Here is a 444,064-nt window from a genome sequence, read left to right as displayed (position 1 = left end):
TGGCGCGCTGCCGGTGCAGACCCGGCGGCTGGACGAAATCGAGACCGGCGATGTCGGCCTCATCAAGATCGACGTGGAAGGGCATGAATTGGCGGTGCTGCGCGGCGCGGCGGGGCTGCTCGCCCGCTGCAGGCCCGTGCTGGTGATCGAGATGGAGGAGAAGCACCTCCACCGCCCGATCGCCGAAGCGATCGCCGATGTCGTTGCCTATGGCTACGCCCCGCATGTCGTTGCGAGGGATCGGCTGGCACCGCTCGATCCGGCCATGCTGCCGCGGCTGCACGGGCCTGGTGTGTCGGTCCGGGACTATGTCTTCAACTGGGTCTTCCTGCCCGCCTGACGGACGGCGCGATCGCGCCGCCCGCACCTCCTGCAGGAAGCCGCCGATCCGCAGGCGCATCCGTTCGGGCCCCTGCGGCATAGTGTGGGACGCGCTGCGCGCCGGCGAAGAGCGCAGCGATACTCCGGCCGTCGCAATGATCCCTCATCACGCAATTCAAGTATTCGTAGCGCCGTACCGCCATGCACGAACGGTCAGTTCGGGACCGCCGGATGCGCCGTGCCTGTCGGCCCCCACCTCCACATCGTGGACCTTGGCCGCCATCCGGCGGCGCGGAGGCCGCCGTGCGGCAATCCCCACTCTGGCCGAATCCAGCCCGCCGGCCTAAGGTCCGGCCGTGTCACACCCGTCCAAACACCTCCTCGCCATCGAGGGTCTCGAGCCGCCGCACATCGCGGATCTGCTCGATCTCGCCGAGTCCTACGCCCTGCTGAACCGCAGCGGGAAAACCCAGCGCGACCTGCTCAAGGGCCGCACGCTGATCAACCTGTTCTTCGAGGATTCGACCCGCACCCGCACCAGCTTCGAGCTGGCCGGCAAGCGGCTGGGCGCCGATGTGATCAACATGTCGGTCAGCACCTCCTCGGTGAACAAGGGAGAGACGCTCCTGGACACCGCGAGCACGCTGAACGCCATGCAGTGCGACCTGCTGGTGATCCGCCACGCGCAGTCGGGCGCGCCGGCGCTGCTGTCGCAGAAGGTGGATGCGGCGGTGATCAATGCCGGCGACGGCACGCACGAACACCCGACCCAGGCGCTGCTCGATGCGCTGACCATCCGCCGGCACAAGGGGCGGCTTGAGGGGCTGGTCGTCGCCATCTGCGGCGACATCACCCATTCGCGGGTGGCGCGGTCGAACATCCATCTGCTGACCACGATGGGCAGCCGGGTGCGCATCGTCGGGCCACCGACGCTGATCCCGGCCGATGCGGCGCGGCTCGGCGTCGAGGTCTTCACGGACATGAAGAAGGGCCTCGAAGGCGCCGATGTGGTGATGATGCTGCGCCTGCAGCGCGAACGCATGTCGGGCGGACTGGTGCCCTCGGCGCGCGAGTTTTTCCGCTTCTATGGGCTCGATGCCGAGAAGCTGGCGGTCGCCAAGCCGGATTCCATCGTGATGCACCCGGGGCCGATGAATCGCGGCGTCGAGATCGACAGCGCCATCGCCGACCACCCGACGCGGTCGGTGATCGGCGAGCAGGTGGAGATGGGCGTGGCCTGCCGGATGGCGGTGCTCGACGTACTGGCGCGGCGGCTGCCGCGGAACCGGTGAACGCCCCGCGCCTCGCCCGGCCGGAGGAAGCCGCCGCGCTGCGCGACCTGGTCCGTGCCGCCTATGCCCCCTGGGTGCCGCTGGTCGGCCGCGAGCCGGGGCCGATGGGCGACGATTACGCCGCGCGCATCGCCACTGGCCAGGCTTGGGTGGTCGAGCAGGATGGCGTGCTGCTCGGCGCCCTCATCATCGAGGACACGACGACCGGCCTGCTGGTCGACAATGTCGCGGTCGCCAGGGACGCGCAGGGCACGGGTCTCGGCCGCGCGCTGATGGCCTTCGCCGAGGCCGAGGCGGCCCGGCGCGGGCATCGGCGAGTGTGGCTCTACACGCATGAGAAGATGACGACGAACATCGCGCTCTATGAACGGCTGGGTTTCGTCGAAACGCATCGGGCCGAGCAGTCCGGATTCGCGCGCGTGTTCATGGCCAAGGCGCTCATCGCGTCGGCCTGAGTCAGTTCTGCCGCACGATCGACGCAACATTTCGGCTGCGCGGGCACTGGTCTCCCGTGGCATGGCGGAAGATCCGCGGTGGCGGGCGCGATGCGCAGGGACCGGCGGCGCTTGCCTTGCCGCATCTGTTGCGCGGCGCAGCATGCCGGGCGCGGCACTCGTCGCAAGCCGGCCGGCACACCATACCCCCGTGGCAGGACTCGGCGGCGCGTCTATAACCGGGCCATGCGCGACCTGCTGATCACCGGTGCCCGACTGCTCGACCCCGCAACCGGCCTCGATGGCCCCGGCGACCTGCTGGTGCGGGATGGCGCCATCGCCGATCTCGGCCCGGGGCTTGCCGCGCCGGAGGGGGCGGAGGTGGTCGATGCCGGTGGCGCCTGCCTGGCGCCGGGGCTGGTGGATATGCGGGCCCATCTCGGCGAGCCGGGGGCGGAGCATCGCGAGACCATCGCCTCGGCCGCCGCGGCCGCGGCCGCCGGGGGGATCACGACGCTCTGCGTGCTGCCGGATACCGACCCGGCGATCGATGACCCGGCGCTGCTGTCCTTCATGTTCCGGCGCGGCGAGGCGACGGGGTCGGTGACGCTGCTGCCCTATGGGGCGGCGACGGTGGGCTGCGCGGGGAAGGAACTCGCCGAGCTGGGCCTGTTGCACGAGGCCGGGGCGATCGCCTTCACAGATGGGGCGCATGCCATCGGCAATGCGCGGACGATGCGACTTGCGCTGTCCTATGCGCGGGCGTTTGGCGCCTTCATCGTGCAGCACCCGGAGGACCCGACGCTGGCCGCCGGTGGCGCGGCGACGGAAGGCGAATTGGCGACGCGGCTCGGCCTGCCGGGCATTCCGCCGGCGGCGGAGGCAATGATGGTGGCGCGCGACATCGCGCTGGCGCGGCTGACGGGCGGGCATGTGCACTTCGCGCATGTCTCGACCGGCGCGGCGCTCGACCTGATCCGCGCGGCCAAGGCGGAGGGGCTGCTGGTGACGGCGGATACGGCGCCGCCGTATTTCGACCTGAACGAGACGGCGATCGGCGATTACCGGACCTATGCGAAGCTCTCGCCACCGTTGCGGACGGAGGCGGATCGTCAGGCGGTGGTCGCGGCGCTGGCGGATGGGACGATCGACGCCATCGCCTCGGACCACCAGCCGCGCGATGCGGATGACAAGCGGCTGCCGTTTGCCCAGGCCGAGGCGGGGGGGGCGGGGCTGGCCACACTGCTCGGCGTGACGCTGGCGCGGGTGCATGGCGGGGATTTGTCAATGAACCAGGCGTTGGCGATGCTGACCTGCCGGCCGGCGGCGCTGTTGGGGCTGGCGTGCGGGCGGCTGGCGCGCGGTGCGCCGGCGGATCTGCTGATGTTCCATCCCCAGCGGGGTTGGAAGGTCGAGGCCGGCAAGTTGCCGGGGAAGGCGCAGAACTCGCCATTTGACGGGCGGGCGCTGGAAGGGCGCGTGCTCGGCACCTGGAAGGCCGGGCGGCGGGTGTTCGGGGCATGACCGACCCGGCAGTGGCTTTCCTCGTCGCGCTGGTGGGCGGGTATCTAATCGGGTCAGTGCCGTTCGGGTTGTTGCTGACGCGCGCGGCGGGGTTGGGCGACATACGGGCCATCGGGTCGGGCAGCATCGGCGCGACCAATGTGCTGCGGACCGGCAAGAAGGGTTTGGCGGCGGCGACGCTGGCGCTGGATGCCTTGAAGGGCATCGCGGCGGTGTTGTTGGCGCGCTGGGTGGTGGGCGAGCAGGACTTGGTGGCCGGCACGGCCGCGGTGCTCGGGCACACCATGCCGGTCTGGCTGGGGTTTCGCGGCGGCAAGGGGGTGGCGACAGCGCTGGGGGTTGCTCTCGCGGCGATGTGGCCGGTGGCGCTGGGCTGCGGGGCGGTGTGGCTGGCGGTGGCGGTGGTGACGCGGATTTCTTCGGCGGCGTCGCTCTCGGCCATCGCGGCCGGACCGGTGTTGGCACTGCTGTTTACCGATGCGGAGCACGCGTTGCTCGCGCTGCTGATCGGCGTGCTGGTGGCGTGGCGGCATGAAAGCAATATCCGCCGGCTGCTGGATGGCACGGAGCCGAAGATCGGGCAGAAGGGCTGACAACCGGCAGCACTTTAGGATTTTAGGATTTTAAGTCGGCACGGGGTACGCGTTTCGGACAAATCCGGCCTTCGGGGCGACGCGCTATGCCGGATCCAGTCGGGTACGATCGGCCGATCGACAACAGAGTCCGACGGCAATACCAACGCGCGCTGTTCGCGACGGTTGGCATCCCTATTGTCGTGCCCTCGGACGCGTCGTCCCGACGGCACGCCCCGGGCGTGACCTGCCGAGGGCATGCTGTTCTGGTGAGGCGCAAACCTCCAATTCACTTGTCTTTCGCCGGATGGCCGTCACGGCCTCGGCATGGGTCAAAGACGCATGCCGCTGGTATGAGATGAGTGGACCGATCGCCGTCAGCCACCGCACATGAATCTCGCGCGAGGTCGCCCACGGTCCACCCCTGGGACGCGATATGGCGGCACGCCAGGGATACGCAGTGCGGCCAGGCTGGGACGGATTCAAAGGTTCAAAGAGCCGTAGTCAGACAATCGTATATGGAAAAAATACCTATATCAATTGAATTGCCGTGCCAGCCGCTGCCGATCCGGTGATCCAGCGCGTCCTGAGGTTGCACAGGAGCATATCCCGATCGGCTGGAACCGGATGATCGGGTGCAGATGCTCGCAAGAACACTGACCTGGAGCAGCCTACGTCAAGCAGAGTGGACGGAGCTTGCTCTAATGCCGATGTACGTGCCGGTGGTGTAGGTCGGGGAAATGCGGGTGCCGGTGCACCATCGGCTCATGGCGATGCCAATGGGTATGCGGTTCGCCCGGCGGCGCATCGGGGCCGTGGCGATGCTGGTGGTGCTCGTCATGCCGGTGCCGGTGCTCATGCTCCATCGCCTCGTGGATGTGCTCGTGCTCATGCCGTTCCGACAGGTGCAGCCACAGCCCAACACCCATCAGCGCCGCGGCGATGAGCAGCTGCGCCGAAGCCGGTTCGTCCAGCATGACCACCGCGAGCGCGGCGCCGACGAAAGGGGCCAGCGAGAAATAGGCGCCGGTCCGCGCCGTGCCGAGATGGCGCAGGCCCAGCACGAACAAAGCGAGGCTGACGCCATAGCCAAGGAAGCCGACGATCCCCGCCGCCAGGATGAGCCCCGGAGCGGGCAAGGCGGCACCATTGCCCAATGCCAGGGCGAGGTTGACGCTGCCCGCGACCAACCCCTTGAGCATCGCGATCTGCACCGGATCGGCCGAGGACAATTTGCGCGTCAGGTTGTTGTCGATGCCCCAACACAGGCAGGCGCCGACGATCAGCAATGCACCCAGGTCCAGCGACGCCTCGCCCTGCCAGGACAGGGTCGCCGCGCCGGCCAGGATGGCGAAGGCCCCCAGCAGCAGCCGGCGATCGACATTCTCGCGGAACACCACCCAGGCGATGCCCATGGTGGCGAGGCCTTCGACATTGAGCAGCAGGGAGGTGCTGGCCGCGTTGGTTCGGGTCAGGCCGAACATCAGCAGAAGCGGGCCGCCAATGCCGCCCGCGAGGATCACCAGGCCGAGCCATGGCGCATCGGAACGACGCAGCGGTGCCTCGGCCGCCGGAAGTTGCAAGGCGGCGCGCGACAGGTGGATGACCGCGAGACCGATCCCGGCACCGAGATAGAGCAGCCCAGCCATCATCCATGGGTCGATGGCACCGAGCAGGATCTTGGCCAGCGGGGTGCTGGCCCCGAACAGGATGGCCGAAAGCAGCGCCAGCGGAACGCCTTTCCGGTTCATGCGAAACCTCCAGCGGCATGTCGACCGATGGAGTGGCCGGGCATCCATTGACGACGCCGCCAATGGATCGCAGCGGGACGGCTGCCGCATCCGTCTGCGGCAGATCCGCCCCGGGGACCCTGCGCCCGTCCGTGGCAGTTGCCCCCGGAGGGGGGTGCCGGCGGCGGCCCATCGGGGTTCAATGCACCCCCGCCACCGGAATCCCCGCCGGCCCCGGCCGCCTCGCCCCGACCAGCCGCCGGAGGTCGTCCACCCTGCCCGCCTGCACACACGCCTTGAGCAGCGTGAACTCCACCAGATCCGTCTGCGCGCGGCTGCCGCCGATGCGTTCGCTCTCGGCCAGGAGGGGTTCGAGAGTCTCGATGACGGTGGAGAAATCGCCACACTGGAAGGCGCGGAAGGCGCGGGCGGTAGTGGGGATGACGGGGCCGGAGGGGTAGCGGCCGGTGCGGGCGAGGTCTTCCATCTGGCGGATGCGGGCGTCGAGGCCGGTGCTGTCGCCGGCGATGCTTTGGGCCAGCACGACGTGCAGGTCGGCGAAGGCGACGTTGGCTTGGGGGAAGTGGCGGAGGGCGAAGTCGTGGAGGTCGCGCCAGGCGGTTTCGTCGCGCGGGGCGCCGGCGAGTTCGACGCGCCAGAGGAAGGAGACGGCGTCCTGCAGCTTCTGGCGGGGGAAGCCGCTATGGCCGGTCAGGGAGATCGCCTCGCGGTAGAGGCGGCAGGCGCTGTCGAGGTCGCCTTCGGCCAGGGCGCCGAGCGCCTGGTGCCAGTGCAGGTGGCCGTGGAGGATGCCGCCGCGGGGGTAGGTTTTCAGCCAGTCGGCGAGGAAGGCGCGGGCGGTCTCGGGTTCGCCGTCCTCGTAATAGAGGTGGGCCTGGGAGTGGGCGATCCAGCCGCTGGCGGGTTGCCGAGCGAAGGAGCGGGCGATGATGGGGCGGGCGGCGTCGCGCTGGCCGTCCTCGCACAGCGCCATGGCGTAGCTGGAATCGAACCACCAATCCTCGCCGTAATGGGGGGCGAGGTTCGTCATGAGGGCGGCGAGGCGGGCCTTCTGGCCAACTTCGCCGGAGGAGCCGAGCAGGCCGTTCGGGTTGGCGGTGGTGTTGAGCACGATGGCGTCGCGCGGCCATTGCGCGAGGTGGTCTTCCATCGCGGCGATGGTGGTGGCGATGGGGCTCGTCATCAGGGTGCGGAAGAAGCGGATCTGGCTGGCTTCGCGGGCGGTGACGCCGGGGGCGAGGGCTTCGGCCTGGTCGAGCGAGGCGCGGGCGCCGGCGGCGTCGGCGAACATAAGCAGGATCTGGGCGCGGCCGACATGGGCCAGGGCGAAGCCGGGGTCGGCGGCGATGGCCTCGTCGAAGGCGTCGAGGATGCCGGCGTGGAGCATCAGCAGCAGGTCGAGGCCGCGGCCATAGGCGTCCCGCGCGGCGATGGAGGTGGTGGAGACGGGCAGGTCGTAGCGGTCCGTCAGCATGGGTCCTCCTGGGCGCTTCATTGTGTGGAAGTTAGCGCGCGGCGGGCGCAGCATGGCAAGCGGGCCGGTGGCCGACGCCCTGACCAGGGAGGACCACAACCATGGTGGACACACCGATCGTCTTCGGCGACGGGGCAGCGTATGAGCGCTTCATGGGTGGCTGGAGCCGCCTGGCGGGCGATGTCTTTCTCGATTGGGTGGCGCCGCCGCCCGGGCTGCGATGGGCCGATATCGGTTGCGGAAACGGGGCCTCGACCGAATTGCTGCTGGAGCGCTGCGCGCCGGCGATGATCGAGGCGATCGATCCCTCGGCGGGACAACTCGATTACGCGCGGAAGCGCTTGGCGGGGCGGGCCGTGCGGTTCGAGGAGGGCAGCGCGATGGCCCTGCCCTATGCCGATGCCAGCGTCGATGCGGCGATGATGGCGCTGGTGCTGTTCTTCGTGCCTGAGCCGGCGCGCGGGGTGGCGGAGATGGCGCGGATCGTGGCGCCGGGCGGGATCGTTGCCGCCTATGCCTGGGATCTGGCGGGGGGTGGTTTCCCGATCGCGGTGATCCATGACGAGATGCGGGCGTTGGGGATGAGCGTGCCGCAGCCGCCCTCGGCGGACGCTGCGCGGCAGGAGAACATGGCGGCGCTTTGGTCGGCGGCCGGTCTTCGCGATGTTGCGCTGCGGTCGATCACCGTGACGCGGCGCTTCGCGGATTTCGACACGTTTTGGCAGACCAGCGTCGAGGGGCCGGCCATGGTCGCGGCGATGGCCGACCTGCCTCGCGAGACGGCGGAGGAGTTGCGTCGGCGGGTCAGGGCGCGGCTGCCGGACGAGCCAGACGGTGGCATCACCATCCAGGCCACAGCCAATGCGGTGAAGGGGTTGAAGGGTTAGAGCAGATCCTGATCGGGTCGGAGCGCTTGATCCGGTATCTTGGCTGCTCAGGCGCCATCTCGCGTATTGATTGAATTTCATAGTATATTTTTCGCGTGAACGAGATTTCCTGGATATCGGTCCCCGCGCTGACGCCCATCACCGGTGGGGTGGGAGGCCGCGCTCTTGCCTTGTCGCGTGCCGGCGTCCACCGGGGCGGCGACCAGCCATGACCCTGGCGCGGCTACGCTTGGCGCGCACCGACGGCATCGGCCCCCTCACCTTCCGTCGGCTGCTGGCCCGCCATGGCGATCCGGAGGCGGCATTGGCTGCCCTGCCGGCGCTCTCGGCCAAGCGCGCGACGGCCTATGCCCCACCCGCGGAGGCCGCCGCGCGGCGGGAAGTCGCCGCGCTGGCGAAGCTTGGTGGGCGCTTCGTGTTCCTTGATGACCCGCTCTATCCGCCGCTGCTGGCTCTGTTGGCGGATGCGCCGCCGGCCTTGGCGGTGGTGGGGGACGCGTCTCTGCTGGCAGCGCCGGCGGTGGCGGTGGTGGGGGCGCGCAACGCCTCCTCGGCCGGGCGGCGCGTGGCGGAGGAATTGTCGGCGGCACTGGCGGGCAAGGGGCTGACCGTGGTGTCGGGCCTGGCGCGGGGGATCGACACCGCGGCGCATGAGGGGGCGCTGCGGACGGGCGGGACCATCGCCGTGCTGCCGGGTGGGCTCGATGTGCCGTACCCGCAGGAGAATGCGGAGTTGGTAGCGCGGATCGCTGAACATGGCGCGGTGGTGGCCGAGAGCCCCTTGGGCACCGCGCCGCAGAACCGGCACTTCCCCAAGCGGAACCGCATCGTGGCTGGGCTGTCGCTCGGCGTGGTGGTGGTGGAGGCGGCGCACCGGTCGGGCACGCTGATCACGGCGCGGATGGCGCTGGAACAGGGGCGCGAGGTGTTCGCCGTGCCGGGCTCGCCACTCGACCCGCGCTGCCGGGGGTCGAACGACCTGATCCGGCAGGGGGCGCATCTCACCGAAAGCGCCGATGACGTGCTCGACCACCTGCCCGAGGCGCCGCGCGCCGGGCCGCTGTTCGACCCGGCCCGGATGGGCTCGGCGGAGGCCCACGGCGCGGCGGAAGCGGCAGATGGGCTTGGCGCACCCCCGGAGGGGTCCGATGAAGTTATTGAATTGATTGGATTGTCACCAGTATCGGTTGACGAGGTGCTGCGGCGCTGCCACCTGACGGCTCCTGAACTCCAGGCCGTGCTGACCGATCTGGAACTTGAGGGCCGGGTGGAACTGCTCCCCGGTCATCGCGTCATGCGCAGTCCAAACGGGTGATCCGACCGAATGTCCGATGTTGTCGTGGTGGAATCGCCGGCCAAGGCCAAGACGATCGAGAAGTATCTCGGGCGTGACTTCACCGTTCTTGCCTCCTTCGGGCATGTCCGGGACCTCGAGGAGAAGGACGGCGCCGTCCTGCCCGACCAGGATTTCGCGATGGTCTGGGGCAAGGATGGGCGCGGCGAGGCCCAGGTCGGCAAGATCGCGCAGGCGCTGAAGGGGGCGAAGCGGCTGTGGCTGGCCACCGACCCGGATCGCGAAGGCGAGGCGATCTCCTGGCATGTGAAGGACATGCTCGGCCAGCGTGGGGCGCTGAAGGGCAAAGATGTCCAGCGCATCACCTTCAACGAGATCACCAAGCGGGCCGTCCAATACGCGGTGGAGCATCCGCGCGAGTTGGATGTGCCGCTGATCGACGCGTACCTGGCGCGGCGCGCGCTGGATTACCTGGTGGGGTACACGCTCTCGCCGCTGCTGTGGCGCAAGCTGCCGGGGTCGCGCTCGGCGGGGCGCGTGCAGTCGGTCGCGCTGCGGCTGATCTGCGAGCGCGAGGCCGAGATCGAGGCCTTTAAGGCGCGCGAATACTGGTCGATCGAGGCGAAGTTCCAGACGCCGGCGGGCGCGCCCTTCACGGCGCGGATGACGCATCTGGATGGGAAGAAGCTCGACCAGTTCGACCTGAACGAGGCCGGCAGCGCGAACCGGGCGAAGGGGCTGGCGGAGGCGGCGACCTATGCGGTGGCGTCGGTCGAGAAGAAGCGCAGCAGGCGCAACCCGCCGCCGCCCTTCATGACCTCGACCCTGCAGATGGAGGCCAGCCGCAAGCTGGGGATGGGCGCGCAGCAGGCGATGCGCACCGCCCAGCAGCTCTATGAGGCCGGGCACATCACTTATATGCGAACCGATGGTGTCTCGATGGCACGGGAGGCGATTGCCGCCATCCGCGAGCATGTGAAGGACGCCTTCGGGCCGGACTACATGCCGGTGACGCCGCGCGAGTATCAGTCGAAGCAGAAGAACGCCCAGGAAGCGCACGAAGCCATTCGCCCGACCGATGTGACCCGCACGCCGGAAGCCATGGGGCGCGAGTTGGATGGCGCCCAGGGGCGGCTGTACGAGTTGATCTGGAAGCGCGCAGTGGCGTCGCAGATGAGCGCGGCGGAGCTGGACCAGACGGCGGTGGACATTGCCAGCGAGGATGGGAAGATTCGTTTCCGGGCAACGGGTTCCGTCGTGGCTTTCGACGGCTTCCTGAAGCTGTACCGCGAGGATGAGGACGACCGCGCGGCCGATGCGCGCGCCGGCATCAAGCCTGCCGAACCGACCGAGGATGACGAGAGCCGCATCCTGCCGCCGATGGCCGAGCGGGACCCGCTCAAGCGTGGCGCCATCACCGCGAGCCAGCATTTCACCCAGCCGCCGCCGCGATTCTCGGAAGCCTCGCTGGTCAAGCGGCTGGAGGAGCTGGGGATCGGGCGGCCATCGACCTATGCCTCGATCCTGCAGCGGTTGCAGGACTTGAAGTATGTGACGCTGGAGAAGCGACGCTTCATCGCGCAGGACCTCGGGCGGATGGTGACGACGTTCCTGGTGCGGTTCTTCGACAAATACGTCGATACCGGCTTCACGTCGGCGATGGAGGAGAAGCTCGATTCCATCTCGGCCGGCGAGGCCGATTGGCGGGCGGTGATGCGCGCCTTCTGGTCGGAATTCTCCGCCGCTGTCGAGGCGACGCGCGATCTCAAGATCCGCGACGTGATCGATGCGCTGGACGAGGATCTCGGCCCGCACATCTTCCCCGCGCGGGCCGACGGCACCGACCCGCGGCTGTGCCCGACCTGCGGCAATGGGCGGCTGGGGTTGCGGCTGGGGCGGACGGGGGCCTTCATCGGCTGCTCGAACTACCCGGAATGCCGTTACACTCGGCCCTTCGGCGTTGATTCCGGCGAGGGCGAAGGGGCGGCGCCGGCTGAACAGGAACTCGGCAACGACCCGGCCACTGGCCAGACGGTGACGATGAAGCGCGGGCCCTATGGCTTCTACATCCAGCTCGGCGAGCCCGGGACGGATGCCAAGGGCAAGCCGACCAAGCCGAAAAGAACAAGCCTTCCCAATGGAATAACGCCCGATATTGTTACGCTGGATCAGGCACTGGGGCTGCTCTCCCTGCCGCGCGCCATCGGCTTCGACCCGGAGACAGGCGAGGAGATCACCGCCGGGCTTGGGCGCTTCGGGCCTTATGTCCGGTGCGGGACGGTGTTCAAGTCGCTCGACAAGGATGACGACGTGCTGACCGTCGGCATGAACCGGGCGCTGGTGCTGCTGGCCGATGCGCGGGCGCGGGTGCGCGAACTCGGCGTGCATCCGAAGGACAAGGAGCCGGTGAGCGTCCGCAAGGGGCGCTTCGGCCCCTATGCCCAGCATGGCAAGACAGTCGCCAACCTGCCGCGCGACGTGGCGATGGAGGATATCAGCCTCGAGGACGCCGTCGCGCTGCTGGCGGAGAAGGGCAAGGCCCTGAAGCCGCGCGGCCCGGCCGGGCGCAAGGCCGCCGCGCCGAAGTCGACCAAGAAGGCGGCAAATGGCGAGGCGCCCGCCGCCAAGGCGCCGGCGCGCAAGGCGGCCGCCAAGCCGGCTGCGAAGAAGGCGCCGGCGAAAGCCAAGGCGAAGGCACCGGCCAAAGCGAAGCCGAAGGCCAAAGCCGCCAGCAAGTCGGTCGGCTGATGGTCCGCCGCGGGCCGCCGCCCAAGGGGCACAAGGCGCGCACGCGGACGGGCAAGACCGTCGGCGGCGGCAAGGTGACGCGCTCGGGCAAGAGCACCCGCCCCCGCGCCGCCGCGGCGGAGGATGCGGCGGCGCAGGATGCCCGGCGCCAGCGGGCGACGCATGACGCTGCCGCCGCGCCAGGCGCCACGGCGCCGACCGAGGCCCGGCGCGACACACCCGATGCTGCCAAGGCGCCGCCTGCGGCGCGGGCAGGTCGGGCCGCGCGCGGCGAGGCCAACGGCGCTCCGCCCACCGCCCGCCCGCAGGCCAGTTCCCGCCGCCGTGCAGCCGTCCGGCCCGATGAACCCGCCCCGATGCCGACCAAGGCGGCGCTGCGGGAATTCCTCGCGACCGCCGCCGGGCGCGTCACCAAATCGGACATCGCCCGCGCCTTCGGCCTGACCGCCGACCAGCGGCAGGAATTGCGGCTGCTGATGCGCGAACTTGCGGCCGAGGGTGGGGCGACGCCGGCCGGCAAGCGCGGCGTCATCGCCCCGTCACGCCTGCCGGAGATCGCGCCGGTCGAGATCACCGGCACCGACCCTGATGGCGACCCGATCGCCAAGCCGGTCGGCTGGCGCGGCGAGGACCGGCCGCCGGTCATCTACATGCATCCCGAACCGGCCGGGCGGCCGGCGCTGACGGCGGGGGAGAAGGTACTCGCCCGGCTCAAGCCGATCGGGCCGGGCAAGTATGAGGGGCGCACCTTCAAGCGCATCGGCGGCGCGCCGCCGGCCCGCATTCTCGGGGTGTTCGAGGAAGGCCGCATCATCCCGACCGACCGGCGGCAGAAGGGCATCTGGGAAGTGCCGCGCGGCGAGGAAGGCGGGGCCAGGCCGGGCGAGATCGTGCTCGCCGAGCCGCTGCCCTCGGCCCGGCATTTCGGCCCCAAGCCGGCGCGCATCATCGAGCGGCTCGGGACGATGGGCGAACCGCGCTCGGTCTCGCTGGTCTGCATTCATGCCCACGGCATCCCGGACGTTTTCCCGGCCGAGGCGGTGCAGCAGGCCGAGCGCGCCCGCGGCGTCGCGGCGCATGGCCGCACCGACCTGCGCGAGACGCCGCTGGTCACCATCGATGGCGAGGATGCGCGCGACTTCGACGACGCCGTCTTCGCCGAGGCGGAGGGCGCCGGCTGGAAGGTGCTCGTCGCCATCGCCGATGTCGCGCATTACGTCACCACGGCATCGGCGCTCGACCGCGAGGCCTGGGCGCGCGGCAATTCGGTCTATTTCCCCGACCGTGTCGTGCCGATGCTGCCCGAGGCGCTCTCCAATGGCTGGTGCAGCCTGCGGCCAGCCGAAGATCGCGGCTGCCTGTTCGTCGAGATGCGCTTTGACAGCGAAGGGCGGAAGCAGTCGCACGCCTTCGGCCGCGGCATCATGCGATCGGCCGCCCGGCTGACCTATGAGGAAGTGCAGGCAGCCCATGACGCCGGCACCGACCCGGCCGCCCTGCCCGCCGGCCATGTCGCGCGGCTGTACGGCGCCTTCCGCGCGCTGCTGGCGGCGCGGGAGAAGCGCGGCACGCTCGATCTCGACGTGCCGGAACGCAAGGTGGAACTCGACCCGCAGGGCCGCGTCGCCGCCATCGTGCCGCGCGCCAGGCTCGACGCCCATCGGCTGATCGAGGAATTCATGGTCGCCGCCAATGTCTGCGCGGCGGAGGAGCTGGAACGCCTGGTGCAGCCCTGCATGTACCGCGTGCATGACCGCCCCTCGGACCAGAAGCTCGAAGGGCTGCGGCAGTTCCTCGCCACCTTCGACGTCTCGCTGCCGCAGGGTGACCGGCTGCACCCGCGCGACTTCGCCCGCGTGCTCGAGAAGGTGCGCGGCACGCCGCATGAGCGGCTGGTGAATGAAGCAGTGCTGCGCGGCCAGTCCCAGGCGGCCTATTCGCCCGACAATCTCGGTCATTTCGGGCTGGCGCTGCCGCGCTATGCGCATTTCACGTCGCCGATCCGCCGCTATGCCGATCTGCTGGTGCATCGAGCGTTGATCCGCGGCCTGAAGTTTGGCCGCGACGGGCTGGATGAGGGCGAAGCCGCCCGCTTCCCCGACACCGCCGAGCACATCACCTCCACCGAACGCCGGGCCGCGGCGGCCGAGCGTGACGCGGTGGACCGCTACCTCGCGGCGCATATGGCACAACGGATGGGAGAAACATTCGAGGCCCGTATTTCCGGGGTGACTCGCTTCGGCCTCTTCGTCACGGTGGAGGAGAACGGGGCCAGCGGGATCGTCCCGCTCGGATCGCTGCCGGACGACCGATGGGATTTGGACGAGGCCACGCAATCGTTGGCCGGTCGCAGGACAAGACTGGTGTTCCGGATGGGCGACGCCGTGGAGGCCCGCTTGGCCGAGGCGAATGCACGAACCGGCGGCATGGTGTTCCAGCTCATGCAGGGGACCCCCGGTCGCGGGCGCACGAGCCCCGCCGCCAAGGGCAGGCCGCGCGACCGCCAGCGCTAATCCTGCTGCTGCTGCTCCTGCTGCCGGGCATTGCCGCGGCGCAGGAGGTCTCCCGCACCGGGGCATATCCGCGCGACGAGATGCGGCTCGTGCTCGGCGCCGGCTTCGCCGCGATTCTCGAACGTCACCTGGAAGCGGCGACGCCGGCCGACCTGCTGGTCTGGTCGCTGACCGGCATGACGCAGATCGACCCTGAACTGACCGTTCATCGCCTCGCGGGTCGTGTCCAGCTTCGCCTGGGTGACCGCACGCTGCTCGCACGCGACGTGCCGACGCGCTCGGAAGGCGAGAGCTTCGCCGCCGCCGGCGGCGCCGCAGCCGACCGGTTGACGCTGTTCCAGCAGGCGGGCTGGGGGGCTTCGGTGACGTTGCGCGCGGCCGGGGCATCCGGGCTGATCAAGCACAGTTTCGAGGCGATCTTCAGCCATCTCGACCCGTTCAGCCGCTACATCACGCCCGAGGAAGCGCAGGCGGCCCGCGAGCGGCGCACCGGCGAGGCGGGGCTGGGGCTGCGCCTCGCGCCTGGGCGGGGCTCGGGCACGGTGATCGCCGCCATCACCCAGGGCGGGCCGGCCTCGGAGGCCGGGCTGATCGTCGGTGACCGGGTGCTGGCGATCGACGGCGTCGCGTTGCGCCCGCGCGATGCGGCTGGCGCGGCGGGGCTGCTGGAAGGGGCGGCCGGGTCCGATGTGGTGCTGCTGGTCGAGCGCAACCGGCGTCGGCGAGAGGTCACCTTGCGCCGCGTGCTGCCGCCTGGCCGCCCGGTGACGGCCGAGCGGGTGGATGATGTGCTGATCATCCGCGTGCCGTCCTTCACTGCCCATACGGAACGCCAGGTCGCCGCCGCGCTGCTCGGCGCCATCAGCCAGGGGGCGCCAAAGGCGGTGCTGCTCGACCTGCGGGGCAATCGCGGCGGGCTGCTCTCCCAGGCGGCGGCGGTGAGCGACATCTTCCTCGGCGCCGGGGAGGCGTTCCGCACCCTGGGCCGCCACCCCGAGGCGAGCCGCATCTACATCACCGGGGGGCCGGACCTTGCCGCGGGACTGCCGATGGTGGTGCTGGTCGACGGCCGCACCGCGTCATCGGCCGAGATCGTCGCCGCGACCCTGTCGGACCGGCGGCGCGCCGCGGTGGTCGGTACCTCGACCACGGGCAAGGGGTTGGTGCAACTCGTGGTGCCGCTGCCCGATGGGGGCGAATTGTTGATGAGCTGGTCGCGGCTGATCATGCCGAATGGCTGGCCGCTGCAGGGGGTCGGCGTGGTGCCGGGGCTGTGCACCGATGGCGGGCCGGTGGCGGCGGCCCAGGCGCTGGGGAGACTGCGCCAGGGCGACCGGCCGATGGGCGAGGCGCAGTCGCGCCAGCAGGCCCTGCGACACCCGGTGGACCCGGCCGAGGCCGAGGCGTTGCGCGCGGCCTGCCCACCGGGGGAGATGCCGGAGGCGGATTTGGCCGTGGCGCGAGCGCTGGCGCTGGACCCGGCGGCCGAGGCGATGGCGCTGCCGCCTTGAGGCGGATCGCGTTCGGATGGGGTCATCCGGACGCGTGACGATAATCGTCAAGGAATGGCTGGAGCAGTCGGCGTGAACACAGGTTGACGCGGCATGATCCAGCATCGTGATCCGGTCGGGAAGCGCCCCGGTGCCATTGGCCGGTCGGGGTCGGCGCGCGCCTGGATGCTCGACAGGCGTCGCGGGTCGGTGTCGCGCCAATCGACCGGCGGTTGCGGCGGCGATTCTCGCGCGCCTTTTGAGCGCCGGAGTGACCGCCTGCGGCACCGCGGTGCGGGTTTTCGTCACGCAAGGTCAGGAAAATCGCCCCTGGCGTGCCGGTCTTGCTTGACGCCAGCGTCGCGGCCGTTAGGTTGCGGCCTCTCGCGCCCGGGGACCACTCACCCACGGGCCATGGAGTCATGTCATGGCGAAGTCGAATACCATCCTGATCCGTCTCGTGAGCAGCGCTGATACGGGCTACTTCTACGTTACGAAGAAGAACACCCGCACGATGACCGCGAAGATGGAGAAGAAGAAGTACGATCCGGTGGCGCGGAAGCACGTCGTGTTCCGCGAAGCCAAGATCAAGTAATCTGCGGGCGGGCCAGCCCCGCCCTTGGGATTGCCGGCGGCCGATGCCGCAGGTCGAACGGGCGCGCTCTCGGGCAGCGCCCGTTTGTCGTTGCGTGGCCGCGTGTCGGATACGGCACCTGCCCTCACCCATCCGGGATAGCGGCCGTGGGGGCATCGTCCGGACGCGCGTCGCGTCAGGCCGGCATCGCGCCCCAATCCTCGGCGGTGGCTGCCTCCACGCGATTCCGTCCGCGATCCTTGGCCCGGTACAGCGCGGCATCGGCGACACCGATCAGCCCATCCGCCGCCGCCTGGCCGCGCGCTACCGCGAGGCCGATGCTGACGGTGACCGGCAGCGCCAGGCCGCCGACCTTCACCGGGTCGTCGGCGATCGCGGCGCGCAGCCGTTCCGCCACGGCGAGGCCTTCCTCCTCGCCCGAGCTGGCCAGGACGACGAGGAATTCCTCCCCGCCGTAGCGGGCGACCACGTCCACGGTGCGCAGGTGGTCGCGCAGGCGGCCGGAGACCGCCTTCAGGGCGGCGTCGCCGGCGGCATGGCCGTGCTGGTCGTTCAGCGGCTTGAAACGATCGACATCGATGAGCAGCACCACCGCCGTCGCCCCGGTGCGCAGCAGCGATTCGAGGTGTCGGCGCACGTAGCGACGGTTGCGCAGGCCGGTCAGCGAATCGGTCACAGCCAGTTCCAGCGACCGGTCGAGGCTTTCGCGCAGCAATTCCTGGTACCGCCGGCGACGGAGCTGGTTGCGAACCCGCGCACGCAGTTCCGGGGCATCGACCGGGCGCATCACGTGGTCAGAGGCGCCGAGGTCGAAGGCGCGCAGCACGGTGTGCCGCTGGTCCTCGCCAGCCAGCAGCACCAGCGGCATGTCGCGGATCTCGCCATGGGCACGCAGGCGTGACACCAGGCGTAGCGCATCGCCCCCGGCCAGCGGCACGCAGAGCAGGGCGAGGTCATGCGCCGCGTCCTGCAGGCGGTCCCAGGCGACGGTCTCGTCGGCCGCGTGTTCGACCTTCATGCCATCGGCGGCGAGCGCCGCGCCGACCGCCTGGGCTTCGGCGGTCAGGCCACCGGCGAGCAGCAGGCGCGCGGCGGAGAAATCCTCCACCGGTGGGCTCTGCGTCTCGAAGCCAAGGTCGCGGGCGGTCTCGGCGCGGACGCGCCAGGCGTCGAGCACCTGCTTCATGCGCAGCAGCGCGCGCAGCCGGGCGAACAGCAGCGCGGTGTCGACGGGCTTCGAGATGAAGTCGTCCGCGCCCACTTCGAGCCCGCGCACGCGTTCGGATTGTTCGGTGAGCGCGGTGACCATCACCACCGGGATATGCGCGGTGGCCGGCTGGGATTTGAGCCGGCGACAGACCTCGTAGCCATCCATCCCCGGCATCATCACGTCGAGCAGGATCACATCCGGCGCCCAGGCGGCGGTCAGGGCCAGCGCCTCCGGCCCCGAAGCGGCCAGCGCCACCTCGAAGTATTCGGCACGCAGCTTGGCTTCCAGCAGGCGGAGATTTGCCGGAATGTCGTCGACAACCAGTACACGCGCCGTCACGCCCGTTCTCCCCGCGCTGTGCCATCCAACCGTAACTGGCCAGCAACGGCAACCAGACTTATCAGGGTTCGGCTGACAAGCCCTTGAATCGTCACATTATAGTCATGGAGAACCGCATGTCGGGGATCACCGCCGGGAACCGCTCGTCCGGCGCGCAGAAGGGTGGTTTCGGCCTTTTCCTGAAGCGCTGGGCTGCCAATCCGCTGCAGATGGGTTCGGTGGTGCCGTCCTCGCGCGCGCTGGGTCGGCGGATCGCCGCGCAGGTCTCGCGCAGCGCCGATGAAGTCGTGGTGGAACTCGGCGCCGGCACCGGCGCGGTGAGCCGTGCGCTGCTCGATGGCGGCGTGCCGCCGGACCGGCTGGTGGTGGTCGAGATCGTGCCCGACATGGCCCGTCACCTGGCGCGCACCCTGCCCGGCGTGACGGTGATCGAGGGCGATGCCTTCGCGCTGTCCGAGGCATTGCCGGCGGCACTGCATGGCAAGGTCGGCACGGCCATCTGCGGCATCCCGTTGGTTCTGCTGCCGATCGACCAGCAGCGCCGATTCGTCGCCGCGGTCGAGTCGGTCGCCCCGGGGCGAGGCTTCCTGCTGTACAGCTATTGCGTCACCTCGCCGCTGCCCGCACGCACGCTCGGCCTCACGGCGAAGCGCGAAGCCTGGACGCCGCTCAATTTCCCGCCTGCGAGTGTCTGGCGATACCGCCCTGGCGGCTGACAACGGCATCCGTTCCACCTGTGATCATCATCAGCGCAGTGCATTTTCTACACCTAGTACAGGTCGACCATAGATGAAGTCGCCGCCGGTGTAATTCTCCCCGGCGGCGAGGCGATGGGGGATGACGTCAGGCGCTGGTCAGCGTCACCTCACGGCCATCCTTGTGACGCAGATGGGCAATCAGGCGTACATGCGGGCTTTGGCGGATCTTCACCGCATCGGTCAGGCCCCGCGCCTCCAGCGCGCCGTGCAGCGCCTGGGTGTCGGGGTGTTCGGCCTCCAGCGAGGTCAGGCGCCAGCCGGAGTCCTTGATGTGCTTGGCGGCACGCTCGCTGTCCCATTGGATGAGCGCGGGGATCAGGTTTTCCATATCCTGGCGCTGCGGCGGGAAGGCCATGCGCCAGGCGTAGTCGCCGCGCGACATGGCGCGGATCTCGCCGGCACGCGAGGCGCCGAGCCGGGCCACCATCGGCTCCAGCGTGGGCGTCGAGGCGACATAGGCGATCAGCCGCGGCTCGGCTTCGAGCATGGTGCGCAGTCCGGCATCGTCGAGGTCGAACAGCCGCGGATGGGGCGGCTCCACCTGGCCAGGGTCCGGGGCGATGATCTCCAGGTAGCAATTGGCGCCGAGTCCGAGCAGCAGGTTGTGCGTGCCGAGGCCGACATGCGCGCCGCCCTTGGACGGCTTCACGCCGAAGGTTTCCTCAATGTAGCGGGCGCCGTCCTCGAGAGTGGTGGCGCCAATGACGATGTGATCGATCTCGGCCATGCGATTCCTGGGCTTTCTTGGTCCGGGCGCCGTCAGCGCGCCGCGAACTGGGTCTTGCCGAACATGATCTCACGTTCGGCATCGGTCATGGTGCCACGACGCTGGTTCTCTGCCAGCACCGCGACGCCGCGTTGGACAGCGGGCCTCGCGGCAATGGCATCGTGCCAGCGCTGGACGTTCGGATATTGACCGAGATCAACGTTGCGCCGCTCCGGATTCCGGATCCAGGGAAAGGTCGCGATGTCGGCCAGCGAATATGCCTCTCCGGCCAGATAGGGCGATTCCGCCAGGCGCTTGTCGAGCACCCGGTGCAGCCGTGCCACCTCATTCGTGTAACGCTCGATCGCGTAGGGCAGTTTCTCGACCGCGTAGTTGGCGAAGTGGTTGTACTGGCCGAACATCGGACCGACGCCGCCCATCTGGAACATCAGCCATTGCAGGGCGGTGTAGCGGGTGGCGGGGTCGGTCGGAATCAGCGCGCTGCCGGCCTTCTCGGCCAGGTAGAGCATGATCGCGGCGCTTTCGAACAACTTGAGGGGCGCTCCGCCCGGGCCTTCGGGGTCGATGATGGCGGGGATGCGATGGTTGGGGGTGATGGCGAGGAATTCGGGGCGGAACTGCTCACCCTTGCCGATCGCGACAGGAATCACTTCGTAGGGCAGGCCCCTGCCCTCCTCTATCAGTTCCTCCAGCAGGATATGGACCTTGTGGCCATTCGGGGTCGGCCAGGTCCAGAGCTGAATGGGTGACGGCATCGGTGCTCTCCTTCGTCAGTGGCGAAGGGTGCGCCAGCCGGCACGGGGTGACAACGCCGCGGGCATGGCAGGAGCGGCGCTTGCCGCGACGCCCGCGGGCCGCGACATTGGCTTTGATGGAGTGATGGAAGAGACATGGTCGGATTCCCCGCCGCACGGCTGACCGACCTGCACATCTGCCCGATGTTCACGGTGCTGGTGCCGCATGTCGGCGGGCCGATCGCAGGACCCGGCGCGCCCACCGTGCTGATCGGCAAGTTGCCGGCCGCGCGGGTGACCGACATGTGTGTGTGCGTCGGGCCGCCAGACATGATCGCCAAGGGCTCGGCGACCGTGATGACGATGAAGATGCCGCAGGCGCGCATCCTGGATAACTGCGCCCATGGCGGGATCATCGTGCTCGGCTGCTTCACCGTGCTGGTCGGCGACGGGGCAGGTGGCGGCGGTGGCGGCGGCGGGGCCGCCGCGGCGTTGCTGGCGAAGATCCTGTCGGGCAAGTCGCAGATCAAGCTGGAGGGGTCACCGGAATTCCAGCTCAAGACGATGATGGCGCTGGCCAAGCTGGCGGCGACGCCGACCGGGCTGGCCCTGTTGCAGAGCCTGGATGCGGCGCCGCATACGACGACCATCAAGCAGAGTACCGACGGCACCAATTCCGAGGACGGGGCCGGCTACACCAACCCGCTGACCGGGGCGCCCGGCGCGGGCACCGATGCCGTGGTGCATTTCAACCCCGACAAGGACAAGCTGAACGGCCGGCCGGACCAGACGCGCGACCCGGCGATCGGGCTGGGGCATGAGCTGATCCACGCCGACCACGATGTGCACGGCACCAATGTGAAGGCGACCAGCAACTACACCGGCGCGGATGGCAATACCTATTCCGCGCCAGGGTATGAGCAGCAGGCGGTCGGGCTCGGGCCCTATGCCAATGATCCCTTTACCGAGAACAAGCTGCGCAAGGATTTCGACGACCAGGGGATCAGCAAGAACCCGCATGAATACCAGCGCCCCCGCTACTGAACGACGGACGGAACGAACCCGATGGCGAGCCTTTCGGTCACGATCACAGGCCTGACGCGCGAAGCGCTGTATCTCGACGTCGTGCTGGTCAACACGCGGGTGACCGACATCTTCGTCGCGGCGGTATTGTTCAGGCAGGACAATGTCGGCAATCGCGACCGCGACCCGGCGCTGCTGTTCGCCGCGCGCGGTTCGGGCGAGCGCGTCGTGATCGGCAAATGGGTGCCGAGCGTGCCGGAGGGGCGGAAGGTGGAATCCGAGCCGGTACCGTATTTCACCAAGCTCGAGCCGGGGAAGCGGTGGGAGAATGCCTGTGAGCTGCCCCTGCCGGTGCGCTGGTTCGGGTTCTACGGGCCGCCGCCGACGCCGCTGCGGGAGCCGCGGATGTTGCCGAGCCTCGGATTCAATCTCGGCATCCTCGATTCGGCGCGGTTCCCGCCCGGGGCGGGGGTGATCGTGCCGTCGATGGCGTCGCCGCCGGGCGCGCCGTTGGAATGCGACAGCGGGTTCGGTAAGCAGTTGCAGGAATTCCTGACGAGCGAGATCGCGTTGCCGGCGCCGGGGATTCCTTCGTTTATCTGAGGGTGGGTGTCGATGGACCAGGCGGTGAAGCGGGCGAAGCTCGCGGAGACCTTTGTGCATCCGAGCGTGAAGCTGCGCGAGGTCGTGCTGGGCGCGCATTGCGAAGTGCTGGAGCGCTGCGCGGTCGAGTATTCGACGATCGGCGACGCCTCCTATCTCGGGCATGACTGCCAGGTGGCGGATACGACGATCGGGAAATTCTGCGCCATCGCCGCGCATGTTCGGATCGGGCCGCCGAACCATCCGATGGAGCGGCCCTCGCTGCATCGCTTCACCTATGTGCCGGAGTATTACGACGCCTCGAAGCAGCGCGACGCGGCGTTCTTCGAGGCGCGGCGGGCGGCGCGGGTGACCATCGGCAACGATGTCTGGATCGGCCATGGCGTGACCGTGCTCGCCGGCGTCACGGTGGGCGATGGGGCGGTGCTCGCGGCCGGGGCGGTGGTGGCGAAGGATGTGGCGCCCTATGCGATTGTCGGCGGCGTGCCGGGGCGGGTGATCCGCGACCGCTTCCCGCCCGCGATCGCCGATGCGTTGCGCCGCATCGCGTGGTGGGACTGGCCGTTCGAGACGGTGATGGAGCGGCTCGAAGATTTCCAGTCGGACGACATCGTGAGCTTCATCGCACGTTGGGACGTGTAGGCTTGCCTATACTGCATCACGGCCCGCCGTACCGGGCATGGTGCAACATGGGGAATGTGAGGAATGGTCGGCTTTCCCGCCGCGCGCCTGACCGACCTGCATCTCTGCCCGATGGTGACTGGCATCGTGCCGCATGTGGGCGGGCCGATCACCTCGCCGGGGGCGACGACCGTGCTGATCGGCAAGCTGCCGGCCGCGCGCGCGCTCGATGTGTGCACCTGCATCGGCCCGCCGGATGTCATCGCGCAGGGATCGACGACGGTGCTGTCGTGCAAGATGCCGCAATCGCGCATCCTCGATACCTCCCTGCATGGGGGCATGATCATTCTGGGTTGCTTCACCGTGCTGGTGGGCGGTGCTGCCGCCAACATGCAAAGCCAGGCGGCGGCCATCGCCGCGCATAACGGCAGCACGCGGGTCTATGTCGATCCGATCACCAAGACGGTCTATATCACGACAAACATGGAATATTCCGGGCCGGGCGCGACCCAGGCCTATGCCGATGCCGCCAAGAAGCAGATCGAGGACACCTGGTCCGGCACCATGACGGTGAATGGCGAGACCTATGCCGTGAATGTGCAGGTCAACACGAAGGTGAATACCTCCGGCACGGCGACGGCCGGCTATGACCAGATCACCGTGGATCCGGCGCAGAACCGCATGGACCAGTCGCTCTATGGCAATGGCGAGGGGCGGCAGACCCCGGCGGCGGCGACCGATGCCGGCCGGCCGCGCCGCATCGCGCATGAATATGGCCACACACTCGGCCTCGATGACGATTACCACGACACGCCGACAGGCACGGCGAAGAACCCCGGCGCGCCGCCGAATGACATCATGGCCGAGACCTGGCCGGCCGCCGATGGCACCCTGCCCCACCCGCATCAGAGCCATTACGACCAGGTGTTGAAGAACCATGGCTATTGAACCCGCCCCCTGGGTGGCCGACGCCGCGGCGCTGCGCCGGAGCTATGCCGGCGATCCGGTGGGGTTCGTGCAGCGCGGTTTCCGCGCGAGTTACTGGCGCCGGGGTGGCGAGGTCGGGCCGGACTGGGCGTCGGACCTTCTCGAGTTGGCTGCCGCCGGCGATGATGCGGTGGCGACCTGGACCAAGGCGCGGCCGACCCCGGCCGATTTCACGGTCTTTGACGTCGAGCGGTGGCAGGGCGCGCCGCCGCGGCGGATGATCCTGCTGATGCTGGACTGCCTGCTGGGCGATGCGCTGTTCGAGCGCGACATTCCGGCCGAGCATCTCTCGCAATACCGCGGCACGGTGAACGAGACCTTGGTGCTGGAGGTGCCGCCCATCCGGGTTGAGAAGACCCTGTACCGGGCGGCGGACTTGCCCGAGACGGCGCGGCTGCGCGCGGCGGCAGCCGAGGTCACGCGCTGGCTGCAGGAACACGGGCGACTGTTGCCGGCCTGAGAGGCTGTCTGCAAACGCGCCATTCGGCCCGTTTCCGACCGCAGGCGCTTGGTGGGTGGCGGTGGCGCGCCTCACAGCAACGGCCGAATTCCTCGATCGTTGGCATCCGCTCTTCCCTGCCCTCAAGCGCCGGGCGCAAACCTCCGGTTTGCTTGGCTTTCTCAACGCTATCGGCCTCGGCACGAGTCAATGCCTCGTGCCGTTGGTCTCAGCGTGCCAGCAGCGTGGCCAGGATGGCGGAGGCTTCCTCGTCGAGCGGCATGCCTGCCGTTGGCTTGCCGGCGCGCCGGTACCAGTAGCCGGCATTGGCGAGGTCGCCTTCCCGATGATGCAGATAGGCATGGACCCAGGCGCTGTCGGCGTCCTCGCCGGCCTGGGCGGCCTCATGGGCGCGCTGCCAGTCCCCGCGAGCGTCCCACCAGAGCGCCAGCAGCGGGGTGGGCAACCCGTCCGGCGGCGCGGCCTCATCCAGGCTGCGCCGAAACTCTTCAGCATCCATCGCACCAACCCTCCACCCAGCCGCCACGTCGGCCCCGCCCTGACCGGATGGCCAGCTGTGGCTGGCATTCATCGCCTGCGATGCCGACCATAGCCCAAGCCGCCTGCCGCCGGCGGGCGGCGTGGCCGCGCCCGGCATTCGAGGCCTGCCGGACGGGTGAGCGGTGATCCGGCGTTCGGCGGCGATGGGGCACCGTGAAACCCGGCGCCCCTGATCCCGGCTTCGCCCATCCGCGACGCCGGGATGACGTCACGCATTGCCGGCGAGGTAGTCCATCGCCGCCAGCACGCCGCCGGCCTTGTAGGGCACGCCGGCCTCGCGCAGGCCCATCTCCACACCGCCCAGCGTGCCGATCAGCGGCAGGTCGCCGAAGTCGCCGAGATGGCCGATGCGGAAGACGATGTCGTTGAGCTGCCCAAGCCCGTTGCCGAGCGACATGTTGTGCTTTTCGAGGATCGTCGCGCGCAGCGCGTTGGCGGAATGGCCTTCGGGTAGGCGCACGGCGGTGAGTGCCGAGGAGTAGTGGCGCGGTTCCGCGCACTGGATCTCGAAGCCCCAGTGCCGGACGGCGCGACGGGTGGCTTCGGCGAAACGGTCGTGGCGGGCGAAGACGTTGTCGAGGCCTTCTTCCAGCAGCATGTCCACCGCGGCGTCGAGGCCATAGAGCAGGTTGGTCGCCGGGGTGTAGGGGAAGTAGCCGGTCGCGTTGGATGCCAGCATCGGCTTCCAGTCCCAGAAGGAGCGCGGCAGCTTGGCCGTCTCGGACGCCTTCAGAGCCTTGGCGCTGATCGCGTTGAAGGACAGGCCGGGGGGCAGCATCAGGCCCTTCTGCGAGCCGGCGACGGTGACGTCCACGCCCCATTCGTCATGGCGGTAGTCGATGGAGCCCAGGGATGAGATGGTGTCCACCAGCAGCAGCGCCGGGTGGCCGGCGGCGTCCATGGCGCGGCGGACCTCGTCCACGCGCGTGGTGCAGCCAGTGCTGGTCTCGTTGTGGACGACGCAGACAGCCTTGATGGCGTGCGCCTTGTCGTCACGCAGGCGGGCCTCGATCTGGGCGACGTCGGCGCCACGGCGCCAGTCGGTCTTGACCAGGTCGGTGACGATGCCGAGGCGGCCGGCCATTTCCTGCCACAGATGGGCGAACCAGCCGGTCTCGCACATCAGCACGCGGTCGCCGGGGGACAGGGTGTTGGTCAGGGCGGCTTCCCAGGCGCCGGTGCCGGAGGCCGGGTAGATGATGACGTGGGATTGCGTCTTGAAGACGTGGCGGACCTTCTCGAGCAGTTGCTTGCCGAAGCGGCCGAAATCCGGGCCGCGATGGTCCATGGTGGGGTTGTCCATGGCGCGCAGCACGCGGTCGGGGACGTTGGTGGGTCCCGGGATCTGCAGGAAGTGGCGGCCGGCGGTGGGCTTGGATTGGTAGTAGGCCATGGATGGGCTCCCGTGTTCTCGGGCACTTCATGCGCCAGGGCGCGGCGCGGTGCCAATGAGTTCGGCGCGTCGGGGCCATGAGCGGGGCTTGTGCAATCCATCAGGAGTATCCATTCGGCTGATGGGGCGACGGGCTGTAGGGTCCGCTTCCGTAGTACCGGGGTTGCGCCGATGAACGTCCAGATGAAGACACGCCCGAGCCTCGGCGACAGCCGGCTGGCCGACCGATTGCGGCGGGAGACACAGGGCGAGGTGCTGTTCGCGCCGGCCGATCGCGGGCGGTATGCGACGGATGCGTCCATCTACCAGATCGAACCCTACGGCGTGCTGGTGCCGCGCAGCCTGGACGATGTGCAGGCGGCGATGACGCTGTGCCGGGAGGAAGGCATCCCCGTGCTCGCGCGCGGTGGCGGGACGTCGCAATGCGGGCAGACCGTGAACCGGGCGCTGGTGCTGGATTGCACGAAGTATCTACGCGGCGTGATCGAGGTGGATGCGGCGGCGCGGATGGCGCGGGTGCAGCCGGGGATCACGTTGGGGGCGCTGAATGATGCGTTGAAGGGGCATGGGCTGTTCTTTCCGGTCGATCCGTCGACTTGGCAGCGCTGCACGATCGGGGGGATGGCGGGGAACAATTCCTGCGGGTCGAAGTCCATTCGCTACGGGTTGATGGCGGATAATGTCACGGCGATCGATGCGCTGTTGGCGGATGGGTCGCGCTTCACCTTCGGCGAGATGCCGGACAATCTCGGTGGGGATGTACCGGCGCCGGCGGCCGAGTTGATCCAGCGCCTGCGCGCGCTGGGGGCGCGCGAGGCGGAGGAGATCGCGGCGCGGTTTCCGAACCAGTTGCGGCGGGTTGGTGGGTACAACATCGAAAGTTTGACGCCGGCGGCACGGGCGGAGGGGCGCGGCAATCTGGCGCGGCTGCTGGTGGGGAGCGAGGGGACGCTCGCGTTTTCCGCAGCGCTGGACTTGAAACTTTGGCCGATCAAGCCGCGCAAGACTCTCGGCATCTGCCAGTTCCCGACCTTCCGCGCGGCGATGGCGGCGTCCCAGCATCTGGTGACGCTGAATCCAGAGGCGGTAGAGCTGGTGGACCGGACGATGATCGACCTCGGGCGGTCGATCCCGATCTATCGGGCGACGATCGACCAGATGGTGAAGGGGGAGCCGGACAGCCTGCTGATCGTCGAGTTCCATGGGCATGAGGAGGCGCCGCTGTTGCAGGCACTCGACCGGCTCGAGGAGATGATGGGCGATCTCGGCTATCCGGATGCGGTAGTGCGCGCGACGGATGCCGGGTTCCAGGCCGCCATCGCCGAGGTGCGCGAGGCCGGGCTCAACATCATGATGTCGATGAAGGGCGACGGGAAGCCCGTGTCCTTCATCGAGGATTGCGCGGTCGCGCTGCCCGATCTTGCTGATTACACTGAGCGTTTGAACGAGGTGTTCGCGCAGCACGACACCAAGGGCACCTGGTATGCGCATGCCTCCGTCGGCTGCCTGCATGTGCGGCCGGTGCTGAACATGAAGAATGGCGAGGATGTGCGGAAGATGCGCGCCATCGCCGAGGAGTGCTTCGCGCTGGTGCGCGAATACAAGGGCAGCCATTCGGGCGAGCATGGCGACGGCATCGTGCGCTCGGAATTCAACGAGCCGATGTTCGGCAGCCGCATCGCCCGTGCCTTCGAGGAGGTGAAGGACGCGTTCGACCCGAAGGCACTGCTGAACCCGGGACGCGTGGTGCGGGCGCCGAAGATGGATGACCGCACGCTGTTCCGCTACGCGCCGGGTTATGCGGCGGATGCGGCGATCACGCCGGTGCTCGACTGGTCCGAGTATCCGGGGCCGCTGGGCGGGCTGCTGAGCGCGGTCGAGATGTGCAACAACAACGGCACCTGCCGGAAGTTCGACGCCAACGTCATGTGCCCATCCTATCGCGCGACGCGGGATGAGCAGCATCTGACGCGTGGGCGGGCGAATACGCTGCGGCTCGCGCTGACCGGGCAGTTGCCTGGGGCGCTGGCGTCCGATGAGGTCGCGGAAGCGGTGAAGCTGTGTGTGTCCTGCAAGGGCTGCAAGCGGGAATGCCCGACCGGCGTCGATATGGCGCGAATGAAGATCGAGGTGCTGGCGGCACGGGCGAAAACGCATGGCATCGGCTGGCGGGAACGCATCATCGCGACGATGCCGCGCTGGGCGCGCTGGGCGTCGTTGCTGCCGCCGCTGGCCAATGCGCGGGATACGGTGCCGGGGCTGGCACGACTGTCGGAGACGGTGCTCGGCCTCGCGGCGGAACGGTCCCTGCCCCGCTTCGTCTGGGGCGCATTTCATGACGCCGAGTTGCGCGTGCCGGATGGGCGCGAACGTGAGGTCATCCTGCTGCCGGATGCCTTCAATCGGTACTACGAGCCTGCCAATCTGCGCGCCGCCATCGCCGTGCTGCGCGCTGCTGGCTATGACCCGGCCATCGCGCGGGCGGCGCGCGGTGCGCGGCCACTGGATGAGGGGCGCACGCTGCTTTCCGCCGGGCTGGTCGATCGGGCGCGCGACGAAGCGCGGCGCACACTGGAGGCGTTGTCCGCGCACGCCTCGCCGGTGGTTGGCATCGAGCCTTCTTCGCTGACAACGCTACGCGATGAGTTCCTCGCGCTGCTGCCAGGCGAACCGGCCCGCGCGCTGGCCGCCCGCGCCTTCCTGCTGAGCGAATTCCTCGACCGCGAGAAGGCCGTGCTGCCGCTGAAGCCCCTGCCGGGCGAGGCGCATATCCATGGCCATTGCCACCAGAAGGCCTTCGGCGCCTTCCCGCCGGCCGTCGCGCTACTGAAGCGAATCCCGGGGCTGACGGTCACGCCGATCACGTCGTCCTGCTGCGGCATGGCCGGCGCCTTCGGCTATCAGGCGGAGACGCTGGCGGCGTCGAAGGCGATGGGCGAGTTGTCCCTGTTGCCAGCGGTGCGCGCGGCCGCGCCGGACGCCTTCATCGTGGCGGATGGCACATCCTGTCGCCATCAGATCGCCGATCTGGCAGGACGGGAGGCGCTGCATTCCGTCCAATTGCTGGAAAGGGCCCTGGCATGACCACGCCGCTCGACGTCCTGTCCTTCTGGTTCGCCGAGGGACCCGACACGTTCCGCGACGCCTGGTTCAAGCGCGACGACAAATTCGATGACGAGATCCGCACACGCTTTGGCAACCTCGCTGCCGCGGCGCAGACCGATGCGCTGGCGACGTGGCGCAATACCAGCGCGGGCGTGCTGGCCTTGGCGATCCTGCTCGACCAATTCTCCCGCAACCTGCATCGCGGCCGGGCGGAGGCCTTCATCGCCGATCCGCTGATGCGGGTGATCGCGCGGGACGCCGTGCTGGTGCGGCGGCAGGATCTCGGCCTGACGCCGACCCAGCGCATTTTCCTGTACCTGCCCTTCGAACATTCCGAGGCGATGGCGGATCAGAACCTGTCGGTCGCGCTGTTCGAGGGGCTGCGCGACGACCCGCGCATGGCCAAGCCGGATGGGACGATCGACTACGCGTGGCGGCACCGGGCGGTGATCGCCCGCTTCGGCCGCTTTCCCCACCGCAACGCGGCGCTGCGGCGGGAAAGCACGCCGGCGGAGCAGGCTTGGCTGGCGTCCGGTGGCGGTTTCTGAAGCAGGGCCGCGGCGGCGTTCCTACCAGCCGAACTGGCCGATCAGGCTAGCCGCATTGGCGTCGCACCAGGCGCCCGGCAGGCGCTGCGGATGGGCATCGTCGAGCGGCCACCTCCCATTGGCGCCGATGTTCGGCACCGTCCCGGCACCGGCGAAGGCGAGCAGCCTGCTCCCGCCATATTCGACGGTCGTGCCGACATGGCCGAAGAAGTCACCCCAGGTCGTGGTGATCGCGTAGGTCTCGTTCTGGAACCCGGTGCCGCCGTTGCGCACGCCGAACAGATGCGTCCCCCAGCCGGCGGCATGGCGATTTCGTATTGCGTGTGGGTGCTGGTGTGGCTGCTGATGCGCTCCCCGCCGGGGAAGACACCGACGTCGAGCGCCGCGCGCCATTGCGAGTAGAACACGCCGCCATCGGCCAGTTCGACATGCTCGCCGCAGAACAGGCAGGCGCCGCCATAGAGCGAGACCGGGTTGGTATGCAGGTCGGCCTGCCAGAACAATTCCCGCACCATCAGGATCAGGCGCTGATAGGGGTCGCTGAAACCCACCCAGTCCGAGGTGAGGTCGTTTTAGATGCGCGCGGCATCGGCACCACCGCCGGCTTCCATCGGATCGGGAGGGGTCAAGCCTGGCATGGTGCTGCCTCTCATGAATGCCGCACATCACTTCACACCAAATGCGTGCATGACAACGTCATTTATTCTCAAAAAATGCACATCGATTGGTAGCGCCTGAACCGCCTTGATTTTCCATGCCTGCTTTATGGGCGGTACCCGTCCCCCAAGCCCGCGTAATGGACAATTCTGCTCTCGATAGCGGCATTTTATGACAGTATCGCTGAGATATATGTTGCGACGCACAACGACGTTCCTTATTTGTGCAGGCAAGAAACCTTCGATGCGGAGCGGACAGGAAAGACCACTACCCACTCTGGCCGTGCAGGAGGGTTCCCATGCTGCGTCCCCTGTCCAGACGCGTTCTGCTCGCCGCCGGCCTTGCCGCCCCGGCCCTGATCACATCACGCAATGCCCGCGCCTCGACTGAGGTCGATGTCGAACTGGTGCTCGCGGTGGATGTCTCCCGCTCGGTCGATGCCGAGGAGATGGAGATGCAGATGCGCGGCTATGCCGAGGCCTTCCGCGACCCTCGCCTGGCCGAAGGCATCGCCGGCGGCCCGCTCGGCGCCATTGCTGTCACCCTGTTCGTCTGGTCGGACTGGAACATCCAGCACACGCTGGTCCCCTGGATGCAGCTCGACGGGGCGGCCAGTTGCGCACGTTTCGCCGCAGCACTCGATGGCGCCTCGCGCGAGACCTATCTCTATACCTCGATCTCCGGCGCGATCGACTTCGCCGCCACCCAATTCGGCCAGCGCTTCGAGGGGCTGCGCCGCGTCGTCGACATCTCAGGCGACGGGGTGAACAATTCCGGCCGCCAACTTGCCGCCGCGCGAGCCGAGGCGCTGGACCGCGGCATCGTGCTGAACGGCCTCGCCGTGCTAGACCGCACGCCGCAGCCCTCGGCGCTGCTCGCCGGCCTGCCGCCGGTGGACGAATATTATCGCGACGAGGTGATCGGCGGGCCGGGCGCCTTCCTGATGGTAGCCGAGGGGTATGAATCCTTCTCCGGCGCGGTGCGGCGCAAGATCATTCGCGAGATCGCCGCCCTGCCGGCACAGGGGCCGCTGGTGGAACGGGCCTACGGCTGAGGGCTGGCGGCGCCGGCCCGCATCGCCGGCGCACGACCGATCCAGGCCGGCGATGCCGTTTCAGGCGGCGCAGGCCGGCGCCGACATGCCAGGACGGCCCGCGAGGGCTTGCGAAGCGCCGGAATGGCGCCATACCGGCGAGGATGACCCAACGCCTTGCCCTCATCGGCGCCGGCCTTGCCGTGCAGCCCTTCGAGAAGCGGATCGGCCGCGCCGGCGCTGCTCCGGCTGACGCCGTGCCGGCATGACGCTGGAGGAGGCGCTGCGGGCCGCCTTCGCCGCCCTGGAAGCGGGCGCGCGGCTCCGCCACGGCGCGTTCCACACCCCGGCGCTGGCGACGATCGGCCGCGATGGCGCGCCGGCGCTGCGGACGGTGGTGCTGCGCGGCTTCGACGCCGCGACCCGTTGCCTCGCCATCCACACCGATTGCCGCAGCGCCAAATACGCCGAGCTCATCGCCGACCCGCGCGCCGTGCTGCATGGCTATGATGCGGCGACGCGGATGCAGCTGCGCTTGGCCGGGCGTGCGACGCTGCACCATGACGATGCCATTGCCGATGCCGCCTGGGCGGCCAGCAGAAAGACCAGCCGCATGACCTACGCCACCGCCTGGACACCGGGCACCGCCCTGCCCGCCCCGCCCGCCGCGCCCGAGGATCCCGTCGGTGGGCGGGCGCATTTCGCCGCCGTGCTGCTGCGTTTCGACCACCTGGACTGGCTGCTGCTCGACCCGGCGGGGCATGCCCGCGCCCGGTTCGACTGGGCCGCCGATGGCGCCATGGCGGCGAGCTGGGTCGCGCCATGAGCGAGCCCGCGATCCGTGACGCGATCCTTGCCCAGGCCCGCGCCTGCGGCCCGGAAAAGAGCTTCACGCCCGAGGATGTGGCGCGCGCCCTGACCAGCGAGAACTGGCAATCGCTGCTGGCCCGCATTCGGCGCGAGGCGACGGTGCTGGCGCGGGAAGGCCAGATCGACGTGCTGCGCAAGGGCAAGCCGGTCGATCTCGACGTGGAGGTTCGCGGCGTCATCCGGCTGCGGGCGCGGGCATGATCGGGCTGATCTTCTCGCGCGGGGCGGAGGGTGTGCCGCCGCCCCAGCCGCTCGACTTCGCGACGCTGGTGCTGCCGTCCTCGCCCAATACCTGCCTGCTGACGCCGAGCACGGCGCCGGGCCAGGGGCACCTGCACCACGACCCGTTTCCGGTGACGACGGAGGCCGCCTTCGCGGCGATCCGCGCCATCGCCGCCGGGCAGCCGCGCACCTACCCCCTCGCCGACTATCCGGCCCGTTTCCAGGCGCAGTGGGTGGTGCGTTCGCGGTTAATGAACTACCCCGACATCGTGGTGGCGGAGGCGGCGCCGGCAGGTGACGGCACCGGGCTTTGGCTCTATTCGCGCAGCCTGCTGGGCCGTTCGGATTTCGGGGTGAACCGGGCGCGCGTCATGGCGTGGCTCGGCGCCTTCGAGGACCGGCTGCGTCGCGGCTGAAGGAGAGTTTTGATGCGTGCCCTCAGCCCCTTTCTGCGCGATGCCTGGGCGCTGACGCGCCCCTATTGGTCCAGCGAGGATCGTTGGCGGGCGCGCGGGCTGCTGGCCACGGTCATCGTGCTGAACCTGTCGCTGGTGGGCATGACGGTGGTGCTCACCTATTGGCAGCGGGCCTTCTACAACGCGCTGGAGGCGAAGGACGCGGCCGCCTTCACGGCGCTGCTATTCACCTGGCACCGGTCCGAGGAGGGCGGCTTCCTGCCGTCCTTCACCCTGGTCGCGGCGCTGTACATCCTGATCGCGGTCTATGCGCTGTATCTGCGCCAGGCGCTGGAGATCCGCTGGCGGCGCTGGCTGACCGAGATCTACCTGACGCAGTGGCTCGAGGGCCGCGCCTATTACCGCATGGCGCTGACCGACCCGGAGACCGACAACCCCGACCAGCGCATAGCCGAGGATGCGCGGATGTTCGTCGGGCAGACGCTGGGCCTCGGGCTGGGGCTGATGCGATCGGTGGTGACGCTGGGGTCGTTCATCCTGGTGCTGTGGTCGCTGTCGGGGCCGGTGACGGTGCTGGGCATCACCATCCCCGGCTACATGGTCTGGGTGGCGCTGATCTATGCGATGGCGGGCACCTGGCTGGCGCATCTGATCGGGCGACCGCTGATCCGGCTGAACTTCAACCAGCAGAAGGTCGAGGCGGATTTCCGCTACGCCCTGGTGCGGTTCCGCGAGAATGTCGAAGGCATCGCGCTGCATGGCGGCGAGGCGGATGAGAAGCGCGGCCTGACCACCCGCTTCCGCGCGCTGATGGAAAATTGGTGGTCGATCATGACGGCGACCAAGCGGCTGACGCTGTTCACCGTCGGCTACCAGCAGGTGGCGAGCATCTTCCCCATCGTCGTCGCGGCGCCGGCCTATTTCGCCGGGCGGATTCCGCTAGGTGGGCTGATCCAGACCTCGAGCGCCTTCAACCAGGTGCAGGATTCGCTGTCCTGGTTCGTTGAGAATTATTCGGTGCTGACGGAATGGCGCGCCACGGTCGAACGGCTGACCGGCTTCACCCGCGCCGTCACCGTCGCGCGCGCGGCCGGCACCGGGCCGGTCGCCGCCCAGGGGTCGCAGCCGGGGTTGGTGATCGATGATGTGACGCTCGCGCTGCCCGATGGGCGGCGTTTGATGGAAGGCGCCCGGGCCACGGTGGCGCCGGGGGATTCGGTGGTGATCACCGGCGCCTCGGGGTCGGGCAAGTCGACGCTTTTCCGCGCCATTGCCGGCATCTGGCCCTTCGGGTCCGGGCACGTCGCGCTGCCGGCCGCCGGGCGCGCGCTGTTCCTGCCGCAGCGGCCCTATATCCCGCTCGGCAGCCTCAAGCGCGCGGTGTGTTACCCGGAGGATGAGGCGGGCTTCACCGACGCCCAGGTGGCCGAGGCGCTGGAGGCGGCCGAGCTCGGCCATTTGGTGCCGCGCCTGCAGGATGCCGATGCCTGGGACAAGCGGCTGTCAGGGGGCGAGCAGCAGCGCCTGGCGCTGGCGCGCGCGTTGTTGCTCAAGCCGGATTGGCTGTTCCTTGACGAGGCGACGGCGAGCCTCGACCCGGGGGCGGAAGAGCGGTTGTACGCGCGGCTCAAGGAACGGCTGCCGGGGACGGCGCTGGTCTCCATCGCGCATCGGCCCGCGGTGGCTAAGTTCCATGATCGCGGGCTGAAGGTGGAAGGCGGGCGGCTGGTCGAGGCGTGAGGGCAGGCAAGGCCCGAAAGGGGCTCTTGCCCCTCCCGGACCCACCGCACCAAATGCCAGTGTCATTTGGAAAGCCATTTGTTGGTGCCAGGCAGCCTAGGCATGCTGCAGCGGGGCGCATGCACTGCGCACAACGGTGGGTCTCGAGGCCAGCGCAGATCTGAATTCGGCAAAGTCACTGATTCGGTTAAAAATATTGAAAAACCAATAGCTTGAAGATGGTTCCGAAATTCCGGCATGCGAAAGCCGCCGGGCTTTGGTGAGCCTGGCCGCACTATCCCAAGGCTCGGGAGCGGCGAAGCCTCTTTCGGTCCCCTCAGCGCTCCTCGGCCGGGATCACCGCATTGGCCAGCACCAGCAGCAGCACCGCCAGCGGCAGGCAGGCAGCGAGACCGATCCGCGCGAAGGCCAGCGCGCCGACCAGCCCGCCGATCGCGAAGCTGGCAAGCAACCCGGCCAGCAGCCGCATCTTGGCGCGATCGGCGACGACCCGGGGCGCGGGTGTCCTGGCATCGGCATTCCAATACGTCAGCTTGCCGAGCTCGATGCCGAGATCGGTGACGATGCCGGTCATATGGGTAGTGCGGATCCGCGCACCGGAGATCTTGGTGATGCAGGCATTCTGCACGCCCATCAGAAAGCACAGCAGCGGCACCACCGGGATGGCGACCACTTCGACCGGCAACAGCGCGCCCATCAAGCCGAAGCACAGCAGCAGCCCGGCCTCGACCAGCAGCGGCAGCGCGTAGCGGCTGCGCCAGGCGAGCCTCCGGCCGAAATTGATCAGCCAGGCGGAATGCGCCGCGCCCGCCATGAAGCTGAGCAGCGCCAGCAGCCCCGCCAGCATCAGTTGCCCCATGCCGAGCGCGGCATGGTCAGCCAACGCCGAGACGATGCCCGTCATGTGGGAGGTGTATTGCCCGACGATCATGAAGCCGCCGGCATTGATCGCGCCAGCGACGAAGGTGAGCGACAGGCCGAGTTGCACCTCGGTGGCCTCAGCGCGCCGCCAACGCCGCGCCACGGTTCGCGCGGCGTGCCAGCGTCCCTCGGCATCGGATGCGGCGTGGTCCATCGCTTCCCTTTCTAGGGCAGATCGCGTCGGGCTGGAATCAGCCAGACGCGTGAAGATGCGCGCGAAAACAAAGCGGTAGAGCGGCTTCGCGAGCACGGGCGAACGAAAACCACTCTGCGCGGCCGGGCGGCGACTGGGGTCAGTCCACCGTGGCGCCGGAGACGCGCACCACCTCGGCCCAGCGCGCGATGTCGGCGGCGAGGGTCTCGCGGAACTGCTCGGGCGAATTCGGCGCCGCCGGCGGGGTGATCGCCTGGTTCTCGATCAGCCAGGTCCGGAATTCCGGGGTGGAGATGATGCGATTCACCTCGGCGTTCATCCGCTGCAGTATCGGCGCCGGCAGGTTGGCCGGGGCGAGCAGGCCGTACCAGGTGGAGGTGTCCATCGGCGGCAGGCCGCAGGCCTCGGCGACGGTCGGCACGTTGGGCAGGGCGGGGAGGCGCTCACGCGAGAGCACCGCCAGGGCGCGCACCTGGCCCTGTTGGATCGGGCCCATCGACGGGCCGGTTTGGTTGAAGAACACATCCGTATCCCCGGCGAGCAGCGAGGCGATCGCCCCGGGCTGGCCGCGATAGGGCACGTGCAGCAACTGGAGGTTCGCCGCGGTGGCGAATTGCGCGCCGGCGAGATGCGTCGAGGCGCCGTTGCCGGTCGAGGCATAGGTGATCGCCTGCGGCCGGGCCCGCGCCGCCGCCAGCACGTCCTGGCAGGTCTGCAGGTTGGGGCGCTTTTCCGGGTTCACCAGCATGACGTTCGGCACGTCGCCGAGCAGCACGACCGGGGTGAAGTCGCGCGTCACGTTGAACGGCAGGCGGCGATACAGCGCGGCATTGATCGCGTGCGTGCCGGCGGTGCCGAACATGAACAGGTAGCCGTCGGCTGGCTGCTTCGAGACGTATTCGGAGGCGATGTTGCCGCCCGCCCCGCTGCGGTTGTCGACCACCACCGGCACGCCCAGCGCGCGCGACAGCGGTTCGGCCAGGCGACGGGCATAGATGTCGGTGCCCGCCCCGTTCGGGAAGCCGCCCATGATGGTGATCGGCCGGTTCGGCCAGGGGGCGTCCTGCGCGATGGCCGGCAGGGCGGCCGCGGCAAAGGCCGCGGCGATCAGGGTACGGCGGATCATCAGTCCCGGTCTCCTTCTTGTTGTCGGAAGGTAGGTGCCTGCCCACCGGGATGCCAGGGCGCTGCGCCGTCGCCCCTCCCCGGCCCGGGACCGGTTCACCGGGGGCGGATGGGGGTGTCGACCGCTGCCGATTCCGCATTGGCGGAAAACGCTCTAGCCTCGGTGGCCATGAACCCTTCCTTCCCTACCCCGAATCTCGCGCGGATTGCGCGCGGCGTGAAGCCCGTCCAGGGCGCACCACTCGGCATCATCATGCTGGAGACGCGGTTTCCGCGCATTCCGGGCGATATCGGCAATGGACTGACTTGGCCTTTCCCGGTGCTGTACCGGGTGGTGCCGGGGGCGACGCCCGAACGCGTGGTGCTGCAGGGCGCTCGCGGCCTGCTGCCGGATTTCATCGCGGCGGCCCAGGAATTGGTGGCACTCGGCGCGGAAGCCATCACCACCAGCTGCGGCTTCCTGTGCATTTTCCAGAAGGAGATCGCCGCGGCGATCGGCGTGCCGGTCGCCACCTCCTCCCTGATCCAGGTTCCGTGGGTGGAGGCCCTGCTGCCGGCGGGGCGGCGCGTGGGCGTCATCACGGTGAGCCCGGTGTCCCTGACGCCGGCGCACCTGGCCGCTTCCGGCATGGCGCCGGACACGCCGGTGGCCGGCATTGCGCAGGACGGTGAGCTGTACCGCGTATTGGTGCGCCAGGATAAGGCCGAGCTTGACGCCGCGGCGGCGGAGAGGGACATCCTTGAAGCCGGCCGTGCGTTGGTCGCGGCGCATCCCGAGATCGGCGCCATCGTGCTGGAATGCACCAACATGCCGCCCTATGCGGCGGCGCTGCAGGCGGCCCTGGGGCTGCCGGTGCACGACGTCGTCTCGCTCGGCAGCTACCTCTTCGCCGGGTTGCGGCCGCGCCGCTACGGCTGATCAGCCCTTGAAGAGGCTGAGCAGCGACTGCGGCGCCTGGTTGGCGATGGACAGCGACTGGGTGCCGAGTTGCTGGCGGATCTGCAGGGCCTGCAGCCGGGCGGATTCCTTCGCGAGGTCGGCGTCGATCAGGGCGCCGAGGCCGCCATCCAGCGCATCGAGCTTGTCGCGGTTGTAGGCGACCTGCGAGTCGATGTAGCGCGAGTCGGAACCGAAGCGGTTCAGCGCATCGGCGATCTGCGTGTTCACCGTTGCCCAGTCGCCACCCGCGGCGATGGCGGCCTGCGCCGTCGCGGCATCGGTCGGTGCGGCGGCGACGACCATGGTGCCGGCGCCATCGGCGGCGGTCAGCGTATAGGTGGTGCCTGATTCATTGCGGGTGGTGGTGATGTCGCCACCGCCATTGCCGGCATTGGTGTCGAGCAGGGTACGACCATTATAGGTCGCATCGGCGATGAAGTTCGTGATCTGGGTGCGCAGGGCTTCGTACTGGGTTTCGTACTGCGCGCGCTGGTCGGTGTTCAGCGTGTCGTCGGCCAGGCGGACCAGCGTCTCGCGCACCTTGGTCATGGTGTCGGAGACCTTGGTCAGGCCGGACAGCGCGGTATCGAGAATGCCCTTGGTGCCGCCGAGCTGTTCATTCGCGGCGGTGAGGCCGGCAACGTCGGCGCGAACCGACTGGGCGACGGCGAAGGCGGCGCCATCATCCTTGGCGTCCGCGACACGAAAGCCCGTCGATATGCGCTTCTGCGTCATATTCAACGCCTCATTCGTGCGATTGAGCGATTGCAGCGCCACCATGGCACCGCCGTTCGTGTTCACCGAATTGAGGCTCATTGCGGGATCTTCCCTTCACGATGAACGGGATATTCCCGTCCGAGGCCACTGTGGCCGCGAGAGGTGAAGAGAGTGCTAACGCGCGTCGAAAAACGCGACCCGGCATAAAAAAAGCCCCGCGCCTTCCGGCGACGGGGCCTTTTTCGGGCTGACCGCGAGGGTCAGTCCTTCATGTTCACAGCCTGGCGACCGCGCTGGCCGTCACGCACCTCGAGATTGACCTTCTCGCCCTGCTGAACGTCCTGCTTGCCGGCGCGCTGGAGGACCGACGAATGCAGGAACACGTCCTGGCCGCCGTCATCCGGCGTCACGAAGCCGAAGCCGCGGACCTGGTCGAACCACTTGACCGTGCCGTTGACGTCGTAGGTCGGCCCGCCTTCATCGCGGCCACCGAATTCACGACGCGGCGGACGGTCCCCGAAGGCGCGTGGCGGACGGTCGCCGAAGCCACCGCTCGGCGGGCCACCGAAGTCGCGGCGCGGGGGACGGTCGCCGAAGCCACCACCACCACCGAAGCCGCCGCCCGGCGGGCCACCGAAGTCGCGACGCGGGGGACGATCGCCGAAGCCACCGCCGCCGCCGAAGTCGCGGCGCGGGGGACGGTCGCCGAAGCCACCGCCGCCGGCGAAGTCGCGGCGCGGGGGACGGTCGCCGAAGCCACCGCCCGGCGAGCCACCGAAGTCGCGACGGGGCGGGCGGGCACCCATGCCACCACCTTCGCCGCGCTTCAGCTCAACGATGCGGGTGACGAGACGACGGCCCTGCCGGTCGGAGCCGATCTCACAGACCAGCTTGTCACCTGTGTCCGGCGGCTCGATCCCAGCCTCGGTAAGGGCCGAGGCATGGAAGAAGACGTCGCTGCCGTCAGGTCCGAGCACGAAGCCGAAGCCCTTGCGGCTGTTGTACCATTTCACCTCGGCCTCGATCGGGCCGGTGCCACCCTGGTTGTCGTATTCAGACACGTTCCTGCAGGTCCACAAAATCAGGCGACCCTGCGGGATGCAGGGGCGCTACGTGTCAGGATGGCACCCCGGCAAAGCGAAAGCGAGCGAAATTAAGCGGAACCGGCATTAGGCGAATCGGCGTGGGTTGAAGGCGCCAATCGGTATCTCTGGCGTCTGCCCTGTCAGCAGGTCGGCCACCACCCGGCCGGTACGCGCCGCCGCCACCAACCCGGTATGCCCGTGCCCGAAGGCATGCAGAATGTCGGCGCTCGCCCGCGACGGGCCGAGGCAGGGCTTGCCATCCGGCATGGAGGGGCGATGGCCCATCCAGACCTTCACCCGCTCGGTCGGCAGGGTGCGCGGCAGGCCGGGAAAGCAGCGCAGCAGATGGTCGCGCAGGATCTCGGCGCGCTGCCAGTTCGGCGCCGCATCGAGCCCGGCGATCTCGACCTGGCCGGCGCAGCGCAGGCCGTTGCGGGTGCGCATCACGGACATCTTGCCGTCGGAGGGCATCAGCCCGTGGCGCGGGGATACTTCGGGGTCGCTGACCTCGGCGTGGTAGCCACGCTCGGTCTCCAGCGGGACCTGGTCGCCGGCGGCGGCGGCGAGCGGCTTGGAATGGGCCCCGGCGGCGATCACCGCGGCATCAGCGGCGACCTCGCCCGCATCGGTCAGCACGGCCTTGAGCCGGCCGGCCTCGATGCGGAAGCCGGTCGCGGCGGCGCGGCGCAGCTCAGCCCCCTGCCCGACCGCATGGGCCACCAGCGCGGCGGTATAGGCGCCCGGGTCAGTGCAATGGCCGCCTTCCTCGACCATCACGCCGAAGGTGTAGCGGCGGTCGAGGTCGGGTTCGCGCTGGTGCAGGTCGTTGGAGTCCAGCTCGATCCAGCGCACGCCGACGCGGTGGCGGATCTCCCAGGCCATGGCCTCGGCCTCGAAGGCGGCGCGGGTCGGGTAGACATAGATCAGCCCGCGACGTTCGATCAGATGACCGACGCCGGCCTCCTCGGCGATGCGCAAATGCAGCGCCGGGGCATCGACGACGAGCGGGCGCAGCGCGCGGGCGGTTTCCTCGACGCTATCCCAAGTCCAGCCGGCGCGCAGGTAGCGCAGCAGCCAGGGGAAGACGCGGGGGAAATAGGACCAGCGGATGGCCAGGGGGCCGAGCGGGTCCATCAGGAATTTCGGCACCTTCTTCCACAGCCCCGGGAAGGCGGGTGGGATCACCGACATCGGGCTCAGCCAGCAGCCATTGCCGTAGGAGGCGGATTGCTCGCCGCCCGGTTCGGCGGGGTCGATGATGGTCACGCGAAAGCCGAGGCGCAGCGCCTCGATGGCAGAACAGGCACCGACGATGCCGGCGCCGATGATCGCTACGTGTCGTGTCATGCTGCTCGAATCTTGCCGATCTTGGCGGATGCGTCGGATTGGACCTGTTCGCCGGCGAGGTGTTTATCGAGGAAGAACAGGCGGTCCTGCCCCCACAGCCAGAGATCGCCGCAAAAGAAGGTGGGCGCACCGAAGACGCCGCGCTTCACCGCCTCCTGGTTGTTGCGGTCCCATTCGGCTTCGACGGAGGAACTTTCCTCCTCCCGGTGCAGGGCCTCGCCGGGCAGGCCTTCCTCCTCGGCGATGGCGACGCGAACGCGGGGGTCGGCGATGTCGCGGTCCTCAAGCCACAGGGCGCGCAGCATGGCGTGGGATAGCGCCATGGCATCGAGGCCGCGCGCCTGGGCGGCCATGACCATCCGCCCGGCCTGGCGCTGGTCCGAGGGTGGGTAGTGCTTCGGCTTGAGCTTGAGCGGGATGTCGAGGTGGCGCGACCAGCGGTCGAGTTCCAGCGCGTGGTAGTCCTGCCGCGGCTCGGGCCGGGTGCGCAGCGGAATGCCGCCGGTGTGCTTGATCACCAAGCGGAAATCGTAAGGCTTCAACATCAGCGTCGCGCCGTGGCGGCGGATGATGTCGGTCAGTTGCGGTCCGCCCAGGTACATCCAGGGTGAGGACAGCGTGTAGAAGCACTCGACCGTCTGGCCCATGGCGTTCACCCCTTCTGTGTGCGGCCGGGATCATGCCCCGCGAGCAGCGAGACATGGGCGGAGACGACGCGCCAGCCGTGTTCGGGCAGGCGCGCCATGATCTTGGTCTCGCGGCCGATCAGCCCGGTGCCGACGCGTTCATATTCCAGATGCGTGCAGGCGAAGTCGCGGCCGAAGGCGGTGATGTGGATGTGTTTCTGGATGCGCGGGGCATAGGTCTTCACCGTGGCGCGGAAGGCGCGGATGGCGTCGATGCCGTAGAGGATCTCGGTGACGCCGAAGCGCACGGTGCGCGGGTCGGGCCAGAAGGAGGCGTCGAGGATCTCAGTGTCGTTCGAGGCGATGGCGGCCTCATAGCGGTCGAACACCGCACGGGCTTCGGCGATCACCTCGGGGTTGTCGATCTCCACGGCCTTCGGCTCCCGGTTGTGGGGGCAGCATGCCGTGCGGTAGCGCGGAACGCAAAAGGGCCGGATGTTACCACCCGGCCCTTGCGTATCGGTGATGCCGAGGTCAGCCGGCGGCGGCGATCGCCCGCTTGGCCATCACGCCGACGAGATGGGCGCGGTATTCGGCGCTGCCATGGATGTCGCCATTCAGGCCGTCGGGGTCCTGCTTGATGCCGGCGACGGCATCGGGGGACCAGTTGGCCGCAAGGGCTGCTTCCATATCCGCCTGGCGGAACACGCAGGGGCCGGCGCCGTTCACGGCGACGCGCACCGTGCCACCGGCCTTCGAGACGAAGACGCCGGCCATAACGTAGCGGCTCGCCGGATTCTTCATCTTGGCGTAGCCGGCCTTGTCGACGATCGGGAATTCAATCGCGGTCAGGATCTCGTCAGCGTCCAGCGCGGTGGTGAACATGCCGAGGAAGAAGTCATCAGCGGCGATCTTGCGCTTGGAGGTGTGGATGGTGGCACCGAGGCCAAGCACGGCGGCCGGGTAGTCCGCCGCCGGGTCGTTGTTGGAGACGGAACCGCCCATGGTGCCACGGTTGCGCACCTGAACGTCGCCGATATGCGACGCCATGTAGGCCAGCGCGGGGATCGCGGCCTTCACCTCGGCGCTGTTGGCGACTTCGACATGGCGGGTCAGCGCGCCGATGACGATGGCGTTGCCGACGCGCTTGATGCCCTTCATCTCGGCGATGCCGGACAGGTCCACCAGCGCGGTGGGCTTGTTCAGCCGGTGCTTGAGAGCCGGCACCAGCGTGTGGCCGCCGGAGACCGCCTTGGCGTCCGGGTCGGCCAGCAGCTTGACGGCGTCGGCGACCGAAGTGGGTTTGTGGTACGCGAAATCATACATCTCGTTTGCTCCTTGCGTCGCAAGCCAACCGATTCACACCTCCAGGCCCGGACGGGATCCCCGCGAAGCGTGCTTCGCGGGGTGTCGAGGCCTTCCAGCGATCGGACAGCGAGGTCCCCTACTCCGCCGCCTGCTGGCGACCAGCGTTGATGATGCCCCAGATCTTGGACGGTGTCGCCGGCATGTCCAGGGTCCGGAGGTTGAAGTCGCGCAGCGCATCCACCACGGCGTTGATGACGGCGGGCGGCGAACCGATCGCGCCCACCTCCCCGCAGCCCTTCACGCCGAGCGGGTTGTGCGTGCACAGGGTGGTGTGCGTCGCCACCGAGACCGGCGCGAGGTCGTCGGCGCGCGGCATGGTGTAGTCCATCATCGAACCCGAGAGCAGCTGGCCGTCGGCATCATAGACACAAGCCTCCAGCAGCGCCTGGCCGATGCCCTGGGCGATGCCGCCCTGGACCTGGCCTTCGACGATCATCGGGTTGATGACGCGGCCGACATCGTCCACCGCCGTGAAGTTCACCATCGAGACTTTGCCCGTCTCCGGGTCGATCTCGACCTCGGCGATGTGGCAGCCGCCGGGATAGGTGAAGTTCTTGGGGTCGTAGAAGGCGGTCTCCTCCAGGCCGGGCTCGATCTCGTCGATCGGGTAGTTGTGGGGCACGTAGGCGGCCACCGAGATGTCCACCAGCGCCTTGGTCTTGTCGGTGCCGGCGACGCGGAAGATGCCGCGCTCGAATTCGATGTCGTCGACGGAGGCTTCCATCAGGTGGGCGGCGATGCGCTTGCCCTTGGCGATGATCTTGTCCATCGCCTTCATCATCGCGGACCCGCCGACGGCAAGGCTTCGCGATCCATAGGTGCCCATGCCGAAGGGCACCTTGGCGGTGTCGCCATGGACGATATCGACCTGGGCGCCGGGGACGCCGAGCTTGTCGGTCACCAGCTGGGCGAAGGTCGTCTCATGCCCCTGCCCGTGACTGTGCGCGCCGGTCAGCACGGTGACGGAGCCGGTCGGGTGCACGCGGATGGTGCCGACCTCATACAGGCCGGCGCGCGCACCAAGGCTGCCCACCACGGCCGAGGGCGCGATGCCGCAGGCTTCGAGATAGGTCGAGCAGCCGATGCCGCGCAGCTTGCCTCGCTTGGCCGCTTCCGCGCGACGGGCCTCGAAGCCGGCCCAGTCGGCGGTGGCCAGCGCCTGGTCGAGCGTGGCGGTGTAGTTGCCGGAATCGTACTGCAGCGCGACCGGCGTCTGGTAGGGGAAGGCGTCGTTCGGGATGAAGTTGCGCCGGCGCAGTTCGACACGGTCGATGCCGGTCTCGCGGGCGGCAACATCCATCAGCCGTTCGAGCAGGAAGGTCGCCTCCGGCCGGCCCGCGCCACGATAGGCATCGACAGGGACGGTGTTGGTGAAGACGGCCTTCACCTCACAATAGATGACTGGGGTGGTGTAGGTGCCGGCGAGCAGCGTGGCGTAGAGGTAGGTCGGCACGCAGGGCGCGAAGGTGGACAGGTAGGCGCCCATATTGGCGTAGGTGTGGACCTTCAGGCCGAGGATCTTGCCGTTCGCATCCAGCGCGAGTTGCGCGTTGGAGACGTGGTCGCGGCCATGGGCGTCCGACATGAAGGATTCGGAGCGGTCGGCGGTCCACTTCACGGGGCGGCCAAGCTTGCCGGCCGACCAGGTGACGATGGCTTCCTCGGCATAGTGGTAGATCTTGGAACCGAAGCCGCCGCCGACATCCGGGGCCACCACGCGCACCTTGGATTCAGGCAGGTGCAGCACGTTCGCTGCCATCAGCAGTCGGATGACATGCGGGTTCTGGCTGGTGGTGTGCAGCGTGTAGTCGCCGGAGGTGCGGTCGAACTCGCCGAGGGCGGCGCGCGGTTCCATCGCATTCGGGATGAGGCGGTTGTTCACCAGGTCCAGCGAGACGATTTTGTGCGCCTGGGCGAAGGCGGCATCGAGCACCGATTTGTCGCCGATATGCCAGTCGTAGCAGAGATTGCTGGGGACATCGTCATGCACGGCGGGGGCGCCGGGCTTCAAGGCGGCTTCCATGGAGACGGCGGCGGGCAGGACGTCGTAGTCGACGACGATCGCCTCGGCCGCGTCGCGCGCCTGTTCGCGCGTTTCGGCGATGGCGACGGCGACCTGGTCACCGACATGGCGCACCTTCTCGTGCGCGATGACGGGGTGCAGCGGCTCGGCCATCGGCGAGCCGTCCTTGTTGTGAATCTGCCAGCCGCAAGGCAGGCCGCCAAGGCCGTCCTTCACCATGTCGGCGCCGGTGAAGACCGCGACGACGCCAGGCATCGCCTTGGCCGCGCTGATGTCCACCGACTTGATCCGCGCATGGGCGTGCGGGCTGCGCAGGATCCAGGCGTGCAACTGGCCCTGGCGGTTGAAATCGTCGGTATAGGCGCCGCGGCCCTGGAGGAAGCGGAAATCCTCCTTGCGGCGGACGCTGGCGCCGATGCCTTCGAACGGTGCTACCACGTTCATGTGCTGTCGCCTCTCCCAATGGGCGTTGTTCGTGCCGGTCTTTGCCGGGCAGTTCTTGGGGCGCCGCCTGGCGCCCGCGACACGCGGCCCTTACTGGGCCGCGCTCGCGATCTCGGTGCGCTTGCCGTGCATCACATCGGCCGCGGCGGCGATCGCCTTGACGATGTTGTGGTAGCCGGTGCAGCGGCAGAGATTGCCTTCGAGACCCTCGCGGATTTCCTGCTCGGTCAGGCCATCGGGGTGCTTCTGCACCAGGTCGATCGCCGACATCACCATCCCCGGCGTGCAGAAGCCGCATTGCAGGGCGTGGTATTCGCGGAAGGCTTCCTGCATCGGGTGCAGCGTGCCGTCGGCCTTGGCCAGGCCCTCGATGGTGGTGACGGTCGCGCCATCGGCCATCACGGCGAGGGTCGTGCAGGACTTCACGCTCTCCCCATTGATGTGCACGACGCAGGCGCCGCACTGGCTGGTGTCGCAGCCGACATGGGTGCCGGTGAGGCGCAGCGTCTCGCGCAGCAGCTCCACGAGGAGGGTACGGCCCTCCACCTCCGCCGTATGGGTCTGGCCGTTCACGGTCAGCGTGACCTGCGGCATCGTGTGTCTCCCTCAGTCGTGCGATTGGTGTCCGGGCATGTAGGCTCCGGCCTTGCGGGCGCAAGCCTCGCGCTCCGGCCGGGGCGCCGTCAAGCGCTGGTGCAGGGCCGGCGCCGAATCAGGCCGAAACCGCCGGGGACCGGGCCCCGGCGGCGTGACGGTTCAGTGATGGGCGATGATCGCCGCGCCGCGCGCACCGGCCAGCGGGTTCTCCGCATCCGGCTTGTCGTGCAGGTGGCAGGCGGACCAATGCCCGGCCTCGGTCTGGCGCAGGACGGGTTCATCCTGGCGGCAGCGGTCGAAGGCGTAGGGGCAGCGGGTGTGGAAGCGGCACCCCTTGGGCGGGTTGATCGGCGAGGGAACGTCGCCGGTCAGGATGATGCGCTCGCGCGCCGCACCCGGTTCGGGTACCGGCACGGCGGAGAGCAGCGCCTCGGTATAGGGATGCTTCGGCGCGGCGAAGAGCTGCTTCTTCGGCGCGACCTCGACGATCTTGCCGAGATACATGACCGCGACGCGATGCGTCATGTGCTCGACGATGGCGAGGTCGTGGCTGATGAACAGCATCGCCAGGCCGAGCTCCCGCTGCAGATCCTGCAGCAGGTTCACGATCTGCGCCTTCACCGACACGTCGAGCGCGGAGACCGCCTCGTCGCAGATGATCACATCAGGCTCGCCGGCGAGCGCGCGGGCGATGCAGATTCGCTGGCGCTGACCGCCGGAGAATTCATGCGGCCAGCGATTGCCCGCATCGCGCGGCAGGCGGACGCGGTCGAGCAACTCCTCGACACGACGGTCGAGATCCGCACCGTCCTTCGCCAGGCCGAAATTGCGGATCGGCTCGGCGAGGATGTCGCGCACCTTCATGCGCGGGTTGAGGCTGCTGAACGGGTCCTGGAACACGACCCCCAGCCGCCGGCGGATCGGCCGCAGCGTGCTGTAGCCCATGTCGTCGATGCGCTGGCCGTCCAGCACCACTTGCCCGTCGGTGAGGTCGAACAGCTTCAGGATCGCCTTGCCGACGGTCGACTTGCCGCAGCCGGATTCACCGACCAGCGACAGCGTCTCGCCCTTCTCGATGGAGAAGGAAACGCCATCCACCGCATAGACGTAGCCGGTGACGCCGCCGAAGAAGCCGCCGCGGATCGGAAAGTGTTTCTTGAGGTCGTTGACCTCGAGGATCGGGGTGCTCATGCGGCGACCGCTTCCTTGATGGCGTAGTGACAGGCGGCGATGTGGCCTTCGGCCTTTTCCTCGAGTGCCGGTGAGATGGTGCGGCACAAATCGGTCGCGTAGGAACAGCGCGAGGCGAAGACGCAGCCATCGATCTTGCGCTTGAGGCTGGGCACCAGGCCGGGGATTTCCTGCAGCCGCGTCTCCTCGCCGCTCAGCGAGGAACCGAGCTTCGGCATCGAGCCGAGCAGCCCCTGGGTGTAGGGGTGGCGCGGGTTGCGGAACAGCTTCTCGACCGCCGCTTCCTCGACCTTGCGGCCGGCATACATGACGATGACGCGCTCGGCGACTTCCGCCACCACGCCCAGGTCATGAGTGATGATGACGATGGCCGCGCCGACCGTGTTCTTCAGGTCGCGCATCAGGTCGAGGATCTGCGCCTGGATCGTCACGTCGAGCGCGGTGGTCGGCTCGTCGGCGATCAGCAGCTTCGGGTTGCAGGCGAGCGCGATGGCGATCATCACGCGCTGGCGCATGCCGCCCGAGAGCTGGTGCGGATATTCGCGCACGCGCCGCTCGGGTTCCGGGATGCCGACCAACTTCAGCATCTCGACCGCGCGGGCCTCGGCCTGGTTGGACGACATGCCCTGGTGCAGGCGCAGCGTTTCGCCGATCTGCTTTCCCACGGTCAGCACCGGGTTCAGCGAGGTCATCGGCTCCTGGAAGATCATGCTGATCTCGTTGCCGCGGATCGCGCGCATTTCGCGATCCGACAGCGTCAGCAGGTCCCGGCCATCGAAGCGGATGGCACCGGCGATCTTGCCCGGGGGCTCGGGGATCAGCCGCAGGATCGACATGGCGGTGACGGATTTGCCGCAGCCCGATTCACCCACGATCGCCACCGTTTCACGGGCGTTGACGTGGAAGTTGAGGCCGTCGACGGCACGGTTGATGCCGTCGGCGGCGCGGAAATGCGTCTGGAGGTTCTCGACTTCAAGCAACGCCATGGCGTCAGATCCTTTTCGCCATGCGCGGGTCGAGCGCGTCACGCAGACCGTCGCCGAGCAGGTTCACGGCCAGCACGGTGACCGACAGGAAGAGGGCGGGGAAGAACACGATGTAGGGCTTCACCTGCCACAGGGCACGGCCCTCGGCCATGATGTTGCCCCAGGACGGGATGATCGGCGGCGTACCGGCGCCGATGAAGGAGAGGATCGATTCCACGATCATCGCCGAGGCGCAGACATAGGTCGCCTGCACCGTCATCGGCGCGATGGTGTTGGGCAGGATGTGGCGCCAGATGATGACCGGCGTGCGCGTGCCCGAGGCGATCGCCGCGTCGACGTAAGGCTGTTCGCGCAAGCTGAGCACCACGCCGCGGACCAGGCGCGAAACGCGCGGGATTTCCGCGACCGTGATCGCCAGGATGACATTGCCGACCGAACCGCGCGTCAGGGCCATCAGCGCGATGGCGAGCAGGATGGACGGGATCGACATCAGCCCGTCCATGATCCGCATGATGATGTTGTCGGCCCAGCGGATGAAGCCCGAGATCAGACCGATGGTCAGCCCGGCGACCGAGGAGAAGAACGCCACTGCGAAGCCGACAATCAACGAGACGCGCGCGCCATAGACGACGCGGGAATAGACGTCGCGTCCCAGCATGTCGGTGCCGAACCAGTATTGCGCGGAAGGCTCGCGCGTGCGGCGCGCCGGGGCGAGCGCCGTCGGGTCCACCGTGCCGAGAAAGGGCGCGAAGATCGCCATCAGGATCATCGCAAGCACGATGGTGCCGCCGATGGCGATGGCCGGGTTGCGATACATGTAGCCCCAGAGACCCTTTCGGGCCTTCACGGGCGGCATGATGTCAGGCAGCGGCGCGGCGGCCTTGACGGAGCCCGGCGTCACGTCGCCGGGGCTGAGGACAGAAGCGGAGGCCATCAGTACCGGATCCTCGGGTCGAAGAGGGTGTAGAGAAGGTCAATGCCGAGATTGACCAGCACATAGACGAAGGAGAACAGCAGGATGACGCCCTGGATGACCGGGTAGTCACGCCGCAGGATCGCATCCACCGTCAGCCGGCCGAGGCCGGGAATGGCGAAGACGGATTCCGTGACGACCGCGCCGCCGATCAGCAGGGCGATGCCGATGCCGATCACGGTGACGATCGGCACGGCCGCATTCTTCAGCGCGTGCAGGAACAGGATGGAACGCTGCCCCGCGCCCTTGGCGCGCGCGGTGCGGATGTAGTCCTGCTGCAGCACTTCGAGCATGGTCGCGCGGGTGATGCGCGCGATCAGCGCGATATAGACCGAGCCCAGCGCGATGGCGGGCAATATCAGGTTCTCGATCCAGGGCCCGAAGCCCTGGCTTATCGAGGTGTAGCCCTGCACCGGCAACCAATCGAGCTGCAGCGCGAAGACATAGGCGAGCAGATAGCCCACCACGAAGACCGGCACCGAGAAGCCGAGCACGGCGAAACCCATCACCGCCCGGTCGATCCAGGTACCGACCTTCCACGCCGCCACCACGCCCATCGGCACGGCGATGGAGATGGCGAGGATCAGTGTCACCAGCATGAGCGAGAGCGTCGGTTCGATACGCTGCTTGATCATCAGCGACACGGGGAGGTTGGTGAAGATCGACACCCCAAGGTCACCGCGGATGATGTCGAACACCCAGGCCCCGAACCGCACCAGATAGGGGCGGTCGAGACCGAGGCTCGCGCGGATGCGCTCGACATCGTCAGGTGTTGCCTGGTCACCCGCGATCACCGCGGCCGGGTCACCGGGCGCGATGTAGAGCAGGCTGAAGACGAAGAGTGCCACGATCGCCATCACTGGGATCGTGGCGAGGATACGGCGGATGACGTAGGCGAACATGCTGGTACTACCTGGTTGGGATCAGGACTTCGAGACGCCCCAGGCGAAGGGGATCGGTCCCTTCACGATGCCGGAGATGTTCCGGCGCCAAGCCTGGTAGCCAAGGAAGAAGCCGGTCGGGCAATAGACGACGTTCTCGACCGCGGCACGGTTGAGCCGGCCGATCGCCGCACGCTCCTGCTCGAGGTTCGTCGCGGCGAGCCAGTTCGGCACCTCGGCCTCGACGCCCGGGATGTTCGGCCAGCCGAACCAGGCGCCGTCGCCATTCGCGCGCACGGCGTTGTAGATGACCGGGTTGATGGCGTCCGCGCCGGCATGCCAGGTGTGGAACATGCTCCAGCCGCCCTGGTTGGGCGGGTTCTTCATCGCACGGCGCTGGCCGACGGTGCCCCAGTCGGTGGCGACGAAGTCCACATTCATGCCCAGGCGCTTCAGCAGGTCGGCGGTGACGTCGCCCTGCGCCTTGGTGATGGGCTGGTCCTGCGCGACGATACAGATCACCGGCTCATTGTTGTAGCCCGATTCACGCAGCAGCTGCTTGCCGCGCTCGAGGTTGGCGGCCTTCATCATCTCGCCGCCCTCCTCGGTGTAGAGCGGCGTGCCCGGGGTGAAGAAGCCGCCCAGCGTCTTGCGCAGGTTGTCATCGTCACCGACGATGGCTCGCATGTAGTCTTCCTGGCTCAGCGCCGTCATCACGGCCTGGCGCACCTTCACGTTGTTGAAGGGCGGGTGCAGGTGGTTCATGCGGAACGACCCGATGTTGCCCAGCGGATCGGCGATGTCGACCATGATGTTGCGGTTGCGGCGCAGCACCGGCACGAGGTCGGTGATCGGGTTTTCCCACCAGTCGATCTCGCCGTTCTGTAGCGCGGCCGAGGCCGTGGCCGGGTCGGGCATCACCACCCATTCGACGCGGTCGACCAGCGCGCGCTTGCCGCCGGCGAGCCAGCTGCTGGGCTCATCGCGCGGCACATAGCCATCGAACTTGGCGAACACGGCCTTCGCACCGGGCACCCATTCCTCGCGCACGAAGCGGAACGGGCCGGAGCCGATGAATTCGTTGATCGGCGTGAAGGGATCCGTCTTGGCGATCCGCTCCGGCATGATGAACGCCATCGGTGTCGCATTCTTGCCGAGCGCCATCTTCATCTTGGTGAAGGGCGCCTTCAGCTGCCAGCGGAAGGTGCGGTCATCCACCGCGACCAGCTCCTCGTTCAGCGCTCGCAGCAGCTGGCCCATCGGGTCGCGCGGCATCCAGCGCGTCAGGGAGGCGACGACGTCCTTCGAGCGGACCGGCTCGCCATCATGAAACTTGAGGCCGGCGCGCAGTTTGAAGGTCCAGGTCTTGCCGTCCTGGGAAACTTCCTCGCCCTCGACCATCTGGCGCTGCGGCTGGAGGTGCTCGTCGAAGCCGTAGAGGGTGTCCCACACCATCACCGAGGCGTTGCGCACCACGTATTGCGTGGTCCAGATCGGGTCGAAATTGGCGAGGTTCGCCTGCGGCACGAAGCGGAGCGTACGCGCCGCGGCGCCCTGCGAGAGCGCCGGGGCGGAAACCCCGCCCGCCGCGCCGATGGCAGCCACACCGGCCCCAGCCTTGAGGAAAGTCCTGCGGTCCATTCACCGTCTCCCTTTGAGTCGTCCGGACAGGAGCCTCACCTGCCCGGTTCTCAGTCACATTGCGTCAATTGTAGACATATCACCAGGGCCGCCCCGGCAATAGATCACCAAGGGCCGCCTTTCATGGGCTGGCCCGCATGGATTGGAGCACAGGCCGTGCCAGAGCCGGGACCGCCGCGGCAGGCACCGCCGCGACCCCGTCCCGGGCGCCCGGTCAGCGCGGGTCAGGACTTACCGATGTTCCAGAACACCGTGGCCGGCGCGCGGAACACGCCCGTGACATTGCGTGCCCAAGCCGAGGGCTGCCAGTAGTAGCCCAGCGGCACGTAGTACATCTCCCGCATCGCGATCCGGTTGAGTTCCTCGGCGATGCGCCGGCCCTCGGCCGGGTCGCCGCCCTTCTCGACCCATTCGGCGCGCAGGGTCTCGATCTCGGGCACGTCGGGCCAGCCAAACCAGGCACGCGAGCCATTGGCACGCAGGAACAGGTTGAACACCGGCAGGGACAGCGACTGGCCGGAGGAGGTGGTGTGGAAGATGCTCCAACCGCCCCGCTCGACCGGTTCCTTGCTGGCGCGACGCTGGATGACCGTGCCCCAGTCGGCCGAGACGAATTCGAGGTTCATCCCGAGCCGGCGGATGACGTCCGCGGTGACCAGCGACAGCGCGTTGATCTGCGGATAGTCGCCCGGCGCAATCAGCACCACCTTCTCGCCATTGTAGCCGGCGGCGGCGAGCGCCTGCTTGGCGCGATCGATGTTGTGGACCTTCAGCAGGTCGGAGCCGACCTCGTTCGCCAGCGGCGTGTCGCAGGTGAACACCCCCTCGCAGACGCCCCAGCCGGCCGGGTCGTCGCCGGCCACCGCGCGCAGGTAGTCACGCTGGTCGATCGCCATGGCGACGGCGCGGCGGATCGCCGGGTTGTTGAAGGGCGGCTGCAAGGTGTTGAAGCGGCAGACGCCATACGTGCCGTCGAGCAGGCGCTGTTCCACCACCACGCCACGCGACCGGCGCAGCATCGGCAGCAGGTCGTGCAGCGGGTATTCCCAGTAATCCTGCTCGCCCTGCGCCATTGCGTTGGCGGCGGTCGCGCTGTCGGAGATGATCGTCCATTCGACGCGGTCGATCTTCGGCACGCGGCCACCGGCGAGGCCGTCCACTGCCTCGTTGCGTGGCACGTAGCGCTCGTTCTTTGACCACACGGCGCGCTGGCCGGGGTTCCATTCATTGGCGAGGAAGCGGAACGGCCCCGAGCCGATCGTCTCGCGCGTCTGGGTGAAGGCGTCGGTCGCGGCGACGCGCTCGGGCATGATGAAGCAGGGGAACTGAGTCTGGCCCAGGGCGAGGATCAGCAGCGGCGTCGGCTTGGTCAGCCGGAAGCGGAACTTGCGGTCGTCGATCGCCTCGATCGCGGCGACGTTCGGTGCCAGCACCTGCATGAAGGGGTCGCGCTTGCGCCAGCGTTCGATCGAGGCGACGCAATCCTTCGCCAGCACCTTCTCCCCATCATGGAAGGACAGGTTGGGGCGCAGGGTGAATGTCCAGGTCAGCCCATCCGGCGCGATGTCCCAGCCTTCGGCCATCTGCGGCTTGATATCGCCATTGGAATCCTGGGCGCAGATCTGGTCGTAGATCAGGAAGGCGTGGTTACGGGTGACGACGGCGGTCGTCCACACCGGGTCAAGGCTCGTCAGGTTGGCCTGCGGGATGACCCGCAGCGTGTTGGCGACCGACCCTTGCGCGATGGCGGGAGCGCCAGGCAGGGTGGCGACGGCCGCCGCGGCCGCGGCACCGGAAAGGAAGCTGCGTCGTTCCATGGTCAATTCTCTCTCTCCGACACTGTGGCCTGTAGGCGTCAGGCGCGCTTGATGGTCCAGAACATGGCGTCACCGTCGACGCGGTCCGTGATATTCGTCGTAAGGGCCCTCACTGGCATGCAGGACCCGAACGGGATGTCGGCGACTTCGTCAGGCGCCGAATGCTGCATCCGGCGTGCCAGCCGAAGCCGGCATCGCCCTCGCTGCCGCGTGCCCCTGGGAAGGAGCCGCGCCGCCGCACGGGCATTCTCCCAGGGCCTGCTCCCCGGCCGATCGCATCAACAAGTCGGGTGCGACCGCAAGCGCCAGTCGCACCCACCCGATGCGCGGCGTCACGCGCGCCGGATGTTCCAGAACAGCGCGAGGCCGGGCACGCGACCGGTCAGGTTGCGCTTGATCGCCGTCATCGACAGGTAGGCACCGACAGGGACATAGGGCAGTTCGTCCATCGCGACGGTCTGCATCTCGCGCGCGAGACGCTGTTCGGTGGGCAGGTCCGGCGCCTCGAACCAGGCGTCGCGCAGTTCCTCGAGCTTCGGCACGGTCGGCCAGCCGAACCAGGCATTGGTGCCATTGCCGCGCATCGGGAAATGCGCCGCCGGGTCGGCGAAGTCGACCGAGGAGAAGGAGGTAAACAGCATCGACCAGCCGCCCTTGTCGATCGGCTCGCGCGAGGTGCGGCGCTGCACCGTGGTGCCCCAGTCCGACAGCGCGATATCGGCGTTGAAGCCGAGCCGGCGCACCAGATCCGCACCCACCTGCGTCATCGCCGACGGCGCGAGGATGTCGGTCGGCCCGATCAGGCGCATCGGCTGGTTGGTGTACCCGGCCTCGCGCATCAGCGCCTTGGCGCGATCGATGCTGCGCGGCCCCATCAACGCCTCGAGCCCGGCATCGTTGGCGAGCGGCGTGCCCGGCGTGAACAGCCCGACGCCGGTGCGGTAGATCGACGCATCGGTGCCGACCACCGCCTGCATGAAGTCTTCCTGGCTGATCGCCGGCAACATCGCCTGGCGCATCTTCTTGTCGTTGAAGGGCGCGTGCAGGTGGTTGAAGCGCAGGATGCCGGTCAGCGGCAGCGGGTCGATCGCCTCGATGGCAATGCCGCGGTTGCGGGCGAGCAGTTGCTGGATCTCCGGCGGCGGCTGCTCGTACCAGTCGATCTCGCCGGTCTGCAGCGCGGCCGCGGCGGTGGAGGCATCGACGATGATGTTCCACTCGACGCGATCGAAATACGCGACCTTGGGGCCGGCGGTCAGGGATGGCGTGCCGACCGGGGATGGGACGTAGTCGGCGAAGCGCTCATAGACCACAAGGCTGCCGGAATTGAATTCGTCGGCCTTGAACTTGAACGGGCCGGAGCCGATCGCCTCGCGCACCTGCTGGAACGCGTCGGTCTCGGCCAGGCGCTGCGGCATGATGAAGGCCGGGCTGTTGGAGACCTGGCCCAGCGCCTTGAACAGCAGCGGGAAGGGCTTCTTCAGCTTGAAGCGGATGCGCCGGTCATCCACCACCTCGACGGCGTCGGTGACGGTGGCGAGCTTCTGGCCGAACGGGTTGCGCCGCATCCAGCGCGTGACGGACGGCACCACGTCCTGCGCGCGCACCGGCTCGCCATCGTGGAACTTCAGCCCCGGACGCAGCGTGATGGTGACGATCTTGCCGCCATCCTCGAGCACATGGCCTTCGGCCATCTGCGGCTGCGGCGCGAAATTCGCGTCGAGGCCGTAGAGGCTGTCATAGATCATGTGGCCGTGGTTGCGGGTGATGTTCGCCGTCGTCCAGATCGGGTCGAGGCTCGTGAGATTCGCCTGCGGCACCATCTTCAGGACGCGATTCTGCGCAGGCTGCGCTGTCGCGAATCGCGGCAATGCGGCGGCGGCCCCCGCGGCAACGGAGGTCCTCAGCAGGTCACGACGGTTCATTGTTGGCTCCCAGCCCGTTCAGTCGAGCGCATCTGACCAGCCTGGCGCCGGATGGGCAAGCCGTCCATCAGGCCTTATGGATATTCCAGAACAGCGGCAGCCCCTTCAGCATGCCGGCAATGCCGCGCCGATAGGCAGTCGCCTGGAAAAACTGCCCGAGCGGCAGGTAGGGCGCCTCGCGCATCGCCTCGGCCTGGATCAGGCGTGCCTGCGCCTGTTGCGCGGCGAGGTCGGGCGCATCGAACCATTGCGCCCGGAGTTCTTCCATTCTCGGCATGGTCGGCCAGCCGAACCAGGCGCGTTCCCCGGTGCCGCGCAACGCCTGGTTGCCACCGGGGACCAGCATGTCGACCCCACTCCAGGTTGAAAAGAACATGCTCCATCCGCCCTGATCGGGCGGCGTGCGACGCGCGCGGCGCTGCACCAGCTCGGCCCAGGGGCCGGAGACCACCTCCACCTCCATGCCAACACGGCGGAGCATCTCCGCGCCCACCGTGGCGAGGGCGGCCAGCGTCGGGAAGTCGGTGGCGGCGAGCAGCACGACCTTCTCCCCGCTGTAGCCGGCCTCGATGATCTCGCGCTTTACGCGCGCATCGTCGCGCGCGCCGTCGAGCACGCCGAGCCCTTCGTCATTCGCGAAGGGCGTGCCGGGTGGGAAGATGCCAACTTCATCACGCCACAGGCTGCGATCGGCGCCGATCACCGCGGTCATGAAGGCCGCCTGGTCCACCGCGCCCAACAGCGCGCGGCGGATCGCCGGCTTGTCGAAGGGCGGATGCAGGTGGTTGAAGCGGGCGATGCCCAGCAGCCCGGTCGGGTCCGGTATTTCCAGCACGATGTTGCGGTCGCGCCGCAGCGCCGGCTGCAGGTCGAGCGTCGGATTGTCCCACCAGTCGACATCGCCGGCGACCAGCGATTCCGAGGCGGTGGCGGCATCGGGCTTCACATGCCATTCGACGCGGTCGAACAGCGCGCGCTTGGGCCCCGCGGTCCAGGTCGGTACGCCTTCGGGCCGCGGCACGTAGTCGACGAAGCGTTCATAGACGACGAGGCGCCCGGGCACCCGTTCATCCGCCATGTAGCGGAATGGACCGCTGCCGATGATCTCGGGGACGGGGCGCGACGGGTCGGTCGCCGCCAGCCGCTCGGGCATGATGAAGCAGACCGGCGCGGCCGGCTTGGCCAGCGCATGGAACAGCAGTGGGAAGGGCTTCGACAGGTGCAGCAGGATGGTGCGGTCGTCGGGGGCGGAGAGTTCCTCGATGCGCGTCAGCAGCACCTGGCCGAGCGGGTCGCGCGCTGCCCAGCGCCGGATCGAGGCCGCGCAATCGGCCGCGCGCACCGGTTCGCCGTCGTGGAATTTCAGCCCTTCGCGCAGCCGGATCGAGACACGCTTGCCGTCGGCATCGACATTGTGGCTCTCGGCCATCTGCGGCTCGGGCGCGTAGTCCTGGTTGAGGCCGTACAGCGTGTCCCACACCGCGAAGCCATGGTTGCGCGTGACCGGCGCGGTGCTGACGATCGGGTCGAGCGCCGTGAGGTCTGCCGGCGGCACGTATCTCAGGATGCGCGGCGCCGCCTGCGTCCCCTGCCCCAGCGCCGCGCGGCCGGGCAGAGCGCCGAGCACGCTCGCCGCCGTGCCGGCCAGTAGGTGACGTCGCTGCATCCGGGCCTCCGCGATTGTCGCGATGCTGTTCTGGCCGCATCACCGCGCAGCGGCAAGGGTCGCTGCCGGACCGCGCGGCCAAGCGCGGTCCGGCCAAGGCGTTCAGCCGCGCCGCACGTTCCAGAACAGCGGCGGCTGGCCTTTCAGCATGCCGGTGAGGTTCTTTCGATACGCCGTCGGCTGGTAATACATGCCGGTCGGCACATAGGGCACCTCGTCGAAGGCGATGCGCTGCATCTCCGTCGTCGCGGCCTTCGCGGCGGCCTCGTTCGGCGCGTCGAACCAGGCGTTGCGCTGCGCCTCGATCGCCGGGATGGTCGGCCAGCCCGGCCAGGCCGCATCGCCATGGCCGCGGATCGAGGCATGGCTCGCCGGGTTCCAGTGATCGACGCCGGACCAGAAGGTGAAGAAGCCCGACCAGCCGCCCTGTTCGAGCGGGTTCTTGCTGGCGCGGCGCGAGACCACCGTGCCCCAGTCGGCGCTGACGAGGTCGACATCGAAGCCCATGCGGCGGAACAGATCCGCACCCACCAGCGCCGAGGCGTTGATCGAGGCGAGGTCGGTCGCGTTGAGCAGCACCAACTTGGCACCCATCGCGCCGGCGGCCTGGAGTTCGGCGCGGGCGGCATCGATGGACTTCTTGTAGCGGTCGAGCCCGACCGTCGAGGCGGAGGGCGAATCAGGTGCGAAGAAGCCGATGCCATCGCGCTTGAGCGTCTGATAGCCGGGGACCGTTGCATCGCCGATCACCGCTGTCATGAAATCGATCTGGTCGATCGCCGTGATGACGGCGCGGCGCACGGCGGGGTTGTTGAAGGGCGCGGTCAGATGGTTGGGGCGGAAGATGCCGATCAGCCCGGTGCCGTTGATCACGTCGACATTGATGTTGCGGTTGCGGGCGACGAGCGGGAAGAGGTCCGCGGTCGGCTGCTCCCACCAGTCGATCTCGCCGTTCTGCAGCGCGGCGGCGGCGGTCGAGGCGTCGGGGATGATCTTCCATTCGACGCGGTCGAAATGGACGATCTTCGGCCCGGCCGTCATCGAGGGCGTGCCGTTCGGCACCGGCACGTAGTCCGGGTTGCGGACATAGGCGAGCGAGGAACCCGGCACCCATTCATTCTGCACGAAGCGGAACGGGCCGGAGCCGACCGCCTCGGAAATGTTGGTGAAGGGATCAACGTTCGCCAGGCGCTCGGGCATGATGAACAGGCAGGATGTCGTGACCTTCGAGAAGGCCTCGAGCATCTTGGCGAAGGGGCGGTTCAGCTTGATGGTGAAGACGCGGTCGCTGTCCTCGGTCATGTCCGCCACGCGGGCGAGCAGTTCCTGGCCGAAGGCGTCGCGGCGGCCCCAGCGCTTGATGGAGGCGATGCAGTCGCGCCCGCGCACCGGGGAACCATCGTGGAACTTCAGCCCGTCGCGCAGGGTGAAGCGCCAGAGCAGCCCGTCATTCTCGACAACATGGCCCTGCACCATCTGCGGCACCGGCTCGAACTTGTCGTTCATGCCGTAGAGCTGGTCATAGACCAGGAAGGCATGGTCGCGCGCGATGAAGGCTGTGTTGGTGAAGGGGTCGATGTTCGGGATGTTGGCGTGCGGCACGTACTTAATCACGCGCTGCGCGGTGGGCTGGGCGATGGCAAAGCGCGGCAGGGCGGTGGCGGCGGCACCAGCCGCGGCGCCGGCCAGCAGGTCGCGTCGGAACATTCGGACGTTCTCCGTTCGGTGAAGCTGGCGCGGAGCCTAGCCGGGCGCGTGGCGGCGATCCAGCGGCGCCGCATCGTCATGCCATGAATCCGGTCGCTTCGGCGCATGCGCCGGCTTCATGCGGGTCAATAGCCGGCGGGCCGATGCCCAAAGCCGAGGGCGGGGCTTTCCGCCGTGTCGATCCATACGGCCTTGCTCTGCGTCAATTCGGCGAGCACTTCCGCGCCCGATGAGCGGCCGTAGCCCGAGGCGCCGAAGCCGCCGAAGGGCACCGAGACATGGATGGTGCGGTAGCCATTGACCCAGAAGGTGCCGGCGCGGACCGCGGCCGCCACGCGATGGGCGCGGCCGACATCGCGCGTCCAGACCGCGCCGGCGAGGCCGAAGCGGGTGGCGTTGGCGAGCGCGATAGCCTCGGCCTCGTCATCGAAGGGGATGGCGGCGACGACGGGGCCGAAGATCTCCTCTTGCGCCGGGCGGGCGGTGTTGGACAGGCCGGCGAGCAGCGTCGGCGATACCCAGAAGCCACCGCTCGGCAGGCCGGCCGGCGGTGCGGCGGCGATCACCTGGCCGCCTTCCGACGCGCCGGCGCCGATCAGGTCACGGATATGGGCAAATTGGCGGGCATTGGCTACCGGGCCAATTTCGGTGGCGGCGTCGAGCGGGTCGCCCATGCGGATGCGAGCGGCGGCGTCCGTCATGGCGGCGACGAAGCGGTCATGCAGCGAGCGCTGCACCAGCAGGCGGGAGCCGGCGACGCAGGATTGCCCGGCGCCGGCGAAAATCGCCTGCTGCGCGCCCTGCACGGCGGCGGCGAAATCGGCGTCGTCGAAGACGATGTTGGCGGATTTGCCGCCGAGTTCCAGCACACAGGGGATGGCGCGCGCGGCGCAGGCGGCAGCGACCGCGGCCCCGGCCGGCGGGCCGCCGACGAAGGTGACCCGGGCGATCTCGGGCGCGGCGAGCAGCGCGGCGCCGGTCCCCTGCCCCGGCCCGCAGACCACCTGCACCAGGCCGCGTGGCAGGCCGGCCTCGATGCAGAGCTTGCCCAGGACCAGTGAGGTCAAGGACGTGAATTCGGAGGGCTTCAGCACCACCGCATTGCCGGCGGCGAGTGCCGGGAAGACATTCCAGCCGGCGGTGAAGAGCGGCGCGTTCCACGGCGTGACGGCGAGCACCACGCCATAGGGTTCGCGCCGGACGATGACGGTGTGGCCGGAGGGGACGGGGACAGTGCGGCCTTCGATCTTGTCGCACCAGCCGGCCCAGTATTCGGCCATTTCGGCGACGCGGGCGGCCTCGCCACGGGCGTCGCGCAGTGGCTTGCCGGATTGGGCGGATTCGAGGCGCGCGAGGGTTTCCGCGTCGCGGCGGACCAGGGCGCCGATCGCCCAGAGGCGGCGGCCCCGTTCGGCGGCGGGCAGCGCCATCCATTCGCGTTGGGCACGGGCGGCGCCGGCGCAGGCGGCGGCGACGGTGGCGGCATCGGCGGCGGCGTAGTCGAGAAGCAGGGAACCCGTCGCCGGGTCGGTCAGGGCGATGCGCGGGCCGGTGCCTTCGGCGATCTCGCCATCCACCAGGCTGCCGGCGCGGCCGCCGAGCAGACTGGCCTGGCCCTGCAGCAGGGTTTCGCGGGCAGAGAACGCGGTCATGGCGTGGCTCCCTCGAAGATCGCGGCAGGCAGGCGGTTGAAGTCGTCGCTGTCGGGTACTGTAGCGGAGAGCGCCTCCCAGGCGGCGGCGGCGCGGGCGGTGGCGTCGAGCGGCGCGCCGGCCTCGGCGGCCATGGCGAGGGCCAGGCGCACATCCTTGCGCATCAGCCCGGCGGAGAAGCCGGAATCGAAGGTGCCGGAGGCGATCCAACGCGGCCAGTTGACCTCAGTCGCGGCCGAGCGGCCGGTCGCGCCGTTTAGCACCGGCAGCAGCGCCTCGGGCCCGACGCCGGCGGCAGCACCCAGGCGCAGCGCCTCGGCGGCGGTGACGAGGTGAGTGGCGACCAGCAGGTTGTTCACAAGCTTGGCGACCTGGCCGGCGCCGGAGGCACCGATGTGCAGGATTTTCGCGGCCAGCTTTTCCAGCACCGGGCGGGCGTGTTCGAGGGCGGCCGCCTCGCCGCCGATCATCATCGCCAGCGTGCCCGCCACCGCCCCGGCCGGGCCTCCGGAGACCGGGGCGTCGAGATAGGCGCAGCCAGCGGCCTCGGCCTGCTGGGCGAAGCCGCGCACTGCGGCGGGCGAGAGGGTGGAGGTGTCGACGATCACCGAGCCGGCCGGCAAGGCAGGCAGCAGGTCGGACAACACCGCGGTGACGGCGGCCTCATTCGGCAGGGACAGGATCACCACCTTGGCGGCGGCCTGCGCCAGCCCGGCCGGCGCGGTGGCGCCGAGGGCCCCGGCGGCGGCGCGCTTGGCGGGGTCGAGGTCCCAGCCGATCGGCGAGGTGCCGAGGCCGACCAGTCGCGTGAGCATCGCCATACCCATATTGCCCAGACCGATTACCGCCGTCATTGCAGCCCACCTTTCCGAAGGGCGCGGAAGTTGCCCCCCGAATCACGGCTGGGCAAGGCGGGTGCGGCGCCCTAAACCGCCGCGCATGGCGGAAATCCCCTTGGTTGGTCCGGTGCTGGTGCGGCTGCTCGGCGCCGAGCGCGCGGCGGTGGCGCAGGAATTCCTACGCTTCGGCGTGGTCGGCACAATCGGCTTCGTGGTCGATTCCGGCGTGCTGTACGGGATGCTCTGGCTTGGGGCCGGGCTGTATCTCGGGCGGGCCATCTCCTACGTGGCGGCGGCGACGGCGACCTGGGCGCTGAACCGGGCCTGGACGTTTCGCGGGCGAAGCAGCGGGGCGGTGCACCGGCAATGGGCGCTGTTCGTGGCGGTGAACCTGGTGGGGTTCGCGCTGAACTACGGGACCTATGCGGTGCTGGTGGCGACGGTGCCGGTGGTCGCGGCGCATCCGGTGCTGGGGGTCGCGGCGGGGTCGATCGCGGGGATGTTCACGAATTTCGCGCTGTCGCGGCGGGTGGTGTTCAACGGGTGAGCGCGGCCATCGAGAGCGGCGCCACCCCTCTCGAACTCTCGCCGCCAAAGGCCCGAGGCCTTTGGAATCCAATACCTGGTGTTGGGCAAGGCAGGCATATTCGATCCGCGGAGCAGCTGAAAGTTGTCAGTAATTGATTTTATACGCTTTAGGATTTTAGGATTTTTAAAACGTTTCCCGCTCAGAAGGCACCGGCCGCACGCTCAACCGGCCGGGATGCTGTTGGCCTGGCCGGCGTGTGGACCGGTGCCGGCGCAGCGTGACCGGAGAATGCCCCAGACCCCCGACTGCCTCGGCCGCGCGTCGGATCGTGGGCGCAATGTCCCAGTCGGTATTGAGAACATATCAAGAACGTTCGCGAACATCCAGCACTATCGCCTGGCGTGGGCGGCAGGTGGCTTCCAGGGGCCTCAGGCGGTGGGGCGCCCATTGGCGTCGCTTCGCGAGGTGAACCGGAACGTGTGGTGGGGCTTTGGAAGGGGAGCGACGCCCTCGCCTCAGGGCCCCGCCCGCATCATCCCCAGCAACGCCACGAAGAACGCCCCGAAGGCCAGTTGCAGCCCGAGCACCATCGACGTCACCGAGGCAATCGCCACCCGCATCGCGCCCATGCCTTCGAGCGGCCCGAAACTCTGCGAGCCCCACACCACCACCGCCGCGATGCCAAGAGCGAAGCCCGACGCCATCAGCAGCGCGGCGACGATCAACGCCGGTTCCAGCCCGAAGCGTTCGAGCAGGGCCGTCAGGCGCTTCTCCTCCGGCACCACGCCCTGCTGGGCGCCGTAGATGCGGGCGAAGACCCAGAACTGCACCGCCTGGAAGCCCATGATCACCGCGCCCGAGGCGTAGAGCAGCGTGTGTACGTCGACAGTGACGCCGCCCAGATGCAGTGGGCCGGGCAGCAGCAGCGCCATGGCGAGCAGCCCGGTGAGAAACAGCCCCGCCCCCGGATAGAGGAACAGCCAGCGCGGGCAGAACACCAGCAGGAAGCGCAGATGCCGCCAGCCATCGCGCCACGACCGCAGATGCGGCGGACGGGAACGGCCATCGGGGGAGAGCGTGGTCGGCACCTCGGTGACGCGCAGGCCCTGCACGGTCGCCTTCACCACCATTTCGGAGGCGAATTCCATGCCCGGGGCGCGCAGGTCGAGCGCGCGGATGGCGTCCCGGTCGAAGCCGCGCAGACCGCAATGGAAGTCCCGCACCGGGCCGCCGAAGAAGACCCGGCCGATGGTGGAAAGCACCGGATTGCCGAGATAGCGATGCAATGGCGGCATCGCGCCGCGCTTGATGCCGCCGAGGAAGCGGTTGCCCATCACCAGGGCGTAGCCCTCCCGCAGCTTTGCCATGAAGGGGTCGAGCGCGGTGAAATCGTAGGAATCGTCGCTGTCGCCCATGATGACGAAGCGGCCGCGGGCGGCCTCGATGCCGGTGATCAGGGCGGCGCCATAGCCGCGCATCGGCACCGCGACGACCCGCGCGCCGAGCCCCTGGGCGATCGCCTGGCTGCCATCGGTACTGCCATTGTCGGCGATCAGCACCTCGCCGGCCACGCCGCTGCGGGCGAGGTAGCCTATCGCCTTGGCGACGCAGGTGCCGATCGTCTCCGCCTCATTCAGGCAGGGCATCAGGATGGTCAATTCAAGCTGCCCGACTGGGGCCTCCCGCGGCGACGAGGTGGCGTCGAGCAACTCCATGACTGCACAACCTTTCAATATTGCCGCAACGAAATTTCATATGTGTGAGCATTGTCTGCTACATCAAACGCACGGCATGCGGAGGCTCACAGGCTGTTCCCGAATCATTCCTCTGGAAGCAACTCCATGAATAGCCGCCTTTTTTTGCGCGCTGCGCTGCATTAGGGAAGGCTTCGCCGGCGCGTGGCACAAAGTTGCGCAGCAGAATGGCACGGCCGCGACGCGGCAGACATGACACCGTGTCCGGGTCATCCCGGACAAAATCGACGGGCGAAGGCAATATTCCATGGCGGTTGATCCCAGAGTTCTCCTCGGCGAGAGCAAGCCCGCCGAGACGCCGCTCGCCCGCGCCGTCGCGGCCTGCCGCGCACAGTTCGTCGCGGTCGGCGTCTTCTCGGGCGTGGTCAATGCGCTGCAGCTGACCGTCTCGCTCTACATGATGCAGGTGTTCGACCGCGTGCTGGCGACGCGCAATCTCAACACGCTGATCTACCTGACGTTGATCGCCGTCGCGGCGGTCGGGCTGCTGGCGGTGCTCGAAGCCGCCCGGTCGCGCATCATGCAGCGCATCGGCGCCTGGATCGAGGAGAAGGTCGCCCCCGAGGGCTTCGCCCGCGCGGTGGAGAGCCAGTTGCGCGGCCGCGCCTACCGGATGGAGGCGCTGCGCGACCTCGCCGTCTGCCGCGGCTTCATCGCCTCCCCCGGCGCGCTGGCGCTGTATGACGTGCCCTGGGTGCCGGTCTTCCTGCTGGTGATCTTCATGCTGCACCCGGTGCTCGGCATTGTGGCGCTGGGCGGCGCGGTGCTGTTGCTGGGGCTGACGCTGCTCAATGAGGTCAGCACCTCGAAGCTGCTGCGCGAGGCCAATACCGCGGCGATGTCGAACCAGCGGCGGGCCGATTCAATCGTCCGCAATGCGGAGGTGATCGACAGCATGGGCATGCTGCCGGCGGTGATGGCGCGCTGGCGGCTGGGCGTGGTCGAGATGTCGGGCCCGATGAACCGGGCGATGGACCGGGCCGGGCCGCTGCTGGCGATCACCAAATTCTGCCGCCTGGCGGTACAGATCGCCATCCTGGGTATCGGTGCGTATCTCGTGCTCGGGCAGGAACTGACCTCCGGTGCCTCGATTGCCGCCTCGATCATCATGGGCCGGGCGCTCGCGCCGGTGGAACAGATGATCGGCGGCTGGAAGCAGCTGGTGCAGGCGCGCCAGTCCTGGAGGCGGCTGCAGGCTTTCCTGGTGATGCCGCGGCTGCGGCCGCCGGGCATGCCGCTGCCCCCGCCGACCGGCAAGCTGGCGGTGGAGCGCGTCACCTATGGCTTCCCCGGCAGCACCGTGGCGGTGGTCAAGGGCGTGGCCTTCACGCTGGATGCCGGGGAGAGCCTGGCGGTGATCGGCCCCTCGGCGGCCGGCAAGACCACGCTGATCCGGCTGCTGACGGGCACGCTGCAGCCGGCCTCGGGCAATGTCCGGCTCGATGGCGCCGACGTGTACACTTGGCAGCGCGAGGATTTCGGCCGCCATGTCGGCTATCTGCCGCAGGATGTGGAGCTGTTCGACGGCACCATCTTCGACAATATCGCCCGCATGGCGGAGGCCTCGCCGGAGGACGTGTTCGATGCGGCGAAGCTGGCCGGCGCGCATGAGATGATCCTGCGCCTGCCCAAGGCCTATGACACCGAGATCGGCGAAGGCGGCCAGCATCTGTCGGGTGGCCAGCGCCAGCAGGTCGGTCTTGCCCGCGCCATGTTCGGCAACCCGAAATTCATCGTGCTGGACGAACCCAACTCGAACCTCGACGGCGATTCCGAGGCCGCGCTGCTCGGCGCGCTGCAGGAGCTGCGACGGCGCGGCATCACCGTGGTGCTGGTCTCCCATCGCCCGGTGCTGGTGCAGGGGGTGGAGAAGGTGCTGGTGATGCGTGAAGGCGCTGTCGAGATGTTCGGCCCGCGCGCCGAGGTGTTGAAGAAGATCATGAAACCCGCTCAGCCGACCCCGATCCCCGCTCCGGCGAAGCAGGCCGAAGGCCGGGAGGTGCAGGCATGAGCGCGCCGGCCCCCGTGCTGCCGCCGCCCGCCGCCAACCAGGAGGTGGTGCCGCGCCGCGAACCGCTGCCGCCGGTCACCCTCACCCTGCCGGCCGCGCCGCCGGTCGCCGCCCATCCGCGCACCCGCGGCACGGCGATGTTCGGCTTCGTGGCGATTGCGCTGTTCGTCGGCGCCTTCGTCGCGTGGTCGGTGATTGCGCCGCTGTCTGAAGCGGCGATCGCGCCGGGCATGATCAAGGTCGAGGGTACGCGACGCACCATCCAGCATCTGGAAGGCGGCATCGTGCGCGAGATCCTGGTGCGCGACGGCGACCGGGTGCGAGCCGGCCAGCCGCTGATGCGCCTCGATGACGTGCGTGCCGGCAGCGACCTCGAGACGCTGCGCAGCCAGCGCTGGTCGATGATGGCGCAGGATGCGCGGCTCACCGCCGAACTCGGAGATGCGCGCGGCGTCGATTACCCGGCCGAGCTGCGCGAGGCGACCGAGCCGCGCGCGCAGGACGCGATGGCTGGCCAGAGCGCGGTGTTCGAGGCGCGGCGTGCCTCCATCGTCAGCCAGGTCTCGGTGCAGGAGGCGCGGGTCGGCCAGCAGGAGGCGATCATCGCCGGCGCCACCGGGCAGCTGCGCGCCCAGCAGCGGCAGCTCACGCTGATCCGGCAGGAGGAGGAGATGACGCGCACGCTGGTGCAGCAGGGGTTGCAGCGGTTGCCGACGCTGCTTGCGCTGCAACGCAGCGCGGCGGCGCTGGAGGGCCAGGGGATCGACCTGCAGGGGCAGCTCGACCGGGCGCGCGAAAGCATCGCCGAGGCGCGCGGGTCGATCGCCAGCATCGTCAACCAGCGGCGGCAGGAGGCCGCCGCCGAGCAGCGCGACATCCAGACCCGCCTGGCCGAGGTGGAGGAGCGCCTGCGCGCCGCACGCGACATTGCGGTGCGGCGCGACATCCTCGCGCCCGAGGATGGCACCATCCTGAACCTGCGGCTGTTCACGGTGGGAGCGGTGGTGCGCCCAGGCGACCCGGTGATGGACCTGGTGCCGGTGCAGGACCGCCTGGTCGCCGAGGTCAACGTGCAGCCCTTCGACATCGACGTGGTGCATGTCGGGCTGCAGGCGGAAGTGCGGCTGCCGGCCTTCAAGCAGCGGCTGGTGCCGTATCTTCATGGACATGTCATCTTCGTCGCGCAGGACGTGACGATGGATGACCGGACGCGCGCAACCTATTACCGCGCGCAGATCCTGATCGACCCCGAGCAGCTGGCGCGGCTGCCGGGCGTGCATCTCGTGCCGGGCATGCCGGTTGAAGCGATGATACAGATCGGCGAGAGATCGTTCATGCGCTATATCACGCAGCCGATCCTCGACAGCTTCACCCGCGCCTTCCGCGAGCAGTAAGGAATTTCACGACCATGGCCGATTCCCGTCCCACGATTTTCGCCGATGGTGTCGTTGAGGCGCAGGTCGCGCATGGCGTCGCCCGCATCACGCTGGCCGTGACCGGAGCCGACGGCAAGGCGCAGCCCTGTGGGATGCTGTGCGTGCCGGTGACGCAGTTGCCCTCGCTGGTGAACGGCATGGGCAACCTGCTGAAGCAGATCGAGGAACGGGTGCGCGCGCAGGTGGCGCAGCAGCAGCAGGCGCCGGCACCGGCCGCCGCACCCGAAGCAGCGCCGGCGCCGAGCGGGGCGTTTCGCTTCGACGGTTGATCGCGGCGAAGGTTGGAGGGGCTTTGCCCCTCCAAGCCACCCCACCAGATGACAGGGTTATTTGGAAAGCCATTTTTTGGTGCGCGGTAATGCCGGCAGGCTGCTCCCTCGTCACGCGCATGCTGCGTGGCGGCGGGTCTTGGCGCTGATCCTGGCTGAGGCGCCCAGCGCCAGGCATTCGTGTCCAGCGGACCTTGGGCCGAGGGGCTCCCAGTGGCGAGTGAAGGGGCTTTGCCCTTCCGGGCCTTATGAGCGGTCCGCGTAGCCCTGCGGGTGCGCTTCGCGCCAGGCCCAGGCAGTGCGGACGATCTCGTCAAGCGACCCATGCCGCGGTGCCCAGCCGGTCTCGGAGCGCAGGCGGTTGCTGGCGGCGACCAGCACGGCCGGGTCGCCCTCGCGGCGCGGGCCGATGCTGTGCGGCACAGGACGCCCGCTGACGCGTTCGACCGCCGCGATCACCTGCTTCACCGAGGCGCCGTTGCCGTTGCCGATGTTGTAGCGGCAGCTGCCATGCGTCTCGAGGCGCGACAGCGCCGCCAGATGCGCCTGGGCAAGGTCGGTGACGTGGACGTAGTCGCGGATGCAGGTGCCGTCCGCGGTCGGGTAGTCGTCACCGAACACCGTCAGCGCCGGGCGGCGCCCCAGGGCGGCGTCGATCGCCAGGGGGACGAGATGCGTCTCGGGGTCATGGTCTTCGCCGGCGCGGCCGCCCGGGTCGGCGCCGGCGGCGTTGAAATAGCGCAACGCGGCAGTGCGCAGCCCGTGGATGCGACCCGCCCAGGCGAGGCCTTCCTCGACCATGCGCTTGCTGTCGCCATAGGGGTTGGAGGGGGCGATGCGGCACTCCTCGTCGATCGGCACGCGGTCGGGGTCACCGAACAGAGCGGCAGTGGAGGACAGCACGAATCGGAGGCAGCCGGCCTTGATCGCGGCGTCCGCCAGGCGCAGCGAATGGGCGACGTTCTCGGCGATGTAGTGCAGCGGTTCGCGCATGCTGGCGCCGACGATGGACAGGGCGGCGAAATGCAGCACGGCATCGAAGCGCCAGGCGGCGAAGACCTCGGCGAGGCGCCGCGTGTCGGCGAGTTCGGCCTCCACCAGCGTGACGCCGGCGGGCACGGCGGCCCGGTGGCCCTGGGTCAGGTTGTCGAGGACCACCACTTCATCCCCGCGGTCGAGCAAGGCGAGCACGGCATGGCTGCCGACGAAACCGGCACCGCCGGTAACCAGGTAACGGGGCAAGGCAATCCTCCGGCAGGCGCGGTCATGGAACGGTGCGTTTCCGCCCGGGCACGATCTGCTCTAGCAATCGGGCATGGGCAAGGCACTTCTCGGCGTCCTGGTGGCGCTGCTCGGACATGGCGCCGCGATGGCGCAGGACATTTCGCGGGCCGAGAGCTGGGGCGCGGTGGCGACGCCGGCGCCGGGGCCGGTGCGCATCATCGGCAGCACGGGGCTGGGCTGCATCGCCGGCGCGGTGGAATTGCCGGATGACGGGCCGGGGTGGCAGTCGGTGCGCGTGTCGCGCAACCGGCACTGGGGGCATCCGGCCATGGTCGCCTGGGTCGCGGCCTTCGCGGGGCGGGCACGGGCGCAGGGATTGCCGGACCTGTGGATCGGCGACCTGTCGCAGCCGCGCGGCGGGCCGATGACCTTTGGCCATGCCAGCCACCAGGCCGGCATCGATGCCGACATCTGGCTCGACCTGAACGCGAAGCCGCTGGTGCCCGCGTCGCAGCGCGAACGCATCCCCGAAGTGTCGCTGGTGTTGCCGGATGGATCGGGGGTGGACCCGGCGCGCTTCACCGAACGGCATGTCGCGTTGATCCGCCTGGCGGCGCAGATGCCGGGGCTCGACCGGCTGCTGGTCAACCCGGCGATCAAGCAGGAGCTGTGTCGCCGGCATGGCGGGGAGGCCTGGCTGCGCCGCGTACGGCCGTGGCGGGGGCATGATTCGCACATGCATATCCGCCTGCCCTGCCCGGCCGATCAGCCGGAGTGTCGCGGCATCATGCCGCCGCCGCCGGGCGATGGCTGCGACGCGACGCTCGCCTGGTGGTTCACGCCGGAAGCGCGCCGACCGCAGCCACGGCGACCGGGGCCAAGACCGGTGATGCCCGCGGCCTGCGCCGGGGTGCTTGGGGCGCGGTAGGGGGCGCTGGGCTGACTGGCGTGGTTTGGGCGCCGGCGCAGTCAGCTTCCTTTTGCCTCAGGCGCCGGCGCACGCATGCGCGTGCTTGGCTGGCGCGCCGTGAACCGGTGCGCTGGCGGCGGCAGGCGGGTTGGGCGCGGTCGCGCTGCGCGCTCGCAGCCCGATGCTGGGCATCGGACCGGGGGACCTGAGGCGGGGTGGGCGTGTCACGCGACCATGCGGGTCGATGCGCGCGGGGCGTGCTAGGCATCGTGGATGGACGATTCGGACCTTGTCGTTGTCGGCGCCGGCATAGTCGGGCTTGCACATGCGCTGCACGCGGCGCGCGCGGGGCAGCGCGTCACGGTGATTGACCGCGATGCGCAGGCCAATGGCGCGAGCATCCGCAATTTCGGCTTCGTCACCGTGACCGGCCAGGGCGCGCCACATACTTGGCGGCGCGCGCGGCGGGCGCGGGAGGTCTGGGCGGAGGTCGCGCCGCTGGCCGGCATCGCCGTACATCAGCGCGGGTTGTTGATGGCGGTGCGGCGGCCGGAAGCGGTCGCGGTGATCGAGGAATTCGCCGCCGGACCGATGGGCGGCGGCTGCACGGTGCTTCGCGGGGCGGAGATCCCGGCGCCACTGCGCGGGGCCGACCTGCTGGCGGCGCTGCACAGCCCGCATGAACTGCGCGTCGAAAGCCGCGATGCGATTCCGCTGCTGGCAGCCTGGATGGAAGGCGCGCTTGGGGTACGGTTTGTTCGGCGGATCGCAGTGCATGCGGTCGGCACGGGCGTGGTGGAGACGACACGCGGGAGCTTCCGCGCGCCGCGCATCGTGGTCTGCCCTGGCGCCGATCTCGCGACGCTGTTCCCTGACAGCTTCGCGCGGCGCGAGGTGACGCTGTGCAAGCTGCACATGCTGCGCCTGGCCGATCCCGGCTGGCGGATGAGCGCGCCGGTGATGAGCGACCTCGGGCTGCATCGCTATCGCGGTTATGCCGAATGTCCCTCCCTGCCCGCCTTGCGCGCGCGGCTCGCAGCCGAGCAGGCGGAGGAGCTGGAACACGGCGTCCACCTGATCGTCGTGCAGGGGGCGGACGGGTCGCTGGTGGTGGGGGACAGCCACCATTACGGGCCGACGCCGGACCCGTTCCAGCCCGAGCATGTCGATGCGCTGATCATCCGCGAGGCGCAGCGCGTGTTGGATCTGCCGGCACCGCGCTTCGTCGAGCGCTGGACGGGGCTGTATCCGTCCGGGCCGGAGGATGCCTTCTTCGAGGCGCCCGCGCCGGGCGTGCGCCTGGTTTCCGTCACCTCCGGCACCGGAGCCTCCACCGCCTTCGGCCTCGCCGAGGACGTGCTGGCCGATTTCGAGGCGAACCCATGACCCGTACCGTCAAAGCCGTCATCGTCGATTGGGCGGGCACCGTGCTCGACCATGGCAGCCGGGCGCCGATGGGCGCCTTCGTCGAGGCGTTCGCGCGGATGGGGGTGGCGATTTCCATCACCGATGCGCGCGGGCCGATGGGGATGGCCAAGCGCGACCATATCCGGCTCGTCGGCACCGCGCCGGCCGTCGCGGCCGCCTGGCGGGCCAAGCATGGGAAGGATTTCGACGAGGCGGCGATCGACGCCATCTTCGACATCTTCGAGCCGGTGAACGTCGCGGCGGTCGAGGCGCATAGCGCGCTGATCCCCGGGGCGAAGGCGGCGCTCGACTGGTGCGCGGGGCGCGGCATCCGCATCGGCTCCACCACCGACTATACGCGGCCGATCATGGAACGACTGGCGCCGCTTGCCGCCGCACAAGGGTTCGTGCCGGAGGTGATGGTCTGCGCCGGGGACCTCGCCGCCGGGCGGCCGGCACCCTTGCAGATGTGGCATGCAATGTCGGCCATGGGCGTCTGGCCGGCGAGTGCGGTGGTGAAACTGGACGACACGCCGCCGGGGATCGGCGAGGCGCGCGCGGCGGGGTGCTGGGCCGTGGGGCTGTCGCTGTCGGGCAATATGGCGGGGCTGTCGGCGGCGGAGCTGGCGGCGCTTGAACCTTCCGCGCGCGAGGCGTTGCGGCGCGAGGCGACCGAGACGCTGCTGCGCGCCGGGGCGCATCTGGTGGTCGATTCCATCGCCGAACTGCCCGACGTCATCGCCCATGTTGAGGCGCGGCTGGCCGCCAGCGAGACGCCGGGCCTCGTGGAACGGAGTTGACACGGAACCGCAATCCACGTGTCACACTAACGACTTGGGGAGCACGCTAGGCACGGCCACCGCACAATGACGGGAGCTAACGCATGCGCCGCCTTGCCCTTATCGCTATCGCCCTAGCCGGCGTGCTGCCGGCCGCCGCCCAGGCGCAGCAGCGCACCCGGCTGACCGTCTATACCGCGCTGGAGAACGAGCAGCTCCAGCCCTTCAAGCAGGCGGCGGAGGCGGCGCTGCGCGATGTCGAGATCGCCTGGGTGCGCGACTCGACGGGCGTGATCACCGCGCGGCTGATCGCCGAGCGCGCCAATCCGCGCGCCGATGTGGTGTGGGGGCTGTCGGTGTTCTCGCTGCTGCAGATGGAAGGGCTCGACATGCTGGAGCCGTATACGCCCGCCGGTGCGGATGCGTTGCGGCCGTCGATGCGGTCCGACCGCAGCCCGATGACCTGGACCGGGATGGACGCCTTCGTCTCGGCGATCTGCTTCAACACGGTGGTGGCGCAGCAGCGCAACCTGCCGCGTCCCTCAACCTGGGACGACCTGCTCAACCCCGCCTTCCGCGGGCAGATCGTGATGCCGAACCCGAATTCCTCCGGCACCGGCTTCCTGACCATGGCGGGCTGGATCGGCCGGCGTGGCGAGGCGGGCGCTTGGGACTTCATGACCCGGCTGCATGATAACATCCAGCAATACACGCACTCCGGTTCGGCGCCGTGCAACAACGCGGCGCGCGGCGAGTTCGGTGTCGGCATCTCGCTCGACATGCGGGCGGTGACGCTGCGCAACCAGGGGGCGCCGATCGAGATCATCGTGCCCACCGATGGCGTCGGCTTCGACCTGGAAGCGACGGCGATCATGCGCGGCACGCGCAACCTCGATGCGGCGAAGCGGCTGGCGGATTTCGCCGTCTCGCGCGCAGCGATGACGGTGTATGGGCGGTTCTATGCGCTGCTGGCGCTGCCCGGCGTCGATCCCTCGGTGCAGGGGTATCCCGCGGAGTTCTCGCAGCGCCTGGTGGATGCGGATTTCCGCGCCATCGCCTTGCAGCGCGACCGGCTGCTGCGCGACTGGTCGGCCCGTTTCGATGGCAAGTCGGCGCCGCGGAACTGACACGACAGCCATGACCGCCCCCGCGCCGGAGATCGAGACCCTGGAGGATGCGGCGCGTCGCGCGCGCCGTGACGCGCCCTATCTCGAGGTCCAGGAAGTCGGCAAGCAGTTCGGCAGTTTCGTCGCGCTGCGGCGGGTGAACCTGGAGATCCGGTCGGGGGAGTTCGTCACCTTCCTCGGCCCCTCCGGCTGCGGCAAGACAACGCTGCTGCGTGGCATCGCCGGGCTCGATCCGCCGACCACCGGGCGGATCATGCAGGGCGGGCGGGACATCACGCACCTGCCGCCGGCAGAGCGCGATTTCGGCATCGTGTTCCAGTCCTACGCGTTGTTTCCCAACCTGACAGTGGCGGAGAACATCGCCTATGGGCTGCGCGGGGCGGCCTGGCCGAAGGCGCGGCGGCGCGAGCGGGTGGCCGAGCTGCTGTCGATCGTCGGGCTGGCCGACCAGGCGCCAAAATATCCGGCGCAACTCTCGGGCGGGCAACAGCAGCGCGTCGCACTGGCGCGCGCGCTGGCGAATGAGCCGGGGCTGTTGTTGCTGGACGAGCCGCTGTCGGCGCTCGATGCCATCGTGCGGCAGCATCTGCGGCAGGAGATCCGCTCGCTGCAACAGCGGCTCGGCGTGACCACCATCATGGTGACGCATGACCAGGAGGAGGCGCTGGGCGTCTCCGACCGCATCGTAGTGATGAGCCGCGGGCGGATCGAGCAGGTGGGGACGCCGGCTGAGATCTATGACAATCCGGCGAGCCCCTTCGTCGCCGGATTCGTCGGGCATTCCAGCCGGATCGAGGCGGTGGTGGACACGCCGCCGGGCATCATCATCGCGAGTGGCATGAAGCTGGTGGCGGAGGCGACGCGGCCGCTGCTGTATGGCGCGCGCGTGACCTGCTTCATCCGGCCGGAGCATGTGCGGCTGGCGCGGCTGGCCGAGGCGCCGGAGGGGGCCCTGAGCGCGGTGGTGACGGGGCTGGAATATCTCGGGCCGGTGGTGCGGCTGTCGCTGGAGGCGGGGCCGCTGCGGTTGCTGGCCGCCGTCTCGCCAGGTGAATTCGCCGCGCTGGAGGCGGCGCCCGGGGCGGCATTCGCCGTCACCCTGCCGCCGGAACATCTCATGGTGTTCGTCGAGGATGTCTGAGGCCGCATTGCCCGTGGTGGGGTCGCGGCCGCGGCTTTCGGCCGACCAAGTGGCGATGCGGGCGGGGCTGTGGCTCGCCGTGGCGTTCCTCGCCCTGTTCCTGGTGTTGCCGTTGGGCACGCTGTTGATGCGCGCCTTCGAGACGCCGCAAGGCGGCTTCGCGGGGGTGGCGAATTTCCGCGACTATGCCTCGACGCCGGCGCTGCTCGCCGCGGCGTGGAACAGCCTGTGGACGGCGGCACTGACGGCGGTAGTCGTGGTGCCGCTCGCCTTTCTCTATGCCTATGGGCTGACGCGATCCTGCATGCCGGCCAAGGCGGCGTTCCGCGCGGTGATGATGTTGCCGTTGCTGGCGCCGTCGCTGCTGCCGGCGCTGGCGCTGATCTATCTGTTCGGCAATCAGGGGATGCTGCGCGGGGTGCTTCTGGGGCACAGCATCTATGGGCCGATCGGCATTGTCGTCGCGCAGGTATTCTATTGTTTTCCGTCGGCCGCGCTGATCCTGGCCGTCGCGCTGTCGACCGCGGATGCGCGGTTGTATGAGGCGGCGTCGGCGTTGAAGGCGTCGCGGGTGCGGATTTTCCGCACCGTCACGCTGCCGGGCGCGCGCTATGGGTTGGTCTCCGCCCTCGTTGTCGTCTTCACGCTGGTGATGACGGATTTCGGCATCCCGAAGGTGATCGGCGGGCAGTTCCCGGTGCTGGCCACCGATGTCTACAAGCAGGTCGTGGGCTTGCAGAACTTCAACATGGGCGCGGTTGTGGGGATCGTGCTGCTGGCGCCGGCGGTGCTGGCCTATCTGCTCGACCGTTGGGCGACGCGGCAGCGGGCGGCCACGCTGTCGGGGCGCGCGGTGCCGCTGCGGCCCCTGCCACGGCGTCAGCGGGATGTGCCGCTGCTGGTGCTGTGCCTCGTCATCGCCGCTGTGCTGGTCGGCATCGTTGGCGTGGCGGCGTGGGGGTCGTTGATCCGCTTCTGGCCGTACAATTTGTCGCTGACGCTCGACAATTACGACTTCGCGCGGTTCGATGCCTCAGGCTGGGACACGGTGTGGCTGTCGGTGCGGATGGCGACGCTCGTTGCCGTGATCGGCACCGTCATCGTCTTCATCATCGCCTATGTGCTGGAGCGCGGCGCGCAGGACGGGGTGCTGCCGAAGCTCGCGCGCTTCGCGGCCTCGGTGCCGCTGGCGGTGCCGGGGCTCGTGCTCGGCCTGGCCTATGTGCTGTTCTTCAACCACCCGGCCAATCCGCTCGGCTTTCTTTATGGGGCCGTCGCGATCCTGGTGCTGAACTCGCTGGTGCATTTCTACACGGTGGGGCACCTGACCGCCGTCACCGCGATCCGGCAACTCGATCCGGAATTCGAGGCGGTGAGCGCCTCGATGCGCGTGCCGGTTTGGGTGACCTTCGGGCGGGTGATCGTGCCGATCTGCCTGCCGGCGATCCTGGAGATCGCGGTGTATCTGTTCGTCAGCGCGATGACGACGGTGAGCGCGGTGATCTTCCTGTACGGGCCGGACACCAAGCCGGCGGCGATCGCGGTGGTGCATATGGACGAGGCCGGGCAGGCCAGTGCGGCGGCGGCGATGGCGGTGGTGATCCTGGGAATCACGACGGCGGCGAAGGTCGGGCAGCTTGCGGTGGGGGCGGTGGTCGCGCGACTGACGCAGGCCTGGCGGCGGTGATGGCAGGAAGGTTGGAGGGGCGCTGCCCCTCCAAGCCACCCCGCCAAAGGCCCGGGGCCTTTGGAATGCCATCCTATGGCGAGGCGCTCCATTGTCGGGATGGATGCCGAGAGCCGGCCCATCGCCCGGGTGCTTGGCGCCAAGTATCGGTTTCCAAGGGCCCCGGGCCTTTGGCGGGGTGAGGTTTGGAACGGGGCAGAGCCCCTCTCCGACCTTCCCTCACCCGCGCAGGCACGCCCCCACATACCCCATGAAATGCGCCACCGGCGGCGTGGGCAGGCCCGTCACCTTTGCCTCGTCATCGTAGCGGCGCAGCTGCACCGCCTCGGCGTGATGCGGCAGCGCCTCGAAGGCCTCGACTTCCTCGGCCGACATCGGCCCGCCCTGCAACGACAGGCTCAGCACGCTGTCAGGTGAGAGCTTGTCGAAGTAATCCGCCTCGATCGCGCAGAGGTAGCGCTTGGCGGCGACATGCAGGCGCACCGGCTCGCTGACCTCTGGGCCGAAATGCTTCGACAGCCAGGCATTGCCGAGTTCCTCGTGGCGGTCGTCGATGCCCTCCTCGGCGGGGCTGTCGCCGAGGTCGTGTACCAGGTGGCCGATGTCGTGCATCAGCGCGGCGGCGATCAGGGCTGGCGGATGCCCATCGCGCTCGGCGAGCCAGGCGGATTGCAGCGCGTGTTCGCGCTGCGTCACGTCATGCAGGCCGTAGAGGCCATCGGCACGGTATTCGAGCATGTCGCGGATGGCGGCGAGGACGTCCTGGGCCATGACGAGGGTTCCTCAGCGGTCGAAATGGACGGGATTGGCCCAGGCGCGGCGGCCCTGCTCATCGGCGACGACGATGCGGGCATAACCGCCAGCCTTGTGCGCGCCATAGGGCAGGATGGCTCGGGTGGTGCCGGGTTCGACATGCTGCACGGCGCGCGAGCCGCGGCCGAGCAGCATCACAGAGGCGGCGGGGGAGCAGGTGATCTCGACGGCTTCGTCGCCCCAAACGACGTTGTGGATCGCCGGGCCCTGGGTCGCGTAGAAGGCGCCGGCCTTGAGGGCGGCGAGCAGGGCGTCGGGGTCGTTGGCCTCGGCCTTGACCATCAGCCAGCCGCCGAAGGCGTCCATGCAGGCGAAATGCGCGTCATCCACCGCGATCAGACCGATGCGCCGGCCGCCGGCCAGGAGTTGGTCGGCGTAGTGGACGCTATCGCCGCGTTCGGTGCGCAATTGGGAGGTGTGGTTGTAGATCTCGACGGCATGGGCGTCGGGGATGGTGGCGGCGTCTTCCAGCGTCAGCCCGTACCAGGCCGGGTGGGGAATGGCGACGAAGGCGCCGGCGGCGAGGGCGCGGGCGGCCAGCGCGGGGCCGTCCTCACCGTCAATCAGCGGAGCGAAGTCGAGCGGCAGGCCGACGGCGAGGATGTGCCACAGCTCGCCCAGCGCGGTGGCCGGGGCGTGGAGTTCGGCGCCAAGGATCGTGGTGAAGCCGGGCGTGCGGAATTCCCGCGTATCGACGATCGGGTAGCCGTACTTCGCCATGAAATGGTCGGTCAAAGCGAGGAAGTCGTAGCCCGCCTGGCGATAGGTGGCGCAGACCGCCTCGGGCGCGCGCTTGCCGTCGGAGACGGTGGAATGGGTGTGGATATTGCCCTTCCAGAAGCGGCCGGGGCTGGTGAAGGCGGGGTCGGTGATCATGCGGGCGGGAATCCGTGGCAGGTCTGGCGGCGGGTTATCCGCCGCCATGGCTTGCCGGCCGATGACGCTGTCGTGTCAGTCCCGTGACGCTTCGGGCGGCATCACCAGCGCCGGGCCGGACCGCAATCGAGATGTACGAAGCCGTCGCGACGATAGAGGCCCACGCCGCCAATCTGCATGTCCGCCGCCTTGCGGGCGATGCCCATGGATTGCTGGCCGGGCAGCCGCACATCCGCCGCCATGCCGGACATGTGCAGCGAGACGCGCGAGACGCGGCGGGACTGGCGTGCGCGCGCGGCATTCGTCTCCGGCGCGCGATAGCCGCTGATCACCTCGTAGGATTCATCGGCGTCGAGTTCGTTGGCGACGGTGAAGAGCACGTCGAACAGCCGCGGATCCATCGGCGTGGTTTCGTTCATCGACGGGTCGCCAAAGACGACGTCGAGCTGGCGCAGCGCGTCGCGGTCGTAGCGGCCGTCGCGCCAATAGACGCCGGCGAAGGACGCGCCGGTCTGCACGCGGTGGATGCGCAGGCTGCGCGGGGTCCCGGCCGCAATCGCCTGGGCGCGGGCCGGGATCGTCATGGCGGTGAGCGCCGCGAGCCCACGAAGCCCGGCTCGGATCACTTCCCGCCGGCTGGCGACGACCGGGTCACAGCAAGGGCAGTCGAGTCGGTGGAACAGCCGCGCCATGGTCAGCGCGCCCCTGCCCTGCGTGTCGCCCCCCCTTCCGCGGAAGCGACGCGTTGGCTGGTCGCGCGGTCCAGCGCACGGGCGTAGTCGGCATCGAGGCCATAGATATCTGGGCGCATGATCACTCTGCCTCCATCCACGATAACGGTGGTGTAGTGGAGCCGGACCGGGATCGAGCGCGCGAGCGGCGCGCTGCGGGTGGCACGGCTGGCCAGGACGCGGTCAACCTGCGCCCTGTCCCAGGAGGTGCCCGACAGCGCCGCGGAAAGCAACTCCATCGGTCGTTCGAGCCGGATGCAGCCGGAGGAGAAGGCGCGCTGCCCGCGGGTGAACAGGTGGCGGTCCGGCGTGTCGTGCATGTAGATCGCGTCGTTGTTCGGCATCACGAACTTGATGTGGCCGAGCGCGTTGCGGTCCCCCGCATCCTGCCGGATGTAGTAGGGAAAGTTGTTGCGGTTGTAGGCGCTGAAATCGACCGTGGTCGGATCGACCTCGACCGTTTCGCCGTCGATGCGCTGATACAGGCGGAAGCCGCCGGCCTGCATGGCGGCAGGGTTGCGCTGGAAACGCGGCAGCAGGTCCTCGCGCGCGTTGCGTTCCGGCACGCCCCATTGCGGGTTGAACTGCACCGAGGTCATGCGGACGTTGAGCATCGGTGTCTGGCGGTCGCGCCGGCCGACGATCACCGCCATGTCCAGCAGCGCACGGTTGCCTTCCACCAGTTGCAGGCGGAATTGCGGGATGTTGACCTCGATGCGGCGCTCGGCGGAGGGCGCCGGCTGGGCGCGGCGCATGTCAAGGGCGACGCGGAGCTGGGTGACCTTTGTCTCGATCGGCTGGTTCAGCGTCGTCCAGGTGATGGCGCCGACGCGCGCATCGGCCTCGAGCCCCTCGGCGGCCTGGAAGCGTCGCACCGCCTCCTGCAGTGGCAGGTCATAGGAGGGGTTCGACAGGTCGGTGCCGGCCAGCGCCGCATCGGACGAGGCGAGGCGCGCGCGCAGCTGGGGGACGCGCGCGGCATCGACGTCGCCGGGTTCGAGGGTGCGTCGCAGGTCGCCGGTGATGCGCGGCCAGCCGCCGGCGGCGGCGCCGGCGCGGTACTGGGCGAGCAGCGCCTTGATGGCGCGGGCGTCGGGCGGCAGGTCGGCGGCGCGGTCGATCACCTGGACGGGTTCGGCGGCGGCGGCGAGTTCGGCCATCCAGGCCGCGACCGGCACCGAGGCGATGTCCCGCCGCAGGTCGACCCGGCCGCGCAGGCCGTTGACGCGGCCGAGCAGCAGGTCGGACAGGGCGAGTTGCGCCGCGCGCACCGTCTCGGCGCGGAAGCGCCCGGGGTCACTGGCGGCGAGGTCGGCCGCCGGCACGCCATAGTGGCTGGGGTCGAGCCCGTCCTCCTCCAGCCTTGCGAGCCTGCCGGCCAGCCGCTCGATGGCGGCCTGGGAGGCGTTCTCGGCGGTGATGGGGGCGGAATCGACACCGAGGGCCCAGGCCGGGGCGGTCGGCAGGGCGAAGGCGGACGCTGCAAGCAGCGGCAGGACAAAAAGAGCGCGCATCCGAAACGCGTAGCCTCCCGAGCGGTAAAAGCCAACAAAACGACGCGGTTCCGGCACGTTATTCTACTCCCTGTTGCAATGATTCCGCAGTCGCGGCCAGCATCCCGACGCTGATCGGCTTGTAAGGCGCGCGCGGGCGCAGCGGCGGCACCGCCTCGGGCGGCAGGTGGTGGACCTCGGCGATCAGCGCGGCGACGGTGGGCGCACAGAGCCGGCCCTGGCACGGCCCCATGCCGCAGCGCAGATAGGCCTTGAGCTGGTTCGGGCCGGTCGCGCCCAGCCGGGCGGCGGCGCGCACGGCGCCGGCGGTCACTTCCTCGCAACGGCAGGCGATGGTGGCGTCGGCGGGGGCCAGCAGCGCGGGCGCGGGGCTGTACAGGGCATCGAGGAAGGGGCGCAGCTCCAGCGCGGCGGCGCGCGCCGCGAGGGGGGCGGCGGCGCGGGCGGCGAAGGCGTCCTCGCCCAGCGCGCCGAGGCGGCGGGCGGCATCGAGCCCGGCCAGACGGCCGGCGGCGGTCGCGGCCTCCCAGCCGCCGATGCCGGCGCCATCGCCGGCCACGGCGATGCGGTCGAGCGATGTGGCACCGACGGCATCGACCACCGGGCGCCAGCAGTGCTGGGCGGCATCCCAGGCATGGTCGAGGCCGATGGCGCGGGAGACCTGGGTGGCGGGGATCACGCCCTCATGCAGCAGCAGCGTGTCGCAGGGGGTGATGCCGCCGTCCCAGGTGACGCGCTCGATGCGGTCGGTCCCCTCGGCGCGGAGGTTGCGCACGCCGGTGACGACGCGCACGCCGGCACGGCGCGCCTCGGCGATCAGGGCAAGGCCCTTGGCCAGCATGCGCCGGCCGGCCCAGAGGCCGGTGCCGGCCTTGGCGAGGGCGGCGGCGATGCCGCCGCGCCGCGTCTCCAGCACCAGCGGCGGGGCGCCGGCGCGGGCGAGCTGCACCGCCAGCAGCCAAACCAGCGGCCCCTGCCCGGCCAGCACCGTTTTCCTCGATGGCACGACGCCGGCGGTCTTCAGCAGGATCTGCGCGGCGCCGGCGCCCATCACGCCGGGCAGCGTCCAGCCGGGGATTGGCACCGGGCGTTCCAGCGCACCGGTGGCGAGGATGATGCGGCGCGCGATGATGGTCTCCGCCTGGCCGGCGGCGGCGAGGCTGAGCGCGCCCTCGGCCGGGTCGAGGTGCCACAGCGTAGTAGCAGGCCGGTACGTGGCGCCGCTGGCGCGGAAGGCCTCGATCAGCGGCAGGCCGGGGCCGATATCGGGGGCGATGGCGGGGTCGCGCGCGGCGGCCTCGGCGGCGCGGAAGACCTGGCCGCCGGGGGCGGCGCTCTCGTCGGCGACGAGAACGGAGAGGCCCAGGGCGCGGGCCTCGATGGCGGCGGCCATGCCGGCGGGGCCCGCGCCGATGATGGCGAGGTCGATGGTCATGCGCGGGCGACGATTTGTTGCGTTGCAACAGGCTGGGCGGCCAGGCAGGGTATCGTCACGAATTCGGAACGCACCCTCCCATGATCTTCGATGTCACGACCCTGGTTGGTTTCCATACCGACGTCAGCCTTGTCGCCCTCGTCGCGGGCGTCGTGGTGGTGCTGGGGATGCTGAACGGACGGGACCTGCCCAACCTGGCGGCGCTGTTCCTGGGCACGGCTGTCATCACCAGCCTCACCGGCTTCCTGTTTCCGGTCGCGGGCCTGCTGCCGTCGCACATCTTCGGCGTGGTGTCGCTGCTGGCGCTCGGGATCGCGATGGCTGCCCGCTATGGCTTCGGCTTCGATGGCGGGTGGCGGCTGGCCTATGTGCTGGGCGTGGTGCTGGCGACCTATCTCGATGCCTTCATCGCGGTGGTGCAGACCTTCCAGAAGGTGCCGGCCGCGAACGCGCTGGCGCCGACGCAGAGCGAGCCGCCCTTCGCCATCGCACAGGGGCTGCTGCTGGTGGTGTTCATCCTGGCCGCGATCCTCGCGAGCCGGCGGTTCCGCCCGATGGGCTGAATCCGGCGGCGTCATGGCCGTGCCGACCGCGCGCCGTGCTGGCGGTCGATGCGCATGCCGGGGGTCGCGGTGACCATGCAGGCCTGCCGGTTGGCGATGCCGTCGATCTCGGCGAGGCAGTCGAAGCAGACGCCCATCAGGCAGAGCGGGCCGCGGGCACTGCCGGTGACCGCCGTTTCGCGGAAGGCGATGTGGCCAGCGACCAGCATGGCGGCGGCGGCCGAGGCGCCTTCCGGCACCATGACGGGGGTACCTTCGACGAGCACCTCGACGGTGGCGGGGCGAGCGTCAGGCCGCGTTCTGAACATCGAAGCGCTTTGCTGAGAAGGGAGCGAGGAGAGGGTCGAGCGCGCCGGCGGCGATCATCGGCGCCAGCATGCGGGCATGGGCGCCGGCCAGCGTCACGCCGGAATGGCAATTGGCGGTGAAGGCGCCGGGGAAGCGGTCGGACTGGTCGTAGATGGGCAGGCCATCGGGGGCCATGACGCGCAAGGCGGACCAGGCGCGCACGATGTTGAGCTCGGCGATCCAGGGGAAGCTGCGCACGGCGCGTTCGGCGATGGTGGCCATGACCGGCGGTTGCTGGCTGAGGTCGAAGCCGGCTTCCTCCTGGCTCTCGCCGAGCATAATGCTGCCTTCGCCGGTCTGGCGGATGCTGGTGGTGGGCATCGGCAGGATGGTGCGCGCGCGTTCGGTCACCAGCACCTGGCCCTTTTGCGGACGGACCGGCGCGTTCAGGCCAAACAGGGGCGCGAGCTCGGCGTTGCCGAGGCCGGCGGCGAGCACGATGCGTGGCGCGGTGAAGGTGCCCGCGGCGGTCTCGACGCGGAAGTCGTTCGGCGCGGCCGTCCCTGACGTAACCTTGGCGTTGGGGATGTAGGCGCCACCGGCCTCGGTGAAGACGCGGTGCAGCGATTGCAGCAGGGCCAGCGGGCTGACATGGCCGTCATAGGGCGTGAAGGAACCGCCGACGACGGTGGGGCCGAGGCCGGGCAGCATGTCGCGCAGTTCATGGGAGCGGATCATGCGGTAGTCGAAGCCGAAATTGCCGGCCTCGGCGCGCATCTGTTCCATGCGGCGGCTGCGGTCTTCGAACTCGGCCTCGGTGAGGCAGAGGCCGATGCCGCCAGGTTGTAGCAGCGAAAGGTTGAGGCCGGTGCGGGCGGTCAGGTCCTGCGCGAGGTCGGGCCAGGCGGCGGCGGAGTTGCGCGTCCATTGCTGGTACCAGGGGGCGCCGAGGCCTTTCGACTGCACCCAGACCAGGCCGAAATTGCCGCGCGAGGCGCGGAAGGCGATGTCGCCTTCATCGAGCAGGACAGTGTCGAGCCCCTGGTCGCGCAGGCCATGGGCGATGGCGGCACCCACCAGGCCGCCGCCGATGACGATGGCGTCGCTGGCCCGCGCGGTCATGCGGCGGCGCGCCGTGGCAGGGTGACGATGCCGGGCAGTGCCGCGACGCGTGCCACCCAGGCGGCGACGCCGGGCCAGCGGGCGAGGTCGAAGCCGCCTTCGTCGGCGACATGGGTGTAGGCGAAGAGGGCGAGGTCGGCGATGGTCGGGCCGGCATCGGTCAGCCAGTCATGCGAGGCGAGGCGATGTTCCATGGCGTCGAGCGCCTTCGCGCCAGCCGCGTCGCAATTCGCGAGGCGTTCGGCATTGGCCGCGGCGGTGCCGAGATAGGTGCGGATGTTGCGGGCGACGGCGATGTAGGGCTCGTGGCTGTATTGTTCGAAGAACAGCCATTCCATGACGCGGGTGCGTGGCAGGCCCGGTGGCGGCAGCCAGGGGGTGCCCTCGGCGACATGGGCGAGGATGGCGTTGGATTCGACCAGCACCGTGCCGTCGTCGAGTTCCAGCACCGGCACCTTGCCGAAGGGGTTGCGGCGCAGGAAGCCAGGCGTGCGGGTCTCGCCGCCATTGGTGTCGACCTCGACCCAGCGGAAGGGTTGCCCGGTGAGGCGCAGGATCTGCGTCACCTTCCAGCAATTGCCGGAGGGCCTCATGCCATAGACGGTTGCCATGGCGCGACGGTAGCGCCGGTTCGGCGGTGGCGTCATCCCTCCTCGCCGGCGAATTGGCGGATGCGGCGGATCAGTTCGCGCGTCGCGGGGGCGGCCTCGCCGCGGCGGAAGGCGGCGACGATGTCGGCGAGGATCGGCGCGCCACGCAGCGGGCGGTAGGTGACGCCGGGCAAGGCCAGGGTACGGCAGAGGCTCTCGGGCACCACCGCAACGCCGAGGCCGAGGGCGACCAGCGTCGCCACCGCGATGAGGTCCCGGCCGCGATGGGCGAGGCGCGGGGCGAAGCCGCCGCGTTGGGCGACCGCCAACGTGTGGTGGTGGAAGCTCATGCCGGCTTCGAGGTCGGGGATGATGAAGGGTTCGCCGGCCAGCGCGGCGGCGGAGATGGTCTCTTCCGCGATCAGCGGGTGGTCGGGCGGCAGGGCGATGAAGATGGGCTCACGCCGCAGCCGGGCGGTGACGATGCCGGGCGGGGTGGTGACCGGGGCGCGGACGAAGGCGATGTCGAGGCGGCCTTCGGCGAGGGCCTCGATCTGCGGGGCGGATTCCATTTCGTGGAGGTGGAGTTCGACCTCGGGGTGTTCGCGGCGCCAGGCGGCGACGGCCTGGGCGAGCACACCCGACAGCGCGGCCGAGCCGCCGAAGCCGATTTCGATGATGCCGCGGGCGCCGCGACCGGCCAGGCGGGCGACCTGTTCGGCGCGGTCGAGTTGCGCGAGGGCGGGGCGCAATTCGTCGAGGAAGAGCTTGCCGGCGTCGCTGAGCGCCACCGAGCGTTTGGAGCGGATGAACAGCCGCGCGCCGAGGCGGCGTTCGAGTTCCTGGACCTGTTCGGTCAGGGAGGGTGGCGAGAGGCCGAGGGATTCGGCGGCGCGGGCGAAATGCAGGGTTTCGGCGACGGCGACGAAGGCGCGGAGAAGGCGGAGCTCCATGGGCGGGAGTGTAGCGCGATCATTCGGTTTGGCCGAATTATTTTGCGCTGCAACATGAATGACTCGGTCATTATTACTGCCCTAAATTGCGGCATGCGGTCGATGCGGCCGCCAAGACTGCCCAGGGAAACGGCGTCCAGCCTATTTGAGGATCAGTCGTGCCATGAGCAGCAGCGTCATCGGTTCCGTCACCCTGCCCGCGCCTGCCGGCGCGGCGACACCGTATATCGAGCGCGGCACACCGGATTTCCTGCGCATCAGCATCGCGCTGTTTTGCGCCGGCATCGCCACCTTCACCCTATTGTATTGCGTGCAGCCGATGCTGCCGGTGTTCTCGCGCGATTTCGGCATCAGCGCAGCGCAGGCGAGCCTGGCGATCTCGCTGCCTTCGATCGCGCTGGCCTTCGGCACGCTGGTCGCCTCCGCGCTGTCGGAGAGCTTCGGGCGCAAGCCGTTGATGGTGGGGTCGGTCTTCGCCTCGGCCGGCCTGACCTTCGTCTCGGCGCTGGCGCCGAACTGGGAGGTGTTCCTGCTGCTGCGGACCTTGCAGGGGCTGGCGCTGGCCGGGCTGCCGGCGGCGGCGATCGCCTATCTGGCGGAGGAGGTGCATCCGCGCTCGATCGGGCTGGCGACGGGGCTGTACATCAGCGGCAATGCGCTGGGCGGGATGGCTGGGCGGGTCGGCGCCGGGGTGCTGACGGAATTCGTCTCCTGGCATGTGGCGCTGGCCGGGATGGGGCTGCTGGGGTTGCTGACGGCCGTGGTGTTCGTGATGGCGCTGCGGCAGTCGCGGCATTTCAAGCCGCGCGAGCTGCGGCTCGGCAGTCTGGTGCAGGGCTTCGTGACGCATCTGCGCGAGCCGGGGCTGCGCATGCTGTTCATCGCCGGCGTGCTGATGATGGGTGGCTTCGTGACCATGTACAATTACATCGGCTACCGGCTGATGTCGCCGGAGATAGGCCTGTCGCCGGGCCTCGCGGGGATGGTCTACTCGGTCTACCTGGTGGGCATCGTCGCTTCGGCCAGCATTGGCTCGCTGGCGGACCGGCTCGGGCGGGCGCGCATCTTCTGGATGAACATCGTGGTGATCCTGGTCGGGCTGGGGCTGTCGCTGCTGCCTTCCGTGTTTGGGGCGGTGGCGGGGTTGGCGTTGCTGACGCTCGGCTTCTTCGGGGCGCACGCGATCGCTAATGCCTGGGTCGGGCGGCGGGCGCTGCAGGCCAAGGCGCAGGCGGCCTCGCTGTATCTGTTCGCCTGCTATGGTGGGTCGGGCGTGCTCGGGACGGTCGGTGGCTGGGTGCTGAGCGGCTGGGGCTGGGCGGGGGTGGTCGGGCTGATCGCCACCTGCATGGTGGCGGCGCTGGCGCTCGGGCTGCGGCTGTCGCGGCTGAAGCCGCTGGCGCAGCCGGTGGGGTGAGCCTGCCTCGGATGCCCGCGCGCCCATCCGTGAACCTTACCGAGGTGCCGCGCATCGTTGCGGCGCGGGCTGACGACGGTCTGGGCTCACCCGGTGATCCCGGCCGGATGCGAGACGTCGCGCCGAGTGCATCAGGGCCGGGACGAAGGTTGACCTGATCGCCCGCCGGCGCGAGCCTCGCCGCCTCGCCTGCCGGAGATCCCCATGAGCCCGCTCGACGCCCCGCGTGACCCGCGCAACAGCGACCTGGAAGCCGCGTTGATCGAGGCGCGCGAAGCCTATGCCACCGCCCGCCCGACCAGCGCCGCGATCCACGCCAAGGCGCGCGAGGTGATGCCCGGCGGCAATACCCGCACCGTGCTGTTCTACACCCCCTTCCCCACCGCCATGGTGCGTGGCGAGGGTGCCCGCGTGTGGGATGCCGATGGACGCGACTATCTCGATTTGTGCGGCGAATACACCGCCGGGCTGTTCGGCCATTCCGAGACGCGCATCCTCGATGCGGTGAAGGCGGCCATGGACCGTGGCGTGAACCTCGCCGCGGTGGGCGAGAATGAGGGCAAATTCGCCGCCCTGCTGTGTGCGCGGTTTCCCTCGGTGGACCAGCTACGCTTCACCAATTCGGGCACCGAGGCGAACATCATGGCGCTGGCCGGGGCGCGCGGCTTCACCGGGCGGACCGAGGTGCTCGCCTTTCGTGGTGGGTATCATGGGGGTGTTTTCACCTTCCCGGTCGGCGTGCCGATCTCGCCGGTGAATTTGCCGATCCCGCTGCGTTTCGCCGATTACAATGACGTGGCCGGTGCGGTCGCGGCGGTGCGCGAGGCGGGCGACAAGCTCGCCGCCGTCATCGTCGAGCCGATGCAAGGGTCGGGCGGCTGCATCCCGGCGACGCGCGAATTCCTGCAGGCGTTGCGGGACGTGACGAAGGAGACCGGCGCGCTGCTGATCTTCGACGAGGTGATGACCAGCCGGCACGGCTTCGGCGGCTTGCAGCAGCGGCTGGGCATCACGCCGGACATGACGACCTTCGGGAAGTACATGGCGGGTGGCATGTCCTTCGGCGCCTTTGGCGGGCGGCGCGAGGTGATGGCGGTGTTCGACGGGCACAAGCCGGGCGCGATGCCACATGCCGGCACCTTCAACAACAATGTGCTGTCGATGGCCGCGGGTTGCGTCGCGATGGGCGAGATCTTCGACGAGGCGGCCGCTGAGGCGCTGTTCGCCCGTGGCGAGGCGCTGCGCGAGGCGTGCAACGCGGTCTGCGCGAAGCATGGTGTGACGATGCATTTCACCGGCATCGGCTCGATGATGAACCCGCATTTCCGGCCCGGCCCGATCACCGCGCCCTACAAGTCGAGCGCGGCGGAGGAGCAGATGCGCGAGCTGTTCTTCTTCGACATGCTCGCGGCCGGGATGTACCTCGCGCGACGTGGCATGGTGGCGCTGATGCTGCCGGTCACCGATGCGGATTGCGCGCGCTTCGTCGCGGCGGTCGAGGAATTCTGCGCGGCGCGCAAGCCGGTGCTGAGCCCGGCCTGAGACGACCCGAGCGGTTGGCGTTCGACTGTGCTCGCGCAGGCCGCTCCGGGATCTCGTCCGCGCAGGCGTCGTCAACCGCCTGGGCGATGCCGCTCGGGCGGGACCAGCCTTACCAGTGCAGTCCGGCGGGCTGCTTGTATTCGCGGGCGTGCGCGGAATCGACGGGCGCCCTTGGCACGTTGAGGATCTTGCCCCAACTGCCCGGACCGTCATCGTCGATGTGCCCGGTCTCGGGGTCGGCCTGTGGTTCGGGCGACGGGTCGAAGCGCCAGATCCAACCATCCATCGTGCAGACATAGCCGGGGATGCGGCGCGTGGTTGAGAGGCGGTAGTCGCCACCTTCGAACTTGTCCCATTCGAAGTGCCAGCCGTTCATCTCGGTGAGCGGATGGGTGTGGTACCAGGCGAGCGGCCTCTGCGTCGCGGGCAGGCCGAGATTGACCTCATTCTGCCCGACATAGACGGTGTTCGCCGATGTGGTGGCGCTGAGTGGGCCGTTGGCGCGGATCTCGCCCGAGGCGGTGTCGAGGTAGATGACGCCGCCATATTCCTTCTGCTCCTTCACCGACCAGGCGATGATGTGCCGCAGCAGGAAGATCGCCGCCGCTTCGACGCGCGCACCCTCCTTGGTGGTCGCCTTCGGCTGGTGGAATTCGGCATCGGCATCGGACACGGCAGGACCTCGCCCGGTTGGAGCATCTCCCGGTCAGGCGGAATCACCTGACCGGGTGACGATGCTCGCTGAAACACTAACCTGGACCGGATTCCGTGAGCCTGGGGCGAACAGAAGCCGGTCTAGCGCCCGCCGCCCACCGGCAGGCACGCTCCGGTGATGTATGACGAGGCCGCGGAGGCGAGGAAATGAATCGCTTCAGCGACCTCCTCCGCCCGGCCGGCGCGGCCGAGCGGCACCCCTGGCGACAGCCGGGCCAGACGGTCAGGCTGGCCGGAGGCGGCGTGGATCTCGGTCTCGATCAGGCCGGGATTGACGGCGTTGACGCGGACGCCTTCGGCGGCCACCTCACGCGCCAGGCCGATGGTCAGCGTATCCACCGCGCCCTTGCTGGCGGCGTAGTGGATCCATTCGCCGCCCGAGCCGATCTCCGAGGCGCGGGAGGAGACGTTGACGATGATGCCGCCCTTGCCGCCACGCTTCGTCGACATGCGCCGCACCGCCTCGCGGCAATGCAGGGCGAGGCCGATGACGTTGGGGGTGAAGACCGAGGACCAGTCTTCCAGCGTCGTTTCGGCAAGCAGGCGCTTCGGGCCGGTGATGCCGGCATTGTTCACCAGCACGTCGAGATGGCCGAACACCTCGTCGGCACGGTTGAAGGCGGCGAGGATGTCGCTCTCCTCCCCCGCGTCGCCCTGCAGCAGGATGACGCGGGCGCCGGCGGCCTCGCAGGCGCGGGCGGTGGCCTCGGCGCGGTCGGTGGCGGAGCGGTAGGTCAGCAGCAGGTCGTAGCCGCGTTGCGCGGCCATCAATGCGGTGGCCGCGCCGATGCCGCGCGTGCCGCCTGTCACCATCATCACGGGTCGAGCCATGGGATCCTCCGGTGTTTGCTTGCGGGCATTGTTGCGGAAGCGGGTGCGGCTGTCAGCCTTGCCCATGCGTCGCACGCGGGCGAGCATCGCCGCAGTCGAGGAGACACCGCATGGCCCTGCCCGCCCCGCAATCCTATTCGCCCGAGAGCTTCCGCCCGCTGACCTTCCATGATGCGGTGCCGGCCTTCCTCACCGGTGACGATACGCCGCGCGCCTATCTCGAACGCTGCCTCGCGACGATCGCGGACGTCGAGCCGCAGGTGATGGCCTTCGCGCACTTGAACGAGGCGGGCGCGCGGGAGGCGGCCGATGCATCCACCGCGCGCCACCGGGTCGGCGTGCCGCTTTCGCCGATCGATGGGATGCCTGTCGGCATCAAGGACCTGATCGAGACGCGCGACATGCCGACCGAGATGGGCAGCGCCTTCTACAAGGGGAACCGGCCGGGGCGGGATTCCGCGTTGGTGCAGGCGCTGCGCGCGGCGGGGGCGGTGATTGTCGGCAAGACGGTGACGACGGAACTCGGCATGTCGCATCCGGGACCGACGCGCCATCCGTTCGACCTGCGGCGCACGCCGGGTGGGTCGTCCTCCGGCTCGGGGGCGGTGATCAGCGCGCGAATGCTGCCGGTGGCGATCGGCACGCAGGTGTTGGGCAGCGTGATCCGGCCGGCCTCGTTCAATGCGAATTGGGCGCTGAAGCCGACCCAGGGCGCGCTGAACCGGGGCGAGCGGCAGGGATTCAGCCAGTCCACCGTCGGCATCCATGCCGGTTGCGCGGAGGATATGTGGGCGGTGGCGGTGGAGATCGCCAAGCGGGTCGGTGGCGATCCAGGCGCGCCGGGGCTGTATTTTACGGGGGAGACGCCTCCGCCGGCCTTCAAGCCGCGGCGGCTCGCGGTGTTGGAGACGGAGGGGTGGCCGCTGGCCGAGCCTGGCGCGGTGGCGGCCTTCGAGAAGGCGCTGGAGGCGTTGCGCGAACAGGGTGTCGCGATCATCCGGCGCGGTGACCATCCGCTGCTAGAGGCGCTGGAGCAGCGGGTAATGGGGGCAATGGGGCTGGCGACGGATGTCTGCGCCTATGAGAGCGCCTGGTCGGTGGCGAACATGATGGCGAAGAACCCCGATGCGCTGTCGGAGAGTTTGAAGGCGCGGTTCGAACTCGGCTGTTCGGTCACGCTGCCGCAGTATCGGATGCGGCTGTTGCAGCGCGAGGAGATGCGGCGCGCACAGGCCGCGCTGGCCGGCGAGGTCGATGGCTTCATCGGGCTCCCCGCCTGCGGGCCGGCGCCCTTGCCGGGGGATACCGGCGGGTCGACCAACCGCATCCTGCACACCACGGGCAATCCCATCATGAACACGGCGAGTTCCGGCCTGGGCTGCCCGGTGGTGACGGTGCCGCGCATGGCGGTGGGCGGCATGCCGCTCGGCATCGCCATCACCACCCAGCCTCATCAGGATGAACGGGCTACCGCGATTGCGCGCTGGATCGCCGACGCCGTTCCGCCGATCATGCTGTGAAGACCTGACGGAGGAAACCATGAGCGAGATTGTCGTCACCGACGATGCCGGGCTGCGCACCATCCGCATCAACCGGCCCGAGAAGAAGAATGCGCTGACCGGGGCGATGTATGACGCGATGGGCGCGGCGCTGCAGGACGCGACGCTGACACCGGCCGTGCGCGCGGTGCTGATCACCGGCGGCGATGCCTGTTTCACCTCGGGCAATGATGTCGGGGATTTCAAGTCGCGCGGCGGGCAGCCTGCCGAGGTTCCTTCGCCTGCGCGCGGTTTCCTCGCGGCGCTGCGCGAATGCCCCAAGCCGGTGGTCGCGGCGGTGGCCGGGTATGCGGTGGGCATCGGCACCACGCTGCTGCTGCATTGCGACTTCGTCTATGCGGCGGAGAATGCGGTGTTCCGCATGCCCTTCGTCGATCTCGGCCTGTGCCCGGAAGGTGGGTCGTCACTGCTGATCCCGCAGCGGGGCGGGCAGCTGCTGGCCAATGAGTTGCTGATGATGGCCGAGGCCTTCACGCCGGCGACGGCGCTTCGCGCGGGCATCGTCAATGCGGTGGTGCCGAATGGCGAGTTGCTGGCCACCGCCGAGGCGGTCGCGCGCAAGCTCGCCGCCAAGCCGCCGGGGGCGATGGCGACGACCAAGCGCCTGTTGCGCCAGGCGGGCGAGGCGCAGCTTTCGGCGCATATGACGGAGGAATTCGCCCGCTTCGGCGCGTTGCTGCGCGGGCCGGAAGCGGCCGAGGCGGTGGCCGCCTTCCAGGAGAAACGCAAGCCGGACTTCACGCGATTCCTCGCGGCGGAGTAAGCACGACGGCATCATGGCGGCCAAGTCAGGCTGCAAAGGAGGAACGCAGAATGAAAGTCACACGATGGATCGCCGGCCTTGCTGCCGCGATCGCGATCGGCGCCGGCGCGCCGGCCATGGCCGGTACGACACTCGATGGCATCAAGAGCCGCGGCATCCTGGCCTGCGGCGTCAATGTCGGCGTGGCCGGCTTCTCCCTGCCGGACAGCCAGGGCGTCTGGCGCGGCATGGATGCCGATCTGTGCCGCGCCGTCGCGGCCGCCGTGCTGGGCGACCCGAACAAGGTGCGCTTCGTGCCGCTGACCGCGGTGCAGCGCTTCACCGCGCTGCAATCGGGCGAGATCGACGTGCTGATCCGCCAGACCACGCTGTCGATGACGCGCGACACGACGCTCGGGCTGCGGCTGACCATCGCCAACCTGTATGACGGCCACGGCTTCATGGTGCGGCGGGATGCGAATATCCGCGACCCGAAGGAAATGGACGGCATGACCATCTGCCTGTCCCCCGGCACGACGAATGAGCTGGTGACGACCGACTGGTTCCGCTCGAACAACATCCAGTTCACCCCGGTGCTGCAGGAACGCATGCAGGACAATGCGCTCTCGCTCCAGGCCGGCCGCTGCGACGCGATCGGCACGGATGCGACGCAGCTTGCCGCCCTGCGCAGCCAGTTCTCCCGGCCGGATGATTTCGTGATCCTGCCGCAGCGTTTCTCGAAGGAGCCCTATGGGCCGGTCGTGCGGCGCGACGACCAGGAATGGTTCGACGTGATCCGCTGGACGATCTCGGCACTGATCAATGCCGAGGAACTTGGCGTGACCAGCCAGAATGCCGAGGAGATGCGCCGCACCAGCACCAATCCGGAAATCCGGCGCCTGCTGGGCGTGGATCCGCTGCTGGGCAATGCGCTGAAGCTCGATACGAACTGGGCCTACAACGCGATCCGCGCGGTGGGGAACTATGGCGAGCTGTTCGACCGCACCATCGGGCCGAACACGCCGATCGGGCTGGAGCGTGGGCTGAACCGGCTGTGGACCGATGGCGGGCTGATGTATTCCTGGCCGATGCGCTGAACCGGAGGGGGCGGGCGCGCTGCCCGCCCCACCCCTTCACAGGCGGTAGGCCTGGCGGGCCAGCAGCGCCCAGGTGGCACCCGGCTTCTGCCACACCTGCAACACGCCGATCCGCACCGGACTGACCTGGCCCTGCGGGTTCACCGTCTCGCCCACGAACAGGTGGCGCACGATGGCGGTAGTGCCGACCATGCCGATGGTCTGGTCGCTCAGCTCGATCTTGCGGAAGGCGCTGGCGCGGGAGAGTAGGTTGTCCACGAATTGCTGACGGTTCTCGATGCGGCCGGCGGAGTGGCCGTAGCTGAGTTGCTCGGCGGTCAGAGCAAGAAGCTTCTCGCGATCCACATCCAACATGGCCTTGGTCAGCGCCTCAACCGCGCTGGCGACGGCGGCCTGATCCTGGGCCGACGCCTCGCCCGAGACGAGGGCGAAGCCAGTCAGCGCGGCCGCGCCGGCGAGCACGTCACGACGATGTCCTGATGGCATGGTTTCCTCCAACTTCTTTTGGGTTCTGGCATTGCGTTCTGACGCGCGGGGGCAGCCTAGGGCAGATCCCGATCAGGTGAAATCAACTGATCGGGTGGAGATGCTCGCCAAAACAGTCGTCTCAGAGAGGCCTCCGTGACCCGAAGCGAACGGAAGCCGCTCCAGCGACGGCCACAGCCACGGTCCACGAGTAGTGATTGGCCGCGCTTCTCTTTTCGGTTGCGCGGCTTCGCGAGCAGGTCGATCCTTCGCGCCAGCCGGCACAGACCGGTATGCAGGAGGAAGCGACCGATGGAATTCGGCTATTTCACCATGCCATCCCACCCGCCCGAGCGTGGCCTGAAGGCGGGCCATGACTGGGATCTGCAGGTCCTGCGGTGGCTCGATGAGATGGGCTACTCGGAAGCCTGGATCGGTGAGCACCATACCGCGCCGTGGGAGCCGCATCCCTCGCCCGACCTGCTGATCGCGCAGGCGCTGTTGCAGACCAAGAATCTGCGCATCGGGCCGGGCGGGTTCCTGCTGCCCTATCACCACCCGGCGGAGCTCGCGAACCGCGTGGCGATGTTGGACCACCTGTCGGAAGGGCGGTTGAATTTCGGCATCGCGGCGTCGGGGCTGCCGTCGGATTGGGCGATGTTCAACGTCGATGGCATGTCGGGGCAGAACCGCGACATGACGCGCGAGGCCCTCGATATCATCCTGAAGATGTGGACCGAGGACGGGCCTTGGCACCATGAGGGCAAGTATTGGAAGGTCGACAAGCCGGACACGATGTTCGGGTTCCTGAAGCCGCACATCAAGCCGTTGCAGGCGCCGCATCCGCCGATCGGCGTCGCGGGCCTGTCGAAGAATTCGGACACGTTGAAGCTGGCGGGCGAACGCGGCTACCTGCCGATGTCGCTCAACCTCAATCCGGCCTATGTGAAGAGCCATTGGGACAGCGTGGAAACCGGCGCGCGCAAATCCGGCCGCATCCCCTGGCGCGGAGATTGGCGCCTAGTACGCGAGATTTTCGTCGCCGAGACGGATGAGGAAGCTTGGCGCCTCTCCGTCGGGTCGCATATGGGGCGGATGATGCGGGAGTACTTCCTCCAGCTGCTCGCGCAGTTCGGCTTCAAGGACTACCTGAAGCATGAACCGGACGTGCCGGATTCAGACGTCACGGTCGAATACTGCGCCAAGCACAACTGGATCATCGGCAGCCCGAAGACCGTCGCCGAGAAGATCGAGCGCATCTACGAGGACGTCGGCGGCTTCGGGCAATTGCTGGTGTTCGGCTTCGACTATGTCGAGAACCCGGAGGCGTGGAAGACGTCGCTCGGCCTGTTGCAGTCGGAAGTGCTGCCGCGGGTGAAGCATCTGGTGCCGCCGCGGCAGGCCTCGCTGGCGGCCGCGCAATAGGCGGCGGGCGGGGCGCGTGCGGCGCGCCCCGCCACCGTCAGCGGGTGCATTCGTAGAGGGTGTAGCCGCGGATATTGAGGCCGGCGCCGGCGTGGTAGACTTGGTCGAGGGTGTCGATCACCTCGCCGCCGATCAGCCCGGCATCGTCGATGGTGAAGAAGCCGGTGTTCGGGTCGAAATAGCGTGGCCGCAGCCCGCTGTAGCCATTGCAGTAGGAAACGCCGACGACATGGCCCCAGATGCCGTGCGCCTCGCCGGCATTGCCGTCTCCGTCGATCGCCAGCATCACGACATCGCCGGCCGCCATGGATTGCAGCCGCTGGCGGCACATCAGCGCCGAGGGCGTGTCGAGCACGCGGGTGACCGTCATGCCTTCGCGCCGCCCGGCCTGCGGGATGAAGCGGGCGGAGGCGTCGGCGATGGTCTGGTGGAAGGCCGGATAGGTCTGGTGCCGGCCGACATCGAACCAGGTGTAGTCATAGGCGCGCTGGAATGAGAGGACGCGCTGCCATCCGGGCCCGCTCTGGTCGAAGAGCGGGCCGAGCAGATGCGCCGGGTCGTTGCCCGACACGTAGCCCTTGGCCCATTCGAAGACGAGCGCCATGCAGATGCCGCCCTGGAGCAGGCGGTCGATAACACCGCCGAGCCAGAAATCCTGATTGATGCCATGGCCGAAGCCGGCGTCGGGTTGCATGATCTGCTCCTTGCATCGCTTCTCAGGCGATGAATCCCGGCGCGAAATGAAGCACCCGCATCGGTGATGGCGCAAGCGCGGCGCCGGACACAGTCGCGGGAGGAGGAGGATCGGATGAGCGGAGCGAGCCTGCACCAATGGCCCGCCCAGGGCCGCGTCTATCACGGCGCCGCCCTGGCCGAGGCGCTGCCGCGCGAGACCGCCGATGCCGCGCGCATCGTGCTGGTCACGACACGCTCGCTCGCCCATGGCGCGCTGGTCGCTTCGGCTAAGGCGGCGATCGGCGAACGGCTGGTTGGCGTCTTCGCCGCCATGCGCGCGCATAGCCCGGTCGAGGACGTGCTCGCGCTGGCGGCGCTGATGCGCGAGCAGGAAGCCGACCTCATCGTCGCGCTTGGCGGTGGGTCGGTGATCGATGGGTCGAAGGTGGCGTGCCTGGCGGTCTGGCGCGGCATCACCGAGGCGGGTTCGCTGATCGGCGCGGCGGCGTCGCGTGGGGCGGCGCCGGCGTTCTGGGATGGGGCGGCGCCCAGCCCGCGCATCGTCGCGGTGCCGACCACGCTCTCGGCGGCCGAATTCGCGCCCAATGCGGGCTACACGGATATCGCGGCGGGGCGGAAGTATCGCGCGCTCGACCCGTGGATGGTGCCGCGGGCCGTGATCCTCGATCCGGCGGCGACGCTGGAGACGCCGGCGGAGTTGCTGTTGTCGTCAGGCATCCGGGCGCTCGACCATGCGGCGGAACGCTGGTGTTCGACGCAGCCGCGGGCCTTCTCGGATGCGGTGTCGCGCCAGGCCATGGTGATGCTGGCCGAGGGGCTGCCGCGGGTGAAGCGGCACCCGGAGGACCTCGCCGCGCGCACGCTGTGCCAGGAGGCGATGTGGCTGTCGGTGATGGGCGGCTGGGCCGGCGTGCCGGTGGGGGCGAGCCATGGGCTCGGCTACATCCTGGGGGCGGCGCGCGGCGTGCCGCACGGCATCACGTCATGCCTGATGCTGCATGCGGTGATGCGATGGAACGCACCGGTGAATGAGCATCGCCAGCGCGACCTCGCGCATCTGTTCGGCGGCGAGGAAGCGGGGGCGGCGATCGAGGCCTTCGTGCGCGGCCTCGGCCTGCCGACGCGGTTGTCGGAGCGGGGCATCACGGCCGCGGAAATCCCGGGGCTCGCCGCGCGGTGGACCGGGGATGCGCCGATCGCGACCAATCCGCGGCCGATCCGCACTGCGGCCGATCTGGAGGCGATTCTGGCGCTCGCGCTGTGACGCGATGCCGCTATCGTCGCGGACGACATGACGGAGATGGCGCGCGATGCATATGGTCCTGGTGATGCTGGGTGGCGTGCTACTGCTCGGCGTGTTCGTGCTGTTCGGTTGGCTGTGGGGGCATGGGTTCACGGGCTCGGCGACCGGCGCGCAGGCTTTCGTGGCGGCATGGCTGCTGGTGGCGCTCGTGAACATGTGGGTGGGCGTGGCGCGGGCCGGCTACACGGTGATGCAGGAGTTGCCCATCCTGCTGGTGAATTTCGCGGTGCCGGCGGCCATTGCGATGCTGGTGGCCTGGCAGATGCCGCGCGGCTGACGCGGCGCCTGCGAGCATGGCGTGGCTGACGGAGCCGCGCGGCACTGCGATCTGCTTCACAGCGGGAGCGCGGCGTTTGATGCAGAGTCGGATCGGCCGAGCATGGCCGACCCGAAAAGGCAGCGCCGATGACCGCGATGACCAGCTTCACCGACAAGCACAATCGCACCTACAAGACCTATCGGCAGAAGACGCAGGTGACCTGCGGGCCGGCCTGCTGCCTGATCATGTGGGCGAATGTCTATCACGCCGACCCGATCGCCGATGAGGGTGGGGTGATCGCGCTGTCGCAGGCCTATCCGAAGCCGTGGAACCATTCGACCGGGGCGGAGATCAACAACCTCTCGGGCGTGTTGCGCAGCATGGCGGTGCCGAACCAGGTGGAGACCTTCGCCAGCACGGGCGACCTGCGCAGCGCGCTTCATCGGCGCGTGCATTTCGGCAAGCCTGCGCTGGCCTTTGCCGAATGGGAGGTGGATGCCACGGTGGTCGGGCATTTCGTCGTCGTCGGCTATGCCGATGCGCGGGCGGATGAATGGACGATCCTGGACCCGATGAACGGTTCGCAGGAGACGACGGGCATCCCAGCCTATTATCCGGTGACAGACGATGCCGACCCGCCGGTGCTGCGCTTCACGGGCGCGGTGGTCTTCGCGCTGTAGAGCGTGGTGCGGTCACCGTCGTTCGCGCGCCAGGCTCCCGCCGATTGCGCGTGATTCAGGCCGCGGCGTTCGCGGCAGCAACCATCCCACATTAGAAGCGTTCCGCGCGGAACGGCGCGAAGTCGAAATTGGGCCGTTCGCCGGCGATCGCCGCGCCGAGCAATGCCCCGGTCGGCGCCGAGCCGGTCAGGCCGAGATGGCCATGGCCGAAGGCGCACCAGATGCCCTGCCAGTCGCGCAACGGGCCGAGCACCGGCACGCTGTCGGGCAGGCAGGGGCGATGGCCCATCCAGGTCTTGCCGCCTTCGGTGCGTGCATCGGGGAAGACGGCGCGCAAGTCACCGAGCAGCAGTTGCGCGCGGGCTTCGTTGGGCGGGGCGTCGAGGCCGGCGATCTCGACCGAGCCGGCGACGCGCAGGCCCTCCTCCATCGGCGAGATGAATACCTTGCGGTCGGCCGGCGAGAGCACGCGGCCGGGCGTGACACCGGCATCGGGCAGCATGACGTGGTAGCCGCGCTGGGTTTCGAGCGGCACCTTGATGCCGAGCGGGGCCAGCAGCCGCGCCGACCAAGCGCCGGCGGCGAGCACCACCTGGTCGGCCGGGATGTCGCCGTCATCCGTCACCACGGCGGCGACGCGGCGACCCTCGGTGCGGATGGCGCGGACCTCGGCCTCGCGGACCTCGCCGCCCTGGCGGCGGATACCGGAGGCGACGACCTCGGTCAGGCGGGCGGGATTCACGCAGGAGCCGTGGTCGGGCAGGTAGATGGCGCGGGTATAGGCGGGCGAGACCGCGGGTTCGAGAGCGGCGAGCGCGGCGCGGTCGAGCACTTCCATGCGCAGGCCGTGGCGACGGCGCAGCTCGAGCGAGGCAGCGTCCTTCGCCATCTGCGCGTCGTCGCGATAGAGGTACATCTGGCCGGCTTCGCGGATGAGGTCGGTGGCGCCCTCGGCGAGCAGGATTTCCTTGTGGCGGTCGAGCGTGCCGAAGAACAGCGAGCCCAGCGCGTTCGCCGCCGCCTCGACCTGCGCGGTGCGCGCCGAGGCGACGAAGCGCAGCAGCCAGGGCGCCGCCTTCAGCCAGTAGCGCAGCGGGATGTGCAGTGCGCCGGCCGGATCCATCATCATCTTCGGCACCTGGCGCAGCACGCCCGGCATGGCGAGCGGGGCGACCGAGCCATGGCTGATCGCCCCGGCATTGCCCGATGACGCGGCATGCGGCTGGCGGGCGTCGAGCACCAGCGGGCGCATTCCGCGCTTCGCGAGATGCCAGGCCACGCAAAGACCGACGATGCCGCCGCCGATGACGACGACGCGTGGCTGTTCAGAATCAGTGTTCATGGTCGCCATGCTGCCCCGGCGCACGCCGTGGCGAAAGCCCGGTCCTCGTTGACGGCCGGGCGGTACCGTCGCAGGCTTTCGCCCAATCAAAACGAGGAACGTTCCGATGCGGATCACCCCGAACAATGCCGGGCTTGGGGCGCGCGTGGAGGGGATCGACCTTTCCCGCAGCCTGTCGCCGGATGATTTCAGGACCGTGCTGCGCGCGCTCGGCCAGTATGGCGTGCTGTGCTTTCCGGGCCAGGACCTCGATGCCGCGGCGCTGTCCGCCTTCGGGTCCCGCTTCGGCGAGTTGGAGGTCAACGTCGCCAACCTGTTCCACGCCGAGGGCCACCCCGAGGTGATGCACCTGTCCAACATGAAGGACGAGGCGGGCAAGCCGATCGGCCTGTCGGATGCCGGCCAGGGCTGGCACACCGACATGTCCTATTCGAAGGAGATCGCGCTGGCCAACGTGCTGCATGCCAAGCGCGTGCCGCGGCGCGATGGGCGCGCGATCGGCTGCACGCAGTTCCGCAACATGCATGCGGCCTATGACGAGTTGCCGGCGGAGGTGAAGCAGCGGATCGAGGGCCGCACCGCGATACATGACTTCGCGAAGTTCTGGGACATGATGCGCATCCGCCCCGGTTCCATCCGCGGGCCGCTGACGCCCGAACAGCGCGCGAAGAAGCCGCCGGTCTCGCAGCCGATGGTGCGGGTGCATCCGATAACCGGCAAGCGCGTGCTGTACTGCAATTCAGGCTATGCGATGTTCGTCGAGGGCATGGATCGCGCGGAGAGCGACGCGCTGCTCGACTATCTGTTCCGCCACCAGGCGCAGGAGAAGTTCTTCCACGAGCATGAGTGGAACGAAGGCGACGTTCTGATGTGGGACAACATCGGCACGCTGCACAATGCGGTTGCCGATTACGGGCCGGATGAACCGCGCTTCATCCTGCGCGTGCAGGTGATGGCGAACCTCGATTACGCGGCGCTGGCGGCATGAAGCTCGTCACGGTCGAAGGGCCCATGCTGGGCGGGCTGGTGGGCGATGACGTCGTGCTGTTGCGCCCTGCCCTGTCGGCGGCGATGCGCGCGGCGGGCGAGGCCGACACCGCCGGGGCAGTGATCTCGAATGACATGGTCGCGCTGATCGCCGATGAAGCGGCGATGGTCTCGGCCGGACGGGCGCTGGCCTTCGCCGCGCGGGCGGAGAGTGCGGCGCTGCGTGCGCCGGTCGCCTCGGTGCGGCTGCTCGCGCCGCTGAAGCCGGGGAAAATCCTCGGCGTCGGGCGCAACTATGGCGACCATGCGAAGGAGGTCGGCGGGCCGAAGCTGGAGATTCCGCGCATCTTCATGAAACCCGCCTCCTCCGTCGTCGGCCCTGGTGCGGTGGTGCGCATTCCGCCGACGGTGACGAAGCCGGATTGGGAAGCGGAACTCGCCGTCGTCATCGGCAAGCGGGCGAGCAACGTCAGTGAAGGCGTCGCCCTCGATTACGTTGCCGGCTACACCGTGCTCGACGATGTCAGCGCGCGGGAATTCCAGTTCGACGTGCCGCTGCCGATGACCTCCTTCGCCAAGGGCATGGACGGGTTCTGCCCGATGGGGCCGTGCCTGGCGACGGCCGATGAGGTGGGCGAGCCCTGGGCGCTCGACATCCGGTGCTGGCTGAACGGTGAGGAAGTGCAGCATGGCAATACCCGGGACCTGATCTTTCCCGTCGCCACGCTGATTGCCTTCCTGTCGCGCTACATGGCGCTGGAGCCAGGCGACGTGATCGCCACCGGCACGCCGGCCGGCGTCGGGCATTTCCGCGACCCGCCGCGCTACCTGAAGCCGGGCGACCGGCTGCGGATGGAGGTCGAACGCGTCGGCGTCCTTGAACACAGCATCGCATAACAACAGGGGGAAACGACCATGATCCGCAGGATGCTTCTGAGCGCCGCCTTGGCGCTGGGCGCGCTGCCGGCGCTCGCGCAGCCGCGTGCGCCGGGCACCGATTATCCGAACCGGCCGGTGCGCATCGTTGTCGCGCTCGCGCCGGGCGGCAATGCCGACATCAATGCGCGGCTGGTGGCGACAGGGCTGTCGCAGCGGCTCGGCCAGCAATTCGTGGTGGAGAACCGGCCATCCGGCGGCGGCACCGTGGCGTTCGAGACGGTCGCGCAGACGCCGCCCGACGGCTATACGCTGCTGGTCGGCGCCCTTGGGTCGCATACGCTGAATGTCGGGCTCTATGGCAGCCGCCTGCGGGTGCATCCGCTGACCGGGGTCGATCACATCACTATCTCGAGCCATTCGGCGATCGTGCTGGTGGTGAACAACAATTTCCCGGCGCGGACCCTAGCGGAGTTCCGCGCGCAGGTGGCGGAGAATCCAGGGCGCTTCGACTATGGCTCCTCCGGCAACGGCACCACCGGGCATATCGCGGCGGCGCTGATGCTGCACCTGATGAACGTGCAGGCGCAGCATGTTCCCTATCGCGGTTCGGCCGCCGCCTTCCAGGACCTGCTGGCGGGGCGGACCGCCTTCCAGGCGGACACCATCTCCTTCGTCACCGAGCCGATCCGCTCCGGCCAGGTGCGCGGGCTGGTGATCGCAACGCCCGAACGCTCGCCGATGATCCCCGATGTGCCGACCTCGGCCGAAGCCGGGCTGCCGGATTTCCAGGCGACGACCTGGACGCCGTGGTCCACCACGCTCGGCACGCCGATGGTGATCCGCCAGTTCCTCTATGAACAGATCGCCGAGGTGCTGAAGACGCCCGAGGTACTCGACCGGCTGGTGGCGCTGGGGAACACCATCCCCGAGGGCATGACGCCCGATGCGACGCGCGCCTTCATCGCGTCGGAGATCGACAAATGGGTGCCGGTGGTGCGTGCGACCGGCGCGCGGGTGGACTGAACGCCGGCGACGAATTCGCTTGATCCCTGCCAGCGCGACAGGCGACCTTCCGATTTCGGAACGAAGGGGGCGTGGCGCGATGGCGGAGGATCTGACCGAGCGCAATCGCGGCCGCGTCAGGGAGATCTACGCGGCCTATCTGCGGGGCGACATGGGCTTCCTGATGGACGCCCTGACCGATGACATATGTTGGGCATCGGGCGGCGACGAGGCGGCGGCACCATGGTGCGGGCAGCGCCGTGGCCGCGCGGCGGTGCAGGAATACTTCGCCGCGCTGGCCGGCGAATGCGAGATCATCGATTACCGCATCGGCCAGGTGATCGCCGATGGTGACTGGGTCGCGGTGACCGCGACGCTGCGGGCGCGATACCATCACAGCGGCGCGGAGCGACAGATTGAGAAGGTGGATGTGATCCAACTGCGCGACGGGCAGGTCTGCGACTTCCGCGAATACTACGATGCCTCGCAGATGGCCGCCGACCTTCGGCGTTGAGGCAGGGCGCCTTACGGGCGCAGATCGAACCGATAGACCTTGCTGACGATCTTCCAGCCCTCGGCGGTCTTGAGGAAGACAAGGTAGTCGGTGAAGTAGCGCGGCGGCAGCTGGCAGGCGACCTTGGCCACAGCGCATTCCGGGCCGGACTGGTCGATCATCAGGATGCGGTCGGCTCGGGTGAGGCCATTGGCCTTCGCGCCGGGGCGGCTGCGCACCATGGCGAACCATTCCTCGCGCGGCAGGTCCTGCACCACGCCGTCCTTGTCCCAATAGAGATGCGAACAAGGGTGGAAGGCGGATGCGAGTTTGTCCGTGTCGCCTTCATAGAGACCCTCGAAATAGGTCTGCAGCACGGCTTCGATGGCGGCGATGTCGCTGGCGGGCATGGGTGCCTCCCGGTTCGTGTCGGCCGATCATTGCCCGGATCAGGCCGCCGTCACAGAGGGGACGACCGCCCCGTTTACAGCGGGCCGCCGACGAGGCATGTCATTGTACAATCGAGGGAGGAAACACCATGACGATCTCGCGCCGCACCTTGCTGCTCGCCGCCGGAAGCCTGGCGCTGCCCGCACCGCTGCTGGCGCAGTCGGCTGCCTGGCCGTCGCGCCCGGTACGCGTGATCGTCCCCTATGCCGCGAGCGGCGGCACCGACATCCTCACCCGCGCGCTGGGCGAGGCGCTGCGTCCGACCCTGCCGCAGCCCTTCGTCGTCGAGAACCGTGCCGGGGCGGCCGGCGTGATCGGGTCGGAGGTGGTGGCGCATGCCGAACCGGATGGGCACACGCTGCTGGTGGTGGTCTCGACCCATGTGATGAACCGCTACCACCTGCCCTCCCTGCCCTATGACCCGATCCGCGACTTCACGCCGATCGCGATGCTGTCGCGCAACACGATGGTGCTGGCCGCCGGTGCCAACCAGCCTTTCGACAGCCTGCGCGGCATGATCGAATACGCCCGCGCCAATCCGGGCCGCGTCGGCGCCGGCAGCACCGAGGCGCTGTCTTCCTTCGTCGGGCAGGAGCTGGCGCGGCGTGCGGGCGTCGAGATACCCGATGTCGCCTATCGGTCGGGCGGTCAGTTGATGAACGATATCGTCGCCGGGCACCTCCCCACCGGCTGGACCAGCACGGTGAGCGCGGCGCCGCACATGCAGACCGGGCGCGTGCGCATCCTCGCCGTCTCGACCGCGCAGCGTTCGGCCTTCTTCCCCGATGTGCCGACCGCCGCCGAGCAGGGCGTGACCGAGTTCGACCTGTCGGGCTGGGTGGCGATGCTTGCGCCGCCGCGCATGGATCCCGCGCTCGCCGCGACGATTGCCGGCACGGTTCAGCGCGCCTTCGAGGACCCGGCCTTCCAGCAGCGCATCGTGACGCTCGGCGTCGAGCGTGACTTCCGCCCCGCCCCCGCGCTGCTCGAAGCGATGCAGCGCGACGACCGCATCTGGGCCGCCGCCGCGCAGGCCGGCCACATCCGCCCGCAGCAATAGGAGCCACATCGATGGCCAATCCCGCCCTTCGCCAGGCGTTCGAGCAGAAGAAGTTCATCGTCGCCCCCGGCATCTTCGACATGATCTCGGCCAAGGTCGCCGATGGCATGGGGTTCGACTGCCTCTACGGCACCGGCTTCGGCACGGTGGCGTCGCATCTGGGTGTCGCCGATGCGGGCATCGCCACCTATGCCGACATGGTCGCCCGCATGGGACAGATGGCGCGCGGCGTGAAGACGCCGATGATCGCCGACGCCGATACCGGCTATGGCGGGCTGCTGAACGTCCGCCACACGGTGATGGGGTATGAGGCGGCCGGCATCTCGGGCATCCAGCTCGAGGACCAGGAGACGCCGAAGAAGTGCGGCCACACGCCGGGCCGCCGCGTCATCCCGGCCGAGGAGATGGTGCTGAAGATCAAGGTCGCGGCCGAGGCGCGCACCAGCCCCGATTTCCTCATCGTCGCGCGCACCGACGCGCGCACCACGCTGGGGCTGGAGGAAGCGATCCGGCGCGGGCTGATGTTCGGCGATGCCGGCGCCGACATCGTTTTCATCGAGAGCCCGGAGAGCGAGGAGGAGATGCGCGCCATCGGCCGCGCCATTGCCAAGCCGCTGCTGGCCAACATGGTCGAGGGCGGCCGCACGCCGATCCTGCCGGCGGAGACGCTGAAGCAGATCGGCTATGCTATCGCGATCTATCCGGCGGTCGGCTTCCTTGCTGTCGCGGCGGCGCTGGAGCGCGTCTATGGCCATCTGAAGCAGCAAGGCGACAGCATCGCGCTGGGCGAATCCTATGGCTTCAAGCGCATGACCGAGCTGATGGGATTCCCCGAGGTGTGGGAGTTTGAGAAACGCTGGGCCCAGCCGGACGCCGCCGAATGAGCGCGTTTCCGGGCGTCAAGGCGCTGGTGTTCGACACCTTCGGCACCGTCGTGGACTGGCGCAATGGCATCGCGCGCGACGCCAAGGTCTTCCTCGCGCGGCATGGCCGCGCTGATATCGACCCGCATGGCTTCGCCGATGCCTGGCGCAAGCGGTATCAGCCGGCGATGGAGGCGGTGCGCTCCGGCCGCCGGCCGTTCACGCGGCTCGATGTCCTGCATCGGGAGAACCTCGACGCGCTGCTGGGCGAATATGGGATCACGGCCGAGGAAGCCGAGCTCGACTGGCTGAACCGCGCCTGGCATCGGCTCGACCCCTGGCCGGATGCCATCCCCGGGCTGCTGCGGATGCGGCCGAGGCATTTCCTCGCGCCACTGTCGAACGGCAACATCCTGCTGCTGGCGAATATGGCCAAGCGCGCGGGCATCCCTTGGGACGCGATCCTCGGCGCGGAGGCCGCCCAGGCCTACAAGCCGCAGCCGGAGGCCTACACGCGCACAGCCGAGATCCTCGGGTTGGCGCCGGGCGAGGTCGCGCTGGTCGCGGCGCATAATGGGGATTTGGCGGCGGCGCGGCGGGCAGGGTTGAAGACCGCCTTCGTGCTGCGGCCGACCGAGCATGGGCCGGACCAGACGACGGACACGCGCGCCGAACAGGATTGGGAGGCGGTGGCGTCGTCGTTCGAGGCGTTGGCCGACCAGCTGGGTTGCTGAGGGGAGGCGGAGAGGGGTCCGGCCCCTCCCCCCGCTACAGACCGCCGATCGGAGCAGTCGCGGCGTTGGCCTTTGTCTCGACAGCGCGGGCACGCATCGTGACGGCAAGCTATGATGGCGGACCCGATTCCGCCTGGAGGCGTTTGATCATGGCCGGCCACGACAAGCATCCGAACGGACCCGGTCGGCGCGAATTGCTGGGTACCGGTGCGACATTGGTGGGCACCCAGCTGATGGCAGGCGCCGCGACGGTGGCCGAGGCGAATGCCGCCGGTGATCCAGCGGCCGGCCCGGTCCCACCGTCGGTGCCGCCCAGTGGCTACAATATCCTGTTCATCCTGGTCGACCAGGAACACTTCTTCGACCGATGGCCGTTCCCGGTGCCAGGCCGGGAGTGGATCAAGCAGAACGGTGTGAGCTTCCTCAACCATCAGGCCGCTTCCTGCGTCTGCTCACCGGCGCGCTCGACGATCTATACGGGCCAGCACATCCAGCACACCAGGATCTTCGACAACGCGAATTCGCCGTGGCAGGCCGACATGGCGACCGAGGTCGAGACCATCGGGCATCGCCTGGCCAGGCTCGGCTACCACGCCGCCTATCAGGGCAAGTGGCACCTCAGCGTGAACCTCGACATCGTCGAGGCCGCGGTGGAGGCGCCGATGGCGGCATATCGCCGCGTCATCGAAAGCTACGGCTTCCAGGACTACTTCGGCTTCGGCGACGTCACAGACACGACGCTCGGCGGCTACAACTACGACGAGGCGACGACCGCCTTCGCGACACGTTGGCTGCGCACCAAGGCGGTGGAGCTGAAGCAGGCGGGCACGCCTTGGTACCTGGCCGTCAACTTCGTCAATCCGCATGACGTCATGTACGTCAATTCCGACCTGCCGGGGCAGGTGGTGCAGGGCCGGCAGTCGGCGATGGGCATTGCGCCGCCGCCGCAGGATGAGCTCTATCGGGCAATCTGGGACGACGTGCCGCTGCCGCCCACCCGCAGCCAGTCCTTCGACGTGCCGGGCCGGCCGGCGGCCCAGAAGATCTACCAGTCTGTGCAGGATGTGCTGGTCGGGCAGTGGCCGGACGAGGACCGGCGCTGGCGCGTGCTGCGCAACTACTACTTCAACTGCATCCGCGACTGCGACCGGCAGGTGGTCGCCGTGCTCGACGCCCTGCGCGCGAGCGGGCAGGCTGACCGCACGATTGTCGTCTTCACCGCCGACCATGGCGAACTCGGCGGCGCCCACCAGATGCGGGGCAAGGGGAACAGCACCTATCGCGAGCAGAACCATCTGCCGCTGATGATCGTCCATCCCGCTTATCCCGGTGGCGTCTCCTGCGCGGCGGTGACGTCGCAGATCGACCTCGCGCCGACGCTGCTCGCGCTGACGGGGGCCGCGCCGGCGTCTCGCGGCGCCGCGGCGGCGGGACTGCCCGGCCGCGACTTCTCCGGGCTGCTGCGCGCGCCGCGGGGCGCCGGCTTCGATGCGCTGCGACCGGCCGCGCTGTTCAACTACAACATGCTGCTGTTCCAGGACGCCAAATGGATCACGCGGGCGGAACCGGTGATCCACGACAAGACCATGTCGCCCGCGCAGAAGGCGGCCTGGATGGCGCGCTACGAGCCCGACTTCCACCAGCGCTGCGCGATCCGCAGCGTGTTCGACGGGCGGTACAGGTTCAGCCGCTACTTCTCGCCGCTCGACTTCAATACGCCGACGAGCTTCGACGAACTCGTCGGCAGGAATGATCTCGAACTGTACGACCTGCAGGCCGACCCGTTCGAGACGAACAACCTTGCCCATGCGGGTTTGCCGCCGCGCGACCTCATCATGACGATGAACGCGACGATGAATGCCCGCATCGCCGAGGAGGTCGGCGACGATGATGGCGCCTTCCTGCCCCTGCGCGACGGCCGGTGGGTGCTGCCACCGGCCAGCGAGCGGTAACGGGCGGCGGTCCAGCCAGCCCTGGGCGGTCAGCTTGAACGAGGGAAGCGCGCCTCCTATTCCGCCCGGATATTCCCCTCCCGGATCACCGGCGTCCATTTCGCCACGTCACCGGCGATCAGCGCGGCGAATTCCGCCGGCGTGCCAGCGATGACCTCGGCTGCCTGGCGCGTCTCCAACGTGGACTTCACCTCCGGATTGGTGACGATCGCGCGGAAGACGGCATTGATGCGATCAGCCAGGGCGGCGTCCATGCCGGCCGGGCCCTCGATGCCGTGCCAGGTCATCGCCTCGAAGCCGGGATAGGTGGCGGACACCGCGGGCACGCCAGGCAGGGCCGGCACCGGCCGCGCCGTGCCGATGGCCAGCGCGCGCGCCTTTTCCTCGCGGATGAAGGGCAATGCCGTCGAGACCGAGGGGAAGGTGAATTCCGTCTCGCCGGCGAGCAGGCTGCGCAGCACGTCCGACCCGCTGCGGTAATGCACCGCGGTGAACTTCACGCCGGCCCGCCGCGCCAGCAGTTCCGCCGCCAGATGGCTGACATGGCCCACACCGGGCGAGGCATAGGTGATGCCATCCGGCCGGCTGCGCGCGAGGGCGACCAGGTCGGTCAGGGTGCGGACCGAGGATTCCGTGCGCACGATGACGACGATCGGCAGGTTCACCAGATGGATGATCGGCGTGAAGGCGGTGACCGGATCATAGGCGAGGCCAGGCTGGAGGATCTTGCCGATCGCATTGGCGCCGAGGTCGGCCATCATCAGCGTCGCGCCATCCGGACGGCTCTGCGCAACGACCTGGCCGGCGATGGTGCCGCCCGCGCCGGAGCGGTTCTCAACCACCAGCGTCTGGCCATTGGCGGCCGGCCCGAAGGCGTTGGCGACGATGCGCGACAGCGTGTCGACCGCGCCGCCGGCACCGAAGGGGACGACGAGGCGCACCTGGCTGCCCGGCCAGGCGGATTGCGCGCGGGCGATGGCAGGGGCGGCGAGGCCAAGGGCAATCGGCCCCAAGGCACGGCGGTGCAGCAGGATGGTCATGATACTGGTTCCCTCCCCGGGATGTTTCGTCCGTCATCGACGGCGCCGGCCCCTGCTGTCAACAGCCGCGTAGCAGGGCATGCTGGGCGGGAACCCCGGAGGCCCCGAGCATGACCTGGTCCATCGTTGCCCATGACGCCGCGAGCGGCGCCTTCGCCGTCGCCGTCACCACCTGCAACCTCGCGGTGGGCGCCGCCTGCCCCTTCCTGCGCACGGCGGTCGGCGCGGTCTCCACGCAATCCATGAGCAACCGCTATCTCGGCCCGGTGGTGCTGGACGCGCTGGCGCGTGGGCTGTCGCCGCAACTCGCGCTCGATGCCGCACTGGCCGGCGATGAGGGGCGCGGTCTGCGGCAGATCCATGTGGTGGACCGCCACGGGCGCGTCGCCGCGCATACCGGCGCCAATTGCGTGGAATGGTGCGGTAGCGTCGCCGGAGATGGCTTCTCGGTCGCGGGCAACATGCTGGCGAATGGGACGGTGGTGGCGGTGACGGCGGAGGTCTTTGCCACGCGCGCCGACCTTCCCCTGCCCGAACGGCTGATGACCGCGCTGCACGCCGGGCAGGCGGCCGGTGGCGACCGGCGCGGCAGGCAATCGGCCGCGTTGATGGTCACCACCACCGAGGATTTCCCCGACATCAACCTGCGCGTCGATGACCATGGCGAGCCGCTGGTCGAGTTGTCCCGCCTGCTCGCGCTGTGGCGAGTGCAGGCGGAGCCGGGCCAGGCGACGCGCCCGTCCCGCGCCAATCCGGCGGGGCTGCTGGACCTCGATGCGATCGAGGCCGGCTGGAAGGCGCGCGGGATGGATCTGCGCTTCCGCCGTTGAGGGCTTGCACGCCGCGGCGCGTGACGGCAGTGAGACGGCATCGACAGGAGGACAAGCATGCGTCAGCACAGGATTGCCGCCATTGGCGGGGACGGCATCGGGCCTGAGGTGATCGCCGCCGGCTGCCGCGTGCTGGACGCGACGGCGGCCGCGCAGGGTGGTTTCTCGGTGGCCTTCGAGAACTTCGACTGGGGCAGCGCGATGTATCGCCGCACCGGCAAGATGATGCCCGATGATGGGCTGAAGGCGTTGGAGGGCTTCGACGCCATCTTTTTCGGCGCGGTCGGCGCGCCGGACATTCCCGACCACATCACCCTGTGGGAATTGCGCCTGGCGATCTGCCAGGGCTTCGACCAATACGCCAATGTCCGCCCGACGCGGCTGCTGCCGGGCGTGCGCGGGCCGCTGCGCGAGGATCTCGGCAAGCAGATCGACTGGGTGATCGTGCGCGAGAATTCGGAGGGCGAATACGCCGGCGTCGGCGGGCGCGCGCATCGTGGACTGCCGATCGAGGTGGCGATGGATGTTGCGGTCTTCACGCGCGAAGGCGTGGCGCGCATCTGCCGCCATGCCTGCGAAGTCGCGATGGCGCGGCCCCGAAAGTTGCTGACGGTGGTGACGAAGTCGAACGCGCAGCGCCATGGCATGGTGATGTGGGACGAGGTCTGCGCCGAGGTTACCGGGCAATATCCGGCGCTGACCGTGGACAAGATGCTGGTCGATGCGATGACCGCGCGGATGGTGATGAAGCCGGGCAGCGTGGACACCGTGGTCGCGACCAACCTGCATGCGGATATCCTGTCGGACCTGGCATCCGCATTGGCGGGGTCGCTCGGCATCGGGGCGACGGGGAATGTCGATCCTTCGCGCAAGCGGCCCTCGATGTTCGAGCCGATCCATGGCTCGGCCTTCGACATCACCGGCAAGGGGATCGCCAATCCGCTCGGCTCGTTCTGGACGGCGTCGATGATGCTAGAGCACCTGGGCGAGCCGGCGGCGGCGCAGCGGCTGATGCGCGCGGTGGAGGTGGTGACGGCGCGTGGCGATGTGCTGACGCCCGACCTCGGCGGCAAGGCGACGACCGAGCAGGTGACCGATGCGGTGATCGCCGCGCTCGCCGGCGCCAATACGTAGCGGGTTGCACGGCGGTCCGTTTCGCTGTCTGCTCCGCGCAGGGAATTCGCTACGCGGCCAAAGACAGGGAGACGGACCATGATGCTTCATCGCATTGCGGCTGGACTGTTGGCACTCGCAGCTTTCACTGCCCAGCCGGCCCGTGCGCAGGACCGCGCGTTGCTCCAGCTCGACTGGATTCCCTCGGGCGAGCATGCGGCCTATTTCGCCGGCGTGGCGCGCGGCTTCTTTCGGGACAACGGGATCGACCTGTCGCTGACGCGCGGCTATGGCTCGGGCGATACCGTCAACAAGGTCGCCGCCGGCGCCGCGCAGTTCGGCGTGGCGGATCTCGGCGCGGTGCTCGCGGCACGTGCGCGACAGAATGTGCCGGTGCGGTCGATCTCGGCGGTCTACACCTATTCGCCGCACAGCCTGTTCGTGCTGCGGTCGTCCGGCATCACCAATTTCCGAGGCCTGGAGGGGCGGCGCATCGCCATCACGCCGGGCAACAGCCACCGGCTGTATTTCCCCGAAGTCGCGCGCCGCGCCGGCACGGACCCTGAACGCATCACCTGGGTGAACACCGATGCCTCGGCGATGGCGGCGCTGCTGATCTCGCGCCGCGTCGACGCCGCACCCTTCTATTCCATCCATTACTACTACCAGAACAAGGCGGCGCAGCGGGCCGGCGAGGAGATCGTCGTGCTGCCCTTCGTCGAGACGGGCTTCGCGATCTACGCCGCCTCGCTGGTCACCACGGATGACATCATCCGTACCAACCCGGATCTGGTGCGGCGCTTCCTGCGTGGTGTGCAGCAATCCTTCGAATGGTCCAACGCCAACCAGGCGGAAGCCTGTCGGCTGCATGTCGCGCGCAATCCGGAAGTCGAGCAGGACGATTGCGAAGGCTCGCTGCGGGCAACCATGGCCTTCGTCTTCAACCCGCATCAGGTGGAGACGCGGCTCGGGCGGTTCTCGCCGGAGCGGCTCGCCTTCACCTGGCGCGTGGTGGCGGAGAGCCTGCAGTTGGACCCGGCCTGGGACCCCAACCAGGCCGTCGATACCAGCTTCCTGCCGTGATCCGTCTCGACGGGGTCGGCAAGACCTTCCGCGGCCGCGACGGGGCGGAAGTGGAAGCGCTGCGCGACGTGTCGCTCAATGTCGCCGAGGGAGAATTTGTCGCCATTGTCGGCGCCTCGGGCTGCGGCAAGTCGACCTTGCTGCGACTCGTCGCCGGGTTGGTAGGCGTGTCTGCCGGCGGCGTTTCGCTGGATGGACAGGCAGTGACGGCGCCACGCGCCGAGACGGCGATGGTGTTCCAGGCGGCGACGCTGCTGCCCTGGGCGGATGTGCTGCGCAACGTCACCTTCCCGCTGCGGCTGATGGGGCGCATGGAGCGCGACACCGAGGACAAGGCGCGCGCGTTGCTCGCCACCGCCGGCCTGGCGGGGTTCGAGGGCAGGCTGCCACGCGAACTCTCGGGCGGCATGCAGCAGCGTGTGGCGATCTGCCGCGCGTTGTTGCAGGAACCACGGCTGTTGCTGATGGACGAACCGTTTGGCGCACTCGACGCGCTGACGCGGGAGGAAATGTCGATCGAATTGCTGCGGCTGTGGGCGGCGCGGCGGATGGGGGTGCTGTTCGTGACGCATTCCATCCCCGAAGCGGTGCTGCTCGCCGACCGGGTGGTGGTGATGTCGCCGCGGCCGGGGCGCATCGTCGATGTGGTGGAGGTCGCCCTGCCGCGGCCGCGTTCCTTCGACCAGGAGGGCTCCGATGAGTTCCAGCGCTGTGCGCGGCGCATCCGCGCCCACATCTTCGGCGAGCGCGCCGCGCGCGCGGCGTGACGTGATGGCCCGCCTGAAGGCCGGGCTGCCGGCCTGGCTCGCCGTGATCGGGATGTTCGTGGTGTGGGAGGGCGCGGTGCGCGTCTTCGGCATCCGCGAATTCCTGCTGCCCGCGCCGTCGGCGATTTTTGTCGCCACCGTCGGGGCCTGGCCGAATGTGCTGCGCCATACCATGGCGACGCTGGGCACGGTGATGCTGGGCTTCGCCGCCTCGGTTGTCATCAGCCTGCCGCTGGCGATGTTGATCGCGTCGTCGCGCGCGATCTCGGCGGCTATCTATCCGTTGCTGGTGGTGACGCAGTCGATCCCGAAGGTGGCGTTGGCGCCGATCCTGATCGTCGCCCTCGGCGCGAATGAATTGCCGCGGGTGATCGTGACCTTCCTGGTGGCGTTCTTTCCACTGGTGGTGTCATCCGTCGCGGGATTGTTGGCGACGCCGCCGGAACTCGTGGAACTGGGGCGCGCCTGTCGCGCGGGGCGCGTTCAGGAATTGCTGCGCATCCGCCTGCCCTTCGCGGTGCCCTTCGTGTTCGGCGGGCTGAAGGTGGCCGCGGCGCTGTCGGTTGTCGGCGCGGTGGTGGCGGAATTCGTCGGCGCGGATGCCGGGCTCGGCTACCTCATCCAGACATCGATGGCCTTCTTCCGCACGCCGCTCGCCTATGGCGCGGTGGTGATCCTCGCCTTGATGGGCATCCTGATCTTCCAGGCGGTGACGCTGATCGAACGCATTCTGTTTCCCTGGTCGAGCGGGTCCGAGCAATCGGCTCCGCCTTCCGCCTGATCCAAAGAGGTCCACCATGGCCGAGACCGAAGCCGGCACCACCATCATTCGCGGCGGGCTGCTCGCCGACACGTCGTTGCGGCGCGCGGCAGCGGCCGATGTGCTGATCCGCGATGGCATCATCGTCGAAATCGGCGCCGGGATTGCCGCGCCGCCCGACGCCAAGGTGGTGGATGCGACCGGGACGCTAATGCATCCGGGGCTGATCAACGCGCATACGCATGGGCATGGCGGATTGGCGCGCGGCCAGGGAGACAAGTGGACGCTGGAGTTGCTGTTGGCTGCGGCGCCATGGATCGGCGGATCGCGTTCCCTGCAGGACAAGAAACTGACGACGCAGATCGTCGCCGCCGAGATGGTGCTGAAGGGCTGCACCGCGGCCTATGACCTGTACTACGAATTCCCGATGCCGTCGGCCGAGGGGCTCGATGCGGTGGCCGAGGCTTATGCCGGTATCGGGATGCGGGCGGTCATCGCTCCAATGGTTGCCGACAAGACAGTCTATGAGGCCATCCCCGGCCTGTACGACACGTTGCCCACGGCATTGCAGGCGCGCGTCGACAAGCTGCGCCTGCCCGCCTGGGAACGCACGCTGGATGCGATGCGCGGCGTGCTGTCGAACTGGCGCTGGAACGGCAAGGACATCCGCGCGGCGGTCGCGCCGACCATTCCGCACCATTGCTCGGATGCCTTCATGTGCGGCTGCCGGGACTTGGCGCGCGACTTCAAGGTCGGGCTTCACAGCCATGTCGGCGAGAGCAAGGTGCAAGCGCTGGTCGGCATCAAGACCTATGGCAAGACGCTGGTCCAGCACATGGACAGCCTTGGCCTGATCGGGCCGGAATTCACCGCGGCACACGCGATCTGGCTCGATGATGACGACCTGCGCATCATGCGCGATCGCGGCGGGTCGCTGGCGCACAACCCCGGCAGCAACATGCGGCTCGGCAATGGGATGTTCCGCTTTCATCGCGCGCGCGAGCTTGGGGTGAATGTCGGCATCGGCACCGATGGGGCGAACTGCTCGGACAACCAGAACATGTATGAGGCGATGCGCTACGCCTCCATGCTGTCGAAGGTGCAGACGCCCGACCCGCGCTTCTGGGCCGGGGTGGAGGATATCTACACCGCCGCGACGCAGGGGTCGGCGCGCGCGCTGGGCTTCGACGACATCGGCGTGATCGCGCCGGGCAGGAAGGCGGATATCGTCTTCCTCGACCTCGGCTCGATCAACTGGATCCCGCATAACTGGTCGGTCAACCAGGTGGTGCATACCGAGGACGGCAACGGGGTGCGCCATGTGATGATCGGCGGGCGCTTCGTGGTGCAGGACCGGCGGCTCCTGACGCTCGACCTGACGAAGCTCGCCGTGGAGGCGGAGGCAGCACGCGAACGTCTTGAAGGGCTGAATGCCGAGTTCAAGGATCTGTATGACCGACTGGAGCCGGTCGTCGCTTCCTTCTGCCCGGCCTTCGCCGCGCGGCCTTATCACATCCGTCAGTATCTCTGCGACGCGCCGGCCTGAGGACAGCACCCATGGAAATCGTCGATCTCAGCCGCGAGATCTTTCATCGCACGCAGACGCATCCGAGCCACCCGCCGGTGGTGATGACCGTGTGGAACGACCACAGCGAGAAGAAAGTCGCGGGCAACACGACCTTCAGTTCCAAGGCGATGTCGATCGCCTTCTCCGACCATGCGGGCACGCATGTCGACGCGCCGGTGCATTTCGACCCGCGGCCCGGCGCGCTGTCGATCGACGAGGTGCCGCTGGAGAAGTTCTACACCAGCGGCTTTTGCATCGACCTTTCGCATATTCCGCTGAAGACGGCGGCAACGTTGGAGGAAGTGCAGGAGGCCGTCGCGAAATCCGGCCAGACGATCCAGGCGGGCGACACGGTGCTGGTGTGGCTGGCGACGAATGAACGGCTGCTTGGCAAGCCGGGGTATCTGCACGACTTCCCGGGCCTGTCGCTGCCGGCGATCCACTGGCTGGCGGATCAGGGCATCGGGATGTTCGGCGTGGAGGCAATCAGCCCTGCCCCGGAAGGCGAGCCAAATTTCCAGGCGCATATGGCCTGCGCCGAACGCGGCATCACGCATATGGAATGCCTCGCCAACCTCGACAAACTCATCGGGCGCGGGCGGTTCCGCTTCATCGGCTTTCCGCTGAAGATCCGTGGCGGGACGGCGAGCCCGATCCGGGCGGTGGCGGTGTTCGAATAGCACCTGAGCGACCGGCGGGAGGTTATGCCCCACGCCGGCCGCGGCCCGGCTATTGCTGTTCCAGCCCCGCTTCGCGCGCCCGGCTCGACAGCACCGTGATCTGGTTGCGCAGGAAGTCGTGGAATTCCTGCGGCGTGCTGCCACGCGGCGTGTAGCCGAGGCGCGCCAGGCGCGTCTTCAGTTCCTCATCGCGCAGCACCTTGTTCAGCGCTTCGTTGGCACGGGCAACCACGGGTGCGGGCGTCGCGGCCGGCACGCCCAGGCCGAACCACACATCGAAGGTGAACTCCGGCAACACCGAGGCCACGGTCGGGATTTCCGGCGCGAGGGCGAAGGGGCGCGGCGAGGTCACCGCGATCGCGCGGATCTTGCCTTCACGCACCTGCGGCATGGCGGCAGCGAAGTCGGTGAAGGTGCTGTCGATGCGCCCGGCGATGACATCGGTCAGTGCCTCGGGGCCGCCGCGATACGGCACGCCAGTCATCTCGACGCCGGCCATGCGGGCCAGCGTGGCGGAGGCGATCAGCGCGGAGGAATTGCCGTGGCTGAAAGTGAGCGGCGTGGGCGAGGCCTTGGCGTGGTCGATCAGGCCGCGCAGGTCCTGCGCCGGGGAGGATGCCGGCACCACCAGCAGATAGGCGGTCTCGGCGATGAATCCGATCGGCGCGAAGTCGCGCAGCGGGTCATAGGCGAGGCGCCGCACCGTATAGGTGTTGAGCGCGCCATTGGTCACCGACAGCACGCACCAGGTGTGGCCGTCGGGCGCGGCGCGTGCCGCGCTCTCGGTGCCGACCACGCCGTTGCCGCCGGGGCGGTTGTCGACGATCACCGGCTGGCCGAGCTCGCGCGTCAGCGGTTCGGCGAGGTGGCGCATCAGCGTGTCGGTCACGCTGCCGGCGGGGAAGGCGACGACCAGGCGGATCGGCCGGTCGGGCCAGCGGCCCTGGGCGAAGGCCGGGGTGGCGAACAGCCCCGCGCCGGCGCCCAGCAGCGCGCGGCGATTCAACGACGACATGTGGTTCATCCCTTGGACGGTGCGGATCCGATGAAACGGTGGATCTCGGTGTTGTCTACCGCGGGGCCGAGGGCGGCGACAGCCTCGGCCCAGCGCGCCCGGCATAGCGCCAGCATGGTGGCCGGATAGCCCGTCTCGGTCGCGATGCTGCCGGCGGTGTCGAGGTCCTTGCGCATCAGGCCGAGCTGGAATCCACCGGCATAGCGGCCGGAGATGATCTCCTGCCGCGACTTGGTCTCGGTCGCGATGTTGCGACCCGAGGACGCATTCATCACATCCGTCAGGATGCCGAGGTCGAGGCCGAGCGCCTCCCCCATGCGCAACGCCTCCGCGGTCGCCAGCAGGCCGGCCGCGTAGACGTAGTTGTTCAGCGCCTTCATCGCATGTGCGCTGCCGACGGCGCCGGTGCGGATGATCGCCTCACCCATGCCCTTGAGCACGGGTTCAGCCTGGGCGAAGGCGGCGTCGTCGCCGCCGACCATGATGGCGAGCGTGCCGGTCTTGGCCTTGGCGACGGAACCGGAGACCGGCGCATCGACGAAGCGGGCCCCGCGCGCCGCGACGAGGGCGGCGAGGCGGCGGCTCTCGGCAGGCTCGGACGAGCTCATGTCGATCACCAGCATGCCCGGGCGCAAGGCGGCGACGAGGCCCCCCTCGCCTTCCATCACCGTCGCGACGATGCGGCTGTTGGGCAGCATCAACACGACGGCCTCGGTGCCAGCGGCAACCGCCGCGGGGCTGTCGGCAAAGGCTACGGTGCCGGCCGGCGCCCCTTCGGCCAGCGCAGCGCGCGCCGCCGCCGAAGTGTCGCAGGCGAGAACGCCGAAGCCGCGCGTGATCAGGCTGCGCGCCATGGGCAACCCCATCATGCCGAGGCCAATGAATCCGATCGGTCGCGGTGTTGCCGCCATGGTCGTTTCCCTTCGTGTTCCGTGGCGCAATGCTCAGTCGCGCCGGCGCGCAAGGCAAGAGGCCGGGCGGGCTTAACGGCGGCGCGTTCCGCGCATAGGCTGGCATTCATGGCGCCATGGATCGCGGCTCTCGGTGCGACGCTGCTGATGCAGTCGGTCGCGTCCTTCATGACGCAGAGCCTGCCCGTGGTCGCGCCGCTGATCACGGCGAGCGCCGGGTTGGCGCCGGAGCGTGTCGGCAATTTCTCCTCCCTGGTGGCGTTCGGGACGGTGCTGTTCCTGCTGCTGGGCGGGCCGTTCCTCGCACGGCTAGGGCCGGTGCGGACGCTGCAGCTCGGGGCGGCAATCTGCGCGGCGGCGATGCTGACCGCCGGGCTCGGCACGGTGGCGGCGCTGGGGTTGGCGTCGCTGCTGCTCGGGGTGGGCTATGGGCCCTCGCCGCCCGCCGGCAGCCGCATCCTGGCGGCGACGGCGCCGAAGGAACACCGCACGCTGATCTTCTCGGTCAAGCAGGCGGGGGCGCCGCTGGGGGGCGCGATGGCAGGGCTGATCTCGGCGCCGATCGCTGCCTCCGCCGGATGGCCGGTGGCGCTGCTCGTCGCGGTGGTCACGGCGCTGGCGGCGGCGGCGCTGATCCAGCCATTGCGTAGCGTGCTCGATGCGGAACGTGACCCGGCACGCAAGGTCGGATTGCGCGATGTGTTCTCGCCGCACAACATCGCCGCGCCGATCGCCGCACTGCGCATCGATCCGCTGCTGCCCAAGCTGGTGGCGCTGTCGGTCTCCTTCGCGCTGTGTCAGGGCTGCCTGTTCTCCTTCACCGTCACCTGGCTAGTGGAGACGCGGGGCATGGGGTTGGTGCAGGCGGGCAGCACCTTCGCGGTGATGCAGGTGGCCGGGGTGGTGGCGCGCGTGCTGCTCGGCTGGATCGCCGACCGGACGGGGCAGGCCACGCGCAACCTGGTGGTGCAGGCTTTCGTAGCGTCCGGGTCGGTCGCGGCGCTGGCGCTGCTGCCGGTTGGCGCACCCACCGCCGCGCTGATGGGGCTGTGCGGGCTGGCGGGGTTTGTCGGCGCGTCGTGGAATGGAATTTCGCTGGCCGAGGTGGCGCGGGTGTCGCCGCCGGACCGGGTCGGCGACGTCACCTCAGGCAGCACGCTGTTCGTCTTCCTCGGCTATGTCGCCGGGCCGTCGGCCTTCTCGCTACTGGTCACGCTGTCGGGCGGCTGGGAGTTGCCGATGCTGTTGGTGGCAGCGCAACTCGCCATCGTCGCGGCGCTGGTGGGGGCGTCGCTGCGGCGCTGATCAGCCGACCCAGTGCGCCGCGCGCTTTTCCTTGAAGGCGGCGATGCCTTCCTTCGCTTCAGGCCCGGCGGCGCATTTCGCGAAGGCCTGCGCGCCGGCTTCGGCGTAGCCCTCGGGCGAGAGCGGGCCGAGGGCGGCGATCAGCGCCTTGGTCTCGGCGAGCGCCATGGGCGCGCCCTGGCGGATATCGGCGATGATCGCCGTGACCGCTGCGTCCAGTGCGGCGGCGTCGGCCACCACCTGATGCACGAGGCCGAGGCGGCCGGCTTCCGCCGCGTCGATGACATCGGCGCGCAGCGTCATGCGCATCGCCGCCGAGCGGCCCATGCGGCGGACCAGCCAGGGCAGGATCTGCGCCGGCACCAACCCACGACGGACTTCCGGGGCGCAGAAGCGCGCATCGGCGGTGGCGATGGCGAAGTCGGCGGCACAGACCCAGCCGAGGCCGCCGGCATGCGCCGCGCCCTGCACTGCCGCGATGACGATTTGCGGCAGCGAGGATAGGCGGATGAAGCGCTGCCCTGTGGCGTGGTTGCGCGCCTGCGCGGCGGCGGCGCGTTCCGCCTCGGTGTTGCCGACCGCGCCGACCTGCGTCAGGTCGAGCCCCGCGCAGAAATGGCCGCCGGCACCGGAGATGATGACGACGCGCGTCGTGGTGTCGGCGGCGAGTTCGTCGAGCGCAGTGTCGATCGCCGCGCCCATCGCGCTGTTCATGGCGTTGCGTCGCTCGGGGCGGTTCAGCGTCAGCCGCGCAACGGCGCCTTCGCGCGTGAGCAGCAGCGGTGTCTCGGTCATTCGTTCCTCCGTCGTCTTCGTCGCGCAGGATAGACCCGGGCCGCGCAACCGGCGATATGGGCGCTGCAACGCGGGAGGATGGACACATGGCGGAACGGATCGGCCTCGGCATCATCGGCTTCGGCATCATGGGCGAGCGGCTGGCGCGCTTCGCCGCCGAGCATGACCAGGTGCGGCTGGTGGGCGTGTGGGACCCATCGCCAGAAGCAGCGTCGCGGCTCGCGGCCGCGCTGCCGGGCTTGCCGATGCTGGCCTCGCCCGAGGCGGTGATCGCCGCATGCGATTGCCTGTACATTGCCGCGCCGCCGGCCTTTCACCTGGTGCATGCGAAGGCCGCCTTCGCAGCCGGCAAGGCGGTGTTCCTGGAAAAGCCGCTGGCGGTCGATGCCGATGAGGCGCGCGCCTTCGTGGAGGCCGCCGAGGCGACCAGTGCGCGCGGCGCGGTGAATTTCCCGATGGCGTCGTCACCCGCCGTCGCGCAGCTCGCCGCCTGGCGTGCGGAAGGCGTGGTTGGCGCGCCGCGCGAATTGTCCATCACCGCCGCCTTCACAGCCTGGCCACGGAGTTGGCAGCGCGATGCCGTCACCTGGCTCGACAAGCCGCAGCAGGGCGGCTTCACGCGCGAGGTGGTCTCGCATTTCCTATTCCTGACGCGCCGGCAGCTTGGTCCGCTGGCGCTGGAAGCGGCGCGCGCCACCTTCGCTGTGCCCGGCCGCTCCGAGACGGCGATCGCGGCACGGATGACGGCCGGCGGCGTGCCGGTCAGCCTGTCGGGTGGCGTCGGCACCACGCTGGCCGATGACCACAATCTCTGGGTACTGGAAGGCTCGGCCGGCGCGATCCGGTTGCGCGACTGGTCCTTCGCCGAACGTCGCGGTGCGGATGGTGTCTGGGCCGCGGCGGCGGATGCGTTGCCGAACGAGCGCATGCGGCCGATGGTGCTCAAGCGGCAGCTCGATGGCGTGGCGGCGATGACGAGCGGCGAGAAGCATCACCTCGCCACGCTGCGTGAGGCGCTCGACGTGCAGCTGGTGGTGGAGGCGATCCTCGCTCAACCGGCGTAGGGCAGGCCGACATAGTTCTCGGCGAGCGTCGTCAACGCCGCCGTGGAACCGATGAGGTAGTCGAGTTCTGCCAGGCGGATGCGGTCCTCGAAGGCGTCGCCATCATCATAGCGGTGAAGCAGCTGCGTCATCCACCAGGAGAAGCGCTGCACCTTCCACACGCGGTCGAGGCAGGTGGCGGAGTAGCTGTTCATCAGCGCCTCCCCCTGCCGGGCGAAGAACTGCTCCAGCGCGCGCACCAGGACGCGCACATCGGCAATGGCGAGGTTCATGCCCTTCGCCCCGGTGGGCGGCACGATATGCGCGGCGTCACCGGCGAGGAACAGCCGGCCATGGCGCATCGGCTCGGCAACGAAGGAGCGCATGGCGGTGACGCCGCGCTGCAGGATCGGGCCTTGTTCCAGCGTATCGCCGAGGCGGCGGCGCAGCGCCCCCCAGATGCGGTCATCCGACCAGGTGGCGAGGTCCTCATCGGGCGCGCATTGCAGGTAGAGCCGGCTGATTGTGGCGCTGCGCATCGTCGCCAGGGCGAAGCCGTCGGCGTGGCGGGCATAGATCAGTTCGTCGGAGATCGGCTTCGCACGGGCGAGGATGCCGAGCCAAGCGAAGGGGTAGATCCGGTCGAAGATGCGCAGATCGGCTGCGGGGATGGCGGGGCGGCAGATTCCGTGGAAGCCGTCGCAGCCGGCGATCACGTCGCAGTCCAGCACACGCTCCGCGCCGTCCTGCCGCCAGGTGATGCGTGGGCGCGTCGTCGCGATGTCGTGAATGGCGACGTCATCGACGTCGAAGTTCAGCGGCAGGCCGGCGGCGAGGCGGATCGCGATCATGTCCTTCACCGCTTCCTGCTGGCCGTAGATGGTGACGGCCTTGCCGCCGGTCAGGCCCGACAGGTCGACGCGGTGGTCCTGTCCACGGAAGCGCAGGTCGAGGCCGTGATGCACCAGTGCTTCGCGATGCAGGCGGTCAGCGACGCCGGACTCCGTCATCGTATCGACCGAGCCCTGTTCGAGCAGGCCGGCGCGGATGCGGCTCTCGACATGGACGCGCGAGCGCGCTTCGAGCACGACGCTGTCGATGCCTCGCTGATGCAGCATCTGCGCCAGCAAGAGGCCTGCTGGTCCGGCTCCGATGATTCCGACCTGTGTGCGCATTCGTTGCCTCTCCCTTGCGCGACTTTGGCGACGCCGCGACGCGTCGCGCAAGCGGCGCGTGCCTCCGGGCTTGCCGCAAAGGCCGTCCAGTCCTTAGGCTCCCCGCCTCAAGCAGGGAGAACAGTATCATGACCATCGGACGACGCAGGCTGGGTCAAGGGATCGCGGCGACGGCGGGGGGTCTGGCCCTGCCTTGGATCGGCGCACGACCTGCCGAGGCGCAGCGCAGCGCCAATGCACTGCGGATCGCCTTTCGCGACGCGGTGCCGAATATCGATCCGTATTTCAACAGCCAGCGCACCGGGTTGATCATCGGCCACCAGGCCTTTGACGGGCTGGTGCATCGCGATCCGGCGACCTTCCGCATCGTGCCCGCCCTCGCGACCGAATGGCGCTGGGTCGATACCAAGACGCTCGACTTCACGTTGCGCAGCGGCGTCAAATTCCATGACGGCAGCCCCTTCGGCGCCGATGACGTAGTCTATACCATCAACACCATCGCCGACCCGGCGACGCGCGTCGCGACGCCATCCAACTACAGCTGGATCGAGGGCGCGCAGAAGACGGGCGACAATACCGTTCGCCTGACGATGAAGCGGCCGACCCCGGCGGCGCTGGAATACGCGGCGATGGTCATGCCTATCTGGCCAAAGGCCTATCGCGAGCGCGTCGGGCCGGACGGTTTTTCCCGCGCGCCAGTCGGCACCGGGCCGTATCGCATCACCAAGACCGATGTCGCCGCGGGGGTCGAATTCGAACGCTTTGACGACTATTACGAGGGTGGGCCGAAGGGGAAGCCGGCGATCCAGAAGCTGACGGCGCGCTACATCGGCGATGCGGCAACCGAGTTGACCGAATTGCTGGGCCAGCGCGTCGACTGGATCTGGAACATGAATCCGGACCAGATGGCCAATGTGAACCGCCTACCCTACCTCCAGGCGACGCAGCAGGAATCCATGCGCGTGGCCTTCCTTAATCTCGACGCCGCCGGGCGCAGCGGCGCGGACAACCCTATGACGAAGCTGAAGGCGCGCCAGGCGGTGTGGCACGCCATCGACCGCAATGCGATTGCCACGCGGTTGATCGGTGGCGGGTCGCGCGTGCCGGCCGCCCCCTGCTTCCCGTCCCAGTTCGGGTGCAATGCCGATGCGGCGATGACCTATGACTACGACCCGGCGAAGGCGCGCGCCCTGCTCGCCGAAGCGGGCTTCCCGAACGGCTTCGAGATCGAGTTCACCTCCTACATCCAGCCGCGCCAGTGGTCGGAAGCGGTGCAGAACTACCTGCAGGCCGTCGGCATTCGTGCGCGGCTGAACCTGATGCAGGTGGCCGCGCAGATCCAGCGGTCCCAGCGCGGCGAGTTGGTGATGCAGATGGGTTCGTGGGGGTCGTATTCGATCAACGACGTCTCGGCGATCCTGCCGAACTACTTCGGTGGCGGTGCCGATGATTACGCGCGCGATGCCGCGGTGACGCGGCTGCTTGAGGAAGGCGGTTCGACCGCCGACGAGGAGGCCCGCAAGACCGCCTACGACGCCGCGATCAAGCGCACAACGGAGCAGGCGTATTGGCTGCCGCTGTTCACTTATGTCAGCACCTACGCTTTCCAGAAGCGGCTCGAATTCCCGACCTTCGCGGATGAGTTGCCGCGCTTCTATCTGGCGAAATGGAAGTAGGACCGGCCGGCGCGCGGCAATTGTCGCGCGCCGCTACGGAGGGGTCACGCGCAGGTAGCCGAAGGCCCGCTCCGACGATACCGGCAATGCGTCGATCGGCTGGCCCCAGGCTTTGTTACTGACATTCCGATCGTGGATGAACTGTACCCACATCGGTTCCTCCTGGCGCAGATCGATGATCGAGAAGCGTTCGCCGACCTTGACGTGGCTGATATCGAAGGGGAGCGGCGCGAAGCCGGCGGGATCGTGCTCCGAACGGTCCACCAGCCACGTGGCGAAGGCATTCTGACGAAAGGTCATGCGCCGGAACTGCTCGCCGTCCCAGCACATGCCGTGACTGAAGTTCAGCACCAGCGGCAGGTCCAGGAAATCCGGCCGGTCCCCGGCATACGGGATCAGGATCTCCTGGGCGCGGCGCATATAGTCCGGGTGCAGCGCGTCGTCATTGTCGAGCCGGGTGACCAGCAGCCGATCCGGCATCGGCGAGAACGCCTTGCGGAAGCCGGCGCGCCAGGCTGAGGAATTGGGAGATTCCAGGATCACGGCATCGATCCCGCCGAGCATCGGCTCGAGACGCGACCGAAGCGATGCGGCGCCGGCGGCATCGATCAGCAGGAACCAGCGGAAGCGGCGGCAGGTCTGCGCAACCATGGACGGCACGCAGACATCATGGAACAGGCGGAGACGGTGTTCGAGCCATTCCTCTGTCAGGGTCGTCTGGCCCGAGCGGTCCTTGGCGAAATCCTTGATCGGCAGATTGAAGCGCGTGAGCACGACATGCTGGAGATCAGGCATGGGCGGGCGCCGCCTCCACATCGACGAGATGGCATTCGACGAGCCCCACCGCGTCATCGACAAGCGGGGGCGCCTCGGTCGAACAGCGCGGCAGCGCCACGGGACAACGTGGATGAAAGCGGCAGCCTGGCGGGATATTAGCCGGGTCCGGCATGATGTCCCCAAGCCCGACATCCGGCACGCCGAGCCCCGGTTCGGGCGTCAGCACCGAGGCCAGCAGCGCGCGCGTATAGGGGTGGCGCGGCGTGGCGAAGAGCGCCTCGCTCTCCGTACGCTCGACGATGCGGCCGAGATACATCACCGCCACTTCGCTCGCGATGTGTTCGACCACCGCGAGGTTGTGGCTGATGAACAAATAGGTCAGGCCGAGGTCGCGGCGCAGTTCAGCGAGCAGGTTCAGGATCTGCGCCTGCACGCTGACATCAAGCGCGCTTGTCGGTTCGTCGCACACCACGATGCGCGGGCGCAGCACCAAGGCGCGCGCGATGGCCACGCGCTGGCGCTGGCCGCCGGACAATTGCGCGGGGAAGCGCGTGCCCTGGTCACGCGACAGGCCGACGCGGTCGAGTGCTTCGTCCACGCGGCGTTCGATTTCCGCACGTCCGAAACTGCCTTGCGCGATCAGCGGCATGGAGACGATGTCGCGGATGCGCCGCTTCGGGTTCAGCGAGGCGAAGGGGTCCTGGAACACCGGCTGGATGAGCCGTGCCCGCGCGCGCCGATCCATGCCCGACAGACGCTGGCCATCGACCAGCACATCGCCGGCGGTGGGTTCCAGCAGGCCGAGGATCAGCCGCGCCAGGGTGGATTTGCCGCAGCCGCTTTCACCCACGACGCCGAGCACGCTGCCGGCGGGGACGGCGAAGGAGACGTCATCAACCGCGATGACGTGCTTGGGCGGGGCGAACATGCCCTGGCGGACGCGGAATTCGCGGCGCAGGCCACGGACTTCGATGGCGGCGGCGTCGCTCATGCGGCTTCCCGCGCGACCCAGCCGGGAGCCAGGGTGCAGAGCAACTCATGGCCATCCGAGACGGTCTGGCGCGGGATGGTACCGCTGCAGGCGGCATGGGCCTGCGAGCAGCGGTCGCGAAAACCGCAGCCGGTGAAGCCGGGGCTGACGCGCGGCACGACGCCGGGGATGGAGCCGAGCGGTTCGTCGCGCCTCACCTTGCCCGGCACCGGCACGCAGGTGAGCAGGCCGCGCGTGTAGGGGTGTTCAGGGGCGGCGAAGAGGGCGGCTGTCGGCGCGCTTTCGACGACCTCGCCGGCATACATCACCGAGACGCGGTCGGCGATGCGCGCGACCACGCCGAGGTCATGGGTGATCAGCAGGATGCCGAGGCCGAGTTCCTTCTGCAGCGTCGCGAGCAGCCGGAGGATTTGCGCCTGCACGGTGACGTCGAGCGCGGTGGTCGGTTCGTCGGCGATCAGCAGTTCGGGGTCGCACATCAGTGCCATGGCGATCATCACGCGCTGTCGGAGGCCGCCCGAAAGTTGGTGCGGGTATTGGCCGAGGCGCAGGCCTGGCGCGGTGATGCCGACGCGCGCCAGCAGCTCCGCCGCGCGATCCACCGCCTGGGCGCGCGGCGTGCCGCGATGGCGGCGCAGCACCTCGGTCATTTGCGAACCCACCGTATAGGCGGGGTTCAGGCTGGTCATCGGTTCCTGGAAGATCATCGCCATGCGGTCGCCGCGCAGGCGTTCCATCTGTTTTTCGCCGAAGGAGCCGATCTCCTCGCCGGCGAAGCGCAGCGTGGTGGTCTCGCGTTTCGAGCCGCGCGGCAGCAGGCCCATGACCGACAGGGCGCTGATCGATTTGCCGCAGCCAGATTCGCCGACGAGGCAATGCGTCTCGCCCTTGTTCACCGTGATCGACGTGCCGCGCACGGCGGCCGTACTGCCGATCGTCACGCGCAGGTCGCGCACTTCCAGCAGGGCGGTCATCGCGACAGGTCCGTCCCCATCATGTCGCGCAGCGCGTCACCGAGAAAGTTCACGCCGAGCACCAGGATGAACAGTGCCGCGCCGGGAATCATGATCACCCAGGGGCTGAAGAACATGTATTCCTTGGCCTCGCTAATCATCAGCCCCCAGGAGGGCAACGGCGGCGGCACGCCGAGGCCGAGGAAGGAGAGTGCTGCTTCGAGCAGGATGGCGAGGGCCATCTCCAGCGTCGCGACCACGGCGAGATGGGTGGCGATGTTGGGCAGCACCTCGCGCGACAGCACCCACCATTGCGACGCACCGGCGCACCAGGCGGCGGAGACGTAGTCGAGGTTGCGGATCTGCATGGTGGTGGATCGCGCGACCACCGCGAAGCGGTCCCACAACAGGAAGCCGAGCACCAGCACCACGAGCAGGAACGACGACCCGCGCAACGCCGCGACGGCCAGGGCGACCAGCACCGCCGGGATCGACAGCCGCGTGGTGATGGCGAAGACCACCGCGTCGTCGATCTTCCCGCCATAGAAGCCGCCCAGCACCCCCATGGTGATGCCGATCAGCCCCGAGGTGATGACGGTGAGCACCCCGATCACCATCGATATACGTGTGCCGTAGATCAGCCGCGAGAAATAGTCGCGCCCCAGCTGATCGGTGCCGAGGAAGTTCCGCGGATCGCCGCCTTCCATGAAGGACGGCGGCACCAGCCGCCGGTCGAGGTCGATGACGAAGGGATCATAGGGCACGATCCAGGGCGCCAGGATCGCGATGATGGCGGCGAGGCCGACGATCGTCGCGCCGATGACGAAGCCGGGGTTGCGCAGCAGTTTCGCGCCGCGCGTGGTGGGCATCACGGCGGCGCTCATGCGGTGCGCAGCCGAGGGTCGAGCACGGCGTTCAGCAGGTCAGCCAGCAGCGTTAGTCCGATATAGATGATGGCCAGCACCAGCACGACGGCCTGCACCACGGGGAAGTCGTTCTTGCTGATGCTCTCCCAGGCCAGGTAGCCGACGCCGTGCAGGGCGAAGATGGTCTCGATGACGACGGAGCCGCCTAGCATGAAGCCGAGCTGCACCGCGGCGATCGAGACCACCGGAATGGCCGCGTTGCGGAAGCCGTGCTTGACCAGGATGGACAGACGCGTGAGGCCCTTGGCCCGCGCGGTGCGGATGTAGTCCGAGGCCAGCGCCTCGATCATGCCTGAGCGCGTCAGGCGCGTGAGCGAGGGGATCGCCGAGAAGGCCAGCACGACGCCGGGCATGATGTAGCCTTGCCACTCGTCATTGCCGGAAATCGGCAGCCAGGCGAGTTGCAGGCCGAAGACGATCATCAGCACGAGGCCGAGCCAGAAGGAGGGCATCGCCTGGCCGATCATCGCGACGAGGCCGACGAGGCGGTCCACCCAGGACCCTTCGCGCACGGCGGCGAGAATGCCGAGCGGCAGCGACACCACCAGCGCGACGGCGAGCCCGACGAAGCCGAGGGTGAGCGTCACCGGCATGCGTGTGGCGATCAGGTTGGAGACGCGGTCGCGGAAGAAGTAGCTCTCGCCGAAATCGCCCTGCACGGCGCGGCCGAGCCAGTCGAAATATTGCACCCAGAGCGGCCGGTTCAGGCCGTAGGCGATGCGGATCGCCTCGACATCCTCGGCGGTGGCGTTCGGCCCGGCGATCGAGATCGCAAGGTCGCCCGACACCCGCGTGAGCAGGAAGGCAAGCGTGAGGACCGTCAACGCGACGGCCACCGCGACCGCGAAGCGGCGGAGAAAAAATCGAAGCATCCCGCCGCGAGCCTAGGCAGGCATTGTGCGCTGCCGCAAGTCCCGCATCACCACGCCGCCGCCCAGCCATCGCGGCGCGGGTCGGACCCGGCCATGCGCACGCCGTTGTCCAGCACGCGGATCGCCTCGACGCTGCAGGCGCCTTCGAGGTCGCCGACCACCTTCACCTGGTGGCCGCGCTCGCGCAGGCCGGCGATGGTCGCCTCGCCGAAGCCGCGCTCAATGGTCAGCACATCGCCGCCGCCATGCGGGTAGTTGGATTCCTGGCCCGGTTGCGATGAGGTCCAGCGCGGGGCCTCCAGCGCCTGTTGCGGGTCCATGCCGAAGACCGCGCAGGAGACCAGCACCTGGAAATTCACCTGCACCTGGTTGTCCGCCCCCGGCGTGCCGAAGATCATCCAGGGCTTGCCATCCTTCATCACCATCGGCGCGTTCATGGTGTGGCGCACGCGGCGGCCCGGCGCGAGCGCATTGGCGTGGCCCTCGTCGAGATGCCAATAGGCCATGCGGTTGTTCAGCAGGATGCCGCTGCGCGGGCCGGTGAAGCCGGAGCCGAAGGGGCCGTTGATCGACTGGATGGCGGAGACGGCGTTGCCTTCGGCATCGACGACGCAGAAATAGGTGGTGTCGGTTTCGGCCATCTCGCGCACGGGCAGATTGGCCGCGCGGTCGCCAATGGCGGCGACATGCGCGGCGGTGCGTGAATCCGACAGCAGGGTTGCGAAGTCGGGCGTCTCGCGGCCGGCCTCGGCCTCGCGGTCGAGGAAGGCACGCTTCTTCGCTTCGATCATCAGATGCAGAAGCGCGACGCTGCCCCAGCCCATGGAGTCGAGGTCGGCCTTCTCGATGATGCGCAGCATCTGCAGCATGGCGAAGCCCATCGAGGGGGCCGGGGTCTGCCGCACCTCGAAGCCGCGCCAGGTGATGCCCACAGGCGGGGCGAAGAGCGGCTGCACGGCGGCGAGGTCGCCCTCGGCGACCCAGGCGCCGATCGTTGCCATGTCGGCGGCGATGTCGCGCGCCAGGGCGCCGTGATAGAAATCCGCCGGTCCTTCGGCGGCCAACCGTTGCAGCGTCGCGGCCAGCGCCGGCTGCGTTACCAGCGCGCCGAGAGCCAGTGGTGCGCCATCCGGCAGGAAGATCGCGCGGCTGGTGGCATCGGCGCCGATGCGCCGTTGGTTCTCGCCGCAGAAATGGCGCAGCGCATGGGTCGCGGCGAAGCCGTCGCGCGCCGCCTCCACGGCCGGGCCGAATAGCGCGCCCCAGGATTTGGCGCCGTGGGCGGCGTGCAGCGCGGCGAGGCCCGCCACCTTGCCCGGCGTCTGGATCGACAGCGGGCCGTCGAGCGGGATGCCGCCTTCGACACGATACCGCGCGATGGTCGCCGCCGCCGGCGCCTGGCCGGTGCCGGCGAAGGTCTCCGCCCGTCCGGTCTTCGCCGACCAGTGGTGATAGAAGCCATCGCCGCCGAGGCCGGACATGTGCGGTTCCACCACGCCGAGCGTCATCGACACGGCAACCGCCGCATCCGCCGCCGAGCCGCCGGCACGCAGGACGTCCATCCCCGCCGCGGTCGCGACGGGGTGGTTGGTGGCCACCGCGGCGCGGCGTCCCATGATCAACGGGCGATAGGCCCGGATGCCGTCGTAAGCCACTGGGCAACCCCTTCCATGTCAGGGTGTTACAATGCTGGATCGCGCAACGCTGCGCGCCCATGTATTGCCATTAACGCCGCGCGTGACGCCGGCGCCAACCCTGGACGAGTCGAATGTCGCGTCGGCAAATCACCGTGGACCGTGCCCGGGCCACGTCGGACCTCCTGATCCGGCGCCTGTTGCGCGTGCCTCCATCATCGCCCCAGACGGCCCCGGCGCCGCCCGGCGCGCTGCGCATCGCCACCTACAATGTCCACAAATGCGTAGGCACGGATAACCGCTTCGAGCCGGACCGGATCGCCGCCGTGATCCGCGAACTCAATGCCGACGTGCTGGCCCTGCAGGAAGCCGATCGCCGCTTCGGCCGGCGGGAAGGCCTGCTCGACATGGCGCCGCTGGAGCGCGACACCGGGCTGCGGCTCGTGCCGCTGGCGATGGCGGCCGGTGGCCATGGCTGGCACGGCAATGCGCTGCTGGTGCGCGACGCCCGCATGGTCGAGGCCTACCGCCTGCGCCTGCCTGGCGGCGAGCCGCGTGGCGCGGTGCTGGTCGAATTGGAGACGCCGAAGGGCCGGCTGCGCGTCGTCACTGCCCATCTGGGGCTGCTGCGCCGGCATCGTGCCCAGCAGATCGCCCATCTGCTCGAACGCCTGGCCGAGGCGGACGACACGCCCACCCTGCTGCTCGGCGACCTCAATGAATGGCGGCCCGGGCCGCGATCCTCCCTCCGGGCACTGGACCGTGATTTCGGGCCGGTCGATATCGGCCCCCCCACCTTCCCCAGCCGCCTGCCGATCCTGAGCCTGGACCGTATCCTGTGCCGGCCGCACGGACTGCTGAGCGGGCTCGCCGCGCACCAGACGCCACTCGCGCGCGTCGCCTCGGATCACCTGCCGCTGACGGCGCAGCTCGACCTCGCCGCGGCGCGGCCCGCGGCGATGGCCGCGGCGGCCTGAGCAGGCCCCGGCGGTGTCCGCCGCGATCCAGGCCACAACCGGCGCCCCGGCCCCCGTGCCGGCGACCGGCGTCGCGCTGATCACGGACGGACTGACCGCCTTTGCCGCGCGTGTCGCCGCGCTGCGCGCCGCCAACACCTCGGCCGACCTGCAATACTACGCCTGGCACGGCGACCTGACCGGGCGGCTGCTGGCGCGCGAGGTGATCCAGGCCGCCGACCGTGGGGTGGCGGTGCGGCTGCTGCTCGATGACATGTATGCGATCGGCCGCGAGCGCGTGCTGGCGGCGATGGATTCGCATCCGCGCATCCAGGTGCGGCTGTTCAATGCCACCGCCTGGCGCAGCTTCGGCCCGCCGGGGCTGGTGCTGGAAATGCTGTTCGGCGGCTGGCATCTCGACCACCGCATGCACAACAAGGCGTGGATCGTTGATGGCGCCTGCGCGATCGCCGGCGGGCGCAATGTCGGCGACGAGTATTTCGACGCCTCCGGGCATTTCAATTTCCGCGACCTCGACCTCGTGCTGCGCGGGGCGCCGGTTCAGGCGATGCAGCGGATCTTCGAAGACTACTGGTCGCATCAGCTGGCACGGCCGCTGCGCCGGATCAGCCGCGCCGCCTATCGCCGCCGCGCCCTGCGCAAACTGGCCCGGCAGCTCGATGCGGCCTGGGCGGCACCAGCCGCGCGGCCCTTCTTCGACCGGCTGGCGGCCACCCCGCTGATGACGCGGCTGCTGAGCGGGGCGGCGGGGGGTGACCTGCTGGCGCTGCCGGAAGCCGCGATCCGCGTGATGGCGGATCCGCCCGGCAAGGCGACCGGCACGGTGCCGGCGGCCGAATGCCTGGCCCCGGCGATTCACGACGCGCTGCACGGCGCGGAGCGGGAAGCGCTGATCATCTCCCCCTATTTCGTGCCAGGTTTGGAAGGCGCGGCGCGGATCGAGGCGATGGCCCGGCGCGGCGTGCGCGTGTCCGTAGTGACGAATTCCCTCGCCGCGACGGATGTCGTGGCGGTCCATGGCGGCTATGCGCGCTATCGCGAAAGGCTGCTGGCGGCTGGCGTCGAACTGCATGAATTGAAGCCGAGCGGTGAGGAAGGCCGCAGCGTCTTCGGGTCGCGCGGTGCCAGCCTGCACACCAAGGCCTTCGCGATCGACGGGCGGCTGGCCTTTGTGGGGTCGTTCAACCTCGACCCGCGATCCGTCGCGCTGAACACCGAAATGGGCACCTTCATCGAGGATGCGCGCATCGCCGAGCAGCTTCGCGCCGAACATGGACGGCTGATCGCGCCGGCGTGCAGTTGGCGGGTGCGTGCCGCACCGGGGGGCGGCCTGTCCTGGACCGCGGAGGAAGGCGGCAGACCGGTGACGATGCGCCACGAGCCGGACACCACGCTGCGGATGCGCGTCCTCGCGCGCATGCTGCGCTGGCTGCCCATCGAATCCAGGCTGTAGCGACGCGGTCAACCGCCGGTCTGGCGGATGCGCTCGGCGATCGGCGCCCAGCGCGCCACCTCCTCGCGCACATGCCGCGCGGCGGCGGCGGCCGAACTGTCGGGCCAGGTATCGACCCCGGCGCGGCGCAGGCGTTGTATGACGGCATCATCCGCCAGGGCGCGCCGCGACGCATCCTCGAGCCGCGCGAGCACGGAGGCCGGGGTACCGGGCCGGGCGAACAGCACCTGCCAGGCCGTCAGGTCGTAATCTGGGACGCCGCTTTCGGCGAGGCTCGGGAGCCCGGGCACCAGCACCGAGCGGTCGCGCGAAGACACGGCGAGGCCCCTCACCTGCCCCGCCTCGATCAGCGGGTTCAGCATGGTCGGGCTGTCGATGGTGAGTTGCACGCGGCCGGCCACCAAATCCTGCACCGCGAGCGCCGCCGTGCGGTAGGGCACGATGGTGTAGTCCACATGGGCGATCTGCTTGAGCAGTTCGCCTGCCAGGTGGTTGGTCGCACCGGGATTGGTTGAGCCGAAATTCGCATCCTGGCGTTGCTGCCCAAGCCAGGCGAGCAGGCCCGCGACATCGGTCGCCGGCACCGAGGGATTCACCGCGAGCACGAAGGGCTGCCGGCCCACCAGGGCGACGGGCACGAAATCCGTCACCGGGTCGAAGGCGAAATCCGGCCGCAGCGCCTTCATGATCGGATGGTTGTTGGTGCCCATGAAGATGGCGTAGCCATCGGCGGGCAGGCGCTGGAAGGCGGCGGCGCCGATCGTGCTGCCGGCACCCACCACATTTTCCGGCACCACCGGCTGGCCGAGGATGGGCGTCAGCGCCTCGCACATGATGCGCCCGACGATGTCGGTCACGCCGCCCACGCCAACGGGGATGATCATGCGGATGGGCCGCGTGGGGTAAGTCCCCTGCGCAAGCGCGGGCGACGCCAGCGCGGCACCGGCGAGGGCGAGGATCTGGCGGCGGTTCGGCATGGTCGGAGGCTCCCGGTGGTTGTCGGCCGTGCAGGGTTGCGCCACGCTCATCGCCAGGCAAGCCGGAGCGCCCATGACCGAGTATGTGACTTTGCAAGAACCGTTCCGTGCCTTGTTCTACGCACCCTTCTACGCGGCGCTGGCGCGCGGGGACTATGCGGCGCAGGGGGTGGCGGTGACGTTGCTGTCGGGCACCGTGCCGTCACTGGCCAAGGACAGCGTGCTGGATGGCACGGCCGATCTCGCCTGGGGCGGGCCGATGCGGCTGCTGCTGGCACATGACAAGGACCATGCCTGCCCGCTGCGGCTGTTCGGCGCGGTGGTGATGGGCGATCCGTTCTTCCTGGTCGGTCGGCAGCCGCGGCCGGATTTCCGGCTGACGGAGCTGGCGACGATGACGCTCGGCACGGTCAGCGAAGTGCCAACGCCGTGGTGGACGTTGCAGGACGATATCCGTCGCGCCGGGCTCGACCCCGACAGCGTGACGCGGCTGACGGACCGGAGCATGGCGGAGAATGCGGCAGCGGTCGCTTCCGGCGCGCTCGATGTCGCGCAGGTCTTCGAGCCGATCGCGAGCGCGATGGAGATCGCCGGCACCGGCCATGTCTGGTACGCGCAGGCGAGCCGCGGGCCGACCTCCTACACCGCGTTCTATGGACGCACGGATGTCATCGCGGCGAAACGGCCGGCCTTCGAGGCGATGGTGCGCGGGCTGGCGGTGACGCTGGCGTGGTTTGCCAAGGCGCCGGTGGCGGAGATCCTGGCGACGATCGCGCCGTTCTTCGATGGATTGGATCACGGCGCGGCGGCGAAGGCGGTGGCACGGTATCGCGACCTTGGCGTGTGGACGACCACGCCGCGCTTTCCGTCCGAGGCACTGCTGCGCCTGCAGACGGCGATGCTCTCGGCCGGCGCCATCACGCATGCGCCGGGCTATGAGGGGTTGGTGATGGAAGCGGTGACGGAGGCCGCGCTCGCCTGAGCGCCGCCTCCGCCGTTGGATCAGCGGGCGTTCGCCGCCACGCGCATCGCCGCGGGTGCGGGCAGTTCGATCTCGATCGCCAGCGTCGACATGTCGCCGCCGCGATCGAGATTGACGTTCACCTTGCCCGGGTCGATGGCGACATAGCGCGCGACCACGGCGATCAGTTCCTGCTGCAGCTTCGGCAGGAAATCCTCCCGCGTGCGGCCGATGCGTTCATGCGCGAGCACGATCTGCAGGCGTTCCTTGGCGGCGGTCGCGCTGGCGGGCTGTTCCTGCCGGCGGCCGCGGAAGTAATCAAGCCAGCTCATCACGCAGCCCTCCCCCCGAACAGGCGCTTGAAGATGCCCTTCTTCTCCGCCTCGATGAAGCGGTGCGGCTTCTCCTCGCCGAGGAAGCGGGCGACGGCGTCGGTATAGGCCTGGCCGGCCATGCTCTCGGCATCCATGATTACCGGCGTGCCGGTGTTGGATGCCTTGAGCACGCTCTCGCTTTCCGGGATCACGCCGAGCAGCGGGATCGACAGGATTTCCTGGATGTCCTCGAGCTTCAGCATCTCACCGCGCTCGACGCGGGCAGGGTCGAAGCGGGTGACCAGCAGGTGTTCCTTGACCGGCTCACGCTTTTCCTCGGCGCGCTTGGAGCGCGACTGGAGGACGCCGAGGATACGATCGCTGTCACGCACCGAAGAGACTTCCGGGTTGGTGACCACGATCGCCTGGTCGGCGAAGTACAGCGCGAGCAAGGCGCCCTTCTCGATGCCGGCCGGGCTGTCGCAGAGAATGTAGTCGAAATCCTTCGCCAGTTCCTCGATGATCTTCTGCACGCCTTCCTTGGTCAGCGCGTCCTTGTCGCGCGTCTGGCTGGCCGGCAGGATCGACAGGGTGTCGACCCGCTTGTCGCGGATCAGCGCCTGGTTGAGCCGCGCCTCGCCGCTGATGACGTTGACGATGTCGAACACCACCCGCCGCTCGACCCCCATGATGAGGTCGAGGTTGCGGAGGCCGACGTCGAAGTCGATGACGACCGTTTTCTTGCCCCGTTGCGCGAGGCCGGTGGCGAAGGCGGCGGACGATGTGGTCTTGCCCACGCCTCCCTTGCCCGATGTGACGACGACGACCTGTGCCATGTCCCCTGCCTCCTCATTCAATCCTGTGCCGGCGCCCCTCGGCCCGCTGCCCCATGCGACCACCCTGCGCGCCAATCGTGGCGGGATGATAGGATGGAGGGGCGAGCCAGTGCCGGCATCGTCACTTCACCTGCGTCAGCCGATCGGGTCGAAGCGCATGCGCTCGCCCGTCAGCCGCACCTGCACGGCCTTGCCGATCGGTGCGCCCTGGAGCCCGTCCCGCACCGCGTAGTAGCCGGCGATGGAGATGAGTTCCGGGTCGAAATTCTGCGCGAAGACTCGCGCTTCGGCGTTGTTGCCGCCGCCGGCGATGGCGCGGCCGCGCAACGCGCCATAGACGTGGATATTGCCGTCCGCGATCACCTCGCCACCGGCATTCACCGTACCGGTGACGATCAGGTCGCCGCCCTGCGCCCAGATGCGCTGGCCGGCGCGTACCGGCTGGTCATGGATCATGGTCGGGCGCGCGGTGCCCGGGGCCGGGGGGGGTGGCGGTGGCGGCGCCAGAGGTTCGGCCGGGGCGGCGGCGGGCACCGCCTCCTCCGTCTCCTTGCCGCCGAGGCTGCGGATAGGCGGCAGGCCGAAGGCCATCGCCGCGTTGCGCAGTTCCGGGGTGCCGCCGGTGGTGCCGATGGGCACGATCTCGAGGCCGCGGAGCCCTTCGATCAGTCCGGCGAAATCGATCTCATTGGCCGGCATCTCAAGGTCGCCAAGGCCCAGCACGATCGGCGCGAAGCGCAGGAAGCCGGGGGCGCGGCGGAACTGGTCGCCGATCGCCGGCACCACCGCCTCCGGGCGCGGGTCGAGCAACCGCAACACCAGCAGGTTGAAGTTCGCGCCGCGCAAGCGGAACGGTTCCAGACGGGGCGATGTTTCGGACCGAGGCGCGGCTGACATGGGTCTCCGAGGGGGTATTCTGGTCTCCGACACCATACGGATTGTGTCCGATGGCGCGGGAAGACACCAGATATAGCGTCTGGGGTTGTTCCGGCGAAGGGTGTCGCGTGCCACCCCTGTAAGGGCAATGCCTTATGGCGCGAAGTTCGCAGCCGACACCAGGGGCGAATCGGCAGGGCTGGCGAGCGGGGGGCACATCTCGCAGGATATGGGTCTCTCGTGGAGGCCCACCTTGCACCCCATCATCCTCGCCGAACCCTTCCGCGCCGTGTTCTACGCGCCCTTCTACGTCGCCGAAGCGCGCGGGCTGTTCGCCGCCGAGGGCGTGGAAGTGCGCCGCGCCACCGCCGGGGACCCGACCAAAGCGGCGGAGAACCTGCTCTCGGGCGTGGCGGATATCGCCTGGTCGGGGCCGATGCGACCGATGATGCTGCGCGACCGCGACCCGTCCTGCCCCTTGCGGTCCTTCTGCGCGGTCGTGATGAAGGACCCCTTCCTGCTGATCGGGCGCGGGTCGCGGCCGGGGTTCACGCTCGCCGATCTGCCAGCGCTGCGCTTCGGTTCGGTGAGCGAAGTGCCTACGCCCTGGTGGTGCCTGCAGGATGATCTGCGCCAGGCCGGCATCGACCCCGAGGCGCTGAACCGCGTCATCGGGCGCAGCATGGCGGAGAACATCGCGGCGGTGCTCGATGGCAGCCTCGATGTCGCGCAGGCCTTCGAACCGCATGCGGCGCTGGCCGAGGCGCAGGGGGCCGCGGTGTGGCATCGCGCGGCGGATCGCGGGCTGTCGGCCTACACCGCCTTCTATGCGACCGAGGCGCGCATTGCCGAGCGCAGCGCCGAATTCGAGGCGATGATCCGCGCCATGGCCGCCTCCCTCGCCTGGATCGCGCAGGCGCCGCCGGGCGAGATCGCGGCGACCATCGCGCCCTTGTTCGAGGATCTGCCGCACGCCGCGCTGACCACGGCGCTGGCGCGCTACCAGGGCCTCGCGCTGTGGGCGCCGACGCCGCATTTCCCGCGCGCGGCCTTCGAGCAACTGCGCGGGGCGATGAGCACGGCCGGCATCCTGACGGGCGCGCCCGCCTTCGAGGTCTGCGTGGACGAAGCCATCGTCACCCGCGCGCTGGGGGGCTGAGATGGCGGCACCCCGCGGCACCCGCGCCGACTACCGCTTCTTCCTGCCGATCCCGACGCGCTGGATGGACAACGACGTCTATGGCCACATCAACAACGTCACCTACTATTCGTGGTTCGACACGGTGGTGGCGCGCTTCCTGATCGATTGCGGCTTCCTACATATCCCGACCGCGCCGGTGATCGGCCTGGTGGTGGAGACCCAGTGCCGATATTTCGCGCCGATCTCCTTCCCCGACACCATCACCGCCGGGCTGCGCTGCGGGCGCGCCGGCAATACCTCGGTGCGCTACGAGATCGCCATCTTCCGCAACGATGAGGACGCGGCGAGCGCCGAGGGGCATTTCGTCCATGTCTATGTGGACCGGGCGACGCAGAAGCAGACCACGCCGCTGCCCGACCTGCTGCGCCGCGCGCTGGCCGGGATCACGCTGCCCGGCCCGGCGTGATGGGCGACGAGGCCTCGCGCCGCGTCCTGCTGCTCGGGATCGCCGCGGCGGGGCTGGCGGCGGGGCTGCTGCCGGCGCTGCTCGGCCACGGCGCGGCGGCGTGGATCTTCGGCATCGGCACGCTGCCGGTGCTCGCGGCGTTGTTGCGGGATTTGTGGCACGGCTTCCGGCGCGGCGAATTCGGCCTCGACCTGATCGCCGCCCTGTCGATGGGTGGCGCGCTGCTGCTGGGCGAGGCGCTGGCCGCCGCCGTCGTCGCGCTGATGTATGCGGGGGGCGAGTTCCTCGAAGCCCGGGCCCGCCAGCGCGCGCGGCGGGAGATGACGGCGCTGCTGGCCCGCGTGCCGCGCAGCGCGATGCGGCATGGCGCGCGGGGGCTTGAGGAAGTGCCGCTCGACGCCATCGCGCCGGGCGACCGGCTGCTGGTCGCGCGCGGCGCGGTGGTGCCGGTCGATGGCGATGTCGATGCCATCGCGGCCGTGCTGGATGTCTCGGCGCTGACAGGCGAGCCGCTGCCACAGCGCATCGCACGGGGCGAGGCGGTGCTGTCGGGCAGCGTCAATGCCGGCGAGGCCTTCGACCTCGTCGCCACGCGCCTGGCGGCCGAGAGCACCTATGCCGGCATCGTCCGCCTGGTGGAGGGCGCGCAGGCGAGCAAGGCGCCGATGGCACGGATGGCCGATCGCTGGTCGGTGTGGTTCCTCGGCTTCACGGTGCTGCTCGCCGGTGGCGCGTGGGTCGCGACGGGCGATGCGGTGCGCGGTCTCGCGGTGCTGGTGGTGGCGACGCCCTGCCCGCTCATTCTCGCCGTGCCGGTGGCGATCATCGCCGGGCTGTCGCGCGCGGCGGGCGCCGGCGTGCTGGTGAAAAGCGGCGGTGCACTGGAGACGATGGCGCGCGCCCGCGTGCTGCTGCTCGACAAGACCGGCACGCTGACCGTCGGGCATGCGCGGCTCGCGGCGATCCTGCCGGCGGGTGACATCGCGGAGGAGGAATTGCTGCGCCTCGCTGCCTCCCTCGACCAGGCATCCGGGCATGTGCTGGCGCAGGCGCTGGTCGAGGCGGCGACGGCGCGCGGCCTGTCGCTGTCCACGCCCATCGCGATGCAGGAGGCGCCTGGCGAAGGCATCGCCGGCCTGGTCGATGACCACCAGGTGGCGATCGGTAGTGCCGGCTTCGTCGCCGCGGCGGTGGGCGGGCCGACACCAGCCGCGCCGGCGGACCAGCCGGCCGGCGCGGCGCTGGTATTCATCGGCGTCGATGGCGCAGCGGGCGGCGTGCTGGTGTTCGAGGACCCGATCCGGCCCGACGCGCCAGCCATGCTCGCCGACATGCGACGCGCCGGGATCAGGCGGGTGGTGTTGCTGTCGGGCGATGCCGAGGCGCCGGCGCAGGCGGTTGGGCGCGCCCTCGCGCTCGATGGCGTGGTGGCCTGCTGCACGCCCGAGGGCAAGGTCGCGGTGGTGCGGGCCGAGGGCCGGGCCGGGCCGGTGATGATGATCGGCGATGGGGTGAATGACGCGCCGGCACTTGCCGCCGCGGCCATCGGCATTGCCATGGGCGCGCGCGGGGCGGCGGCGAGCAGCGAGGCCGCCGACGCGGTGGTGCTTGTGGACCGGCTCGACCTGCTGGCGCGGGCGATGCGCATCGCGCGGCGCACCTTGCACATCGCGCGGCAGAGTGTCGCCGTCGGCATCGGCCTGTCGGCGCTGGGGATGGCGGCGGCGGCGGCGGGGTATCTGACGCCGGTGCAGGGCGCGCTGCTGCAGGAGGCGATCGACGTCGCGGTCATCCTGAACGCGCTGCGCGCCTTGCGCGAGGATGCGGACGGGGCGATCTAGTTCGGCAGAAACCAGGAGACGTTCCGATGAGCCAGACCCAAGCGCCGATCAAGCGGCTCGCCATTCTTGACGATTACCAGGGCGTGGCGATGTCCATGGCGCCATGGGAGACGCTGGCCGGCGTCGAGGTCACGGTGTTTCGGGACACCATCTCGGAGCCGGCGGCGCTCGTGCAGCGTCTCGCGCCCTTCGACGCCATCCTGGCGATGCGCGAACGCACCCCGTTCCCGCGCGCGCTGATCGAGCGCCTGCCGAACCTTCGCCTGCTGATCACCACGGCGGCGCGCAACCGGTCGATCGACGCGGCGGCCTGTGCCGAGAAGGGCATTGTCTTCTGCGGCACGCCGTCCTTCGGCGACCCAACCACGGACATCACCTGGGGGCTGATCCTGAACCTGATGCGCGACCTGCCGGCGCAGCAGGCCTCGCTGCGCGCGGGCGGGTGGCAGACCTCGGTGGGCTGGGGGACGGAGGGGCGCACGCTCGGCGTCGTCGGGCTCGGCAAGTTGGGGGCGCGGGCGGCGAAGGTCGGGCTCGCGCTGGGCATGAAGGTGATCGCCTGGAGCACCAACCTGACCGAGGAACGCGCCGCCGAGGTGGGGGTGACGCGCGTGGACAAGGCGACGCTGCTGGCGACCGCCGATGTGGTGACGTTGCACCTGATCCTGTCGGACCGGTCGCGCGGCATCATCGGCGCAGCCGACCTCGCGCAGATGAAGCCGACCGCCTTCATCGTGAACACCAGCCGCGGGCCGCTGATCGACCAGGATGCACTAATCGCCGCGCTGAAGGCGGGCACCATCGCCGGAGCGGGCATCGATGTGTACGACACCGAGCCGCTGCCGCCGGGGCACCCGATGCTGTCGGCGCCGAACACCATGCTGACGCCGCATCTGGGCTACGTCACGCAGCAGAATTACCGAGCGTATTACGAGGGCACAATCGAGGCGGTGCTCGCCTTCAATGCCGGCGCGCCGGTGCGGGTGATCAAGGCATGAGCACGCCGTATGCGCTGGCCGAGGGCTGGGCGTCTTGGTCGCAGAAGCAACGCGACGATGCCTACAACAACACCGACATGGTGGCCGACAGCGCGCAGCAGGTCTCCGCGCGCAATGCACTCTCGGCCGAGTTCCGCGCGGCGCATATAGGGCATCTCGACCTGCCCTATGGCGAGGCGGAGCGCGAGCGGTGGGACCTGTTCCCCGGCGCCGATCCGGCCGCGCCGTGCCTGGTGTTCATCCATGGCGGGTATTGGCAGCGCAACCGGCGGGAGGATTTCGCCATCCTCGCCCAGGGGGCCAAGGCGATGGGCTGGTCGGCGGCGCTGCCCGGCTACACCCTGGCGCCGGAGGCCTCGCTGACCGGCATCACCTGGCAGATCAGCCGGGCGCTGGACTGGCTCGCCGCGAACGGCCCGGCGCATGGCATCGCCGGGCCGGTGGTGGTGTCGGGCTGGTCGGCGGGCGGGCATCTCGCGGCGCTGGCGGCGGAACATCCGTCGGTGACGGCGGCCGTGGCGATGTCGGGCGTGTTCGAACTGGCGCCGATCCGCGATACCTATCTGGATGAGAAGCTGCGGCTGACCGACCAGGAGATCGCCGATTTGTCGCCGATCCGCCGGCCGGTGGTTCAGAAGCCGATCGCCGTGACCTATGGCGGGGCGGAATTGCCGGAATTGCGGCGGCAGTCGCGCGTGTTCCATCGCATCCGCGCCGAGGCGCAGGCGCCCGGGCCGCTCATCCCGATCCCCGGGGCTGACCATTTCCGCATGCTGGAATCGCTATGGAACGTGGATGGCGCGCTGACGCGGGCGGCGGCGGAGCTACTGCGATGAGCGGCTATGATTTCGCCGGCGTACTGCTGGCGATCCATATCGCGCCGGAGGCCTCGGCGCCGATGGTGGAGTTGGATGCCGCAAGGCTGGTCGAGGGTGTGGGCATCGAGGGCGACCGTTACGCCACCGAGCGCGGCACCTACAGCCACAAGCCGCATCCCGACCGGCAGGTGACGCTGATCGAGATGGAGGCGCTCGATGCGCTGGCGCGGGACCATGGCATCGCGTTGCCGCCCCATGAGACGCGGCGCAACCTGACGACCGGCGGCGTGCCGCTGAACCATCTGGTCGGGCGGGAGTTTCGCGTCGGCGAGGTTGTGCTGCTGGGCGGGCGGCTGAACGTGCCGTGCCAGTATCTCGAGGACCTGCTGGGCAAGAAGGTGTTCAAGCCGCTGATCCATCGCAGCGGGTTGAACTGCCTGATCGTGAAGGGCGGGACGATCCGGCCGGGGGACAGCATCCGCCCCGCCTGAGGGACAGTTTTGAAGCGCGCCATCCGGCGCGTCTCCACGTCCGGCAACGACTATGACAGCCCCGCCTTGCGCAGCCCGGCGAGGTAATGGGCGAGATCGTCGGGGCGCTTCAGGGGCGACCGCGCGCGGGCCTTGGCGAGGTTGAAGTCGGCTTCCATGGTCAGCAGGCGGGCGCTGACCTTGGCGGCATCCTCGTGGCGACCGAGATGGCCCAGCGCCGAAAGCCACAGCTTGTAGGGGAAGGTGAAGCCCGTATGCAGCGCCGTCACCTGGCGGGCGACGGCGTCGACCTCCTCATGGCGGCGCAACATCAGCAGCGGCACCAGCCGCGCCGAATCGAAGAAGAAGGCATGCGGGTGGAGCGGCGCGAGGCGCTTGTAGCGATCCCACCGCCGCATCGCCTCCTCCTGGTCGCCACGATAGGAGAGCGCCAGGGCGGAGAAGACCCAGGCCATCGGCAGGTTCGGGTTCAACTGCAGGGCGCGCTCATACAGCGTCACCGCCTCATCGACCCGATGGTGCAGGAAGGCGCGGACATGGGCGAGGATGGTCAGCGCCTGCGCGTCCGACGGGTCGAGCGCGACCGCCCGCGAGGCGAGTTCCTCGCTCTTCTCGAGGACGTCCATGCCGGCCGGCGCCCAGCCCTGGCCGACCAGGAACAGGTGCCAATAGGCATGCCAGGCGAAGGCCGGGGCGTAGTCAGGTTCGAGTTTGGTCGCCTCGGCCAGCAGGGCGCCGGCCCGCATGTAGGCTTCGCGGTCGAGCCGGTAGATCGCCGGAATGGCCCGCAGCAGCAGGTCATAGGCGGTGGACATCACCGAGTGGCGGGACGCGGCGCGATTGGCCTCGATCAGCAGGATCTCGGGGTCGACACGGGCGACGACCTCGGCGGCGATCTCGTCCTGCAGGACCAGCAGGTCGCCGGCGTCGCGGTCGAAGCGTTCGGCCCAGACCACGGCCTCGGGCGGGCGATGGTCGGTCAGGCGAAGCGTCACCCGCACCCGTTCGCCGGCGCGCTGCACCGTGCCGGAGAGCGAGAAGTCCAGGTCGAGCGCACCTTCGGGCCGTTCTTGCCGCTCCACCGCCGCCAGGGAGGCCGAATCGACCAGCACCAGCCAGCGGAACCGCGCCAGCGCCGCAGTGATTTCCCCAGCGAGGCCGAGCGAGACCTCGGGGTCGGCACCGTCGCCGAGCATCTTGAAGGGCAGCACGCCCAGCCGGGCGCCGCGCAGGGTGGTGCGGCGGACCGGTTGCGGAGCCTGGACGGCGACTTCGCCGCGCAGCGACTCGGCCAGGGCGGCGGTTTCCGGCGATGGCGCGCTTCGGAAGCGTTCGGCAAAGACGCGTCGGCATTCCTCCCAGGCGGCGAAGGCCGCGCCGCGGTCGCCGCGTTCGGCTTCGGCGCGGATCATGATCCGCCAGATCGGCTCCTGCGCCGGGTCGATGGCGAGCACCCGGCGGCTCTCCTGCGCCCGCGCCTCGGCGGTGGTGGCGGCCGTCAGGCGGGCGGTCGCGGCCTCCAGGGCGATGTCGCGCAGACGGCGGCGCTGGTCGGCGAGCCAGGTGTCGAAGGCGGCGTCGAGACCGTCGAGGTCCGACAACAGCTCGGTCTGCAGCAGGTTCAGCGCCTCGACCCGGTCGCGGGCAAGGGCGGGCAGCGCCCGTGCGTCGGTCCACACCCCGACATCGTCGAGGGCGACCGTCTCGCGCGTGGCGATAATCAGGCTGCGTCCGTCGGTGCCGAGCGCTTCCTGCAATTCATGCAGGGCCTGGCGCAGGGAACCGCGGGCCTGTTCCTCCCCCCGTCGACTCCAGAGCAGGTCGGCCAGCCGCTGGCGGGACACCAGATTCGGTGCCTCGAGGGCGAGTATAGCGAGGACCGCTCGCGTCTTGCGCGAACGGGGCAGCAATGGCTCGCCTGTGACAGCGCGCACATCCATCCGCCCCAACATGGTGATGCGGAGCTTGATCACGGGGGCCGCAGCCATCGGAACGTCCGACAGGTCAGGCGGGCTCGAAGGTCTGCTGTCCTTGCCGGGCTGGACGGCGAAATCTGACATGATCACGCAGTCTTAACGCGGTGACGGCCATTCACCAACCGCCGTCATCGATTTTCGGCGGACAGATGGGCCATGGGAAATCGCTGCACTGGCTCTGAGGCGGGATCAGAGGCGCGCAATGGCGCCATCCAGATCAGCGATACGGCATGCAGGTGGATAGCCAAACGGTTGTACCGCACTGCGTTAATTACGCGTGAACCACGTTAGTAGCGCATGAAATTCCCGTTCATCTGGTTCATGGTCAAGGTCTTTGAACAAGAGATTGCAAAGAACTGCTGATCACATTCCTATTCCATAAGTCTACATAGAAGAAAAAACCTGACAAGTAGGAATGTTTACTTGAAGTTGCAGTTAATCAACGCCAAGTTGATGAGGTCTGGGCACGCCGGACAGGCTCAACAGAACCTGGAGATCTCATCATGGCGACCACTTCCAAGATTATCGACTCTGGCAAGGTCCGCATCGGCGCTGGCATGCGCACCCCGAAGGCTTCCGTCGCCGACACGGGCGCGGTCCGCATCGGCGCCGGCATGCGCACCCCGAAGGCCTCCGTCGCCGACAAGGGCACCGTGCGCATCGGCGCCGGCATGCGCCGCGTCTGACACCCGGAGCAGGGGGCTCCCGTCGCCGGAGCCCCCGCCCCTGACCAAATCATCGCGCCGCCAAGGACCAGCAGCATGTCCCAGGACCGCACCCCGATCGTTGCCTTCCATCGCCTGATCCCCGGGATCCCGGCGCCCGAGCGAGCCGATCGGTCGGCCCTCGGCGGCCTGCCGACGCGCGCCTTCCGCTATTGCGACGCGGTCACCAGTGCTTCCGGCTTCGGCTGGCACATCACCGCCCCGCTCGACTTCTCGCTGATGTTCGACGGGCACGAGGTCCTTTGGACGTGTGAAGAGCTCGAGCATGAATGGATGCCGCTCGGCCTCGGCGCCGTGCAGTACCCGCATTTCCGCGCCCGCTTCGATGAGGAAGTGCCGGAGGATGTCCGCGGCTTCTCGCCGCCCTTCCTGACCGGCCTGCCGGAACCTGGCGTGGTGCAGATGTGGACCGGCCTGTTCGTGCGCACCGCGCCGGGATGGTCGCTGCTGTCGCGTGCGCCGGCCAACCTGCCGCGCCCGGCCGCCTATGAGCAGTTCGAAGGCGTCGTTGAATTCGACAAGTGGTTCGGCCCGCTGTTCACCAATATCCGGATGACCCGCACCGATACGGTGGTCGAGATCAATCAGCTCCGCCCCATCCTGCAGGTCCAGCCGATCCCGCAATTCGCCTATGCCGACGCGGTGATGAATTCCTCCACAACCACCGACGCCTTCACCCAGTGGGGCGATGCGGAATGGGATGCCTATCGCGACAGCGTGGTGATCCCGGCCAACGCCGAGGAGCACAAGCCGGGCCATTACGCCACCGAGATCCGCCGCCAGCGCCGTGGGCAGGGCTGCCCCTTCGCCGCCATGGCCGCGGCCCGCGAGGCCGCGCCGGCCGTCTGATCCCACGTGCCGGTGAGGTCGAAGCCGTCGGTTCGCGCGGACCGGCGGCTTCACCCGTTCTTGCCTCCTGGCCGCATCGGGGCATCATCCCGGGCATCAGGAGGAAACGAGCATGAATGACGCCCCGACAATCGCCGACGCCCCGCCGCTCGATGCCAAGGCGGTCGCGGCACTCGCGCAGCAGCTCACCGAGTTGTTGCGACTTCGCACCTTTCCCATCGGCATGAAGCTGTTCGCCGATGCCGAGGAGATGGCGAAGGTCCCCGGCTTGCGCCGCCCGACCGAGGGCAAGACCTTCTCGACCTGCCAGCTGGTGACGCAGGCGCGCATCGCCGGCTTCACCATGGGCATCACCACCGCGAATGTGCCGGGCTTTTCCAATTGCGGCGGCGTGATCGGGTTGAACGAGCCGTCCGAGCTCTATCTCTCGGGCCGCAAATTCGAGGGCGTCTGGTTCGAGAATCGCGAGGCGGCGGCGAAGCACCAGGCGGAGATGCCGCGCGTGCCGCCGCGCTACGCCGGGCTGGTGGTCTCGCCGCTGCGCTCGGCGCGGCTCGACCCGCCGGACATCTGCCTGTTCTATGCAAACCCCGCGCAGATGATCCTGTTCATCAACGGATTGCAGTGGAAGACCTACAAGCGTTTCGATTTCTCCGTCACCGGGGAGAGTGCCTGCGCCGATTCCTGGGGCAAGGCGCTGCGCGATCGTGCGCCGTCGCTGTCGATCCCCTGCTACGCCGAACGCCGATACGGCGGCGTCGCCGATGACGAGATGCTGATGGCCTTGCCACCCGCTGATCTCGCCATCGCCGTCGAGGGCTTGCTGGGGCTGTCCAAGGCCGGGCTGCGTTATCCGATCATGCCCTATGGCCCGCAGGCCGATCCCGGCGAGGGCATGGCGAAGTCCTACGCCGGCAAGAGCTGACCGCGGACAAAGGCATGGCGCGGCAGGTTAGTGCTTGCGCCACGCCCCCCTTGCCCGGTCTTATGGGCACCTGAGCGAAGTCGCCCCCGAAAGAGAGGGCGACAGCCAGGGAGGATAACATGCGTCGTCTCGCCAAACATGGCGTGTGCGCGCGTCAGCCTGTTGCCCTGACCCCATGTCATGGGGCGGCTGGATGAGCGGCGTCGCACTTCTCGAAGTCAGCAACATCGTGGTTCGCTTCGGCGGCGTCACCGCCGTCGGCGGCGTGTCATTCGCCGTCGATGACCAGCAGATCTGCGGGCTGATCGGCCCCAACGGCGCCGGCAAGACCACACTGTTCAACTGCATCAGCGGCATCTACCAGCCCAATGAAGGCGATATCCGGTTTCGCGGCGAGATGGTCACCGGCCAGCCACGGCATCGCATGATTGGCCTGGGCATCGGGCGCACCTTCCAGAACCTCGCGCTGTTCCGCAGCCTGTCGGTACGCGACAATGTGTTGGCCGGTGCGCATCATCTCGGCCGCGCGGGCTTCATCGCCTGCGGACTGCATCTGCCATGGGTCGGGCGCGAGGCCGCCAGGCTGGATGCCGAGGCGCAACGGTTGATGGCCATGCTTGACCTGACCGCGGTGGCGGAGGTGCCGGTCGCCTCGCTGCCCTTCGGCACCCAGAAGCGTGTCGAGATGGCGCGCGCGCTGATCGGCCAGCCGCGGCTGCTGCTGCTCGATGAACCTGCCGCCGGGCTCAATCACGGCGAGGTGGATGAGCTTGCGGGGCTGCTGCGCCGTGTGCGGGAGGGGTTCAACCTCTCCATCCTGCTGGTTGAGCATCACATGAACCTGGTGATGAATGTCTCCGACAAGGTCGTGGCGCTCGATTTCGGCAGGAAGATCGCCGACGGCACGCCGCATGACGTTCGCAACGACCCTGACGTGATCGCGGCCTATCTGGGAGAGGCGCCGCATGAGCGCGCTGCTTGAACTGCGCGGCGTGCATGCTGCCTATGGCCAGACGCGCGTGCTGCACGGCGTTGATCTCACCGTCGAACAGGGCGGTGTCACGGCTCTGCTCGGAGCCAATGGCGCAGGCAAGACGACGACGCTGCGCGCGGTATGCGGCATGGTCCGCACCGAGGGCGAGGTGCATCTCGCTGGCGAGCGGATCGAAGGCAAGGCCACGGAGGACATCGCGCGGCGCGGCGTCGCGCATGTGCCGGACGGGCGCGGCACCTTCATGGAGTTGACGGTCGAGGAAAATTTTCGCCTCGGTGCCTATATCCGCAGGGATCGCGAAGTCGAGTCCGATTTCGAGCTGATGTTCGGCTATTTCCCGCGCCTGCGGCAGCGCTGGAAGCAGCAGGCCGGTACCCTCTCGGGCGGCGAGCAGCAGATGCTCGCGATCGCCCGCGCGCTACTGCTGCGGCCGCGGTTGCTGTTGCTCGATGAACCGAGCTTCGGCCTCGCACCGCTGATCGTGCAGGACATCTTCACCATCCTGCGCCGGGTGCGCGAGGCGCAGGGCGTAGGCATCCTGATCGTCGAGCAGAACGCCAATCTCGCGCTCGATGTCGCGGACCGCGCCTATCTGCTGGAGACCGGGCGCATCGTCGTCTCCGGCCCGGCGCATGAGATCCGCGAGGACGAACAGATCCGCCGTTCCTATCTCGGCTACTGAGGGAAGACCATGCAGGGACTCGCCCATCAGCTGATCGCCGGCATCGCCACGGGCGGCATCTATGCCTCCGTCGCGCTCGCGCTGGTGATGATCTACCAGTCGACGCATCATCTCAACTTCGCGCAGGGCGAGATGGCGACCTTCTCGACCTACATCGCGCTGACGCTGATCCAGGCGGGGCTGCCCTATTGGGTCGCCTTCGCGGCGACGCTGGTCATCTCCTTCGGCATCGGCGTCTTCACCGAACGCATCTTGCTGCGGCCGATGCACAATGCCTCCGTGCTCGCGAATGTCGGCGTCTTCATCGGCCTGCTGCTGGTGTTCCGCAACGCGATGGGGTGGATGTTCGAATACACCATCAAATCCTTCCCCTCGCCGTTCGAATCGGACACGCCGCTGCTCGGCGGGCTCGTCTCGGGGCATGAACTCGGCTCGACGGCGGTGACGCTGGTCGTGCTCGGGCTGGTCTTCGTGTTCTTTCGCTACACCAAGCTCGGGCTGGCGATGCGCGCGGCGGCGTTCAATGCCAGTTCCTCCAAGCTGGTCGGCATCCGGGTGGGGTGGATGCTGGCGCTGGGCTGGGGACTGGCGGCGACGATCGGCGCGATCGCTGGGATGATGATCGCGCCGGTGGTGTTCCTCGAACCCAACATGATGCTGGGTATCCTGCTCTACGCATTTGCAGGTGCGTTGCTCGGTGGGATCGACAATCCGGGCGGCGCGGTGATCGGCGGCTTCGCTGTCGGCGTCATCGAGAATCTCGGCGGCGCCTATCTGGTGGGGACGGAGCTGAAGCTCACCCTCGCGCTGGTCATCATCATCTGCGTGCTGCTGGTCAAACCATCCGGCCTGTTCGGGCGCGTCGTGCAGAGCAGGGTCTGAGCCATGAGCACGAGCCAACAGCCGATCGGCGGCACGCTCGGTACGGAGGTGGTGCCGGTCGCACCGGGGGTGAACCTGCTGCGCGCGGCGATCATCCTGCTCGCCTTCGCGATGGCGGCGGCGGTGCCGATCGCCTTCGCCAGCAGCTACCAATTGTTCCAGCTCACCCTGGCAGGGACCTATGCCATCGCCATCCTGGGGCTGAACATCGTCACCGGATTCAATGGTCAGATCTCGCTCGGGCACGGCGCCTTCTATGCGGTCGGCGCTTATACCACCGCGATCCTGATGACGCATTTCGACATGCCCTACTGGGAGACGCTGCCAATCGCGGCGGTGGTGTGCGGCGTGCTCGGATTCGGTGTCGGCTTCCCGGCGCTGCGCCTCGGCGGGCTGTATCTGGCGCTGACGACCTTCTCGCTCGCCGTCGCGGTGCCGCAAATCCTGAAGTATAGGGGCGTGGAGGATTGGACCGGCGGCGTGCAGGGCACCTTCCTGGTGAAGCCCGACGCGCCGGAATTCACCGGGCTCAACAATGACCAGTACCTGTACTTGTTTGTGCTGACGCTCGCCGCCTTGCTGTTCCTGATGATGGCGAACCTGCTGCACAGCCGGATCGGACGTGCCATGCGTTCCATTCGCGACCATCCGACAGCCGCCGAGGCGATGGGCATGGATATCGCCCGCATCAAGACGCGCACCTTCGCGCTGAGCGCGGGGATCACGGGCCTGGCCGGCGCGCTCAGCGCCATCGCAGTGGAATATGTGGCGCCGGACAGTTTCAACGTCGAACTGTCGATCAATCTGTTCGTCGGCATGGTGGTGGGCGGCGTCGGGTCGATCGTCGGGCCGATCTTTGGCGGGCTGTTCATCGTGTTCCTGCCGAACGTCGCCGAATCCGTGTCGCGCGCGGCACCCGGGGTCATCTACGGCGTCATCCTGATCTTCTTCTTGTACCTGCTGCCGCAAGGCTTCGCCGGATTCCCGCGCCGCATCGCGGCGCTGTTCCGCAAGCGCCGGCAGGATTGAACGAAACTTTCAAGGGAGGACAACGACAATGATGCAACGGCGCACTCTTCTGGCTTCGTCGGCGGCGCTGCTGGCCGTGCCGCGGCTTGGGCATGCGGTCACGGTCGGCGTTACGGCGACCGAGCTCAAGATCGGCAACTTCATGCCCTATAGCGGGCCGGCCTCCGCCTATGGCGTGATCGGCCGTGGCGACGCCGCCTTTTTCAAGATGGTCAACGACCAGGGCGGTGTCGGCGGAAGGCAGATCAACTTCATCAGCTACGATGACGGCTACAGCCCGCCGCGCGCGGTGGAGCAGACCCGTCGGCTGGTCGAGCAGGACCATGTCGCGCTGCTGTTCCACACGCTCGGCACGCCGTCGAATTCGGCGATCGTGCGCTACACCAACCAGCGTCGTGTACCGCATCTGTTCCTCGCGACGGGCGCGGACAAGTGGGGCAACTACCAGGACACACCCTGGACCATCGGCTGGCAGCCGAGCTACCGGACCGAGGCGCAGATTTACGCCAAATACATGCTGGAGCAGAAGCCGAACGCGAAGATCGCGCTGCTTTACCAGAACGACGATTTCGGCAAGGACTACGTGACCGGCGTGAAGGACGTGCTGGGCAGCCGGTTCGATGGCATGGTCACCACGGCGTCCTACGAGGTGACGGATCCGACCGTCGATTCACAGGTCGTCTCCCTACGGGGCAGCGGCGCCGATGTGATGGTCACCGCGGCGACGCCGAAATTCGCGGCGCAAACCATTCGCAAGATACATGATATCGGCTGGCACCCGATGCATTTCCTGTCGAATGTGTCGATCTCGATCGCCGCGGTGATGCGTCCGGCCGGGCCGGAGCGCGGCATCGGCATCATCACCTCCGCCTATCAGAAGGACATCACCGACGCGACCTGGGCCAACGATCCCGGCATGCGAAGCTGGCGCGAATGGATGCGGAAGTACCTGCCGGAAGGCGACATCACCGACAGCGGCTACGCCACCGCCTTCAATGCCAGCACGACGATGCTGCAGGTGCTGAAGCAGTGCGAGGGCGACTTCTCGCGCGAGAACATCATGCGCCAGGTCGCCAATCTGCATGACTTGGAGGTGCCGCTGCTGCTGCCGGGCATCAAGGTGAACACCAGCCCGACCAACTTCCACCCGATCCGCCAGATGCAGTTGCAGAAGTGGAGCGGCGAGCATTGGGAACGCTTCGGCGACGTCATCGAAGGTGCCAACGTCTGACTAACGATGCGAGGCCGCGCCATGCCGCGCGGCCTCGCCAAGAGGGTCAGTCCGCCGACATCTTGATCGGCGGATTCACATCCGGCGGCAGCGGGCAGACATAGGGGTGCGCATCGGTGCGCGCCTTGTGGTCGGCCTTGGCGGCGGCGAGCAGCGCCGGGTTCTGGATGGCATCGACCGCGGTGCCCGCCATGATCTTCGCGACATGCACCAGGCCCTTATGGGCGATGCCCGACTTGCCCTGCGCCGTCAGCTGCCACGAATGCCCCGGCGTGCCGATCGCATAGGTCGCGCCACGCGCCTGCACCGTCGGCACCGCCCAGGAGACGTCGCCCACATCGGTCGAGCCGACGCCACCGCCGCCCTTGGCATCCAGCGGCACGATGATGTCGCACAGCGCCTTGTCGCGCTCCACCTTCAGACCATGGCGACGGAAGGCGGTGGCGATGTCCTCATCCGACAACGTCTTCTGGATCTCGCGCGCATAGGCGCGGTCGGCCTCGTCGAATTCCGGCGCGCCGAGACGGATCATGTTGTCGTACATTGCCTGCTCCAGCGGCGTGTTGCCGAGCAGGTTGGAGACCGCGCTGACCACCTTGGTCGTCACGCTCGTCTCGGTCATCAGAGCCGCGCCATCGGCAATTTTGCGCACGCGCGCGACGAGCTGGTTCAACCCGACCAGGTCCTTGGCGCGGATCAGGTAGCGGATCTTGGCGGTGCCCTGCACGACGTTCGGCGCAATGCCGCCAGCGTCGAGATAGGCGTAGTGGATGCGCGCGTCGGACGGCATGTGCTCGCGCATGTAGTTGACGCCGACATTCATCAACTCGACCGCGTCGAGCGCCGAGCGGCCAAGTTCGGGCGCGGCGGCGGCATGGGAGGAGCGGCCGGTGAAGCTGAAATCGATGCGCGTATTGGCGAGCGAGACCGCCTCATTTACCCCGGTGAAGGCGGCCGGGTGCCAGCAGATCGCCATGTCCACATCATCAAAGGTGCCGGCGCGGACCATGAAGCCCTTGGCGGCGCCACCTTCCTCGGCCGGGCAGCCGTAGTAGCGCACGCGCGCCTTGATGCCGTTCTCGGCGAGCCAGTCCTTCACCGCGGAGGCGGCGAGCAGCGAGGCGGCGCCAAGCAGGTTGTGCCCGCAGCCATGGCCCGAACCGTCGCCCGGCAGCGGCTTGTGCTCGGCGACGCCGGCTTCGTTGGACAGGCCCGGCAGCGCGTCATATTCGCCGAGGATGGCGATGACCGGACCGCCCTCGCCCGCTTCACCCATCACCGCGGTCGGGATGCCGGCGACGTCGCGCGTCACGCGGAAGCCATGCTGTTCCAGCAGGGCGGTGTGTTCGGCGCAGGACTTCACCTCGGCGTAGCAGAGCTCGGGCATGCCCCAGACGCGATCGGCCATGGCGATGGCGTCGGGCGCCTTGGCATCGACCAGACGCCAGATTTCTTCCGTGTTCCGCATGATCAGTATCCTCAGGGGCTGTGCTGGCGGGACTCTCGCGCGTGACGGCGCGAAGGTCCAGCGCTGGACAGGCACCCCTGGCGCGCATCAGCATCGCGCCCATCGCCAGGAGCCTGCCCCATGCCGCGCGTCCAACTGCTTCGCTCCGAAGATCTTGCGCCGGAACTCAGCGCCATCTGGGACCGCTATGTGACCACCTATGGGCCCTTCGAGGGCCAGTTGGAGGTGTTTGCCCATGTGCCGGCGGCATTGCGGCACCTGATGCCGATGCTGATGGAGTTGCGCGCGGCGGGCAGCCTGCCGCGGCGCTGCCTGGAACTGGCCATCGTCGTCGTCTCGAAGCTGAATGCCTGCGACTACTGCATCGGCCACCACCAGCCCTATCTGGCGGTGGAGGGCATCCCGCCCGAGGTGGTGGCCGGCCTGCCGGCGGGCAGCGACCACCCGGCGCTGACCGAGCGCGACCGGGCGGTGATCGCGTTCTCGGTCGCGGCCTGGGAGGATAGCCATCGCGTGCCGGAACGGCTGTTTCGTGCGCTGCGCGAACACTTCACGGATGCGCAGATCGTCGAGTTGACGTTGCGCATCACCCTCACGGGGTTCTTCAACCGATTCTCCTCCGTCCTCGGCATCGAGAAGGAGGAAGAGGCCTGATCAGCGGCGGACGCGCACCGGCACCGACACGGATTCCAGGCGCTGCCGGTGGCCGCCACGCGGGGCGTCATCCTGGCCGTCCTGCAGCATCACTGCCGCGCCGATCTGCACCGAGCCGAAGGTCAGCCCGCTGAAGAACCACAGCATGGCCACCACCGGGAAGCCGCCATGCTTGAGGATCAGTTGCCCCACGCCGCCCGGATCGGCCCACAGCACCGCCGCCACGAACATGGCCGAGAGGCCGAAACCCACCAACCCATGCAAGAGCATGAAGCGGATGGGGGGCGGAATGCGATGCAGGGACATGGCAGCCTCCTTATGCATTCGAACATAGGCAGGTTAGGCACCATTGCAAAGGCGAGTCAGCCGCCTTTCACGCCGCCGGCCGTCAGCCCGGCGACGATCTGCTTCTGCGCCAGCAGCGTCAGCAGGAGCACCGGGGCGGTCACCAGCAGCGCGGCGGCCGACAGCGGGCCCCAGGAAATCTGCTCGAAGGTCAGCATGTTGTTGACCGCGACCGGCAGGGTGCGCGTCTCCCGCCCCGCCAGCACCATGGCGAAGATGAAGTTGTTCCAAGAGAAGATGAAGGCGAGGATGGTCGCCACCGTGATGCCGGGCCGTGCGAGCGGCATCGCCACGTGGCGGAAGGCCTGCCAGATGGTCGCGCCGTCGACCAGGGCGGCTTCCTCCAATTCGGCCGGCAGGCCCTCGAAGAAGCCGATCATGATCCAGACCACAATGGGCACGGTGATGACCAGGTGGGTGACGATGATCGGCGCCAAGGTGCCGGTCAGGCCGATCCATTGGAACAGCAGGAACAGCGGGATAAGGTAGGACAGGCCGGGCGTGATGCGGGCGATCAGGATGACGACGGCCGCGTTGGTCGCTCGCATCTTGGCGATGCCGTAGCCCGCCGGCACGCCGAACAGAATGGCGAGGCCGGTCGCGGTGAAGGAGACGATCACCGAGTTGATCGCGTATTTTACGAAGTCGTTGCGCTCGAACACCGCGATGAAATTGTCGAGCACCGGCGGGTTGGGGATGAAGACTGGCGGGAAATCGGTGTTGTCGAGCTCCGTCTTGAGGGACAACGACAGCATCCACAGGAAGACGCTGATGGCGGGTGCGACCAGCATCAGCACGCCGAAGCCGAAGCTGATGTTCCACGCGAAGCGCTTGAGCTTGCGCATCACGCGTTCCTCACCCGCGCGCGGGTCCACAGCAGCACCATCGCGAGCAGGATGATGATGGCGAAGAACACCACCACGACGGCGCTGGCATAGCCGAGGTTGTAGTAGGCGAAGGCCTGGAGATAGAGGAAGATGTTGATCGTCTCGCTCGCCGTGCCCGGCCCGCCCTGGGTGATCACGTAGATGGTGTCGAAGGCCTTCAGCGCATCGATGGTGCGGATGATCAGCGCCACCACCAGGAACGGGGCGAGCAGCGGCAGGGTGATGTGCCAGAAGGCCTGCACCGGCGTTGCGCCATCGATCTTCGCCGCCTCATAGGGGTCGACCGGCAGCGAGGCGAGGCCGCCCAGCAGGATCAGCATCACCAGCGGCGTCCAGTGCCAGACCTCGACCATCACCAGAGTGGGAATGACGGTGTCGGGCGAATAGACCCACAGCGACGGCGGCAGGCCGACCTGTTGCAACAGCCAGTTCAGCACGCCGAGCTGCGGGTGGAACATCATGGTCCAGACCAGCGCGACGGCGACCGGCGTTGCCATCATCGGCAGGATGAAGACGGTTCGCGCCAGCCCGCGCATCGGGAATTTGCGATGGAAGGCCAGGGCGGCCAGCAGCCCGAGCACCATCGGGATCACCACCGCCAGTGCGGTGAAGTAAAGCGTGCGGATGATGGAGAACAGGAAGCGCTCATCCGCGATCAGCTTGCGGTAGTTGTCGAGCCCCGCGAAGGTCTGCCCGCCGCCGAGATGGTAGTCGTGCAGTGACATGTACAGCGTGAAGACCCAGGGAAAGACGATGGTGCCGAGCACCACCGCCCCGCAAGGCACCACGAACCACCAGTATTGGCGGGCATAGTTGCGCCGGCGGCGGGGCGTCGTGCCCGCCGCCGCGCCATCCAGCGTGGTCGTGCTGCCGGCCATCGCCTCAGCCTGCGCGCTCGGACTGTTCGAGCACGGGGCGGAAGGCATCCGTCGCGCGCTTGAGTTCCGTCGCCACATCGGCGCCGCCGATCGTGCTGGTCAGCGCCGCGCCGATGGTGTCGCGGAATTCGGTGACGGGCACGATCTCTGGCAGGCCGGGGCGGCTGATGCGCGCGCTCTCGACCAGCGTGGCGAAGAACTCGCGCGAGAAGCGCGACTGGCTGATCGCCTCCTCATTGCGATAGGGCGAGGTCCGCGCCGGCGAGCCCGCGCCGGAGGTCAGGAAGCGCAGCTGGTTGGTCTTGTTCGTCGCCCATTGCAGGTAAAGCCAGGCCGGGCCCTTCTTCTGGCTCGCCTCGGCGATGCCGAAGCCGGTGCCGAACATGGCGCAGTGATGATGCGCCGGGCCGCGTGGCACCACGGCGTAGCCGACCTTGCCGGCGACGCGCGAACGCGCGCGGTCCTCAAGCGGGGCGGCGAAGCCGACGCCATCGAGCCAGAAGGCGGCGCGGCCCTGCATGAAGGTGGTCTGGCTTTCGTTCCAGTTGAAGCCTGAGACGCCGGGCGGCGAGCAGTCGCGCAGCAGCTTCTTGTAGAATTCGCCGGCCCAGATCGCATCCGGCGTGTCGGTGATCAGCTGGCGTTCGGCATTGATGCAGTCGCGCTGCTGGGTGCCGAGCAGGAAGGACGACCACAGCACGACATTGGCGTTGCGCAGCCCGCGGCCGACATTGCCGTAGATCTGCCGTCGCGAATCATTCAGCCGCCGGGCGCTTTCATACATCTCGTCGTAGGTCGCCGGCGGTGCGACGTTCTGCGCCGCCAGCAGTTCCTTGTTGTAGTACAGGATGAAGTAGTCGGTGAATTCGGGCAGCGTATCCATCCGCCCATCGGACTGGGTGGAGTAGGCCACCGCGCCGGCGCCGAAATCCGCGAAATCGAAATCAGGGGCCGTGATGGCCGGGTCGGCCATCAGCGCGCGGATGTCGGTGCACCAGCGCGCCTTGCCGACTTGGCGCTTGTTCACATGCAGGCTGATGCCAACCACGTCGAAGGACGGCCGGCCCGAGGCGAATTCGATGGCGAATTTCTGCCGGTGCTGCTGTTCGGGGATCGCCTCGGCACCGACGCGGATGCCGGTCATGTCCTCGAATTCGCGCTGGTTCTGGATCAGTATCTGGCTTCGCGGATTGGCGGTCAGACTGACCTCGATCCTCTGGCCGGCGAATCGTTTCCAGTCGAAGGCGGATTGGGCATTGGCCTCGCGCACGAGGGGCGGGGCCGCCAGCAAGCCGGCGCCGGCCGCGAGCGCCGTGCGGCGCGTGATGCCACGGGTCATGTTGTTTCCTCCGGTGTAGGCGGCGATTCGTCGCCTGCCCTTTATCCCGGCACGCATGTTCGGCCCGAAGCGGTGGCGCCGCAAGACGTTCGGCAGTCAGACCGCCTCGCGGCGCAGCCTGTCCAGGACGGCGGGGTCGGTGATCGGCGCGGTGTCCCAGGGCGGCGCGGGTGGCGGGTCCAGTGTCTCGAAGACGGTGGACAGCTCGATCGCCCCGGTGTCGGCTGGGCGCGGATAGGGGGTTGGGTCCACCGCCCCCGGGACTTTCGGCTTGCCGATGGCGACAAAGAAATCCTCAAGCCCCGCCGGCACCAGCATCCAGAGCATGCGGTACGGCCCGCCGCCATCATTGATGAAGCCGTGGCGGGTATGCGGCGGCGCGACCATGAAGGTACCCGCCGTGATGCGCCGCACCACGCCATCGAGACGTGCGAGCGCCTCGCCCTCGACGATCCAGAAAATCTCGGTCTGCGCCGGGTGGGCGTGCTCGCGGATCTTGCCGAGCGGCGGCAATTCCTGGAGCCCGGCAGAGAAGCCCGCTGGTGCACCCGGCAGCCGGGGCGTGGTCAGCAATTCGACCCAGCCATTGGCCGGTTGGGGCTGCCAATGCTGTTCGCCCTGCCCGGGCGGGACGACCAGCACGCGCGGCATCAATGCATCCGCGGATGTTTGAGGAAGCTGGTGCGGTCGGCCGAGACCACCGCGATCTCCCGCGACCCACGCGCGCGGCCGAGCTTCAGCTTCACCATCGCCCCGGCATTGCCGCAGCCCCAGACGGCACGCCACATCTCGGCAAGGTCGGTGACCACGGCGCCATCGACGCTCAGCACCCGGTCGCCGCTACGCACACCGGATTTCTCGGCCGGGCCACCCGGTGCGAGGGAGGCGATCGCCACCCCCTCGTCATCCTCGGTGGCATAGAGGCCGAGCCAGGGGCGTGCCGGCCGGTTCACCCGGCCCAAGGTCACGAGGTCGTTCAACACCGGCGAGAGCCGATGCACCGGCACCACCATGTTGAGGTCGAGCCGCCGGCCTTCCTCGCCCTGCTGCAGCACCAGGGAGCCAATGCCCATCAGCTTGCCGTCAGGCCCGAACAGCCCCGCACCGCCCCAGGAGGGATGGGCCGGCGCGGTGAACAGCGCGTCCTCGATCAAGTATTCCCAATAGCCGGCGAAGGGCTGGCGGGCGACGAGCTTGCCGCTGATCGCCTGGGCACGGCCACCGCCGGCGGCCAGCAGCACCGGCGCGCCCACGCGCAGTGCCTCGCTGTCGCCCAGCTCGACCGGCGGCACGTCGAGCCTGCCCAGCGCCTGCACCAGGCCAAAGCCGGTTTCCTGGTCGATCGCCAGGGTGTGGCCGGGCACCACGCGGCCATCCGCGGTTGTGATCCAGATCTGCTCGGCCTCGGTCACCAGATACCCGATGGTCAGCACCAGGCCGTCGCGGATGACGACGCCGCTGCCTTCGCGCTCGGTGCCCAGGGCGCGGGTGGTGAAGGCATCCGCCGGCACATGGCTGCGCAGCGTCACGACGCGCGACAGGGTCTCGTCGATGTCGAAGGACCATTCCGATGGGTCGGGGCGAAGATGTTCTGGAATGTCCAACTCGTCCTTGCTCATGCCTGTCTGCCGGCGCCTCGCTGTCACGACGCGTCAATTCTAGCATGATACCTTTGCCGCGCGGAGAGGCCGCGCGGCAAAGGTACGGCAGCGGCGGGCGCGCAGGCCCGCCGCCCCGGCGGTTCAGCTCTTCTGGACGCCCCAGAAGGTCGGGAAGCCCGGCTTCACGCCGGTGACATTGGTGCGATAGGCGGTTGGCTGGAGGTATTGGCCGAGCGGGATGGACGGCACGTCCACCATGCATTGCACCTGCATCTGCCGGCAGATTTCCTGCTGCGCGGCGAGGTTCGGCGCCTCGAACCAGGCGTCGCGCAGTTCCTCGAGCTTCGGGCTGACACACCAGCCGGGCCAGCCCGACCGCTGGTCGCCATCGCCGCGAATGGCATAGTGGTTGGATGGGTCCATGTGGTCGGCGCCCTCCCAGCCCGTGTTGAAGCAGGACCAGCCGCCCTGGTCGACCGGCCCGCGATTGTTGCGCCGCGACAGCATGGTTCCCCAATCCGTCGCGACATAGTCCACATTCATGCCAATGCGGCCCATCACGTCGGCCATCACCTCGCCGATCGCCTTGAACTGCGTGTAGTCGGTCGCGGCGAGAATGGTGACCTTCTCGTTCGCGTAGCCGGCCTGCTTCAGCATCTCCTTGACCTTGGCGAGGTCACGCGGGCCGGTCAGCGGCTCAAGCCCGGCCGTGCTCGCCATCGGCGTGTTCGGACAGAACACCCCGTGCGGGACATGGTACATCTGCGCGTCGTCGCCGACGATCGACTGCATGAAGTCGGACTGGCTGAAGGCGTGCAGCATGGCGCGCCGGATCGCCGGATTGTTGAATGGCGGCTGCAGGTGGTTCGGCCGCATCATGTCGACCGAGCCGGTCGGGTTGGTGATCTCGATCTTGACCTGCCGGTTGCGCCGCAGCAGCGGTAGCAGGTCGTGCGTCGGGTTCTCCCACCAATCCTGCTCGCCCTGCTGGAGGGCGGCGACCTTGGTGGCGGCATCGGGGATGGTGGTCCATTCGACGCGGTCGAGCAGCACGCGCTTCGGGCCGGCATTCCATTGCTGCGGACCGTCCTCGCGCGGGACATAGCCGTCGAATTTCACATAGACGTTGCGCGACCCGGCGACGCGCTCGCTGGCGACGAAGCGGAACGGGCCGGAACCGATCATCTCGGTGATCTGCGTGAAGGGGTCGGTATTGGCGAGCCGCTCAGGCATCATCGCCGGCATCGGCGAGGTCACCTTACCGAGGGCCGCCGGCAGCAGCGGGAAGGGCCGCTTGAGCTTGAAGCGGATAGTGCGGTCATCCGGTGCGCTTAGTTCGTCGGTGCGTTCCATGAGGGCGCCGCCCAGCGCGTCGCGGCGCGCCCAGCGGCGGATGGAGGCGACGCAATCCTTCGCCAGTACCGGTTCGCCGTCATGCCATTTAAGGCCCGGGCGCAGCGTCAGGTTCCAAAGCTTGCCGTCATTCTCGATGGTGTGGCCAGCCACCATCTGCGGGTGCGGATTGAAGGCGGAATCCGACCCGTACAGCATGTCGAACACCATGTGCCCGTGGCCGCGGGTCACATAGGCGGTGGTGAAATGCGGGTCGAGGAAGGACAGGTCGATCTGCGGAATGAAGCGCAGGACCTTGCTGTCCTGGGCGAGGGCAAGACGTGGCGCGGCAAAACCTGCGGCAAGCCCGGCACCGGTAAGTGCCAGAGCGGAACGACGACTGATGGACATACGATCTCCCTTGTTGGGCTGTGAGTGGCCGAACTCCCTGTTGCGTGAGGCTAGCAGCGAGCGCCGGATACCGCACGCGAAAGCGATCCGCGTTTAGGTATCGCCCACCGCCAAGCCTGCGCTAGCATCGCGCCACATGGAAAGCCTTCCAGCAGAAATGGCCGCGGGCCTGCGCTCCATGGGACTGCTGGCCCCGGGCGCCCATGCACGCGGCATGCCGCTCTCGGGCGGCGTTTCGTCCGATATCTGGCACGTGGTGTTGCCGGATGGTCGGCATGTCTGCATCAAGCGCGCCCTGGCGAAGCTGAAGGTGGCGGCGGATTGGCGTGCACCGATCGTGCGCAGCCGCTACGAGGCCCGTTGGCTCGCCCGCGCGCACGACGCGGCACCGCATTCGGTCCCTGCCCTGCTCGGCCAGGACGAAGCCACCGGCACATTGGCGATGGCTTGGCTGCCGCCCGAGCAGCACCCCATCTGGAAGAACAGGCTGCACGACGGCGAGGCTGATGCGGCCTTCGCCGGCGAGGTGGGCCGCGGCATCGCGCGCATCCACGCCTATGCCGCGGCGCGGCCCGAACTCGCCGCGGATTTCCCCACCGACTCGCTGTTCCACGATATCCGGCTGGAGCCTTATCTGATCGCCACGGCGCGCGCGCATCCCGACCTCGCGCCCGCGTTGGTCGGACTGGCCGCGCGCACCGCGGCGACCAAGCTTACCCTGGTGCATGGCGATGTCAGCCCGAAGAACATCCTGGTCGGTCCCGATGGCCCGATCTTCATCGACGCGGAATGCGCCTGGTGGGGCGACCCAGCCTTCGACCTGGCCTTCTGCCTGAACCATCTGCTGCTGAAATGCCTGTGGACGCCGCCCGCGGCACCCGATTTCCTGCATTGCTTCGAGGTGCTGGCCACCGCCTATCTTGCCTGCGTGACATGGGAAGCACCCGCCACGGTCGAGGCCCGCGCCGCCTCGTTGTTGCCCGGGCTGTTCCTCGCCCGCGTGGACGGCAAGAGCCCGGTCGAGTACCTCACCAGGGAAGAGGACAAGGATCGCGTGCGCCGCGTGGCGCGGGCGTTGCTGTCCTCGCCGCCCGATCGCCTGCGCACGGTGCGGACCGCCTGGGGGGAAGAAATCAACGCATGAGTTCCACGATCATTCAGTCTGTCCGCGGACGCCGCGTCTGGGACAGCCGCGGCCGCCCGACGGTGGAGGCCGAGATCCGCCTGGCCGGGGGCGCGCGCGGCCTCGCCATCGCCCCTGCCGGGGCGAGCACGGGCAGCGGCGAGGCGCTCGACCGCCGCGACGGCGGCGCGGCCTTTGGCGGCTACGACGTGACAGGCGCCGTCGCCTCGGTGAATGAGGAAATCGCGCCCGCCGCCGCCGGCATGGATGCGGCCGACCAGGCGGGGCTGGATGCGGCGCTGATCGCGCTGGACGGCACGGCGAACAAATCGCGCCTCGGTGCGAATGCGACGCTTGCCGTCTCGATGGCGGCCGCCCATGCCGCGGCGCATGCGAACGGCATGCTGCTGTGGAAGTATCTCGGCGGCGACGGGGCGACGCTCCTGCCCCTGCCGCAGATCCAGATTCTCGGCGGTGGCGCGCATGCCGGGCGGCGTGTCGATATCCAGGACTTCCTGGTGATCTGCCCGGCTGCGACCTCCTTCGCGCAGGCGCTCGACTGGACCGCGGAGGTCTATCGAGCCGCCGGCGCGATCATGAAGGAACGTGGTCTGCTGCAGGGCGTCGCTGACGAGGGCGGCTGGTGGCCGGCCTTCAGCGCCAATGAGCAGGCGCTGGAGACGTTGGTGAAGGCCATCGAGCGCGCCGGGTTCAAGCCGGGCGCGCAGGTCGCTATCGCGCTCGACATCGCGGCGACCGATTTCGGCAAGGGCGGGCGGTACCGGCTCGGGCTGGAAGGGCGGGAACTGGATACGGACGGCATGATCCGCATGCTGCTCGGCTGGCTCGATGCCTATCCCATCGCCTCGATCGAGGACCCGCTGGCGGAGGATGACGCCGCGGGCTTCGCCGCCTTCACGAAGGAAGTCGGCCATCGCGTGCAGGTGGTGGGCGACGATTTCCTGGTCACCGACGCGGCGCGTGTGCGCGAGGCGGCCAAGGCCGGTGCGGCCAATACCGTGCTGATCAAGCCGAACCAACGCGGCACCCTGACCGAGACGAAGGCGGCCTGGGAGGCGGCGAAGGAGGTCGGCTACGCCGGCATCGTCTCGGCGCGGTCGGGCGAGACGGAGGATGTGACGATCGTCCATCTCGCCATCGGTTGGGGTGTTGGGCAGTTGAAGGTCGGCTCCTTCGCGCGGTCCGAGCGCATGGCCAAGTGGAACGAGGCGCTGCGCATCGAGGAAGGGCTGGGAGCGCGGGCGCGCTTCGCGGGCGGGGCGGTGCTTGGGCGGTCGCGCAGCTCAGCGCAGGGTTAAATCCCCAGCGGCCTGAGTGGGCAGCGCGCCGACACTCCCGCCAGCCGGTCGGCTGACGGATCGGCGCCTCAGCCGCGTCGGGCCGCTTCGATCGTGGCAACGTCGATCTTCTTCATGGTCATCATGGCGTCAAACGCGCGCTTTGCTTCGTCGCCACCGGCCGCCAGGGCGTCCATCAGTACGCGCGGGGTGATCTGCCATGAAATCCCCCAGCGGTCCTTGCACCATCCGCACTCGCTCTCCTGGCCGCCATTGCCGACGATGGCGTTCCAGTAGCGATCGGTTTCCTCCTGGTCGTCAGTGGCGATCTGGAACGAGAAGGCTTCGGTGTGCTTGAAGTGGGGACCCCCGTTCAGGCCGAGGCAAGGAATACCCGCGACGGTGAATTCGACCGTCAAGACGTCACCCTGCTTCCCGGACGGGTAGTCGCCAGGCGCCCGCAGTACGGCAGTCACCGCACTGTCGGGAAAGGTCATGGCGTAGAATCGGGCGGCTTCCTCAGCATCCTTGTTGTACCAAAGACAGATCGTATTCTTGGCCATGGCGAGTCCCATTCGTTCTGGCGCCGAAGTTCCGGCTTCGTTTCACCAATCGTCTGGTCCGACTGAGGGTGCCAGCTCAGGACCCACGCGTCTCGCCCGAACGGTGCCACCGGGCCATCAACTCTGCGTCACGCGGCGTAAGCGCGCGACAGAAACCGACAGGCCGACGCAGTATCAATGCAACAGCAAAGTCACGCCCTGGATCGCCGGCGGGGCGATCCCGGCATGCGCTGAGGGGGGTGGAGGATCGCCTTCACCCCGTCCCTCAATGCCTGCCGGCCGGCAGCGCCGCCGCGGGCTTGTCGTGCCGCCCCAAGCGTTCGACCAGCGTGCGGCTCGCCTGGTTCATCCCGATGATCTCGACCGGCACCCCGTGATGGCGGAATTTCAACACCACTCGATCCAGCGCGTTGATCCCGGTGATGTCCCAGAAATGCGCGTCGTGAACATCGATCACCACCGCGCGGGCCTCCTCGTGGAAGTCGAAGGCGGTGTGGAAGGCTTCGGCGGTGGCGAAGAACAATTCGCCGGTCACGGTGTAGGTGCGGGTGCCAGTTTCCTCATCCAGCGCGGAGGCGACGCCGAAGAAGCGCGACACCTTCTGCGCGAAGAACAGCCCGGACAGGATGACGCCGACCAGCACGCCCTTGGCCAGGTCATGCGTGAAGACGACGACGATGACGGTCGCCAGCATGACGATGCTCGATGATTTCGGATGTGTTACCAGCGTGCGCAGCGAGCCCCACTGGAAGGTGTTGATCGACACCATCACCATCACCGCGACGAGCGCCGGCATCGGGATCTGCTTCACCCAATCGCCCAGCACCAGCACCAGGAACAGCAGGAAGCCGCCGGCCCACAGGCAGGACAGCCGGCCCCGGCCGCCGGATGAGACGTTGATGACCGATTGCCCGATCATCGCGCAGCCCGCCATGCCGCCGAACAGCCCGGAGACGATGTTGCCGAGCCCCTGCCCGCTGCATTCGCGGTTCTTGTCGGAGGTGGTGTCGGTCATCTCGTCGATGATCGCTGCGGTCATCAGGCTTTCCAGCAGGCCGATCATCGCCAGCGTCAACGCATAGGGCAGCACGATGCGTAGGGTCTCGAGGTTGAAGGGCACGTTGGGCAGGGCGAAGCCGGGGAAGTCGGTCGGCAACTGGCCCATGTCGCCGACGGTGTGGAACTGGGCGCCGGTCGCCATGGTGAAGGCGGTCAGCAGCACGATGGTCACCAGCGGCGACGGCACGATCGTCGTCACGCGCGGCAGCCCGTAGATGATGGCGAGCCCGACCCCGACCATCGCATAGACCTGCCAGCCCAGGCCGACGATTTCAGGCAACTGCGCCAGGAAGATCAGGATGGCCAAGGCATTGACGAAGCCGGTGACGACCGAGCGCGAGACGAAGCGCATCAGGTCCCCCAGCCGCAGGAACCGCGCGATGATCTGCGCGATGCCGGTCAGCACCGTGGCTGCGAACAGGTAGTCGACGCCGTGGTCGCGCACCAGCGTGACCATGACCAGGGCGGTCGCGCCGGTCGCCGCCGAGATCATCGCCGGGCGACCCCCGGTAATGGCAGTGACGATGGCGATCCAGAAGGAGGCGTACAGGCCGAGCTTCGGGTCGACCCCGGCGATGATGGAGAAGGCGATCGCCTCGGGGATCAGGGCGAGGGCGACGACGGTGCCTGCCAGCAGGTCACGCGTGATCTTCGGCGCCCATTCGGCGCGCCATTGGCTCAGGGTCATGGCTTCGATTTCCGGTACCGGCAGGCGCGCGGGATCGGGGCGCGGATACGGGAGGACAGGCAGGACCCCACCGCCCCGGATGGGCGGCAAGGCACGCGGGATCGCAGGGCGGGCGCCCTCAGGGTGGCGTCGGCCGGTCGCTCGGGCTGGATTGTTTCGTGGTCACACGGCACGGTCACATGGCCGCTGTTGCGGTGCAACATGCCGTCATGGCCGACGGCGCCCGCCTGGCGTTCCGCCGCCGCGCGAAACCTTCTAAGAACCGCTGGAGAATGTGCCACGGGGCGCATTCCACCGTGCGCTACCAACCCGTACTCCACCCGGCATCGCCTCCAGGATTCTGATGCAGGGTGGGCGGGATGGTGCCGCATCATTCGAACGGGCTCCAAGAACCGCGCCATGCCGCACGACCTGATCAAGACCACCCGCGACGGCGTCATCGCCACCGTCCTCATTGACCGCGAGGCCAAGCGCAACTGCCTCGACCTGCCGATGTGGGTCGCGCTGGGGGAGGCGCTGGGGGCGCTGTCCGCCGACGAGACGCTGCGCGCGGTGGTCATTCGCGGCGCGGGCACCGAGGCCTTCTCGGCCGGGGCGGATATCGCCGCCTTCGAGCATGAGCGCGGCACGCCGGAACGCGAGGCGGTCTATGGGCACGAGTTGCACAACGCCCTGCAGGCCGTGCGCGGCTGCATCCATCCCACCATCGCCGCCTGTTCCGGCTGGACCATGGGCGGTGGCTGCGGCATCGCCACGATGTGCGACTTCCGCATCGGCGCGCCTTCCACGCGGATGGGCATCCCGGCACGCAACCTCGGCATCTTCTACGCCTTCGAGGAGATCGACCCGATCCTGCAGATCTGCGGCTATGCCACCACGGCCGAAATCCTGATCGAGGGCCGCGTGCTGACCGGGCAGGAAGCCCATGAGAAGGGCCTGCTGTCGCGCCTGGTCGCCGATGGCACGGTGCATGGCGAAGCCCAGGCGCTGGCGGAGCGGATTGCGCAGGGTTCACCCCTCTCAGCTCGCTTCCACAAATACGCGATGCAGAAGCTGCGCGGCACGGTCGCGATCAGTGCCGAGGACCGGGTGCGCGAGGAATCCTTCGCCTACACTGAGGATTTCCGCAACGCGGCCCGCGCCTTCCTCGCCAAGCGCAAGCCGGTCTTCGAAGGGCGCTGACGCCGCCCGAGCGGACGGGCCGGACCCACGTTGCATTCACTTTAGGGAAGAGCCGTACCGGGCGCTCACGTCCGGCTTACCATCGGTGCGTGATGATCCTGGTCGCTGACCACGGTCCGGACAGACACGCTCGAGCGATTCGGCACGGCCGCCTACCAGGCGGCGACCTTCCTTGAACGCGGCGTGATCGTACCCTTCACCACCCCCTTCTTGCTCGGCGCCCGCATCCGCCTGACCGACACCCCGTCGGGGCTGGAGGTGGTGATCGGCAATCCCTCCGGCGGACGAGGCTTCTACATTGTCCGCTGGGGCGCCCTGCCCGAGGCCTGTGCGCCCACCCTGCATGGCAGGCGGCTGTGGCAAAGGCTGTGCGATCAGACCGCCATCGCGCCGTCGCTCGCATGTGAAACGGCCCGCGCCGTGGCCACGGAGAGATTGGCCGGGCGCGCCGCCGCCGCTGCCGTCGCGCAGGCCCGCGGCGCCGAAGGGGCGGCCCGCATGCCTGCCAACGTCCTGCTGCTACTCGACCTGGTCCGCCGCACCGAATCGTACAACGAAGCGGTTGTGTCCCCACAGGCCGACACGCCGGCCAATATCGAAAGCCGTGCTCGCCGCGCCGTCGCGCGATTCGCCCTCGCCTGGGTGTCAGTGCCGAGATCATTGCCGCCTGGCTCAAGTCGATCGCCGGCGTGGTCGCCGGCATCGGCGTGCCCGACGACGGTGCGACGTCGCGGATGCGCGGCCTTGCCCAGTCACTTGCGAGCATGGTGCAGGAGATTGAGCTGTGGATCGCGCAGTCCGTCGCCCCTCGTGAACAGCATGCGGCCATACTCGTCATCGATGCGGCGCGGTTGACGCTCAACTGTGCCGGGGCGGCCTTCAAGGACCTCGATGGCACGCGGTCGGACACGCCCACGCTTCTGCGGGCATGGCGGGAGGATCAGGCCGAAATCGCAAGACGGGCGACCCGGCCCGACTAGCTGCTCGATGGGCGGCAGGTGATCTGCGCGCTGTGGCGCGATACCGACCCAGCCCTGCGCAGCGGCGTGCTGTGGGAAATGGCGATGCTGGCGATGCCGCGCGAGGTCGAGGAATGGCTCGGAATCATCGAGAATTGGGACCGCCCGTACCGGCTGCGCCGCGTGGAGCGCGCCAATTAGGAATGGCGCAGCGGCTGCATGCTCGACACCGTCGCGCGTAACGAACGCTGCGGGCGCGGGCCGCGTGACACTCGTCACCGCCGCGGAACATCGCCGCCTGACCCACGCCGTCGCCACCGCATCCGACAAGGCGCTAGCCGGCATCGTCGCCCTGCTGGACGCCATGGCGGACCGGCGGGAGGCGGACCGATTGCTTGATGCCGTGCGGCCGCGGCTGCGCCAGTTGCGGCCGCCGCGCCCGATCGGCCTGCCGAGGCTGCTCTTCGTGCCGCTGCGTGGCGCGATCACCGAAGCGCTGCTTTGGCGCCGACAGGATGGCGGCCTGCCGCGCAGCGCTCTTCTGCCGATTGCCGGGGCGGTGAGTGCCGCCATCGGCGCCGAAGCGAACGCGATCGATGCGATGATCGCCGGGCGCAATTTCGCCGATCTGCGCACTGTCGATGCCGCAGGCCGGCGATTTTGGCGCGCCGCTGCCGGCGTGGCCGCCGGCCTGGCGCAGCCCGACTCCTGGGAAACGACGGGGCTGAACGCGGCCGGTTTCCAACATGTCATGACGATCGCTGCCGGGGTCTGTCGCCATGCCGATCCGTTGTGGGCGGCGATACTGGCCCACCCATGGGGCCGCCGGACGTGCTGGTGCAGGACGCCCTCACCGCCGCCGCTGCGGAGGGCCCGATGGTGCCCGAGGCCATCCTTGCGACCCTGCTGCTCAAGGCGGCCAAGCCAGGCAGCGCGGCGGCGGCCGCTGCCGCCGCGCGCATCGGCCCGCCCGGGGCGGCCGAGCGGATGCTCGATCGCTGGATCGATGGCTGCAACTCGGACATCACGATCGCCGACCCGCAAGGCTCGGCCCGGCTCGGCGAGCCGCCAACCGGATCGGCGCCGGCGGATCGCCGCCTTGCGCCGCGACGTCGGCGAAGCCTGCCGCAACGCCTTTACCGATGGTGCGACGATCGGCCTACTGGAACCGCTGGCCCGGTCCGGCGCCCCGCCAACCGACGAGGCCATGGAGGCGATGGAAACCAAGGCGCGGGCGCTGAGGCGGCTGGAGCAGGCGGGCCGGCAACTCGTTGGCGGACCGACCCATGACGCCGTGCTGCGGCGCATCGTCGACGGCTTCGGCATGATGCGAGCCGCGCCGGGCGCGAACCCGGCGGACCTCGCCAGCCTGACGGAGATCCTGGCCGGGCCTGAAGCGGCGCTGCGCCTGCTCGATGCTGCCTGAGCAGGCGCCGCGCCGTCCCGGTCAGCCGCGAACCAGGGGGCAGCCGCCCTCGTTCATCGGGCGGAAGGCCTCATCGCCCGTCACGGTCGCCTTCAGATTGTAGAAGTCCCATGGCCCATGGCTTTCCGCCGGCGTCTTCACCTGGAACAGATAGGCAGGGTGGATCTTGCGACCATCCTGGCGCACCAGGCCGGGGCCGAAGGCGTCGTCATCGGTCGGCATGCGCTTCATCATGGTGACGACATCGAGGCCCGACGCCTTGGCCCGCGCCACGCCGACTTCCATCACCGCCTTGAGGTAGTGGATGACGCAGGAATAGGTGCCGGCATGTTCCTGGCCCGGCATGTTGTCGGGCGTGCGGCGGAGGATGCGCTGGGCGAGGCCGCGGGTGCGGTCGTTGAGGTCGTGATAGAAGACCTCCGACAGCAGCATGCCCTGGGCGGCTTCGAGGCCGATCGCCTTGATGTCCTGTACGAACATGATCATGCCCGCGAGCTGCGCGCCGCGCCGCGTCAGGCCGAATTCATGGGCCTGCTTGACGCAGTTCACCATATCCGCCGCCGCCATGGCGAGGCCGACCACCTTGGCGCGGGAGGCCTGCGCCTGCAGCAGGAAGGAGGAGAAGTCGGCGGTGCCCGGGAAGGGGTAGCGCGCCGAACCCAGCACGCGCCCGCCGGCCTTCTGCACGAAGGCGCCGACGTCGCGTTCGAGCTGGTGGCCGAAGGCGTAGTCGGCGGTGATCATGTACCAGGTGTCGCCGCCGGCGCGCACCGAGGCACCGCCGACCACATTCGAGAACATCCAGGTGTCGTAGGTCCATTGGATGGTGTTCGCCGTGCATTGCGGCCCGGTCAGCGCCGAAGAGGCCGCGCCCGAGGCGAGCTGCACCTTGTCCTTATCCTTCACCAGATTGGCGACGGCGAGGGCGATGGCGGAATTGTTCACCTCGCAGATCATGTCCACGCCGTCCTGGTCGATCCAGCGGCGGGCGAGCGCGAGGGCGGCATCGGGGCGGTTCTGGTGGTCACCCTGGATGACCTCGACCTTGATGCCCCGATTGGTCATGCCGAGGTCCTCGACCGCCTGCTGCGCGGCGGCGAGGCTGGTCGGGCCGGAGGTGGAGCGATACGGGCCGGAGAAATCTGCGAGCACGCCGATGCGGATGACCTGGTCATGGGCCTGCGCCCAGGCGCGGCCGGAGGTCAGGGTCGCGGCACCGGCGACGGCGCCCCCCGCCAGGATCTGGCGGCGGTTCACGATGGTCATGGTCTGGACGTCTCCCGATAGTGCTTCGAGGTTGCGATCCAGCCCGTTGCATGGGTTGCAGCCAGGCGCAAGCGCGGCGGCCACGGGCGACCATCGCATGGCCATGCGCCTGACGGCGCATGGCTGAAGCGCGGTTCAGAAGCGGAAGTTCAGGCTCACCCCGGGTTGCGGCGCGTAATAGACCGGCGGTGGCGGCGCATAATAAACCGGCGGCGGCGGGGCGTAGTAGACCGGTGGCGGCCGATAATACCGGGGTGGCGGCGGCGCGTAATAGACCGGTGGTGGCGGCGCCCAGCCGTAGTAATAGCCCGGAGGCCCATAGCCGCCTCGGCGCCAGCGACCGCGACCGCCTTCGCCCCCGTCCCCGGCCGGCAGCAGCGCCGACGGGCGTGCCTCCGGCACCGCCAGGAAGGGGTTGCCGCCGGCGCGCGCCAGCGTCGTGCCGGTTCCGCCATCGGCACCGTCGGTGGCCACCATGGACGCCCCAGCGATGCGCGGCATCGCGGCGTCGGCCCCACCCGCCAGCGCCACATGGGCGACGCCGAGCAGAATCGCGCTGATCGTCACAGGTCGCATCGGTCCCTCCGGATGCCAGTCGCTCTTAAACGATATGAGAGTGTCATCGCGATATGACAGAGTCGTGGCAAGTCCGGCATGGCGGCGACACAAGTTCTGGATATGAGAGCGCATGGATCGCAGCGCCCCTCCGCTCACTATCGTCTCGGCCACCCCAGGAATAGCGTGGCCCGCGCTGCCCGACGCGCCGGGCGCCGCGCTGCTTGCGATCCTGTTTCAGCTCGAACAATCGCAATGGTGGCCGACGGAACGGCTGCAGCAGGCCCAGCGCCGCCAATTGTCCGTGTTGTTGTCACATTCGCGCGACCGGGTTCCATTCTACGGCAGCCGTCTGCCGCGTGACTGGCCGGATGCCGCCGACGCCACGGCATGGGAAGCGGCCTGGCAGAGGCTGCCGATCCTTCGGCGGGAGGAGATCCAGGCGGCGGATGCCAGCGAGGCGATGCTCGCCGATGCGCTGCCGCCGGGTCACGGTGAATACCGCGAGGTCTTCACCTCCGGCTCAACCGGGCGGCCGATCCGCGCCGTGCGCAGCCAGCTCTGGGAACTCGTCTGGAGCGCCTTCACCATCCGCGACCATCTTTGGCATTGCCGCGACCTGACCGGGACGCTGGCGGTGATCCGCGAGAGCAGTGCGGGCAAGGCCGCCTACCCGCAGGGCGACACGCAGCAGGGCTGGGGCTTCTCCAGCGCCGGCGTGTTCGAGACAGGGCGGCTGGTCAGCCTGAACGTGACGACGCCCGTGGACCAGCAGCTGGAATGGCTGGTCCGGCAGGATCCGGACTACGTCCTGTCACATCCGAGCATCCTCGCCCGGCTCGCCGCGGCGTCACGGGAAGCGGGCTCGCGCCTACCCCGGCTACGACAGGCGATGACCATCGCGGAGGCGCTGCGGCCGGAGGCACGGCAAGCGATCGAGGCGGCCTGGAATGTCACCGTGGCCGATGTCTACAGCACGCGGGAAGCGGGCTACCTCGCGCTGCAATGCCCGGACCATCCGCATTACCATGTGCAGTCGGAAGGGCTGCGCGTCGAGGTCATCGGCGAGGATGGGCAAGCCTGCGCGCCGGGCGAAACCGGTCGGGTGCTGGTGACGCCGCTGCACAACCTCGCCATGCCGCTGATCCGCTACGATATCGGCGATATGGCGGAAGTAGGTCCGCCCTGCCCCTGCGGGCGGGGGCTGCCGGTGCTGACCCGCATCCTGGGGCGACGACAGAACATGCTGCGTCTGCCCGGTGGGGAACGGCGCTGGCCGTTGCTGTCTTCCGGCGACCTGGCGGGCTTGGTGGAGGCGGTGCCGCCGCTGCGCCAGTACCGAATCGAGCAGAAAGCGCTGGACCATCTGCATGTCGCGCTGGCCGTGACCCGGCCGCCAAGCGCGGCGGAGGAGGCGGCCGTCATCGCCTGGGCGCGGAAGAAGTTCGGCGCCGGCTTCCGGGTGACGGTCGAAGCGATGGCAGAACTGCCGCGCACCACCGCCGGCAAGTTCGAGGATTTCGTCTGCGACATACCGGAGAGCGGGTAGAGCAGATCCCGGCCGGCTGATGACGCTCGAACAAGCAAGGCGAGCGCGCTTCCACCCTCAGGGAACCGCCCTAGCCGCCGCCCGGGGTTTCGCGCGCCGTCCACCCGCGCCATGATCCCGGCGCTCACCTTGTTCGGAACTGGCACCATGGCTCTGCGCTGCGACCTCATCATCCGCGATGCAACGATCTTCGACGGCACCGGCGGGCCGCGCCGGCGCGGCGATGTAGGCGTCACGGGGGACCGCATCGTCGCGGTGGGCGACCTCGGCGCCGCCTCGGCCGATCGCGAGATCATCGCGGGTGGCAAGGCCTTGGCGCCCGGCTTCATCGACGCGCACACCCATGACGACCGCGCAGTGATGTGCGGCCCGGAGTGCATGACCTGCAAGATCAGCCAGGGCGTGACGACGGTGGTCGTCGGCAATTGCGGCGTGTCGCTCTCCCCTGCCCGCTTCAAGCGCCTCCCGCCGCCGCCGCTCGACCTGATCGGCGAGGAGGGCTGGTGGCGCTTCGACAGCTTCGGCGACTACGCGCATGAGTTGAAGAAGCGCGGCTCGGAGGTGAACACCTTCGCCCTGGTCGGCCATCAGACGATGCGCGTCGAAGCCATGGACGGCGACGTGATGCGCGTCGCCAAGGATTCCGAGATCGAACACATGCGGCTGCGGGTGAAGAACTCGCTGGCCGAGGGTGCTTCGGGCTTCTCGACCGGGCTGTACTACCCGCTCAACATGCATGCGACGACGGAGGAGGTGATCGCGGTGGCCGAGCCGCTGCGCGCCATGGGCGGCATCTACGTCACCCATATGCGTGATGAGGCGGATCGCGTCTGCGCCTCGATCGAGGAGACGGCGAAGATCGGCAAGCGCGTCGGCGTGCCGGTGTGGATCAGCCACCACAAATGCTCGATGCCGGAGAATTACGGCCGCTCGCCCCAGACGCTGGCGCTGATCGACGCCTTCAACCAGACGCAGGACGTGTTCTTCGACATGTATCCATATCCGGCCGGCTCGACCGTGCTGATGCCGGACCGGCTGCGCGACGACGTGAAGGTGATGATCACCTGGTCCGTGCCGCATCCGGAGATGGCGGGCAAGTACCTCGCCGACATCGCGCGTGGCTGGAACACCGATATCCGCCTTGCCGCCGAACGTCTGCTGCCGGCCGGCCAGGTGACCTGGCAGATGGATGAGGAGGATGTGCGGCGGATCATGGCGCATCCGTCTTCCGTCATCGGATCGGACGGCATTCCGCATGACGCGCACCCGCATCCGCGGCTGTGGGGCACCTTCCCGCGCGTGCTCGGGCTTTATGCGCGGCAGTTGCGGCTGTTCAGCATGGAGACCGCGATCCACAAGATGACGGGGCGCACCGCCTCGCTGTTCGGCATGATCGACCGCGGCGAGATCCGCGAAGGGGCCTATGCCGACCTGGTACTGTTCGACGCGGATACGGTGATCGATCGCGCGACCTTCGAGGAGCCAAAGCAGGAGAGCCTCGGCATCGACGAGGTCTGGGCAAATGGCGTGCCGACCTTCGTCGCGGGCAAGGGCGCGACGGGGGAGAAGCCGGGGCGGTTGGTGACGCGCAACCGGGTGTGATCCAGCCGCGCGGCCTGACGCGGGGGCGGGCCGCGCGCGGTTCACGCAATGGTCATCCGCACGGCGCGCAGAGGTGATGCGCGGAGGCTTGTCGAAGCGCGTCGTCTCAGCGTTTCTATGAAGCATGCGCTCGCATGAGCGTCGCGCCCCGTCGCCCGGCGGGGTGTTTTCTTGTCTGCGAGCGTACGGGGAACCAGCGTCATGTCGGGAGCGTTCTACACAGGCGCGAAGGGCGGCCTTCACGGTGGCTCGTTCGACTCCTCGAGCCTCGATGCGAATACGCGCGCGGTCATGATGGATGAACGCTGGACGACATCCTTTGGCGGCAGCGAGGCCGCGAGCGTCATCACCTACGCCTTCCCCACCCTTGTCACCGACTACACCGGCGCGCCGAGCGGGTATCCCACCTCCGATCCGGGCGAGCCAGGCGACGACGACGATGACGAGAACCCCCTCGACACCTTCGCGCCGGCCACCGAATTGCAGAAGGCGGCGGCGGTGGCGGCGATGGGGCTTGTCGCCTCCTACACGCAGCTGACCTTCGTCGAGGCGGCATCGCCGAGCGCCGCGGATGCGACCTTCCGCTTCGCGGCCTATGGCCAGTCCGGTTCGGAATCGCGATTCCCGCCCAACGACAACCTGAACTACGCCGAGAGCGACAGCCGCTCCGCCGGCGATACCTGGCTGGGTGGCAACGGCACGCCGCCAACGGCAGCCTTCTTCGGCACCGACCACTTCAACACCGTCATGCATGAGATGGGGCACGCCTTCGGCCTGAAGCATGGCCATGACGACGGCTTCGGGCGCACCCTCTCGGCCGACCGGAACGACAACGAGTTCTCGGTCATGACCTATGCCAGCTATCTCGGCGCGGATGCCGCGGGCGGGGCCTCGGAAGCTTGGGTCGGTTCCGCGCCGCAGAGCTACATGATGTACGACATCGCCGCGCTGCAGGCCTATTACGGTGCCAATTTCGGCAAGGTCGGCACCGAGGCCGTCTACAGCTGGGATGCCGTCACTGGCCAGCAATACATCAATGGCGTCGCAGCGGCCTTCACCGGGGCCAGCGAGACAGGCAAGATCCTTTCCACGGTTTGGACCCAGGGCGCGAGCGCGACCTACGACCTCAGCAACTTCAATGAGGACCAGCTAGCCGATCTGCGGCCCGGCCAATGGCTGCGCTTCTCCTCGGGCCAGATCGCCGACCTCAACGACCAGGCGCCGGAAGGCACGGCGGCGTACCAGGCGCAGGGCAATATCTACAACGCGCTGCTGTATCGAGGCGATGCGCGCTCACTGGTCGGCAACCTCATCACCGGCAGCGGCAATGACCAGCTGATCGGCAATGATGCCGACAACGGCCTGACCTCCGGGGCCGGCAACGACACCATCGATGGCGGGCTTGGCGACGACACCATCAGCGCCGGGTCAGGTGCCGACCGCATCACCTTCGGCGCGGGGCGCAACCTTCTGCGCGACCAGCTCGGCGACCTGGATGGCGATGCGGTGCTGGATTTCGCCAGCGGCAATGCGGTGCAGATCCTCGGCACGCAGGCGGCGCGCTCGGCCTTCAGCGTCTTCAATGACGGGGCCTCGGCCACCTTCGCGCTGCAGGACAGCAGCTTCACGCTGCATGGCGCGTTCACGGATGGCGACTTCATTGCCGCGGCGCGCGGCAGCGGCGAGGACGGATTCACCCATCTCGCCTTCATCCCCTACCTGCTGGACCTCGCCGAGCATGTGACCGTGGAGGCTGCGGCGATCAATGGCATCGCCGACAGCATCCTGCTGACGGGTGACGGGATGGTGAGCTTCAATGTCACGCTGGAAGCGGCGACGACGAGCTATCGCAACATGGTCGGCTCCTACCGCATCGCGGCGGATGGCTCGATCGCCGATGTCAGCCTCCTGTTCGACGACGTGCTCTCGGAATCGGCGGCCGGCGGCTCCATGGCGCTCGGAACGCCCGGCGCGGGGGAGGGCATCGGCTTCTTCCTCGTGCAGAACGGGGCGGCGTTCTATGAGAGCCTGCCGGACGACCTATCCTTCCGGGCCGCGGATGGCGACACGCCCTGGGTCCTGCACAGCGCCAGCCTGGGGGACCTGACCGGCGCGGCTGTGTTCCACTCGCTGGCGAACTACAATCCAGGCGGATCGGTGCAGGTACTCTCGGGGCTGCAATCAGGCGACGAGGATCTGTGGATCGGCTTCGAAGACCTGATCGGCGCGATCAGCGACAACGACTTCCAGGACGTCGTGCTGCGTATCCATGAAACGGAGACGCTGCTCGGCTGACGTCAGCAGGCCCTCGCCGCAAAGACCCGCGATGGCGTGACGAACTCATCCTGCGCGGCGACCGTCAGGATCTCGCGCGACCCGGCTTCCGCTGTCCGCCGCAGCAACCCGAACACCGAGGAGGCCGCGACGACCAGCGCTGCCTCCGCCGATCCGGTGCGCAGTCGATGGAACAGGAACAGCGCGGCGATCGCATCCCCTGCCCCGTTCACCGACAGCGGCAGCATCGGCGTGGACAGCCGCCAGAAGTGGCCGCCCTCCCCGGCCAGCATGCCGATCTCGCCCTCCGGCGTATCAGCCAGGCGCAGGGAGGTGACCAGCACGCAGCGCGGCCCACGCGCCTGCAATGCCGCGACCGCCACCTTGGCGTCCTCCAGCGTCGTCACCTCGCGGCCCGTCAGCCATTCCAGCTCGAACTGGTTGGGGGTGATGATGTCGGCTTCGGGCAGCGCCTCGTCGCGCAGGAATTCCGGGATGCCGGGGCGGACGAAGACGCCACGGCCGACATCGCCGATCACCGGGTCGCAGCACCACAGCGCCTCGGGGTTGGCCGCCTTCACGCGCCGAGCGGCATCGAGGATCGCCGTGCCGATCTCGGCCGAACCCATATAGCCGGACAGCACGGCATCGCAGCGCGGCAGGACGCCGCGTTCCTCGATACCGGTGACACAGTCCTGGATGAGGTCGGCGCCGAAGACCTGGCCGCGCCAGGCGCCGTAGCCGGTGTGGTTGGAGAACTGCACCGTGTGGATGCCCCAGACCTCGGCGCCCAGCCGCTGCAGCGGGAAGATCGCGCTGGCATTGCCCACATGGCCATAGGCCACCCAGGACTGGATCGACAGGATCGAGGTCATCGGCGCATCCGCAGCATCAGGGGGCGCGGACGCTAGGAAGCCGGCCGGGTATGGTCAATCCGTCGCCAGCGGCTGCGAGCGGTGGCTTGCGCGGTCACGCGATGCGCGTCCATTGTCGTGCATCAAGCCCGGGGACCAACCCCGGTCCGTAACCCCGTGGGAGGGACCCAGGATGACGACAGCCCTGACGCGCCGTGAGGCTCTGACCGCCGGCTTCGGTACCGTGCTGCTGCCGGCGACGCTGTCCGCCCAGCCGGCGCAGAAGCCGGCCGAATTCAAGATCGGCGTGACCACCTTCCTGTCGGGGCCGGCCTCAGTGTTCGGCGTGCCGTCGCGCAAGGCCTGCGAGATGCTGGTCGAGCACATCAACGCCGCGGGCGGGATCGCCGGCGTGCCGGTGCGCCCGATCTTCGTTGATGAAGGCCCCGGCACGGACCATCTGGTGGGCGAATTCCGCCGCCTCGTGCAGTCCGAGGGCGTGCAGGTCATGATGTCGGCGATCTCCTCCGGCTCCTGCCTCGCCTGCACGCCGTTGGCGACCGAACTGAAGAAGGTCACGATCCTGTGGGATTGCGGGACCCAGCGCATCTTCGAGGAAGCGCATTACGACTACGCCTTCCGCACCCAGGGCTATGGCACCTCCGAGATCCTGGCGCCGCTGCTGTACCTGCTGAAGACCAAGCCGAATATCCGCACCGTCGCCGTGATCAACCAAGACTATGCCTGGGGCCGCGATTCGTGGGAGCTGTGGAAGGCTGGCATGGACGCGCTGAAGCCCGGCGTGCGCGTGGTGGCCGAGATGTTCCCCCGCTTCGGCTCGACCGATTTCTCGACCGAGATCACCCGCCTGCTGGCGCTGCGCCCGGATGTGGTGCTGTCCACCTCCTGGGGCGGCGAGCTCGTCACCCTGATTCGCCAGTCAACCGAGCGCCGGCTGCATGAGCGCACGACCTTCGTGCTGCCGGTGGCCGAGGCGTCGATGCAGATCCTGGGCCGCACCATGCCGGAAGGCCATGTCATCGGCACCCGCGGCGACCACTGGAATAATCATCCGGCGCCCAAGGACCCGGCGCTGTTCAACAAGTTCGTCGGCGACTACCGGCAGAAGTTCAACGAATACCCGATCTATCCCTGCCACCACATCGCGCAGGCGCTGTGGGCGCTGAAGGCAGCGACGGAGAAGGCGGTGGCGGCGAAGAACGGGGCCTGGCCGTCCGATGCCGAACTCGCCGGGGCGTTCCGCGGCCTGACCTTCCCGACACCGACATCGACCATCACGCTGCGCGAGGACGGCCAGGGGCTTGAGGACCAGATCGTCGGCCTGTCCTCCTTCAACGACCGCTTCCCCTTCGCGGTGCCGAAGGAGATGATGCTGTATCCCGGCGCACAGGTCTCCGCGCCGGTCGGTCAGAAGAGCACCGACTGGCTCAAGTCGCTGAAGCCCGACTTCGTCACCACCGCTGGCCGTTCGATCTAGGGACAGCGCAGACCATGGCCGAGTGGTTTCAGGATAATGGCCTTCTACTCGGCCTGGCCTTGCTGGACGGGCTTTCCTCCGCCGGGTTGATCTTTCTCGTCGCGGTGGGGCTCAACCTTGTTTTCGGCGTCCTGCGCATCGTCAATGTGGCGCATGGCTCGCTCTATGCCATCGGCGCCTACAGCGCCGCGTCCATCGGCATTTTCGCCGGCAGCCTCGGCCTACCGGACTGGGCGTCGATCCCCGCACTGTTCCTGTCCGCCGCGCTGGTCGGCGCGGTGCTCGGGCCGTTGATCGAACGCTTCCTGTTGCGCCGCATCTACGCGCAGGAGGAAGTCGTCCAGCTGCTGGTGACCTTCGCGCTGTTCATGATCCTCGAGGATGTCCAGAAGCTGGTCTGGGGCGTGCAGCCCATCGAGAATCGCGTGGCGATGCAGTTGCTGGGCAATACCGACGTGCCGTTCGGGGCGGACTTCATCCCGTACACCAATTACCAGCTGTTCCTGTTGCCCGGGGTCGCCATCGTCACGCTGGTGGGCCTCGCCTGGTTCCTGCGCCGGACGTTGACCGGGCGCGTCATCGTCGCCGTCACCACCGATCGCGAGGCGGCCTCCGCCATGGGGATCGACGCGGCGAAGATCTACCTGTTGACCTTCACCTTCGGGGCGATGCTGGCCGCGCTGGGTGGCGCGCTGTCCTCGCCCACCGCGGCGCTGGTGCCGGGGATCGGTGCGCAGACCATCGTGCTGTCCTTCGCCGTGGTCGCGACTGCCGGGCTGGGGCGGATCGAGGGGGCGGCGCTGACCTCACTGATGATGGGCTTGGGCCGGTCCATCGCCGTGTATTTCGAGCCTGAACTGGAAGTCGTGGTGCCCTACATCATCATGGTGCTGGTGTTGCTGGTCCGCCCGCAGGGGCTGTTCGGCGTGGCGGAGACCCGCCGCGTATGAGCACGACGCAAGACCCGCCGCGCGACCCGATGGCCCGCCCGGCCCGGCTGATGAAGCGCTACGAACCCATTCTCGCGATCCTGCTGGCCGCGGCCATGATCACCGCGGCGATCCTCGCCCCCTGGCTGCGCTTCGTGCTGACTATCGCGCTCGCCAAGGGCATCGCGGTGCTCGGCATCCTGCTGCTGCTGCGCGCCGGGCAGGTCTCCTTCGGCCATGCGATCTACATCGCCTTCGGCGCCTATGTGGTCGCCTTCCTGGCGCCGACCGTCAACGACGCGGCATTGCTGCTCGCGCTGGCGGCGGTGGGCGCAGGGTTGCTCGGGCTGGTAATCGGCGCCTTCGTCACGCGCTACCGGCAGATCTTCTTCGGCATGCTGAACCTGGCGATGTCGATGGTGTTCTATTCGCTGCTGGAGAAGCTGTACGCCATCACCAAGGGCAGCGACGGCATCCGGGTCGAGATCATGCCGATTGCTGGCCAAGCGCTGGACCGCGTCGCCTATGAATGGGTGATCTTCGGCATCGCGCTCGGCATCGCCCTTGTCGTGGCGATCTTGCTGCGGCTGTACCTGTCCTCGCCGATGGGCGAGGCGTTGGCCGGCATCAAGACGCGCGAAACGCGGCTCGAATTCATGGGGGTGCCGGCGCGCGGTGTGCTGCTCTCGGCCTATGTCATGTCGGCGGTGGTGGGTGGCATCGGCGGCGCGCTGATCGCCCTGACCTCGCGCCATGTCACACCGCAGCTGGCCTATTGGACCTCCTCGGGCGAGCTGGTGTTCATCGCCATCCTCGGCGGGGCGGGCGGCGTACTCGGGCCGTTCCTTGGTGCGGCGACCTACGAGCTGGTGCGCATCTACGCGGCGGCCTCCTTCGCCGATGCCTGGCAGATGATCCTCGGCGCGGTGCTGCTGCTGGTCATCCTGTTCGCGCCGGGCGGGCTGTGGGGGATGGCGGCGCGGGCGATCGGGGGGCGCGGGCGATGAGCGAGGTGCTTCTCCAGGCCTCGGGCCTGCGGCTCGCCTTCGGTGGCGTGAAGGCGGCGGATGGCATCGACCTCGGCGTGATGAAGGGCGAGTTCCTCGCCATCATCGGCCCGAACGGCGCGGGCAAGACTACCTTCATCAACATGACGACCGGCTATCTGCGGCCGAATGCCGGCACCATCACCTATGACGGGCGGCGCATCACCGGCATGTCGCCGCGCGCCATCGTCAAGCTCGGCATCGCGCGGTCCTTCCAACTGCCGCAGCTGTTCGTCGAGCATACGGTGGAGCAGAATATCGCGCTGGCCGTGGCGTCGCGCGATGGCATCTGGTCGCCGCTGACGCCGCTGCTGCGGCCGCGCTTTCGCGACGAGGCGCGCGACCTGCTCGGCCGTTTCGGCCTTTCGGCGATCGCTGATACCCGGGCCGATGCATTGAACGAGGGCGCGCGCAAGCTCGCCGACATCGCCATGGCGGTGGCGTTGAAGCCGCGACTGTTGCTGATGGACGAGCCGACTTCCGGCGTCGCCGCGTCGGAAAAAATGGAGGTGGTCGAGACGTTGGCCCGCGTGCTGCGCGATGCCGCCGTGACCGCCGTCTTCGTCGAGCACGACATGGATGTGGTGGAACGCTTCGCCGACCGCGTGGCGGTCTGGAGCCAGGGGCGCATCGCCGCGCTGGGCCCGCCGACCGAGGTGCTCAACGACCCCGCCGTGCAGCGCGACGTCATCGGGATTGAACGGCATGCTTGACCTGTCGGGTGTCTCCGTCGCGATCGCCGGGGTGCCGGTGCTGCGCAATGTCTCGCTCTCGGTGCCCGCTGGCGGGCGCGTCGCGCTGATCGGGCGCAATGGGGCCGGCAAGACCACCACACTGCGCGCGCTGATGGGCCTGGTCCCGGCCAGTTCGGGCACGGTGATGATCGATGGCGAGGATGAGACCCGCCTCGCCGCGCATCACCGCACCCGCCACGGCATCGGCTATGCGCCCGAGGAGCGCCGGCTGTTCGGCTCGTTCACGGTCGAGGACAACATGCTGTTGCCCGCCCAGGTGCTGCGCCTGGCCCCCGACGAGATCCAGCGCCGAATGGAGCGCGTCTATGGCCTGTTGCCGGAATTGCGGGACCTCGCACCGCGCAAAGCCGCCGGCCTGTCGGGCGGGCAGGGCAAGATGGTGGCGCTTGGCCGCGCACTGATGGTGGGCACCCGCGCGGTGCTGCTGGACGAGCCCTTCCAGGGCCTCGCCCCGGCCTTGGCCATGCGCTACGCGGAGGCGCTGAAGCGCCTGCGTGCAGCACTCCCCGACGTCGCCATCCTGATCACCGAAAGCAACCCCGAACTGCTGCGGCCGCTGGTCGAGCAGACCTATGTGATCGAGCGGGGAGAGATCAGCGCCGGCTGACGGGCGGATCGGTCGTGAGGAAATGAAGGGGCTCTGCCCCGCCAAACCACCCCGCCAAATGATGGTATCATTTAAAATGCCGATTTTTGGTGCTGGGCATGGAAGGCACGCTGCCCCGGCGACACGCGCTCCGTGCACAGAGGCTGGTTTCGGCGCCATTCCTGACCCTGGCGCCCGGCGGCAGATCGAGGTGTCCAGAGGCTCTTAGGCCTTTGGTGGGGTGAGCCCCGAGAGGGGCAAAGCCCCTCTCGGTTCCGTCCGCCCCAATCAGTTCGCCGCCACGAAGGCCCGCGCCGCGACAAGTTCCGGCCGCGCCGTGTCGGCCCGCGCCGCGATGACCAGCAGCGCCTCATAGTGGCGTCGCGCCGCCGCACGGTCCCCGGCCCGTTCCGCCGCCTGCGCCGCGCCCGCGACGGCGCGGTAGCGACGTGGCTCGACCTCCTGCACCGCCTCGAATTCGCGCAGCGCCTCGGCGTTCCGGCCCATCAGCGCAAGCATTTCGCCGAGTTGTTCGCGGGCCGGCATCAGAGGCCCCGGTGTGACCGGATGCTTGTCCGTCCGGCCTTCCCGTTCCGCCGCCTGCCGCAACAGGGCGAGCCCGGCCTCCTGCTGCCCTCGGGCGAAGGCGACCCAGCCCTCGGCGGCGATACGCAATATGTCCACCTGCTCCTGCCAATAGGCGTCGCGCCCCTGCAGGGCTGACGCGGCGGAGCGCAGGGCCTCGACATCGGTGGTGGCGGCGTCCGGCCGCCCGGCGCGCGCGGCACCGATCGCGCGGGTGAAGTGGGTGTTCGCATCCACAAAGGGCGCATTGAGCAGGCGGGTGTCGAGTACCGCCGCTTCCTCCCACGCACCGCGTTCGAGCGGCCAGCGCGCCCGCATCGCCGTCAGGCCCCAGGCGAAGATCGGCGCGGGCGCGGTCCAGCCGTCGAAACGCGACAACCCGGCCAGCACGCTGCGTGCCGCGTCGATCTGCCCGGTCTGGAGATAGCCATAGACCAGGTAGTCATAGGCGTGGATCTCGTCGAACACCGCCTCCCGCGCACGGGCGGTCTCGGCGGAGCGGCGATTGGTCTCGATCGAATCCTCCCAGCGCCCGACGCGGGTGAAGATGTGCGACGGCATGTGCAGCGCGTGCGGTGCATCGGCGGCGATGGCAGCATAGCGTTCCGCCGCGGTCACGCCGCGCCCCGCGAGCGCCGGCGTGTCATAGGTGTGGATCAGGTAATGCGCGACGCCCGGATGCTGCGGCTGGCGCCCCGCTTCGCGTTCCAGGATATCGGCGGCACGGATCTGGCGCGCATAGGTCTTGTCGGTCGGCGGTGCGACCATCACCAGGGCAAGCGCGTATTGGATGGCGATCTCGGAATCATCGGGGAAGCGCTGGTTCAGCTGCGCCATCGCGGCTTCGTAGCGTTCCATGCGGGCGCGGTGCTGCGCCGGGTCCTCATTGCCATACAACTCGGACAGGGCGGCGATGAGGCCCGTTTCGCGCTCGCTCCGTCCGCCGATGCGTTGCGCCTCCGCCAATAGGGCGCGCCCGGCGCGCAGATTGGCGACGGTGGTGACGGTGAAGGGGTTCACCAGCAGGGACAGCGCCTCCCCCCAATACGCCATCACGCAGGTCGGGTCGGTCTCGCGGACCTTGCGGAAGGCGTCGGCGGCGGCCTGGTACCAGAAGGAATGCTGCAACAGCATCGCGTGGTTGAAATCGGCCTGCGCCGCCGGCGAGCAGGTGACCGGAAAACTGACGGTGCCGAGCACTTGGTGCGTGCGATGCCCGGCATCGGCCGGTGCCGTCTGTGCCTGGGCCATCGTGCCGGGCGCAAGCACCAGCCCGGCCGCCAGGGCGAAGCGGATTCCCGTTTTGCGGAACATGCTGTTCTCTCCCTTCCAGTTAGGGAGCAGGCGGCGGGGGTCTGCCTTCCCGCGGCGGGCTCCCGGCCGCGGACCGTGGACCTGTCGTCTCGGCAGCGCAAGAAAAAGAGCAAAACCGACGGCGCGGTTGCACCGCCTGCGGCCCTCCCCTATACGCCCGGTTCCCTGCCCGCCGGTCGGCATCGTCGGGCGATTTTGCATGAGTGTCGCCCCATGAAGTCCGATATCCATCCCGACTACCACGAGATCACCGTCATCATGACCGACGGGACCGAGTTCAAGACGCGGTCCTGCATGGGCAAGGCCGGCGACACGCTGCGTCTGGACATCGACCCGAAGTCGCACCCGGCCTGGACCGGCCAGCAGCGCGTGATCGACACCGGCGGCCAGATCGCCAAGTTCAACAAGAAGTTCGCCGGTATCAGCCTCGGCGCCCGCAAGAAGGCCTGAGCCTGTCATGCCCCTGGGCGGCGCGGCGGTTGCGACCGACCCCGCCCAGGTGGCTCGCCTCTGGGAGGCGAATGCCCCGGCCTGGACCGCGCTCTCGCGCGCCGGCGGGGACATCTACCGCGACCATCTGAACACGCCGGCCTTCCTGCGCCTGCTGCCGCCTGTCGCCGGGCTGCGCGGCCTCGATATCGGCTGCGGCGAGGCCACCAACACCCGCGCGGTGGCCGCCCTTGGTGCCCGCCTCACCGCGCTCGACATCGCGCCGAGCTTCCTGCGCGCCGCTGCGGCGAGCGAGGCGGCCGACCCGCGCGGCATCCGCTTCGTGCAGGGCAGCGCTCTCGCCCTGCCCTTCCCTGACGCCAGCTTCGACTTCGCCACCGCCTTCATGTGCCTGATGGACGTGCCGCGGCCCGAGGCCGCGCTGGCGGAGGCCGCCCGTATCCTGCGCCCCGGTGGCTTCCTGCAATTCTCCATCCTGCATCCGTGCTTTGCCATGCCCGGCCGCCGCGTGCTGCGCGATACGGCCGGCCACGCCTATGCCATCGAATTCCGGGCCGCCGAGAGCCCTGACGGCGCCATCGAAACCTGGCGATTTTCGGGCGTCGCGCCTGAGTTGCGCGACGCCCATCCGCCCTTCCAGGTGCCGCGCTTCGATCGGTCCCTCGCCTGGTGGATCAACGCCATCGGCGCGACCGATCTGCGCCTCGAAGCCGCCGAGGAACCCGTCGCCGACCCTGATACCGCCGCCCGCGTGCCGACCGTCGCCGACACCCGCATCGCGCCGCTGTTCCTCATTCTGCGGGCCCGCAAACCGGGCCCTTGAAGAGGCCGGAACCGTCACCTACCTCCAGCAGTGCCGATGGTGCCCTTCAGGGGCCGTCGGCGCGGAATGGCCGGGTCGCCCTCTGGGGGCCCATCAAGACCAGATCCGCCCCGTCAATGGACCTTGCTTCAGCAGGAGGTTCTCTATGAACGCGATCGATTTTTCCCCCCTCTTTCGTTCCGCCATCGGCTTCGACCGTCTGGCGCGCCTGATGGACACCGCGCGCAACGCGCCGGACGCCACCGGCTATCCCCCCTACAACATCGAAAAGACCGGTGAGGACAGCTACGTCCTGACCATGGCCGTTGCCGGCTTCTCCGAGGCGGATCTCGAGATCACCGCCCAGGAGAACACCCTGACCATCGCCGGCAAGCCGCAGCCGCAGCCCGAGGACGGCCGCCGCTACCTGCACCGCGGCATCGCCGGGCGTGCCTTCGAGCGCCGCTTCGTCCTTGCCGACCACATCGTGGTCGAGGGCGCGGACCTCGCCAACGGGCTGCTCCATGTCGCCTTGAAGCAGGTGGTGCCGGAGACGCTGAAGCCGCGCCGCATTCCGGTGCAGGGTGCGCAGAAGGCGATCGAGGTCGAGACCGCGCAGGCGGCCTGACGAATAGGCCGGGGGAGGAACACCTCTCCCGGGCCCCTCCGTTTTTTGTCTGTTGCGTTGTTGCGCCCGGCCCGGGGTCACGTCCCGGCCGGGCGTTTCGTCATGTGCCGCAGAAGGTGGCGGTGACGCGCTCGTCGGGGCGCGGGGGCAAGGCGTAACGTTCGCGGCCGGGTTGGGTGTCGAAGGGGCGAGACACCACCGCCAGCAGGTTCTCGAAGGGGTGCAGATCGTCCTGCACGGCGGCCGCCAGCGCTTCCTCCACCAAGTGATTGCGCGGGATGTAGGCGGGGTTCACCAGCCGCATCGCGGCGGCACGGCCTGGCGGCTCATGCGCCAGCCGCGCCCGCCAGCCTGTCGCCCAGCCGTCGAAGGCCTCAGGGTCGGCGAACAGCGCGCGCACGTCGTCGTCACCCTCGGCGGCCTCGGCCAAGCGACGGAAGGTCAGGGTGAAATCCGCCTCATTCGCCGCCATGCGGGACAGCAGGTCCTGCAACAATCCCTCGTCGCCATCCCGCGCGGCCGTCAGGCCGACCTTGCGCAGCAGGCCATCGCGCCAGGCAGTGCCGAAGCGCGCGGCGTAGCCTGCGAGCGCCTCCTGCGCCTGGGCCACGGCAGCATCCTCATTCTCGTCGATCAAGGGCAGCAGGCATTCGGCCAGCCGCGCCACGTTCCAATGCGCGATGCCAGGTTGGTTGGCATAGGCATAGCGGCCCTGGACATCGATCGAGGAAAACACCGTCTCGGGATGATAGGCATCGAGGAAGGCGCAGGGGCCGTAGTCGATCGTCTCGCCCGAGATGCTGCAATTGTCGGTGTTCATCACGCCATGGATGAAGCCGACCAGCATCCACTGCGCCACCAGATCGGCTTGGCGTGCCGCGACGCCGGCCAGCAGCGCGAGCGCGGGCTTCGGCGCCTCGGCCGCCGCCGGGTCATGCCGCGCAATGGCGACATCGACCAGCACCCGCAGCGCATCCTGGTCCCGCCGTGCGGCGAAATACTGGAAGGTGCCGACGCGCAGATGGCTCGCCGCGACGCGGGTCAGCACGGCGCCGGGCAGAGCCTCCTCACGGAACACGAAATCGCCGGTCGCGACGGCCGCCAGCGCCCGCGTCGTCGGGATGCCGAAGCCGGCCATCGCCTCGCTGATGATGTATTCGCGCAGCACGGGGCCGACAGCCGCGCGCCCGTCGCCACGGCGGGAGAACGGCGTCGGGCCGGAGCCCTTCAGCTGGATGTCGCGCCGCTCGCCGGCGGGGGTCACCACCTCGCCCAGCAGGATGGCGCGGCCGTCGCCGAGAGCCGGGTTGAACTGCCCGAATTGATGCCCGGCATAGGCCTGGGCGATCGGTTCCGCGCCAGGCGGCACCAGATTGCCGGCCAGCATCGCCACCCCGGCCGGCGAGGCGAGCCAGGCCGGATCGAGCCCCAGCGTCTCCGCCAGCGCGGTATTCAGCCGCAGCAGCCGTGGTTCGCTGACCGGGGTCGGCGGCAGGCGGGCGAATAGCCGTTCCGGCAGCCGGGCGTAGGAATTGTCGAAGCGCGGGCGGGTGCCGGCCTCGGCGAGCGTCGTGTCGGCGATGATGGGTGTATCCGGCATGGTCCCTCGCAAATCGCGCCGCAGGGGCCGCGGAACAACCCCCTATCCCTTCTTGAAAAACGCCTCGGCCGCCGCCCGGTGGTCGTTGCGGGCGCTGATGGCGATCTCGGCGCGGGCGATCTCGGCCTGCAATTCGGCGATGTACTCCTGGAGCTGCCCGACGTCCCAGCCGTCGAAGCGCGGCTTTTCCAGGACCTGCCGGCGGCGCGGCCCGGCTTCCTCATCCATGACGGCCATATTGCATCCTTTCCCATCAAGGCTTTGACCCTGCCATCCTGCCTCATTATACGGAGCGCGACATTGTCGCGGGGGTTCCCCCTGCCCTCCCGACCATCCGAGGTCCGCCCCATGCCCCAGCCACTCATGCCGAAGGCCACCGCCGTGTGGCTGATCGACAAGACGTCGCTCTCCTTCGACCAGATCGCCGATTTCGTCGGCATGCACCCGCTCGAGATCCAGGCGATCGCCGACGGCGAAGTCGCCCAGGGCATTGTCGGCTTCGACCCTGTCGCATCCGGCCAGCTGACGCGCGAGGAAATCGCGCGGTGCGAAGCCACCCCCGAGGCCCGGCTGAAGCTGCTCGAAAGCACCATCGTGCTGCCAAAGCAGCGCGCCAAGGGTGGCCGCTATACGCCGGTTTCCAAGCGCAACGACCGCCCGGACGGCATCGCCTTCCTGCTGCGCAACTATCCGATGCTGCCTGATGCCGTGGTCTCGAAGCTGGTCGGCACCACCAAGGACACCATCGCCAAGGTGCGTGACCGGACCCATTGGAACAGCGCCAACATCAAGCCGCGTGACCCGGTCATCCTGGGGCTGTGCAGCCAATCGGACCTCAATGCGGCGATCCAGGCCGCTGGTGGCAGCCTGACGCCGCCGCCTCAGGCCGAGGATGCGGCCTGAAAACGGCGGCGCCAGCCTTGCCTAGTGCGGCTTGCCGGACCGCAGACGTTCCATTTCTTCCTTGAGGCGGAGCTTTTCCCGTTTCAGCCGGACCAGTTCGGTATTGTCGGGCCTGGGGCGACGGTCTTCGTCGCCGATACGGCGGTCGAGGGCCGCGTGGCGTTCCTCGAGAGCGGCAATCCGGGCATTCATGGGCATGCGTCGCGCATCCTCATTGCTGTGGTGTGCTGCGGTTTCAGGCCGCAGCACGGGGCCGGGGGCTTGCCCGCCCCCCTTCCGCCGGATGCGCGTCGAACCGGAATGGCCTGTCGCGCTCCGGCCCGATCATGTTAAGGGCGATGTCCTAGGGAATGCACCTTCAACTTTGCTCCGGGGCCGCCGGCCATGATTGCCGACCGTGACGCCATGTTGCGCCGCCTGCACGAGATGCGCAGCGAGCACCGCGACCTCGATACCGTCATCGCACGATTGGATGGGTCGCCGGTGGACCAGTTGCAGCTTCAGCGGCTGAAGAAGCGCAAGCTGAAAATCAAGGATGAGATCGCCTGGCTCGAAGGTCGCCTCGTCCCCGATATCATAGCGTAATCATGCCCTTGGACGCCGGGCGCGGCCCAGCCGGGCCGCATGGCTTCGCGCCCAGTGCTGACGTGCTGACTTGCTGGCGGTCAGGGCGCGGTCGTGCCTTGCGCTCCCGGATCAAGGCGCCGCCTCGATCCGTTGTTGCTTTGCTTCGACTGACGGTGATGTGAATGACAGGTGAGACGAGCCCGCCCCCACTGGTTGGCATCATCATGGGCAGTCGTTCCGATTGGGAGACGATGCGCCACGCCGCCGAGACGCTGGAAAAGCTCGGCGTGCTGCATGAGACGCGGGTCGTCTCGGCCCATCGCACGCCCGACCGCCTCGTCGCCTATGCCAAGGGCGCGGCCGGCCGGGGCCTCAAGGTGATCATCGCCGGGGCTGGCGGCGCGGCGCATCTGCCGGGCATGGCCGCCTCGATGACCGTCCTGCCCGTGCTCGGCGTGCCCGTCGAAAGCCATGCGCTGAAAGGCATGGACAGCCTGTTGTCGATCGTCCAGATGCCGGCGGGCATCCCGGTCGGCACGCTGGCGATCGGCCGTGCCGGCGCGGTGAATGCTGGCCTGCTTGCCGCCGCAATCCTGGCCACCGCCGACCCGGCCCTGGCGACCCGACTCGACGCGTGGCGCGCCGCGCAGACCGACTCCGTGCCGGACGCGCCGGCATGACCGGCTTCCCCCTGCCACCCTGTTCGATCATCGGCATCCTCGGCGGCGGCCAGTTGGGACGGATGTCGGCACTGGCGGCGGCCCGACTCGGCTATGCCTGCCACGTCTTCGCCCCCGAAGCCGGTTCGCCGGGCATGCAGGTCGCCGCCCATCGGACGGTCGCGGCGTATGAGGACCGAGAGGCACTGGCCCGGTTCGCCGCGTCGGTCGCCGTGGTGACCTTCGAATTCGAGAATGTCCCCGCAGCGGCACTCGAGGCCCTGTCCGGCTTGGTGCCCTGCCGGCCCGGCGTGGCCGCCTTGGCCACCTGCCAGGACCGCGCGGCGGAGAAGGCCTTTCTTGATCGCGTCGGCGTGCCGGTCGCCCCCTGGCGGCTGGTCGAGAGCGAGTCGGAACTGGTCGCCGCCGTGGCCGAGATCGGCCTGCCGGCGGTGCTGAAAACGACGCGCCTGGGCTATGACGGGCGCGGCCAAGCGGTACTACGCGAGGCGTCCGACCTCGCCCCCGCCTTCGCGCGACTCGCCCCGCGCCCCCTCATACTCGAGACCTTCGTGCCCTTCGCGGCCGAGGTCTCGGCGATCGCGGCGCGCGGGGCGGACGGCACGATCGCGGTGTTCGACCCGGTCGAGAACCGCCACGCCCATCACATCCTCGACCTGTCTTTCGCCCCCGCGCGGGTGCCGGGCGCCGTGGCCGATGCCGCCCGCGCCCATGTGGCGGCAGTCGCCGAGGGACTCGAGCTGGTCGGCATCGTCGCGCTGGAGATGTTCCTGCTGCCGGATGGGCGCCTGCTGGGCAATGAGATCGCCCCGCGGCCGCATAATTCCGGACATTGGACGATGGATGCCTGCGCCGCGTCGCAGTTCGAGCAGCATATCCGCGCCGTGGCGGGCCTGCCGCTGGCGTCGCCTGAGCGGCACCATGACGCGGTGATGCGCAACCTCATTGGACCGGAAGGGCTCGAGGCCTGGCCCCGCCTGCTGCGCATGGCTCAGGTGGCGCCGCATCTCTATGGCAAGGCGGAGGCCCGGACAGGCCGTAAAATGGGCCATGCCAACCGCCTGCTGCCACGCGGCAGCCTGGCCGGGCTGAGCGACACCGAGGCGCTCAGCGGCTTGTGACGGATTTGCCACCAAGGTCAGTGGCATTTCCGCAACACCGCGCGCTCAAGCCTGGGCCGGGGCCCTCAAGCCCTGGCGCAGGGTGTGAAGAATGATAGAAGGTGTGGGTGTCGAGCCGCTGGCGCTAGTTGGCGTTCGGGCTGCGAACAGATCTTACGGCCCTCGAGGGCCCCGAGCAGGAGAATACCAATGAGCCTGAAGAAGGCGCTTCTCGCCGCGACGCTGCTGTCGCTGCCGATGGCCGCGACCGCGAACGCGCAGAGCTGGGACCCGCGGGTGACGGGCGTGTATGTTGCCGGCGGCTTCGGCACCAACTACCTCGATGACTCGGACAGCGACCGCAACATCTCGATCTCCTTCGAGTGGGGCTATGCCGGCGTTCTGTCCGTCGGCTACGGCTTCGGCAACGGCCTGCGCCTCGAAGTCGAGGGCAACTACCGCCAGAACGACGTCGACAGCATCTCCACCAATGCTGGCAACCTGCCGCGCACGACCGGCACGGTCCGCAGCTACGGCGCGATGGCCAACGTGCTGTATGACTTCGTGCTCGGCCCGGTGATGCCGTATGTCGGCGTCGGCGGCGGCTACGTCTGGAACGACTACGACAGCGTCGGCTTCCAGGTCCGCAACGGCAACAACAACGCCCAGTTCAATGCCGGCGGCACCAACGGTGCGTTCGGCTACCAGGCGATCCTCGGCGTTGCCTTCCCGATCCAGTCTGTCCCTGGCCTGGCGCTGACCGCCGAAGGCCGCTTCATGGGCACGACCGGTGACGACATCGATGGCCGCTTCAACAGCAACGCGACGGTGAACGGCCAGACCCTCACCGCCCGCGACAACGTCAAGTTCAGCACCGACAACTACAACTGGTCGATCCTGTTCGGCGTTCGCTACAACTTCGGCCGCACCGCTGCCCCGGTGGTTCCGGTGGCTGCTGCTCCGGCCCCGGCGCGCACCTTCCTGGTGTTCTTCGACTGGAACCGCGCTGACCTGACCGCCCGCGCTCGCCAGATCATCGGCGAAGCGGCCCAGGCCCGCACGACCCAGGCTGTGACCCGCATCGAAGTGAACGGCTACACCGACACCTCGGGCTCGGCGCAGTACAACCAGGGCCTGTCGGTCCGTCGCGCCAACACCGTGGCTGCTGAGCTGGTTCGCCTGGGCGTGCCGCGCAACGAGATCGTCGCCCGCGGCTTCGGCGAGACCAACCTGCTCGTGCCGACCCCGGACAACACTCGCGAGCCGCAGAACCGTCGCGTGGAAATCATCCTGCGCTGATCAGCCGATCAGTTGCGGAGAGTGGGAAGGGCGCCGCGAGGCGCCCTTTCTGCGTTGCGGCATCGGCGGTGATCCTCCACATTCCGACAACACCCATGACTGATGCCTGGATCATGCCCTTCGATTCCACCCACCGCTTCCGCCCGCTGCTGGGTGTGGCCATTTTCGGGGCCTGGCTGGCTGCGGCTCCTGCGGCAAGGGCCCAGTTCACCGAAGGCTTCTACATTGCCGGCGGTGCCGGCTTCAGCCTGTTGCCCAACACCGGCCTCGGTCTCGACTCCAGCGCGGTCACCGGACTCGCCAGGGCCGGTTACGGCAATGAGGCGACAGTCGGATTCGCACCCGGCTTCGCTGGCGTGATCAGCCTCGGCTGGGGCTTCGGCAACGGGCTGCGCGCCGAGGTCGAAGGCACCTACCGCAGCAACGACACCGATGGCTCCTCCGGCGTCGCCGGCTGGGCGGCCAATGGCGGTATCAGTGGCCGCCAGGAATCCTGGGGCGTGATGGCCAACCTGATGGTTGACCTGGTGCAGATCGGACCGGTGACGCCCTATGTCGGCGTCGGCGCCGGCTACGTCACCACCGATTGGGCCGGCGTGCGCGGCGTGAGCCAGAACGGCGCGCTGCGCATGACGGTGGACGATAGCTCGGGCCGCTTTGCCTATCAGATCATCGCCGGCCTCGCCTTCCCGCTTTCCTTCGCGCCAGGCCTGGCCCTGACAGCCGAATACCGCTTCCTCGCGACGCTGCAACCGAGCCTGCAGGTCCGCTTCGAGAACACCGCCACCGGTGCCGCCGTGGCGACCGGCACGGCAGAGCCCGATTCGTACAACCAGTCCGTCATGCTCGGCCTGCGCTACGCCTTCGGCGCCGCCCCTGCTGCCGCCACCCCACCCCCCGCGGCGGCCCCGGTTCAGCAACGCAGCTTCATCGTCTTCTTCGACTGGAACCGAGCCGACCTGACCGAGCGCGCCCGCCAGATCATCGCTGAAGCCGCCCAGCAGAGCCGCACCCAGCGCAGCACCCGTGTTGAGGTTGCCGGCCATGCCGATCGCACCGGCACCGTGCAATACAACCAGGCCCTGTCACGCCGCCGGGCCGAGACGGTGGCGGCAGAACTGGTCCGACTCGGTGTGCCGCAGGAAGGGATCACCATCACGGCGCTCGGCGAAAGCCAGCCGCTGGTGGCCACGCCGGACGAAACGCGGGAACCGCAGAACCGGCGGGTCGAGATCGTCCTGCGCTGACCGGCGGCCAGCAATGACCTGCGCCGCCCAGCAGCGCGCAAGGCTGGCGTGAGGTCCCGCCGGGATGATGCTCGTTCACCTGTGTTGAGCGGTGTCCGATCCTGTTTCATGCGCGCCGGCGAGGGCTGGGCCCGAGCAGGGGTCTGGATGGCATCCGCGCTTCACCCGGCCCTAGGCAACCCACTGCATCAGGTATCGGCCCGGCGGCGCGCTCGACCGACGGGTCAACGCGCCAGTTGCCTCTCGCTCAGCCCGGTAGGCAGGTAACGCAGGTTCGCATGGCGACGGCGCCATTGGGTCTGCCCGCGCTGTCGCGGCATTCCTCTGGCGACCCTCCACGAAAAAAGGGCGGCCCTGGCTGGACCGCCCCTTCCCGTCTCGGCGATGTCGCCGTGGTTCAGCGACGCGCGGTGCGGCGCGCCGGCGTCGGGGCGGTTGTACAATCCGGCGCCGAGTAACCCTCGATGATGTTGCGCTCGACAACCAGCTTCGAGATGTCAGCCGCCTGCAGTTGGACCACCTGGCGGAACAACGGCTCGGCATCGCGGCAGAAGAACGACCCGCCACGCGTCGCGTCCTGCGAATGTTCGTTGGCGAGGTTGGTGTTGTATTGGTCCAACCGCCCGCCGCGCGAGGCGCCGCCGTAGGAACGCTGGAAATGCGTCGCCGCGAGGCGGTCGGCCGCCGAGAGGTCCCGGCCGAAGCGGCGCAGGAAGGCGTTGTAGCCACCCGGTGCGTCGAAAGCCTGCCCGGTGCGGCACTGCAGCGCCGCGACCATCAGATAGGACCGCATGGCGCGGATCTCGATCGCAGACCGTTCCTCCGGCCGAAGGCAGGCATCGGCCAGCGCCGGGCCTGCGATTAGCGCACCGCACAGGGCAGCAACGACGGTGCGGGTCTTGGTCTTGGTCATCATGGCGGGCGCCGGGCGCTCCCTTCTGGTTCAGGGCGGATCGCCTCGCGCACAAGCCCCCGATTCCCGGTCGCACGCCGAAGCATTTCCTTCTGAGGCTTCCTAGCCGGGCGCGCGCGTCGAATCTACGAAAATTTTGTTTCAATCCCTCGCCGATACAGGGCCTTGCGGGACGTGATGCAGATATTGCTGCAAATGCATGCCGCACCCGCCCATCACGCCGCCTTCGCCGCCGGCCGTCCTTTGCGGCAACGCTGGAATCGCGCCAGATCCGCCAGGCGGCGGTCCAGGAAATCGAGTGCGGGGCCGATGTCATCGGAATCGTCGCGCAGCCAGAATGCCAGGGTCGCGCCATAGATCCCGGCCAGGCTCATCCGCCGCGTGTACCAGGAAAAATCGGCGGAACTGTCCCCCGCCGCATACCAGATGGCGCTAGCGCTCCGTGCCGTGGCGCGCAGCCCCGTCGGCGCATTCCATGGCAAGGCCAGCGTCGCGACAGCCAAGCGCGCTGCCTCCTTGTGCGGCGCCAGCAGCCCCAGCCGGGCAGCGACCAGCGCACGGATGCGGGCCGGGATGCGCAGCGCCGAGAGATCGCCCGCCGCCGCCGTCATCTCGCGGTCGGTGAGGTCGAGCCAAGCCTCGATGGCCGAGCTCACCCCGCGGGGGAACAGGAAGGCGGCCTCGTCCTCGGGCAGCCCGGCCGCGAGCAGCCCGGCGGCGATGCTGCGCGGCGACCAGCCGGTCTCCGACACCAGCGGTAGCATGGCCCGGATGGCGGCATCGCGCCCCACACGGTCGGACTCCGAAAGCGTGTCCATCACCCCTCCTTATCGGCGGCGCGGGAAGCGGCCTCGCGCGCCAATTCCTCGTTGAAGCCGAACAGGGACAGATCCTCCATGCGCATCGGATAGAGCACTCCGTCAAGGTGGTCCGTCTCATGCTGCATGACGCGCGCGACCAAGCCGGCCGCTTCGCCGGCAACCGGGGCTCCGTTGATGTCGTAGCCCCGGAAGCGCAGCCTTGTCGCGCGGCGCACCGCCCCGCGCAGCCCGGGGATCGACAGGCATCCTTCCCAGCCGAGTTCCGTCTCCTCCCCCACCGCCTCCAGTTCCGGGTTGATCAGGGCAGAGATGCCGCCCGCGCCGGTGCGCCAGACGAACAGCCGCAGCCCGACATGGACCTGGGGCGCGGCCAGGCCCAGACCGGAGGCATCCTCCATCGTCTCGGCCATGTCGGCGACCAAGCGGCGGATCTCCGGCGCGGTCGGGTCGTCCACCGGCAGCGCCGGGGCGATCAGGACGGGGTGGCCCATGCGGGCGATCTTCAGAAGGGCCATGGGAACAAAGGGCTCGAAAAATGTGTCACGACCATGCATATAGGGCCTTCGCGCCTCAAGGGAGGGCTTCCGGCGCGGCGGGGAATCGTGATAAGCGTCCCGCAACCGACGTAGACCGGCTCTCCGGTCGCGCCGATTATTCTTTGCCTTCTTTAAACCCCAACGCGCTGGAGGTTGCGCCGCGTGCAAGTCGTCGTTCGTGACAACAATATCGATCAGGCGCTCAAGGCCCTGAAAAAGAAGCTTCAGCGGGAAGGCGTTTTCCGCGAGATGAAGCTTCGCCGGCACTATGAGAAGCCGTCTGAGCGTCGTGCGCGCGAGGCCGCCGAGGCCGTCCGCCGCGCCCGCAAGGTCGAGCGCAAGCGCCTGGAGCGCGAGGGCTTCTGAAGCCCCGCTTCCCGCCCGACATGGTGGGAGAAAGCCGGAAACCGCGTCACGGGGTCCCCGTGTTTCGCGGTTTTTTGCTGTTTGCTGCCCTGCTGTTGGCCCCGAGCCTGCCGGCTGCCGCGCAGAACGCCCTGTTGCCGTTCCTGGTCCAGAGCGTCTGCCTCGACGCCGCCGGCGCCCCGCTCCCCGGCCTGCTGCCCTTCGAAGCTGGCTGCGCCCGCCGCGCCCCGCAGCGCCAGGACGCGCCGATGCCCTATCGCCGGCACGACTGGCCAGCGGCGCAGGAGGCGCGGGCACTGCCGCTAGGATACCAGGCCTCCGATGCCGTGCTGGGCAGCCTGCTGGGCGTGCCGGCCGTCGTGCATACCTTTGATTTCGGCGCCGGGCAGGCCCGGCATTTCGGTACCTTCGATCGAGGCCAGGGCGATGGCGGGCAGGTCATCCCGCTCGCGCCCGGCCCGTCCTTCATTTCCATGACCGAGGATGGCGGCGGCGGCGTGCAGTGGTTCCTCTCGCCCGATTGCCGACAGGGTGGGCGCGGCTGGCAGGGCTGGCTGCTGGCCGGACCGGGCGCGACCGATGCCTGGACCACCCGCGTGATGCGGCTGCGCATCGCCCCCACCCCGCAGGCCTGCCCGACCGCCTTCGATGCCAGCCTGACCCGCTTCCGCCGCACCCGGCTCGACCTGCCCTGGCGCGACGCCGCGACTGGCCGGACCGGGGCCACCACCGTCGATGCCATCGTCTCCGAGCATTACGGCGGCGCGGACATCGCTTCGGCGGAGCATCTCGAACGCTTCGTCCTTGCCCGCAACCTCGGCATGGTGCGCTGGGAGCGCTGGGAGAATGCGGCGGTCGCCCGCCGGGCGGACCTGTCGCAGCAGGCCCGGCACGTGCAGCGCGAGCAGCGCTGCCCGATGCTGTCGGTCAGCGAACCGCCCGGCCCGGGCTGGCAGATGCGCGATTGCCGCTTCTGGACGAACTTTGTGCGCGCGGCACCGGGGCGGCCGCTTGCCGCGATGCCCTGGCCACCGTCGGCATTACGCTGAGGCTGGCACGCCCATTGCCACGATGCGGCATCCCCAGGAGCCGCCCATGCCCCGCACCGTCACCCTGCCCGCCCGCCCCGAACCACTGACCGTCACGATCGAGGAAACCGCCCTCATCATCGTGGACATGCAGAACGCCTATCTCTCGAAGGGCGGCTACATCGATCTGGTCGGCTTCGACGTCTCCGGCGCCCCGCCCGTCATCGAGGAAACCGCCCGCATCGCCGAGGCCTGCCGCGCCGCCGGCATCCCCGTCATCTACCTGCAGAACGGCTTCTCGCCGGACCAGCGCGAGGCACCGTCCTCCGCGCCCGTCTGGCACAAGTCGAATGCGCTGAAATTCATGCGCGCCAATGAGGCCTATGCCGGCAAACTCATCACCCACGGTACCTGGGACCATGAGATCGTCCCGGAACTGACGCCGCTTCCGGGCGACATCGTCGTGCCGAAGGCGCGCTATTCCGGCTTTGCCGGCACGGGGCTGGAACAGATCCTGGCGTCACGGCGCATCCGCACCTTGCTGGTCTGCGGCGTCGCCACCAATGTCTGCGTCGAAAGCACCATCCGCGATGCCTATCACCGCGAGTTCTTCCCGGTGATGCTGGCGGACGCGACCATGGGGGCCGGGCCAGGGACGCAGGAAGCCACAGAATTCAACGTGCAGGCATTCTTTGGGTGGCTGAGCACGGGGGCGGAGATGCGGGCGGCGATCAACAGCAACAGCGCGGGGGAGTGAATTCCCCCGGACCCCTCCTTCTCTTGTCTGTTACCAGGGTGGTGCGGCGGGACGGTCCGGCCCATCTGGCGAAGGGATGGATGGCCGGGGGCGTGGCGATGCCGCGGGGCCGTTTGGAGCGGATTGCGATCGATTGTGCTCACGCAAGGCGCTCTAATCCCTAGTCGGAGCGAGCACTGTCACGCGTCTGATCGATTCCGGTCCGACACCGTCGAGCCTTTGTCCCGCATGGTGCCGGGCCGATCCTCCCGCTCGCGCAGAACGCACCTTCACGTCCTCGCCCAGCGCCGGTCCAGGGGCCCGCCGGCCCCCGGCAGGGTGGCTTGGAGGGACAGCGCCCCTCCAATTCCGCGCCTCAGCCCGGCGGATCGAATGCCCGGATCGGCGGCAGATTGCCGGTGAAGCGCTCGACCTCCACGCTGGTCAGCTGACCCGTGCAGCCCTGCGCCAGCGACGACGTGCCGACATCGCGCGTCAGGACATTCGGGTTGCCATGGACGCACAGCGCCTGCGCATCCTCCGGATCCTCGGGGTCGTACCAGGCACCGGTCGGCAGTTGCACGACGCCGGCACGCACATCCTCACTCACCGCGGCCGTCGCCAGGCATGCACCGCGCGCGTTGAACAGCCGCACGATGTCGCCATCGGCAATGCCCCGCGGCGCGGCATCGAACGGGTGCATGCGCATCACCTCCCGCCCCCGGCGCTTCATGCCGTTGCTGTGGCCGCCGAAATCGAACTGACTGTGCAGCCGCGTCGCCGGCTGGTTCGCCACCAGCCACAGGGGACGCTCCGCCGCCGGCGCATCGCTTGGCACCAGCCAGGCCGGGTGCCCGGGGCAATCCGCATAGCCGAAGCCGGCGATCGTCGGCGAGGACAGCTGAACCTTCCCCGTCCGCGTCGGCAGCGGCGCACCCTCCGGGTCCTCGCGGAAGGCGCGCAGGATACCGCCATCGTCATCTTCCTGCGGCAGCGTCAGGTATCCCGCTTCCCAGAATTCATCGAAGGACGGCGCCGGCAGGCCCTTCTCGGCCAAGCCCTTCTGCGTCGCCGCATACAGGTGCCGCAGCCAGCCGCGCGCATCGCGGCCCTCGGTGAAGGCGTCGCGCGTGCCCAGGCGCTCGGCGAGGTCGGCGAAGATCGTGTAGTCGTCACGCGCCTGGCCGAACGGTTCGGCGACCTGATGCATCGCCACCATCAGCGGGTCGGTCGGCGCGGCGCCGATATCCTCGCGCTCCAGCGTCATCGTCGTCGGCAGCACGATGTCGGCGTGGCGCGCGGTGGCGGTCCAGGCGATTTCGTGCACCACCAACGTCTCGACCGCGGCGAAGGCCCGGCGCAGGCGGTTGAGGTCCTGGTGGTGGTGGAACGGGTTGCCGCCGGCCCAATAGACCAGCCGGATGTCGGGGTATTCCATCCTCTGGCCGTCATAGTCGAACGGCGCCCCGGGGTTCAGCAGCATGTCCGAGATGCGCGCCACCGGGATGAAGGCGGTCACGCCGTTCTTGCCCTGCGGCAGTGCGGCCGACGGCACCGCATTGTGCCGCTTGCCGTAATGCGCGATCGACCCCAGCGCGTAGTTGTACCCGCCACCCGGCAGGCCGATCTGCCCCAGCATTGCCGCCAGCACGCCCGCCATCCAGATCGGCTGTTCGCCATGCTCGGCGCGCTGCAGCGAATGGGCGAGCACAATCAGCGACCGCTTGCCCGCCATGCGCCGCGCGAGGCCCGCGATGGTTTCCGCCGGGAGCCCGCAGATGGATGCAGCCCATGCGGCGGTCTTGGCCACGCCGTCGGCGCGGCCGGTCAGATAGGCCTCGAACTCGTCCCAGCCGGAGCAGTGGCGCGCGATGAAGGCGTCATCGTGCAGCCCCTCGCTCAGCAGCGTATGCGCCATGCCGAGCATCATCGCGGTATCCGTCCCCGGCACCGGCGCGATCCACTCCGCCTTGGCTTCCACGGGCAGGTCGTCCCGCAAGGGAGAGACATTGACGAAGGCGCAGCCGCGCGCGGCGGCTGCAAGCATCGAGCGCCGTTCGACATGCTGGCTGACGCCACCGCTCGCCACCATCGAGTTCTTCAGCGCCATGCCGCCGAAGGCAACGACGATCTCGCTATGCGCGACCACCTGCTCCCAGGTGACGTTGCGTCGCGACACCGCTTCGAACGGTCCGAGGAAATGCGGCAGGATCACCGCCGAGGCGCCGGCGGAGTAGGAATTGACCGACTTCACATAGCCGCCGACGGCGGTATTCAGGAAGCGGTGCACTTGGCTTTGCGCATGGTGGAAGCGCCCGGCGGAGGACCAGCCATACGAGCCGCCGAAGATGGCGCCCGGCCCATGCGCATCCCGCACCCGGGCCAATTCGCCGGCCAGCAGGTCGAGTACCTTGTCCCAGGCCATCGGGATGAATTCATCGCGCCCGCGCCGGTCATCCTTGCCGGGGCCGCGTTCCAGCCAGCCGCGGCGGACCATGGGCTCGGCCACACGGGCGCGGTGGCGCAGCGCATCGGGGAAGTTCTGCAGCAACGGGTTGGGGTCGGGGTCGCCCGGATGAGGCTCCACCACCAGCCGACCGTCCCGCAAACCGGCGGAAAACACGCCCCAGTGCGAGGAATGGGGCTTCAGCCGAGGTGGTGCGTTCATGTCAATATCCGGGGCGTCCCGCGATGGCGCCGGCCAACCGCTTCAGGCCGATGAATTGTTGCCGCAACCAGCCACCCGTGGCCAGTGCCTCCGGCGCCTCGGGGTCGCCGGTGCGCGGATAGACGTCGCGATTGAAGTCTGCGGTGCCGAACATCCAGTCCCATACCGGGAGCAGCACCGCGTAGTTCTTGCCGTGATCGGCCGTGGACAGCACGCCGTGATGCAGCCGGTGGAAGCGCGGCGAGACGAGCAACCGCTCGCCGACCCGACCGAAGGACAGGCGCACATTGGCGTGGGACAGGCTCTCCGCCAGACGCATCACCAGCACCAGCAGCGGGAACTGCCCCGGCGGCACGCCGATGGCGAGCGCGATGGTGCCGAACCACAGCGCTGCCAGCATCTCATCGACGAAATGGTTGCGGTCATCGGTCCAGAAGGTCATCTGGCGCTGCGCGTGGTGGATGGAATGCAGCGCCCACCACCAGCCCAGCCGGTGCTGGAAGCGATGCCGCCAATACTCGCCAAAATCCAGGATCACGATGTAGAGGCAGAAGGCCAGGATCGGCATCTCCCGCAGGCCGGGGATCAGCGTCTCCAACGTCGGCGGGACGAAGCCGCTGTCGGCCACCGTCCCGGCCCACCAGGCGCTCAGCGAGTTCAGTAGCACGAAGGCGACCAGCGGCAGGGCGCCGAGCCGCGTCAGCAGCGTGTAGAGAATGTCGGTGCGGATGGCGCGACGGTCGGTGACGGGCTCAACCGGCCGCCAGGCCTCGAGCGGGCGGCACACCACATAGACCACGATGATGGTAACGACGCCGAACAGCCCGAACTGGATCCAGTCGACCGCGTCTTCCGCCCAGTCCATCAGGCCGAGGTCGTACATCGCCGGTTGGACGATCATCTCGAAGATCCAACCGGTGATGCTGTCGAGGATGCGATTGAAGGTCTCGGTCATGTCGGTGTGACTCTAGCGCATTGTCTGCGGGCGCGGGATGGGCGGGACGTCAGAGCGTGATGCGTTCAACCTCGTTCACGCCTCATGTTCTGACCTTTTGTCTGATCGCGTGATTCAGACCTTCGGTGCGTTCGCACCTGCGGCCGTCACGCTCTAGCGGCGGCCCTCGGGCGGCAGGGTGGCGAAACAGAAGCCGCGTGACTGCAGGCCGGCGATCACCTGGTCCAGCACACTGGCATAGGGGTCGCGGCGCGAGCGGATGCCCCAATGCATCACCAGCACTTCCCCGTCGCGCACGGTGTTCAGCGCGCGGGTGGCGAGCGCCTGGTTGGGGTAGGTCTCGCTCGGCAACTCGTCGCCCAGGAAGCCTTGGGCGGTCCAGCCCTGATGGTGCAGCCCGCAGGCCTCGGCCATGCGCAGTGCGCCGGGCGTGGTGATGCCCCCCGGCGCGCGCCACAGCGGCAGCACCACCGCATCGGGCGCGATGGCACGCAGGCGTTCAATCGGCTGGGCGAGTTCGTGGCACATCGCCGGCTGGTCCAGCACCGTCTGGCCTTCCCGCCCGCGCGCGACGTAGCGGGTGCGCCCCGGCCCGGCATCGCCCCGGAAATACCAATGGCGGTCAGTGTGGGAGGCGAAGACATGACCCTCGGCCACGCGGGCGCGCCAGAACGCGGCCCAGGCCGGGCTGAGGCTGCGCTCCCCATTGTAGGTCGGCTCGTTGGCGAGGAAGAGCGTGGCGCGGACGTTGCGGCGCTTCAGGATCTCGGCGATCTGCTCCGCCTCCCGCCCCCAGCCGGTATCGATGGTCAGGTAGAGCGTCCCGGCCGGGCAGGAAGGCGCGGGCTGCGCCATGGCGGGCAGCGCGACCAGCGCGAACAGGGCCGCGAGGCGCCGCAGCAGCTTAGGACTCCGCACGGCGCGGCTGGACGAAGATGCCATGCGGGCTGCGGCCGACGCGGATCGTCTCGTATTCGCCGGTGCGCGGGTCGACGCGGGCGATCCGCCCGGCCCAGCGCAGCGACACCCACAGCTTGCCATCGGGGTCGAAGGCGATGCAGTCCGGCCCGCCCGGCAATTCGATGATGCGCCGAACATCGAGCGTGGTCGGGTCGATCTCGGCGAGCCGGCTCTGCACCCGGCTGGTCGCCCACAGCGCCTTGCCGTCCGGCTGGACGAAGATGGTGTGCGCACCGCGCCCGACCGGGATCTGGCGCTCCACCTCCTTCGTCTCGGGGTTCATCACTGCGAAATAATCGGCGCCCATGACGCCGATGATCAGCTTGCCGCGATGCCAGATGATGCCGGCGGGTTCACGCCCGACCGGCGCCTCCCACAGCGCCTCACGCGTCTCGAGGCTGACCGCCCCGATCGTGCCGCTGCCCTGCAGCGTGACGTAGACGACCTTTTCATCCGGCCGGAACGCCATGTGCGACGGCTTTTCCGGCATGCGCAGCCGGCCGAGCAGCGTAAGGTCCCGCGCTTCATAGATATCGACCTGGTTGCGCCGCAGGCTGCACACGACGAGGTACTTGCCCTCGGGCGAAAAGGCCAGGTGATAGGGGTTCGAGATGCGCTCGCGCCGGCGCACATCGCCGGTCGCCGGGTCGACGAACAGTATCTCATTGGCGCCGGAATCGGCGATCAGCAGGTCGCGCCCATCGGGCGACATGACGAGGTGATGGACCTCCCGCAGGGCCGGGATGCGGCGCAGTTCCTCACGGGTCGTGGCGTCGAGCACCTGGATGCTCGAATCCCCCGAATTGAGGACATAGACGATGTCGGCGGCTGACGGCCGGGCCAGCAGCAGCAGGGGAGTGCTCAGCAGAAGGGCGCGGCGGCGCATGGGTCGACCTACGGGACGTTCGTGACGGTCACTGGGGGCGGTGCCGCGAGCGGAAACTGCTCCGCGCGGCGGCGCGACGCAAGCATCGAGTGACGGCACGGTCCCGGCGATGACATGAATCAAGAATCCTCCCGTCCTGGTCGCGCCGAGGGCGGGATGTTCAACCGTCCGACAGGTCCCGCGGCTGGAATGCCATGGCCGCGCCATTCATGCAGAAGCGCTGCCCACTCGGCGCCGGCCCGTCGGCAAAGACATGGCCGAGATGTCCGCCGCAGGTCGCGCAATGCACCTCGGTGCGGGTCATGAACAGCGTGCGGTCCGCCTTGGTCCCCACCGCCCCAGCGATCGGCGCGAAGAAGGACGGCCAGCCGGTGCCGCTGTCGAATTTCGCCGCCTGGTCGAACAGCGCGGTGCCGCAGCCGGCGCAGACGAAGCGGCCGGGGCGCTTCTCGCCATTCAGGGGCGAGGTACCGGGACGCTCGGTGCCGTGCTGGCGAAGGATGCGAAAGGCCTCGGGGGAGAGGGCGGCGCGCCATTCCGCATCGCTGCGCGTGACGGGAAAGACCTCGGGCGGCGTGGTGGCGCGCCTGAACAACATGGCAGTCACTCCCGTCAGAGGGGGAAAGCGTGCGGAGGGGCCAGGCCCCGCCGCCGTCACGCCGCGCAGCCTTACGCTGCGGGGCGCTTCACACGCGCCGCGAACATCTTGCGGAACTTCAGCACCTTCGGCGCTACCACGGCGCGGCAATAGCCGGACCAAGGATTGCGCGCGAAATAGTCATGGTGTTCCGGCTCCGCCGGCCAGAAGCGAGCCTCCGGCAGCAGCTCCGTCACCAGCGGGCCGTCCCAGATGCCGGCCTGGGCGACCTCGTCCATCACCGCCCGCGCCGTCGCCGCCTGGGCGTCGGAATGGGTGAAGATGACCGAGCGGTATTGCGGCCCGACGTCGGCCCCCTGGCGATCCTTCGTGGTGGGGTCGTGAATGGTGAAGAAGACGCGCAGCAGGTCGGCATAAGCGAGCTCCGACGGGTCGAAGACGACACGCACCACCTCGGCATGGCCGGTCTGCTTGCCGCACACCGCCTCGTAGGACGGGTTGTCGACATGCCCGCCGGCGTAGCCGGACGTCACCGACACCACCCCACGCAATTCCTTGTACACGGCCTCGAGGCACCAGAAGCAGCCGCCGCCGAGGGTCGCGGCCTCATGTCCCGCCTGAGCGATCATCGCATCCTCCATTCGTCACGGTTTCCTTTCGCCATGTGGGGTCGAAAGGTCACGCGAGGAAGATGAAATCCGCCGCATGCAGCGCTGCCTTGGCCACACCGGCCAGTTGCAGGGCATCCCCCGAGCCGAGGTCGAGGATCGCGCCGCCCATTCCATCGCGCGTCGAGGCCATCATGGCGTTGAAATCGGCGAAGTCGGACCCCTGCAGCAGGATGCGGTCCTGCCCGGGCATGAAATCCCCCACCACGTCGATCCCCGAGCCAGGTGCGAAGCGAAAGACATCCCGCCCTGCCTCGCCAAACAAGATGTCGTTGCCGCCCGCACCCTCCAGCGTGTCGTTGCCATCGCGCCCGAGCAGCGTCTCGGCGCGGTCGGACCCGACGATGATGTTGGAGGCGATATTGCCGATGCCGGTGGTGGAGCCCTCCAGGATCAGCCCTTCGAGATTGGCGCCCAGGGTGAAGGAGCCGCTGCCGCGGGCAATGACGTAGTCCCACCCCTCGCCCGCGGCCTCGACGATGTTGTCGTTGGATTGGGAGGCGACCATCGTGTCATTGCCGAGGCCGCCGATCATCAGGTCGTAACCGGGCCCGCCGTCGAGCCAGTCATTGCCCGAACCGCCCCGCAGGATGTCCGTCTCGGCACTGTCGCCGCCCAGCAGCGTGTCATTGCCGGCGTCGCCATTGAGATTGTCGCTGCCGAGCCCGCCTTCGAGCGTATCGTTGCCGTCTCCGCCGAAGGCGATGTCCTTGCCATCCTCGCCGATAAGGCGGTCGTCGCCACCGGCGCCATACAGCCGATCCGCCCCGCCGCCACCCCACACCGTGTCGTTGCCACCCTGCGCCAACAGAAGGTTGGCGTCCTCATTGCCCACCAGCCGGTCGTCGCTCCTGGTGCCGACGGCGAAGCGGGGCCCGGCACCGGGCGCGATCACCAGCCACTCGACATTGGCCAGCAGCCAGTAGGAGGCGCTGGTGTAGACTGTGTCGCTACCTCCGCCGACGCCCTCGTAGATCTGGGTATTCGACAGGACGATCTCGAAATGGTCATTGCCGGGACCGCCCCAGAGCCGATCAAAGCCACCGCCGGCCACGATGCGGTCATTACCCGGGCCACCAGAGACCATGTCGTTCTGCGAGCCGCCGACCAGCAGGTCGTCGCCCTCATGGCCATAGAGCGTGTTGGCGCCGAGCCCGGCATAAAGGCTGTCGTTGCCGGCGAATCCGACGAGCCAATCCCATCCGCCGCCGCCGTAGATGACATCGGCGCCGAGGCTGCCGCTGATAGAATCGGCAACCTCGGTGCCGATCACCACCTCGATGCCCGAGACCTTGTCGCCGGCGGCCGCACCACTGCCGATGCCGGTGAACAGCGAGAGCGTCAGCCGGGTGGTCGCCTCGGCGTAGGAGACGGTGTCGCGCCCGTCCCCGCCCTGCACCAGGTCGGCCCCGGTGCCGGGCTGGATGAAGTCGTCCCCCACGCCACCAATCAGGGTATCGGCCCCCGCCCCGCCTTCGAGCGTGTCATTGCCCTCACGCCCCTCCAGCCGGTCGGCGAAGGCGCCGCCGACCAGCCGGTTGCGGCCCGAACCGCCCAGCAGCACGACGGCGCCGGCCACCGCCGAGGCGTCCACCGCCTCGAAGCCGAGGGCGATGCCGCCACCCGCCACCTGGTCGATCATGCTGTCGAGCGTGACCGAGGCCGCGACGGTCAGGATCAGCGTGTCGAAATCCTCCCCGCCATCGACCAACACATCGGCGCTGTCATAGGTGACGGTGTCGTCGCCCGAGCCGGCGTCGATCGAATCCGCGCCGCCATCGCCGGTTATCAGGTCGGCGCCATCGCCGCCGGTGATGGTGTCGACCCCCCCCCCGCCGCGCAGCGTATCGGCGCCGACGCCGCCATAGAGCCGGTCCGCGCCCTCCCCGCCATCGAGCGAATCACGGCCATCCGAGCCCCACAGGCTATCCGCGCCCATGCCGCCGATCAGCGTGTTGCGGGCGAACAGCCCGTCCACCTCCTCGGAGCCGGGGCCTTCGACGAAGATCTCGTCATCGCCGTCGCCGCCGTCCATCCAGTCATTGCCGGCACCGCCCCAGAGCTGGTCGGCCCCGCCGCCGCCAAGCAGCGTGTCGTTGCCGTCGCCGCCGACCAGCCGGTCCGCCCCACCCTGCCCGCTCAGCCGGTCGGCACCGCCGAGGCCGAAAATCTCCTGCCCGCCACCGGCCGCGAGCAGTGTATCGCCGCCGGCGGTGCCGACCAGCACACGGAAGGTGCCATCGGCGAAGGCACCGGGCGTCAGGTCCAGCACACCCGCGGTGCCGGAACTCGCACCCATGCGGATCACCGCGTCATCGCCGTCGAGCACCAGGTCCTGGTTGAGATCGACGACGAACCAGCCGCCAACGCCGGTGCTGCCCGACACCGCCGGGATCCAGAAGGCCTGATAATATCCTGGGCCGATGCCGTCCCCCGGCAGGACCTCACCGAAGCCGGGACCGGACGCCAGCGTGCGGGCCGCCAGCGCCCCGCGCCACACCAGCGGGCCGGGACCCTGCACCCCGGCCACCAACCCGCCCGACAGGGCGAGCGAGACCACGTCCCCCTCGGCCGGGTTGAAGTCGAGGATCGTGTCGGGGTCGGTGCCGGGCGCCTCGCCGAGGTCGAAGGCCGACAGGTCGATGACGAACAGGTCGGCGCCCGTGCCGCCGACCATCAGGTCGCCATCCGCACCGCCGACCAGCGTGTCGGCGCCATCGCCGCCCTGCAGCGTGTCGGCGCCGGCGCCGCCATAGGCGATATCGTCGCCGGCCCCGCCCAGCAGGCTGTCTGCCCCGTCATCGGCCCAGAGCAGGTCGTCGCCGTCATCGCCCTGCAACGTGTCGAGGCCGATGCCGCCGAACAGCGCGTCCGGCCCCGCCCCGCCGATCAGCCGGTTGCGGTCCTCGGCCCTCTCGGTCTCGGGCGCGAAGGGGTCGATGGCAAAGATCGTGTCCCAGCCATCGCCGCCATCGAGCCAGTCGCTGCCCGCCCCGCCATGCAGTTCATCGGCGAGGTCGCCGCCGAGCAGCGTATCGTTGCCCGGCCCGCCATCGAGCCAATCCACCCCATCGCCGCCCACCAGGCTGTCATTGCCGTCCACGCCCCAGATGGCGTCGTCGGTGGCGCCCTGGCCGACGAGCACGTCATCGCCGTCACCACCGAAGAAGCCGCCGAAATCGGTGGCGAAATCGGCCGCGATAAGCACGGTCTCATTGTCGCCCTCCGGCAGCGCGATGTGCAGCAGTAGGTCGCCCGGACCGAAGCGGCCATCGTCATCCAGGTCGGCCCAGACCTCGAAGCGCCAAGCCTGGCCATCGACCACCCGCCACAACACATCAACCAAGCCGTCGCCGACCTGGGCCGGGTCGAGTTGGAGGCCGGATTCGGCATAGCCTTCGAAGGCGAAATCGGCGGCGACGGCGTGGAAGGCGATGACGCGCCAGACATCCCATGCGCCCGGTAACAGGATGCGGTCGCCGCCGGCCACCCCCGCGCCTTCGAAATCGACGATCAGGTCGGGCGTCGCCGGCGGGCTCTGCGGCGCATCGACCCGATTGAAGATGAACAGGTCGTCGCCCGCCCCGCCGACCAGGCGGTCGGTGCTGGCTCCGCCCTCGATGCTGTCATTGCCCCAGCCGCCCACCAGTGTGTCGTCGCCGGCGCCGCCAGCCAGGCTGTCGGCGCGCAGGCCGCCGGTGAGCAGGTCATCCCCGGCGCCGCCCAGCAGCGCGACACCGGCCGAGACCACCGCGGCGGCGCTGACCGTCGCGGCGGAACCGATGCCCTGCCCGCTCGCATCGACGGTGAACAACGCGTCGGCAAGCGGGGTCGCGGTGGCGACGGTCGCATCGGCCAGGGTCAGCGCGATGACGCCGTCATTCAGCTGGATGATCTCGACGCCGGTGACTGTCGCGGCGCCGAGCGTGACGGTCAGCGTGCCCGCGACGGACAGGCGATCGGCGCTGCCCTCGCCGCCATCGAGCACGTCATCGGCGTCAAGCGCGCTGCCGGCCTCGATGTAGTCGTCGCCGGCGGCGGCGATGATACTGTCGGCCCCGGCGCGATCGGCCGCGAACCAGTCACCCCCGGCCGTGCCGGTGCGCAGGCTGCTGCCGGTGCCGTCCAGAAGGAGCAGGCTGCCATCCTGGAACAGCAGGTTGGCGGGAAGCACGCCGGGACCGCCCAGCCGGGTGCCGAGCAGGCGCAACACATCGTCGGCCGTCGCGATCAGCAGGTCGGAGCCGCTGACAGTGAAGCGCAACGTTGCGGCGGCCATGGATGGACCGAAGACCAGTTGGTCCTGCGACGGCACGAAGTTGAGGCTGCCGCCGGCAACGTCGGCGAAGGCGTAAATCGTCATCGCGTCCTGCGATTGGTGCCGTCGCAGGAAAGCAGGGAGACCTTCAAGAATTGGTTAATCATCCGGCAAAAATTGCCGCCCACCTGGGTCCCATCCCGATACGTGGCCGGTGAGTGCGGCGCCTCTGCCTTGCCGAGGGCCGAGGGAGGCTCCACCCTGGCCGCTTGTCCGGGCGCGCATCCCGCCTGGCCGGACCTGCATGCCTCGACCAGGGATACCCTATGCTGCAAGCCGCGATCGTACCCGTGACGCCGTTCCAGCAGAACTGCACCCTGGTCTGGGATGACGAAACCAAGGAAGGCGTCGTGGTCGACCCCGGCGGCGATGCCGATCGGCTGCTCGAAGCCATCCAGCAGGCCGGCATCAAGGTGCAGCGCATCCTGCTGACGCATGGGCATCTCGACCATGCCGGCGCGGCGGCCGAGCTCGCTGAGGCGCTCGGCGTGCCGATCGAGGGACCGCAGCGGGCCGATGCCTTCCTGCTCGACAGCCTGCCGGCGCAGGGCGCGAAATATGGGATGGCCTGCCGCCCGGTCACACCCGACCGCTGGCTGGAGGAAGGCGAGACCGTCGATGTCGCCGGCCAGGAATTCGCCGTGCTGCACTGCCCGGGGCATACGCCTGGGCACGTGGTGTTCGTCTCCACCGCGCTCGGCTTCGCGCTGGTCGGCGACGTGCTGTTCCAGGGCTCGGTCGGGCGGACGGACTTCCCCTATGGCGACACCGCCGCGCTGATTTCCGCGATCCGCACCAAGCTGTTCCCGCTGGGCGACGACATCCAGTTCATCTGTGGCCACGGGCCTGGTTCGACCTTCGGCGCCGAGCGGCGCTCCAACCCATATGCCGGCGAAGGAGCCGCGTCATGAGTGTCATCCAGGCCGAAATCTCCGCCCTGCCGACCGCGCGGCCTGAAGCGGTGGGCATGTCATCCGCCCGCCTTGCCCGCATCCGCCCGGCGCTGGAACGCGAGGTGGCCGAGGGCCGCTTCCCCGGCGGCGTGGTCGCCGTCGCCCGCGACGGGCGGCTCGTGCATCTGGAGGCTGTCGGCTTCCTCGATGCTGCGGCAGGCGTGCCGATGCGCCCGGATGCGCTGTTCGCCATCGCCTCGATGACCAAGCCGGTCTGCGGTGTCGCCGCGCTGTCGCTGCTGGAGGAAGGCCGGCTTCTGCTGTCCGATCCGGTCGGCGCCTATGTGCCGCCGCTGATGACGATGCAGGTCGCGAAGCCGACGCCGGCGATGCTGTCCGGCACGGGCCCGATCGAGACCGAGGCGCAGCGCCGGCCGATGACGGTGCAGGATGCGGCGCGCCACACCACCGGCTTCGTCTATGGCGGCTTCGGCGCAACGGCGGTGCATGCGGCGCATCCGGGGTCGTCCCTGACCGTGTCGAAGGAATACGACGCGGCGGGCCTCGCCGCCGCGCTTGCCGCGACGCCGCTGCGCCATCATCCGGGCGAAGCCTGGGAATACGGCTTCTCGACCGATGTGCTTGGCTTGGTGGCCGGTGCCGCGGGCGGTGCGTCCCTCGGCACGCTGATGCGCGAGCGCATCTTCGAACCGCTCGGCATGGCCGAGACCGGCTACGTCCTGCCCGATGGCGGCGCGGCGCGTTTCGCCAAGGCGCTGCCGACCTGCCCGCTGACCGGCAAGCCGCAATCGGTCGAAGCGCCGCTGGTGGCGCCGAAGCTGGAAGTGGGCGGCGCGGGGCTGGTCTCGACCGCCGCGGATTACCTGCGCTTCGCTGAGATGCTGCGCGCCGGTGGGTCGCTGGGCGGGGCCCGCGTGCTCTCGCCGGCAACGGTGCGCTGGATGGGCTCGGACCACCTGCAGGGCATCACGGGCGGGCCGGACCGGATGGATCCGGGACTGACCGGCTATGGCTTCGGGCTGACCGTCTCGGTGCGCAGGAATGCCGGTGGTTCGGCCTTCATGGGGGCGCCGGGGGCCTTCGGCTGGTCCGGGGTGTTCGGCACCTTCTTTTGGGTGGACCCGGCGGAACGCCTCGCCGTGGTGCTGATGTCGCACGCCCCGGGCGAGATGCGGCTGCGCTATCGCCGCCTCATCAACATGCTGACCTACCAGGCGCTGGAAGCCTGACGCCGCCCGCGCCGCGGGCAGTGAAAGCCCAAGGCACAGGCAAAGACGGCGCCGGATGCGTGCATTGCATGCATCAGGCCGCTGGTCCGGCACGGTCACGGCGTGACATCCTCGGTCGAGCAAGCCACGACCGGGAGGCCCCAGCCATGACCATCACACGCCGGACGGCGATCGCCGCCACCCTCGCCATGCCCGCCCTCCTGCCGGCCGGGCGCGCCTTCGCGCAGACGCGCATCCGCATCGCCGGCAATTTCGCCACCGAGCATTCCTCCTCCGTCGCCATCGAGGGCTTCAAGGCCGAGGTCGCGCAGCTCACCGGCGGGCGTGTCATGGTGGACACCTTCCCGGCCATGCAGCTCGGCGGCGCGGCGGAGAACGTCTCGCAGGTGCGCTCGGGCACGTTGCTGATGACCTGGACCGGCATGGCGTTCCTGAGCCGCACAGTGCCGGAGCTGGAGGCGATCTCCCTGCCCTTCCAGTTCTCCACCCGCGAAGTCGCGTTCAAGGTGGTGGATGGTCCGGTCGGTGAATTGCTCGACCAGAAGATGGCCGACAAGGGCTTCCTCTCGCTCGGCTACATGGAGCTCGGTTTCCGCCATGTGACGACCGGCGTGAAGCCGATCCACACGGTCGAGGACCTGCGCGGGCTGAAGATCCGCATGCAGCCGAACGAAACGCATCTGGCGACCTTCCGAGCGATCGGCGCCAATCCGCTGGCGATGGACATTCGCGAACTGTATTCGGCGTTGCAGCAGCGCGTGGTGGATGGGCAGGAGAATCCCTATGCCATCATCCTTGCCAGCCGGTATTTCGAGGTGCAGAAATACGTCACCAATACCGGCCACTTCTTCGACTTCATCTCGGTGGTCGCGCATCGGCGCACCTTCTCGGCCCTGCCGCCCGACATCCAGCAGGCGATCCGCACCGCCATGGGCAACGCGATCCGCAGCCAGCGCGCCGCCGCGGCGGCCGGCGATGCCGCGGCGCTGGCTGAACTCCAGGCCAAGGGCATGGAATACACGCCGCTGCCGCCAGCCGAGCTCGCCAAGATGCGCCAGCTCTCCTCGGGCGTGGTGGACCAGATCAAGTCCCGCGTCGGCGCCGAGTTGGTTGATCGCGTACAGGCCGAGGTGACACGCGCCGGCGGCTGAACCGATGCGCGTGCTCGATGTGCTGGACCGTGCGACGCAGGCGCTGCTTGTGCTGGTCGTCGCGGTGATGGTGGCGGTGGTCTCGGCGCAGGTGGTCGCGCGCTACGGCTTCAACACCGGCATCGGCTGGGCGGACGAGGTGTCGCGCCTGGCCTTCGTCTGGTGCGTCTTCCTCGGCATCGCGGTGGCGGTGAAGGCGCGCGCGCATATCGGCATCACGCTGCTGGTGGATGCGCTGCCCGCCATCCCGGCCGGGCTGTTGCGGCGGGCGATGCTGCTCATCTCGGCGGGGCTGTCGGCGGTGGTGGCCTGGCAGTCGGTCGTCATCGCGCTCGACCAGTGGGATGAGCGGATGATGTCGCTGGAACTCTCGACGGGCTGGTTCCTGATCCCCGTCGCGGCCGGCGGCGCGCTCTCGGCGCTGTACCTCGCCGCGCAGGCCCTGCTGCCGGAGCGCACGGCATGAGCCTGACGATCATGGGCGTGTTCTTCGTGGCTGCGCTGCTCGGCGCGCCGCTCGCCTGGGCGCTGGGGTTCGGCGCGGTGGCGGGCGTGCTGGCCTCGGGCTTCGACCTGAACGTGCTGCCCTCGCGCATGATGAATGCGGTCAACGCCTTCCCGCTGATGTCGATCCCGTTCTTCGTGCTGGCGGGTGAACTAATGATGCGTGCCGGCATCATGGAACGCATCATCGCGCTGGCAAATACTTGCGTCGGCCAGGTGCGGGGCGGGCTCGCGCATGTCACCGTGCTGGCGGGGATGGGCTTGTCCACCGTCTCGGGCGCGGCGGTGGCGGATGCCTCGGCGCTGGGGGCGACGCTGCAGAAGCCGCTTGAAGAGCATTACGGGCGGGGCTTCGCGGCGGCGGTGATCGCGGCCTCGGCCAATCTCGGGCCAATCATCCCGCCATCGGGGGCGATGATCGTCTATGCCTTCATGGCCGGGTCGTCGGTGTCGGTCGGCGGGCTGTTCCTCGCTGGCGTGGTGCCGGGGCTGCTGCTGGTCGGGCTGATGATGGCGATGTGTTCCATCATGGCGCGGCGGCTAGGGCTTAAACCGACGGGTGCTGGCTTCGCCTGGCCGGCTTTCCTGGCGGAACTGCGCCGGTCCTTCATCGTGCTGATGATGCCCGTCGTCGTGATCGGCGGCATCATCGGCGGCGCCTTCACCGCGACCGAGGGTTCGGCCGTCGCCGTGGTCTATGCGCTGCTGATCGGCTTCCTGGTCACACGTCAGCTGACCTGGCATGGGCTGGTGGAATCGATCCAGTCGACGGTGATCACCACGGCGGTGGTCGGCGCGATGATCGCCTTCGCCTCGGCCGTCACCTACATGCTGACGATCGATTTGTTCCCGCAGCAGCTTGCCACCTTCCTGAAAGGCATCACGCGGGACCCGCTGGTGTTCAACCTGCTGGTCGCGCTGGTACTGCTGGTGGTGGGCTGCTTCCTGGAGAGCAACGCCGCCTACATCATGCTGGTGCCGCTGCTGCACCCGATCGCGCTGGAATACGGGCTGGACCCGCTGCATTTCGGCTTCCTGTTCGTACTGAACCTGGTGATCGGGATGCTGACACCACCGGTCGGCGTGGTGCTGTTCGTCGTCTGCGGCATCGCCAAGATCAGCGTTGGTGAGATCTCCCGCCACATCTGGCCCTTCGTCGCGGTTATGTACGGGCTGCTGCTGGTCTGCATGTTCATCCCCGGTCTGGTGCTGTGGCTGCCGCGCATGGCGGGGTACTGAACGCCGCCCTCACGCCGCATCGTGGAAGATGATGCCGAGTGTATGCCGCCGCCCGCTGCGGATGCGGCTGACGCCGTGGCGAAGGTTCACGCGATAGGTGCCGCGCGTGCCCTGCACGGGGCGGTGATGCACGGCGAAGATGACGCCCTCGCCTTGCTGCAACGGCACCACCTCGGCGCGGGATTGCATGCGCGGTCGCTGTTCGGTCAGCACGAATTCGCCGCCGGTGAAGTCGCGCCCGGGCGCTGACAGCAACACCGCCACCTGCAACGGGAAGACGTGCTCGCCATACAGGTCCTGATGCAGGCAGTTGTAGTCGCCGGCCTCGTAGCGCAGCAGCAGCGGCGTCGGGCGCGTTTGGCCAGCGGCATGGCAGCGGGCGAGGAAGGCCGCGTGGTCGGCCGGGAAGCGCGGCGCGAGGCCCATCGTCTCGTTCCAGCGGTTCGCGATGGGGGCGAGATGCGGCCAGAAGCCGGCGCGCAGCGTCGCGACCGGGTCGGGCAGCGGGATGGCGAAGTATTTGTATTCGCCGCGACCGAAGCCGTGCCGAGCCATCACGATGCGGCTGCGAAAGCCATCCTCGCGGTCGTACGGTGCGGCGAGGGCCGCGCATGACGCCGCGTCCAGCAAGGGCCCCGTGGTGGCACAGCCGAAGGCGTCGAGTTCGGCGCCGATCCGCGCCCAGTCGAGCGCGGCGATCACTGCGCCGCTTCCCTTGCCAGCAAGGTCCGCTTGCGCGCGGCCCCCCAGCGCCAGCCGCCGGTGCCACCCGCGGCCGGCACCACGCGGTGGCAGGGCACCAGCAGGGCCACGGGGTTCGCGGCGCAGGCCCGCGCGACAGCCCGCGCCGCGCCCGGCCGGCCGATGCGGGCGGCGACTTGGCTGTAGGTCTCGGTCCGGCCTGGCGGGATGTCTCGCAACGCGGCCCAGACGTCGCGCTGGAAGGGGGTGCCACGCAGGTCGAGGGGAAGATTCGGCATGGATTCTCTCCGGTGCATCACGGCCCTTTCATGCCAGGACCGGCGCCACGGCGCCTTCCGGCTGTTGCGCCGGCCCACCCAAAACGCGCAGGCTGTGCCGCAAGAACCAAGGGAGGACCCAGCCCCATGATGATCGTCCAGGTCAACTACACCCGCCCGGAGATGGCCAAGGCGGAATGGGAAGCACGCTACACCGATGATCGGGCAAGGCAGTTCCTCGCCGTGCCGGGCCTGCAATGGAAGATCTGGCTGGATGGCGAGGAGGAACGTCGCGCCGGCGGCATCTACCTGTTCGCCGACCGCGCCGCAGCCGAAGCCTACGTCAACGGCCCCATTGTCGCGCGCATGAAGGCGAACCCGGACATCACCGACCTGCAGATCCGCATCTTCGATGTCCGCGAGCGGATGAGCGCGATCACCAATGCTCCAGTGCCGGGCCTCGCGATGGCGGCGGAATGAGCGTGATGACTGCAGGCGCGCAGGCGCCGACGGTCTGAATCACGCAATCAGGCCTGCGCGTGATGACCGCAGGTAGGCTGGTGCCGAAGGTCTGAATCACGCGATCCGATGATCGCGTGCCAGGTTGCGGCTGAACGACCGTGACGTCTTTGCCGCGCGGGCGTGCCCGGGCCGCGATTGCGCGGCTGCCGACCAGGCACCCGCGCCGCGATGGGCACGTGGAAGGCAAGCCGACCCTCAGCGTCGAAATGTTCGCGCGCCACGGCGGGGACGCCGAGGCCCGAGCGCACCAACGCCTCGGCGAGGCGCGACCCGAAGGCCCCAGTCGTGCCAAACAGAAGGATGCGCTGTGCCGTCATGGCAGCCCGGCAAGCCTCGCCGCGTCGCGATGCGTCAGCAGGCCTGTCTTCAGCCCGGCAAGGGTGCGCACCATTTCGCGCCGCAGCCACGGGATGATCCTCATCCGGTGGAATACCTGGTCGCGCAGCATCGGCATGGCGCGGGAATCGCCCTGGAAGAACGGCGTTATGAGAGCGCTGGCCCGCTGGTAGAAGCGGACATGCTCTCGCCGTATGGCCGCATAGCGGGCGAAGGCGGCTTCGAGATCCGTCTCGGCGGCCAGCGCATCGGCGAGGGCCAGCGCATCGAGCAGCGCGCTGTTTGCCCCCTGGCCGAGCTGCGGCGAGGTGGCATGGGCGGCATCGCCGAGCAGCACGAGCCGGCCGCGCCAAGGGCGTTTCGCGGTGAACTGGATGTAGCTTGCGGGGGTGAATGCCTCGGGTCCGGGCAGACCGGCCAGCACCGGCGCGATCGGCGGCCACAGTGCCGACGCTTCCTCCCGCCAGGCGTCGAAGCCAGCGGCCCAGGCGGCGTGCTCGCCGGGCTTGATCGACCAGAACAGCGCAGCGAGCGGCGGGCCGCCAGGCTCCGCCCGCCCCACCGGCAGCCAGCCCAGCATCACCCTCGCGGACATGTGGCGTTGCAGCAGCACGCCCGGCGCAAGGCCGGGGTCGGGCACGCTCGCCCAGAGCGCGCCGTAGGCGAAGGGGCGCGGGGCGCGGGGCTCGACCACGGCGCGGAAGCTCGAACGCACGCCGGAGGCGTCGACGACGATCTCGGCCTCGCCGATCGTGGCACCGGCTTCATCGCGTAGGATGGCGCGCGTACCGGCCTCGTCGATATGCGTGACGTGCCGGCCAGTCTCGATCCGCGCGCCGGAGGCGGCGAAGGCGCGCCACAGCACGCCATGCAGCGCCGCGCGGTGCACCGCGACCGCATGCAGGTCAGGCTCGAGGTCGGCATAGGCGATGTCGAGCACCGTGCCGCCGCGATGCGTCATGCCGTGCAGCCGGTCGATGCGCGAACCGAGGGCGGCGACCTCCTCCCGCAGGCCGAGCCTGTCGAGCGCGGCGAGGCCCGTCGGCTGCAGCATCAGCCCCGAACCGACCGGCTTCGGCTCGGCGAAGCGTTCCAGCACGGTCACGCGATGGCCGGCGCGGGCAAGCAGGGTCGCGACCGCCAGCCCGCCGACGCCGGCACCGATCACCGCGATGTCGCGGGTCACGCGAGGTCGCCGCGGCGGCGCAGGGCGGCAATGGCGCGGGCGACGATCGCCGGCGGTTCGGGGTCGACATCGAGGTCGATGACATCCGCCTCGGTGTCCGGCTGTTCGAGCGTTGCGAACTGGCTGGCGATCAACGAGGCCGGCATGAAATGCCCGACCCGCGCCGCCTGGCGCGCCATGATGAGTTCCGGCGTGCCGGTCAGGTGCAGGAAGCGAATATCGGCGTGGCCGTCGCGCAGCACATCGCGATAGGCGCGCTTCAGCGCAGAACAGCCGATAATGACCGGAGTGCCGGTGGCGCGCGCCCGCGCGATGCGCGCGGCGATGGCGGCCAGCCAGGGCCAGCGGTCGTCATCGGTCAGTGGCGTGCCGGCTGACATTTTCGCGACATTGGCTGGCGGATGGAAGGCGTCGCCATCCTCGAAGGCCCAGGCGAGGTGCTCCGCCAGCAGGCGTCCGATGGTGGACTTGCCGCAGCCGGACACTCCCATCACGACGATGGCTGCGGGGCTCATTTGGGTTCGATATGCCCACCGAAGCCGGCGCGCATGGCCGACAGCGCCTTGCCCGCGAAGCGCGTTTCATCGCGCGAGGCGAAGCGCGCATAGAGCGCGGCGGTGAGCACCGGCGTCGGCACCGCGGTCTCCACCGCCTGCTGCACCGTCCAGCGGCCTTCGCCGGAATCGCCGACGGTGCCGGCATACTTCGCGAGCGCCGGGTCCTCGGCGAGGGCCGCGGCCGTAAGGTCGAGCAGCCAGGAGGTGACGACCGAACCGCGCCGCCAGACCTCGGTGACATCGGCGAGATCGACGGTGATGCGGTGGTCCGCCGGCAGGGCCCTGCTGTCGGCGGCGCGCAGCAGGTCGAGGCCCTCCGCCAGCGCCTGCATCATGCCGTATTCGACGCCGTTATGGACCATCTTGACCAGATGCCCGGCGCCATGGCCGCCGCAATGCAGCCAGCCCTGTTCGACATTGGGCGCGCGGCCCTCGCGGCGCGGCGTCGCCGGGATGTCGCCACGTCCGGGTGCGAGCGCATCGAAGATCGGCGCGAGGCGGGCGACCGGCGCGGCGTCACCGCCGATCATCAGGCAATAGCCGCGTTCAAGCCCCCACACGCCGCCCGAGGTGCCGATGTCGAGGTAGTCGACGCCCTTCGCGCGCAGGGTGGCGGCGCGGCGCACATCGTCCTTCCACTGGGTGTTCCCGCCATCGATGGCGGCATCGCCGGGGGAAAGCAGGTCGCCCAGGGCAGCAATGGCGCCCTCGGTCGGCTCGCCATGCGGCAGCATGACCCAGATGGCGCGCGGCGCGGCGAGCGTGTCCACCATCGCGGCAAGGTCGGCGGCCGGCAACGCGCCATCGGCGACCACAGCGGCGATGGCTGTCGCATCCTGGTCCCAGACGACGCAGCGATGCCCGGCGCGCATCAGCCGGCGCGCGATGTTGGCGCCCATACGCCCTAGGCCAACGATCCCGATTTCCGCCATGCCACCGTCTCCCCCGCTCGGCGATGCTTGCCCGAGGCCATGGCCCGGCGCAACAGCGTGGTGCCTGCGTCAGCCGCGACGGCGGCGGCGCAGCAGCATCATGCCGCCGAGCGCGGCGCCGATGACGAGGAAGGACACCCCCGTCGTCACCGTGCCCAGCGCGAAGATCACTGGCGTCGTGACATTGGTGGTCATGCCGTAGATCTCGAGCGGCAGGGTGTTGAAGGTGCCCGCGGTGTAGAGGCTGCGGGCGAATTCGTCATAGGACAGGGTGAAGCCGAACAGCCCGACGCCGATCAGCGAGGGCAGCAGGATCGGCACCACCACATGACGGATGGTCTGCCACGGCGTGGCGCCGAGGTCGCGCGCCGCTTCCTCATAGGCCGGGGAGAAGCGGTTGAAGACGGCGAACATAATCAGCAGGCCGAAGGGCAGCGTCCAGGTCAGATGCGCGCCGAGGCCCGAAGACCACCAGGCGGCGTCGATCCCCGCCATCCGGAACATCAGCCCGATGCCGAGCGAGACCAGCACCGAGGGCACGATGAGGCTGGCGACGGCGAGGTAGAACAGCGCCGTCGAACCAGGGAAGCGCCGGCGGAAGGCGAGCCCGGCCATGAAGGAGACGATGACGGTGACGATGGTGACGATCAGCCCAAGCGTCAGCGAGCGGATGAACGAGCCGCCGAAATCGCCGACCATCTGGGTCTCGAACAGATTCTCGAACCAGCGGGTCGAGAAGCCGCGCATCGGGAAGGTCAGACCGCCCTCCGGTCCCTGGAAGGAGAGCACCACGATCGTAATGGTCGGCCCATAGAGGAACAGCACAAACAGGCCGAAGAAGATGGCGAGCGGCCAGAAGGCGCGGGAACGTTCGCCACGCATCTACAACTCCTTCCTGATGTCGACGACGCGCAGCATGGCGGCGATCATCAGCAGCACGACGATCAGCAGCACCACGGCGTTGGCGGCGGCGGCCGGGTATTGCAGCAGCGACATGGCGTTGACCATCATCAGCCCGACCGACGCGGATTGCCCGCCCGACATCAGCCGCACCGTCACGAAATCCCCCATCACCACGGCGACGACGAGGATCGAGCCGATGGCGATACCCGGCCGCGCGAGTGGGATGATGACGCTGCGCAGCACCTGCCATTCGGAGGCGCCGGCATCGCGCGCTGCTTCCACCAATGACCGGTCGATACGGACCATTGAGTTGAAGATCGGCACCACCATGAACAGCGCATAGAGATGCACATAGGCCAGCACGACGGCGAAGTTGGAGAACAGCAGGAACTCCAGCGGCTGATCGATCGCGCCGATGCCGAGCAGCGCCTGATTGAGCAGCCCGTTCCTGCCGAGGAAGGGGATCCAGGAAATCATGCGAATGACGTTCGAGGTCCAGAACGGGATGGTGCAGACCAGGAACAGCACCGTTTGCATCATCGGCGATGCGACGTGGAAGGCGAGGAAGTAGGCGACGGTGAAGCCGATGAACAGGCAGATCGCCCAGGTGATGGCGGCGAATTGCACGGTCTGGAGATAGGTCTTCCAGGTGATCGGCGAGAACAGCAATTCGTCGTAATTCGTCCAGATGAAATCAGGGATGATGCGGACGCTGTCATAGTCGAAGAAGGAGACGACGATGATGGTGCCGATCGGCACGATCAGGAACAGTGCGAGGATCAGCGCCAGCGGCGAGGCGAGGAGGAGGCCGGTCCAGCGGGATGTCATCGGATCACCTCATCACCGGGCATGGCCCGCCGATGCCGCAAGAGGCCGCGGATCGGGGCGACGCCCCTTTCCGTAAGGTCGCAGCACGACTTCGCCAACCCCAACGGTGGCGCAGGCGAGACATCATCCAATATCGCCATCACCGGCACAGCGCGCCCTCCCCACCGGAAACAGCGGATCGAGGCCTCGCCTCGATCCGGGAGGGCACAGCGCGACCGCGCCCAGACCAACCGTGGTCCCTGGCGCACCAGTACAGGGCGCGAAGGCAAGCCGGCCGGATGGCCGGCGCCCGCCGTTTGAGGGACACCATCAAGAGGCGATGAACTGGTTCCACTTCTGGACCATGTAGCGGTCCTCATCCATCACCGCGTTCCAGCAGGCCACGGCCCCCATGCGCTGTTCGAAGGACCCGCCATCGCGCACCGCGCCGGCGCGTTCCATCACCTGGCCCTGCGGGTTCTTGATCTCACCCTGGGCCGGCTTGCCTTCCATCCAGTAGCCCCATTCATCGGCGGTCATGTTCTCGCGCGCCGTCTCCAGCACCGCCGAGTAGTAGCCCTGGCGGTTGAGATACGCCCCGACCCAGCCCGACAGATACCAGTTGATGTATTCATAGGCCGCGTCGAGCTGCAGCCCGCGCAGATGCTTCGCCAGCGCAAGGCCACCACCCCAGGCACGATAGCCCTCGGCGAGCGGCTGGTAGGTGCAGGCAATGCCACGCGAGCGCACTGCGGTGACCGCCGGCGACCACATGGACTGGATCACCACCTCGCCGGAGGCCATCAGGTTCACACTCTCATCGAAGGTCTTCCAGAAGGCGCGAAACTGGCCGGCGCGCTTGGCCTCGATCAGGTAGTTGATGGTGGTGTCGATCTCCGCGCGGGTCATGTTCCCCTTGTCGCCGTAGCGGATGACGCCGGCGCTCTCGCAGATCATCGCCGCGTCCATGATGCCGATGGACGGGATGTTGAGGATGGACGTCTTGCCCCGGAAGGCGGGGTCCATGATGTCCTTCCAGTTGGTAATCGGCCGGCCCACCAGGTCGGGGCGGATGCCGAGCGTATCCGCGTTGTAGATGGTCGGGATCATGGTGAACCACTGCGTTGGCGTGGCCGCGAACCGCACGCTGCCGGGGCCGTCCACGAAGCTGACCGTGTTCGGCGCGGTGCCCTGGGCGATCACGCTGTCCGGCTTCAGCTTGCCGGTGGTGAAGATCGGCACGATCTTGTCGAATAGGCGGACCTTGGACGTGTCCATCGGCTGCAACACGCCGGCCGGGAAGACCTTCTTGCAGATCCAGTATTCAATGTCGGCGATGTCGTAGGAATTGGGCTGCGTCACCGAACGCTGCACGACGGCGTCGGAATCGAGCGCCGTCATCTGCAGCGTGATGCCGGTGTCCTGCTTGCACTTCTCGGCGATGGCGTTCTGGTTCGACACACCGGTGCCGACCTGGCGCAACACCACATTGCGGATGTTCTGCGCCCAGATGGTCGGAAATCCGGTGACGGCACCCGACCCCAGCGCGGTTCCGGCGGCGGCGGCAAGCACGTTGCGCCGTGCGATGCCCTTCTTCGTCGTCTCGACCATGGCAGTCTCCCTTCGGTTGGCGGCGACGGCCTGGTGCCATCGCGCGGTTGTCACGCAATCCCGTGCATGTCCTCGGCCTGCCAGCCGAGGGCGACGCCATCGCCCGGCTGCACCGGGTCGGCGAAGTAGGTGGCCTCCGGCAGCACGGCCGAGAGCGGGTCGAGCCCGGCCACCGCCAGCCCCACCGCGACGGTCGCACCGAGGTATTCAACCGAGCGCACCGTGCCGCGCAGCGGCAGCGTCGCGCCGGGCCGGGCCAGCATCATGCGGTCGGCGCGCACCGCGACATGCCGCGCCGAACCGGGCAGCGCCGGCATGGCGACGCCATTGCCGAGCGCCCCGCCACCGGCGGCCAGCGCGATCACATTGTGCCCACCGATGAAGCGCGCGATGAAGGTCGTCGCGGGGTGGTTGAACACCTCCCGCGCGCTCGCTGCCTGTTCGATGCGCCCCTGGTTCATCACCACCACCAGGTCGGCCAGCGCCATCGCCTCGTCCTGGCTATGCGTGACATGGATGAAGCTGATGCCGAGGCGCTGCTGCAGCGTCTTCAACTCCTCCCGCATGCGGATGCGCAGGAAGGGGTCGAGCGCGGAGAGCGGTTCGTCGAGCAGCAGCACCGCCGGGTCGGTGATCAGCGCCCGCGCGAGGGCAACGCGCTGCTGCTGCCCGCCGGAAAGCTGGGCCGGCAGCCGGTCGGCGAAGGCGGTCATCTCGACGCGGGCGAGCATCTCGGCGGCGCGTGCGCGCCGCTCGGTCTTGCCGACGCCGCGCATCTTCAGGCTGAAGGCGACGTTGTCGAGGCAGTTCAGATGCGGGAACAGCGCATAGGACTGGAACATCATCGCCGTGCCGCGGCGCGCCGGCGGCAGGTCGGTGATGTTCTCAGCACCGAGCAGGATGTCGCCCTCGGTTGCCGTCTCGTGCCCCGCGATCATGCGCAGGGTCGAGGTCTTGCCGCAGCCCGACGGCCCGAGCAGGCAGCAATAGGTGCCCGCCGGAATGCGCAGCCCGATGCCGTCCACCGCCGTGACACCGCCATAGCGCTTGGTCAGGGCGACGAGCTCAATCTCCACGGGTTTGGCCATGCGACGTCCACTGCACTCCGTGCCGGCCGCGGCGGCCAGCCCTTGGTCAGGCAGGCAATCAGTATGCCAGGGGCGCCGCGCCGCCCGGCGGAACGGCACGACGAGCATATGCCGCGCGGTTGGTCATTTCGCCTGAAATTTGGGCGATGGAGGCGCCTGGGGAGGGCGCCGCCCCCCCCAAACCCCACCCGCCAAAGGCCCGAGACCTTTGGAAACCGATACTTGGCGCCGGTCCCTTCAATTGCCTTCGCCTGCGCGGCAGGCAAGGCCCCGGAATGCCTCCGATGCTTGGTGCCCTGCGCCAAGGAGGGCATTCAAAAGGCCCCAGGCCTTCGGTGGGGTGGCTTGGAGGACCAGAGCCCCTCCGAGTGTTCCTACAGCGCGCCGATCACCCGCGCGATGATGCCGCCCATCGCGGCCGGGTCGGTCCAGCGCAGCACCGCGACGATGCCGCGCGACGGCTCGACCCAGGTCAGGTTGCCGCCCGCGCCAGAGGCGAAAAAGGCATCCCGCCCCGCCGCCGGATACCGCGCCCCGTCCGAGTTCAGCCACCACAGAAACCCGTAATGCGGGTTCAGCGCGCAGGGCGTGGTCGAGAGATCGAACCAGGATTCCGGCAGGATCCGCTGCCCGCCCCAGGCGCCACGGTTCAGCGCCAGGAGCCCGATGCGCGCCTGGTCCTCGGCATGGATCGAGATGCCGCCACCCCAATGCGTCCCGCCGGGGACCGACTGCACCCGCCGCCCATCCGCCAGTTCGACCCAGGAGGTCCGATACCCATCCCAACGCCAGTCGGCCGACCCGCCGATCGGCGCCAGGATTCGCTCGCGGAACACCTCGGGCAGCGGCCGGCCGAAGCGGCGCAGCAGGGCGAGCGACAGCCGGTTCACGCGGACATCGTTGTATTCCCAATGGGTCCCCGGCGCGGCCAGCGCCCGCTGGCCCTTCTTCCCCTGCCCCTCGACGCCGAGATTGCGGCCGCGATCGATGCTATCCGCCTTGCCGAACAGCGTGCCTTCCCATTCCGAGGTGTTGGTCAGCAGGTGCCGCCAGGTGATCGGCGCGTTCTGCGCGGAGTCGAAGCCGCCATCGTCGACGCTCTCGCGCACCGGCCGGTCGATGTCGGGGATCAGGCCGTCGGCGAAAGCAAGCCCGGTCAGCAGGGACAGGTAGGATTTGGCGACGGAGAAGGTCTGGCTGACCTCCCGCGTATCGCCCCAGCGCGCCACCATCACGCCGTGGCGCGTGACCAGCCCGCCGGGCGCGCCGCGCGGCCAGAGCGGGCCGAGCACCTCGTTATCCGGCGGCGGCTCGAAGGCGCCGCGGCCGATATGGCCGGCGAGGTCATGGGGCCAGGGCGTCTCATGCGCGGCGGCGAAGGCAACGGCCTCCGCCAGTTTCGCGGCATCAAAGCCGAGCGCGGCGGGCGCGGCCTCGGGCCAGGGTGCGGGATGGGCGGCGGGGAGGGTCATGGCTGTCATCGCGCGCGACCATGCCCGCAGGCCGTCGCCGCTCCAAGGGGGGTGCGGGGTTGTTCGGGCGCCACGGCGCACCCATCCTCGGGTCAGGACATTGCCAGTGAGGAGCCTGCCATGGAAATCCCCCCCGCACCCGTCGGCCGGCTCGAGATCGTCTCGGACATCATTTGCCCCTGGTGCTGGATCGGCCGGGCGCATCTCGACCAGGCGCTCGCCATCCTGGCCGAGGACGGTATGACCTTCGAGATCGGCTGGCTGCCCTACCAGCTCAACCCCGACATGCCGGCGGCCGGCGTCGAGCGCGCCACTTACCGGGCGCAGAAATTCGGCTCGGTCGAGCGCGGCGCGGAACTCGATGCCCAAGTTGCCGAGGCCGGGCGCGCCGCCGGGCTGGCCTTCCGCCACGACTTGATGGCGCGCACCCCTAACACGGTCGAGGCGCATCGGCTGATCCGCCTGGCGGCACCGACCGGCCTGCAGCACGCCTTGGTGGACCGGCTGTTCCGCGCCTATTTCCAGGAGGGTGCCGATATCGGCGACCAGGCGGTGCTGGTGCGGCTCGCTGCCGAGGTCGGCCTGCCCGAGGCGGTGGTGGCCGACTTCACCGTCGGCCAGGCGGCGCGGTCGGAGGTTGTGATGGAATCACGCAGCCTGGCACAGGCCGGGATCAATGGCGTGCCGTCGTTCCTGCTTGATCGCCACCTGCTGTTCTCCGGCGCCATGCCGGGGCAGCGCATGGCCGATGCCTTCCGCCAAGCGGTGGCGATCCTGCGCGACCGCGCCGCCTAATGTCCTGATTCCGACGTCCTGTGGACGTCGTTGTCGGACTGCGTTTGGAAACAAGCCAACCGGCCCGCTTCCAGGCCCGTCCCGGGCCCGCACTCCCACTCGGGCATCTTCCGATCGGACGGCGCCGGGCTGGCTTGGCGACGCGCCGTGGGGCCTTGCCCCGTCAGGCGCCCACCCACAGCGCAAGTTCCGCCACGACCCAGGCCAAGGCAAGGAAACCCGTGAAGTCTCGCATCGCGCGTCGGGCGATGCGCCCCGGCGCCGCCGCCGGCACGAAGCGGATGATCGGAGCCATGCGCATCGCGACCGGGCACGGCGGTATGGCCAGGGAGGGATCTGCGGGATGGAGCGTTCTCATGCGATGATAAGAACAAAACAAGAACATGAATGCAAGGCCTTCGTGAAACCTTTCACGACATCCATGCCGAGACGCTTGTGCCATCGGCCCGGAGACGTCGACAATGCAATGATTGGAAGCCGGAGGACCGCCCCGAATGACCGACATCAAGGAAGACCGCCTCGCGCGACGGATACTGATGGTCCGCATCGCCGCAGGCGGTGCGGTCGGCGTCCCCGGTATTGCCGCGGCGCAGGGCGGCAAGGGCGAGGGCGGCGGCGCCCCTACGCCTACGCCTGCGCCCGCGCCAACCCCGGCTCCTGCCCCTGCCCCGGTGCCACCACGGAACGCGCCCTCGGGTGTCTCCGATTCGGATCCAAACGACCCGCCGGGCGGCGGCCGAGGCAATGCTGGCCGGCCTCCAGTGAAGGGCCAGCAGCGCCGGCCCCAGACCGGCCAGACCGACGCCGACCCCAATGACGAACCGAATAATGGACGTGGCCCGCAGCGCGGCGGCCGCCCGCTCGGCCCCTCCGACAACGACCCCAACGACCCGCCCGGCCAGGGCCGCGGTGGCAACGCCCAGCGGCCGCGCAGCGGTGTGAACGATGCCGACCCCAATGACCCGCCCGGCGGCGGGCGTGGCGGCGGGCGGCGCCCCGGCGGCATCAGCGATGCGGACCCCAATGACCCGGCCGGCCAGGGCCGCGGCGGCAGCGGCGGCGGCCAGGCGCCACGCGGCGGCGTGAACGACGCCGACCCCAATGACCCGCCCGGCGGCGGGCGTGGCGGCGGGCGGCGCCCCAGCGGCGCCTCCGATTCAGACCCCAACGACCCGCCCGGCCAGGGCCGTGGCGGGCGGGCACCGTCCGGCCCCTCGGACAACGACCCCGGTGACCCGCCAGGCCAGGGCCGCGGCAGCAGGGGGCCGATCAAGACCTGATCGTCGAATGAGACGTAATCTCGTATGTTGAGATTTATCTTGTAAATTTGTCTCTTTTTTAGAGACAGGCGAGCATCCTGCCTGGGTCCGGCGCCATCTGGCGCCGGCTTCAGGCCGGAGCCATCCCACTGTCCGTCGTCACTCTCTCGTCGAACACAGCGAACCAGCAGGTCGTCGCCGGCTTCGACACCCTCGTCGGTGGGAATCTCGCCGACAGCGTCACGGTCACCGGCGCCCTGGCCGCCGCCACTGCCAACCTCGGCAGCGGCACTGACACCCTCATCCTCGCCGATACCGGCAATACCCTGTCCATCCAGGGCGTCGAGAGCCTGGCCGGCGGAGCCGGCGCCGACACCATCACGCTGTTTGCCCCCAGCACCGAGCTGCGGATCGACCTCAAGAGCGGCAACGACGTGCTGTTCCTGGCCAACGGCGCCAACTTCATCACCGTCACCAGCATCGAGACCATCTACGGCGGCTCGGGCGATGACGAGATCTACGCCGGCGCGCCGATGCGCGGCCATGTCAGCCTCGGTGCCGGGGCCGATCGGCTGACCATGATCTCGACCCGCGGCAACGCGGTGACGATCGCAGCCGATATCGAGACCGTCACCGGCAATCGCGGCGTCGAGGAAGTGACAGTCATCGGTGCCGCCACCGGCATGCGCATCGACCTCAGGGACGGTGTGGACCGCCTCGTCCTTTCCGATGCCGCCGATTCCATCACCATCGCCGGCGTCGAGACGCTGCTCGCCGGCGCCGGCAATGACACCATCCTGGTCGAGGGTGCGACCGAAGGCGTCTTCGACCTCGGCGTCGGCATCGACCGGCTGATCCTGGGCAGCGGCGGCAGCCTCGTTTCCGTCACGGGCGCCGAGGTGATCATCGGTGGCGATGGCGGCGACACCATCACCCTGACGGACATCATGGCCGGCCGGGTGATCGACCTTGGCGCCGGCAATGACAGCCTGGTGCTCGCCGCCGGTGACAATGTCCTGCACATGTCGGGTGTCGAGGCGGTGCTGGCCGGGGCCGGCAACGACTATCTGACGCTCGATGCCGCGCTGCCCGATGGCGGCATTTTCAACCTCGGCGCCGGGGCGGACAGCATTGCGCTGGCCGACGGGGGCAACGCGCTCTCCCTCATGAGCGTCGAGACGGTCATCGGTGGGTCGGGGCGGGATTCGCTCACCCTGTATGGCGGCGCCGACATCCTGCTGCGGGATGTCGAATTCGTCCGCGGTAGCGCCGTGTCCGACAACGTCATGCTGCTGACGCGCGTCGAGAACGGCGTGTTCAATCTTAGCGCGGGCGTCGACCGCCTGGTGCTGGCTGATGGCGGCAACAGCCTGCTGGCCAATGGCACCGAGACTTTGCTGGGCGGCAGCGGGGCGGATGACGTCATCCTGGCCGGGGCGGTCGTCGGCGGCGTGATCGACCTCGGCGCCGGCAATGACAGGCTGACCATCCGCGGCGGCCCAGTCACCGCCTTGGTCATCAATGTCGAAACGCTCGAAGGCGGCGGCGGCGACGAAGACCTGACGCTCGCCGGCACGATGACGGGGCGCATCGCGCTGCACGGCGGCCAGGACCGGCTGCGCCTAGCCGATGGCGGCAATTCACTGACCATCGGCGGCGTGGAGACGCTGATCGGCGGCAGCGGCACCGACCTCATCGTCTTTGATCAGCGGGTCCTGAATGGGCAGGTTGATCTGGGTGGCGGCGCCGACCGGCTGATCCTCGCCAATGGCGGCAACGGCCTCTCGATGACCGGCACCGAGGTGCTGTATGGCGGCAGCGGTGCCGACGCCGTGACCTTCCTCGCCGCCGCCGGGAATGCGCTGGTCGATCTCCGCCTCGGCCAGGACCGCCTCACTTTGTCGGATGCCGCCGATCGGATCCGCCTGAGCGACGTCGAGACGCTCTACACCAATGGCGGGGACGACACGGTCACGCTGCGCGACGTGCAACAGCGAGGGTACCTGCATCTGGGCGACGGGCAGGACCAGCTGTTCCTTGCCAATGGCGACAACACGCTGACCGTGTGCCACGCCGAGACCATCATCGGCGGCAGCGGCGACGACGTCGTCATTGTCGGCTCGGCGATGCCCCTGGGCGTGGTCGACCTCGGCGCGGGTACCGACCGTCTCGCGCTCGCGCGCGGCGACAACACCATCGCCGTCTCCGGCGTGGAGGTGGTGGTGGGCAGCGCCGGATCGGACAGGATCGACCTCGCCGGCGGGGCCGACCATGTGGTGCTGCATCTCAGCGCCGGCGACGATCACCTGCTGCTCGGGGAGGGCGGCAATTGGGTCACCCTCACCGATGTCGAACACGTCACAGGCAGCAGCGGCAACGACACCGTCGTCATGATGCGCGCCCTTGACGGGGCGGAAATCGACCTCGGCGGCGGCAGCGATCGCCTGGTCCTTGGGGCGGGCGCCAATACCGTGGTGCTGCGCAACGTGGAGGTGGTGCAAAGCGGTGCCGGCGCGGATGCCGTGACGATCACGGGCGCATCGGCACCGGTGACGGTCTCTCTGGGGGCCGGATCTGATGTGCTGACGCTCGGCGATGGCGGCATCACCGTGGTGACCACGGGCATCGAACTGGTGCGTGGCGGCGCCGGGGACGACTACATCACCGTCACGGCCGGCAGCGGCCGGGCCCGCTTGCTGGGCGGCGCCGGCGACGACACCATCACCGGCGGCAGCGGCAATGACGAGATCCAGGGCGGATCCGGCGCCGACAGCCTGACCGGCGGCGCGGGGGCGGACACCTTCGTCTTCACCGCGGTGTCGCATTCGTCGGTCTCGGCGCCGGATACCATCGTCAACTTCAATCCCCTCGAAGGCGATGTGATGGCCTTTGCCGGCATCGGCATCGGCGGGGATTTCCGCTGGCGCGGCGCCTTCGAGTTCACCGCGCGGGGCGGCGCCGAAGGGCGCTTCGACGAGGCCAGCAAGACGCTGTTCATCGACCTCGACGGCAATGGCAACGCGGATATGGCGTTCCTGCTGCCGGGCTTTCCGCCCGACGGCTTCGACGGGCATTCGGTGATCTGGGCGTGACGCGCGCCCGGCGCTACCTGGCGCCGAGCATGCCGCGCGCGACGATCAGGCGCATGATCTCGTTGGTGCCTTCGAGGATGCGGTGCACGCGCAGGTCACGCACGATCTTCTCGATGCCGTAATCGGCCAGGTAGCCATAGCCGCCGAGCAGTTGCAGCGCGTCATCGGCGACGCGCGAGCAGGTGTCGGTGACGAAGCGCTTGGCCATGGCGCAGAATGCCGTCGCATCCGGGGCGCGCGCATCGAGCTTCGCGCAGGCACGCCACAGCAGCGCGCGTGACGCCTCCAGCTCGATGCGCATGTCGGCCAGCCTGAATTGCGTGTTCTGGAAATCGCTGATGGCCTTGCCGAAGGCGCGGCGCTCGCGCGTGTAGTTCAACGCGATCTCGAGCGCAGCCTCGGCACCGCCCAGCGAACAGGCGGCGATGTTCAGCCGCCCGCCATCGAGGCCCGCCATGGCGAAGCGGAAGCCCTGCCCCTCCTCGCCGAGCAGCGCGGTCGCGGCGATGCGCGCATCCTCGAAGATCACCTGCCGGGTCGGCTGTGCGTTCCAGCCCATCTTCCGTTCATTGGCGCCAAATGACAGGCCGGCCGTCTCCTTCGGCACCAGCACCGCCGAGACGCCGGCGGGCCCGTCGCCGCCAGTGCGCACCATGGTCAGGTAAAGGTCCGAGACGCCGGCGCCGGAGATGAACTGCTTCGTCCCGTTCAGCACATAGCCTTCATTGTCGCGCGCAGCGCGGGTGCGCAGCGCGGCGGCATCCGAGCCCGAACCCGGTTCGGTCAGCGCGTAGGAGGCGATGCGTTCCATGGTGACGAGCGACGGCAGGTGCTCGGCGCGCTGCGCGTCGGAGCCGAAGCGGTCGATCATCCAGGCAACCATGTTGTGGATGGACAGGTAGGCCGCGACGGTCGGGCAGCCGGTCGCCAGCGCTTCGAACACCACCGCGGCGTCGAGCCGCGTGAGGCCCGATCCGCCCGATTCCTCGCGCACATACAACGCGGCCATGCCGAGCTTGGCGGCCTCGCGCATTTCGTCGATGGGAAAATGGCGTTCCTCGTCCCAGCGGCGGGCGTTGGGGGCGAGCACCTCGGCGGCGAAATCGCGCGCGACGGCTTGAAGTTCGCACGTTGCTTCCGGCAGGTCGAAGGCGTTGGTCATGATGTTCTCTCCCCCAGGCGCGACGATACAAGAACGACGGCAGAAGAGAATGCCGCCCCGCCCAGCGCCAACAGACAGAAAAAGGGTGGGGGTTCGGGGGAGGTTCTCCTCCCCCGACCTCACTCGGCTGCGATCGCCGGTGCCTCGATGGCAACAAGCCGTGCCCGCGTCGCGGCCAGGTTGCGCGCCTTGATATGCCCAAACCCCTTCACGCCCGCCCAGGCCTCGGCCCATTCGGCCGCGAGGGCGGGCGTGCCGAGCAGACGCTCGACCCCGGCGCGGAATTCGCCCGGCAGCGCGCGCTCCGTGCGACGTTCCTCACTGCGACCGAAGGGGTCGAGCGCGGTGCCGCGCAGCATCTTGCCATGCTGCAACAGCCCCATCGCCTTGAACATCCAGGGCCCGAAGACGCGCTTGGCGGGCACGCCGGTCACCGGGTCGGCCTTGGCCATTACCGGCGGGGCGAGGTGCATCTCGATGCGCTGCGTACCGGTGAAGCCGTGCGCGAGCGCGTCCTTCCATGCCGGCAGGCTGTGCAGGCGGGCGACTTCGTATTCGTCCTTGTAGGCCATCAGCCGATGCAACTGCGTGGCGACGGCGCGGGTGAGGCGTTCGTCGCCGGCGGCGCGGACCTTGGCGACGAAGTCCTCGTAGTCGTGGGCGTAGCGGGCGTTCTGATAGGCGGTGAGGTCGGCGACGCGACGGACGACCAACGTGTCGATCGTCTCCGCGACATGGGCGGGTGGCGCGAGGTCCTCCAGCGCCGCCGCCCGGCCACGCGCGAAGGCTTCCTTGTTCAGCGCCACCTGCGCGGCGTTGAGTTCCAGCGCGCGGGTGATCGCCTCGGATGACAGCGGCACCAGCCCGCGCTGATAGGCGATGCCGAGCAGGTAAACGTTGAGATAGACCGCATCGCCGAGTTCCTCGGTGACGCGCGTCGCCCCGCCTAGCGCGATGGTGTCGCGGCAGGCGTTGCGGATGCTCTCGAGCATCTCGGCACCGTGGTAGCGCGTGCCGGTGTCCTTTACGAATTGCGCGGTGGGGGCGAGGTCCGCATTGACCACCGCCGCCGTGCGGTCTGGCCCGAGCAGCGGCCGCGCGGTGCGCCCATGCGCCACCACCATGTCGGCCGCGATCAGCAGGTCGGTGCCACCGGCGGCGATGCGCGCGCCGGGGATGCTGTCGGGGCTCGCGCCCGGCGGGCCGATGCGCAGCTGCGCGTAGACGCCGCCGCCCTTCTGCGCGAGGCCGAGATAATCGAGGCTGCGCAGGGGCCGCCCTTCGAGATGCGCGGCCTGGGCGAGGATCGCCGCGAGCGAGGAGACCCCCTGCCCGCCAACGCCGGCCATCAACAGGTTCCAGGCCTCGCCCTGCACCTCGGGCCGCACCGGCTCCGGCGGCGCGGCACCCGAAGCGGTGACGTGATGTTCCGCGGGTTTCGCGCCGACCAAGGTGACGAAGGACGGGCAGAAGCCACCCAGGCAGGACAGGTCCTGGTTGCAAGCGGATTGGTCGATCTTACGCTTGCGGCCGAATTCGGTGTCCACCGGCTCGACCGCCAGGCAGTTCGAGGCGCGCGAGCAATCGCCGCAATCCTCGCAGACACGCGGGTTGATCATCACCCGGCGCTCGGCCTTGGGGGCGAGGTCGCGCTTGCGCTTGCGGCGACGTTCGGTCGCGCATTCCTGGTCGTAGATGATGGCGGTGACGCCTGGAACGTCGCGCAATACGCGCTGCACGGCGTCGAGTTCCGAGCGGTGATGGAAGCCGGCGGTCTTCGGGATCAGCGGATTGCCGCGATGGCGGTCGGGGTCGTCGGAGACGATCTCGATTCGCTCCACACCTTCGGCATGCAGCTGGGCGGCGATGTGCGGGACATCAATCTCGCCTTCGGGCGTCTGGCCGCCGGTCATCGCGACGGCGCTGTTGACCAGCACCTTGAAGGTCATGTTGGCCTTGGAGGCCACGGCGAAGCGCACTGTCAGCGAGCCCGAATGCCCCCAGGTGCCGTCGCCGATATTGGCGAAGACATGCTTCTCCGTGGTGAAGGGCGCCTGGCCGATCCAGGGCATGCCCTCGCCGCCCATCTGGGTGAACAGGTCCGAATTGCGGTCCATGTTCTTGGCCAGGTAGTGGCAGCCGATGCCGGCCAGGGCGCGCGAACCCTCGGGGATCTTCGTCGATGAATTATGCGGGCAGCCCGGGCAGAAATACGGGTCGCGCAGGTGCAGCGGCACGGTCTGCTGGCTGGCCAGCGCGTCGAGTTCGGCGATGCGTTCATGCAACCGGTTGGTGCGCAGCGGCGCCGGCAGACGGGCGGCGAGCGCGCGCAGGATCTGGCCGATGTCGAGCTCGGTCAGGTCTGACAGCAGCGGGCGGCCATTCTCATCCTTCTTGCCGGTGACGCGTGGGCGCACCGGCGCATGGAACAGCGCGTCGCGCAGTTGCCATTCCATCACCGGGCGGCGGTCCTCGATGACGAGGATTTCCTCCAGGCCCTCGGCGAAAGCACGCGCGGCCTCGGCATCCAGGGGCCAGGCCAGGCCGACCTTCCAGACGCGCAGGCCGTGTTCCCGCGCGAAACCTTCGGAGATGCCGGTATCTTCCAGCGCCTGGCGCAGCACCGCATACGCCTTGCCACGCACCGCGATGCCGAAGCGGGCATTCGGCGAATCGAGCGCGATGCGGTCGATGCCATTGGCCCGCGCGAAGGCCACCGCGGCCGGTAGCTTGAAATGCCGCAGACGTTCTTCCTGCGCGATCGGGTTGTCGAGCAGGCGGATATGCAGCCCGTCGGCCGGCATCGGCAGCCCGACCGGGTCGCGCGTCGCATAGCGTGCCGGGTCGAGAAGCACCGTCATCGACGCATCCATCGTGTCGGCGACGCATTTCACGCCCGCCCACAGCCCGGCGAAGCGCGAGAGGGCGATGCCCTTCAAGCCGAATTCCAGCACCTCCGCCACATCGGCCGGGTCGAGCACCGGCATCTCGGCATCCATGAAGGCGTATTCGCAGCCCGAGGTGATGGTCGAGGACTTGCTGGACGGATCATCGCCGGCCAGCGCAATCACACCGCCCTTGGGCATGGTGCCGGCGGAATTGGCGTGGCGGAACACGTCGCCCGAGCGGTCGATGCCGGGCCCCTTGCCGTACCAAATGGCAAAGACGCCATCGACGCGCCCACCGGGCGTCAGCCCGACCTGCTGCGAACCCCACACCGCCGTGGCGGCGAGGTCCTCGTTCAGCCCCGGCTGGAAGACGATGTCATGGGTGGCGAGACGCTTCTGCTGGCGCGCCAGTTCCTTGTCGAAACCACCAAGCGGAGAACCGCGATAGCCGGAGATGAACCCGCCGGTCTTCCACCCCAGGGCGGCGTCCATCTCCTGCCGCAGCATCGGCAGGCGGACCAGCGCCTGGGTGCCGGTCAGCAGCACCGGTCCGCCGGTCGCGTCCCAACGCTCCTCAAGTGTCGCCTCTGGTCGGATGATGCTGCCCATAACGGTCATGTTGGTACGCTCCGGCGATCCTGCCAATGCCAGGATGATGCGCCATCGCGCGCGGCGTTTTCTTTCGATTTCTGTTGTGCAATGCCGAAGAGGCGGAACATCCTTCTGACATGGACGCCATAGATCGACGGATCCTCCGTGCCCTCGCCAACCGCGCGCGGCTGACCAACACCGAATTGGCCGAGGAGGTGGGCCTGTCCCCCTCCCCGTGCTGGACGCGGGTGAAGCGCCTGGAACAGTCAGGCGTGATCCAGGGCTACCACGCGCTGCTCGACCAGGCGGCGCTCGGCCTGCCTGACACGGTGATCCTCGAGGTGATGATGGAACGCCATGACGACACCCATCTCGAACGCTTCGAGCAGGCGGTGATGGCGATGCCTGAGGTGCTGGAATGCTGGCTGGTGACCGGCGAATACGACTACGTGCTGAAGGCTGCGGTCGGCGGCACGGCCGGGTATGAGAAGCTGCTGCGCGAGAAGATCTACCACCTGCCTGGTGTACGGCACACGCGCACGGCGTTCACGCTGCGCTGCCTGAAGCGGGTGATATCGCCGGTGCCGTAGTGTGGCGTGCCCTCAGACACCGGGCGGGCCGCATGCGCGGCCGTTGGCTTCGCGCGGGGACGGCACATTGGCGGCCACGTCCCGTCGCGCCGCGCGCTCGCGGTCTGCGCCTCTGGCCTACGATGGAAGGTGGCTTTGGCTCGGATGGCCGCCATGACAGACCCCGGCCCGATGCCCAAATCGGGCCGCGACCGCACAGCGCGACCGCGCCCAGATCGTCAGCCCCCGGCGCGCCAATGCATGGCGCGAAGGCAAGCGGCCCCAATGGGCCGCGCCCGCCATCCGAGGGTCAAGCAAGGCTCATCGTCGCTCGCCTATGGCGAGCGACGATGATCAATGACCTTCCTGCTCGTCGAAATGCACCTTGATGGCGTTGAACGCGTTCAGCACACCGAACAACACCAAGCCCCAGCCGAAGATCGAGATGCCGACATCGCGCGCCGCCGCGGCGAGGAACAATCCGCCCAGCGCGAGCACCACATAGGCCACCATGAAAAACACGCGGGCACCGCTCATTTCGGCGTCTCCTTGCGAGGGTTGTCATCGAACAGGATGCGTGCGGCCGCTCCGTCCAGGTCGTCGTATTGGCGCGACCGCAGCGCCCAGAGAAATCCGGCGAGGCCGATCAGACCCAGCACCAGCGAGACAGGGATCAGGAAGATCAAGGCGTTCATCGCTCAATCCTTCGCTGCGCGCAGCGCGTTCAGCACCACGATCAGGGAGGATGACGCCATTACCACTGCCGCGATCACCGGCGTCACCAGCCCCACCGCCGCCACCGGCACCGCGAAGGCATTATAGACCAGCGAGAAGCCGATATTGCCGCGCGCGATCGCCTGCGCCCGCCGCGCGATGCGGATGGCCGCCGGCAAGGCCGACAGCCCCTCCCGCTGCAACACCAGGTCCGAAGCGGTTTGCGCCAAATCCGTCGCCCCGGCCGGACTCGCCGAGACATGCGCCGCCGCGAGTGCCGCCGCGTCATTGATGCCGTCACCCACCATTAGCGGATGGCGGCCTTCGTCGCGCAGCGTGGCGATGCGCGCCTGCTTGGCAACGGGGTCCACGCCGGATCGCCAATCCGTGATGCCGGCCTGCCAGGCGATTGCCGCGACCGCCCCCTCGCCATCGCCCGACAGCAATTCCGCCGACAGGCCCAGCGACTTGAGCGCGGCGACCGCTGTCGGCGCGTCCTCACGCATCCGGTCGGCGAAGCGGAAGCTGACGGGGGCGGCATCGCCATCGCGCAACACCATGGTCATCCCATCGGCCGAAGCACCCAGCCCGCAGAAGGCCGGCGAGCCAAGCCGCGCCGCACCGCATTCCAACCCCTGGCCAGGGATTTCGCGCACGCCTTCGGCGAGCGGCGCGTCCGGGCAGGCCCGCACCAACGCCTGCGCCAGCGGATGACGCGACGCCTTTGCCATCGAGGCGGCCCGGCACAGCACAACGTCATCCTGGGCATCGGGCACCAGCACCGACCGGCCTTCGGTCAGCGTGCCAGTCTTGTCGAGCACGACATGGTCGGCCGTGGCGAGCCGTTCCAGCGCGGTCGCCGAGGTGACCAGCACGCCGCGGCGGAAGAGCGCGCCTACCGCGACGACCTGCACCGCCGGCACCGCCAGCGCCAGCGCGCAAGGGCAGGTGATCAGCAGCACGCAGACCGCATTGACGAGCGCAACCTGCCACGGCGCCTCAAGCAGGCCCCACCAAGCAAGGAAGGTGGCCGCCGCCACGAGGTGCACGACCGGCACATAGAAACGCGCGGCGCGGTCGGCGATAGCGACGAAACGCCCCTTGGCCTGTTCGGCGCGTTCGAGCAGCCGGGCCATGGCAGCGAGCGAGCCATCCTTTGCAGCGGCGCTGACCGTCATGGTGAAAGCGGCGCCCATGTTCACCGCACCGGCCGGCAGCGCGTCGCCGGCGGCGAAGAGGCGCGGCACGCTCTCGCCGGTTGTCGCCGCGGCATCAAGCAGCGCATCGACCGTCGCCACACCATCGAGCCGCAGCCGTTCACCGGCGGAGACCAGCACGCGATCCCCGGCGGCGACCGCCTCGGCCGGCACCGCTTCCAGATGCCCATCGGCCAGCAGGCGAGTGACCATGCCTTCCTGCAGCGCCAGCAATTCCGCGACCGACTGCCGCGCCCGCCGCCGCGCCGCGCGGTCGAACACCCGCCCGGCCAGCAGCAGCGCCAGCAGCATCGTCGCCCCGTCGAACCAGGTGTAGGGCCCGTTGCGCAACGTCTCGGACAGCGACATTGCCGCCGTCGCCAACACACCGAGCGAGACGGCGAGATCCATAGATGGCCGCCCGGCCCGGATCGCCGCCCAGGCCGAACGGTAGAACGGCATGCCGGCGACCAGCACGACGGGCATCCCGATCATCGCCGCCAGCCAATGCAGACCGTGCCGCAGCGACGGGCCCATATCACCGCCGACCCAGACGGCGACGGAGATCAGCATGATGTTCATCGACCCGAAGGCCGCGATGCCAAGCGCGCGGGTCAGCGCGCGGCCCTCGGCATCCTCGGTGGCGCGCAGGCAGGCCGGTGACCATGGCGCGACACGGAAGCCGAGCCGGCCGAGCAGCGCCGCGATGTCATTCGCCCGCGCCGCCTCGCCACGCCAAGTGACGGTCAGCCGGCGGGCGGAGAGCGACGCCCGCGCCGACAGCACGTCGGGCTCCGCCGCCAGCGCCTGTTCCACCAGCCAGATGCAGGCGCCGCAGGTCAGGCCGGAGACCACCAGTTCCAGCCGCTGAGTGCCGTCGCGCAACTGCTCCGCGAAGGGCGCGAGGTCGAGCCCTGCCACCATCGTCTCCGGCCGCAGCGCACCGGCCTCGGTCTCGCGCCGCGCGTAGAAGGCGGACAGCCCCAACCCCGCCACCAGCGCATGCGCACCCTCGCAGCCGGCACAGCAGAAGCGGTCCTGGCCGGGGGCGAGCCGCGCGCCGCAATGCGCGCAGCCGGCGGCCGAGACCGCCTCCGACGCGACAGGCTGCGCGCGGCCGAGGATGCTCACGGCACCAAGACCCGATGGCGGATGTCGAAGGGCGTCTCATGCGGGCCAAATAGGGTCAGCCGTGCTTCCCACTGGCCGCGTTCGGGCGGCTGCACCTCGGCCGCCCAGCGGCCAGACCCGCGCGGCCCGAAGCTGAGGGCAACATCGACCCCTTCGAGCGGCCGCCGCAGCACGCCTTCGATGCGGCCAGGCACCGGATGTCCCTCGCGATCGAGGGCGACGACGCTGAGCTGCCCGCCGGCGTAGGTCACCACCGTCCGCCAACCCAGCGCATCCTGCCGTGCGGCCTCGGCGATCACCGTGTCGTAGTGGCGCCCCTGTTCATAGGCGCGCGGCACCGTGACGCCGGTGAAGGTGGTGATCGCGAAGTAGATCAACAGCCCGTTCACGCCGAAGACAACGAGAAACCCGCCAACAAAAGCCCAAGGGATCCAGCGGCCGCGCCGCGGGTCGTATCCGGTCGCCGGCATGGTCGCCCTCATGACTTCGGCCCCAGGAAGTTGCTCGATTGGCTGGCGACAGCGCGGCCCTGCGCGTCCAACAGGCGGAACGTCACCGGCGTGTCGTCATGCAGACGCATGCCATGCGGTGCGGTCAGGAAGACGCGATACTGCGCGATGCCATCGGCGCGGCGGGTCAGCAGCGGACGGCCGCGCGCATCGTTCTCGACATCCTGCACCACCATGCGAATGCCTGCCGGTGCCTGTATCTCAAGCGCCAGCGCGGCCTGCTCGCGCGTCTTGTTGACGATCTTAATGGTGTAGCCGTTGCGGATCGACCCGTCGGACAGCCGCACGAACAGTGGCGCGCGGTCGCGCAACACGGTCACGTCCAAGGTCGAGCGCATCAGGAAGGCGCCGAGCATCACCAGCGACACCACCGCCAGCGCGCCGGCATACATCATGGTGCGCGGGCGGATGAAGCGCGGCACATGGCGCACCGCCATGCCGGCCGCAAAGCGCGCCTCGCCCGGCGCCATGCCTGCCGTCGCGGCCGCACTGGCCGAGAGGTTCTTCAAGGTCTCGAAGGCGACCAGCCCCTTCGGCCGACCGAGCTTGCCCATCACGCTGTCGCAGGCATCGACGCACAAGCCGCAGCCGATGCATTCGAGCTGCTGGCCGTCGCGGATGTCGATGCCGGTCGGGCAGACATGCACGCAGGCGAAGCAGTCGACGCAGTCACCGACGCCCTCGGCCTTCAGCTTGCCGCGCGGTTCGCCACGCCAGTCGCGATAGGTGACGACGAGCGAATTCTCATCGAGCATCGCCGCTTGGAAGCGCGGCCAGGGGCACATGTAGGTGCAGACCTGCTCGCGCGCCCAGCCGGCCAGCAGGTAGGTGAAGCCGGCGAACAGGCCGAAGAAGAAATACACCTGCACCCCGGCCTCGCCAGCGAGGAATTCCCGCGTGATGGTCGGCGCATCGTTGAAATACATGACCCAGGCGCCGCCGGTCGCCGCCGCGATCAGCGCCCAGACCAGATGCGTCAGCCCCTTGCGGGTCCAGTAGTTCGCGTTGTGCGGCCCCTGGTCGAGCTTCATCCGCGCGTTGCGGTCGCCCTGGATCCAGCGTTCGACCCACATGAACAGGTCGGTCCAGACCGTCTGCGGGCAGGTGAAGCCGCACCACAGCCGGCCGAACAGCGAGGAGACGGCGAACAGCGCGAAGGCGCCGAGGATCAGCGCGCCGGTCAGGAAGTAGATCTCCTGCGGCCAGATCTCGACCCAGAAGAAGAAGATGCGGGCATTGGTGATGTCCACCAGCACCGCCTGGTCGGGCACGCCGGGGCCACGGTCCCAGCGGATCCAGGGCACGACGTAATAGAGCGCGAGGCAGAGCGCGAGCACTGCCCATTTCACCGACCGAACGGGGCCGAAGACGCGCTTCGGATAGACCTTCTGCCGCGACGCATAAAGCGGCTGCGCGGCGGCGGAGGCGGGTGCCTCCGCCGGCCGGTCTGCCTTGGCGCGATGCGGTGCCTCGACGGTGCTCATGTCACTTGTCCTGTCGGAGGGGGGCTACTCGCCCCCACCCAGAGCGTGCACGTAGACGGTCAGCATATTGATGGTCGCGGGGTCGAGGCGGCCCTGCCAGGCCGGCATCACACCCATGCGCGGGTTGTTCACCATGGCGATGATGTCGCGCTTGGTGCCGCCATGCAGCCAAACCAGGTCGGACAGCCGCGGCGCGCCGAGCTCGCGATTGCCCACGCCACGCTCGGCATGACAGGCGACGCAGTTCTCGGCATAAACCGTCTCGCCGCGGGCGACCGCCGCTGCATCGGTCGACTGCCCCGACAGCGACAGCACATACTCCGCGACATCGCCGATCTGCGCCGCGGTCAGCATGCCATCGGCTCCGAAGCGCGGCATCAGGCTGGTGCGCGCCTCGTTATCCTCGGCATTGCGGATGCCGTGGCGGATGGTCGTCTGGATCGCTTCCAGCGAGCCGCCCCACAGCCAGTCGTCATCGACCAGTGCCGGGTAGCCGCCCACCGCACCTTGCCCGCCCGCGCCATGGCAGGCAGCGCAGTTGTTGGCGAAGGCGACGCGCCCGCCCGCCAGGGCGAAGTCGCGCATCTGCGGATCGGCGGCGATCTGCGTGGGCGTCGCCTCGCGCAGCCGCGCCATCATCGGAGCGTTGCGCGCCGTGGCCTCAGCCATCTCGCCGACGATGGCCTCCCGCGCGATCCAGCCCGACGTCCCGTTCCAACCTGGCCAGGACGGGTAGATCACCACCCACACCGCCGCGAAGGCGATGCAGGCATAGAAGGAGTACAGCCACCACTTGGGCAGCGGCGTGTTGAGTTCCTTCAGCCCGTCCCATTCATGGCCGGTGGTCTCCCGTCCGGTCAGGCCGTCCTTCTCGATCTTGGTCGGCATCCTTGGATGCTCCTCAGCGTGGGCCGCGGGCGGGGCGGTCGCCGGGCAGCGCATGCGCGTGCCCGGGCTCGTCCCGCAGGGGAATGTCTGCCTGGGATTCGAAGTAGGTCTTCTTCGAGGGCCGCAGCACCAGCCACAGCATCAGGATGAAGAGCACGAAGAACCACACCACCCAGAGGCTGCGCAGCAGCGGCAGGTGTTCGATCAGCTGAGCCATCGCACCCTCCTCACTGGCGCAGCTGCGCGGGTGTCACGTCGCGGAAATCCACGAGTGTGCCGAGCATCTGCAGATAGGCGACCAGCGCATCCATCTCGGTGATGCTGCCCGGGTCGCCGTCGAAGGCACCCTGGCGGGCGCGGGCGTAGCGGCTCTGGAAGGCGCCGCCATCGGCGTCGGGGCGCGCCTGCGCCTCGAGGTCGGCGCGCGCATTGGCGACCATCTCCTCGCTGTAGGGTACGCCCACGGTGCGCAGGGCACCCAGCCGTTCCGCGATGTCCGAATAGTCGAGCGGCCGGTCGAGGAAGGCGTAGGGCGGCATCACCGAGGCCGGCACCAGCGCGCGCGGGGAGCGCAGATGCGCCGCATGCCAGTCATCAGAATACCGCCCGCCGACGCGCGCGAGGTCGGGCCCCGTGCGCTTCGACCCCCACTGGAACGGGTGGTCGTACATGCTCTCGGCAGCGAGGCTGTAGTGGCCGTAGCGTTCCAACTCGTCGCGGAAGGGGCGGATCATCTGGGAATGGCACAGGTAGCAACCTTCCCGGACATAGATGTCGCGGCCCATCTGTTCGAGCGGCGTGTAGGGGCGCACCCCCGCCACGCGCTCGATGGTGGTCTCGACCGCGAAGAGCGGCACGATCTGCACCAGGCCGCCGATCGAGACGGTGATGAGGGTAAGCACCCCCATCAGCACCAGGTTGCGTTCAATGACGCCGTGGTCGCGAAGCCAGCGGAACATGCGCGTGTCCTCCCTATTCCGCAGCGACGGCGATGGCGGAAGCGGCCGCAGGCTCGAGCGTCAGCGCCGGGCTGCTGGTGACCGTCTTCCAGAGGTTGAAGACCATGATCAGCCCGCCGGCGAGGTAGAGCACGCCGCCCAGCGCACGGATCACGTAGTAGGGGTGCATGGCCGCGACCGTCTCGACGAAGGAGTATTGGAGGAAGCCGAGCTCGTCATAGGCGCGCCACATCAGGCCCTGCATGATGCCCGACACCCACATCGCGGTGATGTAGAAGACGATGCCGAGCGTCGCGAGCCAGAAGTGCCAGGCGATCAGCTTCTCGCTCCACATCGCCTTCTTCTTCCACAGCACCGGGAACAGATAGTACAACGCGCCGAAGGTGATGAAGCCGACCCAGCCCATCGCCCCCGAATGCACATGGCCGATGGTCCAGTCGGTGTAGTGCGACAGCCCGTTCACCGCGCGGATCGACATCACCGGCCCTTCGAAGGTCGACATGCCGTAGAAGCCGACGGCGGTGACCGAGAAGCGCAGCGACGCATCGGTCCGCAGCTTGTCCCACGCGCCCGACAGGGTCATCAGCCCGTTGATCATGCCGCCCCAGGACGGCATCCAGAGCATGACCGAGAACACCATGCCGAGTACCTGCGCCCAGTCGGGCAGCGCGGTGTAGTGCAGGTGGTGCGGACCGGCCCAGATATAGAGGAAGATCAGCGTCCAGAAGTGCACGATCGACAGCCGGTAGGAATAGACTGGCCGGTCGGCCTGCTTAGGGATGAAGTAGTACATCATCCCGAGGAAGCCGGCGGTCAGGAAGAAGCCCACCGCGTTGTGGCCGTACCACCACTGGATCATCGCGCCCTGCACGCCCGCCGGGGCGGAGTAGGAATGCGACGAACCGAGGCTGACCGGGATCGAGATGTTGTTGCCGATGTGCAGCATCGCGATGGTGATGATGAAGGCGAGGTAGAACCAGTTCGCCACGTAGATGTGGGGTTCCTCGCGCTTGATGATCGTGCCGCCGAAGACGACCAGGTAGGCCACCCAGACGATGGTCAGCCAGATGTCCACATACCATTCCGGCTCGGCGTATTCCTTGCCCTGGGTGATGCCCAGGACGTAGCCGAGGGCGGCCATGACGATGAAGAACTGGTAGCCCCAGAACAGGAACCAGCCGGCATCCGCGCCACCAAACAGCCGCGCGCGGCAGGTCCGCTGCACGACGAACAGCGAGGTGCCGATCAGCGCATTGCCGCCGAAAGCGAAGATGACCGCGCTGGTATGGACCGGGCGCAGCCGCCCGAAGGTCGTCCATTCCAGGTCCATGTTGAGCAGCGGGAAGGCCAGCTGCGTCGCGATGAGGACCCCCATCAGGAACCCGACCACGCCCCAGAAGGCCGTGGCGATGGCGAAGGCGCGGATCGGCGCCTCGACATAGCCGACCTCCTCCACCCTCACGGCCTGCCCCGGAGCCAGGGCGGCGGTTGCAGTTGCTGCTGCCACGACCAATTTCTCCTCAAGCGGCGCTGCGGCGGAGTCGCCACACGCACCATGGCTGGGAAGGAAGCGCTGGCCCGGGTCGCCGTCCTTGATCCGGATCAATTCTTCCGCAGTGCAGCAGTCTATGGTCAAACCGTGTCCAGGGCGCCACCAACCCTGGGGGAGGAACATCAACCATGCCGAGCGACGTGCAACCCATTGCCAGCCGCATCACCATCCGTGCCGTCGCGCCGGACCGGCCGTGGATGTGGTTGACCGCAGGCTGGCAGGACCTGATGGCCAATCCGCAGATCGGCTTTTTCTATGGCGCGGCGCTGACGGCGGGCGGCTGGCTGCTCGCACTGCTGCTGCTGTGGCTGCACAGCGCCTGGGTGATCCTGCCGGCCTCGGCGGGCTTCTTCATGGTCGCGCCCCTGCTGGCCGCAGGGTTGTACGAGGCGTCACGTCTGCGCGAGGCGGGCCAGCCCGTGACCATCGACGCCTGCCTGCGCGGCTTCACACGCAATGGCGGGCAGCTCGCCTTCATGGGCGTCGTGCTGCTGCTACTGCATCTGTTCTGGGTGCGCGTCGCGGCGCTGATCTTCATGCTGATGTTTGGCATCAACTTCGCCCCCGCGCTCGAGGACGTGCCGATGGCGATGCTGCGTTCGCCGATGCTGCTGCCGTTCCTGGTCGTCGGCACCGCGGCCGGCGCGGTGCTGGCGGCGGTCGCCTTCGCCATCTCGGCGGTGTCGATCCCGATGCTCGTGGACAAGCCGCAGATGGGCGCCTTCGAAGCGGTCGCGATCTCGTTGCGCGCGGTTATGGCGAACCCCGCCGCGATGGTGTTCTGGGCTGGGCTGATCGTGGTGTTCACCGCGATGGCGATGGTGCCGTTCTTCCTCGGCCTCGCGCTGGTGATCCCGCTGGTGGGGCACGCCACCTGGCACGCATATCGGGACCTGGTGGCGTAGAGGGCACCCTACGCGGCGACGCGCACCGCCATCGCGGCCAGCATCACCCCGTTCAGCGTGAACAGCGCCGCACCGACCATGCGCATGCCAGGCCCGGCGCGCCGCCCGAAGAAGCGCCCGAGCAGGGCCACACCCATCAGTGCCGGCATCGTGCCGGCCACGAAGGCGACCATGGCCAGCGCACCGCCCAGCATCGAGCCGGTCGCCGCCGCCCCGGCGAGCGCGCCGTAGAGCAACCCGCAGGGCAGCGCCGAGAGCATCAGCCCCAGCGCCACGCCACGCAGCCCGGTCGGCGCCGACAGCAGGCCGCCGAGCCGCCGCTGCAACCCGGCCGGCAGTCGCGGCGCCGGCATCCGGGGCAGCAGGGCGGCGATGCGGGCCGAGGCCTGCGCGAACATCAGCAGCGCCGCGACGCCGAGCAGCACCGCGAGGACGAAGCGCAAGCCGGTGCCGAAAGCAACCACGCCGGCGAGCCCGCCCGCCACGGCGCCGAGCATTCCGTATCCGAGCATCCGCCCCAGGTGATACGGCAGCAGCGCCGCGCCCGAGAGCCGCGCCAGCATGCCGCCCGCCTGCGCCCTGTCGGCCACCGCCGCCGCCTGGGCGATGACGAAAGGCCCACACATCCCCGCGCAATGCGTGGCACCACCGGCGAGTCCCGCGAGAAACAGCGCCACCATCACGGCCGGTAGCCCGCCAGGCCCGAGGGCCGTCAGGTCGTGCAGGCAATTCGACAGATAGTCCATGCGCATCCTCTAGCACGATCCGGGAGGGCCGACTTGCGGCGGCGCAAGGCCTTGCCGGATGGGCGAACGGCGACAGCCCCGATGTTCCGGGTCGTGAAACCACTCCGCCTCTCATGCGCTGCCCGTCCGGGTGATTTCACGCAGACGGGAACTGCTCTAAACGCGACGCATGATGCGTCCCCTCGCCCTCACCATGGGAGAACCCGCCGGCATCGGCGCCGAGATCGCCGCCGGCGCCTGGTCCGCCTTGCGCGCGACCGGGCCGGTGTTCTTCCTGATCGACGATGCGACGCGGCCCTTCGCCGTGCCGGTGCAGGCGATCACCGCGCCGGAGGAAGCCGCCGCCGTATTCCAGCAGGCGCTGCCGGTGCTGCACCGGCCCCTGCCCCACCCACCCGTCGCCGGCAAGCCTGACATCGCCAACGCCGCCGCCGTCATCGCCGCCATCACCGAGGCGGTGGAACTGGCCCGGGCCGGCCGCGCCGCCGGCGTGGTGACCAACCCGATCCAGAAGGCGGTGCTGACCGCCGCCGGATTCAAGCATCCAGGCCATACCGAATATCTCGGCGAGATCGCCGGCACAGGCGTGCCACCCGTGATGATGCTGGCCTCGGCCGAGCTGCGCGTCGTGCCGGTGACGGTGCATGAGGCGCTGGCCGTGGCGATCGCCCGGCTGACACCGGCGATGATCGTCGAGACCGCGCGCATCACCGCCCGCGCGCTGCGCGAGGAATTCGGCATCGCCCGGCCGCGCCTGGCCATCGCCGGTCTGAACCCGCATGCCGGCGAGGCCGGAACCATGGGGCGCGAGGATATCGAGATCGTCGCCCCGGCCGTCGCCACCCTGCGCGCCGAGGGCATCGAGGCGCGCGGACCGATGCCGCCCGACACCATGTTCACCGCCCTCGCCCGGCCGACCTATGACGCGGCGATCTGCCTGTATCACGACCAGGCCCTGATCCCGATCAAGACGCTCGACATGGCCGGCGGGGTGAATGTGACGCTTGGCCTGTCGATCGTGCGCACCAGCCCGGACCATGGCACGGCGCTCGACATCGCCGGCACCGGGCGGGCCGACCCGTCGTCACTGATTGCCGCGCTGCGTCTCGCAGCCGAACTCGCCCACGCACGGGGAACCGCATGACGCATCTCGATTTCTCGGTGAATGTCGACCACGTCGCGACCTTGCGGAATGCGCGCGGCGGCACCTTCCCCTGCCCGGTCGAGGCGGCGCGCATCGCCGTCGAGGCGGGAGCCGATGGCGTGACGATGCACCTGCGCGAGGATCGCCGCCATATCCGCGACCGCGACGTGGAGCGCGTGCGCGCCGAGATCGCCGCGCCGCTGAATTTCGAGATGGCGGCGACCGAGGAGATGGTCGCCTTCGCCGAGCGCATCCGCCCGCCCTATTGCTGCCTGGTACCGGAAAAGCGCGCCGAACTGACCACCGAGGGCGGGCTCGACGTGCTGCGCCCGGGGCCGTTCCTCAAGCAGGCCATTGCGAGGCTGCGGTTGGCCGGCGTGCGCGTGTCGATCTTCATCGAGGCCGACCCGGCGCAGATCGAAGCCGCCGCCGCGCTCGGCGCGCAGGCGATCGAGCTACACACCGGCACCTATGCCGAAGGGCCGGTGGAGCACCGCGCGGCGCAGCTGGCACGGCTGAAGGCCGGTGCGGCGGCGGCGAAGGCGGCGGGGTTGCTGTGCCATGCCGGCCACGGCCTGAACTACGACACCGTCGCCGACATCGCCCGCATGCCGGAGGTGACCGAGGTCTCGATCGGCCATTTCCTGATCTCGCAATCCGTCTTCGAGGGGCTGGGGGCGACGGTGCGGCGCTTCCGCGCCATCATGGATGCAGCGCGCAACATCTAGAACGCAATTGGCTCACCTTCGTACGCCCATCACGCTCCAACCCATTGTTTGATCGCGTGATTCAGACCTCAGATGCATAGGCAGCCGCGGTCATCACGCTCAGAGGAAACGCCATGCCAACGCTGACCGTCGACGGCTACCCGCTCGCCTATGCCGAGGCCGGCTCCGGCCAGCCCGTGGTGATGATCCATGGCACGCTGGGCGACCAGCGCTCCTGGTCCGGTCAGATGGCGGGCTTCGGCGCGAAATATCACGCCATGGCGGTCAGCCTGCGGCATTGCTGGCCGGGCAAGTGGGAGGATGGCGGCGACTTCACCATCGCCCGCCACACCGCCGACATCGCCGACTTCATTCGTGGGCTGGGGCTGGGCAAGGTGCGGCTGATCGGCCATTCGCGTGGCGGGCACATCGCCTTCCGCGTCGCGCAGCATCATTCCGAGCTGATCGAGGACCTGGTGCTGCTCGAGCCGGGCGGCGAGCTGGATGAAAGCCTCGGCGGCGCACCGCCGGCGGGCAAGCAAGGCACCGCCTTCGCCAAGGCGGCCGCACTGATCGCCGAGGGCAAGGTCGAGGAAGGCCTGACCGTCGTCGCCGAGCATACCGGCGGCCCCGGCGCCTGGGAGAAGCGCTCGGAGGCGCGCAAGGCGGTCAACCGCGACAACGCCACCACGCTGCTCGGGCAGATCAACGAACAGCGCAGCCCCTATGCCAGGGCCGAGGCGGAAGGCATCCGCACGCGCACCCTGCTGGTCGGCGGCGGCCAGTCCCAGCCGCAATTCGGGCGCATCCTCGACGCGCTGGAAGCCCATATGCCGAACGCCAGGCGGGTGACGATCGCCCGCGCGGCGCACAGCGTGCAGGCGGACAACCCGGCGGATTTCAACGCCGCGGTGCTCGCCTTCTTCGCCGCCGGCTGACACGGATCGGCGTTGTTGACGGCGCCGGTGCGCCTGCCGAAGATGCTCTCATGATCGCGCGCCTGCCCCTCCCCGCCCAGCGACGTCGCCATGGCATCACGGCGCGGGGCAGCGCGTTCCATCCGATGCCGCGACGGTCTGGCCAGGGCTGAACCCCCGGCACCGGTCTCGGTTATCCAGTCCCCCCGCCCACCCCCGGTTGGCGGGGTTTTTTGTGTCCACAGCCTAGGAACCCACGATGGCTCATCCCCTGCCCATCACCCTCCATCGCGCCATGGCGGAGGATGCCGCGACGATCCGCGACGTCACCCGCGCGGCCTATGCGCGATGGGTGCCGGTGATCGGGCGCGAGCCGCTGCCGATGGCCGTCGATTACGACCAGGCGCTGCGCGAGCACCGCTTCGACCTGTTGCGGCGCGGCGGCGAGACCCTCGCGCTGATCGAGACGATGCTGCGCGAGGATCACCTATGGATCGAGAACATCGCGGTGCGGCCGGACGCGCAGGGCCAGGGTCTCGGGCGCATGCTGCTCGACCATGCCGAGGCAATGGCGGACGAGAGCCGGCGCGCCGAGTTGCGGCTGCTCACCAACGCCGCCTTCGGCAGCAATGTCGCGCTGTACCAACGCCATGGGTACATCGTCACGGCGCGCGAGGCGTTCCGGGGCGGCGTTACCGTGCATATGCGCAAGCGGCTGGGCACCGGGGGTGGACGAGTGTGAGGGAGGTGGCGGACCAGCCAGCGTCGGCACACCGAAGAGGGGCTTTGCCCCTCTCCGGACCTTACCCCACCAAAGGCCTAAGGGCCTCTGGACACCAATATTTGGCGCTCGGCGCCCAAGGGCAGGATCGGCACCAAGATCCGCCGGTGAGCATGGCGCGCGCCGGGCCAAGGCAGCCGCTCCACACGGCCCGGCACCAAAACACGGCTTTCCAAACCACCCCGTCATTTGGTGGGGTGGATTGGAGGGGCACAGCCTCTCCAACTCTCGCCATCCGCAGGGCCGAACACAGCCGGAATGTCGCTAAGTCCATGACTCAACGCACTTTAAGATTTTAGGATTTTAAGATTTTAGCCGGCTCGGCGTACCTTGGTGGCCGACGCAAATCGCCCGTTGGGGCGATGAACATAACAGGAACATACGCAAGAATCCAGCCTCGCCTCAGGCGTCGGTAAATTGCAGCGCGGCCAATCGCGCATACAGTCCACCTTCGGCGAGCAGCGCCTCATGCGTGCCCGTCGCCACTATCCGCCCGCCCTCCATCACCACGATGCGATCCGCCGCGCGCACCGTCGCCAGGCGATGCGCCACCACCAGCGTCGTGCGCCCCTTCGACAGCCGCGCGAGGGCCACCTGCACGGCACGTTCGCTCTCGGCATCGAGGGCGCTCGTTGCCTCGTCCAGCAGCAGCACCGGCGCGTCGCGCAGGATGGCACGCGCGATGGCGATGCGCTGGCGCTGGCCACCCGACAGCGTCACGCCGCGGGCGCCCAGATGCGTCTCGAAGCCCTCCGGCAGGGCGGCGATGAAGCCGGCGGCGGAGGCGGCCTCGGCGGCGGCACGCGCCTCGGCCTCGGTCGCCTCGGGGCGGCCGTAGCGGATGTTGTCGATGACGGTGGCGGAGAAGATCACCGGGTCCTGCGGCACCAAGCCGATGCGCCCGCGTACCGCCTCGGGCGAGGCGCGCGCGATGTCCACGCCATCGAGTAGGATGACCCCGTTCTGCGGGTCGTAGAAGCGCAGCAACAGCGACAGCACCGTGGTCTTGCCGGCGCCGGAGGGGCCGACCAGCGCGACCGTCTCGCCCGGTGCCACCTCCAGGCTGAAGCCGTCGAGCGCCGAGGTCTCGGGGCGCGAGGGGTAGCGGAAACTCACCTCGCGGAAGGTGACGCGGCCCTCGGCGACGGGCAACGCGACGGGATTCGCCGGGGTGGTGATGATCGGCCGCACGGCGAGGATTTCGGCCAACCGGTCGGCGGCAGCGGCGGCGCGCTGGATCTCGCCCCACAACTCGCTGACGGTGGCCCCGGCGCTGGCCAGCAGCACCGCGTAGAAGACGAAGGCCGTCAGGTCGCCGCCGGTCATCCGGCCGGCCATCACGTCATGCCCGCCGACCCACAGCGCGAAGGTGATGGCGCCGAAGCCAAACAGGATGACCGAGAGGATCAGCATGGTGCGCGTCAGAACGCGGCGCAGCGCCGCCTGGACCGAGCGTTCGGATTCGGCGCCATAGCGGGCGCGTTCGGCCGCTTCATGGGTGAAGGCCTGCACGGTGCGCATGCCGTTGATGGCTTCCTCGGCGGTGGCGGCGAGGTCGGCGACGCGTTCCTGCGCGGCGCGCGACAGGCGGCGTTCGCGCCGGCCGAAGACAATCATCGGCAGCACCACCATTGGCACCACCACGGCCATCAGCCCGGCGAGTTTCGCGCTGGTCAGCACCAGCATAGCAAAGGCGCCGATGCCGGTCAGCGCGTTGCGCAGCCCCATCGAGACTGCCGAGCCGATCAGCGATTGCAGCAAGGCGACATCGGCGGTCAGCCGCGACATCAGGTCGCCGGTGCGGGCGGTTTCGTAGAAGCGCGGGTCGAGCTGCGTAAGGTGGTCGAACACCGCGCGGCGGATGTCGGCGGCGACGCGCTCGCCGAGCCAGGTGACCAGATAGTAGCGGGCCGAGGTGGCGAAGCCGAGGGAGGCGACGATCGCCGCCATGACCATCGCGGCGTGGTTCAGCGCGCCGGGGCCACCACGAAAGCCGCCATCGATGATCTGCCGCAGCCCCTGCCCGACCGCGAGGGTCAGCCCGGCGGCGGCGAAGAGCGCGACGACGGCGGCGAGCGCGCGGCCCAGATAGGGGCGCAGGAAGGGCAGCAGCAGGCGCAGCGAGGCGACGCTGTGGGCGCGCGGGGGATTACCGGGCATGGGTCATGGGGCCGGGCAGGTGCCCCTGCCCCGGCCCGGACGCGTTCGGAGCGGATTCTGCTGGGCCGCGCGCAAGGTGTTGCCGAGATGTGCCTTTGCCGAGCCGGTGCGGGAGGCGCTTTCCGCGCCGCGTCGGATCGTGCCCCGCACGATCCGCGAGCGCACGGCGCGACCGCGCGCGACCGTCAGCCGCCGCCAATGCGACCTGGACGCGCGAAGGCAAGCCGTGCGGATGCACGGCGCTCGCCGTTGGAGGGGCACTCACACATGCTGTCCGCCATTGATGTGCAGTTCGGCGCCGTTCACGTAGGAGGAGGCCTCGGTGCAGAGGAAGTAGATCGCCTGCGCGACCTCCTCCGGCCGGCCGAGGCGGCGCATCGGGATCTGTTCCCGGACGATCTTCTCGGTCCCCGGCGAGAGGATGGAGGTGTCGATCTCGCCCGGGCTGATCGCGTTGACGCGGATGCCGAGCGGGGCGAAGTCGCTCGCCATCTCGCGCGTCAACCCGGCCAGCGCGGATTTGGAGGTGGAATAGGCGGCGCCGGCGAAGGGATGCACGCGGCTGCCGGCGATCGAGGTGACGTTCACCACCGAGCCCTTGGCCTTCTGCAGCGGTTCGACCAGGCCGCGCGCCAGGATGATCGGGGCGAAGAAATTGACGCGGAAGACGCGCAGCCAGCCTTCGATGTCCATCTCGAGCGAGCCGAGCCGGCCGCCGTCGCGGCCCTTGGGCGAGATCGCGGCATTGTTGACCAGCGCGTCGAGCCGGCCGCCCTCGGGCCTGAGGCGTTCCTTGATCTCCTCGGCCGCCGCTTCGGTGGCGGCGACGTCGGTCAGGTCGAGCTGGATATGGTCCTCGGGACCCATCTCCCACGGGCATTGCTCGGGAAAGGGTTGGCGCGAGATGGTGATGACGCGCCAGCCGGCGGCCGAGAACCGCTTCACCGTCGCGTGGCCGATCCCGCGCGAGGCGCCGGAGAGCAGCAGGACGCGACGCGGTGCATTGGAGGCCTGAGGTCGTCCCGCGCCGCTCATCGACATGTCCAACCACTCCACGCTGTTCGGCGCGGGTATAGCGCGGATGGCGATGCGGCACACCCGGCCCTCGCGGGGCTGGGCGCCGCACCCGGTGGTTTGATCAGGCGGCCAGGCGGGTGGGCGTGCCTGGCTGGGCGGCGGCGGCCCAGGCCGGTGCCGCCCGCAGCAGACGCTCGATCGCGGCCTCGGGCAGCGTCTCGGCATATTCGAGCGCCGTGATGGCGGTGGCGTCCCAATGGCGGGCGATCTCGGTCACCGCCTGCACCGCCGGGTCGGCGATGGGCGGCAGGCGCAGCGCGCCGGCGGCGGCGAGGTCGGCCAAGCGGCGCGCCGCGCTGACGACCCGGGCGGCCTGCTCCTGGCGCAGCCGCGTCGCGAGGCTGCCATCGGCCATTTCGGCGAGGCTGCGCGCTAGGGCGGCGGATTGCAGGCGGAAGAAATCGGTCATGTCGTTGTCCCCTTTCGGACGTTGCCCGTGGCCTCCCCACCACGCGCTTGTGCGGTGCAAGGTGGCGCCACGGAACCGCAACGACAAGAACGATGTCGAGAACCCCGGCATGTTGCCCATGCATAGGCAGGCATTTGCCGCATTTTGGGGCAGAGGGGCGGGGCGGCCAGGCGACGCGGCGTGGCCGCCATGGCTCACTCTGGCTCGAGGCCCGCGGCGCGCGCCTGCTGGCCCCAGAAGGCCACCTGCTCGCGGATGAAGGTGCCGAATTCGGCCGGGGTGGAGGTGACCTTCTCGATGCCGAACTCGCCGAGGCGGCGGACCGTCTCCGGCTGATCCCAGACGCGGCGGATGGCGGCGTTCCAGGCGCCGACGACCTCCTCGGGCATGTGCGCGGGGCCGACGGCGCCCATGAAGGATAGCAATTCGAAGCCGGGCAGCCCGACCTCGGAGAGCGTCGGCCATTCCGGGAACAGCGGCGTGCGCGCCGCCGAGGTGATGCCGAGCGGGCGCAGCTTGCCTTCATTGAGGAAGGCGCGGGAGGAGGCGACATCTGCGAACATCGAGGTCACCCGACCGGCGATCACGTCGGTCATCGCCGGCGGCGAGGAGCGGTAGGGCACATGCGTCACGTCGACGCCGCCGATGCGGTTCAGCATGGCCGCGCCGACCACCCCGGTGGTGTTGCCCGAGGCGCAGGTGAGCTGGCCGGGCCGCGCCTTCGCCAGCGCCAGGAATTCCGGCATGGTCCGCGCCGGCACGCCGTCATTCACCGCGAAGACGAAGATGTAGGTGCCGAGCCGGCTGAGCGGCGAGAAATCCGCGACGGGGTCGTAGCTCGGCCGCTTCATCAGCGCCGGCGTGGCGCCATGCGGGCTGTTGGTGGTGATCATCACGGTATGGCCGTCGGGTGCTGCGCGTGCCGCCGCCACCGCGGCGATCGCCCCATTGGCGCCGGGCCGGTTGTCGACCACCACTTGGGCACCCCATTCGCGTTCCAGCAGGGCGGAGAGGGTGCGCGCCACGGTGTCCGTGCCCGACCCCGCGGCGAAGGGGACGATCATGGTGACAGGACGGCTGGGCTTCCAGGCGTCCTGCGCGCGGGCCAGACCAGGGGCGAGGAACGGGGCGGCGAGCACGGCGCGTCGCGCAATGGTGAAGGGCAAGGGCGTGTCCTCGGTTTGGTGTTGTTGGGCGGAGACTCGCAATGTCGCGAGGCCTTGTCCATCCATCGGATGGGGGAATCCGCCGGGGTGCGGGACACGCTGCGGACTTGACCCGGCACGCCCCGCCGGTCCATGACATCGCCGCAATGCAGACGCACAGACCACGCGCCTTGAGGCTGCTCGGCCTGATCCTGCCCTTCGCAGCCGTCGCGGGCCTGTCGGTGGCATCGGCCCCGGCCCACGCCGCCCCGGAGACGACCCAGGCCCGCCGGCCGGCAGCGACGCGCCCGGCCGCCCAGCCGCCGCGACAGCAGGTTGCCGCCCGGCGCCCGGCAACGGCCCCTGCCCTGCCTGTCTTCTCCAACGAGCCCTGGGATGCCTGCGCCCGGGCGATCGCCATCGCCGACCAGAATTCCGGCCTGCCGCCCGGCCTGCTGGGCGCCATTGCCCGCGTCGAGACCGGCCGGCGCACGCCGACCGGCGGGGTGCAGCCTTGGCCATGGTCGTTCAACGCCGCCGGCGAAGGCCGCTACATGGCCAGCCGCGAGGAGGCGATCGCCGAGGTGCAGACGCGCCTGGCGGCCGGGACGCGGTCGATCGACATCGGCTGCATGCAGATCAACCTGCTGCACCACCCCGACGCCTTCACCAGCGTGGAGGCCGGCTTCGACCCCGAGACCAATGTCCGCTACGCGGTGCGCTACCTGAAATCGCTGTACGCGCGCACCGGGGATTGGACGGCGGCGACCGGGCAGTACCACTCATCCACGCCGGAACGGGCGATGGTCTATCACCTGCGCGTGATGGCGGCGCTCACCGGCCAGGGCTTCACTCCTGGCCCGGCACCGGGCGTGATCCCGCTGCCGGGGCCGGCCATGGCGGGGCTGTGTTCCTCGGGCCGGGGTGCGGTGCTGCTGGTGGGGGCGCAGACGCCGTCGCTGCGGCCAGTGGTGGCGGTCCCGAGCGTGGAATTGCGGCTGCGTGGCCGTCAGGCGGCGGCACCGCCGGCGCGGCCGCGGATCATGTGCCTCCAGACCGCGTCGCGGCCACGGCCGGGTTGAACGACGGCGTGCTGGCTTCGGCCAGTCGCCACGCGCGGTCGCGCGACCAGGCCAGCCACAGCACCAGCAGCCAAGCCAACGGCGCGACCAGCGGGTGCTGCACGACGACCAGCAATGCGGGCAGCATGCAGGCCGTCAGCAGCATGGCTTTCTCGCCGGGCAGCCAGCCCTCCCGCAGCGCGGCGCGGGCCAGGAATAGCGCGGCCACCGCGATCGCCGGCGTGTCGTAGCCCCAGACATAGGGGGTCAGCAGGTAGGAGGCGGCGATCGCCGCGGCGGCGCGCGATTCCTCAGGCCCCGGCGGCCGGCGGAGCCACAGCCGCAGCACCACCGCCGCGACCGTCAGCGCCACCAGACCGTGGCCGGCGGATGCCAGCCCTTCCCGCCCGGTCAGCCGGACCAGGAAGACGTAGACGGATTGGATGCGCGGCGAGACCTCCCCGCCGAGCATGCGGTTCGCATTGCCGGTGATCGAGAGCAGGAAAGCCAGCCAGGCCTCCGTCCCGAAAGCGGCCCAGGCGAGCGCCATCGCCGCCAGCGCCACGCCGGCCGCCAGTGTGAAGGCGCGCCACCGCCCGGTGAGCAGCAGCAGCGCCGGCAGCAGCAGGCCGAATTGCGGCTTGACCGTCAGCAGGCCGAGGGCGAGGCCGGCCAGCGCCGGGCGGCGGTCCAGCAGGGCGAAGCTCCAGGCGAAGAGGGCGGCAATCAGCAGCCCGTTCTGGCCGACCGAGGCGGTCAGTAGCACCGAGGGGGTGGCAAGCACCGCGGCCACCGCCGCCGCGCGCGGCAGGACCGACCAGGCCGCCGCCGCCAGCAGCAGCGCCGTCGCCACGATCCAGATGAGCCAGGCCACGCCGTAGCCGAAGGGGGCGAGCGGCAGGACGGCGAAGAAGAAGTGCGGCGGATTCAGCCAGCCCAGCATGCCGCCGATCGCCTCTGGTCCGGCCCCAAGCACCGCGGCCTGCGCCAGTTGGAAGGCGGTCCAGTCATAGGCGGTGGCCGCCTGGCCTGCGGCCGCCAGCCGCGCCGCCGTCAGGAAAGCGAGCAGATCCGCCGCCATGGGTCCGTCAGGGCGCAGCAGCGTCCCGGTGAGGAGGAACATCCCGTAGAGCGCGACGACCAGCGCGCCGACAACCAGCACGCCATGCCCATTCACCCAGCAGGGCCAGCCACCATCACGCCCGCCAGGCACGAAGGCCCGTCAGCTCCGTCGATCGTTCGGCGTGACCTCGATGATCTGGCGCGACCCGCCGCGGAAGGTCTCGCCGAGGGCGGCGAGGTCGCCACCGGCTTCACCCAGCAGGTTCTGCGCCGCCGCGACATCGCCCGTGGCGGCAAGCGAGATGGCATAGTTGGCGGTCACCCGGGCCGTCGCATCGGGGCGCCGGGCCAGCGGTTCGAGCACCGCGCGCGCTTCATCCGGCCGGTTGTCGAGCAGCAGCGACAGCCCGAGATTATTGGCTATGGCGATGGAATTGGGCGACAGCGCCTGTGCCCGGCGATAGGATTCCTGCGCTTCCGGGTGGCGGCCGATCAGGTCGAGCGCGACGCCGCGCCCGTCGAGCGCATCGACATTGCGCTGATCGCTGGCCAGCACACGGTCGAACAACGTCAGCGCATCGCCCGCCTTGCCGCTGCCTAACTGCATGCGGCCGAGTTGCACCATCAGCATGCGGTCATTGGGCAGGCGCTGCACCGCGGCGATGAGCACCTGTTCGGCCTGGTTGCGATTGCCTGACCGCAGCAGCGCGGCGGCCAGACGGGACTGGGCCTGCGCATTGTCCGGCTCGCGGGCGGCCGCCGCACCGTACATGGACAGAGCGACGTCGGCATGGCCCTGCGATTCCGCCGCGGCCGCGACGCGCATGCGCGACGCGGCATCGGGTTCGCGAAGGCCATCATTCGCGCAGCCGGCGAGCAGGAGGGCTAGAAAGCTGGCAGGGAGGAGGAGCCGAGGCGTCATTGGTTCACTCCGGTGAGAAGTCCCTTGCCGAGTTCGAGCACGGAAGGCCCAACCAGCGCAATGAACACCGCCGGCATAATGAAGAGGATCAGCGGGATCACCAGCAGGGCCGGCAGGCGGATGGCCTTCTCCTCGATGCGCAGCATGCGGTCCTGGCGCATTTCGGCCGCCAGCACGCGCAGCGCCTGGGCGAGCGGCGTCCCGTATTTCAGCGTCTGTGAGAGGGTGCCGCCGAGTCGCTTGAAGCCGTCGAAGCTCGACCGATCGGCGAAGCGGTCCAGCGCCTGGCGGCGGTCGGGAAGCATGCGCAGTTCCTGCACCAGCACCAGGAAGGAGATGGCGAGCGGCCGGTTGTTCGGCTCGATCTCGCGCGCCACGCGGTCGAGCGCGGTCTCGATGCCGAGGCCGGCCTCGGCGGTCACCACCAGCAGGTCGAGCGCATCGGGCAGGCCCTTGCGCAGCTTCTGTTGGTGCTTGCCCTTCAGGTAGCTGAGGAAATAGTTCGGCCCGAACATGCCGACGAGGATGCCGGCGAAAACCACCACGGTGGTGCGCTGCGCGTCGAAATGGCTCAGCAGAGCGTAGAGGTAGGCCAGGACCGGCAGGCCGATCATCAGCACGGCCTTGACGCCGATGAAGGTGGGCACCGCCGCCCGCGGGTTGAGCCCGGCGGCGGCGATGGCGATCTGGAAGTCGCCCATGTCCTTCTCGGACACCAGGGCGGTATTGCGGAGCATTTCGCCGAGCCGGTGGAAGGGTGCCGCGGCCACCGTGCCGGTCGCGGCGGCAGTGGCCGAGAAGTCGGTCGTCGGCGGCCGGACCACGCCGCTCACGCGGCTCGCCAAGTCGCGATCCTCGGCGCCGCGCGCAAGCAGTACCGCTGCCAGGATTGCCATGCCGACAGCGCCCGCCACCGCGAGGATCGGCAGCAGCCCGCCCTGCAGGATGGTGTCGATCACGGCTCAGTCCGCTCCCGCCCGCTTGATCATCCAGCGGATCACCAGATAGCCGAATATCGAGAAGCCCAGGCCGACCATCAACAGCTTCCGACCGGACGGCGTGTAGAAGAAGTTGTCGATGTAGAAGGGCTGGATCTGCGACATCGCCAGGGCGGCTAGATAGGGCAGCACCATCAGGATGCCCGCCTGCATGCGCGCCTCCGCCGCCAGGGCCTGGGCGCGCTTGGCCAGCGCCACGCGCTTGCGCACGATGTCGGCGAGGTTGTCGAGCGTCTCGGCCAGGTTGCCACCGGTCTGCGACTGCAGGCCGAACACCACGGCGAGGAAGGAGAACTCCTGCAGCCCGGTGCGCGCATACAGGCGCATCAGCGCCTGGTCCACCGGGCGGCCGATCGCGACATCGCCCAGCATGCGCGCGAATTCATCGCGCAGCGGGTTCGGCAGTTCCGCCGCCACGGAGCGCATCGCCTCGCCGACTGGCAGGCCGGCGCGGATCGCACGCACCATCATCCCGATCGCGTCGGGGATCTGCACGAAGATGGCCTCGACATAGCGGTTGTGCTGCCAGGCGAAGAGAGCACGCACGACGAACAGTCCGGTCAGCACCGCGGTGAAGGGCGCGATCTGCGAACCGAGCAGCGGGCCGACGACGAAGCCCTGCAGCACGGCCATCGCAAGGCCGATGAGCAGCGTCGCCCACCATGGGACCACCTGTTCCTGCGGCGTCTCCGGATTGTAGCGCAGGAAACGCAGGAAGCGTTTGAGCAGCGGGCGCGGCTCATTGCTGTGCAGGCGGATGCTCGGCAGCCCGGCATGGTCCATGCGGCGCGTATCCGCAGCGCCGGCACTGACCACCCGGTCCCTCATCCGGCGCGCCTGGCCCGATTTGGCCAGCGTGACCACCCCGGTGACCATCGCCACCGTCAGCAGCGCCGCAATGGCAAGAAGGTAGGAGCGGTCCATGGGTCAGGCTTCCTGCAGCGCGCGCATCCAGGAATCGAGCATCCCGAAGTAGTTGAGACGGTCGACGAAGGACGGCCGCATGCCTGGGGACACCCAGCTGCCGCGCAGCCGCCCATCGGCATTCTCGCCTTCATACTGGAAGGTGAAGATGTCGTTCATCGTGATGACATCGCCTTCAAGGCCGCAGATCTCAGCCACCTGCGAGACGCGCCGGCCACCATCGCGCATGCGTTCGATCTGCACGATGAGGTCGACCGCGGCGGCGATCTGGGTGCGGATGGCGCGCGAGGGCAGCGTCGCCTGCCCCATCATCACCATGTTCTCGATGCGGGTGACGGCGTCGCGGGCGGTATTGGCATGCACGGTGCAGAAGGACCCGTCATGGCCGGTGTTCATGGCCTGCAGCATGTCGAAGGCCTCGGCACCACGCACCTCGCCGACAATGATGCGGTCGGGGCGCATGCGCAGGGCGTTGCGCACCAGTTCGCGGGCGGTGATCTCGCCGCGCCCTTCGAGATTGGCGTGGCGCGTCTCGAGCCGCACGATGTGGGGCTGCTGGAGTTGCAGTTCCGCCGCATCCTCGATGGTGACGATGCGTTCGCCGTGGTCGATCAGCCGCGACATGGCATTCAGCATCGTGGTCTTGCCCGAGCCGGTGCCGCCGGAGATGACGACGTTCAGCCGGCAGCGCGCGGCGATCTCGAGCACCCGCTGCACCGGCGCGGACATCGACCCGTTGGCGGCGAGCGAGCCGAGGTCATAGCGCTTCTTGGCGAATTTCCGAATCGAGATGCAGGGCCCGTCCAGCGCCAACGGCGGGAAGACGATGTTGACGCGCGAGCCGTCGAGCAGGCGCGCATCGCAGAGCGGGCTCGATTCATCGACGCGGCGGCCGACGGTGGCGGCGATCTTCTGCGCGATGGCGGCGACCTGGGCGTTGGAGCGGAAGCGCACATTGGTGCGCATCAGCTTGCCGCGCACTTCGACGAAGACGTTGTCCGGCCCGTTGACCATGATGTCGTTGATGGTGTCGTCGGCGAGCAGTGGTTCGAGCGGGCCGTAGCCCACCATGTCGCGCGCAATCTCCTCGGCGATGCGCGACTGGTCGCGCGCCGAGATTTCCATCCGCTCGCGGCTGGCGAGTTCATGGACCAGCGCATCGAGTTGCTGGCGCAGCGCGGCGTGCGGCAATTCGCCGGCGACGACCGGGTCGATGCGCTCCATCACCAGGGTGCGCAGCCGGGCAAGCTCGGCACTGTCCGACAGTGCGATATCCGCCGCGCTGATATTGACCGAGCGCGCCTCGGTGTCGTTCGAGATCGGCACCGGGAGGTGGTTGGTGCCTTCGCTGCGGCGGCCGAAGGTGCGCATGGTCAGCCTCCGCGCCCGAACAGGCGTCCGAGGAAGGATCGCGGCCGGTCAGCCGAGCGGACGGCGGCGATTTCCTGCGACAGGAGGCCGAGCGCGCGGCGCAGCGGCGGGCTGTCGCGCAGCGCCGGGCGGCCGAGATTGGCCGCGCGCGGCAATTGCCGCGGCAGGTCGGGGATCACCACCTCGGGCATCGCGCCGATGCCCTCGGCGATCAGCTTGATCGGCAGGTAGCCGCGGCGGCCCGCCCCGTTCAGCACGGTGATGACGCGCCCGGCCGAACCGGTCATCGATACCAGCTTCTTCACCGAGACCGTGTCGCGGATGCTCGCGACGTCGGGGGAGAGCACCAGCACGACATGGCGCGCCCGCTGCAACACCATCCGTTCCACCGGGCCGGGCGGGATCGGCAGGTCGATCACGACATGGTTGAAGCGCTGGCGCAGCATCTCGACGACGCGCCGCGCGCCTTCCTCGGTGGCCTGGATGTCGGCCTCCATCGATTCCTCGGCGGCGATCAGCCTGACGCGTTCGCTGATCGGCACCGAGACGCGGTCGAGAAACAGGCTGTCGACGCGCTCGGGTTCCTCGAGCGCCACGCGCAGGCCGGAGGTGACGCGCGCGCCAAGCATCATCGCCGCCGTGCCGCCACGCAGATGCAGGTCGAGCAGCGCGACATGGCCGCGCGTGACGTCTTCCAGTTGCAGGGCGAGGTTGACCGCGAGCGTGGTCGCGCCGACGCCGCCGTGCACGCCGCAGACCGCCGTCACCTGGCCGCCGCGGTCGAGCCCGCCATCGCCGCCGCCCTGGACATGCGGGGCGAAGAGGCGGGCGACGGTGTCGCGCGTCAGCGGCTTGTGCAGGTATTCGTGCACGCCGACATTGCGAGTGATGTCGCGGTAGAAGCCGATCTCGGTGCGTTCGCCCACCACCAGCACGCGCACATCCGGCGTGCAGACCGAGGCGAGGTCGTCGAGCGCGCCGAAGGGGTCGTCGATGCCGCTGATGTCGACGATCAGGACGCGCGGCGTGCCTTCCTTCTCCAGCACCTTGACGGCGGTGCGCACGGTGCCGCGGCGCAGCTGCGCGCCCAGCACGTCGCCGATGCCGCCACGGATCGCCGCCTCGCTCGCCTCGTCGGCGACAAAGGCGATCAGGGTGGGGCGGTCGGCCGAGATGATCGCGCTGCCGCGCTGCGCGTCGGGCATCTCCCGCATCATGCCCGCGTTACCGGGCACTGGAGCCTCCGCCGCCGGAGGTCACACCGGTCGCGCCGGTGGCGTTTTCGCGGCCGACATCGCTCAGGGTCGTGCGCGGCAGCGGCGGCCGCGCCCCGCGCTCGAGGGCGGAGACCGCGGCCGCGCCGGCGGCGCCACGGTCGGTCGCCGCGCCAACGCCGCGCGTCAGATGCGACGGATCGGCGACCATGGCGCGCAGATTGCGGTCATTGACGCCATCGGCCTGCCAGGTGCCTGCCCGTTCGAAATCGGTCGGCGCGAGGTAGGTGTCCGGCGCGCAGGCCGCGAGGCCAAGAGCCAGGATCAACGCTGAGAAGCAGGTAAATCGCCGGTCCATGGCATTCACTCCACGATGAAGCCGGCCGCCGCGGGCGGGCGGATCTGGCGATAGGGCGCGCCCGAGCCGGTCTGGCGGCGTAGCAGGATGCGTTCCAGGTCGGTGGCGGGGCGGAAGGTGTCGAGCGGCGTCGCGAGCGCCGAGGGGTCCGAAGTCGGCCGCACAAGATAGGGGGTGATGATGATGACCAACTCGGTTTCGGCGCGGCGGTAGCGGTCCGACCGGAACAGTGCGCCGAGCACCGGGATGTCGCCGAGGCCGGCGACACCACTGTTGTTGATCGAGGAATTGCGGCTGAGCAGGCCGGCGATGGCGAAGCTCTGGCCCGAGCCGAGTTCGATCGTCGTCTCGGCGCGGCGCACCGTCAGGCCGGGGATGGTGACGACACTGCCGGCGACGGGGAAGCTGATCGACCCGGTCTCGGACAATTCGCTGACCTCGGGGCGCACCCGCATGTTCATCCGCTCGGGCGAGAGCACGGTCGGGATGAAGGAGAGGCTGACGCCATAAGGCTTGTATTCGACCGTGATCGTCGTGCTGTTGTTCGCCGCCGCTGATGGCACCGGGAATTCGCCGCCGGCGAGGAAGGAGGCGACTTCGCCCGATTGGGCGGTGAGGTTCGGCTCGGCCAGCACGGTGATCAGCCTGTCCTGCGCGAGCGCGTCGATCAGGCCGTTGATGTCGAAATTGCCGCTGTTGAAGCGCACGCCATAGGTGCCGCCAGTGCCGGCGGCCCCGCCCGCAACCAACGCGCTGGGAACGCCGAGACCGGCAAGCGCCGTACCGACGATGCTGCCGGTGCGAAGGCCGAGCTGCCAGGTGCCGTCGTTGAAGGCGCCAAGCCAGTTGAAGCCGAGGTCGCGCGTTACGTCGCGCGAGATTTCGGCGACGCGGACCCGGAGGTTGACCTGGATGCCCGACAGCAGGGTGAGTTCGTTGATCACCTCACGCGTCTCGCCGGCCATTGACTTGGCGATGGCCTCGGCGCGCTGGGCGTCAGTGGCGCTCGGCACCATGCCGGTGAGCTGGATCGCGCCGGTCCGGCCGGCGATGGTGACGCGCACATTCTGCCCGCCGCGCACCATGCGGCGGATCATGCTCTGCACCTGGCCGGCCGAGACGTTCGGCACCGCGGCAGCCAGGGGCGCAGCGAGCGGCGTGCCGGCGCCGGTCGCGGCGACGGTGATGTCGAATTCGGCGACCAGCGATCCGTCCTCGCGCGTCGCGATCAGGTTCGTGCGGCCGGCATTCACGCCCATGATGAACAGGCTGGTCGGCGAGGCCGGCTGCACGCGCGCAATGCGCGGGTCCGCCACCAGCACGGTCAAGGCCGGGGCCGGCAGCTCGACGAGCCGGCCGGAACCCTGTTCGAGCACCAGCGGCCGAGTGAGGGTCGCACCGGGGAGCGGCGCCACGCCCTGTTGCGGCACGCCGGGGAGCTGCGGCGGCAGGACCTGCGCCTGCGCCTGCGGCACCAGCGAGATGCCAGGCGGCACCTGCATCGGCACGTTGAACGGTGCGCTGGCGCGCGGCCCGCTCGGCGGCAGGGCCTGGGTCACCTGGATCACGGCCGGCTGCTGGGGTGCGGCGACGCGAGGCAGCGCGTCGGGGGCCAGGGGTGGCGGGCTCACCGCCTCGGGGCCGGGCGTAGTGCTGGCGAGCAGGACGCCCTGCGGCGCCTGGCGGCGCGGCGTCGGCAGGCGCGTCGCGACAGCAAGATCGGCCAGCACCTGCTCGGTCGATGGCGGCGCCATCGGCGCCCGGTCCGGCATGGGCGCGGCCATGGCGGCGGCCGCTGGCGCCTCGGGGTCAAGGATATCCACCACGAGCTTCGGTCCGTGGTGGAAATGGCGGAAGCGCGAACCGGGGCGGGCGGCGATGCGAGTCACCTCGCCCTCGGCGGTGAGCCCGGTGACGTTGCGCGGCGCCACCACGGAGCCCAGCCGGGGCTGGCCAGGGGCGGCGAAGCGGATTTCGAGCCCGTTCGCGTCGGGCACCGCCTCATAGTCGGTCCGCACAGGCCAATCGAACACCACCCGCCCATAGCCGGGGTGATCGCCGACACGCACACCGATTGGGGGACCCGCTGCGGCGCCATTTCCCTGCGCGACGGCCGGTCTGGCGGGCATCGCGACCAGCAACGGCAGCGCGGCAACGGCGGCGAGCAGAACCACCCGGGTCGCCCGCCCGGTCATCGGCGTCGCCAACCGCGCATTGCTCATCGGAACGTCACCTCCTGCTGCGAGCCACCCTGAATGACACGCATACGCGGTGCAGCCGGCGCCGGAGCCTGCGGGCCTGACAACGCCGACGAAACATCCGAACCGAACACCAGCGACGGCCGCGGGCCAGTCGCCTCGGGCGTCCCTTCGATCGAACGAACCACCAGGGAAATGCGGCCGAGCTGCGTCGCCACCGCCACGCGCTCGGCCTGTTCGGGGTTCACCTCAAGCGTCACAGTGCGTGCCACCACTCGAGCGGCGGCGGCATCCGTTCCGCTATGGCTGATCTGCTGATCCACCGCGATGACCCGCACCGCGGACAGGATGGTCTCGCCGACGACACGGCGCCCAGGCGATTCGGCCCCCTGCTGCTGGAGGTTCTGCGTGAGGATCAGATCGACCTCGTCACCCGGCCAGATCAGGCCGGAGGCGCCGGTGACCACATCGACGGCGATCGAGATGGCGCGCGTGCCCGGCCGCAGCACAGCGGCGAGGAAGCCGCGGTCACGCGGACGCAGCACATCGGTACGGATGATCGGCTGGTTGGGGTCGATGAAGCGGCGCAGCAGGGCGCCGCGCAGTTCCGCGAGAGAGTCGGCGCCGCCGACGAAGGCGCCATCAGGCACGGCATCGCCGTCGATCTCGATTTCGCGCATGTCGTCATCCTTCAGCAGCGTGCCGATGGACAGGGGGCGCGAGGCCACCAGCATGCGTATCTTGGGTGCCGGGGCGACGGTGGGTGGCGCCTCGACGCGCGCGACCTGCTGGGACTGGCCGGGCGGCTGGAGGAGTTGCAGCGCCAGGATCCCGAGGCCGGTGGCGCTCAGGATCAGCGACAGGATGACGAGAAGCCGCAGGAACATCGGGTCAATTCCCCGCCAGGATATAGAGGACGATCAAGCCACCGGTCGCGATGGCGACGGCGTAGGGAAGCGGGCCGCGTCGGCGCATGCGCCAGGCCTCTACGACCAGGACCCGGCGGAACAGCGTCTCGCCGCCGGCCAGGCGCAGTTCCGGCACGAGGTTGCGCCCGAGGATGTAGGCCAGGCCGAGGACACCGCCGGCGAAGACGGTCGCGACGATGAACAGCCAAGTGTCGTTCGGCGCCAAGCCGACCGCCATGGCGCTGATCAGCTTGACGTCGCCGCCGCCGAGCCAGCCGCGCATCGCGAGAGGCAGAAGCAGGACGAAGAGCAGGCCGCCGATGGCCAGCGACAGGCCGGCATCGGTCCAGCCCAGCATGGCGCGGCCCAGGAGGCCCGCCAGAGCGATGGCGATGGAGACGCCATCGGGGATGAGCCGGGTCGCGATGTCGCGCGCCGCGGCGAAGATGAGAAGCGGTGCGGCGACGACCTGGAACATCAACAGACCAGTCATGCGCCCACCTCTCCTCCGTCGTCCGCCCCGACCACATCAGCGTCCGCTCAGCGCCCGGTGGTAATCACCGAGGACTGCATAGAGGTCAGAGTGTCACCCGCATAAGTCATCGGGTTATTTAAGTTGTAGGCACGGATAGCGGCGCCAACGACGAAAACGATAGCAACGGCTAGGATGGCGTATTCGGCCGAAGAAACCCCGCGCTTAGCGCTAATTCCCGCCGCAATCCCATTCAGGAGTTTCCTGAAAGCTGGCATCGATCTATTCCAGTTCAATTGCAGCGGGCGGAGAATGTTCTTGCGGCAATCCCAATACAAACAGTCAGATGCGGCAGCATAAAGCACATCTGTCACATTGCAGTCCGGGCCGGCCGCCTAACCGCGCCGAAAGCAGGGCGATCGCTGAACAACCGGCCAGGACCTCAACCGATCAGGGTCAACGAGCCGCGGGCGTCGTGATCGCGTCCTGCTGCGTCCCGATCTGCGTACCGATATTCTTGAAGGCATCCTGCAGAGGCTTCTGGAAGCCCAGGACGGCGCCGCCGACCACGATGACCACGCCCACCGCGAGGATGGCGTATTCGGCAGCCGTCACGCCCTTGCGGTCGGCAGCGGCGCCACGGAAGGAAGCCAGGAACTTGCGAATCATGTCGATCCCCTTCGATGAATCTCAAAAACGAGCCATTTCTTTCACCGCCAGAACCGAACCCGCTCGCCTGGGTTGTTGAGGTGCTGGCGCGAAGCGGATCGACACCGGAGGGAGACGACCGCGTCGATACAACCAGAGCACGTTCGTTAATGAATGGTCAACGCTCAATTTTGAGATAACGCATAGAATTTGCACATTTTTCGCTGTGTAATCTTCTCACACGGAAGCCGTCTGGTCGAATGCTCCCTTTTTCGATCCGGATGCGGAGATTCGCCAACGATCCTACAACCCATGGGCGCATCTTCAGAACATGTCTGCGCATGATCGGCATCTACTCCACAGTCCCAAAAATGCGTCCTGTGCCGTGTGGCGTTCGGTGCTGCGTGAGGGAATTTAGTCACCATAAACAACTTTCGATTGCAACACTCACATGTGAGTTATATGAATATCCGCTGGATGTTAACGAATTTGTGCATTGCGGCGATGATGAAATCAGTGGCGGACGACAAGCACCAATGACCCAGCTGCGTTCGAGGTCCCATCACAGGCAACGCAACGCGATTGGCGTCCTGAGGTCGCGCCGCGGCGCCATCGCCGTCGCCTTTGCGGTCGGGTCGACCGCGTTCCTCGGCATGGCGGCTCTCGCAACACAGGGCGGCGTCTGGTTCGCCGCGCGACGCAACGCGCAGACCGCAGCGGATCTTGCGGCCTATGCCGGCGTTGCCCAACTCGCCTGGCAGGGCTCCGGGAGCACGGGGCAAACCGCCGCCAGTTCGGTTGGCGCGAGCGTCGCCGCCACAAGCAGCTTTGCAACGGAGCGCGACCCGCAAACCGGCGCGCCCGGCCGCACCACGGTGAGGGTCACGCCCGGCGTATGGGCCGCCAATACCAGTACATTCACCGCGAGCACGGCGAGCCCGAACGCCGTCGAAGTCACCATCGACCAGACGCAGCGCCTGGGACTGGCGGCACTGATTTCCTCGACCGCTCCGGTCGTACGGGTCCGCGCCATCGCCGCCATCACCAACAGTTCCGATGCCTGCATCCTGTCGCTGACGGGGCAGACCACCATCACCGGCAATAACACGATCGGTGCGCCGAACTGTTCGATCAATTCCAACCGACAGGGAACGTCGATCGACTGTGGAACTTCCGCGCAGATCGACATCCTGGCCTTCCGCGCAGTCGGTGAGGTCGCATCGCAATGCGACGGGCTCGCACCGATCAGCGAGCGGCAGATCCCGGCGTCAGACCCCTATGCGCACCTCAAGGGCGTCACGCTCCCGACCTTTCAGAACAACGACTGCCAGAATACGAACACCAACGGGAACCAGCCCATTCGGTCCACGACGTCGACTGGCAGTCTCTGGCAGCCACGGCCCTACAACTACAATTCCGGCAATATTGCCTACACGACGCTGACGGCTGTTTGCGACGATATCTCGCTGCAGTCAGGCGACGAATTGCGCCTCGTCCCCGGCACCTATTTCTTCGCCGACGCAAGCCTTTCCGTCCACGGTGGGACCGTGCATTGCCCAACCTGCACGTCAACAACCGGGGTTACGCTGGTCTTTACCCAGCTCACCCATGGCAACGGCAACAATCGCAGCAGCAATCGGTTCGGGAACATTTCCATCACGGGCGGTACGGTGACGCTGCAGTCGCCAACCGCGGGGCCGTGGTACAATCAAACTTATACGCGGATCGATCCCGTGACCGGGAACCAGGAAACGACCTCGATCTTCGATGGCATCGTCATCTACCGTGACGCCCGCGCCGGCCCCAACAACGCCAAGCAGCTCGACACCATGAACGCGCCAAACACGGCGCAGATCCCGGGCAATTCGGACGCGGTCAATATCAATGGCGGGGTCTATCTGCCAACGTCCCAGCTCTTCATTGGCGGTACAGCCGCGGTCGGCTCCACCCAGGACGATTGTCAGTCCATGGTGGCCGCGACCATTCAGTTCACCGGCAATTCGGACCTCTCGCTCGCTGGCTGTGCCGCTAGGGGCACCAGCGTCGTCCGCAACCGCGTGCTCAGGCTGGTGCGATGATCCGCCGCGCTCTTCGTTCCGTCCTGCGCGACCGCGGCGGCGTCGCGGCGCTGGAATTCGTGATCGTGCTGCCGGTGCTGGCCCTGATCATGATCGCCACGGCAGACCTGGGCAACGCGCTGCAGCAGAGCATCCGGCTGGAGACCGCGGCCCGCGCGGGCGCGCAATACGCCCTCTCCTACCCGAGCGACGTCACCGGCATCACCGACCAGGTGCGCAATTCGCTGATCGGCTGGCCGGCCGGGTCGGACATCACGATAGGCACACCGACGCTGCGATGCTTCTGCCCAGGGAATGCGAGCGTGACCTGCGCGAATGAGGATGCGTGCCCGGACACCACCCAGCAATTCATCACCGTCTCGGTAACGCGGCCGCATGCCCCGCTGCTGATAACCCAGTTTACGACGTTGCAGGGCCGTGCCGAAGTCCGCCTTCGCTAGCCGCCGGCCGCTCGGACGGCGTGGCGTCGCGGCCGTCGAATTCGCGATCGTCGCGGGGCTGCTGTTCCTGACCATGTTGGCGGTCATGGACATGGCTCGTTATTACATGACAATGCATTCGATGCGCACGGTCGTTGCCCAGGCCGGTCGTGCGCTGATGATCAATCCGGCACTGGCGTCGGGGACGCGAACCTGCAACGACGCAGGCCTGCTGTCATCGGCAGGCGGCCTGGGTTTCATTGCGAGCACCGGGAATCTCTGCGTCACGCGGTCCGCGGCAACGACGGCCGCGGGGGGCACCATCACCGGCATGACCGAGATGTATCTCGAACTCGATGCCCCGTTCACCTTCGTCATCCCGGTCTTCGGCCTGACGACGGTAACCATCGTCGAGCGACAGAGGTTCCGCTTCGCGACCTGAACCCCCGGGCTGTTGCGGCAGCCGGCGGAAGGCGCAAGATGACGGCCGTCGCGACAAACGCCGGAAGGATGACATCGATGCGCCTTGGCCAGGGCAGTGCCACCCGCCCCACCACGCGCCTGCGCGCGCTGATCGAGGCCCATCGCCCGCTGGTCGTGCCGGGCTGCTTCAATGCCATGTCGGCGCGCATCCTCGAGGATGCCGGGTTCCCGGCCTTATATATGTCGGGCTACGGCACCTCGCTGAACCTGCTCGGCCTTCCCGATGCCGGGCTGGCGACGCTGACCGAGATGGCGCTGAACGCCAGGCTGATCGCCTCCGCCGTGAAGGTGCCGCTGATCGCCGATGCGGATACCGGCTTCGGTAATGCGATCAACGTCGTCCGCACGGTCGAGGAGTACATCCGCGGTGGCGTCGCCGGGCTGCATCTGGAGGACCAAGTGGCGCCCAAGCGGTGCGGCCATGTCGCCGGGCGTGAGGTGATCGCGCGCGACGAAGCGGTGCTGAAGATCCGCGCCGCCGCGCGCACGCGCGATGCGCTCGACCCCGACTTCGTGATCATCGCCCGCACCGATGCGCGAGGCGCGCATGGTGGTTCGCTCGATGAGGCGATCACCCGCGCCAATGCCTTCCTTGAGGCCGGTGCCGACCTCGCCTTCGTCGAGGGGCCGAAGGATCTCGAGGAAGTCGCGCATATCGGGCGCGAGGTGAAGGGGCCGGTATTCTACAACATGACGGGCATCTCGCCGCGCCTGTCGGCGGAGCAGATGGCCGAGCTCGGCATCCGGGTCTGCATCCTGCCGGGTGCCGCGATGCGCGCGACGATCATGGCGATCCATGACTTCGCCATCGCGCTCAAGCAGGACGGGCCGATGGCCGAGGCGGCCTATGACGCGCGGTTCAAGCAGCACCCGATGGGCAACCTGCATGGCTTCGCGGGGTTCGACCGGATTCGCGAAATGGAGGCCGAATTCCTGCCCGAGGAGACGGCACTGAAATACCAGGGCGGGCTGGGGTATGCGCCGAAGGCCGCCGAGTAGAATTCCGCCGCAGCGCTTGTTGGAACCGAGAGGGGCCTGGCCTCTCTCGGCCTCTCCCCATCAAATGCCTAAGAAACCGTTTGAAAAGCCCGGCACCGGCCCGCAGCCCCACCCGGCCACCCACGTCAGTATCCTGGAATGGGTGACCGGGTGGGGCTGCGGGCCGGTGCCGGTCCTCAAAATGCGCCTCCTGGCGCATTTTCAAACGGTCTCTGAGGGCCTCGGAACACCTTCATTTGGCGCCGGGCGGCCGAGGCAGGATCAGCGCCGGGACCCACCCTGGCTCACGGCGCGCATCCCGCCGAGCAGGCGAACCTGCCCTGCCCCGCGCAAAAAGACGGCATTCCAAATGACATTGTCATTTGGCGGGGTGGTTTGGAGCGGCAAAGCCCCGCCAGGTTCGGCTTGCCTCAGCCCACCCGCAGCCCCGTCGCCTGTACGATGCGCCGTGCCGTCGCCCTGTCGCGCGTGATGACCCCGGCGAAGGCGGTGGGGTCCGATTCCACCGGGTCGGCGCCGGCGGCTTCGATGCGCCGCCGCACCTCGGGGTCCGCCAGGGCGGAGCGCAGCGCCTGAGCGAAGCGCAGCATCGCGACTTGTGGCGAGCCGGCCGGCGCGAAGACCCCGGTCCAGGACGACATGTCGTAGCCGGGGAAGGTTTCGGCGATGACCGGGATCTGCGGCAATGACGCTTGGCGTTGGCCCGCTGTGCTGGCGATCAGCGTCGCACCGCGCTCGACGGCCGGCCGCAGGCTGGAGAAGGAGATGATGCCCGCATCGATCCGCCCCGCCGCGAGTTCGCGCGCCACATCCGCCCCGCCGCGATAGGGGACGTGTTCGAGCCGGATGCCGGCGGCCATCTGCAGCGCCTCGCCCATGAAATGGCCGATATGGGCGACGCCGGGCGTGCCGTAGGTGACCTCGCCGGGCCGGCGCTTCGCCTCCGCGACGAAGCCGGCCAGGTCGGTCGCCGGGAAGCCGGCGCGGATGCCGATGATGTAGGGCTGCGACGTCACCTGCACGACGGGCACGAACGCCTCGGCGTAGTCGAAGGGCAGGTCGTGCCGTACCTCCGGCAGCGTCGCGAAGGTGGCGCCTTCGAACAGCAGGGTATAGCCGTCGGCAGGCGATGAATGCACCGCCGCCGCGCCGATCGCGCCAGAGGCGCCGGTTCGGTTCTCGATGATGAAGGACTGGCCGAGGTGTTCGGCCACGCGCTGTTGCAGGATGCGGGCGATGGTGTCGGCAACGCCGCCGGCGCTATACGGGACGATGAAGCGCACCGGGCGGTCGGGCCAAGGTGCCTGGGCGTGGGCGCTTCCTAATCGGCCCGGCGCGGCGAGCGCCGCGATGGCGATACTTCGGCGGTGGATCCCCGGCATGGCACGCCCCCTTACCCTTTCCGCGGGCGCTTGACCGCGCCCGTCGCGCGCGGCGTGATGCCCGCCGCTGCTGACGGCACGGTCCCGCGCCGGCCCGGCAGCGTCAAGGCTCGGGAGGAAACCGCGGATGCCCGCGACGTTGTTCGACAAGATCTGGGACCCGCACGTGGTGGCCGATCTCGGCGCCGGCTGGTCGCTGCTGTATTGCGACCGGGTGCTGGTGCATGACCTCTCCGGCGGCCGTGCCCTGCAGGAGGTCGGCGAGGCAGGCTATGCCGTCGCCCGGCCCGAGTTGGTGTTCGCGACACCCGACCATGCCGTCTCCTCGGCGCCCGGACGCACCTCGGAGACCTTCCCGACCGGGGCGAAGCTGCTCGCCGGGCTGCGCAGGCGGGCCGCCGAGACCGGCGTGCGGCTGTTCGACCTCGGCCAGGACGGCAACGGCATCGTGCATGTGATGGGGCCGGAACTTGGCATCGTGCTGCCGGGGACGACGCTGGTCTGCGGCGACAGCCATACCTGCACCAATGGCGGGGTGGGGGCGCTTGCCTTCGGCATCGGCGCGTCGGAGTTGAAGCACGTTCTCGCCACGCAGACGCTGCCGCAGCGCAAGCCCAAGCGCATGCGCGTCCGCTTCGAGGGCAGCGCGCCGGAGGGTGTGACGCCGAAGGATATGATCCTGGCCGCGATCGGGCGGTTCGGCGCAGCCTCGGGCACCGGCTATGCGGTGGAATATGCCGGGTCGGCGGTGCGGGCGCTGTCGGTCGAGGGGCGGCTGACGCTGTGCAACCTGTCGATCGAGATGGGGGCGAAGATCGGCATGGTCGCGCCCGACGAGACGACCATCGAATGGCTGAAGGGGCGCGACTTCGCACCGAAGGGTGCGGCCTGGGAGGCGGCGGTGGCGGCCTGGCACGCGTTGCCTTCCGACGAGGATGCGGTGTTCGACCGCGACCTGCTGATCGACATGCGCGACATCGCCCCGCAGATCACCTGGGGCACCAGCCCCGAACAGGTGCTGCCGATCACCGGCAATGTCCCCGACCCGGCCGACGCGCCCGATGCCGAGAAGCGCGGCGCCTGGGAAGCGGCGTTGGCCTATATGGGGCTGACGCCGGGCGCACCGATCATCGGCACCAAGGTTGATTGGGTGTTCATCGGCTCCTGCACCAATTCGCGCATCGAGGATTTGCGCGCCGCAGCCGCCGTGCTGCGGGGGCGTCACGTCGCCTCGCATGTCACCGCCTGGGTGGTGCCGGGGTCCGAGCGGGTGAAGCATGCGGCCGAAGCGGAGGGCCTCGATGCCGCCTTCCGCGAGGCTGGCTTCGAATGGCGCGAACCGGGCTGCGCGCTGTGCGTCGCGGCCAATGGCGAGGCGGTCCCGCCAGGGGCGCGTTGCGTGTCCACCTCCAACCGCAATTTCGTTGGCCGGCAGGGCACGGGGGCGCGGACGCATCTCGCCTCCCCGGCCATGGCGGCGGCGGCGGCGATCGCGGGTGCGATCGCCGATGTGCGGCACTTCGCGGCGTAGGGGGGGGGACAGCGATGGACAAGTTCACCAGGGTCTCCGGCGCGGCGGCGCCGATGCTGCGCGCCAATGTCGACACCGACGTCATCATCCCGATCCAGCGGCTGGTCGGCACCGGGCGGACCGGGCTCGGGCCCTATGCCTTCGAGCGCATGCGCTACAACAAGGATGGCTCGGACAACCCCGATTTCGTGCTGAACCTGCCGCAGTATCGCGACAGCCCGATCCTGCTGGCGGGGCCGAATTTCGGCTGCGGCTCGTCGCGCGAAGGCGCGGTGTGGGCGTTGATGGGGATGGGCTTCCGCGCGGTGCTCGCGCCCTCCTTCGGCGACATCTTCTTCAACAACTGCTTCCAGAACGGGATGCTGCCGATCGTCCTGCCGGAGGAGGTGATCGGGCGCATCGCCGCCGAGACCGAAGCCGCGCAGGGCGCGCGCCACACGGTGGTGGATCTGGCGCGGCAGGTCGTCGTCACGCCGGAGGGGGCGGAGATCCCCTTCGCCGTCGATGCGCGCAAGAAGGAGGCGCTGCTCGAAGGGCTCGACGACATCGCGCTGACGCTGCGGTTCAAGGACCGCATCGATGGCTGGTATGCGGCCGATCGCGCCGCGCGACCCTGGGCCTGGGAGAGTGTCGAGCGATGACATTCAACATCGTTGTCCTGCCGGGTGACGGCATCGGCCCGGAAGTCACCGACGAGGCGGTGCGCGTGCTCGAGTGGTTCGCGCAGCACCGCGCCATTCCGCTGCACCTGGAACGCCGGCTGTTCGGGTCCGCCGCCTGGACGGCCGAAGGCAGCACCATGCCCGACGCGACCTGGGAGGCGATCCTCGCCGCCGATGCGCTACTGTTCGGTGCGACCGGCAGCCTCGACCAGACCCACATCCCGCCGGAGGAACGCCGCAAGGGATCGCTGCTGCGCATCCGCAAGGGGCTCGACGTTTTCGCCAATCTTCGCCCGGTGAAGGCGCAGCCCGCCCTCGCCGAGGCTTCGCCCTTCAAGGCGCGCACCGTCGCGGGGGCGGACTTGATCTTCGTGCGCGAGCTGACGGCGGGCGTGTATTTCGGCACGCCGCGCGGGGTCGAGACGCAGGCCGACGGCACGCGGCGCGGCGTCAACACCCACAGCTACACCGAGGCCGAGATCGCCCGCGCCGCACGCTTCGCCTTTGAACTCGCGCGCACACGGCGCGGGCACGTCACTTCCGTCGACAAGGCCAATGTGATGGAGGCCGGGCGGCTGTGGCGCGACGTGGTCAGCGAGGTGCACGCCGCCGGCTACACCGACGTCACCCTCGAACACATGCTGGCCGATAATTGCGCGCTGCAGCTCGGCCGCGCGCCGACGCGCTTCGATGTGATCGTCACCGACAACCTGTTCGGCGACCTGCTGTCGGATTGCGCGGGGGCGATCAATGGCAGCCTCGGCATGCTGCCCTCGGCCGCGCTGTCGGCGCCGGATGCGGATGGGCGGCGGCGCGCGCTGTATGAACCGGTACATGGGTCGGCGCCGGATATCGCCGGCAAGGGCATCGCCAATCCGCTGGGCGCGATCCTGTCCGCCGCGATGCTGCTGCGCTGGACAGCGAAGGCGCCGGCCGAAGCGGATCGGCTGGAGAAGGCCGTCGAGGCGGCGCTCGCTTCCGGTGCCCGCACGGCGGATATCGCCATGCCGGGCGAGGCGGTGCTGTCCACACGGGCGATGGCGGATGCGGTGATCTCGGCACTCGAAGCCAACGCGGGCTGAGAGCCCGTTGGGAAATGCGCCATCCGGCGCGTTTCCAACGCCGGCACAGGCCCGCACCCCCACCCGACCATCCATGTCAGTATCCCGGCATGGATGGCCGGGGGACAGACGATGCCCGTTCAGGCGCCGGAGAACCGCCCCGTTGCCCTCAGGCCTGCCCGCAGACGAGGCCAATGCGCTCGGCGTGCCGATGGTCGGACCCGCAGCACCCGCCCATCACGCAGAAATGGCGGTGTTGGCGGCGCAAGGTGGCCAGCAGGCCGGCCAGTTCATCCGGGTCGCCATCCTCGAGCGTCGTCGATTCATTGAGTTCGGCGTGGCTCTTCGGCGACGGGTTGGCCCGGATGCCGCCGAGCCGCGCGATCCAGCCGCCGCCACCGGCAAGCGCCGGCGCCACATGGGTCGGATGCGCGCAATTCACCAGGTAGTGCGCCGGCGCGGCGCCCGTCGCCGCATCCACCGCCTCGATCGCGGCACGCAGTGACGAGCCATCGGGCAGCCGGCCATCGGTTTCCACGGTGAACGAGACCACCGACGGAATACGGGCCTGCGCGGCAGCGCGCACGATGCCGATCGCCTCCCCAGCATGGGTCATGGTCTGCGCCATGACGAGGTCGGCGCCCGCTTCGGCATAGCTGCGGACCTGCGGCGCATGGAAGGCCTCGGCCGTCGCGGCGTCCATCGTCGCCTCCGCCGAATAGCCGTCGCCGCGCGGCCCGATGGCCCCGTTGATGACGATGGGCCGGTCGGGCGTCTCCCAGGCCGTACGGATCTCCTGCAATAGCGAAACCGCATCGGCGATGACCCTCTGCAGCGCGGCCTGGTCATAGCCGACCAACGCGGCCCAGTCCGGGCTCGCGCGGAAGGTTGGCGTGTCGAGCAGGCAGCCGGCGCCGCTGCGGTCCGCCGCGGCGCCATAGCTGTTGTAGTAGCGCCGCAGAGCGGCCCTGCCCTCGGGCCGGTCGAGCAGCGGGAAGGCCGCAAAATGCGGCAGGTCGATCCCGTCATGGAAGATGAGGGTCGTCTCGAGGCCGCCATCGGTGACGAACAGGCGACCCGCAAGCTGGGGCAATGCATCACGATACGGCATGTCCTGGGCTCCCGATCCGTTGTTGCTTCGCCGTGCAGTTGGTCGTCATCGACGGGAGACCGGCACGCAGAACGGCAGGGCGCCACGCCGGCGACGAGCCGGAAACTACCGGCAGCCGACACGATGCAACATCGAAACTTCCATGCCATGTCGCGATTGTTCCGCCATTCGGTGCCAACCGTTTCCAGCGCGGCGAAAGCCCGGCTAGGCTGCCGGCAACGAACACTCTGGGGAAACAACGATCCATGCGCCGTATCCTGCTGGCCGCCGTCGCGGCGGCGTGCCTTGCCCTTCCGGCAGCCGCCCAAGAACGCACCGTCCGCGTCATTTCCGGCTATGCCGCCGGCGGCACCGGCGACCTGATGGCCCGTCTCATCGCCGAATATATCGTCCCGCATCTGGGCGCGCGCGGCGTGGTGGAAAACCGCACCGGCGCCAATGGGCTGATCGGCGCCGAGGTGGTCGCGCGCGCCACGCCCGACGGGATGACCGTGCTGCAATGCCCGATGGGCACCATGACCATCACGCCGAACCTGCCGGGCGTGTCCATGCCGATCGACCCGCGCACCGAGTTGTTGGGCATCAGCGATGTCGCGTTGTCCACCTATGCGCTGGTGGTCGCAGCGCGCGGGCCGATCGCCGATGTGCCCGCCCTGATGGCGTCGGCGCGGGCGCGGCCGGGTAGCATGACCTATGCCTCGGCCGGGGTGGGGTCGGCGCAGCATCTGTCGGTGGAATTGCTGAAGGCGCGGGCGGGGCTCGACATCGTCCATGCACCCTATCGCGGGGCGACGCCGGCGATCGTCGACATCCTCGGCGGTCGCGTCGACTTCATGATCACCAACCTCGGTGATGTCATGAGCCAGGTTCGCGGCGGCGAATTGCGTGTGCTCGCCATGGGCGACGATGCGGGCTCGCCGCTGTTCCCGGATGTGCGGCCGATCTCGGCCTTCGTGCCGGGGCTGCAGATGGCAGGTTGGTTCGGCGTCTGCGGCCCGCGCGGCATCAGCGAGGACGTCCTGGCGCAATGGTCGGAAGCCACCCGCAAGGGGCTGGAAAACCCGGCCTTGCGCGAACGCCTGCTGGCCAATGGGCTGACGCCGCATTTCGAGGACACACGCACCTTCAACGCCCGCATCGCGGCCGATCTGCGGTCATGGGGCGAGGTGATCCGTTCCGCCGGCATTCGCGCGGATTGAGGGCGTGGCACCCCGCCTCGCCGCCTTCACCAAGAACGGGGTGAACCCGAACTACCAGGCCTTCCTGCTCGGCGTGGAGCGGGCGGCAGGGGCCGAGGGGGCGAGTGCGACACGGCATGCCCCCGCCACCCCCGATGATCCGGGCGAGCAGATCGCGCTGCTCGCGGCCGTCGTCGAGGAAGCGCCGGATGCGATCATCTTCGCGCCGGCCGATGACCGGCTGCTGGAAGGCCCGGTCGCGGCGGCGCGGGCACGCGGCATTCCCTTCATCGGCTTCGTCAATCGGATGGCGGGGGATTTCGCCTGCTTCGTCGGCGCCGATGACGTGGCGATGGGGCGCGCGGCGGTCGGCGCTATGGCCGAGGCGTTGGGCGGCCAGGGCGAGGTCGTGCTGATCGAGGGCCCGGACAGCGCGCCGACCAGCCGCGATCGCGGCCGCGGTTTCCGCGCGGCGTTGGCCGGCCATCCCGGCCTGCATCTGCTGGACAGCGCGCCGGGGCGCTACCTGCGCGAACCGGGGCGGGAAGCGATGGCCGCGCTGCTCGCGCGCCATCCGCGCATCGATGGCGTGATCTGCACCAACGACCTGATGGCGCTTGGTGCGATCGATGCGCTGGAGGCCGCCGGGCGGCGCGCGCTGGTCACCGGCATCAACGGCACCATTCCGGCGGCGCAGGCGATCGCCGCGGGGCGGCTGCTCGCCAGCATCGACTATGACGGCTTCCGCATGGGCGCCGCCTGCGCCATGGCCGCGCTGCGCCACCTGCGCGGCGAGCCCATTCCGCGCGAGATCCTGCTGCCCGCGCAGGTGATCCATCACGGCAACCACCAGCCCTGGCTGGTGCCGATCGAAGACCGCCGCCTGCCCCGTTGGGACGAGATCGTCCCGGCCGACAACGACAAGAAATATCAGGGAGTGACACGCATGGACATCACACGCCGCAGCATTGGCGCCGCGCTGGTCGCCGGCCTCGCCGCGCCGGCCTTCGCGCAGGCACCCGCCTGGCCGAACCGGCCAGTGCGGCTGATCAGCCCCTTCGCACCCGGTGGGCCGCAGGATGTGCCGGCGCGGTATTTCGTGGACTACCTGACGCCACGGCTCGGCCAGCCGGTGGTCTATGACAGTCGCGCCGGGGCTGGCGGACAGGTCGGCATGCAGTTCGTCGCGCATGCGACGGATGGGCACACCTTCCTCATCACCTCGAATTCCATCGCGACGCTGCCGGCGCTGAAGCTCAATCTCGGCTTCGATCCCTTCACCGACCTGCTGCCGGTGACGATCGTGACGGAGGCGCCGTTGGTCTATGTCGTGCGCGCCAATGGGCCGGCGAACCTCGCCGACTTCCTCGCCCGGGCGCGCGAGGCGCCGGGGCGGGTTTCGGTGGGCAGTTCCGGCACCGGCTCGGCGACGCATCTCACCTCCGCCCTGCTGATGCAGAAGGCGGGCATCGAACTGCTGCACGTGCCCTATCGCGGCGCCGGGCTGGTGATGACGGCGTTGCTGGCGGGCGATATCGACGCCTTCGTCGGCGACCTGTCGATCGCGCTGGAACATATCCGCGCCGGCACCGCGCGGGCGATCGGCGTCTCGACCGCGACGCGCGCACCGCTGCTGCCCGACGTGCCGGCGATCGGGGAGCAGGTGCCGGGGTTCGCGGTGCCCTTCTGGTTCGGGCTGTTCGCCGCAAAGCAGACGGCGCCGGAGGTGGTGCAGCGGATCAACGCGGAACTGGCGCCGCTCGCTGCGCCGGACAGCGAGCTGTCGAAGCGCATGGCCGAGCGTGGGTCGACGCTGGTGCTGAGCGGGCCGGCGCCGCTGGAGGCGCGGCTGCGGGCGGAGGTGGCGCAGTGGCGGGACGTGGTGCGGGCGGCGGGGATTACGCCGGAGTGAGCCGACGGGGCCGGCCGCTGACAGACCCGTCACGCGGCGAGGCCAGGCCAGCCCGTCATGGATCTCGCGCCGATCCACGACGCGGCGTGCGCGCTGCCGCGCCGTCAGTGACCAGGCATGACCCCGGCCGTCACGGCCGCATCGTGAAGCTCGCCATCCCCGGCGCCAACAGTGGCTGCACCAGCGTGGCGAATTCGCACAGCAAGCGCCGCGAGTCCCGCGGGTCGATGATCTCCTCGACCCAGAAGGCCTCCGCCGTGCGGAAGGGTGATCGCAGCTTCTGCAGCCGCTCGTCGATCTCGGCGAGCTTGGCGTCGCGGTCCTCGGCGGCCGAGACCTCCGCCGCATAGGCCGCCTCGATGCCGCCTTCCAGCGGCAGCGAGCCCCACCGCGCGGACGGCCACGCGTAACGGATCGAGTACCGCCCGGCCGGCTGATGCGCGACGCCGGCGACGCCGAAGGCATTACGCATGATGATGGTGCACCAGGGCTGGCGGCACTGGTTCATCGCGGCCATGGCGCGTACGCCCCAGCGGATGGTCGCGGTCTTCTCTGCCGCCAGTCCGACGCCGAAGCCGGGGCAGTCCATCAGGTAGACGACTGGCAGATGAAAGGTCTCGGCGAGGTCGATGAAGCGGATGACCTTCTGGCAGGCATCGGCCGTCCAGGAGCCGCCATCGAAAATCGGGTCCGAGGCCAGCACGGCGACCGGCCGCCCGTCGAGCCGCGCGAAGGCGGTGATGACCGAACGGCCGAACCAGCGGCCCATCTCGAAGAAGCTGCCCTTGTCGAACAGCGGCTCGATCACCGGGCGCACCTTGTAAGCGCGGCGCGGGTCGCGCGGGATGGCCGAGAGCCACGTCTCCTCGCGCCGGTCCACCGGGTCGCGGTTGCGCGTCACGGGCGGCAGGGCCTGCACAGAAGATGGCAGGTAGGAAAGGAAGCGCCGTGCCTGAGCGAAGGCGTCGGCCTCGGTCTCCACCGCGTCGTCGACACCGCCGGCGCGGCACTGGATCTCCCAGCCGCCGAGTTCTTTCTTGTCGAGCTTCTCGCCCAGCCGGGCGACCACCGGCGGGCCGGCGACGAACATCGCCGAGGATTTCGTCATCACCGAGTAATGCGCCGCCGCCAGCCGCGCCGCTCCGAGCCCGGCGACCGAGCCGAGGCCGAGCGTGACGACCGGCACCAGGCCGAGATTCGCCGTGGTCTGGCAATAGAGCTGCGTGCCGCCGACACCACCCGGCAGGTTGGCGCGGCCGGTTGTCTCGATGGTCTTCACCGAGCCGCCACCACCCGAGCCCTCGATCATGCGGATGATCGGCAGGCGGAGTTCGGCGGCCATGCGTTCGGCCATGATCGGCTTTTCGCGGATCGTCGCATCGGCGCTGCCGCCGCGCACGGTGAAGTCGTCGCCGACCACCACCACGGGGCGGCCATCGACCATGGCGCGGCCCATTACGCAGTTGGATGGCGTGAAGGTCTGCAAATCGCCCTTGGCATCATATTCGGCGCGGCCGGCGATGGCGCCGACCTCGTGAAAGCTGCCGCGGTCGACCAGCGCGTCGACCCGTTCGCGGACCGTCAGACGGCCGCCGTCATGCTGGCGGCGGACCTTGTCCGGCCCGCCCATCTCGCGGGCCATGGCCTCGCGACGACGCAATTCCTCAAGTTCAGCAGTCCAGGTCATCCGTGCTTCGTTCCCATCCCGGCCGGCAGTGTCATGCCGGGGCGGACGCGCGACAAGCCGGGGGTCGGATACTGTCCGGAACATCCGGTACCGGCCCGCGCCCCACCTGATCAGTATCCTGCAATGGATGGCCGAGTTGGGCGTGCGGGCTGCAGCCGAACGTGGAAACGCACCGGATGGCGCGTTTCCGAACGGCCTCTCAGGGAGCGACCACCTCGCCGCGCTGGAACCACAGGGTGAGCGGCGCGCCATTGGTCAGGCGCAACCGCACCGTTGCCGCCTCGGTGCCAACGAGCACCCATTCATTGATGCGGAAGGTGGTACGGCAGCCGCCTGAGGCGCGCGCTTCCGCGAGCAGGCGCGGGGTGATTTCCGCGGCCTGGCGCAGGATGTCGAGGGCCGCGCGGTCGGCGCAACCGACCACGCCGTCGCGCGCGACATGCCACGCCGCTTCCGCAGCCGCGGCGGGGCCGCCAGCGCGCTGGGCCTCGGCGTCGGGGGCCGATTGGCCCGCGGCCGGTGGCTGGGGTTGGGGCCGCGGCACCGAACGCGAGGCATGGGTGCGCGGCGGTGGCGAGGGTGGCGGCGGAAGGGTCGGTTCGACCGGCGCTTCTGCCGCACAGGCGGCCAGCAGGCATAGCGCCGACATCAGGGGGGCGATTCGCGACATTGTGATCAGCGTAGCATCGTGCCGCTCAATGGTGCAGCGGACTTTGCGGTTCACGCCCACTTGCTTTGCAATGGGACAACCTTTGGTTGATCATAGCGCCGTAGGCGGCGGGCGGGGCCACCCTGTTGGGGATAAGAGTGCAACCACAATCGAATCAGGCGTCCGGCTGGCGGGATCGCCCGACGACGATTCGGGGCCAGCTCGTCAGGCTGGCGCTGACTGTTGCCGTTCCGTTGTTGATGGGTGCCGGGTTGCTCGCCGCGTTGGCCTGGGAGGCGCAGCGCACGGTGATCGATACGCGCGTCACCGAGCACGGGGCCGCCGCCGCGCGCGGGATCGATGCCGCGCTCGAGACACGCCGCGTTGCCCTCGAAGCCTTCGCCGCGGCGCGCGGAGACAACGTCGGCTCGGATCTCGCCGGCACCGATGCTGCGGCGCGCCGCCTCGCCGAGGCGCTCGGCGCCGAGATCGGCGTGCTGGACCGCGGTCTTGGCCTGCTGGTCGATACCAACCAACCCTTCGGCACGCCGCTCGGTTCGACCCCCGCGGTGGCGGCCGGTCTATGGGCCGTCGAGACCGGACGCGCGCGCGTCAGCACCGAGCCGGTCGGCGCCAGCGCCAGCGCCAGCGCGGGCAAATCGCCCATGCTGCTGGTGCCGGTGATGCGCGATGGCCGGGCGACCGGCGTGCTCACCATTACCTTGTCGCCCGAACGCCTCGTCGCTGCCGCCGGCCCCGAACGCAGCGTGTTGTTCGACAGCCGTTGGCGGGTCGTCGCCAGCATTGGCGGCAGCGCCATCGACGTGCCGGACTGGTCTGTGCTCGCGGCGGCTCCGCGCGGCATTGCCCAAACCGGCCGCGCTGGGTCCGGCGCCGACGTCAGCTACGTCGTCTCGAACCTGGCCGAAACCGCGGATTGGCGCCTCGTCGCCTGGGAACCGGCGGGCTTCAGCGCCACGTCGTGGCCATGGCTGCTGCCCTGGATCCTGGCGGGCCTGTCCGTCATTCTCCTCATCACCCTCGCGGTCCTGGCCCGGACGCGGGCGACGATACTTCGTCCGTTGATCGCCCTTGAGCATCATGCCCGGGCGACGGCTGCCGCGACGCGCGGTGGTGCGCCGGCGCCGGCCCTGCCGAACCTCGGGTCCATCCAGGAATTCGCGGCCATTGGTGCCGCACTCGCCACCGCCGAGGAGGCCGCCGGCGCCGCCCAGCGCCGGCTGCGCGCGCTCGCCGAGGCAGGGGCGCTGGTGCTCTGGCGCGCGGACGCGGCCGGCGCCTGGAACGAGGCCGCCGGTTGGGCCGGGCTCACTGGCCAGACCGCGCCGGCCTTCCGCGGCGATGGCTGGCTCGACATGCTGCACCCCGATGACCGCGCGCCGACGATGGCCGAATGGGGCCGCGCCCTGGTGTCGCGGAAGCAGATCGGCGTCGAGTTCCGCCTGCGCACGGTCGATGACACGGCGGGGTGGCGCTGGGTGCGGGCGACCGGCGTGCCGGTCACCGACGAGGCCGGCCAATTGCAGGAATGGGTCGGCGCCATCCATGACGTGACCGACGCACGCGGCGCCGATGCGGCCCGGCAGGTCAATGACGCGCAGGTACGCCAGACGGTCGCCGAGTTGCGCGCGGTTTACGACACGGTGCCGGTCGGCCTCGCGCTGGTCGACCCGGAGCTGCGCTTCGTCAACGTCAATGCGCGCTTCGCTACCATCAGCGGCCTGCCGACCGAAGCCCATGTCGGCCGCCACCCGCATGAGGTAATGCCCGACAGCCTCGCGCGCCCGCTCGAGGATGCGCAGCAGCGAGTCTTCGCGACCGGCCGGCCGGAACTCGATGTCACCTGTTCGGGCCCGGTGCCGGGGGCGACGCAGCAGTTGCGCCACTGGCTCGCTTCCTGCCATCCGGTGAAGGATAGCGCGGGCAACATCACCGGCGTCTCCTCCGTGCTGCAGGACGTCACCGATCGCGTGCATGCCGAGCAATCGCGCGAGATGCTGGTGACCGAGTTGAACCATCGCGTAAAGAACACACTGGCGACGGTGCAGTCCCTGGCTGCGCAGTCGCTGCGCGGGGTGCGCGGCGGCCACACAACGCTCGGGCGACAGTTCGTCGGCCGGCTTCAGGCGCTGATGCGCGCGCATGACCTGCTGGCCGACCAGGGCTGGCAGGAAGTCGACCTGGCACGCGTGGTGCGCACCGAACTCGCCTCCTGGATCGAAACCGGGCGGGTGATCCATTATGGAGGTTCGGGCCGTATCCAGGTGACCGCGGGGCAGACCCAGGCGATCGTTCTGGCGCTGCATGAGCTTGCCTCCAACGCCGCGTTGCATGGTGCCCTGTCGCGGCCGGGCGGCGAGGTCGATGTCACCTGGACCCTGGGCGAGGACGGCATCGCGACGCTGGATTGGCGCGAGAATGGCGGCCCGCCGGTCAACGCGCCGCCCGCCGACCGGCGGGGCTTCGGGATGCGCCTGCTGGAACGGGGGCTCGCCCATGACCTCGGCCCGAATGCCGAGGTGCAGCTTCGTTTCCCGCCTGAGGGCGTCACCGTGCGGATGCGCTTCCGTGCCGGTTCGCCCGCGCTCCAGCCGACCGAGAGCTGACGCCGCGACCCCGGTCATGGCCGGCCCGGCCGGCACATGCAGCGGCCCGTCTCGTTTGGACACTCGGCGCCGGCCCGTATATGGGTCGGGGATGACGACGTGGAGCGGACCCGGATTACCATGGCGCGTGCACTGATCACCGGCGTCACGGGCCAGGACGGTGCCTATCTCGCCGCGCTCTTGCTCGGCAAGGGCTACGAGGTGTTCGGCCTGCTGCATCGCCATGGCGGGTCAGAGGCGGTGCAGGACCGGTTGCGGCGGCTCGGCTGCGCGGGCAGCGTGCAGATGGTCGATGGCAACCTGATCGACCTGTCCTCGCTGATCCGGCTGCTGCAGAAGGTCCAGCCCGACGAGATCTACAACCTCGCTGCGCAGTCCTTCGTGCGCATGTCCTGGGACCAGCCGCTGCTGACCACGCATGTCACCGCGATCGGCACCGCGAACATGCTGGAGGCCGTGCGCATCGCCGCGCCCGGCGCGCGGTATTTCCAGGCGAGTTCCTCCGAGATGTTCGGCCATGCCGAGACGCCGGCGCAGAATGAGGCGACGCATTATCACCCGCGCAGCCCCTATGCCTCGGCCAAGGTTTTCGCGCATTGCCTGGTGCAGAATTACCGCGACGCCTTCGGGCTGTTCGGCTGCAACGGCATCATGTTCAACCATGACAGCCCGCTGCGCGGCATCGAGTTCGTGCTGCGCAAGATCACCGACGGCGCGGCGCGGATCAGCCTCGGCCTCACTAACGAATTGCCGCTGGGCAACCTCGAGGCGCGGCGCGATTTCGGCCATGCGCGCGACTATGTGCGAGCCATGTGGCTGATGCTGCAGCAGGACAAGCCGGATGACTACGTCGTGGCGACCGGCCGCGCGGCGTCGATTCGCGACCTGTGCCGGATCGCCTTCGCCCATGTCGGGTTGGATTATGCCGCACATGTGCGGGTGGACCCCGCCTTCCTACGGCCGGCGGATGTGGATGTGACGATCGGCGACGCGTCACGGGCGCGCCTGCGGCTCGGCTGGATGCCCGAGACCAGCCTGGAGGCCATGATCGCCGAGATGGTGGAGTCCGACCTGGCGCGGTGGCGAGCGCAGGCCTGACGAGCCACGGGCCTGCCCTGTTTTTCTCCGCCCAGCCACATTATGGTGCAACTGCAAGGTGTGCAGCCGCGCGCCTGACAAGACCCGTCTCGGAGAGTGTCGACCCATGAACCACGTGAGGAGCGGTCAGCGCACATGATCTCGCGAAAGCGCGTGCTGGTGACGGGGGGCGCCGGCTTCATCGGTTCCCACCTCTGCGAGAGACTGCTGGCGCAAGGCCACCAGGTTCTCTGCGTCGACAACTACTTCACCGGCACGCGGGACAACATCTCCCACCTGCTGCCGAATCCGTTGTTCGAGGCGATGCGTCACGACGTGACCTTCCCGCTCTATGTCGAGGTGGACGAGATCTACAATCTCGCCTGCCCCGCCTCGCCGGTGCATTACCAGTTCGACCCGGTACAGACGACCAAGACCAGCATCAGCGGCGCGCTGAACATGCTCGGCCTAGCCAAGCGGGTGAAGGCCAAGGTGCTGCAAGCCTCGACCAGCGAGGTGTATGGCGACCCCGAGGTGCATCCGCAGACCGAGGATTACCGCGGATCGGTCAATCCGCTCGGGCCGCGCGCCTGCTACGACGAAGGCAAGCGCTGCGCGGAGACGCTGTTCTTCGACTACAGGCGCCAGCACAACGTCCGCATCAAGGTGGTGCGTATCTTCAACACCTATGGCCCGCGCATGCACCCCAATGACGGGCGCGTGGTGTCCAACTTCATCGTGCAGGCGTTGCAGGGCGACCCGATCACCATCTATGGCGAGGGCACGCAGACGAGGTCCTTCTGCTTCGTCGATGATTTGGTCGAGGGACTGATGCGGCTGATGGACACGCCCGATGACGTGACTGGGCCGGTCAACATCGGCAATCCGCACGAGATCACGGTGCGCGAACTCGCCGAACGGGTGATCGCAATGTGCGGCACGGGCACTCAGCTCGAAAAGCGCCCCTTGCCGCAGGACGACCCGACGCGACGTTGCCCGGACATCACCCTGGCGCGCCGCCTGCTGGATTGGGAGCCGACCGTGCCGCTGGAAGCCGGCCTGCGCCGCACCATCGATTATTTCGACGCGCGGCTGCGCGACTCGGCGAGCTGAGGCAGGCTGCCCATCGAGAAGACGCCGGCTGGCGCCTTCTCGAATGGCGCATCAGCGCAGCGGGAAGCCCAGGGCGATGATCTTCTCCTTCAGCTTGTCCCGCCCGCTCAGTGCGCGGAAGCTGCCCAGTCGCGCGATCACCCGCTGTGTCCAGTTGCTGCCCGCCATTTCCTGTCGACGGGAGAAGTCCTCCATCCGCGGGTCATAGGCGGCGCGGTGGCCGGCGTCGTCAGCGTCGTAGGTCTCGTGGTGCAGCACGGCGTCCTGCGGCAGGCGGGGCTTCACCTCCCCTTCCCGGCCTTCCTGCGCGTAGCCGATGCACAGGCCGAAGACCGGCGCAGCGCCCGGCGGCAGGCCGAGCAGTTCCGCCACCCGCGTCACGTCGTTGCGCAGCGCGCCGATGTAGACATTCGCGAGGCCCAGGCTTTCGGCCGCCACCACCGCGTTCTGCGCCGCCAGCGCCGCGTCGATTGAGGAGACCAGGAAGGATTCGAGGTAAGGCATCCCGACCAGTTCCGTCCCCGCCTCGGCCGCCAGCCGGCTGTTGCGCGAGGTATCGGCGATGAACACCAGGAAGATCGGGCAGACTTCGATGTGCTTCTGGCCGTTGGCGATGGCGGCGAGTTCGGCGCGCACCTCCGGCCGGTCCACCGCGACGACCGACCAGGTCTGCAGGTTCGACGAGGTCGCCGCCGATTGCGCGGCGGCGACAAGCGCCTCGAGCGTGCCTTCGGGCGGCTTGTCGGTCTTGAAGGAGCGCACTGAGCGGTGCGCCAGCAACAGCGCCAGCGTGTCGTTCCACGGGCCTGCCTTGGGTTCCGCGCCGGCGCCGTAGCGCGCGGTCATCGCCGCCGCGGCGGCGGGCATCTGGGTTCCGTCCATCGATCACAATCCCTCGGGTTTGTGGGGAAGGTAATGCGAAGCGCGGCGCCGGCAAGTCAGCGTGCGACGGCGGCCGCCGGATGCGGGGCGGTGAGTCGTGGCCCGGCGCCGAACAGCTTCTCGCGATAGGTGCCCTCGGCATAGCCGCGCTTGTAGCGCCCGCGCTCCTGCAAGGCAGGCACCAACAGCATCACCACATCCTCCAGGCATTCGGGGATGACGGTGCGCGAGAGGTTGAACCCGTCGATATCGGCCTCCTCCACCCAGCCGATCAGCGCCTCGGCCACTTCCTCGACGCTGCCGACGATCGGCGGCTGACGGCTGCCGAGGATCATGCGGTCGATCAGCGCCTGCTTCGTCGCGCGCGGCGCCGAGGCCCGCAGCGCCGCGACATTCGACTGGATCGCCTGGGAGGCGCTGGGCAATTCGTCATCGAGGCCGTAGGCGGCGAGGTCGATCCCCAGCGAGGCCGAGGCATGCACCAATGCCGCCTCGACGCTGGCGCAGCGGCGGTAATCCTCGAGCTTGTCGCGCGCCTCGGCATTGGTCCGCCCGATGATCAGCGTCGCCCCCATGAAGGCCCGGATCGGTCGCGGCGCGGCGCGGCGGCGCAGATCCGCCACCAGCCCCGCGACATGCGGCTTCGGCCCGCCATTGATGAACACGCATTCCGCATGCAGGGCGGCAAAGGTGCGCCCGCGATCGGAGGCACCCGCCTGGTAGAGCACCGGCGTGCGCTGCGGCGAGGGCTCGACCAGATGCGGCGCATCGAGCCGGTATTGCCGCCCCTCATGCCGGATGCGCGTGACGCGCGACGGGTCGGCGTACACGCCCGTCGCGCGGTCGCGCTTCACCGCATCGGCCGCCCAGGATTCCTCCCACAGTCGATAGACGACCTGCATGAACTCATCGGCCATGTCGTAGCGGTCGTCATGCGCCATCTGCCGGTCGAGCCCCATCGCCCGTGCCGCGCTGTCGAGATACCCGGTGACGATGTTCCAACCGATCCGCCCGCGCGTCAGGTGGTCGAGCGTGGAAAACCGTCGCGCCAGCAGTGCCGGCGGCTCCCACGCCAGGTTCACCGTCACGCCAAAGCCGAGATGTGACGTCGCGGCCGCCATCGCCGGCACCAGCAGCATCGGGTCGAGCAGCGGGATCTGCGCGCCGTGGCGCACCGCGGCATCCTGACTGCCGCCATGCACGTCGTAGACGCCGAGCACATCGGCCAGGAACAGGCCGTCGAACAGGCCACGCTCCAGCAGGCGCGCGAGCGACGTCCAGTGGTCGATGGACAGGTAGTCCAGCGCGCGGTCGCGAGGATGTGTCCATAGTCCCTGTTGGATATGGCCGACGCAGGCCATGTCGAAGGCGTTGAGGCGGATCTCGCGATGGGGGGTCATGCCACACAGCCTCGCTTACGCGAGGCCGCACCGCAATTACACGACCACGGGCCTTGCGGCACAGGGCCGACAATGAGACGGTAACGAACCAAAACTGGGAAGGGACCCCACAATGTGTTTCACCTGTGACGCGAGATCCCTCGGGCGCCGCGGCCTGTTCGCCACGGGCGCCGCGCTGCTCGCCACTGCCGTCGCCCCCGCCGCCCAGGCTCAGACCCCCGCCCGGCCGGACACCCCCGCCGCCGCGATGCAGGAACTGGTCGAGGGCAACGCCCGCTACGCCGCCAACCTGATGCGGCGCACCGACTTCTCCGCCCGCCGCGCCACCCTGGCCCAGGGCCAGGCACCCTTCGCCGCGGTCCTTGGCTGCGCCGACTCACGCGTCGCCCCCGAACTGGCCTTCGACCAGGGGCCGGGTGACCTGTTCGTGGTGCGCGTCGCCGGCAATTTCGTGACGCCCGACGGGCTCGGCAGCCTCGAGTTCGGCGCAGCGGTGCTCGGCGCCAAGGTCATCCTGGTGCTCGGCCACACCAGCTGCGGCGCGGTGAATGCTACCGTCGAAGCGCTGCAAAAGGGCAATACCCTGCCGGGGCACATCGCCAGCCTGGTCACGGCGATGAAGCCGGGCATCGAGCCGGCCCTCGCCCAGCCGGGCGACGACCTGATCCGCCGCGCCCTGGTCGCCAATGTGCGGCACAGCGTCCGCACGCTCGAGACCTCCACGCCGATACTGGCGGATATGGTCGCGCGCGGGGCGCTCGCGGTGAAGGGCGGGATTTATGATCTCGCCACGGGGCGCGTGGAGTTGATCTGAGGAGGAAGGTCGGGGGAGGGAACTCCCCCGATCCCCCTCCTTCTTTTGTCGGTCACCGGCGAAGCAAAATGCGCGGCGGGATCGCCCATCAGTTTTCGGGGCGGAAGCCACTGTCGCGCACCACCGCGCCCCAGGCGGTGCGTTCGCGACGGATGCGCTCGGCGAACTCGGCCGGCGTCGCCGAGGTTGTCGGTGCGTATTCAAGGCGATCCAGCGCGGCGATCATCTCGGGGCGCGCCGCCGCCACGCGAATGGCCCGGTGCAGCGCCTCGACCACCGGCGCCGGCGTCCCGGCCGGCAGCAGGGCGCCGAACCATTCATCCTTGTTCAGTTCGGGGTAGCCCAACTCGTCGAAGGTCGGCACCGCCGGGAAACGCGGATTGCGCGCGGGCGAGGACACCGCCAGCAGGCGGAGCCCCTCCCCCTGATGCGGTGAGACATCGCCCAGCACGCCGATGAAGCAGGTCAGCCGGCCCGCGATCAGATCCTGCACGGCCGGCGCGGCGCCGCGGAACGGCACATGCGTCATCTCGAGCCCCTCCCGCTTCGCCAGCATGATGCCCATGAAATGCGGCGCCGAGCCCGCCGCCGGCGACGCCCAGGGCAGCTCCCGCCGCTGCGCCTTCGCCCACGCCACCCACCCGGCCAAGTCCTGCGCCGGATGGTCCTTCGGCACGGCGAAGGCGAAGGGATAGGAACACACGGTCGAGACCGGGATCAGGTCCGTCAGCGCGTCATAACGCACCTCGCGCGGGAAGACATGCGGCTGCAACGTCAACATCGAAGCCGGCGTCTGCAACACCGTCGTGCCGTCGGCATCGGCGTTCTTGACGAATTCCACGGCGATCCGCCCCGCCGCGCCCACCCGCCCCTCGACGATCACCTGCGGCGCATAGGTCCCGCGCAGATGCTCGGCATAGAGCCGCGCGACCACATCCGACGAGCCGCCCGGCGGGAAGCCGACGATCAGCCGCGCATTGCGCGCCAGCGGCTGGGCGCGAAGCGATGCCGGCAGGCCAGCGACCATCAGGCCGAGGGCGGTACGTCGTCCGAGATTCATGGTCATGGCAGCGTTTTCCTCGCGGCTGGTCACATCGCCTTGCCGCCTCCATAGCGGCCGCCAAGCGCTGCCGCCAGTACGCTGCGCCAGGCCGGCCGCGCGGAAATCAGTTGCGGCGCGGGCGGCATCACACCGCCGGAAGGTTTCGCATGCGGACACACGGAACGGCTCGGCGGGCTGTAACGGGTCGAGCGGCGCCGCCTCCCGAACATCCTGGCAGGAAACGAAGGTTCCTGCACCTTCGGGCGACTTCTGCGAAATCGACGCGAGGCTATAGGCCGAGGCCCGGGACCAGCAGTGCCTCCAGCGCGGCACGACGCTCGGGCGGGATCGCCACCGCCTTGCGCAGCTTGAGATCGAAGGCGATGCCAACCGCCTCGGATGCGGAAACAACCTCGCCACTCTCGTCATGCACCAGATGCGTCCAGGTCGTCGTCTTCTCGCCCAACGCCTTGAGGCCGCTGCACACCGTCAGTAACTCCCCCGCCTGCAACGGACGGAATTGCGCGACGCGATATTCCAGTGCGGCACCGCCCATCCCCTCCTCCTTGATGCCGAGGCCCGTGCCGCGATTGCGCAGGTTGGGCACGCCATCCCAGATGCGGGCGATGATGACGTCCGGGCGCATCACGCCCTCCAGGTCGCATTCATCCGGGCGGATCGCGCCGCGATATCCCTCCGCCAGGCGCATTGCATGCGCCGCGGCACGACCCGGCAAGGCGCGCGGTGCGTCGAACCGAAGGCCGCGCGGCCCGGCATTCTCCGGCAGCGCGACCGTCAGCCCCGCCGTCACCAGCCCCGGCGGCAGTGGCGCCGGCCCACCCGCCGGGCCGGCCCAGAGGCCGAGATCCGTCACCAGCATCGCCGCCGGCGCCTCGGTCGCGCTGTTGCGGATCTCAACCACCGTGCGTAGCCGGTCCGCCGCCACCGAGACGATGCCGCCCAGAATCGTGAAGGGCGTCCCTGGCGACATCTCGCGCAGGAAGCGCAGATGCTGGTCCATCACAGCGAGCCGCCCGCGCGACGGCGGCAAGCCCGCCTCCAGCATCAGCCAGTCCAGCGCATCCGCCGCCCGCGCGACGTAGTGGCGCACATTCATGTGCCCCATCACGTCGCATTCCTCCTGCTGCACGCTGCCCCGGCCGATGACGATCACGCTTCCACTCCACCCTTTGCGGCCGGCAGATCAGCGCGGGCGGCGCCGCGCGGCAAGCGGGGTGGGGTTGCCGGGGCGTCGGCTTCGGCCAAGCATGACGGCAGGGAAGCAAGGAAACGAATGATGGATGTCGGGCTGTTCTGCCTCATGGGCTATCGCACACGCGGTGCCTCGACCGCGGCGATTTACGACAACGCCGTCGCGCAGGTGAAGGCCGCCGAACAGGCCGGCTTCGCCATCGCCTGGTTCGCCGAGCACCACTTCTCCAACTACTGCGTCTGCCCCTCGCCGTTGATGATGGTCGCGCGGCTGGCCGGCGAGACCTCGCGCATCAGACTCGGCTCGGGCGTGGTGATCGTGCCGCTCTATCACCCCTCGCGGCTGATCGCCGAGATCGGCATGGTCGATTCGATGACGCATGGCCGGCTCGTGCTCGGCATCGGCAGCGGCTACCAGCCCTATGAATTCGAGCGCTTTGGCCAGGACCTCGCGGAAGCGCCCGGCCGGTTGCTGGAAGTGATGGGCATGATGGAAGCGGCCTTTGGTGCCGAGACCTTCGCCCACCAGAGCGCCCATTACAGCATGCCCACCGCGCATATCGCGCCGCGCCCGGTGCGCGGCCTGCCCGACATCTACGTCGCCGGCGACAACCCCGACCTGCATCGCTACGCCGCCGAGCGCGACTGCGTGGTGATGGTCACGCCGCGCCACTTCACCCCCGCGATGCTCGCCGCCGCGCGGGCACGCTTCGAGACCATCCGCGCCGCCGCCGGCCGCAGCCCGGACACGCTGCGCTTCGGCGCGATGCGTCCCTTCTGCGTCACCGACGACCGGGCCGAGGCGATGGCGTTCCTCGAGAACACCCGCTGGCAGATCCGCCTCTCGCAGGCCCTGCGCCGGCGCGAGCAGGCGATGGATGGCGGCATGATCGTCGAGAAGGCCTGGGAGGGCGAACCGAGCCTCGAGGAGATGGGCGCGCACATGCTGGTGGGCGATGCGGCGACCGTCGCTGCGCGCATGGCGGCCGAGATCCGCGCCGCAAGCCCCTGCCACTACCTGTTGCAGGCGCAGGTGGGCGACATGCCGGCAGCGACCGCCATGGGGTCCATCGCCGCCTGGGAAGGCGCGGTGAAGCCGCTGCTGGAGCGCGAATTCGGCCCGCTGGAACGGATCGGCGTCCCGGCCGCCGCGGCGGCCTGAGGGTGCCCGGGGCGGAGACTGTGCATGCCGCGGATGGGGCCGGGGTTCGCGCGACCGAACCGCCGCGCCTCCGCCTGCCCCGGATCACGGCTTTGTCTTGCCGGTGACGGAGGTCACACGCCGCCCCGTGCTTGACCCGCCCCCTTTGGATTTGCCACCGTGCGTGTGTGGGGATCCTGGTCAATGTCCGTGCCGGGGATGACGATACGCTCTGGGCCGTCGTGGCGACGGTAGGGCGTCGTAGCCGCGTCGCAGAAGTGTTCCGGTCACGCGCCCAGGCGCTGGATGACCGGGCTTGGCGGGACCAGCAAGTCATGGCCTATGCCGATTGGCTGGTGCGGGCCAAGCAGCCAGTGCCGCATTACTCGGTTGCGCCGATCCGGCGGTCCGACCTGCCGCGGAAATGGGTGCCGTTGCCCGCCCTCGGGTTCCTGCGCGGACAGACGATCTGACCTTCGCTAGCCGGGCCGACACCGGGGAGTTGAATCCCACCCTGGACGGATCGCCGTGTCGGATCGCGCCGCGCGGAGCGGCCGGATCGACCCTTGGTGCTGCCGCCGGAGGGTGTATCGTCGCCGCGAACCGACCGGAGGATCCCACCTTGCGCAACGCGTCTCGCGGCCCGACACCCTCTCGGCCCTACCTGACGGCGATGATGGGGTCGGTGCTGTTGTTGAGCGCCTGCGCAGGCGAGCAGTCGGGCGGGTCGTCATTGGCCGGCGCTGACGGGACGGATGCCTGCCGGCCGCAGGTCGAGCAGTTCGATCGCAATGCGGCCTATTTCGCCGCCCCGATCGTCGCCGGCGCTGCCGTGGTTGGCGTGGGCGGCGTGCTCGGCACCCGCCCGGGCGTGTTCGGCGCCCTGGTCTGGGCCGCGAGTTCCGCCGCAGCGGCGGTGGCCGCTTCCAGCTATCTCGAACAGCGGCAGCAGCAGGCCGGCGGCAATGCGGATGCCCTCGCCGCCGCGGTGGCCACCGATGTCGAGCAGGAAAACGCCAAGATCGCGCAGACGCAGCAGGCACTCGACAGCGTGACCGATTGCCGGCTGAGAGAGGCCCAGCGGTTGCAGGAGGCCGCCCGCGCCGGCGCGATCCAGCGCCAGGAGGCCGCGGCCCGTCTCGCTGCTCTGCGCCAGCAGGCCGAACGCGACCTAGCGATGAGCCAGCAGGTGCAGCAGCGCATGCAGGCGCGTACGGCCGAGCTCGACGCCGGCGTTGACGCCGTGGCGCCGGGCGCCAGCAGCGCGCCGCCGCCGCCACCGCGTCCGGTCGCGACACGGCCGGCCCGCCCGGTGCCGCTGCAGGCGGCGCCCCTGCCCGCGGCGGCGCGGGTGGCCGAGGTGCCGGCGCGCCAGCCAGTGCAGATCGTGCCGACGCGCAATGCCGACTTCGTCGCGGTGGAAACGCCTACGGGCCAGCGGCTGGGTTACGCGCCGGCGGCGGTCTTCACCATTCCGGCGTCGCAGACGCGTGGCATCTCGGCGCCGGCGGTGGCAACGGCGGCGGAGTCGGCGCGTGTGCGCACCCTGGTGGCGACCAACATCGCGCGGCGGGAGAACTTCTCCGAGTCGGTGAACGACCTGCAGCGTGCGGTCAGGGGCGGTGGCTTCGAACTCGGCAGCTGAGCGTCGGGCGGATCAGGTGAACTCCGCCCTGCGGGCGAGGTCGCGCTGCAGGCGGAGGCGGACGCCGCTGCGGTCGCAGGGTGCGACATAGCTGGCCGGCACGCTGGTCGCGATCGGCATCGGCGCGTTGCGGGGACGGCAATAGCCGGCGAGGCGGATATCGAGGCCGCCCGCCCCGTGATTGCGCATCACCTCTCCCCAATCGCCGGCATGGGCGGTGACCATGGGTCCGGGTTCATCCCGCACCAAGCGCACCATGTCGCCGGACTCGAACTGGGGCACCGGGGTGCCGTCGAGCTGGTAGGTTATCCGCATAGATCCTCCCGGCATTGTCAGGTGGGTCGGAGAAGTCTGGGCCGCCATTCGTGAAGGAATGGCTTACGCCAGCGGTCGACCGGGTCGACCGCTGGCGGCTTTGTGGGGCTTCAGGCGCTGGCGCCGCCATGCGGCGGCTTGGCTTGCGCGCCATGCACGGGCGCGTTGGGGGCGACGGACCCCCTGGGCGTGGTCGTGATGTGCGCTCCCGGTCCAATGCACGGCATCGGGCCGTAGGCGGTGGTTTCGGACCTCAGGCGCTGGCGGCGGTGCGCTGGTTCTACGCCCGCGCTTTCCGCCGCAGGTCGCGCTGGAACGCCAGGCTCAACCCCTGACGGTCGCAGGGCTGGACCAGGCGCGGCGGCATGCCGGTGACGTCCGGCAGGTCCGAGGTGCGCGGGCGGGAAAAGCCGGCGAGGCGGATGTCGAGGCCCTCCGTGCCGCGGTTGCGCAGCACGCAGCCCCATTCGCCGGCCATCGCCATCCGCAGCGGGCCAGGATCGTCGCCCTTCAGACGGACATAGTCGCCGGGCTCGTATATCGGCACTGGCGTGCCATCACCGCGATAGCTGATGCGCATGCGACCCCGGATTCGATCGAATGGCCGGCAATATCGAGGCGCGCGGATGAAGGAAGGTTTTATGTCAGCGGCACGAGGGCCTGGCTCGTGCCGAAGCCGCCGATGCGGCCCGCCGGCAATCCGGCGAAAGCCAGATGAGCCGGGGGTTTGCGCGTTACGCCGAAGGCGTGCCGCTGGCACCACGCGTCCGAGGGCCTCATGACGCGGATAGCAGCGGTCGAACATTCGGCCGTTGGCATTGTGCCGATGGGCCGATGCCGGCCGGCGTCAGCCGCCATCGCCCGGCCGGCGCGCCGCCCAGAACATCCAGGCGATCCAGCCGATGCCGCCGACCACCGCGACATGCGCGCCGAGCACGGCCAGCACCGTCTCCCAATGCCAGCCGGCGAGTTGCAGCACCTTGTAGGCGGCCGGCAGCGAGAACCACAGCAGGGCCGCGAGGATCAGCACCAGGAGCGCCGCCGGGATGGGCCGGCGCGGCATGGGGGGCAGGCCGGGTGGGCGGGTCATTCGCCGGCGCCATCGCTGCCGCAGGCCGGGCGCCACACGGCTCAGCCCGCCTTTGCGAGCGCGTCGAAGGCCTTGAGCCGGGCGATCAGCGCCGGCATCTGGCGCAGCGGGATCATGTTCGGGCCGTCGGATGGCGCGTGGTCGGGGTCCTCATGCGTCTCGATGAAGACCGCGGCGACGCCGACCGCCACGGCGGCGCGGGCCATCACTGGGGCGTATTCGCGCTGGCCGCCCGAGGAGGTGCCCTGCCCGCCCGGCTGCTGCACCGCATGGGTCGCGTCCATCACCACCGGGTAGCCGGTCTCGGCCATGATCGGCAGGGAACGCATGTCGGCGACCAGCGTGTTGTAGCCGAAGGAGGCACCGCGCTCGCACAGCAGGATGTTGTGGTTGCCGGTGGAGGCGATCTTCGCGGCGACATTCTTCATGTCCCACGGCGCGAGGAACTGGCCCTTCTTCACGTTGATCGCGCGGCCGGTTTCACCGGCGGCGAGCAGCAGGTCGGTCTGGCGGCAGAGAAAGGCGGGGATCTGCAGGACATCCACCGCCTCGGCCGCGGGGGCGCAATGGTCGGGGAGGTGGACATCGGTCAGCGTCGGCAGGCCGGTCTTTTCGCGGACCTCGGCCAGGATGGCGAGGCCCTCGGTCATGCCGATGCCGCGCGCGGTGTTGACCGAGGTGCGATTGGCCTTGTCGTATGATGATTTGTAGATCATCGGCACGCCGGCGGCCTTGGCCATCTCGGCCAGGGCGGCGGCGGTCTCCAGCGCATGGGCGCGGCTTTCGATCTGGCAGGGGCCGGAGATGAAGACCAGCGGCAGGTCGTTGCCGATGGTGACGGGGCCGATGGTGACGTGACGCATTGCTCGCTCCGGAGGCGCCGCCAGGGCAGAGGCCCGCAGCGCCATTTTAGGATTTTAGGATTTTACTTTTTTATTCCTGGGCCGGCACGCAGGCGCGATACGGCGGATTTCTTGATTTTATTCCTATAGCCCAACCCCTGCCCCGCGGCAAGTGACGGTTGGAAGGGCGCAGCACGGGTGACCGGAGAAGGAAGGCTGGAGGGGCGCCGCCCCTCCAAGCCACCCCGCCAAAGTGCAGTGCACTTTGGAATGCCGTCGTTTGGCTCTGGGCGTGGAACGCATACTGTCTCCGCGGCGCGCGCTCTGGGCGCAAGAGCGTGCCCCGGCGACTTTCCTGACCGTGGCGCGTGGCGCCCAGTATCGGTTTCCAAAGGCCCTTAGGCCTTTGGTGTGGAGAGCACGAGAGGGGCGACGCCCCTCGCGCTCCCACCGGTCAAGCTCAAGGGCCGCCGGTATCAGACTAGCCGAGCCTGCTTCACCGCCGCGCCGACGAAGCCAGCGAAGAGTGGGTGGGGCTTGAACGGCTTGGACTTCAGTTCCGGGTGGTACTGCACGCCGATGAACCAGGGATGGTCCGGATATTCGACAATTTCGGGCAGCACGCCGTCGGGCGACATGCCGGAGAAGCGCAGCCCGACGCCCTCGAGGCGGTCCTTGTAGGCGACGTTCACCTCGTAGCGGTGGCGGTGGCGTTCCTCGATGGTGCCGGCACCGTCATAGACCTCGCGCACCAGGGAGCCGTCGGCGAGCACCGCCGGATAGGCACCGAGGCGCATCGTGCCGCCGAGGTCGCCGGCGGCGGCGCGCTTTTCGATCTCATTGCCGCGCAGCCATTCGGTCAGCAGCCCGACCACCGGCTCGTTGCAAGGGCCGAACTCGGTGGAGGAGGCGCCCTTGATATCGAGCAGGTTCCGCGCCGCCTCGATCACCGCCATCTGCATGCCGAAGCAGATGCCGAAGAAGGGGATCTTGCGTTCGCGAGCGAAGCGGACGGCTTCGATCTTGCCCTCGGTTCCGCGTTCCCCGAAGCCGCCGGGGACGAGGATGCCGTTGACCTTTTCGAGCCGGTCGACGGCCTCGGCGTCGTTCTCGAAGATCTGGCTGTCCACCCAGTCGAGGTTGACCTTGACGTTGTGGGCGATGCCGCCATGCGTCAGCGCCTCGGCCAGCGACTTATAGGCGTCGAGCAGGTTGGTGTATTTGCCGACGACGGCGATGGTGACCTCGCCTTCCGGCTCCTTCACCGCATGAACGATGTCTTCCCACCTCTTCATGTTGGGCTCGCCATAGGCGGACATGCCGAACAGGCGCAGCACTTCCTGGTCGAGCCCCTCGCGGTGATACATCAGCGGCACCTCGTAGATGGTGCTGGCATCGAGCGCGGGGATGACGCTTTCGGGGCGGACGTTGCAGAACAGCGCGATCTTGCGCCGCTCATTCTCCGGAATCGGGCGGTCCGAGCGGCAGAGCAGGATCTGCGGCTGGATGCCGAGGCCGAGCAGTTCCTTGACCGAATGCTGGGTCGGCTTGGTCTTCAGCTCGCCGGCCGAGGCGATGTAGGGCACCAGCGTCAGGTGCATGAACAGGCTGCGCTGCGGGCCGAGTTCATTGGCCAGCTGGCGCATGGCTTCGAGGAAGGGCAGGCTTTCGATGTCGCCGACGGTGCCGCCGATCTCGACCAGCACGAAGTCATAGCCGTCGGTTTCGGCCTGGATGACTTCCTTGATCTTGTCAGTGATGTGCGGGATCACCTGGACGGTGCCACCGAGGTAGTCGCCACGCCGCTCGGCCGCGATCACATCCGAATAGATGCGTCCCGTTGTCCAGTTGTCGGGCTTGCGCGCCGCGACTCCGGTGAAGCGTTCGTAGTGACCGAGGTCGAGGTCGGTCTCGGCACCGTCATCGGTGACGTAGACCTCGCCGTGCTGATACGGGGACATCGTGCCCGGATCATAGTTGAGGTAGGGGTCCAGCTTGCGCAGCCGAACCTTGTAGCCGCGTGCCTGAAGCAACGCGCCGAGGGAGGCGGAAGCGATACCCTTGCCAAGCGAGGAGACCACGCCGCCGGTGATGAATACGAACCGGGCCATGGGCCGGCTACATAGCCGGGTGAGCGCGTCGGGGCTAGGCGCGCATCGCGGTCCATCGAGCGTGACGGCCATGCGTGGTGCGGCGGCGTGGGACTCGCAGGCGTTACGCACAGGAGCACGACAAATTGCCTTGGCTATCGCGTCGAAGGCGAATCGATCACTTGCCTTCTAATCATTCTTTGGTGCTGAATTCCGCATAGAGCTATCTTGAAACAGATGTGAGCCGATGCAGATGAGCGCGCAGAACAAAGGGATCTTCAATTTTCTGCCCTGTAGAATTTTTGCCTGCAGTCTCTCAATACTCGTTATTTTCTTCACAACACCAGCTATATCGCAAAGTTCCCCAAGAAATACGTCTGATGCACCAGTATTTGCCACAGACCCGTGCGGATTTCGACGCATAAATCCATGGCATGTCTATTATCCGGAGAATAGCACCGAAATTCCTGATTCATTCATTTTAACCGGCCGATGGGACAGAATTATCGAATCCGCTCGATCCAGCGAAGGACCAATACTGATTGAAGGAAGCATGGATATTGCGGAATCTCAAGTTAACGGGCTGCAGTCTATTGCATCTGCCCGTGTCGAGTATGCACGAAATTTATTGATTAGAAATGGGATTCCGCCTCAATCTATATGGACTCGTGTTTTGCCTCCATCAAATTCAAGCAATCAATCAGATACTTTTCTTCTCCGAAAAGTAGAAATTTCTGTCGTATTCGCAGTTAGCGAGTGTATGTCGGGATTGCGTCACGTGTTTCTGGAGTGGATTCAGGAAAATTGTTTGGACTTCACGCAAATAGGCAAGCAACCGCAATGCCGCCTTGCGTTCGAACGGCTAAGGCAAATGTCGTAAATACCGACACGCCGGCATTCTAAATACTGGAAACACGGCGACTAACCCGGCGCCGCCGATTCAGCGCTTTAGTTGTTCGGCACGGCCGGCAGCGCCGGGACCGCGGGTGCGGCCGGGGCGGACGCCGGGGCCGGCGTGTCGAGGATCGAGCGCGACTGCATCGAGGCGCCGCGGTTGAGCAGCGCCAGCGACAGCGCCAGCACGAAGAAGGCGGTGCCGAGGATCGCCGTGCCGCGCGTCAGCAGGTTGGCCGTGCCGCGCCCGCCCATGAAAGAGCCCATCCCCTGGGAGGAGCCGATGCCCAACCCGCCGCCCTCACTGCGCTGCAGCAGCACGAGGCCGATCAGGGTGAGGGTCACGAACAGGTGGAGGACGAGCAGGACGGTGGTCATGGTGGCGCGCTTCTACAGCAAGGCGGGGCCGGCGGGCTACCCCGCCGCGCGGGCAATGGCGAGGAAATCCTCGGCGACCAGGCTGGCGCCGCCGACCAGGGCGCCGTCGACATGCGGCAGGGCCAGGATGGCCGCCGCATTGCCCGGCTTGACCGAGCCGCCATAGAGCAGCCGGGTGGTGGCGCCGGCGGCCTGGCGCAGGGCGGCATGGATGGCGGCAATGTCGGCCTCGGTCGGCGTCTTGCCGGTGCCGATGGCCCAGACGGGTTCATAGGCGACGACGCCGTCCGCTTCGGCGAAACCATCGGGCAGGCTGCCGGAGAGCTGGGCGCGGACCACGGACTCTGCCTCCCCGGCCTCACGCTGGGCGAGGGTTTCGCCGACGCAGATGATGGGCGTCAGGCCATGGGCGATGGCGGTGGCGGCCTTGGCCTTCACCACCGCGTCGGTCTCGCCATGGTCGGCGCGGCGTTCGGAATGGCCGAGGATGACGTAGGTCGCGCCGCAATCACGCAGCATCGGGGCGGCAACGTCGCCGGTATGCGCACCCTGGACCACCAGGTGGCAATCCTGGGCGCCGATCGCGATGGGCTGGCCAAGCAGGCTCATCGCGATCGCCTGGATATAGGGAAAGGGCGGGCAGATCAGGAGTTCGGCGTTCAGGCCATCGGCGCCGGCGCGGATGGCCTCGGCCAGCGCCACGGAGGCGCGCAGCGTGCCATGCATCTTCCAGTTCCCGGCGATCAGCGGGCGCAGTCCAGGCGTCACGATGGCGTCTCCCCCTCGGCATTCGACGTTTCGGTTAGCGTGAGGGGGAATGCGCTGTCTATGGGGGGCTTCGGCGGGACTGTCGTGGCGGTGGGCGCGCGGTGGTTGCGCCGGGCGGGAGGTGCATCAAATGAAAGCGCGCAGCGATTGCGACGGTGGGCGGGGCACCTCATGTGCCGGGGCTCGTTCATCCACAGCCGCCTTCGCGACACGCGTCATCGACATCGCCGCCGCCGAGCCATGCTGCCGCCGTGACGCGTCGGCCGGCGATGGGTGTGCGGCGTCCATCAAAAGTAGAGGCAATGCCCCCAATTCTCTCCATTTCCGGTGTTGAAAAACATTATGATTCAGGGCTCACCGCGCTGGGCGGCGTCGATCTGGCGGTCCGGCGGGGCGAGATCTTCGCGCTGCTCGGCCCGAACGGGGCCGGCAAGACGACGCTGATCAGCATCGTCTGCGGGACCGTTACCATGTCGGCCGGGACAGTCCTCGTCGCCGGTCGTAACATCGTGACGGATTTCCGCGCGACACGCTCGACCATCGGCCTCGTCCCGCAGGAGATCGCGCTCGATATCTTCTCGACCGTCTGGAACACGGTGCAATTCAGCCGCGGGCTGTTCGGGCGCGCACCGGACCCGGCCTATATCGAGCAGCTGCTGCGCGACCTGTCGCTGTGGGACAAGCGGCACAGCAAGACCATCGAGCTGTCGGGCGGGATGAAGCGGCGGGTGATGATCGCCAAGGCGCTCAGCCACGAGCCCGAATTGCTGTTCCTCGACGAGCCGACCGCCGGGGTGGACGTCAATCTGCGCCGCGACATGTGGGCGCTGGTGCGCCGCCTGCGCGACCGGGGCGTCACGATCGTGCTGACCACTCATTACATTGAGGAGGCCGAGGAGATGGCGGACCGCGTCGGGGTCATCGACAAGGGGCGCATCCTGCTGGTCGAGGATACCGCCGCGCTGATGGAGAAGATGGGCAAGCGGCGGCTGATGCTGGAGCTGCAGCAGCCGATGGCGGCGATACCGGCCGAATTGCAGGGTTGGCCGCTGGAGCTGCAGTCGGATGGGCAGCGGATGGTTTTCACCTTCGACGCCCATGGCGAAGGCACGGGCATCGCGGCGCTGTTGAAGCGGCTGGGCGAGTTGGGGATCGACATCAAGGATCTGGAGACGACCCGGAGTTCGCTAGAGGACATCTTCGTCAGCCTGGTGGAGCGCGGCTGATGCGCGGGATCAATCTCCACGGGATCTGGGCGATCTACCGCACCGAAATGCAGCGCGCGCTGCGGACGGTCTGGCAGAGCATCGCCACGCCGGTGATCACCACGGCGCTGTATTTCGTCGTGTTCGGGGCGGCGATCGGCTCGCACATGCAGCAGATGGGCGGCGTCGACTACGGGGCCTTCATCGTGCCGGGGCTGATGATGCTGACGATCCTGACGCAGAGCATCTCGAATGCGTCGATCGCCATCTATTTCCCGAAATTCACCGGCACGCTGTTTGAGATATTGTCCGCGCCGCTGTCGGCCTTCGAGGCAGTGGTGGCCTATGTCGGGGCGGCGGCGACAAAGTCGATCGGCATCGGGCTGATCATCCTGGTGACGGCGACCTTCTTCGTGGATCTCGAGATCCGCCATCCGTTCTGGATGCTGGGGTTCCTGGCGATCACCTCGGTCGCGTTCAGCCTGTTCGGCTTCATCATCGGCATCTGGGCGAAGAGCTTCGAGCAGTTGGCGATCATTCCGTCGCTGGTGGTGACGCCGCTGACCTTCCTGGGTGGGGCCTTCTACTCGATCGACATGCTGGCGCAGCCGTGGCGGACGATCAGCCTGTTCAACCCGGTGGTCTACCTGGTCAGCGGGTTCCGCTGGAGCTTCCATGGCGTCGGGGATGTCAGCGTGGCGGCCAGCCTCGCCTTCATGACGGGGTTCATGGCGATCTGCCTGGCCATATTGTGGTGGATGTTCCGCACCGGGTACCGCCTGAAGCCGTAGTGACGCCGGAATCGGCGCCTCCACGATGTGGCGGCGCGCGACGTCGGAAGGGGCGTTGCCCCTTCGACCCACCTCACCGCGGGACGCCATTGGCATCGCGAAACGCCGCCAATGGATGCCCTTGGCCCTCGGCTCGTGGCCCTTGGGCGATTGGCATGATGCCCAGGGTCGGTGCCAAGCCCCACTGCCCTTCCCGACGCGCCGTGGGCTCCGGGGAACAAGCCCCCGCGCCCGACACCTGGTATCGGTTTCCAAAGGCCTCGGGCCTTTGGTCGGGGAGGTCCGGAGGGGGCAAAGCCCTCTCCCGTCCCACCGCTGGCCAGCATAAGCCCGGCGCGTCAGGGGCCAAAGCGCCCCCCGCCCCTTCCGTCCGGCCCCCTGCCCGGCTAATCACGCGCCCATGCTCACCGCGATGCGCCGCCTGGCCGGCACCTGGTTCGCCAGGCTCCTCTTCCTGCTCCTCATCGGTTCCTTCGCCATCTGGGGGATCGAGGACGTCGTGCGCAATTTCGGCCGCGATTCCGCCGTGGTCCGGGTCGGTGACAGCGCGATCGAGCTGCCCGAGGCCCAGGCCGCCGCGCGGCGGGAGATGACGCGCATCGCCCGCCAGCTCGGCAACCGCTTCGAGCCGGACGAGAACATCCGCCGCGCCGTGGGGGCGACCGCGCTCGAACGGCTGATCGCCGAACGCGTGCTGCGCAACGAGGCGAAGCACCTGGGCATCGTCGCGCCGGCCGATGTGGTGCGCGACGCGGTCTTCGCCATTCCCGGGCTGCGCGGGCCCGATGGGCAGTTCTCGCGCCAGACCTTCGACGGCTTCCTGCGCGCCAATGAGCTGACCGAGGCGCAGTTCCTCCAGGCCGTGGCCGATGACGTGCTGCGCCAGCAGATCGCCGGCGCGATACGGGCGGGCTCGGCGGCGCCGGATGCGATGGTCGCGCCGCTGGTCGCCTGGGCGTTGCAGCGGCGCACCGCCGAGGTGGTGCGCGTCGCCCGCGACGCCATGCCGGAACCCGAGGCACCGACCGAGGCCCAGCTGCGGCGGTATGAGGAGAACAACCCGGAGCGCTTCTCCTCCCCCGCCTACCGGGAGAGTTCGGTGCTGATTCTGTCGCCCGAGACGCTATCGGGCGAGATCGAGGTGAGCGACGCCGATCTGCAGCAGGCCTATGAGGCGCGCCGGGCGCAGTTCGAGACACCGGAGCGGCGCGCCCTGGAACAGGCGGTGGTGCCCTCCGAGGACGCGGCGAAGGCCATTGCCGAGGCCTGGCGCGGCGGGGCGGACCTCGCGGCGATCGAGGCGCAGGCGCGCGCGGCGGATGGCGGGGCGGCCGATCTCGGCCTGCTCGACCGCGCAGCACTGCCGATCGCCGATGTCGCGGCCGCAGCGTTTGCCGCCGCCCCCGGCGCGGTGACCGACCCGGTGCGCAGCGCCTTCGGCTGGCATGTGCTGAAGGTCGAGCGCGTTGAGCCGGCGGCCACGCGCACGCTCGACCAGGTGCGCGACCAGCTGCGGCGGGACGTGGCGCATGATCGTGCGCTCGACATGGCCTATGAGCGGGCCAATCGCGTCGAGGATGCGCTGGCCGGCGGGGCGACGCTGGCCGAGGTGGCGCAGCGCTTCTCGCTGCCGATCGTCTCGGCGACGCTGGATGCGACCGGGCATGACCAGGCCGATGCCGAGGTGGCGCTGCCGGTGGCCGCCGCCCAGCGGGCCGAGTTGCTGCGGGCGATCTTCGCCGCGCGGCAGGGCGATGCGCCGCGCATGACCGAGATGGGCGACGCCTTTGTCGCCATCGAGATCCGCGGCGTGGTGCCGCGGGCGCTGCGGCCCTTCGAGACGGTCGAGGCGGCGGTGCGCGAGGCCTATGTCGCCGATGCGCGGCGGCGCGAGGCGGAGGCGCGGGCAGCGGCGCTGCTCGCGGCCATCCGCGGCGGCAAGAGCGTGGCCGAGGCGGCCGGCGAGGCCGGGCTGACGGTGCAGACGATCGGCCCCTTCACCCGCGACCCGGCCCAGGCCGGCGAGTTGCCGACGGAACTGGTCGCTCCGCTGTTCGAGGCCAAGCAGGGCGATGCGACCATGGTCGAGACCCGCGACGGCTTCGCCGTGGCGCGGCTGACGGAGATCATCCCCTTCGACCCGGCCAGCGATGCGAATGCGATGGCGCGGGTGCGGACGGGCATCGAGCAGTCGATGCAGGATGAGTTGGAGGCGCAGTTCTCCAACGCGCTGCGCGGGCGGGCGAATGTGCGGGTGAATACCGACATGCTGAACCAGGTGACCGGGCCATGAGCGGGACGGATTTCGCCAAGGCGCGCGCGGCGCTGGAGGCCGGCCACGGCACGGTGCTGGTGCGCGAGCGGGTGGCCGACCTCGACACCCCGGTCGGCGCCTTCCTGAAGCTGACCGGCGGGGCGCAGGCCAATGCCTTCCTGCTGGAGTCGATCGAGGGCGGGGCGGCGCGCGGGCGGTATTCGGGCATCGGCCTGGCGCCGGACCTGGTTTGGCGCTGCCGGGGCGGCAAGGCGGAGATCAACCGCCATGCGCTGTCGGCCCCGCATGCCTTCGTGCCGGAGGATGGACCGGCGCTCGACAGCCTGCGCCGGGTGATCGCCGCCGCGCGGATGCCCGTGCCGGCAGGCCTGCCGCCGATGGCCGCCGGGCTGTTCGGCTATCTCGGCTACGACATGGTGCGGCTGATCGAGAAGCTGCCCGAGACCAACCCCGATGTGCTTGGCATTCCCGATGCGGTGCTGACGCGGCCGACGCTGATGGCGGTGTTCGACCATGTGCGCGACACGCTGACGCTGTGCGCGCCGGTGTGGCCGGGCGGCGAACCCGGCGCGGCGCTGGAAGCGGCGGAGGCGCGGCTGGATGAGGCGGAGGCGGCACTCGACCGGCCGGTGCCGCGCGCCGCGCCGCCGGCGGTGCTGCCGCAGCTTGGCCAGCCCGACAGCAACTTCACCGAGGCGAGCTTCATCGCGGCGGTGGAGAAGGCCAAGGAATACATCCGCGCCGGCGACGTGTTCCAAGTGGTGCCGTCACAGCGATTCTCGGTGCCCTTCGGGCTGCCGCCCTTCTCGCTGTATCGCGCGCTGCGGCGGATCAATCCCGCGCCCTTCCTGGTGTTCGGGGATTTCGGCGGGTTCTCGGTGGTGGCGGCCAGCCCGGAGATCTTGGTGCGCTGCCGCGACAACACGGTGACGGTGCGGCCGCTGGCCGGTACGCGGCGCCGGGGCGCCACGCCCGAGGAGGACCGCGCGCTCGAGATCGAGTTGCTGGCCGACCCGAAGGAACGCGCGGAGCATCTGATGCTGCTCGATCTTGGGCGCAACGATGTCGGGCGGGTCGCGGCGATCGGCTCGGTGAAGGTGACCGCGCAGTTCCAGGTCGAGCGGTATTCGCAGGTGATGCATATCGGCTCGGAGGTGCAGGGGCGGCTGCGGGATGGACTCGATGCGCTCGATGCCTATTGCGCGGGCTTCCCGGCGGGGACGCTGACCGGGGCGCCGAAGATCCGGGCGATGGAGATCATCGAGGAGCTGGAGCCGTCGCGGCGCGGGCTTTATGCCGGCGGGATCGGGTATTTCGGCGCCGATGGCGGCATGGATACCTGCATCGCGCTGCGCACCGCCCTGGTGAAGGACGGCGTGATGCATGTCCAGGCGGGGGCCGGCGTCGTCGCCGATTCCGACCCGAAGTCGGAATATGAGGAGACGAAGCAGAAGGCGCGGGCGTTGTTCCGCGCGGCGGAGGAAGCGGTGCGCTTCGCCGCCGGGCGGCGTGAGCGCGGCAATAGCTGACCTTGCCGCCCTGCTCGCGCTGATCGAGGCGGCCCGCGCGGAGGGGCGCCCCACGGAGGCCGCCGCAGCGCTGCGCAACCTCGCCGCCCTGGTGCCGGGCGATACCACGGTGCGGGCCGCCCTCGCCCGCGCGCTGTTCCAGGCCGGGCAGTGGAACGAGGCCTGGGACACCTATGAGGTCCGCTTCGAGATCATGCCCGCCGCCTTCCCCAGGGTGACGCGGCCGGGGCCGGAGGGGCCGGTGCCGATACCGGCTTGGCGCGGCGAGGGCCGACCGGATGCCGTGCTGGTGATGGGCGAACAGGGGCTCGGCGACACCATCCAGTTCGCACGCTATCTGCCGCTGCTGGTGGCGCGCGGCATCCGCGTGCATGCGGTGCTCGACCCGCGGCTGCACAAGCTGCTCGCGCCGCTGGCCGAGGGGCTCGACCTGCGGTCCAGCACCGCGCCCGGCAGCGTGCCGGGGGTGAAGGCCTGGCTGCCGTTGCTGAACCTGCCGCGCGCGCTGGGGCTGACGGCGCAGCAGTATCGCGGGCGGGTGCCCTATCTGGCGGTGGAGCCCGAGCGGCTAGCGCGGCTGCGGGCGCGGATCGGCGAGCACGGCCTGCGCATCGGCATCGTCTGGCAGGGCAATCCGGCAGCGCCGGTGGATGCCAACCGTTCGGTGCCGCTGGCCGCCTTCGCGCCGATCGCGGCGGCGCCGGGGGTGCGGCTGTTCTCCTTGCAGAAGGGGCCGGGGGAAGAACAGCAGGCGCCCTTCCCGCTCGACCGATTGGGGCCGGAACTGGATGGCGGGCCGGATTGGTTCCTCGATACAGCGGCAGCGATCGAGGCGCTGGACCTGGTGGTCACGGTCGATACCGCCGTGCTGCATCTGGCCGGCGCGCTGGGGCGGCCGGCGCTGATGCTGACCCACGGCCAGCATGTCGATTGGCGCTGGCTGAACGCGGTGGAGGTGCCGGTCTGGTACCCGTCCGTGCGGCTGGTGCGCTGCCCGGACGGGACGGCGGATTGGGCGCAGGCGGCGGCGCGGGCCGCCTTCCTGATTCGTACGGGGAATGTGCCGCCGGCGGCGTGACGGGCCGGTGCCGAACCCGTCAGTCGCAGGCTCAGCCGCCGAGCAGGGGCAGGATCGACATCAGGCTTGACGCGAACCAGGCCACCGCAACGGCCAGCGCCAGCCAGATCATGCCGGTGCCGAGCAGGGCCAGCCGGCGCGCGCCCCAGTGCCGCAGCGTGAGCCCGCCCAGCATCAGCACCGCCAGCACCAGGGGCGGTGCCAGCGACAGATGCGGCACGGCCTCGATCACCGGCCGCTGCTGCGCAGAATCGCGTCCTCCCGCTGCGCGACGGCCGGCAGCAGCATCGCCCCCAGGCCCGGGCCTTCCATCGGCAGCACCCAGCCCTGTTCGACGCGCGGCAGCACCGTCACCAGGTCGCGATACCAGGTGGCGAGGGTCGCCCGCACGACTTCCTGGAACATCGCGGTGGGGGCGTGCATGGCCAGGTGGACCGAGGCGATCAGGGTGATCGGCCCGGTGCAGTCATGCGGGGCGACCGGCCGCGCCCAGGCCTCGGCGAGGGCGGCGATCTTGCGCGCCTCGGTCAGACCGCCGCACCAGGCGAGGTCGAGCATGACGATATCCGTCGCGCCGGCCACCAGCAGGTCGCGGAAGGCGACCTTGCCGCCCAGCGTCTCGGACGCACAAATCGGCACGCGCACGGCGCGGCGCAGTTCGGCGAGCGAGGCCACGTCGTCCATCTTGGCGATCGGGTCTTCCGCCCAGGTGATGTTGAACTCCTCCAGCGCGCGGCAGATCGACAGCGCGGCGGGGTAGGACCACAGCGAATGGAGCTCGGCCATGATCTCCATACGCTCGCCGACCGCGCGGCGGATCTTGGCGAAGGGCTCCAGACCCTTCTTGAGGTCCGCGAGCGTGATGGACACGCCCTGCGTCGCCGGGGCGTAGATGTCGAAGGGCCAGATCTTCATGGCGTTGAAGCCCTCCGACAGCAGGCTTTCGGCAAGCTGGCCGGCGTCGCGCATGAAGGCGACCTGGTCGTCATAGGGGCCGCGCGCCTCGTCGGTGGCGCCGATGTCGCGGCGCTGCGCGGATTTCGTGTTGTAGTCGTAGCCGGCGCAGGTGTTGTAGCTGCGCACCTTGTCGCGCGACTTGCCGCCGAGGGCCTCATGCACCGGGATGCCGTGGCGCTGGCCCTTGAGGTCCCACAGGGCGATGTCGATGGCCGATGCCGCGCGGACCTCGGCCGAGGAACCACCGAAGCCGACATAGGGGGTGAGCAGCGCGCGGGAGATCGGCTCGATGTCCCGGGAGTCGCGGCCGATCAGCATGGGCGCGACGCTCTCGTGGATGACGGCCTCGACCGCCGCGGCACCGCGGAAGGCCTCGCCGAGGCCGGTCAGGCCCTCATCCGTGGTGACCTCCACCCAGATCAGGTTCGGCCGTTCGCCGATGCGGATAGTGCGGATGGAAGTGATGCGGCTCATTCGGCGCGGATTCCTTGCTTGCGGACGACCTCGGCCCAGCGGGCGGCCTCGGCGCGGACATGGGCGCCCATCTGGTCGGGCGTGCCGCCGAGCGGCGTGGCACCTAGCTCGGCCATGCGGGCGCGCACGGTCGGGTCCTGGAGAGCGCGACCGAAGGCAGTGTTGAGGGCGGCGATGGCCGCCGGCGGCGTGCGGGCGGGCGCCATGAAGCCGAACCATGAATCGATCGCCATGCCCGGCACGCCCTGTTCGGCGAAGGTTGGCACGTCGGGCAGTTCGGGGATGCGCGTGTCGCTGACGGCGGCCATCGCGCGCACCGTGCCGCCACGGATATGCGGCAGGATCGAGGGCAGGTTGTCGAAGAACACATCGACGCGGCCGGCGACGAGGTCCGTTATCGCCGGGCCCGAGCCGCGATAGGGCACATGCGTCATCTCGATGCCGGTGATGGAGCGCAGCAACTCAGGCCCGAGGTGGTTGGAGGCGCCGACGCCGGAGGAGGCGAAGGTCAGCGGCTGGCTCCGCGCTAGGGCGATGAATTCTTGCACATTCCGGGCCGGCAGGTCCCGCCGCACCGTCATGACGTTGCGCACCGCGCCCGTCAGGATGACGGGGGCGAAGTCGTTGAGCAGGTCATAGCCCGGATTGGCATACAGCGCGGGGTTGGCGCCGCAGGGGCCGAAGGCGCATTGGATCAGCGTGGTGCCGTCGGCCGCGCCGCGCGCCGCCTCGACCATGCCGATATTGCCGCCGGCGCCGCCGCGGTTTTCCACCACCGCGCCGCGCGGCAGATGCGGCCCGGCGGCCTCGGCCAGGAGGCGCGCGACAATGTCGCTGGTGCCGCCCGGGGTGAACGGGACGATGATGCGGACCGGCCGGTCGGGAAGGTCGGCGGCGCTGGCCGGGCCGGCCCAGGCCAGCAGCGCGGCCAGGCCGAAGGCGAAGCGCGCCAGCCGCAGGCCGGTCGCGGGGCGCGAGGCGCCCGAGGGGTGCTGCGTCATAGTTTCCTCCCGCCGGTCATTCGCGGCCCGCATCCGTGCCGGCCGCCGCCTGGCGCTGCGCCGACGATACGCGATTCCCCACCATGCGCGAGGCCGCCCCTGCCCGGCCCGGTGTGGCGCCTCCGCCCCGCCGCGACCTCCGCGCCCGTCGCAGGGCAGCCGTCACTTGATTTCGTCGGCCAGCGGGGCCAACGATCCTCCCATGATCCTCCTGATCGACAACTACGACAGCTTCACCTTCAACCTCTTCCACTTCCTCGGCGACCTCGGCGCCCAGGTGGAAGTGCGGCGCAATGACGCGATCGACCCGCAGGGGGTGCTCGCGATGAAGCCGGAGGCCGTGGTGCTCTCGCCTGGCCCCTGCACGCCGAACGAGGCCGGCATCTGCCTGCCGCTGATCGGCCTCGCCGCCGAAGTGCGGCTGCCGGTGCTCGGCGTCTGCCTTGGCCACCAGGCCATCGGGCAGGCGTTTGGCGGCCAGGTGGTGCGCGCGCCGGAACCTGTGCATGGCAAGGTCTGGCAGGTGCATCACGATGGGCGGGATGTGTTCGCCGGCATCCCCTCCCCCTTCTCGGCCACGCGGTACCATTCGCTGATCGTCGACCGGGCCAGCCTGCCCGACTGCCTCGACGTCACCGCCTGGACCGAGGACGGCATCGTGATGGGCGTGAAGCACAAGGAACTGCCGATTTCGGGCGTGCAGTTCCACCCGGAGAGCATCGCCTCCGAGCACGGGCACGACCTGCTGCGCAATTTCCTGACGCTTGCCGGCGCCCGCTTGGCGGCCCCCATCGCGGCCTGAGGCGATGTCGCTGAAACCGATCCTGGCGCGGCTGGCCAATGCCGAGCGCCTGGCTGAATCCGAAGCCGAGGAAGCCTTCGGCATCATCATGGGCGGCGAGGCCACCCCCGCGCAAATCGCCGGCCTGCTGATGGCCATGCGCGTGCGCGGCGAGACGGTGGCGGAGATGACCGGCGCCGTGCGAGCCATGCGCGCCCGCATGGTGGCCATCGAGGCGCCGCCCGGGGCGATGGACATCGTCGGCACCGGCGGTGATTCGGCCGGGACGCTGAACATCTCGACTACCACCGCCATGGTCGTGGCCGGGGCAGGCGTGCCGGTCGCCAAGCATGGCAATCGTGCGCTGTCGTCGAAATCCGGCGCGGCGGATGCCATCTCGGCGCTGGGCATTTCGCTCGATGTGCCGATCGACAGGCTGCCCGCGGTGCTGCGCGAGGCGGGCATGGTGTTCCTGATGGCGCCGCGTCACCACGCCTCGATGCGTCATGCCGCCGGGCCGCGCGTGGAACTCGGCACGCGGACCATCTTCAACCTGCTCGGCCCGCTGGCCAATCCGGCACGGGTGAAGCGGCAGATGACCGGCGCCTTCGCCCCGGAATGGCTGCGCCCGATGGCCGAGGCGCTCGGCCGGTTGGGGTCCGAGCGCGCCTGGCTGGTGCATGGCCAGGGGCTCGATGAACTGACGCTGGCCGGCGAAAGCCAGGTGGTCTCGCTGGAGGCCGACGGGTCGCTGCGCGAATTCACCGTCTCGCCGGAGGATGCCGGGCTGCCACGCGCGCCGGCCTCGGCGCTGAAAGGCGGCGACCCGGCGGAGAACGCGATCGCGTTGGAAGCCCTGCTGAACGGCGCACCCGGCGCCTATCGCGATGTGGTATTGTTGAATGCCGCCGCCGCGCTGATCGTCGCCGACCGGGCGTCCGATCTGCGCGAGGGCGCCGCCATCGCCGCCCGCGCCATAGACGACGGGGCGGCGCTTGGCGTACTGACCCGCCTCCGCGCCGCTTGCCCCCCCAAGGACGCCGCACCATGAACGCGCCCCTCGTCGTGACACCGCCGACCGATACCAGCTCCGTGCCCGATGTGCTGGTCCGCATCCTGGCCGACAAGGAGAAGGAGGTGGCCGAGCGCATGGCCGCCACCAGCCGGGCCGAGATCGAGAAGGCCGCGGCCAGCGCGCCCAAGCTGCGCGATTTCGTCGGCGCGCTGTGCACGCGCATCGGCGAGGGCCGCACCGGGCTGATCGCTGAGATCAAACGCGCCTCGCCCTCGGGCGGGCTGATCCGCGACCCCTTCGACCCGCCGGCGCTGGCCCGGGCCTATGAGGAGGGCGGGGCGGCCTGCCTGTCGATCCTGACCGACGGCCCGTATTTCCAGGGCAAGCGGGAAGACCTGGAGGCCGCCCGCGCCGCCTGTTCCCTGCCGGTGCTGCGCAAGGATTTCATGATCCATCCCTGGCAGGTCTTCGAGGCCCGCGCGATGGGGGCGGATGCGATCCTGCTGATCATGGCCGCGCTGACCGACGAACGGGCCAATGAGCTTGAAGACCTCGCGCTGTCGCTCGACATGGCGGTGCTGGCCGAGGTGCATGATCGGCGCGAACTGGACCGCGCGCTGGGGCTGCAGACGCGGCTGATCGGCATCAACAACCGCGACCTGCGCACGCTGCAGACCGACATCGCGACGACCGAGGCGCTGGCGCCGCTGGTGCCGGCCGACCGGCTGCCGGTGGCCGAAAGCGGCATCCGCACGCCGGCCGATGTGCGGCGCATGGCGATGGCCGGGGCGCATTGCATCCTGGTGGGCGAGCATCTGATGCGGCAGGAGGATGTGACCGCCGCCGCGCGCAGCCTGGTCGAGGCACGCTGAACGCCGCCATGGCGCTGACCCATTTCGACGCGGCCGGGCGGGCCGCCATGGTGGATGTCTCCGCCAAGGACGAGACATCGCGCACCGCGACGGCGCGCGGGCGGATCGTCATGCAGCCGGCGACGCTGGCGCTGATCCGCGAGGGGCGCGCCGGCAAGGGCGATGTGCTCGGGGTCGCGCGCATCGCCGGGATCATGGCGGCGAAGAAGACCTCCGAACTGATCCCGCTGTGCCATCCGCTGATGATCTCGAAGGTCACGGTGGACCTGGAGCCCGAGGGCGAGGATGCGGTCGCCATCGAGGCAACGGTGACGCTGAACGGGCGTACCGGGGTGGAGATGGAGGCGCTGACCGCCGTCACCGTCGCCGCGCTGACGGTCTATGACATGGTGAAAGCGGTCGATCGCGGCATGCGCATCGAGGATGTGCGGCTGGTCCACAAGGCGGGCGGGAAGTCGGGCGAATTCCATGGCGGATGACCTGCTGCCGGTCGATGAGGCGCGGGCGCGCATCCTGGCGGAGTTGACGCCGACCGCGGCGGAGACGGTGGCGCTGGCCGAGGGTGCCGGGCGGGTTCTGGCGCGCGGCGTGACGGCGCGGCTGACGCAGCCGCCGGCCGATGTCTCGGCGATGGACGGGTATGCGGTGCGCGCGATGGATTCGGCCGAGGGCGCGACGCTGGCGGTGGTCGGGACCGCGCCGGCCGGGCGGCCCTTCGGCGGGACGGTCGGGCCCGGCGAAGCGGTGCGGATCTTCACCGGCGGATTCGTGCCCGATGGTGCGGATGCGGTTCTGCTGCAGGAGGATGCTACGGCCTCCGACGGCACGGTGCGGGTGAACGAGACGGTCAAGGCCGGGCGGCATATCCGCCGGCGCGGGCTGGATTTCGCCGAAGGGGCCGAGGTGTTGCCAGCCGGGCGGAAGCTGACGGCGCGCGATATCGGGCTGGCGGCGGCGTCGAACAATCCGTGGTTGGCGGTGCATCGGCGGCCACGTATCGGGATTCTGGCGACGGGGGATGAGATCGCGCTGCCGGGGGACCCGATCCCGCCGGGGGGTATCGTATCGTCGAATGCGCATGCGCTGGCGGCGTTGGTGCGGGCCTCGGGTGGCGATGCGGTGGTATTGCCGATCGCGCCTGATGACACCCATGCGATCGCCGAGGTCGCTGCCACTGCCCATGCCTTCGACCTCCTGGTGACCACCGGCGGGGCCAGCGTGGGCGAGCATGACCTGATCCAGAAGGCGTTGGGGGGCGAGGGTTTCGCGCTCGGCTTCTGGAAGATCGCGATGCGGCCGGGCAAGCCGCTGATCTGGGGCCGGTTGGGGCGGACGCCGGTGCTGGGGCTGCCGGGCAACCCGGTCAGCGCGCTGGTGTGCGGCGTGGTGTTCCTGATCCCTGCCATCGCGACGCTGTCCGGGTTGCCGGGGGCGGCGGCGCCGACGCGGCGGGTGGTGACGGCGGTGGCATTGCCGGAGAATGACCGAAGGGCGGACCATCTGCGGGCGACGCTGTCGGTCGATGGCGACGGGCGGATGATGGCGACACCGGCGCAGGTGCAGGATTCCTCGATGCTGGCGACGCTGGCGCGGGCGGATGCGCTGGTGCTGCGGGCGCCCTTCGCGCCGGCGCTGCCGGCCGGGGCCGAGGTGGAGGCGGTCATGCTGGCGGAGCTGGGGGTTTAGCGCGGATTCGGGACGATGCGGCAGCAGGCGAGGCGTATTCCCGCCGGCCGGCCGCCCCTGGTGACGGGCGCGGCGATGTGCCTGACACGAAGAATGGTCCGGGCGCGATAGGCACTCGGCGGGCTCGCCAGGCTTGCGGGGGAGTGCGGCGGTTGCGCCGTCTGCGTCGGGCATGCCTTGGCGGTCATCGTCACGCCTTCGGGCGATTGCATCCGGACGCGATCTGTTCCACGCGGATGTGACGACTCTCGGGGGGTGGATCACCTGCCCGCCCCGGCCGGCGGTTCAATCTGACAGTGAAGCTGATGCGTGACACGCAGAGCGCCGATTCTCCAGGCAACAGCCAAGGTCGACTGCGCCGAACCCTCGGCGCCTGCGGACCTGGGTGCGCGAGAGTGAACTGCGCATCGCCATGCCGTTCCTGGCGCTGGAGACCACGGGCAGCCTGCCCGTCGTCGGCGCGGTGCTGACCGCCGTCGCCGTGGCGGGACTGCTGGTGCGACGGATGTTCGGCTATTCCTTCGCCACCTGGCGCTTTCACCTGCGTGGCGAGACGATCCGGTCGGCGCATGACATCGGGTGGCTGCGCGAGCTCACCGACGGCAGGATGATGCGGCGGGACGTGCGCACGGTACGGGACGACACGAAGCTCTCCTCCTTCCGGCGCGACTTCCCGCTCGGCTCGACCGAGCGCGTCGTGGCATTGGATCAGGCGGGCCGCTACGCCGGGCTGGTCACGTGGTCGAGGCGCACGCGCCGGAGGCGGCGTTCGACACTATCGCCCCGCTGCTGCGGAAGGCGGATCGCGCCTTGCTGCTCGCGATGAACGCGAAAGAGGCCATGGCCGTCTTCGAAGACGCGGAGGTCGAGGCGCTGGCAGTGATCGACGGGTCAGAGTCACGCCGCGTCATCGGGCTGCTGACGGCCAGCCACGTCCTGCGGCGCTACGGCGAGGAGATCGAGAAGCGGCGCCAGGAGGAAGTCGGGCTGGTATAGCGCATCGGTATGCGCCCTTGCGGGGAGCGCGGTCCGATGCCCTTCTGAAGGCGCCCTGGGCGCGTTCGGGCACCCGGTGCTGAGCGATGCGGCATTGCGACGCGTGGCGCTCGGACGGCCTGGCCAGAACGGATCGAGGGGCCGGGACGACCGCATCTTCGTCGAAGACATACTGTGGACCATGCGTCCAGGCACGCGATGGCATGACCTTCCGGACGTCTTCCGCGCGTGAGACGGCGCATTCCGACGCCAAGCCAGACGACCTCGGCGCGGTACGGAACACAAAAGAAAGATCGCCGTGAAGCCAGCGGTTGATTGACACGTCAGACTGATTCTGGTGCGACTGTTACCGAATTCCCCGTGAGATCACAGCAACGGTGGGCCGTCATGACGCTTGAAAGCTCCGCATCGCAAAGCGCCAGGACCGATCGGCAGCCCCCGCCGGTGTCCCAGGTCGTTCTCGTCATGATGCCGTTCGGACCGGTGAAGATGCCGTCACTGGGTCTGTCGATGTTGGCCCAGGTACTGCGCGATGCCGATATTTCCGTTCGCGTCGACTATCCGATCGTCGACTTCATGCGGAACTTGGGGGAGCGGGAGTTCGATCTGATCAACAACGCCTTCGGCAAGCTGTCGCTGGGCGAATGGCTGTTCTCGAGGCTTGTCGACCCGGTCGGCTCGACCGAGGATTTTCTGGAACTTGCGCAAAGCAGCATCCTTCCGCGTCAGGCCGCTGAACTGCGCCGCGTCGTGGAGGCGGCCCTGCCGGTCGCCGCCCGTCTCGTCGAGGAGACGGCCGCGCGCATCTGCCGGCTCAGTCCGCGGATCGTCGGCCTGAGCAGTTCGTTCCAGCAGCAGATGTCGTCGATCGCCCTGGCGACGCGGCTGCGCGAGCTGATGCCCGACCTGACGATCGTGATGGGCGGCGCCAATTGCAGCGCGCCCATGGGCGAGGCGATGTTCCGGGCCTATCCGGTGCTTGACGCCGTGCTCGTCGGGCCGGGCGAGATTGCCTTTCCGCGCCTGGTGCGCGCGATCCTCGACGGGCAGGGGGACATCCGCATTCCGGGCGTCCATTGGCGCAGGGCGGGCGCGGATGCGCTGCCGTTCCCGGACCCGGGCGTGGCGCCCGAGCCGACGATGGAAGACCTGCCCTACGCGTATTACGACGACTTCTACGAGATCTGGCCGATCGACAGCCCGCAGCGGCCGATGGTGCCGTTCGAGGGCTCGCGCGGGTGCTGGTGGGGGCAGAAGCAGCATTGCGTGTTCTGCTCGCTCAACCACGCCATGGAATACCGATCCAAGAGCCCGGAGCGCCTCTACCGGGAGATCGTCCATCTGAACGAGCGCTATCCGAATCTGCAGCTTTTCGCCACCGATGACATCCTCGACCAGCGAGTGATCGGCTCCATCACCAACCGGCTAGCCGCCCTGCCGGTGCGGCCGAAGCTGTATTATTCGGTGAAGTCGAATCTGCGGAAGGACCAGCTCCGGGCGCTCGCCGCGGCGGGTGTGAACGCGATCCAGCCGGGGGTGGAGAGCCTGGCCGATGAGGTACTGACGCTGATGCGCAAGGGCGTCACCGGCCTGCGCAATCTGCAGCTGCTGAAATGGTCGCGGGAACTCGACATCAAAGTGAGCTGGTCGATCCTCTATGGCTTCCCCTTCGACAAGGCGGAGTATTACGAGCGCATGCGGGCATGGCTGCCCAGCCTGACGCATCTGGTGCCGCCTCGCGGGATCACCGATGTGCGCATCCAGCGCTACAGCCCGCTGTATTCGCAGGCCGAGCATTTCGGCGTGAAGAACCTGCGACCGCGCCCGGTCTATGCGCTGATCCACAATGTCGATCGGGAGCTCATCGATCAGCTCGCCTATAATTTCGACTGGGACCCGCCGGAGGACCAGGCCAGCTATATCGAGCCGCTGCGCAAGGAGGTGTTCGCCTGGATGTCGGCGGCGAAGTCGAAGTCGCCGATCCTGGTCTATGTCGAGTCCGGCAGGGGGCTGGTGATCGGGGACACGCGGCCGGCGGCGGTGCGCTTCATCCATCATCTTGACGAGATCGAACGTGCCGTGTGCCTGACCTGCGACCAGGTGATGAAGCGCCACCAGATCGCCACCGCGGTGCAGAAGGCGGGGCATGCCATCGACGACGACGCGCTGGATGCGCTGCTCGCCAGGCTTGTCGAGGACCGGCTGCTGCTGCAGCACGACGACACTTTCCTGTTCCTGGCCTGCGAGCTTCAGGAAGGACCGATGCGGTCGAGCGAGGTCGTCCAGCGGGTGTTGGCCGAGGCCGGCTAGACCTCTGGGGGCGTAGGGCCTGGCACGGGGCGGAGCTCGTCGCCGGCCGCGTCCCGCCAGGGCGGTGTGACATCCGGCCGCCCGCGCCGCATCCGCCCGCGCGAGAGTTCCGTCACCACGCCATGCAGCGTGCGCAGTTCCTGCTCCGTGACTTCGCCACGCTGGAACCAGTGGCGCAGGTTGCGCACCATGCCCGGGCGCTTCTCGACATTGTCGAGGAAGCCCGTCGCGTCGAGCTCACCGACCAGGCGGTTGAGGAAGATCTCAAGCTCCCCCTTGGTCGCGACATGGGTCTCGTTGGTCATGAGGGCGCGCGGCGGGGTCGGCTCGGTCGCCGTCCACCATTCATAGGCGAGGATCATTACCGCCTGGGCAAGGTTGAGCGACATGTGCTCGGGGTTGAGCGGGTAGCGGACCAGCGTGTCGGCGCAGGCCATGTCCTCATTTTCGAGCCCGGCGCGTTCGGGGCCGAACAATACGGCGGAACGCAGGGAACGGGCGGCGAGGCCGCGCAGGTCCTCGGCCGCGGCGCGCGCCGTCAGCACGGGGATGACGATGTGGCGCGGGCGCGGACAGGTGGCGAGCACGCGATGGCAGTCGGCCACTGCGTCGGGGACGCTGTCGTAAACCGTTGCGGCGTCGAGAATGGCGTCCGCACCCGAGGCGGCGGGGTAGGCGTTGGGCTGCGGCCAGCCGTCGCGCGGGGCGACGATGCGCAAGTGGAAAAGCCCGCCATTGGCCATAGCGCGCGCCGTGGTGCCGATGTTCTGCGCCATTTGCGGGCGCACCAGCACCACGATCGGGCTTTCGCCGGCGGGTGGCGTCAGGCGCGCGCGGCCATCGGGGCGTCCGCCGGTCATCGGGTGATCAGGCCCGGTGCCAGGTGGTGCCGGCGGGGCCGTCCTCCAGCACGATGCCCTGGGCGGTGAGCTCGTCGCGGATGCGGTCGGCCTCGGCCCAGTTCTTCGACTTGCGGGCGGCGAGACGGGCGGCGATGGCGGCCTCGATGGCGGCACCATCGTCGCCGCCACCCTGGCGCCAGGCGGGTGGGTCGCCGGTAGCGACGCCGAGCACGGCGGCGGCCTCGCGGAAGGCGGCGGCGGCGACGCCCGGAGCGGGCGGGTTGGATAGGCCGGCGCGTTCCATCGCGACGGCGGGCGAACCGCCGACGGTGACGGCGTTTTCCAGCGTGCGCAGGTCGCGCAGGCGGGCGAGCGCGAGCGGGGTGTTCAGGTCGTCGAGCAAGGGCGCGATGGCCCAGTCGGCGAGCTGCGTCGCCGCCTTGCCGCCGGGCGCGGCCGGGGCGCGGGACAGCATGGCGTAGTGGTCGTCGAGCTCGGCCTTGGCCTCATGCAGCCCTTCGATCGTGAAGTCGAGCGACTGGCGGTAATGCGTGCGCAGCAGCAGCAGGCGGAAGGCCTCGCCGGCCCAGGGGCCCTCGGTGAGGATGTCGCGCACGGTGCGGAAATTGCCGAGCGACTTCGACATCTTCTCGCCGTCCACGAGCAGCATGCCGTTGTGCATCCAGTAATGCGCATAGCCATGGCCGGGGAAGGCGCAGGTGGATTGCGCGACCTCGTTCTCATGGTGCGGGAAGATCAGGTCGTGGCCGCCGCCATGAATGTCGAATTCCTCGCCCAGATGCTGCCAGGACATGGCGGAGCATTCGATGTGCCAGCCGGGGCGGCCGCGGCCCCAGGGGCTGTCCCAGCCAGGGGTGTTTTCGTCCGAGGGCTTCCACAGCACGAAGTCGCCGGCGTCGCGCTTGTAGGGAGCGACGTCCACGCGGGCGCCGGCGAGCAATTCGTCGGGCGCGCGGCCGGAGAGTTTGCCGTAGTCGGGGAAGGAGGGGACGGAGAAGAGGACATGGCCGTCGGCCGCATAGGCGTGGCCGCTGGCGATCAGGCGTTCGATCAGCGTGATCATCGCCGGGATGTGAGCGGTGGCGCGCGGTTCCACATCCGGCGGCAGAGCATTCAATGCGGCCATGTCGGCGTGAAAATCGGCGGTGGTGCGGGCGGTGATAGTGGCGATCGGCTCGCCGGACTCGCGGGACCGCGCGTTGATCTTGTCGTCCACGTCGGTGATGTTGCGGACATAGGTGACGCGCGGGTAAAGGCGGCGCAACAGGCGCGCCAGCACGTCGAACACCACCACCGGGCGCGCATTGCCCAGATGGGCCAGGTCATAGACCGTCGGACCGCAGACATAGAGCCGCACATGGCTGGGGTCGATCGGCACGAATTGGCGTTTCGTGCGCGCGGCGCTGTCGTGGATGGAAAGGTCGGTCATGATGGTCCGGCTGGTCGGGAGGGCGTCAGGCGGCAGGCGCACGGGGAAGGACCTTCCCCGGAAGGGCGGTTCAGCGACAGAGCGCGGACGCGATGGGCCTGGACGCGGACATGGGATGCTTTTTGCGCCGATCCGCCGCGCGGTTCAAGCGCCGGCTGACAAACGCAGGCGCAACGCCGCCTTCTCCCGCCCGATCAGCGGCAGCAGGGTGGCGAGGTCGGGGCCGTGGTCCTCGCCGGTCAACGCCAGGCGGAGCGGCAGGAACAGCGCCTTGCCCTTGCGACCGGTGGCCTCCTTCAGCGGGCCGGTCCAGGCCGCCCAGGTGCTGCCGTCCCAGGGCTCGGGCGGCAGGGCGGCCAGGGCGGCGGTGAGGAGTTCCCCCTCCCCTTCCTGCACCGGCGGGACGATGGTGCCGCGGACGATGTCGAACCACGGGCGCGCCTCGCGCATCAGGTCGAGGTTGCCGCGAACGGCGAGCCACCAGACCTCGTCGGCGCCTTCGGGCAGGCGGTCCCGCAGCTCGGCAAAGGGGGCTTCGTGCAGCACGCGGCGGTTCAGCGCGAGGAGCTGGCGCGTGTCGAAGCGGGCGGTGGCGTGGGACACTCGGCTGATGTCCCACCGCGGCGCGAGGGCGGCCGGCATGCCCGGCACCGGGTCCGTGGAGGTGCCAAGCGCGGCGAGGTAGCCGGCGAGCGCGGCGGGTTCGATGCCATCCTTGCGCAGATGCCGCAGCGAGATGGAGCCTAGGCGCTTGGACAGGGCGCCGCCGTCATCGTCGGTCAGCAGCGGCAGATGGCCGAAGGTCAGGTGCTTGGGATTGCCGCCGAGGGCTTCGTAGATGTCGAGCTGGATGCCGGTGTTGGTGACGTGGTCCTCGCCGCGGATGACGTGGGTGACGTCCATCTCCAGGTCATCGACGACGGAGGTGAAGGTGTAGAGCGGCGAGCCATCGGCGCGGATCAGCACCGGGTCGGAGATCGCCGTGAGCTTCACCGAGCGCGGGCCGAGCACCAGGTCGAGCCACGACACCGAGCGCGGCGCCAGCTTGAAGCGCCAGTAGGGCTGCTTGCCGTTGGCGAGGGCGCGCTCGATCTGGTCGGGCGTCATCTTCAGCGCCTCGCGGTCGTAGAGCGGCGGCTTGCCCTCGCGGCGGCGGCGTTCGCGCTTGTAGGCGAGTTCTTCCTCCGTCTCGAAGCACGGGTAGAGGCGGCCGGAGGCCTTCAACTTTTCGGCCGCCGTGGCGTAGCGGTCGAGCCGCTCGGACTGGGCGACGCGGCCATCCCAATCGAGGCCCATCCAGCGGAGGTCTTCCTCGATCGCGACCGCGAATTCGGGCTTGGAGCGTTCGAGGTCGGTGTCGTCCAGGCGCAGCAGGAAGGTGCCGCCATGCCGGCGCGCATGCAGCCAGTTGGCCAGCGCGGCGCGGGCATTGCCGACATGCAGCAGGCCGGTGGGGGACGGGGCGAAGCGGAGTTTCATGGGTTGGGATCAAGTGCCTGGTAGTCGGTGTCGGCCTTGCGGGTGGCCGGCTGCGCGATGCAGTGGGCGAGCCAGGGCTTCAATTCGAAGCCCGGCGCGATGGCGTATTCGCCGAAGGTCAGGAAGGCCTGTTCCAGCGCGGCGGGGTCCGGGTATTCGCTGCGCAGGCCTTCGACCTGGTCGCGGATGAAGCGGCGGGCGTATTCCGCCGCCGCCTCGGCGGTGCGGAAGCCGTCGACGGACCATTCCTCGTCCGGGTCCTGGTAATGCGCGAAATCGCCGCAGAGGACGGAATGACTCACGCCTCGTCGTCCTCGTCCTCATCCTCGTGGCGGCGGGGGTCGAGGACGCGCCAGTTGCGGTCCTCGGCGTCGCGCACGGGGGTGTCGGCGAAGTCCTTCAGTTCCGAGCGGCTGACCCAGGCATCGTCGCCGGCGCCGAGGACTTCGGCATCCTCGCCGAAGGCGAACCAGGCATCGAGGGTGGCCTTCGCGTCGGCGCCGGGCGCGCGGCAGCGTTCGACGGAATCGCGGACGTAGCGGCGGGCGAAGGCGTTGGCGTGTTCGATGGTCAGGAAGCCGGTGATGGTCTCCACCGGGGCGGAGCCGTTGGCGCCGGACTGGTCCATGATCTGCACGGCGAATTCGCCGGTCGGGAAGACCTGGGCTTCGAATTCCTCGCTCATTTGACGAGCGCCGTGAAGCCGTTGGTGATCGGGTAGCGGCGGTCGCGACCGAAGGCGCGCGGCGTGATCTTCACCCCCGGCGGTGCCTGGCGGCGCTTGTATTCGGCGCGGTCGAGCAGCTTCCATACGCGCAGCACCGTGGCACGGTCGAGGCCCTCGGCGACCAGCGCATCAACGGATTTCTCGCCCTCGATCAGGCCCTCCAGGATGGCGTCCAGCACTTCGTATTCGGGCAGGCTGTCCTGGTCCTTCTGGTCGGGGCGCAGCTCGGCCGAGGGCGGCTTGGTGATGACGCGTTCGGGCATCACCGCGCCCGCCGGGCCGAGCGCGCCGGCCGGGAGGTTCGCGTTGCGCCAGCGGCACAGCGCGAAGACCATGGTCTTGTAGACATCCTTCAGCACGGAATACCCGCCGCACATGTCGCCATAGATGGTGGCGTAGCCGGTGCTCATCTCGGATTTGTTGCCTGTCGTCAGCAGCATCGACCCGAATTTGTTCGACAGCGCCATCAACGTGACGCCGCGGATGCGCGATTGCAGGTTCTCCTCGGTGATGTCCGGCGGGCGGTTGCCGAAGGTCGGTGCCAGCATCCCCGCGAAGGCGTCCATCGCCGGGCCGATGCCGATGGTGTCGTAGCGGATGCCGAGAAGGCGCGCGCATTTGGCGGCATCCTCCAGACTCTCGGGGCTGGTGTAGGGGGATGGCATCATCACCGCCTGCACCCGGTCCGGCCCCAGCGCATCGACGGCGACGGCGGCGGAGATGGCGGAATCGATGCCACCCGACAGGCCAAGCACCACGCCGGGGAAGCCATTCTTGTTCACATAGTCGCGCAGGCCGAGCGTCATCGCTGCATAGACCTGGCCGAGCGTATCGGGCGGGGGCACCACGGCGCCGGGGACGCAGACCAGGCGGTCGCCCTCGCGGCGCCATTCGGTGAGGCGGACATCCTCGGCGAAGCTCGGCAGCAGCGCGGCGAGCGAGCGGTCGGGGTTCAGCACGAAGGAGGCGCCGTCGAAGACGATCTCATCCTGCGACCCGACCTGGGCGAGGAAGACGAAGGGAAGGCCGGTTTCGACCACCCGCGTGACGGCGAGCGGCAGGCGCTGGCGGTCGTGCTTGTCGGCCTCGAAGGGGGAGCCGTTGATGGAGAGCAGCATCTCCGCGCCGGTCTCGCACAGCGTCTCGGCGCAAGTCGGCAGCCACCAATCCTCGCAGACCATCAGGCCGATGCGGAAGCCGCGGAAGGGGATGGGCCCGGGGACCGGGCCGGCATCGAAGACGCGCTTTTCATCGAACACGCCGTAATTGGGCAGTTCGTGCTTCGCGCGGCGGGCGGCGATCTTCCCGCCCTCGAGCAGGAAGGCGGCGTTGTAGAGCCTGTCGCCATCCGCCCAGGGGCCGCCGACGATCAGGCCGGGGCCGCCATCGGCAGTCTCGGCGGCGAGGGTGGCGATCACCTCGGCGCAGGCGGCGACGTAGGCCGGCTTGCGCACCAGGTCCTCAGGCAGGTAGCCGCCCACGGAGAATTCCGGCGTGACCACCAGGTCGGCGCCGAGGCGGGCGCCCTCGGCCCGGGCGGCACGGATGCGGTCGGCATTCGCGTGGAGCGCGCCGACATGGGTTGTGTTGATCTGCGCGAGGGCGATCCGGAGGGTGTCGGCCATGATGGGCGGAACCTAGAGCAGATCGGGTCCGGGTGAAATCACCCGGAGGGGGGAAGATGCTCGCTCAATAAAGGCCGGCGCGCGGGGGTTCGGGGTCAGCGTGCCCGTGACACGCCGAGCGCCATGCCGATCATCGCCAGTGCGACGCCGGCCATGCCGAGCACGCCGAGCGCCTCGCCCAGCAGCGGCCAGGCCGCCACCGCCACGAGACCGGGCACCAGCGCGCCGATCAGCGTTGTGGATGCCGGGCCGATGCGCGCCACCGCCGTTGTGTAGAGAAAGCCGGCGATGACGCTGGACAGGAAGCCCTGATAGACGATCTGCACCAGCATGGCGCTGACAGGCGCCGTCGCCACGCGGGAGGGCAGCGCCAGCCACCATAGTGGCAGGTAGATCGGCGCGCCGAGCAGCGCGATGGTCAGGGTGGTGCCGAGCGCCGGCAGCCGCCATTGCCGCACCAGCAGCGTATAGGCCGCCCAGGTGATCGAGGCCGAGGCGTAGAACAGGTCGCCGATCCAGGCACCGGGCGGGCTCGCCTTGCCATCCATGGCCAGCAGGATGGCGGCCAGGATGACCGCCGAGAGGCAGGCGATGCGGCGCAGGCTGGGCCGTTCGCGGAACCAGGCCCAGGCGAGGATGGTGGTGGCCAGCGGCAGGCCGGCGGACATGATGACCGCGCCATGGGCCGCGGGCGCGTTGGCGAAACCGAAATAGGCCAGCAGCGGGAAGCCAAAACCGGCCAGGGCCATCACCACCGCGAGGCGGGCCGGGGCGATGCGCGGCAGGCCGAAATGCCAAGCGAGCGGCATGGCCAGCAGGAAGGCACCGAGATAGCGCAGCGCCCCGAGGTCCCAGGGCGTGAAATCCTGCCGCACGGCGAAGCGGCCGATCAGTTGGAAGCCGACCCAGACGGACAAGACGCCCAGCGCGGCGGCCCAGCCGATACGCAGGTCACGCGCCTGCTGGCGGGCGGTGTCAGCCGGCGGGTCGGTGGCCATGGCGAGGGGCGTTACGCCGCCCCGCCATTCTTGCGCCGCGCCTCGCCGCGACGGAGCAGGAATTCGCGGCCGACCTTCACCCGCGGCGCGCCGTCATATTCGACGATATCGGCGGTGGCGTAGGTCTCCGACCAGGCATCGGGGATGAAGCTGCCGGTGCCGACCACGTCGATCGGCGCGCGGGCTTCCGCCATGACGCGGCATTTGCCGACGCCGAAGCCGGAGGAGGCGACGATGCGCACGCGGGGGAAGCCGGCGGCATCGAGTTCCTCGCGCATCTTCCACACGGCGGCGGCGGAGACGCCGGTGCCGACCAGGTGGCGCAACTCGGTCTCGGAGCGGTAGCGGCGGATCGCGGAGGGCGCGTGGCGTTCGAGCACGGCGTAGGATTCCGCCGGGTCGAGGCCTTCGAGGAAGCGGCCGCCATGGGTGTCGAGCCGCATGGCGAGCTTGCCCTCGGCGGCGAGGTCCGGGAAGCGATGGGCGACGGCCAGGCCGTCCGACACTTCCCGCCCGAAATAGTCGACCAGCACGGTCAGCGGCTCGTCCGGATAGGTCTCGCGGAACATCTCGGCGGCGCGAACGGTGGTGCCGGCATAGCCGATTAAGGCATGCGGCATGGTGCCGTAGCCGTGCTTCTGGCCGAACCAATGGGCGGTCGCGTCATTGGCGTTGCCGATGAAGCCCTTGGCGCCCTCGGCCTGGGCGGCGCGGCTGCCGATGGCGGCGGCATAGGCCATCATTTCCTGCATCTCGGCCCCGGCGCAGTGGCGCGCCTCCATGGCGAGGAAGGCGACGGCGGGCAGTTCGAGGCACATCTGGTAGGCGTTGTGGGCGGCGACGCAGGCGGCGCCGAGCTTCTGCAACAGCAGCGTCTCCAGGTCCGACAGCGCGATCAGCGAGCCGGTGACGTAGAGCAGCGGGTCGCCGGCGCCGACCCAGGTACCTTCCTCATGCACCAGGTCGATCTGCAATTCGACGGCACGGGCGGCGGCGACGGCGCGCAGCCAGTCGAGCGCGATGCGCGGCGCGGAGACAACCGGGCGGCGGAGGAACACCGCATAGGTAACGCGCGCATCGCCGAAGCGCTGCACGATCTGTTTGGTACGGTTGAAGTATGAATCCGTCCGCGCGGTGATCACCGCGTCGGTGGTGTCGGCAGGTGACGCGGCGGGGGTGTCCCGCCGCGCCACGCCGGTGGCGAGTGCCGCGCCCGGCGTGGATGCGCCGAGCGTCGTGGCCTTGGTCACTGCGCCGCCTGGGCCGGGCTGGCCTGGATGCGTGCCTTGCGGGCCTTGAGCTCCTCCGCGATCAGGAAGGCAAGTTCCAGCGACTGCTCGGCATTGAGCCGCGGGTCGCAGGTGGTCGCGTAATTGGCCGACAGGTCGGTCTCGGACAGGCGATGGGCGCCGCCGAGGCATTCCGTCACGTCGGAGCCGGTCATCTCGACATGGACACCGCCGGCGACACTGCCTTCGGCCTCATGCACGTCGAAGAAGCCGCGGACCTCGCCCATGATGGAATCGAAGACGCGGGTCTTGTAGCCGGCGACGGTGGTGGTGTTGCCGTGCATCGGGTCGCACAGCCACACGACGTTGCGGCCGGCCTTCTGCACCGCGCGGACCAGCGGCGGCAGCTTGGCCTCGACTTTCTCCGCCCCCATTCGGGAGATCAGGGTCAGGCGGCCCTTCTCATTGGCCGGGTTGAGGATCTCGGTCAGGCGGACCAGCTCGTCGGCCTCCATGGTCGGGCCGACCTTCATGCCGATCGGGTTCTTCACCCCGCGCAGGAATTCGACATGCGCGCCATCCGGCTGGCGGGTGCGGTCGCCGATCCACAGGAAGTGGGCCGAGCACGCATAGGCGTCGCCGGTGGTGGAATCGACGCGGGTCAGCGCCTGCTCGTAGGGCAGCAGCAGGCTTTCATGGCTGGTGTAGAAATCCGTCTCACGCACCTGCGGCAGGTCGGACATGCCGCAGGCCTGCATGAAGGACAGCGTCTGGTCGATGCGCGTGGCGAGGTCGGCATAGCGATCGGCCAGCGGACTGCGGGCGACGAAGCCGAGGTTCCAGCGATGGACGTGATGCAGGTCGGCATAGCCGCCGGTCGCGAAGGCGCGCAGCAGGTTCATCGTGCCGGCCGACTGCATGTAGGCGAATTCCATGCGCGACGGGTCGGGGATGCGGGCCTCGGCGGTGAAGTCGGGGCCGTTGACGATGTCGCCGCGATACGACGGCAATGTGATGCCGTCCTTCGTCTCGGTGTCGCTGCTGCGCGGCTTGGCGAATTGCCCGGCCATGCGGCCGAGTTTCACCACCGGTACCTGGCCGCCGAAGGTCAGCACCACGGCCATCTGGAGAAGGACGCGGAAGGTGTCGCGGATGACGTTGGCGGTGAAGTCGCCGAAGCTCTCGGCGCAATCGCCACCCTGCAGGATGAAGGCTTCACCGTCGCCGGCACGCGCCAGCGCGGCCCGGAGGCGCCGGGCCTCGCCTGCAAAAACCAGCGGGGGAAATCGCGCGATCTTCCCTTCCATCGCGGCCAAGGCCGCCTGGTCCGGGTAGTCCGGCACTTGCCGGATCGGCATCGCCCGCCATGAGTCGGGGCTCCAGCCTCGCGCGGTCATTGTCTGGCACTCTCCTCCGTGAAAGTCGGGCACCTTAGCCCTGCCTCGGGGGATGGGGGAAGCGGCGCGGCCGTGCGAGGCTGGCAGACCGGCCATGTCCGGCCAGATGGGGAGTGAGACCGATGAAGGGAAGCGATGCCGTCGCATTGTTGATGCAGGGCGCCATCCAGGCCGGCGAGCTGCCCGGGATCGTGGTCGCTGCCGGCGGGCGGGACGAGGCCGGCTTCGTCGAGGCCTATGGCGTCCGGCGGCTGGGTGCGCCGGAGCCGATGGCGCCGGAGACGGTGGTCTGGATCGCCTCGATGACCAAGGCGGTCACCGCGGTCGCGGCGATGCGGCTGGTTGAGGCGAAGCGCCTGTCGCTGGATGCGCCGGCGGTGGATGTGCTGCCGGAACTCGCGCAGGTGCAGGTGCTGGATGGGTTCGACGGGGCCGGGCAGCCGGTGCTTCGGGCGCCGAAGCAGGCCGTCACGCTGCGCCACCTGCTAACGCATACCTCGGGCTTTTCCTATGAGATGTGGAGTCCGGAGACGATCAAGGCGCGCAAGGCACTCGGCCTGCCGCCGATGACCAGCGGCAAGAAGGCCGCGCTGATGCTGCCGTTGCTGTTCGACCCGGGCGAGGCCTGGCACTACGGCATCGGCCTGGATTGGGCGGGGCGGATGGTGGAGGTGGCAACGGGGCAGACGCTCGGGGCGCATTTCGCCGAGACGATTTTCGCGCCCCTCGGCATGGTCGATACCGCCTTCCGGCTGCGAGACGACATGCGCGCGCGGCTGGCCAGCATCCATGCGCGCGGGCCGGATGGCGCGCTGGTGCCGATCGACATGATCATCGAGCAGGACCCGGAATTCGAGAGCGGCGGCGGCGGGCTGTATTCGACGGCGCGGGATTACCTGGCCTTTGCGCGGATGATCCTGAATGGCGGGCGGCACGGTCGCGAGAGGCTGCTGAGCCCGGTGACAGTAGCAATGATGGCGCAGGACCAGATCCCGCGCATGGCGGTGCGGCCGATGATCTCGGCGATGCCGGGGGCGACCAATGATGCGGATTTCTTCCCTGGCCAGCATTGCGGCTGGGGGCTGTCCTTCCTGATCAACCGGCATCCCTCGCCGCAGGGGCGTGTGGCGGGCGGGCTGGCCTGGGCCGGATTGGCGAACACCTATTACTGGATCGACCATGGGCGCGGGACGACGGGGATTTTCGTCTCGCAAGTGCTGCCCTTCTTCGATGCCAAGGCGGTGGGGTTGTTCCGCGCCTTCGAATCGACGCTGAACGGAGCCTGATGGGCATGCCCCAGGCGCCATTGCTGCCCTGGTGACTGACAGAAAAAGGAGGGGGTTCGGGGGAGTTCCCTCCCCCGACCTTCTACTCCGCCGCGCGTCGCACCCCGGCTTCGCGCGTGCGCGTCCGCAGCGTGACGAATTCCTCCGCCGCTGTCGGATGGATGCCGATGGTGCGGTCGAAATCCTGCTTGGTGGCGCCCATGCCGATGGCGATGCCGATGCCCTGCATGATCTCGGCCGAATCCTCGCCGAGCATGTGGGCGCCGAGCACCTTCTGCGTGTCCTGGCAGACCACGAGCTTCATCAATGACTTGCGGCCCTCGCGCTTGCTGATGGTGTGGCGCATGGGGGTGAAGCGGGTGACGTAGACATCGACGGGGCCGCGCGCGGCGGCCTCGGTTTCGGTCAGCCCGACGGTGGCGATCGGCGGGGACATGAAGACGGCGGTCGCGACGTTCTCGTAGGAGGCGCGACGGGGGCTGTTGCCGAACAGCGTATCGGCAAGCGCATGGCCGACCGCGGTCGCCATCGGGGTGAGGTTCACGCGGTCGATCACGTCGCCGATCGCGTAGATGTGCGGGACGGCGGTCTGGTGGTCGTCATTGACCGGAATGGCGCCGGCCGCGTTCACCGCGATGCCCGCCTTGGCGAGGCCGAGGCCGGCCGTGTTCGGCGTGCGGCCGGTGCAGAAGAACACCGCATCGGCCTCGCGCATGAAGTTGTTGGACATGGCGACCATCAGCCCATCGCCGAGTTTCGTGATTCGCAGCGGGCTGGCGTCGGGGTTCAGGCGGATGCCGAGGGCGGCGAGGGCTTCGGCGGCGGCGCCGCGGACGTCCTCGTCGAAGCCGCGCAGCGGGAGGGGGGCGCGGTACATCAGGTCCACCTCGGCGCCGAGGCCGCGCAGGATGGTGGCGAATTCCACCGCGATGTAGCCGCCGCCGATGACGACCACGCGCTTGGGCAGCGCCTTCAGGGTGAAAAGGTCGTCGGAGACCAAGCCGAGTTCGGCGCCCGGGATGTCGAGCCGCGCCGGCGTGCCGCCGGTGGCGACGACGATGCGTTCGGCGGTGACGTGCTGGCCGCCGACATCGATGGTGTGCGCGTCGACGAAGGTCGCGCGGGCGTCGAAGGAGGTGACCCCTGCCCCGGCCAGCATCTTGCCGTAGATGCCCGACAGGCGCCCGACCTCGGCATCCCGCGCGGCGGCGAGCTTGGCCCAGTCATGCTGCTGGTGGCGATGGTGCGGCCAGCCAAAGGCGGCGGCGTCCTCCATCCAGGCGCCGTATTCGGCGGCCTGCACCATGATCTTCTTGGGAACGCAGCCGACATTGACGCAGGTGCCGCCCCAGAAGCGTTCCTCCGCCACCGCGACGCGGGCGCCGTGGCCGGCCGAGATGCGCCCCAGGCGCACGCCGGCGGACCCGCCGCCGATGACGAAAAGATCGAAGTCGTAGGGCATGGTCACCGCCTCAATGCATTGGGATGCCAGATAGGTCGCGGCGGCGGCCGCGTCATCCCATCGGCGAGCAGATCTCCACCAGCGCGCCATTCAGGTCACGCACATAGCCGACCAACTGGCCCCAGGGCTTTTCCTTGGGCGGCAGCAGGGGCACGGCCCCGGCGGCGACCGCCGTGGCGTAGGCGGCGCGGACATCCGCGGTGACCAGGGCAATCTCGATGGCCGGCGGGGTTTCGTCGGGGCGCAGGCGGCGGAAGGTCGCGCCCTGGTCGGCGACCATGTCCTCGGCGGCGAAGGCGAGCGCCGTGGTGCCGGTTTCCATCTCGGCATAGGTGCCGCTGTCATGGACGAAGCGCGGCGCCAGGCCGAAGGCCTTCTCGTAGAAGGCGACTGTGGCGGCGACATCGGGCACGTAGTGGATGACGTAGCCGAGCTTCATGGGGCGGGCTTCCGGGGGACGACGATGCGCACCGTGAAGACCTGCACCTCCTGCCCATGCTGGTTCAGGGTGCGGTTGCGCATCAGCGCCGAGCCGCGGTCGGGGCGGGAACGGGAGGGGGTCACCTCCAGCACCTCGATCTCCAGCGAGAGACTGTCGCCGGGGCGGACCGGGCGCGGCCATTGCAGGTCCCCGCCGCCGCCGATGATGCCGCCGGCGATGTTGCCCGCCGCCTGGACCACAAGCGGCATGGTCAGCGCCGCGGTGTGCCAGCCGCTCGCCGCCAGGCCCTGGAAGAGCGGGTGTTGCGCCGCTGCCTCGGGGTCGGTGTGGAAGGGCTGCGGGTCGTAGCGGGTGGCGAAGGTGATGATCTCGTCCTCGCTGACCGTCACCGGGCCGGCGGTGAAGCGCCGGCCCACGGTCAGGTCCTCGAGATAGATCGGGTCACTCACGTCCCGATGCCGCCGAGGGCGAGGTATTTGATCTCGAGATATTCCTCGATGCCGTGGCTGCTGCCCTCGCGGCCGAGACCGGATTGCTTGAAGCCGCCGAACGGCACCTCGGCGGTCGAGATGATGCCTTCGTTGATGCCGATGATGCCGTATTCCAGCGCCTCGGCGACGCGGAAGATGCGGCCGACATCGCGGGCATAGAAGTAGGAGGCGAGGCCGAACTCGGTGTCGTTGGCGAGCTGGATCGCCTCTTCTTCCGTCTTGAAGCGGAACAGCGGGGCGACCGGGCCGAAGGTCTCCTCGCCGAAGATCTTGGCGCCGCGCGGCACGTTGGCGAGCACGGTGGGTTCAAAGAAATTGCCGCCGCGCGAGTGGCGATGGCCGCCGGTGACGATGGTCGCGCCGAGCGCGAGCGCGTCGGCGATGTGTTCCTCGACCTTGGCGACAGCATCGGCATTGATCAGCGGACCCTGGGTCACGCCGGGTTCCATGCCCGGGCCGACCTTCAGCTGCTCCACTGCCGTCTTCAGCTTGGCGGAGAAGGCGTCATAGACGCCATCCTGCACCAGGATGCGGTTGGCGCAGACGCAGGTCTGGCCGGTGTTGCGGTACTTCGACGCCATCGCGCCGAGCACCGCCTGATCCAGGTCCGCATCGTCGAACACGATGAAGGGCGCGTTGCCGCCAAGTTCCATCGAGGTCTTCTTGATCGTCTCGGCGCATTGCGCGAGCAGCACGCGGCCGACCTCGGTCGAGCCGGTGAAGGACAGCTTGCGGACGATCGGGTTGGCGGTGAGTTCCTTGCCCGTCTCGCCCGAGGGGCCGGTGATGACGTTGCACACGCCGGACGGCATGCCGGCGCGTTCGGCCAGCACGGCGATGGCGAGCGCGCTGAACGGCGTCTGCGAGGCCGGGCGGATCACGCCGGTGCAGCCCGCGGCCCAGCCCGGGCCGGCCTTGCGGGTGATCATGGCCGAGGGGAAGTTCCACGGCGTGATGGCGGCGAAGACGCCGATCGGCTCCTTCGTCACGATGATGCGGCGGCCCTTGGCGTTCTGCGGGATGGTCTCGCCATAGACGCGGCGGCCTTCATCGGCGAACCACTCGATGAAGGACGCGGCATAGACGACTTCGCCCTTGGCCTCGGCGAGCGGCTTGCCCTGCTCGGCCGTCATGATGGCGGCGAGGTCGTCGGCATTCGCATGCATCAGCGCGGCGAGCTTGTGCAGGATGACGGCGCGGTCCTTCGCCAGCATGGCGCGCCAGGCCGGCCAAGCGGCGTTCGCGGCCTCGATGGCGCGGCGGGTCTCGGCACGGCCGAGGGCGGGGACGGTGCCGATCACCTCGCCCGAGGCCGGGTTGCGGACGGACAGGGTCTTGCCGCTGTCGGCCTGCACCCATTGACCGGCGATGTAGTTCGCCTGGCGGAAAAGGTCGGGATCCTTCAGCGGGATCTTGGCGACGGCGTCGAGCATGGCGGGTCCTCCTGCGCGTGTTGCCGGAAGATAGGCCCGCGCGGCGCCGATGTCAGGATGGCGGGGCCTCGCCCAGCATGGCCAGGACCCGGGTCGCGGTGGTGCCGATGTGGTCGCGCAGGGCCGGAAGCGCCGTGGCGTCTCGCGCCAGCACCTTGCTGGCCAGCGCCTCATGCGCCGCAGCCATGCGTGGCCAGTCTGGCGTGACGGACTTCATCAGGCGGCGATAGCGCGTGGTCTGCATGTAGAGCTCGTCGCAGAAGCCGCGCAGCGAGGCCAAGGGGCAGGCGGCGATCAGCGCGCGGTGGAAGCGATGGTGCTTGGCTTCGTAGATGTCGAGCCAGTTGTCATCCGCACGGTGGCGGTCGGTCTCGCGCTTGAGCAGGGAGAGGGAGGTGACGATCTCGTCTTCCCAGGCGGCGCCGCCCTCTTCCATCGCGAGACGCAGCGCCTCGGCCTCCACGAATTGGCGGGAGCGGGTGATGTCGAGCAGATGCACCCGCGTGACCGGCGGCACCGAGAAGCCCTTCTGGCCCTCGAACACCACGAAGCCCTCAGCGGCCAGGCGCGACAGCGCCTCGCGCAGCGGCGTCGCGCCGAAGCCGTAACGTGGCACCAGATCGCGCAGACGCAGCCGGGCCTCCGGCGGCAGGGCACCGGCGACGATCTCCTCCCGCAGGCGGGCCGTCGCGGCTTCCGTGGCGGTGGCGGCGGATATGTTCATGCTGAAAATATATTTCATCTTGCCATATCGATCAACGACGGCATGATCGGCGCCATTCGAGCGTGATGGCCGGCGATGCGCCGGCTGCGAAGGCCCGAAACAACAGGTTGGAGGGTGAGGCGAAGGCGTCACGCTCCCGGGAGCAAACGGAGCGTCCATGGCCCAGCGTGATGCCACTCATGACCCTGCGCGCCGCAGCTGGGTCGCCAGCGCCAATGCGCCGGGGACAGATTTCCCCATCCAGAACCTGCCGCTCGGCGTGTTCAGCACGCATGGCGCGGGGCCGCGCTGCGGCGTGGCGATCGGGGACCAGATCCTCGACCTGACGGCGGCGCATGCGGCCGGGTTGATCGGCAACGCGGCGGTGGCGGAGCCCTCGCTCGGCGCGCTGATGGGCCAGGGGCGCGCGGCCTCGGCGGCGCTGCGGGCCGAGGTCTCGGCGCTGCTCTCAGAGGGCGCGACGCCGCGGCCGGAACTGCTGGTGCCGATGGCAACGGCGCGGATGCATCTGCCGACCACGGTGCGCAACTTCTCCGACTTCATGGCGAGCTACGATCATTGCGCCCGGCTCGGCGTGAAGCGCGACCCGAAGAACCCACTGCCGCCAGCCTTCCGGCAACTGCCGGTGGCGTATCACTCGCGGGCGTCATCCGTGCGGGTGTCGGGTGAATCCGTCATTCGCCCGCATGGCCAGTGGCAGCATCAGGACGGGTCCATGCATTTCGGCCCGACCGAGGCGATGGACTACGAGCTGGAGATGGCCGTCTGGATCGCCGGCGACAATGCGCTCGGCGAGCCGGTGACGATGGCGAGCGCGCCCGATCGCATCTTCGGCTACGGGCTGCTGAACGACTGGTCGGTGCGCGACGTACAGCGCTGGGAAATGCCGCCGCTCGGGCCATTCCTCGGCAAGTCGGTGTCCACCTCCGTCTCGCCCTGGATCATCACGGCCGAGGCGCTCGCCCCCTTCGAGGTGCCGGCGGCGGTGCAGGACCCGCCTGCCCTGCCCTATCTCGACAGCGCCTGGAACCGGTCGCATGGCGGGCTGGCGGTACGCATGACCGCGGCGATCCTCACGCCGCGCATGCGGGCGGAGGGGGCTGCGCCCTTCATCCTGACCGACACGCAATTCGCCGCCATGTACTGGACCGCGGCGACGATGGTCGCGCATCACGGCACCAATGGCTGCAACCTGCTGGCCGGCGATCTGCTCGGCAGCGGCACCGTGTCGGGGTCGGAGGAGACTGCGCGCGCCTGCCTCGCCGAGATCGGGTTGACCGGGCCGGTTGTGCTGCCGAATGGCGAGAGCCGGAAATGGATCCAGGATGGTGACGAGATCATATTCCGCGGCCGCGCCGAGGCGCCCGGCGCGGTGTCCATCGGCTTCGGCGAATGCCGTGGGGTGCTCGACCCCGCCATCGCCTGGCCTGCCTGACTCAACGAACAAGGAAACGTCCCATGGCACGCAGAATCATCGACATATCCGTGGCGCTGAAGGCCGGCATCGCCTCCGACCCGCCGCGCATGCTGCCGCAGATCGAGTATCACGATCACCACATGACGGCGCCGGCGATGGCGCAGGAATTCGGCATCCCGATCGAGGCGCTGCCCGAGGGCGAATATGCCGCCGTCGAGCGCGTGAACATCAGCACGCATAACGGCACGCATCTCGATGCGCCCTACCACTTCTTCTCGCGCATGAACGAGCGGCTGGTGCCGGGGGGCGAACCCTCCTGGCGGATCGACGAGGTGCCGCTCGACTGGTGCTTCCAGCCGGCGGTGAAGCTCGACTTCCGGCATTTCGAACATGGCTATGTCGCGACGCCCGGCGATGTGCAGGCGGAACTCAAGCGCATCGGGCATACGCTCAAGCCGCTCGAGATCGTGGTGGTGAACACCGCGGCCGGCGCGCGGTATGGCGAGGATGACTACATCCATTCGGGCTGCGGCGTCGGCAAGGCGGCCACGCTGTGGATGCTGGAACAGGGCGTGCGGGTGACCGGCACCGATGGCTGGTCGTGGGATGCGCCCTTCTCGCTGACCAAGAAGCAGGTGCAGGCGACCGGCGATGCCGGGCTGATCTGGGAAGGCCATCGCGCCGGGCGCGAGATCGGCTATTGCCACATGGAGAAGCTGTCGAAGCTAGAGACCCTGCCGGCGGACGGCTTCATGGTCGCCTGCTTCCCGGTGAAGGTGCATCGCGGTTCCGCCGGCTGGACCCGCGCCGTCGCGATCATCGAGGAGTGAGGGAGATGAAGCGCCTCCTTCTCGCCCTCGCCCTGTTGGTGCCGGGCGCCGCGCGGGCCGAGTTCCCAGACCGGCCGATCACCATCGTGCTGCCCTATGCGCCCGGCAGCGCCTCGGATTCCTATGGCCGCGCGCTCGGCGAACACTTCACCCGCACGATGGGCCAGCCGGTCGTGGTGACCAATCGCGATGGCGGCTCTGGCGTGGTGGGCATGCGCTTCGTCGCGCAGAGCACGCCGGATGGCTACACGCTCGGTCTGACGCCGGTCACGCCGGTCGTGGTGCAGCCGCACATGGTGCGCAACCTCGGCATCGGGCCGGACAGTTTCCAGCCGGTCTGCGGCACGAATGAAAATGTGCTCGGCGTGCTGGTGCGCGAGGAGAGCCCGATCCGCAACCTCGCCGACCTAGTCGCGGAAGGTCGTCGGCGGCCGCTGACCTATGGCAGCCCGGGGCCGAATTCGCTCCCGCAGCTCGCCGTCTTCCGCGTCCAGCGCGCAACGGGCGTCGAGTTCACCCATGTCCCGTTCCGGGGCGACCCGCCGCATCTGAACGAGCTGATGGCCGGGCGGCTCGATTTCTCCGCGGCGGTCGTCGCTTCGGCCAGCGGGCTGATCGATGGCAACAAGCTGCGGCTGATCGCGGTATTCTCGGCACGGCGGCATCCAGACTACCCGAATGTGCCGACGGCGCGCGAACAGGGCATCGACGCGCAGCAGCTCAGCCAGGTGGGCATTTACGCGCCCGCCGGCACGCCGGAGCCAGTGATGGCTCGGCTGGAGGAGGCCTGCCGAACGGGGGTGGAGGACGAGACCTTCCGCCGCGTCGCGGCGACGCGGAAAGTGCCGGTGAACTACATGTCGCGAGCCGACTTCACCGCCATGGTGCGTTCCGAATACGAGGCCTATGGCCGCATCCTGCGCGAATTGGGCGTGCAACCGGAGTGACCTCGCCGGGAGGGGCTGCGCGCCCCTCCCGCGCTACGGCGTACCGCCCTTCCAGACGATATGGCCGCGGATCGCCGCCGGGTCCGTCCGCACCCAGCCTTGCTTCGCGGCATAGGCGGTCATCGCATCGAAGCCGGCGCGCCATGTCGCGGAGTCCGAATGATCCGACACTTCGATCAGCCAATCGACCGATACCCAGGCGTGCTCGGCGCCATCGAAGTCCAGCACCCCACGCAGCGCATCCGCCAGCAACGGCAACGCCTCGGGACCGGCGGCGGCGATCACGCTGAAGCGGCGCAGATCATCGGCTTCGGCAAGACGCGGCGCCTGCCCCGGCACGACATGGACTTCCATTCCGGCACTCTCCGCTGCGTCAGACGATCATTCGACCGTGACACTCTTCGCCAGATTGCGCGGCTGGTCCACATCCGTGCCCTTCAGCACCGCGACGTGATAGGCGAGCAGCTGGACCGGAATGGTGTGCAGGATCGGCGCGGCGAAGGCGCCGACGCGCGGCAGCACCACCACCCGTTCGGCGAAGGCGCGCAGCCGCGAGGCGCCGAGGTCGTCGGTGAAGGCCATGATCCGCCCGCCGCGCGCGGCGGCTTCCTGCAGGTTCGACGCGGTCTTCTCGAACATCGGCCCTGACGGGCACAACGAGATCACCGGCACGGCGGAATCGATCAGCGCGATCGGGCCGTGCTTCATCTCGCCCGCCGCATAGCCCTCGGCGTGGATGTAGCTGATCTCCTTGAGCTTCAGCGCGCCTTCCATGGCGATCGGGAATAGCGTGCCGCGGCCGAGGAACAGCACGTCGCGCGCCTTGGCGACCTCGGCAGCCATGGCGCGGATTTCCTCGTCGCGTTCCAGCACCAGCGCGGCATTGGCCGGCAATTCCAGCAGGGCGGCGGTGAGCTTCGCCTCGTCATCGACGCTGATGGTGCCGCGCGCGCGGCCGAAGCCGATCGCCAGGCAGGCGAGCACGGCAAGCTGCGCGGTGAAGGCCTTGGTGGAGGCGACGCCGATCTCGGGGCCGGCGACGGTCAGCACCGCGCCATCGGCCTCGCGCGCCATGCTGCTTTCCGGCACATTCACCACGGCGACAACCTTCTGACCATGCCGCTGCAACAGGTGCAGCGCGGCCATGGTGTCCGCCGTCTCGCCGGATTGGCTGACCAGCAGCGCCGCGCCGCCGGCCGGCAGCGGCGGTTCGCGATAGCGGAATTCGCTGGCCACATCGGCATCGACCGGAATGCGCGCGAGCTGTTCGATCCAGTACCGCCCGACCTGCCCGGCGAGGAAGGCGGAGCCGCAGGCGGTGATGGTCATGCGCGGCACGACAGCCGGGTCGAAAGGCAGCGGCGGCAGCGTTACGCTGCGCGTCATCGGGTCGAGATACTGGGTCAGCGTGTCGCCGAGCACCACCGGGTGCTCGTGCAACTCCTTCTCCATGAAGTGGCGGTAGTTGCCCTTGCCGGTCGCCGCACCGGAGACCGCGGTCAGGCGGATCTCGCGTTCCACCGGCGCGTCATGGATGTCGAAGAACCGGGCGCCAGCATCGTCGACCACCGCCCAGTCGCCCTCATCCAGATAGGCGATGCGCCGCGTCAGCGGGGCGAGCGCGAGCGCGTCGGAGCCGACGAACATCTCGCCCTCGCCATAGCCCACGGCGAGCGGCGCGCCCTGCCGCGCGCAGATCAGCGTGCGCGGATGGCCGGTGAAGATCATCGCCAGAGCATAGGCGCCATGGGCGCGCTTGAGGGCCGCACTCGCCGCCTGTTCGGGGCCGAGCCCCTCGGCCAGGTTCTGGTCGACCAGGCGGGCGAAGGTCTCGGTGTCGGTCTCGGTCTCGAAGACCTGGCCTTTGGCTTCAAGTTCGGCGCGCAGATCGGCGTGGTTCTCGATGATGCCGTTGTGCACGACGGAGACGCGCGGCGTGCCATGCGGATGCGCGTTGCGCTCGGTCGGCGCGCCATGGGTCGCCCAGCGCGTGTGGCCGATGCCGGTGGTGCCGGGCAGCGGCGTGGCGTCGAGCACGCCGGCGAGGTTGGACAGCTTGCCCTCGGCGCGGCGGCGCTCGATGTGGCCATCGACCAGCGTGGCGATGCCGGCGCTGTCATAGCCGCGATATTCGAGGCGCCTCAGCGCCTCCAGGATGCGCGGCGCGGCCGCTTCGCGTCCCACGACGCCGACGATTCCGCACATCAGATCTGCTCCTTTGGTGCCGCGGGCCGATCCGGACTGCCGCGCCCTTGGGCGCCGTGGTCATCGGACCGCGACGCCCCCTTCTTGCCCTTGAAGCCACGCCCGCCGAACACGGTCTGGCGGCCGCGCGCGATCGCCAGCGCATCATCCGGGACGCTGCTGGTGATGACGCTGCCCGCGCCCACCAGCGCGCGCGCGCCCACCGTCACAGGCGCGACCAGCGCGGTGTTGCTGCCGATGAAGGCGTCCGCGCCGATCTCGGTGCGGTGCTTGTGCACGCCGTCGTAATTGCAGGTGATGGTGCCGGCGCCGATATTCGCGCCCGCGCCGATGCTCGCATCGCCGAGATAAGCCAGGTGATTGGCCTTGGCGTCCTCACCCAGCGTCGTCGCCTTCAGCTCGACGAAATTGCCGACATGGGCGCGCGCCTCGACCACCGTGCCGGGCCGCAGCCGGGCATAGGGACCGATGATCGCTTCGCGCTTCACCACGCAGGATTCGAGGTGGCTGAAGGCGCGGATCACCGCGCCGGCCTCGACGCTGACGCCGGGGCCGAAGACGACATGCGGCTCGACCACGACATCGGCACCCAGGCGCGTGTCGTGGCAGAGGAACACTGTCTCGGGCGCGGTCATCGTCACCCCGGCATCGAGAGCGGCGGCGCGCATCGCGGCCTGCAGCTCGGCCTCGGCGATGGCCAGTTCCGCCTTGCTGTTGATGCCGCGCAATTCCGCCTCCGGCGCCTCGACGAAACCCACGCGGCGGCCCTCAGCCCGCGCCAGCGCGACGACGTCGCCCAGGTAGTATTCGCCCTTGGCATTGTCGTTACGCACCGCCGCCAGCCAGCGCGCCAGGTCCTGCGCGCCGGCGCAGACGACGCCGGCATTGCACAGGCCGACGGCGCGCTCCGCCTCATCCGCCTCGGCCCATTCGACGATGCGTTCGACCATGCCGTCGGTGCGGGTGATCACACGGCCATAGCGTGCCGGGTCGGCCGGGCGCATCGCCAGCAGCACCAGGTCGGCCTCGGCGCGGGCGGCGAGCAGCCGGCCCATCGTCGCCTCGGTAATCAGCGGGTTGTCGCCATAGAGCACTGCCACATCGCCGGCATGCCCGCCGAGCAATGGCATGGCCGCCAGCGCCGCATGGGCGGTGCCGAGGCGTTCGCGCTGCACCGCGACCTCGTGCGGGGCGACGGCGGCCTCGAGTTCCGGCATGTCCGGCCCGACGACGACGACGACGCGGCCGAAGCGCGCCTGGGTGGCGGCGAGCAGGTGGCGGATCATCGGCCGCCCGCCCAGCGGGTGCATGACCTTGGGGCGGGGCGACCGCATGCGGGTGCCCATGCCCGCGGCGAGGATGATGGCGGCGGCTGACATGCCTTCCGGTAACGCGCCGTGCCGTGCCGCGTCCAGCGCCATCGCGGTCAAGTTGCTTTGCGGCATGTGTCGGCGAGGCCTTTCTCGGCAACGGCGGCACCAAGGGGCCCCGCGCATTGCCGTTGGATGAAACGCGCCATGCCCCCTTGCGGGGGCGCGCGCAGCCTGCTTACCCGATCGGCATGATGAAGATCGCCGTATTCGACCTCGATGGCACGCTGGTGGACAGCGCGGCCGACATCCATGCCGCGCTCGACCGGCTGATGGCCGGGCTGGGCCTGGCCGGCTTCACCCGCCCCGAAGTGATCGGCATGATCGGCGACGGGGTGCGCGCCCTGGTCACCAAGGCGCTGACCGCCCGCGACCAACCCTTCGACGAGGCGGCGCTGGACGCCTTCACCGCCGACTACACCGCCGAGGCCTCCGCGCAGACCCGGCCCTTCGAGGGCATTCCGGCGGCGCTCGACGCGCTGCGAGCGGCCGGCTGGCGCATGGCGGTCTGCACCAACAAGCCGGAGGCGGCGGCGCGCAAGCTGCTCGACGACCTTGGCTTGGCGGGGCATTTCGCGGCGTTGGGCGGGGGCGATTCCTTCCCGGTCCGCAAGCCCGACCCGCAGCATCTGTTGGCCACCCTGGCCGCCGCCGGTGCGGCCGCCGGGCAGGCGGTGATGATCGGCGACCACCGCAATGACGTGCGGGCGGCGGCCGGCGCCGGCGTGCCCTGCATCTTCGCCGGCTGGGGCTATGGGCCGCTGGCGATGGCGGAGGGCTGCCCGGTCGCCGCCACCCCGCTCGACCTGCCGGGGTTGGTCGCCGCGCTGTAGCGGCTTTCCGTTCGCGCGCGGCCGAGGGGATGCCCTACGGGGCTGGACGGCCGAAGCGCACGAGGTCGAGACGCATCGCGCCGAGGAAGGTCGAGGGGAATTCCACCCGCACCGGCATCGGCGGCATCCCCGGGCCGAGCACGGCGATCCAGGCCTCGGCCTCGCGCGGCCGGCCCACCTCGGCCGGGTCGTCGCCGCGCCGGAAGCCGGCGACCAGGCGACTTTGCAGGGCGCAGCGCAGCGCCTCGCCGGCCACTCCCCCCATCGGTGCCGGGCCGTTGCCCAGCGTGCGCGACGACCATTCGAGCCGCCGCCGGCCATCGAACACCGAGCCGGCAAGGTCGCACCGCCCGGTTGCCGCCGCGGCCAGCGACAGCCGCACCAGCGCCGAGAGACTGTCGATGGTGCCCTCGATCTGGTCGGGCGGCACGGGGATGCGGTCGGGGCCCTCGGGCGGTTCCAGCACGGCGAGGCGCGGCGAGCCGCCGACGTAGTCCAACACGGTGCGGCGCTGGCCGCTGCGCCAATTGCCCTCGGTCATGTAGCGGAAGGGGCGCACCTCGCGCCCGGCCAGGCCGCCCTGCACCTCGGCGCGCTGCTCACTCGGCAGGAACAGCCGCGCGAGTCCCCGCGCGCGGGAGACGCTGGTCAGGCGATAGGAACCCTCGGTCAGCAACAGCGCTAGGTCCACATCCAGCACCGGCAGGCCGGACTGGGAGACCGTGTAGCTGGCCTCGAACGGCGCGGCGCGCGCCGGCGCCGGGCCACCCAACAGGGCAGCGCCGGCCAGTATCGCGACGGCACGGTGCAGCATCATCCACAGGAGATTGGCGCCTGTCGGGGCGGAAGCAAGGGGCAGACGCTTGACACCCCCACCCCCCGCTTCTATGTCCGCCCCCCGGTCGGGCGCGTAGCTCAGCGGTAGAGCATTCGCTTCACACGCGAAGGGTCACAGGTTCAATCCCTGTCGCGCCCACCACTTCTTCTTCTTGATCCCTCAAACGCCGGGCGCCGCACATCCGTGCGGCTTGGCTTCGCGCCATGTGTTGTTGCTTCGGCAGCAGCCGGCGGGTTGGGCGCGGTCGCGCCGTGCGCTCCGGGCGCGGCTGTCCGCCGCGCTGTGGATCCCCGAAACGCCGGGCGCCGCATCTCCTTACGGCTTGGATTCGCGCCGCGTGCTGTTGCTCCGGCGGCCGCGGGCGGGTTGGGCGCAGTGGCGCCGTGCGCTCCGGGCGCGGCTGTCCGCCGCGCTGTGGATCCCCGAAACGCCGGGCGCCGCAGCTCCTTACGGCTTGGATTCGCGCCGCGTGCTGTTGCTCCGGCGGCCGCGGGCGGGCCGGAGGATGGACGGCGTGTCTCCTACGTCACGCCGCCACGTCACCGGTGATGCTATGAAGCATCCCAAGGTCGCTGCCCCACGACGCCCATCGCGCCTTCGGCCGCAGCACCGCCGCAGGAGGCACCATGGCCGGCATCCATCTCGACGTCCCCTTCGTCACCCAGCTCGGCTTCGGGCAGGACAACAGCATCGACGACCCGACCGGCTGCTGGTACGCCAGCGCCTGCATGGTCGGGTATTATTTCGAGGCCGGCCCTCGGATGGGTGACCCCACCTTGTGGACGCCGCAGGGCCACCAGGTGATCGGGGACTCCACGAACCTGCGGAAGAACGAGCATCTGGTCGAGGTCGGCTACCCGCTCGGCAATGCCTGGACGATCGACCAGCTGGCGGATCTGCTGACCAAATACGGCCCGCAACTGATCTCCTGGACCAAGACTCATAACGGCGCGACCTATGGGCACTGCTCCACCCTGATCGGCGTCGATGAAGCGACGCAGGAAGTGATCTTCCACGACCCGGAGAACGCGCCGACCTCACGCCTGCCGATCGCCACCTTCAACAGCCTGTTCATGTGGAACATCCCCGACAGCATGCTGCGCAAGGACGTGACCAGCCACACGCCCAAGACGATCTGATCACGGACGCCGCGGCGGGATGCTACTTGGCGGTGCGGCTCGGCGCCGCACCTCCCCGACCTGCGCTCAGTAGGATTTCGGCAGACCGAGCACCCGTTCGGCGAGGTGGCTCAGGATCAACTCGCGGCTGACCGGCGCGATGCGCGGGATGAAGCTTTCGCGCAGGTAGCGCTCGACATGGTATTCCTGGGCATACCCCATGCCGCCATGTGTCATCACGGCCGTCTCGGCCGCGGTGAAGCCGGCCTCGCCGGCCAGGTATTTCGCGGCATTGGCCTCGGCGCCGCACTCCTTCTGGGCGTCGTACAGCGCGGCCGCCTTCATCGTCATCAGCCAGGCCGCCTCAAGATTCGCCCAGCAGCGCGCCAGCGGATGCTGGATCGCCTGGTTCCTGCCGATCGGGCGGCCGAAGACGACACGCTCCTTCGCGTAGTTCGACGCCCGCGCCAGGGCGGCATGGCCGATGCCCACAGCCTCGGCGGCGATCAGCATGCGTTCGGGGTTCATGCCGTGGAGGATCTGGCGGAAGCCCTGGCCTTCCTCGCCGATGCGGTCTTCCTCGGGGATTTCGAGGCCGTCGAAGAACAGCATGTTCGAATCGACGGCGTGGCGGCCCATCTTCTCGATCAGCCGCACCTCGACCTTGGTCCGGTCGAGCGCGGTGTAGAACAGCGTCAGCCCGTCGGTCTTGCGCTTCACCTGGTCGAGCGGCGTGGTGCGCGCCAGCAGCAGGATGCGGTCGGCCACCTGCGCGGTCGAGATCCAGATCTTCTGGCCGCTCACCACGTAGCGGTCGCGGTGCTTTTCGGCTCGGGTTTTCAGTTCGGTCGTGTTGAGGCCGGCATTGGGTTCGGTGACGCCGAAACAGGCCTTCTCGCGGCCCGCGATGAGCGGCGGCAGGAAGCGCCGCTTCTGCGCCTGCGTGCCGAAGACGACGACCGGGTTCAGGCCAAAGATGTTCATGTGGATCGAGGAGGCGCCGGTCATGCAGGCGCCGGATTCGGCGACCGCGCGCATCATGATGGTCGCTTCCATCATGCCGAGGCCGCCGCCGCCATATTCCTCGGGCATGGCGATGCCGAGCCAACCGCCCTCGGCCATGGCGGCGTGGAAGTCGTGCGGGAAGACGGCGTCACGGTCGCGGGCGAGCCAATAGGCGTCGTCAAACCGCTCGCACAGACGCAGCACCTGGGTGCGGAGTTCTTCCTGATCCTCGGTCAGTGAAAATTGCACCTGGCGCGTCCCTCGCTGCGTTTCCCGGCTGGGAAACTGCGCGGCGGTGCCGGGGTGGTCAATGCCGGGCTGGAGCATGCCGCGTCCGCATGCCTTGACGCCGCCTGCCGCAGGCCTTCGCGGACGAGCGGCTCATTCCGTCCGAACGCGATCCACTCTATCGGCGCATCGCCACATGCGCGCGCGCCAACTGGTAGAGGCTGCGGTCGAGGTTGGTCAGCCGGCTCAGCTCGCGGCGCGCCTCCTCGGTCACCGGCTCATCGGCCACGGGTTCGAGGCTCGCCGAGGTTTCGCTGCGCGTGTTGAGCCGGGCGAGTTCGATCTGCTGCGGCATGCCGAAGGCCAGCGCCACACGGGCATAGACCGACGCCAGGTCATGCGTGAAGCCGACCACGTCGATCGCCAGGAGGGCGCCGGTGGCGCGGTGCATGATCTCGAGCTCCGACATCGGGATGCCCCGCCCGGCCGCTCTATAGACATAACCGCCGCCCTCGACGACGTGCACGATCCCGGCCAGTTGGCGCGCCATGGTGTTCTCGATGAGAAAGCGGATCTCGAGCTCCGGCCGCCGCAGGAAGGTGAGCAGGTCCGGGCATCGCCGGGCGATGTCGGCCGCCGGTATCGGGTGGGATGCGAGATGCTGCGGCGTGTGCCGCTTGAGGAAGTAGTAGTTGGAGATCACCCGCTCGGCCGGATTGCGCAGGACCGTGACGGTGAAGATCGGGCCCGGGATGAGGCGTAGCTGGTCATAGACGAAATGGCCCGAGAAATAGCGGTAGCGGGCGAGGTCGTCGGGCGGCAGCTGATGGAGATCAATGTTCCGCGGGCAGATCTCATCAGGCGCAAAGGCCTTGGCGAAATGGTGGTCGAGCGTGGTTCCGCCGGTCTTGGCCACGTGCAGGAAGACCAGTCGGCGCCCGGCGGCGGGCGGGAGTGCGGCTGTCGTCATCCGCCACGGAATAGCACGCCGGCGCTGCGATGCAGCAGGCAAGGCGACGCCGCCGCGGCAGAGACCGCGGCGGCGCCGGTCATGGCGTCAGCGAGGCTGCGCCGGGGCGGCGGGGGCACCCGGCTGGCCGGGCGCGCCCGGACCGCCGCGGCGGCCGCCGGGGCCCTGCATCATGACCTCGTCGCGCGACAGGGCACTGTCGCTGTTCTGGTCAGCGGCGCGGAAGGCCGCCTGGAACATCGGCGTCAGCTCATCCATCGTGACCTTGCCGTCGAGATTGGCGTCGATGAAGCGGAACATCGTCGCACCGCGCTCCTGCATCCGCGCCGCCACCCGCTCGGGCGGGCCGCGACGGCCTTCGGGGCGCTGCGCGTCCATGTAGGCGCGGAACTCCTCGATGGTGACGCCGCCGTCCTTGTTGGCATCGATCTCGACGAAGCGGGCCTGGACATAGGCCTGGGCTTCGTCACGGGTGACCTTGCCGTCGTTGTTGGTATCGGCACGGGCGAAGGCCTCGCCCATCAGGAAGCCGCCGGCGCCGCCCCGGCCGTGATGCGGGCCAGGCCCGTGCTGCCAGCCGGGACCGCCGCCAGGACCGCCCGGCGGCGGGCCGCCCGGCGCGGGCTGCGCCACGGCAAGGCCGACGCTGCCGGCCAGGAGCATGGCACTCAGTGCCGCAATCGTTGTCTTCCGCATGGTCTCAATCCCTTCTGTCGGCGACCTTACGCCGCTGTGAGGAAACTGGACCCTTCGTGTAACGCCGGCATTGCGGTGATCGCTTGACAGAGTGAGGAATGGTAACCCAACGATGGTCAAGGTGTGCCCGCCTCGCCCAGATCCCACCACATTCCAGCAAAAGCCAGGATGCCTTCGCGCGCCGGTGCGATCAGGTAGTGTTCATCCGGTCCGTGCTGCTTGCAGCCATTGTATGAATGCGGCACCCAGACCAGCGGTACATGCAGATGGTCGACGAAGACATCGCCCGGCAGGCCGCCCGATGAATTCGGGATGATCTGTACCTTCTTGCCCAGCGACTTCGCCATCGAGGCCTGCGCCCAGCGCACCCAGGGGTGGTCGGGGTCGGTGCGGGAGGCCGGCATGCGCAGCCCGGCATTCTCCACCGCGATGTCCTGGAAGCCATGGGCGTCGAGATGCGCCCGTACCGCGGCGCCGAAGGTCGAGGGGTCGCTGTCGACCGTGTAGCGGACCTGCATATGGGCGCGCGCGTCGGGGGCGACGGCGTTGACCGGGTTTTCCGGGCGGCCGGAGATCATCGCCAACACGATCAGGCTGTTCCAGCCGTAGATCTTTTCGGCGCTGGTAAGGCCTGGTTCGCCCCAGCCTTCGTCGATCGTCGCGGCACCGTCGCCGCCACCGACCGGGCAGCCATCGAGCACCGCGCGCACCGAGTTCGACAGGTCCTTCGGCAGGATGCCGCGCACCAGCACCTTGCCGTTGCGGTCCATCATTGTGGTCAGCGCATGGGCGAGAAGGATCGCCGGGTCCCGCGTCAGCCCGCCCCAATGGCCGGAATGGACGCCGCCGGGGCGCAGTTTCAGCACTAGGTCGAAATGGAAGGTGCCGCGGGTGCCGGTGGCGATGGTCGGGATTTCGGGTTCGACGCGGGGGCCGTCACTGGCGATCAGCACGTCGGCGGCGAGTTCCTTGGCATTGGCGGCGATGAACTCGCGCAGGCCGGTGGAGCCGCGCTCCTCGGCCATTTCCAGCACGACCTTGACGTTGAAGCCGAGCTTGCCGCCGCGCTCCGCGATGACGGCTTCAAGGGCGGCGATGTTGAGCGCGTGCTGGCCCTTGTTGTCGGCGGTGCCGCGGCCGTACCAGCGGTCGCCTTCCTCGATGAGCTTCCAGGGTTCGAGACCGGCGCGCCACTGGTCCTCAAGCCCGCGCACGGTGTCGCCGTGGCCGTAGAGCAGCACGGTGGGGCGCGCGGCGTCCTCGATGCGGATGCCGGTCAGGATGGGGCCGAAGCCCTCGCGCGGGTTGGGGCGGACCTGTACGGTGAAGCCGAGCCGTTCCAGCCAGGGGCGGATCGCACCGTTCAGATAGCGGTCGAGGTCGGCCTCGCGGCCTTCCTCCTGCGCGGTGGAGGGGATGGCGACGAGGTCGGAGAGCAGCGACTTGAAGCCGCCATCGTCGAAGAAGGTGGCGGCGCGCGCGAGGGCGCCTTCGCGGGTGGCCATGATGCGGTCCTCCTTCAGACGATCTGGTTGACCAGGGCGGTCTCGCCGCGCTGCAGCCGGCCGACGTTCTCGACCATGAAGTCGAGCACATTGTCCTCGTACATATGCGTCTCGCCGCCCGTGTGGGGCGTGACCAGCACGTTGGGCATGGCCCAGAGCGGGCTGTCGGCCGGTAGTGGTTCATCGGCGGTCACGTCGAGCGCGGCGCCGACGATGCCGCCGGCCTGCAGCGTGGCGATCAGCGCCGGTTCGTCGATGACACGGCCGCGCGCGACGTTGATGATCTGCGCAGTGGGTTTCATCGCCGCGAGGGCGGCGGCGTTCACCAGGCCGCGCGTCTCGTCGGTCAGCGGGCAGGCGAGGATCAGGAAGTCGGCGCGCGGCAGGACGGTGGCGAGGTCGCGGAAGGAATGCACCTCGTCCGCGCCTTCAGCGCCACCGGCGACGTTCTGGCGGACGCCGATGACCTTCATGCCGAAGGCCTTGCACAGCCGCGCGATGCGCCCGCCGATGCGGCCCAGCCCGACGACGACCGCGGTCTTGCCGCCGGCCTCGTCCTCGCGCTTGGCGAAGTCGCCCTGCATGCCGCGCCACACGCGCTTGGCCTGGTTGTCGCGCGCCTCGGGGATGCGGCGCAGCAGGGCCAGCATCAGGGCGATGGCGTGTTCGCTGACGGCATTCGCGTTGATGCCCTGGCCGCTGGCGAGGCGGATGCCGGCCGCCTTGAGCACGTCGCGGTCATACTGGTCGGTGCCGGCGGAGCAGGACTGCACGAATCGCAGCTTCGGGGCGATCTTCGGCAGGTCGTTGCGCCACATGCCGGAGCAGACCAGCACGTCGGCCTGGGCGATGGTGGCGTCGAGTTCCTCGCGCGAGCGGGCCTCGATGAAGCGGATGCCGGTGTTGCGCGGTGCGAAGCGGTCCCCGAAGCGATAGGCGACATGGGCGAAACAGACGGTCAGTTGGTCGCTCGGCGGCAGCATCGCAGGGGTCTCCCGATTTAGGTCGGGGGCGACCCTGGCCGGGCGTTCGCCGGCGCGCAAGAGGCCCGGCAACGCCGGTCAGCGGCGGACGGTGGCGCTCGCGCTGGCGGTGGCGGACCCGCCGCCGCTGCCACCGCCGCCCGCGCCGCCGGCGAAGAGCACAGCGGCGACGGCTGCCGCCGCCATGCCGGCCGCGGCCCAGGCGGTGGGGCCGGAGAGCGTCTCGCCGCTGGGGGCGACCATGACCATGCGCTGCTGCTGCGGGCGCGGCGGCGGCGCCAGGTGGGTGCGCGGCGCCGGTTCGCCGCGCGGGGCGATGACGACGGCGCTGCCGGGCGGCACCACGAGGCTGCGCGTCTGCGCCAGCGCCGGCGAGGCGAGCAGCGGCAGGAGCGCCGTGAGAGCGAATATTCTACTCATGGTAGAAAATCTAGCGCAGCTGTTTCGCCGCATTCAAGCTTTGTGTTCGGCGGGCGACGCAATGGCCATCCCCGCCGCCCCGCCGGATGCCGCGCTCACCTGCCAGTCGCCTTCCGAGGCCCGCGCCGCGACCTCCTCCGCCAGCAGGGCGAGCACCGCTTCCGTGGCCCGCCCCGGCGTGCGGTCGGGCGGCAGGGCGAGCACGACGTGGCGGCGGATCACCGGCCGCAGCAGGGGGGCGACGGTCATGCGGCCTTCCGCTTCCTCGCGCCGGATGGCCGAGCGCGGCAGGATGGCGAAGCCGAGGCCGCATTCCACCAAGTCCTTCAACACGAGGAAGGAGTCCGCCTCATGCCGCAGGTTCAGCGTGACGCGGGCGCGGGCGGCGGCGGCATCGACGATGGCCCGCAGCCCATGGGGCCGGCTGGGCAGCACCAGCGGGTGGCGGGCGGCGGCGGCCAGCGTCACCGGCGCCGTCGGCGACAGCCCGCTGCCGGAGGGGCCGGCGAGCACCAGGCCTTCGACGAACAGGTCGCGCACCGGCAGGTGGTAATCCGTCGCGCGGCCATACAGCAGCGTGGCATCGGTGGCGCCGCGCTGGACCCATTCGATGAGGTGGCCGGTATAGCCTTCAACCACTCTGAGCGAGACGTCCGGGTAACGCTGCGCCACGCGGCGCGACAACGGGCCGGCGAGCACGGCGGCGACCGTCGGCATCATGCCGAGTGCGACCTGGCCGGCGATGCTGCCGGCGAGCGCCCGGACCTCCTGCACCGCCTGTTCGAGTTGGCGCATCGGGCCGACGACGCGGGCGAGCAATTCGCGGCCGGCCTCGGTCAGTGCCATGCCACGGCCGTGGCGGGTGAACAGGGCGAGGCCGGCTTCGGTTTCCAGCAGGCGGACCTGCCGGGACAAGGCGGGCTGGGCGATCCGCAGACGGTCGGCGGCGCGGCTCAGGGAGCCGGCCTCGGCGATTTCGCGGAAGGTGCGCAGCTGGCGAAGGTCCATCCCGGCCACCTATAGCATTCTGCGATGGATGCTATCGGTCATTTCGAATCCCGCGAAGCCTCGCCGCGCTTCATAAACCCGCCATCCGATGCGGGAGGGACGTTCATGGACGGTGCCGTTGCGGCCGAGGCGATCGCCTGGCCCGATGCGATCTTCGCCGAGTTGCGGCGCTGGGGCGTGCGCCAGGTCGCCTATGTGCCCGATGGCGGGCATGCGCGGCTGATCCGCGCCGTGCATGCCGATGAGGCGATGCGCGCCATTCCGCTGACGACCGAGGAGGAAGGCATCGCCGTGCATGCCGGCGCGGCGCTGGGCGGGGATCGCGGCGCGCTGCTGATGCAGTCCTCGGGCGTCGGGAACTGCGTGAACATGCTGTCGCTGGTGAAGACCTGCCGCTTCCCGCTGCTGGTCCTGGTGACGATGCGCGGCGAATGGGGCGAGTTCAACCCGTGGCAGGTGCCGATGGGGTCCACCACCGAGGCGGCCTTGCGGCTGATGGATGTGGAGGTGCGCCGCGCCGATCGGCCGGAGGATGTGGCGGAGACCGTGAACGCCGCTGCACGGATGGTATTCGAGGGCGGCAGCGCGGTTGCCGTGCTGCTCGGCCAGCGCCTGGTCGGTGCCAAGGTGTTCTGAGATGCGGGCGGCGCAAGGCGACGAACGTATCGCGCGTGAGGTTGGTGGGGCGGCCACGCGCCAGACAAGGGAGATGGCAATGCTCGACAGGCGGGATGTGGTGGCGCGGCTGCTGCGCGACCGGGGCGAGACCCTGGTGGTCACCGGGCTGGGCTCGGCCACCTACGACGTGGCGGCGGCGGGGGATGACCCGCGCAATTTCTACCTGTGGGGGGCCATGGGTGGCGCGGCGCTGATGGGGCTTGGCCTCGCCATCGCGCAGCCCGCGCGGCCGGTGCTGGTGGTGACCGGGGATGGCGAACAGCTGATGGGGCTCGGCGGCTTCGCGACCATCGCGCTGCAGGCGCCGGCGAACCTGACCATCGTCGTGCTCGACAACGGGCTGTATGGCGAGACGGGCGGCCAGCGCAGCCACACCAGCGGCGGGACGGATCTCGCGGCGGTGGCGCGTGGCTGCGGCATCGCCGATGCGTCGCGGATTACCGACATGGCGGATGTCGAGGCGCTGGCGGCGGCGATCGCCGGGCCGAGCGGCGGGCCGCGCGTGGCGGTAGTGGTGGTCGATACGGCCGAGGCGCCCCGCGTACTGCCGAGCCGCGACGGGGCCGTGTTGCGCGGGCGGATGCAGGCCGCGCTGGGGCTTGCCGCCTGAGACACGCCTGCAGACAGCCCATGCCGGATCCGGGACTGCGCCTTGCGGCGCAGTCCCGAACGCGTTCCGGGCGCCTTGCCAGCCCGGCGACCCGGCCCTAATCCAACCCGAAGCGGGAGAGAACCCATGGACACGCACATGCAGAACGACGCCCACGCCGAGATCCGCGAGGAGGTGCGCAAGCTCTGCACGCGCTTCCCCGGCGAATACTGGCGCGAGCTGGATGCCCGCCGCGGCTATCCGACCGAATTCGTCCAGGCGCTGACCGAGGCCGGCTGGCTCTCGGCGCTGATCCCCGAGGAATATGGCGGGTCGGGCCTGCCGCTCTCCGCCGCCGCGGCGATCCTTGAGGAAATCCATTCGAGCGGCGCCAATGCCGCGGCCTGCCACGCCCAGATGTACATCATGGGCACCATCCTCAAGCATGGCAGCCCGGAGCAGAAGGCGAAGTACCTGCCGAAGATCGCCACCGGCGAGCTGCGGTTGCAGGCCTTCGGCGTGACGGAGCCGACCTCGGGGACCGACACCACCAACCTGCGCACCTTCGCCAAGAAGGAAGGCGACAAGTACATCGTCAACGGCCAGAAGATCTGGACCTCGCGCGCCGAGCATTCCGACCTGATGCTGTTGCTGGCGCGCACCACGCCGAAGGACCAGGTGGCCAAGCGCACCGAGGGGCTGTCCACCTTCATCGTCGACATGAAGGCGGCGCTGGGGAACGGGCTGACCATTCGGCCGATCCGCACGATGATGAACCACAATTCCTGCGAGGTGTTCTTCGACAACATGGAAGTGCCGGCCGAGAACCTGGTCGGCATCGAGGGCAAGGGCTTCCGCTACATCCTCGATGGGATGAACGCCGAGCGGCTGCTGATCGCGTCTGAATCGATTGGCGACGCCAAGTGGTTCATCAACAAGTCGGTGGAATATTCCAAGCAGCGCGTGCTGTTCGGCCGCCCGATCGGGCAGAACCAGGGCGTGCAGTTCCCGATCGCCAAGGCCTATGCCCAGATGCGCGCGGCCGAGGCGCTGGTGCAGAAGGGGCTGGCGAAGTTCGAGGCGCACCTGCCCTGCGGCGAGGAAGCCAATATGGGCAAGATGCTCGGCGCCGATGCGGCCTGGGCGGCGGCCGAGGCGTGCGTGCAGACGCATGGCGGTTTCGGCTTCGCCGAGGAATACGACGTGGAGCGCAAGTTCCGCGAGGCGCGGCTGTATCAGGTGGCGCCGATCAGCACGAACCTGATCCTGTCCTATGTCGGCGAGCATGTGCTCGGGATGCCGCGGAGCTACTGACCATGGCCGGCGTGCCTGTCGCCATCGCCTATGATTTCGACGGCACGCTGGCACCGGGCAACATGCAGGAGCACGTGTTCCTGCCGAAGCTCGGTGTCGATCCCGCGTCCTTCTGGGCGCGGGCGAACCAGCTTGCCGAGGAACAGCAGGGCGACCCGATCCTGACCTACATGCATCGCATGCTGGTGGAGGCGGGCGCCGCCGACATGCCGGTGCGGCGGGAGGATTGGGCGGCCCATGGCGCGGGCATCACGTTGTTCCCCGGCGTCGAGAGCTGGTTCGACCGGGTGAATGCGGCGGGTGCAGCGCGCGGGCTGGCGATCGAGCATTACGTGATCTCCTCCGGCCTGCGCGAGTTGGTGGAGGGCACGGCGATCCGGCGGCACTTCCGCGCGGTGTTCGCCTCGGGCTTTCTGTACAACGCGTCGGGGGCTGCGATCGCGCCGGCCATCGCGGTGAACTACACCACCAAGACGCAGTATCTTTTCCGCATCAACAAGGATGCGCTCGACCTCGCGGACAATACCGCGGTCAACGCGTACCGTCCGCCCGAGGCGCGGCGCGTGCCCTTCGCCAACATCATCTTCATCGGCGATGGCGACACCGACATCCCCTGTTTCCGCACGGTGAAGGAACAGGGCGGTCATTCCATCGCGGTGCATCCGGACGGCGACGCGCAGCGCGCCGCGCGCACGCGCAAGCTGATCGCCGAAGGGCGGGTGCATTGCGCCGTGCCCGCCGACTACCGCGCGGATGCGGAGCTTGAGCACCGCGTGCTGTCCATCCTCGACCTTCTCGCCGCGCGTGCGGCGGTCACTGCCCCGATGCCGGAGAACAACGCATGAGCGGATCCCGCCCCCTCGAAGGCCTTCTTGTCGTCGCGATGGACCAGGCGGTGGCCGCGCCCTATTGCGCGTCCCGCCTCGCCGATGCGGGCGCGCGGGTGATCAAGGTCGAACGGCCGGAGGGCGACTTCGCCCGTGGCTACGACAAGGTCGCCAACGGGCTGTCCTCCTATTTCGTCTGGCTGAACCGGGGCAAGGAGAGCGTCTGCCTCGACATCAAGGCGCCGGACGACAAGGCGCTGCTGGAGCGGCTGATCGCGAAGGCCGATGTCTTCATCCAGAACCTCGCGCCTGGAGCGATGAAGCGGGCGGGGTTCGGTTCCGCCGAACTGCGCGCGAAGCATCCGCGGCTGATCACGGTCGATATCTCCGGCTATGGCGAGGAAGGCGAATACGCCTCGATGAAGGCGTATGATCTGCTGGTGCAGGCGGAAAGCGGGCTTGCCTACATCACTGGCCGCGCGGAGGGGCCGGGGCGCGTGGGTGTGTCGGCCTGCGACATCGCCTGCGGCATGCACGCCTATGCCGCGGTGCTGGAGGCGCTGCTGTCGCGGTCCATCACCGGACAGGGCAAGGGCATCGCGGTGTCGCTGTTCGACGGCATGGCGGATTGGATGACGGTGCCGCTGCTGCAGTATGAGGGGACGGGGATCAACCCGCCGCGCATCGGGCTCGCGCACCCATCGATCTGCCCCTATGGCGCGTTCCAGACCAAGGATGGCCATGACGTGCTGATCGCCATCCAGAATGAGCGCGAATGGGCGTCCTTTTGCGCGCAGTTCCTCGATGAGCCGGCGTTGCCGGAGAAGCCGGGCTTCACCGTGAACAATGACCGGGTGGCGCATCGCCCGATGGTGGATGCGCATATCCAGGCGATGTTCGCGACGCTGACGCGGGACGAATGCGCGGCGAAGCTGCGGCGGGCGAATACCGCCTATGGCTTCGTGAACGATTGCGGCGGGCTGCAGCAGCACCCGGCGCTGAAGCGCATGCCGGTCGAGACCGAGAAGGGGCCGATCCAGGTCGCGCTGCCGGCGGCGCGGTTGTCGGACGGGGTGCGGCCGTTCGGCGCGGTGCCCTCGCTCGGGCAGCACAGCGCGGCGATCCGGGCGGAATTCGCGGCGGGCTGAGCCCCCGGCGTCAACTTGGGCGGCGGAAGAAGATCAGCGGCCCGCGCGCCGGAACCGTGCTCGCCTGCACGGGTGACGGTGCGGGCTGCGCCGGGCCGACCGCCATGATCGGCGCCGAGCGGTAGGCATCGAGCCCCCTGCCCCGCCCGGCCGCGCCGGGGGCCAGCGGGATGACCTGGGCGCGGTCCGCCCGGTTGGCCAGGCTGAGCGGCCCCGCGCTGCCAGCGGCGAAGCGCGCCAGCAGGGCGGCCTCGGCGGCCGGGTCGCCGGGCGGGCGGCCCTGTTCGCCGGCCCAGGCGGCCAGCACCCGCGCGCGGTAGGGTTCGGCGCGTTCGGGCGTCTGCGAGTGGTAGCGGCCGGCGGCGCGCGCCCAATCCCCGCTACTCTCGCGCAGTTCGGTGAGGAATTGCGCGGCGTAGCGGGCGTTGGTCAGTGGGTCGAAGGCCTGTTCCAGGGCCGGGAAGGCGTTGGGGTGGTGGTACAGGTTCACCTGCATGCAGCCGACATCGATGATGCGGACGCCGCGGGCCTGAAGTTGCCGGACCTCGGCAATCGCTGCCTCCCGCGTCGGGAAGAACATGCCGCGCCCCTCGGCATTGATGGTCCAGGGCCAGGGGGCGAAGGCGCCCGTCGCCGGGTCGCGCCGGCCGGATTCGACGCGGCCGATCGCCTGGAGCAACCCGATCGGGACGGCGCGTTCACGTTCCGCGGTGGCGATGGCCGCACGGCAGGCGGCGGCGGGGTCGGCGGTCTGGGCCTCGCCGGGGGCCGCGAATCCCAGCAGCGCGGCCAGCATGGCGGGCAGGCCCAGCAGAGCGGAGAAGCGATTCGACATGGACCCGACAGCGCAAGGCCCATGCCACGCAACAATTATGCGCGCGCATGCTGCGCCGCGTCATTTTTGCTGCACTGCAAAAAACCCCTTGCGAGGTTCAATGAGCAGTCCTAAGTTGTTTGAGGCAGCGGGTTGGCCTAGCCGCCTGCTGCTTTTCTTGGACGTTTCCTCCCTAAACTTGGCGGTGCCTTCGGGCACCGCCTTCTTTTTTTGCGCCCTCCTAGAGTTGAAATTTCTCCGAATGGAGAAAATCCTTCCCCTAAATGGTGCAGCGCATCATGGCCGCAGGAAACGCCAATCCGTCTCCGCCAAATGCCCGATCAGGGTGTTGAGGTGCCGTGCCAGCGGCACCAGGCCGGCGCCGCGCTCGATTTTCGCCTCATCCATGTAGATCGCCCGCGCGATCTCGATCTGCAAGGCATGCACCGCGTCACGCGGGCGGCCGTAGTGGCGCGTGACGTAGCCGCCCGCATAGGGGTCGTTGCGGCGCACGCGGTAACCCAAGCCGATCAGCACTTCCTCGACCAGCCGCGTCGCGCGCGGGGCGCAGGCAGTGCCATGGGCATCGCCCAGCACCATGTCCGGCGGGTTGGCGGCCTGCGCCGGGTGGGCCGGCATGGAATGGCAGTCGATCAGCAGGCAGAAGCCGAATTGGGCGCGGGTCTCGGCGATCAGCTGGCCCAGGGCGGCGTGGTAGGGCTCCCAGCAGGCGCGGATGCGAGCTTCGGCCTCGGCGAAGGCCAGGCGGCGGCGGTAGACGGTCTCCCCGGAGGCGACGATGCGCGCGATGGTGCCGAGACCGGCGCCGACGCGGGGGCTTGAGGTGTTGACCCAGGGCGGCAGCGGACCGTCGAACATGCCGGGGTCGAGTTCCCAGGGTTCGCGGTTCACGTCGCACCAGACGCGCGGGAAGGTCGCCGCCAGCAGCGGTGCGCCGCGGGCGGGGGCACCGGCGAAGAGTTCGTCGACGAAGCTATCCTCGCTCCGGCGCAGCGCCAAGGGCGCAAGGCGAGCCTCGGCCAGCAGCGAAGCCGGGTAGTCCTGCCCGGAATGCGGCGAGGCGAAGACGACGGGCATGGTCTGCCGCGCAGGGCGGTAGATCACGAAGGGCGCGGTCTCGGCGGGCCCTGCCAGGTTCTGGGCGGGAAGATCCATGAGGAACCGACCAAACCATAGCCCCCGCCGCATGTCACGCGAGAGACGCGGTCCCGCGGCCGCGCGGGATTAGGGAAATCGTCAGCACCGCATGCGCATGGTCTGGCCGATGTCCGGCAAGGCAAAAGGCGCCCGGGGCGGCGGCACCATCGTTATCAAGCGCGAGGAGGGCGGCGAGGCCGGCCACCATGGCGGCGCGTGGAAGGTTGCCTACGCCGATTTCGTGACGGCGATGATGGCCTTCTTCCTGCTGATGTGGCTGCTCAACGCCACCACCGAGGAGCAGCGCCGGGGGCTCGCCGATTATTTCGCGCCGACCAACCTGCTGGCGCGGTCGGTGTCGGGCTCGGGTGCGCCATTCGGCGGGCAGACGCCCAACGACAACGGCAACGTCACCTCGACCAGTGGGCAGACCACCATCGAGCCCGGCCGGGTGCCGGTTGTGATGGATATCGAGGAAGACGACACCGACACCCCGGCCCAGCCCATGCCGCGGCGCGAGGGCCCGACCGGCGATGTCGATGAGCCATCGCCGCAGCTGAGCGTTGCCACCCCGCCCGGCGCGCGCGTCGGCCCCGAAGCGCCGCGGGCCGGGCCCGCCGAGACCCCCGTCGCTGAATCCCGGCCCGAGGCGCTGGGCGAGGCTGACTTGCGCCAGGAACTCGCGCGGCGCGAACGCGAGGCCTTCGAACAGGCCGCCCAGCAGATCCGCGAGGCGGTCGCCGCCGACCCGGCGTTGGCCGAGCTCGCGCGGCAGATGCTGGTGGAGCAGACGCCCGAAGGGCTGCGCATCCAGCTCATCGATGCGGAACGGCAGCCGATGTTCGCCCTCGGCGGCAGTGCGCCGAACGACCGGGCGCGGGCGCTGCTCGCGCGGGTCGCCCAGGTGGCGGCGCGGTTGCCCAACCCGATCGCCATCGCCGGCCATACCGACGCCACGCCGTTCCGCGGTGGTGGCGACCGCAGCAACTGGGACCTCTCGTCCGAGCGCGCCAATGTCACGCGCCGGCTGCTGGTCGAGGCCGGGCTGCCGGAGGGGCGCATCCGCAGCGTGTCGGGGCATGCCGATCGCGACCTGCTGTTGGGCGACAAGCCGAATGACGCGGCCAATCGGCGCGTCTCCATCACCGTTCTTCGCCAGGTACCGGACGCCGCACCATGACTTCCATCGGCGGCCTCGTCTTCCTGCTGGTCTGCGTGTTCGGCGGCTACATCGCGGCCGGCGGGCATCTGGAGATCATCCTGCACTCGCTGCCCTTCGAATTCGCCATCATCGGCGGTTCGGCGCTCGGCACGCTGGTGATGTCGAACAGCGTGGCCGACCTCAAGCATGTCGCCGGCGGCTTCGGCAAGCTGATCAAGGGGTCGAGATATACGCGGCAGGACTACATGGACCTGCTCAGCCTGCTCTACTACCTGGTGCGGCTGGCGCAGACCAAGGGGCCGATGGCGCTCGAGCCGCATATCGAGAAGCCGGAGGAAAGCGCGGCCTTCACCAGGTTCCCGCGCATCGCGCATGACCATCACGCCGTGCTGCTGATCTGCGACTATCTGCGCATGGTCGGCATGAACGCAGACGACCCGCACCAGATCGAGGATGTGATGGCGCGCGAGTTGAAGAAGATCAAGGAGGAGGAGATGCACCCCTCCCACGCCATGCAGTCGATGGCCGATGCGCTGCCGGCGCTCGGCATCGTCGCCGCCGTGATGGGCGTGATCAAGACCATGGGGTCGATCGACCAGCCGCCCGCGGTGCTGGGGCGGCTGATCGGCGGCGCGCTGGTCGGCACCTTCCTCGGCGTGCTGCTGGCCTATGGGCTGATGGGGCCCTTCGCGACGCGCCTCAAGAGCGTCGTTGACGAGGAAAGCAAGTTCTTCGAGGTGATTCGATCCGTGCTGGTCGCGCATCTGCACGGCAATGCGCCGCAGGTCGCCGTTGAAACCGGGCGCAAGATGGTGCCGAGCGGGCTGATGCCGACCTTCCAGGAGTTGGAGCAGGTGCTGCAGGAATTGCAGATCGCGTAGCGGAGCATCCGTCCGCCGGTCGGCCACGGCAGCCGCTGGGGTTTGTCATGTCCGCCAGCATTGGTGCCGGTCGGCCGCCATTCTATTCCGGCGTTGCGCCGGGCCAGCGCCCGAGTTGGTGAAGGGCGAAGCGCAGTGGCTTGTCCGAGACCCGCAGCAGCCCGATGCGTGGATGCTCCAGTTCAAGGATCAGGAAGATCGCGCCGCTCACCGCCAGCGAGCCGGCGAAGAGGGCGACGACGATCAGCCGGTTCCATCGCGCGAAGACGCCCATCGCCAGGAACAGCATGGCAAGCCAGGACACCAGCACGGCGAGGAAGGGCCACTGCACGTCGTTGGTGGCGTCGTGCATCATTAGCAGGACGCGGGCCTGGACGAGGCGGCTCGCCACGGCCAATGCCCGCGCTTGGGCGGCGGCCTCTCCGGGATTGGATGGGTGCAGCCGCGCCACCGCGTCGTGGAAGGCGTCGAAGCGCACCGTGTCGATCGCCCGGTCGGGCTGCCGCGACTGGAGGACATGGTCGTGCACCGCGGCCTGGACCATGCCCCGCAACTCACGCCGCGCGAGATCCGCATCCGGGCCGGAATGGGCCAGCGCGATGTCGAGCACGATGACGTCGGCGGCGAGTTCCGAGACACCCTCGGCCTGGGAGCGGTAATGCGTGCTCGCCGAGGCGATCAGCAAGCCAAGGACCAGCGTCGCCATCGAGGCGATCAGCGCCTGGACCAGGCGCACCGTATCCTTCGATTCGCCGCCGCGATGGTCCTCTGGCAAGGCGCGATGAAGCGCGAGGCCGATCAGGCTCGCCATGAATGTCAGGAAGAAGACCCCGGCTCCGGCCAGCAGCGTCATCCGGACGCGCTCCCCCTTGTTGCTGATGTGGACGCGGCCTTTGGCCACGGCGAATACTGGCAGGCGGCCCGCACCAATGCCAGCGCCCCTGCCGGACCTCGGCTGGAGGCGATGTCCTGCGTCAGGCGCCGCCGTTGCTGTTGTTGTAGGCGCTGGCTGGCAGGGTCGTGCAGGCCACTCGGTCACAACAGGCCGTGGCCATCAACGACGACAGGAGGAACACCAGGACACGAAGCCCCATGGCGATAACCCGGCGGCAGATATGGCGGGCGGCCGAGCGGCCACCCGCCGTCATCCTATCGCCGTGTCAGTCCTTCAGGCCATAGACACCGCGCGCCGCCTCGGAGCTGACCAGCCCGTCCTCGACGTCGCGGGCCACCAGCGCGGGGTCGCGCTCCTTCGGGTCGCCCATGCCGCCGCCGCCGGGCAGCTTCAGCAGCAGGCGGCGACCCTTCGGGATGATCTGGAAGCCCTTGGTGCGCAGCACGGTGCCGTTGGCGTCGTTCATCCCGACCCAGCCGGCCGCGCCCTCACCGCCGCCGTCACGGCCCTTCGGCGCATTGGCGACGCGGTCGAAGATGGCGTTGACGGCGAATTCGGCATCGCCCTTGGCGCCGATCTCCATCACCTGGCCGAAGCCGCCGCGGGTGCGGCCGGCGCCTGCCGAATCGGGGCGGAGCTGCTTCTGCCAGAAGATGACCGGGGCCACGTTCTCGGTCGCCTCGACCGGCATGGTGCGCACGCCCGAGGGGAAGGCCGTGCCGTCGAGACCGTCCTTCTCCGGCCGCGCGCCGGTGCCGCCGGAGTTGAAGGTGATGATCTCGAAATCCTCGGTCTCCGCGGCCTGGCCCGACACCTGCGAGCCACCGCGCAGCGGCGGGTTCCACAGCGCCGAGGAGCCTTCGGCATTGACGCGGCCGGGGATCGCCTGGTGCAGGCAGCCCATCATCAGGTCGGGCAGCAATTGGCCGACGATGTGGCGCACCGAGACCGGATAGGGATGCGGCGCGTTGAGGATGCAGCCCTTCGGGATCTCCATCTGGAAGGGCAGCAGCGAGGCCCAGTTGTTCGGCACCTCCGGGGCGACGACGCATTTGATGCCGAAGCAGGCATAGGCGCGGCAATAGGCCGGCGGCACGTTGATGCCGCGGTTGGACAGGCCGGAGGTGCCGGCGAAATCCACCACGATGCGGTCGGCATGTATGGTCATCGCCGCCTTCAGCGTGACCTCGGATTCATAGCCGTCCGACTTGATCGAGCTGCTGAAGGTCGCGCGCGGCAGCTTGGCGATCTCGGCCAGCGTCGCGCGCGTGCTCGCTTCGAAGATGTAGCCGCCGAGGTCGTCGAGGCCATCCATGTCGAATTCGTCGAGCATCTCGACGAGCCGCTTCGCCCCGGCGTCGTTGCAGGCGCACAGGGAATAGATGTCGCCTTCGAGTTCGACCGGGGTGCGCGAGCCTGCGCGGATGAAGTCGAAGAAGGTCTCGTTCGGGACGTTGCGGTCGAAGCACTTCACGATGGGGATGTAGAGGCCTTCCTCAAAGACGCTCCGCCCCTCGGGGCCCATGCCGAGGCCGCCGATGTCGATGATGTGCGCGGTGTTGGCGAAGAGACCGACGATCTTGCCCTTCCGGAAGGCGGGCGTGACGACGGTGAGGTCGTGCAGGTGGCCGGTGGCGAGCCAGGGGTCGTTGGTGATGTAGTGGTCGCCGGGGTTCATGACGGCCGCGGGGAACTTCTTGAGGAAGTGCCCGACCGCCTCGGCCATGGAATTCACATGGCCGGGCGTGCCGGTGACGGCCTGGGCCAGCATGCGACCTTCGAGGTCGAAGATGCCCGCCGACAGGTCCCCCGCCTCGCGCACCGTGGTGCTGAAGGCGGTGCGGATCATAGTCTGCGCCTGTTCCTCGACCACCGCGATCAGGCGGTTCCACTGGATCTGGCGCTGGATGGTGGCGAGTGCGCCGGTTTCCTTGCTCATCACGCGGCCTCCTGCGTCAGGTCGAGATAGCCAAGCCCATCCATCCGGCACGTCCAGCCAGGGCCGATCAGCGTGCTGGTCTCGGCTTCGGCCACGATGGCGGGGCCGGGGATGGTCGCGCCGAGGTTCATGTGCTCGCGGTCATAGACGGGCCATTCGGTCACCTCGCCGGTCGCGGTGTCGCGCACCATCTGGGTGCGGATCGGCTTGGGTGCCGGGCTGTCGGCGACCGGGGCGGCCGGTTCGACATGCGGCACCAGGGTGCGGACGGTGACGGCGAAGGAGAGGATTTCCACATCCGAGCCGGGCACCGGGCGGTCGTAGAAGCGGGTGTATTCGGCGTCGTAGAGTGCGCGGATTTCCTTGACGTCCGTCGCGGTCAGCGCGCGTGGCGGCAGCGGGACCGAGATCTCGTGGCCCTGCCCGACATAGCGCATGTAGGCGATGCGCGTTTCCTCGACCGGCTGGCCGAAGGCGCCTTCGGAAACGACCTTGGTCGCTTCCGCCGACATTGAGCCGAGCAGGCCGTTCACCGCTGCGAGGTCGAAGCTGCCGAAGCGCTGGTAGAGCGACTTCACCACCTCATAGGCCACGGGGGCGCGCAGGAAGCCGATGGCGGAACCGACGCCGGCCCCGCTCGGGACCAGCATGCGCTTCACACCGATCTTCTCGGCGACGCGATAGCCATGCACCGGGCCGCCGCCGCCGAAGGCGATGACGATGCGCCCGTCATAGCCCTTGCCGCTTTCGATGGCGTGGACGCGGGCGGCATTGGCCATGTTCTCGTCGACCATCTCGACGACGCCGAGGCCGGCCATGTCGCCCGACAGGCCGAGCTTGCTGCCGACATGTTCGGCGAGCGCGGCGCGCGAGAGCTCCGGCTGCAGCGGCAGCGAACCGCCGGCGAACAGCGAGGGTTCGTAGCGGCCGAGCGAGAGGTTCGCATCGGTGACCGCCGGATGCGTGCCGCCGCGGCCGTAGCAGGCAGGGCCCGGGTCGGCGCCAGCCGATTCCGGACCGACCTGGATGCGGCCCATGCTGTCGACCTGGGCGATGGAGCCACCGCCAGCGCCGATCTCCACCATCTCGATGACGGGGATGCGCAGCGGCAGGCCGGAGCCTTTCTTGAAGCGGCCGACCCGGGCGACCTCGAAGGTGCGCGAGGCCTGCGGGCGGAAACCGTCGATCAGGCAGACCTTCGCGGTGGTGCCGCCCATGTCGAAGGACAGCACCTTGTCGAAGCCGCGCTGCTTGGCGACGAAGGCGGAGAAGATCGCGCCTCCGGCCGGGCCGGATTCGACCAGGCGGATGGGGAAGCGCGAGGCGGTCTCGATGGTGGTCAGGCCACCGCCCGACAGCATCAGGAACAGCGGGCAGGTGACGCCGGCCGCGCGCATGCCGGTCTCCAATCGGCCGAGATAGGTCGCCATCAACGGCTGGACGTAGGCGTTGGCGACGGTGGTGGAGAAGCGCTCCCATTCGCGCATCTCGGGCGAGACTTCGGAGGAGAGAGAGACCGCCATGCCAGGCCACATCTGGCGCACGATCGCGGCGGCGCGCTGTTCGTGGGCGGGATTCACGAAGGCGTGGAGGAAGCCGATGGCGAGGGATTCGATGCCCTCGCCCTTGAGGAATTGGATCTGCTCGCGCAGGCCGGCCTCGTCGAGCGGCAGCAGCACCTTGCCGGTATTGTCGAGCCGTTCGGCGACCGTCACGCGCCAGCGGCGGCGCACCAGCGGTTCGGGCAGGTTGATGTTCAGGTCGTACTGGTCGTAGCGGGCTTCGTTGGCGAGGGCGAGAACATCGCGGAAACCCTCCGTGGTCAGCAGCGCGGTCTTCGCACCCTTGCGTTCGATGATCGCATTGGTCGCGAGGGTCGTGCCGTGGATGACCAGCGAGAGGTCGGACGGCGCCATGCCCGCCTTGGCGAGGACCTGGGCGACGCCGTCGAGCACGCCCTTCTCGGGCGCGTGCGGCGTGGTGAGGACCTTGGTGGTCCAGCGCTGGTCACCCTTTTCGATGGCGAGGTCGGTGAAGGTGCCGCCGATGTCGACGGCGAGACGCGCCGTCATAGGCTGGCCTCCGCCGCCCAGCGCTGCACCACGGCACAAGCCGCCGCGAAGTCTTCCATACGCATGTCTTCCTTTGGATTATGACTGCCGTTCTGATTGCGCACGAACAGCATGCCGGCAGGGATCTTCGCCTCGGCGAAGGCGGCGGCGTCGTGGCCGCCGCCGGAGGCCATGACGCGGTGCGGGATGCGGAGCGTCTCAGCGGCGCGCAGCAGGCCGGCGCGGATACCCTCATCCATCGGCGAGGCGCGGCTGCCGGTCTCGGGGCCGCACTCGAACTGCACGCCGCGGCGGGCGGCGATCTCATCCATGAAGCGATGCAATGCCTCGAACATCAAGTCGCAGGCATGCGGGCTGACGCTGCGGACATCGAGCTGGAAGGTGGTCTCGCCGGCGATCTTGGTGAAGCCGGCATCCGCCGTCGTCGCCATGGTGCAGAAGGTGCAGACGAGCACATGGCCCATCGATTCAAGCCGGCACCATTCCTCGTCCATCCGATAGACGAGTTCTGCGAGGGCGGCGGCGGCATCGCGGCGAAATTTGCGCGGGGTGCCGCCGGAATGGTTGTACTCGCCGACCACGCGGCCCTGGCGCAGGCGGCGGCTGCCGGGGATGCCGGTGACGATGCCAACCGGGATCTGCTCGGCATCGAGCACCGGCCCCTGTTCGATGTGCAGTTCGAGATAGGCGGCGGTGTTGTGCGGGCCGACGGCGTGTTCGCCGCGCGCCACCGCCTCCGGGTCGAAGCCTTCTTCCTTCATGTGATCGGCGAGGCTGCGGCCGGTGTCCTGCCGGGCGATGGCCAGGCCATCGGGCTTCAGCGCACCGAGCGCCATGCGCGAGCCGGGATAGGAGACGGGGAACCAGGCGCCGGCTTCCTCGGCGCGGATCGCCATGACGGTGATGTCGCGGCCGGGGACGAAGCCGGCGCGCTTCATGCCCGAGACCGCCGCGATGCCGGCGAGCACGCCCGCCGCGCCGTCGAAATTGCCGCCCTGGCGGACGGAATCGAGATGGCTGCCGAGGATGATGCGCTTGGCCGCGCGATCGGCGCCGGGCAGCGTCACGTACATGTTGCCGGCGACATCGACGGTGGTCTCGAGGCCGATGCGCTCCGCCGCCGCGCGCACCAGCGCATGGGCCATGCGTTCGCCGGGGCCGTAGGCGTCGCGCGTCACGCCCTCGCCATCGACGCTGCCGGCGCGCAGGCCGTCGAACAATTCGGCGGCGAGGTCCACATCGGGGGTGAGGTTCGGCAGCATCGGATTCAACCTTCGTGAGGGCAGCGATGGCCGCCGGGCAGCGCCGGCGGCCAGGCGCGGGTCAGAGCATGGAGCGGACGCGGCCACCATCGACACGGACCATCGTGCCGGTGATGTAGGCACCCGTGCTGCCGGCGAGGAAGGCACCCATCGGGCCGTATTCGCCCGGTTCGCCGACGCGGCCGGCGGGGACTTCCTTGCCGGCGCGGGCGATTTCCTCATCGACCGAAATGCCGGACTTCTCGGCGCGCGCCGCGGCGGTTTGGGTGATGCGGTCAGTGCGGATCGAGCCTGGCGCCAGGATATTCATCGTCACGCCATCGGCGGCGACTTCACCCGACAAGGTCTTGAGCCAGGCCCAGATTGAGGCGCGCAGCGTGTTCGACAGTGCGAGGATCGGGATCGGGTGCTGCATGCCCGAGGAACCCACCACGATGACGCGGCCCCATTTCTGCGCGCGCATCGCCGGCAGCAGCTTCATGGTGATGCGGATAGGCGAGACGACGATGTTCTGGAACCACTTGATGAGGTCGGATTCCTTCATGTCAGACGCCGTGCACACCGGCGGGCCGCCGTGGTTGAGCACTAGGATGTCCACGCCACCCATCGCGGCGACGGCGGCGTCCGCCAGCTTGTCCATCTCCTCGCCATTCGAGACGTCGGCCTGCACGACCGTCACCGCCGGCGCGCCGAGTGCCTTGAGGTCGGCGGCGGCCTTGTCCATCGCGGCGACATCGCGGCCGCTGATGGTCAGCACCGTGCCTTCGGCGGCGAGCGCATCGGCGATCGACCGACCGAGACCCTTCGCGCCGCCCATGACCAGGGCGCGCTTGCCTTTCAGACCGAGATCCATCGTCAAAATCCTTCGTTTCCTGCCGTGAGACCGGGGCGGAACCTGCCCCCTCCCCCGCCCCCTGGCAAGACGGGCCGGCACGCGCCATGGTGAGGCCCATCCCCGGATTCATGCAGGAAGCGTTCCATGGCCAAGCCCACTGTCCTCGTTACGCGTCACCTGCCCGACGGCGTCGAAGCACGGCTGGCCGGGATGTTCGATGCGCGGCTGAACAACGCGGACGAGCCATGGAGCGGGAATGGCGCCGAGATCCTGCGCCGCGTGGCCGAGAGCGGCGCGACCGGGCTGCTGTGTGCGGCCGGCGACGCACTGAATGCCCAGACCATCGGCGCGCTGCCCGAGCATCTGCGCATCATCGCGACGTTTTCGGTCGGCACCGACCATATCGACCTCGAGGCGGCGCGGTCGCGCGGCATCGTCGTGACCAACACCCCCGACGTGCTGTCCTTCGCCACGGCCGAGATCGCCTTCACACTGATGCTGATGGCCGCGCGCCGCGCCGGGGAAGGCGAGCGGCTGGTGCGCGCCGGCGGTTGGACCGGCTGGGCGCCGACGCAGCTGATGGGCATGACGCTGGAGGGCAAGACGCTCGGCGTGCTCGGCTTCGGGCGCATCGGGCGGGAATTGGCGCAAATGGCGCGCGGCATGCGGATGGCGGTCCATTACCGCAATCGCAGCCGCGTCGCGCCCGAGTTGGAGCAGGGCGCGGTGTATCACGACAACGACGAGGGTTTCCTGGCCGCGATCGACGTGCTGTCGATGCATATTCCCGGCGGCGCGGCGACGGCGAAGTGGCTGAATGCCGAACGGCTCGCGCTGATGAAGGCGGGCGCGATGGTGGTGAATACCGGCCGCGGGACCACGGTGGATGATGCGGCGTTGGTCGCCGCGCTGCGGTCGGGCCACATCGCTGCCGCCGGGCTCGATGTCTATGACGGCGAGCCGCGCGTGTATTCGGGCTATCTGCCGCTGGAGAATGTCGCGCTGCTGCCGCATCTCGGGTCGGCCACGGTCGAGACGCGGCAGGCGATGGGCGAGCGTTGCATCGAGAATCTCGCCGCGCTGCTGATCGAGGGGCGGACGCCACCGCATTGCGTCGGCTAATCCGCCACCCCACACAAGACACACCGCATCGCAAGGACGCCGCCCATGCTGTTCGACTTCACCAAGGTTCCGCCGGAGCAGGCCTACAAGCTCATCGTCTCGTCCATCGTGCCGCGGCCGGTGGCCTGGGTAGTCAGCCAGGATCGCGAAGGGCGGATCAATGCCGCGCCCTATTCCTTCTTCAATGCCTTCTCCAGCAATCCGGTCGTCGTCGGCATCGGCTGCGGGCAGCGGCCGCCCGGGGTGGTGAAGGACACGCTGGCCAATATCGAGGCGACGGGGCAGTTCGTGGTGAACCTGGTCTCGGCGGAGAATGCCGCGCAGATGAACATCACCGCCATCGACTTTCCCCACGGCGTCGATGAACTCGCCGAGGCGGGGCTGACCACCGCGCCGTCCTCGCTGGTGAAGGTGCCGCGCATCGCCGAAAGCCCGGTCGCGCTGGAATGCGAAATCTTCCAGTTCGTGCCGACCGGGCACCACACCATCGTCATGGGCCGTGTCATCGCCATGCATGTGCGCGACGATTGTGTGCAGGATGCGTCGCGGTTCTATCTGGACACGCCGAAGATGGAGCTGGTCGGGCGCATGCATGGCGGCGGGTGGTATGCGCGCACGACCGACCGAGTCGAGATCCCGCGCATTCCGCTGGCGGATTGGCAGGCGCGCGCGAAGGGGTGACAGAAGGTTGGAGGGGCGCCGCCCCTCCAAGGCACCCCGCCGAACGGCCGGACCCTTTGGAATGCCATCGTTTGGCGCCGTGCCCCGTTGTCAGAAGGAGTGCCGGGACCCGCCACCGGGCACGGCGTGCGTGATGCGGGTGGCAGCGCACCCGTACCGCCCGGCACCAAGTACCGGCTTTCCAAATGACACGGTCATTTGGTGGGGTGGTTTGGAGGGGCAAAGCCCCTTCAATTCTTCCCTCGCGACCCGCTCTGGACACCTCCCTCACCCGCCGTCACCCTGCCGCCCAAGCGCGACGGACCCACCCGCCGGGGGCGAGGGCCGCGCATCGGAGGATGTGTCCCATGCCAATGCCGCCCCTGACACGGCGTGCGCTGCTTGCCCTTGCCGTTGCGGCGACGCTGCCAGCCCCCGCCTTCGCACAGGCCTTCCCCGACCGCCCGCTACGCCTCGTCATTCCGTGGCCGCCGGGCGGGACCAACGACATCGTCGGGCGGCTGGTGTCCGATGGCATGGCGCACCGGCTCGGCCAGCCGGTGGTGATCGAGAATCGCGGCGGCGCCGGTGGCGCGCTGGGCGCCGAGGTCGTCGCGAAATCGACGCCGGATGGCTACACGATGCTGCTGGGCGGGTCGGGCAGCCTGACGATCAACCAGTTGGTGCGCAAACGCCTGCCTTATGATCCGGCGACCGCCTTCGCGCCGATCGGCATGATCGGCAGCGGGGCGAATGTCATTGTCGTGCATCCGTCCGTGCCGGCGACCACGCTGCGCGAGTTGCAGGCAGTGGCGCGCAACGCGAATCCGCCGCTGAATTATGCCTCGCCCGGCGTCGGGTCCACCGGGCATGCGGCGGGCGCGATGATCAACCAGGTGCTGGGCGTCGAGATGCAGCATGTACCCTATCGCGGCACCGGGCCGGCGATGAACGACGTGGTGGCCGGGCGTATTCAGGTTTTCACCAACGCCCTGGCGCCGATGCAGTCGCAGATCGAGGCCGGCACGGTGCGCGCGCTGGCGATCGCCGGGCCGCGGCGCAACGCCGCGCTGCCCAACCTGCCGACCACCGGCGAGGCCGGCTTCCCCGACATCCAGGCGGCGACCTGGTATGCGTTGTTCGCCACGGGTGGGTCGCCGCCTGACCGCGTGCAGCGGCTGTTCACGGCGCTCGCGGAGACGCTGGCCGATCCGGAGGTGCGCGGGAAACTCGAAGGCGGCGGCCTCGATGTCGAACCGAGCGAAAGCCCGGCCGCCTTCGCCCGCTTCGTCGCCGAGGATGCGGCGCGTTGGGAGCCGGTGGTGCGCCGCGCGGGTGTCAGCGTGGAGTGAATGACCGCTTGAGAATGTGCCATCGGGCGCCTTCTCGGGTGCGGGCCGGTGCCGGCTTGTCAGTTGGACACCCGGCCGCCCTTGCGGTGCCCGGCCGTTGCGGCAGGATACGCGCAGGGAAAAGGAAATCGGTCCATGATCGCTCGTCGCCACTTGGCGCTGGCTGCCATGCCGCTGCTTGCGCGACCCGCCCTGGGGCAAGGGGTGGCCTGGCCGAACCGTACCATCCGGTTGATCGTACCCTGGCCGCCGGGACAGGCGACCGACCTCGTCGGACGCATCATGGCGCAGCGACTGTCGCAGACGCTCGGCCAGCAGGTGGTGCCGGAGAACAAGCCCGGTGCCGGCGGGTCGATCGGCACCGACTACGTCGCCAAGGCGGCGCCGGATGGCTACACGCTGCTTGCCGCCTCGATCGGGCCGATCTCCTTCGGGCCGCTGCTGCAGCGGCTGCCCTATGATGTCGAGCGTGACCTCGCGCCGATCGCAACCTTCTCGGGTTCGCCTTATTTCCTGGTGGTACGCGGGGACAGCCCGGCGCAGGACGCGCGCGGCCTGATCGAGTTGCTGAAGCGCGAGCCGGGCAAGCGCAGCTATGCCTCGTCGGGCGTCGGGGGCGCGCAGCACCTGCTGACGGCGCTGCTGGTCGCGCGCACCGTGGTCGATGTGCTGCATGTGCCGTTCCAGGGCAGCGGGCCGGCGATGGCGGCGCTGCTCGGCGGCCAGGTGGATTTCGCGATCGAGACGCTGGCCGCCGCGGCCGGGCTGATCCGCGAGGGCAAGCTGCGCGCGCTGGGCAGCACCGTCGGGCGCCGCACGCCGCTGATGCCGGAGGTACCGCCGCTCGCCGAGGCGCTCGACCTGCCGGGCTACGATTACATCGGCTGGATCGGCATGATGGCGCCGGCCGCCACGCCGCGGCCGATCCTCGATCGGCTGTCAGGCGAACTCGCCCAGGCCTCGACATTGCCGGAGACGCAGCAGCGGCTCGCGACGATTGGGACAGAGTCCATCCCGCGCAATCCGGATGAATTCCGCGCGCTGCTCGCGCAGCAGCGCGAGGCGTTCGGCGCGGTCATCCGAAGCCTCGGGATCCGCCCCGAATGAGGCGACGCACGGCACTGGCGCTGACCCTGCTGCCGGCGATGGCGCGGGCGCAGGGGGCGTGGCCCTCGCGGCCGATCCGCCTCGTTGTCCCTTTCGCGCCGGGGGGCACCACCGATGTCGTCGGGCGTATCGTAGCCGAGAAGCTGGGTGCGCGGCTGGGTCAGCCGGTGATCGTGGAGAACCGCGCCGGGGCCGGGGCGACGATCGGCGCGCAGCTCGTCGCGCGGGCGGAGCCGGACGGGCTGGTGCTGCTGGTTTCCTCCTCCACCTCGCACGGCGTCTCGCCGGCGCTGTATCCGAACATTCCCTATGACGCGCTGCGCGACTTCACCCATGTCGGGATGATCGCGCGCTCTCCCTCGGTGTTGCTGGTCAACCCGGCGAGCCCGGTGCGCAACCTCGCCGACTTCGCAGCCGCGGCGCGCGCGGCAGGGGAAGTGCGCTTCGCCGTGGCCGGCATCGGCACCTCGTCGCATCTGGCCGGGGTGCGGCTGGCGATGGCGCTCGGCGTGCGGACCGAGAGCATCCCGTATCGGGGCGCGGGGCCGGCGCTGACCGACCTGATGGGCGGCGTGGTGCCGGCAATGATGGACAGCCTGCCCTCCTCCGGGCCCCATGTGCGGGCGGGTTCGCTTCGCGCGCTCGCCGTCAGCGGGGCGGAGCGCGCCGACGGCTTTGCCGAGCTGCCGACGCTGCGCGAGGGCGGGCTCGATGTCGTCTCCTATGCCTGGTTCGGCATCTCCGGCCCGGCAGGGCTGCCGGCGCCGATCGTCGATCGCCTCTCCGCCGAATTGCGTGCGGTGCTGACCGACCCGGCGACCCGCGCGCGGCTGGAGGAACTGGGCGGCGCGCCGCCCGACACCACGCCCGAGAGCTACACCGCCTTCATCCGCGACGAACTCGCGGCCTTCGCGCCGCTGGTCCGCGCCGCCGGCCTGCAACCACAATAAGGACGTCCCCATGACCCGCACCGTCGGCCGCATCCTGGCCGAGAGCCTGGCCGCTCACGACATCGACCTGATCTATTGCGTGCCGGGGGAGTCCTATCTGGGCCTGACCGATGCGTTGACCGACGTGCCGGGCATTCGCCTGGTGGTCTGCCGGCATGAGGGCGGCGCCGGCTTCATGGCCGCCGCCGATGGGCGGATGCGCGATGGGCGGGCTGGCGTCGTGCTCGTCTCGCGCGGGCCGGGTGTCACCAATGCGATGATCTCGATGCATACCGCATTTCATGACGCGACGCCGCTGGTGGTGCTGATCGGCCATGTCGAGCGCAAGGATGTCGGCCGGCTGGCGCTGCAGGAGCAGAATTACTCGCGCCTGTTATCGGACGTGACGAAGGGCGTCTTCGAGGTGATCCAGCCGATCCAAGCCAGCGAGGTCATCGCGCGTGCCTTCCACCTCGCGGAATCGGGCACGCCCGGGCCGGTCGCGGTGATCCTGCCGGAGGATATCTTCGATCAGCCGGCCGAAGGCCCCGTGGTGCTGCCGGCGGTGCTGCCGAAGTCGGGGCCGCGCAGCGAGGACCTCGACCAGCTCGCTGAGATGCTGGCGCAGGCCGAGCGGCCGCTGGTGCTGGTGGGTGGTGCGATGGCCTCGGGTGGCGAGCAGGCGCTCACCGACCTCACGCGCCTGGCCGAAGCCTGGACGCTGCCGATCAGCCCGACGCATCGCCGGCCGCATCTGTTCGATGCGACGCATCCGAATTACGGCGGCTACATGGGCATCCGCGTGCCCAAGCCGCTGATCGAGGAGATGAAGAAGGCGGATCTGATGATCTGCCTGGGCGAGCGGCTGTCGGACAGCATCAGTCAGTCCTACACCTTCCCCGCCGCGCCGCAGCCGCAGCTGCCACTGGTGCAGGTGTGGCCGGATGCGAATGAGATCGGCCGCGTCTGGCGCGTGGACCTGCCGATCGCCGCCGACCCGCATGCGGTGATCCGCGCGCTGTTGGCGCGCAATGCGCCGGAAGCCAGCGAGGGGCGGAAAGCCTGGGTGAAGGGGCTGAACACCATCCATCGCGGGCTGCTCGCGCCCGAATGGGACAAGATGGAGGATGGCGTGAATTTCGGCGCCGTCTGCGCGGCGATGGCGCGCCACATCCCGGCGGATGCGGCGGTGACATCCGATGCCGGGAATTTCTCCTCCTTCCTGCATCGGTATTTTCCGTTCAAGCAAAGTCACGTCTTTCTTGCCTCAAATGTAGGCGCCATGGGGTCGGCCGTGCCGATGGCGGTGGCGGCGGCGTTGCGACGGCCCGGCAAGCGGGCGGTCGCCTTCGTCGGCGACGGCGGCATCCTGATGACCGGCAACGAGATCGCGACCGCGCGGCGCGAGGGCGTGGCACCGATCATCATCCTGTCGAACAATGCGGGCTACGGCACGATCGGGATGCATCATGAAGGCCGCTATCCGGGGCGGCCCTATGACCAGGCGACCAGCCTGGTGAACCCGGATTTCATGGCCTGGGCCAAGGCTTTCGGGGCTGCCGCCTTCGATGTGCAGACCGAGGATGATATCGAGCCGGCGCTCGCCGCGGCGTTTGCCGTCACGGACCGGCCGGTGGTGGTGCATGTGCGGTCCTCGGCGGTGCAGGCCTCGGCGTGGAAGAAGCGGACCATGCCGCTGCCGGCCTGACGCGCGGCCCCGGGGTGGGCCGCCCGCATCGCCCCGGGGCAGGCATGATGCCTTGCGCCCGGCGGCGGCGCGCTGAACTGTATGCAATTGAACGCGCGACTGTATTGAACGAATCAACGCGGCGGAGAGGCCGCGGGGCTGTGGCCAAGACGCTCGGGCAGTGAGTCGAGCGCACTTCATAACAGCGGCACAAAGATTGCTGATCCGTGACTTGCTCTGGTTGCCTCTGCGCCACCGGGTATGGCCGCCGGGGGGCGGCATGGAAACAAGGAACGGAAGGCAGCATGTTCAGGAAAATCGCCACCATGGCTTTGGGGCTGGGCCTTCTGGCCAGCCCGGCCGCAGCGCAGGTGGATCTCGGCAGCGGATTTTCCATCACCGGTACCGCTACCGGCATCACGGACTATGTGTTCCGCAACATCAGCCAGACCAATAACCGCCCGGCGGTGCAGGGCAGCGTCGAACTGTCGCATGAAACCGGCTTCTACGTCGGTGCCTTCGCGAGCAACGTTTCCTTCCCTGGCACCAATGCCCGCCAGGAAGTCGATGGCATTGCCGGCTTCCGCTACACGGTCAGCGGCTTCACCGCCGATATCAGCGGCATCTACTACGGCTATCCTGGGTACTCCGAACAGCCGGGCCAGTATCAGATCGCCTATGGCGAAGCGATGCTGAAGCTGAAGTATGAGCTGGAACCGGTCACCTTCGTCGGCACCGCCGCCTGGTCGCCGGACTTCTTCGGGTCCTCGGGCAACAGCTATTGGATCGAAGGCGGGGTCGATTGGAAGACGCCAGTGCTCGACATCGTGCTGTCGGGGCGCCTCGGCTACCAGTGGATCGAGAACAACGCCCGCTTCGGCACGCCGGACTACATGGCCTACAGCATCTACGCGACGGTCCCGATCGCCTATGGCTTCTCCGCGGCGGTCGGTTTCTATGGCACCAATATCAGCCAGTCGGATTGCGCCGGCGGGTTGAAGGTCTGCGACAATCGCTTCATCGCCTCGGTGTCCTGGACGTTTTAGTTGATCCCTCAGAGGGCGGGCGGCGGGCATCCGCGCGCCTTGCCTTCGGGCCGTGGGCTCGCGCGCCAGGAAGACCGGACCGTCTGGGCGCAATCGCGCCTTGCGCTCGCGGCCCGAGGCGGCATGCCTCGGGCCGCTTCTTATCGGGTTGAGGCCGGCGCCTTACGCCGTGGCGAGGCGGCTTTCCTCCAGCACCACCTGCGGCACGTCATAGGCTTCGAGGTCGGCGTAGAGGCGCGGCATGTCGGCCGCGAACAGGCCGCGCGTGACGCCCGCGGCGATGCGCGGCGCGGCGATCGACATGGCGTTGATCGAACTGCCCGCCGGCCCAAAGGACATGCTGGTGCCGATGCCGAACAGGTGGATGTCGCGAATCCACGGCGTCTCGCCCGGCCGCTGTTCCACGAAGGCGAAATCCGGCGCCAGATAGGGAAAGCTGGCGAGGCGTTCATTCGCCTCCGCCGCCGGTGGCGTGTAACGGTCGGACCAGAGCGCGACGTTCTCGGCACAACCGGCCAACATCGGCACGGCGCGCGGGTCCATCCGCACGCCGGTGCCGCAGATCGCGAAATCAGCGGTGAAGTCGCCCCGCGTCGTCGCCAGCACCACGCGCCCGCCTTCCGCCCTTGCGCCGGTCCAGGGGCGGCCGATCTGCATGGTGAAGTTCGGGTGGGCGTTGGCGCGGTCGTAGGTGCCCTGGGCGAAGCCCTCCCGCATGCCTAGAATCTTCGCCATGAACCGCCAGCGCCATTCGTCCGGCATGTCGCCGAGATGGCGCAGGAAGCCGGCGAAGGTCAGCCAGCGATGGGGCTGCACCACCATGGGTTCGGCGCGTCGGCAGAACAGGTGGACCTCAGTGGCGCCGGCCTCGAGCGCCGTCGCGGCATTGTCGAAGGCCGAGGCGCCGGCGCCGAGCACCGCCACCACCTTGCCGCGCAACGCGGAGAAGTCGATCGCATCCCAGGCATGGGTGCGCAGATGTTTCGGCAGGGCGGTGACGAAATCCGGCATCCAGGGGCCGCCGACGCCTTCCTGCCCGGTCGCCAGCACAACCTTGCGGGCGAGCATCGGTCCCTCGGTGGTCTCGACCGACAGGCAAGGCAGGTCGTCATCGGTGCGCGCGGGGGTGATGCGCCCGGCGGTGATGCCGTTGCGCACCGGGATGCCGGTGATGCGGCGGAACCAAGCCAGGTAGTCGTTCCAGAGTTCCTTCGGGATCAGCACCATGGCGGCGAAATCCGCCGAGCCGAACTGGGCTTCGTGCCAGGCCTGGTAGGTCAGCGACGGCAGGCGTAGGTCGGGGCCGGTCTGGTCCTTCAGGGAGCGCAGCGCGTGCATGCGCGCATAGGTGACCCAGGGGCCTTCGCGGCCGGACTCGGCGCGGTCGATCACCAGGATGTTGTCGACCTTGTCGCGCTTCAGCGCGAAGGCGACGGCCAGGCCACATTGCCCGCCACCAATGACCAGGCAGTCGCGTACCGGGAGCCCACCGGCGGTCTTGGGCAGCAACCAGGGCGCGCGAGGATGGGCGGTGAGGTCGAGGTCGCGGGCGACATCGGCCTCCAGTTCAAGCAGCGTCGAGGGAGAGGACATGATCTTCCGTGGCGGGTGGTGGCGCGGCGTGGCAACCGCGCCCAATTCGAAGGCAATGGCTCAGGAAATGGGCGGATCGATGAGACTCACATGGGCCGCGACCACCCGCCAGCCATCGGGGAAGCGCACCCAGGATTGCTGCTGCCGGCCGATCTTGCCGGTGCCGACCCGCTTGAAGGTGATCGAGGCGGTGGCGAAGTCGCGGCCGTAAGTCGTGATCGAGGTGCGCAACACCTCCCGCTGCAGCCCGACCGGGGAGCGGCCAGCGCGGAAGGCGGCGATCTCGGCGGCGCCGAACAGGTTCTCCGCGCCGCCGAAGCGGACGGTGGAGGGGCTTTCCCAGAACAACTCGTCGAGCACCGGGACGTCGTTGGTGGTCAGCGCCGTTTCGTAGCGGGCGAAGACGGCTTCTAGCTCGGCCTTCACCTCGGGAATGTCGATATCCATGGTCAGGCTCCGAAAGCGGCGACGGGGGCGCAGGCGATGCCGTCGCGTTCCAATTGGCGGGCGACGCGCAGGGCGAGGTCCTCCCGCCAGGCTGGCGCGATCACCTGCACGGCGAGCGGCAGCGCCTGGCCGGCCGGCCACAGTGGCACGGCGACCACCGGCAGGCCGATGAAGGAGATCGGCTGGGTATAGACGCCGATATTCGGCCGCAGCGGCAGTTCAACGCCATCGAGCGTGACGGCCTGGGTGCCGAGCCGCGGGGCGTACATCGGCGTGGCGGGCGCGAGCAGGATGTCGTGGTGGCGGAACAGCGCCGCCGCCTCGGCGGCGAACCAGCGGCGGAAGCGTTGCGCGGTCTGCACCCATGATGCCGGCAGCAGCGCGCCGGCGATCAGGCGGTCGCGCACCGCCGGGTCGAAATCAGCCGGGCGGATGCGCAGGCGCGGCAGGTGGAATTCGGCGGCCTCGGCCATGGTGATGAGGAAGGCGGCGCCGCGGGCACGCTCGGCTTCGGGCAGCGCGGCTTCGGCGGTGACGCCGAGCGCGGTGCAGGCGAGGTCGAGGGCGGCATCGCTCTCGGCCAGGCGGTGGCGGGCGAACCAGCCGCCGAGCCGGGCGATGCGCAGCCCGGCGATGCCGGAATCGAAGCCCGCGCCGATCGGTTCGGGCGCGCGTCGCGTGCAGCCGGGGTCGAGCGGGTCCGGCCCCTGCATCGCGTCGTAGGAGGCGGCGAGGTCGCGCACCGAGCGCGACAGCGGGCCGACATGATCGAGCGCGGCGACGAAGGGGAAGGAATGGCCGCGCGACAGCCGGCCATAGGTCGGCTTCAGGCCGAAGGTGCCACAGAAGGAGGAGGGCACGCGGATCGAGCCGTTGGTGTCCGAGCCGAGCGCGATGGTCGCCATCCCGCCGGCCACCGCGCCGCCCGACCCGCCGGAGGAGCCGCCGGTCATGCGCGTGGTGTCGCGCGGGTTGCGCGAGGGGCCATCATGGGCGTTCTCGCCGGTGAAGTCATAGGCGTATTCGCCCATGTTCAGCCCACCAAGCAGCAGCGCGCCGGCGGCCTCCAAGCGCGTCACCAGGGTCGCGTCAGCGCCGGCCGGCGGGTGGTCGCGGTTGATGCGCGACCCGGCGCGCGTCACCAGCCCGGCAATGTCGAACAGGTTCTTCGCCGCGAAGGGTGCGGCGGCGAGCGTCGGCACCGCGTCGCCACGCGCGCGCGCGGCGTCCAGCGCGGCGGCCTGCATCCGCGCGCGGTCGGCCGTCACGTCGGTGAAAGCGTTGAGCACCGGGTTGCGCGCCGCGATGCGCGCGAGGGCGGCCTCGGCGATCTCGGCAGCGCTGGCATCGCCCGCGCGGAAGGCCGTGGCAATGCCGACCGCATCACAATCGAGCAGCGATTCGAGGCTCATCGGCCGGGCTCGAAGACCGCGGCGGGTTCCAGCGCGTCGGGCAGCGGGAAGGATTGCAGCGCGGCCGCTATGGCACCGGCCACGGCGAGGTTGGCGGCCACCGCCGCGCGCCAGGCCGGGTCGAGCGGGATGCCGGTGGCGGGCAGCAGGGCGTCGATGACGGCGTCGGGGTTGGGCGGCGTGGCGTCGGGCATGCGGCAAAGGCTCCGGTGTCGACGCTTTGAATGCAATCCCCGCGCCGATCTGTTGCCGCCCATGACGTCCGGTCAGTAGGCTCCACGCAATAAAATGAGGAGGAAACGCGCATGCGGCGCAGAGGTGTTTTTGCGGCATCGGCGGGGCTGGTGCTGGCCCGCCCGGCCCTGGCGCAGGGTAGCTGGCCGGATCGGCCGATCCGCTGGATCGTCCCCTTCCCGCCTGGCGGCTCGACCGACCTGTGGGCTCGGATGATCTCCGAGCCGATGGCGGCCGCGCTCGGCCAGCCCATCGTCATCGACAATCGCGGCGGCGCAGGAGGGCTGATCGGGACCGAGGCGGCGGCGCGCGCGACACCTGACGGCTATACGATGCTGTTCACCATCACGACCCATGTCACCTCGCCGGTCGTGCTGCGGCGCTTTCCCTATGACCCGGTCAACGATTTCGCGCCGATCGGCAAGCTGGGTGTGACGCCGCTCGTGCTCTGCGCCTCGCCCTCGACGCAGGGCGACACGGTCGCCGAATTCGTCGCGTGGGCACGGGGCAAGGACCTGTCCTTCGGCTCCTATGCGCCGGGCTCCTCGGGGCATGCCTATGGGCAGATGTTCTCGGATGAGGCGCGGCTCGACATGACCCATGTCGCCTATCGCGGCGAAGGGCCGATGCTGCAGGACATGCTGGCGGGCAATGTGGCCTGCGCCTTTCATTCCATGGCCGCAAGCGGAGGGGCGGTCCGTTCGCGCCGCATCCGGCCACTGGCGCTGTCGGGCACGCGGCGCCTGCCCTCCCTGCCCGAAGTGCCGCTGATGGAGGAGATCGGGTATTCGCGGCGCTTCGCCTTTTCGGGCTTCATCGGGCTGCTGGCGCCGGCACGGACACCGCAGGCGATCCTCGACCGCAGCGCGGGGCTGTTCGAGCGCATCATGGCGGACAGCGCCACCCAGCGGCGGCTGCTCGAGATCGACACCATCCCCGCCTGGCTCGGCCCAGCGGCTTTCCGCGAGGACATCGCCCGCTGCCTGCGCGAATGGGAGGTCATCGCGACGGAGTTGAACCTGTTCGTCCAGACATGACGCAGAGGCGCCTTGATTTGGCCGTCTGCGTGCTGATCCTGGGGCGGACCGGCGGACGCCCTGCCCGCCAGCCTGGAATGCCCGATGCCCGAACCTGACGCGCCCGCGCTCTCTGTCGTCGTCCCTGCCTATAACGAGCAGGAGGTGCTGCCCGAGTTCCATCGGCGCCTGGCCTCGGCCCTGGAGGGCATCGGCATGGCGTGGGAGGTCGTCTATGTGAATGACGGGTCGCGCGACACCACGCTCGCGGTCATGAGCGGGCTGCAGGCGGCCGATCCGCGCGTCGCGGTGGTCAATCTGTCGCGCAATTTCGGCAAGGAGATCGCGCTGACCGCCGGGCTCGACCATGCGCGCGCCGCCGAGGCGGTGGTGGTGATCGACGCCGACCTGCAGGACCCGCCGGAGGTGATCCCGGCGCTGATCGCCACCTGGCGGGAGGGTTTCGACGTCGTCTATGCCCAGCGCAACACCCGCGAGGGCGAGAGCTGGGTGAAGAAGGCGACGGCGCACGGCTTCTATCGCGTCATGCAGCGCCTCGGCGGTAAGGTGCAGCTGCCGCCGGATACCGGCGATTTCCGGCTGCTGTCGCGCCGCGCGCTGGATGCGCTGCTCAAGCTGCGCGAACAGCATCGCTTCATGAAGGGGCTGTTCGCCTGGATCGGCTTCCCGGCCAAGGCGGTGCGCTACGATCGCGCGGCGCGGGCGGCCGGCACCACCAAGTGGAACTACTGGAAGCTGTGGAATTTCTCGCTGGAGGGGATCACCTCCTTCACCGTCGCGCCGCTGAAGGTGGCGACCTATGTCGGGTTGTTCACCGCAATCGGGGCGGTGCTCTACCTGACGCAGTTGCTGGTGCGCACCTTCTTCTTCGGCAATCCGGTCGCCGGCTATCCGTCGCTACTCGCCGTGGTGCTGTTCCTCGGCGGGGTGCAGATGATGATGCTCGGGATCATCGGCGAGTATCTCGGGCGCATCTTCAACGAGACGAAGCAGCGGCCGCTGTATTTCACCGAACGATACGTGCCGAGCCGCGTCAGCGCGGAGTGAGGCGGCAGGCGAGCAACTCGCCGACCGGGGTGCAGGCAGTGGCGGCGCCGGGCATCGTCGCCAGTGCCGCATCGCGCGCGCCGGGCAGGATGAGCCGCAATTCGCCGGGGGCGAGCGGCGCGGCGAGGGTTGCCGCGTCGTCGCAGCGTGGGCGTTCGCCGCGCCAGCGCGCGACGTACATGGTGTTCGCCGGCAGCGGGCGTTCGGCGGCGAGGCTGAGCACCTGCAATTGACGCGCATGATCGCCGATGGTGTCGGGCGGGGTGACGCAGGGCCAGCTCGGCAGCAGGGTCAGGCGGTCCGCCTCGGCGAAAAGGCGGCGCAGCGCGGGGGCATCGACCGACCAGGGCTCGCGCGTCTGCGCCCAACTGGCTATGGCGGTGCGGTTTGGTTGGGCATCGGCAAATTGCACGAGGCCGAGCAGCAGCGCCGCCGGGATCCCGAGGCGCGGCAGCCGCGCCAGCAGCGCGATGGTGCCGACCAGCAGCGCCGTGCCGACGGGCCAGAAGAAGCGACCGGAGGCGCGGAATTGTTCGAGGAAGCCGGGCGGCGGGCCGAGGTCGAGCACCGCCGCCGTGCCGGCCCCGATGCGGAAGGAGATGGCGAGCAAGGTCAGCCCCAGCAGCACGATCGCCAGCCCGGCATGGCGGCGCAGCGCGTGTGCGACCGCACGCGGCGTCAGCGCCAGCAACGCCAGCAGGCCGGCCAGCAGGCCGAGGCCCAGCCAGTTGTAGCCTTCCCAGCCGCCATGACCGGTGGCGTCGATCTCGCGCCCGACCAGGCCGCCGAGGAACCAGGAGCGCCAGGGCCAGACCGGGGAGAGCAGGTTCAGCGCGAAGTCACCATAGCCGCCATCGCCCTTGGCGCCGAGATAGCCGAAGGCGGCCATGGTCGCGCCCACCGCGCCGGCGCAGGCGACCACACCGAGGCCGGCGGCGAACCAGCCGTGCTCGCCGCGCAGCAGCAGGGTGAGCGGCACGGCGGCGAGCAGCGCGAGGGCCATCGCGCCGAGATAGGGATGCACCAGCAGCGTGCCGACCGAGGTCAGCACCGCCAGCAGCCACAGCCGGGCCGATTGGTGCCGCACCAGGCGCAGATACAGGCCGAGGCCGATCAACAGCGTGAAATGACCGGTCAGCGCGGCGTGGCCGTAGCGGTTGATGAAGGCCGGCATGGCGGAGGCGGCGAGTGCTGCCGCGATGGCCGGCAGCAGGCGCTTCTCCCCTGCCGCGCGCAGGCACCACACCGCGGCGAGCGGCTGCATCACCCAGGCGATGGCGTACCACAGGCCGATGCCGTGGAAGCCGGCCGGCAGCAGGTCGCGCAATGCCTTGAGCGGCAATGCCAACAGCGGGATGCCGTCGGCGAAGGCAATGTTCAGCCCCTCGGGGGCAAGCAGGTTGGCGACATGCAGCGGCGGCCAGCGCCAGGCATCGCCAAGAAAATAACGCTGCGCGATGGCGTGCTGGGCGGCATCGCCCTGCGGCGCCCAGGGCCCGCCGGCCTGCGGCAGCAGGAAGTCCAGCGGGAAGGTGGCCAGCACCAGCGCCAGGCCGAGCAGCAGCGCGAAGCCATAGGCGAAGATGGTCTCAGATCGGGCGGACAGCGGCGTCACTCCAGAACGAGAAATTCGGCGCCGAGATTGAGGCCCTGCCTCTTTTCGGCCTTGTCGCGACGGGGCGAAAAATACGTTGCGTCAGCAATATATGGTGGCTCGCCGGAACGGGCGGCACTTTCCGTGGGATTGGCCGCCGTCTAGGGCCGTGAGAGCGCGCCGGCAAGGCGTCGCAAAAATTCGCAACGTCATGCTGCGCCGCCACAATCCCGCCGCAAGCAGGTCCCAAATCGGACAGCGCCAGAGAAGATATTCAGGATCAACCGAAGGCCCGGATCGCCCACCCCAGTAACGAGGGAGAAAGCGGCCAGGCCTGAGAACCCACTATGGCTTTCGTCGGTCCCCCCGCCGGCGATGGCGTCACCCAGAAGGCCGTTGACGATCATGTCCAGCGTTCCGGTTGGTCCCCTCCCCCCGCGAGGTGCCATGGCTGGTGCCATCGGCGGCTATCGCACCGCCCGCTTCACGCCGATGGCCAAGCGCGCGATGGATATCGCGATCGCCGCCACAGCGCTGCTGCTGGCCGCCCCCTTCTTCCTGGTCGTCTCGCTGATGGTGCGGATGGATGGCGGCCCGGCCTTCTACGCCCATCCGCGCGTCGGCCGCTTCGGCACCATCTTCGGCTGCCTGAAGTTCCGCTCGATGGTGGTGGACAGCCAGGCGCGGCTCGAGGCGCTGCTGGCCGCCGACCCGGCGGCGCGCGCCGAATGGGATGCGACGCGCAAGCTGAAGAACGACCCGCGCATCACGCGGATCGGCCACTTCCTGCGCGCCACCTCGCTCGACGAACTGCCGCAGCTGATCAACGTGCTGCGCGGCGAGATGGCGATCGTCGGCCCCCGCCCAGTGACGCTGACCGAGCTTGACCAGTATTACGGCGCGGCCGCGGCCCATTACCTGACGGTGCGCCCGGGCATCACCGGCCTGTGGCAGGTGAGTGGCCGGTCGGAGACCTCCTACGACCAGCGCGTGGCGCTCGATGTCGCCTATGTCTCGCAGCCCTCGCTGCTGGCTGATATGCGCATCCTGCTCAAGACCCCCGTGGCGGTGCTGTCCCGCCGCGGCGCCCACTGAGCGACGGGCGACACAGGGAACCCATCCGATGACGGGTACGGCGTCCGAGGGCCCGGAAGACCGGGCCGGCGGGCGCCGGCTCGTTTCCGGGGTGTTGTGGAATGCGCTTGGGCGAGGCGTGCCGCTGCTGATCGCACTGGTGATCACCCCGGTGCTGGTGCACCTGATGGGGACGGAGCGCTGGGGGTTGTTCACCCTCGCCCTCGCCATGGTCGGCATCTTCGGGGTGTTCGACCTCGGGCTGGGCATGGCGCTCACCCGGGCGGTGTCGGAGGCAATCGGCGAAGGGCGCGGGCGTGACGCGCCGGCGCTGGTCGGGGCCACTATCTATGCGCTGCTCGGGCTCTCCTCAGTGATGGCGGTGCTCGCCTATGTCCTGATGCCGGTGCTGATCCGCCATGTGCTGATCGTGCCGCCGGGGCTGGAGGCCGAGGCGCTGGCGGCCTTCCGCGTGCTGGCGTTGGCCGCGCCACTGGTGGTGCTGAATGCGGCGCTGTGGGGCGTGCTGGCGGCGTGGCAGCGGTTTCGCGCGGCGAATATCGTCAACATGCCCGTCAGCGTTTTTTATTACCTCGGGCCGGTGCTGGCGCTGCTCGCCTGGGACAGCCTGGTGGGGGTGATGTTCGCGCTGGTGGCGGTGCGGCTGGCGAGCGGGCTGGCCTATGCGGCGCTGGCCTGGAAGGACGTGCCGCGGCTTGGGTTGGATCGCGCGCGATTCGCGCTGCTGCGGCCGCTGCTGCGCCAGGGCGGGTGGATGAGCCTGTCGGGCGCGCTGACGCAGATGCTGCTCTATGCCGACCGATTCCTGGTCGGCGCGGTGATCGGGCTGACGGCGGTGGCCTTCTATGCGACACCGCTCGACCTCGTCATGCGCATGTGGATCCTACCCGTGGCGGTGGCGCAGGCGTTGTTGCCGGCCATTGCCTCCTCCTATCGCACCGCGCCGGAGCGGACGGCGCTGTTGCTCCGTCGTGGCGCGCTGATCGTCGCGGGGCTGGTGCTGCCGGCCTGCCTGGTGCTGGTGGCGCTCGCGCCCTGGCTGCTGTGGCTATGGCTGGGCAATGCGTTTGCCGATGGCGGCGGGATGGTGATGCGTATCCTGGGTGTGGGGATTTTCTTCTCGTGCCTCGCCTTCGTGCCGGGGGTGCTGCTGGATGCGATCGGGCGGCCCGAGGTGACGGCGACCTTCTCGCTGGTGCAGGCGGCGGTGTTCCTGCCGCTCGGCGCGGGGTTGCTGCTGCTGATCGGGATCGAGGGCGCGGCGATCGCCTGGGCGTTGCGCGCGGCGGCGGATTGCGCGGGGCGTTTCCTGTTGGCGGCGCGGTTCTATCCGCCGGCGGCCGTGGCGGGGCGCGCGCTGTTGCCGTTGCTGGCGGCGGCGGGCGTGGGGCTGGGGCTGATGGTGGTGGCGCCCGGCTTCATCGCGGCGGGGCTGCTGGGGGTGGTGACGCTGGCGGTGGTGGTCGTACTGGGGTGGCGCATCGCGCCGGAGGAGGACCGCGCGATGCTGCTGCGGCGGGTTGGGCTAGCGCGGGCATGATCGCGATCAACGGGCGGTTCCTGACGCAGGGCATGACGGGTGTGCAGCGATTCGCGACGGAGATCGTCGCGGCCGCCGATGCGCTGTGCGTGGCGGGGGAATGGCCGGCGGCGCGGGTGCTGCATCCGCTGGGCGCGCGGGATGCCGGGTTGCGCGGGTTTCGCGCCGAGGCGGTGGGTACGCGCGGCGGGCAGGCCTGGGAACAGATCGACCTCGCTCGCGCGGTTGGCGGCGATTTCCTGGTGAACCTTGGCAATACGGCGCCGATCTTCGCGGGGGCGCGGCAGGCAGTGGTGATCCACGATGCCGGGGCCTTCGATACGCCGGAGTCGTATTCCTTCGCGTTCCGGACCTGGTATCGGCTGCTGCAGAAGCGGCTCGCGCGTGGTGGGGCCAGAGTGCTGACGGTGTCCGAATTTTCGCGCGGGCGGATCGCAGCGGCGCTGGGAGTCGATGAAGCGATGATCGGCGTGCTGCCGGAAGGCGGCGAGCATGTGTTGCGCGTGGCGGCCGATGGCGCGGTGCTGGCGCGGCATGGGTTGGAGCCGGCGCGCTATGCGCTGGTGGTGGGCAATCCGGCGGCGCACAAGAATCTCTCGGCGCTGAGTGCGGCGGCCGAGGTGCTGGGGCAGCACGGGTTGGTGCTGGCGGTGGCCGGGGCGGCCGACCCGGCGGTGTTCCGCGCCGGTGGCGGCGTGGCGGCGGAGGCGGCGCGAGTGCTTGGTCGCGTATCCGATGCCGAGCTGCGCGCGCTGTATGAGAACGCGCTCTGCCTGATATTTCCCTCGCGCTATGAGGGTTTTGGGTTGCCGCCTCTGGAGGCGATGGTCTGTGGCTGCCCGGTCGTCGCGGCGCATGCTGGCGCGGTGCCGGAAGTCTGCGGGCCGGCGGCGCTGTGGTTCGACCCTGCGCAGCCGGCGACGCTGCGCGAGGCGCTGGTGCGGCTGATCGAGGAGGATGGATTGCGCGAGGGGATGCGAGGCGCGGGCTTGGCGCGGGCGGCCGAGTTCACCTGGGAGCGGGCCGCGCGCGCGTTGCTGTCGCTGATTGAGGACCGCCTCGCATGAAAGTCGCCATCGTTCATGAATGGCTGGACAGCTATGCGGGGTCGGAACGCGTCGTCGAGCAATTGATCGCGGAATGGCCGGAGGCCGACCTGTTCGCGGTGTGCGACTTCATGCCGGAGAGCGAGCGCGGCTTCCTGCGCGGCAAGAAGGTGACGACGACCTTCATTCAGCGACTTCCCCTGGCACGGAAGCATTTCCGCAAGTACCTCGGCTTGATGCCGGTGGCGATCGAGCAACTGGATCTGTCTGGGTATGATCTGGTGCTGTCCTCGTCCCATGCGGTGGCGAAGGGCGTACTGACCGGGCCGGGGCAGCTTCATGTCAGCTATGTGCACAGCCCGATGCGCTATGCGTGGGATTTGCAGCATCAATATCTGCGCGAAGCGGGGATGGAGACGGGGCTGAAGGGGCTGTACACGCGCCACCTGCTGCACCGGATGCGGATGTGGGATCGCGCCAGTGCGTTGAACCCGGATGTTGTGGTGGCGAACTCGTCCTATATCGGCGAGCGCATCCGCAAGGCCTGGCGGCGCGAGAGCGTGGTCGTGCATCCGCCGGTCGATGTGGGACGGTTTGCGTTGCGTGAGGCGAAGGAGGAATTCTACCTCGTTGCCTCGCGCATGGTGCCGTACAAGCGGATCGAGCTGATCGCCGAGGCGTTCCGCCGCATGCCGGGGCGCCGGCTGGTGGTGGTCGGCGACGGGCCGAATGCGCCGCAGGTGCGCGCGGCGGCGGCCGGGGCGGCGAATGTGGAATTGCGGGGGCGCGTCGGCACGGCGGAGCTGGTGACGCTGACGCAGACGGCGCGCGCCTGCGTGTTTGCCGCCGAGGAGGATTTCGGCATCGCCACCGTCGAGGCGCAGGCCTGCGGCACGCCGGTGATCGCCTTCGGTAAGGGCGGGGCGCGCGACATTGTGCAGCCGGGCCGCACCGGCGTGTTCTTCGATGAGCAGACGAGCGACGCCATCATCGCCGCCGTCGAGGCCTTCGAGGGTTTGTCCATCGACCCGGCCGAGTGTCGCACCAATGCGGAACGCTTCAGCCATGCCGCCTTCCGCGCGGCGATGCGGCGCGTGGTGGACGAGGCTGTGTGATGAGGTTCTCGCTGGTCGTCGCCACGCTCGGGCGGGATGCGGATGTGGCGGCGCTGTTCGACAGCCTGTTGGCGCAGGGGCGCGCGGATTTCGAGGTCATTGTCGTCGATCAGAATGACGATGACCGGCTCGGACCGATCGAGGCGGCGTATGCGGCGCGGTTGCCGCTGCGGCGGCTGCGCTCCTCGGTGCGCAATGCGAATCATGCGCGCAATCTCGGGCTGCGCCATGCGCGCGGGGAGATCGTGACCTTCCCCGATGATGATTGCCTGTATCCGGCCGGCGTGCTCGACCGCGTCGATGCGACGTTTGCCGGGGATGCGTCGCTGGCGGTGCTGACCGGGCCGGCGGCCTCACCGGAGGGCGGGTTGGGGTCGGGGCGGTGGCGGACCGAGAGCGGGGCAATCGACCTCCGCAACGTCTGGACCAGCGTGATCGAGTTCAACCTGTTCCTGCGCCGGCCGACCGCCTTGGCACTGGGCGGTTTCGACGAGGGCATGGGCCCCGGCAGCGCCTTCGGGTCGGCCGAGGGCAATGATCTGGTGTGCCGCGCGATGGCGCGGGGGCTTCGTGCACGATACGACGCGGCGCTGCGCATCATCCATCCCGACAAGCGACTGTCGGATGTCGCGGTGGAACGCGCGGAGCGGTATGGGCGCGGCTTGGGCTTCGCGTTGCGGCGGAACCGGGCGCCGGCTTCGGCGTGGTTTGCATTTCTGGTGCGGCCGCTGGGCGGGGTGGCGGTCAGCCTGCTGCGCGGGCGGATGCATGAGGCAGCGTATTACTTCATGACCTGGCGCGGGCGCGTCGCCGGCGCGATGGCGGCCGAAGCGCGCAAGCCGGCGGTGGTCGCGCCCCTGGCGGAGACCCGCTGATGCGTATCGCCATCGGCATCGCGACGCGCGGGCGGCCGACGATCCTGGCTGGCGTGCTGGAGGATCTGCGGCGACAGACACGCCGCGCGGATCGGATCATTGTCTGTCATGTCACGGCCGATGACGTGGCGGGGTGCGATGCGGTGACTGGCGTCGAGTTCATCACCGCCGCGGCGGGGCTGCCGCGCCAGCGCAATGCGATCCTCGATGCGGCCGCGGATTGCGATGCGGTGCTGTTCCTGGATGACGACTTCCTCTGCGCGCCGGAGTATCTCGCGGTTACGGAAGCGGCCTTTATGGCGCATCCGGAAATGGTGGTGGCGACAGGGACCGTCATTGCCGATGGCGCGAATGGGCCAGGGTATTCGCTGACCGATGGGGCCGCGCTGCTGGCGGCCGACGTCGCGCCGGAAGATGCCTCGGCAGCGGCGCCACATTTCAACGGCTATGGCTGCAACATGGCATTCCGCATGACGACGGTGCGCGCGCATGGCATCCGCGTCGATGAGCGGTTGCCGCTCTATGCCTGGTACGAGGATATCGACGTGACGCGCCGGCTTGGCGAGCATGGAAGCATCCTGCGGCTGGCCGGCGCGCGCGGCGTGCATCTGGGGTCGAAGTCGGGGCGGGTGAAGCAGTTGCGGCTGGGGTATTCACAGGTGGTCAACCCGGTCTACCTGGCGCGCAAGGGGTCGTTTCCCTGGAGCCATGCGATCCCGAGTGCAGCGCGGCATTGCCTGGCGAATCTCGTGCGCTCGGTGAAGCCGGAACCTTGGGCGGATCGGTGGGGGCGGTTTCAGGGGAATATGATCGGGGTGTGGGATCTGCTGCGCGGGCGGGCGGCGCCTGAGCGGGTGCTCGACCTGTAGCGGGGCTTCGCCCCGGGCCCCACCAGGGCTTTGCCCTGGACCCACCAAAGGCCGGGGGGCCTTTGGAAACCGATACTTGGACTGTCGTGCTGGCGTGGCTTGCGGCGCCCGGTACCCATTGATGGCATTCCAAAGGGCCCGGCCCTTTGGTGGGGTGGTTTGGAGGGACAACGCCCCTCCAACCTTCTTCACGCCGACGGTGCCACGTAGATCGCACCGCCACTTGCGAGGAACGCCTCCGACTTCTCGGCCATGCCGGCCTCCGCCGCGACGCGGATCTCCTGCGAGATCTTCATCGAACAGAATTTCGGACCGCACATCGAGCAGAAATGCGCGAGCTTGGCGCCTTCCGCCGGCAGGGTTTGGTCGTGGAAGCGTTCGGCCGTTTCAGGGTCGAGCGAGAGGTTGAACTGGTCGCGCCAACGGAATTCGAAGCGCGCGCGGGAGAGTGCGTCGTCGCGTTCCTGCGCAGCCGGGTGTCCCTTCGCCAGATCCGCGGCGTGCGCGGCGATCTTGTAGGTAATGACGCCAACCTTCACGTCGTCACGGTCCGGCAGGCCGAGATGTTCCTTCGGCGTGACGTAGCAGAGCATGGCGCAACCGAACCAGCCGATCATCGCCGCGCCGATGCCGGAGGTGATGTGGTCGTAGCCGGGGGCGATATCGGTGGTGAGCGGGCCGAGGGTGTAGAAGGGCGCCTCGCCGCAGACTTCCAACTGCTTCGTCATGTTGACCTGGATCTTGTGCATCGGCACATGGCCGGGGCCTTCGATCATCACCTGCACGTCGCGCGCCCAGGCGATCTTGGTGAGCTCGCCGAGGGTTTCGAGTTCGGCGAATTGCGCGGCGTCGTTGGCGTCGGCGATGGAGCCGGGGCGCAGGCCATCGCCGAGCGAGAAGGAGACGTCGTAGGCGCGCATGATGTCGCAGATTTCGGAGAAGTGGGTGTAGAGGAAATTCTCCTGGTGATGCGCCAGGCACCACTTCGCCAGGATCGAGCCCCCGCGCGAGACGATGCCGGTGACGCGCTTCGCAGTCAGCGGGATGTAGGCGAGGCGCACGCCGGCATGGATGGTGAAGTAGTCGACGCCTTGCTCGGCCTGCTCGATCAGCGTGTCGCGGAAGATCTCCCAGGTGAGGTCTTCCGCCTTGCCGCCGACCTTCTCCAGCGCCTGGTAGATCGGCACGGTGCCGATCGGCACGGGGGAATTGCGGATGATCCATTCGCGCGTGGTGTGGATGTTGCGGCCGGTCGAGAGGTCCATGACCGTGTCGCCGCCCCAGCGGATCGCCCAGACCAGCTTGTCCACCTCCTCGCCGACCGAGGAGCTGACGGCGGAGTTGCCGATATTGGCGTTGATCTTCACGAGGAAGTTGCGGCCGATGGCCATCGGCTCGGATTCAGGGTGGTTGATGTTGGCGGGGATGATGGCGCGACCGCGCGCCACTTCGTCGCGCACGAAGTCGGGCGTGACGTGGTCGGGGATGGCGGCGCCGAAGGATTCGCCGCCGCGCGCGGCGGCGGCGCGCAACTTGTCGCGGCCGAGGTTCTCGCGAATGGCGACGTATTCCATCTCGGGCGTGATGATGCCGCGCCGGGCATAGGCGAGTTGCGTCACCGCGGCGCCGTCGCGCGCGCGCAGCAGGCCGCGGTCGGCCCGGCTGAACACGGGCACACGCGGGGCTTCGCCGGGGCGCAGCCCGTCATCCTCGGGGCGCACGGCGCGGCCTTCATGGGAGGTGACGTCGCCGCGCGCCTCGATCCAGGCGCGGCGCAGCTCCGGCAGGCCGCGACGGATATCGGTGGCATGGGAAGGGTCGGTATAGGGGCCGGAGGTGTCGTAGACGCGCAGCGGCGGTTCATGCGCGCTCGGCGAGACGTCGATCTCGCGCATGGCGACGCGGATCGTCGGATGCAGGCGGCCTTCGACATGCACCTTGCGCGAGGCCGGCAGCGGCCCGGTGGTGACATCGGCGATGGTGGGCGGGAGCGTATCTGGCATGGGGATCTCCAATCGTGGTTCGACGGAGATCCGGGTTTTGACGAAGCGCGGGACGGACCCGTGGTGACGGGGTCCGCTTGTTCCTTTCCCTACGCCGGCATGACCCGGATCAGGTTCGAAGGGTCACCGCGCGATAGCGGACTCTCAGCCCCTGCCAGGGCCCCCCTTGGAAGCGGGACGATCCTGTTGCCGCCCGGCGACGCCGTCAAGCGGAGGCCCCCTTCCCCATCGGGGCCACACAGGCGAACATGGCTTCACGCAATTAAGGAGGATGCGCCCCAATGACACTCGAACCAGGCCGCCCACGGCCGGAACCCACGCCTGAGACGAAGTTCTTCTGGGACGGCACGAAGAACGGCAAGCTGCTGCTCCAGCGCTGTGGCGACACCGGTAAGCCGTATTTTCCGCCCCGCCCGTTCAGTCCCTATACCGGCACGCGCAATGTCGAGGTGTTCGAGGCCTCCGGCCGCGCCACGCTGCATTCCTACGTCATCCATCACCGGCCGGTGCCGGGCTTCAAGCCGCCCTATGCGATCGCGGTGGTCGAGCTGGAAGAAGGCCCGCGCATGATGACCAACATCGTCGACTGCCCGCAGACGCCCGAGGCACTGGTGCTCGACATGCCGCTGGAAGTCGCCTTCACCAAGATGGATGACGACATCACCCTTGCCCTGTTCCGCCCGGCGAAGGGAGCCTGATGCCATGACGATCAAGCCAGGTGAAGTCGCCATCGTCGGCGCGGCCGAGACCACGAAGCTCGGCGCCATTCCCGACATGGCGCAGATCATGCTGCACGCCGATGCGGCGTTGAACGCCATGGCCGATGCAGGGCTCAAGCCGTCGGACATCGACGGCGTGGCCTGCGTCGGGCAGATGATGCCGCAGCAGATCGCGCACTACCTCGGCATCACGCCGAAATGGGTGGATGGCACGGGTGTCGGCGGCTGTTCCTTCATGCTGCATGTCCGCCACGCCGCGGCCGCCATCCATGCGGGCTATGCCAAGACCATCCTGATCACCCATGGCGAGAGCGGCAAATCGCGCATTAACCCGATCCCGCGCCCGCCCGAGCCGCAGTCGCTGAACGGCCAGTTCGAGGCGCCGTTCGGCCCGATGGGTCCGCCGACGCTCTTCCCGATCCCCGTGCTGCGCTACATGAAGAAGTATGGCGTGACGCACGAGCAGATGGCGATGGTCGCCGTCGTGCAGCGCGAATGGGCGGCGAAGAATCCGCGTGCCGCCTTCCGCGACCCGATCACGGTCGAGGATGTGCTGAATTCCCGCATGATCGCCTATCCGTTCCGGCTGCTGCAATGCTGCCTGGTGACCGATGGCGGCGGCGCGCTGATCCTGACCTCGGCCGAGCGGGCGAAGGATTTCCCGACCAAGCCCTGCTACATCCTGGGCAGTGGTGAATCCGTCGAGACGACGATGGTCAGCCAGATGGAGGACTTCACCTCCTCGCGCGCCTTCCGCGTGGCGGGGCCTGAGGCCTTCCGCATGGCGGGGCTGAAGCACAGCGACGTCGATCACCTGATGATCTACGACGCATTCGCGCATCTGCCGATGTACGGCTTGGAAGACCTCGGTTTCGTCGGTCGCGGCGAGGCGAAGGACTTCATCTGGGAAGGCAATACGCGCCCGGGTGGCAAGCTGCCACTCAACACCAATGGCGGCGGGCTGTCTTACACGCACACTGGCATGTACGGCATGTTCGCCCTGCAGGAGAGCGTGCGGCAGGTGCGCGGCACCGCGCCGGCGCAGGTGCCTAATGTGAAGATCAGCGTGGCGCATGGCGTGGGCGGGATGTTCTCCGCCTCCGGCACCGTCGTGCTGTCCAACCAGCAGCCCTGACGTGAGCACCCGGCCCCGCGGCAACGACCGCGGGGCCGGTCCACCAACGATCCCCGGGAGGATCTTCGACCATGACCATCACGACGAAACGTCGTGCCCTGCTCGCTGCCGGCGGTGCGTTGCTGGCGGCCCCCGCCGTCGCACAGGCGGGCTTTCCCAATCGACCAATTCGCCTGATCGTGCCCTGGCCGCCAGGTGGTTCGACCGACGGGCAGTTGCGCTCGCTCGCGGACCTCGCGCAGCGCAAGCTGGGCCAGCCGGTGATCATCGAGAACCGTAGCGGCGTGTCCGGCACGCTGGGCGCGCAGATGATGGCGGCCGAGGCGCGTGGTGATGGCTACCTGGTCGGCCAGTTGCCAATCACCGCCTTCCGCCTGCCGCTGATGTCGTCGCGGCCGCAATGGGATCCGCTCAAGGACTTCAGCTATGTCATCCACCTGACGGGTTACCTGTTCGGCGTGGTGGTGAAGGCCGACAGCCCCTGGCAGAACTGGCAGGAATTCGTGGCTTACGCGAAGGCCAATCCGGGTAAGGTCGCCTACGGTACGCCGGGTGTCGGCAGCACACTGCACATCACCATGGAGCGCATCGCCGCCGAGCAGGGCATCGACTGGCTGCATGTGCCCTTCCGCGGCGGGGCGGATAATCTGCAGGCAGTGCTTAGCGGCCAGACCCAGGCGATGGCGGATTCATCGAGCTGGGCAACGCTGGTCGAATCCGGGCAGCTTCGCCTGCTGACGACCTGGGGTGCCGAACGCGCCAAACGCTTTCCCGACGTGCCGACATTGCAGGAAGTGGGCATCAACATCGTCTCGGCCTCGCCCTATGGGCTGGCCGGTCCGAAGGGGATGGACCCGGGCGTGATGCGGGCGCTGCACGACGGCTTCAAGGAAGCGCTGATGAGCCCCACCCATGCCGAGGTGCTGGCGCGCTACGACATGCCTGTCATCTACAAGAACTCCGCCGACTACGCGGCCTTCGTGGCACAGACGATGGAGGAGGAGGGGACGATGATCCGTCGCCTAGGGCTGCAGATCAATTGAGGCCATGGGCCAGCGCGCCGGGCGCCGGCCATCGCGGCGTCAGCCTTTCGGCAGTTCCACCTTCCCGGTGTGGAGTTGCAGGCGCGAGAATTCCGGCGCCTCCTGCCCCGCATCGTGGAAGGCCTTCTTCAGCGCCGTCATGCTCGGCGCGAAGATCGTCTCGCGGTTGGCGCTGGCCCATTCGCGCGACGCCAGCGGCATTTTCAGAGAACCCTGGAAGCGCGGCATGACCCAGCGGGCGAACAGTTCGAAGGAACGCCAGGTCGCCTCGCGGTCGGCCCACTCATGGGCGCGGAACAGGATGCCGCCGGCGCCACCCTCGGTGAAGGAAAGCAGGCGCTCGATGCCGGCCGCCACGGTCTCGGGCGAGCCGACCAGCGTCGAGCCGGCCGCAAGCCCGTCGCGCAGCGGATCCTCGGAGCGCATGGGCGGGCGGCCCAGCGTCTCGGAGAAATAGGTCAGCGTCTCGGCCTCCTCGCCTCGGCGGACATCGCGCAGCGCACGTTCGTCATCCTCGGCGCAATGCAGGTTCACCACCAGGCGCCACTGGCCGCGATCCATCGTCTTGCCGTGCTTGGCGGCCTCGGCTTCGGCCATGCGCCATTGCTCGGCGAGCATCTTCGGGCCGCCATGCAGCCCGGCGCCGAGCGACAGCAGGCCGACGCCATGCTTGCCGGCCGCCAGCGCACCGGAAGGCGTGGTGGAGGAGGCGACCGAGATCGGGAAGCGGGGCTCGCTGTAGGGGGCGAGGTGCAGCCGTGCGTCGCGCAGGGTGAACCAGTCGGTCTCCATGGAGACTGGTTCCTCGCAGGCCAGCAGCTTCATGATCGCGGTCAGCGATTCATCCATCCGCCGCCGCTGATGCGTGGGCTCGATGCCCATCATGTAGGCGTCCGAAACCAGCGCGCCGGGGCCGCAGCCGAGGATCACGCGCCCCTTCGTCATGTGGTCGAGCTGCACGAAGCGCTGCGCCACCAGCAGCGGGTGGTGGTAGGGCAGGCTGGTGACGCCGGTGGCGAGCTTGATGTGCTTCGTGCGTTCGGCCACGGCGCCGATGATGATCTCGGGGCTGGCGATGGTCTCCCAGCCGGCGGAATGGTGTTCGCCGATCCAGGCCTCGTCATAGCCGAGTTCGTCGAGCCATTCGATCAGCTTCATGTCGCGCTCGATGGCCAGCGTCGGATTGTCGCCGACCCGATGGAAGGGGGCGAGGAAGATGCCGAAGCGCATGCGTCGCGAAGCCATGGAGCGTGTCCTTGTCGTTGCCTGTGGCGGGAGGCCCGATGCCGTCACATCGACGGCGGGTCGCCGGCGAGGAATTCCTCGCCATCGTAATCGGCCTCGATGGGGATGCGGAGGTAGCGGCCCTCCGGCGTGTCGCGCTGGATCGGCTGGACCGTCACCACGGGCCTGGCGCGCGCGGCGGCGAAGGCTTCGGCGACGGTGTTGCTGCGGGCCAGCTTCGTCAGGTTCATGCGGGTCGGGAAAACCACCTTCTTCGTGCCGGCGATGGCCTCGGCCAGCGCGTCCGCGGGGCGGATCCAGACGCTGTCCACCGCCTCATGCCCGTCATGGACGGCATCCTGGTCGGCCGGCGCGGCGGCGAGGAAGAAATGCGTGTCGAAGCGCTTGGGCACCGGGACCGGCGTGATCCAATGCGCGAAATGGGCGAGGCAGTCACAATCCGGCACCATCCCGCGGTCGAGCAGCATGGTGGCGAAGTCGCCTTCGGCCGGCGGGGGGGTGCCCGGGGCAGCGAGCAGGATGCCGCATTCCTCCCAGGTCTCGCGGATAGCGGCGACACGGAAGGCCAGGTTCGGGTCGCCGCCGGCCAGCACGGCGTCGGCGGCTTCGACGCGCCCGCCCGGGAAAACCAGGGCACCGGAGGCGAAGTCGATCTGGTGGTGACGCACCACCATGAATACCTCAAGCCCACCAGGCCCGTCGCGCAGCAGCAGGATGGTGGAGGCGGGACGCGCGGGAACGGCATTTGACATGAACCCATTGCAGCGCGCCCGCGCCGCGGGGGCAAGGCGCGTTGACGCGGCGTGGGTGGCACAGCAGGCTTGCGCCAACGGCAAGGGAGAGAACGAATGGTGCAGATCGCGCGCTGGGCCACGGCCTTCCCGGCGAAGGTGGCGGCGCATTTCCCCGATCGCGGCACCAGCATCACCTATGGCGAGCTCGACGCGCGGGCCAACCGCATCGCGCAATGGCTGATCGGGCTTGGGCTGCAGCCCGGCGAAGGCATCGCCATGCTGATGGACAATCGCCCCGAATTCATCGAGTTGGTTTATGCCTGCCGGCGCGCCGGGCTGTATTACACGCCGCTGTCGGTGCATCTGCGGCCGCAGGAAGTCGCCTACATGCTGACCGATGCGGCGGCGAAGGCGATCATCGTCTCGCCGGGCCTCGCGGAGCTGGCGACGGCGCTGCTTCACGAAGGTGTGGTCGGTGCGGTGCCACACTTTGCCGTGGGCGAGGGTCTCGACGGTTACGACAACTTCGAGGCGGCGCTTGCCCGCTACCCCGTGCCGGTGGAACTGCCGCCCTGTCCACTGGGGCGGGAATTCCTGTACTCGTCGGGCACGACGGGGCTGCCCAAAGGCATCAAGCGGCCGATGCTGGCCTGGGAGAACCGCGACGCGCCGGATTGGGACATGACGTGGAAGTCGCTCTACGGCTTCGATACGGACACGGTCTATCTCTCGCCTGCGCCGCTGTATCACGCCGCGCCGCATGGCTATGCCATCCGCCGCACCATCGGCGAGGGCGGCACGGCGGTGGTGATGGCGAAGTTCGACCCTATCCGCGCGCTGGAGTTGATCGAGCGCTATCGCGTTACCCACAGCCAATGGGTGCCGACGATGTTCGTGCGTCTGCTGGCCCTGCCGGAGGCGGTGCGACGCGGCTTCGACCTGTCGTCGCATCGCTGCGCGATCCATGCCGCCGCCCCCTGCCCCATCGCGGTGAAGCAGCGGATGATGGAATGGTGGGGGCCGATCCTGTGGGAGTATTATGCGGGGTCGGAGGGTGTCGGCACCACCGTCGCCTCGCCGCAGGACTGGATGGCACGGACCGGAACGGTGGGCCGCCCGGTCAATGGCGTGACGCTGCATATCTGCGACGATGATGGCAACGAGCTTCCGGTGGGTGAGGTCGGCCGCATCTGCTTCGAGGGCGCGCCGCGCTTCGCCTATCACAACGCGCCGGACAAGACGGCGGCGGCCTATAATGCTCGGGGCTGGGCAAGCCTGGGCGACCTCGGTCGGGTCGATGAGAAGGGCTGGCTGTTCCTGTCGGACCGGCGCGCGGACCTGATCCTGTCGGGCGGCGTAAATCTCTATCCGGCCGAGATCGAATCCGTGTTGGTGCGCCACCCGGCGGTGGCCGAGGTCGCCGTCGTCGGCGTGCCCAACGAGGATTTCGGCGAGCAGGTGCACGCCGTCATCGTCCAGCGCGAGCCGCGCAGGGACGAGGCGGCGCTGCGGAGCGAGCTCGAGGCGCTATGCCGCGAGCAGCTAGCCGGGCCGAAGCGGCCGCGGTCATGGGAATTCGCCGAGGAACTCCCGCGCAGCGAGGCCGGCAAGCTGCTGCGCAGGATCCTGAAGGAGCGCTACCTCAACCCGTCCTGAGGCCGAGGCGTTCGACGCGCTGGCGTTCGGCCTCATAGGTCGCCAGCATGTTCGCCGCGTAATCCTCGGTGTTGAGGTATTCGAGCGGCTGGTCGAGCCGGCGCAGCGTCGCGATATGGGCTGGGTCGTAGAGCGCCGCCTTGAAGCCGTCATGCAGCGCGCGGGTGACCGCCGGGTCGAGGCCGGCCGGGGCGACCAGGCCATAGGGCGACGTCACCACCATATCCGTGTAGCCGAGTTCGATCAGCGTCGGGACGGAGGGCCAGCGCGGGGAGCGTTCGCGCGACCAGACATTGAGGAAGCGCAGCTTGCCGTCATCCACCAGCTGCCCCATGCCGGAACCGCCAGCGCCGCCTTCGATATGCGCGCCGAGCAGTGCCGGGGTCATGTCGCCTTCGCCGCGATAGGGGACGTGGACGATGTCGATCTGCTCGCGCGCGGCCAGGTCCACCAGCGTCAGATGCGGCGTGCCGTTCGCGCCGGTATTGCCGAGGCGGACCTCGCCCGGGCGACGCTTCGCATCCGCCACCAGGTCCTGCCAGGTGCGGTAGGGGCTTTCGGTGCGCACCGCCACGGCGAAAAGATAGCCGGTAAGGTGGATGATCGGGGTGAAGTCCTTGGTGACGTCGTAAGGCATGCGCTGCATGTGCGGCAGGCGCAGCGCTGGCAGGGTCATCTGCGAGACGGTGTAGCCATCCGAGCGTGCGCGCGCGACCGCCGCGGCGCCGAGCGTGCTGCCGGCGCCGGGGCGGTTCTCGACCAGCACGGTCTGGCCGAAATGGCGCGTCGCGGCCTCCGCGAAGGAACGCATCTGCACATCCGTCGCGCCGCCGGCCGGGAACGGAACATAGATGGTGATAGGGCGGTTGGGGAAACGCTCCTGCGCGGTTGCCCCCCGCACGAAGGGCAGCGTCAGGGTTGCACCCAGCGTGGCGCGGCGTGTGGTCAGTGTCATTCCTGTTTGTCCTCCCGGTTGGTGTCGCCGCGCATCATAGCGTGCGCGCGATGATTTCCTTCATGATCTCGGAACTGCCGCCATAGATGCGCCCGACGCGCGCATCGGCCCAGGCGCGGCCGATCTCGTAATCGGCCATGTAGCCATTGCCGCCATGCATCTGCAGGCAGTCGTCGAGCAGGCGGTTCTGCATTTCGGTGGCGAGCAGCTTGGCCTGCGCGGCAAGGTCGATCGACAACCCGCCATTCAGGTGCAGCGCCATGCAATGGTCGACGAAGACGCGCATCATGGTGGTGTTGGCGCGCAGCTCGGCCAGCTTGAAGCGGTTGTGCTGGAAATCGAAGACCGTCTGGTTGAAGACCTTGCGGTCTTTGGCATAGTCGATGGTCTTCTGCAGCATCACCTCCATCGAGGCGGCGGCGCGTATGGCGATGACCAAACGTTCCTGCGGCAGGTTGCGGATCAGGTAGGAGAAGCCGGCATTTTCCTCACCGAGCAGATTGTCGGCGGGCACGCGCACATCGTCGAAGAAGAGTTCCGAGGTGTCGGCGGCATGCATGCCGATCTTCTCGAGGTTGCGGCCCTTGGTGAAGCCGGGTGTGCCTTCCTCGACGCAGATCAGGCTGATGCCCTTGCGGCCCGCGCCAGGGTCGGTCTTGCAGGCGACGATGACCAGGCCTGCATTCTGGCCGTTTGAGATGAAGGTCTTGGACCCGTTGATAATCCAGTCGGACCCGTCGCGCCGTGCATGAGTCTTCATCGCCTTGAGGTCGGAACCCATGCCGGGTTCGGTCATGGCGATGGCGGTGATGATCTCGCCCTTCGCCATGCGCGGCAGCCATTCGCGCTTCTTGTGAGACAGCGCGAATTCCTCGACGTAGGGCACCACGATGTCGGAATGCAGCGGAAAGCCGATGCCCGAAGCGTTGGTCCGCGCGATCTCCTCGATGATGATGGCGGCGTAGCCGAAATCGGCGCCGGCGCCGCCATGTTCCTCGGCCATCATCGGGCAGAGCAGGCCCTCCGCGCCGGCCTTCAGCCAGACCTCACGCGGGACAATCTCGGCGCGTTCCCAGTCGCGGTGGAAGGGGACGATCTCGCGTTCGAAGAAGCGGCGGACCTGGGTGCGGAAGATCTCGTGATCCGAGGTGAAGACGCTGCGCGCCATGCCAGACGGCGGGGCTGCGGTATCCATTGGCGTGTCCTCGCTTGCTTGTCTTGGCGCGAGCTTACAGCGCGGCCGGCGTGGCTGTCAGCCGCCGCGTAAGGCGGCGATCTCGGCCGGGGAGAAGCCCCAATCGGCAAGAGCCGCATCGGCGTCCGTGCTGCGGCGCAGGGGCGGACCTGGCTGCTCCGGCGGCGTGCGGGAAAAGCGCGGGCTCGGCGCGGGCTGCATGCCCTTGCCTCGCGCGAAGAAGGTGCCACGCGCGACATTGTGCGGATGGCGCGGCGCTTCCTCGAGGTCGAGTACCGGCGCGACGCAGGCATCCGTGCCGTCGAAGAGCGCGGCCCAATGGTCGCGCGGCTGGGTCAGGAAGATCGCGGTGAACTCGGCCTTGATGGCGGGCCAGCGCGCCTTGTTCGTGCGGTCGGCGAAGCGTTCGGGGTCGAGGCCGAGGCCCTTGAGCAGCAGGGCGAAGAATTGCGGCTCCAACGCGCCAACCGCGACGTATTTTCCATCCGCGCATTCATAGGTGTCGTAGTAAGGGCAAGCGCCGTCGAGCATGTTGCTCTCGCGCGCATTCGTCCATCGCCCTTGCGCAAACTGGCCAAAGAAGGCGCCCATCAGCGTTGCGGAGCCATCGGTCATCGCTGCATCGACCACCTGGCCCTGGCCGGAGCGCTTGGCCTCGAACAGCGCGGCCATGATGCCGTAGGCGAGCAGCATGCCACCGCCACCGAAATCGCCCACCAGGTTGAGCGGCGGCACCGGGCGTTGCCCGGCGCGGCCCATTGACCAAAGCGCGCCGGTCAGCGCGATGTAGGTGATGTCGTGGCCCGCCGCCTGGGCCAGCGGCCCGTCCTGGCCCCAGCCGGTCATGCGGCCATAGACAAGGCGCGGGTTGCGCGCGTGGCAGTCCGCCGGCCCTAGGCCGAGGCGTTCCATCACCCCCGGCCGGAAGCCTTCGACCAGCACATCGGCGCGCTCGACCAGGCGCAGCGCGGCATCGATCGCCGCTGGCTGCTTCAGGTCGAGCGCGACGCCGCGGCGGCCGCGGCCGAGCACATCGGCCGGGTTGCCCGCCGTGCCGCCCGGCCTGTCGATGCGCAGCACCTCCGCGCCGAGATCGGCGAGCATCATGCAACAGAAAGGTCCCGGCCCGATGCCGGCAATCTCCAGAACCCGAAGACCGGAAAGCGGACCAGGCATGGCTCAGCGTCCTTCGAAGTTGGGCGCGCGCTTTTCGCGGAAGGCGGCCTTGCCTTCCACGAAGTCGGCCGAGTTGCGGATCGCAGCCATACGTTGGCCATGGATCGCCATCTGCTCGGAGGGGCCGCGCGGCAGGATTTCCTCGGTGACCATCCGCTTGATCTCGTGCAGCACCATCGGCGCCATGCCGGCAAGTTCGGTCGCCATCTCCTTCGCGCGCGACAGAGCCTGGCCTTCGGGCACCACCTCATTCACCAGGCCGATGCGTTCGGCACGCTCGGCGCTGATCGTGGTGCAGAGCAGCGCGATCTCCATGGCGATCTTGTGCGGCACGCGGCTGACGAGGCCGGCGATCATGCCGCCGGTCAGGCCAAGCTTCGCCTCGGGGTAGTAGAATTTCGCGGTCGCACCGCAGACCATCAGGTCGCACATCATGGCGAGCACGATACCGCCACCGACGCACCACCCCTCGACGGCGCAGATCACCGGCTTGAGCGGGCGGAAGCCGACGGTCGGGATGGCGCGCCACAGTTCCGGCGGGTCGGCGACATCGGCGCCGAAGGTGAAGGCGCGCGTGCCGGCGGCGGTGATGATGGCGACGCGCAGGTCGTCGCGATGCTCGAATTCCTGCATCACCACCTGGACCTGCTCGGCCATCGGCTTGCTGATGGCGTTGCCCTTGCCCGGGTTGTTCAGCGTCACGATGCGGATCGGACCTTCGTCCGTGACAGTCACCAGTTCCACGTCAATTCACTCCTGCTCCGGTACGTCGGATGATGTCCGCGAAGATCGCTCGATCCTGCGTGATGCGATTGGCGAAGGCTTCGCCCGTCTCGAAGGCGGGACGCAGGCCGCCAAGCGCCATGCCGCGCGCGACTTCGGGCGACTTCAGCGCCTGTTCGAGCGAGGCGGCGATGCGCGCACAGGTGGCTGGCGGCGTTCCGGCCGGCGCGGCGATGCCGAACCACGACATGGCGCCGCGCTCCGCGAGCCCGACCTCCAACAGCGTCGGCACGTCGGGGAATTCGGGGTGGCGCTGGTCGCCGAAGGTCGCCAGCGCGCGGACGCGGCCGGCGCGTACCATAGGCAGCGCGGCCGGATCGCAGATCATCTGAATGTGCCCTGCCACCAGGTCGTTCACCGACAGGCCCGAGCCGCGATAGGGCACGTGTTCGACGCGCATCCCGGCGGATTCGGCGAACATCTCGCACTGCAACTGGGTGATGGTGCCATTGCCGGCGGAGCCGAAGCGCAGCGCGCCGGGATTCGCCTTTCCATAGGCTACCAGTTCCTGGATCGTGCGGGCCGGCACCTCGGGATTGACCACCACGAAGGCGTCCGAGGCGGCGACCCGCGCGATCGGCACGAAATCGCGATCCGTGTCATAGGGCGGCCGCATCATGGTCGGGCTGATCGTGAAGATCGCTGTCGGGAACAGCAGCAAGGTGTGACCGTCCGGCCTGGCGCGGGAGACCATCTCGGCGCCGATCGTGCCGCCGGCGCCACCGCGATTCTCGATCACAATGGTCTGGCCGATGACGCGCGACCATTCCGGCATCAGCGGCCGCGCAACATTGTCGGTGCTGCCGCCGGGCGGATAGGGCACGACCAGCACCACGCTGCGCTGCTCCGGCCAGGCGGCGGCGTCCTGCGCCCGTGCCAGGGCCGGTGCGAACAGCGTGGCGCCCAATGCGCGGCGTGACAGTGATGCCTTCATGGCTTGGTTTCCTCCGTCAGGGTCGCGCGGGCATCTACGGCGATCACCCCCTGCCCGGCCGCGCGCAGGATCAGGGGGTTGATATCGAGTTCGGCGAGACGTGGCCCCAGATCGGCGACGAGCCAGGACAGGCGCGCCAACACACCGGCCGCCGCGGCAATGTCGGCCGCAGGTCGGCCGCGCAGCCCGCGCAGCACCGAGGCGACCCGCAGGCCTTCGATTAGGGCGCGCGCATCGTGCGGGGAGAGTGGCGCCGGGGCCGTGCGCACATCCTGCAGGAATTCGACCAGCACGCCGCCGGCGCCGGCCAGCACCATCGGGCCGAATTGCGCATCGCAGGTCGCGCCAAGGAAGAGTTCCGCCTCGCCGCGCGCCATCTCCTGCACCACGCAGCCTTCGGCCGCGCCCGGTGCAGCGCGTTCGAGCGCCGCCATCACTTCGTCGAAGGCCGTGCGGACCGCAGCCTCGTCGCGCAGGTTCAGCCGCACCAGGCCGAGGTCGGATTTATGCACGACCACTCGGCTGACGCCTTTCAGCACGACCGGGAAGCCGATGCTGCGGGCGGCCTCGATGGCCTGGTCGGCCGTGGACGCGGCGACCTCGCGCGTGGTCGGGATGCCATAGGCGGCGAGCAGGCGCTTCGCCTCGCCTTCGGTCAGCGCACCGATGGGAAGAGCCGGTGCGGGGCCGCAGCCGACCGGTCGGTCGGGCGCCGGCGCGTCGTGGCGGGCGCGACCGTCGGCGGCGGCGTCGAGCGCGCGGATCACTGCGATGGCATCGGACATGCGGTCGTAAAATGGGAAATCCGCCGCGCGCATCACGGCGCGGGAGGCATCGCCAACCGCGCCTGCCGTCATCAGGTAGAGCAGCGGCTTGCCTCCCTCCCGGCCGAGCGGCGGAAACAGTGCGGTGCGGCCGGCCATGTCGGGCTGCGTCGTCATCGGCACCACCACGGCGCCGACATCGGGGTCGGCCATGAAGGCGCGGATGCAGTCCGACAAGCCGTCGCCGCTGGTGCCTTCGTGGAAGGAGCCGGTGTCGACCGGCAAGGCGATGTGGGTGTCGGGCATCCAGCGGCCAAGCGCCGCGCGCGTCGCCGCCGACATGGTCGCGAGGCGCAACCCGGCGGCCGGCAGCATGTCGGCGAAGGTGACGGTGGAACCGCCGGAGGAGGCGATTGGCGCGAGGCCCAGCCCGGCGGCGGGCAGCGGCGCCAGGCGGATCGCCGCGTCGCAGGCGAGCACCATCGCCTGAGGGTCGTCCAGCACCACGGCGCCGGCATCGCGGCAGATCGCCTCGAAGGCGGGAAAGGCGCCGGCGAAGCTCGCGGTGTGCGAGCGCGCGGCCTGCGCGCCGGCCTCGCTGCGCCCGGCCTTGACGATGAAGACCGGCTTGCCCGCCGCCCGCAGCAAGGCGCGGAAGCGCGCGGGGTCGCGCAGGCCTTCGATGTACAGGCCGACCGCGCGCGTGGCGTCGTCCTGCACCAGGTAGTCGAGAAAATCCTCGAGCCCGAGATCGGCCTGGTTGCCCACCGAGATGCAACGGCTGAAGCGCGCGCCGTGGTGGCGGCCGAAGGACAGCAGGGTGCCCATGAGCGCGCCGGATTGGCTGGCCATGCCAATGCCGCCGGGCGCGTACTCATCCTCCTCCAGTGCGAGGGAGGAGGACAGCATGGCGCGATCGACCGGGTTGAAGATGCCGAGGCAGTTCGGCCCGACCAGTCGCATCCCCGCATCCCGCGCGATGGTCAGCACACGCTCCTGCAGGGCGGCGCCCTCGGGCCCGGCCTCGGCGAGCTTACCGGTGATGATGATGCAGGCGCCGACACCCGCGGCCGCGCAATCGGCGACCTGCACTTCGAGCGACGAGGCGGGCACGGCGAGAATCGCGACATCGGCGGCGATCGGCGCCGCGCTGACGCGCGGGAAGGCCGGCAGGCCGCGGATCGTCGCGCGGTTCGGGTTGATCGGCAGTATCTGCCCGGGAAATCCGTGCTTCTGCAGATAGTGGATGACTCGGCCACCGAACTTGCCGACGTCATCCGACGCGCCGACGACCGCCACCGATCGCGGCGCCACGATGCGCGCGATGGGCAAGGGTCGCCCGGGTTTCGCTTCCTCCACGCCCGTCTCCATGTGCGGGTTATGGAGGCAGGCTAGGACAGTCCTGCTGCCGCGTCAGCCCACTGGATCGGCTCGGAAGCCATTTCCCCAACGCGACAGGCGCGCGCGCGACGGCGAGGGGAAATGCGCAAAGCACAACAAGGTGCGCGCCTCGCAGGCGCATTCAAGGACACGCCGGCGCGTCTTCGCCGCGAGGGTGGGGTCCCAATCGGCCCGCATGGAGATTTCCGGATAGCGTGCCTGCAAGGGCGAGTGGATCAGGTCGCCGGTGAACAAGGCTTCGTGATCGCCGCTGCCGACGCGCAGCGCGACATGGTGCGGCGTGTGGCCCGGCGTCGGCTCCAGGCGGATGGTGTCGGTGATCGCGTGGGTTTCGGTCACCATCTCGGCGCGACCGGCCTCGACGATGGGCAGCACGGAATCGGTGAAAATAGGCGATGTCGCCTTGGCATTCTCCGCGTTCCAATAGGCGAATTCATCCGCCGAGAAGACGTAGCGCGCCTTCGGGAAGGTTGGCACCCAGCGGCCATTCTCCAGCCGGGTGTTCCAGCCGACATGGTCGACATGCATGTGGGTGCACATGACGATGTCGATGTCCTCCACCGACAGCCCGAGGGCGGCAAGGCCGCGCATGTAGGCGTCGCCGCGCAGGCGGTTCCAGAACGGGTGGTTCGGTCGTTCCTTGTCGTTGCCGACGCAGGTGTCGACCAGGATAGTGTGGTGCTTCGTGCGCACCACCCAGGACTGGATGCACAGGATCAACTTGCCGGTGACAGGGTCGATCGCCGTCGGCTCCAGCCAGGCGCGGTTCTCCGCCAATAATTCGGGCGTGAGGTTCGGCAGGAAGGTGAGCGGGTCGAAGAGCGGCGCCTCCTCCTCGATGATGCGCTGGATGGTGACGTCGCCGAGTGCGAAGCCTTGCGTCATGGTGTCACCCCTTCCCTATCGCGCCTCATGGTCGCGCGGTGCGCGCAGCAGGACGATGCCGACGATCAGCGCCGGCAGCCCGCAGGCGGTGAAGCCGAGGCCATAGCTGCCGGTCGTCAACAGCACGGCTGAATAGACCAACGGCAGCAGCAGCCCGCCGAGCTGCCCGAAGGAAAGCACGCCGCCGGTCGCCGCGCCACGTTGGCCCGGCGCGGCGAGGCGGGCGGCCTCGGCGAGAAGCACGCCGTGCCAGGACATCACCGTGGCGCTGAGCACGGTCGCCACCAGCCCCACCAACACCAGCGGCCAATGCGCGCCGAGCAGCGCCATCATCGCCGACCCGGCGGCCATGCCGAGCGCCAGCCAGCACATCACCATCGCCGGTTCCACGCGCCCGCTGCCGAGCCATCCCCAGAACAGGCGCCCCGGCACCGCGATGACCATGGCGATCGAGAAGACGAGACCCGCCGCCGCAAGTCCGTGGCCGAGCTCGGTCAGCGCCACCACAAAATAGGAGGTGAATACCGTCTGCAGCCCATTGAAGGCGAAGCAGGCGAAGGCAAGCCGTCGCAGTTCCGGCGCGCCGAGCACGCTGAGGATGGTGGTGTGGAAATCCGACAGCCTGAACGCCTGGGTCGGCACCCGGTCGGAATCGAACTCCGCGCGCAGCGGCTCGAGCATGGCGGCGAAGAGCAGGCAGCCGGCCGCGGGGATCAGCAGAGCGCCGCGCCAGCCCGTCACGACGGTCAGCCATGGGCCGAGCAGACCGGCGAGCAGCAGCCCGGCAGGTACGGCCGTCTGCTTGATGGAGAAGACCAACGGCGCCTGGCGCGGCGGCGCATAGCGCCCGAGCAGATGTGAGCTGGCCGGTGTGGACATCGCCGCGGCACCGCCGCCGATCACGCCGGAGACGAGGAACAGCACCGCCGGCCCGACGGTTGCGATCGCCATGCCGAGGCCAAGCAGGACCAGCGCCACCTGGCTCATCCGCATCGCGCCGTAGCGCAGGATGAAGCTGCCGCAGCCGAGTTGGAAAACCAGCGCGGAGAAGGCGGCGGCACTCACATACAGGCCGAGCCAGGCGGGATCCAAGGCGAGATCCGCGAGGATGACCGGCGCGATGATCGGCGGCACAGACCGGCCCAGCGTCGCGAAGGTCTGCTGGAGAAACATCGCAGACAAAATGACCAACAGCAAATTCGTGGATCGGTCGGCGCGCATGTCGCTCCGTTTTTTCTGGATTCATCCCGCTGGCGCGTCGTCGCCGGCTGAGCCACGATACGCGCAGCAGCGCGGCGCTGCGAAGCCCCTGCCCCCGCCCCTGTGCCCGATCGGGTGGCGGCGCTGCCGCATGGGCAGGCAGTCCATGCCTGGGTGCCGCATGAAATACCGCAGCCGGTGCTTGCCGCTGAGCGCGATGGACCCTTCTATGTCGTCGAAATCGACCGAGGAGAACGGCCATGGGATTCCGTCGACTGCGCGCCACGCTGCTCGCCGCGGCCATCGCGACCCTTCCGCTGACCGCCCCCATGGCGCAAGCGCAACAACGCCCGTTGGTATGGGGCGATACGCTGCCGGCCACGCTCGACCCGCACTCCATCTTCGACGTCCCGAGTCAGTTCATTCTGCTCAATGCCTATGACGGGTTGTATCGCTACCAGTCGAACCCACCGCAGTTGTTGCCATGGCTGGCCGAGAGCCACACCACGAGCGAGGACGGGCTGACCTGGGAATTCACGCTGCGCCCAGGCATCAAGTTCCAGGACGGCAGCGCGATGACGGCCGATGACGTCGTCTATTCCTTCCGCCGCCTGCTCGCGATGCGCCGTGGCCCCTCGGGCGCCTTCACGCCGGTGCTGGAGGGCTCGAATGTAACCGCGACCGGCCCGCGCACAGTGCGCTTCGTGTTGTCCACGCCCTATGCGCCATTCCTGTCGGCCATTCCGCTGGTGGCGATCGTGAACCAGCGCGCCATCGCTCCGCATGTGCAGAATGATGACTGGGGATCGGCCTGGCTCGCCGCGAATGGCGCCGGGTCGGGCGCCTATCGCATCGTGGCCGACAATTACCAGGCGCGCGTCTCGCTCGACATGGAACGCTTCCCAGAGCATTTCATGGGCTGGTCGCACAACGCGCGTCCAATCGATTCCGTGCGCTCGCGGCCGGTGATGGAGACCTCCACGCGCGTGCTGGCGCTGCTGCGCGGCGAGATCGACGCGACGGATTCCTACCTGCCGACCGACCAGGTGGAGCGCGTGGACCGCAACCCGCGTACGCGCGTCGCGCGTGACGAGAGCATGCGCGTTTTCGTCATCCGCATGAACAACGCCAAGCCGCCCTTCGACAACCGGGACGCGCGGCTGTGCTTCGCCCACGCCTTCAACTACGAGGGCTTCAACAACGTGGTGCTCCGCGGCCTCGTGGTGCGCAATGGCGGGCCGAACCCGAACAATCTGTGGGGCAATCCGCCGGACCTGCAGCCCTATACCTTCGACCTCGCCTTGGCGCGCCAGCATTGCGACGCGGCGCGCGCCGCCGGCGCGCCGCTTGACCGGGCCATCGAGATCCATGTGCAGAACGAACTGGAACAGACGGTGCAGGCCGCGCAGATGTTCCAGGCTGATCTGCGTCGTGTCGGCGTGAACCTGCGCATCGTGCCCAACACCTGGCCCGGCATCACCGGCGCCACCAGCCAGGCGCAGACCACGCCGGACATGTGGGTGCATTGGGTGTCGACCTATTTCGTCGATCCGGAGAACTGGATCGGCCAGATGTATGACAGCCAATTCCACGGCACCTGGAAGGCGTCCTCCTGGTACACCAATGCCGAGGTGGACCGCCTGCTGCGCGCCGCCCGCGCCAGCCGCGTGCAGGCCGAGCGCGACACGCTGTACCAGCAGGCAACGCGCCAGGTCGTCGCCGACAGCCCGGACATCTGGGTCTACAACACGCTGAACCTGCGCGGGCTGTCGCGACGCGTGGAGGGGTATCAGTTCTCGCCGGTGGGTTCGGGTGGCGAGATCCGCCTGATGTCGCTGGCGAACTGAGCAGCGCGGCATGGCGCGCTACATTCTCCGGCGCGTCCTGCTGGCGCTGCCGGCCCTGTTCGGTCTCGTCATCCTGACCTTCGTGCTGTCGCGCGTCGTGCCGGGTGATGCCGCCGCGACGCTTGCCGGCGACGCCGCGACGCCGGCGCAAATCGCCGATATCCGGGCGCGCTACGGGCTCGACCGGCCGATCATGGAACAGGCCGCGATCCATGTGCGGCAAGTGCTGACCGGGGATTTCGGGCGCAGCATTTTCTCGGGCAGGCCGGTGGCGGAGGAGATCATCCAACGTCTGCCGGCCACGCTGGAACTGACCTTCGTCGCGCTGTTCCTGGCGACGGTGATCGGCATTCCTCTCGGGCTGCTGGCGGCGCTCGACCATAATGGACCGATCGATCATCTCGTGCGGCTGCTCTCCGTGGGCGGACTTGCCATCGCATCCTTCTGGCTGGCGATCATGTTGCAGTTGGTATTCTCGATGGATCTCGACGTCCTGCCTCTACGCGGGCGGATGGATGTGGCGTTGGGGCAGCCAGCGCGGGTGACGGGCTCCATGCTGATCGACAGCCTGCTCGCCGGGCGGCTGGACATGTTCGTCGATGCCTGCCGGCATCTGGTGCTGCCGGCGGTGACGCTGGCGCTGCCGGGGCTGGCGACGATCGCGCGCTTCACGCGTTCGGGCGTGCTGGAGACATTGCAGAAGGACTTCGTGCTCTATGCCCGTGCGGCGGGCTATGGGCGCGTGCGGCTGGCCGCGATCTATGTGCTGCGCAATGCTGTCAACGTCACCGTCACGCAGATCGGGCTGCTGTTCGGCGCGTTGATCTCGGGCGCGGTGGCAGTGGAAGCGGTGTTCGACTGGCCGGGCCTTGGCACCTATGCTGTGCAGGCGATCCTCTCGGCGGATTACAAGGCGCTGCTCGCCGTGACACTCGTTGTCGGCGTCGTCTATGCGGTGGTGAATGTCGCGGTGGATGTGGTGCAGGCGTTGATCGACCCGCGCGTCGCCGAGGAACACCGATGACCGCTCTGCGCCATATCTTCCGCGATCCGGTCGCCGCCTTCGGGCTGCTGATCGTGGTCTTCGCCCTGCTGGTGGCGATTCTCGCGCCCTGGCTCGCGCCCTATCCGGATGACGCCTTCGAGAGCCACATCCTGCAACGCCTGCGGCCACCTTCGGCCGAGTTTCCTTTCGGCACCGACAATCTCGGGCGCGACATTCTCTCGCGCGTCATCCTCGGCACGCGCAACGCTTTTGCGGTGGCGATCGCAGTCGTGGTGGCGGCAATGGCGGTGGGCGTGCCGGTCGGCCTCGCCGCCGGATGGCGCGACAATTGGATGTCGGACGTGCTGATGCGGGTGACGGATGTGTTCCTCGCCGTGCCGCAGCTCATCCTGGCGCTGGCGCTCGGGCAGTTGATGGCGCCGGGGATCGGCACGGCGATGGTGGCACTGGCCTTCACCTACTGGCCGTTCTTCGCGCGCACGGTCTATGCCGAGACGCGACGGCTGCGCGGGTCGCTGTTCGTCGATGCGTTGGCAGGCATCGGCGCCAGCCCGACGCGCATCCTGTTCCTGCATGTGCTGCCCAATGCGGCGCCGGCGATCCTGGTGCGCGCGACGGTCGGCATGGGGTTCACCATCCTGACCGCGGCGCTGCTCGGCTTCCTCGGCGTCGGCGCGGCACCGCCCTCGCCCGATTGGGGGCTGGCAGTGTCCGAGGCGCGACAGCATCTGCCGGAGGCCTGGTGGTTCCCGACCTTCCCCGGTCTCGCGATCCTGCTGCTGGTGCTAGGCTTCAACTTGCTGGGCGATGGGTTGCGTGACGCGGCTGATCCACGCTTGCGGCGATCGCGCCGATGACGCGGCCGATCCTTCAGGTCGAGGGCCTCGCGGTCGAGCTGCGTGGCGAGGCCGGTACGGCGCAGATCCTTGATGACGTCACCTTCCATGTGCCGGCTGGGGGCAGTCTTGGCATTGTCGGCGAGAGTGGCTGCGGGAAATCGACGCTGCTGCGCGCAATCCTTGGCATTCTGCCGAAGGGAGCCGAGACACCGCGCGGCAGCATCCTGTTCGAGGGGCGCGACATATTGTCGGATCGCGCGGCCTCGGCGCGCGGGCGGATCGGCTTCGTGCCGCAGGATCCGTACCTCTCGCTCAACCCGGTGTTTCGCGCCGGCGACCAGATCCTGGAAATCATGCGCCGCCACGCGCCAGGGTCGCGCCGCGACCATCGCGCGAAGATCGTCGAGCTGTTCCGTGCCGTGCAGTTGCCCGACCCCGAGGCGGCGCTGGCGAAGTATCCGCATCAATTCTCCGGTGGGCAGCGGCAACGGCTCTTGATCGCCGCGGCGCTGGCCTGCGATCCGTCACTGCTGGTGGCGGATGAACCGACCACCGCGCTCGATGTGACGACGCAGCGGGAGATCCTGTCGCTGCTGCGCGGGCTTGCCGCGGATCGTGGCTTGGCGCTGTTATTCGTCACACATGATTTCGGCGTGCTCGCCTCGGTGTGTGACCGCGTCACGGTTCTCTATGCCGGGCGCGTGGCGGAAGGCGGGCCGACGCGCACGGTGTTGGACGCGCCGCAGCATCCCTATACGCGCATGCTGCTGGCCTGCCATCCGGATCGCGCAACCGATCTTGCCGGCATTCCCGGCACAGTGCCGGCCGCGACGGCACAACCTTCCGGCTGCCGCTTTCATCCGCGCTGCCCGATCGTCCGCGGCAGCTGCGCTGAGTCCCCACCACAGACTGTGACGGAGGGCGATCGCGTCGTGGCCTGCCCGTTCCATGCGGAGCCGATCCTTGCCTGAGATTCTCGGCGCTTCCGAGCTTGTTGTGGAACTCGGCGCGCGGCAGGGACTGCTGCGCAAGAGGGCCGGCGTCCGCGCGGTCGATGGCGTGGATATCTCGGTCGCGACCGGCGAAACCTTCGGCATCGTCGGCGAAAGCGGCTGTGGCAAGACGACGCTGGCGCGCACGCTGCTCGGCCTACAGCGCGAAAGCGGCGGCGTGATCCGACTGGAGGGGACGAGCGTCTCCGGCGCGGCGTCGCGCGAGGCCCGCAGCACACGCAGCGCGGTGCAGTATGTGCATCAGGACCCGGGCGCGGCACTCGACCCATGGTGGCGCGTGGGCGCCACGCTGGCGGAAGGTTTACGCATCCATGGCGTGAGCAGCGCCGGCGAACAGAGCGCGCGCATCGCCGAGATGCTCGCGGCCGTCGGCCTCGACCCGGCGATGGCGGATCGCTACCCGCATGAACTCTCCGGCGGGCAGCAGCGACGCATTGGCCTAGCGCGCATCCTGCTGCTGCGGCCGAAGGTGGTGATCCTCGATGAACCGACCGCGGGGCTCGACCTCTCGGTGCAGGCGGCGGTGCTGCGATTGTTGCGCGACCTGCGCGACCGCTTCGGCCTGACCTATGTCTTCATCTCGCATGACCTGTCTGTGGTGCGGCGCGTCTGCGACCGGGTGGCGGTGATGTATCTCGGCCGCATCGTCGAACAGGGCAGCACGGCGGAGATCTTCGCCGCGCCGCGCCACCCCTATACGCGCGCCCTGCTGGCCGCCGCGCCGCATCTCGATGGGCGCGAGACCAGCCCGGCGCTGCGTGGCGACCCACCCAGCCTGCGCGCGGTGCCGAGCGGTTGCCGCTTCCATCCACGCTGCGCGCTTGTCCAGGCGGATTGCGCCACGCGCGAACAGACGCTGGCACCAGCCGGCCCCGACCATATCGTCGCCTGCCATCATTGGCGCGACGGCTGAAAGCACCGCCCATGCCCAGCTGCGACCCCGTGACGCTCGAGATCATCCGCGGTGCCGCCCGCGCCGCGCAGGCGGAGATGGAGGCGCTGCTAGAACGTACCGCCATGTCCGCTTTCATTCGCGAGAAGAAGGATTTCTACACCGCCCTGTTCGATGCCGAAGGCCGCATGGCGGTGGGCAGCGACCTGCCGATCTTCGGCGACATCGTCGGCCCTGTCGCAGAGCATTTCCCGATCGAGACGATGCGCGAAGGCGACCTGTACTGGTACAATGACTGCTACGGCAGCCGCGGCGCGGTCTCACATTCCAACGACCAGGTCTTTCTCGCACCCGCCTTCCATGACGGCCGCCGCGTCGGCTTCGTCATGGGCTGGGCGCATTTCTCCGACATTGGCGGGCTGCGGCCGGGCTCGATCAGCCCGGATGCGACGGACCATTTCCAGGAGGGCATCATCATCCCGCCGTCGCGGCTGATGCGCGACGGGCAGACGAATGACGACCTGCTGCGCACATTCTGGCGCAACAGCCGCTTCCCGACGCAATCGCAGGGTGACACGCGCGCGTTGATGGCCGCGGTGCGGCTCGGCGAGAAGCGTCTGTCGGAGATCGCCGCGCGGTTCGGGTCGGAGACGCTGTCGGACGCCTTCACGCAATTGCTGACGCGTACCGAGGCGACGATCCGCGCCGAGCTTGCTGCCATCTTCCCTGTCGGCACGACGCGCTTCGCCGACACCATCGACACCGACGGCCATGGCAACGGCCCCTTCACGCTGCGCCTGGCGCTGACGCGCACCGAAGATGACCGCTTCATCTTCGACGCCACGGAGACCGACGACCAGGCGCCCGGCCCGGTGAACCTGCTGATGCATCCGGATGTGCCGGGCATGGCGCTCGGACTTTATGTGTTGCAGCGGCACCCCGGCCAGGTGCTCAATGCCGGCGCGCCGGCCGCGATCGACGAAGTGCGGCTGCGCGACGGTTCTCTGCTGGCGCCGCGCGCGCCCGCGCCGCTCGGGCTGCGTGGCGTGACGATGATGCGGCTGCTCGCGGCGCTGCATGGGCTGGTCGCGGTGGCACGCCATGGCGAGGCGCCGGCCGCGCATTCGGCCTATGTCGTCATCGCATTGCGAGGGCTGGCAGGCGGCAAGCACTTCCTGCTCAGCGACGGGATCGGCGTCGGCTACGGGGCGCGGCCTTTCGCCGATGGCACCGACGCCGTCTATTTCGTCGCGCAGGAGAACTACCCCGTAGAGTTCATGGAACTCTCCTATCCCGTGCGGCTGCGAACCTACGCCATCAACCGCGATTCCGGCGGTGCGGGGCGCTACCGCGGCGGCTGCGGCGTGGTGCGGGAATTCGAGGTGCTGGCCGATACGTCGATGCTCGCCGTGCGCATCGACAGCGTGGTGAATCCACCCTGGGGCGTGGCCGGCGGGCTGAATGGCGGGTCGGGCCGCGCGGTGGTCAATGGCGGCCGGCAGCTCGCGCCGCTGTCGGATGGCAACATGCTGAAGAAGGGCGACGTGTTCCGCATCGAGACCGGCGGTGGCGGCGGATGGGGTCATCCCTTCGACCGATCGGTGGAGGATGTCCTTGCCGATGTGCAGGGCGGTTTCGTCAGCGAGGAAGCCGCTGCGCGTGACTATGGCGTCGCCGTCACGGATGGCGTGCTTGACGCCACACGCACGCAGGCGCTGCGTGCATCGCGCGCGACCGCCGGGTTGTTCCATCGTCGGGAGTATCGCGATGCCGTCGCGTGACCTGCTCGTCGCCGTCGATATCGGCGGCACCTTCACCGATGTCACGCTGCAGGATGCCGCGACGGGGCAGGCCTGGACCGCCAAGACGCCGTCCACGCCGCGCGACCCCTCGGAGGGATTCATCACCGGCGTCACCCAGGCGCTGACCGAAGCCGGACGCCGCCCGGCCGAGGTGGCGCGCGTGCTGCACGGCACCACCGTCGCGACCAACATGATCCTGGAGGGGCGCACCGCACCCACCGCGCTGCTCACCACACGCGGATTCCGCCATGTGCTGGAGATCGGCCGCGCCGACCTGCCGCGACGGGACAACCTCTGGGCCTGGGTGAAGCCGAAGCGACCAGTGCCGCCTGGCCTGGTGTTCGAGGCCGGGGGCCGCATCGCCGCCGATGGATCGGAACTGGAAGCGCTCGACGAGGCCGATATCCGCGCCGCCGCGCGTGCCGCCAGGCAGGCCGGTGTCGCCGCCATGGCCGTCTGCTTCCTGCACGCCTTCGCCAACCCCGCGCATGAACGCCGCGCTCTGGCGATCCTTGCCGAGGAGGTGCCGGAGCTTGCGCGCACCGCCTCGGTCGATGTGCTGCCGGTGGTGCGCGAATACGAACGCAGCATGGCCGCGGTGCTGAACGCGGCGGTGATGCCGGCGATCTCGGGCTACATCGCCAGGCTGGAAGCGCGGCTCGATGAAGCGGGCGTCGTCGCGCCGCTGCTGCTGATGAAGTCCAATGGCGGCGTCGCCGGCGCGGCGGCGATCCGGCGCGCGCCGGCGCAGACCGCGCTGTCCGGCCCGGCCGCCGGCGTTGTCGGCGCACGCGCGGTCTGCGCCGCGGCGGGGGTGGCGGACCTCATCACCGTCGATATCGGCGGCACCAGCGCCGATATCTGCCTGATCGCCAAAGGCGAGATCGGGCTGACGCAACATGGCCGCGTCGGTCCCTGGCCGCTGCCGTTGCCGATGGTGGACATGGTGACAATCGGCGCCGGCGGCGGGTCCATCGCGCTTCTCAGCGAGAACGGTTCGATGACAGTCGGCCCCCAGAGCGCGGGCGCCGACCCCGGGCCGGCTTGCTACGGGCGCGGCGGTACGGCGGCGACGGTGACGGACGCACATCTCGTGCTGGGCCACCTGCCGGCACGGCTGTTGGGCGGGCGCATGGCGCTCAATGCATCGCTGGCGCGGCAGGCGGTGCAGCGCGTCGCCGATGGTCTCGGCCTGCCGGTCGATGACGCCGCGCGCGGCATCCTCGCCATCGCCGACAATAACATGGTCGGCGCGATCCGCGTCGTCTCCGTCGAGCGTGGGCATGATCCGCGCGACTTCACATTGGTACCCTTCGGCGGTGCGGGGCCGCTGCATGGTTGCGCGCTGGCGGATCTGCTCGGCATCAACCGCGTGCTGGTGCCGCCGAGCCCGGGCGTGCTCTGCGCCGAGGGGCTGCTCGCGGCCGATCTGAAGGCGGAGTTCAGTCGCACTGTCGCGCAGGCGTTGGAGGGTGCCGTCACGGCGCGTCTCGATGGCGCGTTCACCGCGTTGGAAGCCGAGGCAGCGGCGTGGTTCGCGCAGGAGGCGGTGGCGGCCGAGGATCGGTCGACGCGCCGTGTCGCGCTGATGCGCTACGAGGAACAGGGGCACGAATTGCCGATCACCTGGCCGATCGATGGTGATCTCACGGCGCTGGGCCTGGAATTCGCCGCGGCGCATCGCGGCCTCTATGGCTTCGACCTGCCGTCAGTGGCGGTCGAGATCGTCACGCTGCGCGTCGAGGCCGCTGGCGCGCTGCCGACCCCGGCGGCGAGCCTGCCGCGGGGCGGCGACGCCGCGGGGGCGGTCACCGGCCACCAGACGATACGCCTGCCCACCGGCCCCATCGAGGCGCCGATCATCGATCGCGCCCTGCTTGGCCCCGGCGCGCGTTTCGCGGGGCCGGCGATCGTCACGCAGCTGGACGCCACGACACTGGTCGCGCCGGGCTGGCAGGCGCGGATGGATGCTTCCGGCGCGCTGCTGCTGACGCGCTGAGTCAGGGCGCCCGCAGCGCGGCGATCATCGCCAGGGCTTCATCCGGCAGCGGGCCGCGTTCGACTGCGGCCACCGCATGGTCGAGCTCGGCGATGCTCGAGGTGCCGATGATCGCCGTCGCGATCTGGGCCGGCATTGTCGCGAAGCGCAGCGCGAGGTCCACCAGGTCCTTTGCGTGGCCGACCTCGATCACCGGCATCAGCCGCCGCGCCGCCGCGACATCGGCGGCGTAATCGGCGCCCGAGGCGATCGGCTCGACCTTCGGCACGCCAAGCGGGCTGCGCGCCTCGGACCCGCTGAGCGCACCGCCGGCCAGGATCCGGATCGCCATGACTCCGACATCGCGCGACGCCGCATGCGCGATGCGGCCTTCGAGGTCCGTCATCGCCGAACCCGCCGGCAAGGGCGCGATGCCGCTCGGATTCAGCAGGTTGTAGGGCATCTGTGCGGTGGCGAAGCCGCCTTCCTCCAACACGCGCCGGACGGCGGGCGCGTCGCCCAGGCCGGTGATACCGTAGAAGCGGCACTTGCCCTGCTCGCGCAGTCGCCGCAGCACCGGCACCGCCTCGTTCAGCATCTGCTCGACCGTGAAGGAGGGCGCCGCGCCGTCCAGCGTGATCGGATTGTGCAACTGGTAGATGTCGACACAGTCGCTGCCGAGCCGCACCAGGCTGCCCTCGATCGAGGCCGCGACGGTGCCGGCGATGTCGCCGCGCTGCTGCGGATAGACGCGCACCTTGGTGCCAACCGTGACGGTCGCGCGCAACGCCTTCAGCGCGCGGCCCAGGTTGGTCTCGGACACGCCCTCCCCATACGCATAGGCCGTGTCGAAATAGGTGATGCCCTGGTCGATGGCGCGGCCGATCGCGCGGTCCTGCTCGGCGGCACTGCCCTTGACCATGAGCCCGCCGATCGCGCCGCAGCCATAGCCGAGCACCGAGACCGAGATCCCGGTCCGTCCGAGTTGCCGCTGTTGCATGCGCGCTGCCTCCCTGTGTCGCGGCGGATGCTGCGCCACGCCCGCCGGGCCGACAAGGCGGGCGGGTTGCCGTGGCGGGGGGCGGGTGCAAGGCTCGGCACATCGGACGAAGACGCCGAAGGGGAGGACATCCAGATGCTCGCACGCCGCGCCCTGTTGCACGGGACCGCCGCCGCTCTTGCCGCAGCGATGCTCGCGCGGCCCGCCTTCGCCGCCTATCCGGAACGTCCGATCCGCGTGATCGTGCCCTTCGCCGCCGGCGGCAACACCGACATCCTCGCGCGCATCCTGGTGACCCGCATGGCCGAACGCATCGGCCGGCCCATGGTGATCGAGAACCGCGCAGGTGCCGGCGGCAGCGTGGGTGCGGAGGCCGTCGCGCGCGCGACGCCCGACGGCTATACGCTGCTGTTCGGCGCGGGCGGGCCGCTGACCGCCAACCCCGTATTGCAGGCGAATGTGCCCTACGATGTGGAGCGCGACTTCCGCCCGATCGGCCTGGTCGGCATCCTGCCGATGATCTGCCAGGTCGGCCCGCGCATCCCGGCGCGGTCGCTGACCGAGTTCATCGCCATCCTGCGCGAGCGCCCGAACCAGGTGACGGTCGCGACGCCGGGCGCCGGCAGTGCCGCGCATCTCGCCCTCGAACTGCTGATGGCCGGGGCGGATGTCCGCGCCCTGCATGTCCCTTATCGCGGCGGCAGCGCCATGGTTGCCGACCTGCTGAGCGGCGCGGTGGATGCCGGCATGGTCGAATTGCCCTCTGCCCTGCCGCTGCACCTGGAGGGCAAGGCGCCGATCATCGCCATCGCGACGGCGCAACGCTCGCCCGTGCTGCCGCAGGTGCAGACCTTCATCGAGGCCGGGCTGCCGGGCTTCACCGCCGGGTCCTATGGCGGGCTGTTGGCACCTTCGGCGACGCCAGCGGACATCGTCGCGACGCTGCACGCCGCGCTGGTCGCGACATTGGCCGAACAGGCGGTGCAGGCGCGCATCATCGAGGTCGGCGCCATCCTCGGCAGCGAGGCGCAGCGTTCGCCGGACGGCTTCGCCGCCTTCCTGCGCAGCGAACTCGTCAATGCCCGCCGCGCGGCGGACCTGGCCGGGCTGAAGCCGAGTTGAGCGGTCAGCCCAGGGCGGCGGCCGCCTCGTCCAGCGCCGCCTGCGCCTCGCGCAGCGCGAAGGCCAGCCGATTGCGCGCGCGCAGCGCATCGACGGCGGCGAACTTCCCGGCATCGCTACCGGGGGTCGTCGCGGCCATGTCGCGGATCGGTTGCAGCACCGCCCAATCCGGCATCGGCAGGGCGTGCGGATGCAGGAAACGCTCGCCACCCGCATAGTCGGCCGGCACCAGCGCGCGGGAGACGCGCATCAGCGCCGCGTTCACCGCCGCCACGGCGCCGGGCGACGCGGCCGGCGCCCGCTGCATCACCGCCGTCGCGGTCTCCTTCAGCCGCGCCGCCGCGGCGGCCAGTGGTGCGACGGGGAAGCGTCCATCGAGTGCGCCTTGCAGCGGTGCGAGTTCATCGAGCAAGGTCTGCGCCATCGCCGCGTGGTCAAGCGGCAGCACGGCATCGCTCAGCAGTCGCCACACCGCCTGGCCGAGCACGCGCGCATCGCGCACCTGGTTCGCCTCGTCGACCTTGTCGATCAGGTCATGCGGCGTGTGCCACCACCAGCCGAGCGCATTGCGCGCCGCCTCGTGCTTCGCCGCCTGCTCGCTGATGCTGCCGAACATCGAGGGAATGCCGATGCCCACGAAGCTGTCGTCGCTGCTGCGGTTCTTGCGCTTGCCCTTGTAGGGCTGGTTGGTCTGCTGGGTGACGGCCTCGGCCGCCAGGTGGTGCAGTTCCGCCATGGAGGCGGTGTTGGACAGCACCGTCGCGCCGACGCCGCCCAGGCTGTCCACATTCACATGCGCGACGCAGCGGCGGTCGAGTTCGTCCCAATGGCTGTCGGCATACCAGGCCGAGCCCGAATAGCGCCCATGCGAATGGCCCGACCAGAAGCAGACGCGCAGGCCACGCTTCATCCGCGCCCGATGCAGTGCGCAGAGCCGCGCCACCTCCATCATCCCGGCATTGGCCGAGCCATTGTCCATCACGCCGAAATACCAGGTGTCGTGATGGCCCGAGAGCAGCACGAAGGCATCCTCCGCACCACCCGGCCCGTCGAGATCAGCGACCAGGATCGGCGTCCTGCGCCAGCCGGTGTCGACCTCGGCGTTCAGCGTCACCACCGGCTGCGCGCCGGCGGCGAGCGCGTCGCGGATCGCGCCGCCATCGGCGTTGTTGACCGAACAGACGACCGTCGCCGGCATGCCGGCCAGGGTGCTGGCGCCCGGGCTGCCCCAGACGGGGGAGATGCACATCTCGTGGATGTGCTCGTGATGGCTGATGTGCAGATGGCCCGCGGCACCGGCCCGCGTCGCGCGCTGCGCGGTGGCCGGCGTCGCCATGCCCTCCATCAGCAGGATGCGGCCGCGCAGGTCGCGGCCGGCGAAGTCGGCCTCGCTGCCATGACCGATATAGACCGGCACGCCCGACAAGCCGCCGGGTGGCGAGGATTGCGAGAAGGATTGCGTGATGGCGGTGACCGGCCGGCCATCGACGAGCACGCCGGCACGGCCCGGCAAGCTGATAAAGGCGTCGTGCAGGAGGACATTCGTGCGGAAGCCGTAGTCGCGCATGCGGCCTTCGATGAAGCCCAGCGCCTCGCGTTCCTCCGCCGTGCCCGAGAGCTTCACCCAGCGCGCGATCTCGCGCAGGTTCGCCATCATTTCCGGGCCGCTGATATCGGCGGTCAGCGTGTCGGGCATGGCGCTCTCCTGTGGCGGACAACGGATGCTGGCACCGTGCGGGCCGCGCGTGAAGCGGGCAGGCGCGTCAGAGGTTGCGCCGCGCCGCGCGCATCGTCGGCAGGCCGATGCCGGTCGCCTCGAAGCCGCCATCCACCGCGATGACCTGGCCGGTCATGTAGGAGGCGCGGTCGCTGCACAGGAAGAAGATCGCCTCGGCGAGTTCCTCCTCGAGGCCATAGCGATTGAGCGGGATGGAGTCGTGGTAGTCGCGGCGAATTTCGGGCGTGTGCACCGCCTTGGCCATGGCGGTGTCGACCGGGCCGGGGGCGACCGCATTGACCCGGATGCCGAGCGCGCCCAGTTCCACCGCCTGCTGCTTCGTCAGATGCGCGAGCGCGGCCTTGGAGGTGCCATAGGCCACCCGCAGCGTGGATGCCCTGAGGCCGGAGATGGAGGTGATGTTCACCACCGCCCCGCCGCCGGTCTCGGCCATGATCGGGGCGGCGGCCTGGGTGGCGAGGAAGGGGCCGTTCAGGTTCACCGCCAGCACGCGGGACCATTCCTCGGGCGTCGTCTCGAGGATCGGCTTGAAGACCGCGATGCCGGCATTGTTCACCAGGGCGTCGAGCCGGCCGAAATGGGTGGCGGCGCGCTGCACGGCGGCGCGGATCGCAGTGGCATCGGCAACATCGCAATGCAGAGCGAGCGTTGCCTCCGGCTGCGCGATGCGCGCCATCGCCTCGCCCAGCAACGCGTCATCGATATCTAGGAGGGCAACGCGCCAACCCTCGGCCAGAAAACGCCGCGCGGTGGCCAGGCCGATGCCTCGGCCCGCGCCGGTGACGATGGCGACCTGATCGGTCATGTCGTGCCTCCCTGCCCGCACAGCCGCCAGAGATCGCGGCCCGCCATGGTTCCATGACGAGGGCCGGCTGGACAGCCCGAGGAGGGGCCGGCCTGACCTGGCCGGCAGCCACAGCCCGGTTCAGTGCCGCGGCGCGGCCGTCAGCAGCGCCGTGACCGCGTGCAGAAGGCGCACCGCGTCGTGCTGCCCGGCTTCATGGGCGGCCGCGAGGATGCCTTCGATCGCCCGCGTCGCAGCGGCGATCGGGTCGGGCGACGGGTCGATCGAGACGCTGGATAACGCCGGCAACATGCCGGTCTCCGAAGTCTCCACGATGTAGTTCATGCGCAATCCCCCTGAAAAACGACGGCCTCCCGGACGGATCCCCCCAACCGACGAAACCGAAACGGCTACGAAACATTCCCGCGCCGTTCACGCTTACGTTAACCGCGTCGAAGTTCCGCTGGCATGCCCGAATTGATGGTGTGGTCTCGATTCACCGGGTGATGTGGTACGGGCGCATCACCTCCGACCGGTATGCTCGATGCTCGATTGAGCCGCGGTGCCATGCGTCCAGCGCAGGGCTATCGACACATCGTCGCCTCGCTCTGCCGCTATGCCCCGCCACAGGCGAGACCCCTCCTGTTCGGCCGCCATGTCCATCGGAGCCTTGCGTGTCCATCCTGTCCCTGCTGCCGTCCCTCGCATTCCTGCTGGAGCCGGCCAATCTCGCCGGCTTCGTGGCCCTTGGTTCATCGGTGACCTGGCCGCTGCTAAGGCGGCGAAAAGCCATTCTCATCGTCCAGGTGGCGGGTTCCCTGCTGTTCGGGCTGCATTACCTGCTGCTCGGCGCCGGCACCGGGGCGGCGATGTGCGTCATGGGCGCGCTGCAGGGTATCGCCCTCGTCACGCTGATCGACCGACGGCGGCGAATCGGGGTGGTCGGCGCGACCATGGCGATCGGCGCGCTGGTTACTGCCCTCACCTGGAACGGCCTGCCGTCGCTGCTCTCACAGGGTGGCCAGGCGATGTCGGCGATCGGGCGGCTGCAACTCGATACCCAGCGCCTGCGGCTGTGGTTCCTGGTCTCGGTGGTGTTCTGGTGTTCGCATAACCTGATGGTGGGCAGCGTCTTCGGCCTCGCCTCAGACACGTTGTCGCTGACCTCGCTGCTGTTGGGGTTGTGGCGCCACCGCGCGACGGCCGGCGCACCGCAATTGCGCGACGCGGCGGCCTGAACCGGCGCCCATCGCCGCCGGGCATTGGCAGCGGCCGGAAACGGTTCATCCTGTCGGCCGAGGACAACGTCCTGGTCGAACGGGAGAAGCCGCCATGGATCATCCGCTGCGCATCGGCATCTGGGCTCTGGTGCATGGCAATCGCGCCGCGCTGCACGACCCGGAGGAGCCGTACGACGCCTCCTGGCGGCGCAACCGCGACCTGGTGCTGGAGGCTGAAGCGCTCGGCTATGACTGCGTGCTGGTGGCGCAGCACACGATGAACCCGCACCACCCGGACCTCGGCCAGCTCGAAGCCTGGACGGCTTCCGCCGCGTTGGCGGCTCAGACGTCGCGGATCGAGATCATCGCCGCCATCAAGCCGATGCTCTACCACCCGGTAGCGCTGGCGAAGATGGCGACGCAGATCGAGGAGATCAGCGGCGGCCGCTTCGCCATCAACCTGGTGAATGCCTGGAACCGCAAGGAGATCGAGGATGCCGGCCTCGTCTTCCGCGAGCATGATGAACGCTACGCCTATGGCGCCGAATGGCTGTCGGTCGTCGAACGGCTGATGCGCGGCGAGAAGCTCGACCACCAGGGCACCTATTTCCAGGTGAAGGATTACGTGCTGCGGCCGGCCGGGCAGTTTCGGTCGCGGCCGACCATCTATGTCGGTGGGGAATCGCCGCCGGCGCGCGACCTGGTCGCCGCTCAGGCCGATGTGTGGTTCATCAACGGCCAGCCGCTCGAGAACGTGCAGGCGTTGATCGCCGATGTGCGCGCCCGGCCACGCCAGGGCGCGCCGGTGCGCTTCGGCCTGTCGACCTTCGTCATCGCGCGCGAGACGGAGGCGGAGGCGCAGCAGGCGTATCAGCGGCTGCTGGCGCTGGCCAAGCAGGACACCGACATCAAGGCCTATGTGAAGGCGAACACCGATCCGGCGGTGGCGATGCGCAAGACCCAGGCGAAGTATGAGAGCGTCGGTACCAATGGCGGCACCTCGGGCGGCACGGTCGGCAGCTACGACCAAGTGGCCGAGCGCATCGCGCAATTCCACGCCGCGGGCATCGAGACGCTACTGACGCAGTTCCAGCCCTTCGAACCGGAGATGCGCCGCTTCGCCCGGCATGTGATGCCGCGGCTGGAACGGTTGCGGTCCACTCGACGGGTCGCGGCGCCAAGCCTTGCCTGACGCGCGATGGGCGGCTGCGGGGCGCGCGGCCGACCGGGACCGTGGCGGGGTGCCGTCGCAACGCTGATCGGTCTTCGATCGTGACGCGCCCTGGCGTCTTCACTCGGCGCTACAATGCCACGCGCTCAGGTTGCGCTCCATGGCGGCACCACCGAACATGACACGCGGCGTTGCCAGGAGAACCGCTGATGAATGAAGGGACGTCGTCCATGCAGATGCTGCTCATGGAGGATGCGCTGGACCCGGCCACGCCGCTTGCGCTGCCGCGCGGCGTGCGCGCGCTCTATGTGCGCAGCGGGCTGGCGATGATCGGCGCGCAGGCGTTGCAGGCCGACGACGCGCTATTCGGCGAGGATGCGGTCACGGTGTCTGGCAGCGGCACGGTCTGGCGCTTCGAGGTCGCGCACCGCGCGCCGGATTGGCAACCGGCGCCGGAGGACCGCAGCCGACTGCTGCTCGCCCATCCGCTGCGGCGCGACCCCGCGCAGCCCTTCGTCCTGCGGCTCGACCGCGTGAGCTTCACGCCCGATGCCGAGACGCCGCGCCATGGGCATTTCGGCCAGGGCATCCGTCGACTCATCCATGGTCGCCTGCTGATGACGATCGGCGACCGCGTCCTGCGCCGCCAAGCCGGCGAGACGTGGTTCGAGACGGGCGAGGAACCGGTCACCGCCCGCGGCCTGCTGCCCGACACCGCCTTCATCCGCGCCATGGTGATGGATGGCGACATGAAGGGGCAGTCGAGCTTCCGTGCCTGGACGCCGGCCGATGAAACGCGGCCGCGCAGCGTGGTCTACAAGCTCTATCTCGACGAGGTCACGCGGTTGGGCTGACCGGCGCGGCGATGCACGATGCGGCCGCCAACGATGGTGATTTCGGCTTCAATGTCGGCGATCGCCTCGGCGGGCACGCTCATCGGGTCGGCTGACAGCACGGCGAGATCCGCCAGCTTGCCCGGTTCGATCGAGCCCTTGCGGTCCTCCTCCATGGTGAGGAAGGCACCATGGTTGGTGACCGCGCGGATCGCTTCCTCGCGGCTGAGGGCCTGGTCCGGGGCGATGGGACGGCGTTCGGCGCTGCTCAGGCGCGTGACCGCCTGCATCACCGGATGCCACAGCGAGATCGGCACGTTGTCGGTCGCGAGCGAGACCGGCACGCCGGCATCGCGCAGCGCGCGCAGCGGCACGATGGCCTCCTCATCGGGCAATTGATGGCGTGCCCGCAGCAGATGGCCTTCCTTGGCGATGTAGCGGTTGGTGTGCGTCGTCACCACCAGACCGAGGTCGCGGACCAACCCGACCTGCTCGCGCGTCAGCACGGCAATGTGGCCGAGCACCCAGCGCAGGCCACGGATTGGCGCGATGCGGTCGACCTCGGCAAACAGCGCCAGCATGTCGGGCCAGATGCCGGTGACGCGGATGCCGCGACGCGCGCAGGCGACCAGCAATTGCTTCGCACGCTCGCGCGGCAGCCCCATGTCGTAGTTGAAGCCGGCCCAGCCGGTGGTCGGCGCGGCGGCGCGGATCGCATTGTCCGGGTTGCGCCCGATCTCGGTGATGAGGCCGCCCATGCGCAGCATCTCGTCGCCCAGGCCGCGCCCGGCGAGCCAATGCGCCCAGCCGTCCACGAGATGCGCTGGGTCGGTATCCTCAAGCCCGCGCCAGTCGGGGCAGAACACCAGGTTTGCGCGCATGGTCAGGCGCCCCGCCTGATGCACCTGGCGATAGGCCTGCAGCACCTCGGCGGCGACGCCATGGCCTTCATAGACGCTGGTGGTGCCGAAAGCGTGGTAGGCGGCGGCCGCGGCGGGCAGCGTCGCCGCGCGTTCGCCCACGGTGAAACCAGGGGCGGCGCGCAGCAGCGAGAGTTCGACCATCGGCATGAAATGCTGCTCGCGGAAGATGCCGGTGGGTTCGCCCGCCGCGTCCTTGTCGATCTCGATGGCGGGTGACGGCGGCACCGTGTCCCGACCGATGCCGGCGAGCACCAGGGCGCGCGAATTCGCCACCGAGACCAGCGGCAGCGTGTGCCGCCAATAGCCCCAGATCGGCTTGATGTAGACGGGATTGTCGGGCGCCGCCTCGTCCAGCTCCTGGCGCGTCGGCCAGCGGCCTTCGGCGAGGCCCTTTTCCGGGTCGCGGTAGAAGGGCGGTTCGCCGAGCGGCATGGTGACGATCCACGCCCCGAGCGGCTTGCCGCGCGCGATCTCGCCGATGCGCGTCTGCACATCGGCGATCGACCGGCAGCCCGACAGCGAGGGCAGGATCTGTCGCAGCCCGGCGCGATCCATATGCGCGTGGCCGTCGATCAGGCCGGGCATCATGGTGCGGCCGGCAAGCGGGATCTCCTCAGTGCGCGGGCCGCGGTGGCGCTCGATGGCGGCGTCGCTGCCGACGGCGAGGATGCGGCCATCGCGCACTGCCACGGCCTGCGCGATGGAAAAGCGCGCATCGACCGTCAGGACCTTGCCGCCGGTCAGGATGAGGTCGGCGAGGATGGCGTCCATGTGCGGTGGATTCCGGAACTGTGCTGCCGGGCAGAGTCCCGCCGGCGCAGGGCGTGGTCAAGCGCGCGGCCATTGGCACGAAGGGGGCGGCGCGGCGCATCATGACGTCGCGCAGTTGACCGCCTAGAGACCTGCCCGCGACGTTCGCCGGAATTCCTGCGGACGGACCGGTTGTGCGGGCCACTGAAAGCAAGATCCAGTGGCCTGAGAACGACGTCCGCGCGCCTTCGGAATCAGGGCATGAGGTTCGGCATCATGGCGAGGAAATTGCATTTCGTGGCCTATCTGAAGGCCGGCCCCTCGGCGAGTTATCCGAGCACCTGGCGACACCCCTCGGCGTCGCTCGACGACCTGTTCCGGCCCGAGCGATGGGAACACATCGCCCGCACTCTCGAGGCGCCGCGCTTTGATGCCTTCTTCTTCGCCGACGGCCTCGGCATGCCCGATCTCTACAAGGACAGATTCAACGATTATCTCGATCGCGGTGGGCAGCTTTCACTGCGCGACCCGATGGGGCTGCCGCCGTTGGCGCGGGCACGGAGCATCTCGGGCTGGGGGTGACGCTCTCCACCATCTTCATGCCGGCCTATGTGATCGCGCCCTACCTGGGCTCGATCGACCTGCTGAGCACTGGCCGCCCGGCGTGGAATGTCGTCACCACGGCGCGCCACGTCGAGGCGGAGAATTGCGGGCGCGACGGCCTGCTCCGAAGGACAAGCGCTACGACATGGCCGACAAGGTGCTCGGAACCTGCAACGCGCTGTGGAACGGATGGGACGCGGACGCGTTGCTGCTCGACAAGCAAAGCGGGCGCTTCGCCGACCAGGCCAACGTCCGCTACGCCCACTACAAGGGCAAGCATGTCAGCGTGCGCGGGCCGCTGTCGATCCCGCCGCACACCGCAGCTGCGGCCGGCGATCATGCAGGCGGCCTCCTCGCCGCGCGGCCGCGCCTTTGCCGCGCTGGGGCGAGATGCTGTTCGCCACGTCCGCGACCAAGGCCGATGCACGGACCTATCGTACCGACATCCGCGCGCGGATGGAAGCGATTGGGCGTGACCCGAATGAGTGCAAGGCGCGGCCTTCGATTACGTCGTGATCGGCAAGACGGATGCCATCGCGCGGGAGAAGGTCATCCGGATCGTCCTGTTCGGGGTGTGGCATCGCGGTGCGCCGCGCCTGGCCCGGACACGCCTGATCTCAGGCGTTCGAGGGCGGCGCGGCATGGCGACATCGCGGCCCTGCCGCGAGTGGCGCCCAGTCCGACACCGCGAGATGATCGCGCACACGACGGATGACTTCCGCCGGCATGGCACCGTCACTGCGCAGCCGCGTGCGCAGGGCGGCCACTTCCTGCAGCCGATCGGCCCATTCCACGCCGAAGGAGTCTTCCAGCCAGCCGCGGATCGCGGCGGCCAGGGCCGGCGCGCCGCCACCGGTCGAGACGCTCAGCAGCAAGTCGCCGCGACGGACGAGGGCGGGCACATGCACGTCACACTGGGCCGGCACATCCTCGACATTGACCGGGATGCGGCGCGCGCGGGCGGCAGCGGCCAGCCGCCCCGATTCGGCATCGTCGAGGCCGGCGACGAAGAGCAGGCGCGCGCCATCGATCTCACTATCGGTCGGCAGCGCCGGATGCAGGCGGGCGCCCAGACGCTCGGTGAGGGCTTCGTCGGCGGCGTCCGTATGCACCGAGAGGTCCGCCATGCCCGCCGATTCCAGCAGGTCGAGACGCTTCAGGAAGGCCGGGCCACGCCCGGCGAGCAGGGTCGGCGTGCCCGGCAGGTGAATGAGCGGCAGCATCAGGCGGCGGCCTCGCTGGCCAACAGCGCGCGGGCCGCCGTCTGCCCGATGCGGGCGCAGAAATCACCGAAGCCCTCGCCATCGAGACGGTTCACGGCCCAGGACGCGAAGAGCGGCTCGAGATGCCCGGCGATCTGCGCCTGCTTCACCTTGTCGGCGAGCAGGTAAGAGAGCCGCGTGCCCTCGAAATCCCCGCCGACGAAGATGGTGTAGAGGCCGGGCGCGCGGCCGACGACGCCGATATCCCCGGCATAAGGACGCGCGCAGCCATTCGGGCAGCCGGTCAGGCGCAAGCTGATGCGCTCGCCCGACAATCCGTGCCGCGCCAGCGCGGCGTCGACATCCGCGACGATGGGTGCATGCACGCGCTCCCCTTCCGCCAGCGACTGGCCGCAGGTCGGCAGGGCAACGCAGGCGAGCGACCAGCGCGCCAGCGGCGTGAGATCCTCGGCAAAGGTAACGCCCTGCGCGCGCAACAGGGCTTCGACTTCTGCCCGGTCCTCGGCGGCGATGTCGGCAAGCAGCAGGTTCTGCTGCGCGGTGACGATGGGGCGTGGGGCGAAGCGTTCCATCACCTGCCGCAGCGCGAGCCGCAGCGTGCCGGCCACGCGCCCGGATGCGACCGGCAGGCCGAGCCAGAGCTTCCCGTCGCCCTGCTCATGCCAGCCGAGCAGTTCGGGCATGGTGAAACGCGGCAGCGGCGGCGCCGGCTCCAGCACGCGGCCGAGATCGGCGGCGAGCCTCTCGCGCACCCACGCCACGCCGCGTTCGGCGACGACGTATTTCAGCCGCGCATGCTTGCGGTCGGACCGGTCGCCATGGTCGCGCGACAGGCGCACCACGGCCTTGGCCATCTCCAGCACGTCATCGGGACCGATGACGCAGATCGCATCGGCCAGGCGCGGATAGGTGGCGGGCTTGTTGTGCGTCATGCCCATTCCGCCACCCACGGTGACGATCCAGCCCTTGAGCGTCTCGCCTTCGGTGAGCGCGACGAAGCCGAGGTCATTCGCCAGCACGTCCGGCGTGTTGTCGTCGGGATGCGCCAGCGCGATCTTGAACTTCCGTGGCAGGTAGGTGGGGCCGTAGAGCGGCTCCTTCTCCGGCGCGCCGACCGCCTCCTCGTCGAGGAAGATCTGGTGGTGGGCGCGCGAGCGCGGCAGCAGCTCGGCGGAGAGGCGAAAGGCTTCGGCCTCCAGCCGCGCATGGATCGCATCGGCGCGTGGCGCCGCGGTGGTGATCACGTTGCGCACCACATCGCCGCAGGCCGCGAGCGTCGTCAGGAGGGTGTTATTGATCGCCGCGATGCTGCCCTTGAGGTCCTGGCGCAGGATGCCGTGGAATTGCACGCCCTGGCGCGTCGTCAGGCGCAGCGTGCCGTCCGCGTGCGTGTCGGCCAGGTTGTCGAGCGCCAGCCATTGCGCCGCGGTCAGCCGCCCGGCGGGCGCGCGCACGCGCACCATGAAGGACCAGTCCTTGTCCTCCCCCCGCTGCTTGCGTTCGGTCGCGCTGTCGCGGTCGAACTGTTCGTAGGTGCCGTGGAATTTCAACAGGGTGTAGGCGCCTTCCGACAGGCCCCCACGCGCTTCGGCCGCGGTGATCTCCTCGGCGATGCTGCCGCGGAGCGCGCGACTATCCGCCTTGATCGCTTCCGCGCCGCTGGGCTTTCCCGACATGACCGCATCGCTCTCCAGGATGAGTTTTACCGCAGTGCATCATCATTCAGCCCGATTGCACTAAGTCAAATGGGATTTATGTGCCGCCACCCGATCGAGCGGCGGGAATCAGGCTTGTCGAGAGGGCAGAGACTCGTCGAAGCCCGCAAAAATGCCGCGTTGGCGACGATCTGTAGCGCCCTTTTCTCCGTGCCGAGCCAGTCAGAAAAGGCGTTTCCATCGCGTTGATTTACAAAAAGATTTCGACAAATCCGATTGACAATACTCGATGCAAAACTGTGAAATACGCCTGCCGATGACCGGGGCGAGGCCCCCGCGGAGATGGGAACGATGCAGATCGCGACGCGAGCAGATACGCCACAGCGCCTTGGCCCGGGCCACGCGCACGGGGCCTGTCGGCGCTGTCGAATGCGTCGCGGCGGCTGAGCCGCCGACCACCCCTCCCCTTCCCGTATCGCAGCGACCGGCGCCGCACCGCGCCGGCGGAGGATCGGCATGATCCAGTCACGAACCATCATCGAGAAAGGCCGCCTGCTCGGCGTCGCCACCACGGCGGACCGTGGCTGGCTGTTCACCGCGATCGACCCCCGCGTCGAGGATCTGCACGGCCGCTGCTTCGGCACGCCGGCCGAGGCCGAACGCGTCGCCCTGCTCGTGCTCGACCGCGGCCGCAGCACGGTCGGGGGGCAGGCATGATCTCGCTCACCTTGCGCGCGCTGGGCAGCGGCGTCGCGCTCTTCGCGCTGCTGGAAGCACTTGGTCTTCTGCGGGTCAGTGGACCATGACCAGCATGCTGTTCATGCCCGACCTCGCGCCGGGCGCGATCGACTGGCTCACCGCCATCCTCGCCGCTGCCGGCGGCATGGTGTTGCACACCGCCATCCCACCGCAGGACCCGGCCATCGCCGAGGCGCTGCTGCAGTCGGCGATCCACCCATGAGCGCTGCATCCAAGCAACCGCCACAGGATGACCAGCCCGCAGCGACGATTCTGCACGCGGGCTTCGGCATTGCCCTGCAGGGCTGGTCCATCAGCCCGGACGCCGGCGAGGTGATGTTCGAGAACCTACGCGGTCTCGTCGCCACGCATGGGCTGGTCGTGTTGCGCGACCAGGTGCTGCCGCCGGCAGCGCAGGCCGCGGTGACGCGACGGCTCGGCCGGCCGGAGATCCATGCGCTCGAGCATGCCCGCCACGCGGAGCGGCCCGAGATCGTGGTCGAAGGCAATGCCGACACGCACCAGGGCCTCGGCGATGCCGGCCTCGCCTGGCATGCCGACCTGACTTGGCGGTCGGCGCCGACCAGGCTGTCCCTCCTGCGGGCGGAGCACCTTCCCGCCGCGCCGGGGGAGATCCTGTTCGCGCATCAGGGCCTGGCCCATGATCTGCTCGACCCGTGGCTGCGCTGGCGCATCGAGTATCTCGAGGCCGAGCACGACCGTGACCGGCGCTGCCGCGGCGACGCACCGGGATGGCGTGCACGCGCGCCCCTGGGCGGCCCGCAGCGGGCCACGCATCCGCCGGCGGTGCATCCGGTGATCAGGCTCGATCCGGTGAGCGGCCGCCGTAGCCTGTTCGTCAACGAGGGCACCACGACGCGTCTGCTCGGCACCAGCGAGGAGGAAGGCGACCGCCTGCTCGCCCGATTGCTCGCCGCCGCAACCGATCCGGCCGTTGTCTACAGGCACGCCTGGCAGCCGGGCGACCTGTTGCTGTGGGACAACGCCCTGCTGCTGCATCGCGTGGTCGCCTCTGCCCCCGGCGGGGTGATCCGGCTGCATCGCAGCGCCGTCATCGGGGAACGGCCCGTGGGGCCGCTATCCGTAGCGCAGCCTTGGGTGGTGGCCGGATAGCATCACCATTTGTAGCGGTTCCCGTGGCTGCGCGACCGGGAAGCGTGCATGAACTCCGCCTGCCGTCGGCGGAGCGGTCTGCCGCCATCCGGCGGGCCGTGTCTTAGCGGCCGTGTGTAAGGACGCTTCCTCCCGGAGTCTTGGCCGGGATACCTGTGGGGTCCCGGCCGCCTTTTCGTCAGAAGCCGGCGAACAGCCGTGTCGAGAGGTACCGTTCGGCAAAGGAGGGCGCGATCGCGACGATGAGCTTACCCGCCATCGATGGTTCCCGCGCCACCGTGATCGCTCCCGCCAGGGCGGCACCGGAGGAGATGCCAACCGGCAGCCCTTCCTCCCGGGCGCAGCGCCGCGCGGTCTCCAGCGCCTCGCGCTCCGACACGCGCATCACCGCGTCCAGGCAGGCGAGGTCCAGCACCGCCGGCTTGAAGCCCGGGCCGATACCCTGGATGTCATGCGGCCCTGGATCGTCACCCGACAGCACGGCGCTTTCCGCCGGTTCGACACCGATGATCCGCAGGCCCTTCCGGCGCGGCTTCAGCGCGCGGGCAATGCCGGTGATGGTGCCGCCGGTGCCCAGGCCACCGACCACGGCGTCGACCTCGCCGGCGGTATCCGCCCAAATTTCCTCGGCGGTGGTGGCGGCGTGGATGTCCGGATTGGCCGGGTTGTCGAACTGCCGCGGCATCCAGGCGCCGGGCGTCGCCACCAGGATGGCCTCGGCCTTGGCGATGGCGCCGGACATGCCGCGCTTGGCCGAAGTCAGTTCCAGCTCCGCGCCCATCAGGCGCATCATGCGGCGCCGCTCGATGCTGGCCCCATCCGGCATCACCACGATGAGCCGATAGCCCTTCGCGGCGGCGACGAAAGCCAGCGCGATGCCCGTATTGCCCGAGGTCGGCTCGACCAGCACGGAGCGGCCCGGCGCGATCAACCCGGCGCGCTCGGCTGCCTCGACCATGGCAAGGCCGATCCGGTCCTTCACCGACCCAAGCGGATTGAAGAATTCGAGCTTCAGCGCGATGCGCGCAGCCAGCCCTTCAGCCGCGCCAATCCGCGGCAGCAGCACCAGCGGGGTCCCGCCGATGGTTTCGAGAATGCTGCCGAACAGCCGTCCGCGCGGGGGCGCGAGGGCTGCCGCTTCGACTTGGCGCGACTTCGCACGGCGGCGAGGGGAAGGTCCGTCTGGCATGGCGGGCAGCCTATCACATCAGGCGGCCAGGGTTCAGGGGCTGCCGGGCCGGCCAGGTGACCGGCCATCGCTCGCATTCCACAGCAGTCCGTCGTAGAGAACTTGGTACTACCAAGGGGAACGCCGGGAGAAATCATGCTGCTGCGCCGCGACCGTGCGCTCACGGGCATTGCCATCATGTTGGACGTCGCCTTCCACGCCGGCCGCACCGGAGAGTTGGTCGGCGGCGCCGAAATCGCGGAACGGCTCGGCGCCGCGCGACGCGGCATCGAGCCTGTGTTCCAGGGCCTGTCCCGCGCCGGGCTACTGGAGAGCGTGCGTGGGCCGCGCGGCGGCTACCGGCTCGGCCGCCGACCACGCGACCTGCGGCTCTCCGACATCGTTGCCTCTGTCCAGGAGGACGCCGATGCGCCACCCGACCTGACGGGCCGCCTGCAGACCGCCGTGCTGGCGCCCTTCTGGCATGAGCTCGATGTCGAACTCCGCAGCCAGCTCGCCAGCATCACGATCGAGGATCTGCTGCGGCGGGCACAGGCCGCCGGGATCCGGCGCGCCATCGTCGAACCGCTGAACTTCGCCATCTGACGCGAGAGGCCTATCGACGCGACAGCGCCTGCAACGCCGCGCGTACCGAGGCAGTCGCAAGATCGGCCAGGGCGCGCCCATGATGCAGGCCGAGTTCGGCGCTGCTGCCAAGCGGATGGACCGTCACGAGCGGCGGCGCCGGCTGGTCCGGCACGGGACCGCGCCATTCCACACGGACCGCCACGGCGCCCGGCAGCCGTTCGACCGCCAGCCGCGCCGCCGCTTCCGCGTCGTGGCCCGCGCCGGTCAGCCCATAGGCCTCCAGCAGATCCGGCGTGAGCGTCAGCACAGCATCGAAGGCGAGTGCTGACGCGAGCCTCGGTGCCTGGCCCCCATCCGTCGACATGCGCGCAGGGTTCAGGACATCGCGACGGCAGCGCGAGCGATATGCGGGCTCTCGTTCGCCGACTGGCCGAACGCGCCGCCCAGCGCCGCAACCTGGCCAATAACCACCAGGGCCGGGGTCGGCGTCGCAGCGCGGCGCACCGCGAGGGTGCAAGCCCCGAGCGTGGTCGCGACCGTCGTCTGGCCAGGCAGCGAGGCCTGGGAGATCACCGAGACCGGCGTGCCGGCCGGCAGCCCCGCCGAGATCAGGCGTACCGCCATTTCGTCGAGGCAGGACAGCGCCATGAAGGCGACCAGCGTGGCGCCGCTGCGCGCCAACGCCTCCCAATCCAGCGAGTTGGGCAGGCGGCCGCTCTCGTCATGTCCGGTAACGAAGGTGACCGCGCTCGCAATGCCGCGATGGGTGATCGGGATGCCCGCCGCGGCCGGAGCTGCGGTTCCGGCGGTCACGCCGGGCACGACACGCCAGATGATGCCGGCCGCGGCCAGCGCGGCCGCCTCCTCGCCGCCTCGACCAAACAGGAAAGGGTCGCCGCCCTTCAGGCGGACCACGCGCTGCCCGGCCCGTGCGCCGGCGATCATGCGGGCGATGATGGCCGATTGCGGGGTGGCCTGTGCCGCCTTGCGCTTGCCCACCGGGACGATAGTGGCGCCTGCGCGTACAAGGCGCAGCACGCCGCGGCCGGGCAACGCGTCGTGCAGCACCAGATCGGCGCGGCGCAACGCATTGGCGGCTCGCAGCGTCAGCAGCTCGGGGTCGCCCGGTCCGGCACCGACAAGCCAGACTTCGCCCGGGCGTGGGCCGTCAGTGGCGGCGAGAAAGCTCATCGTGGAGATTCCGGAATGGTGTCGTCATCCGGCATCCTCCGCCCACAAAACACGATCTACAACCGTGAGATTTTTAAACCCCGATCGAGGACGGAACCGGCGCGTGCTTCCTTCCTGAGCGGCGGGGGAGGAAATGATCGCCTCCCGGCATCGGATCTGGACGATGTGCCGCACGAAGAGCTTCCTGAACACTATCAGATTTGTTGAGTCTGGTGGCTGTTCGGTTGCCGAGCTGGCGCGCGCTGCGCAAGACATTCTCCGCGGCCCCGTCAGCCGATCGCATCGGCCATCGCCATCCTGTCCGAACGAATAAAATACTTTTTTTTATCGTTTTTTCTTTGACTGCACTACGCCTTGGTGCCGAACATCGCGCCGTCGAAGCCGCACCACACCGAGGGCAACGGTACCATGATCCGCACCATCATCGCGACATCCAGGACGTATCGGGACCACACCCCGCACCACCGCCTGGGCATGATGCGGTGCCGCTCCCGGCCTGGCTGAAGGTCGCGAAGACCAGCGACGCCTCTCACGCCCCAACGCCCCGCGCCTTTCCCTGACCGCAGGCGCAGGCCCCCGCAACCTTCAGCAGAGGCCTTTTGCACGATGACCGATCGTCAATCCCTCATGACCGGCGCACGCGCCACCCTGCCGACCGAGACCGGCTCGGAGCAGCACCGATGAATGCGGGCAGCACCCTTGCTTTCCAGGCGCCGGCCCTCGGGCATGACGCAGCCGGCCGGACGCCGGTGGGGCCGGGTCTCGACCGGCTGACGCCCGTGCTCAATGCGATCGCGCAAGCCGCCGCGCGACACGATCGTGACGGCAGCTTCCCCTTCGACAGCATCGAGCGGCTTCACCTGACCGGCATCCTCTCGCTGACGGTGCCGACCGCGCTCGGCGGCGGCGGTGGTGGGCTCGCTCTGGCGGCGGAGGCCGTCGCCAAGGTGGGCGAGGCCTGCCCCGCCACCGCCCTCGTGCTCGCCATGCAGTTCATCCGCCAGGCAGCAATCGCCCGCAGCGCGGCCTGGCCGCTGGAACTCCGCCAGCGCATCGGGCGGGATGCGGTCACCTCGGGCGCGCTGATCAATGTGTTGCGTGTCGAGCCCGAACTCGGTTCACCCACCCACGGTGGCCTGCCGGCCACGACGGCACGACTGCGCGTCGGCCATTGGTCGATCACCGGCCGCAAACGCTATGCGACCGGCGCGCCGGGGCTGCGCTGGATGGAGGTGCTGGCACGCACGGATGAAGACGTACCGCGCATCGGCAACTTCCTCGTCCCCGCCGATTCCAGCGGCGTCGAGGTGGTCGAGACCTGGAACCATCTCGGCATGCGCGCCTCCGGCAGCCATGACGTCGTCTTCGCCGATGTCGCTGTGCCGCTCGACCACGGCATCGGCCTCGTCCCCGCAGCGGAATGGAGCCGGCCGGACGCCACGCAGTCGGCCTGGTCCACGACGCTGGTCGCCGCCGTCTACACCGGCGTGGCGCATGCAGCCCGGCGCTGGATCCTGGGCTTCCTGCATGACCGCGTGCCGGGCAGCCTCGGCGCGCCGCTGGCGACCCTGCCGCGTGTGCAGGAAGCGGTGGGGGAGATCGAGGCCCTGCTCGCCGCCAATGCGCGCATCACTGAGGCCGTCGCCTTCGCTACCGATTCCGGCCATCCGCCGACCACGGCGGAGAGCAGCCTGCACAAGGTGACGCTCGCCGAAAATGCCGTGCGTGCCGTCGAACGCGCCGTCTCCCTCGCGGGCAACCACGCGCATGACCGCGCCTTGCCGCTCGAACGCCACTGGCGGGACGTGCAGGCCGCCCGCGTCCATGTGCCGACCGCCGACGCCGCGCATCTCGCGGCCGGCCGCCTCGCTTTGTCCCACAGCCAAGCCTCCAGGAACCTTCCGGCATGACTTTCCTTCGCCCCACGCGCCGCACCTTGTTCGCGGCGAGCCTCGCGCTGCCGGCCATCGCGCGCGCCGCAGAACCCTTCCCGTCGCGGCCGATCCGCTACATCTGCCCCTTCCCGCCAGGCGCGACGAACGACAACGTCTCGCGCACCATGGCGCGCGCATTGCAGGCGCGGCTCGGCGTGCCGGTGGTGGTGGAGAACCGCGCCGGGGCGGGCGGCGCCGTGGGCTCGCGCTTCGTCGCCGACAGCAGGCCTGACGGCTACACCTTGCTCAACGCTTCCGCAGGCAACCTGACCATCGCCCCGCATTTGGGTGCCGTCGGCTACGATCCGCTGACCGCCTTCGCCGCGGTTGCCTCGGCGGGGGAGAGCTTCAGCCTCATCGCGGTCAACCCGAAGCTGCCGGTGCGCAGCCTGGCGGAGTTGATCGACTATGGCAGGCAGCATCCGGGCGAGTTGAACTACGCCTCCGCGGGCATCGGCTCGGCGGGCCATCTGCGCGGTGCGCTACTGGCCGATGAAGGTGGCTTCGAGGCGGTGCACGTGCCGTTCCCGGGCAGCGCACCGGCGGCGACCAGTGTCGTCACCGGCGACTGCCACGTGATGCTGGATCCGATCACCGCACCGCATGTCGTCTCCGGCCGGCTGCGCGCCCTGGCGACGCTGGGGGAAGATCGCTGGGACGCCTTCCCGGATCTGCCGACGGCGGGGGAACTCGGCGTCGGCCGCAATTGGCCGTCCGGCGGCTGGTTCGCGCTGTTCGCGCCGGCGGGCACGCCGCCCGAGGTCGTCGCTCGGCTCAACCGCGCCTTCAACGACGCGCTGGGCGAAGCCGAGGTCAATGCCGCGCTGCATCGCTTCGGGCTGCGCCCCGTGGCGCTCAGCCCCGACGTTCTGGCCGAGCGCGTCGCCGCCGACCATGCCGCCACGGGCCTTGCGCTGCGCCGCCTGTCCATCGCCTGACGTATCCGGAGCCCGACACCCATGACGCAGCATCCACTCGAATTCATCGGCATGATCTCCCATCGACATGCCTCGGAGATCCATCCGCCGGCCGGCCCGATCCTCGATCCAGAATACGTGGTGAAGCTGGCGCGCGCGCATGAGGATGGCGGCTTCGACCGCATCCTCGTCGCCTGGCATTCGACGCACCCGGACACGCTACTGGTCGCCAGCCACGCGGCCGCCCATACGAAGCGGATCGGCTTCATGGTCGCGCACCGGCCGGGCTTCATCGCGCCGACGCTCGCCGCGCGGCAATTCGCCACCTTCGACCAGTTGAGCGGCGGGCGCGCGGCGATCCACGTCATCACCGGCGGCAACCCGGCGGAACAGCAGCAAGACGGCGACTTCCTCGACCACGATCAGCGCTACGCCCGCAGCGACGAATATGTCGGCCTGCTCCGTCGCGTCTGGAGCAGCGACGCGCCGTTCGATCATGATGGCGCGCATTACCGGCTGCGCGGTGCCTTCTCCGAGATCAAGCCAGTGCAGACGCCCTACCCGCCGATCTTCTTCGGCGGCTCCTCCGACGCGGCGATCGAGGCGGCCGGCCGACACGCCGATGTCTATGCCTTCTGGGGCGAGACGCTGGACCAGGCGCGCGAGACCATCGCCAAGGTGCGCGCGAGCGCGGTGCGGGCGGGGCGGGATGCTGCGTCCATCCGCTTCAGCCTTTCCGTCCGCCCCGTGCTGGCGGGCACCGAGGAAGCCGCCTGGGCGCGGGCGCGACGCATCCTCGAGCGCATTCGAGAGCTGCGCGGAGATCGATTTGGCAAGACCAATCCGAAGCCGGAGAGCGAGGGGTCCCGCCGGCTTCTCGAAGCCGCTTCGGGTGGCGCGGTGCGTGACAAGCGCCTGTGGACGGAAGTCGCCAGCGCGGTCGGCGCCGGTGCAAACACCACCGCCCTGGTCGGCACGCCGCTGCAGGTCGCGGAGGCATTGGCCGACTACCATGCAGTTGGTGTCTCGACTTTCCTGATCCGTGGCTTCGATCCGCTGGAAGATGCGCTGTCCTATGGCCGCGATCTGATACCGGCGACGGGTGCCGTCATTGCCTCGCGCAGCTCCGGTTCGCTGGCGGCGGAATAGCTCACTCCCTGTCGCCACCCTCCCGACTGGAACGCGCCATGCCTGCCCGACAACATCGCCCTTTTCCCGCTACCGCCGACGTGCCCCCGAACTGAACGTCATGGAGAATATATGGCAACGTGCGCCGCCTCACCGGCATCAACCATCCCTGGACAGACAGGCGGGTCCAGGTCGAGCGGATGAGCCGCACCATCAAGGATGCCGCCGTCAAACGCCGCCACGACGACTGCCACTACGAGCTCAGGCGCCAGCTCGATGGCTTCGTTGCCATCTACAACATCGGCCGACGTCTCAAGCGCCTGCGCTGCCTCACCCCCTATGGATTCATCGGCGAGACCTGCGCCAACGAGCCGTGTCGATTCAACCTCGATCCGCACCACTAGATGCCGGCGCTAAACATGGGCGATCCGATGCTCGTGGCCGGGCTACCGGAGGATGGATGCCATGACGAAGCATCGGTCGCACAACGTCGCGTCCAAGCGGCAGGTTGCCGATGAGTCCGCAGCAGGGGAGATGCTGCAAGCTCTCGCCTCACGGGGCTTCAATGCGCCGCGACATGTCGGCGGCGTTCGCGCGGAGTTCCTCCCCGAGCTCGGCGTACCCGATCCGACGTAGCTGTTCCCCCACCCCGATCACCACCAGCGCATGCGACATGCGGCCGCGCAGCAGCACCGGCGCGGCGATGATCGTCACGCCCGCGATGTAGCGGCCATCGTCCACCGCGTAGCCGGTCTGCCGGGTCACTTCGACATCGGCACGCCACTGCGCCAGCGTCGGTGCGTTGTCCCACCGCAGCCCCCGGAAGCGCCTCTCGATTTCGCCCCAGGGATGGCCGCCGAAGGCCGCGATGCAGCGGCCGCTCGCACTGATCAATGCCGGGTAGCGGCTGCCCACATCCGCCTGGAGGCCGAGCGCGTGGTCGGGGCGCGAGATCGCGACCACCACGATGTGGTCGAGGCTCGCCGCCTCGACACCAATCGCGGTGACACCGTGCTTGGCGGAGAGCGCGTCGAGGACGGCCTGGGCCAGGTTGCTGAAGGGATCGTGCCGAAGCATGCCGCGCGCCAGCGCGACGATTCCGCTCGACAGGCCGTAGCGCTTCGTCGCCGGGTCGAAGGTGACCAATTCCTCCGCGGCCAGGGCGCGCAGGATGTGCAGGCAGGTGCTCGGCACCAGCTTGAGCGCGCGTGCGATGGCGTGCACGCCCAGCGGCGTTTCGCTGCGCGACAGCAGGCGGAGGATCGCCGCGGCGCGCGCGACGGCCGGCACCTGACGGATGACGGCGCCCCGCGGCCCATCCTGTTCCGCTTGGGGCGCGTCAACCGCGCGGCGCGTGTTGTGGTTCGGCGCTGCGCCCATCGGCAATGCCGATCTTTTGTCGTTTTTCATGTTGTCCATATACAACAATTAACGCTTATTGACAACACCCCCGTGCGCTGCAGATAAACCTCGCAACGTGGCAGTGGCCCGGGAGAGACGTTCAATGAAAATGCTCACCGACAGCACGGCGTATGGCTTCGCGCAGGCGAACTTCTCGCTGGACCGCCTCTGGGACTTCTTCGACGGCGACCGCGCCTCGCTCAACATCGCCCATGAGTGCATCGATCGGCACACCACGGATGACCTCCGCGTCGCGGTGCGCGTCGCCCATGCCGATGGGCGCGACGAGGCCATCACCTTCCGCGAGATCGCGCTTCTGTCCTCGCAATTCGCTCATTGGCTGGAAGCGCGGGGCATCGGACCCGGTGACCGCGTGGCGATCATGCTCGACCCCTCCCTTGCCTTCTATGCGGCCATGTTCGGCGCGATGAAGCGCGGCGCGATCGCGGTGCCGCTGTTCACCTTGTTCGGTCCGGAAGGCGTGCGGCTGCGCGTCGCTGACTGCATGCCGCGCGTGCTGCTGACCAATGCGGAAAAGGCCGGCACTGCCGCAGGCATCCCAGGCGTCGAGGTGATGGTGGCCGACGAAGCCTGGCTGGCGGAACTCGGCGCCCTGCCCACCGCTTGGCAAGTCAGCACGCGCGCCGACGACATGGCGCTGTTCCAGTACACCTCGGGTACGACGCGGGAATTGCCGGCGGCGGTGAAGCACACCCACCGCGCCGTAGTGGTGCTGATGATGGCCGCGCTCTACGGCACCGGCATCCGGCCTGGCGATGAGTTCTTCTGCCCTTCCTCGCCGGCCTGGGGCCACGGACTGGCGCATGGCACGCTCGCACCGCTCGCTCTCGGCGTGACCACCGGTACCTATGCCGGGAAGTTCGACGCGGTACGGCTGATGCGCGCCCTGCAGGACTACCGGATCACCAACCTCTCGGCGGCGGCGACGCATTACCGAATGATGCGGACGAGCGGCCGCGCGTCCGATCTCCGCTTCGCGATCCGCAAGCTGTCCTACACGGGAGAACCTATCGACGGCGAGACGCTGCGCTTCATCGACGAAACCTTCGGCGTCCCCGCCTGCAGCATGTACGGCACCACCGAGGTCGGCGTGGTGCTGGTCAACTACCCTGGTGCCACCGACTTCCTGGTGAAGCCTGGCTCGCTCGGCAAGCCGGTACCCGGCCTGCGGCTCGAGGTGCAGGCGCCGGACGGCCGCCCCTGTGCGCCCGGCGAGATGGGCGAGATCAAGGTCTGGCGCCGCGGCGAATGGGTCCCGACCAAGGATCTCGGGCGCATCGACGAGGACGGCTATTTCTATCATGGCGGCCGCGCCGACGATGTCATCATCTCCGCCGGCTGGACCATGAGCGCCGTCGAGATCGAGGACGTGCTGCTCAAGCACGCCGATGTGCGCGAAGCAGCGGCGATCGGCGTGCCCGATTCAGTGCGCGGCCAGGTGGTGAAGGCCTTCATCGTCAGCAACCGCCCGGGCGACGAGGCCTTCGCTCGCGAGTTGCAGGACTTCACCCGCGCCCGGCTCAGCCAGCACGAATATCCGCGCCAGGTCGCCTTCGTGGCGGAACTGCCCAAGACGCCCGCCGGCAAGATCAACCGCAAGGTCCTGCGCGACGCCGAGGCGGCGCGCGCACCGACCGCAGCCTGAACGACCAGAACCGAGGAGTGGAAGTCATGTCCGAGACCATCGTCGCCGAACCGAGCGCCCGGCTTTTCCCGAAGATCACCGACCAGGCGCTGGACGAGCTGCGCGCCCGCATCGGCAAGCCCATCGAGAACACCGTCCAGCCCTGGTGCTACGAGGCGACGCGCGACAACATCCGCCACTACGCCCACGGCATCGGTGACGACAATCCGCTGTGGTGCGACCCCGCCTATGCGGAGCGCAGCACGCTCGGCGGCATTGTCGCGCTGCCGAGCTTCCTGTTCACCACCAGCCGCATCATCTCCGGCTATGTCGGCGGCCTGCCTGGCGTGCATGCCATGTGGTCAGGCGCCGACTGGCGGTGGCACCGCTGGGTCCGGCGCAATGAGACGATCACGACAGAAGCCTCGCTCGCCGAGATCGTCGAGCATGAGACCGCCTTCGCAGGTCGCGCCATCCGGCAGGTCTACCATGTGAAGTTCTATGGTGCGGATGGCGACCTAGTCGCCGATGCCGAGAGCTGGTGCTTCCGCACCGATCGCGACGCCGCGCGTGAGACCGGCACCAAGTACAAGGACGTCAAGGCCAAGCCGCAACGCCGGTACACGGATGAGGAGCTGGCGAAGGTGTGGCGCCTGTACTCCGAGGAACGTCCGCGCGGCGACACCCCGCGATATTTCGAGGATGTCGAGGTTGGCGATACGCTGCCCACCATGCCAAAGGGCCCTATGACGGTCACCGGCTTCATCGCCTATGCCCAGGGTTGGGGCGGGCTGTATATCCGCGCCAACCGCCTCGCCTGGAAGCAGGTACAAGCGCATCCGGGCCTGGGCATCCGCAACCGCTTCAACATTCCCGACTGCCCCGAGCGCGTGCATTGGGAACCGGAGATGGCGCTCATGGTCGGCGCGCCTGGCGCCTACGATTACGGCCCCGAGCGTTGTTCCTGGCTGACGCATCAGCTGACCGACTGGATGGGCGACACCGGCTTCCTGGTGCGGGCGACGAGCAAGCTGCGCCGCCACAACCCGGAGGGCGACCTGCTGTTCATCGATGGCAAGGTAACCGGCAAGCGGATCGAGGGCGGCCGCCACCTGATCGAGGTGGAACAGGAAGCGCGCAACCAGGATGGCGAGCTTTCGGTACTCGGCGGCGGGACGATCGCGCTGCCTTCGCGCAGCGGCTGACAGCAGCGACAACGAACGCAGGAGGAGACGTCCAATGAAAAGAAGAAACATCCTGGCGATGCCGCTGGCCGGTATGGCCGCGGCACTCGCACGGCCGGCCCTGGCACAGTCCTGGCCCACCCGTCCGGTGCGCCTCATCGTACCCTATCCGGCAGGCCAGGGCACGGACCTGTTCGGCCGGCGCTTCGCCGAATTCTACCAGCGCCGCTTCAGCCAGCCCTTCGTGGTGGAGAACCGCGCGGGCGCCGGCGGCAACATCGGTTCCGCCCTGGTCGCCCGGGCGGAGCCGGATGGCTACACGCTGCTGTGGGGCACCAACGCCACCCATGCGGCGAACGAGTTCATGTTTCCCTCGCTCGGCTTCGATCCTGTCGCAGATTTCGCGCCGATCGCCGCCATCCTCAGTCTCGGCATGGTGCTCTACACGGCGCAGGATGCACCAGTGAAGTCGCTCGCGGAGTTCGTGTCCGCGGCCCGCGCGCGGCCGGGCCAGGTCTCGATCGGCGTGCCGAGCACGACAGCGCGCGTGGCGGCCGAGATGCTGCGCCGCGCGGCGGGCATCGAGGTCCAGCAGGTTCCCTACAATGGCAGCGCCCAGGCCCTGACCGGCGGGATGCGCGGAGACGTGCTGGGCGTGGTGGACACCATCGCAAGCTCGCTGGGCGGCATCCATGGCGACCGCATCCGCCCGCTCGGGGTCTCGCTCGCCAGGCGGTCGGGATCCCTGCCGGAGGTGCTGACCTTCCGCGAGCAGGGCGTCGATGTGGAGGTCACCGCCTGGAACGCGTTCTACGCGCCGAAGGGCACGCCGGCGGACATCGTTCGCCAGCTGAACGAGGCGTCGAATGCGGGCCTCGCGGATCCCACGCTGCGTGCCTTCCTCGTCAGCGGCGGCGCCGAGCCTGTCGGCGGCACGCCGGAAGAGCTCGCCGCGCTGATGCGCGCAGACCGCTCGAAATGGCAGCCGGTCATCGAGACCCTGGGCCTCAGGGCCGGCTAGAGCAGTTCCCCGAGGGTGGAACCGCTCTCGCTCAGTTCGAGCGAGCATCTTCACCCGCCCGGGTGATTCCATCCGGACGGGATCTGCTCTGGCCGCTTCGACGGCAATGGAAAACCGGGGAGAGATGTCGATGAGGCACAGCGTTGTTCAGCGCCCGGCCGCGCGCCGATGAGCGCAGCCACGGGCACGGCCTGGGGTGGGCCGCTCGCCGGCCTGCGTGTCATTGACCTGACGCGCGTGTTGGCGGGGCCGCTCGCCACGCAGTTCCTCGGCGACCTCGGTGCGGAGATCCTGAAGGTCGAGCCCCCCGGCAATGGCGACGAAACGCGCGGCTTCGCACCGTTCATCGGCGGCGAGAGCCACTACTTCGTCGGTCTCAACCGGGGCAAGCGAAGCCTCGTGCTTGACCTGCGCCAATCCGAGGGCGTGGAGATCCTGCGCGACCTCGTCGCTACGGCCGATGTGTTGATCGAGAATTTCCGACCCGGCGTGATGGACCGCCTCGGTCTCGGCGCCGAGGCGTTGATGGCGCTGAACCCCAGGCTGATCTACTGCGCCGTCAGCGGCTTCGGCCTGACCGGGCCGCTGCGCGACAAGCCATCCTTCGACATCGTGACGCAGGCGCTGACGGGTGTGCTCAGCGTGAACGGGGAACAGGGCCGGCCGCCGGTCAAAATGGGGCTGCCGATCGGCGACATGTCGGGCGGCATCTTCGGCGCCATCGCGATCCTCTCCGCTCTGCATGAGCGAGCGGTGACCGGGCGCGGCCGGCTGATCGATGTCAGCCTCTATGACGGCACGATGTCGCTGCTGGGCTATTTCGCCCAGCTTGCCTTCCTGAATGGCCAAGACCCGGTACCGATGGGTTCGGCGCATCCGAGTGTGGTGCCTTACGGAGGCTTTCCGGCAAGTGATGGCGCGATCATCATCGCCTGCCTGGCCGACGGCTTCTGGCCGAAGCTGTGCAATGCGCTTGGCTGCCCCGAGCTCGGCCAGGACCCCGGCCTCACCACCATGTCCGCCCGGCGCGAACGCCGCGCCGAGATCGAGCCGCGCATCGCGGCCATCACCGCCACGCGCAGCGTCGCCGAATGGCAGCAGCTACTCGAAGCGCATGACGTCCCGCACGCGCCGGTCCTGGGTGTCACTGCCGCCCTGTCGCATCCGCATGCCGTGGCGCGGGAGATGGTGGTGGCGACCGAACATCCGGCGGCGGGCACGTTGCGCATGCTGGGACGCCCCATCAAGTTCCCGGGCGAGACGCAGGCCCCGCTTGAGGCATCGCCGAGGCTCGGCCAGCATACGGCGGACGTGCTCCGCCGCGATCTTGGCTTCTCCGAGGAGCGGATCGAGGCGTTGCGGCGCCTGGGCGTCATAGACCGCATCGCTGCGGAGCCAGGCGCATGATCGCGATCCACGCTACCAAGGAGGAGCAACACCATGCCCGTGATTGAATCCGCCGTGGACCTCCGTTCGGCAGAGAGCCACGCCAATGCCGAGGCGATGCGCGCCCTGGTCCACGACCTGCGGGAGACGGTCGACCGGGTGCGGCTGGGTGGCGGCGAGGCGGCGCGCGAACGGCATCTCTCGCGCGGCAAGCTGCTGCCGCGCGACCGCATCCGCACGCTGATCGACCCGGTCTCGCCCTTCCTCGAGGTCGGCCAGCTCGCCGCGCATGGCATGTATGGTGGCGAGGTTCCCTCGGCCGGGATCATCACCGGCATCGGCCGTGTCGCCGGCCGGGAATGCATGATCGTGGCGAACGATGCCACGGTGAAGGGCGGCACCTATTTTCCGATCACGGTGCAGAAGCATCTTCGCGCGCAGGAGATCGCGCAGCAGAACCACCTGCCCTGCATCTATCTAGTGGATTCCGGCGGCGCCAACCTGCCGAACCAGGATGAGGTCTTCCCGGGCCGCGACCATTTCGGCCGCATCTTCTTCAACCAGGCCAACATGTCGGCGCAGGGCATCGCCCAGATCGCCGTGGTGATGGGGTCCTGCACCGCCGGCGGTGCCTATGTGCCAGCGATGTCCGATGAGTCGGTGATCGTGCGGAACCAGGGCACGATCTTCCTCGCCGGTCCGCCGCTGGTGAAGGCCGCGACCGGTGAGGTGGTGTCCGCCGAGGATCTCGGCGGCGCCGACCTGCACAGTCGCGTCTCGGGCGTGACCGACCACTATGCCGAGAACGACCCCCATGCGCTTGGCATCGCGCGCCAGGTGGTGGCGAGCCTGAATCAGGTGAAGCGCCCGCCAGTCGAGTTGCGCGAGCCCGTGCCGCCGCGTTTCGATCCGGAAGAGCTCTACGCCGTGGTGCCGCCGGACCTGCGCACGCCCTACGACGTGCGTGAGGTGATCGCGCGCATCGTGGACGGCAGTGCCTTCGACGAGTTCAAGCGGCTCTATGGTCCGACGTTGGTCTGCGGCTTCGCGCATATCTGGGGCTATCCGGTCGGCATCATCGCCAACAACGGCATCCTATTCTCGGAAAGCGCGCAGAAGGGTGCGCACTTCATCGAGCTGTGCGCCCAGCGCGGGATTCCACTGGTGTTCCTGCAGAACATCACCGGTTTCATGGTGGGTCGCAGATACGAAGCCGGCGGCATCGCCAAGGATGGCGCGAAGCTGGTCACCGCCGTCGCGACGGCAGCCGTGCCAAAATTCACCGTCATCATCGGTGGCAGCTTCGGTGCCGGCAATTACGGCATGTGCGGCCGAGCCTATTCGCCGCGCTTCCTGTGGATGTGGCCGAATGCGCGCATCTCCGTCATGGGCGGCGAACAGGCGGCCTCGGTGCTCGCCACCATTCGCCGTGACGGCATCGAGGCGCGCGGCGGCAGCTGGCCGGCCGAGGAGGAGGACGCCTTCAAGGTGCCGATCCGCGAGCAGTACGAGGCGCAGGGCCACCCCTACTACGCGAGCGCACGGCTTTGGGATGATGGCGTGATCGACCCGGCCGATACCAGGCGCGTGCTGGCGCTCGGGCTATCAGCGGCGTTCAATGCGCCGATGCACCAGACGCGCTTCGGCCTGTTCCGGATGTGATGGGTACCATGTTCCGCAAGATCCTGATCGCCAATCGCGGCGAAATCGCCTGCCGCGTGATCGCCACCGCGCGACGCCTCGGCATCGCCACCGTCGCCGTCTATTCTGAGGCCGATGCCGACGCGCGGCACATGCGCCTTGCCGACGAAGCCTGGCCGATCGGCCCCGCCCCGGCGCGGCAGAGCTACCTGTCGATCGAGACGATCATCGCCACCGCCCGGCGCGCCGGTGTGGAGGCGATCCATCCTGGCTACGGCTTCCTGTCGGAGAACGCTGCCTTCGCCGAGGCCTGTGCGGCGGCGGGCCTCGTCTTCATTGGCCCGCCGGCGGCGGCGATCCGCGCCATGGGCTCCAAGGCCGAGGCCAAGGCGCTGATGCAGCGTTCCGGCGTGCCGCTGGTGCCGGGCTACCACGGCGAGGCGCAGGATCTGCCCATCCTGGCCGAGGCCGCCGCGGGGATCGGCTATCCGGTACTGATCAAGGCCAGTGCCGGCGGCGGTGGCAAGGGCATGCGGATCGTCGAACAGCCGGAGGATCTTGAGGCCGCCGTCGAGGGCGCCAAGCGTGAGGCACTCGCTGCCTTCGGTGACGATCGAGTGCTGATCGAGAAATACCTCACACGGCCGCGGCATATCGAGATCCAGGTCTTCGCCGACACGCAGGGCAATGCGGTGTCGCTGTTCGAGCGCGACTGCTCGATCCAGCGGCGGCACCAGAAGGTCCTCGAGGAAGCGCCGGCGCCCGGCATGGCCCCCGCCCGCCGCCGCGCCATGGGCGAGGCCGCCGTCGCCGCTGCGCAGGCGGTGCGGTATGTCGGTGCCGGCACGGTCGAGTTCATCGCCGAGGGCGACGCCTTCTACTTTATGGAGATGAACACCCGCCTGCAGGTCGAGCACCCTGTCACCGAGATGGTCACCGGACAGGACCTGGTGGAATGGCAGCTGCGGGTGGCAGCCGGCGAGAAGCTGCCATTGACCCAGGACCAACTCCTGATCCGCGGGCATGCCATCGAGGCGCGCGTCTATGCGGAAGATCCCGCGCGCGACTTCCTGCCTTCAACAGGTCGTCTCGTGCATCTGCGCCAGCCGCGCGAGCAGTCTGGTCATGTCCGCGTGGACACCGGCGTGCGCGAAGGCGACGTGATCACCCAGCACTACGACCCGATGATTGCCAAGTTGATCGTCTGGGGCGAGGACCGCCCGACGGCCGTGCGGCGCCTGGTCGCCGCCTTGTCCGAGTACGAGGTGGTCGGGGTCGCGACCAATCTTGGCCTACTGCGCGCGATCGCCGGCCATGCTGCATTCGCCGCCGCAGACCTGGATACCGGCTTCATCGCGCGTCATAGGGTGGCGCTGCTGCCGGTGACGCAGCTGCCTGACCCCGCTGAGGAAACGGCGATCTGGGCCGCGGCGGCGCTGACCGTCGTGCGCAACCAGGATGCCGCCATCCAGGCCGCGGCGCGTGTTACCGGCGATCCCTGGTCGCCCTGGGCTGCGGTGGATGCGTGGCGCCTGAACGGTGACGGCTATCAGGATCTGCGTTTCCGGCGCGGCGACGTCGGTGCCGTCACGCTGCGCACCTACCCTCTGCCTGACGGCAGCTTTCGTCTTGAATTGCCGGGCGGCGCGGTCCAGGCGAGCCTCACCGAGGATGCGGCCGGGCTGCTGCTTGTGGTCAACGGCGTCTCTCGCCGCCTCAACGTGGCGCGGCGTGGCGCGGAACTGACGGTCATCCTTGCCGGCGGGAACCATACGCTGGTCCACGAGAACCCGCTCGCCCCGCCGCGCACCGAAACGGCGGGCGCGGACCGTGTGATCGCCCCGATACCCGCCCGCGTGACACGCGTGCTGGTGGCGCCCGGCGATGCGGTTCAGAAGAACGCGCCACTCATGGTGCTCGAGGCGATGAAGATGGAGCTCACTCTTCGCGCGCCGATGGATGGCACGGTGGCGCAGGTTCGCCACGCCGTGGACGACATGGTCGACGAGGGTGCCGAGCTCGTCACCTTTGCGCCGAACGTGTAGCCCACATGCAACAGGCCTGGTGATCGACTGTGAGAGAGCCCTTGGTGGTGCCGGTCGACATCAAGATGGCGCCATGGCTGGTGTTGCAGAATCGCAACCAGCGAATGTCCGCGGCTCTCATGGCACCAAGGTTCCGCTGACGCGCTACTTATACGGTTCTGCGTCTTGAGTGACGCGCTGAGATTCTGGAGTGTTTGGTTCTGTGATTCGCTTTGTGCCTGAGCGATTCGCGGAGTTTGGATAGCGAGAGGCATTTCGATCACGCGGCTTGATCTTGATGCGTCAGATCTTCGCGCGGCGTCGGTGCGCGCAAGATCGTCGGCGGCGGCGCG

417 protein-coding genes, 1 tRNA gene, 1 pseudogene and 1 riboswitch (1 of these 420 cut by a window edge) are annotated in these 444,064 nt (G+C 69.0%); of the genes and pseudogenes, 212 read left to right on the top strand and 207 right to left on the bottom strand.

Going from position 1 to position 444,064, the window contains the following annotated elements:
- The 5 genes from IEY36_RS08565 to plsY form a co-directional block, all read left to right on the top strand.
- Window positions 1-340 carry the 3' portion of an FkbM family methyltransferase gene (locus tag IEY36_RS08565; protein ID WP_188966614.1) on the top strand. The gene continues 452 nt to the left of window position 1, outside the view, so only the last 340 of its 792 coding nucleotides appear in the window; the start codon falls outside the window, past its left edge; its stop codon occupies window positions 338-340.
- A 337-nt stretch (window positions 341-677) separates the two neighbouring features.
- Entirely contained in the window at window positions 678-1,613 is a 936-nt protein-coding gene (locus IEY36_RS08560; protein WP_188966613.1) for an aspartate carbamoyltransferase catalytic subunit, read from the top strand.
- Complete coding sequence (locus IEY36_RS08555; protein WP_188966612.1) at window positions 1,610-2,068, top strand: GNAT family N-acetyltransferase; 459 nt, start codon at window positions 1,610-1,612, stop codon at window positions 2,066-2,068. The genes IEY36_RS08560 and IEY36_RS08555 overlap by 4 nt, the downstream gene beginning before the upstream one ends.
- A gap of 225 nt (window positions 2,069-2,293) precedes the next feature.
- Window positions 2,294-3,571, top strand: coding sequence for a dihydroorotase (locus IEY36_RS08550; RefSeq protein ID WP_188966611.1), 1,278 nt, complete (start codon window positions 2,294-2,296; stop codon window positions 3,569-3,571).
- Window positions 3,568-4,164 carry a glycerol-3-phosphate 1-O-acyltransferase PlsY gene (gene plsY / locus IEY36_RS08545; RefSeq protein ID WP_188966610.1) on the top strand — a complete coding sequence of 199 codons (597 nt, stop codon included), beginning with the start codon at window positions 3,568-3,570 and terminating at the stop codon, window positions 4,162-4,164. Before IEY36_RS08550 ends, plsY begins: the two co-directional genes overlap by 4 nt.
- 680 nt (window positions 4,165-4,844) lie before the next feature.
- Here plsY and IEY36_RS08540 read toward each other — a convergent pair.
- Window positions 4,845-5,894: a DMT family transporter gene (locus IEY36_RS08540; protein ID WP_188966609.1), complete on the bottom strand. Its 1,050-nt coding sequence runs from the start codon at window positions 5,892-5,894 to the stop codon at window positions 4,845-4,847.
- 178 nt (window positions 5,895-6,072) lie between these two features.
- Entirely contained in the window at window positions 6,073-7,368 is a 1,296-nt protein-coding gene (locus IEY36_RS08535) for a tetratricopeptide repeat protein (protein WP_188966608.1), read from the bottom strand.
- Between the two features lie 101 nt (window positions 7,369-7,469).
- Here IEY36_RS08535 and IEY36_RS08530 point away from each other — a divergent pair, with 101 nt between their 5' ends.
- The 6 genes from IEY36_RS08530 to rpmG all read left to right on the top strand — a co-directional run bounded on the left by IEY36_RS08530 (window position 7,470) and on the right by rpmG (window position 16,895).
- On the top strand, window positions 7,470-8,255 hold the full coding sequence (locus tag IEY36_RS08530; protein ID WP_188966607.1) for a class I SAM-dependent methyltransferase: 786 nt from the start codon (window positions 7,470-7,472) through the stop codon (window positions 8,253-8,255).
- A 208-nt stretch (window positions 8,256-8,463) separates the two neighbouring features.
- Entirely contained in the window at window positions 8,464-9,570 is a 1,107-nt protein-coding gene (dprA, locus tag IEY36_RS08525; protein WP_188966606.1) for a DNA-processing protein DprA, read from the top strand.
- Window positions 9,571-9,579: 9 nt separating this feature from the next.
- Entirely contained in the window at window positions 9,580-12,297 is a 2,718-nt protein-coding gene (gene topA / locus IEY36_RS08520) for a type I DNA topoisomerase (protein ID WP_188966605.1), read from the top strand.
- 356 nt (window positions 12,298-12,653) lie between these two features.
- Entirely contained in the window at window positions 12,654-14,810 is a 2,157-nt protein-coding gene (rnr, locus tag IEY36_RS08515) for a ribonuclease R (RefSeq protein WP_188966653.1), read from the top strand.
- An 80-nt stretch (window positions 14,811-14,890) separates the two neighbouring features.
- Complete coding sequence (locus IEY36_RS08510; protein ID WP_188966604.1) at window positions 14,891-16,321, top strand: S41 family peptidase; 1,431 nt, start codon at window positions 14,891-14,893, stop codon at window positions 16,319-16,321.
- 406 nt (window positions 16,322-16,727) lie between these two features.
- Window positions 16,728-16,895: a 50S ribosomal protein L33 gene (rpmG, locus tag IEY36_RS08505; protein ID WP_188966603.1), complete on the top strand. Its 168-nt coding sequence runs from the start codon at window positions 16,728-16,730 to the stop codon at window positions 16,893-16,895.
- A 175-nt stretch (window positions 16,896-17,070) separates the two neighbouring features.
- On the opposite strand, the gene IEY36_RS08500 is transcribed toward rpmG, so the two are convergent.
- Window positions 17,071-18,444: a PleD family two-component system response regulator gene (locus IEY36_RS08500; RefSeq protein ID WP_188966602.1), complete on the bottom strand. Its 1,374-nt coding sequence runs from the start codon at window positions 18,442-18,444 to the stop codon at window positions 17,071-17,073.
- A gap of 116 nt (window positions 18,445-18,560) precedes the next feature.
- Here IEY36_RS08500 and IEY36_RS08495 point away from each other — a divergent pair, with 116 nt between their 5' ends.
- Window positions 18,561-19,160, top strand: a complete 600-nt coding sequence (locus IEY36_RS08495) for a class I SAM-dependent methyltransferase (protein ID WP_188966601.1) — start codon at window positions 18,561-18,563, stop codon at window positions 19,158-19,160.
- 127 nt (window positions 19,161-19,287) lie between these two features.
- Here IEY36_RS08495 and IEY36_RS08490 read toward each other — a convergent pair whose 3' ends face one another.
- Together IEY36_RS08490 and IEY36_RS08485 are read right to left on the bottom strand one after the other, a co-directional pair.
- Window positions 19,288-19,929, bottom strand: coding sequence for a VOC family protein (locus tag IEY36_RS08490; protein ID WP_188966600.1), 642 nt, complete (start codon window positions 19,927-19,929; stop codon window positions 19,288-19,290).
- Window positions 19,930-19,961: 32 nt separating this feature from the next.
- The gene (locus tag IEY36_RS08485; RefSeq protein ID WP_188966599.1) at window positions 19,962-20,684 is read right to left on the bottom strand and encodes a glutathione binding-like protein; all 723 of its coding nucleotides are present in this window, start codon (window positions 20,682-20,684) and stop codon (window positions 19,962-19,964) included.
- Between the two features lie 135 nt (window positions 20,685-20,819).
- On the opposite strand from IEY36_RS08485, the gene IEY36_RS08480 reads away from it, so the two are divergent.
- The 5 genes from IEY36_RS08480 (at window position 20,820) to IEY36_RS08460 (ending at window position 24,357) form a co-directional block, all read left to right on the top strand.
- Window positions 20,820-21,707 (top strand): M91 family zinc metallopeptidase, encoded by an 888-nt coding sequence (locus tag IEY36_RS08480; RefSeq protein ID WP_188966598.1) that lies wholly within the window; start codon window positions 20,820-20,822, stop codon window positions 21,705-21,707.
- 21 nt (window positions 21,708-21,728) lie between these two features.
- Window positions 21,729-22,289 (top strand): hypothetical protein, encoded by a 561-nt coding sequence (locus IEY36_RS08475; RefSeq protein WP_188966597.1) that lies wholly within the window; start codon window positions 21,729-21,731, stop codon window positions 22,287-22,289.
- 12 nt (window positions 22,290-22,301) lie between these two features.
- On the top strand, window positions 22,302-22,931 hold the full coding sequence (locus IEY36_RS08470) for a DapH/DapD/GlmU-related protein (RefSeq protein WP_188966652.1): 630 nt from the start codon (window positions 22,302-22,304) through the stop codon (window positions 22,929-22,931).
- A gap of 63 nt (window positions 22,932-22,994) precedes the next feature.
- Window positions 22,995-23,858: a PAAR domain-containing protein gene (locus IEY36_RS08465; protein ID WP_188966596.1), complete on the top strand. Its 864-nt coding sequence runs from the start codon at window positions 22,995-22,997 to the stop codon at window positions 23,856-23,858.
- Window positions 23,848-24,357 (top strand): hypothetical protein, encoded by a 510-nt coding sequence (locus IEY36_RS08460; RefSeq protein ID WP_188966595.1) that lies wholly within the window; start codon window positions 23,848-23,850, stop codon window positions 24,355-24,357. Before IEY36_RS08465 ends, IEY36_RS08460 begins: the two co-directional genes overlap by 11 nt.
- 208 nt (window positions 24,358-24,565) lie before the next feature.
- Here IEY36_RS08460 and IEY36_RS08455 read toward each other — a convergent pair whose 3' ends face one another.
- Window positions 24,566-24,856: a hypothetical protein gene (locus tag IEY36_RS08455; protein ID WP_188966594.1), complete on the bottom strand. Its 291-nt coding sequence runs from the start codon at window positions 24,854-24,856 to the stop codon at window positions 24,566-24,568.
- A gap of 249 nt (window positions 24,857-25,105) precedes the next feature.
- Window positions 25,106-26,290, bottom strand: coding sequence for a pyridoxal-phosphate-dependent aminotransferase family protein (locus IEY36_RS08450; RefSeq protein WP_188966593.1), 1,185 nt, complete (start codon window positions 26,288-26,290; stop codon window positions 25,106-25,108).
- 183 nt (window positions 26,291-26,473) lie between these two features.
- On the opposite strand from IEY36_RS08450, the gene IEY36_RS08445 reads away from it, so the two are divergent.
- A complete protein-coding gene (locus IEY36_RS08445) occupies window positions 26,474-29,374 on the top strand; it encodes an FAD-binding and (Fe-S)-binding domain-containing protein (protein WP_229681212.1) in 2,901 nt (966 codons plus the stop codon).
- Window positions 29,371-29,943 (top strand): DUF924 family protein, encoded by a 573-nt coding sequence (locus tag IEY36_RS08440; protein WP_188966591.1) that lies wholly within the window; start codon window positions 29,371-29,373, stop codon window positions 29,941-29,943. The genes IEY36_RS08445 and IEY36_RS08440 overlap by 4 nt, the downstream gene beginning before the upstream one ends.
- Window positions 29,944-29,964: 21 nt before the next feature.
- Here the strand turns inward: IEY36_RS08440 and IEY36_RS08435 are convergent, their stop codons facing one another.
- Entirely contained in the window at window positions 29,965-30,216 is a 252-nt protein-coding gene (locus IEY36_RS08435) for a hypothetical protein (protein ID WP_188966590.1), read from the bottom strand.
- A gap of 62 nt (window positions 30,217-30,278) precedes the next feature.
- Between IEY36_RS08435 and IEY36_RS08430 the strand changes: the two genes are divergently transcribed.
- The 6 genes from IEY36_RS08430 (at window position 30,279) to IEY36_RS08405 (ending at window position 34,881) form a co-directional block, all read left to right on the top strand.
- On the top strand, window positions 30,279-30,674 hold the full coding sequence (locus IEY36_RS08430; RefSeq protein WP_188966589.1) for a hypothetical protein: 396 nt from the start codon (window positions 30,279-30,281) through the stop codon (window positions 30,672-30,674).
- Between the two features lie 224 nt (window positions 30,675-30,898).
- Window positions 30,899-31,654 (top strand): DUF1194 domain-containing protein, encoded by a 756-nt coding sequence (locus IEY36_RS08425; protein WP_188966588.1) that lies wholly within the window; start codon window positions 30,899-30,901, stop codon window positions 31,652-31,654.
- A gap of 244 nt (window positions 31,655-31,898) precedes the next feature.
- The gene (locus tag IEY36_RS08420; RefSeq protein WP_188966587.1) at window positions 31,899-32,459 is read left to right on the top strand and encodes a pyridoxamine 5'-phosphate oxidase family protein; all 561 of its coding nucleotides are present in this window, start codon (window positions 31,899-31,901) and stop codon (window positions 32,457-32,459) included.
- Window positions 32,456-32,704 (top strand): DUF3253 domain-containing protein, encoded by a 249-nt coding sequence (locus IEY36_RS08415; RefSeq protein WP_188966586.1) that lies wholly within the window; start codon window positions 32,456-32,458, stop codon window positions 32,702-32,704. Before IEY36_RS08420 ends, IEY36_RS08415 begins: the two co-directional genes overlap by 4 nt.
- On the top strand, window positions 32,701-33,141 hold the full coding sequence (locus IEY36_RS08410; RefSeq protein ID WP_188966585.1) for a DUF1499 domain-containing protein: 441 nt from the start codon (window positions 32,701-32,703) through the stop codon (window positions 33,139-33,141). Before IEY36_RS08415 ends, IEY36_RS08410 begins: the two co-directional genes overlap by 4 nt.
- A gap of 12 nt (window positions 33,142-33,153) precedes the next feature.
- Window positions 33,154-34,881 (top strand): ABC transporter ATP-binding protein/permease, encoded by a 1,728-nt coding sequence (locus IEY36_RS08405; RefSeq protein WP_188966584.1) that lies wholly within the window; start codon window positions 33,154-33,156, stop codon window positions 34,879-34,881.
- A gap of 316 nt (window positions 34,882-35,197) precedes the next feature.
- Here IEY36_RS08405 and IEY36_RS08400 read toward each other — a convergent pair whose 3' ends face one another.
- Both IEY36_RS08400 and IEY36_RS08395 read right to left on the bottom strand, forming a co-directional pair.
- Window positions 35,198-35,956, bottom strand: coding sequence for a YoaK family protein (locus tag IEY36_RS08400; protein WP_188966583.1), 759 nt, complete (start codon window positions 35,954-35,956; stop codon window positions 35,198-35,200).
- A gap of 139 nt (window positions 35,957-36,095) precedes the next feature.
- Window positions 36,096-37,082 (bottom strand): Bug family tripartite tricarboxylate transporter substrate binding protein, encoded by a 987-nt coding sequence (locus IEY36_RS08395; protein ID WP_188966582.1) that lies wholly within the window; start codon window positions 37,080-37,082, stop codon window positions 36,096-36,098.
- Between the two features lie 216 nt (window positions 37,083-37,298).
- Here IEY36_RS08395 and IEY36_RS08390 point away from each other — a divergent pair, with 216 nt between their 5' ends.
- On the top strand, window positions 37,299-38,000 hold the full coding sequence (locus tag IEY36_RS08390; RefSeq protein ID WP_229681211.1) for an aspartate/glutamate racemase family protein: 702 nt from the start codon (window positions 37,299-37,301) through the stop codon (window positions 37,998-38,000).
- Here the strand turns inward: IEY36_RS08390 and IEY36_RS08385 are convergent, their stop codons facing one another.
- The 19 genes from IEY36_RS08385 to IEY36_RS08295 form a co-directional block, all read right to left on the bottom strand.
- A complete protein-coding gene (locus IEY36_RS08385; protein WP_188966580.1) occupies window positions 38,001-38,837 on the bottom strand; it encodes a flagellin in 837 nt (278 codons plus the stop codon).
- Window positions 38,838-38,998: 161 nt separating this feature from the next.
- Window positions 38,999-39,799, bottom strand: coding sequence for a cold-shock protein (locus tag IEY36_RS08380; protein ID WP_188966579.1), 801 nt, complete (start codon window positions 39,797-39,799; stop codon window positions 38,999-39,001).
- 108 nt (window positions 39,800-39,907) lie between these two features.
- Window positions 39,908-41,170 (bottom strand): NAD(P)/FAD-dependent oxidoreductase, encoded by a 1,263-nt coding sequence (locus IEY36_RS08375; protein WP_188966578.1) that lies wholly within the window; start codon window positions 41,168-41,170, stop codon window positions 39,908-39,910.
- Window positions 41,167-41,817 carry a 2-hydroxychromene-2-carboxylate isomerase gene (locus IEY36_RS08370; RefSeq protein WP_188966577.1) on the bottom strand — a complete coding sequence of 217 codons (651 nt, stop codon included), beginning with the start codon at window positions 41,815-41,817 and terminating at the stop codon, window positions 41,167-41,169. Before IEY36_RS08370 ends, IEY36_RS08375 begins: the two co-directional genes overlap by 4 nt.
- Before the next feature lie 5 nt (window positions 41,818-41,822).
- The gene (locus tag IEY36_RS08365; RefSeq protein ID WP_188966576.1) at window positions 41,823-42,227 is read right to left on the bottom strand and encodes an AtzH-like domain-containing protein; all 405 of its coding nucleotides are present in this window, start codon (window positions 42,225-42,227) and stop codon (window positions 41,823-41,825) included.
- Window positions 42,228-42,330: 103 nt separating this feature from the next.
- Window positions 42,331-43,122: an FAD binding domain-containing protein gene (locus IEY36_RS08360; RefSeq protein ID WP_188966575.1), complete on the bottom strand. Its 792-nt coding sequence runs from the start codon at window positions 43,120-43,122 to the stop codon at window positions 42,331-42,333.
- Between the two features lie 118 nt (window positions 43,123-43,240).
- Window positions 43,241-45,631 (bottom strand): xanthine dehydrogenase family protein molybdopterin-binding subunit, encoded by a 2,391-nt coding sequence (locus tag IEY36_RS08355; protein WP_188966574.1) that lies wholly within the window; start codon window positions 45,629-45,631, stop codon window positions 43,241-43,243.
- 90 nt (window positions 45,632-45,721) lie between these two features.
- Window positions 45,722-46,225 carry a (2Fe-2S)-binding protein gene (locus tag IEY36_RS08350; protein ID WP_188966573.1) on the bottom strand — a complete coding sequence of 168 codons (504 nt, stop codon included), beginning with the start codon at window positions 46,223-46,225 and terminating at the stop codon, window positions 45,722-45,724.
- A gap of 162 nt (window positions 46,226-46,387) precedes the next feature.
- Window positions 46,388-47,419 (bottom strand): ABC transporter ATP-binding protein, encoded by a 1,032-nt coding sequence (locus IEY36_RS08345; RefSeq protein ID WP_188966572.1) that lies wholly within the window; start codon window positions 47,417-47,419, stop codon window positions 46,388-46,390.
- Entirely contained in the window at window positions 47,416-48,405 is a 990-nt protein-coding gene (locus IEY36_RS08340; RefSeq protein WP_188966571.1) for an ABC transporter ATP-binding protein, read from the bottom strand. Before IEY36_RS08340 ends, IEY36_RS08345 begins: the two co-directional genes overlap by 4 nt.
- Window positions 48,406-48,409: 4 nt before the next feature.
- On the bottom strand, window positions 48,410-49,339 hold the full coding sequence (locus tag IEY36_RS08335) for an ABC transporter permease (protein ID WP_188966570.1): 930 nt from the start codon (window positions 49,337-49,339) through the stop codon (window positions 48,410-48,412).
- On the bottom strand, window positions 49,339-50,280 hold the full coding sequence (locus tag IEY36_RS08330; RefSeq protein ID WP_188966569.1) for an ABC transporter permease: 942 nt from the start codon (window positions 50,278-50,280) through the stop codon (window positions 49,339-49,341). The genes IEY36_RS08335 and IEY36_RS08330 overlap by 1 nt, the downstream gene beginning before the upstream one ends.
- A 21-nt stretch (window positions 50,281-50,301) precedes the next feature.
- On the bottom strand, window positions 50,302-51,900 hold the full coding sequence (locus tag IEY36_RS08325; protein ID WP_188966568.1) for an ABC transporter substrate-binding protein: 1,599 nt from the start codon (window positions 51,898-51,900) through the stop codon (window positions 50,302-50,304).
- 224 nt (window positions 51,901-52,124) lie between these two features.
- Complete coding sequence (locus IEY36_RS08320) at window positions 52,125-53,717, bottom strand: ABC transporter substrate-binding protein (protein WP_188966567.1); 1,593 nt, start codon at window positions 53,715-53,717, stop codon at window positions 52,125-52,127.
- Window positions 53,718-54,049: 332 nt separating this feature from the next.
- Entirely contained in the window at window positions 54,050-55,642 is a 1,593-nt protein-coding gene (locus IEY36_RS08315; RefSeq protein ID WP_188966566.1) for an ABC transporter substrate-binding protein, read from the bottom strand.
- A 67-nt stretch (window positions 55,643-55,709) separates the two neighbouring features.
- A complete protein-coding gene (locus IEY36_RS08310; RefSeq protein ID WP_188966565.1) occupies window positions 55,710-57,308 on the bottom strand; it encodes an ABC transporter substrate-binding protein in 1,599 nt (532 codons plus the stop codon).
- Between the two features lie 102 nt (window positions 57,309-57,410).
- A complete protein-coding gene (locus tag IEY36_RS08305; RefSeq protein ID WP_188966564.1) occupies window positions 57,411-59,015 on the bottom strand; it encodes an ABC transporter substrate-binding protein in 1,605 nt (534 codons plus the stop codon).
- 125 nt (window positions 59,016-59,140) lie between these two features.
- On the bottom strand, window positions 59,141-60,667 hold the full coding sequence (locus tag IEY36_RS08300) for an aldehyde dehydrogenase family protein (protein ID WP_188966563.1): 1,527 nt from the start codon (window positions 60,665-60,667) through the stop codon (window positions 59,141-59,143).
- Window positions 60,664-61,521, bottom strand: a complete 858-nt coding sequence (locus tag IEY36_RS08295) for an NAD(P)-dependent oxidoreductase (RefSeq protein ID WP_188966562.1) — start codon at window positions 61,519-61,521, stop codon at window positions 60,664-60,666. Before IEY36_RS08295 ends, IEY36_RS08300 begins: the two co-directional genes overlap by 4 nt.
- Window positions 61,522-61,606: 85 nt before the next feature.
- On the opposite strand from IEY36_RS08295, the gene IEY36_RS08290 reads away from it, so the two are divergent.
- Window positions 61,607-62,053: a GtrA family protein gene (locus IEY36_RS08290; protein ID WP_188966561.1), complete on the top strand. Its 447-nt coding sequence runs from the start codon at window positions 61,607-61,609 to the stop codon at window positions 62,051-62,053.
- A gap of 497 nt (window positions 62,054-62,550) precedes the next feature.
- Here the strand turns inward: IEY36_RS08290 and IEY36_RS08285 are convergent, their stop codons facing one another.
- Window positions 62,551-63,750: a glycosyltransferase family 2 protein gene (locus IEY36_RS08285; protein ID WP_188966560.1), complete on the bottom strand. Its 1,200-nt coding sequence runs from the start codon at window positions 63,748-63,750 to the stop codon at window positions 62,551-62,553.
- Between the two features lie 286 nt (window positions 63,751-64,036).
- Here IEY36_RS08285 and IEY36_RS08280 point away from each other — a divergent pair, with 286 nt between their 5' ends.
- Genes IEY36_RS08280 through IEY36_RS08270 form a run of 3 tightly spaced genes read left to right on the top strand, consistent with a single transcriptional unit; the run spans window position 64,037 to window position 67,505 of the window.
- The gene (locus IEY36_RS08280; protein WP_188966559.1) at window positions 64,037-65,800 is read left to right on the top strand and encodes a type I secretion system permease/ATPase; all 1,764 of its coding nucleotides are present in this window, start codon (window positions 64,037-64,039) and stop codon (window positions 65,798-65,800) included.
- The gene (locus IEY36_RS08275) at window positions 65,797-67,194 is read left to right on the top strand and encodes an HlyD family type I secretion periplasmic adaptor subunit (RefSeq protein ID WP_188966558.1); all 1,398 of its coding nucleotides are present in this window, start codon (window positions 65,797-65,799) and stop codon (window positions 67,192-67,194) included. The genes IEY36_RS08280 and IEY36_RS08275 overlap by 4 nt, the downstream gene beginning before the upstream one ends.
- 14 nt (window positions 67,195-67,208) lie before the next feature.
- On the top strand, window positions 67,209-67,505 hold the full coding sequence (locus tag IEY36_RS08270; RefSeq protein ID WP_188966557.1) for a hypothetical protein: 297 nt from the start codon (window positions 67,209-67,211) through the stop codon (window positions 67,503-67,505).
- A gap of 246 nt (window positions 67,506-67,751) precedes the next feature.
- Here IEY36_RS08270 and galE read toward each other — a convergent pair whose 3' ends face one another.
- A complete protein-coding gene (gene galE / locus IEY36_RS08265) occupies window positions 67,752-68,747 on the bottom strand; it encodes a UDP-glucose 4-epimerase GalE (protein WP_188966556.1) in 996 nt (331 codons plus the stop codon).
- Between the two features lie 73 nt (window positions 68,748-68,820).
- Between galE and mepA the strand changes: the two genes are divergently transcribed.
- The 6 genes from mepA to IEY36_RS08235 all read left to right on the top strand — a co-directional run bounded on the left by mepA (window position 68,821) and on the right by IEY36_RS08235 (window position 75,780).
- On the top strand, window positions 68,821-69,657 hold the full coding sequence (gene mepA, locus IEY36_RS08260) for a penicillin-insensitive murein endopeptidase (protein ID WP_188966555.1): 837 nt from the start codon (window positions 68,821-68,823) through the stop codon (window positions 69,655-69,657).
- Window positions 69,658-69,912: 255 nt separating this feature from the next.
- Complete coding sequence (locus tag IEY36_RS08255; protein WP_188966554.1) at window positions 69,913-71,025, top strand: TIGR03364 family FAD-dependent oxidoreductase; 1,113 nt, start codon at window positions 69,913-69,915, stop codon at window positions 71,023-71,025.
- Window positions 71,022-71,846, top strand: a complete 825-nt coding sequence (gene phnX / locus IEY36_RS08250) for a phosphonoacetaldehyde hydrolase (RefSeq protein ID WP_188966553.1) — start codon at window positions 71,022-71,024, stop codon at window positions 71,844-71,846. Before IEY36_RS08255 ends, phnX begins: the two co-directional genes overlap by 4 nt.
- A gap of 83 nt (window positions 71,847-71,929) precedes the next feature.
- Window positions 71,930-72,952, top strand: a complete 1,023-nt coding sequence (locus tag IEY36_RS08245) for a putative 2-aminoethylphosphonate ABC transporter substrate-binding protein (protein WP_188966552.1) — start codon at window positions 71,930-71,932, stop codon at window positions 72,950-72,952.
- 10 nt (window positions 72,953-72,962) lie between these two features.
- Window positions 72,963-74,093 carry a putative 2-aminoethylphosphonate ABC transporter ATP-binding protein gene (locus IEY36_RS08240; RefSeq protein ID WP_188966551.1) on the top strand — a complete coding sequence of 377 codons (1,131 nt, stop codon included), beginning with the start codon at window positions 72,963-72,965 and terminating at the stop codon, window positions 74,091-74,093.
- On the top strand, window positions 74,086-75,780 hold the full coding sequence (locus IEY36_RS08235; RefSeq protein WP_229681210.1) for a putative 2-aminoethylphosphonate ABC transporter permease subunit: 1,695 nt from the start codon (window positions 74,086-74,088) through the stop codon (window positions 75,778-75,780). Before IEY36_RS08240 ends, IEY36_RS08235 begins: the two co-directional genes overlap by 8 nt.
- 219 nt (window positions 75,781-75,999) lie before the next feature.
- Here the strand turns inward: IEY36_RS08235 and IEY36_RS08230 are convergent, their stop codons facing one another.
- From IEY36_RS08230 to IEY36_RS08210, 5 genes are all read right to left on the bottom strand, one after another.
- Window positions 76,000-76,551, bottom strand: coding sequence for an HD domain-containing protein (locus IEY36_RS08230; protein ID WP_229681209.1), 552 nt, complete (start codon window positions 76,549-76,551; stop codon window positions 76,000-76,002).
- 12 nt (window positions 76,552-76,563) lie between these two features.
- The gene (locus tag IEY36_RS08225; RefSeq protein ID WP_229681208.1) at window positions 76,564-77,469 is read right to left on the bottom strand and encodes a PHP domain-containing protein; all 906 of its coding nucleotides are present in this window, start codon (window positions 77,467-77,469) and stop codon (window positions 76,564-76,566) included.
- Between the two features lie 101 nt (window positions 77,470-77,570).
- The gene (locus IEY36_RS08220; RefSeq protein WP_229681207.1) at window positions 77,571-78,053 is read right to left on the bottom strand and encodes a DUF882 domain-containing protein; all 483 of its coding nucleotides are present in this window, start codon (window positions 78,051-78,053) and stop codon (window positions 77,571-77,573) included.
- 110 nt (window positions 78,054-78,163) lie between these two features.
- A complete protein-coding gene (locus tag IEY36_RS08215; RefSeq protein ID WP_188966549.1) occupies window positions 78,164-79,714 on the bottom strand; it encodes a L,D-transpeptidase family protein in 1,551 nt (516 codons plus the stop codon).
- A 58-nt stretch (window positions 79,715-79,772) separates the two neighbouring features.
- Window positions 79,773-81,149 (bottom strand): FAD/NAD(P)-dependent oxidoreductase, encoded by a 1,377-nt coding sequence (locus IEY36_RS08210; protein ID WP_188966548.1) that lies wholly within the window; start codon window positions 81,147-81,149, stop codon window positions 79,773-79,775.
- An 80-nt stretch (window positions 81,150-81,229) separates the two neighbouring features.
- Here IEY36_RS08210 and IEY36_RS08205 point away from each other — a divergent pair, with 80 nt between their 5' ends.
- Window positions 81,230-81,712: a hypothetical protein gene (locus IEY36_RS08205; RefSeq protein WP_229681206.1), complete on the top strand. Its 483-nt coding sequence runs from the start codon at window positions 81,230-81,232 to the stop codon at window positions 81,710-81,712.
- Between the two features lie 11 nt (window positions 81,713-81,723).
- Here the strand turns inward: IEY36_RS08205 and IEY36_RS08200 are convergent, their stop codons facing one another.
- The 4 genes from IEY36_RS08200 to IEY36_RS08185 are packed head-to-tail and all read right to left on the bottom strand — an operon-like array spanning window position 81,724 to window position 84,665.
- Window positions 81,724-82,020 carry a (2Fe-2S)-binding protein gene (locus tag IEY36_RS08200; RefSeq protein WP_188966547.1) on the bottom strand — a complete coding sequence of 99 codons (297 nt, stop codon included), beginning with the start codon at window positions 82,018-82,020 and terminating at the stop codon, window positions 81,724-81,726.
- Entirely contained in the window at window positions 82,001-83,122 is a 1,122-nt protein-coding gene (locus tag IEY36_RS08195) for an NAD(P)/FAD-dependent oxidoreductase (RefSeq protein ID WP_188966546.1), read from the bottom strand. The genes IEY36_RS08200 and IEY36_RS08195 overlap by 20 nt, the downstream gene beginning before the upstream one ends.
- The gene (locus tag IEY36_RS08190) at window positions 83,119-83,769 is read right to left on the bottom strand and encodes a glutathione S-transferase family protein (RefSeq protein ID WP_229681205.1); all 651 of its coding nucleotides are present in this window, start codon (window positions 83,767-83,769) and stop codon (window positions 83,119-83,121) included. Before IEY36_RS08190 ends, IEY36_RS08195 begins: the two co-directional genes overlap by 4 nt.
- Window positions 83,766-84,665 carry a LysR substrate-binding domain-containing protein gene (locus IEY36_RS08185; protein ID WP_188966545.1) on the bottom strand — a complete coding sequence of 300 codons (900 nt, stop codon included), beginning with the start codon at window positions 84,663-84,665 and terminating at the stop codon, window positions 83,766-83,768. Before IEY36_RS08185 ends, IEY36_RS08190 begins: the two co-directional genes overlap by 4 nt.
- A gap of 163 nt (window positions 84,666-84,828) precedes the next feature.
- Here IEY36_RS08185 and IEY36_RS08180 point away from each other — a divergent pair, with 163 nt between their 5' ends.
- Together IEY36_RS08180 and IEY36_RS08175 are read left to right on the top strand one after the other, a co-directional pair.
- Complete coding sequence (locus IEY36_RS08180) at window positions 84,829-86,082, top strand: MFS transporter (RefSeq protein ID WP_188966544.1); 1,254 nt, start codon at window positions 84,829-84,831, stop codon at window positions 86,080-86,082.
- Between the two features lie 204 nt (window positions 86,083-86,286).
- A complete protein-coding gene (locus IEY36_RS08175; protein ID WP_188966543.1) occupies window positions 86,287-87,624 on the top strand; it encodes an aspartate aminotransferase family protein in 1,338 nt (445 codons plus the stop codon).
- Between the two features lie 109 nt (window positions 87,625-87,733).
- Here IEY36_RS08175 and IEY36_RS08170 read toward each other — a convergent pair whose 3' ends face one another.
- Entirely contained in the window at window positions 87,734-88,297 is a 564-nt protein-coding gene (locus IEY36_RS08170) for a DUF4329 domain-containing protein (protein ID WP_188966542.1), read from the bottom strand.
- Window positions 88,298-88,419: 122 nt separating this feature from the next.
- Window positions 88,420-89,169, bottom strand: a complete 750-nt coding sequence (locus tag IEY36_RS08165; protein WP_188966541.1) for an SDR family oxidoreductase — start codon at window positions 89,167-89,169, stop codon at window positions 88,420-88,422.
- 110 nt (window positions 89,170-89,279) lie between these two features.
- Here IEY36_RS08165 and IEY36_RS08160 point away from each other — a divergent pair, with 110 nt between their 5' ends.
- Genes IEY36_RS08160 through IEY36_RS08150 form a run of 3 tightly spaced genes read left to right on the top strand, consistent with a single transcriptional unit; the run spans window position 89,280 to window position 92,567 of the window.
- Window positions 89,280-90,689, top strand: coding sequence for an amidase (locus IEY36_RS08160; protein ID WP_188966540.1), 1,410 nt, complete (start codon window positions 89,280-89,282; stop codon window positions 90,687-90,689).
- A 19-nt stretch (window positions 90,690-90,708) separates the two neighbouring features.
- Window positions 90,709-91,491 (top strand): enoyl-CoA hydratase, encoded by a 783-nt coding sequence (locus IEY36_RS08155; protein ID WP_188966539.1) that lies wholly within the window; start codon window positions 90,709-90,711, stop codon window positions 91,489-91,491.
- A 50-nt stretch (window positions 91,492-91,541) separates the two neighbouring features.
- Window positions 91,542-92,567: an amino acid ABC transporter substrate-binding protein gene (locus IEY36_RS08150; protein WP_188966538.1), complete on the top strand. Its 1,026-nt coding sequence runs from the start codon at window positions 91,542-91,544 to the stop codon at window positions 92,565-92,567.
- A 36-nt stretch (window positions 92,568-92,603) separates the two neighbouring features.
- Here IEY36_RS08150 and IEY36_RS08145 read toward each other — a convergent pair whose 3' ends face one another.
- Window positions 92,604-93,053: a nuclear transport factor 2 family protein gene (locus IEY36_RS08145; protein ID WP_188966537.1), complete on the bottom strand. Its 450-nt coding sequence runs from the start codon at window positions 93,051-93,053 to the stop codon at window positions 92,604-92,606.
- 291 nt (window positions 93,054-93,344) lie between these two features.
- Between IEY36_RS08145 and IEY36_RS08140 the strand changes: the two genes are divergently transcribed.
- The gene (locus IEY36_RS08140) at window positions 93,345-94,457 is read left to right on the top strand and encodes an LLM class flavin-dependent oxidoreductase (RefSeq protein WP_188966536.1); all 1,113 of its coding nucleotides are present in this window, start codon (window positions 93,345-93,347) and stop codon (window positions 94,455-94,457) included.
- A gap of 37 nt (window positions 94,458-94,494) precedes the next feature.
- Here IEY36_RS08140 and IEY36_RS08135 read toward each other — a convergent pair whose 3' ends face one another.
- Window positions 94,495-95,151, bottom strand: a complete 657-nt coding sequence (locus tag IEY36_RS08135; RefSeq protein WP_188966535.1) for a hypothetical protein — start codon at window positions 95,149-95,151, stop codon at window positions 94,495-94,497.
- 114 nt (window positions 95,152-95,265) lie between these two features.
- Here IEY36_RS08135 and IEY36_RS08130 point away from each other — a divergent pair, with 114 nt between their 5' ends.
- From IEY36_RS08130 to IEY36_RS08120, 3 genes are all read left to right on the top strand, one after another.
- Complete coding sequence (locus IEY36_RS08130) at window positions 95,266-96,417, top strand: iron-containing alcohol dehydrogenase (RefSeq protein WP_188966534.1); 1,152 nt, start codon at window positions 95,266-95,268, stop codon at window positions 96,415-96,417.
- A gap of 46 nt (window positions 96,418-96,463) precedes the next feature.
- Window positions 96,464-96,733: a hypothetical protein gene (locus IEY36_RS08125; protein WP_188966533.1), complete on the top strand. Its 270-nt coding sequence runs from the start codon at window positions 96,464-96,466 to the stop codon at window positions 96,731-96,733.
- A 128-nt stretch (window positions 96,734-96,861) separates the two neighbouring features.
- Window positions 96,862-97,395 (top strand): hypothetical protein, encoded by a 534-nt coding sequence (locus IEY36_RS08120; RefSeq protein ID WP_188966532.1) that lies wholly within the window; start codon window positions 96,862-96,864, stop codon window positions 97,393-97,395.
- A 91-nt stretch (window positions 97,396-97,486) separates the two neighbouring features.
- Here the strand turns inward: IEY36_RS08120 and IEY36_RS08115 are convergent, their stop codons facing one another.
- Entirely contained in the window at window positions 97,487-98,737 is a 1,251-nt protein-coding gene (locus IEY36_RS08115) for an NAD(P)/FAD-dependent oxidoreductase (RefSeq protein WP_188966531.1), read from the bottom strand.
- Between the two features lie 106 nt (window positions 98,738-98,843).
- Here IEY36_RS08115 and IEY36_RS08110 point away from each other — a divergent pair, with 106 nt between their 5' ends.
- The 4 genes from IEY36_RS08110 to IEY36_RS08095 all read left to right on the top strand — a co-directional run bounded on the left by IEY36_RS08110 (window position 98,844) and on the right by IEY36_RS08095 (window position 102,119).
- Window positions 98,844-99,725: a TauD/TfdA dioxygenase family protein gene (locus IEY36_RS08110; protein ID WP_188966530.1), complete on the top strand. Its 882-nt coding sequence runs from the start codon at window positions 98,844-98,846 to the stop codon at window positions 99,723-99,725.
- Window positions 99,722-100,621 carry a fumarylacetoacetate hydrolase family protein gene (locus IEY36_RS08105; protein ID WP_188966529.1) on the top strand — a complete coding sequence of 300 codons (900 nt, stop codon included), beginning with the start codon at window positions 99,722-99,724 and terminating at the stop codon, window positions 100,619-100,621. The genes IEY36_RS08110 and IEY36_RS08105 overlap by 4 nt, the downstream gene beginning before the upstream one ends.
- An 18-nt stretch (window positions 100,622-100,639) precedes the next feature.
- On the top strand, window positions 100,640-101,626 hold the full coding sequence (locus IEY36_RS08100; protein ID WP_188966528.1) for a Bug family tripartite tricarboxylate transporter substrate binding protein: 987 nt from the start codon (window positions 100,640-100,642) through the stop codon (window positions 101,624-101,626).
- A 79-nt stretch (window positions 101,627-101,705) separates the two neighbouring features.
- Window positions 101,706-102,119: a nuclear transport factor 2 family protein gene (locus IEY36_RS08095; protein WP_188966527.1), complete on the top strand. Its 414-nt coding sequence runs from the start codon at window positions 101,706-101,708 to the stop codon at window positions 102,117-102,119.
- A gap of 11 nt (window positions 102,120-102,130) precedes the next feature.
- On the opposite strand, the gene IEY36_RS08090 is transcribed toward IEY36_RS08095, so the two are convergent.
- Entirely contained in the window at window positions 102,131-102,508 is a 378-nt protein-coding gene (locus IEY36_RS08090; RefSeq protein ID WP_188966526.1) for a nuclear transport factor 2 family protein, read from the bottom strand.
- A 128-nt stretch (window positions 102,509-102,636) separates the two neighbouring features.
- On the opposite strand from IEY36_RS08090, the gene IEY36_RS08085 reads away from it, so the two are divergent.
- The 4 genes from IEY36_RS08085 (at window position 102,637) to IEY36_RS08070 (ending at window position 107,157) form a co-directional block, all read left to right on the top strand.
- On the top strand, window positions 102,637-103,608 hold the full coding sequence (locus tag IEY36_RS08085) for a Bug family tripartite tricarboxylate transporter substrate binding protein (RefSeq protein ID WP_188966525.1): 972 nt from the start codon (window positions 102,637-102,639) through the stop codon (window positions 103,606-103,608).
- Between the two features lie 11 nt (window positions 103,609-103,619).
- On the top strand, window positions 103,620-104,492 hold the full coding sequence (locus IEY36_RS08080; protein WP_188966524.1) for an isocitrate lyase/PEP mutase family protein: 873 nt from the start codon (window positions 103,620-103,622) through the stop codon (window positions 104,490-104,492).
- Entirely contained in the window at window positions 104,489-105,205 is a 717-nt protein-coding gene (locus tag IEY36_RS08075; protein WP_188966523.1) for a haloacid dehalogenase type II, read from the top strand. The genes IEY36_RS08080 and IEY36_RS08075 overlap by 4 nt, the downstream gene beginning before the upstream one ends.
- Window positions 105,206-105,354: 149 nt before the next feature.
- Window positions 105,355-107,157: a sulfatase-like hydrolase/transferase gene (locus IEY36_RS08070; protein WP_188966522.1), complete on the top strand. Its 1,803-nt coding sequence runs from the start codon at window positions 105,355-105,357 to the stop codon at window positions 107,155-107,157.
- Window positions 107,158-107,213: 56 nt separating this feature from the next.
- On the opposite strand, the gene IEY36_RS08065 is transcribed toward IEY36_RS08070, so the two are convergent.
- The gene (locus IEY36_RS08065) at window positions 107,214-108,197 is read right to left on the bottom strand and encodes a Bug family tripartite tricarboxylate transporter substrate binding protein (RefSeq protein ID WP_188966521.1); all 984 of its coding nucleotides are present in this window, start codon (window positions 108,195-108,197) and stop codon (window positions 107,214-107,216) included.
- Window positions 108,198-108,307: 110 nt separating this feature from the next.
- On the opposite strand from IEY36_RS08065, the gene IEY36_RS08060 reads away from it, so the two are divergent.
- From IEY36_RS08060 to IEY36_RS08030, 7 genes are all read left to right on the top strand, one after another.
- Window positions 108,308-109,027, top strand: a complete 720-nt coding sequence (locus IEY36_RS08060) for a DUF1028 domain-containing protein (RefSeq protein ID WP_188966520.1) — start codon at window positions 108,308-108,310, stop codon at window positions 109,025-109,027.
- Between the two features lie 57 nt (window positions 109,028-109,084).
- Entirely contained in the window at window positions 109,085-110,161 is a 1,077-nt protein-coding gene (locus IEY36_RS08055; RefSeq protein WP_188966519.1) for a tartrate dehydrogenase, read from the top strand.
- Between the two features lie 78 nt (window positions 110,162-110,239).
- On the top strand, window positions 110,240-111,223 hold the full coding sequence (locus IEY36_RS08050) for an ABC transporter substrate-binding protein (RefSeq protein WP_188966518.1): 984 nt from the start codon (window positions 110,240-110,242) through the stop codon (window positions 111,221-111,223).
- The gene (locus tag IEY36_RS08045) at window positions 111,220-111,990 is read left to right on the top strand and encodes an ABC transporter ATP-binding protein (protein WP_188966517.1); all 771 of its coding nucleotides are present in this window, start codon (window positions 111,220-111,222) and stop codon (window positions 111,988-111,990) included. The genes IEY36_RS08050 and IEY36_RS08045 overlap by 4 nt, the downstream gene beginning before the upstream one ends.
- A 4-nt stretch (window positions 111,991-111,994) precedes the next feature.
- A complete protein-coding gene (locus tag IEY36_RS08040; protein WP_188966516.1) occupies window positions 111,995-112,771 on the top strand; it encodes an ABC transporter permease in 777 nt (258 codons plus the stop codon).
- A gap of 16 nt (window positions 112,772-112,787) precedes the next feature.
- Window positions 112,788-114,296 (top strand): amidohydrolase family protein, encoded by a 1,509-nt coding sequence (locus IEY36_RS08035; protein ID WP_188966515.1) that lies wholly within the window; start codon window positions 112,788-112,790, stop codon window positions 114,294-114,296.
- An 11-nt stretch (window positions 114,297-114,307) separates the two neighbouring features.
- On the top strand, window positions 114,308-114,997 hold the full coding sequence (locus tag IEY36_RS08030) for a cyclase family protein (protein ID WP_188966514.1): 690 nt from the start codon (window positions 114,308-114,310) through the stop codon (window positions 114,995-114,997).
- Window positions 114,998-115,046: 49 nt separating this feature from the next.
- Here the strand turns inward: IEY36_RS08030 and IEY36_RS08025 are convergent, their stop codons facing one another.
- Both IEY36_RS08025 and IEY36_RS08020 read right to left on the bottom strand, forming a co-directional pair.
- Window positions 115,047-116,012, bottom strand: a complete 966-nt coding sequence (locus IEY36_RS08025; protein WP_188966513.1) for a Bug family tripartite tricarboxylate transporter substrate binding protein — start codon at window positions 116,010-116,012, stop codon at window positions 115,047-115,049.
- Between the two features lie 5 nt (window positions 116,013-116,017).
- Window positions 116,018-116,923, bottom strand: a complete 906-nt coding sequence (locus tag IEY36_RS08020; RefSeq protein ID WP_188966512.1) for an NAD(P)-dependent oxidoreductase — start codon at window positions 116,921-116,923, stop codon at window positions 116,018-116,020.
- Window positions 116,924-117,031: 108 nt separating this feature from the next.
- Here IEY36_RS08020 and IEY36_RS08015 point away from each other — a divergent pair, with 108 nt between their 5' ends.
- A complete protein-coding gene (locus IEY36_RS08015; RefSeq protein ID WP_188966511.1) occupies window positions 117,032-118,228 on the top strand; it encodes an MFS transporter in 1,197 nt (398 codons plus the stop codon).
- Here IEY36_RS08015 and IEY36_RS08010 read toward each other — a convergent pair whose 3' ends face one another.
- Complete coding sequence (locus IEY36_RS08010; protein WP_188966510.1) at window positions 118,229-119,023, bottom strand: enoyl-CoA hydratase/isomerase family protein; 795 nt, start codon at window positions 119,021-119,023, stop codon at window positions 118,229-118,231.
- Between the two features lie 86 nt (window positions 119,024-119,109).
- Between IEY36_RS08010 and IEY36_RS08005 the strand changes: the two genes are divergently transcribed.
- A complete protein-coding gene (locus IEY36_RS08005; RefSeq protein WP_188966509.1) occupies window positions 119,110-120,087 on the top strand; it encodes a Gfo/Idh/MocA family protein in 978 nt (325 codons plus the stop codon).
- Here the strand turns inward: IEY36_RS08005 and pobA are convergent.
- Window positions 120,075-121,241, bottom strand: a complete 1,167-nt coding sequence (pobA, locus tag IEY36_RS08000; RefSeq protein ID WP_188966508.1) for a 4-hydroxybenzoate 3-monooxygenase — start codon at window positions 121,239-121,241, stop codon at window positions 120,075-120,077. The two genes, IEY36_RS08005 and pobA, sit on opposite strands and share 13 nt — an antisense overlap.
- 128 nt (window positions 121,242-121,369) lie before the next feature.
- Here pobA and IEY36_RS07995 point away from each other — a divergent pair, with 128 nt between their 5' ends.
- Complete coding sequence (locus IEY36_RS07995; RefSeq protein ID WP_188966507.1) at window positions 121,370-122,917, top strand: ABC transporter substrate-binding protein; 1,548 nt, start codon at window positions 121,370-121,372, stop codon at window positions 122,915-122,917.
- Window positions 122,918-122,950: 33 nt separating this feature from the next.
- Here IEY36_RS07995 and IEY36_RS07990 read toward each other — a convergent pair whose 3' ends face one another.
- The 6 genes from IEY36_RS07990 to IEY36_RS07965 are packed head-to-tail and all read right to left on the bottom strand — an operon-like array spanning window position 122,951 to window position 129,091.
- Window positions 122,951-123,712 carry a glycosyltransferase gene (locus IEY36_RS07990; RefSeq protein WP_188966506.1) on the bottom strand — a complete coding sequence of 254 codons (762 nt, stop codon included), beginning with the start codon at window positions 123,710-123,712 and terminating at the stop codon, window positions 122,951-122,953.
- Window positions 123,705-124,685, bottom strand: a complete 981-nt coding sequence (locus IEY36_RS07985) for an ABC transporter ATP-binding protein (protein ID WP_188966505.1) — start codon at window positions 124,683-124,685, stop codon at window positions 123,705-123,707. Before IEY36_RS07985 ends, IEY36_RS07990 begins: the two co-directional genes overlap by 8 nt.
- Window positions 124,682-125,659: an ABC transporter ATP-binding protein gene (locus IEY36_RS07980; protein WP_188966502.1), complete on the bottom strand. Its 978-nt coding sequence runs from the start codon at window positions 125,657-125,659 to the stop codon at window positions 124,682-124,684. Before IEY36_RS07980 ends, IEY36_RS07985 begins: the two co-directional genes overlap by 4 nt.
- Window positions 125,656-126,522, bottom strand: coding sequence for an ABC transporter permease (locus IEY36_RS07975; RefSeq protein WP_188966500.1), 867 nt, complete (start codon window positions 126,520-126,522; stop codon window positions 125,656-125,658). The genes IEY36_RS07980 and IEY36_RS07975 overlap by 4 nt, the downstream gene beginning before the upstream one ends.
- Window positions 126,519-127,436, bottom strand: coding sequence for an ABC transporter permease (locus IEY36_RS07970; RefSeq protein ID WP_188966498.1), 918 nt, complete (start codon window positions 127,434-127,436; stop codon window positions 126,519-126,521). The genes IEY36_RS07975 and IEY36_RS07970 overlap by 4 nt, the downstream gene beginning before the upstream one ends.
- 47 nt (window positions 127,437-127,483) lie before the next feature.
- Entirely contained in the window at window positions 127,484-129,091 is a 1,608-nt protein-coding gene (locus IEY36_RS07965) for a gamma-glutamyltransferase family protein (RefSeq protein ID WP_188966496.1), read from the bottom strand.
- Window positions 129,092-129,204: 113 nt separating this feature from the next.
- Between IEY36_RS07965 and IEY36_RS07960 the strand changes: the two genes are divergently transcribed.
- Together IEY36_RS07960 and IEY36_RS07955 are read left to right on the top strand one after the other, a co-directional pair.
- Window positions 129,205-130,047 carry an endonuclease/exonuclease/phosphatase family protein gene (locus IEY36_RS07960; RefSeq protein ID WP_188966494.1) on the top strand — a complete coding sequence of 281 codons (843 nt, stop codon included), beginning with the start codon at window positions 129,205-129,207 and terminating at the stop codon, window positions 130,045-130,047.
- Window positions 130,048-130,060: 13 nt separating this feature from the next.
- On the top strand, window positions 130,061-131,500 hold the full coding sequence (locus IEY36_RS07955; protein ID WP_188966492.1) for a phospholipase D family protein: 1,440 nt from the start codon (window positions 130,061-130,063) through the stop codon (window positions 131,498-131,500).
- An 8-nt stretch (window positions 131,501-131,508) separates the two neighbouring features.
- Here IEY36_RS07955 and IEY36_RS07950 read toward each other — a convergent pair whose 3' ends face one another.
- The gene (locus IEY36_RS07950; RefSeq protein ID WP_188966490.1) at window positions 131,509-132,477 is read right to left on the bottom strand and encodes a Bug family tripartite tricarboxylate transporter substrate binding protein; all 969 of its coding nucleotides are present in this window, start codon (window positions 132,475-132,477) and stop codon (window positions 131,509-131,511) included.
- Window positions 132,478-132,550: 73 nt separating this feature from the next.
- Here IEY36_RS07950 and IEY36_RS07945 point away from each other — a divergent pair, with 73 nt between their 5' ends.
- A complete protein-coding gene (locus IEY36_RS07945; protein ID WP_188966488.1) occupies window positions 132,551-133,459 on the top strand; it encodes an ABC transporter substrate-binding protein in 909 nt (302 codons plus the stop codon).
- A 20-nt stretch (window positions 133,460-133,479) separates the two neighbouring features.
- Here the strand turns inward: IEY36_RS07945 and minE are convergent, their stop codons facing one another.
- The 3 genes from minE to minC form a co-directional block, all read right to left on the bottom strand.
- Window positions 133,480-133,770: a cell division topological specificity factor MinE gene (minE, locus tag IEY36_RS07940; protein WP_188966486.1), complete on the bottom strand. Its 291-nt coding sequence runs from the start codon at window positions 133,768-133,770 to the stop codon at window positions 133,480-133,482.
- Window positions 133,770-134,588 carry a septum site-determining protein MinD gene (gene minD, locus IEY36_RS07935; RefSeq protein WP_188966485.1) on the bottom strand — a complete coding sequence of 273 codons (819 nt, stop codon included), beginning with the start codon at window positions 134,586-134,588 and terminating at the stop codon, window positions 133,770-133,772. Before minD ends, minE begins: the two co-directional genes overlap by 1 nt.
- A 135-nt stretch (window positions 134,589-134,723) precedes the next feature.
- Window positions 134,724-135,434, bottom strand: a complete 711-nt coding sequence (gene minC, locus IEY36_RS07930; protein WP_229681204.1) for a septum site-determining protein MinC — start codon at window positions 135,432-135,434, stop codon at window positions 134,724-134,726.
- Between the two features lie 283 nt (window positions 135,435-135,717).
- Between minC and IEY36_RS07925 the strand changes: the two genes are divergently transcribed.
- Genes IEY36_RS07925 through IEY36_RS07900 form a run of 6 tightly spaced genes read left to right on the top strand, consistent with a single transcriptional unit; the run spans window position 135,718 to window position 141,219 of the window.
- A complete protein-coding gene (locus tag IEY36_RS07925) occupies window positions 135,718-136,623 on the top strand; it encodes an ABC transporter substrate-binding protein (protein ID WP_188966481.1) in 906 nt (301 codons plus the stop codon).
- 1 nt (window position 136,624) lies between these two features.
- Complete coding sequence (locus tag IEY36_RS07920) at window positions 136,625-137,071, top strand: acyl-CoA thioesterase (RefSeq protein WP_188966479.1); 447 nt, start codon at window positions 136,625-136,627, stop codon at window positions 137,069-137,071.
- Window positions 137,071-138,912: a heavy metal translocating P-type ATPase gene (locus IEY36_RS07915; RefSeq protein WP_188966477.1), complete on the top strand. Its 1,842-nt coding sequence runs from the start codon at window positions 137,071-137,073 to the stop codon at window positions 138,910-138,912. Before IEY36_RS07920 ends, IEY36_RS07915 begins: the two co-directional genes overlap by 1 nt.
- Before the next feature lie 26 nt (window positions 138,913-138,938).
- Window positions 138,939-139,910, top strand: coding sequence for a D-2-hydroxyacid dehydrogenase family protein (locus IEY36_RS07910; protein WP_188966475.1), 972 nt, complete (start codon window positions 138,939-138,941; stop codon window positions 139,908-139,910).
- Window positions 139,907-140,746, top strand: a complete 840-nt coding sequence (locus IEY36_RS07905; protein ID WP_188966473.1) for an alpha/beta hydrolase — start codon at window positions 139,907-139,909, stop codon at window positions 140,744-140,746. The genes IEY36_RS07910 and IEY36_RS07905 overlap by 4 nt, the downstream gene beginning before the upstream one ends.
- Window positions 140,743-141,219 (top strand): MOSC domain-containing protein, encoded by a 477-nt coding sequence (locus IEY36_RS07900; protein WP_188966470.1) that lies wholly within the window; start codon window positions 140,743-140,745, stop codon window positions 141,217-141,219. The genes IEY36_RS07905 and IEY36_RS07900 overlap by 4 nt, the downstream gene beginning before the upstream one ends.
- Window positions 141,220-141,269: 50 nt before the next feature.
- Here the strand turns inward: IEY36_RS07900 and IEY36_RS07895 are convergent, their stop codons facing one another.
- Complete coding sequence (locus IEY36_RS07895; protein WP_188966469.1) at window positions 141,270-143,207, bottom strand: BTAD domain-containing putative transcriptional regulator; 1,938 nt, start codon at window positions 143,205-143,207, stop codon at window positions 141,270-141,272.
- 491 nt (window positions 143,208-143,698) lie between these two features.
- On the opposite strand from IEY36_RS07895, the gene IEY36_RS07890 reads away from it, so the two are divergent.
- From IEY36_RS07890 to IEY36_RS07855, 8 genes are all read left to right on the top strand, one after another.
- Window positions 143,699-143,881 carry a hypothetical protein gene (locus IEY36_RS07890; RefSeq protein ID WP_188966467.1) on the top strand — a complete coding sequence of 61 codons (183 nt, stop codon included), beginning with the start codon at window positions 143,699-143,701 and terminating at the stop codon, window positions 143,879-143,881.
- Between the two features lie 75 nt (window positions 143,882-143,956).
- Entirely contained in the window at window positions 143,957-144,769 is an 813-nt protein-coding gene (locus IEY36_RS07885) for a DUF6065 family protein (RefSeq protein WP_188966465.1), read from the top strand.
- 112 nt (window positions 144,770-144,881) lie between these two features.
- A complete protein-coding gene (locus IEY36_RS07880; protein WP_188966463.1) occupies window positions 144,882-145,694 on the top strand; it encodes a DUF169 domain-containing protein in 813 nt (270 codons plus the stop codon).
- A gap of 193 nt (window positions 145,695-145,887) precedes the next feature.
- Window positions 145,888-146,676, top strand: a complete 789-nt coding sequence (locus IEY36_RS07875; RefSeq protein WP_188966462.1) for an ABC transporter ATP-binding protein — start codon at window positions 145,888-145,890, stop codon at window positions 146,674-146,676.
- Complete coding sequence (locus IEY36_RS07870; protein WP_188966460.1) at window positions 146,660-147,370, top strand: ABC transporter ATP-binding protein; 711 nt, start codon at window positions 146,660-146,662, stop codon at window positions 147,368-147,370. The genes IEY36_RS07875 and IEY36_RS07870 overlap by 17 nt, the downstream gene beginning before the upstream one ends.
- Before the next feature lie 9 nt (window positions 147,371-147,379).
- Window positions 147,380-148,252 (top strand): branched-chain amino acid ABC transporter permease, encoded by an 873-nt coding sequence (locus IEY36_RS07865; protein ID WP_188966458.1) that lies wholly within the window; start codon window positions 147,380-147,382, stop codon window positions 148,250-148,252.
- 3 nt (window positions 148,253-148,255) lie between these two features.
- Window positions 148,256-149,281 (top strand): branched-chain amino acid ABC transporter permease, encoded by a 1,026-nt coding sequence (locus tag IEY36_RS07860; RefSeq protein WP_229681203.1) that lies wholly within the window; start codon window positions 148,256-148,258, stop codon window positions 149,279-149,281.
- Between the two features lie 28 nt (window positions 149,282-149,309).
- The gene (locus IEY36_RS07855) at window positions 149,310-150,512 is read left to right on the top strand and encodes an ABC transporter substrate-binding protein (RefSeq protein ID WP_188966456.1); all 1,203 of its coding nucleotides are present in this window, start codon (window positions 149,310-149,312) and stop codon (window positions 150,510-150,512) included.
- 46 nt (window positions 150,513-150,558) lie between these two features.
- Here the strand turns inward: IEY36_RS07855 and IEY36_RS07850 are convergent, their stop codons facing one another.
- The gene (locus tag IEY36_RS07850; protein WP_188966455.1) at window positions 150,559-151,980 is read right to left on the bottom strand and encodes a M20 family metallopeptidase; all 1,422 of its coding nucleotides are present in this window, start codon (window positions 151,978-151,980) and stop codon (window positions 150,559-150,561) included.
- 120 nt (window positions 151,981-152,100) lie between these two features.
- On the opposite strand from IEY36_RS07850, the gene IEY36_RS07845 reads away from it, so the two are divergent.
- Window positions 152,101-152,634, top strand: coding sequence for a carboxymuconolactone decarboxylase family protein (locus tag IEY36_RS07845; protein WP_188966453.1), 534 nt, complete (start codon window positions 152,101-152,103; stop codon window positions 152,632-152,634).
- Here the strand turns inward: IEY36_RS07845 and IEY36_RS07840 are convergent, their stop codons facing one another.
- The 7 genes from IEY36_RS07840 to IEY36_RS07810 form a co-directional block, all read right to left on the bottom strand.
- Window positions 152,635-152,940 (bottom strand): hypothetical protein, encoded by a 306-nt coding sequence (locus IEY36_RS07840; protein WP_188966451.1) that lies wholly within the window; start codon window positions 152,938-152,940, stop codon window positions 152,635-152,637. It abuts the gene before it with no gap.
- 56 nt (window positions 152,941-152,996) lie between these two features.
- Complete coding sequence (locus IEY36_RS07835; RefSeq protein WP_188966449.1) at window positions 152,997-153,824, bottom strand: carbohydrate ABC transporter permease; 828 nt, start codon at window positions 153,822-153,824, stop codon at window positions 152,997-152,999.
- Window positions 153,824-154,744 carry a carbohydrate ABC transporter permease gene (locus tag IEY36_RS07830; RefSeq protein ID WP_188966447.1) on the bottom strand — a complete coding sequence of 307 codons (921 nt, stop codon included), beginning with the start codon at window positions 154,742-154,744 and terminating at the stop codon, window positions 153,824-153,826. Before IEY36_RS07830 ends, IEY36_RS07835 begins: the two co-directional genes overlap by 1 nt.
- A 4-nt stretch (window positions 154,745-154,748) precedes the next feature.
- Window positions 154,749-156,083 (bottom strand): extracellular solute-binding protein, encoded by a 1,335-nt coding sequence (locus IEY36_RS07825; protein WP_188966445.1) that lies wholly within the window; start codon window positions 156,081-156,083, stop codon window positions 154,749-154,751.
- A 96-nt stretch (window positions 156,084-156,179) separates the two neighbouring features.
- Complete coding sequence (locus IEY36_RS07820; protein WP_188966439.1) at window positions 156,180-156,734, bottom strand: cupin domain-containing protein; 555 nt, start codon at window positions 156,732-156,734, stop codon at window positions 156,180-156,182.
- Window positions 156,734-157,702 carry a S1C family serine protease gene (locus IEY36_RS07815; protein ID WP_188966437.1) on the bottom strand — a complete coding sequence of 323 codons (969 nt, stop codon included), beginning with the start codon at window positions 157,700-157,702 and terminating at the stop codon, window positions 156,734-156,736. Before IEY36_RS07815 ends, IEY36_RS07820 begins: the two co-directional genes overlap by 1 nt.
- Window positions 157,703-157,825: 123 nt before the next feature.
- On the bottom strand, window positions 157,826-159,421 hold the full coding sequence (locus IEY36_RS07810) for an ABC transporter substrate-binding protein (RefSeq protein WP_188966645.1): 1,596 nt from the start codon (window positions 159,419-159,421) through the stop codon (window positions 157,826-157,828).
- 142 nt (window positions 159,422-159,563) lie between these two features.
- Between IEY36_RS07810 and IEY36_RS07805 the strand changes: the two genes are divergently transcribed.
- Complete coding sequence (locus IEY36_RS07805; protein WP_188966435.1) at window positions 159,564-160,571, top strand: phosphotransferase family protein; 1,008 nt, start codon at window positions 159,564-159,566, stop codon at window positions 160,569-160,571.
- On the top strand, window positions 160,568-161,869 hold the full coding sequence (eno, locus tag IEY36_RS07800) for a phosphopyruvate hydratase (protein WP_188966433.1): 1,302 nt from the start codon (window positions 160,568-160,570) through the stop codon (window positions 161,867-161,869). The genes IEY36_RS07805 and eno overlap by 4 nt, the downstream gene beginning before the upstream one ends.
- 68 nt (window positions 161,870-161,937) lie before the next feature.
- Here eno and IEY36_RS07795 read toward each other — a convergent pair whose 3' ends face one another.
- Both IEY36_RS07795 and IEY36_RS07790 read right to left on the bottom strand, forming a co-directional pair.
- Entirely contained in the window at window positions 161,938-162,411 is a 474-nt protein-coding gene (locus IEY36_RS07795) for a VOC family protein (protein ID WP_188966431.1), read from the bottom strand.
- 265 nt (window positions 162,412-162,676) lie between these two features.
- Window positions 162,677-164,158 (bottom strand): SulP family inorganic anion transporter, encoded by a 1,482-nt coding sequence (locus IEY36_RS07790; protein WP_188966429.1) that lies wholly within the window; start codon window positions 164,156-164,158, stop codon window positions 162,677-162,679.
- A gap of 399 nt (window positions 164,159-164,557) precedes the next feature.
- On the opposite strand from IEY36_RS07790, the gene IEY36_RS07785 reads away from it, so the two are divergent.
- The 3 genes from IEY36_RS07785 (at window position 164,558) to IEY36_RS07775 (ending at window position 166,500) form a co-directional block, all read left to right on the top strand.
- Window positions 164,558-165,340 carry an enoyl-CoA hydratase/isomerase family protein gene (locus IEY36_RS07785; protein ID WP_188966427.1) on the top strand — a complete coding sequence of 261 codons (783 nt, stop codon included), beginning with the start codon at window positions 164,558-164,560 and terminating at the stop codon, window positions 165,338-165,340.
- Window positions 165,341-166,029: 689 nt separating this feature from the next.
- Entirely contained in the window at window positions 166,030-166,320 is a 291-nt protein-coding gene (locus IEY36_RS07780; protein WP_188966425.1) for a hypothetical protein, read from the top strand.
- 18 nt (window positions 166,321-166,338) lie between these two features.
- On the top strand, window positions 166,339-166,500 hold the full coding sequence (locus tag IEY36_RS07775; protein WP_188966424.1) for a hypothetical protein: 162 nt from the start codon (window positions 166,339-166,341) through the stop codon (window positions 166,498-166,500).
- A 133-nt stretch (window positions 166,501-166,633) separates the two neighbouring features.
- On the opposite strand, the gene IEY36_RS07770 is transcribed toward IEY36_RS07775, so the two are convergent.
- On the bottom strand, window positions 166,634-167,080 hold the full coding sequence (locus IEY36_RS07770) for a hypothetical protein (protein ID WP_188966423.1): 447 nt from the start codon (window positions 167,078-167,080) through the stop codon (window positions 166,634-166,636).
- A 318-nt stretch (window positions 167,081-167,398) separates the two neighbouring features.
- On the opposite strand from IEY36_RS07770, the gene IEY36_RS07765 reads away from it, so the two are divergent.
- Window positions 167,399-167,725, top strand: a complete 327-nt coding sequence (locus IEY36_RS07765) for a hypothetical protein (protein WP_188966421.1) — start codon at window positions 167,399-167,401, stop codon at window positions 167,723-167,725.
- Window positions 167,726-167,746: 21 nt separating this feature from the next.
- On the opposite strand, the gene IEY36_RS07760 is transcribed toward IEY36_RS07765, so the two are convergent.
- Both IEY36_RS07760 and IEY36_RS07755 read right to left on the bottom strand, forming a co-directional pair.
- Complete coding sequence (locus IEY36_RS07760) at window positions 167,747-168,991, bottom strand: ABC transporter substrate-binding protein (protein ID WP_188966419.1); 1,245 nt, start codon at window positions 168,989-168,991, stop codon at window positions 167,747-167,749.
- A gap of 135 nt (window positions 168,992-169,126) precedes the next feature.
- Window positions 169,127-169,567, bottom strand: coding sequence for a hypothetical protein (locus tag IEY36_RS07755; protein ID WP_188966417.1), 441 nt, complete (start codon window positions 169,565-169,567; stop codon window positions 169,127-169,129).
- Window positions 169,568-169,679: 112 nt separating this feature from the next.
- Between IEY36_RS07755 and IEY36_RS07750 the strand changes: the two genes are divergently transcribed.
- The 3 genes from IEY36_RS07750 to IEY36_RS07740 all read left to right on the top strand — a co-directional run bounded on the left by IEY36_RS07750 (window position 169,680) and on the right by IEY36_RS07740 (window position 174,992).
- Window positions 169,680-171,095, top strand: a complete 1,416-nt coding sequence (locus tag IEY36_RS07750; protein WP_188966415.1) for a phenylacetate--CoA ligase family protein — start codon at window positions 169,680-169,682, stop codon at window positions 171,093-171,095.
- 147 nt (window positions 171,096-171,242) lie between these two features.
- A complete protein-coding gene (locus IEY36_RS07745; RefSeq protein ID WP_188966414.1) occupies window positions 171,243-172,697 on the top strand; it encodes an N-acyl-D-amino-acid deacylase family protein in 1,455 nt (484 codons plus the stop codon).
- A 201-nt stretch (window positions 172,698-172,898) separates the two neighbouring features.
- Window positions 172,899-174,992, top strand: coding sequence for a DUF4114 domain-containing protein (locus tag IEY36_RS07740; RefSeq protein ID WP_188966411.1), 2,094 nt, complete (start codon window positions 172,899-172,901; stop codon window positions 174,990-174,992).
- A 2-nt stretch (window positions 174,993-174,994) separates the two neighbouring features.
- On the opposite strand, the gene pdxY is transcribed toward IEY36_RS07740, so the two are convergent.
- Window positions 174,995-175,846, bottom strand: coding sequence for a pyridoxal kinase PdxY (gene pdxY, locus IEY36_RS07735; protein WP_188966409.1), 852 nt, complete (start codon window positions 175,844-175,846; stop codon window positions 174,995-174,997).
- 172 nt (window positions 175,847-176,018) lie between these two features.
- Between pdxY and IEY36_RS07730 the strand changes: the two genes are divergently transcribed.
- The 5 genes from IEY36_RS07730 to IEY36_RS07710 are packed head-to-tail and all read left to right on the top strand — an operon-like array spanning window position 176,019 to window position 180,660.
- Entirely contained in the window at window positions 176,019-177,323 is a 1,305-nt protein-coding gene (locus tag IEY36_RS07730; protein ID WP_188966407.1) for an ABC transporter substrate-binding protein, read from the top strand.
- 14 nt (window positions 177,324-177,337) lie between these two features.
- Window positions 177,338-178,273 carry a branched-chain amino acid ABC transporter permease gene (locus IEY36_RS07725; protein WP_188966405.1) on the top strand — a complete coding sequence of 312 codons (936 nt, stop codon included), beginning with the start codon at window positions 177,338-177,340 and terminating at the stop codon, window positions 178,271-178,273.
- A complete protein-coding gene (locus IEY36_RS07720) occupies window positions 178,270-179,259 on the top strand; it encodes a branched-chain amino acid ABC transporter permease (protein WP_229681201.1) in 990 nt (329 codons plus the stop codon). Before IEY36_RS07725 ends, IEY36_RS07720 begins: the two co-directional genes overlap by 4 nt.
- Window positions 179,256-180,011 (top strand): ABC transporter ATP-binding protein, encoded by a 756-nt coding sequence (locus IEY36_RS07715; protein ID WP_188966404.1) that lies wholly within the window; start codon window positions 179,256-179,258, stop codon window positions 180,009-180,011. Before IEY36_RS07720 ends, IEY36_RS07715 begins: the two co-directional genes overlap by 4 nt.
- Window positions 180,004-180,660 carry an ABC transporter ATP-binding protein gene (locus tag IEY36_RS07710; RefSeq protein ID WP_188966402.1) on the top strand — a complete coding sequence of 219 codons (657 nt, stop codon included), beginning with the start codon at window positions 180,004-180,006 and terminating at the stop codon, window positions 180,658-180,660. Before IEY36_RS07715 ends, IEY36_RS07710 begins: the two co-directional genes overlap by 8 nt.
- A 267-nt stretch (window positions 180,661-180,927) precedes the next feature.
- Here the strand turns inward: IEY36_RS07710 and IEY36_RS07705 are convergent, their stop codons facing one another.
- Window positions 180,928-182,538 carry a hypothetical protein gene (locus IEY36_RS07705; protein WP_188966400.1) on the bottom strand — a complete coding sequence of 537 codons (1,611 nt, stop codon included), beginning with the start codon at window positions 182,536-182,538 and terminating at the stop codon, window positions 180,928-180,930.
- A gap of 213 nt (window positions 182,539-182,751) precedes the next feature.
- Here IEY36_RS07705 and rpmE point away from each other — a divergent pair, with 213 nt between their 5' ends.
- The 3 genes from rpmE to IEY36_RS07690 all read left to right on the top strand — a co-directional run bounded on the left by rpmE (window position 182,752) and on the right by IEY36_RS07690 (window position 184,418).
- Window positions 182,752-182,988: a 50S ribosomal protein L31 gene (gene rpmE / locus IEY36_RS07700; RefSeq protein WP_188966399.1), complete on the top strand. Its 237-nt coding sequence runs from the start codon at window positions 182,752-182,754 to the stop codon at window positions 182,986-182,988.
- Window positions 182,989-182,995: 7 nt separating this feature from the next.
- Window positions 182,996-183,811, top strand: a complete 816-nt coding sequence (locus IEY36_RS07695; RefSeq protein ID WP_188966398.1) for a class I SAM-dependent methyltransferase — start codon at window positions 182,996-182,998, stop codon at window positions 183,809-183,811.
- A gap of 145 nt (window positions 183,812-183,956) precedes the next feature.
- Window positions 183,957-184,418, top strand: a complete 462-nt coding sequence (locus IEY36_RS07690) for an Hsp20 family protein (RefSeq protein ID WP_188966396.1) — start codon at window positions 183,957-183,959, stop codon at window positions 184,416-184,418.
- A 100-nt stretch (window positions 184,419-184,518) separates the two neighbouring features.
- Here IEY36_RS07690 and IEY36_RS07685 read toward each other — a convergent pair whose 3' ends face one another.
- On the bottom strand, window positions 184,519-186,018 hold the full coding sequence (locus tag IEY36_RS07685) for a protein adenylyltransferase SelO (RefSeq protein ID WP_188966394.1): 1,500 nt from the start codon (window positions 186,016-186,018) through the stop codon (window positions 184,519-184,521).
- A gap of 42 nt (window positions 186,019-186,060) precedes the next feature.
- Window positions 186,061-186,246: a DUF1192 domain-containing protein gene (locus IEY36_RS07680; protein WP_188966392.1), complete on the bottom strand. Its 186-nt coding sequence runs from the start codon at window positions 186,244-186,246 to the stop codon at window positions 186,061-186,063.
- Window positions 186,247-186,366: 120 nt separating this feature from the next.
- On the opposite strand from IEY36_RS07680, the gene IEY36_RS07675 reads away from it, so the two are divergent.
- Window positions 186,367-186,921, top strand: a complete 555-nt coding sequence (locus IEY36_RS07675; protein WP_188966390.1) for a DUF1013 domain-containing protein — start codon at window positions 186,367-186,369, stop codon at window positions 186,919-186,921.
- A gap of 21 nt (window positions 186,922-186,942) precedes the next feature.
- On the opposite strand, the gene IEY36_RS07670 is transcribed toward IEY36_RS07675, so the two are convergent.
- The gene (locus IEY36_RS07670; protein WP_188966389.1) at window positions 186,943-187,119 is read right to left on the bottom strand and encodes a YdcH family protein; all 177 of its coding nucleotides are present in this window, start codon (window positions 187,117-187,119) and stop codon (window positions 186,943-186,945) included.
- 186 nt (window positions 187,120-187,305) lie between these two features.
- On the opposite strand from IEY36_RS07670, the gene IEY36_RS07665 reads away from it, so the two are divergent.
- The 5 genes from IEY36_RS07665 (at window position 187,306) to IEY36_RS07645 (ending at window position 191,814) form a co-directional block, all read left to right on the top strand.
- Window positions 187,306-187,506, top strand: coding sequence for a YdcH family protein (locus tag IEY36_RS07665; protein WP_188966387.1), 201 nt, complete (start codon window positions 187,306-187,308; stop codon window positions 187,504-187,506).
- Between the two features lie 206 nt (window positions 187,507-187,712).
- Window positions 187,713-188,168, top strand: a complete 456-nt coding sequence (gene purE, locus IEY36_RS07660) for a 5-(carboxyamino)imidazole ribonucleotide mutase (RefSeq protein WP_308423130.1) — start codon at window positions 187,713-187,715, stop codon at window positions 188,166-188,168.
- On the top strand, window positions 188,165-189,289 hold the full coding sequence (locus IEY36_RS07655; RefSeq protein ID WP_188966382.1) for a 5-(carboxyamino)imidazole ribonucleotide synthase: 1,125 nt from the start codon (window positions 188,165-188,167) through the stop codon (window positions 189,287-189,289). The genes purE and IEY36_RS07655 overlap by 4 nt, the downstream gene beginning before the upstream one ends.
- 189 nt (window positions 189,290-189,478) lie before the next feature.
- Window positions 189,479-190,567 carry an OmpA family protein gene (locus IEY36_RS07650; RefSeq protein ID WP_188966380.1) on the top strand — a complete coding sequence of 363 codons (1,089 nt, stop codon included), beginning with the start codon at window positions 189,479-189,481 and terminating at the stop codon, window positions 190,565-190,567.
- A gap of 95 nt (window positions 190,568-190,662) precedes the next feature.
- Complete coding sequence (locus IEY36_RS07645) at window positions 190,663-191,814, top strand: OmpA family protein (RefSeq protein ID WP_229681200.1); 1,152 nt, start codon at window positions 190,663-190,665, stop codon at window positions 191,812-191,814.
- 397 nt (window positions 191,815-192,211) lie between these two features.
- Here the strand turns inward: IEY36_RS07645 and IEY36_RS07640 are convergent, their stop codons facing one another.
- The 3 genes from IEY36_RS07640 to def all read right to left on the bottom strand — a co-directional run bounded on the left by IEY36_RS07640 (window position 192,212) and on the right by def (window position 194,063).
- Window positions 192,212-192,730, bottom strand: coding sequence for a hypothetical protein (locus IEY36_RS07640; RefSeq protein ID WP_188966378.1), 519 nt, complete (start codon window positions 192,728-192,730; stop codon window positions 192,212-192,214).
- A gap of 212 nt (window positions 192,731-192,942) precedes the next feature.
- The gene (locus IEY36_RS07635; RefSeq protein ID WP_188966377.1) at window positions 192,943-193,545 is read right to left on the bottom strand and encodes a COQ9 family protein; all 603 of its coding nucleotides are present in this window, start codon (window positions 193,543-193,545) and stop codon (window positions 192,943-192,945) included.
- Window positions 193,545-194,063, bottom strand: coding sequence for a peptide deformylase (gene def / locus IEY36_RS07630; protein WP_188966375.1), 519 nt, complete (start codon window positions 194,061-194,063; stop codon window positions 193,545-193,547). The genes IEY36_RS07635 and def overlap by 1 nt, the downstream gene beginning before the upstream one ends.
- A 183-nt stretch (window positions 194,064-194,246) precedes the next feature.
- Here def and rpsU point away from each other — a divergent pair, with 183 nt between their 5' ends.
- From rpsU to IEY36_RS07615, 3 genes are read left to right on the top strand one after another with little or no spacing between them, the layout of a single operon-like run.
- Complete coding sequence (rpsU, locus tag IEY36_RS07625) at window positions 194,247-194,450, top strand: 30S ribosomal protein S21 (protein WP_007006360.1); 204 nt, start codon at window positions 194,247-194,249, stop codon at window positions 194,448-194,450.
- 59 nt (window positions 194,451-194,509) lie between these two features.
- Window positions 194,510-195,499 carry a hypothetical protein gene (locus tag IEY36_RS07620; protein ID WP_188966373.1) on the top strand — a complete coding sequence of 330 codons (990 nt, stop codon included), beginning with the start codon at window positions 194,510-194,512 and terminating at the stop codon, window positions 195,497-195,499.
- A gap of 46 nt (window positions 195,500-195,545) precedes the next feature.
- A complete protein-coding gene (locus tag IEY36_RS07615; RefSeq protein ID WP_188966371.1) occupies window positions 195,546-196,235 on the top strand; it encodes an isochorismatase family protein in 690 nt (229 codons plus the stop codon).
- A gap of 355 nt (window positions 196,236-196,590) precedes the next feature.
- Here IEY36_RS07615 and IEY36_RS07610 read toward each other — a convergent pair whose 3' ends face one another.
- From IEY36_RS07610 to IEY36_RS07580, 7 genes are all read right to left on the bottom strand, one after another.
- On the bottom strand, window positions 196,591-198,882 hold the full coding sequence (locus IEY36_RS07610) for a molybdopterin guanine dinucleotide-containing S/N-oxide reductase (protein ID WP_188966369.1): 2,292 nt from the start codon (window positions 198,880-198,882) through the stop codon (window positions 196,591-196,593).
- Between the two features lies 1 nt (window position 198,883).
- A complete protein-coding gene (locus IEY36_RS07605) occupies window positions 198,884-199,837 on the bottom strand; it encodes a sterol desaturase family protein (RefSeq protein WP_188966367.1) in 954 nt (317 codons plus the stop codon).
- Window positions 199,838-199,990: 153 nt separating this feature from the next.
- The gene (locus IEY36_RS07600; protein ID WP_229681199.1) at window positions 199,991-200,755 is read right to left on the bottom strand and encodes a polysaccharide deacetylase family protein; all 765 of its coding nucleotides are present in this window, start codon (window positions 200,753-200,755) and stop codon (window positions 199,991-199,993) included.
- The gene (locus tag IEY36_RS07595; RefSeq protein ID WP_229681198.1) at window positions 200,742-201,683 is read right to left on the bottom strand and encodes a YVTN family beta-propeller repeat protein; all 942 of its coding nucleotides are present in this window, start codon (window positions 201,681-201,683) and stop codon (window positions 200,742-200,744) included. The genes IEY36_RS07600 and IEY36_RS07595 overlap by 14 nt, the downstream gene beginning before the upstream one ends.
- A gap of 160 nt (window positions 201,684-201,843) precedes the next feature.
- On the bottom strand, window positions 201,844-202,281 hold the full coding sequence (gene msrB / locus IEY36_RS07590; protein ID WP_188966363.1) for a peptide-methionine (R)-S-oxide reductase MsrB: 438 nt from the start codon (window positions 202,279-202,281) through the stop codon (window positions 201,844-201,846).
- 71 nt (window positions 202,282-202,352) lie between these two features.
- Entirely contained in the window at window positions 202,353-202,922 is a 570-nt protein-coding gene (msrA, locus tag IEY36_RS07585; protein WP_188966361.1) for a peptide-methionine (S)-S-oxide reductase MsrA, read from the bottom strand.
- A gap of 37 nt (window positions 202,923-202,959) precedes the next feature.
- Window positions 202,960-207,312 (bottom strand): calcium-binding protein, encoded by a 4,353-nt coding sequence (locus IEY36_RS07580; protein WP_188966359.1) that lies wholly within the window; start codon window positions 207,310-207,312, stop codon window positions 202,960-202,962.
- Window positions 207,313-207,533: 221 nt separating this feature from the next.
- On the opposite strand from IEY36_RS07580, the gene IEY36_RS07575 reads away from it, so the two are divergent.
- The 5 genes from IEY36_RS07575 to IEY36_RS07555 all read left to right on the top strand — a co-directional run bounded on the left by IEY36_RS07575 (window position 207,534) and on the right by IEY36_RS07555 (window position 212,304).
- Window positions 207,534-208,178 carry an MBL fold metallo-hydrolase gene (locus IEY36_RS07575; RefSeq protein WP_272873134.1) on the top strand — a complete coding sequence of 215 codons (645 nt, stop codon included), beginning with the start codon at window positions 207,534-207,536 and terminating at the stop codon, window positions 208,176-208,178.
- Entirely contained in the window at window positions 208,175-209,410 is a 1,236-nt protein-coding gene (locus tag IEY36_RS07570; RefSeq protein ID WP_188966357.1) for a serine hydrolase domain-containing protein, read from the top strand. The genes IEY36_RS07575 and IEY36_RS07570 overlap by 4 nt, the downstream gene beginning before the upstream one ends.
- Window positions 209,411-209,556: 146 nt before the next feature.
- A complete protein-coding gene (locus IEY36_RS07565; RefSeq protein WP_188966355.1) occupies window positions 209,557-210,561 on the top strand; it encodes a TRAP transporter substrate-binding protein in 1,005 nt (334 codons plus the stop codon).
- Between the two features lie 4 nt (window positions 210,562-210,565).
- A complete protein-coding gene (locus IEY36_RS07560) occupies window positions 210,566-211,027 on the top strand; it encodes a TRAP transporter small permease (protein ID WP_188966353.1) in 462 nt (153 codons plus the stop codon).
- Entirely contained in the window at window positions 211,024-212,304 is a 1,281-nt protein-coding gene (locus IEY36_RS07555; protein WP_188966352.1) for a TRAP transporter large permease, read from the top strand. The genes IEY36_RS07560 and IEY36_RS07555 overlap by 4 nt, the downstream gene beginning before the upstream one ends.
- Window positions 212,305-212,313: 9 nt before the next feature.
- Here IEY36_RS07555 and IEY36_RS07550 read toward each other — a convergent pair whose 3' ends face one another.
- Both IEY36_RS07550 and IEY36_RS07545 read right to left on the bottom strand, forming a co-directional pair.
- Complete coding sequence (locus tag IEY36_RS07550) at window positions 212,314-213,006, bottom strand: 2OG-Fe(II) oxygenase (protein WP_229681197.1); 693 nt, start codon at window positions 213,004-213,006, stop codon at window positions 212,314-212,316.
- Window positions 213,003-213,284 (bottom strand): methylated-DNA--[protein]-cysteine S-methyltransferase, encoded by a 282-nt coding sequence (locus tag IEY36_RS07545; protein ID WP_229681196.1) that lies wholly within the window; start codon window positions 213,282-213,284, stop codon window positions 213,003-213,005. The genes IEY36_RS07550 and IEY36_RS07545 overlap by 4 nt, the downstream gene beginning before the upstream one ends.
- Before the next feature lie 126 nt (window positions 213,285-213,410).
- Between IEY36_RS07545 and IEY36_RS07540 the strand changes: the two genes are divergently transcribed.
- Complete coding sequence (locus IEY36_RS07540; RefSeq protein WP_188966350.1) at window positions 213,411-213,743, top strand: YdhR family protein; 333 nt, start codon at window positions 213,411-213,413, stop codon at window positions 213,741-213,743.
- A 355-nt stretch (window positions 213,744-214,098) separates the two neighbouring features.
- Here IEY36_RS07540 and IEY36_RS07535 read toward each other — a convergent pair whose 3' ends face one another.
- The 8 genes from IEY36_RS07535 to IEY36_RS07500 form a co-directional block, all read right to left on the bottom strand.
- Window positions 214,099-215,307, bottom strand: coding sequence for an FAD-dependent oxidoreductase (locus tag IEY36_RS07535; protein ID WP_188966349.1), 1,209 nt, complete (start codon window positions 215,305-215,307; stop codon window positions 214,099-214,101).
- Window positions 215,304-215,822, bottom strand: coding sequence for a gluconokinase (locus tag IEY36_RS07530; protein WP_188966348.1), 519 nt, complete (start codon window positions 215,820-215,822; stop codon window positions 215,304-215,306). Before IEY36_RS07530 ends, IEY36_RS07535 begins: the two co-directional genes overlap by 4 nt.
- Complete coding sequence (gene gnd / locus IEY36_RS07525) at window positions 215,819-216,796, bottom strand: phosphogluconate dehydrogenase (NAD(+)-dependent, decarboxylating) (RefSeq protein ID WP_188966347.1); 978 nt, start codon at window positions 216,794-216,796, stop codon at window positions 215,819-215,821. The genes IEY36_RS07530 and gnd overlap by 4 nt, the downstream gene beginning before the upstream one ends.
- 69 nt (window positions 216,797-216,865) lie before the next feature.
- Window positions 216,866-217,678 carry an ABC transporter permease gene (locus IEY36_RS07520; RefSeq protein WP_188966346.1) on the bottom strand — a complete coding sequence of 271 codons (813 nt, stop codon included), beginning with the start codon at window positions 217,676-217,678 and terminating at the stop codon, window positions 216,866-216,868.
- On the bottom strand, window positions 217,679-218,527 hold the full coding sequence (locus tag IEY36_RS07515; protein WP_188966345.1) for an ABC transporter permease: 849 nt from the start codon (window positions 218,525-218,527) through the stop codon (window positions 217,679-217,681).
- Window positions 218,528-218,836: 309 nt separating this feature from the next.
- Window positions 218,837-220,117 carry an ABC transporter substrate-binding protein gene (locus IEY36_RS07510; RefSeq protein ID WP_188966344.1) on the bottom strand — a complete coding sequence of 427 codons (1,281 nt, stop codon included), beginning with the start codon at window positions 220,115-220,117 and terminating at the stop codon, window positions 218,837-218,839.
- Between the two features lie 50 nt (window positions 220,118-220,167).
- Window positions 220,168-221,205 (bottom strand): ABC transporter ATP-binding protein, encoded by a 1,038-nt coding sequence (locus tag IEY36_RS07505; protein ID WP_188966343.1) that lies wholly within the window; start codon window positions 221,203-221,205, stop codon window positions 220,168-220,170.
- Window positions 221,206-221,579: 374 nt separating this feature from the next.
- Window positions 221,580-222,677, bottom strand: coding sequence for a serine hydrolase domain-containing protein (locus IEY36_RS07500; protein ID WP_188966342.1), 1,098 nt, complete (start codon window positions 222,675-222,677; stop codon window positions 221,580-221,582).
- A 120-nt stretch (window positions 222,678-222,797) separates the two neighbouring features.
- Between IEY36_RS07500 and IEY36_RS07495 the strand changes: the two genes are divergently transcribed.
- On the top strand, window positions 222,798-223,472 hold the full coding sequence (locus tag IEY36_RS07495) for a DsbA family oxidoreductase (protein ID WP_188966341.1): 675 nt from the start codon (window positions 222,798-222,800) through the stop codon (window positions 223,470-223,472).
- A 163-nt stretch (window positions 223,473-223,635) separates the two neighbouring features.
- Here IEY36_RS07495 and IEY36_RS31090 read toward each other — a convergent pair whose 3' ends face one another.
- Complete coding sequence (locus tag IEY36_RS31090; RefSeq protein WP_268238108.1) at window positions 223,636-223,767, bottom strand: hypothetical protein; 132 nt, start codon at window positions 223,765-223,767, stop codon at window positions 223,636-223,638.
- Between the two features lie 199 nt (window positions 223,768-223,966).
- Here IEY36_RS31090 and IEY36_RS07490 point away from each other — a divergent pair, with 199 nt between their 5' ends.
- Window positions 223,967-224,752, top strand: coding sequence for a hypothetical protein (locus IEY36_RS07490; RefSeq protein ID WP_188966655.1), 786 nt, complete (start codon window positions 223,967-223,969; stop codon window positions 224,750-224,752).
- 413 nt (window positions 224,753-225,165) lie between these two features.
- On the top strand, window positions 225,166-227,823 hold the full coding sequence (locus tag IEY36_RS07485; protein WP_188966340.1) for a calcium-binding protein: 2,658 nt from the start codon (window positions 225,166-225,168) through the stop codon (window positions 227,821-227,823).
- Between the two features lie 13 nt (window positions 227,824-227,836).
- Here IEY36_RS07485 and IEY36_RS07480 read toward each other — a convergent pair whose 3' ends face one another.
- Window positions 227,837-228,985, bottom strand: a complete 1,149-nt coding sequence (locus IEY36_RS07480) for an acyl-CoA dehydrogenase family protein (RefSeq protein WP_188966339.1) — start codon at window positions 228,983-228,985, stop codon at window positions 227,837-227,839.
- Between the two features lie 119 nt (window positions 228,986-229,104).
- Window positions 229,105-232,491, bottom strand: a complete 3,387-nt coding sequence (locus IEY36_RS07475) for an indolepyruvate ferredoxin oxidoreductase family protein (RefSeq protein WP_229681195.1) — start codon at window positions 232,489-232,491, stop codon at window positions 229,105-229,107.
- Between the two features lie 110 nt (window positions 232,492-232,601).
- On the opposite strand from IEY36_RS07475, the gene IEY36_RS07470 reads away from it, so the two are divergent.
- Window positions 232,602-233,054: an Lrp/AsnC family transcriptional regulator gene (locus IEY36_RS07470; RefSeq protein ID WP_188966338.1), complete on the top strand. Its 453-nt coding sequence runs from the start codon at window positions 232,602-232,604 to the stop codon at window positions 233,052-233,054.
- 333 nt (window positions 233,055-233,387) lie between these two features.
- On the opposite strand, the gene IEY36_RS07465 is transcribed toward IEY36_RS07470, so the two are convergent.
- From IEY36_RS07465 to ccoN, 9 genes are read right to left on the bottom strand one after another with little or no spacing between them, the layout of a single operon-like run.
- On the bottom strand, window positions 233,388-233,570 hold the full coding sequence (locus tag IEY36_RS07465; RefSeq protein WP_188966337.1) for a hypothetical protein: 183 nt from the start codon (window positions 233,568-233,570) through the stop codon (window positions 233,388-233,390).
- Window positions 233,567-233,728 carry a cbb3-type cytochrome oxidase assembly protein CcoS gene (gene ccoS, locus IEY36_RS07460; protein WP_188966336.1) on the bottom strand — a complete coding sequence of 54 codons (162 nt, stop codon included), beginning with the start codon at window positions 233,726-233,728 and terminating at the stop codon, window positions 233,567-233,569. Before ccoS ends, IEY36_RS07465 begins: the two co-directional genes overlap by 4 nt.
- A gap of 3 nt (window positions 233,729-233,731) precedes the next feature.
- Entirely contained in the window at window positions 233,732-236,074 is a 2,343-nt protein-coding gene (locus IEY36_RS07455) for a heavy metal translocating P-type ATPase (RefSeq protein WP_188966335.1), read from the bottom strand.
- Window positions 236,071-236,544, bottom strand: coding sequence for a FixH family protein (locus tag IEY36_RS07450; RefSeq protein ID WP_188966333.1), 474 nt, complete (start codon window positions 236,542-236,544; stop codon window positions 236,071-236,073). The genes IEY36_RS07455 and IEY36_RS07450 overlap by 4 nt, the downstream gene beginning before the upstream one ends.
- A gap of 8 nt (window positions 236,545-236,552) precedes the next feature.
- Window positions 236,553-238,067 carry a cytochrome c oxidase accessory protein CcoG gene (gene ccoG, locus IEY36_RS07445; protein ID WP_188966331.1) on the bottom strand — a complete coding sequence of 505 codons (1,515 nt, stop codon included), beginning with the start codon at window positions 238,065-238,067 and terminating at the stop codon, window positions 236,553-236,555.
- A gap of 24 nt (window positions 238,068-238,091) precedes the next feature.
- Window positions 238,092-238,955: a cytochrome-c oxidase, cbb3-type subunit III gene (gene ccoP, locus IEY36_RS07440; RefSeq protein ID WP_188966329.1), complete on the bottom strand. Its 864-nt coding sequence runs from the start codon at window positions 238,953-238,955 to the stop codon at window positions 238,092-238,094.
- Between the two features lie 13 nt (window positions 238,956-238,968).
- Window positions 238,969-239,172: a cbb3-type cytochrome oxidase subunit 3 gene (locus IEY36_RS07435; protein ID WP_188966328.1), complete on the bottom strand. Its 204-nt coding sequence runs from the start codon at window positions 239,170-239,172 to the stop codon at window positions 238,969-238,971.
- Window positions 239,173-239,182: 10 nt separating this feature from the next.
- Window positions 239,183-239,914: a cytochrome-c oxidase, cbb3-type subunit II gene (gene ccoO / locus IEY36_RS07430; protein WP_188966326.1), complete on the bottom strand. Its 732-nt coding sequence runs from the start codon at window positions 239,912-239,914 to the stop codon at window positions 239,183-239,185.
- Window positions 239,915-239,927: 13 nt separating this feature from the next.
- On the bottom strand, window positions 239,928-241,421 hold the full coding sequence (gene ccoN / locus IEY36_RS07425) for a cytochrome-c oxidase, cbb3-type subunit I (protein ID WP_188966324.1): 1,494 nt from the start codon (window positions 241,419-241,421) through the stop codon (window positions 239,928-239,930).
- A 173-nt stretch (window positions 241,422-241,594) separates the two neighbouring features.
- Between ccoN and IEY36_RS07420 the strand changes: the two genes are divergently transcribed.
- Window positions 241,595-242,371, top strand: coding sequence for a DUF2189 domain-containing protein (locus IEY36_RS07420; RefSeq protein ID WP_188966322.1), 777 nt, complete (start codon window positions 241,595-241,597; stop codon window positions 242,369-242,371).
- 8 nt (window positions 242,372-242,379) lie between these two features.
- On the opposite strand, the gene IEY36_RS07415 is transcribed toward IEY36_RS07420, so the two are convergent.
- Window positions 242,380-243,117 carry a sulfite exporter TauE/SafE family protein gene (locus IEY36_RS07415; protein WP_188966320.1) on the bottom strand — a complete coding sequence of 246 codons (738 nt, stop codon included), beginning with the start codon at window positions 243,115-243,117 and terminating at the stop codon, window positions 242,380-242,382.
- Window positions 243,118-243,286: 169 nt separating this feature from the next.
- On the opposite strand from IEY36_RS07415, the gene pdxA reads away from it, so the two are divergent.
- From pdxA to IEY36_RS07395, 4 genes are all read left to right on the top strand, one after another.
- On the top strand, window positions 243,287-244,261 hold the full coding sequence (pdxA, locus tag IEY36_RS07410) for a 4-hydroxythreonine-4-phosphate dehydrogenase PdxA (RefSeq protein ID WP_188966318.1): 975 nt from the start codon (window positions 243,287-243,289) through the stop codon (window positions 244,259-244,261).
- Complete coding sequence (locus IEY36_RS07405; protein ID WP_188966316.1) at window positions 244,258-244,989, top strand: pyridoxine 5'-phosphate synthase; 732 nt, start codon at window positions 244,258-244,260, stop codon at window positions 244,987-244,989. Before pdxA ends, IEY36_RS07405 begins: the two co-directional genes overlap by 4 nt.
- A gap of 113 nt (window positions 244,990-245,102) precedes the next feature.
- Window positions 245,103-245,906, top strand: a complete 804-nt coding sequence (locus IEY36_RS07400) for an alpha/beta fold hydrolase (protein ID WP_188966314.1) — start codon at window positions 245,103-245,105, stop codon at window positions 245,904-245,906.
- Window positions 245,907-246,144: 238 nt separating this feature from the next.
- Window positions 246,145-246,627 (top strand): GNAT family N-acetyltransferase, encoded by a 483-nt coding sequence (locus IEY36_RS07395; protein WP_188966312.1) that lies wholly within the window; start codon window positions 246,145-246,147, stop codon window positions 246,625-246,627.
- Between the two features lie 441 nt (window positions 246,628-247,068).
- Here the strand turns inward: IEY36_RS07395 and IEY36_RS07390 are convergent, their stop codons facing one another.
- The 4 genes from IEY36_RS07390 to IEY36_RS07375 form a co-directional block, all read right to left on the bottom strand.
- Complete coding sequence (locus IEY36_RS07390) at window positions 247,069-248,826, bottom strand: ABC transporter transmembrane domain-containing protein (protein WP_188966310.1); 1,758 nt, start codon at window positions 248,824-248,826, stop codon at window positions 247,069-247,071.
- Window positions 248,827-249,087: 261 nt separating this feature from the next.
- Window positions 249,088-249,867 (bottom strand): SDR family NAD(P)-dependent oxidoreductase, encoded by a 780-nt coding sequence (locus tag IEY36_RS07385; protein ID WP_229681194.1) that lies wholly within the window; start codon window positions 249,865-249,867, stop codon window positions 249,088-249,090.
- 97 nt (window positions 249,868-249,964) lie between these two features.
- Window positions 249,965-250,312 carry a hypothetical protein gene (locus tag IEY36_RS07380; RefSeq protein WP_188966309.1) on the bottom strand — a complete coding sequence of 116 codons (348 nt, stop codon included), beginning with the start codon at window positions 250,310-250,312 and terminating at the stop codon, window positions 249,965-249,967.
- A gap of 194 nt (window positions 250,313-250,506) precedes the next feature.
- Window positions 250,507-251,478 (bottom strand): Bug family tripartite tricarboxylate transporter substrate binding protein, encoded by a 972-nt coding sequence (locus IEY36_RS07375; protein WP_229681193.1) that lies wholly within the window; start codon window positions 251,476-251,478, stop codon window positions 250,507-250,509.
- Window positions 251,479-251,624: 146 nt separating this feature from the next.
- On the opposite strand from IEY36_RS07375, the gene IEY36_RS07370 reads away from it, so the two are divergent.
- Window positions 251,625-252,539, top strand: a complete 915-nt coding sequence (locus IEY36_RS07370; protein WP_188966307.1) for a lytic transglycosylase domain-containing protein — start codon at window positions 251,625-251,627, stop codon at window positions 252,537-252,539.
- Here the strand turns inward: IEY36_RS07370 and IEY36_RS07365 are convergent.
- The 12 genes from IEY36_RS07365 to IEY36_RS07310 form a co-directional block, all read right to left on the bottom strand.
- Window positions 252,499-253,731 (bottom strand): glycosyltransferase family 87 protein, encoded by a 1,233-nt coding sequence (locus IEY36_RS07365; RefSeq protein WP_188966306.1) that lies wholly within the window; start codon window positions 253,729-253,731, stop codon window positions 252,499-252,501. The two genes, IEY36_RS07370 and IEY36_RS07365, sit on opposite strands and share 41 nt — an antisense overlap.
- Before the next feature lie 9 nt (window positions 253,732-253,740).
- On the bottom strand, window positions 253,741-254,502 hold the full coding sequence (locus IEY36_RS07360; RefSeq protein WP_188966305.1) for a tetratricopeptide repeat protein: 762 nt from the start codon (window positions 254,500-254,502) through the stop codon (window positions 253,741-253,743).
- Complete coding sequence (locus IEY36_RS07355) at window positions 254,499-255,461, bottom strand: type II secretion system F family protein (RefSeq protein WP_188966304.1); 963 nt, start codon at window positions 255,459-255,461, stop codon at window positions 254,499-254,501. Before IEY36_RS07355 ends, IEY36_RS07360 begins: the two co-directional genes overlap by 4 nt.
- A gap of 3 nt (window positions 255,462-255,464) precedes the next feature.
- On the bottom strand, window positions 255,465-256,424 hold the full coding sequence (locus IEY36_RS07350) for a type II secretion system F family protein (RefSeq protein WP_188966303.1): 960 nt from the start codon (window positions 256,422-256,424) through the stop codon (window positions 255,465-255,467).
- Between the two features lie 3 nt (window positions 256,425-256,427).
- Entirely contained in the window at window positions 256,428-257,795 is a 1,368-nt protein-coding gene (locus IEY36_RS07345) for a CpaF family protein (protein WP_188966302.1), read from the bottom strand.
- Window positions 257,796-257,797: 2 nt separating this feature from the next.
- Window positions 257,798-259,000: an AAA family ATPase gene (locus IEY36_RS07340; RefSeq protein ID WP_188966301.1), complete on the bottom strand. Its 1,203-nt coding sequence runs from the start codon at window positions 258,998-259,000 to the stop codon at window positions 257,798-257,800.
- 19 nt (window positions 259,001-259,019) lie between these two features.
- Window positions 259,020-259,367 carry a hypothetical protein gene (locus IEY36_RS07335; RefSeq protein ID WP_188966300.1) on the bottom strand — a complete coding sequence of 116 codons (348 nt, stop codon included), beginning with the start codon at window positions 259,365-259,367 and terminating at the stop codon, window positions 259,020-259,022.
- Window positions 259,368-259,372: 5 nt separating this feature from the next.
- Window positions 259,373-261,589: a type II and III secretion system protein family protein gene (locus IEY36_RS07330; protein WP_188966299.1), complete on the bottom strand. Its 2,217-nt coding sequence runs from the start codon at window positions 261,587-261,589 to the stop codon at window positions 259,373-259,375.
- Complete coding sequence (gene cpaB / locus IEY36_RS07325) at window positions 261,586-262,452, bottom strand: Flp pilus assembly protein CpaB (RefSeq protein WP_188966298.1); 867 nt, start codon at window positions 262,450-262,452, stop codon at window positions 261,586-261,588. The genes IEY36_RS07330 and cpaB overlap by 4 nt, the downstream gene beginning before the upstream one ends.
- A 4-nt stretch (window positions 262,453-262,456) precedes the next feature.
- Window positions 262,457-262,966 (bottom strand): A24 family peptidase, encoded by a 510-nt coding sequence (locus IEY36_RS07320; RefSeq protein WP_188966297.1) that lies wholly within the window; start codon window positions 262,964-262,966, stop codon window positions 262,457-262,459.
- Window positions 262,967-263,013: 47 nt separating this feature from the next.
- Entirely contained in the window at window positions 263,014-263,319 is a 306-nt protein-coding gene (locus IEY36_RS07315) for a hypothetical protein (RefSeq protein ID WP_188966296.1), read from the bottom strand.
- Between the two features lie 82 nt (window positions 263,320-263,401).
- Window positions 263,402-263,614 (bottom strand): Flp family type IVb pilin, encoded by a 213-nt coding sequence (locus IEY36_RS07310; protein WP_188966295.1) that lies wholly within the window; start codon window positions 263,612-263,614, stop codon window positions 263,402-263,404.
- A 320-nt stretch (window positions 263,615-263,934) separates the two neighbouring features.
- Between IEY36_RS07310 and IEY36_RS07305 the strand changes: the two genes are divergently transcribed.
- The 4 genes from IEY36_RS07305 (at window position 263,935) to IEY36_RS07290 (ending at window position 267,572) form a co-directional block, all read left to right on the top strand.
- Window positions 263,935-265,671 (top strand): TadE/TadG family type IV pilus assembly protein, encoded by a 1,737-nt coding sequence (locus tag IEY36_RS07305; RefSeq protein WP_188966294.1) that lies wholly within the window; start codon window positions 263,935-263,937, stop codon window positions 265,669-265,671.
- The gene (locus IEY36_RS07300) at window positions 265,668-266,111 is read left to right on the top strand and encodes a TadE/TadG family type IV pilus assembly protein (protein WP_188966293.1); all 444 of its coding nucleotides are present in this window, start codon (window positions 265,668-265,670) and stop codon (window positions 266,109-266,111) included. Before IEY36_RS07305 ends, IEY36_RS07300 begins: the two co-directional genes overlap by 4 nt.
- Window positions 266,089-266,532 (top strand): TadE/TadG family type IV pilus assembly protein, encoded by a 444-nt coding sequence (locus IEY36_RS07295; protein ID WP_188966292.1) that lies wholly within the window; start codon window positions 266,089-266,091, stop codon window positions 266,530-266,532. Before IEY36_RS07300 ends, IEY36_RS07295 begins: the two co-directional genes overlap by 23 nt.
- 77 nt (window positions 266,533-266,609) lie before the next feature.
- A complete protein-coding gene (locus tag IEY36_RS07290) occupies window positions 266,610-267,572 on the top strand; it encodes an isocitrate lyase/PEP mutase family protein (RefSeq protein WP_188966291.1) in 963 nt (320 codons plus the stop codon).
- A gap of 410 nt (window positions 267,573-267,982) precedes the next feature.
- On the opposite strand, the gene IEY36_RS07285 is transcribed toward IEY36_RS07290, so the two are convergent.
- Window positions 267,983-268,954, bottom strand: a complete 972-nt coding sequence (locus IEY36_RS07285; protein WP_188966290.1) for a Bug family tripartite tricarboxylate transporter substrate binding protein — start codon at window positions 268,952-268,954, stop codon at window positions 267,983-267,985.
- 127 nt (window positions 268,955-269,081) lie between these two features.
- On the opposite strand from IEY36_RS07285, the gene leuC reads away from it, so the two are divergent.
- The 3 genes from leuC to leuB are packed head-to-tail and all read left to right on the top strand — an operon-like array spanning window position 269,082 to window position 272,229.
- The gene (gene leuC, locus IEY36_RS07280) at window positions 269,082-270,485 is read left to right on the top strand and encodes a 3-isopropylmalate dehydratase large subunit (RefSeq protein WP_188966289.1); all 1,404 of its coding nucleotides are present in this window, start codon (window positions 269,082-269,084) and stop codon (window positions 270,483-270,485) included.
- A gap of 14 nt (window positions 270,486-270,499) precedes the next feature.
- Window positions 270,500-271,126 (top strand): 3-isopropylmalate dehydratase small subunit, encoded by a 627-nt coding sequence (leuD, locus tag IEY36_RS07275; RefSeq protein WP_188966288.1) that lies wholly within the window; start codon window positions 270,500-270,502, stop codon window positions 271,124-271,126.
- Window positions 271,123-272,229 carry a 3-isopropylmalate dehydrogenase gene (gene leuB / locus IEY36_RS07270; RefSeq protein WP_188966287.1) on the top strand — a complete coding sequence of 369 codons (1,107 nt, stop codon included), beginning with the start codon at window positions 271,123-271,125 and terminating at the stop codon, window positions 272,227-272,229. Before leuD ends, leuB begins: the two co-directional genes overlap by 4 nt.
- Window positions 272,230-272,377: 148 nt before the next feature.
- Here leuB and IEY36_RS07265 read toward each other — a convergent pair whose 3' ends face one another.
- Window positions 272,378-273,319 (bottom strand): homocysteine S-methyltransferase family protein, encoded by a 942-nt coding sequence (locus IEY36_RS07265; RefSeq protein ID WP_188966286.1) that lies wholly within the window; start codon window positions 273,317-273,319, stop codon window positions 272,378-272,380.
- Window positions 273,320-273,564: 245 nt separating this feature from the next.
- On the opposite strand from IEY36_RS07265, the gene IEY36_RS07260 reads away from it, so the two are divergent.
- Entirely contained in the window at window positions 273,565-274,518 is a 954-nt protein-coding gene (locus tag IEY36_RS07260) for a Bug family tripartite tricarboxylate transporter substrate binding protein (RefSeq protein ID WP_188966285.1), read from the top strand.
- A 4-nt stretch (window positions 274,519-274,522) separates the two neighbouring features.
- Window positions 274,523-276,409, top strand: a complete 1,887-nt coding sequence (locus IEY36_RS07255; protein ID WP_188966284.1) for a tripartite tricarboxylate transporter substrate-binding protein — start codon at window positions 274,523-274,525, stop codon at window positions 276,407-276,409.
- Between the two features lie 130 nt (window positions 276,410-276,539).
- Here the strand turns inward: IEY36_RS07255 and IEY36_RS07250 are convergent, their stop codons facing one another.
- Entirely contained in the window at window positions 276,540-278,096 is a 1,557-nt protein-coding gene (locus IEY36_RS07250) for an acyl-CoA carboxylase subunit beta (protein ID WP_188966283.1), read from the bottom strand.
- A 199-nt stretch (window positions 278,097-278,295) separates the two neighbouring features.
- The gene (locus tag IEY36_RS07245; protein ID WP_188966282.1) at window positions 278,296-278,820 is read right to left on the bottom strand and encodes a hypothetical protein; all 525 of its coding nucleotides are present in this window, start codon (window positions 278,818-278,820) and stop codon (window positions 278,296-278,298) included.
- Window positions 278,821-278,903: 83 nt separating this feature from the next.
- On the opposite strand from IEY36_RS07245, the gene IEY36_RS07240 reads away from it, so the two are divergent.
- The 3 genes from IEY36_RS07240 to IEY36_RS07230 all read left to right on the top strand — a co-directional run bounded on the left by IEY36_RS07240 (window position 278,904) and on the right by IEY36_RS07230 (window position 283,562).
- Window positions 278,904-281,372 (top strand): PAS domain-containing protein, encoded by a 2,469-nt coding sequence (locus tag IEY36_RS07240; RefSeq protein ID WP_188966281.1) that lies wholly within the window; start codon window positions 278,904-278,906, stop codon window positions 281,370-281,372.
- A gap of 120 nt (window positions 281,373-281,492) precedes the next feature.
- Window positions 281,493-282,470: a GDP-mannose 4,6-dehydratase gene (locus IEY36_RS07235; RefSeq protein ID WP_188966280.1), complete on the top strand. Its 978-nt coding sequence runs from the start codon at window positions 281,493-281,495 to the stop codon at window positions 282,468-282,470.
- A 135-nt stretch (window positions 282,471-282,605) separates the two neighbouring features.
- The gene (locus tag IEY36_RS07230) at window positions 282,606-283,562 is read left to right on the top strand and encodes a UDP-glucuronic acid decarboxylase family protein (protein ID WP_188966279.1); all 957 of its coding nucleotides are present in this window, start codon (window positions 282,606-282,608) and stop codon (window positions 283,560-283,562) included.
- Window positions 283,563-283,613: 51 nt separating this feature from the next.
- Here IEY36_RS07230 and IEY36_RS07225 read toward each other — a convergent pair whose 3' ends face one another.
- Both IEY36_RS07225 and IEY36_RS07220 read right to left on the bottom strand, forming a co-directional pair.
- Window positions 283,614-284,444 carry an NADPH-dependent oxidoreductase gene (locus IEY36_RS07225; protein WP_188966278.1) on the bottom strand — a complete coding sequence of 277 codons (831 nt, stop codon included), beginning with the start codon at window positions 284,442-284,444 and terminating at the stop codon, window positions 283,614-283,616.
- Between the two features lie 56 nt (window positions 284,445-284,500).
- On the bottom strand, window positions 284,501-285,844 hold the full coding sequence (locus IEY36_RS07220; protein WP_188966277.1) for an LLM class flavin-dependent oxidoreductase: 1,344 nt from the start codon (window positions 285,842-285,844) through the stop codon (window positions 284,501-284,503).
- Between the two features lie 112 nt (window positions 285,845-285,956).
- Here IEY36_RS07220 and IEY36_RS07215 point away from each other — a divergent pair, with 112 nt between their 5' ends.
- Window positions 285,957-286,658, top strand: a complete 702-nt coding sequence (locus tag IEY36_RS07215) for a carbonic anhydrase (protein WP_188966276.1) — start codon at window positions 285,957-285,959, stop codon at window positions 286,656-286,658.
- An 88-nt stretch (window positions 286,659-286,746) separates the two neighbouring features.
- Here the strand turns inward: IEY36_RS07215 and IEY36_RS07210 are convergent, their stop codons facing one another.
- Together IEY36_RS07210 and IEY36_RS07205 are read right to left on the bottom strand one after the other, a co-directional pair.
- Window positions 286,747-287,724 (bottom strand): Bug family tripartite tricarboxylate transporter substrate binding protein, encoded by a 978-nt coding sequence (locus IEY36_RS07210; RefSeq protein WP_188966275.1) that lies wholly within the window; start codon window positions 287,722-287,724, stop codon window positions 286,747-286,749.
- A 265-nt stretch (window positions 287,725-287,989) separates the two neighbouring features.
- Window positions 287,990-288,874, bottom strand: coding sequence for a thioesterase family protein (locus IEY36_RS07205; RefSeq protein ID WP_188966274.1), 885 nt, complete (start codon window positions 288,872-288,874; stop codon window positions 287,990-287,992).
- Window positions 288,875-288,994: 120 nt separating this feature from the next.
- Here IEY36_RS07205 and IEY36_RS07200 point away from each other — a divergent pair, with 120 nt between their 5' ends.
- From IEY36_RS07200 to IEY36_RS07190, 3 genes are all read left to right on the top strand, one after another.
- Entirely contained in the window at window positions 288,995-290,074 is a 1,080-nt protein-coding gene (locus IEY36_RS07200) for an LLM class flavin-dependent oxidoreductase (protein ID WP_188966273.1), read from the top strand.
- 167 nt (window positions 290,075-290,241) lie between these two features.
- Window positions 290,242-290,526, top strand: coding sequence for a hypothetical protein (locus tag IEY36_RS07195; RefSeq protein WP_188966637.1), 285 nt, complete (start codon window positions 290,242-290,244; stop codon window positions 290,524-290,526).
- A gap of 149 nt (window positions 290,527-290,675) precedes the next feature.
- Window positions 290,676-291,698, top strand: a complete 1,023-nt coding sequence (locus IEY36_RS07190; protein ID WP_188966272.1) for a hypothetical protein — start codon at window positions 290,676-290,678, stop codon at window positions 291,696-291,698.
- A 12-nt stretch (window positions 291,699-291,710) separates the two neighbouring features.
- Here IEY36_RS07190 and IEY36_RS07185 read toward each other — a convergent pair whose 3' ends face one another.
- The 7 genes from IEY36_RS07185 to tpiA form a co-directional block, all read right to left on the bottom strand.
- Window positions 291,711-292,013: a hypothetical protein gene (locus IEY36_RS07185; protein WP_188966271.1), complete on the bottom strand. Its 303-nt coding sequence runs from the start codon at window positions 292,011-292,013 to the stop codon at window positions 291,711-291,713.
- A gap of 280 nt (window positions 292,014-292,293) precedes the next feature.
- A complete protein-coding gene (locus IEY36_RS07180; protein ID WP_188966270.1) occupies window positions 292,294-292,593 on the bottom strand; it encodes a hypothetical protein in 300 nt (99 codons plus the stop codon).
- Window positions 292,594-292,860: 267 nt separating this feature from the next.
- A complete protein-coding gene (locus tag IEY36_RS07175; RefSeq protein ID WP_188966269.1) occupies window positions 292,861-293,103 on the bottom strand; it encodes a hypothetical protein in 243 nt (80 codons plus the stop codon).
- Between the two features lie 41 nt (window positions 293,104-293,144).
- A complete protein-coding gene (kdsA, locus tag IEY36_RS07170; RefSeq protein ID WP_188966268.1) occupies window positions 293,145-293,966 on the bottom strand; it encodes a 3-deoxy-8-phosphooctulonate synthase in 822 nt (273 codons plus the stop codon).
- A gap of 455 nt (window positions 293,967-294,421) precedes the next feature.
- Window positions 294,422-296,056: a CTP synthase gene (locus IEY36_RS07165; protein WP_188966267.1), complete on the bottom strand. Its 1,635-nt coding sequence runs from the start codon at window positions 296,054-296,056 to the stop codon at window positions 294,422-294,424.
- Window positions 296,057-296,983: 927 nt separating this feature from the next.
- Window positions 296,984-297,307, bottom strand: coding sequence for a preprotein translocase subunit SecG (gene secG / locus IEY36_RS07160; protein ID WP_188966266.1), 324 nt, complete (start codon window positions 297,305-297,307; stop codon window positions 296,984-296,986).
- 36 nt (window positions 297,308-297,343) lie between these two features.
- A complete protein-coding gene (gene tpiA, locus IEY36_RS07155; RefSeq protein WP_188966636.1) occupies window positions 297,344-298,063 on the bottom strand; it encodes a triose-phosphate isomerase in 720 nt (239 codons plus the stop codon).
- A gap of 314 nt (window positions 298,064-298,377) precedes the next feature.
- Here tpiA and IEY36_RS07150 point away from each other — a divergent pair, with 314 nt between their 5' ends.
- The 5 genes from IEY36_RS07150 (at window position 298,378) to IEY36_RS07130 (ending at window position 304,953) form a co-directional block, all read left to right on the top strand.
- Window positions 298,378-299,301, top strand: coding sequence for an ABC transporter ATP-binding protein (locus IEY36_RS07150; RefSeq protein ID WP_188966265.1), 924 nt, complete (start codon window positions 298,378-298,380; stop codon window positions 299,299-299,301).
- Window positions 299,301-300,071 carry an ABC transporter permease gene (locus tag IEY36_RS07145; RefSeq protein ID WP_188966264.1) on the top strand — a complete coding sequence of 257 codons (771 nt, stop codon included), beginning with the start codon at window positions 299,301-299,303 and terminating at the stop codon, window positions 300,069-300,071. The genes IEY36_RS07150 and IEY36_RS07145 overlap by 1 nt, the downstream gene beginning before the upstream one ends.
- Before the next feature lie 400 nt (window positions 300,072-300,471).
- Window positions 300,472-302,364 carry a peptidylprolyl isomerase gene (locus tag IEY36_RS07140; protein ID WP_188966263.1) on the top strand — a complete coding sequence of 631 codons (1,893 nt, stop codon included), beginning with the start codon at window positions 300,472-300,474 and terminating at the stop codon, window positions 302,362-302,364.
- Window positions 302,361-303,875 (top strand): anthranilate synthase component I, encoded by a 1,515-nt coding sequence (gene trpE, locus IEY36_RS07135; RefSeq protein WP_188966262.1) that lies wholly within the window; start codon window positions 302,361-302,363, stop codon window positions 303,873-303,875. Before IEY36_RS07140 ends, trpE begins: the two co-directional genes overlap by 4 nt.
- Window positions 303,856-304,953 (top strand): tetratricopeptide repeat protein, encoded by a 1,098-nt coding sequence (locus IEY36_RS07130; protein ID WP_188966261.1) that lies wholly within the window; start codon window positions 303,856-303,858, stop codon window positions 304,951-304,953. The genes trpE and IEY36_RS07130 overlap by 20 nt, the downstream gene beginning before the upstream one ends.
- A 31-nt stretch (window positions 304,954-304,984) precedes the next feature.
- Here the strand turns inward: IEY36_RS07130 and IEY36_RS07125 are convergent, their stop codons facing one another.
- Genes IEY36_RS07125 through IEY36_RS07115 form a run of 3 tightly spaced genes read right to left on the bottom strand, consistent with a single transcriptional unit; the run spans window position 304,985 to window position 307,385 of the window.
- Complete coding sequence (locus tag IEY36_RS07125) at window positions 304,985-305,185, bottom strand: hypothetical protein (protein WP_188966260.1); 201 nt, start codon at window positions 305,183-305,185, stop codon at window positions 304,985-304,987.
- A complete protein-coding gene (locus IEY36_RS07120; RefSeq protein ID WP_188966259.1) occupies window positions 305,182-306,384 on the bottom strand; it encodes a mandelate racemase/muconate lactonizing enzyme family protein in 1,203 nt (400 codons plus the stop codon). The genes IEY36_RS07125 and IEY36_RS07120 overlap by 4 nt, the downstream gene beginning before the upstream one ends.
- On the bottom strand, window positions 306,381-307,385 hold the full coding sequence (locus IEY36_RS07115; protein ID WP_188966258.1) for a Bug family tripartite tricarboxylate transporter substrate binding protein: 1,005 nt from the start codon (window positions 307,383-307,385) through the stop codon (window positions 306,381-306,383). The genes IEY36_RS07120 and IEY36_RS07115 overlap by 4 nt, the downstream gene beginning before the upstream one ends.
- Before the next feature lie 202 nt (window positions 307,386-307,587).
- On the opposite strand from IEY36_RS07115, the gene IEY36_RS07110 reads away from it, so the two are divergent.
- From IEY36_RS07110 to IEY36_RS07075, 8 genes are all read left to right on the top strand, one after another.
- Window positions 307,588-308,187: an anthranilate synthase component II gene (locus tag IEY36_RS07110; RefSeq protein WP_188966257.1), complete on the top strand. Its 600-nt coding sequence runs from the start codon at window positions 307,588-307,590 to the stop codon at window positions 308,185-308,187.
- A gap of 4 nt (window positions 308,188-308,191) precedes the next feature.
- A complete protein-coding gene (gene trpD / locus IEY36_RS07105) occupies window positions 308,192-309,217 on the top strand; it encodes an anthranilate phosphoribosyltransferase (RefSeq protein WP_188966256.1) in 1,026 nt (341 codons plus the stop codon).
- On the top strand, window positions 309,214-310,053 hold the full coding sequence (gene trpC / locus IEY36_RS07100; RefSeq protein WP_188966255.1) for an indole-3-glycerol phosphate synthase TrpC: 840 nt from the start codon (window positions 309,214-309,216) through the stop codon (window positions 310,051-310,053). The genes trpD and trpC overlap by 4 nt, the downstream gene beginning before the upstream one ends.
- A gap of 8 nt (window positions 310,054-310,061) precedes the next feature.
- Window positions 310,062-310,532, top strand: coding sequence for a cyclic pyranopterin monophosphate synthase MoaC (gene moaC, locus IEY36_RS07095; protein WP_188966254.1), 471 nt, complete (start codon window positions 310,062-310,064; stop codon window positions 310,530-310,532).
- Between the two features lies 1 nt (window position 310,533).
- A complete protein-coding gene (locus IEY36_RS07090; protein WP_188966635.1) occupies window positions 310,534-311,739 on the top strand; it encodes a molybdopterin molybdotransferase MoeA in 1,206 nt (401 codons plus the stop codon).
- Window positions 311,740-312,124: 385 nt separating this feature from the next.
- Window positions 312,125-312,565 carry a hypothetical protein gene (locus tag IEY36_RS07085; RefSeq protein WP_188966253.1) on the top strand — a complete coding sequence of 147 codons (441 nt, stop codon included), beginning with the start codon at window positions 312,125-312,127 and terminating at the stop codon, window positions 312,563-312,565.
- 14 nt (window positions 312,566-312,579) lie between these two features.
- Window positions 312,580-312,735, top strand: a complete 156-nt coding sequence (locus IEY36_RS07080) for a hypothetical protein (protein ID WP_188966252.1) — start codon at window positions 312,580-312,582, stop codon at window positions 312,733-312,735.
- A gap of 465 nt (window positions 312,736-313,200) precedes the next feature.
- Window positions 313,201-315,045 carry a RiPP maturation radical SAM C-methyltransferase gene (locus IEY36_RS07075; RefSeq protein WP_188966251.1) on the top strand — a complete coding sequence of 615 codons (1,845 nt, stop codon included), beginning with the start codon at window positions 313,201-313,203 and terminating at the stop codon, window positions 315,043-315,045.
- On the opposite strand, the gene IEY36_RS07070 is transcribed toward IEY36_RS07075, so the two are convergent.
- From IEY36_RS07070 to IEY36_RS07030, 9 genes are all read right to left on the bottom strand, one after another.
- Window positions 315,042-315,905, bottom strand: a complete 864-nt coding sequence (locus tag IEY36_RS07070) for an RNA methyltransferase (RefSeq protein WP_188966250.1) — start codon at window positions 315,903-315,905, stop codon at window positions 315,042-315,044. The genes IEY36_RS07075 and IEY36_RS07070 overlap by 4 nt on opposite strands.
- Window positions 315,906-315,912: 7 nt before the next feature.
- Window positions 315,913-317,337, bottom strand: coding sequence for a cysteine--tRNA ligase (gene cysS / locus IEY36_RS07065; protein WP_188966249.1), 1,425 nt, complete (start codon window positions 317,335-317,337; stop codon window positions 315,913-315,915).
- A gap of 144 nt (window positions 317,338-317,481) precedes the next feature.
- On the bottom strand, window positions 317,482-318,816 hold the full coding sequence (gene gltX / locus IEY36_RS07060; RefSeq protein ID WP_188966248.1) for a glutamate--tRNA ligase: 1,335 nt from the start codon (window positions 318,814-318,816) through the stop codon (window positions 317,482-317,484).
- Window positions 318,813-319,118 carry a hypothetical protein gene (locus IEY36_RS07055; protein WP_188966247.1) on the bottom strand — a complete coding sequence of 102 codons (306 nt, stop codon included), beginning with the start codon at window positions 319,116-319,118 and terminating at the stop codon, window positions 318,813-318,815. The genes gltX and IEY36_RS07055 overlap by 4 nt, the downstream gene beginning before the upstream one ends.
- Window positions 319,115-319,501 (bottom strand): hypothetical protein, encoded by a 387-nt coding sequence (locus tag IEY36_RS07050; RefSeq protein WP_188966246.1) that lies wholly within the window; start codon window positions 319,499-319,501, stop codon window positions 319,115-319,117. The genes IEY36_RS07055 and IEY36_RS07050 overlap by 4 nt, the downstream gene beginning before the upstream one ends.
- A complete protein-coding gene (locus tag IEY36_RS07045; RefSeq protein WP_188966245.1) occupies window positions 319,498-321,168 on the bottom strand; it encodes an NAD+ synthase in 1,671 nt (556 codons plus the stop codon). Before IEY36_RS07045 ends, IEY36_RS07050 begins: the two co-directional genes overlap by 4 nt.
- Window positions 321,169-321,263: 95 nt before the next feature.
- Window positions 321,264-322,166: a DMT family transporter gene (locus IEY36_RS07040; RefSeq protein WP_188966244.1), complete on the bottom strand. Its 903-nt coding sequence runs from the start codon at window positions 322,164-322,166 to the stop codon at window positions 321,264-321,266.
- Window positions 322,167-322,177: 11 nt separating this feature from the next.
- The gene (locus IEY36_RS07035) at window positions 322,178-323,359 is read right to left on the bottom strand and encodes a beta/alpha barrel domain-containing protein (RefSeq protein WP_373290314.1); all 1,182 of its coding nucleotides are present in this window, start codon (window positions 323,357-323,359) and stop codon (window positions 322,178-322,180) included.
- A gap of 53 nt (window positions 323,360-323,412) precedes the next feature.
- Window positions 323,413-324,792, bottom strand: a complete 1,380-nt coding sequence (locus tag IEY36_RS07030; protein WP_188966243.1) for a class II 3-deoxy-7-phosphoheptulonate synthase — start codon at window positions 324,790-324,792, stop codon at window positions 323,413-323,415.
- 122 nt (window positions 324,793-324,914) lie between these two features.
- Here IEY36_RS07030 and IEY36_RS07025 point away from each other — a divergent pair, with 122 nt between their 5' ends.
- On the top strand, window positions 324,915-326,078 hold the full coding sequence (locus tag IEY36_RS07025) for a serine hydrolase domain-containing protein (RefSeq protein ID WP_188966242.1): 1,164 nt from the start codon (window positions 324,915-324,917) through the stop codon (window positions 326,076-326,078).
- A gap of 82 nt (window positions 326,079-326,160) precedes the next feature.
- Here the strand turns inward: IEY36_RS07025 and gorA are convergent, their stop codons facing one another.
- From gorA to IEY36_RS07000, 5 genes are read right to left on the bottom strand one after another with little or no spacing between them, the layout of a single operon-like run.
- Window positions 326,161-327,540: a glutathione-disulfide reductase gene (gorA, locus tag IEY36_RS07020; RefSeq protein WP_188966241.1), complete on the bottom strand. Its 1,380-nt coding sequence runs from the start codon at window positions 327,538-327,540 to the stop codon at window positions 326,161-326,163.
- 52 nt (window positions 327,541-327,592) lie between these two features.
- The gene (locus IEY36_RS07015) at window positions 327,593-327,979 is read right to left on the bottom strand and encodes a VOC family protein (RefSeq protein ID WP_188966240.1); all 387 of its coding nucleotides are present in this window, start codon (window positions 327,977-327,979) and stop codon (window positions 327,593-327,595) included.
- Window positions 327,976-328,431 carry a MaoC family dehydratase gene (locus IEY36_RS07010; RefSeq protein WP_188966239.1) on the bottom strand — a complete coding sequence of 152 codons (456 nt, stop codon included), beginning with the start codon at window positions 328,429-328,431 and terminating at the stop codon, window positions 327,976-327,978. The genes IEY36_RS07015 and IEY36_RS07010 overlap by 4 nt, the downstream gene beginning before the upstream one ends.
- A complete protein-coding gene (locus tag IEY36_RS07005) occupies window positions 328,428-329,906 on the bottom strand; it encodes an NAD-dependent succinate-semialdehyde dehydrogenase (RefSeq protein ID WP_188966238.1) in 1,479 nt (492 codons plus the stop codon). The genes IEY36_RS07010 and IEY36_RS07005 overlap by 4 nt, the downstream gene beginning before the upstream one ends.
- A gap of 52 nt (window positions 329,907-329,958) precedes the next feature.
- Window positions 329,959-330,630 carry a GntR family transcriptional regulator gene (locus IEY36_RS07000; protein WP_188966237.1) on the bottom strand — a complete coding sequence of 224 codons (672 nt, stop codon included), beginning with the start codon at window positions 330,628-330,630 and terminating at the stop codon, window positions 329,959-329,961.
- Window positions 330,631-330,787: 157 nt separating this feature from the next.
- On the opposite strand from IEY36_RS07000, the gene fahA reads away from it, so the two are divergent.
- Genes fahA through IEY36_RS06985 form a run of 3 tightly spaced genes read left to right on the top strand, consistent with a single transcriptional unit; the run spans window position 330,788 to window position 333,824 of the window.
- Window positions 330,788-332,065 (top strand): fumarylacetoacetase, encoded by a 1,278-nt coding sequence (gene fahA / locus IEY36_RS06995; protein ID WP_188966236.1) that lies wholly within the window; start codon window positions 330,788-330,790, stop codon window positions 332,063-332,065.
- Between the two features lie 23 nt (window positions 332,066-332,088).
- On the top strand, window positions 332,089-332,877 hold the full coding sequence (locus tag IEY36_RS06990; RefSeq protein ID WP_188966235.1) for a cyclase family protein: 789 nt from the start codon (window positions 332,089-332,091) through the stop codon (window positions 332,875-332,877).
- A gap of 5 nt (window positions 332,878-332,882) precedes the next feature.
- The gene (locus tag IEY36_RS06985) at window positions 332,883-333,824 is read left to right on the top strand and encodes a Bug family tripartite tricarboxylate transporter substrate binding protein (RefSeq protein WP_188966234.1); all 942 of its coding nucleotides are present in this window, start codon (window positions 332,883-332,885) and stop codon (window positions 333,822-333,824) included.
- 33 nt (window positions 333,825-333,857) lie between these two features.
- Here the strand turns inward: IEY36_RS06985 and IEY36_RS06980 are convergent, their stop codons facing one another.
- From IEY36_RS06980 to glmU, 3 genes are read right to left on the bottom strand one after another with little or no spacing between them, the layout of a single operon-like run.
- Window positions 333,858-334,178: a hypothetical protein gene (locus IEY36_RS06980; RefSeq protein WP_188966233.1), complete on the bottom strand. Its 321-nt coding sequence runs from the start codon at window positions 334,176-334,178 to the stop codon at window positions 333,858-333,860.
- 27 nt (window positions 334,179-334,205) lie between these two features.
- Window positions 334,206-336,029, bottom strand: coding sequence for a glutamine--fructose-6-phosphate transaminase (isomerizing) (gene glmS, locus IEY36_RS06975; RefSeq protein WP_188966232.1), 1,824 nt, complete (start codon window positions 336,027-336,029; stop codon window positions 334,206-334,208).
- The gene (gene glmU, locus IEY36_RS06970; protein ID WP_188966231.1) at window positions 336,029-337,408 is read right to left on the bottom strand and encodes a bifunctional UDP-N-acetylglucosamine diphosphorylase/glucosamine-1-phosphate N-acetyltransferase GlmU; all 1,380 of its coding nucleotides are present in this window, start codon (window positions 337,406-337,408) and stop codon (window positions 336,029-336,031) included. The genes glmS and glmU overlap by 1 nt, the downstream gene beginning before the upstream one ends.
- Before the next feature lie 182 nt (window positions 337,409-337,590).
- Here glmU and IEY36_RS06965 point away from each other — a divergent pair, with 182 nt between their 5' ends.
- Window positions 337,591-338,232 carry an HAD-IA family hydrolase gene (locus IEY36_RS06965; RefSeq protein ID WP_188966230.1) on the top strand — a complete coding sequence of 214 codons (642 nt, stop codon included), beginning with the start codon at window positions 337,591-337,593 and terminating at the stop codon, window positions 338,230-338,232.
- 34 nt (window positions 338,233-338,266) lie between these two features.
- On the opposite strand, the gene IEY36_RS06960 is transcribed toward IEY36_RS06965, so the two are convergent.
- Window positions 338,267-339,049 (bottom strand): DUF3108 domain-containing protein, encoded by a 783-nt coding sequence (locus IEY36_RS06960; protein WP_188966229.1) that lies wholly within the window; start codon window positions 339,047-339,049, stop codon window positions 338,267-338,269.
- 87 nt (window positions 339,050-339,136) lie between these two features.
- Here IEY36_RS06960 and IEY36_RS06955 point away from each other — a divergent pair.
- A tRNA-Val gene (locus tag IEY36_RS06955) sits at window positions 339,137-339,211 on the top strand.
- 485 nt (window positions 339,212-339,696) lie between these two features.
- Window positions 339,697-340,209, top strand: coding sequence for a papain-like cysteine protease family protein (locus tag IEY36_RS06950; RefSeq protein ID WP_188966228.1), 513 nt, complete (start codon window positions 339,697-339,699; stop codon window positions 340,207-340,209).
- 66 nt (window positions 340,210-340,275) lie between these two features.
- On the opposite strand, the gene IEY36_RS06945 is transcribed toward IEY36_RS06950, so the two are convergent.
- The 7 genes from IEY36_RS06945 to IEY36_RS06915 form a co-directional block, all read right to left on the bottom strand.
- The gene (locus IEY36_RS06945; protein ID WP_229681192.1) at window positions 340,276-341,520 is read right to left on the bottom strand and encodes an acyl-CoA dehydrogenase family protein; all 1,245 of its coding nucleotides are present in this window, start codon (window positions 341,518-341,520) and stop codon (window positions 340,276-340,278) included.
- Between the two features lie 79 nt (window positions 341,521-341,599).
- The gene (locus IEY36_RS06940; protein WP_188966227.1) at window positions 341,600-342,391 is read right to left on the bottom strand and encodes a sulfotransferase family protein; all 792 of its coding nucleotides are present in this window, start codon (window positions 342,389-342,391) and stop codon (window positions 341,600-341,602) included.
- 87 nt (window positions 342,392-342,478) lie between these two features.
- Window positions 342,479-343,087 (bottom strand): EF-hand domain-containing protein, encoded by a 609-nt coding sequence (locus IEY36_RS06935; protein WP_188966226.1) that lies wholly within the window; start codon window positions 343,085-343,087, stop codon window positions 342,479-342,481.
- 116 nt (window positions 343,088-343,203) lie between these two features.
- Window positions 343,204-344,592, bottom strand: a complete 1,389-nt coding sequence (locus IEY36_RS06930; RefSeq protein ID WP_188966225.1) for a M20 family metallopeptidase — start codon at window positions 344,590-344,592, stop codon at window positions 343,204-343,206.
- A 14-nt stretch (window positions 344,593-344,606) separates the two neighbouring features.
- Window positions 344,607-345,575 (bottom strand): D-2-hydroxyacid dehydrogenase, encoded by a 969-nt coding sequence (locus tag IEY36_RS06925; protein WP_188966224.1) that lies wholly within the window; start codon window positions 345,573-345,575, stop codon window positions 344,607-344,609.
- A 78-nt stretch (window positions 345,576-345,653) separates the two neighbouring features.
- Window positions 345,654-345,995, bottom strand: coding sequence for a hypothetical protein (locus tag IEY36_RS06920; RefSeq protein ID WP_188966223.1), 342 nt, complete (start codon window positions 345,993-345,995; stop codon window positions 345,654-345,656).
- Window positions 345,996-346,028: 33 nt separating this feature from the next.
- Window positions 346,029-347,003, bottom strand: coding sequence for a LysR family transcriptional regulator (locus IEY36_RS06915; RefSeq protein WP_188966222.1), 975 nt, complete (start codon window positions 347,001-347,003; stop codon window positions 346,029-346,031).
- A 105-nt stretch (window positions 347,004-347,108) separates the two neighbouring features.
- Here IEY36_RS06915 and IEY36_RS06910 point away from each other — a divergent pair, with 105 nt between their 5' ends.
- The 5 genes from IEY36_RS06910 (at window position 347,109) to IEY36_RS06890 (ending at window position 351,559) form a co-directional block, all read left to right on the top strand.
- A complete protein-coding gene (locus IEY36_RS06910; RefSeq protein WP_188966221.1) occupies window positions 347,109-347,639 on the top strand; it encodes a thiamine pyrophosphate-binding protein in 531 nt (176 codons plus the stop codon).
- Between the two features lie 79 nt (window positions 347,640-347,718).
- The gene (locus IEY36_RS06905; RefSeq protein ID WP_229681191.1) at window positions 347,719-348,291 is read left to right on the top strand and encodes a thiamine pyrophosphate-dependent enzyme; all 573 of its coding nucleotides are present in this window, start codon (window positions 347,719-347,721) and stop codon (window positions 348,289-348,291) included.
- Window positions 348,292-348,417: 126 nt separating this feature from the next.
- The gene (locus IEY36_RS06900; RefSeq protein ID WP_188966219.1) at window positions 348,418-349,584 is read left to right on the top strand and encodes an acyl-CoA dehydrogenase family protein; all 1,167 of its coding nucleotides are present in this window, start codon (window positions 348,418-348,420) and stop codon (window positions 349,582-349,584) included.
- Window positions 349,585-349,586: 2 nt separating this feature from the next.
- Window positions 349,587-350,429 (top strand): HAD family hydrolase, encoded by an 843-nt coding sequence (locus tag IEY36_RS06895; RefSeq protein ID WP_188966218.1) that lies wholly within the window; start codon window positions 349,587-349,589, stop codon window positions 350,427-350,429.
- A complete protein-coding gene (locus IEY36_RS06890; RefSeq protein ID WP_188966217.1) occupies window positions 350,426-351,559 on the top strand; it encodes a CaiB/BaiF CoA transferase family protein in 1,134 nt (377 codons plus the stop codon). Before IEY36_RS06895 ends, IEY36_RS06890 begins: the two co-directional genes overlap by 4 nt.
- Before the next feature lie 10 nt (window positions 351,560-351,569).
- On the opposite strand, the gene IEY36_RS06885 is transcribed toward IEY36_RS06890, so the two are convergent.
- A complete protein-coding gene (locus IEY36_RS06885; RefSeq protein ID WP_188966216.1) occupies window positions 351,570-352,394 on the bottom strand; it encodes a transglycosylase SLT domain-containing protein in 825 nt (274 codons plus the stop codon).
- 276 nt (window positions 352,395-352,670) lie between these two features.
- Window positions 352,671-353,549, bottom strand: coding sequence for an N-formylglutamate amidohydrolase (locus tag IEY36_RS06880; protein ID WP_188966215.1), 879 nt, complete (start codon window positions 353,547-353,549; stop codon window positions 352,671-352,673).
- A gap of 91 nt (window positions 353,550-353,640) precedes the next feature.
- Here IEY36_RS06880 and IEY36_RS06875 point away from each other — a divergent pair, with 91 nt between their 5' ends.
- Window positions 353,641-354,711, top strand: coding sequence for a flagellar motor protein MotB (locus IEY36_RS06875; RefSeq protein WP_229681190.1), 1,071 nt, complete (start codon window positions 353,641-353,643; stop codon window positions 354,709-354,711).
- On the top strand, window positions 354,708-355,574 hold the full coding sequence (motA, locus tag IEY36_RS06870) for a flagellar motor stator protein MotA (protein WP_188966214.1): 867 nt from the start codon (window positions 354,708-354,710) through the stop codon (window positions 355,572-355,574). Before IEY36_RS06875 ends, motA begins: the two co-directional genes overlap by 4 nt.
- Window positions 355,575-355,656: 82 nt before the next feature.
- Here the strand turns inward: motA and IEY36_RS06865 are convergent, their stop codons facing one another.
- From IEY36_RS06865 to IEY36_RS06845, 5 genes are all read right to left on the bottom strand, one after another.
- Entirely contained in the window at window positions 355,657-356,427 is a 771-nt protein-coding gene (locus IEY36_RS06865) for a bestrophin-like domain (RefSeq protein WP_188966213.1), read from the bottom strand.
- Between the two features lie 307 nt (window positions 356,428-356,734).
- Entirely contained in the window at window positions 356,735-358,408 is a 1,674-nt protein-coding gene (locus IEY36_RS06860) for a hydantoinase B/oxoprolinase family protein (protein WP_188966212.1), read from the bottom strand.
- Window positions 358,408-360,480, bottom strand: coding sequence for a hydantoinase/oxoprolinase family protein (locus IEY36_RS06855; protein ID WP_188966211.1), 2,073 nt, complete (start codon window positions 360,478-360,480; stop codon window positions 358,408-358,410). Before IEY36_RS06855 ends, IEY36_RS06860 begins: the two co-directional genes overlap by 1 nt.
- Window positions 360,477-361,742, bottom strand: coding sequence for a Zn-dependent hydrolase (locus IEY36_RS06850; RefSeq protein WP_188966210.1), 1,266 nt, complete (start codon window positions 361,740-361,742; stop codon window positions 360,477-360,479). Before IEY36_RS06850 ends, IEY36_RS06855 begins: the two co-directional genes overlap by 4 nt.
- A 61-nt stretch (window positions 361,743-361,803) precedes the next feature.
- The gene (locus IEY36_RS06845; RefSeq protein ID WP_188966209.1) at window positions 361,804-362,595 is read right to left on the bottom strand and encodes an SDR family oxidoreductase; all 792 of its coding nucleotides are present in this window, start codon (window positions 362,593-362,595) and stop codon (window positions 361,804-361,806) included.
- A gap of 126 nt (window positions 362,596-362,721) precedes the next feature.
- Here IEY36_RS06845 and IEY36_RS06840 point away from each other — a divergent pair, with 126 nt between their 5' ends.
- From IEY36_RS06840 to IEY36_RS06810, 7 genes are all read left to right on the top strand, one after another.
- Complete coding sequence (locus IEY36_RS06840) at window positions 362,722-363,699, top strand: 2-hydroxyacid dehydrogenase (RefSeq protein ID WP_188966208.1); 978 nt, start codon at window positions 362,722-362,724, stop codon at window positions 363,697-363,699.
- A 45-nt stretch (window positions 363,700-363,744) separates the two neighbouring features.
- Window positions 363,745-364,380, top strand: a complete 636-nt coding sequence (locus IEY36_RS06835; protein WP_188966207.1) for a flavin reductase family protein — start codon at window positions 363,745-363,747, stop codon at window positions 364,378-364,380.
- 347 nt (window positions 364,381-364,727) lie between these two features.
- Window positions 364,728-365,711 (top strand): Bug family tripartite tricarboxylate transporter substrate binding protein, encoded by a 984-nt coding sequence (locus IEY36_RS06830; RefSeq protein ID WP_229681189.1) that lies wholly within the window; start codon window positions 364,728-364,730, stop codon window positions 365,709-365,711.
- Between the two features lie 135 nt (window positions 365,712-365,846).
- A complete protein-coding gene (locus tag IEY36_RS06825) occupies window positions 365,847-366,818 on the top strand; it encodes a Bug family tripartite tricarboxylate transporter substrate binding protein (RefSeq protein ID WP_188966206.1) in 972 nt (323 codons plus the stop codon).
- Window positions 366,815-367,768 carry a Bug family tripartite tricarboxylate transporter substrate binding protein gene (locus tag IEY36_RS06820; RefSeq protein ID WP_188966205.1) on the top strand — a complete coding sequence of 318 codons (954 nt, stop codon included), beginning with the start codon at window positions 366,815-366,817 and terminating at the stop codon, window positions 367,766-367,768. The genes IEY36_RS06825 and IEY36_RS06820 overlap by 4 nt, the downstream gene beginning before the upstream one ends.
- A gap of 10 nt (window positions 367,769-367,778) precedes the next feature.
- Window positions 367,779-369,455 carry a thiamine pyrophosphate-binding protein gene (locus tag IEY36_RS06815; RefSeq protein ID WP_188966204.1) on the top strand — a complete coding sequence of 559 codons (1,677 nt, stop codon included), beginning with the start codon at window positions 367,779-367,781 and terminating at the stop codon, window positions 369,453-369,455.
- A 284-nt stretch (window positions 369,456-369,739) separates the two neighbouring features.
- Window positions 369,740-370,480 carry a TorF family putative porin gene (locus IEY36_RS06810; RefSeq protein ID WP_188966203.1) on the top strand — a complete coding sequence of 247 codons (741 nt, stop codon included), beginning with the start codon at window positions 369,740-369,742 and terminating at the stop codon, window positions 370,478-370,480.
- Window positions 370,481-370,642: 162 nt separating this feature from the next.
- Here IEY36_RS06810 and IEY36_RS06805 read toward each other — a convergent pair whose 3' ends face one another.
- From IEY36_RS06805 to IEY36_RS06790, 4 genes are read right to left on the bottom strand one after another with little or no spacing between them, the layout of a single operon-like run.
- Window positions 370,643-372,073 (bottom strand): NAD(P)-binding domain-containing protein, encoded by a 1,431-nt coding sequence (locus IEY36_RS06805; protein ID WP_188966202.1) that lies wholly within the window; start codon window positions 372,071-372,073, stop codon window positions 370,643-370,645.
- A gap of 60 nt (window positions 372,074-372,133) precedes the next feature.
- On the bottom strand, window positions 372,134-372,520 hold the full coding sequence (gene hpxZ / locus IEY36_RS06800; RefSeq protein ID WP_188966201.1) for an oxalurate catabolism protein HpxZ: 387 nt from the start codon (window positions 372,518-372,520) through the stop codon (window positions 372,134-372,136).
- Between the two features lie 2 nt (window positions 372,521-372,522).
- Window positions 372,523-373,932 carry an AtzE family amidohydrolase gene (locus IEY36_RS06795; protein ID WP_188966200.1) on the bottom strand — a complete coding sequence of 470 codons (1,410 nt, stop codon included), beginning with the start codon at window positions 373,930-373,932 and terminating at the stop codon, window positions 372,523-372,525.
- Window positions 373,929-374,126, bottom strand: a complete 198-nt coding sequence (locus tag IEY36_RS06790) for an AtzG-like protein (RefSeq protein ID WP_188966199.1) — start codon at window positions 374,124-374,126, stop codon at window positions 373,929-373,931. The genes IEY36_RS06795 and IEY36_RS06790 overlap by 4 nt, the downstream gene beginning before the upstream one ends.
- Window positions 374,127-374,237: 111 nt before the next feature.
- Between IEY36_RS06790 and IEY36_RS06785 the strand changes: the two genes are divergently transcribed.
- Together IEY36_RS06785 and IEY36_RS06780 are read left to right on the top strand one after the other, a co-directional pair.
- A complete protein-coding gene (locus tag IEY36_RS06785; RefSeq protein WP_188966198.1) occupies window positions 374,238-375,203 on the top strand; it encodes a Bug family tripartite tricarboxylate transporter substrate binding protein in 966 nt (321 codons plus the stop codon).
- 84 nt (window positions 375,204-375,287) lie between these two features.
- A complete protein-coding gene (locus IEY36_RS06780) occupies window positions 375,288-376,250 on the top strand; it encodes a glycosyltransferase family 2 protein (protein ID WP_188966197.1) in 963 nt (320 codons plus the stop codon).
- Here IEY36_RS06780 and IEY36_RS06775 read toward each other — a convergent pair.
- Window positions 376,237-377,865 (bottom strand): DUF6311 domain-containing protein, encoded by a 1,629-nt coding sequence (locus tag IEY36_RS06775; RefSeq protein ID WP_188966196.1) that lies wholly within the window; start codon window positions 377,863-377,865, stop codon window positions 376,237-376,239. The genes IEY36_RS06780 and IEY36_RS06775 overlap by 14 nt on opposite strands.
- 426 nt (window positions 377,866-378,291) lie before the next feature.
- On the opposite strand from IEY36_RS06775, the gene IEY36_RS06770 reads away from it, so the two are divergent.
- The 6 genes from IEY36_RS06770 to IEY36_RS06745 are packed head-to-tail and all read left to right on the top strand — an operon-like array spanning window position 378,292 to window position 384,384.
- Window positions 378,292-378,939, top strand: coding sequence for a sugar transferase (locus tag IEY36_RS06770; protein ID WP_229681188.1), 648 nt, complete (start codon window positions 378,292-378,294; stop codon window positions 378,937-378,939).
- A 28-nt stretch (window positions 378,940-378,967) separates the two neighbouring features.
- Window positions 378,968-380,479, top strand: coding sequence for a flippase (locus IEY36_RS06765; protein WP_188966194.1), 1,512 nt, complete (start codon window positions 378,968-378,970; stop codon window positions 380,477-380,479).
- A complete protein-coding gene (locus IEY36_RS06760) occupies window positions 380,476-381,546 on the top strand; it encodes a glycosyltransferase family 4 protein (protein ID WP_188966193.1) in 1,071 nt (356 codons plus the stop codon). The genes IEY36_RS06765 and IEY36_RS06760 overlap by 4 nt, the downstream gene beginning before the upstream one ends.
- Window positions 381,543-382,640, top strand: a complete 1,098-nt coding sequence (locus tag IEY36_RS06755; protein ID WP_188966192.1) for a glycosyltransferase — start codon at window positions 381,543-381,545, stop codon at window positions 382,638-382,640. Before IEY36_RS06760 ends, IEY36_RS06755 begins: the two co-directional genes overlap by 4 nt.
- Complete coding sequence (locus IEY36_RS06750) at window positions 382,640-383,515, top strand: glycosyltransferase family 2 protein (protein ID WP_188966191.1); 876 nt, start codon at window positions 382,640-382,642, stop codon at window positions 383,513-383,515. The genes IEY36_RS06755 and IEY36_RS06750 overlap by 1 nt, the downstream gene beginning before the upstream one ends.
- The gene (locus tag IEY36_RS06745) at window positions 383,515-384,384 is read left to right on the top strand and encodes a glycosyltransferase family 2 protein (RefSeq protein WP_188966190.1); all 870 of its coding nucleotides are present in this window, start codon (window positions 383,515-383,517) and stop codon (window positions 384,382-384,384) included. Before IEY36_RS06750 ends, IEY36_RS06745 begins: the two co-directional genes overlap by 1 nt.
- 188 nt (window positions 384,385-384,572) lie before the next feature.
- Here IEY36_RS06745 and thiC read toward each other — a convergent pair whose 3' ends face one another.
- Entirely contained in the window at window positions 384,573-386,387 is a 1,815-nt protein-coding gene (gene thiC, locus IEY36_RS06740; protein WP_188966189.1) for a phosphomethylpyrimidine synthase ThiC, read from the bottom strand.
- A 68-nt stretch (window positions 386,388-386,455) separates the two neighbouring features.
- Window positions 386,456-386,564: riboswitch (TPP riboswitch) on the bottom strand.
- A 104-nt stretch (window positions 386,565-386,668) separates the two neighbouring features.
- Between thiC and IEY36_RS06735 the strand changes: the two genes are divergently transcribed.
- The 3 genes from IEY36_RS06735 to IEY36_RS06725 all read left to right on the top strand — a co-directional run bounded on the left by IEY36_RS06735 (window position 386,669) and on the right by IEY36_RS06725 (window position 389,284).
- Window positions 386,669-387,085 (top strand): Zn-ribbon domain-containing OB-fold protein, encoded by a 417-nt coding sequence (locus tag IEY36_RS06735; RefSeq protein ID WP_188966188.1) that lies wholly within the window; start codon window positions 386,669-386,671, stop codon window positions 387,083-387,085.
- A gap of 4 nt (window positions 387,086-387,089) precedes the next feature.
- A complete protein-coding gene (locus IEY36_RS06730; protein ID WP_229681187.1) occupies window positions 387,090-388,241 on the top strand; it encodes a thiolase C-terminal domain-containing protein in 1,152 nt (383 codons plus the stop codon).
- Between the two features lie 71 nt (window positions 388,242-388,312).
- Entirely contained in the window at window positions 388,313-389,284 is a 972-nt protein-coding gene (locus IEY36_RS06725) for a tripartite tricarboxylate transporter substrate binding protein (RefSeq protein WP_188966187.1), read from the top strand.
- Window positions 389,285-389,323: 39 nt separating this feature from the next.
- Here the strand turns inward: IEY36_RS06725 and IEY36_RS06720 are convergent, their stop codons facing one another.
- Window positions 389,324-390,529 (bottom strand): LLM class flavin-dependent oxidoreductase, encoded by a 1,206-nt coding sequence (locus IEY36_RS06720; protein ID WP_229681186.1) that lies wholly within the window; start codon window positions 390,527-390,529, stop codon window positions 389,324-389,326.
- 44 nt (window positions 390,530-390,573) lie between these two features.
- Window positions 390,574-391,281, bottom strand: a complete 708-nt coding sequence (locus tag IEY36_RS06715) for an NUDIX hydrolase (protein WP_188966186.1) — start codon at window positions 391,279-391,281, stop codon at window positions 390,574-390,576.
- Window positions 391,282-391,377: 96 nt separating this feature from the next.
- On the opposite strand from IEY36_RS06715, the gene IEY36_RS06710 reads away from it, so the two are divergent.
- Window positions 391,378-392,919 carry an AMP-binding protein gene (locus IEY36_RS06710; RefSeq protein ID WP_188966185.1) on the top strand — a complete coding sequence of 514 codons (1,542 nt, stop codon included), beginning with the start codon at window positions 391,378-391,380 and terminating at the stop codon, window positions 392,917-392,919.
- Here the strand turns inward: IEY36_RS06710 and IEY36_RS06705 are convergent.
- The 8 genes from IEY36_RS06705 to IEY36_RS06670 are packed head-to-tail and all read right to left on the bottom strand — an operon-like array spanning window position 392,906 to window position 402,203.
- Complete coding sequence (locus IEY36_RS06705; protein WP_188966184.1) at window positions 392,906-393,874, bottom strand: tripartite tricarboxylate transporter substrate binding protein; 969 nt, start codon at window positions 393,872-393,874, stop codon at window positions 392,906-392,908. The two genes, IEY36_RS06710 and IEY36_RS06705, sit on opposite strands and share 14 nt — an antisense overlap.
- Window positions 393,875-393,908: 34 nt before the next feature.
- Window positions 393,909-395,069, bottom strand: a complete 1,161-nt coding sequence (locus IEY36_RS06700) for an acyl-CoA dehydrogenase family protein (RefSeq protein ID WP_229681185.1) — start codon at window positions 395,067-395,069, stop codon at window positions 393,909-393,911.
- 57 nt (window positions 395,070-395,126) lie between these two features.
- On the bottom strand, window positions 395,127-396,245 hold the full coding sequence (locus IEY36_RS06695) for a CaiB/BaiF CoA transferase family protein (protein WP_188966183.1): 1,119 nt from the start codon (window positions 396,243-396,245) through the stop codon (window positions 395,127-395,129).
- A gap of 3 nt (window positions 396,246-396,248) precedes the next feature.
- Window positions 396,249-396,989, bottom strand: coding sequence for an enoyl-CoA hydratase/isomerase family protein (locus IEY36_RS06690; RefSeq protein ID WP_188966182.1), 741 nt, complete (start codon window positions 396,987-396,989; stop codon window positions 396,249-396,251).
- A gap of 1 nt (window position 396,990) precedes the next feature.
- Window positions 396,991-397,962, bottom strand: a complete 972-nt coding sequence (locus IEY36_RS06685; RefSeq protein WP_188966181.1) for a tripartite tricarboxylate transporter substrate binding protein — start codon at window positions 397,960-397,962, stop codon at window positions 396,991-396,993.
- Window positions 397,959-400,085: an acetate--CoA ligase family protein gene (locus IEY36_RS06680; protein ID WP_188966180.1), complete on the bottom strand. Its 2,127-nt coding sequence runs from the start codon at window positions 400,083-400,085 to the stop codon at window positions 397,959-397,961. The genes IEY36_RS06685 and IEY36_RS06680 overlap by 4 nt, the downstream gene beginning before the upstream one ends.
- 54 nt (window positions 400,086-400,139) lie before the next feature.
- Window positions 400,140-401,012, bottom strand: coding sequence for an MBL fold metallo-hydrolase (locus tag IEY36_RS06675; protein WP_188966179.1), 873 nt, complete (start codon window positions 401,010-401,012; stop codon window positions 400,140-400,142).
- A 15-nt stretch (window positions 401,013-401,027) separates the two neighbouring features.
- Window positions 401,028-402,203: an MFS transporter gene (locus IEY36_RS06670; protein WP_188966178.1), complete on the bottom strand. Its 1,176-nt coding sequence runs from the start codon at window positions 402,201-402,203 to the stop codon at window positions 401,028-401,030.
- A gap of 269 nt (window positions 402,204-402,472) precedes the next feature.
- Here IEY36_RS06670 and IEY36_RS06665 point away from each other — a divergent pair, with 269 nt between their 5' ends.
- Genes IEY36_RS06665 through IEY36_RS06635 form a run of 7 tightly spaced genes read left to right on the top strand, consistent with a single transcriptional unit; the run spans window position 402,473 to window position 411,610 of the window.
- On the top strand, window positions 402,473-404,059 hold the full coding sequence (locus IEY36_RS06665; protein WP_188966177.1) for an ABC transporter substrate-binding protein: 1,587 nt from the start codon (window positions 402,473-402,475) through the stop codon (window positions 404,057-404,059).
- Between the two features lie 10 nt (window positions 404,060-404,069).
- Complete coding sequence (locus IEY36_RS06660; protein WP_188966176.1) at window positions 404,070-405,083, top strand: ABC transporter permease; 1,014 nt, start codon at window positions 404,070-404,072, stop codon at window positions 405,081-405,083.
- The gene (locus tag IEY36_RS06655) at window positions 405,080-405,922 is read left to right on the top strand and encodes an ABC transporter permease (protein WP_188966175.1); all 843 of its coding nucleotides are present in this window, start codon (window positions 405,080-405,082) and stop codon (window positions 405,920-405,922) included. The genes IEY36_RS06660 and IEY36_RS06655 overlap by 4 nt, the downstream gene beginning before the upstream one ends.
- Window positions 405,919-406,875, top strand: coding sequence for an ABC transporter ATP-binding protein (locus IEY36_RS06650; RefSeq protein ID WP_188966174.1), 957 nt, complete (start codon window positions 405,919-405,921; stop codon window positions 406,873-406,875). The genes IEY36_RS06655 and IEY36_RS06650 overlap by 4 nt, the downstream gene beginning before the upstream one ends.
- Window positions 406,868-407,830: an oligopeptide/dipeptide ABC transporter ATP-binding protein gene (locus tag IEY36_RS06645; protein WP_229681184.1), complete on the top strand. Its 963-nt coding sequence runs from the start codon at window positions 406,868-406,870 to the stop codon at window positions 407,828-407,830. The genes IEY36_RS06650 and IEY36_RS06645 overlap by 8 nt, the downstream gene beginning before the upstream one ends.
- An 11-nt stretch (window positions 407,831-407,841) precedes the next feature.
- Entirely contained in the window at window positions 407,842-409,590 is a 1,749-nt protein-coding gene (locus IEY36_RS06640; protein WP_188966172.1) for a hydantoinase B/oxoprolinase family protein, read from the top strand.
- Window positions 409,577-411,610, top strand: coding sequence for a hydantoinase/oxoprolinase family protein (locus tag IEY36_RS06635; RefSeq protein WP_188966171.1), 2,034 nt, complete (start codon window positions 409,577-409,579; stop codon window positions 411,608-411,610). The genes IEY36_RS06640 and IEY36_RS06635 overlap by 14 nt, the downstream gene beginning before the upstream one ends.
- Before the next feature lies 1 nt (window position 411,611).
- Here the strand turns inward: IEY36_RS06635 and IEY36_RS06630 are convergent, their stop codons facing one another.
- On the bottom strand, window positions 411,612-412,589 hold the full coding sequence (locus IEY36_RS06630) for an aldo/keto reductase (protein ID WP_188966170.1): 978 nt from the start codon (window positions 412,587-412,589) through the stop codon (window positions 411,612-411,614).
- Between the two features lie 135 nt (window positions 412,590-412,724).
- On the opposite strand from IEY36_RS06630, the gene IEY36_RS06625 reads away from it, so the two are divergent.
- On the top strand, window positions 412,725-413,711 hold the full coding sequence (locus IEY36_RS06625; protein WP_188966169.1) for a Bug family tripartite tricarboxylate transporter substrate binding protein: 987 nt from the start codon (window positions 412,725-412,727) through the stop codon (window positions 413,709-413,711).
- Window positions 413,712-413,715: 4 nt separating this feature from the next.
- Here IEY36_RS06625 and IEY36_RS06620 read toward each other — a convergent pair whose 3' ends face one another.
- The 3 genes from IEY36_RS06620 to IEY36_RS06610 all read right to left on the bottom strand — a co-directional run bounded on the left by IEY36_RS06620 (window position 413,716) and on the right by IEY36_RS06610 (window position 416,578).
- Window positions 413,716-415,407 carry a M28 family peptidase gene (locus IEY36_RS06620; protein WP_188966168.1) on the bottom strand — a complete coding sequence of 564 codons (1,692 nt, stop codon included), beginning with the start codon at window positions 415,405-415,407 and terminating at the stop codon, window positions 413,716-413,718.
- A gap of 67 nt (window positions 415,408-415,474) precedes the next feature.
- Window positions 415,475-416,254 (bottom strand): SDR family NAD(P)-dependent oxidoreductase, encoded by a 780-nt coding sequence (locus tag IEY36_RS06615; protein ID WP_188966167.1) that lies wholly within the window; start codon window positions 416,252-416,254, stop codon window positions 415,475-415,477.
- Between the two features lie 120 nt (window positions 416,255-416,374).
- The gene (locus tag IEY36_RS06610; RefSeq protein WP_188966166.1) at window positions 416,375-416,578 is read right to left on the bottom strand and encodes a hypothetical protein; all 204 of its coding nucleotides are present in this window, start codon (window positions 416,576-416,578) and stop codon (window positions 416,375-416,377) included.
- A 329-nt stretch (window positions 416,579-416,907) separates the two neighbouring features.
- Here IEY36_RS06610 and IEY36_RS06605 point away from each other — a divergent pair, with 329 nt between their 5' ends.
- The 3 genes from IEY36_RS06605 to IEY36_RS06595 all read left to right on the top strand — a co-directional run bounded on the left by IEY36_RS06605 (window position 416,908) and on the right by IEY36_RS06595 (window position 419,478).
- Complete coding sequence (locus tag IEY36_RS06605) at window positions 416,908-417,471, top strand: YgjV family protein (RefSeq protein WP_188966165.1); 564 nt, start codon at window positions 416,908-416,910, stop codon at window positions 417,469-417,471.
- Between the two features lie 94 nt (window positions 417,472-417,565).
- The gene (locus tag IEY36_RS06600; protein WP_188966164.1) at window positions 417,566-418,645 is read left to right on the top strand and encodes an LLM class flavin-dependent oxidoreductase; all 1,080 of its coding nucleotides are present in this window, start codon (window positions 417,566-417,568) and stop codon (window positions 418,643-418,645) included.
- Between the two features lie 188 nt (window positions 418,646-418,833).
- Window positions 418,834-419,478 (top strand): cupin domain-containing protein, encoded by a 645-nt coding sequence (locus tag IEY36_RS06595; RefSeq protein WP_188966163.1) that lies wholly within the window; start codon window positions 418,834-418,836, stop codon window positions 419,476-419,478.
- Here the strand turns inward: IEY36_RS06595 and IEY36_RS06590 are convergent.
- Window positions 419,448-421,151: an amidohydrolase gene (locus IEY36_RS06590; protein ID WP_188966162.1), complete on the bottom strand. Its 1,704-nt coding sequence runs from the start codon at window positions 421,149-421,151 to the stop codon at window positions 419,448-419,450. The genes IEY36_RS06595 and IEY36_RS06590 overlap by 31 nt on opposite strands.
- A gap of 240 nt (window positions 421,152-421,391) precedes the next feature.
- On the opposite strand from IEY36_RS06590, the gene IEY36_RS06585 reads away from it, so the two are divergent.
- Complete coding sequence (locus IEY36_RS06585) at window positions 421,392-421,712, top strand: hypothetical protein (RefSeq protein ID WP_188966161.1); 321 nt, start codon at window positions 421,392-421,394, stop codon at window positions 421,710-421,712.
- A gap of 638 nt (window positions 421,713-422,350) precedes the next feature.
- On the opposite strand, the gene IEY36_RS06575 is transcribed toward IEY36_RS06585, so the two are convergent.
- Together IEY36_RS06575 and IEY36_RS06570 are read right to left on the bottom strand one after the other, a co-directional pair.
- Window positions 422,351-422,956, bottom strand: coding sequence for a precorrin-2 dehydrogenase/sirohydrochlorin ferrochelatase family protein (locus tag IEY36_RS06575; protein ID WP_188966160.1), 606 nt, complete (start codon window positions 422,954-422,956; stop codon window positions 422,351-422,353).
- Window positions 422,956-424,632, bottom strand: a complete 1,677-nt coding sequence (locus IEY36_RS06570; protein ID WP_188966159.1) for an NADPH-dependent assimilatory sulfite reductase hemoprotein subunit — start codon at window positions 424,630-424,632, stop codon at window positions 422,956-422,958. Before IEY36_RS06570 ends, IEY36_RS06575 begins: the two co-directional genes overlap by 1 nt.
- A gap of 495 nt (window positions 424,633-425,127) precedes the next feature.
- Between IEY36_RS06570 and IEY36_RS06565 the strand changes: the two genes are divergently transcribed.
- The 3 genes from IEY36_RS06565 (at window position 425,128) to IEY36_RS06555 (ending at window position 426,483) form a co-directional block, all read left to right on the top strand.
- A complete protein-coding gene (locus tag IEY36_RS06565) occupies window positions 425,128-425,328 on the top strand; it encodes a hypothetical protein (RefSeq protein WP_188966158.1) in 201 nt (66 codons plus the stop codon).
- An 85-nt stretch (window positions 425,329-425,413) separates the two neighbouring features.
- Window positions 425,414-425,572, top strand: coding sequence for a hypothetical protein (locus IEY36_RS06560; protein WP_188966157.1), 159 nt, complete (start codon window positions 425,414-425,416; stop codon window positions 425,570-425,572).
- A complete protein-coding gene (locus IEY36_RS06555) occupies window positions 425,569-426,483 on the top strand; it encodes a TauD/TfdA dioxygenase family protein (RefSeq protein WP_188966156.1) in 915 nt (304 codons plus the stop codon). Before IEY36_RS06560 ends, IEY36_RS06555 begins: the two co-directional genes overlap by 4 nt.
- A 178-nt stretch (window positions 426,484-426,661) precedes the next feature.
- Here IEY36_RS06555 and cysK read toward each other — a convergent pair whose 3' ends face one another.
- Window positions 426,662-427,672: a cysteine synthase A gene (gene cysK / locus IEY36_RS06550; RefSeq protein ID WP_188966155.1), complete on the bottom strand. Its 1,011-nt coding sequence runs from the start codon at window positions 427,670-427,672 to the stop codon at window positions 426,662-426,664.
- A 135-nt stretch (window positions 427,673-427,807) separates the two neighbouring features.
- Between cysK and IEY36_RS06545 the strand changes: the two genes are divergently transcribed.
- Window positions 427,808-428,257: an RrF2 family transcriptional regulator gene (locus tag IEY36_RS06545; protein WP_188966154.1), complete on the top strand. Its 450-nt coding sequence runs from the start codon at window positions 427,808-427,810 to the stop codon at window positions 428,255-428,257.
- A gap of 10 nt (window positions 428,258-428,267) precedes the next feature.
- Here IEY36_RS06545 and IEY36_RS06540 read toward each other — a convergent pair whose 3' ends face one another.
- The 3 genes from IEY36_RS06540 to IEY36_RS31085 all read right to left on the bottom strand — a co-directional run bounded on the left by IEY36_RS06540 (window position 428,268) and on the right by IEY36_RS31085 (window position 429,906).
- The gene (locus tag IEY36_RS06540) at window positions 428,268-428,603 is read right to left on the bottom strand and encodes a hypothetical protein (RefSeq protein ID WP_188966153.1); all 336 of its coding nucleotides are present in this window, start codon (window positions 428,601-428,603) and stop codon (window positions 428,268-428,270) included.
- Window positions 428,604-428,614: 11 nt separating this feature from the next.
- Window positions 428,615-429,430 carry a uroporphyrinogen-III C-methyltransferase gene (gene cobA / locus IEY36_RS06535; protein ID WP_188966152.1) on the bottom strand — a complete coding sequence of 272 codons (816 nt, stop codon included), beginning with the start codon at window positions 429,428-429,430 and terminating at the stop codon, window positions 428,615-428,617.
- 347 nt (window positions 429,431-429,777) lie between these two features.
- Window positions 429,778-429,906: a hypothetical protein gene (locus IEY36_RS31085; protein WP_268238105.1), complete on the bottom strand. Its 129-nt coding sequence runs from the start codon at window positions 429,904-429,906 to the stop codon at window positions 429,778-429,780.
- Window positions 429,907-430,110: 204 nt separating this feature from the next.
- On the opposite strand from IEY36_RS31085, the gene IEY36_RS06530 reads away from it, so the two are divergent.
- The 4 genes and pseudogenes from IEY36_RS06530 to IEY36_RS06515 form a co-directional block, all read left to right on the top strand.
- Window positions 430,111-431,340: an acyl-CoA dehydrogenase family protein gene (locus IEY36_RS06530; RefSeq protein ID WP_188966151.1), complete on the top strand. Its 1,230-nt coding sequence runs from the start codon at window positions 430,111-430,113 to the stop codon at window positions 431,338-431,340.
- Complete coding sequence (locus tag IEY36_RS06525) at window positions 431,337-432,302, top strand: Bug family tripartite tricarboxylate transporter substrate binding protein (protein WP_188966150.1); 966 nt, start codon at window positions 431,337-431,339, stop codon at window positions 432,300-432,302. The genes IEY36_RS06530 and IEY36_RS06525 overlap by 4 nt, the downstream gene beginning before the upstream one ends.
- 21 nt (window positions 432,303-432,323) lie before the next feature.
- The gene (locus IEY36_RS06520) at window positions 432,324-433,430 is read left to right on the top strand and encodes an LLM class flavin-dependent oxidoreductase (RefSeq protein ID WP_188966149.1); all 1,107 of its coding nucleotides are present in this window, start codon (window positions 432,324-432,326) and stop codon (window positions 433,428-433,430) included.
- A 125-nt stretch (window positions 433,431-433,555) separates the two neighbouring features.
- Window positions 433,556-433,813, top strand: a pseudogene (locus IEY36_RS06515) (IS481 family transposase); the annotation flags it as partial.
- A gap of 148 nt (window positions 433,814-433,961) precedes the next feature.
- Here the strand turns inward: IEY36_RS06515 and IEY36_RS06510 are convergent.
- Entirely contained in the window at window positions 433,962-434,789 is an 828-nt protein-coding gene (locus IEY36_RS06510; protein ID WP_188966147.1) for an IclR family transcriptional regulator, read from the bottom strand.
- Between the two features lie 124 nt (window positions 434,790-434,913).
- On the opposite strand from IEY36_RS06510, the gene IEY36_RS06505 reads away from it, so the two are divergent.
- The 6 genes from IEY36_RS06505 to IEY36_RS06480 all read left to right on the top strand — a co-directional run bounded on the left by IEY36_RS06505 (window position 434,914) and on the right by IEY36_RS06480 (window position 443,732).
- A complete protein-coding gene (locus tag IEY36_RS06505; RefSeq protein ID WP_188966146.1) occupies window positions 434,914-436,476 on the top strand; it encodes an acyl-CoA synthetase in 1,563 nt (520 codons plus the stop codon).
- A gap of 26 nt (window positions 436,477-436,502) precedes the next feature.
- Window positions 436,503-437,660 carry an FAS1-like dehydratase domain-containing protein gene (locus IEY36_RS06500; RefSeq protein ID WP_188966145.1) on the top strand — a complete coding sequence of 386 codons (1,158 nt, stop codon included), beginning with the start codon at window positions 436,503-436,505 and terminating at the stop codon, window positions 437,658-437,660.
- A gap of 34 nt (window positions 437,661-437,694) precedes the next feature.
- On the top strand, window positions 437,695-438,660 hold the full coding sequence (locus IEY36_RS06495) for a Bug family tripartite tricarboxylate transporter substrate binding protein (protein ID WP_188966144.1): 966 nt from the start codon (window positions 437,695-437,697) through the stop codon (window positions 438,658-438,660).
- Between the two features lie 168 nt (window positions 438,661-438,828).
- Window positions 438,829-440,067: a CaiB/BaiF CoA transferase family protein gene (locus IEY36_RS06490; protein ID WP_188966143.1), complete on the top strand. Its 1,239-nt coding sequence runs from the start codon at window positions 438,829-438,831 to the stop codon at window positions 440,065-440,067.
- 33 nt (window positions 440,068-440,100) lie between these two features.
- A complete protein-coding gene (locus IEY36_RS06485) occupies window positions 440,101-441,708 on the top strand; it encodes a carboxyl transferase domain-containing protein (protein ID WP_188966142.1) in 1,608 nt (535 codons plus the stop codon).
- Window positions 441,709-441,716: 8 nt separating this feature from the next.
- Entirely contained in the window at window positions 441,717-443,732 is a 2,016-nt protein-coding gene (locus tag IEY36_RS06480; RefSeq protein ID WP_188966141.1) for an acetyl-CoA carboxylase biotin carboxylase subunit, read from the top strand.
- Window positions 443,733-444,064: the final 332 nt, after the last annotated feature.

Source organism: Neoroseomonas lacus (assembly GCF_014644535.1).
Classification (GTDB): domain Bacteria; phylum Pseudomonadota; class Alphaproteobacteria; order Acetobacterales; family Acetobacteraceae; genus Neoroseomonas; species Neoroseomonas lacus.
Note: the sequence above shows the minus strand (reverse complement) of the source record. Positions and strands in the feature narration are given on the sequence as shown.

What these genes read in the sequence shown, in the direction of transcription:
- IEY36_RS08550 (WP_188966611.1), top strand. Translation starts at nt 2,294, where the DNA reads ATGCGCGACCTGCTGATCACCGGTGCCCGACTGCTCGACCCCGCAACC.
- plsY (WP_188966610.1), top strand. Translation starts at nt 3,568, where the DNA reads ATGACCGACCCGGCAGTGGCTTTCCTCGTCGCGCTGGTGGGCGGGTAT.
- IEY36_RS08540 (WP_188966609.1), bottom strand. Translation starts at nt 5,894, where the DNA reads ATGAACCGGAAAGGCGTTCCGCTGGCGCTGCTTTCGGCCATCCTGTTC.
- IEY36_RS08535 (WP_188966608.1), bottom strand. Translation starts at nt 7,368, where the DNA reads ATGCTGACGGACCGCTACGACCTGCCCGTCTCCACCACCTCCATCGCC.
- IEY36_RS08530 (WP_188966607.1), top strand. Translation starts at nt 7,470, where the DNA reads ATGGTGGACACACCGATCGTCTTCGGCGACGGGGCAGCGTATGAGCGC.
- dprA (WP_188966606.1), top strand. Translation starts at nt 8,464, where the DNA reads ATGACCCTGGCGCGGCTACGCTTGGCGCGCACCGACGGCATCGGCCCC.
- topA (WP_188966605.1), top strand. Translation starts at nt 9,580, where the DNA reads ATGTCCGATGTTGTCGTGGTGGAATCGCCGGCCAAGGCCAAGACGATC.
- rnr (WP_188966653.1), top strand. Translation starts at nt 12,654, where the DNA reads ATGCCGACCAAGGCGGCGCTGCGGGAATTCCTCGCGACCGCCGCCGGG.
- IEY36_RS08510 (WP_188966604.1), top strand. Translation starts at nt 14,891, where the DNA reads ATGCGGCTCGTGCTCGGCGCCGGCTTCGCCGCGATTCTCGAACGTCAC.
- rpmG (WP_188966603.1), top strand. Translation starts at nt 16,728, where the DNA reads ATGGCGAAGTCGAATACCATCCTGATCCGTCTCGTGAGCAGCGCTGAT.
- IEY36_RS08495 (WP_188966601.1), top strand. Translation starts at nt 18,561, where the DNA reads ATGTCGGGGATCACCGCCGGGAACCGCTCGTCCGGCGCGCAGAAGGGT.
- IEY36_RS08490 (WP_188966600.1), bottom strand. Translation starts at nt 19,929, where the DNA reads ATGGCCGAGATCGATCACATCGTCATTGGCGCCACCACTCTCGAGGAC.
- IEY36_RS08485 (WP_188966599.1), bottom strand. Translation starts at nt 20,684, where the DNA reads ATGCCGTCACCCATTCAGCTCTGGACCTGGCCGACCCCGAATGGCCAC.
- IEY36_RS08480 (WP_188966598.1), top strand. Translation starts at nt 20,820, where the DNA reads ATGGTCGGATTCCCCGCCGCACGGCTGACCGACCTGCACATCTGCCCG.
- IEY36_RS08475 (WP_188966597.1), top strand. Translation starts at nt 21,729, where the DNA reads ATGGCGAGCCTTTCGGTCACGATCACAGGCCTGACGCGCGAAGCGCTG.
- IEY36_RS08470 (WP_188966652.1), top strand. Translation starts at nt 22,302, where the DNA reads ATGGACCAGGCGGTGAAGCGGGCGAAGCTCGCGGAGACCTTTGTGCAT.
- IEY36_RS08465 (WP_188966596.1), top strand. Translation starts at nt 22,995, where the DNA reads ATGGTCGGCTTTCCCGCCGCGCGCCTGACCGACCTGCATCTCTGCCCG.
- IEY36_RS08460 (WP_188966595.1), top strand. Translation starts at nt 23,848, where the DNA reads ATGGCTATTGAACCCGCCCCCTGGGTGGCCGACGCCGCGGCGCTGCGC.
- IEY36_RS08455 (WP_188966594.1), bottom strand. Translation starts at nt 24,856, where the DNA reads ATGGATGCTGAAGAGTTTCGGCGCAGCCTGGATGAGGCCGCGCCGCCG.
- IEY36_RS08450 (WP_188966593.1), bottom strand. Translation starts at nt 26,290, where the DNA reads ATGGCCTACTACCAATCCAAGCCCACCGCCGGCCGCCACTTCCTGCAG.
- IEY36_RS08445 (WP_229681212.1), top strand. Translation starts at nt 26,474, where the DNA reads ATGAAGACACGCCCGAGCCTCGGCGACAGCCGGCTGGCCGACCGATTG.
- IEY36_RS08440 (WP_188966591.1), top strand. Translation starts at nt 29,371, where the DNA reads ATGACCACGCCGCTCGACGTCCTGTCCTTCTGGTTCGCCGAGGGACCC.
- IEY36_RS08425 (WP_188966588.1), top strand. Translation starts at nt 30,899, where the DNA reads ATGCTGCGTCCCCTGTCCAGACGCGTTCTGCTCGCCGCCGGCCTTGCC.
- IEY36_RS08420 (WP_188966587.1), top strand. Translation starts at nt 31,899, where the DNA reads ATGACGCTGGAGGAGGCGCTGCGGGCCGCCTTCGCCGCCCTGGAAGCG.
- IEY36_RS08415 (WP_188966586.1), top strand. Translation starts at nt 32,456, where the DNA reads ATGAGCGAGCCCGCGATCCGTGACGCGATCCTTGCCCAGGCCCGCGCC.
- IEY36_RS08410 (WP_188966585.1), top strand. Translation starts at nt 32,701, where the DNA reads ATGATCGGGCTGATCTTCTCGCGCGGGGCGGAGGGTGTGCCGCCGCCC.
- IEY36_RS08405 (WP_188966584.1), top strand. Translation starts at nt 33,154, where the DNA reads ATGCGTGCCCTCAGCCCCTTTCTGCGCGATGCCTGGGCGCTGACGCGC.
- IEY36_RS08400 (WP_188966583.1), bottom strand. Translation starts at nt 35,956, where the DNA reads ATGGACCACGCCGCATCCGATGCCGAGGGACGCTGGCACGCCGCGCGA.
- IEY36_RS08395 (WP_188966582.1), bottom strand. Translation starts at nt 37,082, where the DNA reads ATGATCCGCCGTACCCTGATCGCCGCGGCCTTTGCCGCGGCCGCCCTG.
- IEY36_RS08385 (WP_188966580.1), bottom strand. Translation starts at nt 38,837, where the DNA reads ATGAGCCTCAATTCGGTGAACACGAACGGCGGTGCCATGGTGGCGCTG.
- IEY36_RS08375 (WP_188966578.1), bottom strand. Translation starts at nt 41,170, where the DNA reads ATGACACGACACGTAGCGATCATCGGCGCCGGCATCGTCGGTGCCTGT.
- IEY36_RS08370 (WP_188966577.1), bottom strand. Translation starts at nt 41,817, where the DNA reads ATGGGCCAGACGGTCGAGTGCTTCTACACGCTGTCCTCACCCTGGATG.
- IEY36_RS08360 (WP_188966575.1), bottom strand. Translation starts at nt 43,122, where the DNA reads ATGTATGATTTCGCGTACCACAAACCCACTTCGGTCGCCGACGCCGTC.
- IEY36_RS08355 (WP_188966574.1), bottom strand. Translation starts at nt 45,631, where the DNA reads ATGAACGTGGTAGCACCGTTCGAAGGCATCGGCGCCAGCGTCCGCCGC.
- IEY36_RS08350 (WP_188966573.1), bottom strand. Translation starts at nt 46,225, where the DNA reads ATGCCGCAGGTCACGCTGACCGTGAACGGCCAGACCCATACGGCGGAG.
- IEY36_RS08345 (WP_188966572.1), bottom strand. Translation starts at nt 47,419, where the DNA reads ATGAGCACCCCGATCCTCGAGGTCAACGACCTCAAGAAACACTTTCCG.
- IEY36_RS08340 (WP_188966571.1), bottom strand. Translation starts at nt 48,405, where the DNA reads ATGGCGTTGCTTGAAGTCGAGAACCTCCAGACGCATTTCCGCGCCGCC.
- IEY36_RS08335 (WP_188966570.1), bottom strand. Translation starts at nt 49,339, where the DNA reads ATGGCCTCCGCTTCTGTCCTCAGCCCCGGCGACGTGACGCCGGGCTCC.
- IEY36_RS08330 (WP_188966569.1), bottom strand. Translation starts at nt 50,280, where the DNA reads ATGTTCGCCTACGTCATCCGCCGTATCCTCGCCACGATCCCAGTGATG.
- IEY36_RS08325 (WP_188966568.1), bottom strand. Translation starts at nt 51,900, where the DNA reads ATGGACCGCAGGACTTTCCTCAAGGCTGGGGCCGGTGTGGCTGCCATC.
- IEY36_RS08320 (WP_188966567.1), bottom strand. Translation starts at nt 53,717, where the DNA reads ATGGAACGACGCAGCTTCCTTTCCGGTGCCGCGGCCGCGGCGGCCGTC.
- IEY36_RS08315 (WP_188966566.1), bottom strand. Translation starts at nt 55,642, where the DNA reads ATGAACCGTCGTGACCTGCTGAGGACCTCCGTTGCCGCGGGGGCCGCC.
- IEY36_RS08310 (WP_188966565.1), bottom strand. Translation starts at nt 57,308, where the DNA reads ATGCAGCGACGTCACCTACTGGCCGGCACGGCGGCGAGCGTGCTCGGC.
- IEY36_RS08305 (WP_188966564.1), bottom strand. Translation starts at nt 59,015, where the DNA reads ATGTTCCGACGCGACCTGCTGGCCGGCGCCGCGGCTGGTGCCGCCGCC.
- IEY36_RS08300 (WP_188966563.1), bottom strand. Translation starts at nt 60,667, where the DNA reads ATGACCGCGTTCTCTGCCCGCGAAACCCTGCTGCAGGGCCAGGCCAGT.
- IEY36_RS08295 (WP_188966562.1), bottom strand. Translation starts at nt 61,521, where the DNA reads ATGACGGCGGTAATCGGTCTGGGCAATATGGGTATGGCGATGCTCACG.
- IEY36_RS08290 (WP_188966561.1), top strand. Translation starts at nt 61,607, where the DNA reads ATGGCGGAAATCCCCTTGGTTGGTCCGGTGCTGGTGCGGCTGCTCGGC.
- IEY36_RS08285 (WP_188966560.1), bottom strand. Translation starts at nt 63,750, where the DNA reads ATGGAGTTGCTCGACGCCACCTCGTCGCCGCGGGAGGCCCCAGTCGGG.
- IEY36_RS08280 (WP_188966559.1), top strand. Translation starts at nt 64,037, where the DNA reads ATGGCGGTTGATCCCAGAGTTCTCCTCGGCGAGAGCAAGCCCGCCGAG.
- IEY36_RS08275 (WP_188966558.1), top strand. Translation starts at nt 65,797, where the DNA reads ATGAGCGCGCCGGCCCCCGTGCTGCCGCCGCCCGCCGCCAACCAGGAG.
- IEY36_RS08270 (WP_188966557.1), top strand. Translation starts at nt 67,209, where the DNA reads ATGGCCGATTCCCGTCCCACGATTTTCGCCGATGGTGTCGTTGAGGCG.
- mepA (WP_188966555.1), top strand. Translation starts at nt 68,821, where the DNA reads ATGGGCAAGGCACTTCTCGGCGTCCTGGTGGCGCTGCTCGGACATGGC.
- IEY36_RS08255 (WP_188966554.1), top strand. Translation starts at nt 69,913, where the DNA reads ATGGACGATTCGGACCTTGTCGTTGTCGGCGCCGGCATAGTCGGGCTT.
- phnX (WP_188966553.1), top strand. Translation starts at nt 71,022, where the DNA reads ATGACCCGTACCGTCAAAGCCGTCATCGTCGATTGGGCGGGCACCGTG.
- IEY36_RS08245 (WP_188966552.1), top strand. Translation starts at nt 71,930, where the DNA reads ATGCGCCGCCTTGCCCTTATCGCTATCGCCCTAGCCGGCGTGCTGCCG.
- IEY36_RS08240 (WP_188966551.1), top strand. Translation starts at nt 72,963, where the DNA reads ATGACCGCCCCCGCGCCGGAGATCGAGACCCTGGAGGATGCGGCGCGT.
- IEY36_RS08235 (WP_229681210.1), top strand. Translation starts at nt 74,086, where the DNA reads ATGTCTGAGGCCGCATTGCCCGTGGTGGGGTCGCGGCCGCGGCTTTCG.
- IEY36_RS08230 (WP_229681209.1), bottom strand. Translation starts at nt 76,551, where the DNA reads ATGGCCCAGGACGTCCTCGCCGCCATCCGCGACATGCTCGAATACCGT.
- IEY36_RS08225 (WP_229681208.1), bottom strand. Translation starts at nt 77,469, where the DNA reads ATGATCACCGACCCCGCCTTCACCAGCCCCGGCCGCTTCTGGAAGGGC.
- IEY36_RS08220 (WP_229681207.1), bottom strand. Translation starts at nt 78,053, where the DNA reads ATGACGATCCCGGCCCGCGCCCAGGCGATTGCGGCCGGGACCCCGCGC.
- IEY36_RS08215 (WP_188966549.1), bottom strand. Translation starts at nt 79,714, where the DNA reads ATGCGCGCTCTTTTTGTCCTGCCGCTGCTTGCAGCGTCCGCCTTCGCC.
- IEY36_RS08210 (WP_188966548.1), bottom strand. Translation starts at nt 81,149, where the DNA reads ATGACCATCGACCTCGCCATCATCGGCGCGGGCCCCGCCGGCATGGCC.
- IEY36_RS08205 (WP_229681206.1), top strand. Translation starts at nt 81,230, where the DNA reads ATGATCTTCGATGTCACGACCCTGGTTGGTTTCCATACCGACGTCAGC.
- IEY36_RS08200 (WP_188966547.1), bottom strand. Translation starts at nt 82,020, where the DNA reads ATGTTCAGAACGCGGCCTGACGCTCGCCCCGCCACCGTCGAGGTGCTC.
- IEY36_RS08195 (WP_188966546.1), bottom strand. Translation starts at nt 83,122, where the DNA reads ATGACCGCGCGGGCCAGCGACGCCATCGTCATCGGCGGCGGCCTGGTG.
- IEY36_RS08190 (WP_229681205.1), bottom strand. Translation starts at nt 83,769, where the DNA reads ATGACGCCACCGCCGAACCGGCGCTACCGTCGCGCCATGGCAACCGTC.
- IEY36_RS08185 (WP_188966545.1), bottom strand. Translation starts at nt 84,665, where the DNA reads ATGGAGCTCCGCCTTCTCCGCGCCTTCGTCGCCGTCGCCGAAACCCTG.
- IEY36_RS08180 (WP_188966544.1), top strand. Translation starts at nt 84,829, where the DNA reads ATGAGCAGCAGCGTCATCGGTTCCGTCACCCTGCCCGCGCCTGCCGGC.
- IEY36_RS08175 (WP_188966543.1), top strand. Translation starts at nt 86,287, where the DNA reads ATGAGCCCGCTCGACGCCCCGCGTGACCCGCGCAACAGCGACCTGGAA.
- IEY36_RS08165 (WP_188966541.1), bottom strand. Translation starts at nt 89,169, where the DNA reads ATGGCTCGACCCGTGATGATGGTGACAGGCGGCACGCGCGGCATCGGC.
- IEY36_RS08160 (WP_188966540.1), top strand. Translation starts at nt 89,280, where the DNA reads ATGGCCCTGCCCGCCCCGCAATCCTATTCGCCCGAGAGCTTCCGCCCG.
- IEY36_RS08155 (WP_188966539.1), top strand. Translation starts at nt 90,709, where the DNA reads ATGAGCGAGATTGTCGTCACCGACGATGCCGGGCTGCGCACCATCCGC.
- IEY36_RS08150 (WP_188966538.1), top strand. Translation starts at nt 91,542, where the DNA reads ATGAAAGTCACACGATGGATCGCCGGCCTTGCTGCCGCGATCGCGATC.
- IEY36_RS08145 (WP_188966537.1), bottom strand. Translation starts at nt 93,053, where the DNA reads ATGCCATCAGGACATCGTCGTGACGTGCTCGCCGGCGCGGCCGCGCTG.
- IEY36_RS08140 (WP_188966536.1), top strand. Translation starts at nt 93,345, where the DNA reads ATGGAATTCGGCTATTTCACCATGCCATCCCACCCGCCCGAGCGTGGC.
- IEY36_RS08135 (WP_188966535.1), bottom strand. Translation starts at nt 95,151, where the DNA reads ATGCAACCCGACGCCGGCTTCGGCCATGGCATCAATCAGGATTTCTGG.
- IEY36_RS08130 (WP_188966534.1), top strand. Translation starts at nt 95,266, where the DNA reads ATGAGCGGAGCGAGCCTGCACCAATGGCCCGCCCAGGGCCGCGTCTAT.
- IEY36_RS08125 (WP_188966533.1), top strand. Translation starts at nt 96,464, where the DNA reads ATGCATATGGTCCTGGTGATGCTGGGTGGCGTGCTACTGCTCGGCGTG.
- IEY36_RS08120 (WP_188966532.1), top strand. Translation starts at nt 96,862, where the DNA reads ATGACCGCGATGACCAGCTTCACCGACAAGCACAATCGCACCTACAAG.
- IEY36_RS08115 (WP_188966531.1), bottom strand. Translation starts at nt 98,737, where the DNA reads ATGAACACTGATTCTGAACAGCCACGCGTCGTCGTCATCGGCGGCGGC.
- IEY36_RS08110 (WP_188966530.1), top strand. Translation starts at nt 98,844, where the DNA reads ATGCGGATCACCCCGAACAATGCCGGGCTTGGGGCGCGCGTGGAGGGG.
- IEY36_RS08105 (WP_188966529.1), top strand. Translation starts at nt 99,722, where the DNA reads ATGAAGCTCGTCACGGTCGAAGGGCCCATGCTGGGCGGGCTGGTGGGC.
- IEY36_RS08100 (WP_188966528.1), top strand. Translation starts at nt 100,640, where the DNA reads ATGATCCGCAGGATGCTTCTGAGCGCCGCCTTGGCGCTGGGCGCGCTG.
- IEY36_RS08095 (WP_188966527.1), top strand. Translation starts at nt 101,706, where the DNA reads ATGGCGGAGGATCTGACCGAGCGCAATCGCGGCCGCGTCAGGGAGATC.
- IEY36_RS08090 (WP_188966526.1), bottom strand. Translation starts at nt 102,508, where the DNA reads ATGCCCGCCAGCGACATCGCCGCCATCGAAGCCGTGCTGCAGACCTAT.
- IEY36_RS08085 (WP_188966525.1), top strand. Translation starts at nt 102,637, where the DNA reads ATGACGATCTCGCGCCGCACCTTGCTGCTCGCCGCCGGAAGCCTGGCG.
- IEY36_RS08080 (WP_188966524.1), top strand. Translation starts at nt 103,620, where the DNA reads ATGGCCAATCCCGCCCTTCGCCAGGCGTTCGAGCAGAAGAAGTTCATC.
- IEY36_RS08075 (WP_188966523.1), top strand. Translation starts at nt 104,489, where the DNA reads ATGAGCGCGTTTCCGGGCGTCAAGGCGCTGGTGTTCGACACCTTCGGC.
- IEY36_RS08070 (WP_188966522.1), top strand. Translation starts at nt 105,355, where the DNA reads ATGGCCGGCCACGACAAGCATCCGAACGGACCCGGTCGGCGCGAATTG.
- IEY36_RS08065 (WP_188966521.1), bottom strand. Translation starts at nt 108,197, where the DNA reads ATGACCATCCTGCTGCACCGCCGTGCCTTGGGGCCGATTGCCCTTGGC.
- IEY36_RS08060 (WP_188966520.1), top strand. Translation starts at nt 108,308, where the DNA reads ATGACCTGGTCCATCGTTGCCCATGACGCCGCGAGCGGCGCCTTCGCC.
- IEY36_RS08055 (WP_188966519.1), top strand. Translation starts at nt 109,085, where the DNA reads ATGCGTCAGCACAGGATTGCCGCCATTGGCGGGGACGGCATCGGGCCT.
- IEY36_RS08050 (WP_188966518.1), top strand. Translation starts at nt 110,240, where the DNA reads ATGATGCTTCATCGCATTGCGGCTGGACTGTTGGCACTCGCAGCTTTC.
- IEY36_RS08040 (WP_188966516.1), top strand. Translation starts at nt 111,995, where the DNA reads ATGGCCCGCCTGAAGGCCGGGCTGCCGGCCTGGCTCGCCGTGATCGGG.
- IEY36_RS08035 (WP_188966515.1), top strand. Translation starts at nt 112,788, where the DNA reads ATGGCCGAGACCGAAGCCGGCACCACCATCATTCGCGGCGGGCTGCTC.
- IEY36_RS08030 (WP_188966514.1), top strand. Translation starts at nt 114,308, where the DNA reads ATGGAAATCGTCGATCTCAGCCGCGAGATCTTTCATCGCACGCAGACG.
- IEY36_RS08025 (WP_188966513.1), bottom strand. Translation starts at nt 116,012, where the DNA reads ATGTCGTCGTTGAATCGCCGCGCGCTGCTGGGCGCCGGCGCGGGGCTG.
- IEY36_RS08020 (WP_188966512.1), bottom strand. Translation starts at nt 116,923, where the DNA reads ATGGCGGCAACACCGCGACCGATCGGATTCATTGGCCTCGGCATGATG.
- IEY36_RS08015 (WP_188966511.1), top strand. Translation starts at nt 117,032, where the DNA reads ATGGCGCCATGGATCGCGGCTCTCGGTGCGACGCTGCTGATGCAGTCG.
- IEY36_RS08010 (WP_188966510.1), bottom strand. Translation starts at nt 119,023, where the DNA reads ATGACCGAGACACCGCTGCTGCTCACGCGCGAAGGCGCCGTTGCGCGG.
- IEY36_RS08005 (WP_188966509.1), top strand. Translation starts at nt 119,110, where the DNA reads ATGGCGGAACGGATCGGCCTCGGCATCATCGGCTTCGGCATCATGGGC.
- pobA (WP_188966508.1), bottom strand. Translation starts at nt 121,241, where the DNA reads ATGCGCACACAGGTCGGAATCATCGGAGCCGGACCAGCAGGCCTCTTG.
- IEY36_RS07995 (WP_188966507.1), top strand. Translation starts at nt 121,370, where the DNA reads ATGACCATCGGACGACGCAGGCTGGGTCAAGGGATCGCGGCGACGGCG.
- IEY36_RS07990 (WP_188966506.1), bottom strand. Translation starts at nt 123,712, where the DNA reads ATGCCTGATCTCCAGCATGTCGTGCTCACGCGCTTCAATCTGCCGATC.
- IEY36_RS07985 (WP_188966505.1), bottom strand. Translation starts at nt 124,685, where the DNA reads ATGAGCGACGCCGCCGCCATCGAAGTCCGTGGCCTGCGCCGCGAATTC.
- IEY36_RS07980 (WP_188966502.1), bottom strand. Translation starts at nt 125,659, where the DNA reads ATGACCGCCCTGCTGGAAGTGCGCGACCTGCGCGTGACGATCGGCAGT.
- IEY36_RS07975 (WP_188966500.1), bottom strand. Translation starts at nt 126,522, where the DNA reads ATGAGCGCCGCCGTGATGCCCACCACGCGCGGCGCGAAACTGCTGCGC.
- IEY36_RS07970 (WP_188966498.1), bottom strand. Translation starts at nt 127,436, where the DNA reads ATGCTTCGATTTTTTCTCCGCCGCTTCGCGGTCGCGGTGGCCGTCGCG.
- IEY36_RS07960 (WP_188966494.1), top strand. Translation starts at nt 129,205, where the DNA reads ATGTCGCGTCGGCAAATCACCGTGGACCGTGCCCGGGCCACGTCGGAC.
- IEY36_RS07950 (WP_188966490.1), bottom strand. Translation starts at nt 132,477, where the DNA reads ATGCCGAACCGCCGCCAGATCCTCGCCCTCGCCGGTGCCGCGCTGGCG.
- IEY36_RS07945 (WP_188966488.1), top strand. Translation starts at nt 132,551, where the DNA reads ATGACCGAGTATGTGACTTTGCAAGAACCGTTCCGTGCCTTGTTCTAC.
- minE (WP_188966486.1), bottom strand. Translation starts at nt 133,770, where the DNA reads ATGAGCTGGCTTGATTACTTCCGCGGCCGCCGGCAGGAACAGCCCGCC.
- minD (WP_188966485.1), bottom strand. Translation starts at nt 134,588, where the DNA reads ATGGCACAGGTCGTCGTCGTCACATCGGGCAAGGGAGGCGTGGGCAAG.
- IEY36_RS07920 (WP_188966479.1), top strand. Translation starts at nt 136,625, where the DNA reads ATGGCGGCACCCCGCGGCACCCGCGCCGACTACCGCTTCTTCCTGCCG.
- IEY36_RS07915 (WP_188966477.1), top strand. Translation starts at nt 137,071, where the DNA reads ATGGGCGACGAGGCCTCGCGCCGCGTCCTGCTGCTCGGGATCGCCGCG.
- IEY36_RS07910 (WP_188966475.1), top strand. Translation starts at nt 138,939, where the DNA reads ATGAGCCAGACCCAAGCGCCGATCAAGCGGCTCGCCATTCTTGACGAT.
- IEY36_RS07905 (WP_188966473.1), top strand. Translation starts at nt 139,907, where the DNA reads ATGAGCACGCCGTATGCGCTGGCCGAGGGCTGGGCGTCTTGGTCGCAG.
- IEY36_RS07900 (WP_188966470.1), top strand. Translation starts at nt 140,743, where the DNA reads ATGAGCGGCTATGATTTCGCCGGCGTACTGCTGGCGATCCATATCGCG.
- IEY36_RS07895 (WP_188966469.1), bottom strand. Translation starts at nt 143,207, where the DNA reads ATGGCTGCGGCCCCCGTGATCAAGCTCCGCATCACCATGTTGGGGCGG.
- IEY36_RS07890 (WP_188966467.1), top strand. Translation starts at nt 143,699, where the DNA reads ATGGCGACCACTTCCAAGATTATCGACTCTGGCAAGGTCCGCATCGGC.
- IEY36_RS07885 (WP_188966465.1), top strand. Translation starts at nt 143,957, where the DNA reads ATGTCCCAGGACCGCACCCCGATCGTTGCCTTCCATCGCCTGATCCCC.
- IEY36_RS07880 (WP_188966463.1), top strand. Translation starts at nt 144,882, where the DNA reads ATGAATGACGCCCCGACAATCGCCGACGCCCCGCCGCTCGATGCCAAG.
- IEY36_RS07875 (WP_188966462.1), top strand. Translation starts at nt 145,888, where the DNA reads ATGAGCGGCGTCGCACTTCTCGAAGTCAGCAACATCGTGGTTCGCTTC.
- IEY36_RS07870 (WP_188966460.1), top strand. Translation starts at nt 146,660, where the DNA reads ATGAGCGCGCTGCTTGAACTGCGCGGCGTGCATGCTGCCTATGGCCAG.
- IEY36_RS07865 (WP_188966458.1), top strand. Translation starts at nt 147,380, where the DNA reads ATGCAGGGACTCGCCCATCAGCTGATCGCCGGCATCGCCACGGGCGGC.
- IEY36_RS07860 (WP_229681203.1), top strand. Translation starts at nt 148,256, where the DNA reads ATGAGCACGAGCCAACAGCCGATCGGCGGCACGCTCGGTACGGAGGTG.
- IEY36_RS07855 (WP_188966456.1), top strand. Translation starts at nt 149,310, where the DNA reads ATGATGCAACGGCGCACTCTTCTGGCTTCGTCGGCGGCGCTGCTGGCC.
- IEY36_RS07850 (WP_188966455.1), bottom strand. Translation starts at nt 151,980, where the DNA reads ATGCGGAACACGGAAGAAATCTGGCGTCTGGTCGATGCCAAGGCGCCC.
- IEY36_RS07845 (WP_188966453.1), top strand. Translation starts at nt 152,101, where the DNA reads ATGCCGCGCGTCCAACTGCTTCGCTCCGAAGATCTTGCGCCGGAACTC.
- IEY36_RS07840 (WP_188966451.1), bottom strand. Translation starts at nt 152,940, where the DNA reads ATGTCCCTGCATCGCATTCCGCCCCCCATCCGCTTCATGCTCTTGCAT.
- IEY36_RS07835 (WP_188966449.1), bottom strand. Translation starts at nt 153,824, where the DNA reads ATGCGCAAGCTCAAGCGCTTCGCGTGGAACATCAGCTTCGGCTTCGGC.
- IEY36_RS07830 (WP_188966447.1), bottom strand. Translation starts at nt 154,744, where the DNA reads ATGGCCGGCAGCACGACCACGCTGGATGGCGCGGCGGCGGGCACGACG.
- IEY36_RS07825 (WP_188966445.1), bottom strand. Translation starts at nt 156,083, where the DNA reads ATGACCCGTGGCATCACGCGCCGCACGGCGCTCGCGGCCGGCGCCGGC.
- IEY36_RS07820 (WP_188966439.1), bottom strand. Translation starts at nt 156,734, where the DNA reads ATGCCGCGCGTGCTGGTCGTCCCGCCCGGGCAGGGCGAACAGCATTGG.
- IEY36_RS07815 (WP_188966437.1), bottom strand. Translation starts at nt 157,702, where the DNA reads ATGAGCAAGGACGAGTTGGACATTCCAGAACATCTTCGCCCCGACCCA.
- IEY36_RS07805 (WP_188966435.1), top strand. Translation starts at nt 159,564, where the DNA reads ATGGAAAGCCTTCCAGCAGAAATGGCCGCGGGCCTGCGCTCCATGGGA.
- eno (WP_188966433.1), top strand. Translation starts at nt 160,568, where the DNA reads ATGAGTTCCACGATCATTCAGTCTGTCCGCGGACGCCGCGTCTGGGAC.
- IEY36_RS07795 (WP_188966431.1), bottom strand. Translation starts at nt 162,411, where the DNA reads ATGGCCAAGAATACGATCTGTCTTTGGTACAACAAGGATGCTGAGGAA.
- IEY36_RS07790 (WP_188966429.1), bottom strand. Translation starts at nt 164,158, where the DNA reads ATGACCCTGAGCCAATGGCGCGCCGAATGGGCGCCGAAGATCACGCGT.
- IEY36_RS07785 (WP_188966427.1), top strand. Translation starts at nt 164,558, where the DNA reads ATGCCGCACGACCTGATCAAGACCACCCGCGACGGCGTCATCGCCACC.
- IEY36_RS07770 (WP_188966423.1), bottom strand. Translation starts at nt 167,080, where the DNA reads ATGGCGACAGACCCCGGCAGCGATCGTCATGACATGTTGGAAACCGGC.
- IEY36_RS07760 (WP_188966419.1), bottom strand. Translation starts at nt 168,991, where the DNA reads ATGACCATCGTGAACCGCCGCCAGATCCTGGCGGGGGGCGCCGTCGCC.
- IEY36_RS07755 (WP_188966417.1), bottom strand. Translation starts at nt 169,567, where the DNA reads ATGCGACCTGTGACGATCAGCGCGATTCTGCTCGGCGTCGCCCATGTG.
- IEY36_RS07750 (WP_188966415.1), top strand. Translation starts at nt 169,680, where the DNA reads ATGGATCGCAGCGCCCCTCCGCTCACTATCGTCTCGGCCACCCCAGGA.
- IEY36_RS07745 (WP_188966414.1), top strand. Translation starts at nt 171,243, where the DNA reads ATGGCTCTGCGCTGCGACCTCATCATCCGCGATGCAACGATCTTCGAC.
- IEY36_RS07740 (WP_188966411.1), top strand. Translation starts at nt 172,899, where the DNA reads ATGTCGGGAGCGTTCTACACAGGCGCGAAGGGCGGCCTTCACGGTGGC.
- pdxY (WP_188966409.1), bottom strand. Translation starts at nt 175,846, where the DNA reads ATGACCTCGATCCTGTCGATCCAGTCCTGGGTGGCCTATGGCCATGTG.
- IEY36_RS07730 (WP_188966407.1), top strand. Translation starts at nt 176,019, where the DNA reads ATGACGACAGCCCTGACGCGCCGTGAGGCTCTGACCGCCGGCTTCGGT.
- IEY36_RS07725 (WP_188966405.1), top strand. Translation starts at nt 177,338, where the DNA reads ATGGCCGAGTGGTTTCAGGATAATGGCCTTCTACTCGGCCTGGCCTTG.
- IEY36_RS07720 (WP_229681201.1), top strand. Translation starts at nt 178,270, where the DNA reads ATGAGCACGACGCAAGACCCGCCGCGCGACCCGATGGCCCGCCCGGCC.
- IEY36_RS07715 (WP_188966404.1), top strand. Translation starts at nt 179,256, where the DNA reads ATGAGCGAGGTGCTTCTCCAGGCCTCGGGCCTGCGGCTCGCCTTCGGT.
- IEY36_RS07710 (WP_188966402.1), top strand. Translation starts at nt 180,004, where the DNA reads ATGCTTGACCTGTCGGGTGTCTCCGTCGCGATCGCCGGGGTGCCGGTG.
- IEY36_RS07705 (WP_188966400.1), bottom strand. Translation starts at nt 182,538, where the DNA reads ATGTTCCGCAAAACGGGAATCCGCTTCGCCCTGGCGGCCGGGCTGGTG.
- rpmE (WP_188966399.1), top strand. Translation starts at nt 182,752, where the DNA reads ATGAAGTCCGATATCCATCCCGACTACCACGAGATCACCGTCATCATG.
- IEY36_RS07695 (WP_188966398.1), top strand. Translation starts at nt 182,996, where the DNA reads ATGCCCCTGGGCGGCGCGGCGGTTGCGACCGACCCCGCCCAGGTGGCT.
- IEY36_RS07690 (WP_188966396.1), top strand. Translation starts at nt 183,957, where the DNA reads ATGAACGCGATCGATTTTTCCCCCCTCTTTCGTTCCGCCATCGGCTTC.
- IEY36_RS07685 (WP_188966394.1), bottom strand. Translation starts at nt 186,018, where the DNA reads ATGCCGGATACACCCATCATCGCCGACACGACGCTCGCCGAGGCCGGC.
- IEY36_RS07680 (WP_188966392.1), bottom strand. Translation starts at nt 186,246, where the DNA reads ATGGATGAGGAAGCCGGGCCGCGCCGCCGGCAGGTCCTGGAAAAGCCG.
- IEY36_RS07675 (WP_188966390.1), top strand. Translation starts at nt 186,367, where the DNA reads ATGCCCCAGCCACTCATGCCGAAGGCCACCGCCGTGTGGCTGATCGAC.
- IEY36_RS07670 (WP_188966389.1), bottom strand. Translation starts at nt 187,119, where the DNA reads ATGCCCATGAATGCCCGGATTGCCGCTCTCGAGGAACGCCACGCGGCC.
- IEY36_RS07665 (WP_188966387.1), top strand. Translation starts at nt 187,306, where the DNA reads ATGATTGCCGACCGTGACGCCATGTTGCGCCGCCTGCACGAGATGCGC.
- purE (WP_308423130.1), top strand. Translation starts at nt 187,713, where the DNA reads ATGGGCAGTCGTTCCGATTGGGAGACGATGCGCCACGCCGCCGAGACG.
- IEY36_RS07655 (WP_188966382.1), top strand. Translation starts at nt 188,165, where the DNA reads ATGACCGGCTTCCCCCTGCCACCCTGTTCGATCATCGGCATCCTCGGC.
- IEY36_RS07650 (WP_188966380.1), top strand. Translation starts at nt 189,479, where the DNA reads ATGAGCCTGAAGAAGGCGCTTCTCGCCGCGACGCTGCTGTCGCTGCCG.
- IEY36_RS07645 (WP_229681200.1), top strand. Translation starts at nt 190,663, where the DNA reads ATGACTGATGCCTGGATCATGCCCTTCGATTCCACCCACCGCTTCCGC.
- IEY36_RS07640 (WP_188966378.1), bottom strand. Translation starts at nt 192,730, where the DNA reads ATGATGACCAAGACCAAGACCCGCACCGTCGTTGCTGCCCTGTGCGGT.
- IEY36_RS07635 (WP_188966377.1), bottom strand. Translation starts at nt 193,545, where the DNA reads ATGGACACGCTTTCGGAGTCCGACCGTGTGGGGCGCGATGCCGCCATC.
- def (WP_188966375.1), bottom strand. Translation starts at nt 194,063, where the DNA reads ATGGCCCTTCTGAAGATCGCCCGCATGGGCCACCCCGTCCTGATCGCC.
- IEY36_RS07615 (WP_188966371.1), top strand. Translation starts at nt 195,546, where the DNA reads ATGCCCCGCACCGTCACCCTGCCCGCCCGCCCCGAACCACTGACCGTC.
- IEY36_RS07610 (WP_188966369.1), bottom strand. Translation starts at nt 198,882, where the DNA reads ATGAACGCACCACCTCGGCTGAAGCCCCATTCCTCGCACTGGGGCGTG.
- IEY36_RS07605 (WP_188966367.1), bottom strand. Translation starts at nt 199,837, where the DNA reads ATGACCGAGACCTTCAATCGCATCCTCGACAGCATCACCGGTTGGATC.
- IEY36_RS07595 (WP_229681198.1), bottom strand. Translation starts at nt 201,683, where the DNA reads ATGCGCCGCCGCGCCCTTCTGCTGAGCACTCCCCTGCTGCTGCTGGCC.
- msrB (WP_188966363.1), bottom strand. Translation starts at nt 202,281, where the DNA reads ATGTTGTTCAGGCGCGCCACCACGCCGCCCGAGGTCTTTCCCGTCACG.
- msrA (WP_188966361.1), bottom strand. Translation starts at nt 202,922, where the DNA reads ATGGAGGATGCGATGATCGCTCAGGCGGGACATGAGGCCGCGACCCTC.
- IEY36_RS07580 (WP_188966359.1), bottom strand. Translation starts at nt 207,312, where the DNA reads ATGACGATTTACGCCTTCGCCGACGTTGCCGGCGGCAGCCTCAACTTC.
- IEY36_RS07575 (WP_272873134.1), top strand. Translation starts at nt 207,534, where the DNA reads ATGCTGCAAGCCGCGATCGTACCCGTGACGCCGTTCCAGCAGAACTGC.
- IEY36_RS07570 (WP_188966357.1), top strand. Translation starts at nt 208,175, where the DNA reads ATGAGTGTCATCCAGGCCGAAATCTCCGCCCTGCCGACCGCGCGGCCT.
- IEY36_RS07565 (WP_188966355.1), top strand. Translation starts at nt 209,557, where the DNA reads ATGACCATCACACGCCGGACGGCGATCGCCGCCACCCTCGCCATGCCC.
- IEY36_RS07560 (WP_188966353.1), top strand. Translation starts at nt 210,566, where the DNA reads ATGCGCGTGCTCGATGTGCTGGACCGTGCGACGCAGGCGCTGCTTGTG.
- IEY36_RS07555 (WP_188966352.1), top strand. Translation starts at nt 211,024, where the DNA reads ATGAGCCTGACGATCATGGGCGTGTTCTTCGTGGCTGCGCTGCTCGGC.
- IEY36_RS07545 (WP_229681196.1), bottom strand. Translation starts at nt 213,284, where the DNA reads ATGCCGAATCTTCCCCTCGACCTGCGTGGCACCCCCTTCCAGCGCGAC.
- IEY36_RS07540 (WP_188966350.1), top strand. Translation starts at nt 213,411, where the DNA reads ATGATGATCGTCCAGGTCAACTACACCCGCCCGGAGATGGCCAAGGCG.
- IEY36_RS07530 (WP_188966348.1), bottom strand. Translation starts at nt 215,822, where the DNA reads ATGAGCCCCGCAGCCATCGTCGTGATGGGAGTGTCCGGCTGCGGCAAG.
- gnd (WP_188966347.1), bottom strand. Translation starts at nt 216,796, where the DNA reads ATGGCGGAAATCGGGATCGTTGGCCTAGGGCGTATGGGCGCCAACATC.
- IEY36_RS07520 (WP_188966346.1), bottom strand. Translation starts at nt 217,678, where the DNA reads ATGCGTGGCGAACGTTCCCGCGCCTTCTGGCCGCTCGCCATCTTCTTC.
- IEY36_RS07515 (WP_188966345.1), bottom strand. Translation starts at nt 218,527, where the DNA reads ATGACATCCCGCTGGACCGGCCTCCTCCTCGCCTCGCCGCTGGCGCTG.
- IEY36_RS07510 (WP_188966344.1), bottom strand. Translation starts at nt 220,117, where the DNA reads ATGGTCGAGACGACGAAGAAGGGCATCGCACGGCGCAACGTGCTTGCC.
- IEY36_RS07505 (WP_188966343.1), bottom strand. Translation starts at nt 221,205, where the DNA reads ATGGCCAAACCCGTGGAGATTGAGCTCGTCGCCCTGACCAAGCGCTAT.
- IEY36_RS07500 (WP_188966342.1), bottom strand. Translation starts at nt 222,677, where the DNA reads ATGACCCTCCCCGCCGCCCATCCCGCACCCTGGCCCGAGGCCGCGCCC.
- IEY36_RS07495 (WP_188966341.1), top strand. Translation starts at nt 222,798, where the DNA reads ATGGAAATCCCCCCCGCACCCGTCGGCCGGCTCGAGATCGTCTCGGAC.
- IEY36_RS31090 (WP_268238108.1), bottom strand. Translation starts at nt 223,767, where the DNA reads ATGGCTCCGATCATCCGCTTCGTGCCGGCGGCGGCGCCGGGGCGCATC.
- IEY36_RS07490 (WP_188966655.1), top strand. Translation starts at nt 223,967, where the DNA reads ATGACCGACATCAAGGAAGACCGCCTCGCGCGACGGATACTGATGGTC.
- IEY36_RS07480 (WP_188966339.1), bottom strand. Translation starts at nt 228,985, where the DNA reads ATGACCAACGCCTTCGACCTGCCGGAAGCAACGTGCGAACTTCAAGCC.
- IEY36_RS07475 (WP_229681195.1), bottom strand. Translation starts at nt 232,491, where the DNA reads ATGACCGTTATGGGCAGCATCATCCGACCAGAGGCGACACTTGAGGAG.
- IEY36_RS07470 (WP_188966338.1), top strand. Translation starts at nt 232,602, where the DNA reads ATGGACGCCATAGATCGACGGATCCTCCGTGCCCTCGCCAACCGCGCG.
- IEY36_RS07465 (WP_188966337.1), bottom strand. Translation starts at nt 233,570, where the DNA reads ATGAGCGGTGCCCGCGTGTTTTTCATGGTGGCCTATGTGGTGCTCGCG.
- ccoS (WP_188966336.1), bottom strand. Translation starts at nt 233,728, where the DNA reads ATGAACGCCTTGATCTTCCTGATCCCTGTCTCGCTGGTGCTGGGTCTG.
- IEY36_RS07450 (WP_188966333.1), bottom strand. Translation starts at nt 236,544, where the DNA reads ATGCCGGCGACCGGATACGACCCGCGGCGCGGCCGCTGGATCCCTTGG.
- ccoG (WP_188966331.1), bottom strand. Translation starts at nt 238,067, where the DNA reads ATGAGCACCGTCGAGGCACCGCATCGCGCCAAGGCAGACCGGCCGGCG.
- ccoP (WP_188966329.1), bottom strand. Translation starts at nt 238,955, where the DNA reads ATGCCGACCAAGATCGAGAAGGACGGCCTGACCGGACGGGAGACCACC.
- IEY36_RS07435 (WP_188966328.1), bottom strand. Translation starts at nt 239,172, where the DNA reads ATGGCTCAGCTGATCGAACACCTGCCGCTGCTGCGCAGCCTCTGGGTG.
- ccoO (WP_188966326.1), bottom strand. Translation starts at nt 239,914, where the DNA reads ATGTTCCGCTGGCTTCGCGACCACGGCGTCATTGAACGCAACCTGGTG.
- IEY36_RS07420 (WP_188966322.1), top strand. Translation starts at nt 241,595, where the DNA reads ATGCCGAGCGACGTGCAACCCATTGCCAGCCGCATCACCATCCGTGCC.
- IEY36_RS07415 (WP_188966320.1), bottom strand. Translation starts at nt 243,117, where the DNA reads ATGGACTATCTGTCGAATTGCCTGCACGACCTGACGGCCCTCGGGCCT.
- pdxA (WP_188966318.1), top strand. Translation starts at nt 243,287, where the DNA reads ATGATGCGTCCCCTCGCCCTCACCATGGGAGAACCCGCCGGCATCGGC.
- IEY36_RS07405 (WP_188966316.1), top strand. Translation starts at nt 244,258, where the DNA reads ATGACGCATCTCGATTTCTCGGTGAATGTCGACCACGTCGCGACCTTG.
- IEY36_RS07400 (WP_188966314.1), top strand. Translation starts at nt 245,103, where the DNA reads ATGCCAACGCTGACCGTCGACGGCTACCCGCTCGCCTATGCCGAGGCC.
- IEY36_RS07395 (WP_188966312.1), top strand. Translation starts at nt 246,145, where the DNA reads ATGGCTCATCCCCTGCCCATCACCCTCCATCGCGCCATGGCGGAGGAT.
- IEY36_RS07390 (WP_188966310.1), bottom strand. Translation starts at nt 248,826, where the DNA reads ATGCCCGGTAATCCCCCGCGCGCCCACAGCGTCGCCTCGCTGCGCCTG.
- IEY36_RS07385 (WP_229681194.1), bottom strand. Translation starts at nt 249,867, where the DNA reads ATGTCGATGAGCGGCGCGGGACGACCTCAGGCCTCCAATGCACCGCGT.
- IEY36_RS07380 (WP_188966309.1), bottom strand. Translation starts at nt 250,312, where the DNA reads ATGACCGATTTCTTCCGCCTGCAATCCGCCGCCCTAGCGCGCAGCCTC.
- IEY36_RS07370 (WP_188966307.1), top strand. Translation starts at nt 251,625, where the DNA reads ATGCAGACGCACAGACCACGCGCCTTGAGGCTGCTCGGCCTGATCCTG.
- IEY36_RS07360 (WP_188966305.1), bottom strand. Translation starts at nt 254,502, where the DNA reads ATGACGCCTCGGCTCCTCCTCCCTGCCAGCTTTCTAGCCCTCCTGCTC.
- IEY36_RS07350 (WP_188966303.1), bottom strand. Translation starts at nt 256,424, where the DNA reads ATGGACCGCTCCTACCTTCTTGCCATTGCGGCGCTGCTGACGGTGGCG.
- IEY36_RS07345 (WP_188966302.1), bottom strand. Translation starts at nt 257,795, where the DNA reads ATGCGCACCTTCGGCCGCCGCAGCGAAGGCACCAACCACCTCCCGGTG.
- IEY36_RS07340 (WP_188966301.1), bottom strand. Translation starts at nt 259,000, where the DNA reads ATGCCCGACGCGCAGCGCGGCAGCGCGATCATCTCGGCCGACCGCCCC.
- IEY36_RS07335 (WP_188966300.1), bottom strand. Translation starts at nt 259,367, where the DNA reads ATGGACCGGCGATTTACCTGCTTCTCAGCGTTGATCCTGGCTCTTGGC.
- IEY36_RS07330 (WP_188966299.1), bottom strand. Translation starts at nt 261,589, where the DNA reads ATGAGCAATGCGCGGTTGGCGACGCCGATGACCGGGCGGGCGACCCGG.
- cpaB (WP_188966298.1), bottom strand. Translation starts at nt 262,452, where the DNA reads ATGTTCCTGCGGCTTCTCGTCATCCTGTCGCTGATCCTGAGCGCCACC.
- IEY36_RS07320 (WP_188966297.1), bottom strand. Translation starts at nt 262,966, where the DNA reads ATGACTGGTCTGTTGATGTTCCAGGTCGTCGCCGCACCGCTTCTCATC.
- IEY36_RS07310 (WP_188966295.1), bottom strand. Translation starts at nt 263,614, where the DNA reads ATGATTCGCAAGTTCCTGGCTTCCTTCCGTGGCGCCGCTGCCGACCGC.
- IEY36_RS07305 (WP_188966294.1), top strand. Translation starts at nt 263,935, where the DNA reads ATGATCGGCATCTACTCCACAGTCCCAAAAATGCGTCCTGTGCCGTGT.
- IEY36_RS07300 (WP_188966293.1), top strand. Translation starts at nt 265,668, where the DNA reads ATGATCCGCCGCGCTCTTCGTTCCGTCCTGCGCGACCGCGGCGGCGTC.
- IEY36_RS07290 (WP_188966291.1), top strand. Translation starts at nt 266,610, where the DNA reads ATGCGCCTTGGCCAGGGCAGTGCCACCCGCCCCACCACGCGCCTGCGC.
- IEY36_RS07285 (WP_188966290.1), bottom strand. Translation starts at nt 268,954, where the DNA reads ATGCCGGGGATCCACCGCCGAAGTATCGCCATCGCGGCGCTCGCCGCG.
- leuC (WP_188966289.1), top strand. Translation starts at nt 269,082, where the DNA reads ATGCCCGCGACGTTGTTCGACAAGATCTGGGACCCGCACGTGGTGGCC.
- leuD (WP_188966288.1), top strand. Translation starts at nt 270,500, where the DNA reads ATGGACAAGTTCACCAGGGTCTCCGGCGCGGCGGCGCCGATGCTGCGC.
- leuB (WP_188966287.1), top strand. Translation starts at nt 271,123, where the DNA reads ATGACATTCAACATCGTTGTCCTGCCGGGTGACGGCATCGGCCCGGAA.
- IEY36_RS07265 (WP_188966286.1), bottom strand. Translation starts at nt 273,319, where the DNA reads ATGCCGTATCGTGATGCATTGCCCCAGCTTGCGGGTCGCCTGTTCGTC.
- IEY36_RS07260 (WP_188966285.1), top strand. Translation starts at nt 273,565, where the DNA reads ATGCGCCGTATCCTGCTGGCCGCCGTCGCGGCGGCGTGCCTTGCCCTT.
- IEY36_RS07250 (WP_188966283.1), bottom strand. Translation starts at nt 278,096, where the DNA reads ATGACCTGGACTGCTGAACTTGAGGAATTGCGTCGTCGCGAGGCCATG.
- IEY36_RS07235 (WP_188966280.1), top strand. Translation starts at nt 281,493, where the DNA reads ATGGCGCGTGCACTGATCACCGGCGTCACGGGCCAGGACGGTGCCTAT.
- IEY36_RS07230 (WP_188966279.1), top strand. Translation starts at nt 282,606, where the DNA reads ATGATCTCGCGAAAGCGCGTGCTGGTGACGGGGGGCGCCGGCTTCATC.
- IEY36_RS07225 (WP_188966278.1), bottom strand. Translation starts at nt 284,444, where the DNA reads ATGGACGGAACCCAGATGCCCGCCGCCGCGGCGGCGATGACCGCGCGC.
- IEY36_RS07220 (WP_188966277.1), bottom strand. Translation starts at nt 285,844, where the DNA reads ATGACCCCCCATCGCGAGATCCGCCTCAACGCCTTCGACATGGCCTGC.
- IEY36_RS07215 (WP_188966276.1), top strand. Translation starts at nt 285,957, where the DNA reads ATGTGTTTCACCTGTGACGCGAGATCCCTCGGGCGCCGCGGCCTGTTC.
- IEY36_RS07210 (WP_188966275.1), bottom strand. Translation starts at nt 287,724, where the DNA reads ATGACCATGAATCTCGGACGACGTACCGCCCTCGGCCTGATGGTCGCT.
- IEY36_RS07200 (WP_188966273.1), top strand. Translation starts at nt 288,995, where the DNA reads ATGATGGATGTCGGGCTGTTCTGCCTCATGGGCTATCGCACACGCGGT.
- IEY36_RS07185 (WP_188966271.1), bottom strand. Translation starts at nt 292,013, where the DNA reads ATGCGGATAACCTACCAGCTCGACGGCACCCCGGTGCCCCAGTTCGAG.
- IEY36_RS07180 (WP_188966270.1), bottom strand. Translation starts at nt 292,593, where the DNA reads ATGCGCATCAGCTATCGCGGTGATGGCACGCCAGTGCCGATATACGAG.
- IEY36_RS07175 (WP_188966269.1), bottom strand. Translation starts at nt 293,103, where the DNA reads ATGACCCGCCCACCCGGCCTGCCCCCCATGCCGCGCCGGCCCATCCCG.
- kdsA (WP_188966268.1), bottom strand. Translation starts at nt 293,966, where the DNA reads ATGCGTCACGTCACCATCGGCCCCGTCACCATCGGCAACGACCTGCCG.
- IEY36_RS07165 (WP_188966267.1), bottom strand. Translation starts at nt 296,056, where the DNA reads ATGGCCCGGTTCGTATTCATCACCGGCGGCGTGGTCTCCTCGCTTGGC.
- secG (WP_188966266.1), bottom strand. Translation starts at nt 297,307, where the DNA reads ATGACCACCGTCCTGCTCGTCCTCCACCTGTTCGTGACCCTCACCCTG.
- IEY36_RS07150 (WP_188966265.1), top strand. Translation starts at nt 298,378, where the DNA reads ATGCCCCCAATTCTCTCCATTTCCGGTGTTGAAAAACATTATGATTCA.
- IEY36_RS07145 (WP_188966264.1), top strand. Translation starts at nt 299,301, where the DNA reads ATGCGCGGGATCAATCTCCACGGGATCTGGGCGATCTACCGCACCGAA.
- IEY36_RS07140 (WP_188966263.1), top strand. Translation starts at nt 300,472, where the DNA reads ATGCTCACCGCGATGCGCCGCCTGGCCGGCACCTGGTTCGCCAGGCTC.
- trpE (WP_188966262.1), top strand. Translation starts at nt 302,361, where the DNA reads ATGAGCGGGACGGATTTCGCCAAGGCGCGCGCGGCGCTGGAGGCCGGC.
- IEY36_RS07120 (WP_188966259.1), bottom strand. Translation starts at nt 306,384, where the DNA reads ATGAGCCGCATCACTTCCATCCGCACTATCCGCATCGGCGAACGGCCG.
- IEY36_RS07115 (WP_188966258.1), bottom strand. Translation starts at nt 307,385, where the DNA reads ATGACGCAGCACCCCTCGGGCGCCTCGCGCCCCGCGACCGGCCTGCGG.
- IEY36_RS07110 (WP_188966257.1), top strand. Translation starts at nt 307,588, where the DNA reads ATGATCCTCCTGATCGACAACTACGACAGCTTCACCTTCAACCTCTTC.
- trpD (WP_188966256.1), top strand. Translation starts at nt 308,192, where the DNA reads ATGTCGCTGAAACCGATCCTGGCGCGGCTGGCCAATGCCGAGCGCCTG.
- trpC (WP_188966255.1), top strand. Translation starts at nt 309,214, where the DNA reads ATGAACGCGCCCCTCGTCGTGACACCGCCGACCGATACCAGCTCCGTG.
- moaC (WP_188966254.1), top strand. Translation starts at nt 310,062, where the DNA reads ATGGCGCTGACCCATTTCGACGCGGCCGGGCGGGCCGCCATGGTGGAT.
- IEY36_RS07080 (WP_188966252.1), top strand. Translation starts at nt 312,580, where the DNA reads ATGGCCGTCTTCGAAGACGCGGAGGTCGAGGCGCTGGCAGTGATCGAC.
- IEY36_RS07075 (WP_188966251.1), top strand. Translation starts at nt 313,201, where the DNA reads ATGATGCCGTTCGGACCGGTGAAGATGCCGTCACTGGGTCTGTCGATG.
- IEY36_RS07070 (WP_188966250.1), bottom strand. Translation starts at nt 315,905, where the DNA reads ATGACCGGCGGACGCCCCGATGGCCGCGCGCGCCTGACGCCACCCGCC.
- cysS (WP_188966249.1), bottom strand. Translation starts at nt 317,337, where the DNA reads ATGACCGACCTTTCCATCCACGACAGCGCCGCGCGCACGAAACGCCAA.
- gltX (WP_188966248.1), bottom strand. Translation starts at nt 318,816, where the DNA reads ATGAAACTCCGCTTCGCCCCGTCCCCCACCGGCCTGCTGCATGTCGGC.
- IEY36_RS07050 (WP_188966246.1), bottom strand. Translation starts at nt 319,501, where the DNA reads ATGAGCGAGGAATTCGAAGCCCAGGTCTTCCCGACCGGCGAATTCGCC.
- IEY36_RS07045 (WP_188966245.1), bottom strand. Translation starts at nt 321,168, where the DNA reads ATGGCCGACACCCTCCGGATCGCCCTCGCGCAGATCAACACAACCCAT.
- IEY36_RS07040 (WP_188966244.1), bottom strand. Translation starts at nt 322,166, where the DNA reads ATGGCCACCGACCCGCCGGCTGACACCGCCCGCCAGCAGGCGCGTGAC.
- IEY36_RS07030 (WP_188966243.1), bottom strand. Translation starts at nt 324,792, where the DNA reads ATGACCGCGCGAGGCTGGAGCCCCGACTCATGGCGGGCGATGCCGATC.
- IEY36_RS07025 (WP_188966242.1), top strand. Translation starts at nt 324,915, where the DNA reads ATGAAGGGAAGCGATGCCGTCGCATTGTTGATGCAGGGCGCCATCCAG.
- gorA (WP_188966241.1), bottom strand. Translation starts at nt 327,540, where the DNA reads ATGCCCTACGACTTCGATCTTTTCGTCATCGGCGGCGGGTCCGCCGGC.
- IEY36_RS07015 (WP_188966240.1), bottom strand. Translation starts at nt 327,979, where the DNA reads ATGAAGCTCGGCTACGTCATCCACTACGTGCCCGATGTCGCCGCCACA.
- IEY36_RS07005 (WP_188966238.1), bottom strand. Translation starts at nt 329,906, where the DNA reads ATGCTCGACGCCGTCGCCAAGATCCCGCTGAAGGATCCCGACCTTTTC.
- IEY36_RS07000 (WP_188966237.1), bottom strand. Translation starts at nt 330,630, where the DNA reads ATGAACATATCCGCCGCCACCGCCACGGAAGCCGCGACGGCCCGCCTG.
- fahA (WP_188966236.1), top strand. Translation starts at nt 330,788, where the DNA reads ATGGCCCAGCGTGATGCCACTCATGACCCTGCGCGCCGCAGCTGGGTC.
- IEY36_RS06990 (WP_188966235.1), top strand. Translation starts at nt 332,089, where the DNA reads ATGGCACGCAGAATCATCGACATATCCGTGGCGCTGAAGGCCGGCATC.
- IEY36_RS06985 (WP_188966234.1), top strand. Translation starts at nt 332,883, where the DNA reads ATGAAGCGCCTCCTTCTCGCCCTCGCCCTGTTGGTGCCGGGCGCCGCG.
- IEY36_RS06980 (WP_188966233.1), bottom strand. Translation starts at nt 334,178, where the DNA reads ATGGAAGTCCATGTCGTGCCGGGGCAGGCGCCGCGTCTTGCCGAAGCC.
- glmS (WP_188966232.1), bottom strand. Translation starts at nt 336,029, where the DNA reads ATGTGCGGAATCGTCGGCGTCGTGGGACGCGAAGCGGCCGCGCCGCGC.
- glmU (WP_188966231.1), bottom strand. Translation starts at nt 337,408, where the DNA reads ATGTCAGCCGCCGCCATCATCCTCGCCGCGGGCATGGGCACCCGCATG.
- IEY36_RS06965 (WP_188966230.1), top strand. Translation starts at nt 337,591, where the DNA reads ATGATGAAGATCGCCGTATTCGACCTCGATGGCACGCTGGTGGACAGC.
- IEY36_RS06960 (WP_188966229.1), bottom strand. Translation starts at nt 339,049, where the DNA reads ATGATGCTGCACCGTGCCGTCGCGATACTGGCCGGCGCTGCCCTGTTG.
- IEY36_RS06950 (WP_188966228.1), top strand. Translation starts at nt 339,697, where the DNA reads ATGGCCGGCATCCATCTCGACGTCCCCTTCGTCACCCAGCTCGGCTTC.
- IEY36_RS06945 (WP_229681192.1), bottom strand. Translation starts at nt 341,520, where the DNA reads ATGCTCCAGCCCGGCATTGACCACCCCGGCACCGCCGCGCAGTTTCCC.
- IEY36_RS06940 (WP_188966227.1), bottom strand. Translation starts at nt 342,391, where the DNA reads ATGACGACAGCCGCACTCCCGCCCGCCGCCGGGCGCCGACTGGTCTTC.
- IEY36_RS06935 (WP_188966226.1), bottom strand. Translation starts at nt 343,087, where the DNA reads ATGCGGAAGACAACGATTGCGGCACTGAGTGCCATGCTCCTGGCCGGC.
- IEY36_RS06930 (WP_188966225.1), bottom strand. Translation starts at nt 344,592, where the DNA reads ATGGCCACCCGCGAAGGCGCCCTCGCGCGCGCCGCCACCTTCTTCGAC.
- IEY36_RS06925 (WP_188966224.1), bottom strand. Translation starts at nt 345,575, where the DNA reads ATGCTGCCGCCGAGCGACCAACTGACCGTCTGTTTCGCCCATGTCGCC.
- IEY36_RS06920 (WP_188966223.1), bottom strand. Translation starts at nt 345,995, where the DNA reads ATGAGTAGAATATTCGCTCTCACGGCGCTCCTGCCGCTGCTCGCCTCG.
- IEY36_RS06915 (WP_188966222.1), bottom strand. Translation starts at nt 347,003, where the DNA reads ATGGACCTTCGCCAGCTGCGCACCTTCCGCGAAATCGCCGAGGCCGGC.
- IEY36_RS06910 (WP_188966221.1), top strand. Translation starts at nt 347,109, where the DNA reads ATGGACGGTGCCGTTGCGGCCGAGGCGATCGCCTGGCCCGATGCGATC.
- IEY36_RS06905 (WP_229681191.1), top strand. Translation starts at nt 347,719, where the DNA reads ATGCTCGACAGGCGGGATGTGGTGGCGCGGCTGCTGCGCGACCGGGGC.
- IEY36_RS06900 (WP_188966219.1), top strand. Translation starts at nt 348,418, where the DNA reads ATGGACACGCACATGCAGAACGACGCCCACGCCGAGATCCGCGAGGAG.
- IEY36_RS06895 (WP_188966218.1), top strand. Translation starts at nt 349,587, where the DNA reads ATGGCCGGCGTGCCTGTCGCCATCGCCTATGATTTCGACGGCACGCTG.
- IEY36_RS06890 (WP_188966217.1), top strand. Translation starts at nt 350,426, where the DNA reads ATGAGCGGATCCCGCCCCCTCGAAGGCCTTCTTGTCGTCGCGATGGAC.
- IEY36_RS06885 (WP_188966216.1), bottom strand. Translation starts at nt 352,394, where the DNA reads ATGTCGAATCGCTTCTCCGCTCTGCTGGGCCTGCCCGCCATGCTGGCC.
- IEY36_RS06880 (WP_188966215.1), bottom strand. Translation starts at nt 353,549, where the DNA reads ATGGATCTTCCCGCCCAGAACCTGGCAGGGCCCGCCGAGACCGCGCCC.
- IEY36_RS06875 (WP_229681190.1), top strand. Translation starts at nt 353,641, where the DNA reads ATGCGCATGGTCTGGCCGATGTCCGGCAAGGCAAAAGGCGCCCGGGGC.
- motA (WP_188966214.1), top strand. Translation starts at nt 354,708, where the DNA reads ATGACTTCCATCGGCGGCCTCGTCTTCCTGCTGGTCTGCGTGTTCGGC.
- IEY36_RS06865 (WP_188966213.1), bottom strand. Translation starts at nt 356,427, where the DNA reads ATGACGCTGCTGGCCGGAGCCGGGGTCTTCTTCCTGACATTCATGGCG.
- IEY36_RS06860 (WP_188966212.1), bottom strand. Translation starts at nt 358,408, where the DNA reads ATGAGCAAGGAAACCGGCGCACTCGCCACCATCCAGCGCCAGATCCAG.
- IEY36_RS06855 (WP_188966211.1), bottom strand. Translation starts at nt 360,480, where the DNA reads ATGACGGCGCGTCTCGCCGTCGACATCGGCGGCACCTTCACCGACCTC.
- IEY36_RS06850 (WP_188966210.1), bottom strand. Translation starts at nt 361,742, where the DNA reads ATGCTGCCGAACCTCACCCCCGATGTGGACCTCGCCGCCGAATTGTTC.
- IEY36_RS06845 (WP_188966209.1), bottom strand. Translation starts at nt 362,595, where the DNA reads ATGGATCTCGGTCTGAAAGGCAAGCGCGCCCTGGTCATGGGCGGCGCG.
- IEY36_RS06840 (WP_188966208.1), top strand. Translation starts at nt 362,722, where the DNA reads ATGGCCAAGCCCACTGTCCTCGTTACGCGTCACCTGCCCGACGGCGTC.
- IEY36_RS06835 (WP_188966207.1), top strand. Translation starts at nt 363,745, where the DNA reads ATGCTGTTCGACTTCACCAAGGTTCCGCCGGAGCAGGCCTACAAGCTC.
- IEY36_RS06830 (WP_229681189.1), top strand. Translation starts at nt 364,728, where the DNA reads ATGCCAATGCCGCCCCTGACACGGCGTGCGCTGCTTGCCCTTGCCGTT.
- IEY36_RS06825 (WP_188966206.1), top strand. Translation starts at nt 365,847, where the DNA reads ATGATCGCTCGTCGCCACTTGGCGCTGGCTGCCATGCCGCTGCTTGCG.
- IEY36_RS06820 (WP_188966205.1), top strand. Translation starts at nt 366,815, where the DNA reads ATGAGGCGACGCACGGCACTGGCGCTGACCCTGCTGCCGGCGATGGCG.
- IEY36_RS06815 (WP_188966204.1), top strand. Translation starts at nt 367,779, where the DNA reads ATGACCCGCACCGTCGGCCGCATCCTGGCCGAGAGCCTGGCCGCTCAC.
- IEY36_RS06810 (WP_188966203.1), top strand. Translation starts at nt 369,740, where the DNA reads ATGTTCAGGAAAATCGCCACCATGGCTTTGGGGCTGGGCCTTCTGGCC.
- IEY36_RS06805 (WP_188966202.1), bottom strand. Translation starts at nt 372,073, where the DNA reads ATGTCCTCTCCCTCGACGCTGCTTGAACTGGAGGCCGATGTCGCCCGC.
- hpxZ (WP_188966201.1), bottom strand. Translation starts at nt 372,520, where the DNA reads ATGGATATCGACATTCCCGAGGTGAAGGCCGAGCTAGAAGCCGTCTTC.
- IEY36_RS06795 (WP_188966200.1), bottom strand. Translation starts at nt 373,932, where the DNA reads ATGAGCCTCGAATCGCTGCTCGATTGTGATGCGGTCGGCATTGCCACG.
- IEY36_RS06790 (WP_188966199.1), bottom strand. Translation starts at nt 374,126, where the DNA reads ATGCCCGACGCCACGCCGCCCAACCCCGACGCCGTCATCGACGCCCTG.
- IEY36_RS06785 (WP_188966198.1), top strand. Translation starts at nt 374,238, where the DNA reads ATGCGGCGCAGAGGTGTTTTTGCGGCATCGGCGGGGCTGGTGCTGGCC.
- IEY36_RS06780 (WP_188966197.1), top strand. Translation starts at nt 375,288, where the DNA reads ATGCCCGAACCTGACGCGCCCGCGCTCTCTGTCGTCGTCCCTGCCTAT.
- IEY36_RS06770 (WP_229681188.1), top strand. Translation starts at nt 378,292, where the DNA reads ATGGCTGGTGCCATCGGCGGCTATCGCACCGCCCGCTTCACGCCGATG.
- IEY36_RS06765 (WP_188966194.1), top strand. Translation starts at nt 378,968, where the DNA reads ATGACGGGTACGGCGTCCGAGGGCCCGGAAGACCGGGCCGGCGGGCGC.
- IEY36_RS06760 (WP_188966193.1), top strand. Translation starts at nt 380,476, where the DNA reads ATGATCGCGATCAACGGGCGGTTCCTGACGCAGGGCATGACGGGTGTG.
- IEY36_RS06755 (WP_188966192.1), top strand. Translation starts at nt 381,543, where the DNA reads ATGAAAGTCGCCATCGTTCATGAATGGCTGGACAGCTATGCGGGGTCG.
- IEY36_RS06750 (WP_188966191.1), top strand. Translation starts at nt 382,640, where the DNA reads ATGAGGTTCTCGCTGGTCGTCGCCACGCTCGGGCGGGATGCGGATGTG.
- IEY36_RS06745 (WP_188966190.1), top strand. Translation starts at nt 383,515, where the DNA reads ATGCGTATCGCCATCGGCATCGCGACGCGCGGGCGGCCGACGATCCTG.
- thiC (WP_188966189.1), bottom strand. Translation starts at nt 386,387, where the DNA reads ATGCCAGATACGCTCCCGCCCACCATCGCCGATGTCACCACCGGGCCG.
- IEY36_RS06735 (WP_188966188.1), top strand. Translation starts at nt 386,669, where the DNA reads ATGACACTCGAACCAGGCCGCCCACGGCCGGAACCCACGCCTGAGACG.
- IEY36_RS06730 (WP_229681187.1), top strand. Translation starts at nt 387,090, where the DNA reads ATGACGATCAAGCCAGGTGAAGTCGCCATCGTCGGCGCGGCCGAGACC.
- IEY36_RS06725 (WP_188966187.1), top strand. Translation starts at nt 388,313, where the DNA reads ATGACCATCACGACGAAACGTCGTGCCCTGCTCGCTGCCGGCGGTGCG.
- IEY36_RS06720 (WP_229681186.1), bottom strand. Translation starts at nt 390,529, where the DNA reads ATGGCTTCGCGACGCATGCGCTTCGGCATCTTCCTCGCCCCCTTCCAT.
- IEY36_RS06715 (WP_188966186.1), bottom strand. Translation starts at nt 391,281, where the DNA reads ATGTCAAATGCCGTTCCCGCGCGTCCCGCCTCCACCATCCTGCTGCTG.
- IEY36_RS06710 (WP_188966185.1), top strand. Translation starts at nt 391,378, where the DNA reads ATGGTGCAGATCGCGCGCTGGGCCACGGCCTTCCCGGCGAAGGTGGCG.
- IEY36_RS06705 (WP_188966184.1), bottom strand. Translation starts at nt 393,874, where the DNA reads ATGACACTGACCACACGCCGCGCCACGCTGGGTGCAACCCTGACGCTG.
- IEY36_RS06700 (WP_229681185.1), bottom strand. Translation starts at nt 395,069, where the DNA reads ATGGATACCGCAGCCCCGCCGTCTGGCATGGCGCGCAGCGTCTTCACC.
- IEY36_RS06695 (WP_188966183.1), bottom strand. Translation starts at nt 396,245, where the DNA reads ATGCCTGGTCCGCTTTCCGGTCTTCGGGTTCTGGAGATTGCCGGCATC.
- IEY36_RS06685 (WP_188966181.1), bottom strand. Translation starts at nt 397,962, where the DNA reads ATGAAGGCATCACTGTCACGCCGCGCATTGGGCGCCACGCTGTTCGCA.
- IEY36_RS06675 (WP_188966179.1), bottom strand. Translation starts at nt 401,012, where the DNA reads ATGACGCAAGGCTTCGCACTCGGCGACGTCACCATCCAGCGCATCATC.
- IEY36_RS06665 (WP_188966177.1), top strand. Translation starts at nt 402,473, where the DNA reads ATGGGATTCCGTCGACTGCGCGCCACGCTGCTCGCCGCGGCCATCGCG.
- IEY36_RS06660 (WP_188966176.1), top strand. Translation starts at nt 404,070, where the DNA reads ATGGCGCGCTACATTCTCCGGCGCGTCCTGCTGGCGCTGCCGGCCCTG.
- IEY36_RS06655 (WP_188966175.1), top strand. Translation starts at nt 405,080, where the DNA reads ATGACCGCTCTGCGCCATATCTTCCGCGATCCGGTCGCCGCCTTCGGG.
- IEY36_RS06650 (WP_188966174.1), top strand. Translation starts at nt 405,919, where the DNA reads ATGACGCGGCCGATCCTTCAGGTCGAGGGCCTCGCGGTCGAGCTGCGT.
- IEY36_RS06640 (WP_188966172.1), top strand. Translation starts at nt 407,842, where the DNA reads ATGCCCAGCTGCGACCCCGTGACGCTCGAGATCATCCGCGGTGCCGCC.
- IEY36_RS06635 (WP_188966171.1), top strand. Translation starts at nt 409,577, where the DNA reads ATGCCGTCGCGTGACCTGCTCGTCGCCGTCGATATCGGCGGCACCTTC.
- IEY36_RS06630 (WP_188966170.1), bottom strand. Translation starts at nt 412,589, where the DNA reads ATGCAACAGCGGCAACTCGGACGGACCGGGATCTCGGTCTCGGTGCTC.
- IEY36_RS06625 (WP_188966169.1), top strand. Translation starts at nt 412,725, where the DNA reads ATGCTCGCACGCCGCGCCCTGTTGCACGGGACCGCCGCCGCTCTTGCC.
- IEY36_RS06620 (WP_188966168.1), bottom strand. Translation starts at nt 415,407, where the DNA reads ATGCCCGACACGCTGACCGCCGATATCAGCGGCCCGGAAATGATGGCG.
- IEY36_RS06615 (WP_188966167.1), bottom strand. Translation starts at nt 416,254, where the DNA reads ATGACCGATCAGGTCGCCATCGTCACCGGCGCGGGCCGAGGCATCGGC.
- IEY36_RS06610 (WP_188966166.1), bottom strand. Translation starts at nt 416,578, where the DNA reads ATGAACTACATCGTGGAGACTTCGGAGACCGGCATGTTGCCGGCGTTA.
- IEY36_RS06600 (WP_188966164.1), top strand. Translation starts at nt 417,566, where the DNA reads ATGGATCATCCGCTGCGCATCGGCATCTGGGCTCTGGTGCATGGCAAT.
- IEY36_RS06595 (WP_188966163.1), top strand. Translation starts at nt 418,834, where the DNA reads ATGAATGAAGGGACGTCGTCCATGCAGATGCTGCTCATGGAGGATGCG.
- IEY36_RS06590 (WP_188966162.1), bottom strand. Translation starts at nt 421,151, where the DNA reads ATGGACGCCATCCTCGCCGACCTCATCCTGACCGGCGGCAAGGTCCTG.
- IEY36_RS06585 (WP_188966161.1), top strand. Translation starts at nt 421,392, where the DNA reads ATGAGGTTCGGCATCATGGCGAGGAAATTGCATTTCGTGGCCTATCTG.
- IEY36_RS06575 (WP_188966160.1), bottom strand. Translation starts at nt 422,956, where the DNA reads ATGCTGCCGCTCATTCACCTGCCGGGCACGCCGACCCTGCTCGCCGGG.
- IEY36_RS06570 (WP_188966159.1), bottom strand. Translation starts at nt 424,632, where the DNA reads ATGTCGGGAAAGCCCAGCGGCGCGGAAGCGATCAAGGCGGATAGTCGC.
- IEY36_RS06565 (WP_188966158.1), top strand. Translation starts at nt 425,128, where the DNA reads ATGATCCAGTCACGAACCATCATCGAGAAAGGCCGCCTGCTCGGCGTC.
- IEY36_RS06560 (WP_188966157.1), top strand. Translation starts at nt 425,414, where the DNA reads ATGACCAGCATGCTGTTCATGCCCGACCTCGCGCCGGGCGCGATCGAC.
- IEY36_RS06555 (WP_188966156.1), top strand. Translation starts at nt 425,569, where the DNA reads ATGAGCGCTGCATCCAAGCAACCGCCACAGGATGACCAGCCCGCAGCG.
- cysK (WP_188966155.1), bottom strand. Translation starts at nt 427,672, where the DNA reads ATGCCAGACGGACCTTCCCCTCGCCGCCGTGCGAAGTCGCGCCAAGTC.
- IEY36_RS06545 (WP_188966154.1), top strand. Translation starts at nt 427,808, where the DNA reads ATGCTGCTGCGCCGCGACCGTGCGCTCACGGGCATTGCCATCATGTTG.
- IEY36_RS06540 (WP_188966153.1), bottom strand. Translation starts at nt 428,603, where the DNA reads ATGTCGACGGATGGGGGCCAGGCACCGAGGCTCGCGTCAGCACTCGCC.
- cobA (WP_188966152.1), bottom strand. Translation starts at nt 429,430, where the DNA reads ATGAGCTTTCTCGCCGCCACTGACGGCCCACGCCCGGGCGAAGTCTGG.
- IEY36_RS31085 (WP_268238105.1), bottom strand. Translation starts at nt 429,906, where the DNA reads ATGCCCAGGCGGTGGTGCGGGGTGTGGTCCCGATACGTCCTGGATGTC.
- IEY36_RS06530 (WP_188966151.1), top strand. Translation starts at nt 430,111, where the DNA reads ATGAATGCGGGCAGCACCCTTGCTTTCCAGGCGCCGGCCCTCGGGCAT.
- IEY36_RS06525 (WP_188966150.1), top strand. Translation starts at nt 431,337, where the DNA reads ATGACTTTCCTTCGCCCCACGCGCCGCACCTTGTTCGCGGCGAGCCTC.
- IEY36_RS06520 (WP_188966149.1), top strand. Translation starts at nt 432,324, where the DNA reads ATGACGCAGCATCCACTCGAATTCATCGGCATGATCTCCCATCGACAT.
- IEY36_RS06510 (WP_188966147.1), bottom strand. Translation starts at nt 434,789, where the DNA reads ATGGGCGCAGCGCCGAACCACAACACGCGCCGCGCGGTTGACGCGCCC.
- IEY36_RS06505 (WP_188966146.1), top strand. Translation starts at nt 434,914, where the DNA reads ATGAAAATGCTCACCGACAGCACGGCGTATGGCTTCGCGCAGGCGAAC.
- IEY36_RS06500 (WP_188966145.1), top strand. Translation starts at nt 436,503, where the DNA reads ATGTCCGAGACCATCGTCGCCGAACCGAGCGCCCGGCTTTTCCCGAAG.
- IEY36_RS06495 (WP_188966144.1), top strand. Translation starts at nt 437,695, where the DNA reads ATGAAAAGAAGAAACATCCTGGCGATGCCGCTGGCCGGTATGGCCGCG.
- IEY36_RS06490 (WP_188966143.1), top strand. Translation starts at nt 438,829, where the DNA reads ATGAGCGCAGCCACGGGCACGGCCTGGGGTGGGCCGCTCGCCGGCCTG.
- IEY36_RS06485 (WP_188966142.1), top strand. Translation starts at nt 440,101, where the DNA reads ATGCCCGTGATTGAATCCGCCGTGGACCTCCGTTCGGCAGAGAGCCAC.
- IEY36_RS06480 (WP_188966141.1), top strand. Translation starts at nt 441,717, where the DNA reads ATGTTCCGCAAGATCCTGATCGCCAATCGCGGCGAAATCGCCTGCCGC.